The sequence below is a fragment of the Marinococcus halophilus genome, assembly GCF_900166605.1.
Lineage (GTDB): Bacteria > Bacillota > Bacilli > Bacillales > Marinococcaceae > Marinococcus > Marinococcus halophilus.
The window spans coordinates 286204-727162 of record NZ_FVZD01000005.1; the positions used below are offsets into that span (position 1 = coordinate 286204).

General features: G+C 48.6%; 426 protein-coding genes, 12 tRNA genes, 1 rRNA gene, 3 pseudogenes and 6 riboswitches (1 of these 448 cut by a window edge). Of the genes and pseudogenes, 341 read left to right on the forward strand and 101 right to left on the reverse strand.

Features of this window, described 5'->3' with window-relative positions:
- Together hxlA and hxlB are read left to right on the forward strand one after the other, a co-directional pair.
- On the forward strand, positions 1-119 hold the final stretch of the coding sequence (gene hxlA / locus B5066_RS03835) for a 3-hexulose-6-phosphate synthase (protein ID WP_079474636.1). Its footprint begins 508 nt before the window's first position; 119 of the gene's 627 nt are visible here — the last part of the coding sequence; its start codon lies off the left edge, out of view; it ends in the stop codon at positions 117-119.
- The gene (gene hxlB / locus B5066_RS03840) at positions 116-676 is read left to right on the forward strand and encodes a 6-phospho-3-hexuloisomerase (RefSeq protein WP_079474637.1); all 561 of its coding nucleotides are present in this window, start codon (positions 116-118) and stop codon (positions 674-676) included. The genes hxlA and hxlB overlap by 4 nt, the downstream gene beginning before the upstream one ends.
- A 58-nt stretch (positions 677-734) precedes the next feature.
- Here hxlB and B5066_RS03845 read toward each other — a convergent pair whose 3' ends face one another.
- The 3 genes from B5066_RS03845 to B5066_RS03855 are packed head-to-tail and all read right to left on the reverse strand — an operon-like array spanning position 735 to position 1715.
- On the reverse strand, positions 735-974 hold the full coding sequence (locus tag B5066_RS03845) for a helix-turn-helix domain-containing protein (RefSeq protein WP_233133495.1): 240 nt from the start codon (positions 972-974) through the stop codon (positions 735-737).
- Positions 967-1143 carry a YvrJ family protein gene (locus B5066_RS03850; protein WP_079474638.1) on the reverse strand — a complete coding sequence of 59 codons (177 nt, stop codon included), beginning with the start codon at positions 1141-1143 and terminating at the stop codon, positions 967-969. The genes B5066_RS03845 and B5066_RS03850 overlap by 8 nt, the downstream gene beginning before the upstream one ends.
- 11 nt (positions 1144-1154) lie before the next feature.
- Positions 1155-1715 carry an RNA polymerase sigma factor gene (locus B5066_RS03855; protein ID WP_079474639.1) on the reverse strand — a complete coding sequence of 187 codons (561 nt, stop codon included), beginning with the start codon at positions 1713-1715 and terminating at the stop codon, positions 1155-1157.
- Positions 1716-1974: 259 nt separating this feature from the next.
- On the opposite strand from B5066_RS03855, the gene B5066_RS03860 reads away from it, so the two are divergent.
- The 7 genes from B5066_RS03860 to B5066_RS03890 all read left to right on the forward strand — a co-directional run bounded on the left by B5066_RS03860 (position 1975) and on the right by B5066_RS03890 (position 7100).
- A complete protein-coding gene (locus B5066_RS03860; RefSeq protein WP_079474640.1) occupies positions 1975-2835 on the forward strand; it encodes a GAF domain-containing protein in 861 nt (286 codons plus the stop codon).
- A 49-nt stretch (positions 2836-2884) separates the two neighbouring features.
- Positions 2885-3511, forward strand: coding sequence for a hypothetical protein (locus B5066_RS03865; protein ID WP_079474641.1), 627 nt, complete (start codon positions 2885-2887; stop codon positions 3509-3511).
- A gap of 131 nt (positions 3512-3642) precedes the next feature.
- Positions 3643-3999 carry a lmo0954 family membrane protein gene (locus tag B5066_RS03870; protein WP_079474642.1) on the forward strand — a complete coding sequence of 119 codons (357 nt, stop codon included), beginning with the start codon at positions 3643-3645 and terminating at the stop codon, positions 3997-3999.
- A gap of 16 nt (positions 4000-4015) precedes the next feature.
- Positions 4016-4654 (forward strand): PspA/IM30 family protein, encoded by a 639-nt coding sequence (locus tag B5066_RS03875; RefSeq protein ID WP_079474643.1) that lies wholly within the window; start codon positions 4016-4018, stop codon positions 4652-4654.
- A gap of 66 nt (positions 4655-4720) precedes the next feature.
- On the forward strand, positions 4721-5443 hold the full coding sequence (liaF, locus tag B5066_RS03880; protein ID WP_079474644.1) for a cell wall-active antibiotics response protein LiaF: 723 nt from the start codon (positions 4721-4723) through the stop codon (positions 5441-5443).
- Positions 5440-6474 (forward strand): sensor histidine kinase, encoded by a 1035-nt coding sequence (locus tag B5066_RS03885; protein ID WP_079474645.1) that lies wholly within the window; start codon positions 5440-5442, stop codon positions 6472-6474. The genes liaF and B5066_RS03885 overlap by 4 nt, the downstream gene beginning before the upstream one ends.
- Positions 6471-7100 (forward strand): response regulator, encoded by a 630-nt coding sequence (locus B5066_RS03890; protein ID WP_079474646.1) that lies wholly within the window; start codon positions 6471-6473, stop codon positions 7098-7100. Before B5066_RS03885 ends, B5066_RS03890 begins: the two co-directional genes overlap by 4 nt.
- Positions 7101-7146: 46 nt before the next feature.
- On the opposite strand, the gene B5066_RS03895 is transcribed toward B5066_RS03890, so the two are convergent.
- The 6 genes from B5066_RS03895 to B5066_RS03920 all read right to left on the reverse strand — a co-directional run bounded on the left by B5066_RS03895 (position 7147) and on the right by B5066_RS03920 (position 13727).
- Positions 7147-8115: a sugar phosphate isomerase/epimerase family protein gene (locus B5066_RS03895; protein ID WP_079474647.1), complete on the reverse strand. Its 969-nt coding sequence runs from the start codon at positions 8113-8115 to the stop codon at positions 7147-7149.
- Complete coding sequence (locus tag B5066_RS03900; RefSeq protein ID WP_079474648.1) at positions 8115-9158, reverse strand: Gfo/Idh/MocA family protein; 1044 nt, start codon at positions 9156-9158, stop codon at positions 8115-8117. Before B5066_RS03900 ends, B5066_RS03895 begins: the two co-directional genes overlap by 1 nt.
- Positions 9159-9189: 31 nt before the next feature.
- The gene (locus B5066_RS03905) at positions 9190-10011 is read right to left on the reverse strand and encodes a carbohydrate ABC transporter permease (RefSeq protein ID WP_079474649.1); all 822 of its coding nucleotides are present in this window, start codon (positions 10009-10011) and stop codon (positions 9190-9192) included.
- A gap of 19 nt (positions 10012-10030) precedes the next feature.
- Positions 10031-11356, reverse strand: coding sequence for a carbohydrate ABC transporter permease (locus tag B5066_RS03910; RefSeq protein ID WP_079474650.1), 1326 nt, complete (start codon positions 11354-11356; stop codon positions 10031-10033).
- Between the two features lie 24 nt (positions 11357-11380).
- A complete protein-coding gene (locus B5066_RS03915; RefSeq protein ID WP_079474651.1) occupies positions 11381-12640 on the reverse strand; it encodes an ABC transporter substrate-binding protein in 1260 nt (419 codons plus the stop codon).
- 76 nt (positions 12641-12716) lie between these two features.
- Complete coding sequence (locus B5066_RS03920) at positions 12717-13727, reverse strand: LacI family DNA-binding transcriptional regulator (RefSeq protein WP_079474652.1); 1011 nt, start codon at positions 13725-13727, stop codon at positions 12717-12719.
- 182 nt (positions 13728-13909) lie between these two features.
- Between B5066_RS03920 and B5066_RS03925 the strand changes: the two genes are divergently transcribed.
- The 3 genes from B5066_RS03925 to B5066_RS03935 all read left to right on the forward strand — a co-directional run bounded on the left by B5066_RS03925 (position 13910) and on the right by B5066_RS03935 (position 17017).
- Positions 13910-14212 carry a metal-sensitive transcriptional regulator gene (locus B5066_RS03925; RefSeq protein WP_371862273.1) on the forward strand — a complete coding sequence of 101 codons (303 nt, stop codon included), beginning with the start codon at positions 13910-13912 and terminating at the stop codon, positions 14210-14212.
- A 58-nt stretch (positions 14213-14270) separates the two neighbouring features.
- The gene (gene copZ, locus B5066_RS03930) at positions 14271-14483 is read left to right on the forward strand and encodes a copper chaperone CopZ (RefSeq protein WP_022793956.1); all 213 of its coding nucleotides are present in this window, start codon (positions 14271-14273) and stop codon (positions 14481-14483) included.
- Between the two features lie 116 nt (positions 14484-14599).
- Positions 14600-17017 carry a heavy metal translocating P-type ATPase gene (locus tag B5066_RS03935; RefSeq protein WP_425320076.1) on the forward strand — a complete coding sequence of 806 codons (2418 nt, stop codon included), beginning with the start codon at positions 14600-14602 and terminating at the stop codon, positions 17015-17017.
- A gap of 477 nt (positions 17018-17494) precedes the next feature.
- On the opposite strand, the gene B5066_RS03945 is transcribed toward B5066_RS03935, so the two are convergent.
- On the reverse strand, positions 17495-17761 hold the full coding sequence (locus B5066_RS03945; protein WP_079474655.1) for a hypothetical protein: 267 nt from the start codon (positions 17759-17761) through the stop codon (positions 17495-17497).
- A gap of 169 nt (positions 17762-17930) precedes the next feature.
- Between B5066_RS03945 and B5066_RS03950 the strand changes: the two genes are divergently transcribed.
- On the forward strand, positions 17931-18353 hold the full coding sequence (locus B5066_RS03950; RefSeq protein WP_079474656.1) for a hypothetical protein: 423 nt from the start codon (positions 17931-17933) through the stop codon (positions 18351-18353).
- 120 nt (positions 18354-18473) lie between these two features.
- A complete protein-coding gene (locus B5066_RS03955) occupies positions 18474-18860 on the forward strand; it encodes a DoxX family protein (RefSeq protein ID WP_079474657.1) in 387 nt (128 codons plus the stop codon).
- A gap of 48 nt (positions 18861-18908) precedes the next feature.
- On the opposite strand, the gene B5066_RS03960 is transcribed toward B5066_RS03955, so the two are convergent.
- Positions 18909-19955, reverse strand: coding sequence for an SEC-C metal-binding domain-containing protein (locus tag B5066_RS03960; RefSeq protein ID WP_079474658.1), 1047 nt, complete (start codon positions 19953-19955; stop codon positions 18909-18911).
- A gap of 164 nt (positions 19956-20119) precedes the next feature.
- Positions 20120-21082, reverse strand: a complete 963-nt coding sequence (locus B5066_RS03965) for an L-lactate dehydrogenase (protein WP_079474659.1) — start codon at positions 21080-21082, stop codon at positions 20120-20122.
- Between the two features lie 183 nt (positions 21083-21265).
- Between B5066_RS03965 and B5066_RS03970 the strand changes: the two genes are divergently transcribed.
- From B5066_RS03970 to B5066_RS03980, 3 genes are all read left to right on the forward strand, one after another.
- On the forward strand, positions 21266-21448 hold the full coding sequence (locus tag B5066_RS03970; RefSeq protein WP_079474660.1) for a hypothetical protein: 183 nt from the start codon (positions 21266-21268) through the stop codon (positions 21446-21448).
- Between the two features lie 64 nt (positions 21449-21512).
- Complete coding sequence (locus B5066_RS03975) at positions 21513-22949, forward strand: NAD-dependent epimerase/dehydratase family protein (RefSeq protein WP_079474661.1); 1437 nt, start codon at positions 21513-21515, stop codon at positions 22947-22949.
- 82 nt (positions 22950-23031) lie between these two features.
- Positions 23032-23886 carry an STAS domain-containing protein gene (locus B5066_RS03980; RefSeq protein ID WP_158219031.1) on the forward strand — a complete coding sequence of 285 codons (855 nt, stop codon included), beginning with the start codon at positions 23032-23034 and terminating at the stop codon, positions 23884-23886.
- A 45-nt stretch (positions 23887-23931) separates the two neighbouring features.
- On the opposite strand, the gene B5066_RS03985 is transcribed toward B5066_RS03980, so the two are convergent.
- Positions 23932-24171, reverse strand: coding sequence for a hypothetical protein (locus tag B5066_RS03985; protein ID WP_022794616.1), 240 nt, complete (start codon positions 24169-24171; stop codon positions 23932-23934).
- Between the two features lie 75 nt (positions 24172-24246).
- Complete coding sequence (locus tag B5066_RS03990) at positions 24247-25230, reverse strand: aldo/keto reductase (protein WP_079474663.1); 984 nt, start codon at positions 25228-25230, stop codon at positions 24247-24249.
- Positions 25231-25370: 140 nt separating this feature from the next.
- On the opposite strand from B5066_RS03990, the gene B5066_RS03995 reads away from it, so the two are divergent.
- From B5066_RS03995 to argS, 9 genes are all read left to right on the forward strand, one after another.
- On the forward strand, positions 25371-26357 hold the full coding sequence (locus B5066_RS03995) for a cyclodeaminase (RefSeq protein ID WP_079474664.1): 987 nt from the start codon (positions 25371-25373) through the stop codon (positions 26355-26357).
- Positions 26358-26483: 126 nt separating this feature from the next.
- Positions 26484-27473 carry a substrate-binding domain-containing protein gene (locus B5066_RS04000; protein WP_079474665.1) on the forward strand — a complete coding sequence of 330 codons (990 nt, stop codon included), beginning with the start codon at positions 26484-26486 and terminating at the stop codon, positions 27471-27473.
- Positions 27470-28915, forward strand: a complete 1446-nt coding sequence (locus B5066_RS04005; protein WP_079474666.1) for a sensor histidine kinase — start codon at positions 27470-27472, stop codon at positions 28913-28915. The genes B5066_RS04000 and B5066_RS04005 overlap by 4 nt, the downstream gene beginning before the upstream one ends.
- On the forward strand, positions 28912-30288 hold the full coding sequence (locus B5066_RS04010; RefSeq protein WP_179124023.1) for a response regulator: 1377 nt from the start codon (positions 28912-28914) through the stop codon (positions 30286-30288). Before B5066_RS04005 ends, B5066_RS04010 begins: the two co-directional genes overlap by 4 nt.
- 142 nt (positions 30289-30430) lie before the next feature.
- Positions 30431-31747 (forward strand): ABC transporter substrate-binding protein, encoded by a 1317-nt coding sequence (locus B5066_RS04015; RefSeq protein WP_079474668.1) that lies wholly within the window; start codon positions 30431-30433, stop codon positions 31745-31747.
- 74 nt (positions 31748-31821) lie between these two features.
- Positions 31822-32781, forward strand: a complete 960-nt coding sequence (locus B5066_RS04020; protein WP_079474669.1) for a carbohydrate ABC transporter permease — start codon at positions 31822-31824, stop codon at positions 32779-32781.
- On the forward strand, positions 32781-33599 hold the full coding sequence (locus tag B5066_RS04025; protein WP_079474670.1) for a carbohydrate ABC transporter permease: 819 nt from the start codon (positions 32781-32783) through the stop codon (positions 33597-33599). The genes B5066_RS04020 and B5066_RS04025 overlap by 1 nt, the downstream gene beginning before the upstream one ends.
- 159 nt (positions 33600-33758) lie before the next feature.
- Positions 33759-34196 (forward strand): YwiB family protein, encoded by a 438-nt coding sequence (locus B5066_RS04030; RefSeq protein WP_079474671.1) that lies wholly within the window; start codon positions 33759-33761, stop codon positions 34194-34196.
- A gap of 4 nt (positions 34197-34200) precedes the next feature.
- Complete coding sequence (argS, locus tag B5066_RS04035) at positions 34201-35871, forward strand: arginine--tRNA ligase (RefSeq protein WP_079474672.1); 1671 nt, start codon at positions 34201-34203, stop codon at positions 35869-35871.
- Positions 35872-35908: 37 nt separating this feature from the next.
- On the opposite strand, the gene B5066_RS04040 is transcribed toward argS, so the two are convergent.
- Positions 35909-37369, reverse strand: a complete 1461-nt coding sequence (locus B5066_RS04040) for a carbon starvation CstA family protein (protein WP_079474673.1) — start codon at positions 37367-37369, stop codon at positions 35909-35911.
- Between the two features lie 181 nt (positions 37370-37550).
- Between B5066_RS04040 and B5066_RS04045 the strand changes: the two genes are divergently transcribed.
- Together B5066_RS04045 and B5066_RS04050 are read left to right on the forward strand one after the other, a co-directional pair.
- On the forward strand, positions 37551-38036 hold the full coding sequence (locus B5066_RS04045; RefSeq protein ID WP_079474674.1) for a GNAT family N-acetyltransferase: 486 nt from the start codon (positions 37551-37553) through the stop codon (positions 38034-38036).
- Positions 38037-38360: 324 nt separating this feature from the next.
- Positions 38361-39548 (forward strand): cation:proton antiporter, encoded by a 1188-nt coding sequence (locus B5066_RS04050; protein WP_244897338.1) that lies wholly within the window; start codon positions 38361-38363, stop codon positions 39546-39548.
- Positions 39549-39751: 203 nt separating this feature from the next.
- Here B5066_RS04050 and B5066_RS04055 read toward each other — a convergent pair whose 3' ends face one another.
- A complete protein-coding gene (locus B5066_RS04055) occupies positions 39752-39943 on the reverse strand; it encodes a hypothetical protein (RefSeq protein ID WP_022794603.1) in 192 nt (63 codons plus the stop codon).
- 191 nt (positions 39944-40134) lie between these two features.
- Between B5066_RS04055 and B5066_RS04060 the strand changes: the two genes are divergently transcribed.
- The 4 genes from B5066_RS04060 to B5066_RS04075 all read left to right on the forward strand — a co-directional run bounded on the left by B5066_RS04060 (position 40135) and on the right by B5066_RS04075 (position 44524).
- On the forward strand, positions 40135-40410 hold the full coding sequence (locus B5066_RS04060) for a YhdT family protein (protein ID WP_233133189.1): 276 nt from the start codon (positions 40135-40137) through the stop codon (positions 40408-40410).
- On the forward strand, positions 40407-41858 hold the full coding sequence (panF, locus tag B5066_RS04065) for a sodium/pantothenate symporter (protein ID WP_079474675.1): 1452 nt from the start codon (positions 40407-40409) through the stop codon (positions 41856-41858). Before B5066_RS04060 ends, panF begins: the two co-directional genes overlap by 4 nt.
- Positions 41859-42019: 161 nt before the next feature.
- A complete protein-coding gene (gene rpoE, locus B5066_RS04070; protein WP_158219028.1) occupies positions 42020-42553 on the forward strand; it encodes a DNA-directed RNA polymerase subunit delta in 534 nt (177 codons plus the stop codon).
- 369 nt (positions 42554-42922) lie between these two features.
- Positions 42923-44524, forward strand: a complete 1602-nt coding sequence (locus B5066_RS04075; RefSeq protein ID WP_079474677.1) for a CTP synthase — start codon at positions 42923-42925, stop codon at positions 44522-44524.
- A 63-nt stretch (positions 44525-44587) separates the two neighbouring features.
- On the opposite strand, the gene B5066_RS04080 is transcribed toward B5066_RS04075, so the two are convergent.
- Complete coding sequence (locus B5066_RS04080; protein WP_079474678.1) at positions 44588-45109, reverse strand: DUF2529 family protein; 522 nt, start codon at positions 45107-45109, stop codon at positions 44588-44590.
- A gap of 114 nt (positions 45110-45223) precedes the next feature.
- On the opposite strand from B5066_RS04080, the gene B5066_RS04085 reads away from it, so the two are divergent.
- The 8 genes from B5066_RS04085 to B5066_RS04120 all read left to right on the forward strand — a co-directional run bounded on the left by B5066_RS04085 (position 45224) and on the right by B5066_RS04120 (position 52673).
- Positions 45224-45592, forward strand: a complete 369-nt coding sequence (locus tag B5066_RS04085; protein ID WP_079474679.1) for a response regulator — start codon at positions 45224-45226, stop codon at positions 45590-45592.
- Between the two features lie 247 nt (positions 45593-45839).
- On the forward strand, positions 45840-46703 hold the full coding sequence (gene fba / locus B5066_RS04090; protein ID WP_079474680.1) for a class II fructose-1,6-bisphosphate aldolase: 864 nt from the start codon (positions 45840-45842) through the stop codon (positions 46701-46703).
- Positions 46704-46846: 143 nt separating this feature from the next.
- Positions 46847-47491: a fructose-6-phosphate aldolase gene (gene fsa / locus B5066_RS04095; RefSeq protein WP_079474681.1), complete on the forward strand. Its 645-nt coding sequence runs from the start codon at positions 46847-46849 to the stop codon at positions 47489-47491.
- Positions 47492-47740: 249 nt separating this feature from the next.
- Positions 47741-49027, forward strand: coding sequence for a UDP-N-acetylglucosamine 1-carboxyvinyltransferase (locus tag B5066_RS04100; RefSeq protein ID WP_079474682.1), 1287 nt, complete (start codon positions 47741-47743; stop codon positions 49025-49027).
- A gap of 18 nt (positions 49028-49045) precedes the next feature.
- The gene (gene glpX / locus B5066_RS04105; RefSeq protein ID WP_079474683.1) at positions 49046-50017 is read left to right on the forward strand and encodes a class II fructose-bisphosphatase; all 972 of its coding nucleotides are present in this window, start codon (positions 49046-49048) and stop codon (positions 50015-50017) included.
- A gap of 384 nt (positions 50018-50401) precedes the next feature.
- The gene (rho, locus tag B5066_RS04110; RefSeq protein WP_079474684.1) at positions 50402-51679 is read left to right on the forward strand and encodes a transcription termination factor Rho; all 1278 of its coding nucleotides are present in this window, start codon (positions 50402-50404) and stop codon (positions 51677-51679) included.
- Between the two features lie 88 nt (positions 51680-51767).
- Positions 51768-52010 carry a type B 50S ribosomal protein L31 gene (locus B5066_RS04115; RefSeq protein WP_022794589.1) on the forward strand — a complete coding sequence of 81 codons (243 nt, stop codon included), beginning with the start codon at positions 51768-51770 and terminating at the stop codon, positions 52008-52010.
- An 84-nt stretch (positions 52011-52094) separates the two neighbouring features.
- Complete coding sequence (locus B5066_RS04120) at positions 52095-52673, forward strand: thymidine kinase (RefSeq protein WP_079474685.1); 579 nt, start codon at positions 52095-52097, stop codon at positions 52671-52673.
- 59 nt (positions 52674-52732) lie between these two features.
- Here the strand turns inward: B5066_RS04120 and B5066_RS04125 are convergent, their stop codons facing one another.
- Entirely contained in the window at positions 52733-54061 is a 1329-nt protein-coding gene (locus tag B5066_RS04125; protein WP_079474686.1) for an FAD-dependent oxidoreductase, read from the reverse strand.
- A 209-nt stretch (positions 54062-54270) separates the two neighbouring features.
- Here B5066_RS04125 and prfA point away from each other — a divergent pair, with 209 nt between their 5' ends.
- From prfA to fabZ, 24 genes are all read left to right on the forward strand, one after another.
- Positions 54271-55344, forward strand: coding sequence for a peptide chain release factor 1 (gene prfA, locus B5066_RS04130; RefSeq protein WP_079474687.1), 1074 nt, complete (start codon positions 54271-54273; stop codon positions 55342-55344).
- Positions 55344-56210, forward strand: a complete 867-nt coding sequence (gene prmC / locus B5066_RS04135; protein WP_079474688.1) for a peptide chain release factor N(5)-glutamine methyltransferase — start codon at positions 55344-55346, stop codon at positions 56208-56210. Before prfA ends, prmC begins: the two co-directional genes overlap by 1 nt.
- A 222-nt stretch (positions 56211-56432) precedes the next feature.
- On the forward strand, positions 56433-57485 hold the full coding sequence (locus B5066_RS04140; protein WP_079474689.1) for an L-threonylcarbamoyladenylate synthase: 1053 nt from the start codon (positions 56433-56435) through the stop codon (positions 57483-57485).
- Between the two features lie 25 nt (positions 57486-57510).
- Complete coding sequence (locus tag B5066_RS04145) at positions 57511-57966, forward strand: low molecular weight protein arginine phosphatase (RefSeq protein WP_079474690.1); 456 nt, start codon at positions 57511-57513, stop codon at positions 57964-57966.
- A gap of 72 nt (positions 57967-58038) precedes the next feature.
- A complete protein-coding gene (rpiB, locus tag B5066_RS04150) occupies positions 58039-58476 on the forward strand; it encodes a ribose 5-phosphate isomerase B (RefSeq protein ID WP_079474691.1) in 438 nt (145 codons plus the stop codon).
- A gap of 24 nt (positions 58477-58500) precedes the next feature.
- Entirely contained in the window at positions 58501-59046 is a 546-nt protein-coding gene (locus B5066_RS04155) for a TIGR01440 family protein (protein WP_079474692.1), read from the forward strand.
- 237 nt (positions 59047-59283) lie between these two features.
- Positions 59284-60543 carry a serine hydroxymethyltransferase gene (glyA, locus tag B5066_RS04160; RefSeq protein ID WP_079474693.1) on the forward strand — a complete coding sequence of 420 codons (1260 nt, stop codon included), beginning with the start codon at positions 59284-59286 and terminating at the stop codon, positions 60541-60543.
- A gap of 157 nt (positions 60544-60700) precedes the next feature.
- A complete protein-coding gene (locus B5066_RS04165; RefSeq protein ID WP_079474694.1) occupies positions 60701-61195 on the forward strand; it encodes a peroxiredoxin family protein in 495 nt (164 codons plus the stop codon).
- A gap of 192 nt (positions 61196-61387) precedes the next feature.
- Positions 61388-62017, forward strand: a complete 630-nt coding sequence (gene upp, locus B5066_RS04170; protein ID WP_079474695.1) for a uracil phosphoribosyltransferase — start codon at positions 61388-61390, stop codon at positions 62015-62017.
- A gap of 472 nt (positions 62018-62489) precedes the next feature.
- Positions 62490-62858 carry an ATP synthase subunit I gene (locus B5066_RS04175; protein ID WP_079474696.1) on the forward strand — a complete coding sequence of 123 codons (369 nt, stop codon included), beginning with the start codon at positions 62490-62492 and terminating at the stop codon, positions 62856-62858.
- A 57-nt stretch (positions 62859-62915) separates the two neighbouring features.
- On the forward strand, positions 62916-63644 hold the full coding sequence (gene atpB, locus B5066_RS04180) for a F0F1 ATP synthase subunit A (protein WP_079475056.1): 729 nt from the start codon (positions 62916-62918) through the stop codon (positions 63642-63644).
- Between the two features lie 69 nt (positions 63645-63713).
- Positions 63714-63926 (forward strand): F0F1 ATP synthase subunit C, encoded by a 213-nt coding sequence (gene atpE / locus B5066_RS04185; protein WP_022794575.1) that lies wholly within the window; start codon positions 63714-63716, stop codon positions 63924-63926.
- Positions 63927-64017: 91 nt separating this feature from the next.
- The gene (gene atpF, locus B5066_RS04190; protein ID WP_079474697.1) at positions 64018-64509 is read left to right on the forward strand and encodes a F0F1 ATP synthase subunit B; all 492 of its coding nucleotides are present in this window, start codon (positions 64018-64020) and stop codon (positions 64507-64509) included.
- A complete protein-coding gene (locus B5066_RS04195) occupies positions 64506-65054 on the forward strand; it encodes a F0F1 ATP synthase subunit delta (RefSeq protein ID WP_079474698.1) in 549 nt (182 codons plus the stop codon). Before atpF ends, B5066_RS04195 begins: the two co-directional genes overlap by 4 nt.
- A gap of 15 nt (positions 65055-65069) precedes the next feature.
- Positions 65070-66578: a F0F1 ATP synthase subunit alpha gene (atpA, locus tag B5066_RS04200; RefSeq protein ID WP_079474699.1), complete on the forward strand. Its 1509-nt coding sequence runs from the start codon at positions 65070-65072 to the stop codon at positions 66576-66578.
- A gap of 40 nt (positions 66579-66618) precedes the next feature.
- Positions 66619-67485, forward strand: a complete 867-nt coding sequence (atpG, locus tag B5066_RS04205) for an ATP synthase F1 subunit gamma (protein WP_079474700.1) — start codon at positions 66619-66621, stop codon at positions 67483-67485.
- 50 nt (positions 67486-67535) lie between these two features.
- Entirely contained in the window at positions 67536-68951 is a 1416-nt protein-coding gene (gene atpD, locus B5066_RS04210; RefSeq protein ID WP_079474701.1) for a F0F1 ATP synthase subunit beta, read from the forward strand.
- Positions 68952-68978: 27 nt separating this feature from the next.
- A complete protein-coding gene (locus B5066_RS04215) occupies positions 68979-69383 on the forward strand; it encodes a F0F1 ATP synthase subunit epsilon (RefSeq protein ID WP_079474702.1) in 405 nt (134 codons plus the stop codon).
- Positions 69384-69708: 325 nt separating this feature from the next.
- Complete coding sequence (locus tag B5066_RS04220; RefSeq protein WP_233133188.1) at positions 69709-69975, forward strand: DUF1146 family protein; 267 nt, start codon at positions 69709-69711, stop codon at positions 69973-69975.
- Between the two features lie 220 nt (positions 69976-70195).
- Entirely contained in the window at positions 70196-71497 is a 1302-nt protein-coding gene (gene murA, locus B5066_RS04225) for a UDP-N-acetylglucosamine 1-carboxyvinyltransferase (protein WP_079474703.1), read from the forward strand.
- A gap of 230 nt (positions 71498-71727) precedes the next feature.
- Positions 71728-72516 (forward strand): flagellar hook-basal body protein, encoded by a 789-nt coding sequence (locus B5066_RS04230; RefSeq protein WP_079474704.1) that lies wholly within the window; start codon positions 71728-71730, stop codon positions 72514-72516.
- A gap of 40 nt (positions 72517-72556) precedes the next feature.
- Complete coding sequence (locus tag B5066_RS04235) at positions 72557-73381, forward strand: flagellar hook-basal body protein (protein WP_079474705.1); 825 nt, start codon at positions 72557-72559, stop codon at positions 73379-73381.
- 33 nt (positions 73382-73414) lie between these two features.
- Positions 73415-73669 (forward strand): DNA-directed RNA polymerase subunit beta, encoded by a 255-nt coding sequence (locus B5066_RS04240; protein WP_079474706.1) that lies wholly within the window; start codon positions 73415-73417, stop codon positions 73667-73669.
- 20 nt (positions 73670-73689) lie between these two features.
- On the forward strand, positions 73690-74112 hold the full coding sequence (gene fabZ / locus B5066_RS04245) for a 3-hydroxyacyl-ACP dehydratase FabZ (protein ID WP_027847263.1): 423 nt from the start codon (positions 73690-73692) through the stop codon (positions 74110-74112).
- 73 nt (positions 74113-74185) lie between these two features.
- Here the strand turns inward: fabZ and B5066_RS04250 are convergent, their stop codons facing one another.
- On the reverse strand, positions 74186-76192 hold the full coding sequence (locus tag B5066_RS04250) for an acyltransferase family protein (protein WP_079474707.1): 2007 nt from the start codon (positions 76190-76192) through the stop codon (positions 74186-74188).
- 522 nt (positions 76193-76714) lie between these two features.
- Here B5066_RS04250 and B5066_RS04255 point away from each other — a divergent pair.
- The 7 genes from B5066_RS04255 to B5066_RS04285 all read left to right on the forward strand — a co-directional run bounded on the left by B5066_RS04255 (position 76715) and on the right by B5066_RS04285 (position 83004).
- The gene (locus B5066_RS04255; protein WP_079474708.1) at positions 76715-77770 is read left to right on the forward strand and encodes a glycosyltransferase family 4 protein; all 1056 of its coding nucleotides are present in this window, start codon (positions 76715-76717) and stop codon (positions 77768-77770) included.
- Between the two features lie 108 nt (positions 77771-77878).
- Positions 77879-78967 (forward strand): glycosyltransferase family 4 protein, encoded by a 1089-nt coding sequence (locus B5066_RS04260; RefSeq protein WP_079474709.1) that lies wholly within the window; start codon positions 77879-77881, stop codon positions 78965-78967.
- Positions 78968-79003: 36 nt separating this feature from the next.
- Positions 79004-79999 (forward strand): glycosyltransferase family 2 protein, encoded by a 996-nt coding sequence (locus tag B5066_RS04265; RefSeq protein ID WP_179124024.1) that lies wholly within the window; start codon positions 79004-79006, stop codon positions 79997-79999.
- 247 nt (positions 80000-80246) lie between these two features.
- Entirely contained in the window at positions 80247-81698 is a 1452-nt protein-coding gene (locus B5066_RS04270) for an O-antigen ligase family protein (RefSeq protein WP_079474711.1), read from the forward strand.
- Positions 81699-81716: 18 nt separating this feature from the next.
- On the forward strand, positions 81717-82181 hold the full coding sequence (gene pssD, locus B5066_RS04275) for a PssD/Cps14F family polysaccharide biosynthesis glycosyltransferase (RefSeq protein ID WP_079474712.1): 465 nt from the start codon (positions 81717-81719) through the stop codon (positions 82179-82181).
- A complete protein-coding gene (gene pssE, locus B5066_RS04280; RefSeq protein WP_079474713.1) occupies positions 82178-82657 on the forward strand; it encodes a PssE/Cps14G family polysaccharide biosynthesis glycosyltransferase in 480 nt (159 codons plus the stop codon). Before pssD ends, pssE begins: the two co-directional genes overlap by 4 nt.
- A gap of 101 nt (positions 82658-82758) precedes the next feature.
- The gene (locus tag B5066_RS04285) at positions 82759-83004 is read left to right on the forward strand and encodes a GlsB/YeaQ/YmgE family stress response membrane protein (RefSeq protein ID WP_079474714.1); all 246 of its coding nucleotides are present in this window, start codon (positions 82759-82761) and stop codon (positions 83002-83004) included.
- A 42-nt stretch (positions 83005-83046) separates the two neighbouring features.
- On the opposite strand, the gene B5066_RS04290 is transcribed toward B5066_RS04285, so the two are convergent.
- The 3 genes from B5066_RS04290 to B5066_RS04300 all read right to left on the reverse strand — a co-directional run bounded on the left by B5066_RS04290 (position 83047) and on the right by B5066_RS04300 (position 85848).
- Positions 83047-83904, reverse strand: a complete 858-nt coding sequence (locus B5066_RS04290; protein ID WP_079474715.1) for an alpha/beta fold hydrolase — start codon at positions 83902-83904, stop codon at positions 83047-83049.
- Positions 83905-84041: 137 nt separating this feature from the next.
- Positions 84042-85115 (reverse strand): branched-chain amino acid aminotransferase, encoded by a 1074-nt coding sequence (locus tag B5066_RS04295; RefSeq protein WP_079474716.1) that lies wholly within the window; start codon positions 85113-85115, stop codon positions 84042-84044.
- A gap of 235 nt (positions 85116-85350) precedes the next feature.
- Positions 85351-85848: a sigma-70 family RNA polymerase sigma factor gene (locus B5066_RS04300; protein WP_079474717.1), complete on the reverse strand. Its 498-nt coding sequence runs from the start codon at positions 85846-85848 to the stop codon at positions 85351-85353.
- Between the two features lie 257 nt (positions 85849-86105).
- Here B5066_RS04300 and B5066_RS04305 point away from each other — a divergent pair, with 257 nt between their 5' ends.
- The 12 genes from B5066_RS04305 to B5066_RS04360 all read left to right on the forward strand — a co-directional run bounded on the left by B5066_RS04305 (position 86106) and on the right by B5066_RS04360 (position 96893).
- Complete coding sequence (locus B5066_RS04305) at positions 86106-86471, forward strand: ArsR/SmtB family transcription factor (protein WP_179124025.1); 366 nt, start codon at positions 86106-86108, stop codon at positions 86469-86471.
- Positions 86472-86731: 260 nt separating this feature from the next.
- Complete coding sequence (locus B5066_RS04310; protein WP_079475057.1) at positions 86732-87649, forward strand: thiamine pyrophosphate-dependent dehydrogenase E1 component subunit alpha; 918 nt, start codon at positions 86732-86734, stop codon at positions 87647-87649.
- A gap of 21 nt (positions 87650-87670) precedes the next feature.
- Positions 87671-88696 (forward strand): alpha-ketoacid dehydrogenase subunit beta, encoded by a 1026-nt coding sequence (locus B5066_RS04315; RefSeq protein ID WP_079474719.1) that lies wholly within the window; start codon positions 87671-87673, stop codon positions 88694-88696.
- Between the two features lie 15 nt (positions 88697-88711).
- Complete coding sequence (locus tag B5066_RS04320) at positions 88712-90016, forward strand: dihydrolipoamide acetyltransferase family protein (protein WP_079474720.1); 1305 nt, start codon at positions 88712-88714, stop codon at positions 90014-90016.
- A 14-nt stretch (positions 90017-90030) separates the two neighbouring features.
- Positions 90031-91416 (forward strand): dihydrolipoyl dehydrogenase, encoded by a 1386-nt coding sequence (gene lpdA / locus B5066_RS04325; protein ID WP_079474721.1) that lies wholly within the window; start codon positions 90031-90033, stop codon positions 91414-91416.
- Positions 91417-91496: 80 nt separating this feature from the next.
- Positions 91497-92438: a sugar-binding transcriptional regulator gene (locus B5066_RS04330; protein WP_079474722.1), complete on the forward strand. Its 942-nt coding sequence runs from the start codon at positions 91497-91499 to the stop codon at positions 92436-92438.
- 225 nt (positions 92439-92663) lie between these two features.
- Complete coding sequence (locus B5066_RS04335; RefSeq protein ID WP_079474723.1) at positions 92664-93086, forward strand: transcriptional regulator GutM; 423 nt, start codon at positions 92664-92666, stop codon at positions 93084-93086.
- A complete protein-coding gene (gene srlA, locus B5066_RS04340) occupies positions 93074-93634 on the forward strand; it encodes a PTS glucitol/sorbitol transporter subunit IIC (protein WP_079474724.1) in 561 nt (186 codons plus the stop codon). Before B5066_RS04335 ends, srlA begins: the two co-directional genes overlap by 13 nt.
- Positions 93635-93668: 34 nt before the next feature.
- Positions 93669-94703: a PTS glucitol/sorbitol transporter subunit IIB gene (srlE, locus tag B5066_RS04345; RefSeq protein WP_079474725.1), complete on the forward strand. Its 1035-nt coding sequence runs from the start codon at positions 93669-93671 to the stop codon at positions 94701-94703.
- A 54-nt stretch (positions 94704-94757) separates the two neighbouring features.
- Entirely contained in the window at positions 94758-95132 is a 375-nt protein-coding gene (locus B5066_RS04350) for a PTS glucitol/sorbitol transporter subunit IIA (RefSeq protein WP_079474726.1), read from the forward strand.
- Between the two features lie 22 nt (positions 95133-95154).
- Positions 95155-96447, forward strand: coding sequence for an NAD(P)H-dependent oxidoreductase (locus tag B5066_RS04355; protein ID WP_079474727.1), 1293 nt, complete (start codon positions 95155-95157; stop codon positions 96445-96447).
- A gap of 98 nt (positions 96448-96545) precedes the next feature.
- On the forward strand, positions 96546-96893 hold the full coding sequence (locus B5066_RS04360) for a hypothetical protein (protein WP_079474728.1): 348 nt from the start codon (positions 96546-96548) through the stop codon (positions 96891-96893).
- A 43-nt stretch (positions 96894-96936) separates the two neighbouring features.
- On the opposite strand, the gene B5066_RS04365 is transcribed toward B5066_RS04360, so the two are convergent.
- Entirely contained in the window at positions 96937-97149 is a 213-nt protein-coding gene (locus B5066_RS04365; protein WP_079474729.1) for a hypothetical protein, read from the reverse strand.
- Positions 97150-97422: 273 nt separating this feature from the next.
- Between B5066_RS04365 and B5066_RS04370 the strand changes: the two genes are divergently transcribed.
- A complete protein-coding gene (locus tag B5066_RS04370; RefSeq protein ID WP_079474730.1) occupies positions 97423-97605 on the forward strand; it encodes a hypothetical protein in 183 nt (60 codons plus the stop codon).
- 44 nt (positions 97606-97649) lie between these two features.
- Here B5066_RS04370 and B5066_RS04375 read toward each other — a convergent pair whose 3' ends face one another.
- Both B5066_RS04375 and lhgO read right to left on the reverse strand, forming a co-directional pair.
- Positions 97650-98012 (reverse strand): VOC family protein, encoded by a 363-nt coding sequence (locus B5066_RS04375; protein ID WP_079474731.1) that lies wholly within the window; start codon positions 98010-98012, stop codon positions 97650-97652.
- Positions 98013-98019: 7 nt separating this feature from the next.
- Entirely contained in the window at positions 98020-99204 is a 1185-nt protein-coding gene (gene lhgO, locus B5066_RS04380) for an L-2-hydroxyglutarate oxidase (protein WP_079474732.1), read from the reverse strand.
- 228 nt (positions 99205-99432) lie between these two features.
- On the opposite strand from lhgO, the gene ytvA reads away from it, so the two are divergent.
- Complete coding sequence (gene ytvA / locus B5066_RS04385; protein WP_079474733.1) at positions 99433-100212, forward strand: YtvA family blue-light photoreceptor; 780 nt, start codon at positions 99433-99435, stop codon at positions 100210-100212.
- Between the two features lie 57 nt (positions 100213-100269).
- On the opposite strand, the gene B5066_RS04390 is transcribed toward ytvA, so the two are convergent.
- Complete coding sequence (locus tag B5066_RS04390) at positions 100270-100458, reverse strand: CsbD family protein (protein ID WP_079474734.1); 189 nt, start codon at positions 100456-100458, stop codon at positions 100270-100272.
- A 105-nt stretch (positions 100459-100563) separates the two neighbouring features.
- Between B5066_RS04390 and B5066_RS04395 the strand changes: the two genes are divergently transcribed.
- From B5066_RS04395 to B5066_RS04430, 8 genes are all read left to right on the forward strand, one after another.
- Positions 100564-101556 carry a 2-hydroxyacid dehydrogenase gene (locus B5066_RS04395; RefSeq protein ID WP_079474735.1) on the forward strand — a complete coding sequence of 331 codons (993 nt, stop codon included), beginning with the start codon at positions 100564-100566 and terminating at the stop codon, positions 101554-101556.
- Between the two features lie 537 nt (positions 101557-102093).
- Positions 102094-103053, forward strand: coding sequence for a 2-hydroxyacid dehydrogenase (locus B5066_RS04400; protein WP_079474736.1), 960 nt, complete (start codon positions 102094-102096; stop codon positions 103051-103053).
- Positions 103054-103142: 89 nt separating this feature from the next.
- Positions 103143-104354, forward strand: a complete 1212-nt coding sequence (gene nagA, locus B5066_RS04405) for an N-acetylglucosamine-6-phosphate deacetylase (RefSeq protein ID WP_143745392.1) — start codon at positions 103143-103145, stop codon at positions 104352-104354.
- Positions 104351-105106 carry a glucosamine-6-phosphate deaminase gene (nagB, locus tag B5066_RS04410; RefSeq protein ID WP_079474737.1) on the forward strand — a complete coding sequence of 252 codons (756 nt, stop codon included), beginning with the start codon at positions 104351-104353 and terminating at the stop codon, positions 105104-105106. The genes nagA and nagB overlap by 4 nt, the downstream gene beginning before the upstream one ends.
- A gap of 26 nt (positions 105107-105132) precedes the next feature.
- Complete coding sequence (locus B5066_RS04415; protein ID WP_079474738.1) at positions 105133-105861, forward strand: GntR family transcriptional regulator; 729 nt, start codon at positions 105133-105135, stop codon at positions 105859-105861.
- Positions 105862-105954: 93 nt separating this feature from the next.
- On the forward strand, positions 105955-106413 hold the full coding sequence (locus B5066_RS04420; RefSeq protein ID WP_079474739.1) for a flavin reductase family protein: 459 nt from the start codon (positions 105955-105957) through the stop codon (positions 106411-106413).
- A 229-nt stretch (positions 106414-106642) separates the two neighbouring features.
- Positions 106643-107131 carry a VOC family protein gene (locus tag B5066_RS04425; protein ID WP_079474740.1) on the forward strand — a complete coding sequence of 163 codons (489 nt, stop codon included), beginning with the start codon at positions 106643-106645 and terminating at the stop codon, positions 107129-107131.
- Positions 107132-107225: 94 nt separating this feature from the next.
- Entirely contained in the window at positions 107226-108590 is a 1365-nt protein-coding gene (locus tag B5066_RS04430) for an MATE family efflux transporter (RefSeq protein ID WP_079474741.1), read from the forward strand.
- 12 nt (positions 108591-108602) lie between these two features.
- Here the strand turns inward: B5066_RS04430 and B5066_RS04435 are convergent, their stop codons facing one another.
- Entirely contained in the window at positions 108603-109331 is a 729-nt protein-coding gene (locus B5066_RS04435; protein ID WP_079474742.1) for an SIS domain-containing protein, read from the reverse strand.
- Positions 109332-109417: 86 nt separating this feature from the next.
- Entirely contained in the window at positions 109418-110800 is a 1383-nt protein-coding gene (nagE, locus tag B5066_RS04440; protein ID WP_079475059.1) for an N-acetylglucosamine-specific PTS transporter subunit IIBC, read from the reverse strand.
- 250 nt (positions 110801-111050) lie between these two features.
- Here nagE and B5066_RS04445 point away from each other — a divergent pair, with 250 nt between their 5' ends.
- From B5066_RS04445 to B5066_RS04480, 8 genes are all read left to right on the forward strand, one after another.
- On the forward strand, positions 111051-111857 hold the full coding sequence (locus B5066_RS04445) for a histidinol-phosphatase (RefSeq protein ID WP_079474743.1): 807 nt from the start codon (positions 111051-111053) through the stop codon (positions 111855-111857).
- Positions 111858-112161: 304 nt separating this feature from the next.
- Positions 112162-113490: an ABC transporter substrate-binding protein gene (locus tag B5066_RS04450; protein ID WP_079474744.1), complete on the forward strand. Its 1329-nt coding sequence runs from the start codon at positions 112162-112164 to the stop codon at positions 113488-113490.
- A gap of 154 nt (positions 113491-113644) precedes the next feature.
- Complete coding sequence (locus B5066_RS04455; RefSeq protein WP_425320078.1) at positions 113645-114484, forward strand: carbohydrate ABC transporter permease; 840 nt, start codon at positions 113645-113647, stop codon at positions 114482-114484.
- Positions 114484-115311 (forward strand): carbohydrate ABC transporter permease, encoded by an 828-nt coding sequence (locus B5066_RS04460; protein ID WP_079474745.1) that lies wholly within the window; start codon positions 114484-114486, stop codon positions 115309-115311. Before B5066_RS04455 ends, B5066_RS04460 begins: the two co-directional genes overlap by 1 nt.
- A 24-nt stretch (positions 115312-115335) precedes the next feature.
- Entirely contained in the window at positions 115336-117540 is a 2205-nt protein-coding gene (locus B5066_RS04465; RefSeq protein WP_079474746.1) for an alpha-galactosidase, read from the forward strand.
- A 329-nt stretch (positions 117541-117869) separates the two neighbouring features.
- Positions 117870-118508 (forward strand): hypothetical protein, encoded by a 639-nt coding sequence (locus B5066_RS04470; protein ID WP_079474747.1) that lies wholly within the window; start codon positions 117870-117872, stop codon positions 118506-118508.
- A gap of 389 nt (positions 118509-118897) precedes the next feature.
- Positions 118898-119869: a C40 family peptidase gene (locus B5066_RS04475; RefSeq protein WP_079474748.1), complete on the forward strand. Its 972-nt coding sequence runs from the start codon at positions 118898-118900 to the stop codon at positions 119867-119869.
- A 204-nt stretch (positions 119870-120073) separates the two neighbouring features.
- Positions 120074-120856: a CpsB/CapC family capsule biosynthesis tyrosine phosphatase gene (locus B5066_RS04480; protein WP_079474749.1), complete on the forward strand. Its 783-nt coding sequence runs from the start codon at positions 120074-120076 to the stop codon at positions 120854-120856.
- A gap of 35 nt (positions 120857-120891) precedes the next feature.
- Here the strand turns inward: B5066_RS04480 and B5066_RS04485 are convergent, their stop codons facing one another.
- From B5066_RS04485 to B5066_RS04500, 4 genes are all read right to left on the reverse strand, one after another.
- On the reverse strand, positions 120892-121830 hold the full coding sequence (locus B5066_RS04485; protein WP_079474750.1) for an LCP family glycopolymer transferase: 939 nt from the start codon (positions 121828-121830) through the stop codon (positions 120892-120894).
- Positions 121831-122003: 173 nt separating this feature from the next.
- Positions 122004-122369, reverse strand: a complete 366-nt coding sequence (locus B5066_RS04490) for a hypothetical protein (protein ID WP_079474751.1) — start codon at positions 122367-122369, stop codon at positions 122004-122006.
- Positions 122353-122904 (reverse strand): acyl-CoA thioesterase, encoded by a 552-nt coding sequence (locus B5066_RS04495; RefSeq protein WP_079474752.1) that lies wholly within the window; start codon positions 122902-122904, stop codon positions 122353-122355. The genes B5066_RS04490 and B5066_RS04495 overlap by 17 nt, the downstream gene beginning before the upstream one ends.
- 99 nt (positions 122905-123003) lie before the next feature.
- Positions 123004-123900: a LysR family transcriptional regulator gene (locus B5066_RS04500; RefSeq protein WP_079474753.1), complete on the reverse strand. Its 897-nt coding sequence runs from the start codon at positions 123898-123900 to the stop codon at positions 123004-123006.
- Between the two features lie 133 nt (positions 123901-124033).
- On the opposite strand from B5066_RS04500, the gene B5066_RS04505 reads away from it, so the two are divergent.
- From B5066_RS04505 to B5066_RS04545, 9 genes are all read left to right on the forward strand, one after another.
- Entirely contained in the window at positions 124034-125203 is a 1170-nt protein-coding gene (locus B5066_RS04505) for an ROK family transcriptional regulator (RefSeq protein WP_079474754.1), read from the forward strand.
- Positions 125204-125296: 93 nt separating this feature from the next.
- The gene (locus B5066_RS04510; RefSeq protein ID WP_079474755.1) at positions 125297-126601 is read left to right on the forward strand and encodes an extracellular solute-binding protein; all 1305 of its coding nucleotides are present in this window, start codon (positions 125297-125299) and stop codon (positions 126599-126601) included.
- The gene (locus B5066_RS04515) at positions 126598-127533 is read left to right on the forward strand and encodes a carbohydrate ABC transporter permease (RefSeq protein ID WP_244897339.1); all 936 of its coding nucleotides are present in this window, start codon (positions 126598-126600) and stop codon (positions 127531-127533) included. The genes B5066_RS04510 and B5066_RS04515 overlap by 4 nt, the downstream gene beginning before the upstream one ends.
- Positions 127534-128379, forward strand: a complete 846-nt coding sequence (locus B5066_RS04520; protein WP_244897340.1) for a carbohydrate ABC transporter permease — start codon at positions 127534-127536, stop codon at positions 128377-128379.
- Between the two features lie 30 nt (positions 128380-128409).
- Positions 128410-131517, forward strand: a complete 3108-nt coding sequence (locus tag B5066_RS04525; RefSeq protein WP_079474756.1) for an alpha-mannosidase — start codon at positions 128410-128412, stop codon at positions 131515-131517.
- A 148-nt stretch (positions 131518-131665) separates the two neighbouring features.
- Positions 131666-132433: a tyrosine-protein phosphatase gene (locus B5066_RS04530; RefSeq protein ID WP_079474757.1), complete on the forward strand. Its 768-nt coding sequence runs from the start codon at positions 131666-131668 to the stop codon at positions 132431-132433.
- A gap of 31 nt (positions 132434-132464) precedes the next feature.
- Complete coding sequence (locus B5066_RS04535) at positions 132465-133523, forward strand: glycosyltransferase family 4 protein (RefSeq protein WP_079474758.1); 1059 nt, start codon at positions 132465-132467, stop codon at positions 133521-133523.
- Positions 133524-133701: 178 nt separating this feature from the next.
- Positions 133702-135477: an asparagine synthetase B family protein gene (locus B5066_RS04540; RefSeq protein WP_079474759.1), complete on the forward strand. Its 1776-nt coding sequence runs from the start codon at positions 133702-133704 to the stop codon at positions 135475-135477.
- 124 nt (positions 135478-135601) lie between these two features.
- A complete protein-coding gene (locus B5066_RS04545; RefSeq protein ID WP_280522700.1) occupies positions 135602-136846 on the forward strand; it encodes a lipopolysaccharide biosynthesis protein in 1245 nt (414 codons plus the stop codon).
- 53 nt (positions 136847-136899) lie between these two features.
- Here B5066_RS04545 and B5066_RS04550 read toward each other — a convergent pair whose 3' ends face one another.
- Positions 136900-140571 carry a peptidoglycan-binding protein gene (locus B5066_RS04550; RefSeq protein ID WP_179124027.1) on the reverse strand — a complete coding sequence of 1224 codons (3672 nt, stop codon included), beginning with the start codon at positions 140569-140571 and terminating at the stop codon, positions 136900-136902.
- 346 nt (positions 140572-140917) lie between these two features.
- Here B5066_RS04550 and B5066_RS04555 point away from each other — a divergent pair, with 346 nt between their 5' ends.
- The 5 genes from B5066_RS04555 (at position 140918) to B5066_RS04575 (ending at position 148778) form a co-directional block, all read left to right on the forward strand.
- Positions 140918-143356, forward strand: a complete 2439-nt coding sequence (locus B5066_RS04555; protein WP_079474762.1) for an N-acetylmuramoyl-L-alanine amidase — start codon at positions 140918-140920, stop codon at positions 143354-143356.
- Between the two features lie 172 nt (positions 143357-143528).
- Positions 143529-144692, forward strand: a complete 1164-nt coding sequence (locus tag B5066_RS04560; protein WP_079474763.1) for a glycosyltransferase — start codon at positions 143529-143531, stop codon at positions 144690-144692.
- A gap of 66 nt (positions 144693-144758) precedes the next feature.
- On the forward strand, positions 144759-145565 hold the full coding sequence (gene cysQ, locus B5066_RS04565; protein WP_079474764.1) for a 3'(2'),5'-bisphosphate nucleotidase CysQ: 807 nt from the start codon (positions 144759-144761) through the stop codon (positions 145563-145565).
- Between the two features lie 39 nt (positions 145566-145604).
- On the forward strand, positions 145605-146918 hold the full coding sequence (locus B5066_RS04570) for a flippase (protein WP_079474765.1): 1314 nt from the start codon (positions 145605-145607) through the stop codon (positions 146916-146918).
- 81 nt (positions 146919-146999) lie between these two features.
- Entirely contained in the window at positions 147000-148778 is a 1779-nt protein-coding gene (locus B5066_RS04575; protein ID WP_079474766.1) for an SLC13 family permease, read from the forward strand.
- A gap of 46 nt (positions 148779-148824) precedes the next feature.
- Here B5066_RS04575 and B5066_RS04580 read toward each other — a convergent pair whose 3' ends face one another.
- Positions 148825-149973 (reverse strand): polysaccharide pyruvyl transferase family protein, encoded by a 1149-nt coding sequence (locus B5066_RS04580; protein ID WP_079474767.1) that lies wholly within the window; start codon positions 149971-149973, stop codon positions 148825-148827.
- A gap of 256 nt (positions 149974-150229) precedes the next feature.
- Here B5066_RS04580 and B5066_RS04585 point away from each other — a divergent pair, with 256 nt between their 5' ends.
- From B5066_RS04585 to B5066_RS04595, 3 genes are all read left to right on the forward strand, one after another.
- A complete protein-coding gene (locus B5066_RS04585) occupies positions 150230-151063 on the forward strand; it encodes a sulfotransferase family protein (RefSeq protein WP_079474768.1) in 834 nt (277 codons plus the stop codon).
- Between the two features lie 133 nt (positions 151064-151196).
- Complete coding sequence (locus B5066_RS04590) at positions 151197-151988, forward strand: hypothetical protein (RefSeq protein WP_079474769.1); 792 nt, start codon at positions 151197-151199, stop codon at positions 151986-151988.
- 126 nt (positions 151989-152114) lie between these two features.
- Positions 152115-152807 (forward strand): CpsD/CapB family tyrosine-protein kinase, encoded by a 693-nt coding sequence (locus B5066_RS04595; RefSeq protein WP_079474770.1) that lies wholly within the window; start codon positions 152115-152117, stop codon positions 152805-152807.
- A 76-nt stretch (positions 152808-152883) separates the two neighbouring features.
- Here the strand turns inward: B5066_RS04595 and B5066_RS04600 are convergent, their stop codons facing one another.
- Positions 152884-153672, reverse strand: a complete 789-nt coding sequence (locus tag B5066_RS04600) for a DeoR/GlpR family DNA-binding transcription regulator (RefSeq protein ID WP_079474771.1) — start codon at positions 153670-153672, stop codon at positions 152884-152886.
- 236 nt (positions 153673-153908) lie between these two features.
- Here B5066_RS04600 and rpiB (B5066_RS04605) point away from each other — a divergent pair, with 236 nt between their 5' ends.
- The 10 genes from rpiB (B5066_RS04605) (at position 153909) to B5066_RS04650 (ending at position 164317) form a co-directional block, all read left to right on the forward strand.
- Entirely contained in the window at positions 153909-154361 is a 453-nt protein-coding gene (rpiB, locus tag B5066_RS04605; RefSeq protein WP_079474772.1) for a ribose 5-phosphate isomerase B, read from the forward strand.
- Between the two features lie 18 nt (positions 154362-154379).
- The gene (locus B5066_RS04610; protein WP_079474773.1) at positions 154380-155384 is read left to right on the forward strand and encodes a dihydroxyacetone kinase subunit DhaK; all 1005 of its coding nucleotides are present in this window, start codon (positions 154380-154382) and stop codon (positions 155382-155384) included.
- Positions 155385-155402: 18 nt separating this feature from the next.
- Positions 155403-156050, forward strand: coding sequence for a dihydroxyacetone kinase subunit DhaL (gene dhaL / locus B5066_RS04615; RefSeq protein ID WP_079474774.1), 648 nt, complete (start codon positions 155403-155405; stop codon positions 156048-156050).
- Between the two features lie 2 nt (positions 156051-156052).
- Positions 156053-156877, forward strand: a complete 825-nt coding sequence (locus tag B5066_RS04620; RefSeq protein ID WP_079474775.1) for a sugar phosphate isomerase/epimerase family protein — start codon at positions 156053-156055, stop codon at positions 156875-156877.
- Between the two features lie 55 nt (positions 156878-156932).
- Complete coding sequence (locus B5066_RS04625) at positions 156933-157823, forward strand: NAD(P)-binding domain-containing protein (RefSeq protein WP_079474776.1); 891 nt, start codon at positions 156933-156935, stop codon at positions 157821-157823.
- 185 nt (positions 157824-158008) lie between these two features.
- Positions 158009-159307: an extracellular solute-binding protein gene (locus tag B5066_RS04630; protein ID WP_244897341.1), complete on the forward strand. Its 1299-nt coding sequence runs from the start codon at positions 158009-158011 to the stop codon at positions 159305-159307.
- Between the two features lie 56 nt (positions 159308-159363).
- The gene (locus B5066_RS04635) at positions 159364-160305 is read left to right on the forward strand and encodes a carbohydrate ABC transporter permease (RefSeq protein ID WP_143745393.1); all 942 of its coding nucleotides are present in this window, start codon (positions 159364-159366) and stop codon (positions 160303-160305) included.
- Positions 160306-161127, forward strand: a complete 822-nt coding sequence (locus B5066_RS04640) for a carbohydrate ABC transporter permease (protein ID WP_079474778.1) — start codon at positions 160306-160308, stop codon at positions 161125-161127.
- Positions 161128-161186: 59 nt separating this feature from the next.
- The gene (locus tag B5066_RS04645; RefSeq protein ID WP_079474779.1) at positions 161187-162359 is read left to right on the forward strand and encodes an ROK family protein; all 1173 of its coding nucleotides are present in this window, start codon (positions 161187-161189) and stop codon (positions 162357-162359) included.
- A 35-nt stretch (positions 162360-162394) separates the two neighbouring features.
- Positions 162395-164317, forward strand: coding sequence for a right-handed parallel beta-helix repeat-containing protein (locus B5066_RS04650; RefSeq protein WP_079474780.1), 1923 nt, complete (start codon positions 162395-162397; stop codon positions 164315-164317).
- Positions 164318-164361: 44 nt separating this feature from the next.
- On the opposite strand, the gene B5066_RS04655 is transcribed toward B5066_RS04650, so the two are convergent.
- Together B5066_RS04655 and B5066_RS04660 are read right to left on the reverse strand one after the other, a co-directional pair.
- Positions 164362-165033, reverse strand: a complete 672-nt coding sequence (locus B5066_RS04655) for a response regulator (protein WP_079474781.1) — start codon at positions 165031-165033, stop codon at positions 164362-164364.
- 67 nt (positions 165034-165100) lie between these two features.
- On the reverse strand, positions 165101-166270 hold the full coding sequence (locus B5066_RS04660; protein WP_079474782.1) for a sensor histidine kinase: 1170 nt from the start codon (positions 166268-166270) through the stop codon (positions 165101-165103).
- 217 nt (positions 166271-166487) lie between these two features.
- Between B5066_RS04660 and B5066_RS04665 the strand changes: the two genes are divergently transcribed.
- The 15 genes from B5066_RS04665 to B5066_RS04735 all read left to right on the forward strand — a co-directional run bounded on the left by B5066_RS04665 (position 166488) and on the right by B5066_RS04735 (position 182182).
- On the forward strand, positions 166488-167222 hold the full coding sequence (locus tag B5066_RS04665) for a tyrosine-protein phosphatase (RefSeq protein ID WP_079474783.1): 735 nt from the start codon (positions 166488-166490) through the stop codon (positions 167220-167222).
- 57 nt (positions 167223-167279) lie between these two features.
- Entirely contained in the window at positions 167280-167774 is a 495-nt protein-coding gene (locus B5066_RS04670; protein WP_079474784.1) for a winged helix-turn-helix domain-containing protein, read from the forward strand.
- A gap of 15 nt (positions 167775-167789) precedes the next feature.
- Positions 167790-168713, forward strand: coding sequence for an NAD-dependent epimerase/dehydratase family protein (locus B5066_RS04675; RefSeq protein WP_079474785.1), 924 nt, complete (start codon positions 167790-167792; stop codon positions 168711-168713).
- Positions 168714-168756: 43 nt separating this feature from the next.
- On the forward strand, positions 168757-169515 hold the full coding sequence (locus tag B5066_RS04680; protein WP_079474786.1) for a tyrosine-protein phosphatase: 759 nt from the start codon (positions 168757-168759) through the stop codon (positions 169513-169515).
- 42 nt (positions 169516-169557) lie between these two features.
- Positions 169558-170946 carry a sugar phosphate nucleotidyltransferase gene (locus B5066_RS04685; protein ID WP_079474787.1) on the forward strand — a complete coding sequence of 463 codons (1389 nt, stop codon included), beginning with the start codon at positions 169558-169560 and terminating at the stop codon, positions 170944-170946.
- Positions 170947-171214: 268 nt separating this feature from the next.
- On the forward strand, positions 171215-172171 hold the full coding sequence (locus B5066_RS04690; protein ID WP_079474788.1) for a GDP-L-fucose synthase family protein: 957 nt from the start codon (positions 171215-171217) through the stop codon (positions 172169-172171).
- Positions 172168-173166, forward strand: a complete 999-nt coding sequence (gene gmd / locus B5066_RS04695) for a GDP-mannose 4,6-dehydratase (RefSeq protein WP_079474789.1) — start codon at positions 172168-172170, stop codon at positions 173164-173166. Before B5066_RS04690 ends, gmd begins: the two co-directional genes overlap by 4 nt.
- Positions 173167-173232: 66 nt before the next feature.
- Positions 173233-173889 (forward strand): sugar transferase, encoded by a 657-nt coding sequence (locus B5066_RS04700; RefSeq protein WP_079474790.1) that lies wholly within the window; start codon positions 173233-173235, stop codon positions 173887-173889.
- 35 nt (positions 173890-173924) lie between these two features.
- Positions 173925-175127, forward strand: a complete 1203-nt coding sequence (locus tag B5066_RS04705) for a glycosyltransferase family protein (protein WP_079474791.1) — start codon at positions 173925-173927, stop codon at positions 175125-175127.
- Positions 175111-175698, forward strand: a complete 588-nt coding sequence (locus B5066_RS04710) for a putative colanic acid biosynthesis acetyltransferase (protein WP_079474792.1) — start codon at positions 175111-175113, stop codon at positions 175696-175698. The genes B5066_RS04705 and B5066_RS04710 overlap by 17 nt, the downstream gene beginning before the upstream one ends.
- Positions 175695-176921 (forward strand): glycosyltransferase family 4 protein, encoded by a 1227-nt coding sequence (locus B5066_RS04715; RefSeq protein ID WP_079474793.1) that lies wholly within the window; start codon positions 175695-175697, stop codon positions 176919-176921. The genes B5066_RS04710 and B5066_RS04715 overlap by 4 nt, the downstream gene beginning before the upstream one ends.
- Positions 176922-176987: 66 nt before the next feature.
- Positions 176988-179075 (forward strand): Wzz/FepE/Etk N-terminal domain-containing protein, encoded by a 2088-nt coding sequence (locus B5066_RS04720; RefSeq protein ID WP_143745394.1) that lies wholly within the window; start codon positions 176988-176990, stop codon positions 179073-179075.
- Positions 179076-179089: 14 nt separating this feature from the next.
- Positions 179090-180202, forward strand: coding sequence for a glycosyltransferase (locus B5066_RS04725; RefSeq protein ID WP_079474795.1), 1113 nt, complete (start codon positions 179090-179092; stop codon positions 180200-180202).
- Between the two features lie 14 nt (positions 180203-180216).
- Positions 180217-181512, forward strand: coding sequence for a lipopolysaccharide biosynthesis protein (locus B5066_RS04730; protein WP_079474796.1), 1296 nt, complete (start codon positions 180217-180219; stop codon positions 181510-181512).
- A 151-nt stretch (positions 181513-181663) separates the two neighbouring features.
- Positions 181664-182182, forward strand: a complete 519-nt coding sequence (locus B5066_RS04735) for a winged helix-turn-helix domain-containing protein (RefSeq protein ID WP_079474797.1) — start codon at positions 181664-181666, stop codon at positions 182180-182182.
- Between the two features lie 60 nt (positions 182183-182242).
- On the opposite strand, the gene B5066_RS04740 is transcribed toward B5066_RS04735, so the two are convergent.
- The gene (locus B5066_RS04740) at positions 182243-183289 is read right to left on the reverse strand and encodes an NAD-dependent epimerase (protein ID WP_079474798.1); all 1047 of its coding nucleotides are present in this window, start codon (positions 183287-183289) and stop codon (positions 182243-182245) included.
- A 475-nt stretch (positions 183290-183764) separates the two neighbouring features.
- On the opposite strand from B5066_RS04740, the gene B5066_RS04745 reads away from it, so the two are divergent.
- The 15 genes from B5066_RS04745 (at position 183765) to B5066_RS04815 (ending at position 199613) form a co-directional block, all read left to right on the forward strand.
- Positions 183765-185606: a polysaccharide biosynthesis protein gene (locus B5066_RS04745; protein ID WP_079474799.1), complete on the forward strand. Its 1842-nt coding sequence runs from the start codon at positions 183765-183767 to the stop codon at positions 185604-185606.
- 44 nt (positions 185607-185650) lie between these two features.
- Positions 185651-186256 (forward strand): sugar transferase, encoded by a 606-nt coding sequence (locus B5066_RS04750; RefSeq protein ID WP_079474800.1) that lies wholly within the window; start codon positions 185651-185653, stop codon positions 186254-186256.
- A gap of 4 nt (positions 186257-186260) precedes the next feature.
- Positions 186261-187130, forward strand: coding sequence for an NAD-dependent epimerase/dehydratase family protein (locus B5066_RS04755; protein ID WP_079474801.1), 870 nt, complete (start codon positions 186261-186263; stop codon positions 187128-187130).
- A complete protein-coding gene (locus tag B5066_RS04760) occupies positions 187117-187890 on the forward strand; it encodes a glycosyltransferase family 2 protein (protein WP_079474802.1) in 774 nt (257 codons plus the stop codon). The genes B5066_RS04755 and B5066_RS04760 overlap by 14 nt, the downstream gene beginning before the upstream one ends.
- A gap of 87 nt (positions 187891-187977) precedes the next feature.
- Positions 187978-189072, forward strand: coding sequence for a glycosyltransferase (locus B5066_RS04765; protein ID WP_079474803.1), 1095 nt, complete (start codon positions 187978-187980; stop codon positions 189070-189072).
- A 56-nt stretch (positions 189073-189128) separates the two neighbouring features.
- Positions 189129-190025: a glycosyltransferase family 2 protein gene (locus B5066_RS04770; RefSeq protein WP_079474804.1), complete on the forward strand. Its 897-nt coding sequence runs from the start codon at positions 189129-189131 to the stop codon at positions 190023-190025.
- 94 nt (positions 190026-190119) lie between these two features.
- Positions 190120-191523 (forward strand): hypothetical protein, encoded by a 1404-nt coding sequence (locus B5066_RS04775; protein WP_079474805.1) that lies wholly within the window; start codon positions 190120-190122, stop codon positions 191521-191523.
- Between the two features lie 98 nt (positions 191524-191621).
- On the forward strand, positions 191622-192602 hold the full coding sequence (locus B5066_RS04780; protein WP_079474806.1) for an NAD-dependent 4,6-dehydratase LegB: 981 nt from the start codon (positions 191622-191624) through the stop codon (positions 192600-192602).
- 10 nt (positions 192603-192612) lie between these two features.
- On the forward strand, positions 192613-193809 hold the full coding sequence (locus tag B5066_RS04785; protein WP_079474807.1) for a LegC family aminotransferase: 1197 nt from the start codon (positions 192613-192615) through the stop codon (positions 193807-193809).
- The gene (locus tag B5066_RS04790) at positions 193796-194851 is read left to right on the forward strand and encodes a sugar phosphate nucleotidyltransferase (protein WP_244897343.1); all 1056 of its coding nucleotides are present in this window, start codon (positions 193796-193798) and stop codon (positions 194849-194851) included. The genes B5066_RS04785 and B5066_RS04790 overlap by 14 nt, the downstream gene beginning before the upstream one ends.
- The gene (locus tag B5066_RS04795) at positions 194841-195476 is read left to right on the forward strand and encodes an acetyltransferase (protein ID WP_079474808.1); all 636 of its coding nucleotides are present in this window, start codon (positions 194841-194843) and stop codon (positions 195474-195476) included. Before B5066_RS04790 ends, B5066_RS04795 begins: the two co-directional genes overlap by 11 nt.
- A 4-nt stretch (positions 195477-195480) precedes the next feature.
- A complete protein-coding gene (gene neuB, locus B5066_RS04800; RefSeq protein WP_143745395.1) occupies positions 195481-196473 on the forward strand; it encodes an N-acetylneuraminate synthase in 993 nt (330 codons plus the stop codon).
- Complete coding sequence (gene neuC / locus B5066_RS04805) at positions 196470-197648, forward strand: UDP-N-acetylglucosamine 2-epimerase (protein WP_079474810.1); 1179 nt, start codon at positions 196470-196472, stop codon at positions 197646-197648. The genes neuB and neuC overlap by 4 nt, the downstream gene beginning before the upstream one ends.
- Entirely contained in the window at positions 197641-198357 is a 717-nt protein-coding gene (locus B5066_RS04810; protein ID WP_079474811.1) for an acylneuraminate cytidylyltransferase family protein, read from the forward strand. The genes neuC and B5066_RS04810 overlap by 8 nt, the downstream gene beginning before the upstream one ends.
- Before the next feature lie 2 nt (positions 198358-198359).
- Positions 198360-199613, forward strand: coding sequence for a lipopolysaccharide biosynthesis protein (locus B5066_RS04815; protein WP_079474812.1), 1254 nt, complete (start codon positions 198360-198362; stop codon positions 199611-199613).
- 98 nt (positions 199614-199711) lie between these two features.
- Here the strand turns inward: B5066_RS04815 and B5066_RS04820 are convergent.
- A pseudogene (locus B5066_RS04820) lies at positions 199712-200886 on the reverse strand (IS701 family transposase).
- A gap of 470 nt (positions 200887-201356) precedes the next feature.
- On the opposite strand from B5066_RS04820, the gene B5066_RS04825 reads away from it, so the two are divergent.
- The 15 genes from B5066_RS04825 (at position 201357) to B5066_RS04895 (ending at position 221626) form a co-directional block, all read left to right on the forward strand.
- Entirely contained in the window at positions 201357-202388 is a 1032-nt protein-coding gene (locus tag B5066_RS04825; protein WP_179124028.1) for an O-antigen ligase family protein, read from the forward strand.
- A gap of 62 nt (positions 202389-202450) precedes the next feature.
- Positions 202451-203305 carry an ATP-grasp fold amidoligase family protein gene (locus tag B5066_RS04830; protein ID WP_218669540.1) on the forward strand — a complete coding sequence of 285 codons (855 nt, stop codon included), beginning with the start codon at positions 202451-202453 and terminating at the stop codon, positions 203303-203305.
- A gap of 32 nt (positions 203306-203337) precedes the next feature.
- On the forward strand, positions 203338-204468 hold the full coding sequence (locus B5066_RS04835; protein ID WP_079474815.1) for a CapA family protein: 1131 nt from the start codon (positions 203338-203340) through the stop codon (positions 204466-204468).
- Positions 204469-204860: 392 nt separating this feature from the next.
- Positions 204861-205598, forward strand: coding sequence for a YveK family protein (locus B5066_RS04840; RefSeq protein ID WP_179124029.1), 738 nt, complete (start codon positions 204861-204863; stop codon positions 205596-205598).
- Between the two features lie 266 nt (positions 205599-205864).
- Positions 205865-207196, forward strand: a complete 1332-nt coding sequence (locus tag B5066_RS04845; RefSeq protein WP_079474817.1) for an ABC transporter substrate-binding protein — start codon at positions 205865-205867, stop codon at positions 207194-207196.
- Positions 207197-207255: 59 nt separating this feature from the next.
- Positions 207256-208167, forward strand: coding sequence for a carbohydrate ABC transporter permease (locus tag B5066_RS04850; RefSeq protein ID WP_079475067.1), 912 nt, complete (start codon positions 207256-207258; stop codon positions 208165-208167).
- Positions 208164-209012 (forward strand): carbohydrate ABC transporter permease, encoded by an 849-nt coding sequence (locus B5066_RS04855; protein ID WP_244897344.1) that lies wholly within the window; start codon positions 208164-208166, stop codon positions 209010-209012. Before B5066_RS04850 ends, B5066_RS04855 begins: the two co-directional genes overlap by 4 nt.
- A 49-nt stretch (positions 209013-209061) precedes the next feature.
- The gene (locus B5066_RS04860; RefSeq protein WP_244897345.1) at positions 209062-211122 is read left to right on the forward strand and encodes a beta-galactosidase; all 2061 of its coding nucleotides are present in this window, start codon (positions 209062-209064) and stop codon (positions 211120-211122) included.
- An 11-nt stretch (positions 211123-211133) separates the two neighbouring features.
- Positions 211134-214178: a glycoside hydrolase family 2 TIM barrel-domain containing protein gene (locus B5066_RS04865; RefSeq protein ID WP_079474819.1), complete on the forward strand. Its 3045-nt coding sequence runs from the start codon at positions 211134-211136 to the stop codon at positions 214176-214178.
- An 85-nt stretch (positions 214179-214263) separates the two neighbouring features.
- On the forward strand, positions 214264-215463 hold the full coding sequence (locus B5066_RS04870) for an ROK family transcriptional regulator (RefSeq protein ID WP_079474820.1): 1200 nt from the start codon (positions 214264-214266) through the stop codon (positions 215461-215463).
- An 86-nt stretch (positions 215464-215549) separates the two neighbouring features.
- On the forward strand, positions 215550-215903 hold the full coding sequence (locus B5066_RS04875; RefSeq protein ID WP_079474821.1) for a hypothetical protein: 354 nt from the start codon (positions 215550-215552) through the stop codon (positions 215901-215903).
- A gap of 149 nt (positions 215904-216052) precedes the next feature.
- Positions 216053-217216: an MFS transporter gene (locus B5066_RS04880; RefSeq protein WP_079474822.1), complete on the forward strand. Its 1164-nt coding sequence runs from the start codon at positions 216053-216055 to the stop codon at positions 217214-217216.
- A gap of 255 nt (positions 217217-217471) precedes the next feature.
- Entirely contained in the window at positions 217472-218725 is a 1254-nt protein-coding gene (locus B5066_RS04885) for an L-lactate MFS transporter (protein ID WP_079475068.1), read from the forward strand.
- 57 nt (positions 218726-218782) lie between these two features.
- Entirely contained in the window at positions 218783-219139 is a 357-nt protein-coding gene (locus B5066_RS04890; RefSeq protein ID WP_079474823.1) for a Na-translocating system protein MpsC family protein, read from the forward strand.
- A 126-nt stretch (positions 219140-219265) separates the two neighbouring features.
- Complete coding sequence (locus B5066_RS04895; RefSeq protein ID WP_079474824.1) at positions 219266-221626, forward strand: FdhF/YdeP family oxidoreductase; 2361 nt, start codon at positions 219266-219268, stop codon at positions 221624-221626.
- 60 nt (positions 221627-221686) lie between these two features.
- Here the strand turns inward: B5066_RS04895 and B5066_RS04900 are convergent, their stop codons facing one another.
- Positions 221687-222772 carry a GGDEF domain-containing protein gene (locus B5066_RS04900; protein WP_179124030.1) on the reverse strand — a complete coding sequence of 362 codons (1086 nt, stop codon included), beginning with the start codon at positions 222770-222772 and terminating at the stop codon, positions 221687-221689.
- A 327-nt stretch (positions 222773-223099) separates the two neighbouring features.
- On the opposite strand from B5066_RS04900, the gene B5066_RS04905 reads away from it, so the two are divergent.
- The 4 genes from B5066_RS04905 to B5066_RS04925 all read left to right on the forward strand — a co-directional run bounded on the left by B5066_RS04905 (position 223100) and on the right by B5066_RS04925 (position 227992).
- Positions 223100-225529, forward strand: coding sequence for a bifunctional diguanylate cyclase/phosphodiesterase (locus tag B5066_RS04905; RefSeq protein WP_079474826.1), 2430 nt, complete (start codon positions 223100-223102; stop codon positions 225527-225529).
- A gap of 251 nt (positions 225530-225780) precedes the next feature.
- Complete coding sequence (locus B5066_RS04915; RefSeq protein WP_079474828.1) at positions 225781-226251, forward strand: hypothetical protein; 471 nt, start codon at positions 225781-225783, stop codon at positions 226249-226251.
- A 24-nt stretch (positions 226252-226275) separates the two neighbouring features.
- On the forward strand, positions 226276-227067 hold the full coding sequence (locus B5066_RS04920) for a hypothetical protein (protein WP_079474829.1): 792 nt from the start codon (positions 226276-226278) through the stop codon (positions 227065-227067).
- Between the two features lie 40 nt (positions 227068-227107).
- Positions 227108-227992, forward strand: a complete 885-nt coding sequence (locus B5066_RS04925; RefSeq protein WP_079474830.1) for a hypothetical protein — start codon at positions 227108-227110, stop codon at positions 227990-227992.
- A gap of 49 nt (positions 227993-228041) precedes the next feature.
- Here B5066_RS04925 and B5066_RS04930 read toward each other — a convergent pair whose 3' ends face one another.
- On the reverse strand, positions 228042-228527 hold the full coding sequence (locus B5066_RS04930; protein ID WP_079474831.1) for a cupin domain-containing protein: 486 nt from the start codon (positions 228525-228527) through the stop codon (positions 228042-228044).
- A gap of 118 nt (positions 228528-228645) precedes the next feature.
- On the opposite strand from B5066_RS04930, the gene cypC reads away from it, so the two are divergent.
- From cypC to B5066_RS04960, 6 genes are all read left to right on the forward strand, one after another.
- Positions 228646-229902: a CYP152 family fatty-acid peroxygenase CypC gene (gene cypC / locus B5066_RS04935; protein WP_079474832.1), complete on the forward strand. Its 1257-nt coding sequence runs from the start codon at positions 228646-228648 to the stop codon at positions 229900-229902.
- Between the two features lie 18 nt (positions 229903-229920).
- Entirely contained in the window at positions 229921-231081 is a 1161-nt protein-coding gene (locus B5066_RS04940) for a lactate 2-monooxygenase (RefSeq protein ID WP_079474833.1), read from the forward strand.
- Positions 231082-231287: 206 nt separating this feature from the next.
- The gene (locus B5066_RS04945; RefSeq protein ID WP_079474834.1) at positions 231288-232076 is read left to right on the forward strand and encodes a carbon-nitrogen family hydrolase; all 789 of its coding nucleotides are present in this window, start codon (positions 231288-231290) and stop codon (positions 232074-232076) included.
- A 30-nt stretch (positions 232077-232106) separates the two neighbouring features.
- Positions 232107-232796: a DUF2848 family protein gene (locus B5066_RS04950; RefSeq protein WP_079474835.1), complete on the forward strand. Its 690-nt coding sequence runs from the start codon at positions 232107-232109 to the stop codon at positions 232794-232796.
- A gap of 22 nt (positions 232797-232818) precedes the next feature.
- Positions 232819-234036 (forward strand): NRAMP family divalent metal transporter, encoded by a 1218-nt coding sequence (locus B5066_RS04955; protein ID WP_079474836.1) that lies wholly within the window; start codon positions 232819-232821, stop codon positions 234034-234036.
- Positions 234037-234356: 320 nt separating this feature from the next.
- Entirely contained in the window at positions 234357-234737 is a 381-nt protein-coding gene (locus B5066_RS04960; protein WP_179124031.1) for a DUF488 domain-containing protein, read from the forward strand.
- A gap of 13 nt (positions 234738-234750) precedes the next feature.
- Here the strand turns inward: B5066_RS04960 and B5066_RS04965 are convergent, their stop codons facing one another.
- From B5066_RS04965 to B5066_RS04985, 5 genes are all read right to left on the reverse strand, one after another.
- A complete protein-coding gene (locus tag B5066_RS04965) occupies positions 234751-235641 on the reverse strand; it encodes an alpha/beta hydrolase (protein ID WP_079474838.1) in 891 nt (296 codons plus the stop codon).
- 121 nt (positions 235642-235762) lie between these two features.
- Positions 235763-236233 (reverse strand): thioesterase family protein, encoded by a 471-nt coding sequence (locus B5066_RS04970; RefSeq protein WP_079474839.1) that lies wholly within the window; start codon positions 236231-236233, stop codon positions 235763-235765.
- Entirely contained in the window at positions 236223-237194 is a 972-nt protein-coding gene (locus B5066_RS04975; RefSeq protein WP_079474840.1) for a 3-hydroxyacyl-CoA dehydrogenase NAD-binding domain-containing protein, read from the reverse strand. The genes B5066_RS04970 and B5066_RS04975 overlap by 11 nt, the downstream gene beginning before the upstream one ends.
- Before the next feature lie 17 nt (positions 237195-237211).
- Positions 237212-238093 (reverse strand): beta-keto acid cleavage family enzyme, encoded by an 882-nt coding sequence (locus B5066_RS04980; RefSeq protein ID WP_079474841.1) that lies wholly within the window; start codon positions 238091-238093, stop codon positions 237212-237214.
- Positions 238093-238668 carry a GbsR/MarR family transcriptional regulator gene (locus tag B5066_RS04985; protein WP_079474842.1) on the reverse strand — a complete coding sequence of 192 codons (576 nt, stop codon included), beginning with the start codon at positions 238666-238668 and terminating at the stop codon, positions 238093-238095. Before B5066_RS04985 ends, B5066_RS04980 begins: the two co-directional genes overlap by 1 nt.
- Before the next feature lie 273 nt (positions 238669-238941).
- Between B5066_RS04985 and B5066_RS04990 the strand changes: the two genes are divergently transcribed.
- From B5066_RS04990 to B5066_RS05010, 5 genes are all read left to right on the forward strand, one after another.
- Positions 238942-240423, forward strand: a complete 1482-nt coding sequence (locus B5066_RS04990) for a BCCT family transporter (RefSeq protein WP_079474843.1) — start codon at positions 238942-238944, stop codon at positions 240421-240423.
- 91 nt (positions 240424-240514) lie between these two features.
- The gene (locus B5066_RS04995; RefSeq protein WP_079474844.1) at positions 240515-241354 is read left to right on the forward strand and encodes a YitT family protein; all 840 of its coding nucleotides are present in this window, start codon (positions 240515-240517) and stop codon (positions 241352-241354) included.
- 12 nt (positions 241355-241366) lie between these two features.
- Entirely contained in the window at positions 241367-242923 is a 1557-nt protein-coding gene (locus B5066_RS05000; protein WP_079474845.1) for a CocE/NonD family hydrolase, read from the forward strand.
- A gap of 73 nt (positions 242924-242996) precedes the next feature.
- Positions 242997-243449 (forward strand): universal stress protein, encoded by a 453-nt coding sequence (locus tag B5066_RS05005; RefSeq protein WP_079474846.1) that lies wholly within the window; start codon positions 242997-242999, stop codon positions 243447-243449.
- A gap of 367 nt (positions 243450-243816) precedes the next feature.
- Complete coding sequence (locus B5066_RS05010; RefSeq protein ID WP_079474847.1) at positions 243817-244518, forward strand: peptidoglycan-binding protein; 702 nt, start codon at positions 243817-243819, stop codon at positions 244516-244518.
- Between the two features lie 97 nt (positions 244519-244615).
- On the opposite strand, the gene B5066_RS05015 is transcribed toward B5066_RS05010, so the two are convergent.
- Positions 244616-244828 carry a KTSC domain-containing protein gene (locus tag B5066_RS05015; protein WP_079474848.1) on the reverse strand — a complete coding sequence of 71 codons (213 nt, stop codon included), beginning with the start codon at positions 244826-244828 and terminating at the stop codon, positions 244616-244618.
- Between the two features lie 53 nt (positions 244829-244881).
- Positions 244882-245442, reverse strand: coding sequence for a hypothetical protein (locus tag B5066_RS05020; RefSeq protein ID WP_079474849.1), 561 nt, complete (start codon positions 245440-245442; stop codon positions 244882-244884).
- 211 nt (positions 245443-245653) lie between these two features.
- Between B5066_RS05020 and B5066_RS05025 the strand changes: the two genes are divergently transcribed.
- On the forward strand, positions 245654-246745 hold the full coding sequence (locus B5066_RS05025) for a M24 family metallopeptidase (protein WP_079474850.1): 1092 nt from the start codon (positions 245654-245656) through the stop codon (positions 246743-246745).
- 58 nt (positions 246746-246803) lie between these two features.
- Here the strand turns inward: B5066_RS05025 and B5066_RS05030 are convergent, their stop codons facing one another.
- Entirely contained in the window at positions 246804-247796 is a 993-nt protein-coding gene (locus B5066_RS05030; protein ID WP_179124032.1) for an alpha/beta hydrolase, read from the reverse strand.
- Between the two features lie 184 nt (positions 247797-247980).
- On the opposite strand from B5066_RS05030, the gene B5066_RS05035 reads away from it, so the two are divergent.
- A complete protein-coding gene (locus B5066_RS05035) occupies positions 247981-248883 on the forward strand; it encodes a cation diffusion facilitator family transporter (protein ID WP_079474852.1) in 903 nt (300 codons plus the stop codon).
- A gap of 30 nt (positions 248884-248913) precedes the next feature.
- Here the strand turns inward: B5066_RS05035 and B5066_RS05040 are convergent, their stop codons facing one another.
- Both B5066_RS05040 and B5066_RS05045 read right to left on the reverse strand, forming a co-directional pair.
- The gene (locus tag B5066_RS05040) at positions 248914-249804 is read right to left on the reverse strand and encodes an alpha/beta hydrolase (protein ID WP_079474853.1); all 891 of its coding nucleotides are present in this window, start codon (positions 249802-249804) and stop codon (positions 248914-248916) included.
- A gap of 94 nt (positions 249805-249898) precedes the next feature.
- Positions 249899-250201, reverse strand: a complete 303-nt coding sequence (locus tag B5066_RS05045; RefSeq protein WP_079474854.1) for a hypothetical protein — start codon at positions 250199-250201, stop codon at positions 249899-249901.
- Between the two features lie 322 nt (positions 250202-250523).
- Here B5066_RS05045 and B5066_RS05050 point away from each other — a divergent pair, with 322 nt between their 5' ends.
- The 4 genes from B5066_RS05050 to melA all read left to right on the forward strand — a co-directional run bounded on the left by B5066_RS05050 (position 250524) and on the right by melA (position 255745).
- The gene (locus tag B5066_RS05050; protein WP_094907578.1) at positions 250524-252020 is read left to right on the forward strand and encodes a potassium/proton antiporter; all 1497 of its coding nucleotides are present in this window, start codon (positions 250524-250526) and stop codon (positions 252018-252020) included.
- Between the two features lie 169 nt (positions 252021-252189).
- Positions 252190-253143 carry an AEC family transporter gene (locus B5066_RS05055; RefSeq protein ID WP_079474856.1) on the forward strand — a complete coding sequence of 318 codons (954 nt, stop codon included), beginning with the start codon at positions 252190-252192 and terminating at the stop codon, positions 253141-253143.
- A 201-nt stretch (positions 253144-253344) separates the two neighbouring features.
- Complete coding sequence (locus tag B5066_RS05060) at positions 253345-254388, forward strand: LacI family DNA-binding transcriptional regulator (RefSeq protein ID WP_079474857.1); 1044 nt, start codon at positions 253345-253347, stop codon at positions 254386-254388.
- Between the two features lie 55 nt (positions 254389-254443).
- Entirely contained in the window at positions 254444-255745 is a 1302-nt protein-coding gene (melA, locus tag B5066_RS05065) for an alpha-glucosidase/alpha-galactosidase (protein WP_079474858.1), read from the forward strand.
- Between the two features lie 50 nt (positions 255746-255795).
- On the opposite strand, the gene B5066_RS05070 is transcribed toward melA, so the two are convergent.
- The gene (locus B5066_RS05070; RefSeq protein WP_079474859.1) at positions 255796-257358 is read right to left on the reverse strand and encodes a solute symporter family protein; all 1563 of its coding nucleotides are present in this window, start codon (positions 257356-257358) and stop codon (positions 255796-255798) included.
- Positions 257355-257723, reverse strand: coding sequence for a DUF485 domain-containing protein (locus tag B5066_RS05075; protein WP_079474860.1), 369 nt, complete (start codon positions 257721-257723; stop codon positions 257355-257357). Before B5066_RS05075 ends, B5066_RS05070 begins: the two co-directional genes overlap by 4 nt.
- 293 nt (positions 257724-258016) lie before the next feature.
- On the opposite strand from B5066_RS05075, the gene B5066_RS05080 reads away from it, so the two are divergent.
- The 6 genes from B5066_RS05080 to B5066_RS05105 all read left to right on the forward strand — a co-directional run bounded on the left by B5066_RS05080 (position 258017) and on the right by B5066_RS05105 (position 263781).
- On the forward strand, positions 258017-258376 hold the full coding sequence (locus B5066_RS05080; protein WP_079474861.1) for a Na-translocating system protein MpsC family protein: 360 nt from the start codon (positions 258017-258019) through the stop codon (positions 258374-258376).
- A gap of 210 nt (positions 258377-258586) precedes the next feature.
- On the forward strand, positions 258587-259588 hold the full coding sequence (locus B5066_RS05085; protein WP_179124033.1) for an XdhC family protein: 1002 nt from the start codon (positions 258587-258589) through the stop codon (positions 259586-259588).
- Positions 259585-260187 (forward strand): nucleotidyltransferase family protein, encoded by a 603-nt coding sequence (locus tag B5066_RS05090; RefSeq protein WP_079474863.1) that lies wholly within the window; start codon positions 259585-259587, stop codon positions 260185-260187. The genes B5066_RS05085 and B5066_RS05090 overlap by 4 nt, the downstream gene beginning before the upstream one ends.
- Positions 260163-261029: an FAD binding domain-containing protein gene (locus B5066_RS05095; RefSeq protein ID WP_079474864.1), complete on the forward strand. Its 867-nt coding sequence runs from the start codon at positions 260163-260165 to the stop codon at positions 261027-261029. Before B5066_RS05090 ends, B5066_RS05095 begins: the two co-directional genes overlap by 25 nt.
- The gene (gene pucD / locus B5066_RS05100) at positions 261026-263302 is read left to right on the forward strand and encodes a xanthine dehydrogenase subunit D (protein ID WP_079474865.1); all 2277 of its coding nucleotides are present in this window, start codon (positions 261026-261028) and stop codon (positions 263300-263302) included. Before B5066_RS05095 ends, pucD begins: the two co-directional genes overlap by 4 nt.
- Before the next feature lie 44 nt (positions 263303-263346).
- The gene (locus B5066_RS05105) at positions 263347-263781 is read left to right on the forward strand and encodes a (2Fe-2S)-binding protein (RefSeq protein WP_079475069.1); all 435 of its coding nucleotides are present in this window, start codon (positions 263347-263349) and stop codon (positions 263779-263781) included.
- A gap of 105 nt (positions 263782-263886) precedes the next feature.
- On the opposite strand, the gene B5066_RS05110 is transcribed toward B5066_RS05105, so the two are convergent.
- Positions 263887-264093, reverse strand: coding sequence for a hypothetical protein (locus tag B5066_RS05110; RefSeq protein ID WP_143745397.1), 207 nt, complete (start codon positions 264091-264093; stop codon positions 263887-263889).
- Between the two features lie 746 nt (positions 264094-264839).
- Here B5066_RS05110 and B5066_RS05115 point away from each other — a divergent pair.
- Positions 264840-265268: a small multi-drug export protein gene (locus B5066_RS05115; RefSeq protein WP_079474867.1), complete on the forward strand. Its 429-nt coding sequence runs from the start codon at positions 264840-264842 to the stop codon at positions 265266-265268.
- 58 nt (positions 265269-265326) lie between these two features.
- On the opposite strand, the gene B5066_RS05120 is transcribed toward B5066_RS05115, so the two are convergent.
- The 3 genes from B5066_RS05120 to B5066_RS05130 all read right to left on the reverse strand — a co-directional run bounded on the left by B5066_RS05120 (position 265327) and on the right by B5066_RS05130 (position 268918).
- Positions 265327-266433 (reverse strand): AI-2E family transporter, encoded by a 1107-nt coding sequence (locus B5066_RS05120; RefSeq protein WP_079474868.1) that lies wholly within the window; start codon positions 266431-266433, stop codon positions 265327-265329.
- Positions 266434-266603: 170 nt separating this feature from the next.
- Complete coding sequence (locus tag B5066_RS05125) at positions 266604-267728, reverse strand: ABC transporter ATP-binding protein (protein ID WP_079474869.1); 1125 nt, start codon at positions 267726-267728, stop codon at positions 266604-266606.
- A 455-nt stretch (positions 267729-268183) separates the two neighbouring features.
- Positions 268184-268918: an SDR family oxidoreductase gene (locus B5066_RS05130; RefSeq protein WP_079474870.1), complete on the reverse strand. Its 735-nt coding sequence runs from the start codon at positions 268916-268918 to the stop codon at positions 268184-268186.
- A gap of 143 nt (positions 268919-269061) precedes the next feature.
- On the opposite strand from B5066_RS05130, the gene B5066_RS05135 reads away from it, so the two are divergent.
- The 5 genes from B5066_RS05135 to B5066_RS05155 are packed head-to-tail and all read left to right on the forward strand — an operon-like array spanning position 269062 to position 273651.
- Positions 269062-269736: a GntR family transcriptional regulator gene (locus B5066_RS05135; RefSeq protein ID WP_179124034.1), complete on the forward strand. Its 675-nt coding sequence runs from the start codon at positions 269062-269064 to the stop codon at positions 269734-269736.
- A complete protein-coding gene (locus B5066_RS05140) occupies positions 269729-270913 on the forward strand; it encodes an amidase (protein WP_244897346.1) in 1185 nt (394 codons plus the stop codon). Before B5066_RS05135 ends, B5066_RS05140 begins: the two co-directional genes overlap by 8 nt.
- A gap of 15 nt (positions 270914-270928) precedes the next feature.
- Complete coding sequence (gene ggt, locus B5066_RS05145; RefSeq protein ID WP_244897347.1) at positions 270929-272542, forward strand: gamma-glutamyltransferase; 1614 nt, start codon at positions 270929-270931, stop codon at positions 272540-272542.
- 24 nt (positions 272543-272566) lie between these two features.
- The gene (locus B5066_RS05150) at positions 272567-273124 is read left to right on the forward strand and encodes a chromate transporter (RefSeq protein ID WP_079474873.1); all 558 of its coding nucleotides are present in this window, start codon (positions 272567-272569) and stop codon (positions 273122-273124) included.
- Positions 273121-273651 (forward strand): chromate transporter, encoded by a 531-nt coding sequence (locus tag B5066_RS05155; RefSeq protein WP_079474874.1) that lies wholly within the window; start codon positions 273121-273123, stop codon positions 273649-273651. Before B5066_RS05150 ends, B5066_RS05155 begins: the two co-directional genes overlap by 4 nt.
- Here the strand turns inward: B5066_RS05155 and B5066_RS05160 are convergent.
- The gene (locus tag B5066_RS05160; RefSeq protein ID WP_079474875.1) at positions 273643-274275 is read right to left on the reverse strand and encodes a class I SAM-dependent methyltransferase; all 633 of its coding nucleotides are present in this window, start codon (positions 274273-274275) and stop codon (positions 273643-273645) included. The genes B5066_RS05155 and B5066_RS05160 overlap by 9 nt on opposite strands.
- Positions 274276-274323: 48 nt before the next feature.
- On the reverse strand, positions 274324-275289 hold the full coding sequence (gene manA / locus B5066_RS05165; RefSeq protein ID WP_079474876.1) for a mannose-6-phosphate isomerase, class I: 966 nt from the start codon (positions 275287-275289) through the stop codon (positions 274324-274326).
- A gap of 373 nt (positions 275290-275662) precedes the next feature.
- On the opposite strand from manA, the gene B5066_RS05170 reads away from it, so the two are divergent.
- The 5 genes from B5066_RS05170 to B5066_RS05190 all read left to right on the forward strand — a co-directional run bounded on the left by B5066_RS05170 (position 275663) and on the right by B5066_RS05190 (position 281063).
- Complete coding sequence (locus tag B5066_RS05170) at positions 275663-276646, forward strand: ATP-binding cassette domain-containing protein (RefSeq protein ID WP_079474877.1); 984 nt, start codon at positions 275663-275665, stop codon at positions 276644-276646.
- Positions 276643-277473, forward strand: a complete 831-nt coding sequence (locus B5066_RS05175) for an ABC transporter permease (RefSeq protein WP_079474878.1) — start codon at positions 276643-276645, stop codon at positions 277471-277473. The genes B5066_RS05170 and B5066_RS05175 overlap by 4 nt, the downstream gene beginning before the upstream one ends.
- 918 nt (positions 277474-278391) lie before the next feature.
- Positions 278392-279090, forward strand: a complete 699-nt coding sequence (locus B5066_RS05180) for a response regulator transcription factor (protein WP_079474879.1) — start codon at positions 278392-278394, stop codon at positions 279088-279090.
- Positions 279074-280549, forward strand: coding sequence for a HAMP domain-containing sensor histidine kinase (locus B5066_RS05185; RefSeq protein WP_079474880.1), 1476 nt, complete (start codon positions 279074-279076; stop codon positions 280547-280549). The genes B5066_RS05180 and B5066_RS05185 overlap by 17 nt, the downstream gene beginning before the upstream one ends.
- A gap of 85 nt (positions 280550-280634) precedes the next feature.
- Positions 280635-281063, forward strand: a complete 429-nt coding sequence (locus tag B5066_RS05190; protein WP_143745398.1) for a hypothetical protein — start codon at positions 280635-280637, stop codon at positions 281061-281063.
- Positions 281064-281106: 43 nt separating this feature from the next.
- On the opposite strand, the gene B5066_RS05195 is transcribed toward B5066_RS05190, so the two are convergent.
- Together B5066_RS05195 and B5066_RS05200 are read right to left on the reverse strand one after the other, a co-directional pair.
- Positions 281107-281397, reverse strand: coding sequence for a DUF3892 domain-containing protein (locus B5066_RS05195; protein ID WP_079474882.1), 291 nt, complete (start codon positions 281395-281397; stop codon positions 281107-281109).
- 191 nt (positions 281398-281588) lie between these two features.
- Complete coding sequence (locus B5066_RS05200) at positions 281589-283082, reverse strand: UDP-N-acetylmuramoyl-L-alanyl-D-glutamate--2,6-diaminopimelate ligase (protein WP_079474883.1); 1494 nt, start codon at positions 283080-283082, stop codon at positions 281589-281591.
- 175 nt (positions 283083-283257) lie between these two features.
- Between B5066_RS05200 and B5066_RS05205 the strand changes: the two genes are divergently transcribed.
- From B5066_RS05205 to B5066_RS05230, 6 genes are all read left to right on the forward strand, one after another.
- On the forward strand, positions 283258-284859 hold the full coding sequence (locus tag B5066_RS05205; RefSeq protein ID WP_079474884.1) for a sensor histidine kinase: 1602 nt from the start codon (positions 283258-283260) through the stop codon (positions 284857-284859).
- Positions 284852-285532 carry a response regulator gene (locus B5066_RS05210; RefSeq protein WP_079474885.1) on the forward strand — a complete coding sequence of 227 codons (681 nt, stop codon included), beginning with the start codon at positions 284852-284854 and terminating at the stop codon, positions 285530-285532. Before B5066_RS05205 ends, B5066_RS05210 begins: the two co-directional genes overlap by 8 nt.
- Positions 285533-285684: 152 nt before the next feature.
- Positions 285685-286662 (forward strand): tripartite tricarboxylate transporter substrate binding protein, encoded by a 978-nt coding sequence (locus B5066_RS05215; RefSeq protein WP_079474886.1) that lies wholly within the window; start codon positions 285685-285687, stop codon positions 286660-286662.
- Positions 286663-286677: 15 nt separating this feature from the next.
- Complete coding sequence (locus B5066_RS05220) at positions 286678-287136, forward strand: tripartite tricarboxylate transporter TctB family protein (protein WP_079474887.1); 459 nt, start codon at positions 286678-286680, stop codon at positions 287134-287136.
- Positions 287137-287154: 18 nt separating this feature from the next.
- Complete coding sequence (locus B5066_RS05225) at positions 287155-288648, forward strand: tripartite tricarboxylate transporter permease (protein WP_079474888.1); 1494 nt, start codon at positions 287155-287157, stop codon at positions 288646-288648.
- A 95-nt stretch (positions 288649-288743) separates the two neighbouring features.
- Positions 288744-289538 carry a PhzF family phenazine biosynthesis protein gene (locus tag B5066_RS05230; protein WP_079474889.1) on the forward strand — a complete coding sequence of 265 codons (795 nt, stop codon included), beginning with the start codon at positions 288744-288746 and terminating at the stop codon, positions 289536-289538.
- A gap of 63 nt (positions 289539-289601) precedes the next feature.
- Here the strand turns inward: B5066_RS05230 and B5066_RS05235 are convergent, their stop codons facing one another.
- On the reverse strand, positions 289602-290177 hold the full coding sequence (locus B5066_RS05235) for a non-oxidative hydroxyarylic acid decarboxylases subunit B (protein ID WP_079474890.1): 576 nt from the start codon (positions 290175-290177) through the stop codon (positions 289602-289604).
- Between the two features lie 331 nt (positions 290178-290508).
- Here B5066_RS05235 and B5066_RS05245 point away from each other — a divergent pair.
- The 8 genes and pseudogenes from B5066_RS05245 (at position 290509) to B5066_RS05280 (ending at position 300280) form a co-directional block, all read left to right on the forward strand.
- Positions 290509-291903 (forward strand): annotated as a pseudogene (locus B5066_RS05245) (NCS1 family transporter).
- Positions 291904-291989: 86 nt separating this feature from the next.
- Positions 291990-292586 carry a transglutaminase-like domain-containing protein gene (locus B5066_RS05250; protein ID WP_079474893.1) on the forward strand — a complete coding sequence of 199 codons (597 nt, stop codon included), beginning with the start codon at positions 291990-291992 and terminating at the stop codon, positions 292584-292586.
- A 147-nt stretch (positions 292587-292733) separates the two neighbouring features.
- A complete protein-coding gene (locus B5066_RS05255) occupies positions 292734-294011 on the forward strand; it encodes a PrsW family glutamic-type intramembrane protease (protein ID WP_079474894.1) in 1278 nt (425 codons plus the stop codon).
- Positions 294012-294025: 14 nt separating this feature from the next.
- Positions 294026-294847 carry an endonuclease VIII gene (nei, locus tag B5066_RS05260; protein ID WP_079474895.1) on the forward strand — a complete coding sequence of 274 codons (822 nt, stop codon included), beginning with the start codon at positions 294026-294028 and terminating at the stop codon, positions 294845-294847.
- A 102-nt stretch (positions 294848-294949) separates the two neighbouring features.
- Positions 294950-296548, forward strand: coding sequence for a DcuS/MalK family sensor histidine kinase (gene dcuS / locus B5066_RS05265; RefSeq protein WP_244897348.1), 1599 nt, complete (start codon positions 294950-294952; stop codon positions 296546-296548).
- 1 nt (position 296549) lies between these two features.
- On the forward strand, positions 296550-297260 hold the full coding sequence (locus tag B5066_RS05270) for a response regulator (protein ID WP_079474897.1): 711 nt from the start codon (positions 296550-296552) through the stop codon (positions 297258-297260).
- A gap of 134 nt (positions 297261-297394) precedes the next feature.
- Positions 297395-299101: an SLC13 family permease gene (locus B5066_RS05275; protein ID WP_079474898.1), complete on the forward strand. Its 1707-nt coding sequence runs from the start codon at positions 297395-297397 to the stop codon at positions 299099-299101.
- A gap of 12 nt (positions 299102-299113) precedes the next feature.
- Positions 299114-300280: a mandelate racemase/muconate lactonizing enzyme family protein gene (locus B5066_RS05280; protein ID WP_079474899.1), complete on the forward strand. Its 1167-nt coding sequence runs from the start codon at positions 299114-299116 to the stop codon at positions 300278-300280.
- A 44-nt stretch (positions 300281-300324) separates the two neighbouring features.
- On the opposite strand, the gene B5066_RS05285 is transcribed toward B5066_RS05280, so the two are convergent.
- The 4 genes from B5066_RS05285 to B5066_RS05300 are packed head-to-tail and all read right to left on the reverse strand — an operon-like array spanning position 300325 to position 303998.
- Complete coding sequence (locus B5066_RS05285) at positions 300325-301470, reverse strand: thiolase family protein (RefSeq protein ID WP_079474900.1); 1146 nt, start codon at positions 301468-301470, stop codon at positions 300325-300327.
- Between the two features lie 2 nt (positions 301471-301472).
- Positions 301473-302882 carry an AMP-binding protein gene (locus B5066_RS05290; protein WP_079474901.1) on the reverse strand — a complete coding sequence of 470 codons (1410 nt, stop codon included), beginning with the start codon at positions 302880-302882 and terminating at the stop codon, positions 301473-301475.
- Between the two features lie 19 nt (positions 302883-302901).
- Entirely contained in the window at positions 302902-303438 is a 537-nt protein-coding gene (locus tag B5066_RS05295) for a biotin transporter BioY (RefSeq protein ID WP_079474902.1), read from the reverse strand.
- A 38-nt stretch (positions 303439-303476) separates the two neighbouring features.
- Entirely contained in the window at positions 303477-303998 is a 522-nt protein-coding gene (locus tag B5066_RS05300) for a hypothetical protein (RefSeq protein ID WP_143745400.1), read from the reverse strand.
- A 96-nt stretch (positions 303999-304094) separates the two neighbouring features.
- Here B5066_RS05300 and B5066_RS05305 point away from each other — a divergent pair, with 96 nt between their 5' ends.
- The 4 genes from B5066_RS05305 (at position 304095) to B5066_RS05320 (ending at position 309573) form a co-directional block, all read left to right on the forward strand.
- Entirely contained in the window at positions 304095-305090 is a 996-nt protein-coding gene (locus tag B5066_RS05305; RefSeq protein WP_079474904.1) for a zinc-dependent alcohol dehydrogenase family protein, read from the forward strand.
- A 76-nt stretch (positions 305091-305166) separates the two neighbouring features.
- Complete coding sequence (locus B5066_RS05310) at positions 305167-307392, forward strand: ATP-dependent helicase (protein ID WP_079474905.1); 2226 nt, start codon at positions 305167-305169, stop codon at positions 307390-307392.
- Positions 307393-307486: 94 nt separating this feature from the next.
- On the forward strand, positions 307487-308965 hold the full coding sequence (locus B5066_RS05315; RefSeq protein ID WP_079474906.1) for an aldehyde dehydrogenase family protein: 1479 nt from the start codon (positions 307487-307489) through the stop codon (positions 308963-308965).
- 200 nt (positions 308966-309165) lie between these two features.
- A complete protein-coding gene (locus tag B5066_RS05320) occupies positions 309166-309573 on the forward strand; it encodes a GrpB family protein (RefSeq protein ID WP_280522701.1) in 408 nt (135 codons plus the stop codon).
- A 299-nt stretch (positions 309574-309872) separates the two neighbouring features.
- Here the strand turns inward: B5066_RS05320 and B5066_RS05325 are convergent, their stop codons facing one another.
- Positions 309873-311483, reverse strand: coding sequence for an FAD-dependent monooxygenase (locus B5066_RS05325; protein ID WP_179124037.1), 1611 nt, complete (start codon positions 311481-311483; stop codon positions 309873-309875).
- Positions 311484-311592: 109 nt separating this feature from the next.
- Positions 311593-311695: riboswitch (TPP riboswitch) on the forward strand.
- Positions 311696-311764: 69 nt separating this feature from the next.
- On the opposite strand from B5066_RS05325, the gene B5066_RS05330 reads away from it, so the two are divergent.
- Together B5066_RS05330 and tenA are read left to right on the forward strand one after the other, a co-directional pair.
- Entirely contained in the window at positions 311765-313033 is a 1269-nt protein-coding gene (locus B5066_RS05330; protein ID WP_079474909.1) for an acetylornithine deacetylase, read from the forward strand.
- Positions 313034-313047: 14 nt separating this feature from the next.
- Positions 313048-313719: a thiaminase II gene (gene tenA / locus B5066_RS05335; RefSeq protein WP_079474910.1), complete on the forward strand. Its 672-nt coding sequence runs from the start codon at positions 313048-313050 to the stop codon at positions 313717-313719.
- A gap of 30 nt (positions 313720-313749) precedes the next feature.
- Here the strand turns inward: tenA and egtD are convergent, their stop codons facing one another.
- The 4 genes from egtD to B5066_RS05355 all read right to left on the reverse strand — a co-directional run bounded on the left by egtD (position 313750) and on the right by B5066_RS05355 (position 319029).
- Complete coding sequence (egtD, locus tag B5066_RS05340; protein ID WP_079474911.1) at positions 313750-314706, reverse strand: L-histidine N(alpha)-methyltransferase; 957 nt, start codon at positions 314704-314706, stop codon at positions 313750-313752.
- Between the two features lie 2 nt (positions 314707-314708).
- On the reverse strand, positions 314709-315974 hold the full coding sequence (gene egtB, locus B5066_RS05345; protein WP_280522702.1) for an ergothioneine biosynthesis protein EgtB: 1266 nt from the start codon (positions 315972-315974) through the stop codon (positions 314709-314711).
- Between the two features lie 150 nt (positions 315975-316124).
- Positions 316125-317009: an SDR family NAD(P)-dependent oxidoreductase gene (locus tag B5066_RS05350; RefSeq protein WP_079474913.1), complete on the reverse strand. Its 885-nt coding sequence runs from the start codon at positions 317007-317009 to the stop codon at positions 316125-316127.
- Positions 317010-317085: 76 nt separating this feature from the next.
- Entirely contained in the window at positions 317086-319029 is a 1944-nt protein-coding gene (locus B5066_RS05355) for an aconitate hydratase (RefSeq protein WP_079474914.1), read from the reverse strand.
- A gap of 225 nt (positions 319030-319254) precedes the next feature.
- Here B5066_RS05355 and htpX point away from each other — a divergent pair, with 225 nt between their 5' ends.
- The 6 genes from htpX (at position 319255) to modB (ending at position 324459) form a co-directional block, all read left to right on the forward strand.
- Positions 319255-320154 (forward strand): protease HtpX, encoded by a 900-nt coding sequence (htpX, locus tag B5066_RS05360; protein WP_079474915.1) that lies wholly within the window; start codon positions 319255-319257, stop codon positions 320152-320154.
- Between the two features lie 185 nt (positions 320155-320339).
- Positions 320340-320909, forward strand: coding sequence for a copper resistance CopC family protein (locus tag B5066_RS05365; RefSeq protein ID WP_079474916.1), 570 nt, complete (start codon positions 320340-320342; stop codon positions 320907-320909).
- Between the two features lie 122 nt (positions 320910-321031).
- Positions 321032-321940, forward strand: a complete 909-nt coding sequence (gene rarD / locus B5066_RS05370) for an EamA family transporter RarD (RefSeq protein WP_079474917.1) — start codon at positions 321032-321034, stop codon at positions 321938-321940.
- Positions 321941-321957: 17 nt separating this feature from the next.
- Entirely contained in the window at positions 321958-322977 is a 1020-nt protein-coding gene (locus B5066_RS05375) for a ThiF family adenylyltransferase (protein WP_079474918.1), read from the forward strand.
- A 36-nt stretch (positions 322978-323013) separates the two neighbouring features.
- On the forward strand, positions 323014-323787 hold the full coding sequence (gene modA / locus B5066_RS05380) for a molybdate ABC transporter substrate-binding protein (RefSeq protein WP_179124038.1): 774 nt from the start codon (positions 323014-323016) through the stop codon (positions 323785-323787).
- Between the two features lie 18 nt (positions 323788-323805).
- On the forward strand, positions 323806-324459 hold the full coding sequence (gene modB, locus B5066_RS05385) for a molybdate ABC transporter permease subunit (protein ID WP_079474920.1): 654 nt from the start codon (positions 323806-323808) through the stop codon (positions 324457-324459).
- Positions 324460-324462: 3 nt separating this feature from the next.
- On the opposite strand, the gene moaC is transcribed toward modB, so the two are convergent.
- Positions 324463-324951 carry a cyclic pyranopterin monophosphate synthase MoaC gene (gene moaC, locus B5066_RS05390; RefSeq protein ID WP_079474921.1) on the reverse strand — a complete coding sequence of 163 codons (489 nt, stop codon included), beginning with the start codon at positions 324949-324951 and terminating at the stop codon, positions 324463-324465.
- Between the two features lie 79 nt (positions 324952-325030).
- Between moaC and B5066_RS05395 the strand changes: the two genes are divergently transcribed.
- From B5066_RS05395 to qoxD, 14 genes are all read left to right on the forward strand, one after another.
- Positions 325031-326299 carry a molybdopterin molybdotransferase MoeA gene (locus B5066_RS05395; protein WP_079474922.1) on the forward strand — a complete coding sequence of 423 codons (1269 nt, stop codon included), beginning with the start codon at positions 325031-325033 and terminating at the stop codon, positions 326297-326299.
- Positions 326296-326799 carry a molybdopterin-guanine dinucleotide biosynthesis protein B gene (gene mobB / locus B5066_RS05400; RefSeq protein ID WP_079474923.1) on the forward strand — a complete coding sequence of 168 codons (504 nt, stop codon included), beginning with the start codon at positions 326296-326298 and terminating at the stop codon, positions 326797-326799. Before B5066_RS05395 ends, mobB begins: the two co-directional genes overlap by 4 nt.
- Positions 326778-327242, forward strand: a complete 465-nt coding sequence (locus B5066_RS05405; RefSeq protein WP_079474924.1) for a molybdenum cofactor biosynthesis protein MoaE — start codon at positions 326778-326780, stop codon at positions 327240-327242. Before mobB ends, B5066_RS05405 begins: the two co-directional genes overlap by 22 nt.
- On the forward strand, positions 327239-327472 hold the full coding sequence (locus B5066_RS05410) for a MoaD/ThiS family protein (RefSeq protein WP_079474925.1): 234 nt from the start codon (positions 327239-327241) through the stop codon (positions 327470-327472). Before B5066_RS05405 ends, B5066_RS05410 begins: the two co-directional genes overlap by 4 nt.
- Before the next feature lie 4 nt (positions 327473-327476).
- Positions 327477-328064 (forward strand): molybdenum cofactor guanylyltransferase, encoded by a 588-nt coding sequence (locus B5066_RS05415; RefSeq protein ID WP_079474926.1) that lies wholly within the window; start codon positions 327477-327479, stop codon positions 328062-328064.
- A gap of 14 nt (positions 328065-328078) precedes the next feature.
- On the forward strand, positions 328079-329089 hold the full coding sequence (gene moaA / locus B5066_RS05420) for a GTP 3',8-cyclase MoaA (RefSeq protein WP_079474927.1): 1011 nt from the start codon (positions 328079-328081) through the stop codon (positions 329087-329089).
- Positions 329090-329155: 66 nt separating this feature from the next.
- Complete coding sequence (locus B5066_RS05425; RefSeq protein ID WP_079474928.1) at positions 329156-329674, forward strand: MogA/MoaB family molybdenum cofactor biosynthesis protein; 519 nt, start codon at positions 329156-329158, stop codon at positions 329672-329674.
- 29 nt (positions 329675-329703) lie between these two features.
- A complete protein-coding gene (locus B5066_RS05430) occupies positions 329704-330420 on the forward strand; it encodes a class I SAM-dependent methyltransferase (protein ID WP_079474929.1) in 717 nt (238 codons plus the stop codon).
- 114 nt (positions 330421-330534) lie between these two features.
- On the forward strand, positions 330535-331221 hold the full coding sequence (locus tag B5066_RS17030) for a sodium:solute symporter family transporter (protein WP_342351578.1): 687 nt from the start codon (positions 330535-330537) through the stop codon (positions 331219-331221).
- Complete coding sequence (locus B5066_RS17035; RefSeq protein WP_342351579.1) at positions 331187-332326, forward strand: sodium:solute symporter family transporter; 1140 nt, start codon at positions 331187-331189, stop codon at positions 332324-332326. The genes B5066_RS17030 and B5066_RS17035 overlap by 35 nt, the downstream gene beginning before the upstream one ends.
- Before the next feature lie 303 nt (positions 332327-332629).
- Complete coding sequence (gene qoxA / locus B5066_RS05440) at positions 332630-333568, forward strand: cytochrome aa3 quinol oxidase subunit II (protein WP_371862234.1); 939 nt, start codon at positions 332630-332632, stop codon at positions 333566-333568.
- Between the two features lie 99 nt (positions 333569-333667).
- A complete protein-coding gene (gene qoxB, locus B5066_RS05445) occupies positions 333668-335557 on the forward strand; it encodes a cytochrome aa3 quinol oxidase subunit I (RefSeq protein WP_233133191.1) in 1890 nt (629 codons plus the stop codon).
- On the forward strand, positions 335554-336162 hold the full coding sequence (gene qoxC, locus B5066_RS05450; RefSeq protein WP_079474931.1) for a cytochrome aa3 quinol oxidase subunit III: 609 nt from the start codon (positions 335554-335556) through the stop codon (positions 336160-336162). Before qoxB ends, qoxC begins: the two co-directional genes overlap by 4 nt.
- On the forward strand, positions 336163-336534 hold the full coding sequence (qoxD, locus tag B5066_RS05455) for a cytochrome aa3 quinol oxidase subunit IV (protein ID WP_079474932.1): 372 nt from the start codon (positions 336163-336165) through the stop codon (positions 336532-336534). It begins immediately after the preceding gene.
- Between the two features lie 67 nt (positions 336535-336601).
- On the opposite strand, the gene B5066_RS05460 is transcribed toward qoxD, so the two are convergent.
- Positions 336602-337402, reverse strand: a complete 801-nt coding sequence (locus tag B5066_RS05460; RefSeq protein ID WP_079474933.1) for an SDR family NAD(P)-dependent oxidoreductase — start codon at positions 337400-337402, stop codon at positions 336602-336604.
- 143 nt (positions 337403-337545) lie between these two features.
- On the opposite strand from B5066_RS05460, the gene B5066_RS05465 reads away from it, so the two are divergent.
- Positions 337546-338157, forward strand: coding sequence for a flavodoxin family protein (locus tag B5066_RS05465; protein WP_079474934.1), 612 nt, complete (start codon positions 337546-337548; stop codon positions 338155-338157).
- 57 nt (positions 338158-338214) lie between these two features.
- Here B5066_RS05465 and rpsN read toward each other — a convergent pair whose 3' ends face one another.
- The gene (gene rpsN, locus B5066_RS05470; RefSeq protein ID WP_022792513.1) at positions 338215-338484 is read right to left on the reverse strand and encodes a 30S ribosomal protein S14; all 270 of its coding nucleotides are present in this window, start codon (positions 338482-338484) and stop codon (positions 338215-338217) included.
- A 176-nt stretch (positions 338485-338660) separates the two neighbouring features.
- Here rpsN and B5066_RS05475 point away from each other — a divergent pair, with 176 nt between their 5' ends.
- Positions 338661-338936 (forward strand): GNAT family N-acetyltransferase, encoded by a 276-nt coding sequence (locus B5066_RS05475; protein ID WP_079474935.1) that lies wholly within the window; start codon positions 338661-338663, stop codon positions 338934-338936.
- 210 nt (positions 338937-339146) lie between these two features.
- Here the strand turns inward: B5066_RS05475 and B5066_RS05480 are convergent, their stop codons facing one another.
- Together B5066_RS05480 and B5066_RS05485 are read right to left on the reverse strand one after the other, a co-directional pair.
- Positions 339147-340112 carry a ring-cleaving dioxygenase gene (locus tag B5066_RS05480; RefSeq protein ID WP_079474936.1) on the reverse strand — a complete coding sequence of 322 codons (966 nt, stop codon included), beginning with the start codon at positions 340110-340112 and terminating at the stop codon, positions 339147-339149.
- Positions 340112-340543, reverse strand: coding sequence for a MarR family winged helix-turn-helix transcriptional regulator (locus B5066_RS05485; protein ID WP_244897349.1), 432 nt, complete (start codon positions 340541-340543; stop codon positions 340112-340114). The genes B5066_RS05480 and B5066_RS05485 overlap by 1 nt, the downstream gene beginning before the upstream one ends.
- A 135-nt stretch (positions 340544-340678) precedes the next feature.
- Here B5066_RS05485 and B5066_RS05490 point away from each other — a divergent pair, with 135 nt between their 5' ends.
- Positions 340679-341548: an SMP-30/gluconolactonase/LRE family protein gene (locus B5066_RS05490; protein WP_079474938.1), complete on the forward strand. Its 870-nt coding sequence runs from the start codon at positions 340679-340681 to the stop codon at positions 341546-341548.
- A gap of 17 nt (positions 341549-341565) precedes the next feature.
- Positions 341566-342630 (forward strand): sulfite oxidase, encoded by a 1065-nt coding sequence (locus tag B5066_RS05495; RefSeq protein WP_079474939.1) that lies wholly within the window; start codon positions 341566-341568, stop codon positions 342628-342630.
- A 47-nt stretch (positions 342631-342677) separates the two neighbouring features.
- Here B5066_RS05495 and B5066_RS05500 read toward each other — a convergent pair whose 3' ends face one another.
- Together B5066_RS05500 and B5066_RS05505 are read right to left on the reverse strand one after the other, a co-directional pair.
- Positions 342678-343544, reverse strand: coding sequence for an SDR family oxidoreductase (locus B5066_RS05500; RefSeq protein ID WP_079474940.1), 867 nt, complete (start codon positions 343542-343544; stop codon positions 342678-342680).
- 135 nt (positions 343545-343679) lie between these two features.
- Entirely contained in the window at positions 343680-344843 is a 1164-nt protein-coding gene (locus B5066_RS05505) for an acyl-CoA dehydrogenase family protein (RefSeq protein ID WP_079474941.1), read from the reverse strand.
- 395 nt (positions 344844-345238) lie between these two features.
- On the opposite strand from B5066_RS05505, the gene B5066_RS05510 reads away from it, so the two are divergent.
- The 3 genes from B5066_RS05510 to B5066_RS05520 all read left to right on the forward strand — a co-directional run bounded on the left by B5066_RS05510 (position 345239) and on the right by B5066_RS05520 (position 348148).
- The gene (locus tag B5066_RS05510) at positions 345239-346771 is read left to right on the forward strand and encodes a BCCT family transporter (RefSeq protein ID WP_261763910.1); all 1533 of its coding nucleotides are present in this window, start codon (positions 345239-345241) and stop codon (positions 346769-346771) included.
- A gap of 168 nt (positions 346772-346939) precedes the next feature.
- Positions 346940-347563, forward strand: coding sequence for a cell wall hydrolase (locus B5066_RS05515; RefSeq protein ID WP_233133175.1), 624 nt, complete (start codon positions 346940-346942; stop codon positions 347561-347563).
- A gap of 114 nt (positions 347564-347677) precedes the next feature.
- The gene (locus B5066_RS05520) at positions 347678-348148 is read left to right on the forward strand and encodes a GNAT family N-acetyltransferase (RefSeq protein WP_158219014.1); all 471 of its coding nucleotides are present in this window, start codon (positions 347678-347680) and stop codon (positions 348146-348148) included.
- A gap of 156 nt (positions 348149-348304) precedes the next feature.
- Here B5066_RS05520 and B5066_RS05525 read toward each other — a convergent pair whose 3' ends face one another.
- The 8 genes from B5066_RS05525 to B5066_RS05560 form a co-directional block, all read right to left on the reverse strand.
- Complete coding sequence (locus B5066_RS05525) at positions 348305-349714, reverse strand: MBL fold metallo-hydrolase (RefSeq protein ID WP_079474944.1); 1410 nt, start codon at positions 349712-349714, stop codon at positions 348305-348307.
- A gap of 31 nt (positions 349715-349745) precedes the next feature.
- Positions 349746-350060 (reverse strand): rhodanese-like domain-containing protein, encoded by a 315-nt coding sequence (locus B5066_RS05530; protein ID WP_079474945.1) that lies wholly within the window; start codon positions 350058-350060, stop codon positions 349746-349748.
- A 108-nt stretch (positions 350061-350168) separates the two neighbouring features.
- Positions 350169-350552 (reverse strand): DUF302 domain-containing protein, encoded by a 384-nt coding sequence (locus B5066_RS05535; RefSeq protein WP_079474946.1) that lies wholly within the window; start codon positions 350550-350552, stop codon positions 350169-350171.
- Positions 350553-350615: 63 nt separating this feature from the next.
- Positions 350616-351434, reverse strand: coding sequence for a sulfite exporter TauE/SafE family protein (locus B5066_RS05540; RefSeq protein WP_079474947.1), 819 nt, complete (start codon positions 351432-351434; stop codon positions 350616-350618).
- A 27-nt stretch (positions 351435-351461) separates the two neighbouring features.
- Positions 351462-351689, reverse strand: coding sequence for a sulfurtransferase TusA family protein (locus B5066_RS05545; RefSeq protein ID WP_079474948.1), 228 nt, complete (start codon positions 351687-351689; stop codon positions 351462-351464).
- A gap of 90 nt (positions 351690-351779) precedes the next feature.
- On the reverse strand, positions 351780-352259 hold the full coding sequence (locus B5066_RS05550) for a DsrE/DsrF/DrsH-like family protein (RefSeq protein ID WP_079474949.1): 480 nt from the start codon (positions 352257-352259) through the stop codon (positions 351780-351782).
- A gap of 263 nt (positions 352260-352522) precedes the next feature.
- Positions 352523-352723 (reverse strand): hypothetical protein, encoded by a 201-nt coding sequence (locus B5066_RS05555; RefSeq protein WP_079474950.1) that lies wholly within the window; start codon positions 352721-352723, stop codon positions 352523-352525.
- Between the two features lie 105 nt (positions 352724-352828).
- A complete protein-coding gene (locus B5066_RS05560) occupies positions 352829-354280 on the reverse strand; it encodes an aldehyde dehydrogenase family protein (protein WP_079474951.1) in 1452 nt (483 codons plus the stop codon).
- Between the two features lie 199 nt (positions 354281-354479).
- Between B5066_RS05560 and B5066_RS05565 the strand changes: the two genes are divergently transcribed.
- Positions 354480-355433, forward strand: a complete 954-nt coding sequence (locus tag B5066_RS05565; protein WP_079474952.1) for a DMT family transporter — start codon at positions 354480-354482, stop codon at positions 355431-355433.
- A 43-nt stretch (positions 355434-355476) separates the two neighbouring features.
- Positions 355477-356115 carry an SDR family oxidoreductase gene (locus B5066_RS05570; protein WP_079474953.1) on the forward strand — a complete coding sequence of 213 codons (639 nt, stop codon included), beginning with the start codon at positions 355477-355479 and terminating at the stop codon, positions 356113-356115.
- A gap of 45 nt (positions 356116-356160) precedes the next feature.
- Here the strand turns inward: B5066_RS05570 and B5066_RS05575 are convergent, their stop codons facing one another.
- The gene (locus tag B5066_RS05575; protein WP_079474954.1) at positions 356161-356586 is read right to left on the reverse strand and encodes a pyridoxamine 5'-phosphate oxidase family protein; all 426 of its coding nucleotides are present in this window, start codon (positions 356584-356586) and stop codon (positions 356161-356163) included.
- A 235-nt stretch (positions 356587-356821) separates the two neighbouring features.
- Here B5066_RS05575 and B5066_RS05580 point away from each other — a divergent pair, with 235 nt between their 5' ends.
- From B5066_RS05580 to B5066_RS17075, 4 genes and pseudogenes are all read left to right on the forward strand, one after another.
- Positions 356822-357742, forward strand: a complete 921-nt coding sequence (locus B5066_RS05580; RefSeq protein ID WP_342351580.1) for a manganese catalase family protein — start codon at positions 356822-356824, stop codon at positions 357740-357742.
- A 90-nt stretch (positions 357743-357832) separates the two neighbouring features.
- Positions 357833-358750 (forward strand): nucleoside hydrolase, encoded by a 918-nt coding sequence (locus tag B5066_RS05585; protein WP_079474956.1) that lies wholly within the window; start codon positions 357833-357835, stop codon positions 358748-358750.
- A gap of 57 nt (positions 358751-358807) precedes the next feature.
- Positions 358808-359050 carry a DUF2584 family protein gene (locus tag B5066_RS05590; RefSeq protein WP_079474957.1) on the forward strand — a complete coding sequence of 81 codons (243 nt, stop codon included), beginning with the start codon at positions 358808-358810 and terminating at the stop codon, positions 359048-359050.
- A 551-nt stretch (positions 359051-359601) separates the two neighbouring features.
- A pseudogene (locus B5066_RS17075) lies at positions 359602-360363 on the forward strand (sodium/glutamate symporter); the annotation flags it as partial.
- 458 nt (positions 360364-360821) lie between these two features.
- Here the strand turns inward: B5066_RS17075 and B5066_RS05600 are convergent.
- The gene (locus tag B5066_RS05600) at positions 360822-361628 is read right to left on the reverse strand and encodes a 2OG-Fe dioxygenase family protein (RefSeq protein WP_079474959.1); all 807 of its coding nucleotides are present in this window, start codon (positions 361626-361628) and stop codon (positions 360822-360824) included.
- Positions 361629-361830: 202 nt separating this feature from the next.
- On the opposite strand from B5066_RS05600, the gene B5066_RS05605 reads away from it, so the two are divergent.
- From B5066_RS05605 to B5066_RS05685, 17 genes are all read left to right on the forward strand, one after another.
- Positions 361831-363987: a type IA DNA topoisomerase gene (locus B5066_RS05605; protein WP_079474960.1), complete on the forward strand. Its 2157-nt coding sequence runs from the start codon at positions 361831-361833 to the stop codon at positions 363985-363987.
- A 31-nt stretch (positions 363988-364018) separates the two neighbouring features.
- Positions 364019-364117: riboswitch (guanidine-I (ykkC/yxkD leader) on the forward strand.
- A gap of 101 nt (positions 364118-364218) precedes the next feature.
- Positions 364219-364560 (forward strand): DMT family transporter, encoded by a 342-nt coding sequence (locus tag B5066_RS05610; protein WP_079474961.1) that lies wholly within the window; start codon positions 364219-364221, stop codon positions 364558-364560.
- On the forward strand, positions 364560-364877 hold the full coding sequence (locus B5066_RS05615) for a DMT family transporter (RefSeq protein WP_079474962.1): 318 nt from the start codon (positions 364560-364562) through the stop codon (positions 364875-364877). The genes B5066_RS05610 and B5066_RS05615 overlap by 1 nt, the downstream gene beginning before the upstream one ends.
- Before the next feature lie 118 nt (positions 364878-364995).
- A complete protein-coding gene (locus tag B5066_RS05620) occupies positions 364996-365334 on the forward strand; it encodes a DUF1516 family protein (protein WP_079474963.1) in 339 nt (112 codons plus the stop codon).
- A gap of 176 nt (positions 365335-365510) precedes the next feature.
- Positions 365511-366983, forward strand: a complete 1473-nt coding sequence (locus B5066_RS05625; RefSeq protein WP_079474964.1) for a potassium/proton antiporter — start codon at positions 365511-365513, stop codon at positions 366981-366983.
- A gap of 57 nt (positions 366984-367040) precedes the next feature.
- The gene (locus B5066_RS05630; RefSeq protein ID WP_079474965.1) at positions 367041-367940 is read left to right on the forward strand and encodes an AEC family transporter; all 900 of its coding nucleotides are present in this window, start codon (positions 367041-367043) and stop codon (positions 367938-367940) included.
- A gap of 53 nt (positions 367941-367993) precedes the next feature.
- Positions 367994-368093, forward strand: a riboswitch (TPP riboswitch).
- Between the two features lie 56 nt (positions 368094-368149).
- Positions 368150-368252, forward strand: a riboswitch (TPP riboswitch).
- Positions 368253-368294: 42 nt separating this feature from the next.
- Positions 368295-368906, forward strand: a complete 612-nt coding sequence (locus B5066_RS05635) for a thiamine phosphate synthase (protein ID WP_079474966.1) — start codon at positions 368295-368297, stop codon at positions 368904-368906.
- On the forward strand, positions 368896-370020 hold the full coding sequence (gene thiO, locus B5066_RS05640; RefSeq protein ID WP_079474967.1) for a glycine oxidase ThiO: 1125 nt from the start codon (positions 368896-368898) through the stop codon (positions 370018-370020). Before B5066_RS05635 ends, thiO begins: the two co-directional genes overlap by 11 nt.
- Positions 370004-370204: a sulfur carrier protein ThiS gene (thiS, locus tag B5066_RS05645; RefSeq protein ID WP_079474968.1), complete on the forward strand. Its 201-nt coding sequence runs from the start codon at positions 370004-370006 to the stop codon at positions 370202-370204. Before thiO ends, thiS begins: the two co-directional genes overlap by 17 nt.
- Positions 370205-370208: 4 nt before the next feature.
- Positions 370209-370973 (forward strand): thiazole synthase, encoded by a 765-nt coding sequence (locus B5066_RS05650; RefSeq protein WP_079474969.1) that lies wholly within the window; start codon positions 370209-370211, stop codon positions 370971-370973.
- On the forward strand, positions 370970-371989 hold the full coding sequence (locus B5066_RS05655; RefSeq protein ID WP_079474970.1) for a ThiF family adenylyltransferase: 1020 nt from the start codon (positions 370970-370972) through the stop codon (positions 371987-371989). The genes B5066_RS05650 and B5066_RS05655 overlap by 4 nt, the downstream gene beginning before the upstream one ends.
- A gap of 60 nt (positions 371990-372049) precedes the next feature.
- Entirely contained in the window at positions 372050-372391 is a 342-nt protein-coding gene (locus tag B5066_RS05660) for a general stress protein (protein ID WP_158219013.1), read from the forward strand.
- An 824-nt stretch (positions 372392-373215) separates the two neighbouring features.
- The gene (locus B5066_RS05665; protein ID WP_079474972.1) at positions 373216-374364 is read left to right on the forward strand and encodes an NAD-dependent epimerase/dehydratase family protein; all 1149 of its coding nucleotides are present in this window, start codon (positions 373216-373218) and stop codon (positions 374362-374364) included.
- A gap of 19 nt (positions 374365-374383) precedes the next feature.
- Positions 374384-375544 carry a glycosyltransferase family 4 protein gene (locus B5066_RS05670; RefSeq protein ID WP_079474973.1) on the forward strand — a complete coding sequence of 387 codons (1161 nt, stop codon included), beginning with the start codon at positions 374384-374386 and terminating at the stop codon, positions 375542-375544.
- Positions 375545-375575: 31 nt separating this feature from the next.
- A complete protein-coding gene (locus B5066_RS05675; RefSeq protein WP_079474974.1) occupies positions 375576-376058 on the forward strand; it encodes a GtrA family protein in 483 nt (160 codons plus the stop codon).
- 93 nt (positions 376059-376151) lie between these two features.
- Positions 376152-376601: a hypothetical protein gene (locus tag B5066_RS05680; RefSeq protein ID WP_079474975.1), complete on the forward strand. Its 450-nt coding sequence runs from the start codon at positions 376152-376154 to the stop codon at positions 376599-376601.
- A gap of 21 nt (positions 376602-376622) precedes the next feature.
- Positions 376623-377762, forward strand: a complete 1140-nt coding sequence (locus B5066_RS05685) for a glycerate kinase (protein ID WP_079474976.1) — start codon at positions 376623-376625, stop codon at positions 377760-377762.
- A 47-nt stretch (positions 377763-377809) separates the two neighbouring features.
- On the opposite strand, the gene cls is transcribed toward B5066_RS05685, so the two are convergent.
- Complete coding sequence (gene cls / locus B5066_RS05690) at positions 377810-379267, reverse strand: cardiolipin synthase (protein ID WP_079474977.1); 1458 nt, start codon at positions 379265-379267, stop codon at positions 377810-377812.
- Between the two features lie 244 nt (positions 379268-379511).
- On the opposite strand from cls, the gene coaW reads away from it, so the two are divergent.
- From coaW to thiE, 6 genes are all read left to right on the forward strand, one after another.
- Positions 379512-380372 (forward strand): type II pantothenate kinase, encoded by an 861-nt coding sequence (gene coaW, locus B5066_RS05695; protein ID WP_079474978.1) that lies wholly within the window; start codon positions 379512-379514, stop codon positions 380370-380372.
- A 5-nt stretch (positions 380373-380377) separates the two neighbouring features.
- Positions 380378-380836, forward strand: coding sequence for a MarR family winged helix-turn-helix transcriptional regulator (locus B5066_RS05700; protein ID WP_179124039.1), 459 nt, complete (start codon positions 380378-380380; stop codon positions 380834-380836).
- Positions 380837-380967: 131 nt separating this feature from the next.
- The gene (locus tag B5066_RS05705; RefSeq protein ID WP_079474980.1) at positions 380968-384342 is read left to right on the forward strand and encodes an efflux RND transporter permease subunit; all 3375 of its coding nucleotides are present in this window, start codon (positions 380968-380970) and stop codon (positions 384340-384342) included.
- Between the two features lie 41 nt (positions 384343-384383).
- Positions 384384-384483, forward strand: a riboswitch (TPP riboswitch).
- A gap of 96 nt (positions 384484-384579) precedes the next feature.
- Positions 384580-385392 (forward strand): bifunctional hydroxymethylpyrimidine kinase/phosphomethylpyrimidine kinase, encoded by an 813-nt coding sequence (gene thiD / locus B5066_RS05710; RefSeq protein WP_079474981.1) that lies wholly within the window; start codon positions 384580-384582, stop codon positions 385390-385392.
- 16 nt (positions 385393-385408) lie between these two features.
- Positions 385409-386212 carry a hydroxyethylthiazole kinase gene (gene thiM / locus B5066_RS05715; protein ID WP_079474982.1) on the forward strand — a complete coding sequence of 268 codons (804 nt, stop codon included), beginning with the start codon at positions 385409-385411 and terminating at the stop codon, positions 386210-386212.
- Positions 386213-386221: 9 nt separating this feature from the next.
- Entirely contained in the window at positions 386222-386875 is a 654-nt protein-coding gene (gene thiE, locus B5066_RS05720; RefSeq protein ID WP_244897350.1) for a thiamine phosphate synthase, read from the forward strand.
- A 48-nt stretch (positions 386876-386923) separates the two neighbouring features.
- Here thiE and B5066_RS05725 read toward each other — a convergent pair whose 3' ends face one another.
- Both B5066_RS05725 and B5066_RS05730 read right to left on the reverse strand, forming a co-directional pair.
- Positions 386924-388351, reverse strand: coding sequence for a four-carbon acid sugar kinase family protein (locus B5066_RS05725; protein ID WP_244897351.1), 1428 nt, complete (start codon positions 388349-388351; stop codon positions 386924-386926).
- A complete protein-coding gene (locus B5066_RS05730) occupies positions 388348-389241 on the reverse strand; it encodes an NAD(P)-binding domain-containing protein (protein WP_079474984.1) in 894 nt (297 codons plus the stop codon). Before B5066_RS05730 ends, B5066_RS05725 begins: the two co-directional genes overlap by 4 nt.
- Positions 389242-389421: 180 nt before the next feature.
- Between B5066_RS05730 and B5066_RS05735 the strand changes: the two genes are divergently transcribed.
- On the forward strand, positions 389422-390024 hold the full coding sequence (locus B5066_RS05735; protein ID WP_079474985.1) for a GntR family transcriptional regulator: 603 nt from the start codon (positions 389422-389424) through the stop codon (positions 390022-390024).
- 42 nt (positions 390025-390066) lie between these two features.
- On the opposite strand, the gene B5066_RS05740 is transcribed toward B5066_RS05735, so the two are convergent.
- The 3 genes from B5066_RS05740 to thiT all read right to left on the reverse strand — a co-directional run bounded on the left by B5066_RS05740 (position 390067) and on the right by thiT (position 392452).
- Entirely contained in the window at positions 390067-390624 is a 558-nt protein-coding gene (locus B5066_RS05740) for an alpha/beta hydrolase (protein WP_079474986.1), read from the reverse strand.
- A gap of 103 nt (positions 390625-390727) precedes the next feature.
- On the reverse strand, positions 390728-391771 hold the full coding sequence (locus tag B5066_RS05745; RefSeq protein WP_079474987.1) for an oxidoreductase: 1044 nt from the start codon (positions 391769-391771) through the stop codon (positions 390728-390730).
- 120 nt (positions 391772-391891) lie between these two features.
- The gene (thiT, locus tag B5066_RS05750) at positions 391892-392452 is read right to left on the reverse strand and encodes an energy-coupled thiamine transporter ThiT (RefSeq protein WP_244897352.1); all 561 of its coding nucleotides are present in this window, start codon (positions 392450-392452) and stop codon (positions 391892-391894) included.
- A gap of 123 nt (positions 392453-392575) precedes the next feature.
- On the opposite strand from thiT, the gene B5066_RS05755 reads away from it, so the two are divergent.
- From B5066_RS05755 to B5066_RS05785, 7 genes are all read left to right on the forward strand, one after another.
- Positions 392576-393031, forward strand: coding sequence for a hypothetical protein (locus B5066_RS05755; protein ID WP_079474988.1), 456 nt, complete (start codon positions 392576-392578; stop codon positions 393029-393031).
- Between the two features lie 13 nt (positions 393032-393044).
- Positions 393045-393395, forward strand: coding sequence for an avidin-fold protein (locus B5066_RS05760; protein WP_079474989.1), 351 nt, complete (start codon positions 393045-393047; stop codon positions 393393-393395).
- A 60-nt stretch (positions 393396-393455) separates the two neighbouring features.
- Entirely contained in the window at positions 393456-394442 is a 987-nt protein-coding gene (locus B5066_RS05765; RefSeq protein WP_079474990.1) for an aldo/keto reductase, read from the forward strand.
- A gap of 303 nt (positions 394443-394745) precedes the next feature.
- Positions 394746-396533, forward strand: coding sequence for a PTS mannitol transporter subunit IIBC (locus B5066_RS05770; RefSeq protein ID WP_079474991.1), 1788 nt, complete (start codon positions 394746-394748; stop codon positions 396531-396533).
- 12 nt (positions 396534-396545) lie between these two features.
- Complete coding sequence (locus B5066_RS05775; RefSeq protein WP_079474992.1) at positions 396546-398636, forward strand: BglG family transcription antiterminator; 2091 nt, start codon at positions 396546-396548, stop codon at positions 398634-398636.
- 19 nt (positions 398637-398655) lie between these two features.
- Positions 398656-399096 carry a PTS mannitol transporter subunit IIA gene (locus B5066_RS05780; RefSeq protein ID WP_079474993.1) on the forward strand — a complete coding sequence of 147 codons (441 nt, stop codon included), beginning with the start codon at positions 398656-398658 and terminating at the stop codon, positions 399094-399096.
- On the forward strand, positions 399093-400238 hold the full coding sequence (locus tag B5066_RS05785; RefSeq protein WP_079474994.1) for a mannitol-1-phosphate 5-dehydrogenase: 1146 nt from the start codon (positions 399093-399095) through the stop codon (positions 400236-400238). Before B5066_RS05780 ends, B5066_RS05785 begins: the two co-directional genes overlap by 4 nt.
- Positions 400239-400444: 206 nt before the next feature.
- Here B5066_RS05785 and B5066_RS05790 read toward each other — a convergent pair whose 3' ends face one another.
- The gene (locus B5066_RS05790; RefSeq protein ID WP_079474995.1) at positions 400445-403678 is read right to left on the reverse strand and encodes a DEAD/DEAH box helicase; all 3234 of its coding nucleotides are present in this window, start codon (positions 403676-403678) and stop codon (positions 400445-400447) included.
- A gap of 160 nt (positions 403679-403838) precedes the next feature.
- Between B5066_RS05790 and B5066_RS05795 the strand changes: the two genes are divergently transcribed.
- The gene (locus tag B5066_RS05795; RefSeq protein ID WP_079474996.1) at positions 403839-404459 is read left to right on the forward strand and encodes an HD domain-containing protein; all 621 of its coding nucleotides are present in this window, start codon (positions 403839-403841) and stop codon (positions 404457-404459) included.
- 40 nt (positions 404460-404499) lie between these two features.
- Here B5066_RS05795 and B5066_RS05800 read toward each other — a convergent pair whose 3' ends face one another.
- Positions 404500-405141 (reverse strand): HAD family hydrolase, encoded by a 642-nt coding sequence (locus tag B5066_RS05800; protein ID WP_079474997.1) that lies wholly within the window; start codon positions 405139-405141, stop codon positions 404500-404502.
- 275 nt (positions 405142-405416) lie between these two features.
- Here B5066_RS05800 and B5066_RS05805 point away from each other — a divergent pair, with 275 nt between their 5' ends.
- The gene (locus B5066_RS05805) at positions 405417-406868 is read left to right on the forward strand and encodes a SulP family inorganic anion transporter (protein ID WP_244897353.1); all 1452 of its coding nucleotides are present in this window, start codon (positions 405417-405419) and stop codon (positions 406866-406868) included.
- Positions 406869-406904: 36 nt separating this feature from the next.
- On the forward strand, positions 406905-407330 hold the full coding sequence (locus tag B5066_RS05810; protein WP_342351581.1) for a universal stress protein: 426 nt from the start codon (positions 406905-406907) through the stop codon (positions 407328-407330).
- 53 nt (positions 407331-407383) lie between these two features.
- Here B5066_RS05810 and B5066_RS05815 read toward each other — a convergent pair whose 3' ends face one another.
- Positions 407384-408274 (reverse strand): Cof-type HAD-IIB family hydrolase, encoded by an 891-nt coding sequence (locus B5066_RS05815; protein ID WP_079474999.1) that lies wholly within the window; start codon positions 408272-408274, stop codon positions 407384-407386.
- A gap of 129 nt (positions 408275-408403) precedes the next feature.
- Positions 408404-408501: riboswitch (purine riboswitch) on the forward strand.
- Positions 408502-408561: 60 nt separating this feature from the next.
- Between B5066_RS05815 and B5066_RS05820 the strand changes: the two genes are divergently transcribed.
- From B5066_RS05820 to B5066_RS05870, 11 genes are all read left to right on the forward strand, one after another.
- Positions 408562-409839, forward strand: a complete 1278-nt coding sequence (locus tag B5066_RS05820) for an NCS2 family permease (protein ID WP_079475000.1) — start codon at positions 408562-408564, stop codon at positions 409837-409839.
- A 188-nt stretch (positions 409840-410027) separates the two neighbouring features.
- The gene (locus tag B5066_RS05825; protein ID WP_079475001.1) at positions 410028-410591 is read left to right on the forward strand and encodes an RNA polymerase sigma factor; all 564 of its coding nucleotides are present in this window, start codon (positions 410028-410030) and stop codon (positions 410589-410591) included.
- Positions 410581-411351, forward strand: a complete 771-nt coding sequence (locus B5066_RS05830) for an anti-sigma factor (RefSeq protein ID WP_079475002.1) — start codon at positions 410581-410583, stop codon at positions 411349-411351. Before B5066_RS05825 ends, B5066_RS05830 begins: the two co-directional genes overlap by 11 nt.
- Before the next feature lie 535 nt (positions 411352-411886).
- On the forward strand, positions 411887-413113 hold the full coding sequence (locus tag B5066_RS05835; RefSeq protein ID WP_079475076.1) for an ABC transporter substrate-binding protein: 1227 nt from the start codon (positions 411887-411889) through the stop codon (positions 413111-413113).
- The gene (locus tag B5066_RS05840) at positions 413100-413948 is read left to right on the forward strand and encodes an ABC transporter permease (protein WP_179124040.1); all 849 of its coding nucleotides are present in this window, start codon (positions 413100-413102) and stop codon (positions 413946-413948) included. Before B5066_RS05835 ends, B5066_RS05840 begins: the two co-directional genes overlap by 14 nt.
- 1 nt (position 413949) lies before the next feature.
- Positions 413950-414738, forward strand: a complete 789-nt coding sequence (locus B5066_RS05845) for an ABC transporter permease (protein WP_079475004.1) — start codon at positions 413950-413952, stop codon at positions 414736-414738.
- Between the two features lie 12 nt (positions 414739-414750).
- A complete protein-coding gene (locus B5066_RS05850) occupies positions 414751-415671 on the forward strand; it encodes an ABC transporter ATP-binding protein (protein ID WP_079475005.1) in 921 nt (306 codons plus the stop codon).
- A 98-nt stretch (positions 415672-415769) separates the two neighbouring features.
- Positions 415770-416375, forward strand: coding sequence for a CDP-alcohol phosphatidyltransferase family protein (locus tag B5066_RS05855; protein WP_079475006.1), 606 nt, complete (start codon positions 415770-415772; stop codon positions 416373-416375).
- Positions 416362-417795, forward strand: coding sequence for a dihydrolipoyl dehydrogenase family protein (locus B5066_RS05860; protein WP_179124041.1), 1434 nt, complete (start codon positions 416362-416364; stop codon positions 417793-417795). Before B5066_RS05855 ends, B5066_RS05860 begins: the two co-directional genes overlap by 14 nt.
- A 24-nt stretch (positions 417796-417819) precedes the next feature.
- Positions 417820-418917, forward strand: a complete 1098-nt coding sequence (locus B5066_RS05865; RefSeq protein ID WP_179124042.1) for an NAD(P)/FAD-dependent oxidoreductase — start codon at positions 417820-417822, stop codon at positions 418915-418917.
- Positions 418918-419099: 182 nt separating this feature from the next.
- Entirely contained in the window at positions 419100-419477 is a 378-nt protein-coding gene (locus B5066_RS05870; protein WP_079475009.1) for a hypothetical protein, read from the forward strand.
- On the opposite strand, the gene B5066_RS05875 is transcribed toward B5066_RS05870, so the two are convergent.
- Positions 419410-421008: a peptide chain release factor 3 gene (locus B5066_RS05875; RefSeq protein ID WP_079475010.1), complete on the reverse strand. Its 1599-nt coding sequence runs from the start codon at positions 421006-421008 to the stop codon at positions 419410-419412. The two genes, B5066_RS05870 and B5066_RS05875, sit on opposite strands and share 68 nt — an antisense overlap.
- Before the next feature lie 293 nt (positions 421009-421301).
- Between B5066_RS05875 and B5066_RS05880 the strand changes: the two genes are divergently transcribed.
- Complete coding sequence (locus B5066_RS05880) at positions 421302-421973, forward strand: CAP domain-containing protein (protein WP_079475011.1); 672 nt, start codon at positions 421302-421304, stop codon at positions 421971-421973.
- Between the two features lie 98 nt (positions 421974-422071).
- Here B5066_RS05880 and B5066_RS05885 read toward each other — a convergent pair whose 3' ends face one another.
- The gene (locus B5066_RS05885) at positions 422072-422380 is read right to left on the reverse strand and encodes a winged helix-turn-helix transcriptional regulator (protein ID WP_079475012.1); all 309 of its coding nucleotides are present in this window, start codon (positions 422378-422380) and stop codon (positions 422072-422074) included.
- Positions 422381-422537: 157 nt separating this feature from the next.
- Between B5066_RS05885 and wrbA the strand changes: the two genes are divergently transcribed.
- Positions 422538-423155, forward strand: coding sequence for an NAD(P)H:quinone oxidoreductase (wrbA, locus tag B5066_RS05890; RefSeq protein ID WP_079475013.1), 618 nt, complete (start codon positions 422538-422540; stop codon positions 423153-423155).
- A gap of 53 nt (positions 423156-423208) precedes the next feature.
- Here the strand turns inward: wrbA and B5066_RS05895 are convergent, their stop codons facing one another.
- Positions 423209-424105, reverse strand: a complete 897-nt coding sequence (locus tag B5066_RS05895) for a GerMN domain-containing protein (protein ID WP_079475014.1) — start codon at positions 424103-424105, stop codon at positions 423209-423211.
- 361 nt (positions 424106-424466) lie between these two features.
- On the opposite strand from B5066_RS05895, the gene B5066_RS05900 reads away from it, so the two are divergent.
- From B5066_RS05900 to B5066_RS05910, 3 genes are all read left to right on the forward strand, one after another.
- Positions 424467-425006 (forward strand): RNA polymerase sigma factor SigX, encoded by a 540-nt coding sequence (locus B5066_RS05900; RefSeq protein ID WP_079475015.1) that lies wholly within the window; start codon positions 424467-424469, stop codon positions 425004-425006.
- On the forward strand, positions 425003-426256 hold the full coding sequence (locus tag B5066_RS05905; RefSeq protein ID WP_079475016.1) for a hypothetical protein: 1254 nt from the start codon (positions 425003-425005) through the stop codon (positions 426254-426256). The genes B5066_RS05900 and B5066_RS05905 overlap by 4 nt, the downstream gene beginning before the upstream one ends.
- A gap of 91 nt (positions 426257-426347) precedes the next feature.
- On the forward strand, positions 426348-426608 hold the full coding sequence (locus B5066_RS05910; RefSeq protein WP_079475017.1) for a metal-sensitive transcriptional regulator: 261 nt from the start codon (positions 426348-426350) through the stop codon (positions 426606-426608).
- Positions 426609-426962: 354 nt separating this feature from the next.
- Here the strand turns inward: B5066_RS05910 and B5066_RS05920 are convergent, their stop codons facing one another.
- A complete protein-coding gene (locus B5066_RS05920) occupies positions 426963-427745 on the reverse strand; it encodes a rhomboid family intramembrane serine protease (RefSeq protein WP_079475019.1) in 783 nt (260 codons plus the stop codon).
- Positions 427746-427859: 114 nt separating this feature from the next.
- Here B5066_RS05920 and acpS point away from each other — a divergent pair, with 114 nt between their 5' ends.
- From acpS to B5066_RS16890, 27 genes are all read left to right on the forward strand, one after another.
- Entirely contained in the window at positions 427860-428243 is a 384-nt protein-coding gene (gene acpS / locus B5066_RS05925) for a holo-ACP synthase (protein WP_079475020.1), read from the forward strand.
- Entirely contained in the window at positions 428224-429762 is a 1539-nt protein-coding gene (locus B5066_RS05930; protein WP_179124043.1) for an NAD(P)H-hydrate dehydratase, read from the forward strand. The genes acpS and B5066_RS05930 overlap by 20 nt, the downstream gene beginning before the upstream one ends.
- 18 nt (positions 429763-429780) lie before the next feature.
- Positions 429781-430932: an alanine racemase gene (alr, locus tag B5066_RS05935; RefSeq protein ID WP_079475022.1), complete on the forward strand. Its 1152-nt coding sequence runs from the start codon at positions 429781-429783 to the stop codon at positions 430930-430932.
- Between the two features lie 105 nt (positions 430933-431037).
- A complete protein-coding gene (locus B5066_RS05940; protein ID WP_079475023.1) occupies positions 431038-431325 on the forward strand; it encodes a CopG family ribbon-helix-helix protein in 288 nt (95 codons plus the stop codon).
- Positions 431326-431628: 303 nt separating this feature from the next.
- Positions 431629-432474: an STAS domain-containing protein gene (locus B5066_RS05945; RefSeq protein WP_079475024.1), complete on the forward strand. Its 846-nt coding sequence runs from the start codon at positions 431629-431631 to the stop codon at positions 432472-432474.
- Between the two features lie 4 nt (positions 432475-432478).
- A complete protein-coding gene (locus B5066_RS05950) occupies positions 432479-432835 on the forward strand; it encodes an STAS domain-containing protein (RefSeq protein ID WP_022792604.1) in 357 nt (118 codons plus the stop codon).
- Positions 432836-432837: 2 nt separating this feature from the next.
- A complete protein-coding gene (locus tag B5066_RS05955; protein WP_022792605.1) occupies positions 432838-433251 on the forward strand; it encodes an anti-sigma regulatory factor in 414 nt (137 codons plus the stop codon).
- Between the two features lie 12 nt (positions 433252-433263).
- A complete protein-coding gene (locus B5066_RS05960; RefSeq protein ID WP_079475025.1) occupies positions 433264-434277 on the forward strand; it encodes a PP2C family protein-serine/threonine phosphatase in 1014 nt (337 codons plus the stop codon).
- Between the two features lie 90 nt (positions 434278-434367).
- Positions 434368-434703 (forward strand): STAS domain-containing protein, encoded by a 336-nt coding sequence (locus B5066_RS05965; RefSeq protein ID WP_079475026.1) that lies wholly within the window; start codon positions 434368-434370, stop codon positions 434701-434703.
- Positions 434703-435194 carry an anti-sigma B factor RsbW gene (gene rsbW / locus B5066_RS05970; RefSeq protein ID WP_079475027.1) on the forward strand — a complete coding sequence of 164 codons (492 nt, stop codon included), beginning with the start codon at positions 434703-434705 and terminating at the stop codon, positions 435192-435194. Before B5066_RS05965 ends, rsbW begins: the two co-directional genes overlap by 1 nt.
- Positions 435148-435954 (forward strand): RNA polymerase sigma factor SigB, encoded by an 807-nt coding sequence (sigB, locus tag B5066_RS05975; RefSeq protein ID WP_079475028.1) that lies wholly within the window; start codon positions 435148-435150, stop codon positions 435952-435954. The genes rsbW and sigB overlap by 47 nt, the downstream gene beginning before the upstream one ends.
- Entirely contained in the window at positions 435954-436556 is a 603-nt protein-coding gene (locus B5066_RS05980; RefSeq protein WP_079475029.1) for a PP2C family serine/threonine-protein phosphatase, read from the forward strand. The genes sigB and B5066_RS05980 overlap by 1 nt, the downstream gene beginning before the upstream one ends.
- 169 nt (positions 436557-436725) lie before the next feature.
- Positions 436726-438885, forward strand: coding sequence for a Tex family protein (locus B5066_RS05985; RefSeq protein ID WP_079475030.1), 2160 nt, complete (start codon positions 436726-436728; stop codon positions 438883-438885).
- A 57-nt stretch (positions 438886-438942) separates the two neighbouring features.
- Entirely contained in the window at positions 438943-439392 is a 450-nt protein-coding gene (locus B5066_RS05990) for a SprT family protein (RefSeq protein WP_079475031.1), read from the forward strand.
- A 169-nt stretch (positions 439393-439561) separates the two neighbouring features.
- A tRNA-Asn gene (locus B5066_RS05995) sits at positions 439562-439636 on the forward strand.
- A 2-nt stretch (positions 439637-439638) separates the two neighbouring features.
- Positions 439639-439729: transfer RNA gene (locus B5066_RS06000), tRNA-Ser, on the forward strand.
- An 8-nt stretch (positions 439730-439737) separates the two neighbouring features.
- Positions 439738-439812: transfer RNA gene (locus B5066_RS06005), tRNA-Glu, on the forward strand.
- Positions 439813-439817: 5 nt separating this feature from the next.
- Positions 439818-439893: transfer RNA gene (locus B5066_RS06010), tRNA-Val, on the forward strand.
- An 18-nt stretch (positions 439894-439911) separates the two neighbouring features.
- Positions 439912-439987, forward strand: a tRNA-Asp gene (locus B5066_RS06015).
- Positions 439988-440003: 16 nt separating this feature from the next.
- Positions 440004-440078: transfer RNA gene (locus tag B5066_RS06020), tRNA-Gln, on the forward strand.
- 7 nt (positions 440079-440085) lie between these two features.
- Positions 440086-440171 (forward strand) — tRNA-Leu (locus tag B5066_RS06025).
- Positions 440172-440192: 21 nt separating this feature from the next.
- A tRNA-Leu gene (locus B5066_RS06030) sits at positions 440193-440280 on the forward strand.
- A 6-nt stretch (positions 440281-440286) separates the two neighbouring features.
- Positions 440287-440363: transfer RNA gene (locus B5066_RS06035), tRNA-Arg, on the forward strand.
- A gap of 27 nt (positions 440364-440390) precedes the next feature.
- Positions 440391-440467 (forward strand) — tRNA-Pro (locus B5066_RS06040).
- 7 nt (positions 440468-440474) lie between these two features.
- A tRNA-Gly gene (locus B5066_RS06045) sits at positions 440475-440548 on the forward strand.
- Positions 440549-440594: 46 nt separating this feature from the next.
- A tRNA-Ile gene (locus B5066_RS06050) sits at positions 440595-440671 on the forward strand.
- A gap of 203 nt (positions 440672-440874) precedes the next feature.
- Positions 440875-440959: ribosomal RNA gene (locus B5066_RS16890) — 16S ribosomal RNA — on the forward strand; the annotation flags it as partial.

Sequence of the window (440959 nt, forward strand, 5' to 3'; positions counted from 1 at the left end):
CTCTTTATAAAATTAAAGACGCGCGTCCGGACGTCATTATTATCGGAGGCGCCATCACGAAAAGCGAAAACCCCCGGCAGACAGCCGAACAAATACGATTGGAGGCAGACCGGCTATGAATACAGAACAAGTATTAAATACAATTTCCCGGGAAATAACGGAGGTTATGGGAAACGTACATGCTGAAGAAGTCGAAGAGGCTGCTTTACGGCTGAACCGCGCCCCGGCAATTTTTGTAGCCGGCGAGGGGCGCTCGGGTCTCGTTGGGAAAATGTTTGCGATGCGTCTCATGCATAGCGGCTATAACGTGTTTGTCGTGGGGGAAACCATTACTCCTTCCGTGGGAGAGGGGGATTTACTTGTAGTATTATCCGGTTCGGGAAATACTTCGATTCTCGTCCACACGGCGGAGCAGGCAAAAAAAAGCGGGGCAGAGCTTCTCGTCTGCTCGACCAACCGCGAATCATCCCTGGGAAAGATTAGTAGTGCTTTTATTGAAGTACCGGCAGCAACAAAAAAACGGCTGGAGCACGAGCCGGGAACGATTCAGCCGCTGGGAAATCAATTTGACCAGAGCCTGCATTTAATACTGGACGGCCTGATTATTGCTGCTGTCCATGCAGGCGGGAACGCTGACTATGAAAAGATGGCGAGGCGCCATTCCAACATGGAGTAACACATATGTAACAACCGGTCCGGCCAGAAGCCGGGCCGGTTATTTTTATGAAGAAGGTCTATTCGTCACTCTGCTGCTCATAGCGGCGTTTGTATTCCCAGAACCCCGGGACTTCAGGTGGTTCATACGTGAGTATTTTTTCAATGCATTTTAGGCGGAGCTCCTGTTGAAGATCCTCGCGTTCCTGGTAGGAAGTCTGGCGCAGTGCCTGCTGAATGAAAGGCTCAAATTTTTGAAGCTCTTCGTAAAGTGCTTCTTCACTCATGCGCTGGGCTTTTGTTGTGCGGTTGTTAGTCATCATGCATTGGGTCCTCCTTTTTTGGTGAAGAGCATGCCAAACGTGTTACTTCCCGCCGCAGGTGCTCAATGCGTTGCTCAATTCGTAAAAGCAGGTAGAACGTGACCACGATAGGAAAGCCGACATTAGCAAGCAGTTCGACGACAGCACTGGAATCAATAATATGCATTACCGTCCCCCCTATTTCCCGGCATAAAGACGAAGTGTCTTCAGGCCTTTCCGGTGGGCGTTTGACACTGCCTGGCGGCTGACTTGAAGGTGATTGGCAATGTCTGTGTCCTTCCACCCGGAGCTGTATTTTTTAGAGAAAATCCACTGCTGGTACGGCGTCAGCGAACGAAAGCCGAGCCAGATGGAATAATGGTGCAGCTCTTCCTCCAGGCTCTGTTCTTCGATCCGGCTGGAAAAAGGCCCGGCTTCTTCAAACATCTCCTCCTGGTCGGATAAAGGCGTACGCTGCTGGCGGCGGCGATGATAGCGATCGTAGCGGACTGCCTGCCAGTGCAGGGTTTTTAACATATAGGCCCGCCAGATTACATCCTGGTAATACCGTTTAAAAGACAAATCGACGGCTTTGTAAGCCCAGGCAGCCTCCTCGTTCAAAGCCTGCTTTAATAATTGCTGATGCACAGAATCCTCCAGGAATTCCCGAATAAGCCTGGTGCGCAGAAATGAATGATTTTTCTTTCTGAAGGTTTCCCAAGTTTCTTTTTTTGAATCAGCGTATGATGAATGTGTCATAGATGCCTCCTCTCCTTGCCCCTGTTGTTTGTAAAAGACATCTCGAAGATAAAAAGTAAACCATTTATACGAACGTTTGTTCTTATATTTTATACGAAAGCTTTTCATTTAAACAAGAAAATACTGAAATTTAAATTATTTACAGGTTAAGTCCTGTTAAAAAAGACTCATTGGTGGCATAATGTGTTTACAAAAAGATTATTCAAAAACAGAAAAGGGAACAAGTAAATATTAGCTTTGTGTAACAGGAGGGGAAAAAGTGAATTTAACATCAGGGCCGTCAAGCAGATACACTTTCTCCATTGAAGAGATGGCTGAAGAAATCATGAGCGTGATCGCTGAGTCCCTTCACGTGGACTCCGTTTATATTGCAAAAAGAGAAGCTGCTTATATGGACGTGTTGAGTGCTTACAATAACCGCGGGGAGGAGCTTGTGTCCCCGGGGATGAAAGTAGAGCATGAAGCCTCGTTTTGCCAGTATGTGTTGAGAAATGACAAACAGGAATACTTTCATTTTTCCGACGCAGTGAATGATGAAGAAACGAAAGAGCTTTTGATGCCGAAAAATTTTAATGTTCATACCTTTTTGGGCGTATACATCAAGAACCAGGAAGGCGGCCCGTTTGGCACGCTCTGCGTATTAAACCGCGAGCCCCGTGAATTTAAGAAAGAAGAAATTTCGTTGATGCAGACGTTCGGTAATTTACTTAGCTATTTGATCCGTGTAGACCAAATGAATGAAAAGATAGATGTGCTCGGGTACCCGATTGTACCGATAGGCGAAGGCATTGCGGTGCTCCCGCTTGTCGGGGCGATGGATGAAAACAGATCGAACCGTTTAATGGAGACAGTACTGCAGGAAGTGTACGGTGGAAAATACGATTATTTTATGATCGATGTCTCGGGTGTCTCAGCCTTTAACGAAACATTTACAATGTATCTTTCCCAGGTTATTCAGGCATTGAAGCTAATGGGCATTGACCCTATTTTAACCGGCGTCCGACCGGATATGGCGGTACAGGACGTCCGCAAGGATATACTTGGAGAAAATATTATAATTGAAAAAAGCCTGGAGACAGCGCTCAAATCGATTGGCTTCCGACTGGTAAGGGACGAATAACAGAAAGCGGTGGATGAATTACATATCAAGTTGGAAAAGGGAGCCTGGTATGCTTACAAAAGCGGAACAAATGGATGAAAGAATAAAAAGTGAAAAAAGAGTCACCGTATCCTCGGTGGAACACATTGTTTTTGACATTTTTGGCATTTCGCTGCGAAGTATAGCAGCCGACCCAAAAGCTCCCGGCGCGCAGAGAACGCACCCTCTTTTCAAGGAATGGGCCGGAGATGAGGGGGGAAAGGCAGGTAAAGAAGAGCTGCTAGCATACGCTTTTGCCCGCTTGCCCGCCGGGTTCTCCGGAGAGATGGTGCGAGAGGTAATTAACGACGTGTACCGGGTGAATCTCAGCGGCATTTCGGCTCTCGAGGCCTCCCTGTTTTCCCTTTTTTCTAAAGGGAAGTGGGTCAAGCAGGACGAGTATGATTTGTTTGTGCTGAACACTGGATCCACAGATACAGAAGTCACCGTTTCGGTCACGGACCACTTTATCCGGCAAACAGGCTCCAGCGTTCTTCCCGCCGGACTTTACAAAGACTTGGAAGCTCTAGGGTATTTTTATGTGCCGGAAAAAAACCAGTTGAAATACTTGAGCCCGTCCGGCTGTCCGGTCGGCGATGCATTTAAAAAACAGACCATCGAAGCTCTTGAAAAAGCAGGGCAGCAAATCCAGATGTAAACACCCATTTCTTCGGAAAGGGTGTTTTTTCATGATAAATACGCCTGGAGGCGTAGGAAAGATAGACCCCGGGCTGCTCCCGGCCGCTGGGTAACCGGCGTAAGATAGAGGTACAGGAAGGGGGAAACACCATGTGGAAAAAAATCGGACTAGCAGCAGTGATTACCGTCGCAGCCATCGTAGTTTTATCTAACCTAGGGTCGCTGCTCTTACTCGCAGCCGGAGTGGCGCTGGCCTATATCGTCTACCGCCAGTTTCAGGAAAGCACGACCACTGCGGCACGGGTTTTCTGGGTAATTACAGGTATTGCCGCGATATCGCTTGCGCTCACTAACATCTATGCAGTGGTTGCACTTCTCGGCCTCTATGCAATGTACTGGAGCGTGAAAAAATGGAATGGGGACGAGGTAGACATCGACCGCCGCGCCAGAACAAAAGATCCGTTCACAGGCTTTGAAGAAGAATGGAAAAAACTAAAGCGCAGATAAAAAGGAGGAATGCATGATGGCAGGCATTTGGCAGCAGTTCAAGCAGGATGTCGAACACGAATGGGAGCGGTGGAATATGAAAAAGGAGCCAGACAATCCGATCACTTCACTGAACCGCTATATTAGGGAAGCAGAGCGTGAAACGGAAAAGGTGCACAGGCTCACAGAGCGCCAGCGCCGGCTGGCCGAAGAATTTCAGTACGAACTGGACGAAGCAGAAAGCATGCTCGATAAACGCAAGCAGCAGGCTGCGGTAGTGAAGCATTACGAGGAAAACGAACTGTATGAGGTTGCCTTAAGAGAGATTGAACAATACGGCGACCGGGCACAAAAGCTTGCTGCGATGAAAAAGGAAGCTGAAGAACAGCTGCAGACAATAGAAGAGCGGCACGAGGAAATGGTCTACAAGCTGAAGGATATGCGTTTGAAACGTATGGAGTGGATGGGGCGGGAAAATATAGCCCGGGCAAACTACAATATTTCCAAGCTGTATCAGAAGGACGGATGCGAGCCCGAAGCCCGTTTCAGGGAAGTGGAGCATCATATAGAAAGCATGGAGCAGTATCATGAGAAGCAGTACGAGCATTCCACCTTCGACGAACAGGTAGCGCGTCTGGAAAAGCGGAAGACAGAGGCGGGACAGGAAAAAGCGTGATAAAATAGAGACGCTGACAGCGGCGTCTCTATTTTAACCTACATAAAACAACAAAGGAGGGTTCCTATGTTTTCCCACATATCAACGAAAATGATCCAATTCGTGTTTTTTACGGGAATCCTCCTGTTCATACTGGAATTTTTTTCGGACGGAGCGGGCCTGCTGCCCGTACTCTTTTTCTTCACCCTATTTATTTTTATCGGAAAGCGGACGAAAAGGCGGACGCTCGCCACCATTTTCTGGTGGACCGGATGGATCGGCCTGGGCCTTACAGCGGTCACTCTCTGGGCCGTCCAGTTCTGGGTGATTGCCTTTTTTGTACTGCTGCTTCTGCAGATGCGCCGCTCGGGCCGGGAGCCCGTCGAAGAACAGGCAGAGGTGGAGGAGCTGAGCGGCAGAATTGAGAATTACGAACGGGACGAACTGCTTGGCAACCGCCTGTGGGGACGGGAGAAGGTCGGACGGAAGCCATTTCACTGGAAGGACATTAACGTAATCGGCGGCGTTGGCGATAAAATGGTTGATGTGACCAATACGGTGCTGCCGCAGCAAGCGGTGATTATTATCCGCCACGGTTTGGGCTCAGTGACTGTCTACGTACCGTACGAAGTGCACGTGGTCATTCGTCACAGCACGCTGTACGGGCGCGTGCGCCTGTTTGGGAAAGAAGAAGCAAAGCGCTGGAACCAGACGGTTACCTTACGTGTTCCAGCGGCAGATAAAGATGTTCCCACGCTTTACATTTTCACCTCGCTGCTCAGTGGGGATCTGGAGGTGGAGCGGCGATGAACAGCTTTATGAAAGCAGCGGGATGGGGGATTGGAGCAGCCTTTCTCATCAGCAGTGCCGCTGTCGTTCCGCTGCTGTTGCTGCTTCCTTTTGATATGTGGGATGTGCTCACAGGACAGACAGCGAGCGGTCTGCCATATGTGTTTTTGCTTGTTGTCCTGATTGTTCTTCTTGGCACCGCCCTTGGCTTATTGGTGCAGCGGGCCTGGAGTGCCCGCTGGCAGCAGATGCAGGCTGTGCTGGAGCGGTTGGGCAGGGGAAGCTCTAAAACAATCTGGCCGGCGGATATGTACCGGGAAGTAGAAGAGCTGCGCACGGAGATTGAAATGGTGGAGCGCCAGCTGCAGGGGCAGGCGGAGCGAGGGCAGAAGCTAGCTACGGAACGGGCCGAAGACCGGGAGAAAAGCCTGCAGGAAGTGATTTCGCAGGAACGAAACCGGATTGCCCGCGAACTCCACGACTCGGTCAGCCAGCAGCTGTTTGCAGCTTCTATGATGATATCTGCGGTGAATGAAAAATCCGGTGCCAGGGAAGCGTCACGGGAATGGCAGACCATTGAGCGGATGATCAATCAATCCCAGCTTGAAATGCGGGCCCTGCTGCTTCATCTTCGGCCGGCTGCGTTGAATAAACAAACCCTTCAGGAAGGGATCACCGAGCTGCTGAATGACCTGACGACAAAAGTGCCTCTGCAGATTAAACACGTGATCGAGCCTTTTCCTATTGAAAAGGGAGTAGAGGATCAGCTATTCCGGATCAGCCAGGAATCTATCTCCAACACGCTGCGCCACGCAAAGGCAACCGAGCTGAAGGTGTCACTGCTGCAGCGCGAAGAATTTATTATCCTGCGCGTCCAGGATAACGGGGTTGGATTTTATATAGAGGAAGAAAAACCGGACAGCTACGGGTTAAGCACGATGAAGGAACGGGCGGAGGAAATCGGCGGGCATTTTCATTTGGTGAGCCTGCCGGGAGAAGGCAGCCGCATCGATGTCAAAGTACCCTGGCTGTCCAAGGGGGGAGAAAATTGATTACCGTCCTGTTTGCAGATGATCATGAAATGGTACGGATTGGCGTAACGTCATATTTGTCGACACAGCCGGATATGGAGGTGGCTGCGGAAGCTTCAAGCGGCCGGGAAGCGGTTAAATTAGCTCTCGAGCTCAGGCCGGACATCATTCTGATGGATCTTGTGATGGACGATATGAATGGAATTGAAGCGACGGAAAACATTATGGAGGCGTGGCCGGAAGCTAAAATTATTATTGTCACGAGCTTTATCGATGATGAAAAGGTGTATCCGGCACTTGAGGCAGGAGCGGTAAGTTATATTTTAAAGACCTCCCGGGCCGGAGAAATCGCAGCGGCCATCCGGAAAACGCACGAGGGGCAGTCGATCCTGGAACCCGAAGTGGCCGGGAAGCTGATGGTGAATATGAAACGGCGGGACCGGAGGGAGCTGCATGAGGAACTGACCGCGCGCGAGTTTGAGGTGCTGCGGCTGCTTGCGGAAGGAAAAACCAACACCGAAATTGCGGAAGAGCTGTTTATCGCTTTGAAAACGGCGAAAGTACATGTAAGCAGCGTCCTCCATAAGCTGCAGGTCCAGGACCGGACCCAGGCAGTCGTTTATGCGTATAAGCATCATCTATTTTAAAAAGCTGCCCCCTGAATAAGGGAAGCAGCTTTTTTAATACGGAGAGCTATGCCCACCACATGTCGACCGGGCGCTCGGAAATGTTGACTGAGTTTAGGTTTTGCACGGCCCGCTCGAAGCCTTCATCAAGAGACATGATTGGGTCTTCGTGCTCGATGCTGACTACATGGTCATAGCCGAATGTCCGAAGGGCACTGATCATGTCGCTCCATTCCTTCATGCCGTGGCCGAAGCCGACCGAACGGAAGCTCCAGGCCCGGGTCTGAACGCTGCTGTATGGCTGCATGTCGGTGAGGCCGTACATGTTGACGTTATCCTGGTCAATGTACGTATCCTTGGCGTGAAAGTGGTGGATTGCTCCTTCTTTCCCAAGGATTTTAATCGCGGCCACCGGATCAATTCCCTGCCACCACATGTGGCTCGGATCAAGGTTGGCGCCTACGGCTTCATTAGTTGCCTCCCGCAGCTTTAAAACCGTGTACGGCGTATGGACCAAAAACCCGCCGTGCGGCTCGATGCCAACCTTGATGCCGTGCTCTTTAGCATAGCTGCCGACTTCCTTCCAATATGGAATGAGCTTTTGCTCCCACTGCCAGCTGTAAATATCTGAGTATGCACTCGGCCACGGGGCGACCGGCCAGTTTGGATGCCTGGCGCTTTCGTCGCTGCCGGCAACTCCCGAGAACGTATTGACAACCGGGATGTCCAGGAGACTGGCAAGCTGCACGGTTTTTTTGAACGTTTCGTCCGCATCCCTGGCTTCCGCTGGATCTGGGGAAATTGGGTTGGCATGGCAGCTGAGCGCGCTGACGGTTAACTCCCGGGCATCGAGCGCTTCCTGAAACTGCTTGCGAGCGTCTTCACTGTTTAAAAGCTTGTCCACATCTGCGTGGGCGCTGCCGGGGTTGCCGCCGGTACCAAGCTCTACCGCCTGCACTCCGGCACGCTTCACTTTGTCGAGCATGTCTGTAAAAGCCAAATCAGCATAAAGGACGGTAAAAACGCCAATTTTCATTATTCAACACCTTCTTTTCCGATAGTAATAAACTGGCCGCGTTCGCTGGAGGCAAGGGCTGCCAGAATGACAGCAAGAGCCCGCTTTCCATCATTTCCGGATACTGGAGCTTCTGTATTTAAAACAATGCTCTCGGTAAAAGCGTCAATCACCCCGGAGCTCTCCTGGCCGCCGGCATCGTTTGTTTGAATGCCGCCCAGCTCGTAGCGGACCGTGTGGCCGTTTGTATAGTGGGCAGTCAGCGAATGGACCGGGTCATCCTCAAGCCGGAGCGTGCCTTTCTCCCCGTAAATGATCGTGGAGTTATCTTCCTCGGGTACATACGCCCAGCTTGCCGTGAGAGTGCCAATTAAGCCTCCTGCTGTTTTGAGCAGGCAGATAGCGTTATCATCCACCGTAATATTTTCCTTCGCGTTGTTTTCCACGAAAGCCGCCACCTGGGTTACCGGCTCATCGAGCAAAAACTGGATCAGGTCGGATTTGTGTACGCCAAGGTCGCCCATGGCGCCGATAAAGGCTTCTTCCTTGCGGAAAAACCAGCTGTCCTTGCCGTCAATGCTCCACCCTTCCGGCCCTCCGTGGCCAAATGTCGTCCGGAAGCTGAAGATCCTGCCAAGATCGCCGTTTGCAATCAGCTCTCTTGCTTTCACATGGGAAGGAACGAAGCGCTGGTTGTGGGCAATCATTAATTTTTTGCCGCTGCGTTTTTCAGCCTCTATCATTTCTTCGGCTTCCTGTTCGCTTGTTGCCATTGGTTTTTCGCAGAGCACGTGCTTGCCGGCAGCGAGGGCGTCGATGCTGATCCGGGCGTGCATATGGTTGGACGTGCAGACGCTGACGGCATCGATTGAGTCATCCTTTAACAGTTCAAGGTAATCCGTGTAGGCCGCAGCCCCGAGAGGAGCGGCCGTTTCCTCGGCGCGTTCCTTTACGAGGTCGCAGACCGCCCGGATAATAGTATGTGGATTTGCTTCGTATTCGGGAATGTGGCGGTTTCTTGCGATGCTCCCGCATCCAATGACGCCAATGTTTACTGTTTTCATATGAGTCCCACTCCTTTTTGTATATGGTTGACTATTCTTTTACTGACCCGCTCGTTAGCCCGGAAACAATCCGGCGCTGGAAAATCAAAACGAGAATGACAATCGGGATGGTAACGATAACGGTAGCGGCGGAAATGTCTCCCCACGGTACTGTGTATTCACTCTGGTAAAAAGAGATTCCGACTGGAATCGTCCGCCAGGCATCGGCGGTGTTAATCGCCAGGGCGAAAAGGTATTCGTTCCAGGCTGCGATAAAAACGAGAATCGCTGTTGTAAAAATGCCCGGTGTAGCGAGCGGCAGGATGATCTGGCGGTATGTCTGGAACGGCGTAGCGCCGTCCAGCTTGGCCGATTCTTCGAGCTCCCACGGGATTTTTTGAAAGAAGGTAGCCAGAATCCAGATGGCTAGCGGCAGGCTGATGGTAATGTACGGGATCACGAGACCGATGTAGCTGTTGCGAAGTCCCGTGTCGGTCACAAAGTTAAAGATCGGGGACAAAATCGCAATCGGCGGAAACATTGATGAAGCCAGTACCAGGCCTAAAATTAAAGTCTTGCCGCGGATGGGGAGCCTCGTCACCGCATAGGCCGTGAAAGAAGCAATCAAGAGCGATAAAATCGTAGTCAGGCCGGAAACGACGAAGCTGTTGAGCATGTAGCGGAACAGCGGCCGTGTCGTAATCGCCGACGCATAGGAGTCGAGTGTGGCATTGGTCGTGAACCAGGCGAACGATGTCAGCTCATCCTGAGGCTTCAGGGAAGTTAAAAACACCCAGATGAACGGAAACATGACGAGAAACACGAAGATAACCAGGAAGATGTAAAATCGGATGCCGGCTTGTTTTTTAAACATGTGCAGTCACTCCTTCCACTTATTTTTTCACCTTTTCCGGAAACAGGTCCGAGCCGAGCAGCTTAACGAAAATAAAGCTGATGATGGCTACGCAGACAAACACAATGACGGAAAGCGCAGAGCCGGCACCGAAGTTTTGCTGTTCAAACAGGATTTTATAGGCAAAAACAGAAATCGATTCCGTAGCGTTTGCAGGCCCGCCGCCGGTCAGTACGTAAATCAGGTCAAACACGCGGAAGGCATCAAGGGTACGGAACAGCAGTGCAACGAGAATCGCTGATTTTAACAGCGGCAGAGTCACAAAGAAAAATTTCTGTATACTTCCTGCTCCGTCAACTTCAGCCGCTTCATACTGGGTATTTGGTATAGTCTGCAGCCCGGCCAGCAGAAGCAGGGCCATGTAAGGCGTCGTTTTCCAGACGTCTGCGAAAATAATGGAAAACATGGATCCTGACGCCGTCGTTAGAAGCGTACCCGGATCGGAAATCAATCCGATGGCAGCCATGTAGTGGGCGACAATCCCGGATTGGCCGTCGAACAAATAGCTCCACATCATGGCAGCCACTGCTGTTGGAATAGCCCACGGCACAAGGACCGATGCCCGCACAATTCCGCGTCCTTTAAAGGCCCGGTTAATTAACAGGGCAACGCCCAGGCCGATGATCAGTTCGGCACCAACGGAAACAATCGTAAAGAATGTCGTATTCGCTAAAGCGGTCCAGGTCCTGCCATTAAACAGGTAATCGGTATAATTCTGCAGGCCAACAAAATTCGAAGACAGCACCGATCCCTGCAGATTGTCGAGCTGGGCGGCCAGGTAGCCGATTTCTACTGCGATGTCACCTTCCGCCTGCTGCTGTACGGAATTCACGGCTTCAATCTGCTCTCCCATCGCGGCCTCAAACTCACTGCCCCACGACCCGTCGATTGATTGAATGCGCAGGTTATCGTCCTGAATCGGCTCGTAGTTATTGAGCATACTGTTGACTTCCTGATAGCTTGAAGCCATTCCCTCATCAGCTACGAGCTCCTCGTGATGCTCCTGGACGACAGCCCAGGTTTCGTTAAACGTTTCCTCTCCTTCTGGATAGGCTTCGCTTAATTCGTTTATGTTTTGTTCGATAAGGTACCGGTTATCGGCATACTCTTCGAGGTTCAAGCTTTCGGTCATAATACGTTCTGATTTACTGGGATCATTCAGCCGGTAATCAAACAGGCTGTTCCAGCCTGAAAGCAGCACCGGCCATATCACGACCAGAAGAATCAGAATGAGCGCCGGGGCGACCATTGCGTAGCCTAATTGTTTTTCATTTAATTGAAATTTACCTCCAGGTTTTTTAGCCATGCGGGTTCCTCCTTTGAATCCGTATTATTCTTCATTCAAAACGGCGCTCAATTTGCGGTCCATATTAGCGGCTGCTTCTTCAGCCGTAATTTCTCCCGCTGCTGCCCGTGAAAGTTCAATCTGCATAATATCTGATACTTCCGGATAATTTGCTGTTACTGGACGCGGCACAGCATTTTGCAGCGTTTCGACGAACGCTTCGTCCGCAAACAAAGCATTTGCCTCCTGGATTTCTTCATCCTCGTACAAAGATTCAATGGTAGGAGCCCGGCTGCCTTCGAGAGCGCCAATCTTCTGTCCCTGCTTACTGGACATAAACTTCACAAATTCCCATGAAGCTTCGACTTCTTCAGAGTTTTTGTTGATCATGGTAGTCCATCCGCCCAGCGCGGAGGCACTTCCCTCGCTTCCTTCCGGAAGGGTAGTAAAGCTGACGTTGTCAGGAATACTGGAGATTTCCGGGTCGGTTGATGTGGATAGCATATAAGGCCAGTTTCTGGCGAAAACGGTGTTGCCGGTATTGAAAGCATTCTCTGTCTCAATTTCCTGGAAATTTAAAATATTATTAGGCACAAAATCAGACTGGGTGATATCAATCATTTGTTGAATTCCTGCCACAGCTTCAGGGGAATCGACGACCACCTCCTGATTTTCGTTAATGATCTGGCCGCCGTAGGCTCCTATAAACTCAATGGCATTCGTAACGAGGCCTTCATACTGGGAGGCCTGCATGGTGTAGCCGAAGGAAGTGCCTTCTTCGCCCTGAAGACTGGAAGCCTGGGTTTCGAGCTCCTCCCATGTTTCCGGAGGCTCATCTACAATATCCTCCCGGTAAAATAGCAGGCCGGCATCTGTATAAACTGGCATGGCATACTGTCTGCCATTATAAGAAGTAGCTTCAATAGGCGCGGGGAAATGGGCATCTATATCGACATTGTCTCTTTCGATCAGGCGATCGAGCGGGAGGGCATAGCCGGCCTGCGCAAATTCTGCCGGCCAGACGACGTCGGCTGCAAACACGTCAATTTCATCACTGCCGCTGCTCAAAATCGTGACGTACTGATTATGCTGCTCACTGCTGCTTGGTGGCATCTCTCGAACCTCCACATTGATATTTGGATGTTCTTCTTCAAATGCCTTAATCGTTGCGTTCGTCGCGTTGGTCGTATCTACACCGCGGGCGTACGTAATCGTTACTTCGTCCTCAGCGGTGGGGGAGATATCCGCATTGGAACATCCGGCGAGCAGTATAAACGCGCCTGTAACGGCTGCAGCTTTTTTCATACAAATTCCTCCTTATATGAAATCGATTTCAAAAAGTCCGAAACGTTTCGGATAGCAAAGAGAAGAGAGAAGCTTACTAGCTTCCTGGAGGCCCGGTGGATTCCCGCACAGTCAGCGACGCAGGAATTACCAGGCTGGCAGGCGTTTCTTTTCCTTCAATCTTCTCAATAAGTAATTCACAGGCTTTGCGGCCCAGCGTGTACCTGTCCTGATGGACAGTCGTAAGCGGAGGGGAAAAGTACTCCGCCAGCACGAGGTCGTCGAAGCCGATAATCGACAGATCCCGGGGAAGGGTGTAGCCGAGCTGATGAGCTGCCCGCATGACACCATGAGCCATCAAATCACTTGCGCAAAAGACGGCCGTAATATGCGGCTGAGCCTGTAGCAGCTCAAGAGCTTCCTGCTCTGCAAGCTTTTCCTCGAAGGCTGCTTCCCGGACGTACTCCTCCCGGAAAGGCAGGCCGAACTCATGGAGCGTTTCTTCATAACCTTTTCGTCGTTCCTTGGAGACGTAGGCGTAGTGGTGGCCGTTGATAAAAGCGATATGTTCATGCCCAAGTTCAATCAAATGCACAATCGCCTGGCGGGCACCGTCTGCGTTATCGGTGGTGACGAAGCTTGCAGACCCGCTTCCCACCGGATTATCAATAAACACGCCCGGAAGCCCGGTAGCTGCAAGCTCTTCAGTGGCGGAGTGGTCGTGGGGAAGGTTCTGGGTGATTACTCCTTCGAGCTGCCGTTCCCGGCACATTTGATAGTACGTGCGACCGCCGGCAGGTCGGGATTGAAACAGAATAAGGTCATAACCGCGCTCACTGGCATATTCATTTACTCCGGCCAGAATATCAAGGGTGAACGTATCCTTTGGATTGGACGGAAAAGATTGGGAGGTTAATAGCCCAATCGTCTTCGAACGATTCATAACGAGGCCGCGGGCGATGTGATTTGGCGTATAGTCGAGCTGTTCAGCGATCTCCTGGATACGTTGGCGGGTCTGTTCATTGACGTCGCTGTATCCATTCAGAGCTCTTGAAACAGTAGTGACAGAAACGCCGGCTGCTTTAGCGATATCTTTTATGGTATTCATGATCAGCCTCCGAAACGTTTTGGAAGAATGATTTCATTATAGAAAACGCTTTCAATTAACGCAACCCTTAATTTGTGTTTTTTCAAAATTAGAACAAAAAAACAGGGCTTTTCTATGAATCATTAAAATTGATTAACGCCGCTCAACCTAGTAAACTAGCGGTAAATAAGCGATAAGAAGGAGTGGACAGTATGGAGCATGCTTCAGGCAACAAAAGGACCGTCCAACCTAACAAACAACAAATGCTGAATAGATTAAAGCGCATTGAAGGACAGGTGCGCGGCGTTCACGATATGGTGGAAAATGACCGTTACTGTGTGGATATTTTAAACCAGATTGCAGCCATTCAGTCTGCGACTAATAAAGTGTCGCTGGCGTTAATGGAAGACCACACCTCGCATTGCGTAGCAAATGCAATTAAAGACGGGGAAGGCGAAGAATCCATTGAAGAGCTGATGGCCGTTATGAGACGGATGATGAAGTGATTTTTGACAATACCCCATAGGTGTATTATACAATGAGGGTACAGAAAGGATGGTTGAGATGAAAAAAGAAACGATCCAGGTTGAAGGCATGAGCTGCGGCCACTGTGTCTCTGCAGTAGAAGGCGGCGTTGGTGAACTGCAGGGCGTTTCTAATGTGAAAGTAAATCTTGATACTGGAGCCGTAGATGTAGAATATGATCCAGAAGTAACCTCGCGAAAAGATATTGATGAAGCGATAGATGATCAGGGATACGATGTGGTATCCGCGTAAATAATAAAGAGGAGCGGATCGTGGCTGCACGGTCCGCTTTTCTATGCAATTTTTATTTGCAAAATACTATACGGGGGTATAATATTAGAAGAAAGCTTGTAAGAAAGTGAGGTGCCATGATGGAAAAGCAGACAGCCAATAACCTTGCTCATTGGAACGCATCCATAGAGGGCATGACCTGCGCAGCCTGCTCCCGAAGGATTGAAAAGCAGGTGGGGAAAATGGAGGGTGTGTCGGAAGCCTCTGTTAATTTAACGACCGAAAAGCTTTCAGTGCAATACGATCCAGACGAAGTATCGCCGCATGACATGGAAGAAAAAGTAGAACGGACCGGATACAGCGTCCGCCGCAGCGAAGCGGTGTTTGACGTTACCGGAATGACCTGTGCGGCCTGTGCCAACCGGGTGGAAAAGAAGCTGAATAAACTGCCCGGAGTGTCAGAAGCTTCTGTCAACCTGGCGATGGAGCGTGCAACGGTGCACTACCTGGACGGGGAAGTTTCTGTAGAAGATATGGAACAGGCAGTAGATAAATTAGGGTACGGGTTAACCGAACGAACCGGGGAAGAGACCGTAGATCCGAGAGAAAAGGAGCAGCGGAAAAAAGGATGGCAGCTGCTGATTTCTGCGCTTTTGACCCTGCCGCTTGTATGGACAATGGTATCCCATTTTGGATTTTTGTCCTTTCTCTGGTCTCCGGAAGTACTGATGAACCCATGGGTTCAGTTAGGCATTGCAACGCCGGTTCAGTTTATCATCGGTTCCACGTTTTACCGGAGCGCCTATAAATCTCTGCGAAGCGGCAGTGCCAATATGGATGTGCTGGTCGCATTGGGAACCTCGGCTGCTTATTTTTACAGTCTGTATTTTGTGCTCACTGGCAACACGTCTGAGGGCCTGTATTTTGAAACATCAGCTGTGATCATTACACTTATTCTTCTTGGCAAATGGTTCGAAGCGAAAGCGAAAGGACGTACTTCGCGCGCCATTAAATCGCTGCTTTCCTTAAAGGCGGAAACCGCACTGGTTGAACGCGGCGGGGAAGTAACAGAAATAAAAAGTGAAGAGGTTCAGGTGGGCGACGTTGTCCATGTGAAACCGGGCGCGAGAGTGCCGGTTGACGGGGAAGTTATGGACGGCCGGTCGTCTGTGGATGAATCAATGCTTACGGGTGAAAGCATTCCGGTGGAAAAAGACAAGGGAGATCCGGTGATTGGTGCAACGGTAAATGGAAATGGACGTATCCGCATGCGCGCCACCCGGGTCGGCAAGGATACGGCGCTGTCGCAAATAGTCCGGGTCGTCGAAGAAGCCCAGGGCGGAAAGGCAGAGATTCAGCGCCTTGCGGACCGCGTGTCCGGAGTGTTTGTACCGATTGTGATTGGCATCGCACTTTTGACCTTTCTCGCCTGGATCATTTTTGTGGAGCCGGGAGCGCTTGAAGCAGCACTTCTGCCTACCATTGCTATCCTCGTTATTGCCTGCCCGTGTGCGCTCGGCCTGGCCACGCCGACGTCCATCATGGCAGGGTCCGGCAGAGCTGCTGAAAACGGTGTGCTTTTTAAAGGCGGCCAGTATTTGGAAAGCACCGGGGCAGTGGAAACGATTCTTCTTGATAAAACCGGCACAATTACGAAAGGAGAGCCGGCAGTGACTGATATTGTACCGGCACTGGACTGGACAGAGCAGGAGCTGCTAAAGCACGCCGCCGGAGCGGAGCAGTCCTCCGAGCACGCGCTGGCTCAGGCGATTGTCCAGGAGGCAGTACAGAAAAATATTACGCTGCAGCGTGCATCTTCGTTTGAAGCAATTCCCGGCAAAGGAGTGCTCGCAGTCACAGGCGCCGGTACCGTAGCAGTTGGAACAAATGCCTGGCTGGCGGAGCGCCGCGTGGAGGGCATTCCCGAAGGATCTGAAAGCGAAAAGATGGAAGCCGAGGGCAAAACAGTTATGGGTGTAGCAGTAAACGACCGCTTTGCCGGCTGGATTGCCGTCGCTGATACTGTGAAGGAGACGTCCAGGCGGGCAGTAGAACGCATGCAGGCAGCGGGGCTTGAAGTCGTCATGATCACTGGTGATAATGAGAAGACTGCCCACGCCATTGCAGCAGAAGTAGGGATCGACCGCGTGATTGCGCGCGTGCTTCCTGAGCAGAAAAGCAGCGAAGTAACGCGTCTGCAGCGTGAAGGGCGGCGCGTCGCCATGGTCGGGGACGGCATCAATGACGCTCCAGCGCTTGCGACAGCGGATATCGGCATGGCTGTAGGCACAGGCACGGATATCGCCGTGGAGGCAGCCGATATTACGCTCATGCGCGGGGATCTGAACAGCGCAGCAGACGCCGTACTCATGAGCCGAGCAACGATGAAAAACATTAAAGAAAATTTATTCTTTGCGTTTGTGTATAATTCTGTCGGCATTCCTATTGCCGCTATCGGCCTGCTCGCTCCCTGGGTGGCCGGGGCAGCCATGGCGTTCAGTTCAGTTTCCGTCGTACTGAACGCCCTGCGCCTCCAGCGGATGAAAATTTCATAATACAAACAGGCAGGGCCAGGCGGCTCTGCCTTTTGTAATCGGGCTGGGTGGAAAGTATTATGAATCCTGTTCATTACTATATGACTATTAATTTTCTTTTTTTTAAGCTATAATAAGCAGGTAATCTTAGGTCTAATATAACGGTTTGGGTTTCGTGCACAACATTTTCTTAATGAAAAAGTAACTCAAGGAGGCTGTTTAAAATAGCTGCAAACTGTATGTCCCCGTCTATAGTAAACGCTAAAATTACCAATTCTGACTCTATCGATAAAATCACAAAATGCCTGTATCAAAGCGCTACCACTGAGCTTGGCCGGTTAACTGCTTCTATTAACAGTGCTCAGGCAGAGCTAAATTTATTAATGCAGGAGCTTCAAAAATTTAAAAATAAATCCGTTTGATGGCCGAGCTTTAGCACATCTGACAGAAGGCTTATCTATACAAAAAACAGACAGTGGCGCCTGGCCCTGTCTGTTTTTAGTCTGCCCCCATTTTTTTATCCAGGAGGGCGGCTATAACGAACATAAAAATCATACCGATGCTTACGACGAATAAGTCGGGACCGATCCAGCGGGTGAATACCATGCTTAAAATTAATACAGAGAAAAAGGCGATAAAGGTTACATTCGCCGCTGCGAACCGGTGCCTCCGGCCGTGCTGTTTAATGCGTGCAATGACGTAAATAACGGCATTTAACGCCAGGCCGATAAATAACAGGTAGTACAGGTTTAAGGTCAACTCCATAACTCATCGATCTCCTCAATTACATTCTGGTATGTATGCGCGCCCGGGCGTTTTTCATATCACTTTATATGGTAACATGAACTTGAAACAGGCGGTAGAAAAGATAAACTGTGCTTTCGTATGCTACACTGGCTGTAGAAGTTAGTGAGGGAAGGAAGGAACAACGACAATGCAGATAGAAAAATACGAAGGCATGCCTCCAAGCGAAGTGCTTCAGGGCATCTTATATTTACACGCTCAGCTTTTTGAAAAAATGGAACCGATGCACCAGACCCTTGAGCAGGCGGAAGCGTCTCTTGTGCAGGTAGCCAGAGAGGAAGGGAAAATCCTCGGCTACGATATCAGCTACGCAAAAGACGAGGGCGTATGGTACAGCTGGCTGAACGGCATGGAAGAAGCGTTTGAAGATGATGGATGGAGAAGCCGTCTCGTCGGCAATGTGCTTATTCATGCCCGCGAGCAGGGGTACCAGGTTGTACAGACGAAGCTCGCCCACCAGTACCCGGAATTCATTGACATGCTTCAGGCAGCAGGATTTCAGGTGAAAGAGGAGCTGCCGGATGAACGTATCTGGCTCGAAAAGAAACTGTAGTAAACTAAAAGAGGCCGGCCCGGCCTCTTTTTTCATAGGAAGAAATCACGTTTCTTCTCCCGTTGCTTTTCAAACTCGAAGGTATTCGGCATACTGGTGAGAAAGAAAGGGGGCCAAGGCATGAAAAATATGGAAGTGGGGCTGCTGATCCTTCGGGTGGTGACGGGCATAATATTTTTAGCGCACGGAGCAGATAAATTAATGAATGGGATGAGTGCTTCTGCTGCTTCGTTTGGCAGCATGGGTATGCCGGATGGTACAGCGCCTACTGTGGCAGTCATCGAAGCCGTGGGCGGCGTTTTACTTATTCTGGGAGTGCTGACACGGGTGGTCGCCGGCCTGTTTGCGATAATCATGCTCGGAGCAATCGTGACGGTTAAATGGCAGCAGGGGCTGGTTGGAGGCTTTGAGCTCGACCTGATACTTATGGCTGCTTCTATCCATCTGGTGCTTGCCGGAAGCAGGATGCTTGCCTTAAAGAAACGGAAAAAGAAAAAGGTTTTCTAAAACAGTAAACGACCAGCGGAACGTCACCCCCGCTGGTCGTTTATTTCTTTACGCTTTCTCGTTGGAGGTATAAGGCTCCATCTTTTTCCACTGCGTGCGGATTGTCGACGAAGCGACACCATACCGTTCCGCTATTTCTTTTTGCGTGCCGCCGCCTACGGCGTATTCAAGAGCAGCTGCCTGGGCTTCCGGTTTGCGGATCACTGGATTTTCCTGTTCGCAGAACTGAATCCACAAATCCGAAGCTGCAGCTGCTGCATCCGTGGACAGCCGGGAAGAGCTTTCAAGCGTCTCAATCACTTTCTGCTGATCCTCGTTTAAAGCACCAGTCGATGCCGAAGCGGCTTCTTTTGTTTCGGTTTCGGCACCGTCCTCTGTTTCAGCGGAAGGGGAGGCGCTATCTGCTTCCTGGTATTTATCCTGCAGGTCATCCTTGAGCGTGCGGAGCACGTCCGGCAGATGATGAGTAATCCAGCCTGCTTTATCCGCTTCATCGTCCGGCACAGAGCCGGTAACGCTTTTGATGACATCATCGGCGAAGTCGGGATGGAACGGCAGCAGACCAAGCATCGGGTACCACTTATCCTCTACAGGAACTAAAAAGGCAAGGAATACAATGTTTTCCTGCAGATCGCGGAAAAAGGACAAAGGTTCAATATGGTGAACTTCTTCGCTCAGCAGGTCAGTGACTTCGTACCAGTCGTCGGTCATTTTATTCAGGCGGAACAATGACAGGTTATGTCCGGTCCAGTTGGAATAAAGCCGCTGGAGCCGGGGATGCTGATTATTTTGCTCGATCTGCTGGTGAATATTCATCCATTTCCGGCGTTCGTTGCCGTGCAGTAAAAAGTCGGCAAGCGCCAGGTTTTGGACAAATTTATGCCAGGCGTAAGGAAAATAATTCGGCCGGTAGACGCGGCGGTAATAATGGCTGAAATCCCTCCGGCTGTCTTTGTTGGCAGCGGCGGCAAGATCCAGCTGTATGTTGGTTACTTCTTCGGTCGTATAAGCTGGCTGGTTGGCGGGATCGCCGCAGCATTTTTTGTATTTTTTTCCGCTGCCGCAAGGGCACGGGTCATTTCGTGAAATACTCATACATTCAAGCTCCTTCTCACTAGTATGTTGCTATTCCTTCAAATTCTAACATACATTGCCCCAAAATGGGGAATCACTGCGCTTTAAGGGCCTGCGGACAGAGAAAAACCCTCCACAGCGGAAGGGCTATTCAGGCTTTAAGTTTGTTTTAATAAAGGGATCGCTTAGTTTGTTGTCTGCCCGTTCGCGTTTTCCCATACACGGCGGAGCGTATCTGCGCTGTGACGGAAATTATCCGTTTCTTCTTCGTCCAGCGGTAGTTCGATTACTTCCCGTATACCCTCGCGGTTAATTACAGCCGGAACGCCAATGCACAGATTGTGTTCTCCGTACTGTCCCTCGAGATAGGCACTGACGGTCAGAACGCTGTTTTCGTTCTTTAAGATGGCGTTTGTGATGCGGGTAAGGCCCATAGCAATGCCGTGACTCGTAGCGCCTTTACGTTCAATGATTTCATAAGCAGCTCCGCGCACGTCTTTAATCATCTTTTTTACTTCATCTACGCTTTTCCTTTCCTGCTTCTCTGCTAAATCCAGAACGTTCCGGCCGCCCACGTTAGCCTGGCTCCAGACGGCAAGTGAGGTATCCCCGTGTTCACCAATGATATAGGCGTGAGCATTCTGGGCGGCAGTGTCGAAGTAATCACTCAGCATAAACCGCAGGCGGGCAGTATCAAGAATGGTGCCGCTCCCGATGACTCTTTCACTCGAAAGCCCGCTGAACTGCTGCGTGGCATACGTAAGGATATCCACAGGGTTAGTAGCGATAAGAAATATCCCGTCAAAGCCGCTGCCCATTACCTGTCCGACAATATTTTTAAAAATTGCTGTATTTTTGCCAACAAGGTCGAGACGGCTCTCGCCGGGTTTTTGGTTGGCACCGGCTGTAATACATACAATATCGGCATCCCGGCAGTCTTCATACGTGCCAACCCACGTTTTGGTAGGATGGGGCGCAAAGGCTTTGCCGTGGTTCAGGTCCATCACGTCACCTTCGGCTTTGCGTTCATCCAGATCGATGATCACGAGCTCCTCAACGACAGCCTGATTAATTAACGAAAATGCATATCCGCTGCCGACAGCTCCGGCTCCGACAACAACAACCCGGTGGACGTGATTTCTTTTCATGTATAAAATCCCCTTTCGAATTTAAATCATGTGAATACCTGAGCAATATTTATCTACTTGTATTGTGCACTATTTCACAAAAGGATGCAAGCAGGAAGATTATATAATTGTGAACAAATAATGAAATTAAGTATTGGTTAGGTTTTGCAAAGGGAAGAGTCAGAAAAGAGGAGGAATGTTTCAATGGAAAATACATTAAAATACGCCCTCCCGGCAGCATTGACATGGGCGGTTATTGGACTGCTTGCCGGCCTTAATCTGGAGCGGGGATGGCTGTGGGTGCTAGCTTTTGTAGTTTTTGGTTTCCTTGTCAGCTTTGTTACGATGATAATTGCGCAATGGATTATTTCAAAAATAAATATGTAATTAACTCCGGAATAATTAGGGAAAGGTATACGTAACGATTCTAGACAAAAAGGAGCGTGTGGAGATGGAGAGAACAAACAGCCGGCGGCCAGTCATAGCTATAACTGGAGCGAGCGGTTACATCGGAAGAAATCTGATGACGGAGCTGAAGAAGCATGCAGATATTATTGCCCTGTCGAGAAATATAAGCACAAAAGAAAACGAAGAGCACGTAACGTGGCGCTCGTGTGACTTGTTTTCACTAAAGGACGCAGAGAAAGCACTTGAAGGCGCAGATTACGCGCTGTACTTAGTTCATTCTATGATGCCGACGTCCAAATTAACCCAGGGCCGGTTTGAGGATATGGATGTCATTCTGGCGGATAATTTCGCGCGCGCTGCCGAGCAGCAGCAGGTAAAGCAGGTCGTTTATTTGAGTGGCATCATTCCTAAGGCCGACCGGTTGTCCCGTCATTTAAGCAGCCGCCTGGAAGTCGAAAATATCCTAAAGTCGTACCGTACCCCGGTAACTGCCATACGGGCTGGATTAATCGTAGGTCCGCAGGGATCGTCATTCCCTATTCTGGCAAAGCTGGTGAAACGGCTGCCGGTGATGATTCTTCCGAAATGGACACAAACAAAGACCCATCCGATCGCCCTCTCCGATGTATTGAACAGCCTGCAGAAGAGCATCGGGGAAGAGTCACTCTACAACCGCTCCATTGATGTTGGAGGCCCGGATGTCATGACGTACCGGAAAATGATGGGGGTCACATCACAGGTGATGGGGAAAAAGCGGTACGCAGTTACTGTTCCGTTTTTCACCGTGCGTCTTTCCAGACTGTGGGTAAGTGTGACGACTGGAACGCCGAAAAGCCTTGTCTACCCCTTAATTGAAAGCCTGATCCATCCGATGGTGGCCGATCCAGCCAAAAGTGTAAAAGGGATTAGTGATGGAAAAGTTTCATTCCGGGAGGCGGCAGAAAATTCCCTGCGTGAGAGCAGGAAAGATCAGTCCTCCATCCTGGCACGCCTGAAGCCGGCGCCGGTGGAACGGAATGTGCGCTCCGTCCAGCGCGTGACGATTCCAAATGGCAGAGACGCAGACTGGACGGCACGCTACTATATAAAATGGCTGCCGAAGCTTCTGCGCCCGTTTGTAAAAGTGGAAACGACCGACCGTTATCAGTATGGGCTCCGGCCTGCTTTTATGAAAAGAACATTTCTTGAGCTTTCTTATTCCAAGGAGCGCAGTGAAGAAGACCGCGCGCTGTATTATATTACCGGGGGGCTCCTGGCTCAGGTAAACGAAGGAGAGCGGGGCCGGTTGGAATTCCGTAAAATTCCTCATACCAATCAGTGCATTGTAGCGGTCCATGACTACGTCCCGGCTATGCCATGGTATTTTTATCAGTACACCCAGGCATTTATTCACCTTTGGATCATGAACCGCTTTAAAGCCCATCTTGAAAAAGACCAGTGGACGCTAAGAGAATCCTATCCGCTCCAACCGGAGTCATAAATTTTCTTGTTTAATTATAATTTTTTAAAGGAACATGAAACATGATATAAGTAGTTTCCACACAGAAGGGAGACGGTGCCGTATGAGCACCAACCAGTTGATCCGTGATTATTTTGTCAATCACGCAGCGGAGATGGCGAAATCATGGTACGAAACGTTAGAGGAATCAGATAGAGAATCTGTTTACGCAACCACGGATCCAAAAGAAGTCGAGGAGCTGAAGGCCCAGACCTACGAATTTCATTTACACTTTTCAAGCATTTTTGTTGAAGACTGGAATACGTGGGAGAATACCTTAGCAGTATGGATAGATGGCATTATAAGCGATCCTAAGTACTTCCGTACGAAGGACGCGCGGGTTGTCCGGGAAATGATGAGGCACCGGGAGCAGTATACAGCCTATTTGAAGCGTTTTTACGCTGAAGAGCATACCGAGCTTTCCGCCAATATGAAAGAACAGCTTCGGGAGGTCGTCACAAACGGCGTGGACCAGATTATTCTTTCGTATGTGGAAAAATCCAACCGGCTGCTCCTGCAGAAGCTGGAAGCTAAAGAAAGCATCATCAATGAACTGAGTGCACCAATCATTTCGCTGAATAAATCCTCTGCCCTTCTTCCGTTAATAGGAGAAATTGATGAAGAAAGGGCCGCAGTAATACTCGAACACTCGCTTGAGGCGTGTGCGAAAAAACAGGTGTCCGAACTTTTTATTGATCTATCCGGCGTAGCCGGTATTGATACCCATGTTGCCCATCAGATTTTCGGCCTGATCCGTTCGCTGAAGCTGATTGGCGTGAAGCCTGTCCTGGCAGGGATGCGTCCTGAAATTGCCCAGACCTCCGTCAATCTCGGCATTAGCTTTAAAGATGTGCCGATCGCTTCGTCGCTTGCCCAGGCTATGGATCAGGAACACTACAAAGGCCGGCACCCTTTTTAAGGGGCGCCGGCCTTTCTGTGTTTTCAAAACAAATGGACGCTGTTTTTAGACTTTTTCTACAACGTACGTTGGTTTTTCAACGAATTCTTTTCCGCCAAGTTCCTTCGAATGATCGAAATAGCCGCCGAATTTATAGACGACTTTGTACTCGCGGTCAGGTTCTGTAAACAGTTGATTTTCGTTGTTAGAAATAACCGTGACATGATTGTTTTCTACAAAGCTGTCGATTTCACTCGCTTTATAGTTCGTACCTGCGGTTAGTTCGGAAACGGATTGGCTTCCCATATATAATCGCTCCTTTGTTTAATAATTTGTCCACTAGTACAATTACCCGGGATGAAACTGTGTTAATCATACGATTTAATATCCGCCCCGGATGCTTGGCTCCACGTCCTCTAAATAAAACTTCGTCAGCTTCTCCTGCTCCTCCCTGGAGAAGGAAGGCACACTGACTGCTTCGAGGCTGTCAGACACTTGTTTTTCATTCCGGAATCCTGGTATGACGCAGGTAACATCGTCATTATCCAGAATCCAGCGAAGAGCAGCCTGCGCCATCGTACCCCGTTCCTCTTTAATCCACTGGAGGGAGGAACTGAGCTCCACGCCTTTTTGAAACGTAAGGCCGGCAAAAGTTTCCCCGACGTTGAAGGCTTCCCCGTCCCGATTGAAATTGCGGTGGTCATCTTCAGCGAAAGTCGTTTCCTGCGTGTATTTCCCCGTTAATAGTCCGCTGGCAAGCGGTACACGGGTCAGGATGCCGACACCCTGCTTTTTCGCCTGTGGAAACAGTCGTTCTGCCGGCTTTTGGCGGAAAATATTGTAGATCACCTGAAGGGCCTTCACATTCGGATAACGCAGGCATTCCAATCCCTCTTCCACTGTCTCCACGCTGACCCCGTAATGACGGATTTTTCCTTCTTTCTGCAGATCATCAAGCACCTGAAACACCGAGCCGTCTTTTAAAATATCAATCGGCGGGCAGTGAATCTGATAAAGATCCAGGCGTTCGCGTCCAAGATGCTTCAGCGTAGCGTCGAGATAAGCAGTGACGCTTTCCTTCGAATAAGTATTTGGGTCATTGATATCGCCGCCGCGGGCAAACTTGCTGGCAACATGTACTTCCTCTTCCTTCCCTTTCGTTGCTTTTCCGATCAATTCCTCGCTGTGTCCGTCCCCATACACGTCAGCGGTGTCGAAAAAATTCACGCCGGCGTCCATGGCGGCCTCGAGGCCCTTCAGTGCTTCGGTATCATTTGTTGCTCCCCAGGCTCCGCCAATGGCCCACGTGCCAAAACTCAGTTCACTTACGTTCAAATCAGTATCTCCCAATTGCCGATATTTCATATCGTCCACCTGCCTTTTAATCAAAGTATGATACGCTATTCCCGTTCTGCAAATATTTAAGCGTTCTCATGATTGATGGTTTTGATTTGATGCAATGTTTCCTATAATAAAAATAGCTCACTTTAAAGGAGGCGGAGTCCGTGTATTTATTTAAAGAAAAACCGATCAGAAATACGATTGACGTTAATCAACAGGCCCTTGCTCTCATTGAAGACGGCTTCCGGCGCCTGCAGGCAGGAGAGGTAACCATGCCCCCGGTTCTTAGTATGCCAATTGCTGACAAAAACGGTGAAATGGACGCAAAAACGGCGTATGTCAAAGGCATGGATCAGTTTGCCCTGAAAATTTCGACCGGTTTTTTCGACAATCCGGACAAAGGACTTCCAAGCCTTAGCGGCATGATGCTGTTATTTCATTCGGATACCGGCTTCCCGGCAGCGGTACTTCAGGACAACGGATATTTAACCGATGTGCGTACAGGCATCGCCGGTGCTGCAGCAGCAAAGTATCTGGCTAAGGATGAGGCGAAAATTGCAGGTATTGTCGGCACCGGTACGCAGGCGCGCTTTCAGCTTCGGGCGCTGAAAATGGTGCGGCCTTCAATTGAGAAAGTCTACGTGTACGGACGCAAAAAAGAACGGATCGAAGCGTATCAGCGCGAGATGGAGCACGAGCTTGGCGTTACGACAGAAGCAGCCGATCTGGAAACGGTAGTACGAAATTGCGACGTGCTCGTAACAACGACACCGGCGACGGAGCCGTTTATTAAAAAAGAATGGCTGCACCCGGGACTCCACATTACTGCTATGGGCTCGGATGCCGCAGAAAAAAATGAAATCGAGCCGGAGGTGCTGGGGGCGGTGGACATTCTTGCCTGTGATGCTGCTTCGCAGGTGTTTTCCATCGGAGAACACCGGACGGCCAAAGAAGCGGGAGCCATTGATGAAAGCAGCACGGTGGAAATTGGGGCGATCATCAGCGGAGACACGCCCGCCCGGGAAACGATGGAGCAGATAACCTTTTGCGATCTTACGGGCACCGGGGTGCAAGACACAGCTATTGCTGTCTACACGTATGAGCAGCTCAAAGCGGCTGGAGAAGGACTTGAAATAACAGAAGACGAATAAACAGAGAGCGCCGGGGGCCATAGACCCGGCGTCTTTTTTATGCCCTTTGCAGCGGAGGGGGGGTGGCGATTTTTGGGAAAAGTTATATAATTATTTGTAAGCGATTTCAAAAAGGGGGCTGCAGTTATGGGCAAACGGCGAAAGCATTGGATGTTTGCGGTTTTCTTTTTCGCGTGTCTGGCCAGCCTGGTGGCTACCGTTTATTTTGGAACAAAGGCTTTTTACGTGGAACCGGTAAATTCAGAGGAGAACGAAACATACCAGACGAGAGTAGCGCTCATTATGGAAGAGGCGGGAAACCCCTACTGGGAGCAGATTAAAGAGGGAGCCGTCGAAGCCGGCAAGGAATCGGGAATTTACGTTGAAACGCATGGCCCTGCCAAGGCGGATAAAAATGAACAGCTTGAAACGATGAACCGGATGATTGAAAGCAACGTGGATGCCATTATCACCCAGGGCATCGATGATCCGGTTTTTCAGGAGCTGGTGCAGAAGGCGCTCGAAAAAGGCGTGCCGGTTCTTACAGTAGACAGTGATGTACCCGGCAGCGGGCGGCGCGCCTATATCGGCACAGATAATTATGAAGCCGGCATTTTAGCAGGCGAGGAGCTTCTGCAGAAGACAGAAGGAACACAGCAGGTCGGCATTGTTTCGGGAAGTGCGCAGGCAGTTAATCAACAGGAGCGGGTGAAGGGTTTCCGGGACACGGTGGAAGCAAGCGGGCGTGTGGAAATTAAAGATATCGGTTATTCCGGGATATCTGAGATCGGGGCCGCCCAGGCCACGTACAGTTTATTAAAGGAGCATCCTTCCATCACGGCAATGTACGGCACAAGTGCCCTGGATGCTATCGGCATTTCCCAGGGGATTGAAGAGATTGAAGGTGCCGGTGATCTGTATGTGATCGGGTTCGATACGCTGCCTGAAACAGTACAGCTGCTTGAAGAAGGAAAAATTGACGCCGCGGTCCGTCAGCATCCCGGGCGGATGGGAGAGCAGGCAATCTATGACGTGGCCCGGCTGCATCAGCAGCAGCACGTACCGGCAGTGCAGCATACAGAGACAATTATCTGGCGGGCTTCTGAAGCTGCCCGGGAAGGAGAGCTGGAGCAGTGATACGGTCTATTCGCTCGAAAATGGTGTTCTTTTCCTTTGCATTTATTGTGCTCTTTAACGCAGTAGCAATCGGTATCTACTGGAGTTCGGAGCGTATTACCAATGAATACAGCTCAAGCTTTGACCGTTTTGTATTACTTAATTCCATTTCCCGCCAGGCTGAAGAATGGACGGCTGCGACTCAGCAGGTCGCCACCAATCCTTCTCAGGAAACGTGGGCTGCTTATTATCAAGCATCCGGGGAAATGAAAGCTCTGACGAAAAAAATCGCAGAAGAGGAAAATCAGCCGGGATCGGTAGAGATGCAGAGCTACATGCAGCTGCTTGAGTCGCTCGAACAAAACAGCGAAACGACTGCCGGATTCGTGCTCCAGGGAGATATTGAAAAATACGGGGACAAGCTTGCGGAAACCGAGCAGTCGAATACGTATATCCAGGAAAGTACGCTAACCCTCATCGACCAGTCCCTGACAGATTATCAGCAGCTCTATGCCCAGCTGCAGGAGCGAAATACCGCATTCGGCTATTTTATCATTTGCTTGTTTGCCACATCGCTGTTGATTGCGGCTTTTATCGCATTCAAGTTTTCTTCAAGCATTACAAAGCCCGTGCACGAATTGTCCCAGGCGGCAGGGGAGGTCTCACGCGGCCATTTTCAGGGGGAGCCGCTCCGTATTCGTTCTGGAGATGAACTGGAGCTTCTCGGCCACACGTTCAACCGCATGCGTACAGATCTTCATACGTACGTGGGCGAAATGGAAAAAAAGGCCGAGATGGACCAGCTCATGAAGCAGCTCGAGCTGAAGCATCTGCAGAATCAAATCAATCCGCATTTTTTATTCAATACGCTGAATACCATTTCGAAAATGGCTTATTTAGAAGATGCAGAGGAAACGTCGGAATTAATAGGGTCGGTTTCTTCTCTGCTCCGCTACAGTTTAGGGAATATCGAAAAAGAAGTAACGCTTCGGGAGGAAATTGAGGTGATCCAGAGCTATTTTCACATACAGGAAACAAGGTTTCGGAACCGCTTATCTACGCATATTGATATCGAAACATCGGAGCTCGATCTTCCAATCCCGAGGCTAACGCTGCAGCCGGTGATTGAGAATGCCTTTATCCACGGGGTGGAAGGCATGGAGGAAAATGCCGAAGTACGGGTACAGGTGCGCATGGAAGACAACCAGATCGTCGTCCGGATAACAGATAATGGAAAAGGGATGAACGAGCGGCAGCGTCAGCAGCTTCTCGGTGCCGGTAAAGAACCGGAAGCGCATATTGGCCATTCGACCGGCCTCGGCATGCAGAACGTCCGCAGGCGCCTGGAATTGTTTTTTCACGCTGAAGCGCTGGTGGATGTGGCCTCTGTGCCGTCACGCGGCACCACAGTAACACTTCGTATGCCTTTCAGAGAATGGCAGACAGGGGGGCAGGCAGGATGATACGACTACTGATGGCAGAAGACGAATGGCTTGAACGAAAAGCGATGAAAAAACTGATAGCGGCACACTTACCGGAAATAGAAGTGATAGGAGAAGCGGAGAACGGCCTCGAGGCGGTAGAGCAGGCCACCCGGAGCAGGCCGGATATTATGCTGATGGATATTAAAATGCCGGGATGTAACGGCCTTGAAGCCATCCAGCATATCCAGCAGAAAGCTCCTGGTATTCACTTTATTATGGTCACCGCCTATGATTCCTTTGATTACGCCAGGGAGGCACTTAAACTGGGCGTGAAAGAATATCTACTGAAGCCCGGCAAAAAAGATGAGACTATCCAGACACTCGAACGCGTACAGACGGCTGTGCTCCGCAGCAGGCAGGAGCAGAAGCAGTACAGCCACAGACTGCAAAAGCTCCTTTTTCAAAGTGTCTGCCACGGAGAACCGCATGAAAATTATGCAGAGCTCCTGGCGGAAGCAGTGCCCCGTGCTTCGTACGGTTTTGCGGCAGTGATGCGTGAAGAGGAAGCGCCGGAAGATATAGAAGAACGACTGGCGCAGTGGACGAGTGATGTCTTTCTCACAGACCGTCAGCCGAACGGCTGGTTTCGGGCATTTTTCTTCCACACGGGGAAAAGCAGAGGGTCCGAAGAGATTGAACGCCTTCGGCGCCGCATGTATTTTGAGCTCGGGGAAAAAGCAGCGGTCGGCGTCTCTCATAAAGAATACGAAATGAAGCTGCTGTTTCAGGCCTACGTGGAAGCTTTATCCGGACTTGAAAAAAACCAGGCGGCCATGCCAGAGCAGAGCAGCCAGTGGGTTTCCTCCATTGTAAATGCACTGCGGACAGGCGAAGAAAAATCCGCCGTCTACTATTGGAGTGAATGGTGGCACACCCATCCCCAAAAATCATCCCGGAGGCATTTGTGGCTTCAGCTTGAGGAGCTGGTCAAAGAAATGAACGGAACGCTTGAAGAAGATATGCCGTCTGACGCTGCCGAATGGAAACGGCTTCTTCATCTTGTAGGAGCTTACAGAGGTCTTCATTTCCAGGAGCATCACCAGATTGAAAAAGTGAAAGCTTACGTGAAAGAGCACTACGCGAAATCACTTCAGCTCGAGGACATGGCAGGATACGTGCAGTGGAGTCCGGCCTATTTTTCCCATCAGTTTAAGGAAGTCACCGGTGTCTCGTTTGTTGATTATGTCACGCGTATACGGATGCAGGAAGCCAAAAGGATGCTTCAGGACCGCGAACGGCCATTAAAGGAAATCAGTATCAGCATCGGGTACAAAGACCCGAACTATTTCAGCCGGGTGTTTAAAAAACAGGTGGGGTGCTCTCCAAAACAGTACCAGCAGGGCAGAAAGTAATAGGATAAAGTAATCTAAAGATAATGCAGAAAATCAAAAGATTGTATAGAAAATAATTCCATACAAACATTGCAAGCTAACTTATAATCAAATTTGTAAGCGTTATCATAAAATATAATTATTCCTGCAAGGGGGAGGGTTCATGTTGAAAAAAAGTGTTGGTCTGGTAGGAAGTTCACTGCTGTTGTTCGGTTTGGCAGCCTGTGGCGGAGGCGGCTCGGATTCCGGGTCCGGTTCGGAAAATGAAGGAAGCTCCGGAGGATCCGGGGAAGGCGGAAGCGACGCTGAAGTTGAAATCTTCAGCTGGTGGACAGGCGCAGGCGAGGAAGACGGCCTGATGGCTTTAATCGACATGTTTGAAGAGGAGCATCCGGATATTTCGGTGGAAAACGCAGCTGTAGCCGGCGGAGCCGGCACAAATGCTAAAGCAGTGCTCGCAACAAGAATGCAGGGCGACGACCCTCCATCCACGTTCCAGGTGCACGGCGGTGCTGAGCTGAATGACAGCTGGGTTGCAGCCGACAAGATGGAGCCGCTCAATGATTTCTACGAAGAAGAGGAGTTAAATGATAAGTTCCCGGAAGAACTGGTCGATATGGTCAGCTCCGACGGCGATATCTATTCCGTCCCGGTTAATATCCACCGCGGCAACGTCATGTTTTACAACATGGAAGTGTTTGAAGAGAACGACATTGAGCCCCCAAGTGATATCGACGAATTTTTTGAAGTCGCAGAAGAGCTTGAAGCAGCAGGGGTGACCCCGCTTGCGATGGGCGATAAAGAATCATGGCCGGCTACACAGATTTATGAAAACCTGCTCCTTGCTAATCTTGGTCCAGAGGACTATGAAGCTCTTTGGGAAGGAGAAGTCGGCTTTGATGATGAGCGCGTAGCAACAGCTACCGAGCAGTTCGGGCAGATGCTTGAATATGTCAACGAAGATCATGCTTCGAGAAACTGGCAGGATTCAGCGCAAATGGTTGCAGATGGCGAAGCTGCCATGATTAATATGGGCGACTGGGCAAAAGGCTACTTTGTAAATGACCTTGGACTCGAAGTAAATGAAGGCTTCGGCTACACGCCGTTCCCTGGCACTTCAGAAGAGTTCATGGTTATCACTGATACGTTCGGCCTGCCAAAAGGAGTTGAAAATCCGGAGCAGGTAAAAGAATTCCTGAGTGTCCTCGGTTCGAAGGAAGGCCAGGACACGTTCAATCCGTTAAAAGGGTCGATCCCGGCACGAGTGGACGCGGACGAATCTAAATATGACGAATACGGACAGGACACAATGGAAGATTTCCAGGAAACCTCGCTTACGCCAAGTCTTGCGCACGGTTCAGCTGCCTCTGAGGGCTTTGTGACTAAAGCGAACCAGGCAGTAAATATCTTCGTTACCCAGGGCGATGAAGAAAAACTGATGGAATCGATGCAGACAGCACTGGATGAAGAACAACAATAGGATGGTTAACAGAAAGAAGCCCCGTGCCGGTACAAGCGGTGCCGGGCTTCTTTTGTTCAAAGGAGGGATGGAAGATGGCCGACGAAGTAATAGACAAAGCAGCAGCAAAAGATCGGGTGAAACGTAAAAAGGCAGTCAAGGACCGCTGGTGGGCCGTGGCGTTTATCGCTCCCTCGTTTTTACTGGTCGCTGTATTTGTATACGGATTTATCGGCTGGACGGGGTACGTATCACTTAGTAACTGGAACAGCCTGACGCCCGATTTTTCGTTTGCCGGGCTTGCAAACTATATTTATTTATTCCAGGACTTCCGTTTTCAAGCGGATTTAAGAAACACATTGTTTTTCACTCTATTATTTATCGGATTTGTGATCGTGAGCGGTTTGGGACTGGCCGTGCTTATTGACCAGAAATTAAAAGCAGAAACGCTTTTCCGCAATATTTTTCTTTTTCCAATGGCGCTGTCCTTTGTTGTAACGGGCGTTGTATGGCAGTGGCTGTTAAACCCGTCTACGGGCTACAATACGTTTTTGGCGTTTTTTGGCATACAGCCGCTCTGGTACACCGATACAACGATTCTGGGGGGCTTTCAGTGGGGCAGTATTGAGTTTGGCCTCCCGGTCGCCATCATCGCGCTGGTTATTGCGGCTGTCTGGCAGATGACCGGTTTTTCCCTGGCGATGTATCTGGCCGGCCTGCGGGGCATTCCGGAGGAGCTCCGGGAAGCCGCCCGGGTCGACGGGGCGTCGGAGTGGAAAGTATACATGAAGGTAGTCATTCCGCTGCTTCTGCCGATTACCGTAAGTGTCGTTATCATTATGGCCCACATTTCGCTGAAAATCTTTGACCTTGTGTACGCCATGACTGGTTCGGGTGCGAACTTTGTGACCGATGTTCCGGGTGTGTATATGTTCGAAACAACATTCCGGGCTAACTACTATGCAAACGGGGCGGCCATTGCAATGGTTATGCTCATCCTGGTCGCCGTATTCATCGTACCGTACTTACTCGCCAATCGAAGGAGGGAGGGCTGATGGCCATTCGATTAACGCCGGTGTTCAAATACGCACTCGCCATTTTCATGTCGCTTCTGTTTTTATCGCCTATCTACGTTATCGTAGTAACCAGCCTGAAGCCGCTCGATGAAGTGAGTCTCGCTACGATGTGGGCGTTCCCGACAGCGATTGACTTTTCAAGCTACGCAGAAGCCTTTAGTGCTTTGGCTCCGAATCTGGCTAACAGCCTGTATCTGGTTATTCCAGCAACGATTTTATCCGCGCTGCTCGGGGCAATGAACGGGTACGTATTGTCCAAATGGAAGTTTAAAGGGTCGGAAATTCTCTTTACCGTCCTGCTGTTTGGGATGTTTATTCCGTATCAGAGTATCCTGATTCCACTGATTCAGTTTCTCAGAACCATCGAATTGTACAACTCGATTCCGGGGCTGATTCTCACCCATGTTGTATACGGTCTGCCGATCACCACCCTGATGTTTAGAAACTTCTACGCCAACATTCCCGATACAATGATCGAGGCAGCGAAAATTGATGGCGCTGGTTTTCTGCAGATATTTCGGCGCGTTATCATTCCGCTGTCCATTACAGGGTTTGTAGTGGTAGCCATCTGGCAGTTTACAAACATCTGGAACGAATTTTTGTTTGCAGTAACGATCACAAACGCAGACAGTCAACCGGTTATGGTGGCGCTGCAGAATTTATCCGGCAGCCAGATCGTGCAGTGGAACGTGCAGATGGCTGGTGCTATGCTTGCGGCCCTGCCAACGCTGATTGTCTATATTGTACTAGGAAGATACTTTGTCCGCGGGCTGCTTGCAGGCTCGGTAAAAGGGTAATCAAAGCTTCTCTGCTCCGGCAGGGGAGCTTTTTCGTGCCCGGGCTTTTCAATTGATCAATTTTCCCTTCTCAATGCGCGAAGACGTGTTAAAATAAGACAGTGATTAACCGGAACGTTAAAAGCGAGTACATGCAGGCATAGAGAAAGGTGGCTCATCGTGGCAGACACAGCGAAGACCCCGGTAAAAGTCGCTATGACGACCAACATGCAGCAGGAAGACGAACGTGAAACCATTCAGCTGAACGCAGATGGTGAAATGTATGAAAAACAGGAATGGACGTATGTCCGTTTTGAAGAAGAGCTCGAAGGCATAGGGAAAGTACAGACCACACTGAAAATCGGAAATGCGGAGGTTATGGTACTCCGAAGCGGGGCCGTGGCCATGCGACAGGTATACGCGTACGGTGAACGTACCGAAGGCACCTACGATATGGGCTACGGCCGTCTTCATACAGAAGCGGTAACAGATCATCTGGCTATAACGAAAGCCAATCTCGGCTGGATGATGCATATTGATTTTCATTACCGGCTAGTGTTGCAGGGAACGCCGGTAGGGCGTTACGAAATTTCGATCGTTATTGAGGAGGACGCATGAGCATATGAATATAATGGATCAGGTGAAAGAACAGCTAAAAACAGAAATTGCGGCGGCAATTGAAGCAGCAGGGCTTGCCCGGGAAGAGGAGGTCCCGGAAATTGTACTCGAAACCCCGAAGGAAAAAAGCCACGGGGACTTTGCGTCCAATGCAGCAATGAAGCTCGCAAGCGTGGCAAAAAAAGCGCCAAAGGCCATTGCCGAAGACATCGTAAACCACTTGAACACGGATAAAGCCTCTGTTAAAGAAATTGAAATTGCAGGGCCCGGCTTTATTAACTTTTTCATGGATAACCGTTATTTGATCGATGTAATTCCGGAAGTGCTTAATCAGGGAGCGGACTATGGCCGTTCTGACGTTGGAAATCAGAAGAAGGTTCAGGTGGAATTTGTATCGGCGAACCCGACCGGCAATCTCCATCTTGGCCACGCCCGCGGCGCGGCTGTGGGGGACTCACTCTGCAATATTCTGGACTTCGCCGGCTATGATGTGACGCGTGAATATTACATTAACGATGCCGGCAATCAGATCGTAAATCTGGCAAGATCAGTCGAAAGTCGGTATTTCGAAGCCCTTGGCATGGAAATGGAAATGCCTGAAGGCGGCTATCAGGGGGCAGATGTGCGCCAGTTTGGCGAAGAACTGGCCAGTGAGCAGGGTGACCGGTTCATCCGCGTCGAGGAAGAAGAACGGCTCGAATTTTTCCGTGAGTACGGCCTGAAGCGCGAAATTGAAAAGCTGAAGCAGGACCTTGAAAAATTCAGAGTCCGTTTTGACGTATGGTATTCGGAAACCTCCCTTTACACAAACGGCAATGTTGAAGAAACCCTGCAGTATCTGCACGACCAGGGCGAGACGTACGAAGAGGAGGGGGCGGTATGGTTCCGCTCGAGCCGGTACGGAGACGATAAAGACCGGGTGCTCGTGAAAAACGACGGTACCTACACGTACCTGCTGCCGGATATTTCGTATCACCGGGACAAATTTGATCGCGGGTTTGAAAAAGTTATTAATATCTGGGGAGCGGACCACCACGGCTATATTCCGCGGATGGAGGCAGCAGTGCAGGCGCTCGGTCATGATAAAGAACAGCTTGAAACGCAGATCATTCAGATGGTAAATCTGTTTGAGAACGGCGAGCGCGTGAAAATGAGCAAGCGGACTGGCAAGGCCGTAACGCTGAAGGACCTGATGGAGGAAGTCGGCATCGATGCTACCCGGTATTTCTTTGCAATGAGAAGCCCGGACACACATATGGACTTTGATTTGAGTTTGGCCAAATCGCAGTCGAACGAAAACCCAGTATACTATGTACAGTACGCCCATGCCCGTCTTTGCAGCATTTTCCGTCAGGCGGAGGAGCGCGGCATTATCTTTGACCCCCGGGCAGATTTGACGCCAATTCACAGTGAAAAGGAACTGGACGTGCTGAAGAAAATCGGGGAATTCCCGGAAGAAGTGGCAATTGCAGCGGATAAATACGCTCCGCACCGCATGACCACCTACCTCCATGAGCTGGCTTCTGCTTTTCACAGCTTCTACAACGCAGACCGCGTCATGGACGCGGAAGACGAGCCTAAAACCCAGGCAAGACTCGTGCTGGCGAAGGCAGTCCAGACGACGGTTCAGAACGGTCTGGATCTTATCGGCGTAAATGCGCCGGAAACGATGTAATAAAAAGGCACCACCCGGGGCGGGAGGTGCCTTTTTATTATGCTTTGGCAGGTGCTTTTTCATATGTCGATTCGATCTGCTCGTCGACTGGGAATTTGGTTCCCATGTAGGCGCGGGCCCGTTTAACAAATAGGGCGATCACAACGAGCGTTCCTATGGCTGCAATCATATAGCTTAATTCCATTGGCAGCCCGAAGCCGATGGGGGCGTTTAAAATGTAGGTGAACGTTGCCATAGTCATAAAGGTGGCTGGAATGGAAGCGACCCAGTGATTTTTGCCGGCAAGTACGAGATACATGGCCCCCACCCACAGGGCGATCATAGCGGTCGACTGGTTAGCCCAGGAAAAATACCGCCATAAAATGGTAAAGTCCATGTTTGTCAAAGCAAACGAAGCAACAAACAACGGAAGCGCGATCCACAGCCGGTTTGGCATTTTCTTTTGGTTGATCCGAAAGTAATCGGCAATAATCATCCGGGCACTTCTGAACGAGGTATCACCGGATGTGATTGGAAGCACTATAACCCCGATGACGGCGAGCGTACCGCCGACAGCGCCAAGCATCGTCATCGAAACCTCGCTTACGACCGCTCCCGGTCCACCGGCAGCGATAATTTCATTCAGGTTTACCCCATTGAAAATGCTCATGGCAGCAGCGGCCCAAATCATGGCGATGATGCCTTCGGCAATCATCATGCCATAGAAAATTTTTCTCCCACTGCCTTCATTTTCGGTGGTCCGGGAAATGATTGGCGTCTGGGTGGCATGGAAGCCTGAAATAGCCCCGCAGGAAATTGTTAGAAAGAGCAGCGGAAAAATAGGTGCCTGATCAGGGTGCATGTTCTGGAACGAAAGCTCCGGAATCGGCTGCCCCTGGACAATGAGCCCGCCACCGATACCGACAGCGCTGAGTAGAAGCAGCGCCCCAAGAATCGGGTAAATTTTCCCGATGATTTTATCTACTGGAAGGATTGTTGCGAGAGTATAATAGGCGAAAATAACTGTAATAATAACAGCAAGGCCGATGCCTGCAGGAAGTATTCCGCTCAGGAGCTCCGCAGGAGCAGTGACGAAAACGGTTCCAACTAACAATAAAAGAAGAACAGAAAATCCATTTACAATATGCTTCATCGACTTTCCAAGAAATTTTCCGGCAAGCTGCGGAAGGTGGGCTCCGCCGTTGCGGATGGAAATCATGCCGGTTAAATAATCATGCACTGCGCCAGCGAAAATAGCGCCAAACACAATCCATAAAAAAGCAACAGGGCCGTATAGAGCACCCATAATCGGGCCGAAGATTGGGCCGACGCCAGCGATGTTCAGCAGCTGAATCATGGAGTTCCGCTTCGTTCCCATGGGAAGGTAGTCGACGTTGTCCTGTTTAGTGAAGGCGGGGGTCGCCCGCTTATCGTTGGCGGTAAATAATTTTTCAATAAAAGCGCCGTATGTAAAATAGCCGATAATTAGTAACGCTACTGCGATGATAAAAGTAATCATGATGTCATCCCCTAAATAATGTTGAATACGCTTACATAATAGTTATACAACTGGAAATGACAAACGTCAAGCAAAAAATAGGAGATGTCTGTACGGTTTTTATTGTACACAGGGAGGGTAAATAGTGGTAAAACGAGAAAACTATAGGAAGACGTGCTACTATGCAAAAGGAGGAAGCGATATGGCTGTTATTATCCGTCCGATGGAATACAAAGATTTGGACCGAATCCGTGAAGTAGCAAGAGACTGTTGGCATGATGCTTATGAAGGTATTATTCCGCTGCCGGCCCAGGAGATGTATTTAAGCCAGGCTTATAACGATGAGATGTTAATGCGCCGGATCTCGGGGCATACGTCCAAAGTAGCTGAAGTGGATGGGGAAGTCGTAGGATTTTCTGATTTAGGACCGATCGATGATAAACGAAGTTGTAAAATGTCTGCGATGTATTTGCTTCCTGATTATCAAAGCCGGGGAATTGGAAAACAGCTGTTTGACGAGACGCTGATGGAAGAGCCGAATGCTAAAAAGATCCGCGTCTATATAGAAGAAAAAAACACGCGCGGGCAGAAGTTTTACGAAGCGCAGGGATTTGAGAAAAAAGAAAAGCTGCAGGGGGAATTCGGCGGCTATCAGATACCAATGCTGATTATGGAGAAGGAGATGTAATGATGTTCGACTAAAACCGCTACGTCCTGTAGCAACGTCGAACTGACCCGCATCGTGCGGGCCTGAAAAGCGGAGCCGACTTATATGGAGGAAGTTCGATTAAAACCGTTACTTTCGTAACAACATCGAACTGACCTGCATTCGCAGGCCCCGGACGGCTGGTGTAAGCCTTGTTGGAAGCGTCGTTAGACGGTGAAACAAGGATGAAGCCAATGGACCGGACGGCTGGGAGGCGGAGCTGGACAGGGAGAAACACGGCTGACTAAACGTCGAACTGACCCGCATCGTGCGGGCCTGAAAAGCGGGGGAGGTGTCTTCCATCGATTGATAACTTTAGGGATTTCGCTAGTATTGTTGATTGGTATGATTGCCCAATGGCTTTCATGGAGGTGGGGGATACCTGCTATCGTAGGGATGACCCTGATGGGGTTATTTATTGGCCCGGGGATAAACTTGATTCATCCGGATCAATTGTTTGGGGATTTGCTTGAGCCGATTATTTCTTTAGCCGTTGCGATTATTCTGTTCGAAGGAAGTCTAAGCTTGGATCGAAGGGAAATTTTTCATTTTAAAGGACCGGTCAGGCGGATGTACACGTTAGTGCCGTTAATATCCTGGCTTTTAACAGCGGTCATTGCCAACGTGGTAGTTGGCTTGTCCTGGGTGACCGCTTTTGTCATAGGCGGATTGTTTATTGTTACGGGCCCTACGGTTATTACCCCTTTATTAAAGAATGCCAATTTAAAAGAAAGACCTGATAGGATGCTCCGTTGGGAAGGGATTATTGTCGATCCCATGGGCGCCCTGGCGGCTTTATTTGCTCTTCAAATTGGCTTGGCGGCAAGCGGAGTCATAGATTCTGCTGCTCTCGGAGTCTACATTTTGGGAGCATTTACAGCTCTCGTTTTAGGAATAGGGGCTGGGCTTGGGACCAGCTATTCCTTCCGGCGATCTATAATCCCCGTCGATATGCAGGCGCCTATGATGTTTGCACTGGTTATTTTTATCTTTGCGGTCTCGGATTTGATCATGGAAGAGAGTGGATTACTGGCTGTGACAGCCATGGGTATTACCCTGGCCAACAGGGGGTTGAATGTTCCTATCTTAAATAACATACGCCATTTTAAAGAGAACATATCAACGTTGTTTATCAGTGCTGTATTTGTTTTGTTAACTTCTTCTCTTACGCGAACAGAATTAATGGAGCTATGGGATATCCGGATCATCGGGTTCGTACTTCTAATGATGTTGGTTGTGCGGCCGCTGTCAGTCTGGATAGGCTTAGCGAACACAAAAGTGAGCCTGGGGGAAAAAGCCTTTATTGGCTGGATCGCCCCGCGTGGTGTTGTTGCTTTGACTGTCAGCGGCTATTTTCAGACAATATTGGTGGAAGCAGGTTTTACGGATGCGGAGCGGATACTCCCAATGACGCTGGCACTTGTGTTTATTACGGTAGTCATCCATGGTTACACATTGACACCCCTGGCAAAAAGGTTGAAATTGACCAAATAACAATTAAAGAAATATAAGTAATGCCCAAAAGCAAGACCGGCTCTGATAGTGAAGGCTATCGTCCTTTAAAGCTTTGAGCCGCCTTTTTATTTTGAGGTCATAAACAAAGACCTCCAAAAATAGATTCCCGGAGACCTTTGGCCAAATTTTAAAGCTGCTCCTCTATTGTGAGAAAGCAGCTTTGCACTTAATAAATGATTATTTTAATGGGTTACTTCATTTTTTAAGAGGACGATGCGGTGGTAAGGAAACTCTTCTTCTTTTCCTACAATTGGGTAATCACTGAATTCCACAATAACTGTGCGTTCAAATTCAGAAATGACTTTCATTTCATACCCCTCGTAATGAACTACCTCTCCGGGTTCGAATTGGTCGAATTGTTTTTCGCCAGCCATTTACATCAACACCTTTAACTTTATTAAAATATAATACCCTTTTTTATAGTAATTAAACGTTGTTTGAAAATACAGGCATATTACGTATATTTTCGTGAAAGAGGAACGATTTGTCAATAAGGTTGCAGCATACTGGTAAATCAGCTAAACTAATTGAAGTTTTTGATAGAACGAAAAAATGGAGGATGGTCATGAGCCTGGAAGAAAAAGAGAGGAAGCTGCAGGAGCTCACAGCGAGGGAAGCGCTTCTTGGTGTTGCTATTGCTGTCGGCCATTTTATCTGGTGGTTTGGTTTTGCATACGGGCTTGGAGGCAGAGACCCGCAGAATTATCAATACATACTTGGCATGCCTGACTGGCTTTTTTACAGCTGTGTGCTCGGACCGGTTCTTTTACTCCTCACTCTATGGTTTGTCGTAAAATATGTACTGCGTGATATTCCTCTTGACCAGGAGGAAGACAAATGAATATAGAAGTGATTATCCCATTAGTCGTATTTTTACTATTTACATTTTTAATCGGTATTTGGTCGGCCAAAAAAAGGTCGGGAGCCGCTTCTTTTCTTCATGACTATTACTTAGGAAGCCGTGAACTCGGCGGCCTGGTGCTTGCGATGACGATGGTCGCGACATATGGCAGTGCTAGCAGCTTTGTCGGGGGCCCTGGAATTGCTTATGACCGCGGGCTTGGCTGGGTGCTTTTATCCATGGCCCAGGTGGTTACCGGCTATTTCACGCTGATGATCCTTGGCAAGCGTTTTGCCGTCATGGCCCGCCGGTACAAGGCTGTGACCCTTGTGGATTTCCTCCGCTCCCGCTACAACAACGGGCTGGTCGTTATTTTAGGGGCGTTCAGCATTGTGATCTTTTTATTTTCTGCCATGGCTGCCCAGTGGGTCGGCGGAGCCAGGCTCATCGAATCGGTGACAGGCATGAGCTATCAGGCGTCCCTGTTCCTTTTTGCTGCGGCCGTGCTGTTTTATGTCATTATTGGAGGCTTCCGGGCGGTGGTAGTCACTGACGCAGTCCAGGGTATTATTATGGTAGTTGGAACATTAATTATTTTCACCGCGACGCTGATAGCCGGCGGTGGCATGAACAATATTATGACTTCCCTGTATCAGGAAAATCCGAATCTCGTTACACCATTCGGGGCGGACGGGGACTTAACCGCGCTTTACGTTTCTTCCTTCTGGATTTTAGTCGGTGTGGGGGTCGTCGGGCTGCCTCAGGTGGCTGTCCGCGCGATGTCGTATAAAAGCTCGGCTGCTATGCACCGTGCGCTTCTGATCGGAACGGCGGTAGTTGCTTTTATGATGTTTGGCATGCATATGGCCGGAGTTATGGGACGTGTCGTCGTCCCGGGCATTGAAGTTGCTGATACCGTTATGCCGGAGCTTACGATGACCGTCCTTCCCGGATGGCTGGCGGGCATCGTACTAGCAGCGCCAATGGCTGCCATCATGAGCACCGTGGATTCTCTGCTTTTGATGATCAGCTCCTCGGTAGTAAAAGATGTGTACATCAACTACGTAAAACCTGATGCCCGGGAACACAGAATACGTCTGCTGAGCCTGATTGTTACGGCCGCAGTTGGCATTATTGTCGTAGCTATTTCATGGAGTCCGCCGGAATTTTTAATCTGGCTGAATCTGTTTGCTTTTGGAGGGCTTGAAGCAGCGTTTATATGGCCAATCGTTTTAGGGTTATACTGGAAAAAAGCAAACGGCTGGGGAGCGCTGTCTGCAATGGTTACCGGCATTGCCTCTTACATGGTTATTTCGATCTGGCTTCCGGGGTGGCTTGGGATGCATGAAGTAGTGATGCCCGTTCTTTTTTCCCTGGCAGCGTTTGTACTTGTTTCCCTTATCACAAATCAGCGGCAGAACGGCTGGGCTCCGTTGGAGAATGATTAAACAGGCAGGAAGGAAATTCTGTCAGGAAGAATTGAATAATAATTATGGAATTTTCCTTCAAAATATGTTTATAATTTTAGGTATGAATTTTCGTAGCGATGAAGCGATTAATATAAAGATAGTAGTATAAGGGCATGTTCGTGAAAAGGAGCGATGAAGCTGTGAAAATAAATGAGTTAAGCGAAGAAAAAGTACGGGAAATGTCTTCGATGGAACTGGCGTATATGATTCTTGAAGAAGAGGGCGGAGCATCAGGCTACACAAGAGTCATGGATCGTCTGACAGAGCTAAAAGGGTACACGGAGGAAGAAAGAAAAAGCCGGATGATCAAGTTGTTTACCTCCATGAATCTGGATGGACGGTTTGTGCATCTGGGTGAAAACCACTGGGGACTTCGCGGATGGTATCCTCTTGATCAGTCAGATGAAGAACTGAGCCATACTGTGCAGGGCTCAGATGAACTTGCCGATGAGATCGATCCGGAAGAAGAAACGTATGATGACGACCTGGTAGACATCTCCGATGATCTGGACGCCATCTCTAAAAAAGATGATGCCGATGAAGACACTTTTGATGACAATGATCTCGAAGGCTTCGAGCCAGGCAATGCCGGTGCAGGATACGACGAGGACGAAGAGGAAGACGAAGAAGAAAGTGAAAGCGACAATACAGAAGAAAGTGAAGAAGAGCGGTAATTTTATCGTGGGCATATCTTGACTTTCGAAACACGTATAGGTACAATCATTTTTGGGCTGTGACGTAAAGGTGAAAATGATACCTATATAAGCATGAACGACAAACAAAAGTGTGCCCCCTCCATATGGTGGCAGGGCACCACTTTTGTTTTTTTTATGAATAAAGAAAAGCGAAGGAGCCTTGCTTAACCGCGACAGGTACTTCCCAGACGTGCAGGGCAGCCCGCTGCCCGAAACCGGCTGGAAAGTAACCCCGAGCGGTTAGGCTCCGAAGCTGGACATCGAAAAGCGCAGGAAGCCTGTTCAACAGCGCGGACCCTGGAAACACTATTTTAAAGGACATTTATATAAAGAGAGGCAGATAGGTATATGGCGAGTAAATATATTTTCGTTACTGGCGGCGTTGTATCTTCGTTAGGTAAAGGCATTACAGCAGCTTCCCTTGGAAGACTGCTTAAAAACAGAGGACTTAGTGTTACTATCCAAAAGTTTGACCCGTATATCAACGTGGACCCGGGAACAATGAGCCCGTACCAGCACGGGGAGGTTTTTGTTACAGATGACGGAGCGGAAACTGATCTGGATCTCGGACACTATGAGCGCTTTATCGATATTAACCTCAGCAAAAACAGCAATGTCACCACCGGAAAAGTATACTCATCCGTTATTCGTAAAGAACGGCGCGGTGACTATCTCGGGGGCACCGTGCAGGTGATCCCGCACGTCACAAATGAAATCAAAGAGCGCGTGTACCGCGCCGGGAGAGAAACAGGAGCCGATGTAGTAATTACAGAAATCGGCGGCACGGTCGGGGATATTGAAAGCCTGCCGTTCCTCGAGGCCATTCGCCAGATTAAAAGCGATGTCGGACGCGATAATGTCATGTATGTACACTGTACATTAATTCCTTACTTATCCGCGGCGGGGGAAATGAAATCCAAACCGACGCAGCACAGTGTCAAAGAACTTCGCGGCATCGGTATCCAGCCGAACATCATTGTGCTTCGGACAGAAAAACCGGTACCGGAAAACATGAAAGAAAAAATTGCTTCGTTTTGTGATGTCCCATCAGAATCGGTCATTGAGGCAGGAGACGCAGAAGTGCTGTACCAGATCCCGCTGGAACTGCAGCGCCAGCATATGGATCAGATCGTTTGTGATCACTTGAAGCTCACAGCGCCACCGGCGGAAATGACTGAATGGACTGCGCTTGTCGACCGGGTAAAGAACTTAAGTAAAACCATACGTATCGCGCTTGTCGGGAAATACGTTGCTCTTCCGGATGCGTACCTGTCGGTAGCAGAGTCGCTGAAACATGCCGGCTACCACTTTGATGCAGATATTGAAATCGACTGGGTGCAGTCGGAGGATCTCGATAAAGACAACGTGGCAGAACGCCTGAAGGACGCTGATGGAATTCTCGTGCCTGGAGGCTTTGGAGACCGGGGCATTCAAGGTAAGATTGAAGCCATTACCTACGCCCGGGAGCAGAAAATTCCGTTTCTCGGAATTTGCCTCGGCATGCAGCTTGCAAGCGTGGAGTTTGCAAGAAACGTGGCCGGCATCAACGACGCCGGTTCGGCAGAATTCCATCCTGATGCCAAGAACGCAGTCATTGATCTGCTTCCGGAGCAGAAGGACGTAGAAGACCTTGGCGGCACGCTTCGGCTCGGTCTGTACCCTTGTAAATTAAAAGAAGGGTCCCGGGCAAAAGAAGCTTATGATGATGCAGAGATCGTTTACGAACGTCACCGCCACCGCTATGAATTCAGCAACGCTTACAGAGAGCAGCTTGAAAATAACGGATTTATCTTCAGTGGCACGAGCCCCGACGGCCGTCTGGCGGAAATTATTGAAGTAGCAGACCACCCTTACTTTGTTGCTTCGCAGTTCCACCCGGAATTTGTATCCCGCCCGACCCGCCCGCAGCCTTTGTTCCGCGAATTTATTCGTCACTCTGCAGGGGAATAACACGAAAGCAAGCCTGGATGGTGCATACCATCCAGGCTTTTTTGGGCCGGAAAAACAACTGCGTTATTCGAGTTCATCCGATAATTCTTTAATGTATAAATAGAAAAGCTGGCCGGCGAAAAAGGCTGATAAAGCAAATGGGTTCCCGTAGCGCTCTCCCTTTTCATCGGGAATCACCGGCTCGGCCGAAGGCGCAGAAATATGGCAGTTTAACGGCCCGAGCAGTTCATTTATCCGGGCGTCATCCTGTGAATAAATAATGAGAGGTGTTTCGCTGGCTTCGCACGTTTGGATAAACGAAAGCATTTCCTCCCCCTCATCGGGATGAACGATTAGAAACAGGCGGTCGACCTCGGACAGCGCTTCTGTATCAGGAGACGGCACAATAGCTGTCGTTCCTTCGGGGGCGTCAGGGTGGTCCGCAAGCGCCAGGGCAATCGAATGGGCAGACGGGGAGCCCGCGATCCAGAGCCTGCCCAGTCCCCGTACAGCCTGTACGGCTAAACGCGCTGCATCCTCAAATTCCTCCTCCTGGTCCATGATGCTTTGAAATTTCCCCTGTAGCTGAGTAGAAAAAATTTTCATAAAAATCCTCTTTTCTGCTTTGGAATTGATGCCTGGCTGAAACTTACGTGGTCATAAACCTCATAGTAATATATACTGCAGGGAGAAGAAAGTGGAGAAGGAGGGAATTGTGTCATGGAACGGGTGTTAATTGTAGATGATCAAATGGGGATCCGGCTTCTTTTGAAAGAGGTGCTCGAAGAAGAAGGCTATACCGTCAAAGAAGCCCATAACGGCGAACTTGCTTTACATATGGTGGAGGAGTGGAAGCCTGACATTTTTATCATTGATATGAAACTCCCGGGCATCAACGGACTCACTCTGCTTAAAGAGCTCCAAAGTTCTTCGCGTCTTGACGATGCCTATGTAATTATAATGACTGCCTTTGGCGAAAAGGAGCAGGTGGAAGCGGCCAGGCAAAACGGAGCGGACTACTATATCGCCAAGCCTTTTGATATCGAAAACTTAAAGAGCGTCATCGGCAAACTTTCGGAAGAAGGGTGACAACCAGGCTTGATATGCTATAATGAATAAAGAATTTGAGTAAGATCTACATAGCATAGTTGGTTTGTTTTTAAGCAGAAGTATTTGTCAGTAAGGAAGCCCTGATTATACTATTTTCGCGCTTTTATACCCACTATTCGATGCAGCCCGCATAAAAGCTGCAGATACTTTCGTGTGCTTATATATTTACTATGTATGGGAAGATGCTCAAACATTTTGCTTGAAACGAAGAGGGAGGATATTTTTTATGCCATTGGTATCAATGACGGAAATGCTGAAAACAGCACAAAAAAATCAGTATGCCGTAGGACAGTTCAACTTGAACAACATGGAATTCACCCAGGCTATTCTTCAGGCGGCTGAAGAGGAAAAATCTCCAGTAATCTGCGGAGTTTCTGAAGGCGCGGCCCGCTACATGGGCGGTTTTGAAACAGTCGTTACTCTGGTAAAGGCGTTAATGAAAGAATACAACGTAACAGTGCCTGTAGCCATTCACCTCGACCACGGTTCGAGCTTTGAGAACTGCATGAAAGCCATGAAAGCGGGATTCACTTCTGTGATGATCGACGGATCACACCACCCGCTCGAATATAACATCGAAATGACTAAGCGCGTCGTAGACGCAGCCCACGCGATCGGCGTATCTGTAGAGGCTGAGCTTGGCCGTGTTGGCGGCCAGGAAGACGACCTGATCGTTTCTGAAGCGGAAGAAGCTTATGCTATTCCGGCAGAGTGTAAAGAGCTTGTAGAACAGACAGGCGTCGACTGCTTTGCAGCAGCGCTTGGTTCCGTGCACGGCCCTTATAAAGGGGAGCCGAATCTCAGCTTCACACGCATGGAAGAAATCCAGCAGCTCGTGGAGGTGCCATTTGTCCTGCACGGCGGCACAGGCATTCCGACCGAAGACGTGAAAAAAGCGATCCGCTACGGTCACGCAAAAGTGAATGTAAACACGGAAAGCCAGATGTCTTCTGCGGCAAAGGTACGTGAAGTATTGGCAGAGCAGCCGGATCAGTATGATCCTCGTAAATACCTCGGCCCGGCACGTGATGCGATTAAAGAAACAGTGAAGTTCAAAATGCAGGAATTTGGTTCTTCCAACCAGGCATAACTAATAAGCATAAAAGCGAAGAAAAGGGGCCCGCTGCCGGGCCGCCTTGTTCTCCGCCTTACTTTCTTCTTTTCATAGTAAAATAGTTTGCAAGCGTTTGCTTAGTCCGGATAAAGAGTATCAAATAATAGGAGGGAACATGTATGCAGTTTTTTGTAGATACAGCGAATGTCGATGAAATTAAAGAGGCGAACGCCCTCGGGATTCTTGCGGGCGTTACGACAAACCCGAGCCTGGTCGCTAAAGAAGGCGTCGATTTTCACGAACGGTTAAAGGAAATTACTGCGATTGTCGACGGCTCTGTCAGCGCTGAAGTTATTTCAACTGAAGCGGAAGGCATGATTACGGAAGGCCGGGAGCTAGCAAAAATCGCTCCGAATATTACAGTCAAAGTTCCGATGACGCTTGAAGGCATGAAGGCCGTAAAGGTCTTTACAGAAGAAAATATCCAAACAAACGTTACGCTCGTCTTTTCTTCCGTGCAGGCTCTGATTGCAGCGAGAGCGGGCGCAACATATGTGTCACCTTTCCTTGGACGTCTCGATGATATCGGCCATAACGGACTGGATTTGATCAGTGAGATTTCCGAAATCTTTAACGTTCACGGCATCGAGACGAAAATTATTGCTGCTTCTGTGCGCCATTCCACTCACGTAGCAGAAGCAGCGGCCCGCGGTGCCCATATCGCGACGATTCCGTTTAAAGTGGTTCCTGGCCTTCTGAAGCACCCATTAACAGATCAGGGCATTGAAAAATTCCTGAACGACTGGGAAAACCGCAAGCAGTAAAAACAATAGCACAGGCTTCTGCAGCGTTTCTGCAGAAGCTTTTTTTGTATGAAAATTCAGCCAAATTCTCTTGCTAATAAGTGGAAAAACATCTATGCTAAAAAAAGAAAACACTTTTGTTAATTAGTAGGTCACAAATAGCCGAAAAGAAGCAGCATCTGGCAAGCACTGCTGCAGGATGCAGCTTTTACATACCGGTTCATATAAACTAGCTGTGGATTCCGGAAAATGACTGTAGAGGATGATTACATGCAGAAAATGATCATTGAAGGCGGCAGGCCTTTGGAAGGAAGGGTGTCGATCAGCGGGGCAAAAAACAGTGCGGTGGCCTTAGTGCCGGCTGCTTTAATGGCAAATGGCCACGTCACCCTGGAAAACCTTCCGGACATTGATGACATAGATACCCTGGCAGAGATTTTGCAGGGCGTTGGAGCGAATGTAAAAACAGAAAATCACCGAATGAAAATCAATGCGAAAAACGTTCGTCCGCTGCCGATGCCAAATGGCAAAGTAAAAAAGCTGCGTGCTTCCTACTATCTGATGGGAGCGATGCTCGGCCGGTTCAAAAAAGCGGTCATCGGCATGCCTGGTGGATGCTACCTGGGCCCGCGGCCGATTGATCAGCACATTAAAGGCTTTGAAGCTTTAGGTGCCACGGTCGAAAATGAACACGGTTCGCTCCATATTTACGCTAAAGAGCTGAAAGGGGCCCGTATTTATCTAGACGTAGTGAGTGTCGGCGCGACCATTAATATTATGATGGCAGCGGTGATGGCCAAGGGGCAGACAGTCATCGAAAATGCCGCGAAAGAGCCGGAAATCATCGATGTAGCCACGCTTCTGACGAATATGGGGGCAAATATTAAAGGCGCAGGAACAAACGTGATCCGCATTGACGGTGTAGAAGAATTAAACGGATGCACTCATTCGATTATTCCCGACCGGATCGAGGCAGGAACGTATATGATTGCCGGTGCGGCTATGGGAAGTGAAGTAGTGATAGACAACGTCATCCCGGATCATTTAGAAGCGTTAACGGCAAAACTCCGGGAAACAGGAACGGGCGTTGAATGGTTTGACAATTCAGTCCGGGTTACCGGGGTAGACCGCCTGCAGGCAGTCCAGTTAAAAACACTCGTCTACCCCGGCTTTCCGACCGATCTGCAGCAGCCGTTTACGGCACTTATGACGAGAGCTGAAGGAAAAACAATCGTTCACGACACCATCTATCCGTCCCGGTTCAAGCATGTGGATGAGCTTGCACGAATGGGAGCAGAGGTAACCACAAGTGAAGGAACGGCAATTGTGCGGGGTCCGGCGGACCTTCAGGGCGTTCAGGTAACGGCGAGCGATCTGAGAGCAGGCGCCGCATTAATCGTGGCCGGGTTGATGGCCGACGGCAGGACCGTTATCACCGGGTTTGAACATGTGGCCCGGGGATATGAAAAAATCGAACATAAATTGCGTTATTTAGGCGCTGAGGTCCGCTTGGAAACCATCAGCGAACAGGAAATGCAGGAAATTCAAAATTCATAAGCCTGGGGGAATGTAACAATGGAAAGAAGTTTATCGATGGAGCTGGTACGAGTTACGGAAGCAGCAGCGCAAGCCTCTGCCCGCTGGATGGGCCGGGGCAAGAAGGACGAGGCTGACGACGCTGCAACCAGCGCCATGCGTGACGTATTTGACACAATTCCAATGAAGGGCACCGTCGTAATCGGTGAAGGGGAGATGGATGAAGCCCCGATGCTCTACATTGGAGAAAAACTCGGCACAGGCTTCGGCCCGAGAGTTGATGTAGCGGTAGATCCGCTTGAAGGCACAGAAATTGTTGCCAGCGGCTCATGGAACGCCCTGGCAGTGCTTGCTATTGCTGACCATGGACGGCTTCTTCATGCGCCCGATATGTACATGGATAAAATTGCAGTAGGCCCTGAAGCGATCGGGCAAATAGATATCGATGCACCGGTCGCAGATAACCTGCATGCTGTAGCAAAGGCAAAAGGCAAGGATATCGAAGATGTAGTTGTCACTATTTTAGACAGAGAGCGTCATGCCAAGCTGATTCAGGAGGTCCGCGACACCGGCGCCCGCATTAAACTGATCCCGGCCGGGGACGTGGCCGGGGCGATTAATACGGCTTTTGATGAAACAGGTGTAGACATACTGCTGGGCTCCGGAGGAGCGCCGGAGGGAGTAATCGCTGCTGTCGGTCTCAAGTGCCTGGGAGGGGAAATGCAGGGCAAGCTTCTTCCCCAGAACGACGATGAGCTGGCCCGGTGCACAGAAATGGGCATTGATGATGTCAACCGGCCGCTTCTCATGCCGGACCTGGTGGGCGGAGAGGACTGCATTTTCGCCGCTACCGGGGTAACAGAGGGCGAACTGCTGAAGGGCGTGAATTTCAAAAGCTCCAAGGCTACAACTCAGTCCCTCGTTATGCGGGCAAAATCAGGGACGGTCCGCTTTGTTGACGGCAAGCACAACGTGCAGAAAAAGCCAGATTTTGTCATTAGAGACGAATAGCACGGGGAGAGGCCGGAGAGATCTGGCCTCTTCTTATTTGATGCAGGAAGCATGTTAAACTGATAATTTTGCTTGCAGACAGAGGCATTCAAAGTTAAAATAATGAAGTACAATCTGTATTTATAATATATGTACGGCCATTCAACAGTTCTCCTCTCCTTTATGCAGAGTGAAGGCATATCTGCTTCAACGCTTCATGAACGTAGGGAACCCATTCCTTTTCTTATCTTTCATTTATCCCAACACGCTGTGCAGGAAAACCATAACAGAAATAAAAAAGACAGCTTACATTCGCAAAGTGTAAGTGTTTCTTCACGTTAATAAAACTAATATACACGATTAATTTGTCCGCATTCAGAATAGAAAAAGAAAGTGGTGACGGCATTGGCAGTCAACATCGCAGAGCTCGAAACAATGACGCTGAAAGAATTGTACCGGCTCGCCAAAGAATACAAGGTATCGTATTACAGCAAATTAAACAAACGGGAGCTTGTGTTTGCGATCTTAAAGGGGCAGGCAGAAAAAGACGGCCTGATGTTTATGGAAGGCGTGCTCGAAATTATCCAGACAGAAGGCTATGGTTTTTTGCGCCCAATCAACTACCTGCCCAGTACGGAAGATATTTACATCTCTGCGTCCCAGATCCGCCGTTTTGATCTAAGAAACGGGGATAAGGTTTCCGGCAAAGTACGGCCGCCGAAGGATTCAGAGCGCTACCACGGCCTCCTGCAGGTGGAGGCGGTCAACGGGGAAGATCCGGACTCTTCGAAGGAGCGACCACATTTTCCTGCTTTGACCCCGCTGTACCCGGAGGAGCGTATGCAGATGGAAACCCATCCAAATCGTGCTTCTTCCCGGATTATCGACCTGATTACCCCGGTCGGCTTCGGCCAGCGCGGACTTATTGTAGCTCCACCCAAAGCCGGTAAGACGTCGCTGCTGAAAGAAATAGCCAACAGCATCACCGAAAACCATCCGGAAACCGAACTGATTGTGCTGCTTGTGGACGAGCGCCCGGAGGAAGTAACAGACATTGAGCGTTCTGTCGACGGGGACGTGGCTAGTTCGACGTTTGACGAAGTGCCGGAAAATCATATTAAGGTTTCGGAGCTTGTACTCGAACGGGCAATGCGCCTTGTGGAGCATAAAAAGGATGTCGTCATTCTGCTCGACAGCATTACCCGTCTTGCAAGAGCATATAACCTTGTACTGCCACCGAGCGGACGTACGCTCTCCGGTGGTATTGACCCGGCGGCGCTTCACCGTCCGAAGCGTTTTTTCGGAGCAGCGCGCAATATTGAAGAAGGCGGAAGCCTGACCATTCTAGCGACAGCTCTTGTAGAAACCGGATCGCGGATGGATGATGTGATTTATGAAGAATTTAAAGGCACCGGCAACATGGAACTCCACCTTGACCGCCGATTGGCCGAGCGTCGTATCTTCCCGTCAATCGACATCCGCCGCTCGAGTACCCGGAAGGAAGAACTGCTCGTTTCTAAGGAGCACCTGGATAATTTATGGGCGATCCGCAAAACCATGAACGATTCCCCGGACTTTGTGGATCACTTTATCCGGCGCATCAAACAGACCAAGACGAACGAAGAATTTTTTGAAGAACTTCAAAAAGATAAACAGGGAAAAGTAACGACCGGAAAGAAATAACCGAAATGAACGATTGATAAATTTCGGGGAAGTTGTTATAATCTCGTTATGTGTGAAAAAGAGAAGAATCGAAAGGAAGTGACCAGCTATGAAACAACAGGTGCATCCGGAATATCATAAAGTTGTGTTTATGGATACAAGTACGGGATTCAAGTTCTTGAGCGGTTCGACAGAAAGCTCGTCGGAAACCATCGAATGGGAAGACGGAAACACGTACCCAGTAATCAAAATTGAGGTAAGCTCCGACTCCCACCCGTTCTATACCGGTAAGCAGAAGCAGAATACTGCCGGCGGCCGTGTGGACAAGTTCAAAAGAAAATACAACCGCTAAGCACAATGGTTGGGTAAAGGCGGAAGCTGCGGCTTCCGCCTTTTTTATGTAACAAACAGATGTTGATAAGCAGGGGAGACTAATATGGCGCAATTATTTTTTAAATACGGCACAATGAACAGCGGCAAGTCCATCGAAATTTTAAAGGTGGCCCATAATTATGAAGAGCAGAATAAACCGGTGCTGATCTTCACTTCTGGTCTTGATGACCGGCGCGGTGTCGGGTTTGTAGCGAGCAGAATCGGAGTGGAGCGCGAAGCCGTTCCAATTTTTGAAGAAACAAACATTTACGATATCGTGCGAAAAGAAGCGGAGCGTCCGTTCTGTATTCTCGTGGATGAGGCACAGTTTCTTTCCCAGGAGCACATCATTCAACTGGCAGAAATTGTAGACAACCTCGATATTCCAGTGATGAGCTTTGGGCTGAAAAACGATTTTCAAAATGAGCTGTTTGAAGGCAGCAAGCATTTGCTGCTGTACGCGGACAAAATTGAGGAAATGAAAACCATCTGCTGGTTCTGCCATAAAAAAGCAGTCATGAATTTAAGGCTCGACGGCGAGGGGCGCCCGATTTATACAGGGGAGCAGATTCATATCGGCGGCAATGACTCCTATTATCCGGTATGCCGAAGATGCCATGCCAATCCGCCTATTGCTCTGTAAAAAGAGAACAAGCCAACCGGTGCAATGCTGGTTGGCTTGTTTTGTTCAGTACAGTGAAGTTATTTCGCACGCCGGATCACCTGTTGCAGTGGATCCCATACCTTGTTGTACGGAGGGGCATAGCTTAAATCCAGGTCTTCAAATTCAGCGATGGTCATACGGTGAAAGAGAGCGGTTGCTAGAACGTCGAGCCGTTTATCGGTGCCGTCCCCGCCGATAAGCTGGCCGCCGAGGATAATGCCGGTGTCCGGACAGTACGTCACTTTAATATGAAGCTTGCTATTTCCCGGGAAATAGCCGGCATGGCTCGATGTAGTAAGTGTTTGGCTGCGGTAAGGAAAACGCATGTCGGCAGCTTCCGCTTCAGAAATACCGGTTTTGCCGAGCGTTAAACTAAAAAAGCGGAGAATAGACGTCCCGGTCACGCCTTTAAAGGACTTTACGCTTCCGGCCATGTTGAGCCCGGCAACCCGTCCTTGTTTATTGGCATGCGTTCCGAGCGGAAGATAATCATCGATTTCCTTAATCCGGTGGAACTGGGTAGCACAGTCTCCAGCGGCATAAATGCCGGGGACATTGGTCTCCATATAGCGATTCACCTGGAGAGCACCGTTGCCGTGCCGGAACAGACCGCATTTGGACACCATCTCCGTATTCGGGCGAAGGCCAACGCCGACAATTACCGCGTCAGTTTTAACCACCCGCTGCTCCGTATGGACGGCTTCCACCCGGCTGCTGCCTGACAGACGCTGAATGTTTTCCCCGAAAAGCAGTTCAATGCCGTTTGCTTCCGCTTCTTCGGCAATATGCGCTGCCATGTCAGGGTCGAATATGCCCGCAAGCTGGTCGCCGCGCTGCACGAGCGTCACTTTTTTCCCGGCATGAATACAGTTTTCTGCCACTTCAAGGCCGATGTAGCCGCCTCCTACAACAGTAACATGGTCCACGTTAACGAGCTCCGCTTTGATCGTTTCGGCGTCCGGAATCGTTTTTAACGTATGGACGCCCTCGAGCTCCCGGCCCGGCCAGTTGGGCAGGAGCGGACGCCCGCCGGAAGCGATCAGCAGTTTATCATACGAAATTTGAAACGATTCCTCCGTGTCGGTGCGTGTGCCCATCACTTCTTTTTTATCCGCATTGACACCGGTAACCTCGTGATTCACCCGGGCATCGATGCCGTACTTTTCCCGAAACGTATCAACATCGCGGGCAATTAAATTCGAGCTGTCTTCGACTTCACCCCCGAGTATGTATGGAAGTCCGCACTGGGCGTAGGAATACACTTCCCCGGCTTCAAGCGTAACAATCTCTGCGTTCTCATCCTGCCGGTAGATCTGCATGGCTGCACTCATGCCGGCGGCATCTCCGCCAATAATGACGTATTTCATCTTTTTTCCCCCTTCTGCTGGAACAATAGGCACTTACAGAGCGGTTCCCCGCGCCCGGCCTGATCAAACGAAATTTATAGAAGCGGCGGTATTTTGACGCCCCTATGCCCCTGTATTATAATTAGTATACTGTAAAAGAGAGCGAGAAACGTGTAAACGTAACGATATGCCCTTGAAACGGATAAAATTTAAAAGTAGAGGTGAACGGTGTGTTAGAGCGACTGCAGACGGTAGAAGACCGTTATGAATATTTAAACGAACAGCTGAGCGACCCGGAAATCGCGAACGATCCGAATAAAATTAAGGAGCTGTCCAAAGAACAGGCCCAGATGGAGCGGACAGTAGAGGTTTACCGGGAATATAAAGAAGCCCGGCAGCAGCTTGATGAGGCAAAATCAATGCTTGAAGACGAGCTCGATGCAGAAATGAAAGACATGGTGAAGTCGGAAGTGGAAGAATTGAGTGAGCGTATTGAAAACCAGGAGGAAGAGCTTCGGCGGCTGCTTCTTCCGAAGGATCCAAACGACGACAAAAACGTCATTATTGAAATACGGGGAGCCGCAGGCGGCGAAGAAGCGGCGCTGTTTGCCGCTGATTTATATAAGATGTATTCCCGCTATGCGGAAAAACAAGGATGGAAAGCAGAAATCGTGGAATCGACTGCAAGCGACCTCGGCGGCTTCCGGGAAATCATTTTTATGATAAACGGTGATTCGGCCTATTCGAAAATGAAATACGAGAACGGAGCCCACCGGGTTCAGCGGGTGCCGAGCACAGAGTCGGGTGGACGGGTGCATACGTCCACAGCCACAGTGGCTGTGCTTCCGGAAGCTGAGGAAGTCGAGGTAGATATTCACGATAAGGACATTCGTGTGGATACATTCGCAGCAAGCGGTCCCGGCGGCCAGAGCGTTAACACTACCATGTCGGCGGTGCGGCTCACTCACGTGCCGACAGGCATTGTCGCTTCTTGCCAGGACGGCAAATCCCAGATTAAAAATAAAGAAAAAGCAATGACAATTCTCCGCGCTCGCGTATATGATAAATTCCAGCAGGAGGCCCAGGCAGAGTACGATGAAACCCGGAAATCAGCGGTAGGGACCGGGGACCGTTCCGAACGGATTCGGACATACAATTTTCCGCAGACGCGTGTCACGGACCACCGTATCGGACTGACGCTGCAGAAGCTCGACCAGATTCTCCAGGGAGAGCTGGATCAGGTTATTGAGCCGCTCGTGATGGAAGAGCAGGCCGAACTGATGGAAAAAGCAGGCGAAGCGTAATGAAAGAGGAACCATTTGTATTTGAAGCCCGAAAATGGGCTTCTTCTTTTTTAAGTGAACACGGAAGAGAAGAAACGGCGGCGGATTGGCTTTTGGAGCATCACCTGCAGCTCTCCCGCTCCCAGCTGCTGGCTGCTTCGGGGGAGCCGGTAGCTCGACAGACGTGGGAGCAGTTCCAGCAGGACGTACGTATCCACGCAGCGGGAACCCCGGTTCAGCATTTAACCGGGAGAAGCTCCTTTTATGATCGTGAGTTTCACGTCAACGCCAATGTGCTGATCCCGCGGATGGAAACCGAGGAGCTTGTCTGGTACGTGATTGACTGGGTACAAAAAAATAAAGATCTGAAGGCTCCGCGCATTGTCGATGTAGGTACAGGCAGTGGAATTATCGCCGTTACGCTTGCACTGGAAATTCCGCCGGCCCGGGTGCAGGCTGTGGATATTGATAGCCGGGCGCTTGAAATGGCTAAACAGAACGCGGCACGACTCCAGGCACCGGTCACCTTTCATCAGGAATCATTTCTTGAAGGCATGGTGCTCCGGAAAGAGAAGGCTGATGTGGTTGTATCCAATCCGCCGTATATTCCAAAGAAGGAATGGGAACAGCTTGACCCGCTTGTCCGGGACAAGGAGCCTGCGGTGGCATTGATTGGTGAGGGCGAAGAAGGCATTCACAGCTATGAAGAAATTGTTAAACATGCTGTTGATATTCTAGCTCCCGGTGGCCTGCTCGCTTTTGAAATTGGCTGGCAGCAGGGACACTCCGTGAAGAAAGCGATTGAAAAAGCGTTTCCGGGAAAAATGGTCCAAGTAATAAAAGACTTGAATGGAAACGACCGAATCGTTACAGTTGTGAATAAGTAGGGACGTTATCCCCGAGATGTGGATAAAAAAAGATAAATCATCCTTATATGTGGAAAACATTAATTTTTCGTAAAAAATGTAAATTCAAAGGCTGGATTAACAGGAAAATTCAAAGTTATCCACAGAAAATTAGAGCTTGTTGATAGTGTGAAAAAACAAAAATAAACCAAACTGGACCTTGGTATGAAAGCATTTTAACTTTTTGGAAGGAAAGAAAGCTGCATGAGTTATAAACAGACAGTTATAAGAAATGTGGATAATATTAGCGGGGAAATTCCAGAGAAGTCGGTATTAAAGGAAATGGGGCTGTGGATAAAGCAGGGTAAGACAGTGGCTCTCCCTACGGAGACCGTATACGGACTGGGGGCAAGCGCCGTATGCACGGAAGCCGTCCGGGCTATTTTTAAAGCCAAAAACCGGCCGCCGGACAATCCGTTGATTGCCCATATCGCTGACCGTGCGCAGCTTGACGCACTCGGGGTTACGTGGACAGAGAACATGGAAAAGCTTATGGACACGTTCTGGCCTGGCCCTTTAACGCTTATATTTCCATTGACGAAAGAAACCCCTCTCTCCTCTCTTGTGACGGCCGGGTTACCTACGGTGGCTGTCCGTATTCCGGAGCATGAGGTGGCGAGAGCACTGCTAACTTACGCTGGGGTTCCAGTAGCGGCACCAAGCGCCAATCGTTCCGGCTCTCCGAGTCCGACAACCGCAGAGCATGTTTACAATGACCTGAGCGGAAAAATTGATGCGGTAATTGACGGCGGCGCGTGCGGCTACGGAGTAGAATCCACCGTCGTAGATTGCACCACAGAGATTTGCTGGATTCTGCGTCCGGGTGGAGTAACGAAGGAACAGCTCGAGCGGGTGCTCGGCCCGGGGACAGTCCGCTATTCCCACAGCGCGTCCTCCGAAGAATCTCCTGCAGCGCCAGGAATGAAATACCGCCACTATTCCCCCGCAACGCCTCTCTATTTAATGGAAGGACCGGAAGAGATGTGGCAGAACAGGCTGAGGGCATACCAGCAGGAAGGGAAAAAAGTTGCGGTGCTTGCTGTGGAGGAAAACAAACCTGCATGGAAGCAGGCGGATGCTTTCTTTAGTTTAGGTTCACGCCGGGCCCCTGAAGAAACGGCAGCAAAATTATACGCAGTACTCCGCGAATTAGATACAATAGATGCAGACGCAGCCTTCTGCGAAGTTTTTGCAAAAGAAGGCATTGGGGCCGCGCTCATGAACCGCCTGGAAAAAGCAGCATCTTCAGAAGCATGAAAATTTCTGCAAGGAGTCGATGACAATGAGTTATCATGTATTATTTATTTGTACAGGAAACACATGCCGGAGTCCGATGGCAGCTGCGCTGATGAAGCACCACTATCCGGCGGTGGAAGTGGCTTCCGCCGGCGTGATGGCTGCAGGCGGAGAACCGGCAGCGGCCGAAGCCATCCATGCAATGGATGAAAGACAGGTGGAGATTGACCACGAATCCCAGCCGCTCACAAAGGAATTAATCGACTGGGCGGACGTTATCTTTGCAATGACCCAGGGGCATAAAGATATCATGCAGAGGATGTTTCCGGGTGCGGAACAGAAAACCGTGCTGCTGAAGGAATACGCGGGCGCCAGGGGAGACAGGGATATTGGAGACCCTATCGGTGGCGGATCGAAGGTGTACCAGGATACGGCTGAGGAAATGGAAGAGGCTCTGCAGGCGGCGTGGGAACGGTATACAAAAGAAAAATCGCCGGACTGAGCCTGAAGATTTACAGGCTGCCGAATACGTGAGAAACTAAACACAGTATAATCAAACGGAGGAGAGGTCGAAATGAAAGTAGCGTTGGGTGCCGATCACGGCGGATATGAATTAAAAGAGGAAATTAAATCTGTACTGGATGAAGCAGGAGTGGAATACGAAGATCTGGGCTGTGACTGCAGTGATTCCGTGGATTACCCGGACTACGCTGTTCCGGTGGCTGAAAAAGTCACGGCCGGAGAAGCTGACCGTGGTATTCTTGTCTGCGGCACAGGTATTGGCATGTCGATTGCTGCAAACAAAGTAAACGGTATCCGCTGCGCGCTCGTCCATGATGTATTCAGCGCGAAAATGACCCGGGCGCATAACGACAGCAATGTGCTGGCCATGGGCGCAAGGGTCATCGGCTCCGGCCTGGCCGGCGAAATCGTCAAGGCATGGCTCAGTACGGAACACGAAGGCGGCCGGCATGCAGACCGTATCCAAAAAGTCGCGGCTATTGAACAATAAGGAACGAAGAAAGGACGGGTTGTCATGGTAAACAAAACAGAATGGCAGCAGCCTTTACGGGAATTGTTGGCTTCATTAAAAGACCAGGCACCGCTTCGTCGCGGCCAGGTGCTCGTGATTGGGACGAGTACGAGTGAAGTGCTCGGTGAGCATATTGGCAAGGCCGGCTCCGAGGAAGTCGCTGAAGCACTGTTTGATGTCTTTCAGGAATTTCGCGAAGAAACCGGTGTGCGCCTTGCATTTCAGGGATGTGAGCATATTAACCGCGCCTTGACCGTAGAGAGGGAAACGGCAGATGCTTATGGCCTCGAAGCAGTGAGTGTAGTGCCTCACCCGCGGGCAGGCGGTTCAATGAGTTCATATGCATATAAACACATGAGTGAGCCGGTCGTTATCGAATCAGTAAAAGCAGATGCAGGCATCGATATCGGATCCACCCTGATCGGTATGCATTTGAAACCGGTCGCGGTTCCGGTGCGCGGCCCAAAGAAGCAGATCGGTTCTGCTTACGTGACGATGGCAAAAACACGGCCGAAGCTGATCGGCGGCGAGCGTGCACGCTACGAATAGCCCTTCGGTGTACGGAGATGAGCCAGAAAAAAGAATCGCATGCCGCGGTTCTTTTTTCTTCACGTCCAGACGAAGAAAAAAGAAAGAAATCCGAAAAAATTTCGAAAGGTACGGAAATTCGTAAAAAATACGTGTTACAATGAAAAACATGGTGACAAGAGGAGAAAAATAACGAACGAAATATTTTCATTAAAGTCAATCGTTCGTTGTTGTACCGAAGGGAAGGGAGATTTACAGATGGAAACAAAGGTAAATGCAGAAAGTGTACAAACGCAGGATCCGGCCATATTTGAGGCAATGCAGAAGGAACTGGGACGTCAACGCGATAAGATTGAGCTAATCGCTTCGGAAAACTTTACGAGTCGTGCAGTAATGGAAGCTCAAGGTTCCGTTCTTACTAATAAATATGCGGAAGGCTATCCAAACCGCCGCTATTACGGCGGTTGTGAGCACGTGGATACGGTTGAACAGCTCGCGATTGACCGGGCTAAGGAATTATTCGCCGCAGAATATGCAAACGTGCAGCCCCACTCCGGCGCCCAGGCAAACATGGCTGTTTACTATACGGTCTTAAATCACGGTGACACCGTGCTTGGCATGAATCTCTCCCACGGGGGCCACTTAACACACGGCAGTCCCGTTAACTTCAGCGGTGTGCAGTACAATTTCGTGGAATACGGTGTGACCAAAGAAGATCAGGTAATTGATTATGATGAAGTGCTTCGTGTAGCTAAAGAAACACAGCCAAAATTAATCGTTGCCGGCGCAAGTGCGTACCCACGTGAAATCGATTTTAAAAAATTCCGCGAAATCGCCGATGAAGTAGATGCATACTTAATGGTTGATATGGCGCATATTGCCGGACTTGTAGCAGCTGGCGTTCATCAGAATCCGGTCCCTCATTCGCATTTTGTTACGACCACAACCCATAAAACGCTGCGTGGACCGCGCGGAGGGCTGGTGCTGTGTAAGGAAGAATTCGGCAAAAAGATTGATAAAGCAGTATTTCCGGGCCTGCAGGGCGGACCGCTCATGCACGTAATCGCTGCGAAAGCCGTGGCCTTCGGAGAAGCGCTGCAGCAGGATTTCGTAGCGTATTCCGAAAATGTTGTGAAAAACGCCCGCAGCCTAAGCGACTCCTTGCAGAATGAAGGCATTACTGTTGTTTCAGGCGGTACGGACAACCATCTCGTGCTGATGGATACCCGCAGCCTGGAACTGACAGGGAAAATAGCGGAAAAGGCTTTGGATGAAGTTGGCCTTACGGCGAATAAAAACGCCATCCCGTATGACCCGGAAAAGCCATTTGTCACAAGCGGTATCCGTCTTGGCTCTGCAGCTGTTACATCCCGCGGCTTTGGCGAAGAAGAAATGAAAGAAATCGGCTCCATTATCGCCTATACGTTGAAAAACCATGAAGACGCGGAAGCGTTAAAAGAAGCGGCCGGACGTGTAAAAACCTTAACGGGCCGGTTTCCAATTTACGAATATCTGTAATATCCCCAGCTTGCGGTAACAAACGAGCATGCTGAAACAGCTGTTCTCCTATTTAAAGGAGGCAGCTGTTTTTTGGCTTTCAGGAGAGACCTGTATTTTTCAGGGGTGAACACAAGTGTGTTAGGGTATATATAGATTGGGAAAAGGAGGAGTTCAAATGGTTTTTGCAATAAATGAGAAGGCACCAATGTTCACGCTTGCTGACGTTCATGGCGAAGAATTTAAACTCGAAGAAAAAATAGGTAAAGGCTGGCAGCTGCTCGTTTTTTTCCGGGGGTCATGGTGCCCAGTATGTAAAGAAGAGCTTCAAGCCTGGGAAGAGCACCGCAGCTTTTTTGAAAAAAATAACGTAAACATCACCGCTATTTCTACCGATAACCCCGAAGACTTGCGGACCATGGCAGAAGAATACGGGCTCACCTTTCCAGTGCTCGTCGATGAAGCCCTGAAAGTACTCGATGATTACGGCGTCTTTTACCACAGCTCGGAAGCTCCTTATGAAGACCACGGAGCGCACGGGGAACCGGCATACTTTCTGCTCGATGAAGAAGGCAGATTTTTATACCAGCACCGCCAGACAAATCCATTCGGCCGTCCGGGCCCGAAAGAGCTTCGCAAAACCGTAAAGTATATTGAAGACAATTTAAAATAAACGTTCGCAGCAGTGCATGCCGGCGCTGCTGTTATTTATAACCGGGCCTTGGAATTGCGGCATATTTCTGTCATTTCATATTACCTTGAATCCACTACGCTTTTTAGGTAGAATTTTTAAAGAATATGTTCGATAGGGACATGGGTTAATAAGCACCGGCTGGCGCCGGGGAAAAAGGAGCCGACTATACTTATGGGAAATGTACATGTATTGGATCATCCGCTCATTCAACATAAACTTACATTCATCCGGGACGTCTCAACAGGAACGAAGGAATTCCGGGAGCTTGTCGACGAAGTGTCTACCCTGATGGCATTTGAAATCACAAGAAATCTACAGCTGCAGGAAGTAACCGTGGAAACACCGGTAGGGCCGGCAAAATCCTATACGCTTGCAGGCAAAAAACTGGGAGTAGTGCCGATACTGCGTGCAGGGCTTGGCATGACCGACGGTATTATCAAACTGATCCCGGCTGCGAAAGTAGGGCACGTCGGGTTGTACCGGGATCCGGAAACACTGCAGCCGGTCGAGTATTACGTAAAGCTGCCAAGTGATGTCGAGGAGCGGGAATTTATTGTGATTGATCCGATGCTTGCAACAGGCGGTTCTGCTATTGAAGCGTTGACCAGCCTGAAAAAACGCGGAGCCCAGAACCTTAAGCTCATGTGTTTAATTGCTGCGCCTGAAGGAGTGGAGCTCGTACAGGAAGCGCATCCGGATGTGGACATTTACCTGGCTTCAATGGATGAGAAACTAAACGAAAAGGGCTATATTGTCCCGGGCCTCGGAGATGCCGGCGACCGTTTATTCGGCACAAAATAAAAGATGACAAGGGTTTTGTCCGCATGAACGGAGAAGCCCTTTGGTTTGTAAAGGATGTATACATCCCAAACAGTCAGGCAGGGAGATGACGTATATGCATATGAGAAATAACGAATATGCATATGCTTCATTTAGTCTTTTCTTGACGTAAGGATATGAAAATGTCACTTAATAGACACAAAATAAAAAACGCCTGAAACGTGCGCCAATACAGGGTTTTGTTAATTTTCGTCCATTGACATCAAGGGGCGGCTATTGTACTATGATGAAGAACGTATGATAAGGTTTACATATGGGAGAAATTTGGAATTCCTTCATGAACGGCATGATTCACGCATTTGTTTCTTTTTTTTGCCTAAAACATGTAGGAGGCAGCTATTGTTACGAAAAGTTGTGTAAAAATTTTCTCAATGGATTTCGTAGTGTATTAACGGACTAATCAGTCTGTTTCGGAGGAAAAGGTGGACCGCGCATGAATGATACAAGCTTGTATCTCCGCTCGTTATTTATAGGATTGGCTGGAATGCTTGTATTGTACATAGCTCCGGCGCTGATTCCAGCGTTCCGGCAGGAAGCAGTGAGCTTATTTGCAGGAGCATGCGGAGGAGCCTTTAACATCTGGCACGCCCACCGGGAAACAAAACGAATCCAGAAGGCGGTACTCGCGGAAAAAAAGATTTTTCCGTTTGGCATGGCCACGAGGCTCGCAGTAGGAGTAGTCATTGCCATGCTCTATGTCCGGTTTCCGGAACAATTCCGTCTGCTTTACCTGGTGATTGGATTGTTCAGTCCTTATCTGCTGCTTTACGCTTTATCCGTTCACTTCAGCAAAGAAAAATAATTTTTAGCTGCAGCGCACAATTGACTAACATAGTAAAGGGGTGACTGAGACTTGAATATAGAGCACGAATCGCCGTATGTTTATGATTTGTTTGGTATACCCGGCTTCCACATTAATCTTTCCAATGTCATGATGCTGACTATTGCAGCAGTTATTGTGTTCATCATTGGACTGATAAGTGCGCGGACTCTTTCGATGAGACCAACCGGCATGCAGAACGTGTTTGAAATGGTGATTGAATTCGTCCGCAATATGATTGGAAGCACCATGGACTGGAAAACCGGAGAGCGCTTCTTCGGCCTGGGAATTACGATCTTCCTGTTCATTCTGGTAGCGAATCTGCTCGGGATTCCGTTCATGCTGATTAATGATGAAACCCACGTGCTTTGGTGGAAATCACCGACGGCTGATCCGGTGGTGACGATGACGCTGGCTGTAATGGTCATTGTGCTTTCGCACTTCTATGGTATTAAGCTTCGCGGGGCAAAGGAGTACGGAAAGAACTATTTCCGTCCAAAGAAATTTCTCTTTCCGATCAACATTCTTGAGGAGTTCACCAACACACTGACACTCGGGGCACGGCTTTTCGGCAACCTTTATGCCAAGGAGATACTTCTGACGCTTTTGGCGACAGTGGGTACGACTTTTCCAATCGGTACCGCTCTTGGCATTATTCCAATGGTTGCCTGGCAGGGATACAGCCTGTTCATCGGTTTTATCCAGGCGTTTATCTTCCTGGTACTGACCATGGTCTACATTTCGCACAAAGTGGAAACGGATCATTAATTACAGCAGCATCTGCAGAAACAACGAAATAACAATATAGTTTTAAACTAATTTAAGGAGGATTTGCACATGGGTCTTTTAGCAGCTGCAATCGCAGCAGGTTTAGCAGCAATTGGTGCAGGTATTGGCAACGCAATCGTAATCAAAGGGGCGATCGACGGTACTTCCCGTCAGCCGGAGCTTGGCGGCAGATTGCAGACACTTATGTTCATTGGTATCGGTCTTGTTGAGGCAGTTCCGATCATCGCAGTCGTTGTTGGTTTTATCACGCTTTTCCAATAAACATACAGTTTTGGAAAGGGAAGCAAAATGGCGGAGTGGGGGAACTGGCTTCGCCATTCCTTTTGTATATCTAAGAAAGGAGTGAAATCTTTTGCCATCTACATTTGCGTTCGGAGATGTGCTTTTCTCACTTTTTACGTTTTTCATTTTACTGCTGTTGCTCCGCCGGTTCGCCTGGGGTCCAATTGTTGAACAGATGAAAAAACGTGAAAATCACATTTCCAATGAAATAGAGACAGCGGAAAATCACCGTCAGGAAGCGGAAAAATATTTAGAAGAGCAGCGGGTGGAAATGGAGAAAGCGCGCGAAGAAGCGCAATCTATCATTGAAACGTCCCGCAAGACAGCTCAGGAACAGTCCAAGGAAATTATCCGGGAGTCCCACGAAGAAGCCAACCGTATGAAAGACAACGCCCTCGCTGATATTACGAGAGAGCGGGAGCAGGCAGTTGAAGCACTTCGTGCCCAGGTCGGCCAGCTTTCTGTGCTGATTGCTACGAAAATTATTGAAAAAGAATTAGATGAAGAAGAACAGGAAAAACTGATTCAGGAATACGTACAGGAAAGCGGCGGTCGCTTATGAGTAATCCAACCCTCGCGAAACGCTATGCCCGTGCGCTTTTAAAAAGTGCGGAAGAGCACGGGGCTCTTGAAGAAACGAAGCAGGAATGGGAAGCTATGCTCGAAGTGTTCCACGCGCATCCGGAGATGTACCAGATTTTTAGATATCCATCGATCAGCCGTGAAAGAAAGCAGTCTTTCATTGCGAGTACATTCGGCTCCTGGAGCGAACGCAGCCGTTCAATGATGAGTGTGCTGCTTGACCGCAAACGGCTTCATCTGATTGATGAAGTGGCAAAGGAAACAATTGCGCTTATCAATGAACGACTTGGCGTGGCCAATGCAGTTGTTTATACGGTGAAACCATTATCGGATGAAGAAAAACAGGCAGTTTCCCGCAAGTTTGCCCAGCGGGTCGGCAAGCACGAGCTTTATATTGAAAACAGAGTGGACTCTTCTCTCATTGGCGGTGTGAAGGTACACATTGGACATACGATTTTTGACGGAAGCATTCAAGGTCAGCTAGACCGCTTGCAGCGTAATATAACGCAAACGAATTTATCATGAATGGGGTGAATCCTGGTGAGTATCAAACCCGATGAAATTAGTTCTTTAATTAAACAGCAGATTGAACAGTTTGAAGCGGAGACAGAGTCCAAAGAAGTCGGCATCGTCATTCAGGTAGGGGACGGTATCGCCCGTGCCTACGGCCTGGACAACGCGATGGCTGGTGAGCTTCTGGAATTCGAAAACGGCGTCATGGGCATGGCTCAGAATCTTGAAGAAGGAAACGTCGGTATTATCATTCTCGGCGCTTACGAAGAAATCCGTGAAGGTGACCAGGTTAAACGGACCGGCCGCATCATGGAAGTGCCGGTCGGCGAAGAGCTGCTCGGACGTGTAGTTAACGCCCTCGGCCAGCCTGTGGATGGACTTGGCTCCACAAACACAACCAAATCCCGCCCAATTGAAAGCGGTGCGCCGGGCATTATGGACCGGCAGTCGGTATCTGAGCCGCTCCAGACCGGTATTAAAGCCGTGGATACGATGATTCCTATTGGGCGCGGCCAGCGTGAGCTTATTATCGGCGACCGCCAGACCGGTAAAACGGCAGTGGCGATCGATACAATTTTGAATCAGAAAGATGAGGACGTTATCTGCATTTATGTAGCCATTGGCCAGAAAGACTCGACCGTGGCAGAGGTTGTGGATACATTCCGCCAGAAAGGCGCGCTTGATTACACGATTGTCGTAAACGCAGGGGCTTCCGAGCCGGCACCAATGCTTTATCTGGCGCCGTATGCCGGAGCTTCCATGGGCGAAGAGTTTATGTACAACGGCAAGCATGTGCTTATTGTATATGATGACTTAACCAAACAGGCAAACGCCTATCGTGAACTTTCTCTCCTTCTTCGCCGCCCGCCGGGTCGTGAAGCCTTCCCAGGGGACGTCTTTTACCTTCACTCCCGCCTGCTCGAACGGGCAGCGAAATTGAGTGACGACAAAGGCGCTGGTTCACTGACAGCTCTTCCAATCATTGAAACCCAAGCAGGGGACGTAGGTGCCTATATTCCAACAAACGTGATTTCCATCACCGACGGCCAGATCTTCCTCCAGGCGAACCTTTTCAACTCCGGCGTCCGTCCGGCCATCAACCCGGGTATTTCCGTATCCCGTGTCGGCGGCTCGGCCCAGACAAAGGCAATGAAAAAAGTATCCGGTACGCTCCGTCTCGACCTGGCCTCGTTCCGTGAACTTGAAGCCTTCTCCCAGTTCGGGTCCGATCTGGACAAATCCACGCAGGATAAACTGGCCCGCGGGGGGAGAACCGTGGAAGTGCTCAAACAGGGGCTGCACCAGCCGCTTCGTATGGAGCTTCAGGTAGCGATTGTGTTTGCCCTGACAAGAGGATTTCTGGACGACATTCCGACAGAAGACATCCGCCGTTACGAAAAGGAACTGCTTGCGTACCTTGAATCAAGCCATTCGGAGTTGCTCGCAGGAATTCGTGACACTGGAAAACTCCCGGACGAAGAAGAGTTCAAACAGGCGATTCAATCGTTTGAGAAGTCATTTAACCCTTCAAAATAAAGCTTGCCGTACGTAAAAAGGTTCAAAAGGTGGTGAACAGATGGCTTCCTTAAAAGAAATTAAAGGCCGTATCCAGTCGACGAAAAAAACGAAGCAGATTACAAGTGCCATGGAAATGGTGTCTGCGTCAAAGTTGAATAAGGCCCAGCAAAATGCTCAGCGATACGAGCCGTACACGAAAAAAATCAAAGACGTTGTCTCCGGCATCGCTGCCGGAAGCAGCGGTATATCTCACCCGATGCTTGAAGAACGGCCTGTAAAGAAGACCGGCTATATTGCCATATTTACAGACCAGGGGCTTGCAGGGGCCTACAACTCGAACATTCTCCGGGACTTAATGCAAACGCTGCGGGAGCGCCACCAGTCAAAGGACGAATACAGCGTCATTGTAATCGGCCGGACCGGGCGGGACCTGTTAAAGCGTTATGGCATTCCGATGTTCGATGAAATCACGGGTCTGCCGGACCAGCCGTCCTTTAACGATATTAAAAACGTCACGCGTCTTGCGGTGGACTTGTACGCAAACGAAGATGTGGACGAATTATATATCTGGTACAACCACTTTATTAACCCGATTCAGCAAAAGGTAACAGAAAAGAAACTGCTGCCGCTGACGGAGGAAGTAAGTGAAGAGAACAGCAAAGGCACGGCGCAGTATGAATACGAGCCTTCGCCTGAGGCAATTTTAAAACAGCTTCTCCCGCAGTACGCAGAAAGCTTAATCTACGGGGCTCTGCTTGATGCCAAAGCAAGTGAGTTCGGGGCCCGGATGACAGCGATGAGTGCAGCAACCGATAACGCAAACAATATGGTCGATGATTTAACCCTTTCCTACAACCGCGCCCGCCAGGCAGCTGTTACGCAGGAAATCACAGAAATCGTCGGCGGTGCAGCTGCGCTTGAATAGAAGAATCATTTCGTCCGGCCCTGCCGGACAGTAAGGAGGGAACGATTACAATGAGTGAAGAAAACGGTCGAATTACCCAGATTACGGGACCGGTTATTGATGTTCAGTTTCCAAGCGGCCAGCTTCCGGAACTAAACAACGCGCTCCGCGTATCACAGCCGGCAACTGAAAATAAAGAAGCCATAGACGTCACCCTGGAAGTTGCCCAGCATTTGGGCGACAATTCTGTGCGTACGATCGCGATGTCTTCGACAGACGGCCTCATTCGCGGAACGGAAGTAACAAACACAGGAGGATCTATTTCGGTACCGGTCGGAAACGATACGCTCAGCCGCGTATTTAACGTTCTCGGGGAGCCGATTGACATGAAAGAGCAGGTGGCAGAAAGCGTTGAACGTAAGCCAATCCACCGCAAACCTCCGAAGTTTGACGAGCTCGCTGTGGAAACACAGGTGCTTGAAACAGGCATCAAAGTCGTAGATCTGCTCGCCCCTTACGTAAAAGGTGGAAAAATCGGCCTATTTGGCGGTGCAGGCGTAGGGAAAACAGTACTTATTCAGGAGCTCATTAACAACATTGCCCAGGAACACGGTGGGATTTCCGTGTTCGCAGGCGTAGGGGAGCGTACCCGTGAAGGGAACGACCTGTACTTTGAGATGAGCGATTCCGGAGTTATTAACAAAGCAGCCATGGTGTTCGGCCAGATGAACGAGCCGCCGGGTGCCCGGATGCGCGTAGCCCTGACCGGCCTGACCATGGCAGAGCATTTCCGTGATGAAGAAGGGGCCGACGTGCTTCTCTTTATCGATAACATTTACCGTTTCACGCAGGCAGGCTCTGAAGTGTCCGCCCTTCTCGGCCGGATGCCTTCCGCCGTTGGGTATCAGCCGACACTTGCAACAGAAATGGGTCAGCTGCAGGAACGTATTACTTCCACGAAAAAAGGATCGGTTACGTCGATTCAGGCAGTATACGTGCCGGCCGACGACTACACCGACCCGGCACCGGCAACTACGTTTGCCCACCTGGATGCAACAACGAACCTTGAGCGCCGGTTAACGGAAATGGGGATTTATCCAGCAGTGGATCCGCTCGCTTCCACGTCCCGCGCTCTTGCACCAGAGGTTGTTGGGGAAGAGCATTACGATGTCGCCCAGCAGGTAAAACAAACGATTCAGAAATACAATGAACTTCAGGATATTATCGCGATCCTCGGGATGGAAGAGCTTTCCGAAGAAGACAAGCTCACGGTAAACCGTGCCCGCCGTATTCAGTTCTTCCTTTCGCAGAATTTCCACGTGGCAGAACAATTTACCGGCCAGAAAGGCACGTACGTGCCCGTGAAGGAAACGGTCCGTGGGTTCAGGGAAATTCTTGACGGGCAGCATGATGACATTCCGGAAGATGCCTTCCGCCTTGTCGGCCCAATTGAAGATGTAGTGGAAAAAGCAAAAACTATGTCCTAAGGACGACACGGAGGAGGGAGAACACAGATGGCAACGATGCATCTCAGCGTAGTGACTCCGGACGGGTCCGTCTTTGATGGAGAAGTAGAGATGGTCAGTGTTCGTGCGGAAAGTGGCGAAATGGGAATTCTTCCAGGCCACGTTCCGACCGTGGCTCCTCTTAAAATTGATGCAGTCCGCATTAAGCATGAAAACAAAGAGAAATTATTGGCGGTGAGTGAAGGATTCATAGAGGTCCGCTCCGATGCTGTCAATATTTTGGCGGAAGCTGCAGAAACTCCAGGAGAGATCGATCCGGAACGGGCCCGCATTGCCAAAGAGCGTGCGGAAGAACGGCTGGCCCGGATAAATGAAGAGGAAATTGATGTCATGCGGGCACGTCTTGCCTTAAAACGGGCCGACACCCGTCTAAAGGTTTCAGAAGGCGCGTAAAGGCACACGTAAAGAACCGTTTTCCAAAAGGGAAAACGGTTCTTTTTTACATACTCAGCCGACTCCGGGGGAAGGCGGTAGGGAAGGACAGAAAGCTCTGCCTTTTCTAAAGAAGATAGAACTATAGATGTTTGGTTACGAATCCTTTATAATGAAATATGCTTATAGTTATATAAATCATTAAAAAAGAGTAAAAGAATCCTTAATCCCAATTATCTTCGCACATAGTAGCAGAACCTTTGACTCTTGTTTTCCCTGGTACATTTAATTATTCTGAAACGTAGCTTAAAATTTGCAAAGACATTGTACGGCAACAAAGAAAGGCATGAAAGAAAGGCATGATGGCATGAATCCGGACGGTCAGGAAGCACTAATACATATTCTGCTTCATCTCTCTTTTTTTATCTTGACCTGGTGGTGTCTGCAGGCGTTTCGGTTTGACGTTTTTATCCGAAGGCCGGAAAGCCTGAAGGGAAGACTTTTGATTATATTGTTCGCTATTGCAATCAGCTACTCTGTAAGCAGCTTCTTTATTGACTATTTTGATTTTTCTTTGTATCTTCGTTACCTGTTTTTCACACTTTTGGCATAAAAGATTATGAAAATGCGGGAGCGGGTAAAGAATTCTGTATGAAACTCATCGATGGTGCCGGATCTGACAAGGAAAAAAAGGTCTCTTTACCGCTGTAACATTTCAAGACGGGAAGCGACTAATGAAAAGGCTAGACAAAAGGACGAAAACAGTACAGCTTTGCAGGTAAAGCACGCAGCACAAAAAGATAATATGCATAAGTATAGCGGAGGGAATTAAATTGGATAAAATTATTGTACAGGGAGGCAGACGCCTAAAGGGGTCCGTCAAAGCAGAAGGAGCAAAAAATGCGGTTCTGCCTGTTATTGCAGCTACTCTTTTGGCAGAAGAAGGGCAAAGCACGCTTTATGATGTGCCGCCGCTTGCAGATGTAGACACGATTTCTAATGTTCTTCGCCACGTCGGAACAGAAGTCACTTATGAAGATCACCGCTGGATTGCTGACGCTACCGGGGATCTTTCCACAGAAGCCCCGTTTGAGTATGTCAGTAAAATGCGGGCATCGTTTCTTGTCATGGGGCCGCTTCTGGCAAGAAAAGGTATTGCCCACATTGCACTTCCGGGGGGATGTGCAATTGGTTCCCGGCCGATTGACCAGCATTTGAAAGGCTTTGAAGCCATGGGCGCGCACGTTGAAATCGGCAATGGCTATATCGAAGCAAAAGTAGAAGAGCGTCTGCAGGGGGCTCGTATCTATCTGGATTTTCCAAGCGTTGGTGCCACCGAAAATATTATGATGGCCGCGGCGCTTGCAGAAGGCACCACAACGCTTGAAAACGTAGCAGAGGAACCGGAAATTGTAGACCTTGCCAACTTTATTAACGCCATGGGAGGCAAAGTGCGCGGCGCCGGCACCGGCACGATTCGTATTGAAGGCGTGGACAAACTAACTGGAGCGGAACACACTATCATTCCGGACCGGATTGAAGCTGGTACCTTCATGATTGCTGCAGCAATCACTGGAGGCGAAGTATTTGTGGAAGGCGCGATGCATGAGCATTTACGTCCTCTTGTAGCGAAGATGCGGGAAATGGGCGTCAAGATTGAAGAAAGCGACGGAGGTATGCTTGTCACCGGCCCGGACATTTTAAAGCCGGTAGATATTAAAACAATGCCGCATCCCGGTTTTCCAACGGATATGCAGGCACAGTTCATGGCGCTCCTTACCCAGGCAAAGGGTACGGGCCTCATCACAGAAACAGTTTTTGAAAACCGCTTTATGCACGTAGAAGAATTCCAGCGCATGAATGCAAGCATCAAAATTGAAGGACGTACGGCGGTTATCAGCGGGCCGAAAAAGCTGCAGGGCGCCGAAGTATCGGCCACGGACCTCCGCGCAGGAGCAGCATTAATTGTTGCCGGTCTCGTAGCCGAAGGAGAAACGACAGTAACAGAGCTCCGTCACCTTGACCGTGGATATGTGGATTTTCATAAAAAGCTGCAGAGTCTCGGCGCGAACGTAAAGCGCGTGAATGCAGACGAAGCTGCAGATACTTCCTTAAAAACAGCCGAGCGCTCCTAAACGTTACTAACGCAAGCCATCACTACACAGTGGTGGCTTTTTTAATACTTTAAAACTAGGTATATAACGATTGTTAAAATAGGATATACATCACTAAATGCCGGATTCTGCTCCTTGAAGCATGCTCGTGTGGTAAAATAGAACTAATTATCAATAAACAATTCATACGGAAAAAGCATGCCCGCTGAGTTGACACTGGGACTACATGCACGGAAACGGGGAATAGGATTATGCTGAGAGGTTTTTATAATGCTGCTTCTGGTATGGCAGCCCAGCAGAGAAAGACAGATATGCTGAATAATAATATTGCCAATGCCAATACCCCGGGATATAAATCCGATCAAAGCGCGATCCGGACGTTCCCGGAACAGCTGCTTCATGCGGAGAATGCAGGGAGGGGGCCGCACACAATCGGTGCACTCGGTACAGGCGTTTACATGCAGGACCAGGCTCCGTCATTTACTCCGGGAGAGCTGCAGGAAACGAACGCGCCAGCCGACGCCGCTCTGCTTCAGGCAGAGGTGCCGGATGAAAACGGGGCGGTGCTGTTTACGGTCCAGGGAGAAGAAGGAACGGCCTACACCCGGAACGGCAACTGGACAGTGGATGCAGAAGGGTTTTTAACGACGGCAGATGGGCAGTACATACTGAATAACGAAGGCGCCCCTGTGGAAACTGGAAATGAAAGTTTTCAAATCACCGGAAACGGCACCGTGCTACTTGAAAATGGCGGGGAAGCCGGGCAGCTGGGTGTGGCGTACGCTCCCGATACTAATGATTTAGTTAAAACTGAAGCAGGCATGTTCGAAGCAGAGGAAGAGCTCGGTGCTGCGGCGGATAATGAAAACATCCGCTACCAGATCAAGCAGGGCTTTCTCGAACAATCCAATACCGATTCCACTCAGGCGATGACGGAGCTGATGGAAGCATACCGGATGTTTGAATCCAACCAGAAGGTCATGCAGACGTATGACCGCAGCATGGAAAAGGCGGTAAACGAAGTGGGGCGGCTCGGCTAATCTATTAAAAACGTAAAATAGAATTCAGGAGGAAAACAGCATGTATTCGGGATTACGCATACCATTTCAATCCATGGGGGCCGTTCAGCAGCAGATGGATACCATCAGTAACAATCTGTCCAATGCAGAAACGACAGGATTTAAATCAAGACAGGCGACCTTCAGCGAAATGATGTATCAGCAGGAAGACAACATGCCAATGCCGGAAAATGGAACGGGTCGGCTTACTCCGCCCGGGATCCGGACAGGCGGGGGGGCAGCAATCGGACAGACCGCGCTTCGCATGGAGCAGGGGGCGCTGAAAGAGAGCGAACGGGAGCTCGATTTTGCTCTTGAAGATAAGGATACTTTTTTTCAAATAGAGGCAGAAGATGGGACGACTGAATATACCAGAGACGGGCAGCTGTATCTTTCAGAAAATCCGGCAGCGTCCGGCAGCTATACGCTCGTTGATCAAAATGGCGGCTTTGTATTAAACGAAGCTGGAGGAAGATTCGATATTCCTGCAGGGACTTCGGAGTTTTCGATGCAGGAAAACGGGGAGCTGACAGGAGTAACGGCAGCCGGAGAGACTGTGAATATTGGTTCATTTGGCATCGTGCAGGTGGAGCGTCCGCAGGCGCTGACGTCTGTCGGGGGCAATCGGTACCGTTTTGAGGATTTAGATGGACTCGGGGCAGCGGAAAATGATATGGTTATAGAAGCTGACCCGTCCAGCGTAAAGCAGGGAATGGTCGAGCAGTCTAATGTGGATTTATCGAACGAATTAGTAAATATGATGAATGCCCAAAGACAATACTCGTTTAATTCCCGTGCGCTGACGCAGGGGGACCAGATGCTTGGATTGATTAACAGCATTCGATAAGTCTTTGTGGTTAAGGGAGCATAGATAGTACATATGAGCAATCAGAATAACCGTACAAGGACTTCGAAGCCGAATAGAAAAGAACAGCTGAAAAGAGGCACACAGAAGGTGCGTGCACGTCTTCAGCAGCTGCTCTGGTGGCATTGGCTGATTATTATTGTAATTCTGGCCTTTATTTGTGCGATTATAGGCCTGATGATCGGCTATGCGGTCGGAGGTGGCAATCCTTTTCAGGCCCTGAATCCATCGACCTGGTGGGAAATTTATCAGTTGATTCGAGGAAACTAGTTTAAAAGCGAGGGAAAATGATGCTTTCGATTGAACAAATTAAAGAAATTATTCCCCACCGCTACCCATTTCTGCTTGTCGATAAAATTATTGAGGTAGAACCCGGAGAGCGGGCCGTAGGCATTAAAAATGTCAGCGCCAATGAAGAATTTTTCAATGGGCATTTCCCTGACTATCCGGTAATGCCAGGGGTGCTTATTATTGAAGCGATCGCCCAGGCCGGCGGCGTCGCGCTGATGCAGCAGGAGGACATGAAGGGAAAGCTCGCCTTATTTGCAGGCATTGATGAATGCCGCTTTAAAGGCCAGGTGAAGCCGGGAGACCAGCTCCGCCTCGAAATGGAAGTTACCAAACAGAGACGCTCTATCGTCAAAGGAAAAGGGACGGCTTCCGTGGACGGCAAGGTCGTCGCAGAAGCAGACCTGATGTTTGCGATTCAATAGAAAGGACTGCAGCTCAATCTGGCTGCAGTCCTTTTTTGTTACTGGTGCACAGTAAAGAAATTGAGTGCTGAGGTTATTCGTCATTTTCTTCTAACGCGTCTTTAATGTGTTCTTTAAGAGCAGGACCCATGGTTCGGGAATAAAGCGTGGAAATATGGTGGTCATCCCGGAAAGTGATGACATTACCAATCACGGGATCGCACGTGTCATCATCACAGAAGTAGGTGGACATATCCGCAAAGGTAACATTGTCAGGAATTTTTTTCTCGTTGGTATTTTCCCATGGAGGAGTTTCAGCTAAAACTTCATCTCGTGGAACGGCACAATCCCCCGGGTCCTCGTTTTCTTCTAAGCAGGTGGGGATATCTTCCTGCATTCGTGGGTTATCACGTATTGCGAATATTTCTGCATGGCCTTCGAACTCTTTCCAGATTTCCAGACACCCTTCCGGTATAGTGGCGCCTACGTTTACATTAGCAGTAGTGAAAAGCAAATCAGGATCGTTTTTCTTCAGTGGTTCGATGGAGTCTTCATTCCACTGCATGCATGAGTCAGATAGGGTGCCATCGAAATCGTCTGTCGAAAAGCGGCAGCCGTCTTTATTAAACACATCGATCCGCAGGCTGAGTTCATCGGACATTTTTTCAAGAGCCGGAAACCAGTGCCCGGAATGAGACCCGCCTACCAAAGCGATGGTGTATTCAGGCTCGGTGGTGTCTCCGTAGGAACACATGCTGATTTCTGTTTCTTCAAGGTCCGAGTAGCACTCACTGTCGGCGTAAAAGGCCGGCATCTCATTTGCAGCCTGCGCCACGTTTTCGAGAGGATCAATATCAGGATTTGGTTCAATATCCTCTGATATTGCCCGGGCCCCGGGATAGTCAGTTACTGTATAATCTTCGCTGATGCTGGACTGGCTTTTTTCAACATAATTATCCCATACGCCGGCTGCTGTAAGGGCGGGCAACAGAAACAAAGCCAGTGCTGTGACTGCTTTTCTTTTAGATTGTTTAATGTTTATTTTGCGTAGAGGCGTTTCAATAACCTTAACAGATAGCGCCGATGCAGCGAAGGCAAGGACGATAATAGCAATGCCGCCCTCAATGGATACGGTCGTGTTATCGAAATAGGCAAAGTAAAAAATAAGTATCGGCCAATGCCATAAATAAAACCCATAGGAAATACTGCCGAAATAAAGAAACGGCTTGGAGCCCAGCAGTCTGTCTGGACCAAAACGGCTGCTGTTTTCGGCTGCTGTAATAATAAGAAGCGCCCCGGCAGTAGGAAGTAAAGCAGCAGCGCCAGGGAATACAGTAGAAACAGGCAGAAGCAGGCCGGTAAGAGAAATGATGGCCAATCCAAGCCACCCAAGAATAAAACTTACAGTCTTGTTCATTGTTAAGTAAGGGAGTAATAGCGCTACAAGTCCACCAAGACTGAATTCCCATACCCGGGCAAACGTGTCGAAATAAGCCCAGGGCTGATTAACAGAAGTAATATAGATAGAATAGCTGAGAGATAAAGCGAAGACGAGAGCCAGTACACCCAACAGCGTTTTACGCAAAGGCGTTTTAAATATTTTTTTTGCAAAAAAATAAGTCAGTAATATAAGTAAAGGCCAAAAAACATAAAACTGCCCCTGAATCGAAAGCGCCCAAAAGTGCTGGAACGGACTGGCCTCGTTATTTTGAGCCAGATAGTCGACCGCACTTGTTGCCAGCTCCCAGTTTTGGAAATACAGCACTGATGCAAACATCTCTATAACAATTTGTCCCCACTGCGACTGTGGCAGAAACGCAATGGAGCCGGCCATCGTAAATAAAATAACGATTACAGCAAGAGGCAGGAGCCGGCGGCCTAAGCTGAGCAGATATACAGGCAGATTAATTGTTCCTCCCTGTTCGAATCTTGTTAACAGCGAGGTGGTAATTAAGTAGCCGGAAACGACGAAGAATACATCCACCCCGCCTGAAACAGAGCCGAACCAAATATGATACAAAGCCACTAAAAAAGCAGCTACAGCTCGCACCCCTTCTACTTCAGGCCGGAATCTTTTCTCAGGTACCCGTAAGTCATTCATGACATCCACTCCTAACTCGTACACTACTTCAGCCAAAACGTAATCACTAATATTCCCGATGCTATGCACTACGTAATCGTTATAAATTTTAACATGAAATATACAAGAATATGTTTTTCAAAGAATTTTTATCTGAAGCATAAGCTGAATTAAATTAAACCTGCCCCGGAAGAAAGGGATGCTGTAAAAAGATTAGTAAATAATGGCTAAATTTGGCGCTATTAATGAATAAAGATTCAGGTAGAAAACTTGCAAAAAGGGTACTATTTATTGATTTTTTAGCGTTTTCGATTCTTTTTGTTACGAAAATGATAAGATAATTTTGTATTACTTGATTTTCGAGCTTTATGAGTCGATATATTGTAGGAAGAACGAAACTTTTTTGACATTGAAACGTCTAACATTATAGGGTTTTGAAGCGAAAGATGTAAGAAATGTACAATTGTAGACAAAAGGGAGTCATCTTCCGGACTCGAACGTGTCTGAAATGTTCATAAAACGTTCTTAAACAGGGGGACGACGATGGTTACTGCTATTGCGTTAATAACGAGTTTTGTAGTGGCCTTGATAGCAACGCCTTTAGTGAAAAAACTAGCGTTTAAAATTGGTGCTACTGATCAGCCGAATGCAAGAAAAGTCCATACAGGGCAGATGGCCAGAATGGGCGGTCTTGCCATATACATTGCTTTTTTAGCAGGAGTGCTGATTTTACGACCCGAAAACGAAACTTATTTCTACATTCTCATTGCTGGGACTATTGTGATAGTCACCGGTGTGCTGGATGATATTTACGAATTAACAGCGAAGGTAAAATTTCTAGCACAAATTGCAGCAGCGATCATTGTCATCGTCGGCGGTGTGCAGGTAACCTTTATCAACCTGCCTTTTGGCGGAGACCTCGAGCTGGGGATTTTCAGTATACCTATTACGCTGCTTTGGATTGTTGGTGTTACCAATGCAATAAATTTAATCGACGGCCTCGATGGATTGTCTGCTGGCGTATCCGCCATTGTATTAACTACCATTTCGGTGCTGGCAATTTTGCAGAGCGATATTTTTATTGTCGCTTTAAGCATTGCGCTGCTCGGTGGAACGCTTGGGTTTTTAATGTACAATTTTCATCCAGCTAAAATTTTCATGGGTGATGCCGGCGCTTTGTTTTTAGGATTTATGATTGCCGTTATAGCGCTAATGGGTTTTAAAAATGTTACCGTATTTTCTTTGATAGTCCCGGCGCTGATTTTAGCGGTGCCTATTTCAGATACATTTTTTGCGATTATTCGAAGGATCGTGCATAAGCAGTCGCTGTCTGCACCGGATAAATCCCATCTCCATCATTGCCTGCTGCGGCTTGGTTATTCTCACCGTGAAACGGTAATGATTATCTATTGCATAAGCGCAGTATGCAGTATCTCGGCTGTAGTGTTTACCCTCTCCACTTTATGGGTCTCCCTCATTCTATTACTGGTAATGCTGATTTTAATTGAGATCCTGGTTGAAAGCGTAGGGCTGGTCAGCCAGCAATACAGGCCGTTTTTAAATTTCATCAAGAGGTTAGCAGGATCCACAAAAGAGTGAGACACTTATTAAATTTTTGATGCAATAGATCCGCCGACAGCTTTTCACAGCTTTGGAGCCGGGTCTATTTTATTTAGATATGTAAATTTGGTTGAAGGTGGCGCAATCATGAAGATATTACTTGTATCTAATATGTACCCGAGCAGTAAACACCCTTCTTATGGAACGTTTGTAAAAAATTCCAAAGGCATTCTTGAAAGTAAAGGAATGGATGTCAAGGTATCAGTGATGACTAAAAAAAATTCGAAATGGGGAAAGGCGGCAGGCTATCTTTGGTTCTACCTCGCCTCTTTTGTGAAAACTCTTTTTCGCAGGTATGACATCGTTTATGTTCACTATCCTTCATTAAGCGCTCCCCCGGTAATTGCAGCTTCATGGTTTCGTTCAGTTCATTTATATGTAAATACTCATGGAAGCGACGTCCTGGCAAAGAATAAAAAGCAACGGCTCGTTAATTCTATAACCTCTATTGCGGTGAAAAAGGCAGAAAAGGTTCTTTGTCCCTCCAGTTATTTTAAAAAAATTGTGGAACAAAAATACAATCTAGCTCCAGAAAAGGTAGCAGTTTTCGCATCTGGAGGAGTGAACTCTAAGACATTTTCACCTAATTACAACCGTGAAGATGCGATAAATGAATTCAACCTTTCAGTGCCAGGTGAATATGTGGGCTTTATAGGAAGGCTGGAACCTGGAAAAGGGTGGAATACGTATTTGGAAACGATGCGCAAATTAACAGACAGGTATGGGCCGCGAGTAAAAGGAATAGTGATAGGGGATGGCAGTCAAAGAAACCTTTTCCATGAGCGGGTTTCAGAGTTAAATTTATGCTCCAGCATTATACATTTTGAAGCTTTATCTCCGGAAAAACTCGGCAGGTTGATGAGCTGCTTTGATGTATTTTGTTTTCCGACTGAAAGTGAAAGCCTGGGGCTTGTGGGAATTGAAGCATTGGCCAGCGGCGTGCCGGTGGTTGGGAGTGACATTTCTGTATTAAGAAGCTATATCGTTCACGGTAAAAATGGTTTCTTAGCTGAAAAAAATAACCCGGACAGCTTTTATAAGTCTATAATTGCTATACTGGACATGGAAGAATATGAATATGAGAGTATGAAAACGGAAGCGGTTAAGACAGCTGAACCATTTTATCAGGAACATATAGAGAAGGATTTTATAAATATATTCACGCGTAATAACTAGTAGATGCTTAAGCTGCGAGAGGAAGGGACTTTTGTAATGAGTAGTGAACTAATCAGCATAATCATACCAACAAGAAATAGAAGAGCATTATTGCAGCAGGCGGTGGATAGCGCTAGAGCCCAAACGTATAAAAACATTGAAATTATAGTGATAAACGAAGCATCTGAGGACGATACAGATGTTTACTTAAAAAATATTGAAGAACCACGGCTTAAAGTAATTACCCACAGTACTCCCCAGGGGGGGAATATTGCCAGAAACAAAGGGCTTGAAGCAAGCAGGGGGGCATATATTGCTTTTTTGGATGATGACGACGTATGGGCGGGGACGAAACTTGAAAAACAATACGAAGCATTCAAACGTGACAGCGCTATTGGGATTGTGACTTGCAGCAGCCTGGTCGTATACCAGGACCTGCAGATTGAACGCTACATGAACAGAGGGCAGAACTACTTATACAGTAATGAGGAAGCCTTCGCGAAAATTATGACAGAGAATTTTATAGGTGGCGCTTCTTTTCCACTTATTAAAAGAGAATGCCTGACGGAGGTAGAGGGCTTTCGTCCAGAAGTGGTGAGTGCACAGGAAACGGATTTGTATTTACGCATACTTGCGAATGGCCATAAAGTTTATGCCGTCGATGACGTTTTAATACTTTACAGAATACATTCCATGAACCGGATATCTGATAGCTTCCAGCCGAAAGTAAAAGGCCTCGAGCAGCTGTTTGAATACAAAAAAAACCACTTCATGCACCGCCTGCCGGCGCATGAAGCCAAAGAAGTGGAAGAAACGCATATAGTGGAAGTAAGCAAAATTTACACAAGAAACAGAAAATATAAAGCTTTTTTTCAGTACTTCAATGTAGAAAAGCAAAAATTGTCTTTAAAGAAAAAGATTCAGGTGTGGAGGAATGCTTTCGTGCATACCCTTCCCGTCCAGATATTTAAACAAAACTTGCAAAAAGTTAAAACGAAAAGGCTGGATAAAGAGTGGAAGGGGTATATGGACCAGAATTTTAAAAACAATTGATAGAATCATTCTCAAGACCAGGCCCAGGTTTGAACTGCTTTAATACAAATTTATATAAAATCCTTTTATGCATAACCGAATTGAAATATGAAAATTTTTCTAAATTGAAAATAAAGTGAGTAATGACCGGGGCTGTTTAGAGACTTTTCTCTCTAGTGGAATGGTATAATGTATGATAGTATTCATGACGTGAGTGTACGTGCAAATGAATTAATATTATCTGTCCTTTTTAGGAGGATGCGACTTGATGGAAAGAACTACAAGCCTGAGGTTTGGGAATATAGCGAAGATTTTTCTTTTAACCTATTTATTAGTACAACCGGTTTTAGATTTGCTCATATTTTTTGACACCCCGCTGGTTTCGCAGTTCCGTGCTCTATTTATTGGGGCAGGGTTACTTTATTTATACTTTTTTTCTGCAGGCTGGATAAGAAAACTCTTATTCATTTATATTCCTGTATTATTTGTGTATTTTGCAATTAATTTCGGAGTTAATTATTTTGTGAAGGACCCCTACGTGCTTTCACTTGAAGTTACAAATATCGTAAAATCCATTTATTTTCCAATAGTTGTTTTTACGTATTTAACGTTTATTTATCAACAGGCAGAAGAAGGCATACATAAAAAAATCATCCCTTACATTTTAGGAATAAATATGCTCTTTATGGGGATTATAGTCTTCCTTGCCGATATTACCAATACAGGGCGTAGAGCTTATGGTTTTTTAGCAAAAGAAGGGCACACTGGGTGGTTTTTCTCGGGTAATGAAATCAGCGCCATTACTGCAATGAGCTTTCCGTTTGTAGTACTGGTGTTATTAAAAGCGGAGAAGCTATGGCAGAAGCTGGCTTTCCTGGCAGGAACCCTGTTAATCATATGGGCGATGATGACGCTTGGTACAAAGGTGGCTTTTGTCGGTCTTATTGCAGGGCTTGTTCTTGGGATAATATATGCCATAATAATGCTTTTTCAGCGAAGATATCTTAATTTCGTTATTTTGGCTGCCGTTTTCGTTGTAACCGCCGTAGCTGTTCCGGCTATGCCTATAGGCAATAACCTTGGTCTTGCTGTCACCGAGAGCATGAATGAAGAGCCGGAGCCGGCAGAAGAGGAAGGAGAAAGCGCGGCGGCAGAGGACCAGCCGGAAGGCGGGGAAAGTGAAGAAAGTGAAGAAAACGAAGATAAAAATACCGAAAAACCAAAAGAAGAAAAGCCAAGTCAGGAAATTTTGAACGCTATTAACAGTATTCCTTACCATTCTACTATTCTTAGCGGACGGGAAGAGCATTTGGCAGAGGCAGTTCACCAATTAAATGAAGCACCGGTTAGTCAAAAAATCGTAGGCATGGGCGTATATCAGAATTATCCAAGTGAGGAAGAAGCTGCACCTATTGAAATGGACTTGTTTGACTGGTTCTTCGATTATGGATTCATCGGCTTGCTGATACTGACGTTCCCGATATTTTTGACAGCGTATTTAATTATCCGAAATTTAATTAACTACAAGACGGCTGCCCTGAATATGCACTTTTTCTTTGGGCTGATAAGCATGGGGCTTGGTATAAGTGCTTCCATTATTGCAGGCCATATTCTCTATTATCCTGCGGCAGCTATTTACCTGGCAGTAGCAATGGCATTGACCGTTAAGTATTCAGAGCAGCAGAATATATTATCGTTTCGCAGCAGAAGCAAATACTAATAAAAAGGATTCTATAAAATGAAAAAAGTAGTGTTTATTTCATCTGTCGGCGGTCATTTAACCCAATTACTGCAGCTAGAGCCGCTGTTTTCAGAATACAATTATCATATCATTACAGAAAAAACAGATATAACGGTGGATATGAAAGAAAAATACCCAATGTCCTTTTTAGTATACGGGGCCAGAAACTATCCATTCCGGTACTTGTTTAAGTTTTCTTACAACGTTATTAAATCACTATTCCTATTTTTGAAGCTGCGCCCAGACGTAGTGGTTACAACAGGCGTGCACACGGCGGTACCGATGTGTTACATTGCAAAGCTGTTCCGCAAAAAGGTCATCTATATTGAAAGCTTTGCCAAATCGCATTCCCCGAACCTGTCGGGGCGCCTGGTTTATCCTATTGCGGATCTGTTTATTGTTCAGTGGGAATCGATGAAAAAGTTCTATCCGAAAGCAGTCAACGGGGGGAGTATCTATTGATACTAGTAGTACTCGGTACACATGAACTTCCTTTTCCGCGGATCCTGCACGAAGTGGAGGCATTGATAAAGGAAGGATATATTCAGGACAATGTCATCGTCCAGAACGGCAACACGAATTTTGAAAGTGCACACATGACTCTTCGCCGTTTTATTCCTTCGGAAGAAATGGAAAAGCTGTTTCAGGAAGCGGAAATTGTTATCAGCCATGCAGGTACTGGCTCAGTGACGACGGCATTAAAGTATTATAAAAAAACCATCGTTGTGCCAAGGCTGAAAAAGCACGGAGAGCATAACGATGATCATCAGCTTCAATTAACCGAATCGTTTACAAGCAAGGGCCACGTTATTTCCATGACTGGAGAAAAAACGCTTAAACAGGCGATGGAGGAACTAACGTTATTCGAACCCACTCCTTTTCACACGGGAAACGAGCAAATGCTGAAAACGATTAAAAATTATATTGATTCCATTTAACCACAGGTTTTGATTTAAAACCTGTGTTTTTTTATGCTTAACAATTTAAAAATCAGGGAAAAAAGATGGTTGAACAAGATAATGAAAGGAGAGTCAATATAATGGGATTTATACTATTTCTTATCGTCGGCGGCCTGATTGGCTGGCTTGCCGGTTTAATTCTCGGCAAGGATATTCCAGGCGGCATTTTGGGTAACATTATTGCAGGCATTATCGGTGCCTGGATCGGTGGCTTGATTTTTGGTTCCTGGGGACCGGTGATCGGCAGTATTGCGATCTTCCCAGCGTTAATCGGCGCAATTATTTTCGTCGTCATTTTAAGCTTTATTTTAAAAGCAATCCGCTAAATACAAAAACGAAGCCGTCCTGTTTTTCGGGTCGGCTTCGTTTTATGAAAGGGAGCGGTTTTTGCTGATCTGCTGCAGGGCTGTGTTGATGCCGAGTACCTCGGTGGCGGTATGGCCCATGCCGGGAAACGTTTCGAGTACAGCCCCGGTAATGTGATTGGCAAGGTAAACGGCGTGGCGAAGGGGAATGATCTCGTCGTCTTCCCCCGCCCATACATACGTGGGGGTATCGATGTTCTCCAGGTGATAGGCCCATGGCGTCCTGAGCGTCTGAAGGTCACGAAGAAATCCTTCAGCAGAGTGGGCGGATTCCTGAACCGCAAACCTCCATTTATCCAGCACAAATGGGGTCACGTACTGCTGCTCTTCCTTGGAAAGCTGTTCGTAATCTGTCTGGAAAATGTTATCCTCCATATTCGTCTGTTCCCAGCGGCTGCGCAAAAGCTCCGGTGCTTCCTGAATCGTTTGCAGCGGAGCTTTCAAAGAAGTGTCGAGCAGGCGAAACAACTCAGGATCCTCCGTAGGACCGATAGAGCCAACCAAATGAAGCTCGCTGATGCGTCCCTTTAAAAGACTGGTGCTTGTCACTGCATAGGGGCCGCCGCAGCCGACACCAATTAAGGAGCAGCGCTGAATCTCAAAATGATTCATTACTTCGTCGATATCTTTGGAAAATTGGAGAAAAGTGCTGTGAGGATCGGGGATGGACAAGCCGTAGCCCGGGCGGTCAACAGAAATAATACGAAGGGAGTTGGAAGCGGCAGCTTCTTCTCCGATCGCAGCTTCAAGCCGGGAGCTTCCGACCCCATGCACATACAGGACCGGTGTTCCGTCCGGGTCCCCGAACATGGAAATACTCAGCATGCGGCCGTCGCGTAAAGAAAGCGCTAATTGCTTCAATTGTCCCCTCCTCCTCCCGTTTCGTTGTCACTTGTAAATGACGTGTAGGTATATTCTAGCATACAATGGGAAAAACGGAAGAATTTCATTCAGAAATAAAACGGCCCTCCGTGAAGGAGAGCCGTTGTTGATTCATTTTATACGGTGCGGGTCCAGTGAAGTACATCTTCCTTGTCCCCGGTCTGAATGCCGGTGATCGTGTCATACAGCTGCTTGGCGAGGGGGCCGGTTTCTTCGTCATTGATTTTATAGGTTTGGGCGTCCCACCGCAGCTTGCCTACAGGAGAAATGACTGCCGCTGTCCCGGTACCGAAAATTTCTTCGAGTGTACCTGCTTCATATGCAGTGCGTATTTCTTCCATATCAATTCGGCGTTCCTCCACAGGAATGTCCCAATAATGCAGGAGTTCAATGACAGAGTCGCGGGTAATTCCTTCAAGAATGCTCCCATTCAGAGCAGGCGTTACGACTTTTCCACTGATTTTGAAGAAAATATTCATGCTGCCGACCTCTTCGATATAGCGCTGCTCCACCCCGTCGAGCCAAAGGACCTGATCATAACCGGCACTCCCGGCCTGCTCCTGGGCTTTCAGGCTGGCCGCATAGTTTCCCGCTGTCTTCGTGAAGCCGACGCCGCCGCGGACGCTGCGGACGAATTCGTTCTCTACATAGATGCTGACCGGTTTCATGGCGTCGCCACCGCTTCCGTAATAAGAGCCCACAGGAGTTAAAATAATGAGCAGCTTGTAAGAGGAGGACGGCTTCACGCTAAGGCTTGCTTCCGTAGCGATCACAAACGGGCGGATGTACAGTGATTGCCCTTCCCCGCGGGGAATCCAGTCACGCTCAAGTGAAACGAGCTCCTTTAACGAATCAATCAATAGCTGCTCGTCGATCTCCGGAATGCTCATCCGGCGGTTGGACTGGTTCAGCCGTTCAAAGTTTTTTTCCGGGCGGAAAAGCATAATATCGCCGCCGGAATAATAAGCCTTCATTCCTTCAAACACAGCCTGGCCGTAGTGAAACACAAGGCTCGAAGGATCCATGGTAAGCGGCTGGTACGGCACGATTCTTGGATCGATCCAGCCTTCTCCTTCTACATAATCTACAACAAACATATGATCGGTAAAGTTTTTTCCGAAAGCGAGCTGAGAGAAATCCGGCTTCGGTTTCGGGGATTTTGTACGCTCAATGGTCAATGATTCAGCCACAGTAACATCACTCCTATGTATTTATCGTGCCATCCATCTCTATTTTAATAACAACATTCAAATTGTATCATATATAGAAAAGTTCCATCCACTTGAAAGCCGGTGACAAGCGCTGTCCGCCTTCCGAAAAATAGCTCTTTCATTTTGCAGGAAGGAGACAGCGACCTCGAGCCGGCAGTGGATGGAACTGGACAAATAGGAAAGATTTCTCCACCTGCACATCAGCGGCAAAAGGTTAATCCAGCTTTAGTTCGCTGGTGTGTGCGCGCAGCTTGCGCAATGCGGATTTCCGCCATGATTTAACCGTGGAAGCTGCTACCCCGTGTTTCGCTGCAATGTCGCGTATGGGCAGGGCATGCACGGCGAAATCGGTGAGCCAGGTTCGTTCCCGTTCTGACAGAAGAGGAAAATAGGCCTCGAGCTCAAAGCGGTCCTCTATCTCTGATGGCTGCTCAAAAGGCTGGTGGTCATCAAACAACTGATGCCGCTCGGAGAACCGCACTTCTTTTCGGAGCATCATTAGCATTTCACCTCGCACGAGGGTAAAAGCATAAGCGGAAAAAGTGCCTTTTTCGGGAGAAAAGGTACTGTAAGCCTTCCATAATCCTACATAGCCGGCCTGCATATATTCTTCCTGTTCCTGATAAATCCGGAGACGGGTAATCATTCGTTTAACGAGCGGAGTATATTGTTCGTATGTTTCTTCAAATGAAGCAGGAATTGTACTGGTCAATGGTCTCTCCTGGCGAAGCCGCGCGGTTCTGATTTATTCCATGGTAGGATCAGCATATACAAAGAGTAAGAATGCCGCCGGAGCACTATGTGCTGATAAATAGGGAACGCTCTGTTGTATCATAGAAAGGGAAGGGCCTGCCAAAGTATAGAGAAAGAAACTCATGCCCAGAGAAAAAATAAAGCAGATCGGTTGAAAGCAAATAAAGATAGCGTACAATTAAAATAGGAATGATTACGATCAGGCAGGTGAATAAAATGCCAAACGAAAACAAAAGCGCGCAGGCAAATGTAGAATGGATCCAGCAGCAAATACAGGAACGCTCGCTCGGCATTATGACAGATATGCTGAAGGGGCTCGCAGACGGCAAGCGGATGCAGATTGCCCAGGCGCTCGCCCTGACACCGGAATTGAGTGTACATAGTATTGCAGAAATCATCGAATCTTCCATTGCTACAGCATCCCATCATCTCAGGTATATGCATAAGCTGGGATTGACGAAGTTTCGAAAGGAAGGAAGAACCGTTTACTATTCTCTTGATGATGAGCATGTCCGGCAGGTGGTGGAACTTGTCGTCAGCCACCAGGCAGAAATTAAAGAGCGGCAGGAAAATGAGGCGTAGCGGCGTCTCTTTTTTTATGCCCAGTAAACAAATGTTTCTGAAAGTTACAATTGATAAATTCAGCTGAAATTGTGAAAACGGAAACAATATTTTGAAATCAAAGATAATTTACAAACGTTTAGTTGACGAACGTATGAAATAAGGCTATTATATTTACAAAGGTCATAATATTGAACAAATGTAAAGGAGGCGTTATTGTGACGCAGGCTGATTGGATTTGGGAAGAACCGAAGGAAAAGCTGGTCGACTGGCTCGAGCAGATGTGGACGGTGCGCTGGTTCGATGAAAAAGTAGACGAATTTTTTGCCAAAGGCATGATTCACGGCACCACCCACCTGTGTGTAGGGCAGGAAGCTTCAGCTGTGGGTGTCTGTGCAATGCTTGAGGGTAAAGATAAAATTACGAGCACCCACCGCGGCCATGGCCACTGCATCGCTAAAGGAGCGGATCCTGACCGGATGATGGCGGAGCTGTTTGGGCGGGAAACCGGTTATTGCAAAGGCAAAGGCGGCTCCATGCATATCGCGGACGTCGAAAAAGGCAATCTCGGTGCCAACGGGATCGTTGGAGGCGGCATTCCTTTAGCTGTAGGCGCGGCACTCACGTCGAAGATGCGCCAGGAAGGTTATATTACGGTTTGTTTCTTCGGGGACGGAGCTGCAAATGAAGGGAGCTTCCATGAAGCCGTAAACCTTGCCGCTATTTGGGATCTCCCGGTTATCTTTGTCTGCGAGAACAACCAGTACGGCATGTCCGGCCCAGTAAAGGATATGGTGAAAATCGAAAATATTGCCGATCGTGCTTCAGGCTACGGCATCCCGGGGCATGTAGTGGACGGCAACAGCCTTCCGGAAGTGATGACCGTTATGAAAGAAGCCGTGGAGTATACAAGAAACGGGAGCGGCCCGGTACTTATAGAAGCGGAAACGTACCGGTGGAAGGGTCATTCCAAAAGCGACGCTAAAAAATACCGGACGAGAGAAGAAGAGAGAGAATGGAAAGATAAAGATCCAATTCGTTTCTTTCAGGAGGCCTTGATTGAACGGGGCATCATTACCGAAGAAGAAGCAGACACGGTGAAAAAAGACACCAAAGCCCGGATAGAACAGTCGGTGGATTTTGCAGAAAAGAGTCCGGAGCCTTCCGAGGATACGCTGCTTGAGGATGTATATGCTTAACATAGAAAGGAGTGCCTGACGATGCAGTCAAGCGCAGTAAATTCTTCAAACAATAAAGAAACAGCACGAAGCATTACCTTTGCCGAAGCCGTCCGTGAAGCGCTGTCGCAGGAAATGCGGGAGGACCAGGACGTTTTCATTCTTGGGGAGGATATTGGCGTCTACGGCGGCGCTTTCGGCGTCACCCGAGGAATGATTGAAGAGTTCGGCCCGGAACGGATAAGAAACACCCCGATTTCTGAAGCGGCTATTACAGGGGCTGCCATTGGCTCGGCGTTGACAGGCATGAAACCGGTCGTGGAGCTGCAGTTTTCGGATTTTATTACCATTGCGATGGACCAGCTGGCCAACCAGGCAGCAAAGCTGCGGTATATGTACGGCGGAAAAGGCAACGTACCGATGGTTCTGCGGACGCCTTCAGGCTCCGGAACAGGGGCTGCGGCCCAGCATTCGCAGAGCCTGGAAGCATGGGTGGCCCATATCCCTGGATTAAAGGTGGTGCAGCCATCGACCGCCTCAGATGCTAAAGGTTTGTTAAAAGCAGCTATCACTGATCCGAATCCGGTTATTTTTTACGAGCATAAACTACTGTATAAAACGGAAGAGCACGTACCGGAGGAAGCGTATACGATCCCTCTGGGGCAGGCGGATGTAAAGCGTGAGGGCACAGATGTAACGATTGTTGCGACCGCTGTAATGGTGCATAAAGCGCTTGAGGCAGCCGAAAAGCTCGCAGACGAAGGCATTGATGTGGAAGTAATCGACCCGCGGACACTTGTGCCTCTCGATGAGCAGACGATCGTAGATTCCGTTAAAAAGACCGGAAAGGTGATCGTTGTGCATGAAGCAGTCAAAAGAGGCGGGTACGGCGGAGAAATAGCCAGCATGATCGCAGAAAGTGAAGCGTTCGACTATCTGGATGCCCCAATCCGGAGGCTCGGGGCGCTGCCGGTCCCGGTGCCTTACAATCCGACACTCGAAAAAGCAACGGTCCCGCAGGTGGATGACATTATGCAGGCGGCACGCGACAGCGTTCACCGCCGGTAAGGGAGGGCAGCATTCATGGCGAAAGAAGTATTTATGCCCAAATTGAGCAGCACGATGGAAACCGGCACGCTCCTGCAGTGGTTTAAGCAGGAGGGGGAGCCGGTGGAGGTCGGAGAACCGCTGCTCGAAGTGATGACTGATAAAATAAATATTGAAGTAGAAGCATATGAAGAAGGCATCCTGCTGAAGCGCTACTATGATGAAGATGAAGAAGTACCGGTAAATGGTATTGTTGGCTACATTGGCGAGGAGGGCGAGCAGGTGCCGGAGGAAAAACCCGGAGCCGGAAATGAACCACCAGCACCAGAAAGTACACCGAAAGCCCCGGTTCCAGAGCCGGCAGGGCAGGAAATAGAAGCTGAGAAAGCAGGAGGCGTGCGTGCCACGCCGGCAGCACGGAAGCTGTCGCGGGAGCATAGTGTAAATCTGTCCCTAATACAGGGCAGCGGCGCGAAAGGGCGTATTCACGCTGCTGATGTTCATGCCGCTGTGGACGGCCAACAGGTGCGCAGTACGCCGCTGGCGAAAAAAGAAGCAGAAGCAAATAATGTGGATCTGTCCGCTGTGAAAGGAAGCGGCAGCTACGGGAAAATTACGCGTTCAGACGTTGCTGCGCCTCGGGCAGTAGAGGAGCTTCAGTCCGAGCCGCTTCAGGGCGTACGAAAAGTAGTGGCAGAGCGTATGCAAAAAAGCGCGAATGAAGTGCCGCACGTGACGCTTCATACTGAAGTTGATATGGAGGCGGCGATGGAGTTACGCACTCAGCTTCTGCCGGTGATCGAAAAACAGACCGGCCAGCGGCTGTCGGTGACGGAGCTTTTAATGTTTGTTGGCAGCCGGGCGCTTCGAAAGCATCCGGACGTGCACGCCTCCATGACAGATGGCCGGATTACGAAGCAGGAGGCTGTGCATATGGGACTCGCTGTAGCTACAGACCGGGGGCTGCTGGTTCCGGTCATCCGCCATACAGAAGCCAAAGGACTCGCAGAATTAGCTGCTGAAACCAAACAGACAGCGGCTGCGGCCCGAAACGGTACGCTTCCCGGCAAAGAGCTTTCAGGCAGCACATTTACGATCAGCAATTTAGGAATGTATGCTGTTGACCACTTCACCCCGATTATCAACCAGCCGGAAGCAGCTATTCTTGGCGTCGGGCGCATACAGGAGAAGCCGGTAGTAAAAAACGGGGAAATCACTGTAGGCCGGATGATGGCTATCAGCCTTTCCTTTGACCACCGTATTATTGACGGCGCACCGGCAGCTGCATTTTTAACAGATTTCAAACAAATGCTTGAACAGCCATATCAGCTGTTTGTCTAGAAGGAGGTGGGTCGATGGAAACGTTTGATCAGGTGATTGTCGGCGGGGGGCCGGCAGGCTATGTAGCTGCTCTCCGGGCGTCCGGACTCGGGCAGTCCACCGCCCTTGTAGAGGATCGTGAACTCGGGGGTACGTGCTTAAACCGCGGATGCATACCTTCCAAAACGCTTCTCCAGAACGCTGAAGCAGTGAACTATGTGCGAAACGCTTCAAAATACGGTATCCAAGTGGAAGGATTTTACCTGCGTTACAAAGATATGCTTGAACGAAAGGACCGGGTGATTCGGCAGCTCCGGCAGGGAGTAGAGTCACTAATGAAGAAGGGACACATTGAGGTGTTTGCAGGAAGGGGAAAGGTCCATCCCAACAAAGAGGTTACTGTTACCAGTAAAGACGGGGAGGAAACCGTGCTGGCCGGGAGAGCAGTTATCATTGCATCGGGATCCGTGCCGACAGTGCCTCCCATTCCAGGGCTTGAGGAGACCGGGTATTACACGAGTGACACCATTTATGAACGCCATTCACTCCCTGAAACGATGACGATCGTTGGCGGAGGTTTTATTGGCAGCGAATATGCCTGCTTGTATCAATCGCTCGGCGTCCAGGTGACGATTGTCGAATCAGCCGGACGGCTGGTTCCCCAGGAGGACGAGGATGCCGCGAAAATGCTGGCTGGAGCGCTTGAAGAGTCGGGAGTGGCCATACTTACCAGCACCACGGTTACTTCTGCAAAGCAGCAGGGAGAAAAGGCGGTCATTGACATGCAGAACGCTTCTGGCAGCCACCAGCAGCTCACTACAGACCTCCTGCTGATTTCCACCGGCCGGACGCCTGTCATCGCGGCGGCAGAAGATCTTCAATTGCGCATGAATGGCCGTTTTGTAGCGGTGGATGGTTCGATGCAGACATCGGTGCCGGGGATTTATGCCGCTGGGGACATTGTCGGCGGATGGCAGCTTGCCCATGCGGCAAGCGCCGAGGGCATTATTGCAGCAGAGCACGCTGCGGGTGCTGCGCTTTCCATGGATCTCTCGCTCGTGCCGCGGTGTGTTTATACCTTTCCGGAAATCGCGTCTGTCGGGCTGTCCGAGCAGGAAGCAAAACAAATGTACAGCGACGTTCAAATAAAGACAGTGCCTCTTAGAGGAAACGCTAAGGCGATGACGATGGGAGAATCCCGGGGCTTCATTAAAGTTATTTCCCGGGAAATGTTCGGCGAAATTCTCGGGGTTGTAATGGCCGGCCCGCATGTCACGGAGATGATCGGGGAGTCTGCTGCCTACATTCATCTCGAAGGCACGACCGAAGAATGGAGCAGCCAGATTCATGCCCATCCGTCGCTTTCGGAGATGCTTTTCGAAGGAGCATCTGCGCTATCCGGACGTCCAGTGCATCAATAAAAAGCCATGTAAGCGTATATAGTTTCAGCAGGGAGTGATATACTGAGAACAGATGAATTTATGGAATAGAGGGAAGAATTATGCTCAACTGGGAAGAAAAACGAGAAACGGTAAAAGTAGCGAAGCTGTATCATTTTGACGGATGGACCCAGGCCCAGATTGCTAAAAAACAGGGCGTCTCCCGGCCTGTCATTTCTAAAATGCTGCAGCGGGCCCGGGATGAAGGCATCGTTGAAATATATATTAAAGATGAAAGCGTGCATACGGTGGATCTGGAACAGAAGCTTGAAAAAAAATATGGATTAAAGGAAGCGGTCGTCGTTTCAACCACAGGCTTTACTCCCGATCTGGGCAAACGACTGATCGGGAAAGCAGCGGCTTCTTACGTGGCCAAGCGCTCGGAGCAGGTGAAGCGGATCGGCATCTCATGGGGGACAACGCTTCGTTCACTAATTGAAGAATATCCGTATGTGGAACATCGAGACATTCAAATTACACCGCTTATCGGAGGAATGGGCAACAAATACGTGCATCTGCATTCCAATCAGCTGGCCTTTCATTTTGCGCAGAAAATGAATGCTTCCTGTTCGTATTTGTACGCCCCGGCAATGGTCGAAACAGATGACCTGAAGGAGAGACTCGTAGAGTCCAAGGATATTGCCCAGGTACTCGAGGAAGGAAGGAACGTGGAACTCGCCCTCGTTGGCCTCGGCAATCCGCTCCAGCATTCCACCATGGAAACAATGGGCTACCTCCAGGAAGAAGACATCGTGACGCTCCGGAAAGCCGGAGCAGTCGGAGATATCAGCTCGAAATTTTTCGACGCGCTTGGCCAGGGGGTGGACCACCCGATCAACAACAGGGTCATTGGCCTGACCCTGGAGGAAATCAAAAACATTCCCGAAGTTGTCGGTGTAGCCCAGGGTTCCCATAAGGTGCTCGGGATTGAAGCTGCCCTCAAGGGTGGATACCTGGACGTGCTGATCGTCGACAACCAGATTGCAGAAGCGTTAACCGAATAAGCGGACGTACGGCTCCTTATGAAGGAGCCATTTTTTTATATTTATATGAACAAATGTTTTATTTAAAACAAATGTAAAATAAAAGAAATAATTTACAAATGGTCTGGTAACTCTGCGGGAAATTAATTTTTAAAATATCTGAAAAATATATTGACGGCTATGTGAAAACGCTTTAATATAGTTACAAAGGTTACAAGTTGTTACAAATGTAAAGGAGGAGTAATAATGTGGGGTTATTTTATTGCCGCATTCGTCGTAATATGGCTGGCACAATTTTACCTGACATTTCGCCAGATGAAATATTATAACGGCATGATTGCTTCGATGAGCAGCCGGCCGTCAGGATACCTTGGCACAGGCATTGATAAACGCCTGCTTGGTATTGGAACCGTGCTTTTGCTCGTAACCAATGAGGCAGGCACAGTGATTGATGCCAAGATCATGAGAGGAGTGACGGTGTTCGCCAAATTTGCTGAAGCGCCGGAACTGATGGATAAAAATATTTACGAATTGAAAAAACAGTGGGAAGCAGAAGGCGCTTCCGGGAAAAAAAAGCATCCAAAGCGGGCTCATCTAATGGCAGCCCAGCAGATTCTCGCAGAACAAAAGCGCAAAAACAAAAAGGGGGATAACAAATGGATTTCTTAGTAACGCTCGCAGAAGGCTTTATCGGAATGTTCCAGGCAGGCGGCGAAACATTTGTCGGACTCATTACAGGTATTATTCCGACACTTATATGTTTAATTCTCGCTGTAAACGCTATCATTAAATTTATTGGGGAAGAACGAATTTACTCGCTGGCCCAGAAAAGCACAAAATATTTCTTTCTGCGCTATACACTGTTTCCGCTGCTGGCCGTATTTTTCTTAACGAACCCAATGTGCTATACCTTCGGACGCTTCCTGCCGGAACGGCAGAAGCCGGCATTCTATGATTCCGCTGTATCGTTTGTACATCCGATCACCGGACTGTTTCCTCACGCGAATCCGGCAGAACTTTTCGTCTACACTGGTATATCGGCCGGCATTACTACGCTTGGCTTGTCTGCAGGCCCGCTCGCGATTCGCTTTTTCATCGTTGGCCTGATTGTTATTTTGATCCGCGGCATTGTAACCGAATGGATTACCGCTATTATGCTCAGGCGCCAGGCGTCTAATGCAGAGAGTGATTCAGGTGAAAAAAGCGCCAGTGCATAAATGAAAATTTAAAAGAAAAAGCGAGGGAAGAATAATGGCTGAATATAAACCGGTAGAGGTAACGAAAGGAAGAGGCGGATGGGGAGGCCCGCTCGTCATTCATCCAAATGACCAGAAAAGGTACATTATGTCGGTAACCGGAGGCGGTATTCATCCGGTTGCCGAACGCCTGGCAGAACTGACAGGCGGGGAGGCGGTTGATGGGTTTAAAGCCTCCTATGATAAAGAAAACATTGCCGCGGCAGTTATTGACTGCGGGGGCACCGCACGCTGCGGAGTCTACCCGAAAATGGGCGTGCTGACGGTCAATATTCACGGCACGTCACCGGCTGGCCCGCTTGCGCAGTATATTAACGAAGAGAATTTTGTCTCGGGTGTAGCTGAAAGAGACATAAAAGCGATCAGCGCGGATGAGGTGCCGGCGGCTGAAGCGGAAGCAGAGGACAAAGCTTCCCCGTATAATTCCCTGATGGACCGGGATGTGGCCAAGCAGGTTAAAGAAGATGCGAAGCTGAAGGCCAAAGGATCCGGGCCGAAAAAAGCAAATATTATCGAACGCATCGGCCGCGCCGTCGGCAACGTTGTAAGCGTATTCTTCCAGGCGGGGCGTGAAACGATTGATACAGTCATCCGGAACATTCTCCCGTTCATGGCTTTTGTCAGTACGATTATCGGGATTATCACCTTCACCGGTATCGGGGACCTGATCGCAAATTTTGTATCGCCGCTCGCGAGTAATATTTTCGGACTGCTGCTTTTATCCTTTATATGTGCGATTCCAATTTTATCTCCGCTGCTCGGGCCTGGCGCTGTTATTGCCCAGGTGGTCGGGGTGCTTATCGGAACCCAGATCGGCATGGGAAACATTCCGCCGGCAATGGCGCTTCCAGCCCTTTTTGCCATTAACCCGCAGGTAGGGGCAGACTTTGTGCCGGTTGGTTTGACGCTCGGGGAAGCAAAGCCGGAGACCATTTCCGTCGGGGTACCGGCCGTTCTGTTTTCGAGGGTCATTACTGGCCCGCTTGCCGTTGTGATTGCCTATCTCTTCAGCTTTGGCCTATATTCATAAAAATAAAACAGCGGGCGTATCCTGCCCGCAAAGTATTTCTCAGGAGGAGTGACCATGCAAATGAATACAGAAATATTCACAGCCACTGTAGTCGGTATTGGAGAGGACGCCCAAATGCTGATGGATGATGGCATGATGATTTTATTCAATGAAACAGCACCAAAGGATTTATATGACATCAGCTTTGTGCATAACGCTGAAGGATTGAACGAAGATCTGGCGGCCGGGGACGAATTGGTTATTGACGGTGAAGCATTCTCCCTGACATTCGTTGGCGCTAAAGCAAACGAAACGCTGCGGGATCTCGGGCATGCCACCTTTCAATTTAACGGGGAAACAAGTTCGGACCTTCCGGGCACGGTCTGTGTAGAAGCAAAGCCCCTGCCTGCCATACAGGTGGGAAGCACCATTACATTTCGTAAACAATAAAGCTGGATAGGAGTGGAGACAAATGATAGGGATTAATCGAAAGCTGCAGGCGCTGGAAAAAGAGGGCCGCTATATTAAAGTGGGTCTCATCGGCGCTGGCCAGATGGGGCGCGGCATGATTGCACAGATTGAAAACATGAAAGGCATGCGGGTGGTCGTCACGGCTGACATAAACGAAGATAACGTCATCAATGCTTACAGGCATGCCGGTATCGAGCGGGGAAATATTGTTTCTACTAACAATAAAGAAGAAGCCTCGCAGGCTATTGAGCTGAATAAAGTAGTAGCCTCCACAAAGGCGCTGCTCGTATGTGCGCTCGATGAAGTAGACGTGGTCGTGGATGCGACCGGGGTGCCGAATATCGGCGCAGAGATTGCCTGGAATGCTATTTTGAACCGGAAGCATATTGTTATGCTGAACGTGGAGGCGGACGTGACCGTCGGCCCGCTTTTGAAACGGATGGCAGACGCAAGCGGTGTCGTATACACCGGATCGGCAGGAGATGAGCCGGGAGCGATCATGGAGCTGTATGATTTCGCCGATGCGATTGGCTTTGAAGTAGTCGCTCTCGGTAAAGGGAAAAATAATCCGTTAAATGTGGAAGCAAATCCTGATACTGCGGCAAAAGAAGCGGAGGAAAAAGGATCAAGCCCGAAAATGCTTGCTTCCTTCCAGGATGGAACGAAAACGATGGTAGAGATGAATGCCGTAGCGAACGCCACCGGATTTGTACCGGAAAAACCGGGGATGAATGGCTTTGAAGCCGGAGTTGCTGATCTTCCTGAACTCTTCCAGCTGCGGGACCAGGGAGGCCGGATCGGGAAAAAGCACGTGGTGGAATACATTAACGGTATCGCCCCAGGTGTGTTTGCGATCGTTGCTTCGGACATGGAAGAAGTAAACGCGGAAATGAAATATTTAAAAATGGGAGATGGGCCGAATTACGTACTGTATCGCCCTTACCATTTAACAAGCCTGGAAACTCCCCTTTCAGTAGCCCGGGCGTATCTGGACGGCCAGGCAACTATCGCCCCGGATGCCGGGCATATCGCTGAAACTGCAGCGGTAGCGAAGCGTGATCTCGAAGTGGGCGAGTATCTGGATTCTATTGGCGGCTTTACCATTTACGGAACCGTGATGGAAGCTTCAGAAGCAAAAGATAAAGGAGCGCTCCCGATCGGCCTGGTAGATAAAAACGTAAAAATGTCCCGGACGGTAAAGAAAGGAGAAATCATTACGTATCAGGACGTGGAGCAGACAGTGGAATCCACGATCTGGCGTCTGCGGAAAATGCAGGATCACGACTGGAAATAAAATGAGGAGGAAGCGCTGCTGAATGAGCAGCCGCTTCTTTTTCCGTATCCAAATCGTGGTATAATGAAAGAAGAATCATTAAAGGAGGGGCTGAAGCGATGAAAAAACGTAAGGAGCTTATTTACTTACAGTGTTCTCATTGTAAGGAAGATACGCCCCATAACGTAGAGTATATTAATGGGGACGTGTACAGCATGGAATGCCGAAGGTGCGGCCGGGAGCTGACGTTAAACCGCGATATTATGAAAGAATGGTACAGCGAAGTGTATGACCGTGTAACCACTAAACCGACACGTTTAACAGAAGAATACAGGGAAAGCAGGACGCCGTTTGTCATAAGAATGCCGTTCCGGATGGCGAGCAAGCCGTACCGGCTGATGCGGGATTTCAATGATACCCAGAAAACCCTGCGTTATTATAAGAATAAACAAAAGAAATCTTCCTGACCACGCGTGAGCGGGGGAGGAAGATTTTTTATGAATGAGTATATTATCCACTGGCCAGCTGCCTGCGGGGGGAGGGGGCAGCCTCGGACACCCGGTTAAATTCCAGCAGGGGACAATTTGTGCAGGCTTCTGATACTCCGGTGCATGTAGCGACGGAGTCAAGCACGCCATCTGTATATACGTAGGATAATTCGTGAAGGACCGTCTGTCTCGTTATTGAGCAATAAATGACCTGACGCGACATGGAGTAATCCATCGTATTTCACTCCTTCGGCGTATAATAAATAACATGAATAAGAGCAGTATATATCTATTTACTTAATGACTATGTACCCGGAACTGCCTTAAAGAAAACCACAGGTTGTAAGCATACAGTCTCAAGCAGCTGATGTTTACGCCGGGAGGTATGCGGGGAAATAATATTTTTGATAGCCCATCAAATCTTAAAACAATTGACTCTGCACTAATGTTAATGAAGCTCGAAGGCATCACGGCTGAATAAGAAAGGAAAGTAAAAGGGGGAGCAGCCATGACACAGAAATACATGCTGATTGCAGTGGACCAGGACGGCCATGAAATTTCGCTGAAGAATTATAAGGGCCGTGAAGCGAAAGAAGAATTGATTTTAGAAGGAAAAGAGTGCGCAACTACAATGTATGAGCAGTTAAAAGAAGAACTTCATCCGAATTCGGTGAAAATGCTCAGCCTGTAAAATGAATATCAGAACCCCCCGGCAGCCGCTGCTGGGGGGTTCTTCTATCTCTCGATCAGCTCGATCCGGTTGCCGAACGGGTCCTCTGTATAAAAGCGCGCAGCTCCATTCAGCGGCTGTTCAGGCTTTACAGGCCAATTGAACTCCTGGAGGCGTTCTCTGGCCAGCTCAAGGCTATGTACGCGAAGCGCGGGATGCGCTTTTAGGGCCGGAGAAAACGGCTCTTCTACGCCGATATGAACCTCAAGTCCGCCGCAGTCAAACCACACGCCGCCGCGGCTGGCTAAATCGTCAGGCTTTTGTATTTCTGGCATACCGAGAATGGTGTGGAAAAAATGCCGGGCTTTTTCTTCACTACCCGGTGGCGCAGCAAGCTGCACATGGTCGATGCCATTAAATAAAGTCATCAGAAAGTCATCCTTTCACTTTTTGGGCTATCGTTTTACCGATTTCAAGAGAAGCTGTTGCTGCGGGAGATGGAGCGTTTAATACATGCAGGCTGCGGCTGCCTGTAATGAAAAAGAAATCATCCAGAAGCGTCCCGTCTTCCTGGATTGCCTGCGCCCGTATGCCTGGTTCTCCAGCCATTAGCTCCTCCGGGAGAAGAGAAGGAATCAACTGCTGCAGCTCTTTGGTGAACGCCTGCTTGGAAAACGAACGTACGTATTCCTGCGCTCCTTTCCTCCAGTACCGGGAAGCCAGTTTCATTAGTCCGGGAGAGCGGAAATGCTCCCAGGCATCGGCTGGATTCATATCCAATTTTCCGTAGCCTTCCCGTCCGAAGCTTAAGACCGCGTTCGGACCAGCCTCTACGCCTCCCCGGCTCATCCGTGTGAAATGAACGCCGAGAAATGGAAAAGCTGGGTCCGGGACCGGATAGATTAGCGAGGAGACCTTATGTTCAGCCTCCGGAGTAAGCGTATAGTATTCGCCGCGGAAAGGCACGATACGGACGTCTGTATGGTAGCCGGCCATCCGGGCGATTTTATCGCTGCGAAGCCCGCCGCAGTTAATAAACTTCCGGCCGGTGAACGTCTGATGCCTGGTGGTGACGCTGACAGTCTGGGCTTCTTCCTGAATATGCTGAGCCTGTTGGCCAATTAATATATCGCCGCCGCGCCTGCGGATCTCCCTGGCGAGAGCATCGGCTACCTCTGCGTAGTCGACGATCCCGGTTTCCGGCACTAACAGGGCATGCTGGGCGCTTACATAAGGTTCGCGTTCTGCAAGCTCGTCGAGCGAAAGGTAGCGCGGCTGCAGGCCATTTTGTCTGCCGCGTTCGTAGAGCCTGCGCAGCTGCAGCAGCTCATCTTCGTCCCTGGCTGCGATAATCTTCCCGCAAATAGTGTAATCCACCCCGTGCTGATCGCAAAAAGCTGTGAGTGACTTCCGCCCCTTCTCTGTAAGAACAGCCTTCAGGCTGCCGGGCTGATAATAGATGCCGGAATGAATCACTCCGCTGTTCCGGCCTGTCTGGTGCGAAGCCAGGTGCGATTCTTTTTCTAAAACGACTACCCCGGCGCCGGGTTCTTCCTCGAGCAGTGCGTAGGCCGTAGCGAGCCCAAGGATGCCGCCGCCGATGATGACATAATCGTACATATCGATGCTCCTTTAAACGACAATTTTTTGGCAGAAACTGCTTATGCAAAGCATACCCGTTTTTTTGAAACTTACAACGACAGTAATTTCTTTTAAAGGGTTTTTTTATTATAATAGATGAGTACACCCGTTAAAGAAAAATAGGAAGTTTACCGCAGAGTGGGAAAAAGGAATAAAAAGAACGAGGTACATAACAACTATTCATATTAGGAAAGGATTGCACGCGCCATGGATGAGTTTAACGATGAGATTTTGACGGATTCGTTAATTTTAAAAGCGCTCGACCATTCAAAGGTGGGGCTGGTTATCACAGACCCCAATAAGGATGACAACCCCATCGTCTATGTAAACCGGGGCTTTACTGATGTGACCGGCTATACGTACGAAGAAAGCGTAGGGTATAACTGCCGGTTTCTCCAGGGGGGAAACAGAGATGAGCAGGCAATAGAAAACATGAAGCGCGCGGTGGCGGCCCGGGAAGAATACGTCCTGGAGCTCGAAAATTTTAAAAAGGACGGCACGCCCTTCTGGAACGAAATTTATATCGAACCTATTTATCTGGAAAACCGCCTGTATTATCTTGGTGTCCAGCGTGATATCACCCGGCAGAAAAAATACGAAGACGATCTAAACAAAAGTGAAAATCAGGTGCACCGGCTATCTACGCCAATTGTGCCGATTACAAAAAAAATATCTGTGCTCCCGGTCGTCGGGGATTTATCATACGAACGGTTCGAAATGATATCTCATAAAATTTCCGAAGCATACGGAAGTGTCCACTACGAAAAACTGATTCTCGACCTTTCCGGAATGGATGAATACGATGAGCAGGTAGCCGACGGGATTATGAATCTGCATCACCTGCTCCGACTGCTCGGTTCAGAGCTGATTGTAACCGGCATCAGACCCGAGCTTTCCATGGCTTTTACGTCGCAAAATATTTCGCTTTCCTATCTGCGAACTGCTGCCACGGTAAAAGAAATGCTGTTGGAGCTCGGGCTGACGTAAAAGCAGCATAAAAATAAAAAGCCGGAATGCACAAGATTCCGGCTTTGAAAGTAGCGCTTATTTTTCCTCGTCCTGCCGTTTGGCGTCGCCGGTTTTGTTCTGCACTTCACCTTTTACTTTGTCTTTCTTGGCATCACGCTGCATTTTTGGGTCATCCTTTGCATTGCCTGCCTGGTCTTTTGCTTCGCCTTTTACTTTATTGACAGCGCCTTTTACTTTATCGCTGAGGCCTTTTTTATCTGCCATAAATGAATACCTCCTGTGTTGAATTCTTATCTGGGGTATTCCCGGTGTGGTACGTGATAAAACAAATGATTCATCTAAAAATACGAATAAAAGGAGCTTGCCTTTATGTCTGTCATTATTGCCTATACGAACCCCCCGGAGCACGTCCGGGAATATCTGGAGGCGGAAGCAGAGCTTCATGTAGTCCGTCCGAATAAAGAACGGGATAAATTCATGGAGCTGCTTCCGAAAGCGGACGCGCTGATTGGAGCCGGTCTTCCGGTGGATCGGGAACTGCTGGATGATGCACCCGGACTCCGGGTAGTGAGCAATGCTTCCGCGGGAGTGGACAACCTTGACCTTGATCTGCTGACAGAGCGGGGCATCACGGTCACAAACACCCCGGATGCGGTCGTTGATACGATGGCAGACACGATGTTTGGCCTGATGATCGGCGCCTCGAGGCGTCTGATGGAGATGCATGAGCTCGTCAAAAGCGGACAATGGGACCGGAATGCCCCGAAGGAATGGTTCGGGTTGAACGTACATCATAAAAAGCTTGGCATTATTGGAATGGGCGGTATAGGAAAAGAAATCGCACGCCGGGCTAAGGAAGGCTTCCGGATGGAGGTCAGCTACTACAACCGCTCGAGGCATGAAGAAGCGGAAAGGGAAACCGGTGCTGTGTATGAGCAGCTGGACGACCTTCTCGCTTCATCAGATGTGGTCATGGTGCTTTTGCCGCTGACAGAGCAGACGAAGCATATGCTCGGAACAGAGGCCTTCCGGAAAATGAAATCAACAGCGGTCTTTTTAAACGGCGGACGCGGCTCGGTCGTAGATGAGCAGGCACTGATTACGGCTCTTCAGGAAAAAGAGATTTTTGCGGCCGGACTTGATGTGTTTGAAGAAGAACCCCTGCCCGCAGATCATCCGTTTCTTGCTATGCCGGAGGTAACGGTGCTTCCCCATATCGGAACTGGCACCACGGAAACCCGGGAAGCAATGTATATGGAGGCGGCCGCACAGTGCGTAAAGGCTCTGCGGGGAGAAAAGCCCGAAGCGCTCGTCAATAAAAAGGTATGGAATGAAGGCAGCCGGCAGCAGTTTAAGAAATGAAGAAAAGGCGGTTTTAGGCATAAGAAAAACCGCCCTCTGCATACGAGAACGGCTGTCTTTTTCCAGCGTGTATATGAGCGCTCCGTGATTTCAGCGCTTTTGTTTACGGCTTCTCCACCATTTTCTCACATAGGGATAAACAAAAGGTCCAACTTTGACAGCCATTTTAATTAGTTTTCTCATAGTAGATAACGTCCTCCATCTTCAAGTTCTTATTTACCGGATACCCTGTTGAAGGACGTGGTAATCATGAAGTTTAGCTTCAGCTGCTTTTCTGTTTGCGGAATTTCCGCTTGGAGGCCTGCTGTGGTTTTTTAACCTGCTGTTCTCCGTTTTTAATTGCGTCTTCCTGCATACGTTTGCGGGCTTCAATAAATAGCATGAAAATGCCCCTTTCCTTTAATAATGATTGTACAAGGACTATTCCCAGGATAAAACGAAGATAAAACATCGTTTTTAAAGAAAATGAGCGTATAGAGAAGCTATAAGCAAACAAACAGTGAAAATCGCTGAAAATGAGAAGAAAGGAGACTAAGTATGGGTAAACCATTAGTTGTAGCCTACAACCGGGTCAGCAGGGAGGCCCGTGAAAAATTAGCAGAAACGTGCGAGGTCCGTTATTTCGAACAAAGTGAAACACTCGAGGACCCGGAGTTCCGTGAAGCGGTAGCTGGGGCCTCGGCCATTATCGGTGTGGAATATGAAGTCGATGAAGCATTTCTGGAACAGGCCCCCTGCCTCCGCATTGCTGCCAACGTTTCTGTCGGCTACGACAATCTGGATCTGGAAGCTTTAAGCACCCGGGGCGTGTATGCTTCCAATACGCCGGAAGTATTAAACGACACGACCGCAGACGCGATTTTTGGGCTGCTGCTGGCGGCGGCGAGACGCATTCCTGAAACCGACCGCTACGTGAAAGACGGAAAGTGGCAAAACACGCTTCCAGATGATTATTTCGGCGTCGATGTGCATCACCGGACGCTTGGTATTATCGGCATGGGGCGGATAGGGGAAGCAATCGCCAAGCGGGCCCGCTTTGGCTTTGACATGAACATTTTGTATTACAACCGCTCACGAAAACCTGAAGCAGAGGATAAATACGGAGCGTCGTGGACGGAACTTGAGCCGCTGCTTGAACAATCGGATTTTGTCTGTACGATGACGCCGCTTACGAAAGATACCTATCATCTAATGGACGAAGCAGCATTCCGCCGGATGAAAGCCTCTGCTGTATTTATAAACGGGTCCCGGGGAGGCGTAGTAGATGAAGAGGCGCTCGTGAAAGCGATCCAGGAGCGCTGGATATGGAATGCCGGGGTAGATGTATTTTCGGAGGAGCCGGTTCCTTCCGGACATCCGCTGTTGAAGTTTCCACACGTAGTGACGCTTCCGCATATCGGCTCTTTTACCGAGGAAAATGAGAACAATATGTCGTTGCGGGCAGCGGAAAACGTGCTTCAAGTATTAGATGGAAAGGAGCCTCAGGACCAGCTGTGAAGCAGGAGGGGTCTCCTGTTTTTTTAACAATATTGGTATAGACAACTATATTTTATACTGGTACGATGTAGAAAAGGAGGGGACTCGTAGTGGAAGATACTATTATACACTCAGCAACAATTGTAAACGCGGACCGTACGTCGCCTAATCAGTTTATCTGGATTCGCGGCAGGGCCATTCACCGGACAGGAAGCATGAACCTCCTGAAGCAGAACGTGCCGGAAGAAACACGCCTTCGGGCGGTCATGGTAGATGGCTCCCGGGGCTTCTTTATACCGGGGATGATTGATATGCATATTCACGGCGTCCAGGGAGCAGACGCGATGGACGGCACGGCAGAGGCGCTGGAGACAATGGCCCGGGCACTGCCGGCTGAAGGTACGACTGCGTTTCTTCCAACTACGATTACCCAGAAGAGCGAAAGCATCACACGGGCGCTGGAGAAGATGGCTGAATACCGGGCGTCGGCGCCGGGGGACGGAACGGCGGAAATTGCCGGTGTGCATATCGAAGGGCCGTTTTTTGAGCCTTCTAAGGCTGGTGCGCAGCCGGCCGAGTTTATGGTCAAGGCTTCTGTTGATTTGTTTGAACGGTGGCGCCAGGCTTCGGGAAATGCGGTCCGGATCGTTTCGCTGGCTCCGGAGCATGATCCGGGCTTCGCGCTGACGGCGCACCTGCAGCGTATCGGTGTAACCGCCTCCGCTGCGCATTCCAACGCCTCTAAAGCGCTCGTAGACGAAGCGGTGAAAAAAGGACTTTCCCACGTCACCCATTTGTACAATGGGATGAGCGGACTGCACCACCGGGAGCCGGGCATCGCTGCGGCAGCTCTGTTAAATCCCGCACTTACCATTGAAATTATCGCAGACGGCGTGCACAGCCACCCGGACATGGTGCAGCTTGCCTATCAGGCGGCAGGAGCCAATCGTCTCTGTGTCATTACCGATTCCCTGCGGGCCAAAAACCTGCCGGACGGAGTGTACGATCTTGGCGGCCAGCAGGTGACGGTGGCAGGAGACAAGCCGTATCTGCCGGACGGAACAATTGCCGGAAGCATGCTTGCCATGGACAAAGGCTTTCGTAACATCCAGGCGTTCACAGGCTGCAGCCGCGAAGAAGCAGTGCGTATGACCTCCTTGAACGCCGCGCATGAAATAGGGATTGCGGAGCGAAAAGGGAGCATCGAGGCCGGCAAGGATGCCGACATTGTTTGGATGGATGAAAGTGCGCATGTGCAGAAAGTTTGGTGCCGTGGGCGCCTCGCCGCTACAGCCGAACAGAAAGGAGGAGTGCAGCCATGAAGCTTATTCCTGTTACTGACAGAGAAGCACTGAGCATACGGGCAGCAGAGATGGTCGCGGAAAAAGTACAGGAACAGCCGGACAGCGTGCTCGGTCTTGCCACCGGCGGCACCCCGGAGGGTACGTATCAGCAGCTGAAAAAAATTTACGATCACGGGGAGGCAGATTTCTCCCGAATTACTACATTTAATCTCGATGAATATGCCGGTATGCCAAAAGACCATCCGCAGAGCTACCACACGTACATGCAGCACAAAGTTTTTCAGCCACTGCAGCTGAAGCCGGAGCAGGTGCATCTGCCTGATGGCAGCGCAGCTGACCTGGAGCAGGAATGCACGCGGTATGAAGAACGTATTGCGAACGCCGGCGGCATTGACATGCAGCTTCTCGGCCTTGGCGAAAATGGCCATATTGGGTTTAACGAACCCGGTACTTCCTTTTCGAGCCGGACACATGTGGTACAATTGAAGCCGTCAACGAGAGAAGCCAACGCCAGGTATTTTGCCAGTATCGAAGAGGTCCCACAGCAGGCAGTAACCATGGGGATCGAAACGATTACAGACAGCCGTGCCATTCTGCTGCTCGTATTTGGCAGGCGCAAAAAAGAAGCACTTCTCCGCCTGCTGGAGGGAGAAGTGGATGAGGGCTTTCCAGCCTCCGTGCTGAAAAAGCATTCGAACGTAACGGTGATTGCCGATGAAGAGGCGCTGACAGACGTATCCGCAGAGGTGATGCGGCACTTTACCGGGTGAAAATGTAAAACGGGAGGACGCCGTGAATGAAAATTAATAAAAAATCCCCGCTTCCAATTTATTATCAAATACAGGAAATGATTCGTGAAAAGCTTGAGAACGGCGAATGGCCTCCGGGCTATATGCTCCCGTCCGAGCGCATTTTCGCGGAGGAATTTGATGTGAGCCGCATGACCGTCCGCCAGGCAGTAACAGAGCTTGTAAGCGAACAGCTTCTGACAAGGGAAAAGGGGAAAGGCACATTTGTAGCTGAACCTAAGCTTGAACAGACGCTTCAGGGACTTACGAGCTTTACTGAGGATATGAAAGCCCGGGGCATGAAAGCAAGCAGCGAGCTGCAGCTGTTTCAAATGGAAGAAGCAGATACGGCAACGGCGAGACTGCTCCAGCTGGAGGGCAGGTCCGTTTACCGGATGGAGCGGTTGCGGCTTGCCGATCATAAGCCGATGGCGCTTGAAAATTCCTACCTGAACGCGGATATGTTTCCAGGACTCGGCGAGGAAGCGGCGTCAGGATCTATTTATAACCGGCTTGAACAGGAGTACGGCATTACCATCGGCTCTGCGGATCAGTCCCTGGAGGCATCCCTTGCCTCAGAGCGTGAAGCGGAGCTTCTCGGCATCGTGCCGGGAGCGCCGGTACTTTTAATATCCCGGACCACCTATACCGCGGACGGGGCTCCGTTTGAACACGTTATCTCTTCTTATCGCGGAGACCGGTATAAATTCCGTATTCATATGCCCCGGCAGGGCTGACCGGCCGGGAGCGGCTTTCCTGGTTTTCTTGGCTGATTTACGTTAAAATGCTCGCAGGATAACGATTAGCCGATAATGAGGGAGGCCGCAAAAATGGATGATCGATTGTTTAAAGCAGCAATGGGCAAATTTACGACCGGGGTGACGGTGCTTACAACAGAGCTTGAAGGGGAAATCCACGGCATGACGGCGAATGCGTTCATGTCTGTGTCGCTCGAGCCGAAGCTGATCCTGATCTCTGTCGCAAAAACAGCCTCGATGCACGAATACATGCAGCAGACAGACCAGTTCGCTATCAGCGTCCTCGGCAACAACCAGGAAGCAGTGTCACGCTACTTTGCCCGCCAGTCGGAGGACGACGCGGGGGTGAACTTTGAACGGTTTGAAGACCGTCCGGTTATTGAAGGAGCCATCACACAGCTTGCCTGCACGAAATACAATGAAGCCGATGCCGGAGACCATACGCTGTTTATCGGTTCGGTGGAGAATGTGACTGTCCAGGACGAAGCACCGCTCGTTTATTTTGAAGGCAAATACCGCTACATGGAATAATTCATCCGGCTTCTGGCCGGATGTTTTTTATGCCCTGGCTCTTTTTTCCCGGGAAGGACCGTGCTACATTATATTTAAGATAACGCTTTCAAAAGGAGAGGTGTGAATCTTGAATAAAGCGGAATGGAACCGGTGGGCGCAGACGGGTATACTAGATCGGTTTTAACCCATATAGGATTAAGCCGTTCCCATAATGGGAACGGCTTTTGTATGAAGAAGGAGGGGGACTATGACTGGTATTACACACATCGGTTTAACCGTTCCGGATATCGACGCTGCTGTCGAATGGTACACACGGGTGCTGGATTTTGAGCTTCTGGCTGGTCCTTTTACGGCGAAAGCTGAGGGGACGGACGACGCCTCCACGAATATGACGATGGATCTTCTCGGTGAAGAAGTAAAAGAGATGCGCAACGCGCATCTGACCACAGGCAATCAGGTAGGTCTCGAGCTGTTTGAGTTTGTTGATCCCAAGCCTGAACTGAAGGAAGGCCCGCCGTGGCAGCAACGTTTTTTTCATCTGTGTCTGCTCATCTCTGGCATTGAAGAAACCGCGGCACGCATAGAAGCGGAGGGAGGAAAAAAGCGAAGCCGGATATGGGCACCAAGAGAGGGGAAACCGTACCGGCTTGTATATATGGAGGATCCATTCGGCAATATAATCGAGCTGTATTCCCATAGCACTGAAGTAACCTACGGAAACATGGACAGCCCATAAGCTGTCTGCGTGAATGCAGTGCTTTTTCCTGCTGATCAATGTTATTCTATACAGATGAGTAAGCACGGACGGGAATGTCAGCAGGAGGCAGAGTATGTATCACGCAGAAACAATTAAAGAAAAGCTGCGGTTGTTTATGGTTATTTTAGTGCCCATTCTGATTACGCAGCTAAGCTATTTTGGCATGAATTTAATAGATACGATCATGTCCGGGCGGGCCGGCACCGACGACCTGGCTGGCGTTGCGATCGGGGCGAACCTGTGGATGCCGGTGTTTACAGCGGTGAACGGCATCCTGCTCGCCATCACCCCGATTGTTTCGCAGCAGCTTGGAGCCGGGGAAGGAAGGAAAATCGCCGGCACAATTACGCAGGGGCTGTACCTGGGCGTGCTTTTCGGGTTGCTTGTTATGGGGCTCGGAGCAGCGGCTTTAAGCCCGGCTCTTTCTTTTATGTCACTTGACCCGGGCGTCGAACGGATTACGGCTCATTATTTAATCGGCCTTGCTTTTGGAATTATTCCGTTCTTCCTGTCGATTGTGCTCCGGAATTTTTTTGATGCCCAGGGGCATACACGGATTACAATGGTTATTATGCTTGGTACGCTTCCGTTTAATGCATTTTTTAATTATGTATTAATTTTTGGCAAATTTGGTTTTCCGGAGCTTGGCGGCATCGGGGCGGGCTATGCCACGGCAATTTCCTACTGGATCATTTTTGCGTTCAGCATTATAATGACGTTTCGTATCCCGGCAATGAGACGGTTCCGCATCTTTTTAGATTGGTACAGGCCCTCCTGGCAGGCGTGGAAAGAGCAGCTGCGGATCGGCGTGCCGATGGGCATGTCACTGTTTTTTGAATCAAGTATTTTTTCGGCAGTGAGCCTTCTGATGGCGTCGCTGTTCAGCACTGTGACGGTCGCTGCCCACCAGGTGGCGCTCAGCTTCACGTCCCTGGTATTTATGGTGCCCCTGAGCATCTCTATCGCGCTGACGATAGTGGTTGCCTTTGAAGTTGGCGGCGGTTACCTGGAGGGGGCCAAAGCGTATACGCGCCTCGGGGTAACGGCAGCCATGGGCATATTAGGCGTGGCGTCCATAGGAATATTTCTATTGCGCGAGCCGATTGCCTATATTTACACGGCCAATGGAGAAGTAGTGCAGCTGGCGGCTCAGTTTTTCCTGTTTGCGATTGTCTATCAGATTTCAGACGCTGCGCAGGCCTCGCTTCAGGGTGTGCTCCGGGGCTATAAAGACGTAACGGTGCCTTTTTTCACCGCCCTTGTATCCTACTGGGCCCTCGGACTGCCGGCCGGCTATTTGCTTGCTGTTGCGACGCCGCTTGGCCCTTTTGGTCTCTGGCTCGGTATTACTGTCGGACTGACAAGCGCCGCGATCGGTTTTTTCGTACGGTTAAAGATTGTAGTGAAAAGGAAGGAAAAAGTTTACAGCCTCTCTTAATCTTTCTTACTGTTAAAGCCCCAGCCGGTCCCGGTACTTCTCCAGCCACTGTTCGTTTTGGTCGTCCCCGCCATCAGCATTGCCACTCGCAAAGATAGGGGGCATGTTTCCGCGGTCTGTCGTGATCTCAATGGCCCGGGCAATAATTGCCTGCAGCATAGCCGTTCCTATCGCCGTAGAGCTTGAAGCAAAGGGGGCAGTGAGTGCTGGATGCGTAAGCAGGGCATCGCCGGAAGGGGCATGGTTATCGAGAACGATATCAACCACATGCATCAGCTTTAATCCATCCTTATGGCGGGAGGGCTGGGCCGAAGAATAAGCAACCGATGTCAGGCCGGCAACCTTAGCGCCGGCTTTTTTGGCATGAAGGGCGACGTCAACCGGAACAGGATTTCTTCCCGACGTAGAGATAACAATCACAGTGTCCTCCGGCTGAATATGCTCGTCTGCTAAAAACGTTTGGGCGTAATCGTTTGTCCGCTCAAGCTCTGAGGACCGGACAGCTCCTTCATGGAGCATTAGCGGTTCATGAAGAATGGGATGGATCGGCACGAGCCCGCCGGCCCGGTAGTAGACTTCGAGCGAAAGAAGGTGGGAGTGCCCGCATCCAAACAAATGCACAAGGCCGTCCTGCTCAAGCGTTTTGGCAATGGCTTCTGCGCATGCTTCCATCGGCCCGCTTTCTTTTTCTTCCACAGCATTCAGCTGCTGGCGGATTTGGGAAAAATATTTTTCGATCATAGTACATATCATCCTTTCTGCACGGGTAAAAGTATACCTGTTTTTTGGCAGAGAAAAAGCCCCCGCCTTTAAAACGGGGGCAATTGTTATTCCACCGTGGAGTCAGGATCCTGGGTACGCATTGCGTCGGCGACAAATTCAACCTCTGTGCCAATAATGACCTGCAGATTGGTTTTATCTACCTTCACCACACCCCGTGCTCCGTTCTGTTTCAGTTGGTCTTCGTCAACTTCGTCCATATCGTTCATCTGGAGCCGCAGTCTCGTTACGCAGTTATCAATCGACTGGATATTGGAGTAGCCCCCGAGAGCAGCCACATAGTTTTTAGCGAGCGATTCGTATTTACCCTCACCGCTGAACGTATTAGTTGTGGTGACCGTTTCTTCATCCTCGCGGCCCGGTGTTTTAATATTCAGCAGCCGAATCAGCACTGAGAAAACCACGAAGTAAAGAACACCGAATACTAATCCTACCCCGAGAAGTAGCACAGGCTTGGTTGCAATGCCGAAGTTGAGCAAGTAGTCTATAAAGCCAGCGGAAAAACCAAAGGCGTCTAATATTCCCAGCTGGAATGTTACCACCATTGCAAGTCCGGTCATGAGTGCATGCACGACGTAAAGCAGCGGGGAAAGGAACATAAATGTAAATTCAATCGGCTCTGTAATACCGGTCAGGAAAGAAGTGAGTGCCAGGCTGCCGAGCATACCGGCAACTTCTTTGCGACGCTCCGGCTTTGCCGCCAGAATCATGGCGAGACACGCCCCCGGAAGGCCAAACATCATAATCGGGAAAAATCCGGCTGTATAGGCCCCAGCGTCCGGGTCGCCGTTTAAGAAACGGGTAATTTCCCCGTTGTAGCCCTGGAAAGAACCAAAATCAAACCATATAAACGTATTGATGATATGGTGCAGACCGGTCGGAATCAAAAGCCGGTTTAAAAATCCGTACAGCCCTGCACCAGCGGCGCCAGTATCCGTAATTACCCCAGTAACCTGATCAATGCCGGTTTGAATCGGCGGCCACACATAGCCGAAGATAAACGCAAATACGAGCATCGTGACGGCGGTAATAATAGGCACAAACCGCCTGCCTCCGAAGAAGCCGAGGAACTGCGGCAGCTGAATGTTATAAAAGCGGTTATATAATAGTCCGGCTGTAATACCTGCGATTACGCCGCCGAATACTCCCATATCAATATCTTCATTTATGCCTTCTAATCCTCCAGTTAAAATTAAATAACCGACAACGCCCGCAAGTGCGGCGGCACCGCTGCCATCCCTGGAAAAACCAATTGCGAGACCAACCGCAAACAGCAGTGCCAAATTGTCAAAAATAAACTGGCCGGCGTTGGCGACAAAGGCGATATCGAGCAGGTCCTCCTGCCCGAAGCGCAGAATAAGAGCGGCAGCCGGCAGGACTGCGATCGGAAGCATCAATGAACGTCCGAGCTTTTGGAACTTGCCCATGATTTGAATGTTTCCAAGCATAAGTAGATCCCCCTTTAATAGAATGTATGATGAAAATGTACCTTATTTTAGTTATAGATGTCTATACCAATTTTCTTAAAAATTTAAAAACTCTGTTAAAGAATTTAACAACATCCATAAGTTAACGCTTACAAACATAGTAACACATTATATATAGATGTCTATACCATTTTTAAAATAGATTTTTATGACGGACATGATACGATAAAAAGAAAAAGGAAAGGTGAGAAAAATGAAATTTGATCTTCACAACCATCATGATCGCTGCGGACATGCAGAAGGAACCATTGAGGATTATATCCAGGCAGCGATCCGGAAAAAGCTGGACGTGATCGGTATTTCCGACCATTCCCCGTTCTTTGCAAGTAGCGAAGAACATCCTTACCCCCGCATTACGATGGCTAAAGGAGAATTTCCGGTCTATATTGAAGAAATTCGTCAGCTGAAAGAAAAATACATAAATGATATTGAAGTGCTGATCGGAGTGGAATCCGATTATTTTCCGAACCAGGAGACGCCGTATCGTCTGCAGTATGACAACTATCCGATGGATTACGTGATCGGTTCGGTCCATTTTGTAAACGGCATAAATATTTTCGACACTTCAAGATGGGACGGTATGGATGATGCAGATATCCGTCAGGTAAAGGAAGAGTATTACCGCCAGATTATGCTCTCTGCCAAAAGCGGAATGTTTGATATTTTAGGCCATATTGATGCCCTGAAGGGTTATTTTCCCTACGCAGCAGAGATCGATACTCCGAAGGTGGACGAAGCTCTCCGGGTGATTGGGCAGGAAGGGACGGCCATTGAGATTAACACCTCGGGTAAAACTAAATACTGCGGGGGCTGGTATCCGTCGGACGATCTGCTTGAACGCGCCCTGTACTACAGCGTTCCCGTAACTTTTGGTTCTGATGCCCATGTACCCGAAAGGATTGGGGAAGACCTGGAAGAAGTACAAAAGCGTTTGAAGCAGATTGGCTATCGTTCCTGGAGATTTTTTCGGCAGAGACGCCCGGTGGATGTTTATTTATAAGTGTACAAAAGCTAGCTGTATTGCCTTTTTAAGAAGGAATACAGCTTTTTCATCAATAAATTTACTAAAATATAACTAAAATCTAATGGTGAATGATTACATTATTAACAGCAGAGAAAGATAAAATAGTTTGGTATATCTCCGTTAATTCAGTAAACAAAGGCATTTATCAATAGAATTAGACGAAGCGAAACATAATTAAATTAATTTTCAAACTTTTATTGAAAGCGTTTGCTCAATGTGTTAACTTAATAAAAACGAATAAAAATTTACTAAATAAAAATTCAGGGAAGGATGTTATTTTATGAAAAAAAGGTTGTTGCTTTCGATGCCTGTCGTTACAGCGGTAGTATTGAGCGGATGCGGGGGCGGAGGGGGAGACTCTTCAGGGGAAAACTCTGGCGAAACATTAACACTATATTCTTCTGTAACGAATGAATCGGAAAAAGAAACGTTTGAAGAACTCGTTGCCGACTTTGAAGAAGAGAGCGGCATCCAGGTGAACGTGAATCTGCCGGGAGCGGATTATGAAAGTCAGCTTCGTGTACAGATGGCGTCTAACGAAATGCCGGACGTTTTCGATACCCACGGCTGGGCACAGAATCGGTACGGTGATTATACTGAAGATCTTTCCGAGGAAGAGTGGGCCAGCGATTTAAACGATAACATGAGCTCGCTGTTATCCGATGAAGAGGGAAAATTATATGCATACCCGATTAACGAAGCGCTTGATGGTATCAGCTACAACAAAACGCTTCTTGACGAGCATGGCATTGAAGCGCCCGAAACATACGACGAGCTGCTTGCAGCAATGAGACAGCTCGAAAAAGAAGCTGGAGATGAAGTGACGCCGATGTTTATGGCTCAGGAAGGCGCCGGAGCAATCGCCCAGTATTTCGATCAGATGGCTACGCCGCTTTTGACCTCTGCTGAAGGTGAAAACAATTATGAAGAAGAATTGAAAGAAGGTACGTTTGACTGGAGTAATTATACATTCCTGCCGGAACAGCTGCAGACGATGCACGAGGAAGGTTTAGTTAACGAAGACGCGGTCAACGCTAACGGTGCCCAGGCTGTAAATCTCATGGCCCAAAACCAGATTGCTTTCATCTTTGCCGGTGGTTCATTTGGAGCTGATGTAACAGAATTGAACCCCGAGGTGGAAGTGGGAATGGTACCGGTGCCTTCCATTCATGAAGGGGACGACCCGAGCTGGATCGGCGGCGAACGCCATACGCTGGCTGTCTGGAATGATTCTGACATGAAGGAAGAAGCGAAAGAGTTCATCTCCTTTATGGCTGAAGAAGAAAATGCGAAGACAATGGCTGAAGCTACCGCCCTCCCGTCACCGCTCGAAAGCGTAGATTCGGAGAGCTACTATGAAGATTCCTACGCCAAATATGAAGATATTGAAATTGAACCGTACTTTGATCGGGAATACCTGCCGAGCGGTATGTGGGACGTAATTGGAAGCACTGGGGAAGAGCTTTTGGCCGGCTCAATGACCCCTGAACAGGTGTCCAATGAAATGGCTACAGAATTCGAGCGTCTCCGTGAAGAAGTTGGGGTTGAAGAAGGCGAAGACATTGAAGAAGCAGAAGAGCCGGAAGTAGACGAAGAAGAAGCAGAGTAACCAGGAGGATAGAATGGAAAGGGCTTACTTCCGGGCAGGCCCTTTTCCTTTTATAGGAGTGAAAAAGATGGAAAAAACCGAAAAATACGAATCGGCAGCCTCTAACGCCAAGAAAAACAAAATTAAAAAATCAAAAAAGTCCTCGCTCTGGATTATGTATGTTCCGGCGCTTGCCTTTGTTATTATCTTCATCGTTTATCCGTTTATTAACGGTCTGCGCATTTCGTTTACAGACTGGGACGGTTTCTCGCAGACACGGAACTTTGTCGGCTTCGAACAATATACCCGGATGCTCACCGACCCCACCACGTGGCTCGTAGTGCGCAATACGCTGCTTTACGGTATCGGAAGCACGTTTTTACAGATGACGGTAGGCCTGCTGTATGCGCTGCTGCTCATGCAGAGCCTGAGAATGCGGGCCATTACTAGAACAATCGTGTACATGCCGGTTATTATCAGCCCGCTTATCATGGGGTATATCTGGTACTTTATGTTTGCTTACAGTAACGGAGCGTTAAACGATGTTGTTATGCTTTTCGGACTTGATCGTATTAACTGGCTGAATAACCCCAGCCTGAACCCGTTTTTAATCGTACTGGTAAACACATACCAGTTTGTAGGCATTTCGATGATTGTATTTATTGCCGGACTGCAAAGCGTATCCAAAGAATATTATGAAGCAGCTCGCATCGATGGAGCCTCCCTGTTCCAGCAGTTTAAAAACATCACGATTCCGCTGTTAATGCCGGCGATTACAATCAATGTTGTGCTAAATATTATCGGAGGGTTAAAGCTGTTTGACGTGATTGTATCCTTAACCGGTGGCGGACCGGGAGATGCCTCGCAGTCCATGTCGACATTCATGTACTCGCTGTACTTTGACCGTCAGGATGCAGGCTACGCAGCCACGCAGGGCGTGCTGATGGTTATCATTATTCTCGTTATTACGCTGGCCTCGGTCATTTACCTGCGCCGCAAGGAGGTAGAAGCATAATGAATCGTTTTTCGGGGAAGCAGCGCTTAGGGTTGAATCTATTGTGTCTGCTCATATGTCTTTTGCACATCGTTCCCTTTTATATTTTGATTACTACTTCGCTCAAAGCACTAGGTGATTTTAGCTCTATGTGGGTCCTGCCGCAGGAATGGAGCTTTGAGAACTTTACGGTGGCTTGGGAACAGGCCCAACTCGGGACAGCGATGTTTAACTCAGGCTTCATTACGTTTTTCTCCGCGGCCTGCCTGATTCTTGCTGGTTCGCTGGCTGCTTATCCGCTCGCGAGAAGGCAGACGAAGTTGAACAAATTTGTATACTTGTTTTTTATCGGTATTATGATTGTGCCGCCGCTGACGGTTCTCGTGCCGCTTTACCAGATGGTCGTGGACTGGGGACTTTTAAATACGCGGGCCGTGGCTATATTTAATAACGTTGCAGCATTTCTTTCAATGACAATCTTTCTGTATGCCGGGTTTATTCGCTCTACGGTGCCGAAAGAGCTTGAAGAAGCGGCAAAAATTGACGGTGCAAATACGCTGACTATTTTCTTCCGGATCGTGTTTCCGTTGCTTAAGCCTATTACAGCTACGGTATTAATCATTGCCTGCGTCTACATCTGGAACGACTTCCAATTTGCGATTTTCTTCCTTCAGGAAGCGAGCGTGCAGACGCTGCCGGTAGCAGTAAACAGCTTCTTTGGGGAAAACTCCGCCAATCTGAATCTGGTGGCCGCGGCTTCTCTTGTGGCGCTGCTGCCGATGACCCTGTTGTTCTTATTTCTGCAGCGCTTCTTTATCGAAGGCCTTGCACAGGGATCGATCAAATAAAATAAAAAGTGGGGAGAAACCAAAATGCCTATTCATTACAGCAGTGCCACTAAAACATTTCATCTGCAGGCAGCGAATACGAGTTACGTGTTCGATGTGCTTCCAAATAATCAACTTGGGCATATTTACTACGGAAAACGTCTGCCGCACCGTGAGAATTTTTCCCATCTGCGACGTTTTGAAGAGCGGTCGAATACGACTTCTGTATTTGAAGAAGCCCCTTCATTTTCGCTCGAAAGCGTACAGCAGGAATATCCAGTCTATGGAACAACTGATTTCCGTGAACCGGCGCTGCACATTCAGCAGGAGGATGGCAGCCGTATTACTAATTTTCAATATGAAAGCCATGTCTTTCTTAAGAATAAGCCGGAACTGTCAGGGCTGCCGGCCACATACACAGAGCACGGAGATGAAGCTTCTACGCTCGTCGTTACTCTGAAAGATTACCATCTGAACGCGGAATTAACTCTGCTGTATACTCTTTTCGAAGCTTCGGGGGTCATTACTCGGAGTGCGGCTGTTTATAACGGCGGAAGTGAACCGTTTCGTCTGCTTGGTGTCAAAAGCATGAATGTCGATTTTCCGGACGCAGAGTTTGAGATGCTGCATTTATCCGGTGCCTGGGCGAGAGAGCGTCACGTGAAAACACGAAAGCTTGAAGAGGGAGTACAGCAGATTGCAAGCACCCGAGGCATCAGTAGTGCCCAGCACAACCCGTTTCTGGCGTTGAAGCGTCCGGGAACAGATGAAAGCCGGGGCGAAGTATTTGGTTTCAGCTTTGTTTACAGCGGTAATTTCGAGGGTCGGATAGAGGTGGATCATTTTGGAGTATCGAGGATGTCTATGGGGCTGCCGGATTTTGATTTTTCATGGAAGACAGAACCAGGCGAAACATTTCAGGCGCCTGAAGTCGTGATGGTACATTCGATGGAAGGTTTAAACGACATGAGCCACAAATTTCATGATCTGTACCGCAGCCGACTTGTGCGCGGCCCGTGGAGGGATAAAGCACGACCAGTGCTTTTAAACAACTGGGAAGGCACTTATTTTGATTTCAATGAAGAAAAGATTGTTTCCATGGCGGAAACAGCCAGTCAGTGTGGTATCGAATTGTTCGTCCTGGATGATGGGTGGTTCGGCCGCAGGAACGATGACACGACATCGCTCGGGGACTGGTTTGAAGATGAAAGTAAGCTTCCAAACGGCATCCGGGGGCTGGCGGAAAAAATCACAGGCATGGATATGCGTTTTGGCCTGTGGTTTGAACCGGAAATGATATCAAAACAAAGCGAACTGTTTCAAAAGCATCCGGACTGGATACTTGAAACACCGGGGAGACAGCCCTCACAGGGAAGGAATCAATTTGTGCTGGACTTTTCAAGGCCGGAGGTAGTTGATGAGCTCTACCGTCAGATGTCCCGGCTGCTAAAGGATGCTGCCATCACTTATGTAAAGTGGGACATGAACAGGCCGCTTACAGAAGTTTACTCTAAGGTGTATCCGCCGGACCGGCAGCAGGAAATCATGCACCGTTACGTGCTCGGTGTCTATGATTTGTATGAGCGGCTGACGACAGAATTTCCGCATGTATTGTTTGAGTCCTGTGCAAGCGGGGGGTGCCGGTTTGATCCCGGCATGCTGTACTACGCGCCGCAGACATGGACGAGCGACAATACCGATGCTGTGGAAAGACTCCGTATCCAGTACGGTACGTCGATGGTGTATCCGCTGAAGACAATGGGTGCCCATGTATCTGACGTACCCAACCATCAGGTGCACCGGACTACGAGTCTGCAGACACGGGCGGACGTTTCCTATTTTGGAAATTTTGGCTACGAGCTTGATATTACGAAGGAGCCGGATCTATCAGTGCTGCAAAAGCAGGTGGGATTTTACAAACACTACCGGGAGCTTCTCCAGGAAGGTGACTTTTACCGGATTACGAGCCCGTTTGAGGGTGATGGAAACGTGACTTCCTGGAGCGTGGTTTCGAAGGATAAGAAAACGGCAGTCATTGGCAGGTACCAGGTGCTCGAAGAACCAAATGATGGGTTCAGCCGGGTTTATGGGGTCGGACTCGCTGAAGAGCTGCTTTATGCAGTGGAAGGAACAGACTGGCAACTGTATGGTGCTGAACTAATGTATGCAGGGCTTCCGGTGAATACAGAGGGGGTGAAAAAGCCTGTAGGAGATTATGCCTCCACCGTTATAGTACTGCGGGCAGTATAGAGAACCAGTAAGCCGGAAAAAGCGATATTCGCTTTTTCCGGCTTTTTTCACGTCAGTATAAAAATACTAATAAAGACCGCTATAATTATCGAGAATGAAGACCGATGAAAGTAGTAAAAGAATAACGTACGATAAAAGAATATGTGTGTAATTTATAATTATACAACAAGAAAGTATAGACGCCGGCAGGACAATATGAAAAAATATATTAAGTATAATTCAAATGGCTGATTATTTTTGCATAAAAACAATTGTTAAATTAATTCTTACACAAGTGCAAAAAATTAATAATATGAAGACCGTCACTGAAGAAAGGAGATTCACCCTTAATGCCAGCAAAATATGAAGAACAGCTACAGGAAATACTGCATGAGGCGGTGCAGGACCATAACTATGACCGCGCCGAACAGGCCGTACATTATATGCGCAGCCTCGAACGAATGAAGGCTTTTATCGCGGGAGAGGATGCCAGTTACCCGGAACGGAATAACGTGGAGGCGGTGCCCTTTGGAGAAAAAGGGTTGGTCGACCTGTCCGCTCCCACAGTTCCCTTCAGAGATCCCCATCTGAACGTTACCAGCGCTTCTTCAGCCCAAAACCGGGACACGCTTCTTTTATACTACATTGAAGAAGAGGGGCTGCTGAAATTCAAAAAAGCACCACAGACATACGCTGTAAGCGTTGAATTTTTCAGGACGTTCTTACAGAACCTGGTTTCCTGGGAGAATAAATCTCCTTTCTCTTCAAAGGATTACTTTGAAGCCTTTGGGGATTCACTGAAGGAAAAATCCACCTATCAGGCCTCTACGCTTCGCCAGTTTATCACTCTGCTGTTCCGCTACTGCGTGAAGCTGAATATTCTTGAAAAACCGGAAGTGCATCAGCGCAGCAGGTATATTCTGGCAGAGGATATCAGCGTGGAAGAGGTCATCGACTACATTAAAGAACATAGAATATTACAGATGTGAAAATAACGCATAACTTCTTCCGCCTTTTCGCAGGTGGAGGAAGTTTTTTATGTTTACTGGGCATATTATACCGTGTACAAAGTTTTAAGTAGGTCTAAGATCACTAATAAAGTTACGAATTTGTGTGCTGAATTACATTTGTGTAACAAAAGTTCCACTTCTATTGAATTAGTTGTGCCTCCAACATATACTACGAGTAGTTAATAAATACGGAAAAAACATACTTAATCACTTAAAAATAAAATAACAGGAGGTGTAATCGTCTTAAACTCTTAATAATAAAAAATATCCCTTTTATTACATATATTTCTATCAGATGAGCTGTTCTGAAACCTTAGATTCACAACATACACACTCCGGATATTAAGAGACCTTACAGACGAAAACATATGAAAAAATTCTTATTCAGCGCTGCGCTTGCAGCAGGACTTCTAGCTACGCCGAGCGTTGCAGACGCTGCTCTTGGAGACCAAACATTAAAAATAGGACACCGGAACTCTGACGTAAAGGAGCTGCAGGAGTACCTGCAAAGCGAAGGGCATCACAGCGGCGCCATTGACGGTGTATTCGGCCCGGTAACAGCAAGCTCCCTGAAGTCGTTCCAGCGTGCGCAGAACATTGGTGTGGACGGAGTAGCAGGCCCTATCACATTCAGTAAAATGAATCTTGGCGGCAGCAGCTCTTCCTCCAACGTTTCTTCGAATTCCTCAGGTTCTTCCAGCTCGAGCGTGTCTTCAAGTCTCCGCCGGGGGGACCGCGGAAGCGAAGTGACCAGTCTGCAGAGCACGCTGAAAAGCAAAGGGTTTTATAACAGCTCTGTGGATGGCGTATTCGGTCCTGTAACAGATGCAGCAGTAAAAGACTTTCAGCGCGCTGCAGGCATCGGGGTGGACGGCGTCGTCGGGCCGGTTACCAGAAAAGCATTGAGCAGTAATGTGACGGCTTCTTCAGGAAATTCCAGCTCCTCTTCGAGTTCCAATTCCAGCGCAGTAGCAGGCATATCGACCGGCTCGTCCTCAGCGGTAGTGGAAACAGGCAAGCAGTATATGGGCACTCCATATGTATGGGGCGGCACTACACCGAGCGGCTTTGACTGCAGTGGCTTCGTCCAGTACGTTATGAATCAGCACGGTGTAAAGACGCAGCGAACTGTAGCGCAAATGTGGACCCAGGTATCGAAGGTGTCGAATCCAAGCGTAGGCGATGTCGTATTTTATGAAACAAGAACTGGCCCTTCCCATATGGGATTTTACGTTGGAAACGGTAAGTTTCTCCATGCCGGTGCTTCGAGTGGCGTCACGATTTCCGATATGAACAGCTCCTACTGGAAATCCCGTTACATTGGCGCAGGACGTTTCTAAACATAACAAATAACCGAGAGGCTGAAAAGCAGAGTCATTGCTTTCAGCCTCTTTTTTGTGATAAAAGTCTTGCGGGAAGGATGTTGGCAGACTGAGATATAGTTACTTTGACGGGGGAGGTTATGTGCTATACTTAAACTGCTTAATCATTTCCATGCCGAAGGAATAATAAAGGCTGAGGGCCGAACCAAAGGAGTGGAAGAGTTGATTGACATTAACAGATACATCTTAAGTGAGGAAGACGATACTGCGGAGAAAAAGAATAATGTCAGGCAATGGCTCACAGAATGCCAGAAAACAGGAGTTACAGATATTATTGTGGCTCCAGCGCAGTGGCATGAAAACGATAAACGTCCAGGAGATACAATTCCATTTTTAATAGAGCAGTTTCAAAAGCAGTGGTACAGTGAATTAGGCAACATTCGTATTTATCCCGGCCAGTGCGTTCGGCTGACAGATACACTGATCAATGAATTAAAGACGGAAGAAGCACTAACGCTAAACGGCAGCCGGTACGTTCTTGTAGAGTGGAGCGAAGAGCTTTCCTATCACAACATGCATGCGAATTTACATGAACTGCGTATGGAAGGGTACATGCCCATCCTTGCAGAACCGGAAAAGGAACCGGGTTTTCAGCAGCACCCTGAAGAGCTGTACCGGCTGATTAAAGACGGATCGCTCGCACAGGTGAGTGCAGAAAGCTTCAGCAAAGCCGCTCCGAAGCCGCAAAGGCATCTGGCAGAAAAAATGATTCAGCACCGGTGGGCTAACATGACAGCGAGTATGACCATCGATCCCTCTGAAGAGGGAGCTTCCCTGGAAGGGGCCTTCAACAGTATTGAAAAGCTGGCTGGAAAAGATTATGCAGAAATGCTGAAGGACAACGCAGCATGCGTGCTGAATAATCGTTATGTGAGTACCGAGGAGCCGCTTCCGTTAAAAGAAAAAAGAAAATGGTTTATGCCAAACCGTTCCAAAGCCAAATAAAAAACGGCGTCCTCGCTGAGGACACCGTTTTTTATTTATTCTGCGGGAGCTTCTTCGCCGTTTTCAAGCTCGAGATGCTCACGGAGCGTGTTCGAGATTTCCTGCACCTCGGCCGGATCCTGCTCCATGTAGTAAATTCCATCAATTGTCCGGTCCTGGCCGTTTTCAAAGCTAATGTTTTCAATATCATTCCGGGCGCTGAAGTAATTCGAGCGCAGATCCTTCATGTCATCGAAGGTCATGTTCGTGCGCACATTTTCCTCTACCACATCGAGATAGTCGCCAATGCGAGTGATGGATGTCACGCTCTGTCCTTTATTCGCAATAGCTTCAAGTACCTGGCGCTGGCGCTCGTTACGTCCGAGATCCCCGCGTGGATCTTCTTTTCTCATACGAACATAGGTAAGTGCTTTTTCCCCGTCCATTTCGATTTCACCTTCTGGAAAATCATAGCCGTTGTCGCTGAAAGCAAAAGTATTGTTGACGGTTATTCCACCTACCGCATCTACCATATCCTCGAATCCTTCAAAGTTAATAGTAGCGTAATAGTCAATCGGTACGTTCAGGAAGTTTTCCACGGTATTCATTGCCATGTCAGCCCCGCCAAACGCATTTGCATGTGTGATTTTGTCTTTTCCTTCATCTCCCCGTCCGATCATTTCCGTATACGTATCTCTTGGAATACTGACCATTTTGGTTGATTCAGTTTCAGGATTTACAGTAGCCACAATCATGGTGTCGGTCCGGCCTGAGGTGCTTCCATTCCGGGCATCAACGCCCATGAGCAGAATGGAAATCGGCTCGCTTGCATCCATGTCTACATCGGCTTCCCGAAGGTTGCTCTGGCGATCGTTGCCCTCGTTAATATTTTCCGCCGTATCCGCAACCGAGTCGTAAAGGTACCAGGCATAGATGCCGACTGCTATAAGGAGCGCCAAAAACAGCCCGCCAATAATTAATAATGCTTTTTTCATATGTCTCCATTTCTCCTGTCTGCCTGGTTATGTAGTATTGCTTCATTTTATAGTTAATTCAGCAATAGTTCAATAGGCTGTAATTATATGATATCTGCTACAAATAATAGTCGCCTAAACTGCCGGGAAGTTACAAAAAAATCCAGACAATAGAATTGCCTGGATACGTTTAGTTATTTACTTACCCCTTTAATGGATTCCGGGGTGGCGCCGGCGGTCATGGCGCAGAAAGCTTCCTGTTCTTCAGAGGAAAGTGTTTGAATGAGCTGCTGCAGCTGGGCGTCGTCTGTCTGCCTGCGCAGCTTCTGGACTTCTTCTATATAAAGGCTTCGTACAGAAGCCGGCAGCGCCTGAACGTCATCCGGAAGATTCTCTGTCTGTTCGAGCAGCTTGCAGAGGCTCTGATAGCGAAGCTGAAGCTTCCGGGTCAGCTGGACGGCATGCGCCCAGAGCGTATAGAGCTCTTCGTTGTTTTTCATCAGCGTGCTGCGTTCTTCCTCGACGCTTCGAAGTGTTTGAATACTAGTTAATGTGATCATACTGTGCGCCCTCCTCGTGTTCATCCCAAGGTTTTTCCAGTGTTATAAATTTCGCTAGCTCCTTGCTTTTCTGCCGGTGGTGCTTGCGGTCAATTTCGCGGTCTTTGCCGGTTTCAAATAGCGTTTTTTCTTCATCCGTTTCTGGAATAATGCCTGGAACCGGTACCGGTTTGCCGTGATCGCCGAGAGCGACGAACGTTAAAAAGGCGGTAGCTGCTATCCGGCGTTCTCCGCTCATCATGTCTTCAGCGATCACCTTGCAGAAAATTTCCATCGAGCTTGTGCCGGTATAGGATACAAAGGATTCAATGCAGACTGAATCTGTCTGGAAAATCGAACAGAGAAAATCGATGGAATCGGTCGAAGCGGTCACGCACTCCTTCGCCCGGGAGTGCCGGCGGGCCGACAGCGTGGCGCAGCTGTCGAGTTTTTTCATCAAAACGCCGCCAAATAGAGAATTATAATTATTTAAATCGTTCAGCAGTACCTGGTCAGTGTTGACGATACGGCTTTCACGCATTTTCCGTGCCTGCATAGTGAAGTCTCCTTTCATTTATAAGGATACTCTATACAAAATCATAATGAAAATGAATGATTAACATATTTAACATAACCTTTGTCTATGCTAAAGACGTTAATGCTCCTGCCCCATTTGGGAAAGCACCGGGATGGAAAAATCGAGCCATTCTTTAGCGATAAAGGAGAGGTAATGCTCGCGATGCCAGATAAGGCCAAGCCTCCAGCGGAGCGTTTCGTCGGAAAGCGGACGAATAATTACCTGCCCGCCCAGCTCCCGGCAAATACTTTCGGGAAGAAGGGTAATGCCGAGACCGCTCGCCACCATTTTCTCAATAAAATCCCACTGTGAGCTTTCTGAAAGAATGTTGGGCATAAACCCGATATCCCGGCAGGCGGCAATTATCTGCTGGCGCAGGGAAAAGTCCTGGTTGAACAGCAGGAATCGCTCCCGGTTCAGCTCGGCAAGCCCGACAGACGACTGCACAGCAAGGGCGTGTCGGGAGGGAAGCACGACCTGAAGCGGCTCATCAATAAAGGGATGGATATGAAAAAACGATTCCTCTGTTGGCAAAACGACGGCGCCGACATCAAGGTCGCCGTGCAGCAGAGCCTCTTCGATTTTTTTTGACCCGTTTTCTTCGAGGTGAAGGGTGATTTCGGGATACTTTTCGTGAAAAGGGGCGATCACGCGAGTGAAAAAGGAAGAACTTAAAATAGGCGGAAGCCCGATGCGGAGCTGTCCTCGCTTTAAGCCGCGGAGAGCGTCAAGCTCGTGCTCAAGGCCATGATAAGCGTGGCGTATCTTTTTGGCCTGCTCAAGCATGACTGCTCCGGCATCTGTAAGGGTCAGCTTCTTGCGAGAGCGGTCAAACAGCGTTACGCTCCATTCCTCCTCAAGCTGGCGCAGCATTTTACTAATCGTCGGCTGGGTAACGTACAGATGTTCAGCGGCGCGGGTAATGCTTTCAAGCCGGGCGGCTTCCATAAAATAAATGAGCTGGCGGTAGTCCATGCGATCACTCCAATAATTAGATGATACCATTGTAATAAATCCATAATAAAAAAGAAAATATTGACACTTCTTTATGAAAGCGTTATCATATAATTGCTTATTAAAACAATTTTAAGAAGTATAGGTGGCTATCATGACGGTAACGAACGCAAACATGTTAAAAACAGCAAACCGGCGGCGTGTATTTGAATTGCTGCACCGCAGTGAAGAGCCAATGACCCAGCAGGAAATGGCTAAAACGACAGGCTTAACAGTAGCCTCCGTAGGAAATATTCTGGTTGATCTGGAAAAAGCACGGCTGCTGCAGGAGGCGGGGCAGGCACTGTCCAATGGAGGCAGAAAACCTACGCTGTATACCCTGGATTCCGAGTGGCACTATTTAGTCGGCGTAAGCATTTCCGTAGAAGAAGTGGTGCTTGTGATTACTACGTTAAAGGGGGAGATAATTTACCGGGAAACAGAATCTTTTTCTCTAGCGGAAGAGCCTGAAGCGGTAATAGGGAGAGTGATAAATAGAGTTAAAAAAATTGTAAATGTGCCCAAGTTCCAGTTAAAAAAGATGGTAGGTATCGGTATTAGTTCACCCGGCCCGGTTAATGCGGATAAAGGCACCATTTTATCCCCGCCGCACCTGCCTCTATGGCGAAACATCCAAGTCGTTACATTATTTGAAAAAGCGTTTGATACAGCTGTCTGTCTTGAAAAAGACGCAAACTGCATGCTGCTCGGAGAATGGCATTACGGTCATGCACGGGAGGCAGAAAACGTGCTTTATTTTATGATCGATTTTGGTATAGGGAGCAGTTATATCATCAATGGCCAACTCTTCCGGGGCACGACTCACCTGGCGGGGGAGGTAGGATTCGAAAGCAGGCGGCTGCGTCCGAAAAACAATGTAACAGGAAAGGCTTTATACTCTATTCTTCCCATTTTAGAAGAAACAAAGGGCCGGATACATCGAGGTGATTCAACATCACTGCCAAAAAATTTACATTCCATAGAAGAATTCATCGAAGGCCTGGCAAAAGGGGACCCGCTGGCGCAGGAGATCATTCAGGAAAGCATGGAGGACGTCGGCAGTGCCATTGCCGATAAAGTGAATTTTCTTAATCCGGAATTGGTCGTCATTGGCGGCAGGTTGATTACAGCTGTCCCGGAGTTTCCTGAAGAAGCAGAAAAAATAGTTAGAGAATGTGTTTATCCTGAAACAGCAGGCGCAATGGAGTTTATTTCGTCGAAGTTCGGGCAGGAAGCGGAGGCTATGGGAGCGGCTTCCCTGATTCTAAAACGAGCGCTGCACTAAGAAATTTCTGCAGCCTTTAGCTTTTAAAGACTTATTAAAACTGTTTTAAGAAGTGAAAGGTTAGAAAATAATGCAGATCGGAGGCGGAGCCTCATGAAAAAATCAATATCGATTGGAATGTCTATGCTGGTAATAGCAGGACTGGCAGGCTGCAGCGGTGACAACCCGAGCGCAGAAGAAAAAGAGACGCTCACCTGGTACACGACAGCAGGCTATTCACCTGAAGCCCCATCAGCCGCAACATCAGATTATATTTCAGAAAATATAGAATCCTTTGAAAAAGAACATCCGGATATGAACATTCAACTTAGTCTGCAATCGAGCAACATTGATGAAGCGATGGCCAGACTGCTTGAACAGGCAAATACCGGCCGGGCGCCGGATATGGCTGCGATTGACGGCTATATGCTGGATCGTTACAAAGAATATTTGCAGCCCCTGGATGAACTGATGGAAGAGCGGGGTCTCGATCCAGATGATTACCTTCCTTTTGCGGAGAAGGTATTACGGGGCGATGACGGAAAGATCTATGGCCTGTACATGAGCACGGATACGAGAATGCTTTATTATAACAAGGAAGTCATTGAAGAACCGCCGTCGACCTGGGAGGAAGTGATTGAAGTATCCAATGAGGTACAAAAAGAAGGCTATGAAGGCCTGGTACTTCCGCTGGGCATTGGAGAGGGCACATCGGTGACATCCTTATGGCCGTTATTCTGGTCGCAGGGCGGCAAGCTGGTGGATAAGGAAGGCAACCCGGTTTTCGGCAAAGGAGAGAATAGAGAAGCCATGATTCGTACGTTTGAAACGCTCGACCGTGCCCAGGAGGAAGGAGCTGTTTCCAAGCGCATGGCGAGTTCGGGCCGGGAAAATGATGCAAATGGGGAAGTTGCAGCCGGTGATACGGCCATGTTTTTAGGCGGAAGCTGGCAGGCGGCCACGATAGAAGAAATACTTGGCGACGATTTTGAAAACTGGGAAGTAGCTTCACTTCCGACAATTGAGGAAGACGATCCAACCGTATCAAGCGCTGGCGGCTGGGCCTGGGGGATTTTTACAGATGACCCGGAGAAGAAGGAAGCCGCCTTTGATTTTCTTATGGATTCCTTTATCAGTGAAGAAGGGATGGGCGAATTCACTTCGATTCAGGGATCGCTGCCGGCCCGGACGTCTGTATATGAATCCGATTCTTACAATCCCGGCGCTTTCAATGACGAGTTTCTGACATCTTTGGAAACAGAGGCCGAAGCCCGTCCGGGGGCTTCAAAATATAACGAAATTTCGGTACAGCTGCAAACGGCTATTTCCCAGGTAATATCCGGGAGCAAGGAGCCGGAACAGGCGGTTGATGATGCATGGGAAATTGTCACCTTCGGAGAAAGCGGTGAGAGCGAATGAGCACATACGATAAAGCATTTCCCCCTCAGCAAACGGAACAAAAGCGGAGGCCGAGAAAAACAATGTGGGACACCCCGTATCCCTGGCTAATCCCTCTTTTGCTGGTATTGGCCGCAGTATTCCTCTACCCAATTCTCCAAATAGTGCGGCTTAGCTTCACAGATGCAAATATGATTCAGGTAGGGTACGACTATACGCTGGAATCATATCTTCGCATGTTTACACTTCCAGGCTTTTTGCCGATGATCGGAACAACAGCGTTCTTCGTATTTTTCAGTGTTGTTTTTCAGCTCTTTGCTGGATTTATCGTTGCACTTCTCATTGTACAGGGGGAGAAAATGAATCTGCGGGGCACAGTCGTCGTGCGTACCTCTGTCCTCGTGGCCTGGGCCATTCCAGGTGTTGTCATTGGGGTTATATGGGGCATGCTGTACAACGAAACAGACGCAGGCATTATCAATTATGCTCTGAGTACCATAGGCCTCGGGCCCGTTTCCTTTCTCTCAGACCCGACCATGGCGCTGTTGTCCGTGACGCTCGCCAATATATGGCGCGGCACAGCATTCAGCATGATTTTAATGTATGCAGGATTGAAAACGGTTTCGAAGGATGTGCTCGAAGCAGCGGTTATTGACGGAGCAAGTGCGCTCCAGCGCATGAAAAATGTTATTCTTCCTGCGATCGCTCCTATTATACTGGTGAACCTGATTATTATTTCTATTGATACCTTCAATACGTTCGATATGGTGATGGCCCTTACAGGAGGCGGGCCGGGTAACAGCACAGAAGTTATCGCTTTAAGTATTTATACAGCTATTTTCAGGGAGTTTAACCTCGGAGAAGGTGCTGCGACTGCCGTAGTGCTGTTGGTGGTGAACGTAGTAATGACGCTTGTGTACTTAAAGGTACTCGGCCGAAGGGGGGAAGAATAAATGATGGTAGGTGCGAAAAAACAGCGGTGGATAAAGATTGGGCTTTATACAAGCTACGTGCTTGTTGTACTCAGCTTTTTATTTCCGCTTCTTTGGGTGCTTTCCCTGTCCCTGCAGACAAGGTTTGAAGTGCTTCAGGTGCCCCCAAGTATCATTCCGACAAGCTTTGCGATCGGGAACTACCGGGAAGTGCTGGATTCAGCCCCGGTGCTCCAGTATTTATGGAACTCGTTTCGAATTGTGGCTTCCACAGTTGTATTAACATTGCTCATTGCAATCCCGGCAGCGTTTGCCTTATCAAGGTACCGGATGAAGTTTAAAAGCCAGCTGATGGTCGCTGTGTTAATGACCCAGATGATTTCAGCAGTAGTTATTACCATTCCGCTGTACCGGCTGTTTGCAAGCTGGGGGCTCTTGAACCAGCTGTGGCTGGTCGTTCTTGTATACGTCGCCGTAGTGCTTCCGTTTACCACGTGGTTTTTGAAAAACTACATTGATACCGTGCCGGTGGACATGGATGAAGCGGCAATTATTGACGGTTGCAACAAATGGCAGATGCTGAGCCGCGTTTTGTTTCCGGTCAGCATACCTGGTATCGTTTCCGTAGTAATTATTGTTGCTGTGCAGAGCTGGTCGCAGTTTGTTATTCCATTCATCCTGATCGATGATGCGTCGCTGTACCCGGTTTCGGTCGGCGTGGTAAACCTTCAGTCCACCCAGACCCAGATTACGACCCACCTGCTTGCTGCAGGAAGCATTATGTCCATTATTCCAGTAGTCGTTTTATTCGTCCTGCTGCAGCGCTATATTGTTGGAGCATTGACGAGCGGAGCTGTTAAAGGATAGCAGGGATTTACTTCAGAGAGGATGAAAAATATGTTTTGGACAGAGGAAAAATTAGGGCAGCGAATAAGTGAGCTACAGAAATATCGTTATACCAACAAACAGCCGATCGAGCATTTTCAAACGGTGGAAGAACAAACAGGAGAAGAAATCATACAGGCTATGCCGAAGCAGGAAACGACTAAAATGAACATTGGCGACCGCTGGGAAGGGAGGGACCGCTATCTCTGGCTGAAAACAGAAGTAGAGCTGCCGGCACAGTGGCAGGGAGAAAAGGTCGTCGGCGTGTTTGATTTCGGAAAAACAGGCGGCGGCCACAATTCCGGATTTGAATCACTGCTGTACGTCAACGGTGAACCGATGCAGGCCGTCGATGGGAATCACAAAGAGGTATTTTTTCCTGACCGGTTAATCGGGCAGAGAATCACGCTTGAATTCCGGCTCTGGTCGGGTCTCGAAGGAATTAAGGGGAACCGGGAAGTTCAGGAGCATCGGCTGCAGGAGGCGTTTATTTCCTGCCTGCATGAGGCGGCGGATGATCTGTATTACACGGCAGGGGCAGCTTTAGACACGGTCGCCGTACTTGGTGGGCGGGACGCAAAAAGAGCCCTGCTGCTGCAGGCACTGGACCGGGCGTTTAAGCATATCGACTGGCGCGTGCCAGGGAACGGAGCATTTTACAAGTCGGTGGAAGAAGCGAACGACAAGCTTCATAACGAACTGAAGCCGTTGCAGGAAGAGCATCCGCTGACTGTGCGCGCCGTAGGCCACACCCATATTGACGTTGCCTGGCTCTGGCGCCTCAAGCATACGAGGGAAAAAGCGGGACGTTCCTTTTCCACTGTCCTGAAATTAATGGACCAGTACCCGGAATACCAGTTTCTGCAAACGCAGCCACAGCTGTATGAATATATCAAAGATGACTACCCGGAGATTTACGAACAGATCAAGCAGCGCATAGCCGAAGGCCGCTGGGAGGCTGGGGGCGCGATGTGGCTTGAAGCCGACTGCAACATCCCTTCCGGCGAATCTCTCAGCCGGCAGCTTTTATACGGCCAGCGCTTCCTCGAACACGAGCTTGGCGTGAAGCGGTGCCGGTATCTGTGGCTTCCGGACGTTTTCGGCTACTCGTGGGCGCTGCCGCAAATTTTAAAGCAGGCGGGCATCGATACGTTTATCACCACCAAAATCAGCTGGAACCAGTACAACCGTATGCCGCATGATACATTCACCTGGCGCGGCATCGATGGCACAGAGATTGCTGCTCATTTTATCACGACGCCGGACGGCTCAAGCAAATACACATACAATGGTGAAATTGAAGCGGAAAGCATTCAGGGTATATGGGATCAGTACCGGGACCGCTCCTTTAACAATGAGCTGCTTTTATCCTATGGATACGGAGACGGCGGCGGCGGGGTCAACCGGGATATGCTGGAAAAAATACGCCGGTTCGACGAGATGCCGGGGCTCCCGAATGTGAAAACAGGGAGGGTAGACCAGTATCTCGACGGGCTTCATGAACGCATGGAACAAACCGACCAGTACGTGCACACGTGGGACGGGGAGCTGTATCTGGAGTACCACCGTGGCACGTACACAAGCCAGGCCTACAATAAAAAAATGAACCGCACCGCAGAGCTTCGCTACCGCCGGGCGGAATGGCTCGACACCCTGACGTATCTCCAGAACGGTTCGTGGCACAGGGGCCGGCAGGAAAAGCTGCAGCAGGGATGGAAAATCATTCTGCGCAACCAGTTTCATGATATTATTCCGGGTTCTTCAATTCGGGAAGTGTATGAAGACAGCACAAAGGAATATGCAAAAGCGCTGGAGCTCGTTGAAGCAAACGAACAGGAAACAAAGACGGAACTGCTGAAGCATGAACAGGCCGGACAGGAACAGACTGTTTTCAACCCGGCCTCCCATTCGCGCGGGGCACTGATCCAGGTGCCGGATGGAGAGACCGGATGGACCAGCCATACGGGTGAGCAGCTGCAGATGCAGACAGAAGAGTCTGGAGAGGTGTTCGTGCACGTGCCGGATCTCCCGGCGCTCGGGTACAAGGTGATTTACGCCGGCGGGGCAGCACAGAAAAAAGAGGAAAAGCCGTTTCAGTACGAGAGCAGGCGCCTGGAAACTCCTTTTTATACGATCGATTTTAATGATCGCGGCCAGCTCGTGAGTGTGTATGATAAAGAGTCCGGACGTGAAGCATTGGACGGGCCGGCGAACGTTCTCGAGGTGTTTGAGGACAAGCCGCTTTCGTACGACGCCTGGGACATCGATATTTTTTACAAAGAGAAACAGTATGCCGTTTCTGATTTGAAAAAAATTCACCTGGCCGAAACCGGGCCGCTTCGTGCGGTCATTGAATTGGAATGGAGCTACCAGTCTTCTTCGGTGTACCAGAAAGTTATTGTGTACAGCCATTCAAGAAGAATCGATTTTAAAACGACGGTCGACTGGCATGAGCACCAGCAGCTGCTGAAAGCAGCGTTTCCAGTAAAGATCCGTGCCACCGAAGCTACCTATGATATTCAATACGGCAATGTCACGCGCCCAACCCACTGGAATACAAGCTGGGATATGGCCATGTTTGAAACCGTCGGCCACCAGTGGGCGGATCTTTCGGAGCGCGACTACGGCATCAGCCTGCTTAATGACTGCAAGTACGGCTATGACATCAAAGACAATGTAATGAAGCTGACGCTGTTAAAATCCGCAATAGAACCGGATCCGACCCAGGACCAGGGCGAACATATTTTCACGTACAGCCTGTTTCCTCATAAGGGAGACTGGTTTGATGGCGGCACTGTACAGGAAGCAACGGAGCTCAACATTCCGGCGGAAAGCGTGGATGGAGCGATGGAAGCACACGAATACAGTTTTCTGCAGACTGAGGCGGCTAATATTACCGTGGACGCCGTCAAGCAGGCGGAGGATGATGACGGCATTATTGTGCGTTTGCATGAGCACGGAGGCGTGCGCGGGGAAGTAACGTTTGCAAGCGCCCATGCCTTTTCTACCTGCATGGAATGCAGCCTGCTGGAGGAGCCGGTGAAAAAGCTCGAAGCCGGCTCCAGCCTGACGCTACACTTTAAACCGTATGAACTCAAAACGATCAAGCTGACGATTTGAACAGCACGGAATTACAGTCCGGAAGACTTCGGCTAACGACGTCTTCCGGGCTTTTTTATTGTGGAGTATTCTCCGCAGGTCTTCTGCATAAAATTGCGAAAATATGGTAAGCTGTTGGTGTGGAAAAAATGTAAAGGAGCAAATAATTATGATCGATTTGCATTCACATATACTCCCCGGCATTGATGACGGGGCCGCAACAATTCAGGACAGCATCGAAATGGGAAGAGCCGCACAGGTGAACGGCATACACACCGTGGTTGCCACACCGCATCATAAAAATGGTGCCTGGGACAACAGCGGGCAGGATATTCCCCATCTGGTGGACTACGTGAACGAGTCGCTGAAAAGCGCCCGTATCGACGTGAAGGTGCTGCCGGGCCAGGAGAACCGGATTAACGGGGAACTACTTAACGATTTGAACAAAGGCATCTCTATCGGCCTCAATCACAGCCGCTACGTGTTTGTTGAATTTTCGAGTGCGCAGGTGCCAAGATACGCGAAGCAGCTGATGTTTGAGCTGCAGGTGGAAGGCTACGTGCCGGTCATTGTGCATCCGGAACGGACAAAAGCGTTCCGCGAGCAGCCGGACCTTTTGCATGAATTTGTGAAAAACGGGGCGCTCACCCAGGTCACCGCCCACTGCTTTACCGGTAAAATGAATAAGAGCATCAAGCAGTTTGCTGAAGACATGGTGACCCACAGCTTAACCCATGTCGTGTCGACCGATGCTCATAACATCGATATGCGCCCGTTCGACCTGCGGGAAGCCTATGATTACATTGACCATCATCTGGGAGCAGAATATGTAGACACCTTTTTGGAGAACGCCGAGCGCATTATTGAAAATAAAGACCCGCTGCTTGATGAGCCGCTCAAAATTAAAAATAAGAAAAAATTTCTAGGGTTGTTTTAAATGAATTCATAAAAAGAAAAGGGGATTTTGGTTGCCAAAAGTAGTTATTATCGGCTCACATTTACAAGATAAAGGCGGAATTGTATCCGTTCTTAAAAACTTGTTCACTTCTTCGCTGGTGGAAAAACATGACCTTAAAATGATTCCGTCATACATCAATGAGTCCAAGGCTGTGCGGGTGAAGATGTTTCTCCGCGCCTTTGCTCTGCTGATAAAAGAAGTGAAGCAAGACCGGCCAGACATTGTTCATCTGCACGCTTCGGTGGCAGGGAGTTTTTACCGCAAGGCTTTATTCATTTTTTATTTAAAGAGCAAAGGGATCCCGACAGTACTTCATATTCATGGGTCAAGATTTGAAAGCTTTTATAATACGATGCATCCTGTACAAAAAAAGTTTGTCCGGTATGTACTTGGCTTAAACGAACGAGTAATAGTTCTATCCGACTACTGGAGAAATTTTTTCCAGGCGATTATGCCTGCAGAAAAAATTGCCGTAGTGGAAAATGGAATAAGCCTGAAAGGCTACCAGTATGATAAAAGAGGGCCCGAGGTAAACATTTTGTTTATGGGACGTCTTGGAGATCGAAAAGGCGTATATGATTTACTGGAGGCAAGCGGCCGGCTAGCAGAAACGCATTGCCGCTTCCAGGTATACCTTGCGGGAGACGGCGAAGTGGAAAAGGTAGCAGCCCTGGTCAAACAGAAAGACCTGGAGGAGTACATTCATGTGCTTGGCTGGGTAGGGGAAGAAGAAAGAGCAATGTACTTAAAAAATGCTGACCTCATGGTACTCCCGTCATACAATGAAGGCTTTCCAATGGCGATTTTAGAAGCAATGAATTATGGCTCAGCCGTTATTTCCACCAGAGTCGGCGGTATTCCCGAAATGATTGATGAAGGGGTGAATGGCTTTGTGGTTGAACCGGGAGACATAGATGGACTGGCGTCCCGGATGCAGGAGCTGATAGAAAACCAGGCCCTGCGGGAACGAATGGGAAAAAGTAATATAAAGAAAGTGCACGACAAGTTCGCCGTCGATGCTCAGGCAGAAAAAATTGATAGTATTTACCGGGAAATACTTAAAAGGTAATACGATGCATCTTTAAAAACGCAGTCCGCCGGGCTGTGTTTTTTATGCAGAGCCGTTAGTCTCATTAGTATACGCTCATCTAAACAGGGAAGAATATGTGATAGGATAAGTTGTAGTCTGCTTAGAAGAATGTTAGTGAAAACAGTAGTTATTTCGATGTGGCACTGGAGGGATAGGGTTGTCTGACTTCATTTATAGTTCAAAAAAGAACAAAAGCCGGGAGCTTCAACAACTATTGAAAATATTTGACCCGGAAAAACGAAAGTCCGCAGTTGCCGCAGAAGGGCCGTGGGGATCCATCGCTTTTTTTGAGAATCACTATAAAAGCAGTGAATGGATCGAAACAGATGATTACATAGCAATACTCACAGGCGGCCCTTTAATTAAAACGGAAAATAAAAGCTTTAATACGAATCGTGTGCAGAAAATTATTAATGAATGGAATAAAAAGAACGAAAAATTTGATGAATACATCGACGGGCCTTTTTTCTTTTGTCTTATCGATAAAAATGAGAATAAAATTCATGCAGTAACTGATTTAATGGGCTTCATTCCTGTGTATTATTCAGCTGAAGGCGACACAGAAGAAGTAGTTCTGGGAACTCATGTGGACGCTGTTGCCAAAGCATCACACTGTTCCGGGGACATCGATTACGTTTCGTTCGCTGATCTGATAGTAAATAAGACGATCACTTATCCACACACGATGTATCAGGGAGTCTTTCAGGCACATCCAGCTTCCCACTATACGGTGGAGCCCGCTGAGCATGAAATAAAGAAAAACCGCTGCTACTGGCTTCCGAAAGAAGAAAACAGACAGAACCTGGATGAACTGGCTTCGAGATTGGAGAAAAGCTTTACGCAGTCGTTATCGCAAATAACAGAGGGGTGTGCAAGCGCCGCGGTGTTTGTAAGCGGGGGCGAGGATTCCCGGATAGTACTGGACGCTATGCCCCGAAGCGTAAAGAGGGTAGGGCATTTGTTTTTAGACGATATAAACAGAGAACTGACCATTGCTAAAAAAACTGCTTCTGTTTACAAAATAGATACGAAATTAGGCTTAAGGGCTAAATCATACTACCTGGATCAGTGGCTTCCGGTTTCCCTGGCCCAGGGCTCCAGCTCTCCGGCGTATCATGCCCATGCATATGGCATGAGCCGTTTTCTTGGACTGGACCAATACGGGGCTGTAATAGGCGGTCTCGGGGCAGATGCTTATTTAAAAGGCAGCCGGGTGAAAAATGTACATAAATATAAGTTCTGGGGCTTAAAGTACAGACTTGATACGCTGGATAAAAACAACAGCTCCTCTGACTTTTTTTTAGAAAACCAAAGTCCTTCGTTTATTGGTAAAAATGTTTATGAAGCCGTAGTGAAACGAAGAAAGAAGCATAAGGATTATATAGCCTCCTTTCGGCCTGCGAGCGCGGTAGAATGGAGTGAGCTCTGGCCTGCTTCGATGAACGAAAGCATGTCTAACTTTTTCGTGCACCGGCGCGTATTTAACAATTACGAGCCTTTTTTACAAAACGAAGTGATGAAAATAGCGGCAGCAGCCCCTCAGGAGTATAAAATTAACCGCCAGCTCTTTCACCGGGCGTTTAGGAAGCATTTAAAAAAGTCGTGGTATGTTTCCCACACCAAAGGCCAGCTTCCCTATTTTTCAGCAAAGGTCAATTTCCCAATCATGGCGGCGATCCGTACTAAAAGATCGCTGGTGGAGCTCGTGTCGAAAAGCAAAGTGAACCAGGATTCCTGGGCGGATTTTGACCAGCTGGTGAAGGACCATAAAGTTTACGTAACCGAAGAGCTTCAACAATTAAACGCGAGCCAGTTGCTGGCGCCCCTTTTTAATAAAAAAATGGACGAAGAGGAATTACTGGAAACATTGAGTGCCAAAGAAATACTTATCGTTCTGCAGGCAGCAATGCTTCAAAACAGCTTAAATTCTTAATAGAAGGCTTCTTTGACGGAAATATACTTCCTCAATTGGCGGACTGGAGAAAGGACGGGACATGGGGCACGAAAATAATTCATCAAAATGGAAACGTCTGATTTCTAATAAATTTATTCGCAATATGAGCGTCCTAATGTCGGGGACAGTGCTGGCTCAAATAATCACAGTGGCTGTGACTCCTGTGCTGACAAGACTGTATACTCCGACAGAATTTGGCATATTGGCTCTGTTCACTTCCATTGTCGTAGTATTGACGGCAATAATGACCTTGAGGTATGAAATGGCTATTGTACTTGCAGAAGACGAAGAAGAAAGTGCAAATGTTTTTGCGCTTTCTCTGCTGATCACAGCATGTATTACTATTTTTCTATTTATTATTGTATGGCTCTTGCGGGAGAATATTGCCGGTTGGCTGAATACGCCGGGACTGGCGCCGTGGCTGTGGCTGGTGCCTGTGAACGCCATGCTGATGGGGCTTTATAAGTCCTTTGAATTCTGGTCGACACGCAACAAACGCTATAAAAAAATCGCTGCTTCAAGAGTATCCAGGGCGATTGGGGTCGTAGGGGGACAGCTCTCCGGCGGTTTCCTTCGTTTCGGTGCAGGGGGGCTTGTCGGCGGCCAGGTGCTCGGACAGTTTCTTGCAACGTCCACGCTTATGTACGATACACTCAAAGGCCAGAACTACCGCGTGTTTAAAAAAGTCAATACACGCCTGTTCCGCCCGATTATCGTAAAATTTAAAGACTTTCCAATGTTCAGCTCGACGCAGGCCCTGGTAAATGCTTTTTCACAGAACATGGCTCCTTTTCTTCTTGGCGTTTTCTTCGGAACAAGCGTGGTGGGCTTCTATTCCCTTGCACTGAAACTAGTGAAAATGCCGACCAACTTAATTTCAGAGTCATTCAACCAGGTGTATTTTCAGAACGCTTCAGACATGTACAATAAAGGAAAAAACTTAGGGCCGCTCTTAATAAAATCCACCCTGTATTTAGCCGCCGGAGCATTAATCCCGGCGATTCTGCTAATTATATTCGCCCCGTGGGCGTTCAGCTTCATTCTGGGCGAAGAGTGGAGAGAGGCCGGTGTGTATTCGTCCTGGCTAATGGTATGGCTTTATTTTGGGTTCATCAATCGGCCCGCCATTGGAACCATACAGGTGCTGAAAATCCAAAAGATCCTGTTTAATTATGAGCTGCTGCTGCTCGTTTTTCGCATTGCTGCCATGCTCGTTGCTGCGAATTATTATACAGCTGTTACAGGTATTGCGATCTACAGCTTACTCGGGGCAGTATTTAACTTAGCTATTATTTTAATTACGATATTTATCGTGCGACGCAGAGAAGCGCAGAACGAACCCGAATGAAAAGACACCTCCTGCCCCTGAAACAGGGAAAAGGAGGTGTCTTTTTTCGTTGCTTAATTGATAGTATTGATGCTCATGATATTGGAAGTCATCACGTTACTTCCAACCTTGGAACGAAACTGATCGGCGGACATTTCCTCGTCGCCCTGTTCAAAGTGAACGATTACCGTCTGGAGCCGTTCATTCTTCGTTTCAAAGTCGACATCGAGAACCTTGCCTTTGTTATAAGCTTTAAAGCTGCTCAAGTCGGAAAGCTCCTGATTGGAAATGGAATATGTCCAGGTGTTCTGCGCGTATCTCGAAGCGTCGTAAGGATCCGGAACACCTATTAAATATGGAGCAGAATTGCCCCAAACGTCGCCGGCATCAACGGTGTGGCCGCTGGCAGAAGCTGAATAGATCGCTTCCGCCAATCGTCCGCCGTAGTTAATGGTCTGTCCGCTTGTTGTCTGGATAGCGTTCAGCACCATAGCGTCGTTCCGGCTCCCGGTTGGTACTCCGTGATACACCTGGGAGCGAGTGTCGTCATAAACGTCGAAGTTTCTGACAGAGGACAGCTTCGTTAAAGCGTAGCTTCTCGAAGCAACAGCCTGGGCTTTAAAAGCTTCCGGCTCCTGCCAGCCGACAATCATCTCATAAGGAACGACTCCTTCAAGATAAGTGTCGATATTGACGTGATTGACGACGTCCATTACCCATTCGCTTCGGTACGTATTTCCATTAACTTTAACGTTGGACTTAGGGAAGTGAAGCTCCCCTTTGTACAAATTACCCTGGTACGAAAAGGTGCCGTTACCGGAAGCAATAACTTCTGCGGAAGAGGTTACGGACTTGCCGTTGTTCGTAATGGTATACTGTCCGCCTTCTGCAGTATTCGCGTATTTTACAGTAGTTTCACCGGTAAGGCTGCTCATAAGCGTTGTTCCGTTCGTATCCTTGATGCTGTAAGTGCTGGAGCTGCTGAAAACAGCGTTATTGATCTGTTCTTCAAACAGAACGCGAATATTTTGGGATTTATACTGTTCGGACGTCCCTACATTAATCCCGGTATAATAATGATTTAATATCTCTTTATAGCTCTGGCCGTTTTGGGCCATACCGTAAGCTCCCCACTGGGTCATTCCAACTCCGTGCCCGAAGCGGTCTTTACCGGTGAAAACGTACGTTGTTTCTCTTTCCTCCAGCAGGGCCCGCAGAGTCGGAGCGTCTGCTACGCCAGTAACGGTAAGGCTTCTTGCCTGCTGAAAGGCTTTTAACTGCTCAACAGCGGAGTTGTCAAAAACAGAGCCCGATCCTGCATTGAAGCCTGCAGCTTTTAGGTATTGTTTTACGAGAAGAACTGCTTCGCCTTCATCGCCCTGCTTAATTTCCTCAGTGAAAGGGGCAGGCATTTCTACAGCCGATTCGTCCTCGGTATCTTTATCCGTCGGCGGGTTGTTCAACACCTCGCTGATTTTTGCGAGGGTCTTCGGTCCGGCGATGCCGTCCACGACCAGCCCGTGGTCGCGCTGGAAGTCCTTTACCGCGGCTTCGGTGATTGGGCCGAAGTGCGTGGTTGGTTCGGCGATGTCGAGGTAACCAAGCGTATACAAGTCGGCTTTCATGGCTTTAGCCGCTTCGCTGCGGACACCGTCTTTCAGAAGGGTGCTGTCACTGTCCAACTCTTCGTCCTCGGTATCTTCATCCTTCGGCGAGTTGTTCAACACCTCGCTGATTTTTGCCAGGGTCTTCGGTCCGGCGATGCCGTCCGCGACCAGCCCGTGGTCGCGCTGGAAGTCCTTTACCGCGGCTTCGGTGATTGGGCCGAAGTGCGTGGTTGGTTCGGCGATGTCGAGATAACCAAGCGTATACAGATCGGCTTTCATGGCTTTGGCTGCTTCGCTGCGAACGCCGTCTTTCAGAAGGGTGCTGTCACTGTCTAACTCCTCGTCCTCGGTATCTTTATCCGTCGGCGGGTTGTTCAACACCTCGCTGATTTTTGCCAGGGTCTTCGGCCCGGCGATGCCGTCCACGACCAGCCCGTGGTCGCGCTGGAAATCCTTCACGGCGGCTTCGGTGATTGGGCCAAAGTGCGTGGTTGGTTCGGAGATGTCCAGGTACCCGAGCGTATATAAGTCGGCTTTCATGGCTTTGGCCGCTTTGCTGCGGACGCCGTCTTTTAGAAGGGTGCTGTCACTGTCCAAAGCCTCGTCCTCGGTGTCTTCGTCCTTTGTTGAATTTTTCAGTACTTCGTTCAGCTTCGCCAGGGTGTTTGGTCCGGCAACACCGTCCACCACCAGCCCATGGTCCCGCTGGAAGGCCTTAACAGCCGCTTCCGTCTGCGGGCCGAAGCGTTCATTCGGGTCAGCAATGTCGAGATACCCGAGCGTATACAGGTCCGCTTTCATCGCTTTCGCCGCCGAGCTGGTGACGCCGTCCTTCAGAACCGTATCGGTACTGATTGGCTTTTCGTTCTTTTCGTTGGAGCTGTTGTTTTTCTTCAGCACTTCGTTCAGTTTTGCCAGGGTGTTCGGTCCGGCGACGCCGTCTACGACCAATCCGTGGTCGCGCTGGAAGGCCTTAACAGCCGCTTCCGTCTGTGGGCCGAAGCGTTCATTCGGGTCAGCAATGTCCAGGTAGCCCAGGGTGTACAGGTTCTGTTTCATCGCCTTGGCTGCGGGGCTGGCCACGCCGTCCTTCAGGATTGTATCGGTGCTGACAGGCTTTTCGTCCTTTTCGTTGGAGCTGTTGTTTTTCTTCAGCACTTCGTTCAGCTTCGCCAGGGTGTTGGGTCCGGCGACGCCGTCTACGACCAATCCGTGGTCGCGCTGGAAGGCCTTAACAGCCGCTTCCGTCTGTGGGCCGAAGCGCTCGTTCGGGTCAGCAATGTCGAGGTACCCGAGCGTATACAGGTTTTCTTTCATCGCCTTCGCTGCCGGGCTCGTTACGCCATCCTTTAAAATCGTGCTGCTGGTTTCTTTCATGATAGTTGCTGAAGAAAAGGTTCTAGCCGCTAACACAAAGGTTCTTTCTTTTTGTGGTTCCACTTCTTCCTGCTTCTCTGTATCTTCACTTCCGTTGTCAGAAGGCTCATCCTCAGAGGCGGAGGTGTTCTCTTGTACTGTAGCTTCAGAGGCCTGCTTTTTTTGGACGGTTTCTTCCTCTGCATTATCAGGGCCAGCCTGGTTTTTAATTTCCGTTTGTTGTGAATCTTCTTCGGAATGTTCCACTGCCGGTTCTTCCTCTAATTCTTGAGCTTTTTCTTCTCCTGATGAGTTCTCAGCAGAAGCTTCATCTATATCATCCTTTAATTCGCTGTTTTCCTCTTCAGAAGTATCTTCCGGGCTGGGTTGGTCAGTGGAGGAGTCGTCTGGCACGTCTTCTTCTGAGTCCGTGTTAGTGGAGGCTTCACTTTCTTCTTTGCTTTTCACATCATCCAGAATATTATCAAGCAATTCCTGATCAACTTCCCCAGTTACTTCAAAGCTGTTTCGCTCCTGGTAATCTGAGATATGTATAGACGTATCGCTATCAAATAAAGTGTCTGCTTCTTGAAGAGGATAGCCTAAAACAATCAAGGCTTCTTCGAGTTCTTTTACTTCAGAAGCTTCTGTACCCTGCGTCATGTACAATTCATTGTGGTTATTTTCTTCCTTGGCCTGAGCCGTGTCAGCGGTGGCGAAACTACCTAAAGAAACAGAAACGATAAACGAACTGAAAAATATAATTTTTTTAGATGAAAACATACTCAGCCTCCTAATTAAATAGTACATGTATATTATCGTCCTAACTAAAAAAAATTACATACAAAAGCATAGTTCAAAAGATTTACATAATTTAAAATGTAGATACGATAAGAAAAAGTAATTCTTTAGAACTAATTATAACAAGACGAAAATGAAATTTAGTGTATAAGAATAAAATTAAAAAATAACGATAAAAACAGACTATATTGGTTTTTTTATGAGGGGGTATATAATCACGATACATTTTTTGCATAATAATTACCTATTGATTGATTCTTAAGTCCTAACTAGAATAAATACATGCACGAAATCAAGTTATAAAAAGAGGAGTGAGGAAGTAATCAAGATGTCTAAAAACTTCATATTTGTCTTAGCTGGCGTTTTGCTCGCTATTTCGTTTGTATTGTCTACGTCAACTCCAGCCAATGCAGCTTCCAATATCGTTAAATACGGAGACAACAGTTCGCAAGCACAGGAACTGAAAGAGGATCTGTATGAACTTGGTTATTTGAATATAGCGAACCCGACTAAATACTTCGGTAGGCAAACAGAACGAGCGGTGGAAAATTTCCAAAAAGACCACTCGCTGACTGTAGACGGAGTCGCTGGACCAAATACGTTCTCCAAGATAAACGAAATCATACATAGCAAATCTTCTGGAGGAAGCAATACAAACAGTAGCGTCTTGAAAGATGGTGTGACGAGCCCGGCGGCGAAAGCGATGAAAGCGGACCTGTATACGCTCGGGTATCTCGACATCGCGAATCCGAATGAGCGCTTCGGCCCGCAGACAGAAGCCGCCGTCAAAGCCTTCCAGCGGGACCACGGGCTGGTGGTGGACGGTGTGGCTGGTCCAAAAACGCTTGCGAAAATCGCTGAAGTCCTCAAAGCTTCATCAGACGACAGCAAAAGTGAAGACGACAGCGCAGGCAGCAACAGCAGCACGCTCCTCAAGGACGGCGTGACGAGCCCGGCAGCGAAAGCGATGAAAGCGGACCTGTATACGCTCGGGTATCTCGACATCGCTGACCCGAATGAGCGCTTCGGCCCGCAGACGGAAGCCGCTGTTAAAGCCTTCCAGCGGGACCACGGGCTGGTGGTGGACGGTGTGGCTGGTCCAAAAACGCTTGCGAAAATCGCTGAAGTCCTCAAAGCTTCATCAGACGACAGCAAAAGTGAGGGCGACAGCGCAGGCAGCAGCAACAGCAGCACGCTCCTCAAGGACGGCGTGACGAGCCCGGCAGCGAAAGCGATGAAAGCGGACCTGTATACCCTTGGGTATCTTGATATCGCCGATCCGAACGAACGCTTCGGTCCGCAGACAGAAGCCGCCGTCAAAGCCTTCCAGCGCGACCACGGGCTGGTGGTGGACGGTGTGGCTGGTCCAAATACCCTCTCGAAAATAAGCGAGGTGCTGAAGGCAGCTTCAGAGGAAGACAACAAGGCTGACAACAGCAGTGACAGCAGCAGTACCCTTCTGAAAAACGGTGTGAGCAGCAAAGCTGCCCAATTACTGAAAACTGACCTTTATACCCTGGGGTATCTGGACATCTCCGAGCCAAATGAACGCTTTGGCCCGCAGACGGAAGCCGCGGTGAAGGATTTCCAGCGCGATCACGGCCTGGTGGTGGACGGCGTCGCGGGACCAAACACGCTGTCGAAGCTCAAAGAAGTGCTGAAGACCCCGCCAGCAGAAGACGACAGCAGTAACAGTGAACCTGAAAACGGATCTGATACGCTGTTGAAAGACGGTGTAACGAGTCCGGCAGCAAAAGCGATGAAAGAAGACCTTTATACACTCGGCTATCTGGATATCGCGAATCCGAACGAGCGCTTTGGTCCTCAAACGGAAGCCGCGGTTAAAGAATTCCAACGTGACCATGGTTTGTATGTAGACGGTGTAGCTGGTCCAAAGACCCTCGCGAAAATCAGCGAAGTTCTCAGCACTAAAGGGAGCGGCAATCAAGAAAGCGGCGTAGGCGATCCAGGAAACTACGGATCGATTTCGATCATGAAGGTAGGTACAACTCATGATGGCGTCATTCAGTTAAAGCTTGATCTTAAAGCTCTTGGTTTCATGAGTGTAAGCAATCCATCCAACCAGTTCGATTCCGCAACGGATCAGGCTGTAAAAGATTTTCAGCGCTCTAAAAATCTTGCCGTTGATGGTGTAGCCGGTCCAAATACAATGAAAGCTCTGCGTGCGGCACTAAACGTAGAGGAAACGTATCCATCTGAATCTGCTGTAGCCGGCAAAACGATTGTGGTAGACGCTGGACACGGCGACCATGATCCTGGCGCCCAGGGAAATGGATTGAAAGAAAAAGATATTAACCTCGAAACATCTAAATACCTGGCAAGTAAATTACGTGCAGCCGGAGCAAACGTGGTGATGACGCGTGAAAGTGACAAGTACCTGTCGCTCTCCCAGCGTTCTTCGATCGCAAATAACGCAGGTGCGGATGCTTTCATCAGTATCCACACAAACGCCGGTGGCGGGCACGGGATTGAAACGTACTGGTACAGTAAATACGAAGGGGCTGAAAGTAAAGAGCTCGCAGAAGAAATTCAATCAGGCATCATCCGGGAAACCTCCGGAAGAAGCCGTGGAGTAAAACAAGGCAACTTCCACGTTATCCGCGAAACAAAAGTACCATCTGTTTTAGTGGAGCTTGGTTTCATCGATAATTCCACAGAAGCTTCATACCTGAAGCAAAGCTCCTACAGAGAAAAACTAGCTGAAGGAATTTACCAAGGTACGAACTCTTACTTCAGCAAAAATTAATAGCAAAGAGCTGTCCATATGGGCGGCTCTTTTCTTATATACGCAAGGCGCTGCCTGAGAAGGCTGCTGCAGGGGAATTCATCTTTTCACTTAAATGGAAGAAGTGTACAATAGAGCGAGTAACACATACATAAAAACGGAACAACTAAAACTAATAAAGCAGGTGCTGAAGATGGTGAACGGCAAAAAGAATAATTATTTTGTTATCGGCCAGGAGCGCTGGGACTACGCGGCAATTAAGTACCGCAGGCACCGCATTGCTGAGCGTCTGGCAAGCCTTCCTGAAACAAACCAGGTTTACTGGATTGCCCCGTATCAGACAACCTGGAAAAAAGCATTAAATTTTCACCGCAATATCATCATCCGGAAGCTTGATAATGGCATTATTCAATTAGAGCTGCCGGAATATAAAGGAATGATAGGCCAGGCCGGCATCCTGCCGATTCGAAAGCTGATGCAGCGCTTTTTTGCTGCAGAAACCAACAACTGCGTTTGGTATACATATCCGGCGTTTTGGAAGATCGCAGACCCGGCCCGGGATAAAATAGTATATGACTGCAGTGATCTGTGGGGGAGCTCGAACTGGTCTGCCGACGAAGGGGCATCCCCGTGGAAAAAAAATGCTTATTTGAAACTGATTCGCTTAGCCGAGCAGAGGATTGCCCAGCGGAGTGAGCACTTATTTGCCACGTCCGAGACGCTCGGCGCCCATCTTTCAGCGCTTGCCGGAAAGCCGGTGGAAGTGATTGAAAACGGTGTAGGGCTTGAAGGATACAGCGGGCCGGGACGTTCTGTGGAAGAAGCAGCGGCTGTTCCAGAGCCAAGGCTGGTATTTTCGGGAGGCATTAAGAAAAAAATTGACTTAAAGCTGGTACGGGAAACCGCAGAATGTTTTTCATCTGCAAGTATAGTAATGATCGGACCCATCAGTGATGAACGGGCTAAAGACCTTGAAGAACTGCGTGCATTAAAAAATGTATACTTTTTAGGCGAGAAGCCGTCGGAGGCCATTCCGGATTATCTGCATTACATGGACGTAGGACTAATGCCGTATAAAGACATTGACTACAACAAAGCAGTGAGTCCATTAAAGCTGTTTGAATATTTGGCCGCCGGGCTGGGAACGGTAGGACACGGAGTACCTACAACTGAGCGGCATCAGGAGCGGGGCATTTATAGCCATGCTCAATCATATGAAGCATTTTTTGAGCAGGTCGGGGCTATGCTCGAACAGTCCAAGAATCCTGAGCTCATAGAGCAGCGGAAACAGCTGGCAGCCCAGAACGGCTGGACAGAGAAAATCGATCGGCTCGTTGCAACTGTACACAATCATTAGGTGACCCTCTCGGAAGATGAGTTTTTGTTAAAAACTGATTCTATTAATATGAAAAGGGGCTTACACATGCCAACTATAATTACAAGCGCAATTATTTCAATTGCAGTAGAAGCAGGGCAGGAAATTATGGATGTATACAAGCGGGATTTTACCGTCGAACATAAAGAAGACGATTCTCCGCTGACAGAAGCAGACAAGCGTGCACATAATGTAATCGCGAAAGGACTTCACGAAGCAGATCCGGAAACGCCGGTTATTAGTGAAGAAGGAAACACTGTAGAATACGAGAAACGTAAAGACTGGGAATCCTTTTGGCTTGTGGATCCATTGGACGGGACAAAGGAATTCGTGAAAAAGAACGATGAATTTACGGTTAATATTGCAAAAATTGAGGGCAAGTACCCGGTTATGGGGGTCATTTACGTACCGGCCCAGGACGTGCTCTATATCGGCAGTCAGTTCTTTGGCGCCTACAAAGTCACCGGGGTAACCGATAAGCTTCCGCTCAGCGAAGAGCTGCTGAAGCAGAAGGGCGAAAAGCTTTCGGCATCTGAGCCTGAAAACAAAGTACACGTTATTGCAAGCCGCTCCCACATGTCGGCGGAAACGGAAGCATTTATTAACGAATTGAAGGATACGTACAGCGATGTAGATGTAGTATCTGCCGGCAGCTCGCTGAAATTCTGTTTTATCGCAGAGGGGAAGGCCGATTTTTATCCACGCTACGCTCCAACGATGGAGTGGGACACCGGCGCCGGGCAGGCCATTGTAGAAGCGGCCGGGGGAACGGTTGTCAGGTACGAAGACAATGAAAGGTTTTTTTATAATAGAAAAGACCAAACCAACGGCTGGTTTGTAGTGAAATCCTTTTAAATTTTTTCTATAACATAAAGTAGAAATGAGTGTATAACATTGCCTGGTAGTTTAACGCGTTTTAAAAATATGTTTTTTAACGCCGGATGGATTATGTTTGAAAGGTTTTTCCGGATGGCGGCGAATTTTTTCGTCGTTATTATGGTGGCCCGTTTTTTAGGGCCTGACCAGTTTGGAGTAATTAATTATCTATTAGCAGTCGTTAACATTTTAGGTCCTATCACTGCTCTTGGAATGGTAGGGGTGTTAGTAAGGGATTTGGTACGAAATCCTGAACAGCAAAATGAGATGCTTGGTACCAGCTTTGTTTTAAAATTTATAGCTGCGCTTATCTGCAGTCTGGCGTTAGTTGTTTTTTCTGTTTTTTATGAAACAGATCCACTATTGATCTGGTTTACAGTAGTGTTTTCGCTTTCTCTTTTGTTTAAACCATTTGAAAACGTTAAGCTGTATTATGAATCAATTGTTAAATCCAAATACGTAGCGCTGTCAGAAAGCATGGTCGTTATGACAGCTGCTGTGTTAAAGATCGTATTAGTGCTGCTGCAGGCCGAATTGATTTATTTTGTGATTGTCTATGCTGGAGAAGTCGCTATGATGAGCTTTGGCAAAATAATTTTTCTGCGGAAAAACGATATGTCATTATTAAATTGGCGGTTCCGGAAGTCTTTGGTGAAGCCTCTTCTTGCACGTTCGCTTCCGCTTATTTTTTCAAGTATGGCTGCAGCAATATATATGAAAGTGGACCAGGTGATGCTTCGCTTTATCATCGACGAGGCAGCAGTAGGGGTTTATGCAGTAGCTGCCCGTATGTCTGAGATATGGTATTTCATTCCAATAGCAGTGGTAACCTCAGTTTTTCCGGCCCTCATTAAGCTCCGTGAAAAAGATTCAGTCAGGTACTATCGTCGTCTACAGGCAGTCTTTGATATTTTATTTTTGCTGGCTTTTTCACTCGCAGCAGTGGTGACCTTTATCAGTGAGCCATTTATTAATATTGCCTTTGGAGAGGAATACAGTGCTTCGGCAGCAATACTGTCTATTCATATATGGGCCGGTATTTTTGCGTTTATGAGGCAGGGACTGAGTAAATGGCTGATTAATGAAAACTATTTGAAGTTCTCATTATACAGTCAAGGTGGTGGAGCAATTATTAATATTGCACTGAACTTTGTGCTTATCCCTCTGTATGCTGGTATTGGGGCTGCGATAGCCACCATAAGTGCTTTCTTTATTTCTACATATCTTGTTTGTTTTTTTACGAAAAAAACTCGTCCAATTGCGTTTATGATGACCAAATCATTTACAGCTCCTTTTCGAGTGAAATCCATCGTAAAAAATTTAAAGAGCTAGAGCTAACAAGAGACTCCCGCAGCGGGTCTCTTTTGCTGTATAATCAACCCTATAAGAATAGTAGGAAATAGAGGGGTACATATGACCATTGAAATGGGTGTCGTTTTAATACTAATAGTGGGAATGCTTCTGGCGCTGTTTTTTGAGGTTGCCCGCCCGGACATTATTGTGTTCACTGTGCTGGTCATCCTCCTTCTCAGCGGCATTTTGACGACCGAGCAGGCTCTGGTCGGCTTTTCCAATGAAGGAATGCTTACCGTGGCGCTGTTATTCATCGTGGCTGGAGCGGTGCAGAAAAGCGGGCTTATAGAGCGGTTTATGACAGCCTGGCTGCAAAAGAGCCGGGGCCCGGTGTCTTCGATGGTGCGTACCTTTGTGCCGATATCCGGCATGTCGGCGTTTTTAAACAACACCCCTATCGTTGTAGCCTTCACTCCGATTATAAAAAAATGGTGTGAGGACCGCGGCTATGCGCCGTCGAAGTTTTTAATCCCGTTGTCGTACGCGACGATTATGGGAGGCACAATCACGCTCATCGGCACCTCGACCAACCTGGTGGTGCACGGGATGCTTCTGGATTATGATATGGCGGGATTTGGTATGTTTCAGCTGGCTATCGTCGGCCTGCCGCTGACAATTGTCGGCCTGATTTATCTGTTTACGATTGGCTACCGTATACTGCCTGCGTACGAAGGCGCGCAGAAGCGGATGGAGGACGAAGCCAAAGAGTACTTATGTGAAATGAAGGTGGAGCAGGCCTTTCCCTATGTGCGAAAAACGGTGCAGGAAGCAGGACTCCGGGATCTGCAGGGGATGTTTTTAATCGAAATCATCCGCCGGGAGGAGCGGGTGTCTCCGGTAGGATCCAATACGATCGTTCAAGCCGGCGACCGCCTGATTTTCACCGGGGTGCTTGAAAAAATGGCTGACCTGCAGCGCACCCCAGGGCTTACACTAAAAACCGGAACGGAGCTGACGCTCGACGACCTGCAGAACGGCACGAACCAGCTGGTAGAGGCGGTGGTCTCCCACCAGTCTTCGCTGCAGGCGAAAACGATCAAGCAGGCGCAGTTTCGTTCCTCCTACGATGCCGGTGTAGTCGCCGTACACCGTAACAACGAACGAATCCAGAGTAAAATCGGAGATATCCGCCTGCGCCCCGGGGACTCGCTGCTGCTGCTTGCCGGCTCGGATTTTTTACAGAAATATAAACGCTCGAATGATTTTTACGTCGTCTCAGCCCTGGATACGCCAGGATCTATTAAAGAACAGCCTGCGAAGGGCTGGTTCTCGCTTGGGGTGCTTCTTGCCATGATTGCGATCGTCACGATCGGGTGGCTCAGCATGTTTCAGGCGATGGCGCTCGCAGTGCTCATTTACTTAGCGGCGCGCATTATTACGCCCGAGGAGGCGAAGCGCTACGTGCAGTTTCAGGTGCTGCTGTTGATTGCAAGTGCCTTCGGGGTAGGGTCGGCCATGACCGAAACAGGTCTTGCCGCCTGGATAGCGAAGGGACTGCTGGCCTTTGGGGAGCCGCTTGGCATCATTGTGGTTCTGCTTTTTGTTTATGCCTTGACAAACCTGTTTACCGAGCTGATCACAAATAGTGCAGCAGCCGTGCTGATGATTCCCATCGGGCTCAGTATTGCCGAAAGCCTGAATGCCGATCCAATGGGTTTTGCCGTAACGATCGCGATCGCTGCTTCGGCAAGCTTCGTCACGCCGATTGGCTACCAGACAAATTTAATTGTGTACGGGCCTGGCGGCTATAAATTTTCCGATTATATCAAGGTCGGCCTGCCGCTTACGGCCATTGCGATGGTGATGACCGTCGGCATCGTACATGCGTTTTACTTTTAATACAGTACAGGCTCCGGGGCATTGAAGCCCCGGAGCCTGTGACGTGCTACAGCAAGTAATCCTGCCGGTCGAGGGTTGCTAACTTTTTTTCAATCGCAGCTGATTCTTCTTTCCATTGATTGTACAAAACGTCCAGCTGCTGCATGACCTTTTCGGCCTGCAGGCTGGAAATATCTACGTGGTAGCGTTCCTGGTTAAAGTATTCCAGCAGCTCCTTATATTTGGCTGCCCAGCCGATTACAAGCGCCGGAGTGGAGGAGCGGTAGGCATGAATAATGGAGTGGTACCGGGAAGCGACAATAAATTTCTTATTGTGCAGCTCTTCCTCAGCGTTTTCGGACGTGACCTCCACCACCGGAATCTGTTCGGCTCTGCTTTTCTCAGCAAGCGACTCGAGAATTTCCTCGCACAGCTCTTTGTCCTCCCGCGAATGGTATAAAAGAGAAATATTTTCCTGCTTGCTTTCCAGAAAGCCTATAATGTTGGAAAAGTAAGCAATGACTTCTTCTTTGGACTGATAATTGAGCAGCTTTTTATTCGGAACGAGGGCGACCGCTTCACGCTGCACCTTCGGTTTAGCTTCCGGCGCTTTGTTGGTCAAAACGAGATCCATGGCCGGTGTAACATTGGCCGGGCGGAAGGCAGAAATATGCTGGTAACTTTCGTTTTCTCTCGCAAATACTTTTTCCGGATAGGCGAGTGCTTTTCGCAAGATGTAATGCATAAACGGCTTCAGCGTTTTGGAATATGTGAATGGTCCGAATGACTGCGGCAGAAGAGCCGCCCGTACGTTGTATTTTTTAGCCAGTAGAAGGTTTAGTAAATAACTTCCCTGATGACGCACGGTAAACTGGTTGGAAAGACCGTATCCACTGATATCATACAGCTGGTCAGCTTCTAAAAAAGCGCTGCGCAGCTTAGCCATCCGTTTTCGGATTGAGCGTTTTTTCGTTACTCGGTACATGAACTCATACAGCGGTGTTAAATGAAAATACAGCACCAGCCGGTCATAAAATGACAGGGTGATTAATTCATACGGAAATTGGCGGACATCCTGTTCGTCGTGTTCAATATTAGTTAAAAGAAGAATATGGTGATTGGGGTATTTGTTTTTGAGTTCTCCCGTAACTGTATGGATCATTGCTTCTGAGCCTTTATTATACAGCTGGGCGCCGGTAATAATAATATTTGGCATAATGAGTTCATCTCCTGTGATGAATAATGTTTTAACCGCTTAAATTAAAAGTATAGACTAAAGGGGAAGGGGAAATCAATCCGCCTTCTCTTACTGTTTTCCGGTTCCAGTCCGAAAGTGAATTTTCTGTAATTGATTGTAGTCAGGTAAACCGGGCATGTATAATATAAAGGAGAGGCTCTAGAAAATACATGCCGTTATTTAGTTTGTAAGAAAATTGCACATTTTACGTATTCCATCCAGGGAGGCTTGCGTTATGGGATTCCCCCCGTCTGCATTTTTGATCGGTGCACAGAAGGCAGGAACGACGACACTTGCGAACCTGATCGGCCAGCATCCGGACGTCAGCCTCGCAGAGCCGAAGGAGCCGGATTATTTGTCTAACCAGTATCATCGGAGCTTGGCCTGGTATCAAGATAAGTTCATCCATCCGGAGGCAGAAGTGCTGCTTGATGCGTCAACGTCCTACACGATCGCAAGCCCCACGTATGAATACGGGGACAAAAGCATCCCGGAGCGGCTGTATGAGCTGAACCCGGAGGCGAAGCTGGTCTATATTATGCGGGACCCGGTGGAGCGGACGTATTCCGGGTATTTGCACAGCAAACGGTACGGACGGACGACCCAGAGCTTCAGCGCCCTGATTCGCAACAAAGAGTTTCATCATATTTATACGAGCGATTACTACAGACAGATCAACCGCTGGCTGGAGGTATTCCCGCGCGGGTCGCTGCTGCTTCTGCTGTTTGAGGATTTAAAAGAGCAGCCGGAAGCTACGGCCCGGCAGTGCCTGGAGTTTTTAGGGCTCGAAAGCAAAGTGGAAATAAAGACAGAGGTATACATGAACAAAAGCTACAATACGACCGGCTTCGGTGCGAAAGTGAATGGGCTTCTCCGCAAATACCGGTTCATAAATATCCGGTGGGTGCCGGCGGGCCTGCGCCGAATGCTGAAGAATAGATTGATTCTAAGCAAGAAGCCGGTGGAAAAAATGAGCACAGAGGACCGGGTCTATCTGCAGAAGCATTTTCAACCGATGAATGAACGGCTGAAGCAGGAGTATGGGGTAAACACGGATAAATGGAATTGAACAGGCGCCGGAACAAGGGCTGGAAAACGGAAACGCTCCAGTCCTTTTTTATGGAAATTTTCGGATTTCGTCTTTACAACCTGGAAGATTTTCGTAATACTTAAGAATGGAATAATGAACGAGGGGAGATCTCATGAAGCGATCAATTGGGTTATTTATCCTCGTCCTGATCACGGCTGTGGTGTTGATTGCAGGATGGCTGTATTACCAGGACCGCATCGATACCGCTGGCGGAGCTGATGAAAGCAGCGGCGGGCAGCAGAACGGCGGCAATGCCTCTTCAGAAGGCGGGTCCGGAAGCGGGATTAATGCCGAAGGACTGAACGGCGCCCTGCAGAGCCAGCTGGAAGAAGCTGAAGAGTCCGGCGACCCGTTGCGGCTTGTCGTAGCCGGGCCCGGTGCGATAACGTCGGAAGGTGACAACAGCTTTCCGCAGCAGCTGGCCGATCGGATCGAGGAGAACTGGAACGGAGTCAATACAGAAGTAGAAACGATTACATATGAAGACAGCACGTCGCTTGAGGTGCTAAATAACGGCGGCGTGGAGGAAATGGCCGGGGCTGAGGCAGATCTGTTTATCTTCGTGCCGTTTGCGGTCAGCGATAACGGAACGGTTAGCAGCGATGACACAATTTATGCTACCCGGGAAGTAACAGAAGCGGTGCAGGAAAACGACAGTGCTTATTATATCAGCGCCCCGCAGCCGTGGTACGAAGCGCAGTATTACTTAGAACAGCTTGATGCCGTCGAAGGCTACGCAGACGAGGCCGGCGTCACTTATTTGAATCACTGGAGCGCCTGGCCGGCAGTGGACGACGAAGCATTAATCGATTATGTCGGTGAAGATACACCGGTACCGACCGAGCAGGGACACACGGCCTGGACAGACGGCATCTGGCAGCAGTGGACAGAAAACGGGTCATAAAAAGGTCCTTTATTCTGAAAAAACGAACCGGGATCTGGGCGGATATGCTATACTACGCCTATAATCCACTAAGCACCCGGCCGATACAAGGAGTAGCAGGAAAGAAACCAAAAGGAGTGTGCGCGTTTGGCACGAAAAAAGAAGCAAGAGACGAACACGAATCAGAGGAAGCTCATCACCTGGCTGAACAGTAAATCCCCGGTTTCTGAGCAGTATCGTACGATTCGTACTAATATTCAATATTCATCAGTAGATAAAGAGATGCAGACGATGGTGGTTACATCAGCAGGTCCCGGGGAAGGGAAGTCCACCACAGTAGCGAACCTGGCAGTGACGATGGCCCAGCAGGAAAAAAAAGTGCTTCTCGTGGACGCTGACCTGCGTAAACCGACCGTGCACTACACGTTCCGCCGCATGAATACCCACGGGCTGATTAATGCTCTCACAAATCATGGGGAGTATTCGGCGTACGTACAGGAAACCGAAGTGCCGAACCTCGACATTCTACCGAGCGGCCCGATTCCTCCGAACCCTTCCGAGATTCTGGGAAGTCGTTCGATGGCGCACCTGGTGGAGCTTGCCCGCGAGCAGTACGATGTAATTTTGTTTGACGCGCCGCCGGTGCTTGCCGTGACGGACGTCCAGGTCATTTCCCGCCACTGCGATGGAAGCATTCTCGTTGTAAAGGCTGGAGAAACTGAAAACGATGCTGCCCGGAAGGCTAAAGACCTGCTGGAAGTGAGCGGTGTGCCAATCCTTGGCTGCATCCTGAATCAGAAAAAAGGCATGGATCAAAGCTATTACTATTATTACGGATAAATAAAACGAACCGGCTCCTGCAATCAAGGAGGCGGTTCGTTTGCGTTTCAAGGATTTAGTTTTAGGGTGGATGGGATCAACTGTAGTCTACAAGGGAAAAAAGAGTTTGAATATTATACTTCTCAAGCTCTGTAAGTATTTCCCCGGAGACAGGCTCGTCTGAAATAAAATAATCAATTTCATCTAAAGAGGCAAAGGAAGAAATAGAGCTTTTGTTAATTTTTGAATGATCGATAAGGGCGACGACTTTACTGGCTTTGGTTACCATATGTTTTTTCAAATCAACTTCGTATACGTTAAAGTCCGTAAGCCCTGTATTTACTGTAAAACCACTGGCGGAAGTAAGCATGAAGTCAACATGAATTTTATTTAACATATCAATTCCCAACACGCCCTCTAAAGAGCTGGAACCGTGCCTGACCACCCCTCCTAAAAGAATGACTGTTAGATTAGGGTTTTCCCTTAATTCCAGTGCGGTGTAAATACCACTGGTGACTACAGTAAGGCGCATCTGGCTTTCCTTCAGCAGCCGGGCAAATTCTAGTGCCGTTGAACTAGCATCCAAAAGAATACAGTGACCATCTTCAATTAACGACATCGCCATATGGGCCATCGTTATTTTTTCTGATTTATTTTTCTTTTCTCTTGAGGAAAAATTAATTTCGTTTTCTTCTGCTTCAGGTAACACTGCCCCGCCATGAGTTCTCCTAAGCAGTCCTTCGTTTTCCATATCCTTCAGATCTGAACGAAGCGTCACTTCTGATACCTTCATTTTCTCTGCCAGACCGCGGACAGTAACGCGGCGATCCACATTTAAGTATTCGAGGATTTTCTGCCGGCGTTCCGCTACAAATAATTTAGTCATCGTTTCACCCTTCGACTCATATTCTCTTCCTAATAGTAGAAGAAAAATTCATTTTTAGCAAAATATTTAGTTTAAATTCCTTTGTAATGTTTCGTTTTATTTTGATATTCTGTAAATTAATTATTTATTTTAGAATAAACGATTAATTTCGAAAGTAAATAAAAATAAAAATTGACAAACAAAAATAAAAGTGCGAAAATTTAATCAAATATTAGTAGAAACGGGGATTGAAAATAGTGAAAATAGCTATTGGAAGTGATCACGTTGCATATGATCTGAAAGAAACGATAAAAGAATACGTAGAAGAGCTAGGGCACGAAGTCATTGATTACGGCTGCTATAACTGTACAGAAGTGGATTATCCGGATGTGGCATTTGAAGTGGCGCAGGATATTAACGATAATAAAGCTGAACGGGGGGTTCTGATCTGCGGTACCGGTATTGGGGTAGCTATTTCAGCCTGTAAAGTTCCTGGTATTCGTGCGGCCCAGTGCCACGATGCGTATTCCGCCGAACGTGCCCAATTAAGCAACAACGCCCAGATTATTACGATGGGCGCCCAGGTCATCGGTGCGGCACATGCTAAAAAAATTGTGCAGACGTATTTAAGTGTAGAATTTCAAGGGGGCAATTCAGAACGCAAGGTCAATAAGATTTCGGAAAAAGAAAAAGAATTTATGAAAAAATAAATTTCAGGAGGTCTAACGGTGAAAAAATTAATTAACGACCCGGACGTGGTCGTCGAGGAAATGCTGAATGGTTATTTGAAAGCGCATTCTCAATTTGTGAGAGGGGTAGAGGCGCACTCGCGAACGATCGTCCGCACGGACGCTGGCTTAAAGCAGAAGGTTAGTTTAATTATTGGAGGAGGCTCCGGCCATGAACCAGCTTTTATGGGGTATGTAGGCAAAGGGATGGCTGACGGCGTCGCGGTGGGCAATATCTTTTCTTCTCCGCCTCCGGATCCAATCGTGGAGGCAATAAAAGCAACGCATACCAACAAGGGCGCCCTGCTTTTATACGGCAACTACCAGGGAGACATTATGAATTTCGGGATGGCAGCCGATATTGCAGACATGGAAGAAAACATAGAAGTAAAGCAGGTCATTGTAAAGGATGATATTGCGTCAGCACCTAGAGAGGAAGCGGAAAAACGAAGAGGGATCGCCGGAGAATTTTTTGTGACGAAGGTAGCCGGAGCAGCAGCAGAGGAGGGTCTTTCGCTCGAAGAGGTGTACCGTATAACTGAGAAGGCCAACCAAAATGTAGGTTCCATGGGCGTCGGGCTCTCGCCGTGCTCCCTTCCGCAAACCGGGCAGCCAAGCTTCACTCTGGAAGAGGATGAAATGGAAATCGGCCTTGGGCACCACGGGGAGCCGGGCGTGGAAAAAAGCAAGCTGGCTACATCAAACGTGGTCACTGAACGTATTTTGAACAACATTATTGATGAAATGGATATTGAATCCGAGGATGAGGTATCGGTGCTTATTAACGGCCTCGGGTCCACAACCAGAATGGAGCTTTATATCATGTATGATAAGGTGGAAAGCCTCCTGAATGAAAAGGGAATAAATGTTTATACGTCTTACGTGGGGGATTATTGTACGTCGCTCGAAATGGGCGGGTGCTCTATTACACTTTTAAAAATGGATAAGGAATTAAAGTCATTTATTGATGCTCCGGCTCAGTGCCCGATGTATACACAGAGTTAAGCAGGAGGGGAATATTGCATGCAGGCAGAGGAATGGAAAAATTATTTTAAGACAGCTCACAGTGTACTTGAAGAAAACAAAACTTATTTATGCGAACTGGACCGGGCGCTCGGAGACGGCGATCACGGCATCACAATGAGTATCGGTTGGAAGGCGGTGCAGGAAGCCCTTGATTCAAAGCTGGCGGACGAAACAGATTGCGGCAAAATTGCTATGACAGCAGGACGATCCTTTTTAAGCGCTGTAGGGTCATCGGTAGGCCCACTCTATGCTTCTGGCTTTATGGCCGGGGCGAAGACCGTCAAAAACAAAACGGAGCTTTCCATGGAAGATATGAGGCAGTTCTGGATTGAATTCACCAATGGCGTGCAGGAGAGAAGTCAGGCGGAGCCGGGGGATAAAACGATGATGGATGTTTTATACCCTGTTCAGGCAGCACTGTGTAGTGAAGAAGGAACGGTAGAACAAAAATTTCAGCAGGCCTCAGAGGCAGCAAAAGATGGCATGGAGGCCACCAAAGAGATGAGCTCCAAAAAAGGCAGATCTAGCCGGCTGGGTGAACGTTCCGTAGGCCACCAGGATCCGGGGGCCACATCGATGCAGCTTCTGTTCTCCACCTTCGTCACAGAAGCATTAAATTTAAAAACTGTTAAAGAGGAGTATTAAAAATGGTCATGAAATTCGGATGCCAGGGTTCCACCTGGGTGCTGGACTACGATGTGGAGGCAGACATGATGGACCAGATTATGGATGACGTGAAAAACGGCGGGCTGACCGGCCTGGATATGCAGATTTCCCTGCTTGGAAAATATAAGGATCAGCCGGAGCGCTTCAAGGAAGAGCTGGATCGAAGAGGCCTGCAACTGGCAGCCCTGACGATCCCGCATGGTTTTGAAGGCGGAAAGCCCTCTGAGCAGGAAAGAGAGCTGGAAAATTACTATTTTGACTACCTGAAGCACTTCCCGGAGGCGGTGATGAACGTGCCTTCAAGAGTCGGGGCCAGCAGGGACAATGTACGGCAACGCCAGCAGGAGATTATTAAGGGAGCCAATGAACTGGGCAAACGTGCCCGGGAGGAGCACGGCATTGTGACCTCGCTTCACCCGATTTCCTACAAAACCTCCTATTGGAAATCCCGGGAGGACTATGAAATCCTTTTCGATGGCCTTGACGAAAGATACATGGGCTATACTCCGGATGCCGGCCATATCATGTTCGGCGATATGGATCCGGTGGACATTTTCAGGGAAGCCCTGCCGTTAATTAAACACGTGCATTTTAAGGAAGCATCGAAAAATCATGAATGGAAAAAAATGGGCGAAGGCGACATTGACTTTGTAGGATGTATGCAGATTCTAAAAGACGGCGGCTACGACGGCTGGGTGATGCTCGAAGAAGAAACCGGAGCAGCAGAGCCGGATACTGGGAAAGTCATTAAAGAGCTTGGCGATTACGTCCATAAGCACCTCCAGCCAGTCATTCAAAAAAACTAAGAGCATTTAGCGTTACCAGAATCTATTTAAATACTGTTGCATGGAGGCGTGTCTTATGAAGGTTGGATTTATTGGCCTGGGAATTATGGGCAAACCGATGGCCGGGCATCTTATTAAGCAGGGATTTGAGACGTACCTGTTTGATTTAAACACAGAGGCGGTCAACGAGCTGGCAGCTTTGGGCGGACATGCGTGCAAAACTGGTCAGGAGGCAGCAGAAAACAGTGAGGTTATCATCACGATGCTGCCGGAAGGAAAGCATGTGTTCCAGGTATTATTTGAAGAGCCGGGACTGGCTGCAGTCAGTAAACCGGGAACTATTATTGTGGATATGAGCTCGGTATCCACGGAAGAATCAAGGCTGTTTGCTAGTAAGTTGGAAGCACTGAACCTTCACTTTATCGACGCTCCGGTCAGCGGAGGCGAGCCAATGGCTGTTGAAGGCAGGCTCTCCATTATGGCAGGCGGTGAGGAGAACCACTTTCATAAAGTGCTGCCCGTATTTGAGGCCATGGGCGAGAACATTGTCCATTGCGGGGCGAGTGGCACCGGTTCGGCAGCAAAGCTGGCAAACCAAATCATCGTGAGCGGAAACCTGGCCGCTTTATCGGAAGCCTGTGTGTATGCAAGCCAGGCAGGTATTGACTTAAATAAACTGTTTGAAGCCATTCATGGCGGACTGGCAGGCAGCGCTGTCATGGAAGCCAAAATGCCGCAGATCATCGAACGAAATTTTGAACCGGGCGGACGTATTGAAACAAATTATAAAGATTTAAAGAACATCCAGTCCTCAGCGAATGCGATCGGAGTGCCGCTTCCCGTCACCAACCTGGTGAAAGAAATTTTCCACTCCGAAATTACTAACGGAAATGGGAAAAGAGACCACTCCTACATTATTAATTTCTTTGAGAGGATGGGGAACTGCCAGACTCCGAAGGGAGGTTGAGCCGCCTCTATATCAAACTGTTATTAGTTTATCCAGCCGACAAACATAGACATCCGGCTGGATAAATATAAACATGAAAGGAGCTGATTCGTAGACTAAATATTCATTATTGTTTTTCTTAATATTCAGTCTTCATTATCCATTTAATGTAAGCGTTATCAATTAAAAAGAGGAGTTGATTGAACGTGAATTACAAATTTCCTATGGCAGCAGTTTTACCGGCGTTTTTAATCTTTGCAGCAGGATGCCAGCCGGCAAACCCGGAAACTCCGGAGGGGGAAGAGGCTTCGTCAGGCGAAAGCGGCGGCGGAGGCAATTCCGTTGAAGTATGGCACATTGAAACCGGAGCGGGAGAACAAGTGCTCCAGGACGCGGCGGAACGCTTCGAGGAGGAAGAGGGGGTTACAGTAAATTTAAAGCAATATCAAAACGACCCTTATAAACAGCAGATTAGTACGGCCATGGGCGGCAATGCGGCTCCCGATATTTTTCATTCCTGGGGCGGCGGCTGGCTGGAGAATTTCGTGGATGCTGATCAGGTTGTAAATATCACTGACGAGGTTGAGTCCGATAGATTTCTGGAAGCAGGCCTGGGTACAGTGACTTTTGATGAAGAGATTTACGGGGTGCCTATGGGCCTTGATTTAGTACCTGTGTGGTATAACAAAGAAATTTTCGATGAATACGGTCTTGAAGAACCGGAAACATATGATGATCTTTTAAACATTGTCGATACATTAAATGAAAACGACGTTATTCCATTCGCTCTTGCAAACCAGACACAATGGCCGGGGGCCTTCTATCTGATGTACCTTGCTGAAAGAGCTGGCGGGGAGGATTTATTCGCCGATGCCTTCAGCCGCGAAGGGAGCTTTGATGATGAAGCATATATCGAAGCAGGAGAGAAAATCCAGGAGCTGGTGGATAAAAACGCCTTCCCGGATGGTATTAACGGCAGCGACTATGACACCGGCCAGTCCCGTCAGTTAATGTACTCCGGGGACGCTGCGATGGAAATTATGACCAGCGGAGCGATGATCAAAAACGTAGATAGTGAAATGCCTGAATTCAAAGAAAAACTCGATTACTTCATGTTCCCTGAAATCGAAGGTGGGGAAGGGGCGCAAAATCACCTTGTAGGTGGTGTAAGCCCGGCATTTTCCGTTTCGGAGCAGAGTGATAACAAAGAAGCTGCCATTGATTTTCTGAACTTTATTTCCGAGCAGGAAACAGCAACTGAATTTGCTAATGAAAGCGGTGCTGTATCTCCAGTAGAAGGGGCGGAGTACGAGGACGAATTTATCAAGCGTTTGAGTGAAACCCTGAACGAAGCTGATTTTGTACAGACGTACTATGACCAGACCCTGCCTCCGGCTCTTGCGGAAGTTCACTTAGACACGACTCAGGCACTATTTGGCGGGTCCATTACACCGGAAGAAGCGGCTGAAGAGATGGAACAGGCTGCCGAGGAAGAGCTGGAATAATTAACTTCTATGTCAAGCCGGTTCTGCCGGCTTGATGTAGTTAAAAATTGAGGTGAATGTTGTTGGCTACCAACGTCGAAAATAAAGTGAACACAAAATCCCGGAATGCTTCCAGGAAAAAGAATGGCAAGAACTGGCTTGTCATATTAGGATTTATGGCTCCGGCGCTCCTTTTTTACGGAGTGTATGTGGTTTATGCGATTGGGATGACCTTTTACTACAGTCTGTTTGACTGGAACGGCATCGATTCCAATATGGTTTTTATTGGACTGCAGAATTACTTTGAAGTTATCCGGGATGGTGTGTTTTGGCAGGCTTCCGGGAACAATGCCCTGCTGATTGCAGCTTCACTGCTGACCCAGCTTCCTCTCGGTTTAATAATGGCTTTGCTTCTATTCAGTCCGATCAAAGGGATGCGGCTGTTCCGCACCGTTTATTTTATGCCCTTCTTAATGTCCACAGTGGCTATCGGGATTTTGTTCATCTATATCTTTGATGCCAATTACGGACTCGTAAACCAGTTCCTTGGTGCGGTTGGCCTTGAATCATTACAGCGCGGCTGGCTCGGCAGTGAAGATACCGCCATTTGGGCAGTTATTATCACCATTTGCTGGCAGTTTGCTCCGTTTTATATGATTTTATTCCGTGCCGCTATCGTCGGAATCCCGGAGGATTTATATGAAGCTGCTGAAATTGATGGGGCTTCAACCTGGAGAAAGTTTTCAGGAATTACGCTTCCGTTACTTCGTCCTATCATTATTACCTCTGCCATTCTATCCGTTATTGGTGCTTTAAAGTATTTCGATTTAATTTATGTAATGACCGGCGGGGGTCCGAACAATTCCACGGAATTAATGGCTACCTATATGTATGACCAGACGTTTACAAACTTCAGCATGGGCTACGGCAGTACCATATCCTCCATGATGTTCATCATTGCATTTATAGTGACACTCGGCATCATTACCGTGGATAACAAAAGAAAGGCGGATTTTTAAATGATAAGCAAATTAAGACAAACCCCGTTGTATATCGTAGCCATTGCTCTTCTTTTATTTACCGGCCTTCCTTTCTTTGTCATGATCAATACATCCTTTAAAGGGCAGGCGGAATTCGCCACGGCACCCTGGGCGCTGCCAGAGGCTTTGTCCTTTGAGAACTATACATTCCTGTTTGAAACAAACTTCTTTCAATACTTTGGAAACAGCTTAATTGTAACGGTGATTTCTGTTATTTTAACGATCATATTTTCTGCGATGGCAAGCTATCCGCTGTCACGCATGAAGTTCAAATTAAACAGACCAATCCTGCTGCTGTTTATGGTAGGGATGATGATTCCTATCCATACGACACTGATTCCTATTTTCCTGCTTACTCAGAACATGGGATTGTACAACACTCTTTGGGGCCTGATCGGTCCTTATGTGGCTTTTGCTCTTCCAATATCAGTAGTGATTTACACTCAATTTATGTCTGATTTGCCAAAGGAATTGATCGAATCGGCAAAAATCGACGGCTGCGGACATCTGCAGTTATTTTGGAGAATTTTATTTCCTTTATTAATTCCAGCAACCGCCACGGTAGCCATTTATAACTTTATCCATATATGGAACGAGTTTATTTTCGCCCTCGTGTTAACGAATTCCGATGAAGCAGCGACGCTCCCGATTGGTCTGCGGGAATTTTACGGAGAATTCTCCATAAACATCCCAGGACTGATGGCTGCCTTGACGCTGGCGAGTGTGCCACTGCTGCTCGTGTATTTTGTCGCCCAAGAAAAAATCATCAAAGGACTCGCAGCGGGCTCTGTGAAGGGATAAATTTATGAAGGAAGCGGTGCTCCCTTTATGTAAAAACAAATAAACATGGAGAGTCGCATATGAAAACTGGTGATCAAGGGCTTGTAAGAAAAATTAATAAATCCATCGTATTAAATAAAATTCAGACAGAATGCCCGGTGTCCCGGGCTCAAATTTCAAAAATCACCGGATTAAACAAGGCTACCGTTTCGAGTCTGGTCAGTGAGCTTATGGAGGAGCATTTTGTCGGGGAAATAGGGATGGGTCTTTCAAGCGGGGGACGCAGGCCGACAATGCTGTTCTTCAATAAGAATGCAGGCTATTCCATCGGGGTGGATCTTGGCGTTAATTACATCCTTGCCGTCATGACAGATCTGCAGGGCAATATTATTCATAAACACAAAATTGAAATTGAGGAGACCGACCCCGAAATTATTTTTCTGAAGGTAAAAAACTTGATCAGAGAGCTGCAACAGGAAGCTCCCGAAAGCCCGTACGGCATCGTCGGTATTGGCCTCGGGGTGCCCGGCATGATTAATAACAACGGCCTGATTTTATTTGCCCCGAACCTTAACTGGCACAGGGTGGATTTAAAGGGTTACCTGGAAAAGGAATTCCGGCTGCCGGTGACGATTGAAAATGAAGCAAAGGCTGGGGCTCACGGGGAGAAAATATACGGTGCAGGGCAGCATGTATCTGATTTGATTTATGTAAGCATCGGCATAGGTATCGGAGCAGGCATCATTATTAACGACAAGCTTCACAAAGGATCGACGGGTATTTCCGGGGAAATAGGACATGTGTCGATTGATTCCCATGGGAAAAAATGCCCCTGTGGCAATAGAGGATGCTGGGAAATGCACAGCTCTGAGGCGGCGTTAATGGATAAAGTAAGACCTCTTTTCCCACCCGGCACCAGAATCAGCCTGGAGATGCTTCTTAAAATGGCCATGGAAAACCACCCTGGGGTGCTGAATGCCTTCGCTCAGATTGGGGAATATATCGGCATTGTCCTGACCAATATAGTAAATACTTTTAACCCGGAGCAAATTATTATCGGGAACCGGTTTGCGGTATTAGAACCGTGGCTGCGCAATCCGATTCAGCGCGTTCTTCAGCAGCGCCTGCTTCCCTATTATCATGATTCGTTTGAACTGAAATTTTCCGAGCGCGGGATGCTGTCATGCGCACTCGGTTGTGCTGCGTTTGCAATCGAACAGTTTTTTTCGGCAAGCAGGGTCACCGTAGTATAAGTAATAATAGATACGATGCAAAAGGAGCAGATATAATGGCTAATGAATATCATGTGGCGAAAAATGGAGCAGATAACCAGGAGGGAACAAAGCAAAATCCATTCCTGACCATTAACCAGGCAGCCGCTTTAGCGGCAGCAGGGGATACCGTAATTGTGCATGAAGGTGAGTACAGGGAATGGGTGAAGCCTAAAAAGGCAGGATTAAGTAACACGAGAAGAATTACGTATCAGGCGGCTGAGGGAGAAAAGGTCGTGATCAAGGGATCGGAGCAGATAACAGATTGGGAGCAGGTGGAAGGAACCGTTTGGAAAACAACACTGCCAAACGATTTCTTTGGGGAATACAATCCTTACAAGGAAGAGATCTTTGGGGACTGGGTGAAATACAACCCCGGCAGGCACCTGGGCGATGTATATATAAATGGAAAGTCGTTCTACGAGGCGGAAAGCATGCAAGAAGTGTACAACCCCATGGGGCGGACGGAGATCGTGGATCATTGGACGGAAACCACTGTTTCTGTTGAAGATCCTGAGCAGACAAAGTATGTATGGTTTGCAGAAGTGGATCAAAATACAACGACGATTTATATTAATTGTCACAGTATAGATCCTACGCAGGAACTGGTGGAAATAAATGTTCGCAAATGCTGCTTTTATCCGGAACAGACGGGTATTGACTACATTACCGTCAGTGGCTTTGAAATGGCGCAGGCAGCGACTCCGTGGACGCCGCCGACGGCTGACCAGCCCGGACTTGTAGGGCCGCACTGGAGTAAAGGCTGGATCATTGAAAACAATATTATTCATAATTCCAAATGCAGTGCCATCAGCATAGGAAAAGAAGCTTCAACCGGACAGAATTACAGCACGACACGAAAGGACAAGTCGGGGTATCAGTACCAGGTGGAATCAATCTTCCAGGCCCAGCAGGCTGGCTGGACGAAAGAAAAGGTCGGCTCCCATATTATTCGTAATAATAAAATATATGATTGTGGCCAAAACGCTGTTGTTGGGCATCTTGGGTGTATATTCAGTGAAATATATAACAATCACATTTACAACATAGGCATTAAGCGCGAGTTTTTCGGCCATGAAATTGCAGGTATTAAGCTGCATGCTGCCATTGACGTGCAAATTTATCACAATCGCATTCACGACTGTTCCCTTGGCATATGGCTGGACTGGCAGACGCAGGGGACAAGAGTGAGCAGTAATTTATTTTACCGGAACAACCGCGACCTGTTTGTAGAAGTCAGTAGCGGCCCTTATGTGGTGGACCATAATATTTTAACCGCAGATTATGCTCTGGATAATCATGCCCAGGGCGGAGCTTACGTTAATAATTTGATACGCGGGGAAATGGTCCATAAGAAAATGCTGGACCGAGCTACACCGTATCATCTACCGCACAGTACAGAAATGGCTGGCTTTGCTGTCACCTATGGCGGGGACGACCGCTACTTTAATAATTTATTTATAGGAGATAAAGACATTACAGGTGTAGGAACGACCCATTATGACGGCTATACGGCTTCGCTCGAGGAGTACATTGAGACAGTAAACGATTTTTCTGCCGATCATAAAGCATTCAACAACGTCGAGCAGCCAGTGTATATTAATAACAATGCGTATTTAAATGGAGCAAAGCCCTTTGAAAGAGAGGAACAGAAATTAATGGCAGAGCAATTCGATCCCAAACTGGAAATTATCGAAAAAGAAAACGAAGTGTATCTATACTGTGAGCTGCCAGAGGATTTCGAACAACTGCGTGGAAATATGCAATCGACGGAAACATTGCATAGAACCCGTATTGTTGATGCCGATTTTGAGAACCCGGACGGAAGCGAGTTAATATTGGACAAGGACTACTACGGCAATGTGAAAGGTGAAAAAGCAGCCGTAGGGCCGATGAATGATCTGCAAAAGGGAGAAAACTACATTAAAGTGTGGGGCTGACCAGGCCCGCTTGATCAACTGCAAAACGAACCGGCTCCTGGCCTTCAGGAGCCGGTTTCTTTATGTCGCTGCTGAAAGTAGGCCATCGCTTCGCGGCGGTTGCGGACGCCGATTTTCCGGTAGATGGCAGTCAGGTAGTTTTTCACCGTGCCGAGCGTTAAAAACAGCGTGTCCGCGATTTCCTGGTTGGAATAGCCGGCAAGAAGCAGGTCCACGATCCGGCGGTCCTGCAGAGAGAGCGTAGTCGTGTCCTCCGTTTCCTGAAAATGCGGCGCTCCGTCCTTGCGGTTCCGGGCAGCGAGCTGGTCGCTCAGCGTTTCCGACACGGAGGTCGGAAGCACCATCTGCCCGCGGGCGACCTGGCGCACACATCGCACGAGCTCCTCGCTTTCCCAATCCTTCAAAAGAAATCCCTTCGCGCCGTTAGTCAGTGCCTGAATGACATTTTCCGCGTCCACATAAGAGCTCAGCATGATGAACTTTGTTTTGGGGGATGTCAGCTGAAAATCGGGCAGCCATTCGATGCCGTTATTGCCTTCAAGATATACATCAAGCATGACCACGTCCGGCTGCTCGTTGGTGAGCATTATTTCTGCCTCGGCGCCGTTTCTCGCAATCCCCGCCACTTCCAGGTCCTCTTCCAGTTCCATAATCATGGCCAGTCCGTCCCGGACAATGGCATGATCATCCACAATCCCTATCCGAACGGTTTCCATCTATGAATCCTCCTTTTCAAGCTTTTCCTGTTGCCGGTGCTGAGTGTTTAAAAAATCAACTGTCTCTTTAAGGGGCGTACGGGCTGGGGTCCCTGACCGGCAGGCGGAGCTCGAGCGCCATGCCGTTTTTTCCTCCCGGAAGAGCTTCAAAGCGAAGCAGGCCGCCGAGCTCTTCCGCCCGGGCGGAAAGCCCGCGGAGGCCAAAGCCGAAGCTGACGTTTTTCGTAACGGTACGCCCGTTGTCCTCGAGGCGGGCGACAAGCTGGCCGGGCACCTGGGTGGACAAGGTGTAGGAAAAATACGTGCATCCCCCGTGACGGAGACCGTTAGTGAGCCCCTCCTGAAGCATCCGGTACAAAAGCATTTCCTGCTCTGCCCGAAGTACGGGAAGCGGCTTGTCAAAGTGCCATTCGACCCGTACATCCGAGGTGTCACGGGTCGAGACGAGAAGTCCTTCAAGCGCTGCTGCCAGGTCAATAAACCCATCGGTGTGTGCCATGGAATGTGCCGTTTTCCGTATTTCCTTCATCGTCTCCTGCACCTGATGCTTGGACGTCTGCAGCTGGGTACGGGCTTTTTCGACTTCGCCCTTTTCAAGCAGCCGCTTGGCCGTTTCCAGCGCCATCATGGAGGTGGTTAAGTAATGCCCCGCGCTGTCATGAATATCCCTGGAGAGCTTGAGCCGCTCCTGCATGATGGATTTATCCTCTATTTCCCGGTGGTACAGGCGCAGGCGGTCATAGGCCCGCTGCAGCTCGTTTCGCTGCTGGGTGGAGCGCTGGGCCAGGTAGCTGAAGCCCCAGAACAGAATGTATTCAATAAAGCGGGGCAGGACAAAGCTGATACCGGCAAGCCCCGGAAAGTCCTCATGGTAAGCCGTGGCCCCCACAAAGGCAGTGTAGGACAAAAGCATAAATGGAAAGCTGAACCGGCGCGGAGCCCGGTAGCCAAGCTCGGCGATCAGGACGAAAAAAAGCGTCTGGGGTACAAAGCCCCCAGCGATCACCTGCACCACACAGGCGGTCAAAAACTGGAGGCCGATCACTGCCACAGAGGAAAAACGGGCGAGCGGCACGGCGAGAAGCACAAGCCGGATAACCTGGATCATACCAAACAACCAGCACAGGGCTGCGGCAAGCCACCGCTCGTCCGGCGACTCCATGTACACGAACAGTCCGGCTGCGATGATGGCGATGAATTGGATCGTATACATGAAGATTCGCTGGCGGCGGTTCATGCAATCCCGCTCCCTTCCGCTCCGTCATCCTTCGTAAAGTTCCTTCGTCCCAGAAAAAGTCATATGACTATTAACATTTGTGTGATTATTAATGACTAGGTAATTACTATTAATAATTATACTGGACTATTAATATAAAAGAAACGGCAACAGGCAAAATATTCTAAAAAATCTAACGTAGGCCATATTTCTTACTTCAAATGAAAGAGGTGAGTACATGATTGAAATGCATGCCCATATCCTTCCCGGATTTGACCATGGGCCAAATACGTTAAAAGAAAGCCTGGAGATGGCCAGGCAGGCAGCAGAGGCCGGGGTGAGCATTATTTATGCAACGCCGAGATACCGGTATCCGTCATATGATTTCGGCGCTGTTTTCGTCACGGAAGCAGTAAAATTTTTGAATTTTCAGCTGCTGAAAGCCCGCATTCCGGTCCGTGTCCGTTCCGGTCAGGAGGTCACTCTGTATGACGGGATGGAAAGAGATTTGGAGAAAAAACGAATTCTGCCGCTCGAGCATACCAATTATGTACTCGTTCATATGAATGAGACTCACAGTTTCCTATATGTCCGGCAGATGCTTAAAAAACTGTACAGTTCGGGGTTTATTCCCATTCTTTCATCGCCGGAGCGGCTGCAGATGTTCCACCAGAGGCGCGGGGGCGTCGAGACGCTCGTAAACGAAGGAGCAGCCGTGCAGGTCAGCGCCGGGGCGCTGCTTGGCCGGGACGGGAGAAGCGACAGGCGCTGGGCAAAATATTTTTTAAAAAAGAAGCTCGTGCATTTTATCGCCTCCAACGCCTGCAGTGCGTACGACCAGCCGTTCTGCCTCGACCAGGTGTACCGGCAGTTCGCAAAAATGCAGCGGCTGGATGAATGGCAGCGGATGCAGAAAAACGCGCATCTGCTGCTGAACGGGGTAAGGGTCACACCGCCGGCACTTATATTATAGACAGGCCGGCGCAGCACCAATTTTGTACAGCTGAAAGGAATGGAGGGGGAGATGATCTTGCATCAACTGGTCACATCCAAAACAAGACTGCGTCTCGTAATGAAATTTTATTTAACCGAGGAGGAAACGTATCTGCGCGAGCTCGTGCGCGAATGCAAGGAATCAACGAACGCGATCCGCCTCGAACTGCGGAGACTGTACGACATGAATTTAATTACCGACCGCTGGGTTAAAAACCGCCGCTACTACAAAGTAAATAAAGATTACTATCTGCACGGCCAGATGGAATCGCTGATCAAGCAATACTTATACTGGGATGAGCTGCATGAGCAGCTGAAAGGAATTCACTGGAAAACGATCTATATTACTCCTGACCCGAAGCGGAGCTCCCCGGTGGAATACGTGATTGAAGTGGAGGAGAATTCGCCGCACTGGGGCAAGCAGTTTTATCTCGGGGAAGGAACGACCGTCACGTTTGCGACGACGTCCATGTTAAACCATATTGAGCAGGTGCTGATCAGCGTGGGCAGAGAGAAAGAAAAAGTATCATAAAAGGAGGGCGCCGGCGTGGATAAACAGGCGAGGATTTACGTAACCAATCATAAGGAACGGGCAGGCAGCGCGATTTATCACTATCTTCTAAAGCATGGATATGAAAACGTGGCCGTACTCGAAAGCACGAGCTCCGGAACAGAAAGCATCCGGGCCGTTAACATGTTCTTCGCGGAGGAAAACATTGATTATGTGTTCATGACCGATGGCTATGAATATGCAGAATCCAACAGCAGTAAAGGGCTTCTCGAAAGGCGCCGCCAGCAGGCGAACGTGCTTGAAGCCGCTGCCCGCTACAACGTGAAAAAGCTGCTGTACCTCGGTGATATCCATGTGTACCCCAAGTACACTCCGCAGCCGCTGAAGGAAACGTTTCTCCAGCGGGGGATTGTTGACGAGGTGTATGCCGAAAAAACGCAGGTGACGCGGGAAGGCATCGCGCTCTGCCGGGCGTATAACCGGGCTTCCAATACGAATTTTCACGTTGCTGTGGCTCCGCAAATGTACGCGGAACAGGATATGGAAATGTCCACCGGCATCGTGGCTGAGGCAGTCCGGCGATGTATCGAGGCCCGTGACCAGTGGCTGCCGAAGGTGGAAATACCAGAAAAGGAGCCTGCCTTTCAGGAGTTTATTTACGGGGAAGACCTGGCGTCCGGCTGCGTGTTTGTCATGAACGACTACCATGAGAAAGGGCCAATCAACATCGGCACCGAGCGGGAAATCACTTCCAAGGAGCTCGTCATGCTGATTAAGCGGGTGACTGGCTATAAGGGCGCTGTATTTTTTACGAGTGCCAGGGCCGGAGGAATACGAAAAAAAACGCTCGACACGTCAAAAATCAACCGGTACGGCTGGTATCCCGAAGTATCGCTTGATAAGGGACTGCAGGCGCTGTGCCGGTGGGAGGAAGAAAAAAACCGTGCCGGCCGGGCGTGAGGGCCCTTCCTTCTTAAAACAATAGAAACCTGGGAGGCGCCGGATGATCGATATACACACGCATATACTACCTGCACTTGACCACGGGCCGGAGGAAATCAACGAAAGCATCATCATCGCCAGAGAGGCCGTGGAAAATAATATCCAGACGGTTTTTGCCACGCCGCATTTCCGGCCCGGCGTGTACGAAAACGAAGGCCTGACCGTTAAAGAAGCCGTGCTGGACTTTAACGTGCGGCTCCGGAATGAAAGCATTCCACTTCACGTGAAAAGCGGCCATGAAATGACGCTCTACCCCGGTATGGTGGAGGACCTGCTTTCCGGCCGGCTCCTGCCGCTTGAAGACACCAACTACGTACTCGTGGAAATCCAGTCCGACGATTCCTTCGCCTTAATCAAAACGCTGTTTTATTCAATGCAGATGGAAGGCTATATCCCGATCATTACGCATCCTGAGCGGCTGGGGGCATACCCTGAAACAGAAGAACCGTTGTATTATTTTGTCTCTCACGGCGCCCTGGGCCAGGTGAGTGCTGCAGCGGTGGCCGGGAGAAACGGCCGGAAACGACAGCGCTTCGCCCTGAAGCTGCTGCGGAAAAACCTGGCTCATTTTATCGCGTCGCAGGCAGACAGCATCCCTTTTCGCTTAAAGCCTGCCTACGAGCAGACCGCTGCAGTGCTCGGGCTGAAAAAGTCCCGGGAAATGCAGGAAAACACCAAACGCCTGCTGGTCGGATCCCCGGCACTCGTGGACCCGCCGGAACCCCTGCACAAGAAACGTGCTTTTTTTAAACGAACGTAAGGTAATTCTGTCCAACATTTCAATAAACAAGGAGGAAGGAACATGCGCTTAGTCCTGTTGTCCGGAGGTTCGGGAAAACGATTGTGGCCGCTGTCGAATGACACGAGATCCAAACAATTTCTCAAGGTGCTCGACGGACCGGACGGGGAAAAAGAATCCATGGTCCAGCGGGTATGGAGACAGCTTGAAGCCTGCGGGCTTGCTTCATCGGCGGTGATCGCCACCTCGGAGTCGCAGAAGGACCTGATCAAACGCCAGCTCGGCGAAAATGTTCCGCTTGTTATGGAGCCGGAGCGCCGGGACACGTTCGCCGCTGTCGCGCTTGCGGCCAGCTACCTGTTTTCCGTAGAAAAAGCGTCTCCGGAGGAAGTCATTGTGATGCTTCCGGTGGATGCCTTCGTAGACACAAGTTTTTTTGAAAATTTCAAACTTTTGGAGAGGCTGATTCAGGAAGGCACGAGTGATATGGCCCTTATTGGGGTGAAGCCCGTATATCCGTCTACCAAATACGGCTACATTGTACCCGGGAGCCGGAGAAAGGATACAAATGCTTTTGTCGTCGAGGCCTTTACGGAAAAGCCGGATGAAGACCGGGCCCGGGAGCTCATCGAACGACAGGCGCTCTGGAACTGCGGCGTGTTTGGTTTTACGATGGCTTACCTGCTCGGCATTCTCGAAGAGGAGGGGCTGCCGTTTGAATATGAGCTTTTGAAAAGCCGGTATCATACTGTGCCGAAGACAAGCTTTGACTACCGGGTGGTGGAAAAGGCCGAAAAGATTACTGTTTTACAATACGAGGGCGACTGGAAGGACCTTGGCACCTGGAACACGCTCACCGAGGAGATCGCCTTCAGCCAGACAGGCAAAGGCATCATTTCCGAAAGCTCGGTCAACACGCATCTTGTGAACGAGCTTGATATTCCGGTTGCCGTCATTGATGCCAGCAACATGGTGATTGTATCGAGTCCCGACGGCATCATTGTTGCCAGCAAAGAGTCGAGCTCGCAGATTAAAGAGCTGATCAAGGACTTCCGCTACCCGCAGATGTATGAGGAGCGGCTGTGGGGATGGTCACGGGTGCTCGATTACGCCAAGTACCCGGACGGGCAGATGATGATTACCAAACGCATCCAGCTCGAGGCCGGCAAAAACTCAACGCTTCACTATCACCATAACCGTGATGAAGTATGGACGGTCGTACGCGGGGAGGGGGAAATTGCGGTCGACGACCATATGTACCGCATCAAAGCGGGCGACGTTGTCCATCTGCCGGCCGGAACGAAGCACGCGCTCCGGGCCACCATCGATCTGGAGATTGTAGAGGTGCAGACTGGCATCGACATCAGCGACGACGACACCGTCCGGCTCCATGACACGTGGGATGACGTGCTGCGCGCCCACAACGGCTCCGCGGCCAAATTTATTAAATAGGCTTTTTCAAAACCGTTCGGTCATGTCTCCTGCACCGGTATCACGTGGAGGCACTCGGCAGTGCTAAGGGCTTTTAGAAAAGCCTTAGACGTTTATCGTCAACAGCGCTGCGTGAGGAGAGGTTCAATGCCTCCGGTTTACCTGTGGCAGCTGCGCATACAATGCTGCCGCAATTAGAAAACCATTGGCATTCAGACTTCAGCCATCTGTTTTGAATGGATGCAGGCACTGCACAACACCAAAATCTTAAAGGAAAAGAGGAGCCTGAATGGAAAAACATGCGTGTATATATGTAGCTGGGCACCGGGGGCTTGCAGGCTCCGCGATTCTGCGGAAGCTGCAGGACGAAGGCTATACGAACCTGGTGTACCGGACAAGCAGCGAGCTTGATTTGCGAAACCGAACGGACGTAGACGCTTTTTTTCAGTCCTCTTCGATCGATTACGTGTTTCTGGCAGCCGCAAAGGTTGGCGGCATTACTGCAAACAACGATTATCCGGCGGATTTTATCCGCGATAACTTATATATTCAGACAAACGTCATTGACGCAGCCTACACGCACAGCGTGAAAAAGCTGTTGTTTTTAGGCAGTACGTGCATCTATCCAAAACATGCTCCGCAGCCAATCCGGGAGGAGGCGCTTTTAACCGGGGCGCTTGAACCGACCAATGAACCGTACGCCATCGCAAAAATTGCCGGCCTAAAGATGTGCGAGTCCTACAACCGCCAGTACGGCACTCGCTTTATCGCCGCTATGCCGACAAACCTTTATGGAAAACACGATAATTTTGACCTGGAAACGTCGCACGTGCTCCCGGCGCTGATGCGAAAGTGCCACGAAGCAAAAGTGAATGGGGACCCTGCCGTGGAAATATGGGGCACGGGTGAGCCGCGCCGGGAGTTTATGTACGCGGACGACCTCGCCGATGCGTGCGTATTCTTGATGAACGAATACGACGGCACCGACATGGTGAACGTCGGCACCGGTCGGGACCTTTCTATCCGGGAGCTCGCCGAAGCGCTTAAAGATGTTACCGGCTTTGAGGGCGAATTTGTATTTAATACGAGTAAGCCCGACGGCACGTTCCGGAAGCGCACCGACGTCACCAGGCTGAACAGCCTTGGCTGGCAGGCGCAGACACCGCTTGCCGATGGACTGCAGAAAACGTACGACTGGTACACCGGCCACGCGGCACAACCAAACAAAGGAGCTGCTTCTCTATGACAAAATCAGCACTCATCACCGGCGTGACCGGCCAGGACGGCTCGTACCTGGCGGAATTTCTGCTCGAAAAAGGCTATACCGTTTACGGCCTCCGGCGCCGGACAAGCACCCCGAACTTTGAAAACATCGAACACGTGAGAGACCGGATTGAGTGGATCGACGGTGACCTGACCGACCTGTCTTCCTTAATTACCGCCGTGCAGCAGGCGCAGCCGGACGAGGTGTATAACCTGGCGGCCCAGTCATTTGTCGCGACCTCCTGGCCGCAGCCGATCGCGACCAGCCAGATCACCGCCGTTGGCGTCGTCAACATGCTTGAAGCAGTCCGCATCGTGAAGCCGGATGCCCGCTTTTACCAGGCCTCAAGCTCCGAAATGTTCGGCAAGGTGCTCGAGACGCCGCAGACGGAAGCGACGCCGTTCTGGCCGCGCAGCCCGTACGGGGTGGCAAAAACGTACGGCCACTGGATTACCGTCAATTACCGGGAAAGCTTTGATATGTTTGCCTGCGCCGGCATTTTATTCAACCACGAGTCGCCGCGGCGCGGCATGGAATTTGTCACCCGCAAGGTGACCGATGCCGCTGCCCGCATCAAGCTCGGGCTGCAGAGCGAGCTGCGGATGGGCAACCTCGATGCGAAACGCGACTGGGGCTTTGCCGGCGACTACGTAAAAGCCATGTGGCTTATGCTCCAAAGCGATGAGCCGGATGACTACGTGATTTCGACCGGCGAGACGCATACGGTCGAAGAGCTGGTGAATATTGCCTTTCAATACGTCGGCCTCAACTGGCGCGACTACGTCGTGACCGACCCGAAGTTTGTACGGCCGGCCGAAGTGGATCTTCTGCTCGGCGACTGCACGAAGGCGAAGGAAAAGCTCGGATGGGAGCTCGAAGTCGGCTTCCGGGAGCTGGTGGAGATGATGGTGGAAAGTGATTTGAACCATTACCGGAGCCCAACCCAAACGCCGGGCCTGTACCGTGAAACTTCTTAACGCGTGTCGCTTATTTTTCGGCGGGCGGCGGCAGCCGTCCGGGCCACTTAAAAGAGGGGGAGACCAATGCAGAGATCAAGCGCGCCGCTCAAATCGGAAAAACACTCCATGGACCAGGCTCAGGCCAAACGTGTTATCGACAGTGTTTTATCCTTTCTAATGCTCATGCTCCTGTCTCCATTGTTTTTGGTCATTGGCTTTATGTATATGCAGGAAAAGCCAAAGGGTCGAATGTTGTACAAGCAAAAGCGGATTGGTGCCCAAGGAAAACCGTTCTATATTTATAAGTTCCGGACGATGGTTGTTGATGCTGAAGAAGTGCTGCGCCGCGACCAGAAGCTATACGCCGAATTTGTCCAAAACGGCTACAAGCTGCCCGCGGACCGGGACCCGCGAATTACCAAAACCGGCCGGCTGCTTCGCGAAACGAGCCTGGACGAGCTTCCGCAGCTGATCAACGTATTAAAAGGGGAGATGAGCCTTGTTGGCCCGCGGCCAATTATCTCGGAGGAGCTGGAGGAATACGCGGAAAACAAACAATTATTTTTATCAGCCAAGCCGGGGATGACCGGCCTCTGGCAAGTGAGCGGCCGAAGTGACTTGACCTATCCCGAACGGATGGAGCTCGAGCTTGATTACATCCGCCATCAGCGTCTGGGTACGGATGTTCTGATTCTGTTCAAAACAGCCGGAGCCGTCCTGCGAAAAAAAGGGGCTTACTGAAAATAGGAAAATAAACAGGCAGAGGAGGCGCTTTTTTGGAAAATAAACTGCTGTACGTGGCATTTCTTCGCGAGGATTCAGACGCCGTCGGCTTTGTGAAAAAAGTCTACGCCCAGTGCAGAGCGATGAACCAGCTCGGGCGCCGTGCCTATCTACTGATCTCGCAAAAGGACCGGGCCGTATGCTACGACACGTGGACCGGCCGGGAAGTGGTGCGGGAGCACCATTATTCGCCAAAAGCGATTTTTGTCGAAACGCCGGCCTGGAAGCGGAGCACTGCGAGCTATTTCCGAATGACCGAATTTCTGCAGTTCGCCGCCACCCTCGCGGAGAGCCTGGACGTGCAGGAGATTTATATCCGGAGGGTAAAGCCCGTCCTGCCCCAGCTGTCCCTGTGGCTGCAACGCTGCAGACGCCAAGAAAGAAAAATGTATTATGAAATTCCGGATTATCCAGTCGAGGCGCCGTTTAAAACAGACTGGCCGGCTTATGGCTCTTATGTTCTGGATCAGGCTGCGTTCCGGTTTGGCGTCTATCCTTTGGTCAAAAAAATTGTTGCAGTCTCCATTACTCCGGTGGCAGATCCAAAAGTAATCGCCATTAAAAACGGAATCGACCTGGCCGCCACTCCCGTAGTAGAAAGGCCGGCTTTTCACCATCCCGACGAAGCCTTCGTGCTTGCAGGAGTGGCAAATCTAGCCTCGTGGCATGCCTATGACCGGATCATTAAAGGGTTGAACAAATGCCGCGCTCCGATCCGGCCGGAATTTCATATTATCGGTGACGGGCCGGTCAGCGACGAGCTCCGGCAACTGGCAGTTGCCGAAGGAGTCGAGGACCGCGTCATCTTTCACGGCACGCTCACCGGCAGTGAACTCGATCAAATGATGAACGGGGTGGATGTGGGCATCGGGATTCTTGGCAACCACCGGCGCAATTTTTTTGGGGATTCCTCGTTAAAAAACAGAGAATACTGTGCCCGCGGCATTCCGTTTCTCCTGGCCTCCGAAGACAGCGATTTTCCGGTTAATCTGCCGTTTGTATTCCGGACGCCGGCCGACGAGAGCCCGGTAGATATTGACCGTTTGTTTTTCAAATACATGCAGCACCGACACCGGAATACTCCGGCCAACATCCGGAGCTACGCCGCGGAGCACCTGAGCTGGGAACAAAAATTGAGAGGCGTATTCCGCGAGGTGCCAATAGAGGAGGGGAAAGCACATGAAGGTTCAGCTTGACCGCTATGAGCAGTCTGATTACGACCGCGGCCGGCCGGGGTGGTTTATTTTGCTCTGGTGGCTCGTGCAGGGAACAGTGTTCCGCCTATCGCTGCACCCGATGTATGCGTTCCGGCGCCGGCTTCTCCGGACTTTCGGAATGCAGGTGGGAGAAGGAGTCAAAATTCGTTCGAGTGCCCGGTTCACGTATCCGTGGAAAGTGTCCATCGGCGCCCATTCCTGGGTGGGGGATGAAGCCTTTTTCTACAGCCTCGACCGGATCACCATCGGCGAGCACTGCGTAGTATCGCAGAAAACTTATTTGTGTACCGGCTCGCATCATCTGCAAAAGCCGTCATTTGACTTAATCACTGCGCCAATCACATTCGAACGGGGCTCCTGGGCGGCTGCCTCGTCGTTTATCCACCCCGGGGTGACACTTGGAGAATACGCGGTGGCCGCTGCCTGCAGTAACGTAACGAAAAGCATCCCCGCAAATGAGATTCACGGGGGCAACCCGGCGGCATTTATCAAGCGCCGCTTCGCCGCCGAAGAAGAACCGCTGGAACAGGCAGAGGGAGCAGGCGTATGAAAAAAATAGTGTTTGTCGTTAACTACTTTCCACCGGATGTCGCGTCGCTTGGCCAGCTGATGGGCGATCTCTGCTTTGACCTGCAGGATGATTTTCGCGTGACGGTCATTACCTCGCATCCGCACTATGCCGGCGAGTTAAACGACGTGCTCGCGGACCGACTGGAATGGATCGAGTCGGTTAAAGTAATCCGGATGAAACTCCCTGCGGTGAACAAGCAATCCAAAGTAAGCCGGGCCCGGTATATGGCTGCCTATTTCGTTAAAGCGCTTCGTGCCCTGCTCAAAGAAACCGGGGTGGATGTTATTTACACCGTCTCCCAGCCGCCGATTCTCGGCGGGCTGATTGGTACGATCGGTAAAGCTTTGAAGCGGGCGAAACATATTTATAACATTCAGGACTTTAATCCGGAGCAGGCAGAGGCTGTTTCGTATTCACCGAGTCCAGCCATCACAAAACTAGCGGCGGCCGTGGATAAGCTGAACTGCCGATACGCGGACATGAATATTGTAGTCGGAAGCGACATGGCGGCAACGCTGCAGAAAAGGTTTACGTCCGGAACGCCGGACTATGAAGTGATTCACAACTGGGTGGATGAAAAAGACCTGGTGCCAAAGCCACGTACGGATAAAGGCGTGGAAGAATTTCTGCATGCAAAACAGCTCGAAGGCAAATTCATTGTAATGTACTCCGGCAATCTCGGGTTGTTTTACGATCTGGAAAACCTGATCCGTATCACAGAAGCATTTCGGAATAATCCTGATATTGTGTTTGTGTTTATCGGCGAAGGAGCCAAAAAGAGTGAAATGAAGGAATACGTGACAGCCAGCCAGCTGACAAACGTCCATTTTTTCCCGTACGAGCCGAAGGATCGCATCAAATATTCCCTGAATGCCGCTGACGTGCACCTTGTGGTGAATCAAAAGGGTATTAAAGGAGTATCTGTGCCGAGCAAAATATACGGGGTGCTCGCCGTCGGCAAACCGGTGCTCGGCGTGCTCGAAAAGGGCAGCGAAGCGGCCGTAATTATCGAACGTTCCGGCGCCGGAGTAGTCATAGAACCCGGCCAGTATGAGAACATCATCGAAGCGGTACGCACATATTACGAAAAAACAGAGGAAGAGCGGGAAGCCATCGGGCAAAAAGGGCGTATGTACCTGGAAGAGCATCTTACGCGCCGGAAATCGATTGATAAATACAAAGCTGTGTTCCAGCAGGTATAGCGTGCATTGACGCTGCACCAGCAGCAGCGCAATAAAAAACAGCCGGGAGATAGGGGGCAGGAGCCTTTGTTTTATTATAACCGCACGGGGAAAATGTGGCTGTATTATTTGTGGGGTGTCTACTTTATTACAAACATTGCCGGCGCCGTGCTGTTTAAGCAGGTGCTCGGCATGGGCGGATTCTCGCATACTCCCTATATTCGCGGCATGTTCATTCTGTTTCTTGTTCTTGGCATAACGTTCATCTGGGTGCCGCTGTATATGCTGAATAGGCAGGCAGAGCTCAAGCGGGGGGATCTGGCCACAGTCGCCCTGATAAGCATGCTTATCGGCTACAGCGTCATTATCGGCCTCGCTAATGCCAATACGTGGACGTATATCCTTTCGGATACGGCGTATTTAATCACCGGCCTGGCCATTTATCTGCTCACTCGTTTTGGCGGCATTCATCTCCGGATGCGCGACCAGTATCTGGCTCCTGCCTCCGCCGTGTTAGCTGTGCTGCTTCTCGGGCTGTATTTTTTAAGCAGCTGGGTGCCGGTAACGCTTCTCGTAGTGTTTGTGGGACTGTTTTTATACGCTCTGTATACTGCGCGCACAGGGGTGCTTCTTCTTCAGCTCGGCCCGCTTGCGTTTTTGCTAATCAGCTCCAATCGTTCCCTGCTTCTCACGGTCATGGTCATGGTGCTCGTGCTGATGATTGTCATGCTGGTGAAAAATTGCTGGAAGCCGATACTCACGCTTGTATTTGCATTCAGCTTCGCCGGGCTGGCAGCGGTCCTTGCCGGGGGGAGTGTGCTCGAGATGCTGAATATCGATTTTTACGAAACGGCCCTTGGCAGCCGGATCGAAGTCATGATGGGCATGGGAAGCTCCTCCGGAGTCAATCTGGACGAAGACGTTACGATCGCCCAGCGGCTGTACGAAGTAGAAATGATCGTGGAAACGCTTGGCAACAACCCGCTGTACTGGCTGTTCGGCTACGGGGCCGGCGGTACAATTGACATGTCCGGCTCCATGGATCCATCCGTTACAAGCGCTGCGCTGCTTGGGATGACCGAAGTGCACAACGTTCACTTTCTGCACGGTGCGCTGCTGTTTCGCTACGGGCTGTTTGGGGCAGCCGTTGTAGCCGGCCTTGTCTGGCGGCTGTTCACTACTTCAATTAAGTATGACGACCGGTCCCTGATGCTTGCGAACCTGACAGCGTTGTCGCTTGTCGTCTACAGCTACTCCTCGTCCTCTTATCTGCTTGTGGAGCCGCTGCTCTGGTTTCTGCTCGCGTGGCGAACGACGCGGATCGAATGGGGACAGACTCACGAAGAAGCTGTAGCCAGCCGGCCATTGTCCAAAAAGGAGGGCGCTATGAAAGAATCGTTCCGCATTCAGGATTTAATGTACATTGTCCAAAAAAGAATAAAACTGCTTGCGCTGGTGGTGATTACGGCCCTGAGTGCCGGGGCGGTGTATATATGGTTTATCGCCGAGCCCCAGTACGAGGCCTCCACGCAAATACTTGTCACTCCGGCCATCGGTGATGACCAGGCGCCTGTATCGGAGGACTGGCAGTCGAGCAGGGAGCTTGTAAATACCTACAATACGCTGCTCACAAGCCCTGCGATCATCGAGCCGGCGGTGCAGGAGTTGAATACATCCCGAACAGAGGAGGACATTCAGCGCCAGCTGACAGTCACGACTGAAAATGAATCACAAATTGCCACCGTGTCAGTCCGGGATGCCGACCCTGAAGCGGCCGTGGCGATCGTAAACACCGTGACCGAAACGTTCGAACAAAAGGTGCCTTCGATTATGAACGTGGACAATGTGAGTATACTTTCCAAGGCAGAGCTGAAAGACGTTTCCCAGCCGGTGTCGCCGCAGCCGCTGTTGCATCTGGCAGTTGCTCTGTTTGGCGGGGCGCTTGGCGGCCTGGGGCTTATTCTGCTTTTGGAGGTCATGAATAATAAAATCAAAACCGAAGAGGAACTCGAAGCTGTGCTGGGCCTTCCGATCCTGGGGTCGGTGAATATTCCACTGGAAAAGGATTTTATCCGGAAAACTGATGAAGAGATGAGCCCGCAGCCGATGCCGGTCATCCCTATCCGCAAAAACGGGGACACGGACCAGAACCCGGAGATGAAACAAAAAGTATAGGAGGTGTGGGATGAATGAAAATCCTTATAAATGCCACGGCATTAAGCGACCGCGGAGGCTTCAGCGTTGCTGCCGCCTGTCTGGAGGACTTTGCCGGCTCGGAAGCGTATTTCCGGGAAAATAATATCCAAGTGACGGCTTACGTGTCCCGGAAGGAGCTGCTGGAATACAGGCGTAGCTGGATGGACGTACATGTGGCCCAGGTGCCTAAAAAGAGCCCGCTGCACCAATGGTGGTTCGAGCGCCGGGTGCTCCGCAGGGAAATGAAGGAGCATGACGTGTTTTTGTCTCTGCAGAACACACCGCTCGGCGGTATTCACAAGCCCCAGTACTGCCTGATGCATCAGCCAATCCCGTTTTCCGATGTGCGCCCGGGAGAGCTGGAGTGGCAGAATCTATTGAAGTATAAGCTGCTGATGCCAAAGCTCGTGCAGCGGGCGATGCCACGAATGAGCGGGATCTTTGTACAGACCGATTGGATGAAAGAAGCGGCGCAGAACCGATATACGGACTGTCCACCTGTATATGTGATGCGTCCAAAGGCGGTGGATTTACAAAAGCATAATGCCCCACTATCCGTCCAGCAGCAACAAAAGGTCGCCCGGAGCCGGGGAACGAAGCTCATTTACGTGACCAATCAGGAACGGTACAAAAACAATGAGCGGCTCATACAGGCCGTGCGGCAGTATAATGAGAGCGCGAAGCGTCCGGTCGACCTATTTTTAACGGTAGAAGGCACGGACGAGCCGGGCATTCATTTCCTGGGAAAAGTCAGCTACGACGCCATCTATACGCTGTACACCTCCATGGACGCGCTCGTGTTTCCATCCCTGATGGAAACATACGGGCTGCCGATTATAGAAGCCAGACAGGCAGGGCTTCCGGTGCTGCTGGCAGATCTTCCGTATGGAGGCGAGCACCACGGAAAAGGAGAGACACTGCTGTTTGACCCCCGAAGCACGGAAAGCATTAAAGAGAGCATCCGGGAGCTTGAAGAGAAGAGCTTTTTCCGTCCGGCCCCGTCGGTTCAGGAAGCCGGAAACGACTATGTTGATTTTATACGGACGATGCTTGCGGATCAGGAAAAAACCAATACCCCGAGTGGCAGGTATCCGGACGCGGGGTAGAAAGGAGCCGGAGGATGCAGGCGGATAATTCGAAGGCCGGTAAAGCTGTGGCGGCTCCCAAGTCACTGAAGGTAAATTTCACGTGGGTCGTGTTTGCAGACGCGTTTTATGGTATCTCCCAGTGGGCATTAATTGCCCTGATCATTCATTTTAGCAGCGTGGAGCTTGCCGGCCTGTATACGCTTGCCCTCGGGCTGGCGGCTCCGTTTTTTTTGTTTTTCAATTTAAATTTACGTTCCATCCAGGTGACGGATCAGGACAATGACTATCGCTTTGAACATTACAACTTGTTCCGCATGGTGACGTCGCTCGCCGCGTTTATCTTTGTAATAGTGGCCGCGTTTGCGATGAACTATGAAGCGAGCCTCCTGTGGATTATTGCCGTCATGGGCATGATAAAAGCGCTCGAAGCCCAGAGCGATATCTGCCACGGGCTGTTTCAGAAAAAAGAAAACATGCAGTACATTGCTTTTTCAAAAATAGCGAGAGGCACGGTGAACGTGCTCAGCTTCTGGGTTGTTCTGATGGCGACGGGAAGCCTGCTGCCTGCATTGTGCACGATGGCAGCGGCAAATATTGCTTCGCTGATTTTCGTGGATATGAAAAACGTAACAAAGGTCCACCGCTTTCATCTGACCGATATGCATCTCAGCCGGCAGAAGCTCGCGATGTTCCGCCATTTTCTCGTGCTCGGTTTTCCCCTTGGTATTGCGGGGGCGCTCGATGTACTGAATATTAACATCCAGCGGGTGATCATCGAGCAGGCAAATGGATTGGAGCAGCTCGGATACTACGCCTCAATTGTCTACATCATTATGGCCGGCCAGATGTTTATCGGAGCGCTGTCGCAGGCCTGCCTGCCGCGTCTCCGTGCGTACTGGGGCAGAAATACCGGGCAGTACGTAAAGCTTCTGCGCACGCTTCTCGTATGCTCGGCCCTTCTCGGGGCAGCGTTTTTCGCCGTGGTCGCCGCGGGAGGAGACGTGCTGCTGTCGATCATTTACGATCAGAGCTTTGCGGCGTACCATCACATTTTTGTCCTGGCTTCCATCGCCGCTTTTTTCTGGTATTCAGGAGGATTTTTAAACATCGCGCTGCTGGCGACGAGAATGTTCAAGCACCAGGTGGTCATTTATGCGGTCTCGTTCGCTGTCACGGCCGGATTTTCTCTGTACCTGGTGCCTGAGTTTGGCATCGAAGGCGCGGGCTGGGCGCTGATTTTAGGAATGGCGGCCCGGGCGCTGACCATGGCTGTAATCTTAATCAAGCTGTACGGGCAAAGGCAGAAAAACTTCACCGCCGAGCCGTGACCCAGGTTTGGCGGAAAATAATTTCCAGGCTGCCTTTAGAATACCGGCAAAGCAGCCGATGAAATAAAAGAGAAATAAAAACATATGCAAGTGTTTTCCAGCTCACTTGAAGATGCCTGTTAAAACCATCGCCGCCGGAGGAGGAAAAGCATTGCTGCACCAATTAGTCACATCGAAAACAAGATTACGATTGATCGTGAAGTTTTTTTTATGCGAGGAAGAAACGTACCTGCGGAAAATTGTGCGCGAGTTCAATGATTCGGCTAACGCTGTGCGCGTGGAGCTGAAGCGCTTGAGTGACATGGAGCTGATCACGGGTCGTCCCGTGCAGAACCGCCGCTACTATCAGGTGAATAAAGAGCACTACATGTACGAGGATATGAACCGCCTGGTACGGAACTATGTGCAGTGGGAGCAGCTGCGCGAGCTCTTAGAAGAAACCGAATGGCAGTACGTCTACATGGCTTCGGAGGAACAGCCGCCGCACGGGCTGGAGTACATTGTCGAAGTAGGAGAGAACTCCCTGGAAGCGGGCAAGCAGCTACTGATCGGTGAATGCATGAAAGTCACTTTTGTTACGGCGGACACGATATGCCAGATGGAGCAGACGCTGATTATGGTTCACAGCCTGAATCTGGAAAAGTCTGGTGCCAGCCCGCAGCCGTCATAGAATTACATAGAATATAAAAACCAGCCTGCCGATGAATTTCGGCAGGCTGGTTTATGGTGTTTAATGATTGGACTGGTTTTTGGAAGCTGACTGCACGGAAAAGTATTCCGGATAATATTCTTTATACCATTCCACGAATTTTCCGATACCTTCATCAAGCGAGGTAACCGGCTTGAATCCGACAGCCTTCTGCAGGCTGTCAATATTCGCGTACGTCGCCTGTACGTCCCCCGGCTGCATTGGCAGGTATTCCTTCCGTGCTTCCATGCCGAGATGCTTTTCGAGTGTTTCGATAAACTCCATCAGAGCGACCGGCTGGTTGTTGCCGATGTTAAAGACCTGGTAAGGCGCATAGCTTGTCGAGGGATCCGGGTTTTCGGCATCCCAATCGCTATCGCCGGCAGGGACAGCCGGAATCAGACGAACAATACCTTCCACGATATCGTCAATATACGTAAAGTCCCGCATCATGTCTCCGTTGTTGTACACCTGGATCGGCTCACCGTTCACGATTTTGTTTGCAAACTTGAAATAGGCCATGTCCGGGCGCCCGAGCGTCCCGTACACGGTAAAGAACCGCAGGCCGGTCGTCGGCAGGTCGTACAGATGGCTGTACGTATGCGCCAGCAGTTCGTTGGACTTTTTCGTTGCTGCGTAGAGACTGACGGGATGATTCACCCCGTCTTCCGGCGAGAAGGGCATTTTTTTGTTGGCCCCGTACACCGAGCTTGAAGACGCGTAAATGAGATGCTCGACCTGATGGTGGCGGCACATTTCCAGAATGTTGGAGAAGCCGACAATATTGGACTGAATATATTTATCCGGGCGCTCCAGACTATAACGTACCCCCGCCTGCGCGGCCAGGTTGATCACGGCTGTGATCGTATATGTGTGAAAAATCTCCTGTAAAGCAGCAGCATCGGCCAGATCCAGTTCATGAAAGTGAAATTCGTCGTGTTTTTCCAGCCGCTCCTGTCTGCTATACTTTAAGTTCACGTCATAGTAATCGTTATTGTTATCAACCCCGACGACTTCATAGCCTACTTCCAGCAAACGTTCTGCTGTATGCATGCCCACAAAGCCATTACTTCCTGTCACTAAAATCATATTGCGTACCTCCGTTATTGTTTAATAATTTTAATTCAGTATTTTTATTATGTTAATTGTTGTCTAAGTTGAGAAACATACCTATCATATAACAAATGAATTCGTTTGTGAAATGGAAAAAGGAAAATTATGTTAGTTATCATGAAGTTAGCATGAGATAAAAAAAGCGCTACGAAGTTATAGTTTAGTAGTTTTTTCCTAAAAAATTCACTTTGGCTGTTGAAATTATTGCCAATTAAGAGGAAAATAACTTTGTATTAATATTAAGTATAGTTTAGGTTTTAAAAATATGCGTCTGAATTACATAATGAAGGAATTAATGTATAATACTCTATTGTACTAACCTGGTAAGATCAAGTCTGTAAATGAACATTATTCATTCAAATACATAATAGCTCGCATTGATTATTCTAAAGAGGAAATTAGTTAATATTAAGGTTTTATAATTACTTATTAAGAAGGGGTAGAGAAAATCATGGGGTTGAAGCAGAGACTGCTGGCTTTAGTTTTTTTAGACTCAGCCATTGTTATTTTTTCCATATTTATATGCAATTTTATACTGGCAGCAGATATACGCCCGGTTGATAACGTTCTGGTTACCAGTTCAGTAGTGCTTTTAATTGTGCATCACATTTGTGCCTATTATTTTAAGCTATATAAAAAAGCATGGGAATACGCGAGTGCAAAGGAAATTAAATCGATTGTGTATGCTGTTACAATTTCCATATTTATTACAGCTTTAATGCAAGTAGTAATATTTCAGGAATTTTACGTTCGTACACTGATCATGACCTGGATGGCTCACGTCATTCTTATCGGTGGCTCTAGAATGACGTGGCGGCTGTACCGGGATGCTTACATTTCAAACAATAAAGATGGGAAAAAGACATTGATTGTCGGAGCAGGTTCAGCAGGTACAATGGTGGCCAGGCAGTTAACGCAGGAAACAAGTTCAGGTCTGCTGCCTGTCGCTTTCCTGGACGATAATCCTTCCAAGCAGGGGCTTGAAATTATGGATCTCCCTGTTTATGGATCAATAAGAGATGTAAAGAAAGCAGTGGAAAAATTTTCGATTGAACATATTATTATTGCGGTACCTTCGCTAGAAAGTGAAGAGTTAAACCAAATCGTTAATGTGTGTGCTGAAACAAAAGTAAGAACCCAGACGCTGCCGCGTATGGAAGACATTATGCTTGGGAAAGTTGAGGTTACCCAGTTTAAAGACGTGGATGTAGAAGATTTACTCGGACGTGAGCCGGTGAAGCTGGACGTAGAAGGTATTGCTGATTCCATTACTAACAAAAGAGTATTGGTAACAGGAGCCGGCGGCTCCATTGGTTCAGAAATCTGCCGACAGATTGCCCGTTTTTCTCCGGAAGAAATCGTGCTGCTTGGACACGGGGAAAATAGTATTTATTCTATTGAGATGGAGCTTAGAAACAGCCTCCCTGGGCTGATTATCTCTACAGAGATAGCTGATATCCAGGATAAAAGCAAACTGATACAGATTTTTGAAAATAGAAAACCGCACGTAGTATTCCATGCTGCAGCACATAAGCATGTACCATTGATGGAACGTAATCCTGAAGAAGCAGTGAAAAACAATGCACTGGGAACAAAAAATACAGCGGAAGCTTCTGAGCATTCGGGCGTGAACACATTTGTAATGGTCTCTTCTGATAAAGCGGTAAATCCAACAAGTGTGATGGGAGCTACGAAACGTTTAGCTGAAATGATCGTGCAGCATATGGATACGATCAGCAAAACGAAGTTTGTAGCAGTACGATTCGGCAATGTGCTTGGCAGCCGCGGCAGCGTCATTCCTTTATTTAAAAAGCAAATACAGAATGGAGGCCCTGTTACCGTTACAGATCCTGAAATGGTCCGGTATTTCATGACCATTCCAGAGGCTTCACGGTTGGTTATTCAAGCCGGAGCCCTTGCGAAGGGGGGAGAAATCTTCGTGCTCGATATGGGTGAACCGGTAAAAATAGTCGATCTTGCGAAAAACTTGATCAAGCTTTCTGGTTATACAGTAGACGAAATTGGTATTAAATTCAGTGGTATCCGTCCAGGTGAAAAAATGTATGAAGAGCTTCTCAGCAATGAAGAAGTGCATGAAGAACAAATTTATCCAAAAATTTATGTAGGTAAATCAGGTGAGATAAATATCAATGAAGTTATTAATTTCACTAAAAAATGTGAAACGCTTGAGAAACACGAAATCACGAAACGCGTGCTTGAACTTGCCAGAGGAGAAAACTTAGAGCGAAATCACCTTTCAGCAGTCAATAAAAAGGTAAATGCAAATAACTAAAATGAATGGATATATGTCATAAAGAAAAAGTAAAGGATGCTATCATGAGAAAATATTCAAAGATAAAAAGGATAATAGACTTTGACCTAACTTTAATAGCTACAATCATATTAATGCCCTTAATCGTGTTACTGTCCTTAATGATTAAATTCGATTCTAAAGGACCGATTTTATTCAAGCAAAAGCGTATTGGAAAAAATAAAATTCCTTTTCATATTTTCAAATTTAGAACGATGAAAATCGAAACCCCCAAAGATACACCAACACATATGCTCGAAGATCCAGAAAGTTATATCACAAATATGGGTGCATTTTTAAGGAAAACCAGCCTGGATGAGCTCCCACAACTATTTAATATTCTAAAAGGTGACATGAGTTTGATTGGTCCAAGGCCAGCGCTCTGGAATCAGTATGATTTAATAGAAGAACGTGATAAATACGGAGCAAATAATATAGAACCCGGCCTTACAGGCTGGGCGCAAGTGAATGGAAGAGATGAACTGCCAATAGACGTTAAAGCTCAATTGGATGGTGAATACGTAAGTAAAAGAAGTTTAACTTTTGATTTTAAAGTACTAGTTAAAACATTCTTAAGGGTTCTCAAAAGTGAGGGCGTGAAAGAAGGTAAAATCAGTTCAAAAGAGAGGTGAAACCTTGAAAAAAATACTGATAGTCGGCCAAAACAGTTATATAGGTAATAATTTTGAAAAATGGATGTATTGGCAGGAGAAAAACTCCCTAATTAAGAAAATTTCAGTGCGTGATAATAGTTGGAGGCAGTATGATTTTTCACCTTATGATGTAGTAGTACATGTAGCTGGAATAGCACATATAAAAGAAAACAATAAAAATAAACACTTATATTATTCGGTGAATCGAGATTTAGTATATGAAGTAGCTTTGAAAGCAAAAGAAGAGGGTGTAAGTCAGTTCGTTTTTTTAAGTTCAATGAGTGTATATGGAAAAGACAAAGGGAGAATTAATAAAAATTCTATTCTTTGTCCAAATTCAGCGTATGGCACGTCAAAAAAGCAGGCTGAAGAGTTAATATATAATTTAAATAGTAATAAATTTCTAGTGAATATTATTCGCCCTCCTATGGTATATGGAAAAGGTTGTGGAGGTAATTATGTAAAGCTTAGAACATTCGCATTAAATTTTCCTTTATTTCCCTATTATCTTAATAAAAGAAGTGTCATTCATATAGATAATCTTTGTGAAATCATGAGATTAGTTATTAAAAATGAAGATCAAGGATTATATTGCCCTCAAAATAAAGAGTATGCATCTACTCAAGAAATAGTAAAAAGCATCTCTAAAATACATAACAGTCCTCTATATTTAACGAAAATATTTAATCCTTTTATTGTTCTATTGAGAAAATTAAATATTAATATTATTAATAAAGTATTCGGGGATTTAGTTTATGATAAAGAAATAAGTACTTATAAGGAAAATTATAGAATTAGAGAGTTTGAAAAATCAATTGAATTAACAGAAATGGAGAGGGATGATTTTGAATAGTAATCAACCAGAAAAAGATGAAGATTTAGTTTCTATAGTAATGCCAGCATATAATTGTGAGGCTTTCATAAAATATTCTTTAGACTCAGTTATTCAACAAACATATCAAAATTGGGAATTAATAATTGTAGATGATGGTTCTAAAGATTCCACAAAAAAAATAGTAACTCATTATTCAAATAAAGACCCTAGAATTAAATACTTTGAATTTGAAAAAAATCAGGGAGCAGCTGTGGCAAGAAACAAAGCGGTGGAGTTAGCCGAAGGCAAATATATGGCATTTTTAGATAGTGACGATATATGGTTCCCTAAAAAACTAGATGAACAACTCAAAATTATGAAAGAAAATGGCTATGAATTTACTTGTACTAGCTATACTAAAATTGATGAACTAGGGCAAGATCTTAAGAAAACTATACGAGTTACAGACAAGAGTACTTATGATGACATATTAAAGAGAAACCTTGGCAATTCTACAGTAATTTATAATGTAGACAATTTAGGGAAATTCACTATTCCAAATATAAGAAAAAGAAATGATTATGTTATGTGGCTGCAAGTTATAAAAAAAGCAGGTTATCTTTATGGAATAAATGAAGCACTCAGTAGTCATAGAGTTAGAAAAAACTCACTTTCCAAAAAGAAAGTTAATTTAGTCGGTTATCACTGGAAAGTATATAGGGAAATAGAAAAACTTTCTTTGCTTAAATCAGTTTATTTAATAATGTATTGGGTTCTAAGTAAAGTTTTAAAATTTTAATGAAAGTGAAAACTTAAATGTCTTAATAAACTCTAAAATTTATAAATGTTTCACTTTACGAAAGTCAAATATGGTTAAGGAGAAGTAATGAATATATTACATATAGCTCCGATAAATATGGCTAGAGCCAATGGATTAAGATTTTCAGTGCCAGGGTTAACTTCTGCTCAAAATAAAATCGCTAACATAAATGCAGCATTGATGAATATATCAGGATCTGAAAGCTTAATTAAAGAAGAAATAGAAAAGTATGATTTTAATTTTTTTCCAGACCCTAAAAATCTTTTAGAACTGCCTTTCCCATTTAGAAATCCTGATTTAGTAGTTTTTCACGGTGTTTATTATAAGAAATATATTAACTTTTACAAAGAAATGAAAAGTAGAGATATTCCTTATATAATAGTACCTCGAGTAAGCCTTACATCAGGGGCACAAAAACAAAAATATATTAAGAAAAAAATAGGCAATCTTTTATATTTCAAAAAATTTATAAAGAATGCAGAATGTATCCATTATTTGACAGAAAATGAGTTTAAAGAATCTAATTCATTTGGTAAAAAAAGCTTTATTGTAGGTAACGGCGTTAATTTACCGAATATACATTCTAATTCTAATACTGAAAAGTTAAATTTAACTTTTATAGGTAGATATGATATAAAGCATAAAGGATTAGATATTTTAACAGAGGCTGTATCTTCTATGAAATTTGATTTAAGAAGATATAATATAAAAATTAATTTATTTGGATCTGACTATAATAATGGTAAAAAGTACATCAACAATAAAATTGAAGAAAAAAAAATTGGCGATATACTTTGTGTGAATAATGCTGTTTTTAATGAAGATAAAATTAGTGTACTAGAAAATACTGATATATTTTTAAGTCCTTCAAGGTTCGAAGGACATCCTATGGCAGTAGTTGAAGCAATGGCATACGGTATTCCGTGTATTATTACTAAAGGAACAAATATGATTGAAATTTTGCATGAGTATAATGCAGGCTGGACTGCCGAGACCAATGCAAAAAGCTTAGCCGAAACCATTAGAATTGCCATCTCCAATAAGCCAAGTATTGAGCATAAAGGAGAAAATGCAAAGAGATTAGCAAAGGAAAACTATTCGTGGGAGGCATTAGCAGCTAAAACTATCACGCATTATAATGATTTGATATATAATAATTAGTATTTAATATCAAAGAATAATAGAAAAAACAAATAATTAAAAGAGGTTGCATAAAATTGGAAAATTTGATAAGCGTAGTACTTCCTACATATAAAAGGAATTCAATCACTCTAATGAGGGCTATTAACAGTGTACTGGATCAGACTCATAAACATCTAGAAGTAATCATTGTAGATGATAATTCTAGAAACGATCAATTTAGAAAAGAAGTTCAAAGAGAAGTTGAAAATATTAGAGATGAAAGAGTCCATTATGTTAAACATGCAGAAAATAAAGGAGCTTGTAGGGCCCGGAATACAGGAATTGAGCAATCCCAAGGTGATTTTATAGCTTTTTTGGATGATGACGATGAATGGATATCAACCAAGCTTGAGATGCAAATTAAAAAATTTTTGGATCCAGCTGTGGGATTAGTTTATTGTGATTCATATTCAATATTTATAAAAAAAGAATTAGAAATCGAAAAAAAGATTAGAAAAAGTAAACACTCTGGCTGGATTTATAGTGATTTAATTAAAAACAATATAATTGGATCCACATCTTTTGTTTTATTGAAAAAAGAAGTGTTTTCAGAGGTAGGTAAGTTTAACGAAAAATTAAAATCGGCGCAAGATTATGAGTTGTGGTTACGGGTAGCTAAAAAATATAAAGTAGATAAAGTAGACTTACCATTAGTGAATTATTATATTCACGACGGAGAGAGAATCTCAACAAAAGTTACCAATAAGATTCAAGGATTAGAATGGTTAAATGAGATTAACAAAACATATCTATTGCATCACCCTGAAGTTCACTCTCTAAGAAAATTGAAATTAGCTCCATTTTATGCAAAAGAATACGGACTAAAAACAGGTATTTATAAATGGATATTAGCTGTTAAAATATATCCTGCAAACATTGTGAAAACAAAGTATTTGATTAAAACAACAATAAATGGAATTAAATCAAAATAACCAAAGTATCAAAATTTGTTTAATAAAAACCTAGGTTTTTGTAGTTATTGATTATAATACTTTAGATCAAAAATAATTTTAAGGAGGGATAGAGTTGAATTTTGAAAATACATTTTCAGTAAGTGATATTTGTAGGAAGTTTTGGGAGTTTGAAAGAAGACATGAACTACTGGATTTTAAAATAAAAAATATTTATGTATGGCAATTAGTTAGGTTTAAAATGTTTAATAAATTATTAAGAAAAAAAGGAATTTATGGAGTGGCGCATTCAAATGCCGATAGTGTAAAGGATAAATTTTTAGAAACTCCAAGAATGTTAATTAATAGTCTTTTAAAAAATCCATTTTTAGGGAAATATAAAAGAGATATTATAATATTTGATCATCCCAGGAAAGTAAAAGTAGGGAAAGAATACATTGATATATATACATATAATTTTATAGAAAACCAAAAGAAGAATAAAATTGATGTATTAGAAGCTCCATATTTAAGAAAGCATATGAAAATAAAAAGTGAAGTTAATAGGAAATATACAGATCACCAATGGCTAAATGTGTTACTAAAAAAGACTGTTAAGCCAATAAAATTAACTGAGTATGAAAAAGAAAATTTGAAAGAACTAGAACGCGTATTTTTAGATTATTTTCAAATAGACGGAATTGACCTATATAATAATATAGTAGAAGCTTTGAATAGGCATTACCATAAATACAACTACTACTATAAATTACTTAAAAAAAGAGAACCGAAAGTATTGTATATAGTAGTATCTTACAATAATATGTCATTAATTGCAGCTGCTAAAGACTTAAATATAAAAGTAATAGAATTTCAGCATGGAGTAATCACAAATTATCATTTTGCATATAATTTTGGGGATCCAAGCAAAGATATTAAGTATTTCCCAGACAAAATGCTAACTTTTGGGGATTTTTGGGCTAGAACTAAAGGCTTTCCAGCACAGACAGAAATTGAGGTTTATGGCTATCCATATTTAAACGACCAATTAGAAATTTATAAAGGAGTAAAAAAGAAGCAAAATCAAGTAATTTTTATATCGCAAGGCACTATTGGAAGAAAATTAGCAAATTGCGCGTTTGAATCAGCAAAAGCTATGCCTGAATATAATTTTATTTATAAGCTTCATCCTGGAGAATTTGATCGCTGGAAAAAAGAGTATCCTGAATTAATTGAAGCTGCTAAACTGAATAACTTCCAAGTGATTGACAACAATAATTATAGTTTGTATAGCTATCTCGCAGAATCCGAATTTCAAGTAGGGGTTTATTCTACAGCCATTTTTGAAGGGCTGGCTTTAGATTGTAAAACTATTTTATATAACTTGGCGGGCATAGAGTACATGGAAGATTTAATTGAACAAAACTTTGTAATGGTAGCTAATGATAGTATAGAGTTTAAAAAGAAAATTAGAAGTTTTAAAGTAAAAGAAATAAATAAAAATACATTTTTTGAAAGTGAAAATAATGTTCAAGCTTAAATTAATTTCGGGCATGTTTTTTATAAAAGATTTTAAAATTATAATAAATAAGATTCCATGAAAAAATTACAAATTTTTAAAAATAAGGAGATTTTTTTATGACAAAAGCGCTAATTACTGGAGCTGATGGTTTTATTGGAAGTCACTTAACTGAACGCTTGGTAAAGGAAGGCAAAAAAGTAAAAGCCTTTGTTTATTACAATTCTTTTAATTCTTGGGGATGGCTCGATACGCTGCCTAAAGAAGTAATGGATGAAGTAGAAGTCTTTGCTGGAGACATTCGTGATCCTAATGGGGTAAAGGAAGCGATGAAAGATATAGATGAAGTCTATCATTTAGCCGCACTTATAGCTATCCCATTTAGTTATCATTCTCCTGATACATATGTAGATACGAATATAAAAGGAACTTTAAATGTTCTCCAGGCTGGTCGTGAGCTTAACACGTCCCGTTTGTTGATTACTTCTACTTCCGAAGTGTACGGCACGGCTCAATACGTTCCGATCGATGAAGATCATGCTTTCCAGGGCCAGTCCCCTTATTCTGCTACAAAAATTGGCGGGGATCGTTTAGCAGAATCATTTTACCGAAGCTTTGAAATGCCGATCTCAATTGTAAGGCCCTTTAACACTTATGGTCCCCGCCAATCAGCTAGAGCCGTTATCCCTACTATTATTACCCAGTTACTTGCTGGAAAAGAAGAAATAGAATTAGGTTCTTTGACTCCAACTCGTGATTTTAATTACGTGAAAGATACAGCAAATGGGTTTATTGAGATTGCCAAATCGCCAAACACAATCGGAGAAGAAATAAACATTGCTACTCAAGAAGAAATATCTATAGGCAGGTTAGCAGAGGAATTGATCTCGCAAATTAATCCCAATGCACAAATTATATGTGATGAGCAACGCCTCCGACCTGAAAACAGTGAAGTCAATCGCCTGCTCGGCTCTAACGAAAAAATTAAGAATTTAACCGCTTGGCAGCCGGGATATACCTTTGAACAGGGATTAGCTGAAACTATAGAATTTTTTAGATCCAATTTAGATAAATACAAAACGGATATATACAACATCTAGGGGTGAGCTGATGAGTGAAAATTTTATTCCATTATCGAAACCAAGCTTGCAGGGAAATGAATTAAAATATGTCACCGAAGCAATTGAAACAGAATGGGTGTCTACTGCAGGCCCATTCATTCAAAGTTTTGAAGAAAATACGGCTGATTATGTCAATTCTACTGGAGCAGTGGCGGTCCAGAACGGCACTTCAGGTTTACATATTGCGCTTGAAGTTATAGGAACCGGCAGAGAAGATGAAGTTATTGTTCCTACTCTTACCTTTATTGCAGCTGTAAATCCAGTAAAGTACTGTGGGGCAGAACCGGTTTTTATGGATTGTGATGATTCTTTATGTTTAGACCCGAATAAATTAGAAAAATTCTTTGAAAAAGAATGTGAGTTTTCCAAGGGGATATTAAGAAATAAAGCTACGAAAAAGCAAATAAAAGCTATTGTAGTAGTTCATGTGTTTGGAAATATGGCTGATATGGAAAGTATTCTGGAGGTGGCAGAGAAGTACAATCTTCCTGTAATAGAAGACGCCACTGAAGCCATAGGAACTTACTATAAAAAAGGAAAGCATCAAGGTCGATATGCTGGAACAATGGGAACATTCGGAGTGTTTTCATTTAATGGAAATAAAATAATGACAACTGGCGGAGGGGGCATGATTGTCTCTAATGATAATGAGTTGCTTGCTCAAGCTCGTCATTTAATCACTCAGGCAAAAAGTGATCCTTTATATTATACTCATGACCAAGTTGGTTATAATTATCGAATGACCAATTTGCAGGCTGCTTTAGGTCTTGCACAATTAGAGCAACTGGAAAGCTTCATTGAAACTAAATCTATCAATTATAGTCACTACCAAGAAGCGATAAAAAAAATACCGGGTCTCGAACTATTTTCTTTTCGTTCAAGTATTAGGCCTAATTATTGGTTCTACGCAATTAAAGTGCAATCCGAATACGGTTTGACCAGAAGAGAATTAATTGATTCACTGGAACAAGAGAAAATACAAGCGAGACCGATATGGGATTTAATCCACCACCAACAGCCTTATAAAAATGCTCAAGCTTACGAAATTGAAAAAGCGCCCATTTATCTAAATTTGATCGTTAACATTCCTTGTAGTTCAGATTTATCCAGCCGAGATGTGGAACGTGTAAATGTTTGTTTGGCCAAACTAAACGAGCCTACGGAAATGGGAAGTGATCAATATTAACGTAAAAGAATTCTTGATTAATGAAAAAGCTACAATGTTAGAGGCAATGGCCTTGCTGGATGAAGTTGCAAAGAAAATACTTTTTGTTGAACGTGAAGGACAGTTTGTAGCTGCAATTACAGATGGTGATATCCGGCGTTGGATTCTCCAAAAAGGTAATCTTGACGCTAAAGTGCAAGATATAGCAAATTATGAGCCGAAGTTTATTTACGAAAAAGATAAAGCAATCGCCAGGGAAAAAATGAAAGAATTATCCGTCGAGGCTCTTCCAGTTTTATCAGAGAATAACGATTTAATCTCTGTAGTTTTATGGAATGATGAAGTAAGGAAAAAATCAAAATTAAACATCCCGGTGGTTATGATGGCGGGAGGGTATGGTACGCGATTATACCCTTATACTCGGATTTTGCCTAAGCCACTTATCCCTATTGGAGATGTACCAATAGCAGAGCATATTATTAATCGCTTTTTTGATATGGGGAGCGAAGAATTTCATTTGATTGTTAATCATAAAAAGAATATGATCAAAGCTTATTTTAATGAATTCGAACGAGGATACAAAGTATTTTATGCAGACGAGGAAGAACCTCTTGGTACAGGGGGAGGTTTAAGCCTTTTAAAGGGTAAAATAGACTCAACTTTTGTATTAACTAATTGTGATATATTAATCGAGGAAGATTATGAAAAAATTTACAATTATCATAGGCAGGAGAAGAATCTTATAACTATGGTTTGTTCTTTAAAAAATATAAAAATTCCTTATGGTGTTATTGAAATTGGTGACCGAGGAGAAATTGAGGAAATGAAAGAGAAGCCTGAATTCTCTTTTTTCACTAATACGGGAATGTATATTGTTGAACCGGAAGTAATTGATGAGCTTAAAACTAATCAAAGTATAGGTTTTCCAGATATTATAGAAAAGTATCAACAAAACGGGGAAAAGATCGGTGTTTTTCCAATTAGTGAAAACGCGTGGATGGATATGGGACAAGTTGATGAAATGGAAAAAATGCGTGAAAGATTAGAAAAAAATGGGTCATAAACTACTATTAATTGGTGGAGGCGGTCATTGTAAGTCCGTTTTGGATAGTCTGTATCAGATGAATGAATATGAAGATATTGGCATAATCGATGCAAAAAGTAAAGTAGGAGAGACAGTTTTAGATACTCCTGTTGTAGGAACCGATCAAGATCTGGAGTTGTTATTTGAGTCCGGATACAAAAAAGCATTTATAACTATAGGTGGAATAGGGGACCCCGAAGTTAGAGTAAAATTAACAGCCCATGCAAAAAAAATCGGTTTTGATTTTCCTAACATAATTGACTCTTCGGCTGTCGTGAGTCCTTATAGCGAACTAACTAACGGTATTTTTGTAGGGAAAAAAGCAGTAATTAACGCCGGAGCTTATGTTGGAGAAGGGGCTATAGTAAATTCTTCGTCTACAATTGAGCATGATTGTTATGTAGAAGCTTTTTCTCACATTGCCCCAGGGAGTATTTTATGTGGCGGGGTGAAAATCGGGAGAGAAACCTACATAGGAGCTCATAGCGTAATCAAGCAGCAAGTTATGGTGGGTAGCAATACAACTATAGGAATGGGCAGTAATGTACTACGAGATGTACCATCTAATATATTAGCTTATGGAAGCCCTTGTAAGGAGGTTTGATTCATTGAGTGCATTTATTATCGCAGAAGCTGGCGTAAATCATAATGGAAGCTTGGAATTAGCAAAAAAGCTCGTAGATGAAGCTAAAGAAGCGGGTGCTGACTGCATTAAATTTCAGACATTCATTTCAAAGAATTTAGCTTCTAAAAGTGCAAAAAAAGCTTCATATCAATCGAAATCGGGAGAAAACGAGAGCCAATTAGAAATGCTTGAAAATTTAGAGCTTATGTTCGAAGAGTTCGAAGAAATTTATCATTATTGCAATGAAAAAGATATAATTTTTCTTTCTACAGGCTTTGATTTTGAAAGCATTGAATTTTTGAATAGTTTAGGCATGGAGAAATGGAAAGTACCTTCTGGAGAATTAACCAATTTACCTTATTTAGCGAAAATAGCTTCTTTAAATAAACCGGTAATTCTCTCTACTGGAATGGGAACAATCGAAGATATTGAAGCAGCAGTTAATGTACTATCTGAGCATGGTGGAAAAGATATTAGTATACTGCATTGCACTACTGAATATCCTGCCCCCTTTGAAGAAGTCAATTTAAGAGCAATGGAGACGTTATCCAACAAATTTCGGTGTCCGATAGGCTATTCAGACCACACTAAAGGGGTGGAAATTCCGGTTGCCGCTGTAGCATTAGGTGCTGAAATCATTGAAAAACATTTCACACTAGATAGCACAATGGAAGGGCCTGATCATAGTTCCAGTCTAGAGCCTGCACAGTTAAAAACAATGGTCGATTCTATTCGCCATGTGGAATTAGCAATGGGTACGGGCGAAAAAACTCCTTCAGAGTCCGAAAAGAAAAATATAGGCATAGCGAGAAAAAGTATTGTAGCTAACAGGCCAATTCAAAAAGGGGAAAAGTTTACTCAAGAAAATTTAACTGTAAAACGTCCTGGGACGGGCATCAGCCCAATGAAATGGTATGATATGATTGGCAAAGAAGCTAGCCGTGACTTTGAAGAAGATGAGTTGATAGAGCAATGAAGAAAAAAATCGGGGTAGTTACAGCTACCAGAGCGGAATATGGTTTATTAAAACCTTTATTAGAACGCTTAAGAGATGATGCTTTCTTTGATTTACGAATTATAGTAACAGGAGCGCATTTGTCTCCTGAATTTGGTTTAACGTATCAAGATATTAAAAGAGACGGGTTCGATATTGATGAAAAAATTGAGATCCTCCTTAGTGCGGACACCCCATCTTCTATATCAAAATCATCAGGTCTTGCTATAATCAGTTTTGCAGACTATTTTGCAAAAAACAATTTAGACATGCTTCTTGTATTGGGAGATCGTTATGAAACGCTATCAGTCTGCATTGCGGCAATGAACGAACGAATTCCTATTGCTCATCTATACGGAGGGGAAACGACTGAGGGGGCTATTGATGAAGCAGTTCGCCACGCTGTGACGAAATTAAGTTATTTGCACTTTACGAGCACAGAACTTTATCGAAAACGAGTGATACAGTTAGGAGAACATCCTGATAGGGTGCACCAGGTCGGCGGCTTAGGTGTCGAAAACATAATTAATCAAAACTTCCTGTCTACAGAAGAGCTTTCTGAATCTATTAATTTTAACCTTGATGGGGAATATGCAATGGTAACTTTTCACCCGGTTACACTTGAAGATAATTATGTAGAAGACCAATTTCGGGCTTTACTGGATGTTTGCAGCATGTACCCAGATGTGAAATTTGTTTTTACAAAAGCAAATGCTGATGCGAATGGCCGGATTATAAATAAAATGATTGATCATTATGTACATGAAAACGATCATGCTATAGCTTTCGCTTCTTTAGGAATGCAACGTTATTTAAGCGCTCTTCACAAAGCCACATGCGTAATTGGGAATTCATCAAGTGGGCTTTTAGAAGCTCCAAGCTTTGGCATTCCTACGATTAACATTGGAGATAGACAAAAAGGAAGGATTCAGGCAGAAAGCGTTATTGATTGCGAACCTAAAAAAGGAAATATTCAGGAAGCATTTGAATTAGCCTTAAGCAGAAGCTTTAGAGAGAAAGCAAAGCGCGTGGTTAACCCATATGGAAACGGGGAAAGCTCTTTAAAAATTATTAGCATAATAAAAGACATGTTTGAGCAAGAACAAGTTGAACTGAAAAAAACTTTTTACGATTTTGGAGAGAAAAAAGTTGAATAATTTAGCTATTATACCAGCAAGAAGCGGTTCTAAAGGGTTAAAAGATAAAAATATTAAGCATTTGGATGGAAAGCCGCTTATTGCATACACCATTGAAGCCGCTATTAATTCTAAAAAATTTGATGAAATTATGGTCTCAACGGATTCAAAAATATATGCTGATATTTCTAGGAATTGGGGAGCCAGTGTGCCTTTTTTAAGGGAAAAAGAGCTTTCTACAGATTTATCTTCGTCGTGGGATGTTGTAAGAAATATTATTAAGAATTATCTATTACAAGGCAAAAAATTTCAAACAATAACGTTGCTCCAACCGACCTCTCCTTTAAGAGGTTCAGAAGACATTGCTAAAGCTCATGAGATAATGTTAGAAAAGAAGGCTGAGAGTGTTGTTTCAGTATGTGAAGTAGATCATTCTCCCATGCTAACAAATACGCTACCAAAAGATCATTCTCTTCAAAATTTTATTACTGAAAAACAGAGCTCCAAGAGAAGACAAGATTCACCTGCTTACTTTAGGATCAATGGGTCTATTTATATTGTAAGAACTGACACCATAGATAAAGCTAATTTTCTTTATAACTCAAAAAGCTTTGCTCATATTATGAGTCCTGAGAAATCTATTGATATTGATAATGAATTAGATTTTAATTTTGCAGAGTTTTTATTCCAAAATAAAAGGAAAACAGATGACAATCAAAGGTGTAATTAAAAATGTTTTCGAGGCTGAAAAAAAGTAAATTTTTAAAGAATTCTATTTTATATACTTTGGGAACTATGATGACTCCTTTAATTGGTTTTATCATGTTGCCTATTTATACGAATTATCTTGCACCTGCAGAATATGGAACAATGACTACAGTTCAAACGCTAGTAGGAATGTTTCAAGTATTTCTAGTGTTGTCGCTTCATGGCGCTATTACAAGGTTTTTCTATGATTATCTTGATGATGTAAAAAAGCAAAAAGAATATTTAGGTTCAATATTTCTATTCGTTATTTTGTTTTCATCGTTAGCTTCTATTATATTAATGATTTTTCATCAATATATAGGATTCATACTTTTTAGCTCAATCCCTACTGTGCCTTTTTATTTTTATATGATTGGTATAGCTTGGGTGAATGCTATATTAGCACTCCCGATGGCATTAATTAGAGCACAAGAAAACGCTGGTTTATTTGTCGCAATTAATATATCTAAAGCTGTCTTAATTATGTTATTCAGTATATATTTTATTGTGGTTCTTGGGCTCGGTGCCAAGAGTGCATTACTTTCTCAATTAATTATTACTTCTTTAGTAGTCGTTGGTTTATTAATTAAACAAAAACATTTCTTAATTTTTTCACTAAATAAAAATTATATAAAATATAGTCTTATGTTCAGCTTACCTTTATTGCCTCATGTTGCTAGTGGTTGGATTATAAAGTCATCAGATAGAATTATCTTAGAAAAGTTTGTAAGTCTTGAAGAAATAGGGGTTTACGCTTTAGCTGCTCAAGTATCAATGGTTTTATCTTTGTTTTATCAAGGGGTCAACAACGCTTTCGTACCTAGGTATACTAAATTAAGAAAGGAAAATAAAAGAAAACAGGCTTCTAAATTGTTAAAGGTATTCTTTTATGTTGTTATTGCTAGTGGTTTTTTGTCGATACCAATAGCTATGATAGGAACAAAGGTGCTATCAAATAATTCATACAATGAAGCAATATGGCTTATACCGTTATTAATATTAGCTCAAATAGCTAAAGGACTTTATTATATTCCGGTAGCCGAACTTTTTTATAGTAAAAAAACAAATTCTATTGCTTCTAGTAGCCTTATTGCTGCCTTAGCAAACATAATTATTAATTTTTCCTTAATACCTTTTATAGGGATTTATGGAGCAATTATTTCTACTATATTTGCTGAATTGGTGAGGTTAGCACTTATTTATCGTTTAAGTACTAACAAACAATCATTTAGAGCTTAATTATAATCTCTAATGTTGCAGTTTTGGAAACAAATGTTGGTCATGGATTTAAATATTGGAAATCATCGACAATATCATCCAACCGACGGCTTTGCGGGTCAAGCCACGCGGTAGGTTTTATACACGCTCTCCAGGGTCGCGCCCGCCCGGGCGCGCTGGTAAATATCCGCAATCTCCCGTCGCCGGTGGTCCTGGTGGCTGGCATGAAAGGCTTCGCTGATGGTACCCGCAAACGTCCAGGCCAGCAGCAGCCAGGCGGTTTGGAGGAGAAGCAGGTAGCGTCGGATCGCGGAAGCGCTCCGCAGCCGGTACCCGCCCATCGACAGCTTGCCCTTGGCTTCCTGGAAAAGGTTTCAATTGCCCACCGGTGCTGATACCAGGATAAGACATCCTCCGCAGTCATCGAGGCATCGGTGGAAAAGAAAAACCGGTACGCTTCGTGCGAAGCATATGCCCGGGAACCAACGACGACGCCCGAGAGACCGCCTTTCAACCGCCCCTGAAACCGAACCATTTTATACGTCGTGGCCCGGACGGTCACAAGGTCCGGATCTTCCACCTGCCGGGCCCGTTGGGCCCAGTCTCTGGCTGGTAACGGCATGGGGGCCGTGTCGAGCACCCGGTTGCTTTTGATGGCACCGATAAAATGCCAGCCCCGGTCCCGGACGGTACGGATCAGTTTTTCCGATGCGTACCAGCTGTCGGCCAGGACATAGACGGGACGGTCGCCCACCTCGATGGTGCGAAGCTGCTGAAGGGCCAGATCGATTTTGCTGGTCCCGTGTTCTTTCTCATATCGCTCGATATGATAGGGATACAGACGCTCGCTCGTCCCTGCCATGATGGTGAGCCATTGATGCCCGTAAACGGTGGTGCCGGTCTGATGATCAAAATGGTATCCGCCGTCGTCAATCGGGTGGTGCGCCTGGGACGAAGGTTTCGATTTGGGAACGACGGTATCATCGATGGCGATCAGCACCGGGTTGGCGGAGGACGCCTGCCGCCGGATGTGCTGCAGCACCGAGCGCTGGAGCTTGCGCTCCAGGGCATGGTCATCCACCCGGGACGTGCGAAAAAACCGGGTTACCGACGAATGGTGAGCATCATGATTGGCAGCTTCCTGGAGGGCCTTCACGCTCCCGTTGCGGTGCTCCCGGGTCCAGCCTTCCAGCAACTTCTGCATATGATGAGCGGCTGGGGCAGACATAAAGAACCGGAGGTTCCATTGATCAAAGGCATTGGCGATGCAGGAGGAATATGATACGGTAGACATGAGGCAGAATCCTTTCTCGATGGTGTTTTCGTCGATGTCATCGTACCGTATCAACGGGGATTCTGTCTCTTTTTTATTGGTGATGGAAATAATTGTTAGCAAACCTGCAACATAAGAGTTATAATATTAAGTACAACATATGGAAATAAAGGTGAAACTATTGTAGAACAATGAAATAAATAATTTCTCGTTTTAATCGTTAGAGACGAAAAATAGAATATCTGTCAAAAGTTAATAATTAACGTAGTGCAAATTAATAACTGATTAAAAGTAATTAATGTTTTTTATTAATATATTTTTGAAAGGAGGGAGAAAAAATTTCAGTAAAGTATTTAGACTACATTATTAGTAGCTTGTTAGTTTTTTTATTAATTGTTTCTATTTATGCATTTAATGATCAAAAGATTTTATTATACACTATTAGAATAATTTTTATTATTTACATGTCTTTAAGATTTATTTATTTCAATTTGTCATTTTCAAAATACGCTGCATGGGCTAGTCTGTTTATTGCTGTTGTGTTTATATCTACATTGTGGGCTGAAGATATAAATTTAGCTCTTTATTATTTTGTTTGGAGTTTCCAAGTTTTCATTATCTGCATCTTATTAGATTCGTTTATCGATAGCGAAAAGAGATTAAATTTTATATTAAAATGTATAATCATAGGTGGAGGGTTATTAGCTGCTAGACTATTAATTGAAATACCGTTTAATCAGTGGGGTACAGGAAGGCTTGGTAGAGGCATTGACTATAACCCTAATACTTTAGGATTAAGATTAGCTTTTGCCTCATTGGTATCTACTTATTTTATGGTAAAGGTTGCTACAAAGAAATATATATACTTTTTATCATCAATTTTACTAGTGACTGTGTCTATGTTTACAGGGTCACGTAAGGTATTTGTGGTTTTAGTAGTTGGTTATTTGTTATTTCTATTATTCTTCGGAAGTTTTAAAAAAAGTTACATAAAAAAGTTGCCATTCATCGTTTTGATTGGAACACTTATGCTTATTTTGATTTTTAATTTTGGGCCGTTATATGACGTGTTAGGAAGTCGTGTTGAATCAACATTCAACGCATTTACAGGTAATGAAATAAATAACTCTGAGTCTGAAACCCAGCTAAGAACAGCAATGATAATTGAAGGATTAAACTTATTTCAAAATAGTCCTTTAATTGGTTATGGTATAGGCAATTTCGAAGAAGTAAGCAGTTATGGCACGTATTCACATAACAATTATATTGAAATGTTAACAGGAATGGGGATAATAGGTTTTATAGTATATTATTCTTTTTATTGTTATTTGTTATTTAAGTTGGGGTCGGGTATTTTAAGTGGTAATAAAAAGTTCGTATTGCCATTTACAATCATTTGTTTAATGTTCATTAATGAAACAGCCATAGTTTCTTACCAATCATTATATACACAAATTCTTATCATGCTTTCTTTTGTTTTTGTGCGAATATATAATAGTGAAAATAGAAATCAAAGAGAATGAAATTTTGCCTGATTTCTAACAATCATTCAAGAAATATATAAAAGAAAAAGGTAGGAATTATTATGAAATCTCAGATCCTAAAAAGTTTTCTAATGAAAATTAGTAAGTTATTTTCTGATAAAATTTATTTGAAGATAAAATATAGACAAGTTACGGGGAACAATTTAAACTTAAAAAATCCCAAAACTTTCAATGAAAAAATTCAATGGTTAAAATTGTATGCTAGAAAAAATGAACAAATATCTCGTGTAGATAAATATAAAGTGCGGGCTTACATTAGCGAAACAATAGGCAGTCAATATTTGGTGCCTTTAATAGGTGTATTTGATAATGTAGAAGACATTGATTGGGATAGTTTCCCCAATAAATTTGTACTTAAGTGTACTCATGGTTCTGGAAGTAATATAGTTTGTACCAATAAGTCAGAACTTAATATAAAAGAAACAAAAAAGAAATTAAAAAAATGGATGAAATCGAATTGGTATTGGTACGGTAGGGAATGGCCATATAAAAGTTTGAAGCCTAAAATCATATGTGAAGAATATTTAGGAGAAAATATCGTTGATTACAAATTTATGTGTTTTCATGGCGAACCAAAATTAATTCAAATACATCAAAATAGAGGGATGAATAATCAAACTTTAGATTTTTACAATGAGCGATGGGAAAAAACTAATATTAGCAGGGAAACTCCAACTGATAAAAAGGAAATAGCTAAGCCTGATAATTTCGAAGAGATGCTAAGTATAGCAAAAAAACTTTCGCAAAACGAAATTCATGTTCGAATAGACTTATATGAGGTAAAAGGAAAAATTTATTTTGGAGAAATAACGTATTTTACTACTTCGGGATTCGCGGTTTTTGGAAAGCGCGAGTATGATGAATTACTAGGTGAATGGATTAAATTACCTACATGATTAAAAATCGTGTTAAAGATTGGAGTTAAAAAATGGAATTAATTATAGGTAGCGATGTAGTACCAACTAGTTCTAATAAGGCGTTATTTCATGAAGCAAATGTTATGAATTTATTAGGCAAGGACATATTTGATTTGTGGAATAGAGCGGATATGAGAATATTTAACTTAGAAACCCCCTTAGTTGATGAAGAAGCTCCTATTGATAAGTGTGGTCCTAATTTCATTACACCTACAGGCACAATTAACGGTATCAAAGGCTTGAACCCTACTCTTTTAACATTAGCTAATAATCATATAATGGATCAAGGCACTCAAGGGTTAGCGTCTACACGTAAACTGTTATTCCAATATGATATACCTAATGTTGGTACAGGGAAAGATTTGTACGAAGCGCAAAAGCCTTATATATTAAAAAAAGGTGATTTGAAGATCGGTGTGTATGCTTGCGCAGAACATGAATTTTCAATTTCTACTAAAGAAAAGGCTGGAGCTAACCCATTTGATCCTCTAGAAAGTCTTGACCATATTATTGAATTAAAAGAAAAATGTGATTACTTAATTGTGTTGTATCATGGAGGAAAGGAACACTATCGTTATCCTTCTCCTTATTTACAAAAAGCTTGTAGAAAAATGGCCCAAAAGGGTGCTGATATAATTATATGCCAACATAGTCATTGTATTGGCAGTTACGAAGATTATGAAGATTCAAAAATAATTTATGGTCAGGGTAATTTTTTATTTGATAAATATGACAATGAATTTTGGAATACTGGTCTTTTAATCAAATTAAATATAGAAGATGGCATTAATGTAGAATATATTCCATTTACAAAAGAAAGTTCTGGTATTCGTCTTGCTACTGGAAACGCCAGAGAGAACATACTTTCTGGTTTTGAAAAACGTTCTGCTAATATATTAAAGGAAGGTTTTATTGAAGAAGAATACCAAAGATATGCAAAAAAAAATATTTACTCATATTTAAGAAAAACTGCCGGGATGAACAAATGGATTGCTAGGTTAGACAAATATATTTTAAAAGGAAAATTAGTTAAGTTTAAATACAAGAGAGAAAATTTGCTGAAATTACAAAATACTGTTGAATGTGAAGCACATAGAGAACTATTAATCTCTGCCTTGAATTTAGAGAGAAAGAATTACTGAAATGTAAAGTTAATCACCATCTAAATATAAGGTGAAAACGTAATATTACATAGAAGCAGCAGAAATAAAAGGTCAGTGATAATAAAGTTGCGTATATTCGACATAGCAAAACATCTAATTGAAGCCAAGCACATGATTGCTTTAATGCAGTTGCTAACGGGCCACTTTCAAGGTCGGAAAAATTGAAGTAGTGTATCTGAGGCTTATTAGTTACCTATATTATATAAACAATTGGTTCAAGGATGAGCGAGAAGAGATAAGCAAAGAAATTTCTGGAATTCTTTAAAGCTCTCATTGAAATTTTCACAAATCCAACTTTCTGTTATCTTTCGTATATAGGGTGAGGCAAGAGAAGACATAAAAAAACCTAAAGCTTTATAATGGAGGACATTATGGAAGAAACTATTGATTTCAAAAATCTGATTAATATATTAAAGAAGAGGATGAAATTACTTATCGCTACAGCGCTTATATTTACTATTTTAAGTGCTATTTATACTTTTTTTATTGTGGATCCACAATACGAAGCATCTACACAAATATTAGTTAATCAATCTCAAAGTGAAAATGAACAATCCTCTACTACTGATATCGAATCGAGTAGAGAATTGATTAATACGTATAATGTGATTATAACTAGTCCAGCTATATTAGAACCGGTAACTCAAAGAACTAATTTTAATGGATCTGTAGGAAGCTTACGTTCTAAAACTAACGTCTCAGCTGAGGCAGAATCTCAAGTAGCTATAGTGACAGTAACGGATTCTGATCCCCAAACAGCAGTGGAATTGGCAAATACTATAGGTCAAACCTTTGAACAACAAATTCCAGAAATTATGAATGTAGATAATGTTAGTATACTTTCTGAAGCTCAACTTTCTGAAAGTAGCTCTCCCGTTTCGCCGCAACCTTTTTTAAATTTATTAATTGCTTTTGTGGTGGGTTTAATTATTAGTAGCGGATGGGTAATAGTAAAAGAATTTCTGGATAAGTCTCTTAAATCCGAAGAAGATATTGAAAAAGAACTTAATTTACCAATTTTAGGTGTAGTTCCAACTATACAAGAAGTTCCAGACGATAAATATGGTAGTAGCGCAGAAAATAAAAAATTACGTTCTAATGCTCATTAGAACTAGAAAATATCTATAGATAATCTTTTCATATTTAAAAAGTAATAAAGACTGATAAACTGTAGCTTTTTAATAGCTGCAGTTTTCTTAAGTTGCATAAAAAATAAATTATCACAATAATCCAAAATAAATTGACAACGCTTTCAAAATCCTGTTTAATAAACACTAAGTTAATTAATTTATTTTACTAACTTTTGAAAACGCTTTAATATATTCTACATACATGACTTTCAAAAGCTAGTATCACACTTGAGGGGGATGGGTTCATGAAAACATCATATTGGAAATTGGCAGTAGCGGGGGCAGCGTCGGTAGGCCTGTTAACAGCATGCAGCGGCAACAGCGGGGGCGGAAGTGGTGACAGTGGCGGCGATGGCGGAGGCGGCGACGGTGAACTGAGCGGCGAAGTGGAAGTATGGTCGTGGAACGTGGCAGCCTCGTCCCTGGAGCAGGCTGCCGAGCAGTTTATGGAAGAGCATCCGGACGTGGAGATTACGGTCCAGGACAGCTCGACGGATGACGTGTACGAGCGGCTAACGGTCGGCCTTGGCTCCGGCGGTTCCGGACTTCCCGACGTGGTTTCGCTTGAATCGTCCCAGCTGGAAAACTACAAATCCCAATTTCCGGATGGATTCATGAACCTGTCGGAAAACGGCTTTGATGAGCATGGGGATAAATTCACCGAATTTAAAGTGGATGCCGCGCAGGACGAAAACGGCGACTTTGTTTCAATGCCGTGGGACATCGGCCCGGCCGGCATCTTCTACCGGGTGGACCTGTTTGAAGAGGCGGGCGTGAATCCGGATGATATTGAAACGTGGGATGACTACGTGGCTGCCGGTGAAAAGGTCGTGGAAGAAACGGATGCGTTCATGCTGCCGGTGCAGGTAACCTCCGATGACTCTCCGTACCGGATATTTTTAGACCAGCAGGGGGTTAACTACTTTAATGAGGACGGTGAAATCCAGCTCGATACGGACGAAGCCCAGGCGGCGATGGATCTGATGGCGGAAATGAGCGAGAAGGAATTGATTTATAACGCTAACACCTGGGATGCGATGGTCGGGGCAACTGTAAACGGCGATGTGGCTTCGGTGCCGACAGGCGCCTGGTACAGCGGCACGATCATGGACCAGGCTCCGGACATGAGCGGGCAGTGGGGCGTCATGGAGCTGCCGACGTTTGAAGAGGGCACGCCGCAGGCAGCGAACTCCGGCGGATCCAACCTGGCGGTGCTGGAGTCTTCGGAAAATCAGGACGCGGCCTATGCGTTCGCCGAATACTTTACAACCAATGAAGACGTACAAATTCAGGCCTTTGAAGATTACGGCCTGTTCCCGTCGCTCACAAGCACCTATGAGGATCCAATCTTTGAAGAGCCGGTGGAATACTTTAACAATGAGCCGGTTTACGGCCTGCTTGCTGATACAACCGACAACATTGAGCCTCCGGTCTACAACTCCGATATCCCGCGGGCGGAAGATGTGATCATGGACGCGCAGTCCTCGGTCATTCTCGAGGGCAATGACCCAAGCAATGTTATGAGCAATGCGGTTGAACGGCTGGCCAGTGAAACCGGCCGGGAAACATCACAATAACGAATGAACGGGAGAGCGCCTGCTCTCCCATTTTTATAAGGAGGTACAACATGTCGAACATGGAAAACGTTAACTCGGAGCACGCTGAAGAAAAGACGAAAACCAAAAAGAAATGGATCACCCCGAAAACCTTTCCTTACATTCTCGTTTTTCCGGCCGTGTTTCTGTTTGCCGTCTTTACGGTTTACCCGGTTATTTCTTCCTTTATATTAAGCTTCCAGGCTAGTGAAGGGGGAGAAATGAGCTTTATCGGCTTACAGAACTACATACGGCTCTTTAACGACGGGCTGTTTTACCAGTCGCTCATTAACACGTTTACGATTCTGATTATTCAGGTGCCGATCATGATTACGCTCGCGATTTTGCTTGCGGTGATGCTCAATTCAGCACTCATACGCTTTAACGGCTTTTTCCGGGTATCCTTTTTCCTTCCGTCTGTAACGGCGCTTGTTACGGCATCGATCGTGTTTATCATTCTCTTGGACAGCAACTACGGGATCGTCAACTACGTGCTTTCCACGATCGGCCTGGAAAAAGTCTCCTGGCTGAACGACCCATTCTGGGCGAAGGTGTCAATTATGCTCGTCGTTACGTGGCGCTGGACGGGCTACAACATGGTGATCCTGCTTGCCGGCCTTCAGAACGTTTCCAAGGATCTGTATGAATCCGCAAGCATCGACGGGGCGGGCAAGGTGCGCCAGTTTTTCTATATTACCCTTCCGCAGCTGAAGCCGGTCATTCTGTTTACGGTGGTGCTTTCCACGATCGGTACGCTCCAGCTGTTTGACGAGCCGTACATTTTAACGAACGGCGGTCCGAACAACAGCACCCTGACGGTCATTATGTACCTGTATGACCAGGGCTTCCGCTACTTTGACTTCGGCTATGCCTCGGCGATTGCTTATGTGCTGGTAATTATTATCGCTGTATTGTCCTGGATACAGCTGAGAGTTGGGAGTGATCGGGATTGAGTACTTCAACGGCTAATACGCCAAAAAAACACCTGCCGAAAAAAATCGTGCTGTATGCTCTGCTTGCAGTAGGCGTCATCGTTTCCATTTTTCCATTCTACTGGATGGTTATCGGGGCAACCAACCCGTCGGGAGAAATCTTCGGCATTCCGCCGTCGCTGCTTCCCGGCACGTACCTGATCGAAAACTTTATCAACCTGAATGAGTCCATCGGCATTTTGCGCGTCGTGTTCAACTCGCTGTTTATCGCCATTACGTTTACCGCGCTTAGCCTGCTCATATGCAGCGCGGCGGGCTACGCGTTTGCGAAGTTTAAATTTAAAGGCCGCGACGCTATCTTTTTTATCCTGCTGCTGTCGATGATGATTCCGTATCACGTCACGCTGATTCCGTTGTTCCGGATTTTCGTGGAGCTCAACTGGCTGAACACGTACCAGGCAGTTATTCTGCCGCAGCTCGCGTATCCGTTCGCCATTTTTCTCATGCGCCAGAACATGCAGGCCATTCCGACGACGCTTTTGGAGGCAGCGCGGGTGGACGGTGCCGGGGAGTTCCGGATCTTTTTCAAAATTGTGCTGCCGACCATGCGTCCGGCGCTCGCGGCTGTCGCCATCTTCCTGTTTATGTTCCAGTGGAACAACTTCATCTGGCCGCTTGTGGTGCTGAACTCCGGGGAAATGTACACGCTGCCGGTGGCGCTTTCGAGCCTTGTCGGCCTGTCGGACATTGATTACGGGCAGATTATGCTCGGTGCGGCCATTTCCGTGGTGCCGATCATGGTATTCTTCCTGATCCTGCAGAAGCAGTTTATTGCCGGGATCCTGGGCGGATCGGTCAAGGAATAGGTTTTTGGAAGACACACGAAATACCACAGCTTTGAAAGGATGATATATATTGAAACGTGACTACCAGTCCATTTTCCCGGCGCCGGGGACGCTTCTGCACGGGGCTGACTATAACCCCGAGCAGTGGCTCGATTATCCCGATAAGCTTGAAGACGACATCCGGCTCATGAAGGAGGCCAACTGCAACGTCATGTCGGTCGGCATCTTTTCCTGGTCGAGCCTGGAGCCGGAGGAAGGGACGTTTACGTTCGGGTGGCTTGACCGTATTCTCGAGCAGTTCGAGGCGAACGGGATCTACGCCTTTCTCGCGTCGCCGAGCGGCGCCCGTCCGGCATGGATGTCGGAAAGGTATCCGGAGGTGCTGCGGGTAAATGAGCACCGGCAGCGCAACCTGCACGGGCTGCGCCACAACCACTGCTATACCTCGCCGGTCTACCGGGAAAAGACGGAACAGATGAACGCCCGCCTCGCGGAACGCTACGCCCATCACCCGGCGGTGATCGGGCTACATATTTCGAACGAATACGGCGGCGAATGCCACTGCCCGCTCTGCCAGGCGGCATTCCGGCAGTGGCTGAAAAACAAATACGGCACGCTCCAGCAGCTGAACCATGACTGGTGGACGACGTTCTGGAGCCACACGTATTCCTCCTGGGAGCAGATTGAATCCCCGGCGCCGCACGGCGAAACGATGGTGCACGGGCTGAACCTGGACTGGAAGCGGTTTGTGACCGACCAGACGATTGATTTTTACGAGCACGAGCTCCGGCCGTTCCGCAAGGCCAATCCGAAGCTGCCGGCAACCGCCAACTTTATGGAAGCTTTTGATGAACTGGATTATGCGAAATTTGCCAAGGTCGTCGACTTTATTTCCTGGGATTCGTACCCGACATGGCACTACACGGAGGATGACACGGACCTGGGTGCCTGGGTCGGCATGAACCATGACTGGTTCCGGGCGATGAAGGACGGCCAGCCGTTCTTCCTGATGGAAAGCACGCCGAGCACGACCAACTGGCAGCCGCTCAGCAAGCTGAAAAAGCCGGGGGTGCATATGCTGTCGTCGCTGCAGGCGGTCGCCCACGGCTCCGACTCGGTGCAGTACTTTCAGTGGCGGAAAAGCCGCGGCTCGAGCGAAAAATTTCACGGCGCGGTGGTGGATCACGCCGGCCATAGCGAGACGAGGGTGTTCCGGGAAGTAGCTGAGCTTGGCCGGGCGCTTGAAGCAGCCGGTGAGCTCGCAGGCACGACGGTGCAGCCGGAGGTGGCGGTGATTTTTGATACCGAAAACCGCTGGGCAGTCAAGGACGCCCAGGGGCCGCGAAACAGCGGCATTCATTACGAAGCCACTGTGAAAGACCACTATAAGGCGTTCTGGAAGCAGGGCGTGCCGGTGGACGTGATTGATATGGACAAGGATCTTTCGCCGTACAAGGTGCTTGTTGCCCCGATGCTGTACATGGTGCGAGAAGGCGTCGGTGAGAAAATTACCGAATTTGTAAAAAACGGCGGCACGCTGATCACCACGTACTGGTCCGGCATTGTGGATGAACACGACCTGTGCTTTCTAGGTGGATTTCCGGGCCCGCTCCGCGACGTGCTCGGCATCTGGTCCGAGGAAATCGACAGCCTCGTCGACGGGGAAGAAAACACCATGGTCAAGCGGGCGGACGTGCCGGAGCTCGGGGGTGAATACACGCTCACCGAGCTGTGCGACCTGATTCACACGGAAGGAGCCGAGGTGCTGGCTGCGTACCGGGACGATTTTTATGCCGGCCGGCCGGCACTTGCCCGAAACCGTTACGGGGGCGGGCAGGCGTATTATATAGCCGCCCGCCCGGAGGAATCATTTTACGATGATTTCTATGCCTCCGTCCTGCGGGAGAGCGGGGTCGAACGTCTGGTGGACGTGCCGCTCCCGCGTGGTATGACTGTCCAAAAACGCGAAAACAACAGCCATCAATACCTGTTTGTCTCCAATTTCAGCGAGCGAAAGCAGAGCCTGACGTCCAAGAAACTGGCCGGAACGAACCTGGTGAGCGGGGAAGCAGTTCATGAAACGCTCACGCTCCCGCCACGCGGCATCACGATTATTAAACAGTCCAAGTAGGAGGCATTGCTATGCAAAGAGATTGGGAAGACTTAACCACGCTGCAGCGGAACCGCCGGGCGGCCCGGGCCTCATTCGTATCACAAAGCGAAGCGGGAGGCGCGCGGAACGTCACGCTGCTGAACGGTGACTGGAAATTTCACTATGCACCGTCGCCGGAGGAGGCACCGGAAGGCTTTCATGCCCCGGACTTTTCCGATGCAAACTGGGATACGCTCGCCGTGCCGTCGCACTGGCAGCTGCACGGCTACGGGCGTCCGCATTATACAAACGTGATTTATCCGTTTCCCGTGGACCCACCAAACATTCCGTCCGAAAATCCTACCGGAAGCTACCGACGGACCTTTGAACTGGCGGAAGTGCCGGAGGGCCACACGGTGCTTTTGGCCTTTGAAGGCGTCGACAGCGCCTTTCACGTCTGGGTGAACGGCCGGTTAGCCGGCTACAGCCAGGGCAGCCGGGTGCCAGGTGAATTTGATGTGACGGAGCTTGTGAATGCCGGCACCAATCATATCGCCGTGCGGGTGTACCAGTGGTCGGACGGCAGCTACATCGAAGACCAGGATATGTGGTGGATGAGCGGCATTTTCCGCGACGTGTCCGTGCAGGTGAAGCCGCCCGTCTATGTGAATGACTTTTTCGTTCGTACTCTGCTCGACGAGGAGTACCGGGACGCGGTCTGCCGGATAGACGTGCACACAAACCGGGCGGAGGAAGCCTATACGGTCGACGCCTATCTGTATGACGGGGCAGAAGAAATCGGTACGGCGCAGCTGCCGGCGGACAGCTCGGGAACAAGCGCGGATATGCACGTAGCGAATCCCCACAAATGGTCGGCGGAGTCGCCGTATCTGTATCAGCTCGTGCTCGTGGTACGAGACGACAGCGGAGAAGAGGTGGACCGGGTTGTCCACGACATTGGCTTCCGGTCTGTCGAACTGAAGGGCGGCGTCTTTCTCGTGAACGGTGTGCCGATTACGCTGAAGGGCGTAAACCGCCACGACCACGATCCGGAAACCGGACGGGCGGTGAGTGCAGCACGCATGGAGGAAGACGTGCTATTAATGAAGCAGAACAATATTAACGCCGTGCGCACCGCGCATTATCCGAACGCGCCGGCCTTTTACGACCTGTGCAACCGTTACGGACTGTATGTGATCGATGAAGCAGACCTGGAGTGCCACGGCTTTGATGTGATAAACGACTGGAGCCGGCTCAGCCGGGACCCGGAATGGAAAGAGGCCTATCTGGACCGGATGGTGCGGATGGTCGAACGCGACAAAAACCACCCGTCGATCATCATGTGGTCGCTTGGCAATGAGTCCGGCTTCGGCCCGAATCACCAGGCAATGGCCGACTGGGCGAAGGATCGTGACCCGGGGCGTCTCGTGCACTATGAAGGCGAAACACGCCAGCTGATGAATGAAGCAGCGGTACGGAACCAGCCGGACCAGGACCCGACCGCCTCCGACGTGTTTACGACCATGTACACAAGTGTCGAAGTGATGGACCGGCTCGGGGCACACACGGATTATGAAAAACCGCACATTCTGTGTGAATACGCGCACGCTATGGGCAACGGGCCGGGCGGGCTGAAGGAATACTGGGAAACGATCCGCCGCCATGACCGGCTTCAGGGCGGGTTCGTCTGGGAATGGATCGACCAGGGCATTTTAAGTACCACGGATGATGGTAAGAAGTACTTCGCTTACGGCGGCGACTTCGGGGAATACCCGCATGATGGCAACTTCGTCATTGACGGCCTGCTGATGCCGGACCGGACACCGTCCCCGGCACTTCGGGAATACAAAAAAATCATTCAGCCGATCTGGGTGGAGGCGGATAGTGACGGGGAGTACCGGATCGTGAACGAGTATGATTTTCTCGGCACGGAGCATCTGGCGGTCCACTGGCAGGTAAAAATTGACGGTACGACCGTTCAGGCAGGCGAACTCCGTGGTATCGAAGTGCCGGCACGCTCGTCGCAGCCGCTCAGCATTCCGTATGAAACCGTGGAGGCAGAAAAGGACGAAGAAGTGGTACTCTCCGTGGAATGCTCGCTGAGAGAAGACACGCCGTGGGCATCGGCCGGGCACGAAGTGGCCTGGAGCGAGCACGTGCTGCAGGAGGCAGTGCTTCCGGGAGACGCGGCGGATAAAAGCGGCGGCGGAACTTCGCTTGCCGTGACAGAAACCCCGGCCGAGTGGGTTATTTCCGGGGAAATAACGCATCTGGCATTCTGCCGGCAGACCGGCAGAATGAATGCGTGGACGCATAACGGGGAGCCGCTGATCGAGCACGGGCCGAAGCTGAATCTGTGGCGGGCGCCGATTGATAATGACCGCTGGGGGCAGAAGGAATGGAAGCCAGTACCATCGGAGACCACATGGAAATTGTCCGGGCTCCATTATCTGCTTACGCGGACGAAAAAAGTCGAAGTGGCCGAGCAGGGCGAAGCGGTGCACGTAACCGTTCAAGAAAGCGTCGCACCCCCGGGGCTTGCGTGGGGGATGCATGTCGATTGGACATATATTATTGCGCCTTCTGGGACGGTGGATATAGATGTTTCTGTGGTGCCGTACGGCGATTATCCGGAAACACTGCCGCGGGTCGGCATCGAATGGACCGTGCCCAAAACCATGCAGCAGGTGGACTGGATCGGCCTTGGACCGGGAGAAGCCTACCGCGACAGCCGGCAGTCCGTGCGGCGCGGCCAGTGGTCGCTGCCGGTGCCGGAACTGATGATCCCTTACATTTTTCCGCAGGAAAACGGGAACCGCCACAACGTGCGCGAAATGACGATCAAAGGCGGAGCGGTTTCATTAACAGCTGAAGCCCGCGGCGAGCGCTTTGACTTTACAATTCAGGAGTATACCCGCGAAAATGTGGAACAGGCCCGTCACCATCATGAGCTGGTGAAAGCGGACTACGTGACGGTGCAGGTGGACCACCAGCAGCACGGCCTCGGTTCAGCCAGCTGTGGTCCGGATGTGCTGGAGCCGTACCGGCTGTACACTGAGCCTTTTCATTTTCAGCTGCGTCTGCGCGGGGAATAGGACATAGAAAATCCGCGCAGGTTCTATGCACTGCATCAGGGCACGTGGAAGAAGAACCAGGGGCCGCGAAACGGGGGAAACAGTTATGCAAACCGGCAGTTTTCAATGGATGAAATCCATTAACAAATCAATTGTATTAAACAAAATTCGTAGCGAGGGCCCGATCTCACGTGCCCAGATTGCGAAAGAAACCAACCTGACTCCGCCGACGGTGAGCGCGAATGTGCGTGAGCTGATTGAGCAGGGGATTGTGAAGGAAAGCCGCCTCGGCGATTCGCAGGGCGGCCGGAAGCCGACGATGCTTGTGATCAACAGCGGTGATTTTTATATTATCGGTCTCGACGCCGGGCCGACGGAGGTGGAGTTTGGGCTTGCCGATCTGTCCGGCACGGTGATTCATCACCTGAGAGAAAGCATTAGCCTGACGGAGGAATCGGAATTTTTGGATGTCGTAAAAAAAGGCATTCATGATTTATTAAATGAAATTCCGCTCATGCGGGATAAAGTCGTCGGTATTGGCGTGGCGATGCACGGGGTGGTCGATGTGGCCACAGGAACCTCGCTGTTTGCGCCGAACTTGCACCTTCGAAATATTCCTATTAAAGAAGAGCTGGAAAAAGAATTTGGTTTTCTTGTGAAAGTAGAAAACGATGCGCGGGCGATGGCGCTCGGTGAAGCCTGGTTTGGAAGCGGGGAAAACGTTACAAGCATGGTCGCAGTTAACGTCGGCCGCGGGATTGGCTCCGGCATTATCATCAACGGCGAGCTGTATCATGGGGAATACGATATCGCCGGGGAGATTGGCCATATGGCTATTGACGTACACGGCCGCCGCTGTGCGTGCGGAAGCAACGGCTGTCTGCAGACGGTTGCTTCCGGGCCGGCGGTCGCCGATCGAACCGTGGAAAGCCTGAAAAAGCATCCCGATAGTCACATATGGAAGCTGATTGAAGGAGACCTCGAGCAGGTGAGCGGGGAGGTCGTGTTTACCGCTGCTGAAGCAGGCGACCAGCTAGCTATCGATATTCTCCGGCAGACGGGGGAATATCTCGGCATCGGCCTTACGAATCTGATTCATATCATCAACCCGACCAAGGTTGTTATTGGCGGCGGGGTCTCGGAGTCCGGAACGTACGTGCTCGAGCCGATCAGGCGTACGATTCAGGAGCGCGGACTCACCCAGCAGGCCAAGCAGACCCAAATCGTCATTACCGAATTTGGCAGCAGGGCCACAATGCTGGGAGCCGTGGCACTTCTGCTCGTGGAGCTGTTTCAGCCGCAGTGAATGGTAGTGTTTCTTACAAAACATTCATCATTCATGACTAACTTTCCTTTCTTTTGGGAATAGATGGAGGAAAGGAGTTGTCACTGATGAGAAACACATTCATTGCTGCTCAGATACGTTCGGATCGTTGGGAAGACATCGGCTCTCTTTTTCGTGATAGTGCAATTGTTAACTTCGAACAGGCGAAGGAGCGAAAGGAAGGATTACTTATTCCTTTTTTCTACGATGAATATATGATGTGGAAGCCGGAAACGTACGAGCTGCTGGAGGAATTGCAGGGGCGCCCGGTGCACATAGAGGAGCTGGCCTCCTGCCGTCTGACCGGTTTTCGCCATGAACTGGTGCTTTCAATCACCGATTGGGAGATTACCCCGGAAGGCATTATGGCCAGGCAGTACCAGAATCACGAAAAAACGACACCAAATGCGCAGCTGATATAAATGAGAGAAGGCAGGACCCGGTTTGGGTGCTGCTTTTTTCGTGCAGGCCGCGTATCGTTTTCGATGTGAGGTTCATGTTAGAATGAAATAGAAGATTTTAGGATAGAAAGGAACGAAAGACGAAGGAGTCTTTCGAAGGTCATTGCTTTATGAATTCACGTGTTTACTTACTGGCGGTGTCGGCGTTTATCGTCGGCATGGTCGAACTGATTATCAGCGGGATTCTTCCGCTCATTTCGGACGATTTAGGGGTCTCTATTGCGATTGCCGGGCAGCTGATTACAATTTTTGCCCTCGTGTTTGCGGTGGCGGGGCCGCTGTTACTGTCGTTTACGTCCAACGTGGAGCGCAAAACCGTCTACATGTGGGCACTTGCGGTGTTTGCTGTTGCAAATATCGGCGCAAGCTTTGCTCCGACATTCGCGGTGCTGATGGCAGCCCGGTTTGTGACAGCGGCCAGCGCCGCGCTTATTATCGTGCTCGCCCTCACGATGGCACCGAAGCTCGTGGAGGCCAAGTACCGCTCCAGAAGCATCGGCCTCGTCACGATGGGCGTGAGCTCCGCGCTTGTGCTCGGGGTGCCGCTTGGCGTGCTTATCGGCGAGGCGTTCGGCTGGCGGATCATTTTTGTAATGATCGCGGTGCTGACGGTACTGATTGGTGTGCTCATAGTCCGCTTTCTGCCGCGTATGCAGCCGGAGCAGGTGGTCACGGTCGGCCAGCAGATCCGCTCGCTCAAGGATATCAAGATCGTCGGCATTCACAGCGTGACGCTGCTCGTGCTTGCGGGCCACTACACGCTGTACGGCTACTTTAATCCGTTCATGCAGGAAACGATGGGGCTGAACTCGTTTTGGATCAGCGCCATGTTCTTCATCTTCGGTGCCGCTGCGGTCTCCGGCGGAGGGGTCGGCGGCTGGCTGACCGACCAGTTCGGATCCAAAAAAATGTCGCTTACGTTCATCGCATCGTTTGCGGTGATCCTATTCATCCTGCCGTTTGCGACAAACTCGATGGCTCTCTTTATCGCAGCTGTCATCATCTGGGGTATTCTCAGCTGGTCGATCGCCCCGGCGCAGCAGAGCTATCTGATCGCGGTCGCCCCGGAAACGTCGGATATCCAGCAGAGCGTCAACACGTCGGCGCTCCAGGTCGGTATTGCGATTGGTTCCATTCTCGGCGGCATCGTCGTGGAACAATCCGTCGTCGCAGCCACCTCCTGGGCCGGAAGTGCACTCGTCGTAGTCGCCATGGGAATTGCGCTGATGGCGTACCGGGCGCCGCGCGTGCGGGGGAGTGAAGCGAAAACGTAAACGATCAGAAAAAACAATTGAAATTCAGCCCAAAAACAGCTATGATAAAGATGTTCATAAAGCTGTAACATTTAAACACCGCGGCAGCGGTCCTGTTGGCGGTTTTAAATGAGTATAATTTTGGAAACGATTACATTGGTATTTCGGCAGAGGTCCTGCCTAAAGCTAAGCGTCGTTCTGTTTTCGTCTGGGAATTTTTCTCCCGGCGGCACAGGCGGCGCTTTTTTTATTATTACATATTGGGGAGTGGGAGAAATGAGTAAAACAAAAAACCGCTGGCTGATTGCGCTCGCGGCTGTCGGGATTCATATTTCCATCGGCTCGGTCTACGCCTGGAGTGTCTTCACCAATCCGCTCATTAACACGTATGGCTGGAATTTAAGCGCGGTGTCGCTGGCGTTTAGTATTGCGATTCTGTTTCTGGGGCTTTCGGCCGCCTTTATGGGTCATTTCGTTGAAAAGCACGGGCCGCGGGTGTCGGGAATGGTGGCCGCGAGCTTTTTCGGCTTCGGCATGATCGGATCCGGGGCGGCGACGATGCTGGAGTCCCTGTGGCTGTTGTACATAACGTACGGAATACTTGGCGGGATCGGCCTTGGCATCGGCTACATTACCCCGGTGTCGACGCTTGTGAAATGGTTCCCGGACCGCCGGGGGCTCGCGACCGGCCTTGCCATTATGGGATTTGGCTTTGCGGCCATGATTGCAAGCCCGGTGATGGCGTCTCTCATCGAAGGCGCCGGTATTCCATGGACGTTTTTCATTTTGGGGGCCGTGTATTTCACGGTGATGATGAGCTCGGCGCTGTATCTCGAGCGTCCGCCGGAGGGCTACATGAAGGAATACGCAGCTGCCGGAAAACAGAAGCCGGACCTGGCACAGCTGACGGCGAATGAAGCAGTCAAGACGCGCCGCTTCTGGTACCTGTGGGTGATGCTGTTCATTAACGTGACGTGCGGAATTGCGATTTTATCGGTCGCTTCCCCGATGGCCCAGGAAATTGCCGGGCTGTCGGCGGCCGCCGCGGCAACGACAGTTGGTCTGATGGGCTTTTTCAACGGCGCGGGCCGGATTGCCTGGGCGAGCATTTCCGACTATCTCGGTCGCCCGAATGTTTACACGGCATTTTTCCTGATCCAGATTGTCACTTTCTTTGCGCTGCCGAACCTGACTGTAGCACTCCTGTTCCAGCTGGCACTGTTTTTAATCATGACGTGCTACGGCGGAGGCTTTGCTTCCATCCCGGCCTACATCGGCGATATCTTTGGCACCAAGCAGCTGGGCGCCATTCACGGCTACGTGCTGACTGCCTGGGCGGCTGCCGGGCTTGCCGGACCGCTGCTGGCCTCCTGGATCCGCAGCGTCACCGAGAGCTACGCGCTCACGCTTTCGATTTTTGGCAGCATGTTTATCGTCGCACTTCTCGTATCCCTGCTGATCCGGGTCGACATCCGCCAGCTGAAGCAGGCAAACGCTGAGCCGGCCAAAAAAGAGAGACTTTCGAGTTGATTTTTCCGGTCGCCGGGCATAAAATTTAGAGAGCTTAATATAGTAAAGGTGAAAAAAATGAACAAATACGAAGCTGAGTTCAGCAACCTGGTCAAAGCATTTCGCAAACGGCATATGGGTAAGGGCCCGGGCAAAATCAGCACGACCTTCTGCAAGCACTGGGCCATCTGTGAGATGGAGGGCAATCTGTCGCCGGTGGAAAAGTTTATTGCCGCCGCGGACAACGGGGAACAGATGCTGCGGGCGGCCCGGACCGAGATGGTCAAGGACATGTACAAAAAGAACCATCCGGTGGAGATGGAGGAATTCCTCGGCAGCACGTTCGTCGATTTGTATGTGGATATTGATATCGAAAAGGACTTTGGCATGTCGATCTTTGTATTCAGTGACAACATTCAGGAGAAATTTTCTTAAACATACAGCCGGTTAGGCACTTCGCAGCGATCCTGCAAAAGACTCAACCGCTTTGCGCTCCGGGCGATTCAGGCTCCGGGGCGTGAAGTGGTTTTTTTATTATTACATATAGAGGAGTGGTCAGTTATGGGAGAGACAAAGCATCAGGGACCAATGAAAAAAGCAAAAATGCCGGCGCCGGAGCACTGGGTAAGCCCGATTCCGTTCGGGCTCGGCAAAGTAAAGCCAAAGCATATCCGGGATACGATGAAGATTGCCTGGAATAATAAGGACAACCTCGGCTACGCCAAAAATATTATTACAAAGGGCGTCTGTGACGGCTGCGCGCTCGGGGTCTCCGGGCTGTATGACCAGACGCTCAGCGGGCCGCACATCTGTACGACACGGCTGAACGTCCTGCGGCTGAATACGATGCCCGCAGTGGAGGACGAGATTTTAAATAAGGATATTGATGAGCTGCGTGAATACTCGAGCACTGAGCTGCGTGAGCTTGGCCGCGTGCCGTATCCAATGATCCGCCGCAAGGGGGAACGCAAATTTTCCCGGCTCAGCTGGGATGAGGCCATGGATACGATTGCGGATAAAATGAAAGCACTGGATCCGAAGCAGTATGCGTTTTACCTGACATCTCGCGGTATTACGAACGAATCCTATTACGTGGCTGCCAAGGTTTCCCGATTTCTCGGAGCGAATCATATCGACAACGCGTCGAGAATCTGCCACTCGCCGAGCAAGACGGCGCTCAAGCGCTCCGTCGGCGTCGGAGCATCGACAGCCAACTATCAGGACTGGATCGGCACCGACGTGCTGATGTTCTGGGGGAGCGTGGCGTCCAACAGCTCACCGGTCTCCACTAAGTACATGCTGGAAGCGAAGAAAAAGGGGACAAAAATAATCGTCATCAATCCGTACCGCGAGCCGTCGATGGATGAGTATTGGATTCCGTCGAATCCGGAGTCGGCACTTTTCGGAACCAAGGTGGCGGATGATTTTTACCAGATTAATATCGGCGGCGACATTGCGTTTATGCACGGCATCATGAAGCACTGGTTCGATATGGAGGAAGAGGCACCGGGGTCCGCGATCAATCACTCCTTTGTCAATGAGCACGTGAATGGCTATGAGGAGCTGAAGCAGCAGGTCGCAGCCCAGTCCTGGGAGGAAATTACGGCGTCCTCCGGAGTAACGCAGGAGCGGATCATTGAGCTGTCCGACCTGCTCGCCCGCAGCAAAAATGCGGTGTTCGCCTGGGCCCTCGGGCTGACGATGCATTCCTTTGCGACCGACAACATTTCGCAGGTGGCTAATCTCGCGCTTTTGCGAGGTTTTCTCGGACGCCAGTACAGCGGCCTGATGCCGTTTCGCGGCCACTCGAGCGTACAGGGAAGCGGGGAAATGGGTGCCGACCCGTTTGTGCTTCCGGGCGGTGATTTTAAGGGCGGTAACATCGAACGGATTGAGAAGCTATGGGGCTTTGAGGTGCCGAAATGGCAGGGCGATGTGGTCGGCGTGACGCTTGAAAACATTATGCTCCCACAAGATCACGAACGTAAAATCAAAATGTACTACCTGTCCGGCGGGAATTTCCTTGAGACGATGCCGGATCCGGCCTTTGTAGAACAGGCGCTCTCGGAGCTTGACGTCCGCGTTCATCAGGACATTATCCTGAATACGTCGACGCTTGTGGACGCGAAAGAAGCGGTGATTGTATTGCCGGCTAAAACCCGCTACGAGCAGGAGGACGGCGGAACATCAACATCGACCGAGCGGATGGTTTACTTTTCCCCGGAAATTGAAGGCAACAAAAATAAAATCGAAGAAGCACGCGCGGAATGGAAGATCTACATTGACCTCGCCAAACGCGTGAAGCCGGAAACCGCCCACCTGGTTGATTTTAAGGACGGCTACGAGGTGCGCGAGGAAATGGCGAAGGCAAACCCGAACTACGACGGTGTCCAGCATTTGAAAAAGCAGGGTGACGTGTTCCAGTGGGGTGGTGCGTGGCTGTGCGAAGGCGGCGTCTGCCCGACACCGGACGGCCGCGGCAATCTGATCCCGGTCGAAATCCCGGATTTAAACCGGCAGCCGGGAGACTTTTACCTCACGACCCGGCGGGGCAAGCAGTTTAATTCAATGGTGTACAAAACGACCGATCCGATCAACGGCGCAGAGCGGTACGATGTGCTGATGAATGAAGCGGATGCCAGAGACAACCGTCTCACGGACGGCGAAGCGGTGGTGCTGTACAACCGGTATGGTGTGTTCCAGGGCCGGGTACGCATGGCTGATATGGCTCCGGGCAACCTGGGCGTTCATTTTCCAGAAGGTAACTTCCTGCTGCCAAAAGGACGCTACGAGCAGTTTGCAAAGATCCCGGATTACAATATCAGCGTAAAGGTGGAAAAAGCCGAAAAATTCAACGCCCGCAAGGATACCGAGTATCTGGAGAAACGGGTAGATGACCTCGAGGATACGCCGGGTGCGTAATGAAAGACTAATAGTATAAATGAAGAGCTGTCTATTGAACGGGCAGCTCTTTTGGCTTAACTAACTTACTGATTCTGGTGCACAGACGCAGTTGCGTCCCTGCCGTTTGGCCTGATACAGTGCTTGGTCTGCCAGCTCATACAAAGCATGAACGTTTTTTTCGGGCACCGGGTAGGATCCAACCCCAATGGACACGGTGATAAATTGGGGAGCGGGTTGCCCGGAAAGGATAAACGGGGTGCGGGCGACATCAGTGCGAATACGCTCGGCAATGGTTAACGCGTGGGTTTCGTCGCAGTCATACAAAATCACGCCGAATTCCTCTCCACCGATGCGAAAAGCCACATCATCCGGCCGGATAGAAGCAACAATTACATGACTGAGCTGCTTTAAAACCATATCGCCCTCAAGATGCCCGTATGTATCATTGATTTGTTTAAAGTAATCGATATCAAGCACCAACAGCGACAGGGGGCGGCTGCTTGCCGGATATTCCTCGGCGGCCTGCCCGAGCAGCTCCTGAAAGGCGCGCTGGTTGTAGAGCGTGGTTAAATTATCCCGGTAGGCCTGGTACTGGTAGCGGTTAAACATCTGGTTCACCTGCGTGAGATGGACAAACATATAAACCGCAATGGCCGTGCCCAAAAGAGAGGCGAAAGAATAAAAAAGAGCCGCAGCTGCCCATTTGTCGAAAGGCAGCAGCTGGGAAAGCAGCAGGGTCATGTACACATTGGTCACAAGCACCATCCAGCCCGCCCGCTGCCAGACGTTTTGAACAAGGGCGTGAATGAGAGCCCCTGAACCAACGCTCAGGCCGAGCAGCAGGATCGCGGGCACGGAAGACATGCTGAAATCCATCAGCAGCCGGCCGAACGCAAGAATACCTCCGGTAATCAGAGTCGGCATCCATCCGCCAAAAACCGCCATCAATGTGACCGGTACAAGGCGTAGATCAATGATGGTCGTTTCGTTCAGTGGAATTGTATATACGAGCAGGACAAGGCCAAGAAAGCCGCTGGCAATGCCGGCGGCCAATTTTTGTTTTACCGGGGAAGACGTGCTTAAAGGCGTCTTATACAATAAACGGTGAAACAAATAGATAAAGGATATAAGAATAGTAATATTTATAAAAAATCCCGATAGCATAAAATCCTCCACGACTTCATGTTTTCCTGCCCGCAGAAAGGAATGCATCTTTCCGCCTGCGTGCCTGTACAGGCTTTCTTCTCAATCATATCATCTTTATTGCACAAAACCGCTTTTATCAAAAGAAATAGCATAAATGAGTAAAAAGGACATTTTATCAAAAGCCTGCCAGCTGATTATTTAGTACTAACGTTTCCTGATAAATCCAGAACCGAAAATAAAAAAGCAGGTGTTATTTAAATGCGTTGACTTTCCAACCGATAAATAGTATAGGTTAATCAAGTCTAAATACCTAAAATATGTGGTGGATCACCAGAGGTGAACGTGATGGATATTACTTATGAATCGTACAGCCCCGGACTGGTTGTATTGTCTTTAATAATTGCCGCACTGGCCTCTTATACTGCTTTTCATGCGGCAGGGAGGCTGAAAACGTCGGGGACGAAGCATAAAGCCCTCTGGGCCATGAGCGGGGGCGTCTGTCTGGGCGGGGGCATCTGGTCGATGCATTTTATCGCCATGCTTGCCATCGACATGGGCATGCCTGTAACATACGACCCGCTTTTGCTCGCGCTGAGTATTGTATTTGCGGTAGCAGCAAGCTGGCTCGCTTTTCTGATTCTTCGATTTTTTCAGCCCCGTCTGCTCGTTCATCTTCTGGGAGCCATTTTAATTGGAAGCGGGATCGTATCGATGCACTATGTCGGCATGGCAGCCATGCAGATGGAAGCCGGGGTGACGTACAATTCATTTTTAGTGGCGCTGTCTGTGGTGATTGCATTTCTTGCGTCGTTTACAGCTCTGCGTCTGCTTTCCCTCATCCCCCGGATCCGGAACCGCCTGCGCCAGGAGGCCGGTTTTATTGGCAGCTCACTGCTGATGGGGGCGGCTATTGCGGGCATGCATTACACCGGCATGGCTGCTGCTTCCTTTGAACACAGCAGCGCCGGCATGGCTGTGGCCGGCCCGGAGGCGGTAAATGCCGATCTGCTGTCCATTTTCATCGGCATCGGAATTATGGGCATTTTGATCATTACGACAATTGTTGCGGTTTTTGACCGGCAGATGGAATTTAAAAAAGAGCAGCTGCATTACATTGACAGCCTGTATCAGACTATTATTCATTCGGCGAACGACGCGATTATCACGTCGAATATGGATATGTTTATTATTTCCTGGAACCAGGCCGCCGAGCGGATTTTCGGGCACCGGGCAGCAGATATCGTCGGTCAATCGCTTTCGATTATTGTACCGGACGCTTACCGTAAACGAGTGGAATACTTTCATAAAAACGGCGAAGAAGTACAAAGCGGCTCACTCGTGGAGCTGGAGGGGGTTCACCGGGACGGCTACACGTTTCCGCTTGAGCTCTCTTTTTCCCGGCAGGAGAGCGGCGGCGAAAATATATATATTGGCATTATCCGGGACATTTCGGAGCGTGCCCGGCAGAATGAGCGTATCCAGGAGCTGATCTACCGGGATGATTTAACCCGGCTGCCGAACCGGCGCATGCTGAACGAGCAGCTGGCTGCCACCATTGACCGGCAGTCGGACAAGAAGCTTGCGGTGCTGTTTATTGACCTGGACCGATTTAAAAATGTCAACGACGTTTACGGACACCGCATCGGCGACGAACTGCTGGTTACCGCCTCTGCACGGATGGCTCAACTGCTGCGGGAGACTGATGTTCTTGCCCGCCAGAGCGGTGATGAGTTTGTTGTAGTGATGCCGGATGTAACAGGCTATCAGGCCGGGAACACGGCCCAGGCCATCCTGCAGACGCTGAACCAGGTGCTTTTGATCGAAGAAAACGAGCTGTTTATTTCCGGCTCCATCGGCATCAGTATGTATCCAGATGACGGGGAAACAGCCGAGGAACTGCTGAAGCACGCCGATACAGCCATGTATAAATCGAAAAACAACGGAGCAGGCCAGTACCGCTTTTTCACCTCGGATATGAACGACGAGGTATCCAAAAAGCTGATGCTCGAATCCGGTCTGCGCAAAGGCATGATCAGCGAAGAATTTCTGCTGTATTACCAGCCGCAGGTGGACGTGGTGACGGGGGAAGTGAAGGGATACGAAGCGCTGGTGCGGTGGGAGCACCCGGAGCTCGGCATGGTGCCGCCGGCCGAATTCATCCCGCTTGCCGAGGAAACCGGACTGATCGTGCCGCTTGGGCGCTGGATTCTCCAGGAAGCGTGCCGGCAGATGGCGGCATGGAAAGGGGAGGGAAGCACCGTAACCCGGATGTCGGTGAATATTTCCACGCTGCAGTTCCAGCAGCCCGACTTTCTAAAAATGGTAACAGAGATTCTGGAAACCACCGGCCTGCCGCCAGAGTACCTGGAGCTTGAGCTGACCGAAAGCATCGTGCAGGATCTGGAGCATTCTGTTCCTTTAATGAAAAGCATCCGTGCCAAAGGCATTCGTATTTCTCTCGATGATTTTGGCACTGGCTACTCATCGCTCAGCTACCTGAAGGATTTTCCGATTAATACCCTGAAGATTGATAAAACCTTTATGGACAGCATCGAGGACGGCCAGCGCGAAGAAGCCATCGTGGAAAGCATTATCCATATGGCGCAGCGTCTCGGATTCAACGTGATCGCAGAAGGCATCGAAAAATGCTCGCAGCTGCGCCTGCTCTCAGAGAAAGCCTGCCAGGAGTACCAGGGGTACTATTTTAGCCCGCCGCTCCCGGCCGAAGCCATCCGTGTATATAAAGGACAAAAAGACGAAGAACGGACGTCTTAATGGATAAAATGACCTGTGCAGGTGTGATCTGCGCGGGTTTTTTTGGTTGGGAGAAGGAAAAAAGAAGAGATTTAAATGAATGCGGGAAACAGAAAATATATCTCACAGCATATAAATTAATTTTTTCTAATTTTTTTCAATTTATAGTAGGAAAATGTAAATTATTTTTCTATAATAGGTATATAAGACTAAGCTTAAAGGACCAATAAAATGTGGTTGTGAGCATTAAATACTTTTAAGGGGGAATCGTGTTGAGCGATGAAAACAACAAGAATCAGGAGAATGAAGGAACCCGGCGCACATCCGGAACAGAAAACAAGCAAGACGCTAATGTGAAAGCTCCGCCTCTTGAACCAAAGCATAAAGGGATTGGCGGCCTGCACTGGGTTTTTGCAACTACGGGTCTTGTGCTGGGGGCAGTAATTATGTTTTTTATTTCCGCTTCTACAGGTCTGGAAGCAAGCGGTGTTTCGGAAAAGGAAGCAGTGGCAGAGGCTCATGCTCTTTACGAAGATAATTTAATCAGTCCGTCTACGGCGGAGTGGGCCCCGTTGGAAGAAACGGAAACGGAGTATCTGGGAGACGATCGTTACTATACAAAATCATATGTGGACGCCCAGAATGAAAATGCTGTACAGGCACGGGAAGAATTTGAAATTTGGTATGAATACGATAAAGATGAAGAAGAATGGTTTATGGAAGATTGGATTGTAACGAACTAGCAGCATAACAGAGGAGGAACCAGCATGGGTGTTTCTGAAATTATGTTACTGGTCGTGATCGTCGTTGGAGCTATTCTTCTTGGCTTCAGTATGTTTTTATTTGTGAAACGAAAAGGAACAATCGGCGGACCGATGCTTTTAGCCGGGGTACTTGCTTTTGGTCTCGGTTCATTTTTCCTTTTTGCCTCGCAAAGTGACAATCCAGTGACGCCAAGCAGTGCGTCGAGTAAAGAAAAAAATAACGACACTGATTCAAACCAAAGCGCTTCGCAGGAAATGGGAGACATAGAAGCAAATGAAAATGCTGCGGAAAGCGGGAGCGACTCCAACTTAAAATCTTCAAGTGGTAGTGGTGCTTCTGCGAAAGCCTATGAAGAGCAGGCAATCACAGACATTACTGAGCTTCTAGTTCAAACAGAACAGCTATATGAAACGCTCGACACCTATTATTACGATGAAGGTTATAACTATAGTACGTACGAACAGGCACATAAAGAATTATTGGCTTTTGAGGAACTTATTGATGCTATTTACCCTGAGGAAGCAGGCTATGAGAATTATGAAGGATTCGAAGGAGCTTATAAAGCTTTTTTGGACGAATTATTGTTCTTAGCGAGTGATCTGTATCCAGCGATAGAGGATTATTACAATGGAGAAGACTACGAGGGGACTTTAGCTATTTTGGTGTATGAAGAACCTCAATATTTAGAAGAAGCAGCAGACGCTTTGGAAACGAGCGCCGAGGAAGCGTTCAAACACTATGATTTTGTGGAAGAAGTGGGTGGTGAAGGCTGGGAAGATTCTAATTACTATTAAAATCTGAGTTTAAAAATGCTCAAACAAAGGAGGAAATCTCTTGGAATGGATGTCTATATTGCCGCTTGCTGGCATTGTACTTGGAGCAATTTTTTTAGCCTTTAGTATTTTTCTGTTTATCATCAAAAAAGGAGGAGTGGCCGGTCCTATGTTAATGGGCGGTGTACTCGCTGCCGGCCTCGGTTCTTATTATTTTGTTACCGGGGAAGAAGCTGCTTCTGAAATCACTGCTTCACCGGAAGAGGAAACAAAGGGTGAGGGAGAACAGAATGAGGAAGCGAAAGAGGGGGAGACTTCAGAAGAATCTGTGGCGAGTGAAGACAAGCAAGAAGAATCTTCAGAAGAAGAGGCCGGAGAAAATGAAGAATCAGAGACGGAAGCAAGCGATGAAGAAAAGGAAGACTCGGAAGCAAACAGTGAGCAAAGTAAGGAAGAAGAGCCAGTAATAGGCGATGCCGGCGGGGGAGCAGAAGAATATGAATACACAGCTTTATATCATCTTAATGATGTATACGAAGAGCTTGCTTATGTAGCTGTTTCCTCGGAATCCTACTACAACAGCGCGGATATAGATAGTGAATATTATAATAGTGCCACCACCGATATTTATTCCATGGAGGAAGCGATTGAAGAGGCACGGGACCTTCAAAATCCCCCGGAAGGATACGGCAAGTTTCAAATGACCTATCAGGAATTTCTCGATGAAATGCAGGATTACTCTGACAAGCTGTACAACGCAATTGAAGAATATGAGTACAGCTATTATGAGGATGATACCCTGGAAGAGATAATTACAACTACCAACACACCGGTAGTGGATGCAGTCGAAGTCATGAATACTGAATCGGATGAGGTGTTTGAATACCTGGATCTTCGTTATGAAACGCAGAATGCTGATTGGGAAGAGGATTTTTATTACGATTGAAGATGAGAAGCCCGCGCATATAAATTGCACGGGCTCTTTTTGCATGGAATCACGTCAGCCGCTCAATTATTTCCTTATGTTCAGGGTAGGCCGCGGTGAGCTTGTCGCGAGCGGGCAGTTCGAAATCAGCAAACTCGAATCCAGGGACGACGACACAGCTGACCAAAGCGAACTGTTCGGGCTTGCGGACTTCGGCACCGAAAATGATGCCCTTTGGCACGAGGCCCTGAAGCACCTCGTCGTTGGCTGGATTCGGTCCAAGCGTCATTATTTCATGGCGGCCGCTCTCCGGGTGAATCATATGAACGTCGAGCGGAGTACCGGTATGAAAATACCACATTTCATCCGACTCCAGCCGGTGCAGCCGGGACGGTTCGCCGGAGCGGACGAGAAAATGAATGCTCGTGTACTGCGCGCGGTTCCTTCCCTTAGCGGTAGTAATATTTTTCTCCGATTTCATCGTTTGCCGGAAAAAGCCGCCCTCCGGGTGCGGCTCCAGACGCAGCTGCGTGATCCAATCATCAGCGATGGACATAGATAAGCCTCCTTTAAGATATAATTCTTAGTATAATAAAAGGCTTCCGGTTTGAACATGCTGGATACTGGAAACATATAACTATAAATCTGAATTCCAATGGAGGGCGGCAATTATTATGCCAGAATCAAAGCAGATACCGCGTGAAGAAGGCATTGAGCATACGCTGGATTTTTTGAAGGAAGGGTATTTGTTTGTTTCAAACCGCAGCCACGGATTTCAATCCAACATTTTTGAAACAAGGTTGCTTGGCGAGCCCGTGATCTGCATGCGCGGCGAAGAAGAAGGACAGCTGTTTTACGATGAAAGCAAGTTCCGCCGCGACGGTGCAGCTCCGAAACGGATATTGAAAACGCTGTTCGGGGAAGGCGGCGTACAGACGCTTGACGGCGAGGCCCATAAACACCGGAAAGCAGCGTTTATGTCCTTGATGAGCGGGGACCGCCTGGAAGAGATGCGCCGGTTGACCCGGGAGCGCTGGGAAGAAGCGCTCACACGCTGGGAACGGCGTGAGGAGATCGTATTGTATGACGAAGCGTTGACGCTGCTGTTTAAGGCCGCCTGCGACTGGGCCGGGGTACCGTTTCGCCAGAATGAGGCCAAGGAAAAGGCACAGATGATCCGGCTGATGATTGAGTCGACGTCCTCGATCGGCCCGAACCATTGGAAAGGACGAAGAGCCCGCACGCAGGCAGAGGAATGGATCAAGGAGATTATTACGGATGTACGGGAAGGCAAGCTCCATCCGCGAGAGCAGACGGCGCTTTACGTATTTGCCTGGCACCGGGACCTGGACGGGGAGCTGCTGGATACGCATACGGCAGCGGTAGAAGTACTGAACATCGTCCGGCCGATTGTGGCAGTAGCGATCTATGTGGATTTCACCGCCCTTGCCGTGCATCAGCACTCCTCCGCGCGGGAAAGGCTGGCCTCCAAGGACGAACAAGAGCTGAAAATGTTTGTGCAGGAGGTGCGGCGGTTTTACCCGTTTTTCCCATTTGTGCCGGCGCGGGTCCGGGACGGTTTTACCTGGAACGATTACGCTTTTCCGAAAAACCGGCTCGTGCTGCTGGATTTGTATGGAACCAATCACCATCCGGACCTCTGGAACAATCCGGAGAAATTTGATCCAACCCGTTTTCAGGGCTGGAAGGAGAGCCCGTTCAGCTTTATTCCCCAGGGCGGCGGTGACTATGACTACGGCCACCGCTGTGCCGGGGAGTGGATTACGGTAGAAATTATGAAGGAGGGCCTCGATTACCTGGCCAACCGGATGACGTACGGAATCCCGGAGCAGGACGTAAGCTACAGCTTTAACGACATGCCGGCGCTTCCGCACAGTAAAATGATAATGAAGCACGTGACCCGGAAGTAAAAAGAAAGGGAGGATGCTATGGCCGGCTATGGCAACGATGTTCAGTTTAAAATGTACCATCCGGACACGAAAAAACAGGAGCTGCCCGTATCGTTTGAGGACTGGGAGCAGCAGGCGCGGGAACGACTTGCGGATGGCCCGTATCACTACATTGCCGACGGGGCCGGGAGCGGGAACACCGCCGGCGAAAACCGGCGGGCGCTCGACAACTGGCGGCTGCTGCCGCGGATGATGGTGGATACGGAGAACCGGGATTTGAGTATCCAGTTACTTGGGGAACACCTCCCGTTCCCGGTGCTGATGGCGCCGATTGGCGTACAGACGATAGCGCATGAAGAAGGAGAGCTCGCGGCCGCGCGGGCAGCAAAGCAGACCGGCGTGCCCTATGTGGCGAGTACCGCCTCGTCGTTTACGATGGAGCGCATTGCAGAAGAGCTTGACGATGCGCCGAAATGGTTCCAGCTTTACTGGGGCAAGGACAAAGACGTAACGGCAAGCTTTCTGCAGCGGGCCGAGGAGGCCGGCTATACGGCGATTGTCGCAACGCTTGATACCCAGATGCTTAGCTGGCGGGAGAAGGACCTGGAAAACGGCTATCTGCCGTTTTTGCAGGCGGAGGGCATTGCCAATTACCTGTCGGATCCGGCCTTCCGTGCGAAACTGGAGCGGCCGCCCGAAGAGGATATAGCGGCTGCGGTGCAGCAGTTTGTGGAAATCTTTACGAACGCCGCCCTTTCCTGGGAGGATCTGGCCTTTCTGCGCCGGCAGACGAATCTGCCGATTATTCTAAAAGGTGTGCTGGACCCGGAGGACGTAAAAAAAGCCCTGGAATACGATATTAACGGATTCATCGTGTCCAACCACGGCGGCCGGCAGGTGGACGGGGCGGTGGCTGCGATTGATATGATGCCCGAAATGGTGGAAGCAGCCGGCGGCCGGGTCCCGGTGCTGATGGATAGCGGCATCCGCCGCGGAGCGGATGTGATCAAAGCGCTGGCGCTCGGTGCCGAAGCGGTGCTGGTCGGCCGTCCATATATTTATGGCCTGGCCATGGACGGGGAAAATGGTGCCTATGAAGTACTGCGGAACCTGCTGGCTGATACCGATTTAACGATGGGACTGACCGGGCGTGCCCGTATGAAGGATATCGACCGGTCACTGGTCCGTCAGCAAAAATAAAAAGACAAACCAAACTCCCGGCAAGAGTTGTTGTCCGGGAGTTTTTTCTGTTTATGAGCCTCTTTTCTCACCGTACGAGGCGGGGAGCGTTCCTTAACGTTTGCGGCGGGAAATGAAATGAGTGCCGGGCAATCGATGCTGTTTCTCCTGCGCCGCCGGGTGGTATATTGGAACAAACAGGATGCGTAAGCATGAGGAGGAAAACGATGAATATTGCCGTTTATCAAATGGATATTATCGCCGGAGATCCGGAAGCAAACCGGAAAAAAGTACGCCAGTGGCTCGGGGAGCAGGAGCTCGGCGAGGTGGATGTAGTGATGCTTCCGGAAATGTGGACAACAGCGTATACGCTGCCGGAGCTCGGGGAGATCGCAGAAGACCCTGGGGACAGTGAAACGATCCGCTTTTTACAGGAGGCAGCGAAGCGCCATCACGTGCACATCATGGGAGGGTCCATCGCGGTCAAAAGAAACGGCGAGGTATATAACCGGGCGCTTGTCATAGATAACACGGGAGCGCTTGTGTATGAATACGACAAAATGCACCTCGTGCCGATGCTGAACGAGCCGGCGTATTTAAGCGGCGGACGTGAGCCGGTGAAGGTCTTTGAACTCGGCGGGATCAAAATGGGAGTCGTGATCTGCTATGACCTCCGTTTTCCGGAGATCATCCGGAGCCTCGCCCTGCAGGGATGCGAACTGCTGTTTATCCCGGCAGAATGGCCGGACAGCCGCCGGAATCACTGGGACGTGCTGAGTATAGCGCGGGCGGTGGAAAATCAAATGTATGTCGTCACATGCAACCGCCCGGGCGAATACGACAACATCACGTTCGCCGGATCCTCGGCATTTATTGATCCGTGGGGCAACGTGCTGCAGAAGGGAAGCGTGGAGCACGAGGAAACGCTCCGGGAAATCCTGGACTTGTCCAATGTCGCTGACGTCCGTAAAAATGTACCTGTTTTCGACAGCCGGGTACCGGATTTGTACGAATAACGATAGTTATAGAAAGGAGCGGAACGGTCTATGAAAAATCATCTGACGTTACGCGAGCAGCCCTCGGGAAAAGAGATCGGCGTGGATGTGAACCGGGTGTTTAATGCCGGGTACGCCGGGAGCGATCAGGAAAAGGTACAGGAGCATATCGATGAACTCGCCAAGCTTGGGGTGCCGACGCCCCAAACGACGCCGACGCTATATCCAATCGCCAACAACAACCCAACCACAGACGGCACGATCCAGGTTCAGCACAAAGAAACAAGTGGGGAAATCGAGTACGTACTAATCTGGGCAGAAGGCGAGCTGTACGTCACCGTAGGGAGTGACCACACGGACCGCAGGCTGGAAACGTTCAGTGTGCCGATGTCCAAGCAGGCGTATCCCAACATTATTGCCAGCGACATCTGGAAGTACTCCGATGTGAAAGATCACTGGGACCGGATTACTTTTGCCTGCTGGGCGTCCTCGGGAGACGAAAAAGAGCTTTATCAGCAGGGGAAGGTGACCGATTTAATGACGCCGGAGGAGTGGGCCCCGCATTTTGAATCAATGCAGGTACACACAGAGGGAAATTTCTTTTTTTCAGCGACGATCAACACAGTAGCTAAATCGCTGGCGTTTGCCGATTATTATGAATTTGAACTGCACGACCCGGTCCGGAATCAGACGATTCGCCATGCGTATAGAGTAGAACAGCTGCAGCAGCCGGTCGAATGATAGAAGAAAGGCGGCGGTGAACATGGAGCAGAACCGGAGCGGTCTTGTGAACAAAGGTATACAGCGGCGGGTGCTGTGGGGAGCCATTTTCTTAATGGCCACCTCTTCCATCGGCCCGGCATTCCTGACGCAGACGACCCAATTCACTTCCCAGTTTCTGGCGAGCTTTGCTTTTGCCATTTTAGCATCGATTATTATTGATATAGGAGCTCAGTTAAATATCTGGCGGGTGCTGGTGGTCTCGGGCAAGCGGGGGCAGGACGTGGCCAACATGGTGTTTCCGGGACTGGGCTTTCTGGTTGCGGCACTCATCGTACTCGGCGGCATTGCCTTTAACATTGGCAATGTGGCGGGGGCAGGCCTTGGCATTAACGTGCTGTTTGGCATTTCTCCGAAGATGGGGGCGGTAATCACCGGGATCCTGGCGATTATTATTTTTACTGTAAAAAGTGCGGAAAAAGTCATTGATATTCTAATACCGATTTTAGGCGTCGTAATGATTGTCATGGTAGGCTACGTTATGATCACGACGAACCCGCCGGTGGGAGAAGCTGTGGTCCGGAGCGTGTTCCCTGAGGATTATGCGGCACTGGTGCTTCCGGTCGTGACGCTGGTCGGTGGAACCGTGGGCGGCTATATTACCTTTGCCGGTGCACACCGGCTGATCGACCGGGGGTTCGAGGGGAAGGAGGCCCTGCCGCTTGTGACAAAGGCCGCGAACTTCGGGATACTGACGACCGGCGTAATGAGAGTCCTATTATTTCTTGCCGTGCTGGGCGTGGTGTCTGCAGGGTATACGCTTGATGAAGGAAATCCGGCGGCCTCCGTATTCCAGATCGCTCTCGGTAATGTAGGGTATAAAATTTTTGGTGTCGTGCTCTGGTCGGCTGCAATCAGCTCGGTGATCGGTTCGGCGTATACGAGCGTTTCATTTATCCGTTCCTTTCACCCGCAGCTTGAAAAATACTATAAATGGCTGATCGTCGGCTTTATTGCTTTTTCCACGATTGTCTTCGCTATTGTCGGCGAACCAGTCACGCTATTGATTGTTGCGGGTGCTTTAAACGGGTTAATCCTTCCACTGACTCTTGGATCAGTGCTTATTGCCTCCAGGAAAAAATCCATCGTCGGAGACTACAGGCACCCGGCCTGGATGCTCATCTTCGGGATAGTGGCAGTGCTGGTAACACTGGTGGCAGGATTTTTGTCGCTGCAGGGGATTGCGGATCTGTGGCAGTAGAATGCTAAGAGGCAGCACGCTGCAGGCTGGGGCCGGAGGAGCTTGAATAGCTTCGCCCGCCTGTAGTATAATTTATCCAACAATAATGGTTTGTGCGCGAACAAGGACCGAAAGCAGCAGTGCTTGACTCTTCAAAGGGGGCGGCCTAGAGGAAAATAAACCACATGAGCCGGGTAAACTCAAAGGTGGTTTATTTTTTATGTTTAAAATCGTCGGCTAATTTGAATAAGGTTTCTTTCTTTTACACGTTTGCCCTTCTTCTGGGAAAGGAAAGAGCCGGGAAGAGAGAATCCATATTATATAGAAGAAGGATGATACCAATGCCAATATACTGCAAGCGGCTCCATAAGAAAGCAGATACGGACGACGGTTACCGGATTTTCGTTGAGAAGGAATGGCCGAACGAAGTGGAAGAAGTGCGCGCTGATATTCATGAATGGGTAGACGGCGTTGCGCCGTCAAAGGAGCTGCAGAAGGCGCTTGATGAGGAGCCGAAAAAGTTCGACAACTTCAAGGAAGCGTACAAGGCAGAGCTTGAGCAGGATGAGCTCAAACGCGAAGAATTGCAGCGCCTGAAAGAAATTGTGCGGATGCAGGACAAGGACGTGACGCTCGTATTTTCGTCAGAAGACGTGAAACGAAATCACGCCTGGGTGCTGAAGGAGATTCTCGACCAGCAGCCGGCTCACCCGAAAGAATAATATAAAAACCCGCCTATAAGAGGCGGGCCTGAAGCGTGGAAACGACAAGTTCCCACGCTTTTTTTGCTGTGCTTTTTCGGCCAACATGGGTGAATGCATGAATCGTATTCGGAAACATGCGGTACTCCGCCGGCACGCCCTCCCGTTTCAGGCGTCCCGCGTACCGGAATGCTTCCTGGGCGAGGGAATCGTGTTCGGGAGTGAACACAAGTGTCGGCGGCAGCCCGGCGAGCGATTCAGCACGAAGCGGAGAAATATACGGATGAGCGGCGCTCTGGCTCGTTTCCAGGTAGCTGGCTGTAAATAAATCCGCCACAAAGATCGGAATGGCTCCGGGAAATACCGGTTTTTCCCGCGGGTCGGTCGCAAGGTCAAGAATCGGGGAGTCCAGAATTTGAGCTGCCGGCATCGGCGCCCCGGTGTCGCGCAAAAGCAGCAGCGTCGCGGCTGCGATGTTGCCGCCGGCACTGTGCCCGCCAAGCGCAAAGCGTTCCATATTCAGTCCGAGCCAATCTTCGTGAGCGTGCAGCCAGGTGAGCACATCCCGTACTTCAAAAATCGAAAACGGGAACCGGCTGCGCGGAGCCAGATGGTAATCAATATTTACCACCACGCAGGGCGTAAGCTCGGCGACGTGCCGGCCCCAGCCTTCGTCATCAGCGTAGCTGCCCATGAAAAAGCCGCCGCCGTGCAGGTTCACAAATACTGGAAGGGCTGTCCCGCCGGCCTTTTCGGGGTAATAAATGTGTAAGGGCGTCGCGCCGGCAGCCGTTTCTACGATATAAGAATCCGTGCGCACCGTATTCGCGGACGGCGGTGTAATGTGGGTCGGTGAATAGCGGCGCAGCCGTATTTGAAACGCGCGCAACAGGGACGTATACAGATAGGTTTTCCATACAGGCATCGGCGCCACTCCTTTCTTCCTTCTACGTCCCTATTCCTGCCAATGCCTGTTGTTAAGCTGAAAATTGCTCAGTTGAAAAAATCAGCCGGTGTTCTTCTGAAGAGTGCCGGCTGATGCCTTGTTATTTTCGTTTGATTTCAATCGAGCGGCCGGCTTTGTCCGGCCAGTTTTCCGGAGAAAGAACCGGAACACGGGCAAAGCCCCGCTGAAGCGCTTCGGAAAACGGGGCGGGGCGTCCGGCGGCCTGATCCATTCCCATAACCATCTGTTCGCTTGTAGCTATGGTCTCGTTCTGGTCGTTCAGCATTTCGAACCACAGGTGCAGCCGCTTGGCGTCCTGGTCGAGGATCACTACTGACACGGCGAGCAGCTGTTCCTGGCGGGCTTCTGCCAGATACATTAGGTGCGTTTCGAGGGTGAATACAGTGTACTGCTCCTGCTCGATAAAGCGGGCGGTCAGGCCGGCCTCTTCCAACATGGTATCCAGTGCGCGGCTGAAAATAAGAGCGTAAGCCGCATCATTCATGTGCCCGTTGTAGTCCACCCATTCCTGTTCCACGTGCCCGTTCCATACGGTGCGGTTATCTGTCATGGCTCTCTACCTTTTCTGCCGGCCAGTAGCTGCCTTCGTGCAGCAGATTCATCAGCTTTAAAAGAAACTCATCGCGGCGCTCTTCAAGCTCAGCAACGCTTTTGTCCCCGGACTGCTCCTTTGTTCCTTCGATAACTTTTTTGCTCAGCCCGGGGGTGAGCTCCGGTGCTTCAAGCTTGGTCCACGGCGCTTTCAGAGCCGGGCCGAACTGCTCGAGCATGTGGGCCATTCCCTTGTCGCCGCCGGCCAGGTGGAAGGTCAAAAACGGTCCCATGAGCGCCCAGCGGAGACCGGCGCCGTAGACGATCGCTTTGTCGACTTCTTCGGTGGTAGCGTGGCCGTCGTTCACAATATGAAGGGCTTCCCGCCAGAGGGCTTCCATTAGGCGGTCGGCAATATGGCCGTCCACTTCGCCCTTCATAACGAGCGGCTTCATGCCGGCAAGTTCATATATCGCCTGCGCGCGCTCCATTTCGGCACTCGTTGTCTGCTCGCCGCCGGAGAGCTCTACAAGCGGAAGCAGGTAAACGGGGTGAAACGGGTGGGCAACGATAACGCGCTCCGGATGGTGGATGCAATCAGACTGAAGCGTCGTCGGCTTGTAGCCCGACGTGCTCGAAGCGATAATGCTTTCGGCCGGCGCGTGTTCATCAATCTGGGCGAGCACGTTTCGTTTGACATCTTCACGCTCCGGCACGTTTTCCTGCACAAGGGCAGCATCCGGGACAGCATCTTTGATGTCTGTCGTAAAGGCAAGCTTATCGATGGAAGCATCGCTATGCATGCCGTTTTCCTTCAGCTTCGGCCATAGCGACGCGACGGCGCTTCGGGTTTTTTCTTCGGCGCCGTCCGCCGGGTCACAGGCGGTAACGTGAAAGCCATGCGCGAGGAAACGGGCGATCCAGCCATTTCCGATCACGCCGGTTCCGATGACGGCAATAGTAGTTGTTGTGGGATTCATGAGGTCCTCCTAAAAATTTAAGATTGTTTCGTCAGGCCGAGCGTCTCGCGTGCTTCCTGCGGCGTCATTGGTTCAACGTTCAGCGTCTGCAGCAGCTGCACGGCTTTGTCGACGAGCTGGGCGTTCGTGCCGAGAACGCCTTTTTCAAGATATAAATTGTCCTCGAGGCCAACGCGGACGTTGCCGCCAAGAAGGGCTGCCTGGGCGACCATCGGAATCTGCATGCGGCCGATGCCAAACGCCGACCAGTTGGCGCCCTCCGGGAGGTGATGCCTCATGTGAAGCATCGTTTCCGCATCTGCTTCTGCGCCCCATGGAATGCCGAGGCAGAACTGATAGAGCGGATCGCCGTCCACGAGGCCTTCGCGCACGAGCTGGTTGGCAAAGCGCACGTGGCCGGTATCAAAGCACTCCATTTCCGCCTTCACACCGCTCTGCTGAATCAGAGATGCCTGCTCACGCAGCCACCCGGCCGGGCCGAGATACACCTGGTCGCCAAAGTTCAGGCTGCCGCAGTCGAGCGTGCATATTTCCGGAAGGAGTTTTCCCACCGGGAGATGGCGCTCCTCCGGCGTCTGCACGAACGTGCCTTCGCCGCCGGCAGCCGGGTGCTTCTGGTCAGGAACAAAGTCGCCGCCGCCTCCGGCTGTGAGATTAAGCACCACGTCGGTTTCGCTTTCACGGACGCGTTCCACGACCTCCTGGAAGAGGGCGGGGTCAAAGCTGTACGCGCCTGTTTTTGGATCGCGCACGTGAATATGGGCTACTGCGGCTCCCGCTTTGGCCGCTTCGATGGCGTCACGGGCGATAGCTTCCGGCGTGACCGGCACGTGCTGGCTTTTGTCTGTCGTTTCTCCGGCGCCGGTGACGGCGCTTGTAACAATTGTTTTCTGACCCATTAGGTATCTTCTCCTTTATCGTTTCTCTCTATTGGAACAGCGCTAAAAATATCTCCGCTTTCGAAAAATTCCACGAGGCGGCTGATCCAGTTATAGTAAGCAACCCATTCGTCGAGCTCTTTGCGGAGCTCGGCAATTTTCTGGTCCACCTCAACTGAACCATCGCTCGCAGCAGCGACTTCGTCGATTTCGCGCTGCAGCTTATTGGCAAACTGGCGGTTTTTGCTGATCACTTCCCGCCAGTTTGTCGTAAACAGGGACACAAACGTCTGCACATAATCGTTTTCCACATTGTAATGCTCTTTGCGGCTGCCTTTAACATGTTCTTTTTCCGCAATGTTCAATGAAATCATCTGGCGCATCACCTGGCTCATCCGGGTCTTGCTCATTCCGGTGGCCTCGGCCAGATCATCCAGCGTCATCGGCTCACGGTTCATGTAAATAATGCCGAGCAGCCGGCCGACTGTCGATGACACTCCGAATGTATTCATATTGTCGGAAATGCGGTCGGCAATCTGCCGTTCGGTTTCATTCAATTGTTCAAGCAGCTGTTTTTTATCCCGTGAGGCACTCATGGCGCTCCCCCTTTATCAAGCGTTCTCTGTTTTCCATGCGTCTAACTGTATCATGTTTCAAAATAAAGACAAAAAAGCAGATTGGGGTCACTGAGAGCGAAAAAGAAAGGAAACATAAGATAATGAATCATAAACTCTGTGCAATAAAAATTGCATAGATTTTACGCTGATTTTTGCGGGCTTACGCGTTTTTTCTTTTCAGGAGGCTTTCTCTATAATGAAGAACGTTGTGAACGAGTGCAGCGGAAAGACTATGGAGGAGGTTCATACATAATGAAAAAAATGACAACTGTTTTAAAAGTGTCGATTGTTCTTATCTTATTATTCTTAGCATTTGGCGTATTTTTTACATCGCAGCTTGAAGCAGCAATGACTGCTGCCCAGGCATTTGTATTTGCGCATTTTGGCTGGTATTTTCAGATTTTAGTGACGCTTCTGTTAATTTTTGCGGTCTATCTCGGATTCAGTAAATATGGAAACGTGAGGCTGGGGAAGCCGGACGAAAAGCCGGAATTTAACCGGCTCACCTGGTTTACGATGCTGTTTTCCGCAGGTATTGGGATTGGGCTTTTGTTTTACGGCGTGTCCGAGCCGATCGGGCACTTTTCGAGTCCGCCAAACGGCGAGGGCGGTGCGGAAAGTGATGCCATTCGCGGCGTTTCCTCGACCTGGCTTCACTGGGGACTGCACGCCTGGGCTATCTATGCGCTGGTGGCACTGGCGCTTGCCCTTCAGCAGTTCCGCTATCAGGCGCCGGGGCTGATGAGCACCACGCTCCGGCCGGTGCTCGGGAAATATGCGTACGGACCGGTTGCCAATGTCGTTGACACTATTGCCGTATTCGCTACATTGTTCGGGGTCGCCGCTTCGCTTGGGCTCGGGTCCCAGCAGATTAACGCCGGCCTGCAGTTTATTTTCGGCGTGCCGTACACTCTCGGCGTGCAGTTCATTATTATGACGATTGTGACGATTATTTTCGTGACGTCAGCAAGCACAGGAATTCAGCGGGGCATCAAGTATTTAAGTAACATCAACCTGAGCCTGACCGGCATCCTGCTGTTGTTTATGCTGATCGCCGGGCCGACACTCTTTTTAATTAATATGTTTGCTTCCGGCCTGTCGGATTACGTGCAGAACTTCCTCGGATGGGGACTGCGCATGGATCCAATTGATGAGCAGGAAGCATCCTGGACCCAGAACTGGACCGTCTTCTACTGGGCCTGGTGGATTTCATGGACACCGTTTGTCGGAATGTTTGTGGCCCGGATCTCGAGAGGCCGGACAATTCGTGAATTTATGGCGGGCGTGCTGCTCGTCCCGTCGATCGTTTCGTTTTTCTGGTTCAGCACACTCGGCGGAAGCGCAATTTTTCTCGAGCTGTTCGAAGGACGCGAGGTATCATCGCAGTCGCTTGAGACGGCACTGTTTTACGTGCTTGAAACGTATCCGCTCGGGGGCGTTATGTCCGTGTTTGCCATTATAGTGGTGACGATTTTCTTTGTGACGACTGCGGACTCTGCGACATTTGTGCTCGGAATGCAGACAACCGGGGGCAGCCTGAACCCGCCGGTGTCGATCAAAATTATGTGGGGCATTTTCTTCGTTTCGGTAACTGCAATTCTGTTGGTAGTTGGAGGCTTGAGCGCTTTCCAGACTGCGATTGTGGTCAGCGCACTGCCGCTGTCAGTCATTGTTATTTTAATGTGTATTGGCATTGTCAAGACGTTAAACCTCGACCAGAAACGCGGGAAATAAGCGCGGGCAGGAACGCAGGCTGCGTTCCTGCTCTTTTTTGCGTTATAATATAGTTTTGTCTGAAAATATATATGTGGGGGGGAAAGAACGTATGAAAAATATAATGTATATTATTATCGGCACGCTGCTGTTTGCGCTCGCAGTGACACAGCTTGCGATGCCAAACTCTATTGCCGAAGGCGGCATTGTCGGGATGTCTCTGTTGATCTATTACGGGATCGGCATTTCACCCAGTATTTCTACACCGATCATTTTTATTCTGCTGCTCGGCGTCGGAATTCGTTATCTGCCGCGCCATATGGTGTATAAAACCATTTTTAACGTAGCGTTATTTTCGGTGTTCATCTGGATTTTTGAAGGCCTGTACGCGCGTCCAATGGAGGATCCGCTGCTTGCTGCTATTTTTGCCGGGGCGATTACCGGTGTCGGCTTTGGTTTTATCTATCAGGCCGGGAGCTCCGTCGGAGGGACGTCCATTATCGCCCGCGCCTTTAACCAGCAGCTCGGCTGGGACCTCACCGGCATGACGCTCGTGCTTGATGCGCTCGTTGTTATCGCGGGCATTTTTATTATCGGGCCGGTGTCCACCATGTATACCCTGATCACTCTTTATATTGGAAAGGTCGTGACCGACTTTGTGCTCGGCGGCTTTGATTCCAAAAAAGCGCTCAACGTAGTATCACCGTACTCCGAGCAGATATCAGAGCGTATTACAAAGGAGCTGGCTTCAAGTGCGACCGTTTTTGACGGCCGGGGGGAATATATGAAGGAGCAGCGCCGAGTGCTGTATATTGTTATTCACTCGCACCGCCTGCTGCGTTTGAAACGGGTTATTAAAGAAGTGGATCCGAATGCGTTTATTGTTGTCCACAACGTCAAAGACGTCTCAGGCGGCACGTTCTCGATTGGCCATGAGGAAGTGCGCTCGTAAAGGAGGAAGGCTATGCGGATCGAAGAACAGGTGGAAAGCCGGATGCGTGACGGTACCGTGCTGCGAACGGATGTGTACCGCCCTGATAAAACCGGGAGCTGGCCGGCACTGCTGCTCCGGCTGCCGTACGATAAGTCGAGCCGGCATTACCGGGAAACGTTTGTTGATGTCTGGCGCCTGACCGCCGCTGGTTATGTCGTTGTGATCCCGGACGTGCGCGGCCGGTTTGCCTCTGGCGGGGTATTTTATCCATTTATATATGAAGCTGCAGACGGCTATGACGCTGTAGAATGGGCGGCTCGTCTTCCGGAAGTGAACGGGAAAGTCGGCATGATTGGCATGTCGTATCACGGCTTCACCCAGGTGGCTGCAGCCGCTGAACAGCCGCCATCGCTGCAGGCAATTGCGCCGATGATGGCGTTTGCGGACGGCTGGATCACCATGCGGGGCGGCCGGGGCGTGTTTGAGCTCGGCAAATGGCAGACGTGGGTCGCTGAATCAATGCTGCCGGATCACCTGGAGCGGACGCAAGGAGCTGAGGGTCTGGCACGCATCAGCCACTATCTTGAGCATTTGCCGTACTGGCTTGGAAAAGGGGATCCGCTTGTGTGGCCTCCAATTACCACTGCTGGCATGCCGGCGTACTACTCGGATTTTCTGTTGGGCAGTGTTTCTGAAGCCACCAGACAGCGGATGCAGATAAAACCGGAGCGGATCAAAGTGCCGGCGCTGTTTCTGGCTGGATGGTACGACTGCTTCCTGGAGGAAACGATCGATTTATATCAAAGCACGGCCGGCCCGGCAGAACTCTGGATCGGTCCTTGGACGCATGAGGATCAGAGCGGCCGGGCGGGGGATGTGTTTTTCCCGGATGCCCGGATCGACCGGACCGCGTTATTTCTTCAGTGGTTTGACCGCTGGCTGAAGGGGAAAAAGGCCGCACCCGACAATCCCGTGCACTACTATGTGATGCACACCGGCGAATGGCGGGGCAGCTGGGAAATACCCCGTGGGCAGACAGAGGCAGTGTTTTACCTGTGCCAGGACGGCCGGTTGGCTGTGAAAGCGCCGGGGCAGGCTTTTGGGCACCGAGTGGAACATGATCCGAAGGATCCCGTGCCGACAAACGGCGGAAGTATTTTAATGAGCGGGTTTCCAGCGGGAAGCTTTGACCAGCAGCATCTACAAAAGCGAAGCGACATGCTGGTTTATACGAGCGGTCCGCTGGCTGAAAACTGGGAAGTGTCCGGTAACGTGCAGGCGTGCCTGCAGGTGAATGCGAGCCGCCCACGGCTCCCGGTTGGCCTTCGGGTGAGTGAGGTAAAACCTGACGGGGCCTCCTGGAATGTAGTGGACACCGTGCAGGCCCAGCCGCATGCAGACGGGGAGCTGTCCATTAATATTGGCAGAACAGCGTATCGTTTTTCAGCGGGAAACCGCCTGCGCCTGGAAATATATTTAAGCAGTTTTCCGCGTATTCAAAGCGGTGCCACCCCTGCGTGGACAGAGGTGCGCAGTGTTTCGCAGTTAAGAATAACTGCTGAGAATTCTCCCCGTTTTTACAATTAATGCATAGATTTACAGGTGGAGGGGAATAAGCATAACACGCATTCCATATACTTAATAAGGAGGCGTGTAAATAATGGAACTATACAAAAACATTTTAATCGGCGTACATCCAACGGCAGGCGTGCCGGAGCATGTAGTGCACAGAGGCTGTGCTTTAGCTGAGCTCCACGGGGCAGATCTACACCTGGCTGCGATGGTGGAGGAAAAAGGCTACGGCCCGTTTGCCCGCTATGAACCAGACGTGTTGAAAAAAGCAGAGGATGAAGCAACCGAAACGCTGCAGGAAGTTAAACGGAAAGCAGAATCCCAAACGCACGGGAAACTCAATGCAAAGCTGATTGTCGAGCACGGGGCACCGACGCAGACCCTCATGCAGAAGGTGGTGCCGGACTACCAGATTGATCTGGTGCTGCTTCCGCAGACGAGCAAAAACAAGATGGACCGCACGCTGATGGGAAGCTTCTCGGAGGCCGTCATCCGTTCGGCTAACTGCGATATATTGATCGTAGACAGCAAAGGAGAATAGCCTGGGCCGGAAGCAAAGTGCTTCCGGTTTTTTTACAGGTTAATTTATACCTACTTGCATACTGCTTTCTTGAAAAAAGCAGAATTGCCGTAACAGAAACAAAAAGCTTTTGTAATAGAAGAAAAGCATGTCGCTGTTCATGATGACAAAGAAGATTTACGGGATTCATTTGTAAGGCGCGAGTCACAGGGTATAAATATATTAAGTAAAAAACAGAGGAATTGTTATGGGAATTTATCAGCCATTAGTAATAATTACATAGAAATTACAATGTAATTACAATTAACTAATAAGCTTGAAGTCCCCCTCCCCCGTCCGTTATAGTTCTTGCTGTGAGAGAAATTCAAACAGTTGGGGGTATTCACATATGTTTTCTGTACGTCAATCGATGAAATGGGCCGGCGGACTTGCACTTGGAACAGGCTTGCTTACAGCAGCGCCGGCCGTGTCGGACGCAGCAGACTTATTAAATAAAGGGGACCGCGGGGACGATGTATCCGAAGCCCAGGACGTGCTTGAGGATGAAGGCTATTACGATTACGCGGTAGACGGCATTTACGGTCCGATTACGGACAGCGCCGTACGCAGCTTCCAGAGCGACCACGGTCTTGTTGTGGACGGCATTATCGGGCCAAACACCCGCGCAGCACTTGACGACGTGGACAGCGGGGAAGCGGTGGAAGGAGCTTCCACATCCGAATCGTCTGACAGCAGCTCTTCTGAAAGCGAAAGCAGCAGCTCTTCGGAAGAATCCACAAGCAGCAGTGCAGACAGCGGCGGCGAAACCATGACTATGGAAGCTACTGCTTACACAGCTGAATGTGCTGGATGCAGCGGTATTACTGCCACAGGCGTTAACCTGAATAAAGACCGCGGGGCTGACGTTATTGCTGTAGACCCGGACGTAATCCCGCTTGGATCTACCGTAAAGGTTGAAGGCATGGGCACATATGAAGCGGCGGACACCGGCGGCGCCATCAACAACGACCGCATCGACATTCACGTACCGACAAAATCTGATGCTTATGCATTTGGACGCCAGGATGTAGAAGTAACAGTGCTGGACTAATCAATAAACGACCGAACCCGTCTTTCCAAACAGGAAGGCGGGTTTTTTTATCTGTTGAAAGCCGTAAAAAGAGCAGCGGCCACCGGCCCTGCTCCTGTCACCCGACTTTCGTATACGGATAAACGTCACGTATGCGCCGGTAGTGGTATTCGCCGGCAGAATCCGAAGCCATTAAGCCGCGGAAAATATGCTCGGGCACGCCACGGTAGTCATAGACGTTGCCATCGGTAAACTCAACACGAAGAAGCTCGCTGAATGGATCATAGCCGGCCTGTGCTAAATGACTCGATTGAATGCGGTACATATCCATCAATCTATGCTCCCTTCAGGTAAGAATCAAGGAACTTCTGCTGGAGATTGTACTTACAGAGTTTTTATATCGGAGGATTCAAAGTCGTTTAGGCGGAACATACAGTAGGCAAGCGTGAGAAATTCGGGAGTAGTCACGCACGAATCCTGGTTTTTTTTGACGGCGGCGGAAACTTTCCAGCCGGAATTCTTAAACGTTATCGTGGCCACAGTCGTTTTTTCACACCTTACGATCAGCTGCTCGTGGCGGTTCTGAAAAATTTCGAGCTGTTCATCGTCAATACGCCCTTTAGCGTGAAAGCGAAAATATGGAAAAAATATTTGATCCCGCAGCTCAATTTCTGCTGCTCCGCTGCAAGGCTGAAACATGTAATGATATCGGAGGCGGCGGTGCATCTTGCCTTTTTTTACGCCCATGGCCATCCTCGTGCGGCCATGGGTATCCTTAAACCGGTACGCGTCCCCGGTACGCATATGATCGGTATTAACATCAATGGATTTGGCGTCGGCCCGCTCGAGCAGACCGACTGCTTCCCCGCCATGGTTATAGACTGGAACTGAATTGTGGGAAGAAAAGAAAAGTATATCGTTAAAGACCCATTCCTGATTCTGCATAGATGCTGCCCCCCTTTATGGTTTGCGCGGTATGCGCCCAAACCACCCCGCTGGTTATCTATGTATATATACGCATCCAAAAAGGGCATAGTTTCACTTGTCGTTGTCATTATTTCCCGTTTTTGCTGTTGGACAAACCTTCAAGGGAAGAAGGGACGGCTGGAAAGCACATAAAAAATTATGCGATACTAAAGGTAAAGGAGGCAAAATAATGACCACGGTAATCGAATTATGGAGACAGGCGCTGCTGGAACGGGAGGAGGATGCAGCCGTTCTCACGGATCCGGCTAACATATACTATGCGAGCGGTTTTTACTCGGACCCGCACGAGCGGCTTTTAATGCTTATGATTTTTCAGAAAGGAGAGCCGGTGCTTGTGTGCCCGGAAATGGAAAAGAGCCTGGTAATAAACAGCGGATGGCAGGGAGGCATAGTCACCTACAGGGACAGCGAAGATCCGTGGGACAGCGTTAAAAAGATGTTTCATAAACAACTGCCCAATCCTTTCCGGATCGCGGTGGAAAAAGCTCATTTATCCGTGACCCGGTTTGAAAAGCTGCAGCTTATCTATCCTGGCGTGCGTTATACCGATTTTGAACGTGTGGTGGTGGAGAGCCGCCAGGTTAAATCACGAGAGGAGCTGACACACATTCAGCAGGCAGTGGATATTGCCGAACAGGCTCTCAAAGCTGTCGCAGCCGGACTTCAGGAAGGAGTAACAGAACGGCAGGTAGTCCATCAGCTCGAAGATGCGATGAAGCGGGCAGGCGCAGACGGAGCGGCATTCGATACGATTGTTTTGTTTGGAGAAAAAAGTGCCTATCCGCACGGTGTGCCATCAGAAAATCCGCTTCAAAAGGGCGATTTGATTTTAGTCGATCTTGGCGCCCGGTACGGACGCTTCTGCTCCGATATCACGCGCACCTGGGTGTTTGGAGGAGCGGATGAAACATCGCAGCAGCGCCTTAACCTTGTATCTCAAGCAAAAGCGGCGGCAATTAAGGCGTGCCGTCACGGCGGACGAATAGGGGACGTGGATAAAGCGGCTCGGGACGTGCTCACCAAAGCAGGGCATGGGGATCATTTTATTACCCGCGTTGGTCACGGCATGGGCATGGACGTGCATGAGGCGCCCTCAATTCATGGGAATAACGATGATCTGCTTGAAGCCGGAATGGTGCTTACGATCGAGCCGGGTGTCTATATCGAAGGGTGGGGAGGCATCCGGCTGGAAGATGACGTGGTTGTTGGTGAACACGGTGGGAAGATTATGAACCGGCTGGAGACACTTTTGGATATGTAATAAGCACATGGGAAAAGGGCCTGCGCATGTTTAAACATGCGCAGGCCCTTTTTGTTTTTTACGCACGGCTGTACGTATCAATAAAAGCGGTCAGGGAACGGAACGTCTGCCGGGCGGCAGGCTTATCCATCATAAATTGGTATTCGTGCTCCACCGGTAATTCATCTTTGTCGTAGAAAATGTCCCGGACGGGCACACGGCGGCTTAGCAGGGCAGCAAGCTTTCTCCCCTGGGCGTCAAATGAGTTTTTGTTGCCGTCAGTAATAAACGTTGGCGCAAACTTTTCCGGCGGGCGCTGCAGCATGGATATTTCCGTAAGGGCCGGGGCCTCCTCCCAGTTATAGGTGCCGATATAGGCCCAGCCAATACGCTTAAATAGGAAGCGGTTGAACCAGCCGAGCGGAGCTCCCGCAATCTGGCGAAGATCATACGGCCCGCAGAACAGCAGCACTCCTTTAATATAAAGCGGGTCAATATGCCGCCTTACCGGCACCCACGGAGAATATCCCTCGTTCAGCTGGATGGCTGCATACTGAGAAGCAATCTGGGCTCCCGCAGAGTCGCCGGCGAAAAAAATATTGGTTAAGTCGATGCCGTAGTCTTCGGCGTGCTTTTTGATGTAACGATACGCCTCATCAAGCTGAATTAATGGAGCAGGATAAGCGGCAGTCGGGGCGAGAGCGTAGTTAATATTAATCACATTGTAGCCGGAGGCCGCCAGGTAAGTAGCATACTTGGAAGCGTCCTGCTTGTCGCCCCCCACGTAAGCCCCGCCGTGCATCCAAAAAATGACTGGTGTCTTTTCTTCTTTTTTTGTGGTCAGGATAATATCGAGCCGGCCGTTGCGGTATTGGGATTCATAATCAATATCCTGATACTGTACCGTTTGCTCTGCTGCTTCAGCAAAATCGGGGGCTTCGGTTTCAAGCCCTCCTTTAAAAGCCCGCTTGACGTACCAGGCAGCAGGCCGCGGCGAAAAGAATGCATAGGCAGCTGCTGCAGCGATCAGCCCGCAGGCGCTGAGTCCTGCTTGTTTGGCGAGTTTATGCATAAACATCTTCTCCTTGTATAGGTTTTGTAAACGTTAACTTCTACGTCCATTAACGTATTCCCTTCAAAGGAAAAATTTAGACATTATTTTATTCAAAAGAAAGTTTGAATGAAAAGGAAGAAGTGGTATAATATACTCAAAGGAATATTTGAATATAAAAGATAAAGAAACAGGAGGAGACAATATGGCACATGGAGGGCACAGCCACGACCATGGAACAACAAACCAGACCGCCCTGAAATGGTCGTTTATTTTAATTACTGTATTTATGGTTGTTGAAGTGATCGGCGGCCTGTGGACAAACAGCCTGGCGCTCTTATCCGATGCGGGGCATATGCTGAGTGACTCGGCGGCTCTTGGGCTCAGCTTTGCGGCAATATGGTACGGCAGCCGCAGCGCGACTTCGTCGAAGACTTACGGCTACCGCCGGTTTGAAGTGCTGGCCGCTTTTATCAACGGCCTCGCGCTTCTTGTCATTGCGGTATATATTACGTACGAAGGCATTCAGCGCCTCATGGATCCGCCGTCAGTTATCAGTACAGGGATGCTTATCGTGGCCGCCATCGGCCTGATCGTCAATATCATCGTTGCCCGCATTCTTCACAGCGGGGATAACCATGAAAATTTAAACGTGCGGAGTGCGTTTTTGCACGTGCTGGGAGACCTGCTCGGCTCGGTCGGTGCCATTACAGCGGCGATTTTAATCATGCTGTTTGGATGGAGTCTTGCTGACCCGATTGCAAGCATGCTCGTGGCAGTGCTTGTTTTTATTAGCGGCCTTCGGGTGCTGCGGGACTCGGTGCACGTATTAATGGAAGGCACGCCGGAAGACATCAATACGAAGCAGGTGAAAGAGGACCTGCTGACTATCGAGCATGTCAAGGATATTCACGATCTGCACGTTTGGTCGATTACGTCGGATTTCCCTGCGCTCAGCTGCCACCTGGTCGTGGAGGAAGGGACGAGCCAGCAGGAGGCACTAAAAAATGCCAACGAGCTGCTGCACCAGGAATACGGCATTCATCATACGACAATTCAAATCGACATGGAAAACCGCGATATTTGCGAAGATACGATCTGTAATTAAAAAAACCGCCTTTTGTAGGGGCGGTTCATTTTATTTAAAGGCGCGTTTTAACGCGTGAATGATCGTGGTCCATGCTTCGAGCGCGGTTTCTTCATTTCCCATGTGCGTAAATCCATGACTGGTCGCAGAAAATGGGTAATGCTGCACAGCAACGCCGGCTTTTTCCAGGCGGCTCACATATTGCGTCGCCTCTCTGGCGAGCGAATCGTATTCAGCAGTAATAACGAGTGCCGGAGGCAGGCCTTCGAGCTCTTCAGCATACAAAGGGGATGCGTAGGGATGACGGGCATCCTGCGGCGTCTGCAGGTAGCTGTCGTTAAAGATTTGGGCGATATACGGCGGGATGGCGGTCGAATAGGCCGGCTTCTCATAGGGATCGGTCTGCAGGTCGAGTACGGGGTAGTCGAGAACCTGGAGCTTTGGAAGCTTATGACCGGTATCGCGCAGCATTAAGCTTGCCGTAGCTGCAAGGTTGCCACCCGCACTGTGTCCGCCGAGCACATAGTTATTCATCTGCAGCGAAAGGCGGCCGGCATGGGCCATAAGCCATTCAATTATCTCAAACACTTCAAGTACGGTTGCCGGGAAGCGGGTCTTCGGAGCCAGATGGTAATCTACGTTCACTACCACACACGGAGTCTCAGCGGCAATGTGTTTGCACCAGCCCTCGTCTTCATAAGCGCTGCCCATCACAAACCCGCCGCCGTGCAGATTAATGTATACCGGATGTTTTTTGGAAACATCTGCCATCGGGTAATAAATATGTACCGGGGTTACGCCGGGAGTTGTTTCGACCAGGTAGGAGGTAGTGCTGACCGTGTCCGCTGCGGGCGGGGTGATATATGACTGGGACTGCTGGCTGACCCGTTTTTGAAAAGAACGCAGCATCGCTGCCTGTGTAGCCGTTTTCCATTTGGTCATAGGTACCTGCTTCCTTTCCTGAAGGGGTTAAAAATCGTATTCCTGTTTTTATGTAAAAATAAACAGGACACGCCTGCGTAAGGCGCGTCCTGCTTTAAATTTCTTTTTCATTCTGCTGGCTGAAGGCTTCTACAATCAGCCAGATGCCGGTGAGGATGTGCATAAACATACCCACAACCGGGATATAGCCGACGACGGAGGTGATGATGCCAAGAATGTTGCCGCTTTTCTTTTGTTTGTCATAAATCGATGCGATAAGAGCGATGATATGGACTACCAGCATAATCTGCAGTGGCAGATAGCCTGTGCCGAAAATAATAAGCCCGCCGATGATCGGAATGCCAAGAAATAGTTCGATCCCGCCGGTGACCCATTTGAGTATCCGGGACGTCTCCATGGACGGATGCCTCCTTATTAATATGCGTATACCACTATACGTCTTTTCCCAGGGAAAGGTTTCATTACGCATGCAGACGACGGAGGGCCGATTACTATGGAGAATAAAAAATCAATGTTAAAATAAAAAGAGTATATTATTATGTACCAATTTTCCCCGTTTCACGCAGGAAGTAAACTGCGTTCTTCTGTACCAATTCCAGACAAGCATTTTGGCGCGGCCGCCGTTTTCCTGCTTTGGCCGTGTAATTTTTCCTTACCAGGATACCGGATAACTATAAAACATAACGTATGAAGTGTATGCGTCATGAAAGGAACGAAACATATTGGATTTTTTAGAAGCAAATAATGGGGTGGTGCTGCTTGTCGGTTTGCTGCTGGTAGCCGGCATTATTGTTGCTAAATTCTCGAACCGGCTTGGGCTGCCCGCTCTGGTACTGTTTATTCTGATCGGTATGCTTATCGGCAGCGATGGTTTGGAAATCATTTATTTTGATAACGCGGAAGTAGCCCAGCTGGTTGGTATATTTGCCCTTGTCATCATCCTCTTTGAAGGGGGGCTGCAGACAAAATGGGCGACGGTGCGACGGGTGGCGGCGCCTTCAATTTCACTTGCCACTGCGGGTGTATTGATTACATCCGTATGTATTGGAGGAGTGGCGTATCTGCTGCTCGACTTTACCTGGTACGAAGCACTGCTTCTCGGGTCGATTGTCGGCTCCACTGATGCGGCTGCCGTTTTTGCTGCTTTAAAAGAAAGAAACATTAAAGCCAAGCTTGGGGCCACGCTGGAAGCAGAATCGGGCACAAACGATCCAATGGCTGTTTTTTTAACTATTTCTTTTATTGAACTGCTGACCAATGCGGATGCCAACATATGGATGCTCATTCCTTCATTTTTCTGGCAGATCGGTGCGGGGATCATTTTCGGGCTGTTGGTCGGACGCTTCGCGTCGTTTGCGATTAACCATATCGGCCTTGAATCGAGTGGCCTGTACCCGATTTTTTCAGTGGCATTTGCGCTTCTGGCCTACAGTGTGACAGCAGCCATTGGTGCAAGCGGCTTTTTGGCGGTATACGTAGCCGCGCTTGTGATCGGCAATTCCGAGCTTACATTCCGCTACTCGATCTTTCAATTTAATGAAGGGTTCGCCTGGATGAGCCAGATACTTATGTTTATTATTCTTGGCCTGCTCGCCTTTCCGGGACAGGTGTTTACGGCAGACATCATGCTTGCCGGTATTGCGCTGTCCTTTATCCTGATGTTTATTGCAAGGCCGCTCGCTGTCTTTATATCTACGGCATTTCTCGGCTATACGCTGAAAGAAAGAACATTCTTATCATGGGCAGGGCTGCGCGGAGCAGTGCCGATCGTTCTCGCGACGTTTCCCGTGGTTGCCGGACTCGACAATGCCCAGCTGATTTTTAACCTCGTATTCTTTATCGTATTGACCTCAGCGCTGATTCAGGGGTCAAGCATCTCCTATGTGGCAAAGCTTCTGCATCTGGTAGGGCCGAAAAAAGAAATTCCCTACCATTCTATCGAGCTTGTAAGCATGGGCTCAGCGAATGCGGAAATGGTACAGTTTGAAGCGAGCGAAGAATCAGCGATTGTCGGTAAACAGCTGTATGAAATTAATTTTCCCAATGATGCCACTGTGAGCGCGATGGTGCGAAACGATGAACTTGTGACGCCCGGAGGCAATACAGAGATCCAGGAGGGAGACTTTCTGTACATTCTCGTTTCCAGACAGCAAAAAGATGACCTGCGGCGGCTGCTGAACCGAAAGAAGCATCCTGAGCCAAAAACGACGCCATAACGGCCCGCTGTTCTCCTGCAGGAGAACAGCTTTTTTCACGCAGGGGAAGCGTTTGCATGAAATTTATTGATGCCTCAAGCTTTCATTTGTTTTCAATCAGCTGTGATTTATATTAAGATGAAGGACGTATACTACCAGGGAAAATAATGTAAGAACCGAGGCGAGAAAAATGTCCATTATTGATATAATTACACCGGTGTTTATGATGACTGTGTTGATCGCAATCGGTGTGATCACCTCTAAAACGATTGATGTATCGGTGGAAACGCGCCGTTTTATTTCCTTTACAGCTATTAATTTTGCGCTGCCAGCCGTGATTATGTACAGCATCTTTCAGCTCGACTTCAACAGCTCCACCTGGTCGTCGTTTGCCATGATCTACTTATGTGCACTCGGGCTCACGTGGACAGGCATGGCTGTTGGCTACGGGGTTGGCCGTTCCTTTCATTATACAGACATAGAAGCACGTCAGCTGGCAATTGTTGCAGGCTGCAGCAATTCGGGGTTTATCGGCATTCCGCTCATTACCATTTTGTTTGGTCCCGAAGCGGGGTCTTATGCGGCCGTCTATGATGCCGGCACGACGACAAGCGTATTTACGATTGGTATTCTGCTTTTGAAGCCGGGGCGGTTTTCGTTCAAGCAGCTTACATCAATTCTGAACACGCCGTTCTTAACACTTGTATGTTCTGTACTGCTTGCATCTGCAGGGCTCGTTATTCCAATGTTTTTCCTCGAAACAGTAAATACAATATCCGGGCTCGCGGCTCCGCTTGCGATGATTTTGATCGGTCTGCTTATACCTACCATTACCTCCGCTAATTGGAAGATGGTGAAAACAGGGTACAAGCGTTTCATTGGCTCTGCCGTAGTCGTAAAGGTGCTTGCCGTGCCAGCTATTGCCTGTCTGTTAGTATGGCTGCTTCCGATTCCGGAGCTTCTCGGTAAAATTATTATTGTCCAATCCTCCATGCCGACCATCACGCTGGCGGCGGTATTATTTGAACGCTACGTGCATGGAAGGTCCAACCAGCTCGGAATTGTGGCGTTGATCGCAACGACCGTATTCAGCCTGCTCATGCTGCCTCTAACCGTATTTGTAGCGCAGCATATTGCCGGTTAAGCCGAAGTACCCGGGGTACTTCGGTTTTTTTAAAAGAAATTAGTTAAATTTTTAGTTAACATATTTTTATATTTTTAAATTCACTAGCGATTTGTTTGTGAGTGAAGAGAAAAAATGATTGTAAGCAGTTAATAATTTTGATAAAGTAAAGTAAATTAATAAAAATATGAAGTAAATTTTTACTGAAAGGAAAGGGTTGTGATGGCTACTATTAAAGATATTGCTGCCAGGGCTCAAGTGTCTGCGGCGACGGTGTCCCGGGTGCTGAACCACGACGAAACGCTCTCGGTTTCCAGGGACACGAAGGAAAGAATTCGCCAGATTGCCCAGGAGCTTGCCTACGTACCAGTGAAGGCCCGAAAAAAAAACGGCAGAAAAAGAAAAATGAGAATCGGAATCGTGCTGAACCAGCCAAGCGACCTGGAAAAAGATGATCCGTACTTTTATCCAATCCGTCAGGAAATTGAAGATGAATGCATGCGCCAGGGGGTGGAGCAGGCACGGCTATTTTATTTGCCGACCATCCAAAGCGATCCAGCCGTGCAGGAAGTGGACGCATTCATTTTGATCGGGCGTATCCATAAGGAAGTAGCTGAGTTTCTGAAGCGTAACCAAAAACAGGTCGTATTTATCAGTCATTCGCCAAACGATGAGCAGTTTTCGTCGGTGAGTATCGACTTTGAACAGGCAGCCGGCAAAGTAATGCGTCATCTGCTTGACCAGGGCTACAAGAAAATCGGCTATATTGGAGGTCTTGAGGCAGAGCACGGTTTCCGCCAAAGTGTGGAAATTGAAGACAAACGCGAGACCGTATTTAAACAACTGATGGACGCTTCTGGCTATTCCTATAAAAACAATATACACATTGGTGAATTTACAATGGACGATGGGTACCGGATGGGGTGGAAAGCCATTGAGCAGGGCACTCTGCCGGAAGCGTTTTTTATTGCCAGTGACCGAATGGCGATAGGAGCGCTCCGTGCTTTTCAGGAGCATGGCATCCGTGTGCCGGAGGACGTGGCGGTTGCAAGCTTTGATGGTACGGAGCTTGCCCAGTATGCGAGCACGCCGCTTACGACGGTAAATATCCCGACAAAGGAAATGGGGCGGATGGGGCTGCGTAAGCTGCTAATGACTGATGATTCGGTTCTGCCAATGAAGTGGGTCCTGCCGTCAAAGCTGATTGTACGGGAAAGCTGCGGGAGTCGGACAAACAAGCTTCTAGATTCATTAGAAAAGGGGTAATTCCTTTTTCTACTTATATTTGAATGCGCTTACAAATACTCAAGGAGGAAAACAAATGACAAAATTAACGTTTATTGGAGCCGGGAGTACTGTTTTTGCTAAAAATATCCTCGGAGACTGTATCGTTTCCCCAAAACTGCAGCATCTCGAGGTTGCCCTCTATGATATTGATGCAGAGCGGCTGAGTGACTCCGAGCAGATGCTGAACCATTTGATTAATACTTATGAAAGCAGCATCCGGGTTACAGCACATAATGACAGAAGAGAAGCCCTGCGCGGAGCTTCCTACGTCGTTAATGCCATTCAGGTGGGAGGCTATGAGCCCTCTACTGTTATTGATTTTGAGGTGCCAAAAAAATATGGACTTGAACAGACGATCGGGGACACAAACGGTATTGGTGGTCTGTTCAGAAACCTTCGGACCATCCCGGTTATGCTCGAAATTGCCGAAGATATGCGGGATGTATGTCCGGATGCGCTGTTTATGAACTATACGAATCCGATGTCAGCACTGACAAAGGCTATGACAGAACATGGAGGCATACGCACTGTCGGTCTTTGTCACAGTGTGCAGGTATGCGTGCCGGAGCTGTTTGAACTGCTCGGAATGGACGATGAAGGCGTCAGTGCCAAAATTGCTGGCATTAACCATATGGCCTGGCTGCTTGAAGTAAAAAAGGACGGCATCGACCTGTATCCTGAAATTAAGCGGCGTGCCAAAGAAAAACAAAAGGAAACGCACGGGGATATGGTGCGCCTCGACATGATGGAAAAGTTTGGTTATTACATTACTGAGTCTTCGGAGCATAATGCAGAGTATTATCCATATTATATCAAGAGGAACTATCCCGAACTGATTAACAAATTTAATATTCCGCTCGATGAATACCCGCGGCGCTGTGTTCACCAAATTGAGGAATGGAAAGAACGGCGTGACCAGTTTGTCGAAAACGAGCAGCTGACGCACGAACGCTCGAAGGAGTATGCCTCGTATATGATCGAAGCGATGGAATACAACGAACCGATTGTGATTGGCGGTAACGTCATGAACACGGGTGGCCTGATTTCCAACCTGCCTGAGGAAGCGTGTGTGGAGGTGCCGTGTGTTGTGGATGCAAACGGAGTTACTCCAACTTACGTAGGCAAGCTGCCGGAACAGCTCGCAGCGCTGAACCGCAATGTCATCAACACGCAGATCATGAGCGTGGAAGCAGCTGTTTCCGGTAAAAAAGAGCACGTCTACCAGGCTGCGCTGCTTGATCCTCATACAGCTGCAGAGCTTTCGCCGGATGACATTATCGCTATGTGCGATGAACTGCTTGAGCGTCACGGAAACTGGGTGCCGGTCCTGCAGTAACAAATATATGTAAAAAAGCACCGGAGCGCTCCGGTGCTTTTTGTATGGGACTATTCGTCTTTTTTGATGGCCCGGCCCTGCAGATCGTATTCGCGGTAACCGGTATTGGCTTTGAATAGTACTTTGTCATAGCGTCCGGACTGCGCTTCTTTGGAAACAAGCGTCCCAATCCAGCCGCCGAGAAAGCCAAGCGGCACGGATACGATGGCCGGGTTCGTGAGCGGAAAAATTGCCTGGGCGGCGATAAATGCGCTGCCGTCCGGGTTCATAACGTTCGGGCTGATAATTACCAGGCCGACCGAGCTGACCAGGCCGACCGCAATCGCGGTGATGGCGCCGTTTGTATTAAAGCGTCTCCAGTAAATCGTATACACAATTACCGGCAGGTTCGCACTGGCAGCTACACAGAAGGCGAGTGCCACGAGAAAGGCTACGTTTAAATTCTGGGCAAAAATTGCCAGCGCAATGGAAAGAACAGCAACTGTCAGGGAAGCGGTACGGGCTGCGACTACCTGCTCGCGCTCGGTTACTTTCCCTTTTTTAATAATTTGTCCGTACAGGTCGTGGGCGAAGGCGCTGGCTCCGGAAAGCACGAGCCCTGCCACAACGGCGAGGATCGTTGCGAAGGCTACGGCACAGACAAAGGAGAACAACAGATCACCGCCAAGGGCCTGGGCGAGAAGCGGTGCGGCCATGTTACCGGCCGGGTTGGCAGCGATAATGTCCGAACGGCCAACAAAAATTGCAGCGCCAAAGCCTAAGCAGACTGTAAGGATATAAAAGATACCAACAATCCATGTAGCAGTAACAACTGAGCTGCGGGCTGTTTTCGCGTCTTTAACAGTAAAGAAGCGCATCAGAATATGTGGAAGGCCGGCTGTACCGAGCACAAGCGCCACCATCAGGGATAGCGAATCCAGCGGCAGTTTATCCTGCTGGCCTGGATTCAGGAAGTTCGTTCCGGCCGGTGTCGCCTGGCCTGCTTCCCGGAACATGGCAATGACGTTAAAGTTAAACTGCCACAGCACCATGATGGAAATAATCAATGTACCAATCATGAGTAGTACAGCTTTCGTAATCTGTACCCAGCTGGTAGCAGTCATGCCGCCAAACAGTACATAGGTAGTCATCATCACACCTACCAGAATAACGGCCCAAAGGTATGGGATGCCAAACAGCAGCTGAATTAATGCACCAGCCCCTACAAGCTGGGCAATCATGTAAAAAATGACGATGGTGATCGTACTGAAAGCCGCCGCGCCGCGTATTTTTTTCGCATCAAAGCGCGCATTCAGCATGTCCGCAAGCGTGTACTGGCCGAGGTTACGGAGCGGTTCAGCGACCACAAACATAACGACGAGGTAGGCTACCAGATAGCCGATACTGAAAAGAAAGCCGTCAAAGCCGTATAGCGCAATGGCACCGGCAATCCCAAGAAAGGAAGCGGCTGATAAGTAGTCCCCGGAAATCGCGAGGCCGTTCTGCCAGCCGGTCAGTCCGCCGCCGGCTGTATAAAAATCACTGGCCGAGCTCGTTTTTTTCGCTGAATAGTATGTTATTACGAGGGTAAGGCTGACTATTGCAAGAAATAGAATAATGACCGTGGCATTCATGAATGATCCCCCTTAGCTTTGCGTTCTTCTTCCTCGATGATAGCTTCGGCATCTTTATCAAATTTTGCAGATTTGCGTACGTAGAGAATACAGAGCGTCCAGGTCATGGCAAACTGGGCAAACGCAAGTATCCAGGCCCAGGTAATCGGTCCGATCGCCGAATTATTGAGTACGTCTGAGGTGATTATTAAAACAGGAAGAGATAAGTAAAATAGCAGAAAGAACACCGTTAAGGGAGCAATGAATTTTCTCTTTTTCGACATGAGTTTTTTGAACGCAGGGTTTTCGACGGCTTCGGAGTATTTCACTCCGCCTCCGGAAGTAAAGGTTTCGTCGGTTGCTCCAGACTCTTTTTTAACAGCCATATTTTTTCCTCCTTTTTCAAATAAAATGCAGTTAGCGTAAATGGGATCAAAGAATCGACAGCAACGAAATACAACAGAAAGGAAGGAGACAAATTAAACTTATAATATGAAAGCGCTTCCGTCAATCAAAAATGTCAGAAAAAATCCAAAATTGTTGCATAACAGTAGGTGCAGGACATAAAATAGTTCAAAACTACTAGACATTAACTCGTTTGTTAAAAAATTTTTCATGAAAATAGGCTGGAAACACATGATCCGTTATAATTAAGCGTGAGTGAAAGGAAGGGTTAAACGTGTGGGAAAAGCAGTTTGAAAGTGAAAAATGGATAAAACAGCAAATTGCTCAGTTGTACAACAGGGTGAACCAGGAGATGTACGAGGTGGGAGTAAAAACGTTAAAGGTGGAACTGTTACAAAACAAGTGTATTATTTTCGCGGAACACAAGCGTGTGCCCGCCCTTCGTGCGCTCGAACAGGGCAACAGGGCACTGGCAGAACAGGTGGACGCAGCGCTCGTGGACGAATTCAAAAAACGGCTGCACCATCTGCTGGTAAAGGAGATGGAGCTGCCGGTACGCACTGTATTAAAGGATTTTGACCCAGCTTCAGGCGCCGCATCGACAGTGATCTATCTAAATGAAAAAGAGCGTTAGATTACATGACATCTTTCCTTACAGACGGTCGGGATAGAAGTAGAATAAATACAAACAGTTAAGAAGAAGGCCTGCTGTAGACCGGCGGTTCTTCTCTTTCTATCCAGACGGAAGCTTGATTCCTGTTAGACGGGGATGAAGAGGCCGGAGAAACACAGGAACAGCCGCCTGTGCCTTTCTCCGGCTTTTTTTATAAAAGGAGTGAAAGATATGGACCACTTGCATGATATTATTCCGGAGCTCTCTGCAGAAGAAAAGCAAGTGCTGGCCACGATCAGGAATGTGGAGGGGTCGGCATACCGGAAAGAAGGCACGACTATGTTGTTAAAGGCAGATGGCAGCTCTGTCGGCATGCTGAGTTCGGGATGCCTTGAAGGGGATTTGCAATGCCGCATCGAAGACGTGCATGCCAAGGGCCCCCAGGCGGTTTCATATGATATGCGGGGATACAGGGAGCTGTCCTGGGGAGAGGGCACTGGATGCAACGGAGTGATTGAAGTGCTGCTTGAACCGGTAACGAAAGCACTTGCTACTTCGATGCGCCGTATGCACGCTGCCGTGAATCAGGGAAAAATGGTGCTTAGGTGGACTGCGGCCGCCGGCGGCGGCTGGTTCGTTTGCGGGGAAGAGCCGGACGAGCAGGCAAAAAAGCTGGCTGCACAGGCCGCCGGTATGAAACGCGGGAGTGGCCGAAGCTCTATTTCAGATGGTCAAGGCGAAAAAATATATGTCCAGACGATCCGCCCGAAGCCAAGGCTGTTTATTTTCGGAAGCGGCCCGGATGCACGTCCGCTTGTACAAATGGCTATGCGGTGCGGGTACGAGGTTACGGTGCTTGACTGGCGTCCGGCCTATCTGGACGCTGTGAAAAACGAAGTGCCGGAGGCCCGGCAGATACCTGGTTTCCCCGATGAATGGTGGAGGAGCACAGCGTTCCGCAATGGGGACATGGCAGTAGTCATGACCCATCACTTTGAAAGGGACAGAGAAGCACTGGTTCATCTTTTGCAGGAGCCGATGGCCTATATTGGGGTGCTCGGTTCAAAGACGAGAACGAAACGCTTGCTGCAGACAGAGGTGCTGCCGGAGATTATTACAACTCCCATCGGTTTATCTATCGGGGCGGAAGGACCTGAAGAAATTGCGGTGAGCGTGGTCGGACAGCTGATTGCCCTTCAGAATAGCGCAACAGCTAACGAGGTGATGGCATGAAAACAGCAGTCATTTATTTAGCTGCGGGGAAGAGCTCCCGCATGGGACATAATAAACTGGAAAAGCCGTGGAAGGGCACAACGCTTGGAAGCAGTGCGCTGCAGCAGGTGTTAACAAGCAGCGTGGACGAAGTGATTGTCGTAACAAATCAGTCTTTATGGATAGATGACAGAATATTCGGACGATGCAAAAGTCCTGTGCGTATAGCAGCCAGCCCGCAGGCAAGGAAAGGACAGGCGTATTCTCTTCGTGCTGGCATGAATGAAGCGGTGCGCCTCGGAGCAGAGGCGGTTCTGGTGGTGCTTGCTGATCAGCCCGGTTTGAAAGCTGAAACGATCGACCGGTTGATCGCGCAGGCCCAGACGCACAGTTGCGATTTTACAGGCATGTGGACCGGCCGGCATTACCAGCCGCCTATGCTGTTCAAACAACAGATGTTTGCTGCACTGCAGAGTGTGGAGGGCGACCGCGGGGCCGCTTCCATTCTACGGGAAGCGTATGTATGGAAGGGGCATCCGTATGGGGGCTTTCGTTACCTGGAACAGTTCGACGTCGACACTGAGGAGGAATACAGATGGCTGCTGCAAATCAATCAGTAATGCCGGTTGTATGGATGCCGGCAACAGTGCAGGAAGCTTTTGCATTGTACGAGGAATATTTTCCTGACGTGGAATGGATCGCCGGAGGCACGTGGCGGCAGATCGAGCGGGAAAAAGGGACGGCATTTGCCGGAAATATAATTGCACTTGAACAGGTTTCGGAGCTAACGTCTGTGCACGAGGAAGAAAACTACATGCGGATCGGCGCCTGTATGACGCTCGAAGAGTTAATACAGGAACCTTACATTTCCCGGGAAATACTCGGAGAAGCGCTGCGGCAGATCGCTGCTCCGGCTGTACGCACGCGTGGCACCATGGGCGGCAATATTATGTATGGTCATGGAGATGCGCTGCCGGCACTAATGGCGCTGCAGGCAGAGCTCGAAGTTTGGAATGGCAGGTCGTATGCCCGCCTTCCAGTGGAAGAAGCGGCTTCCTATGAAGGGACATTCCTATTAACGGCTGTTCTGCTGCCAAAAACGCCAGAAGCCAGTGGGGGCGATGTTCATTTTTTTGAAAAAATCGGCCGCCGGGAAGCATTTACCGCTTCGCTTCTTGCTGTAAGCGGCTGCGCCCGCAGGCAGGCAGGCGGAAGCTGGAAAGCAAGGCTGGCGCTAGTGGGTGGAAAAGACGCTCCGGTGAGGCTTCGCCGTGCAGAAGCATGTGTGGCCGAGTCCGGGTGGACGCCGGAAGCGTTTTTTAAGGCGCTTGAAGCTGATTATCAACCGGGGGATGAACCATTTTCTTCAGGGAGCTACCGCCTGCAGGCAGCTGCCCATTTATTTTTATCCCGCCTGTGGCTCGAAGATAATGCAGAAAAAGGAGGGGTGCATAACGTATGAAGCAGCCAGAATACCAGCGCCGGCCGGACGCTGAGCCCAAAGTAACCGGCTCGTTGAAATATTTAACCGACCGCTTTGAAGACCATATGCTGATTGGCAAGGTGATGAGAAGCAAGCACCCGCACGCCCGTATTAAAAATATTGATACGTCAGCGGCCGAAGCAATCCCGGGGGTTTATGCAGTGCTGACTCATAAAGACGTGCCGGGGTTAAACCGCTTTGGTATCGTTATGCCGGACCAGCCCGTTTTTTGTGAAGACAGAGTGCGCTATACGGGCGATGCGGTAGCCGCTGCAGCAGCAGAGTCAGCCGAAGCAGCAGAGAAAGCTCTGGCGGCTGTCGTAGTGGAATACGAGCCGCTGCCTGTACTTGATTCTGTCGAAAAAGCCCTGAGTCCCGGAGCGGAACAGCTGCACGAAATGGGCAACATTCTGCATGAAGCTTTCTATACACGCGGCGATCTGCAGCAGGGCTTTGCCGACTGTACCTGTATTGTTGAAGAAACGTATCAGCTGCCCCGCCAGATGCACGGCTATATGGAAACGGAAGGTGGAGTGGTAGTCCCAGGACAGGACGGCGGCATTTCCGTGTACATGGCTACTCAGCACGGATTCAAAGATCGTTTTCAGCTGTCAAGAATTCTGGACACTCCGGAAGAGAAAATACGCATCATTTCGAGTCCGATCGGAGGCTCGTTCGGCGGCAAGGATGAGCTGAACCTGCAGCCGTACGGAGCACTGCTGGCCCTGAAAACCGGCCGGCCGGTCCAAGTGCATAACACCCGGAAAGAATCGGTACGGGCGGGACTAAAGCGCCACCCAATGGCGATTACGATGCGGACTGGGGCAGATGAAAGCGGACGCGTACTCGCGCACGAAACGACAATTTATGCTGATACCGGGGCGTATGCCACGCTCGGTCCGGCCATTCTGGAATTTGCTGTCGAACATGCCAGCGGGCTGTATCCAATCCCAAATATTAAGACGACCGGCGTTTCCGTGTTTACGAATAACGGCGTAGCTGGAGAGTTCCGGGGATTTGGCGGCAACCAGGTGACGTTTGCGCTTGAGGGACAGATGGACCGGCTGGCCGAAAAACTTGGAATGGAAGGCGGACAGCTGCGTTTTATAAATATGAGGAAACCTTCAGATGCCGGGCCGCTTGGGCAGGAAATCGCTCCGACGGATGGCGGAAAGATGGTGCTTGATGACGTTGCCGCCTGGCAGCAGCTGCCGCTAAGTAATACGGGAGAACCCCCGTGGTTAAAAAACGGCCGGGGAGGCGCTGTTTCCATGCATGGAGGCGGTCTTGGCTACGGACGGCTGGACCCTTCTGGTGGACGGCTCGCGCTTACGAAGGAGGGCAAGCTCGAGGCTGCTTTTGGTTTTGAGGAATGCGGACAGGGCATTGTAGCCGTGATTGAAACGGTGATGAAAGAGGCTTTTTCCTGTAATGACGAAGATATTGAAATCACGATCGGTGATACAAGCAAAGTACCGGTTTCCGGTTCAACGACTGCTTCACGAGGCACGGGGATGATCTGGACAGCGGTGGAAAACATGAAGGCCTTATTTAGCAGGCAGCTGCTGACTGAAGCATCCAGGGTAACCGGGACCGCAGCGGCGGATTTGTACCTGGGTGCAGGGGGCATCCATAAAAGCGGCACAGAGTCTTCGCTCTTTTTAAGCTACAAAGCGCTGGCGGAGTATGTACAGGCCGGAGATATTGAGACGCATACCTCGTTTGATTTTCCAGTGACGCCGGATGAAATTGACTCCGGTCATTATTTGTATTCCTTCGGCGGCGTGAGTGCAGAGGTAGAAGTGAACCTTTTGACCGGCGCCGTACGGGTACTTGACCTGAAACAGTCGGTGTCCGCCGGGCCGGTTGTGTATCCGCAGGGGTACAGGGGACAGATTGAAGGCGGCGGCATCATGGCGCTGGGGCACACGCTGATGGAGGACGCCGTGATGGAAGAAGGACGCTATCAGACAGAAAATTTCGATACGTATTTAATGCCGGGAGTAAAGGATCTGCCGGATAACGTGACAGTAAAGCCGCGTGAAGAAGTAATGGAAGGGGACACATACGGACCTAGAGGCGTAGGAGAAATAGGAACAATTGCCGTGGCGCCGGCCATCGCTGAAGCTATTTACCAGGCAATTGGCGCCCGGCCAAAAAAGCTTCCCGTCTCAAGAGAGTGGATACTACATCAGATTCAGCAAAGGGGGCTTCTGCCTTGGAACAAACCAGAAAAGATGCCCGGGGGATAGAACACCGGCAGGGAGTAAATGTGTGTACTTTTTACCTTAACGGGATGCAGGTGAGTGTTAATGCTTCTCCTCTGGCCCGGGTCGTTGATATGTTAAGGGATCAGCTGCACGAAACAGGTACGAAAATTTCCTGTGGTATCGGAAGGTGCGGTGCGTGTTCAATCTGGGTGAACGGCCAGCTCACCAGCTCATGTCTGCTGCTTGCCTATCAGGTGGAAGGAAAGGAAGTAACAACTATTGAAAGTATAGGCACAGAGGAGCGCTGTAGTATCGTGCAGGAGGCATTTATTAACGAAGGAGGCTTTCAGTGCGGCTACTGTACACCGGGAATGATCATGGCCACAGAGGCCCTGCTGAAACAAACCCCGGACCCGAGCGATGAAGAGATACGGGACGGCCTGTCGGGAAACATCTGCAGGTGTACGGGCTACAGCGGCATCATCCGGGCAGTAAAAGCAGCCGCAGCCAGACTTGCATAATAACAAGGGCCAAACGTTTCAACCCTGCAAGTACGGATTTGCTAAAACAGATAAACAAAAGCCGGCATCCCCAAGTATGCCGGCTTCCCCCTGTTATATCTCTATTTATGTTACTTTACGGAGCGGTATGACGGTTTTGTACCTGCGCGATACTTTGTCATAAGCTTGCAGAAGTCTTCGCATCACTTCCACTTTTTTCTCCGAATCGACGCCCTGATCGAGGATCGTACGGGACAGATCCATGAAGCTCTGATGCGGATCATCAGAAGATTCAAGCAATTCCACATAAAGCGTCTCATTTTTTTCCGGCACTGCCATTCGCCTCCCTTAACACTTTTTACACCATTGTCGAAAGGAAAAGTTTGTTACGTATACCGTACCACGATCCAAAAACGGAAGAAATGCTAAATAAGTAACAATTCTAATTACAGATGACTGGACGCAAGAAATCTCTAGTCCAGTAAAAAAACAACAAATGTGAAGAAAGTTTGTAATATTGTTCTAAAATAAGGGCTGCAAATGCTTTAATATCAACACTTCACTGTTTTGGAACAAAAAGGAAGACGCTGGCCATAAAATGTGTGACCGTGAGGGATGTCCTTTTTTCAAGAATAAAGGCCTATCTTTTTAGCTGAATATACAGAGGCTTTCTAGTGCAGGAACAAAAAGAAAAATACTGCCATATAAGTGATTTTAAGTCATAGGAATAGTGAGAACATTAGAAAAGTATTGAATATGCATATGAAAGGACTATTTACCTGTTTTCACTTCTTTTTCCTTGAAAAATCGTTAAAAAATAGACAATCAGGACGTTTTTTTACAAGCGATTAATCGAAAAAAGCTCTGCTGGCTAAAGTGTGTAATAAAATTACAAGTAGTTGTATATAGTGAAAGGCTTTGCAATTTTTCCGGTATCTCAAGTTATGTTTAGTTAAAAGCACATATAATGACATACAAAGAGTTAACTTGATCTTGATAGTTTTTTTCGCTTCCCAACCGAAATAACGCGTGCTAAAATAATTTTTGTATGAAATTTCGGTAAGGAAGGGGGAGAAATAATGGAATATATTTTGATGGCTTCATTGGCTTGGTTTATGGGGTTTTTTCCACTTTTTGAAATTTATATTGCCGTACCTGTAGCAATGGGGGCAGGCTTTGACCCGGTATCAGCTGTCCTGTGGGCGGCCGTAGGAAACTTCATGGCGGTGCCGACTGTGACGTTTTTTTACAGCCAGTTGAAACGAATCAGATTCTTTTCCAATTGGATGGAGAAGTTAGCTGCCAATCGATTCCGGGGAAATATTGAGCAGTACGGAGGATGGGTTATCCTGCTGCTGGCGCCTATTGCAGGCGTCTGGGCCATTTCCGTTATTGCCAAAGCCATCGGCATGTCAAAGCGGACATTGTTTCTCTCCACCGGTACGAGTATTGTAATCTACGGGGTTGCTATTGCGGGTTCAATGCAGCTTGGACTCGGCTGGTTTTAAAAATTACGGCGCAAAAAGCCGGCAGTTCGCAAAATAATGCGGCTGCCGGCTTTTTCAGTTAAATCATTTCTTCGCCGCGATGCTTTTTTCCGCGCCGATTTATTTTCCAAATCCAGTACAGGTTTGTTACGACCACTTTTAGGAGAGCATAAGCGGGGATGGCCAAAATTAATCCGAGAAGTCCGAACATGCTGCTTGCGAACAGCAGGACAAAAATGACGGTAACCGGATGGACTTTTAAGGCTCGGCCCATCACCTGCGGCGATATCAGGTTAGACTCAAGTTGCTGGACCACTATGACACCAAGAATAACGATAAGAGCTGTAAGAGGCGACTGGAAAAAACCAACGACCACGGCTGGTATAGTGCCGATGAAAGGACCGACGAACGGAACCAGGTTGGTCAGCATGCAGATGATACCCAGGATAAGCACGTAATCGAGGCCGATAATCCAGAAAAGAATCATGGAGAGGATCCCGACAATGAAACTGACAGTAATCTGTCCCTGAATATAGTTGGCAAGCGCCCGGTCCATGTCCTGCATAATTTTGTGAATTTCCGGACGGTGGTCGCGATCCACAAATTTCAGCATAAAGCCCGGGAGCTTGTGCCCTTCGCGCAAAATATAGAAAAGCACAAACGGAATAACAAATAGTACGACAAAAAAGCTGACAATAGCGCTTCCTACCGTCACAATGGTAGAAACTAGGGAATCGGTAATAGTGCTGGCTGAATTCTGAAGCTGAGAGCTGATTGAATCCATAGAAATATTATTTCCTTGCATAATAGGCTGGACAGCCGGATGGTTCTGGTTGTTCATAATAAAGGATTGCACTTGCTGGAAATAAACAGGGATCTGATTAATCAGCTGGTTAAACTGGCTGGCAATAATCGGTCCGATTAAATTAACTACCAGCACAATCAGGCCGATAAGCACAGCATACAAGAGCAGTATAGAGAGAGAACGGGGTATGTACTTGGAAAGAAGCACGACAAATGGACGGAACAAGTAGCTCAAAATACCAGAAATAATGACAGGAGCTGCCAGCGTTCCAATCAAAACAAACAGCGGATGAAAAATATACTCTACCTGCCGGGCCATAAAAGCAATAGCTAAAACGACTAATATTCCTAAACAGACACGAAACCATTTGTATTGGTACATGTTTTACGATCACCACTCTTTTCTTAATAAGGAATAAACGAAAATCAAGACGTTTGTACAGGTTCCCTTCATTATACAGCCAGAAACATAAAACTGGCGCCTGAATTTAAAAAAAGTACAAAAATATAAAAAAACACCTGCCCCAAATAGGACAGGTGCTGAAGTTTGCTTTACTGAGTAGCGGATAGTTCTTTTAGTTCTGGCGTCAGCACTTCTTCAGTATCCGGATTAAAGAAGTGACAGCGGTCCATGTTGAAGAAAAGGTCGAGTTTATCGCCGGCCTGAATACTGCTGTTGGCGTCCACGCGGGCAATAACCTGCTTGCCGTTAACGCTTGTGTAAAGAATCGATTCAGCCCCGTTCATTTCAGACACTTCGATATCAAGGTTCAGTTTGTTTTTCGACGATGTCGTTCCGCCCATCACGTGGTGGATGTCTTCCGGGCGAATGCCGAAGGTTACTTTTTCATTTTCAAAGCCCTGGTCCCGCAGAATCTGCATTTTGCTTTCTGGAATTTCGAGCTTGTGTTCTCCGAGCTCAAGAATGGTACCATTAATTTTTCCTTCCAGGAAATTCATTGCCGGTGAGCCGATGAAACCGCCTACAAAAACGTTCGCAGGATGGTCGTATACTTCTTTAGGAGAGCCGACCTGCTGCACAACACCGTCTTTCATAATAACGATACGGGTTGCCATCGTCATGGCTTCTGTCTGGTCGTGTGTTACATAAACTGTCGTACTGTTTAAGCGGCGGTGAAGTTTAATAATTTCTGTACGCATCTGCACACGCAGCTTTGCATCGAGGTTGGAAAGCGGCTCATCCATCAAGAATACTTTAGGGTCACGGACAATGGCACGGCCAAGAGCTACACGCTGACGCTGACCGCCGGAGAGTGCTTTTGGCTTACGGTCAAGGTATTCAGTCAGCCCAAGGATATCGGCTGCATTTTTCACACGCTGATCAATGTCATCTTTTTTGAATTTACGGAGCTTCAAGCCAAAGGCCATATTGTTGTATACGTTCATGTGCGGATACAGGGCGTAGTTCTGGAATACCATTGCAATGTCGCGGTCTTTAGGAGAAACGTCGTTCACGCGTTCATCCCCGATGTATAAATCGCCGTCCGTAATATCTTCAAGCCCGGCAATCATGCGTAGGGTCGTGGATTTCCCGCACCCGGAAGGACCGACAAAAACGATAAATTCCTTGTCCTCGACATCAAGATTAAAATCGTCTACTGCTGTAACGTCACCATCGTATTTTTTTGTAATGTGATTCATGCGGATACCAGCCATAATATGTTCGCTCCTTTTGAAGAAGTTTATGTTATCTGGTGTTTATATTAACGAAAACGCTTTCAAATTAATATAGACAACCTGAACAAAGTTAACAAATGAAACATTGTGCAAGGTGAATAGAAAAGCGTAGGGTGTTTGGTCACCATCTCCGACGGCTCGTCGGTTTCAGGCTGATTGAGACGAAGTCGCAAACGCTCTGAAATCACGAACGGACGGAGATGGTAACACCCGGAGCTGGACAGAAAGAAAAGCGTAGGAGCCTTGCTCAACCGCGACAGGTACTTCCCGGACGTGCAGGGCAGCCTGCTGCCCGAAACCGGCTGGAAAGTAACCCCGAGCGGTTAGGCTCCGAAGCTGGACAAAGAGAAAAGCGTAGAATGTTTATTTAAATGACGTTCGATTAAAATCGCTGCATCCTGTAGCAACACCGAGCCTCCTCCCTCGTGCGGCTCCTAGCTGCGCAGGAAGCCGCCTTCAGAATGAATGACCTGGCCGACGATCCAGTCCGCTTCGTCTGACAGCAGAAAGGCAATTGCTTTGGCTGCGTCCTCCGGCTGTCCGATTCGTCCTTTGCTGAATTTTTTCGACAGCTCTTTTTCCATGGCGGGGTCCATCCATCCGGTATTGGTCGGGCCCGGGTTAACGGCATTCACATTAATCTCATGCGGGGCAAGTTCGGCAGCCAGCGATTCGGTAAAGGCCCGCACTGCGGCTTTTGTAGAGACGTAGGCAATTTCGTTTACCATCGGGCCAAGATCCTGGCCGGAGGTCAGGTTTACAACTTTTCCGCTGATGCCAAAATCAATCCACCGCTGGGCGATTTTTGTAGTAAGCAGAAATGGCGTACGCATATTGACGTAATAATGCTGATCAAGCGACTCCCCGTCCAGGCGTTCGTAGTTGTCATTAGCAGAATAGGCGGCATTATTCACAAGCGCCGTCGGAAATAGCGGCAGTTCGTTCAGCTGGTCGATGAGCTCGTCCGGCGCTTCCGGGTTGGAGAAATCGGCTTCAATATAATAAATTTCGATGCCGAGCGTTTCGAGAGAAAGCTTGAATTCCGCCGCCCAGTCGATGTCTGAGCCCCAGGTCGTGAAAATAATATTTTCCCCGCGTTCAGCAAGCAGGCGGCAAACGGCAGCGCCGATCCCCCGGTCATGGCTTACTCCGGTTACTAGTGTTGTCATGGTATCGTCCTCCTTGAGCTTCTGTTTTTAATATGAAGGACAAGCGCGGTGAAAGTAAACCAAAAACTAGTTTGCAGAAAATGATTTTTCTGCTAGAATTATAAAAAATGTTTGTGATCACAGATCACAAAGGAGCGATTGCCGTGAATTTATCGTCCTTGCACGTGTCTACATTACGTACAGAAGTATATAAGCTGTTAAAGCAGCAGATTATTCAGGGTGAGCGAAAACCCGGACAAAAGGTAACCATCCGCCAGATCGCCCAGGATTTCGGAGTGAGTACAATGCCAGTGCGCGAGGCAATTACGACGCTGAAAACAGAGGGCTTTCTGTTTGAAGAAAAACGAAGCTTTTATGTAAGTCGTCTGTCTGCCAATGAAGTCCGGGAGCTGTTTGCTATCCGTAACAAACTCGAGGAACTGGCCGTCGGCTGGGCCTTTGAGCAGGCAGATGAAGCCGTCCTGCACAGCCTGCAGGAACGAATTGATGAAATGGACCGGTATGCCCTGGAGCCGGTGAAGTGGCGGAAGCAGAATCGTTTGTTTCATCAGGTATGGTACGAAGCGTCCCGCTCCGAGCCGCTGATGAAATCCCTCGAATACGTATGGAGCCGGATTGAGGCATATATGAACATCTATACAAACATCGAGTCGGACGTGCGTTCCATTCATACATCTCAAAAGGAACACAAGCAGATGCTGACCCTGCTGCAGGAAAATAAACGTGATGAGCTCCTGGAGCTAAACGGGAAGCACGCTAAAAAAACAGCTGAAGCCATCATTCAGGCTATCTCCGAGGAGGATGCGGCAAATGAATAACAAGGAAGCATTTATGAATAAGGAGCTTCGGCTCGAGCCCGCCATGGGCGGAACTCTTTCCGGATATACATTTGCAGTTAAAGACGTATTCGCGATTTACGGACAGAAAACATCTGCGGGCCATCCAGAATGGCTTCAGAGCCACCCGGAGAATCCTTTTACTGCACCGGCAATTGAACGCCTGCTACGGAACGGAGCGGCTCTTGCCGGCACAACGGTCAGCGACGAATTAATGTACAGCCTGCACGGTGACAATGTCCATTACGGCATGCCGGTCAATCCGGCAGACCCGGAGGCAATTCCGGGCGGTTCCTCGAGCGGATCGGCTTCAGCGGCAGCGGCCGGCAGCGTTGATTTTGCGGTTGGAACTGATACTGGAGGATCAGTGCGCGTCCCCTCGGCCTACTGCGGCCTTTACGGCATCCGTCCGACACATGGAGCCGTATCGATGGAGGGCGTCGTGCCGCTCGCTCCAAGCTTTGATACGATCGGCTGGATGAGTAGGGACGCTGATGCTTTACAGCAGGTTGGAAACGCGCTGCTGCCATCAGGGGACACAGAAACGCCGTACCGGACTGTCTGGTGGGAGGAAGAAGCGTGGGCAGAATACGCTGATGAATACAAGCAGGCGCTTGGAAAAGTATTTTCCGCAGTGCAGGCCCAGGCAGAAACGTTGAATGAAAACAAGCTGGCTGAAGATTCGCTCGCCGAATGGGCTGAAGTATTCCGGCTGCAGCAGGCAGTAGAGGTTGGGGAAACGCACCGGGAGTGGATCCATAAGCACCAGCCGGCCTTTGGGCCCGGTGTGCGGGAGCGTTTCGCGTTTGCCGCCGGCACCCGGCGGGAGGACTATCTCCATATATTTGCAAAACGGCAGGAACTGCAGAACGAAGTACAGCAGCGGCTCGGGCAGGACACTGTGATGGTCATCCCGACTGTCCCCGGGCCGGCACCGAAAATTCAGGCCGGGGAGAACGAGATCCAGGAAGTGCGGAAGCGCACAATGCAGCTGACTTGTATTGCCGGTATTGGCGGGCTTCCGCAGGTTACGATTCCAGTGGAACGGCCGGGAAAAGCCCCTATCTCCATTTCGATTGTAGCCAATCAGCACGATGACCGCCGGCTGCTGTCATTTGTCCAGCGAGTTGCCCGTCATCTTCAAAACATTGATTCATAAAAGGGAGCGATTACTATGATTTCATTTGATCCGCACCATCATCCTTACGCATCCTATCGCACACCAACGTACGGCAAAAAAGGCATGATTGCCACCTCGCAGCCGCTCGCTTCCCAGGTGGGGCTCGACATTCTAAAAAAAGGAGGCAATGCTGTGGATGCGGCCGTTGCTGTGGCAGCTAGCCTGACCGTGCTCGAGCCGACATCCAACGGCATCGGCGGCGACGCTTTCGCGCTTGTCTGGTTGGATGGTGAGCTTCACGGCCTGAATGCCAGCGGCTATGCGCCGGAGGCACTTTCCATCGACGGAATGTATAAAGACGGCTACGATGAAATGCCAAAACGAGGCCCGGTGCCTATTACCGTGCCAGGGGCGCCGGCCGCATGGGCGGAGCTGTCACGGGCATTTGGCAGACTTCCCTTTTCTGAGTTAATCGCCCCGGCTGTTGCTTACGCTGAGGAAGGCTACCCAGTGGCTTCTACACTCGCCACGCTGTGGAATTCTGCCTTTCAAACGCTGGAAGAGGAGCTTGATCCAACTGTATTTGCCGACTGGAGCCGGATATTCGCCCCGGAAGGACGCACTCCAAAGGCAGGGGAGCTGTGGAGCTCCAGTGAGCATGCATCCACGTTAAAGGAAATTGCTGACACAAAGGCAGAATCTTTTTACCGCGGGGACCTGGCGAAAAAAATGGACGCTTACCTGAAAGAGCAGGGCGGCTATCTGCGCTCCAAGGACCTGGCGTTGTACAAGCCGGAATGGGTGGAGCCGATTTCGGTTCATTACAAAGGCTATGACGTTTGGGAAATGCCGCCGAACGGCCAGGGCATTGTTGCTTTAATGGCCTTGAACATCTTAAAGGGATATAACTTTCAGGAGCGCGACAGCATCAATACTTTTCACCATCAGATGGAGGCGATGAAGCTTGCGTTTGTGGATGGGAAGAAATACGTTGCCCAGCCGGAGGCCATGTCCCGGACTACTGAAGAGCTGCTTGCAAATACTTATGGAGAGGCCCGGCGAAGTGAAATTGGAGACGAAGCGAAGGTTCCTGAAGCAGGGGACCCATACAACGGCGGCACGGTATATCTCGCGACCGCAGATGGGGAAGGCAATATGGTGTCGTTTATCCAGAGCAATTACATGGGATTCGGCTCGGGGATGGTCGTGCCGGGGACCGGTATCGCTCTGCACAACCGGGCGCATAATTTTTCCATGGATGAAAAGCATGCCAATGGGCTGATGCCCGGCAAGCGCCCGTACCATACCATAATTCCGGGCTTTTTGACGAAAGGAAACGAAGCTGTTGGCCCGTTTGGAGTCATGGGGGAATTCATGCAGCCCCAGGGCCACATGCAGATGATCATGAATACCATTGATTTCGGCCTTCATCCACAGGCCGCCCTGGACGCTCCGCGGTGGCAGTGGAAGCGGGACACCCTGATCACCGTGGAGCCTGGTTTTTCTGCAGCGACGGCCCAGGCGCTGAGCCGGCAAGGCCATACGGTAAAAATAGAAACAGAGTCTTCAAGCTTTGGCCGCGGCCAGATTATTTGGAGAGATCCGGAAACCGGGGTGCTCTGTGGGGGCAGTGAATCACGCACAGACGGCAGCATAGCTGCCTGGTAATAAAGAGAGAAGAGGTGGAAAGGGATGCAGTGGAAAATTTTTCTGGCCTTTTTCCGGGTCGGTATTTTTGGCTACGGAGGAGGACCGGCGTCGATTCCGCTTGTGCAAAAAGAAGTGGTGGAGCACTACGGATGGATGACTGCCGAAGAATTCGGCGATACGCTTGCGATTGCCAATACGCTCCCGGGGCCGATCGTCACCAAGCTTGCCGGTTATATCGGTTACAGCCGGGGCGGCGTTCTCGGGGCGCTGAACGGAGCGACAGCAATCGTTGCTCCCACCGCACTGTTAATGATTTTGTTTTTCAGCATTTTGTCGCAGTACCGCGATTCCTCGTGGGTAAACGGACTCGCCAACGGAGTGCTCCCGGTGGTGACGGTGCTGATGGGAGTACTGACGTGGGGATTTATTAAAAAATCCGGAAGTGACCTGGGCTGGGGAAAAACGATTCTTTTTATTATCGGAGCCGCTGTAGTACTGGGAGTCTTCGGTGTGCATCCGGCGATCATCATCGCCGTGCTTCTGATTGCCGCGCTCATGCAGAAGGATGCTGCTAAACGAGAGGAGGACGCCTCCGCATGATTTACTTAGAGGTTTTTATGGCATTTTTTATTCCAGGCATTCTTGGCTACGGGGGCGGACCGGCGTCTATTCCACTTATTCAGCACGAGGTGGTGAATCGGTACGAATGGATGAGTGTGAGTGAATTCAGTGAAGTACTGGCTATCAGTAACGCCCTGCCCGGGCCGATTGCCACAAAAATGGCCGGCTACATCGGGTATGAAGTCGCGGGGTGGCCGGGGCTCGCTGCCGGCCTGTTCGCCACTGTCGCCCCCTCGCTAATTTTAATGGTGGTGCTTATGGGCTTTTTATACAAATACCGGAACTCGCCAAAGGTAAAACGGCTCACTGCCTATGTCCGCCCGGTCATCGGTGTGCTGCTGGGTATTTTAACGTTGCAGTTTTTCACCAGCGCCTGGGATGGTGCTGGCGGCTGGCAGACAGCCGGGATGCTTGTGGCAAGCTACCTGCTGCTTGAAAAAACGAAGCTGCACCCCGCATTGGTTATTGTTTTTGCTATCATATACGGCATGTTGTTTTTAGGATGACGGTCCTAAAGGGAGGCCGGCCTGCATGGAAAGCAGGAACCCTTGCAAATAAGCATCCGTGTGGGTAATGCTCCATCCAGCCTGTTCAATATACGAATGCGTGGGACGATCAAGATGGCAGCCGTCGCAAAAATGCTTCCATACCGGTGTTATACTGCGCTGCAGCCGGGCTGCGGCAGGGCGGGCCATCTGGACGTGTTCAAGAAAGTAGGCTGTGGCGCCGGGTTTACATACTCGCTTCAATTCCTGCAGCACCCGGACCGGGTCTTCCACAGAGCAGAGCACGAGCGTACAGACGACGCTGTCAAAGGCGTTGTCCTCGAAAGGCAGTCGTTCAGCCGAAGCGCCGAGCGTGCGAATCGAGACGTGTGCGTGTAGCTGCGCAGGCAGAGACAGCAGGCGCATCCGGTCATTTGGCTCGATGGCCGTTACTTTGGTGGCAGCCCGGTAGTAAGGAAAACTTGCGCCGGGACCGGATCCGATTTCGAGTACGTGGCCGTTCAGGGACGGAAGATGCTTCTGCCGGAGCGCATGGAGGAAATGCTTTTCCACCGGCTGCATGATCGGAGTATACAGTAGAGGGAATACGTTCATAGTATCGCCGCCAATCTTTGTTTTTTCCATTATAACAAAACCACCTTCCGGCACGCAGAAGGTGGTTTTTTGTACTTATCAGGATTGAAGCGAAGCATTCGGATGGGAGACGATGCAGGTTACATTGCCGTCAATCGTAAAGTCGGTCACGTGATTCGGGACGAGAAAATGATCACCTTTTTGGATGGGCGCGTTGTCGACCAGGTTATCGACTGTACCACTGCCCTCAATGACGCTGCAGAGCAGAAACGGTGCTTCGCACGTGAAGGAAGCTGTACCGTGTACATCCCATTTGTAAACGGAAAAGTAGTCTTCTTCCACAAATGTGGTGACTTCTGCCTCGCCGTCAGATTCCATGGAAGGCTCCACCTTGGCATCTTCGTGAGGAAACTGCGTAACGTCGAGCGCCTGCTGCAGATGAAGATCCCGCTTGTTTCCTTCACTGTCGGTCCGGTCATAGTCATAGACGCGGTAAGTGACATCTGAGTTCTGCTGGGTTTCCAGAATTAGCACGCTTTCGCCAATGGCATGCATCGTGCCACTTGGTACATAAACAAAATCACCGGGTTTTACCGGGACCTTCCGTAAAAAAGCGTCCCATTCGCCGGCGGCGATGAGTTCGGTAGCCTCCGAGCGGCTGTCGGCATTGTGGCCGAGTATAAGCTCGGCATCTTCATTGCAGTCAATCACGTACCAGCACTCGGTCTTTCCGTATTCGCCGTTTTCGTTAGCGGCGGCGTACTGGTTATCAGGATGCACCTGCACCGAGAGATCCGTAGCCGCATCAAGGATTTTTGTTAGCAACGGGAAACGGTCGCCTTTAAGTGAACCGAACCACTCCCTTTTGTCCTGCCAGAGATCCATGAGTGTTTTACCCGCATAGGAGCCGTTTGCTACGACACTTGAACCATTTTGATGGGCGGCAAATACCCAGGCTTCGCCGGTCGAAGATGAGGGGATATCGTAGTGAAACTGGGTATGTAATTTATCTCCGCCCCAGATACGTTCCTGAAAAATTGGTTGAAAAAAGATAAATTGATCCATAGTCAGCCTCCGTTTGTAGTTATGTCTCTCTTGTTTAATATGACAAAGAGACGGGTGCTTTGCAATTCCTGCGTAATTGTTTCATGAAAATTCCTGTGTAAACTTTTGCCGGCTTCAGCGGAAATGCCTGCGGCAGCCTATTTTATTATAGGATATAGTGAAGATACAGAAAACGGGAGGGTGCCTGGTTTGGGTTGGCACTAAGGCAGAAAGCAGGAACAAAGCCGTAGGAACGTTTTTGGGAAAACATCCATGACAAAAAAATGCGAACATATGTTTTTATAGCAATCGAAAAGAAGTCCGGGCAGGGGGGCAGTGCTATGATAATAAGAAAGGAGAGAACCTGCAGATAACAAATGAGGAGGAGACAGTAATGGATAATAAAGCCGGTGAGCCCCGAATGGCTGTAGTAGTCAAAGGCTTGGAGAAAACGTTTGGAACCACGCGGGCATTAGACGGTGTCGATTTGAAGGTGCCGGCTGGAACAGTGTACGGCGTACTCGGTCCGAACGGAGCAGGGAAAACGACAGTCATCCGGGTGCTTGCAACGCTTCTTCAGCCAAGCGGGGGCCGGGCAGAGGTATTCGGTTACGACGTAGTGGGAGGGGCAGCGCACATTCGCAAGCGAATCAGTATGACCGGACAGTTTGCTTCCGTGGATAAGGATTTATCCGGTATGGAAAACCTTCATTTAATCGGGCGGCTGATGGGTTTTACACGAGCGCAGGCAAAAGCAAGGGCGTACGAGCTGCTCCGGGCTTTCGGGCTTGAAGAAGCAGCGAAAAAGCAGGTAAAGCAATATTCCGGCGGGATGCAGCGCCGCATAGACATTGCTGCAAGTATTGTCGTAACGCCGGATCTGCTATTTTTAGACGAGCCAACGACAGGCCTTGATCCAAGAAGCCGCAATCAGGTGTGGGATATTATACGGATGCTTGTGGATACAGGCACCACGGTACTTTTAACGACCCAGTATTTAGATGAAGCAGACCAGCTGGCAGACCGGATCGCAGTAGTTGATCAGGGGAAGGTAATTGCAGAGGGCACAAGCGGTGAACTAAAGGCGTCAGTAGAAGTGGGTAAGCTGCATGTCCGTCTTCAGGATCCCGGGCAGCGGCCAGTAGCTGCTCAACTGCTGCAGCAAAAGCTGGGGACAGCTGTGGATTATTCCTCTAACGGATCGGGATTGACGGCCCAAGTTGCAGAGAACAGCCTGGCAGTACAAATACTCGATGAATTAAATAAAGCCGGTGTCGCTGTTTCGGATTTTTCCGTAGGCAAACCGAGCCTGGATGAAGTATTTCTTACGCTGACTGGACGCTCAGCCGAGGAGGAAGAAGTGGAGGCGGAAGGATGAATAAAAAACAGGTTCCTTTTAACCAGCAGGACGCTCTCCGTGCCGCAGTGTCGACCAGTGAACGTCCAAAAAACGCAGGCCCGGTCTCGGCGTCACTGACCTTTGGCGGCAGAATGCTTCTGAAAATCAAATATGTGCCCGAGCAGCTGTTTGATATTACTGCTTTTCCAATTATCTTCCTGCTTATGTTCACCTATTTATTTGGCGGGGCCCTTGCCGGATCGACGGAAGCCTATCTGCAGTTTGTGCTGCCGGGAGTGCTGGTATTGACCGTCGTTAGCATTACGATGTACACAGGCATCGAATTAAACAACGATATTACCAAAGGAATATTCGACCGTTTCCGGACCCTGCCGGTCTGGAGGCCATCCGTTCTTGTCGGGGCGCTGCTCGTGGATCTTGTGAGGTATTCGATTGCGTCTGCGATTATGCTTACGCTCGGCTTTATCCTTGGCTTCCGGCCGGAGGGCGGGCTGGTCGGTGTCCTGCTGGGCGTAGGCATACTGCTCGTATTTGCTTTCAGCATTTCCTGGATTTGGACAACGCTTGGCCTCGTGATGAGGTCGGAAAAATCACTGATGGGAGCAAGCATGATGGTTTTGTTTCCGTTAACTTTTATCAGTAATGTGTTTGTAGATCCCGATACAATGCCGAGCTGGCTTCAGCCGATTGTGGAGAACAACCCGGTATCGTTTCTTGTCGTGGCTGTCCGCGGATTTATGGGCGGAGACCCCGCCTTTGCCGAGGTCGGTTGGGTGCTCGTAGGTTCATTTCTATTAGTGCTTGTGTTTGCCCCTCTGACTATGTATTTGTACTATAAAAAGTAGAAGGACTGGGCTCTCCGAAGGAGAGTGAGTTCGGCGAAGATGCCTGAGCCGGACTTCCATAAAGCATGCCTCCACTTTTTTAACTGTCCAGCTTCGAATGTTACCGACTGTGGTCCGTTCAGCGTTATGACTGGTGGTCATAAGAATAATCGTTTTTCGAATCCAGTTTCGGCATGCAGCCGTTCAAGCCGTTGGCTTCATCCTGATGTCATCGTCTGGCGACGACTTCCCTCAGGCTTACGCCAGCCGGTTGGGGCTCTCCGGAGGAGAGTCAGTTCGGCGAAGATGCCTGAGCCGGACTTCCATAAAGCATGCCTCCACTTTTTTTATAAAAATTTTCTTTTGACATTTTGCTGACACACAAACCACTTATAGTAATAAATGTAGAGGCCGCCACGGCTTAAAACACTTCCGCGCCGCACCATGACCAACTTCCTTAGAAAGCGGAGTGAAAGCCGGCTTCTGATACAGTTGCCACGTAAAACAGCATCGAATCACCGTTTTCTTCCGCCCTGTATTTGCTGCATTGTCGAAAGGAAAAGTGCAACAGATAACTGGCACGCATGAAGAAAAGATGAGGATATGCAGTTTGCTGGTTGCCAGGACTTTAAATATGTTGACCCCCCTAGAACAACGATTGAGCGTCCTGTAACTGGGGAAGAAGCCGAAAGCTATGTGGATACGAAGGCTCTACGCAAACCATCCAATTGTGTTTTAGCTGGGTTTTATTACTCGGCATAAGAGCTGCACTCACTCGGGTAGTGCACTCTTCATGGAATTACCCCCTAGATTCATATAGCTGTACGCCCTCGTTCCCCCGCGAGGGCTTTTTTTTATACTGGCCTGCAGGGGATACTCGTTTTTTCCTGTGGCTCGTTGATTTATAATGAAAGTACATAGAGAAAGGAGAGAGCGTGTATGAGCTCGATTCTTGTCATTGAAGATGAAACATCGATTAGCCAGGTGCTTCGGGCCTACCTTCAGAAGGCGGGCTTTGAAGTGACTCAAATATATGAAGGAAATGAAGCTGTAGAAGCGTTCGACCAGGGGGCGTTTGACTTGGCCTTAATTGACGTCATGCTGCCGGGCCGGGACGGATGGGCGGTGCTTGAACATATCCGGAACACGAGTGACTGTCCGTGTATTATGCTGACCGCGCTCGGGGACGTGGACTACCGCTTAAAGGGTTTTGACGGCGGGGCAGATGACTACATTCCAAAGCCGTTTGAAGGCGACGAGGTTGTCGCCCGTGTGCAGGCGGTGCTCCGGCGCAGCGGCAGAACTGCTTCCCCTTCCGAGGAAGAACAGTATCTTAAACGGTTCGGGAGCCTGGTCATTGATGAAAAAGCGTATTCCGTGACGCTGAATGGCCTGCAGCTGGATCTGACCCCGCGGGACCTGTCACTGCTTATTTTTCTGAGCAATCACCCGAATCAGTTTTTTGACCGGGAGCAGTTGATCTCTCACGTATGGGGCATTGATTACGAAGGGAGTGACCGCGCGGTGGATTTGGCCATTAAACGGATCCGCCGGTCATTGAAAAACTGGCCGACCGAAGAAGGAGAGATCAGGACGCTCCGGGGAGTGGGGTATCAGCTCAGTGTTAAAGAGGAATAAAGACAAAAAAGTATCGCTGCTCCGCTACTGGACAACGCGTTATTTTATCACCCTTTGTATTGGCTTAATTATCATTGGTTTAATTTCATTTTTCTGGCTCCGCTCCTACAACCTTGAACGGGGATTGAATGTTACCTCCTTTCTGGCAGATGAAATTTCGGAGGATCTGGCCGGTGCGGAAGATAATTCAATTGGCTTGAACGCCGATCTTGCCGCCTACGTGCGCGAGCGCCAGCAGGCTTTTGATATTGAAACAGAGCCGCTTGTTTATGTCGTGGATAACAACGGAAACATCGTCTCCAACTCGTTGTTTGGGAATTCTCTTTATCAGGATCCCGTCGTATTTCCGGATTCATTTCTCGAGTCCGGCCCCCAGACGGTGAAAGTGCAGCAGGGGAGTCTGGAACAGTACCTGGTGAAATCACGTATCCAGAACGATAACGGCTCGTTTGAAGGGTGGGTAGTCATTGTCCAGCCGGCTGATTCATTAATTAAAGTTGGCGGACAGTATCAGCTAGTCGGCATCCTGCTTGTGAGCCTGGCGATATTGGGATGGCTTACGATTTACATTCTTTCCAAGCGGATGCTGCGTCCGATCAAGCAGATTGCCGAAGCCTTTCAGCGCGTGAAGGAAGAAAAATACGCCATACGCATCGATACTGAAGCAAAGGAACGGGAAGTCGATGAACTGGTTACTGGCTTTAATGATATGACTACGAGACTGGGACAGCTCGAGAGCATGCGGACTGAGCTGCTTGCTGGTGTCACACACGAGTTAAAAACACCGGTTACGTCCATCAGCGGTATGGTCCAGGCAGTTAAAGATGACGTAGTGACGGGCGATGAGGCAAAGGAATTCTTAAGCGTGACGCTGGCTGAAGCGGGCAGAATGCGCAACATGATCGCTGACCTGCTGGAATTTAACACCTTTTCCTCCCAGGGCGTGCCGACAGACATGCAGCCGCTGACGCTGGAATCGCTGTTAAATGAAGTTATTCACCAATGGTCGATTTCAAATGACACGGACCGGCTGGTTATTCAAAAGCTTTACGGAGAGCAGACGCATGCGGTTTATACCGATCCGATGCGCTTTCAGCAGATTATGGTTAATCTTTTAAATAACGCAAATCAGGCAATGAATAAAGAAGGGACTTTAACGATTCAATGCAGAGAAAAAGATGAGCATATGGTAGCCATTGAAGTCATAGACAGCGGGATTGGCATTGATGAGGAGGAGCAGCTGCTGGTGTTCGAGCGCTTCTACCGGGGCGAAAACAAAAAATACAGCGTGCACGGTCTGGGGCTCGGGCTTCCTTTCAGCAAATTAATCGCCCAGGGGCTCGGCGGTGATCTGTATCTGCAGTCGAGCCGCCCGGAAGAAACAGTGTTTGTATTTGAGCTGCCGCAGGACGCATCAGACAAAGACGGCGGTCACGAAAAACAAACGGATGCGATGTAAAACTTTTGTTTGACTTTTTCCTGACATCTTCTCTTTATACGATATAGGAAGATTACACTCTATGTATAAAAAAGAGGTTGAATTGATGAAAAAATGGATGTACGCCATAATCACCGCTTGCATATTGTCGAGTGTGGTACTGCCGGCCAATGTATCGGCACAAAAAAGTGAAATGGGAATCGAACGGCTGGGCACAGATATTCGGGAAAACAATTTAATGAAAAAAGCAGAGCATTACGGCATCGCTACCAAAAATAAAGATGAGCAGACGATTATTGATGAAGTGCTTCTGTCGGAATGGAAAGAAAAAGCCGCTGCTTACCGTGTAGAGGTGACGGAGAATGTAGCGCAGATGATGGCTGATGTGCGGGTAAAAGAGATTATGCATGCTGCTGAAGTGCTCGGTATTGATGCGGCAGGAAAAGATAGTGAAGATGTGCTTGAAGAAATTTTAGACAACTATGCTTCTGAAGCTGAAGCAGAGGGGCTTTATCCATTTAAGCAGGAATTATAAAAAGCAGCGTACCTTCCGCAGAAGGTACGCTGCTTTACTGCTTTTACGGGGTATAAGTTGGTTCAAATGTCGGAAGCTTTAATAGATTGTCAGTCGTTGATTGATCTGGATGAGTCCGCAGATAAGCCGGCGAGTTTGGGTCTTCCGGATGGACCGTATCCACGCGCACCTTGTCTCCGCCATCTACGCGGTAATAATAATCTTTGCCTTCATCAATGCTTGCAATCGCTTTTTCGATTGTTTCTTCGGTGCCATCGATCAGCTGTATATGCGTAATATGCTCTTCTTTTTCCCGGCTGCCGCCTATATGGACAGCAGTAATTTGATAATCCATGAAAAGCCTCCTTTACATATTCATATTACGCGTGTTCCCCGAAAGATAAAATTTTAATCCGGGGAAGTCTTTCGAGAACATTATTAACGAAATGTTTGGGAAGATACGAATGCTTTTCTCTTAATTTTATAATATAGCGAAAAGCCCAGGAGAACGATAAGCTCTCCTGGCCCGGGCCTTTTTAAAAATATTTATGATAGCTGCCGGTTTTCCTGAAAAAAAGAATCGATTACTTCGAGTTCATCATAGGGCACATGCTGGTCTTTGATCACCTGGTAGCCGCCAAACCCGAGGCCGGTAATGACCACCAGGTCACCGGATTCAGCCAGGGAGAGTGCTGTATAAATGCCGTCCTCCCGGTGCTTTCTTTTGTATACATTTTCTGCTCTGGGGTTCTGGAAGCCTGAAGCAACGTCATCAACGATCCGCTGTCGGTTATACGGACCGGGGTGATCGACGGAAACGATGATATGGTCCGCTTTTCCTTCTACCACCGCCGCCATTTTCGGCCGCTTAGCCGGATCGCGGAGACCAATGCCGGTGATCATCAGGATCAGCCGATTATGCGGAAGATTTTTAACCGTGTCTACGACCAGTTCTAATGCGTCAGGCGTGTGGGCGTAATCGAGAATGATCTGCTTTCCTGGATACTCAGACACTATCTGAAAGCGTCCTTCGGCACCCTGAATATCCGGGAGAGAGTATAGAATTTCAGAAATTGGGTAGCCGGCAGCAAGACATGAGCCTACTGCAGCAAGAATGTTGGAGATATTATATTCGCCAAATACCGGCGCTCTTGCTAAGTAAGAGCGTCCCTGCACGGTCAGCAGGAAGCTCGAGCCTTTTGCATCCGTGCGGATGTTGCTTGCCATAATGTCTGCGGAGCACCGGATGCCGTATGTCCAGACTGGCCCGTCGAACATGTCCAGAATGTCCCGTGCCATGCCGTCATCATCAAGATTTACTACAGCCTGGCGGGACTGCTCAAACAATTTTAATTTTGCCCGTTTATAATTTTCCATTGTGCCGTGAAATTCCATATGCTCAGACACGAGATTGGTATGCACGCCTACCTCAAATTCAAGTCCATGCAGGCGCTTTAAATCGATGGCAATAGAAGTAGCCTCCATTGCTACCGTTCTTGTTCCTTCATCGTAAAAGGAAGCAAAAATATCATGAAGGTCTGCCGCTTCCGGCGTAGTCGGGGTGGTAGGCTTAAACGGGTATTTATCGCTTTTGGACCATACTCCAGCTGTACCTATAATGCCCGAAGGCTCTCCTAAATTATTCAGCATTGACCGTATATAAGCGGTAACAGTAGTTTTTCCGTTGGTCCCTGTTACCCCGAAAAGGTTCATTTTTTTGTGAACGTAATGATGCAGATGCGCTGCATAGTCAGCCATCGCTGTTTTGCTGTCTTCAACCAGCACAAATGTGACAGCCGGAAACAAAGCAGCGTATCGGGTTAATGTTTCGCGGTCGCTTCCTACGATGGTGGATGCGCCATTACGAACAGCATGTGGAATGAAAGTATGCCCATCCATGTTTTTGCCCGGTATCGAGACAAAGCAGCCGTTTTCCTGAACTTTTCGGGAATCATAAGTCACATGCGTGATAGTCGATTCAACCGGGCCGAAAACGTCCTGAAAGGGCAGAGAATTATTTTTTTTCCACGTCCATTTCATCTACTTGTTCTCTCCTTTCTGCTTCTAGTCACAACTACCGGGGCAGGAAGTATGTGTGATACCCCATTCCCTATGAAAAGGGAAAGTAATCCTTGTTTCCTAAATACATGTTTTTCTATGATAGGATAAAAGATATTCTAAGCTTGGAGAAACCAATTATGAAAGAAGGGGCACGTTGAACCGGAAAAAATATAAGCTGCAGACAAAAATTGGAGTTCTGGTCTTTTTGCTTTTGCTGCTGGTAATTGTTCTGGCGAACAGCGTCTATGCATGGAATGAGCTTCGCCAGGAAACAAATGACGCAAGACAGCTGGCTCTGCAAACAAGCCGTTCCGTGGCGGGCTTTCCTGCAGTAGAAGAGGCCTTTGAAAACGGGGAAGGGCAGGAAGCGGATGTTATCAGTGAGCAGATACGCACGCAGGTAAATGCTGACCGTGTGTACATAATTAACAGGAACAGCGAAATTATTGCAGGTGGTGGAGAAAATCTGAATCCTGATGCCCGGGATGCTTATACGGCCCTGGTATTCGGAGGGAGCTATGTAAGGGAAGCGGATAAGGGTCAGGAAGGAATAATACGGAGCCATGCGCCTGTTTCGGTTGATTACGGAGACTATACCTCCGTGGAAGGGGCGGCAGTTGTTGAATATTCCAAAGCTGCTATCCGGGCAGATGTATGGCGGCAAACAGGCCGGACAGCTGTGATCTCCCTGATTGTTCTGATGATTGGAGCGGCAGGCACCGTCTGGCTTTCACGGAGTATCCGTTCAGATACACTTGGGCTCGAGCCTTACCAGATTGCTGAACTGTACCGTGACCGGGCGGCTATTATCAGCTCCGTGCAGGAAGGAATTATTGCTGTAGACAATAGCGGCCGGATAACGATGGTTAATCGGGCTGCCGAAGAGCTTCTTCAGCTTCCCAAAAATCAGGAAGGACTTTTGATTGACGAAGTGTTTTTATCTCCCCGGAAAAAAAAGCTGCTGGAGGGGGATGAAGTGATTCGAAATGAGGAAATAATAACTGCCTCGAAAACCTTAATTGTAAACGAAAGCCCAATAGCCCAATATGGAAACAGAATCGGAAGGGTGTTTACCTTTAGGGACAAAACGGACATGAAGCAGATGATAGAGGCGTTCTCTGATGTGAAAAAGTATTCTGATGACCTGCGTGCCCAGTCCCATGAATTTACGAATAAGCTCTATGCGTTAATGGGTCTTTTGCAACTGGGTTATTACACTGAAGCGGAGCAAATGCTTAGAGAAGAGTCTAAAATACAGCAAAAACACACGAAAATGGTAGTAGACCAAATAAAGGATGAAAAGCTTCAAGCTGTCCTCCTTGGAAAAGCCGCCGCGGCCTCGGAAAAGAAAACCGGTTTCACCGTTGATTCCGAATCTTCTTTGGAAGCAATGCCTGAGCACGTGACGCTGACTTCATTAATTATTATTGCCGGGAATTTAATTGATAATGCGATGGAGGCTGTAAATGGCCAGACCACACGGGAAGTAAGTTTTTTTGTCACCGATATTGGAAAGGATATTGTGATGGAGGTAAAGGATAACGGGCCGGGAATGCCCGGGCACCTGCAGACAGAGCTTTTTCAACAGGGCACATCTTCGAAAGGAGAGGGCCGCGGTTATGGTATGACAAACGTCAAAAATGAAGTCGATGAACTGGGCGGGATGATTGAAGTGTATTCAAATCTGGAGGAAGGCACTGTGATAAGTGTGTTTATTCCAAAAGAAATAGAAAAGGAGGAGTCACGCGATGCGTAAGGCATTAATTGTAGAGGATGATTACCGTATTGGTATGCTGCATGAAAAATACTTGGAAAGTATCGACGGCCTCGAATCCGCCGGTCATGCCCTCAATGCGAAGGAGATGTGGGCACTGCTCCGGGATAGAGCGGCTGACGTGCTGTTGCTGGACATATATCTGCCGGATAGTATGGGAATACATTTGCTTGAAGATATCCGCCATTATTATCCAGAAATGGACATTATCATTATTACTGCAGCCACAGACCGGGAATACTTGGAGAAGTCTCTGCGCGGGGGCATCGTGAATTATTTAATCAAGCCGGTAACCATCGAAAAATTTGAACAGACCATGAAGGAATACTTATCGAAAAGAGCGGTGCTGGATTCCGTAGAAAATGTGGATCAGCAGTTCATCGATGATTACATGGCGCAATCTTCTGCAATGAAACCCGCGGCAGATAAACGAAAACTTCCCACCGGTATTGATTATTTAACACTGGAAAGAATTGAAAAGGTTTTACACGAGGCTGGAGGAGGACTTACTGCAGAACAGGCGGCCAACAGAATAGGTGCTTCGAGAACCACGGCGAGAAGATACCTGGAATTTATGATTTCTGAAGGAGACGCAGAAGCACGATTGGAATATGGCATAGTGGGGCGTCCGGAACGGCATTATTATGAAGTTTAAAAAGAGTTCATAGACGAACTCTTTTTTTGTGCACAAAATAAACAAAATACACGAAAAAAATTAAAAACGAATAATTTTGAAAACGATTACAATTTACAGAAAAATCTTTAAGATGATGAATAATATAAACAAAAGTGTGAGGAGGGGACTCATTGAAACGAATAATACTGTTGTTATTATCCATTGCTTTTATTGGCGGCTGTTCCGCAGAGCAGTCTCAGGGAGAAGAGAGCGACTATCCGCCGGATTTGATTGAATTTGTGGCTCCAGCCACTCCCGGAGGGGGATGGGACCTAACTGCGAGATCGATGCAGAGAGCGCTGAACAATAATGAACTGGTGGAATCTGATATTAATGTTGTGAACAAACCCGGTGGCGGTGGCGAAGTAGGATTTCAATATTTAAAAAACAGGGATAGCAACACTCTTGCGGTCAATTCAAGCCTCCTATTTACAAACAATGAACTCGGATTAAGTGAATTGTCCCACGAAGATTTTACCCCGCTTGCGATTTTAGCCACCGAATGGCAGTCCATCGCGGTTGGGCCGGACTCAGACTATGACAACTTAGAAGCTGTCATGGAACAGCTGAAAAAAGATCCGGAATCGCTAAAAATAGGCGTGGCGCCGGGACTCGGCAATGATGACCATCTTTCATTTATTCAGGCAGCACAGGAATACGGAATCGATCCATCCAAGCTTGATTTTCTCGTTTATGAAAGCGGTGGCGAAGTGGTCACAGCCCTGCTTGGCGGGCATATTGACGTTGCCACGATGTCTGTATCGGAAGCAAGTGAGCAGTACAAGGCCGACCGGCTGGACATTGTAGGAGTCTCTTCGGAGGAGCGCCTGGAGGAGCTGCCGGAGGTGCCGACTTTCAAAGAGCAGGGCGTGGACCTGGTCTTCCCTCACTGGCGCGGCGTGATGGGGCCGCCTGATATGACTGAGGAGGAGATTGCCTATTGGGACGAGCGTCTCCAGCAAATGGTCGAGACGGAGGAATGGCAGACTATTCTTGAAAACAACCAGTGGGACGATTACTACATGAACGCGGAAGAAACAGAACAATTTATGGACGAACAGGAACAAACTTATCAAGAACTGCTGACGAATGCTGGTCTGACAGAGTAGAAAGGGGTGCTTCCTATGACAGTGGTTAAATTATCGCTGCCGGCAGTATTTATACTAACGGCGGTAGGATTTATCATCGCAACATTTAATTTACCCCAGGCCAGCCTGGGAAATGCTTTCGGACCACATTATTTTCCGATGGGTGCATCTGCATTGCTTCTTCTATTGAGTGTTTTTTATTTCATCCGCTCCTACCGGGAACGCCATGAGGAGCATAAAGAGGATGAAGACATCAGGGCAGTCGCTAAAGGACGGACTCCGTATATTATTGGCGGGACACTTATATTTGGAGTAGTGTATGCGCTTATATTCGATTTTGTTGGTTACATCATCGCTACGTTACTGTATTTGGGTGTACTGATGTTCATTATTAACGGCAAATCCAAGTGGCTGATCAACGTATTAACGACAATTATTTTCACGTTTATGTCCTGGTACATTTTTGCTGAATTGCTGAATATCAGCCTGCCATAACAACTAGGGGGAATAAATATGGATTATGGATATTTTATAGATGGCTTAATGAATGCAATAACCCCCCTTAACTTACTTTTTGTTTTTTTAGGAGGGCTTCTTGGCACGATTGTAGGGATGCTCCCCGGATTGGGGCCTGCCACAGGGGTAGCTGTCCTGATACCGGTGACGTTTGGCATGGAGCCAATCAGCGCCATGATTTTATTAATAGCCATTTATTACGGAGCAATGTACGGGGGATCGAGAAGCTCCATTCTGTTGAACACGCCCGGCGACGCATCGGCAATTGCTGCTTCATTTGACGGCTATCCGATGGCAAAAAAAGGCCAGGCTGGACAGGCGTTAGCCATAGCTACGATAGCCTCCCTGGTTGGAGGCACTGTAGCGGTCATAGGCTTTACGTTCCTGGCAGGGCCTCTGGCTGATTTTGCCATACGCTTTGGCCCGGCAGAATACTTTTTACTAATGCTTTTCACACTTTCAGCGATTGTGTCTTTGTCCCGTGGAGATATGCTGAAAGGGTTTATTTCCATGCTGTTCGGACTGGTGCTGAGTACGATCGGTGTGGATGCCCAAAGCAGTGTTTACCGGTTTACGATGGGGCTGCCGCAATTGGCAGAAGGCATTGATTTTTTGATCGTTATCATCGGAATCTATGCGGTGGGAGAAGTATTGTATAATTTTATCGCGATAAACCGTCCGCCGGAAAAGAAAAACAAAGTCGAAAGCTTATGGTTTACAAGAGAGCAATGGAACGCATCGAAGCTGCCTATTTTCCGCAGCGCGCCGCTAGGCTTTATAGTTGGGGTGCTGCCTGGCGCCGGAGGCTCTATTGCCTCGATGCTCGGCTATACTACGGAGCGTCAGCTGTCCCGGACCCCGGAACGGTTTGGCCAGGGAACAGCGGAAGGAGTAGCTGCGCCGGAATCAGCGAACAACAGTGCTTCTGTCGGGGCCTTGATTCCACTGCTGAGTATGGGTATCCCCGGCTCCGGCACAACAGCGGTATTGCTGGGGGCTCTAGTGATGCTTGGCATTCAACCGGGGCCGCTGCTGTTTGAAAGTGAGCCGACCACTATTTGGACGCTGATCAACAGTATGTTTATCGGAAACTTGTTTTTAGTCGTCATTAACATTTTATTAGTAGGACTTTTAATTAAAGTGCTTGATACACCGTCTAACATTTTATATCCATTAATATTAATGCTTGGCTTTATTGGTGCCTATACACTCAGCTACAGCACGATCGATTTTTACATCCTGCTGGCCTTCGGCGTGCTCGGACTGGCGTTTAAACTACTTCGCTTTCCAATCGCTCCTTTAATTCTGGCATTGATTGTCGGACACGATATGGAACAGAATTTCCGCAAAAGTTTAATTGTCTCCGACGGCAGTGCTTCTGTATTTTTTTCTTCGCCGATTAGTGTTGTGCTGATTATTATGATTATTTTATCGATCAGCGTACCTTTCATCCTTAGCGCAGTAAAAAACAAAAAAGCAAAGCAGGCATAATTTATTGGACAGGCACGGACTCTGGCGAGTTCAGTGCCCCTTTTTTTAGGCTGTGCTACAATGCAGGCAGAATAACAGAGACAAGGAGAAAAAATATGAAGATATACACAGTGGATGCTTTTACGAGTGAGGCTTTTTATGGAAATCCGGCAGGCGTTTGCCTGTTGGAAGAACCAGATCAGAAATCCGCGGCATGGATGCAGCAGACAGCCGCAGAAATGAATTTGTCTGAGACAGCCTTTTTGATGAAAAAGAGAGAGCAGGAATATGAAATACGCTGGTTTACCCCATCCGCGGAAGTAGATTTATGCGGCCATGCGACACTGGCTTCGGCACATGTGCTGTGGGAAGAGATGAAAGTGCCGGACGCTGAAACCGTTACTTTCCATAGTGCAAGCGGGCTGCTGACGGCGTTTAAAAAGGAAAAAACGATCTGGCTCGACTTTCCATCAGAGCCTCCCGAACCTGCGCCTTTAAAGGAAGGACTGCTCGAGGCCCTTGGGGTGGAAGCGCCTTCGGTGGAGCAAAACCGCATGGATGTTATCGTAGAGGTGGATTCCGAGCAGACGCTTCGAAGCCTCGTGCCGGACATGAAAGCATTGGCGCAGCATACCACGCGCGGATGCATAGTTACTTCTTTATCGGAAGAGGAAGGCATCGATTTTGTGTCACGTTGTTTCTTTCCGGCAATTGGCGTGGATGAAGATCCTGTCACGGGTTCGGCGCACTGCGCCCTGGGACCTTACTGGGCGAAGCGGATGGCGAAGCAGCACTTTACTGCTAGACAGACGAGTACACGGGAGGGCGTGGTAAAGGTGGAAATGCACCGCAGTCGCTGCTACATAGGGGGCCGGGCTGTGACTGTGATGAAAGGGGAGTGGCTGATCTGATAATGTCCAAAGAGAACCGAATGCAGAAGAGGAAGCGGGCGCCTGTTGACCGGGCATCCGCTTCTATTTGTGTTTCGAAGAAGATATGCCTTCCCATCGTTCAGCTTCGTCCATATGAATGCCAAATTGATCGAGCGTACGGTAGGCAATATGGTCGACAAGCTCGTCAATGTCTGCTGGATGATTGTAAAAAGCAGGCATCGGCGGGGCAATGGTCACCCCAAGCCTGGAAAGGGCCAGCATATTCTCAAGGTGAATAGTATTAAGCGGTGTTTCTCTCGTCATTAAAAGCAGCTGCTTTCGCTCTTTTAAAACGACATCGGCAGCGCGGGCAATAAGGTTATCCGCGAGTCCGTGACGGATGGAGGCGGTCGTTTTCATGCTGCACGGTGCGATGATCATGCCTTCCGTACGGAAAGAGCCACTGGATATACGGGCTGCCTGGTCCTTCGAGGAATACGAAACGTCCGCCAGCTCTTCCACCTGGGCTGACGTGTACGCTGTTTCAAGTGGAATAGTGGCCTTGGCCCAGGAAGATAAAATTAGATGGGTTTCAATGTCGGTGGATTTTAGTATTTCGAGCAGTCGGATGCCGAAAATGGCGCCCGTAGCACCGGTCATGCCGATAATTAATTTCAAAAAAGAACCTCCTTTATGCAGGCCGGTGGAAGGCCTAGTTTGCTCGTTTGATTGTATCATGAGTTGGAGTAAACACGCATGAAAGAGGGTGGCGGGAGAGATATTTAGGATTTCTGCAATTGCATTTTTATTTTGGTAATGTAAGAAAATATACATATTAAATGATATAAATAATCTATTTTTAGCGATGATGTACAGAGAAAAAAATAAATTTGTGTGATAATGAACAATGATTCAAGCTGTTTCCCTCCGATACAATATAATTAATCATTTAACGAATGAACTAATGAAACAAATAATAAATGTTCGTTTTTAATTAGGAGGGAAAACAATGCAGGCACGACAGGATTTGCGGCCAATTACCAATGAAAAGGAAAGAATTCTCGGTCCAAAAGCATATGTTGCAATGTGGTGGGGCGATACAATTATGATCGGAACGTTTATGCTCGGGTCGAGCCTGATCCCGCCCTTTGGTGATCTCAACCTTTACCAGGCGGGAGCGGCGCTGCTTCTCGCAAATATTATGGCAGCTCTGCTATTTTCATTAAATGGATATGTCGGCTGGAAGCACGGTATTCCGATGGTCGTTCAGCTTCGTTCGTCCTTCGGGCCGGTCGGCTCAAGAATTCCTGCGCTTTTACGGAGCGTTCCGGCTTTGTTCTGGTTCGGTATACAGACTTGGCTTGGGGCGCAGGCGTTAAATCAAATTGCCTCGAGCTTTATAGGATTTGAAAATGTATAGGTATGGTTTTTCGGCTTTCAGGCCCTGCAGATTTTTCTTTCGGCTAAAGGGATTGAATCCATTAAATGGGTGGAGATCGTTGGCTCTGTGATTATTATGGGAGGTATCATCTACTTAATTTTTCTGTTTTTAACGACGTTTGGGTTCGAGGTGCAGGCAGCCGCAAACGTGGACGGCTCCTGGGGCATTCCGCTCTGGCTTGCGATGACTGTGCTGGTTGGCCAATTTGCGGCGCTTTTAATCAATGTGTCGGATTATACGAGGTATGTGCCAAAAAGAACGAAGACATCTACCTATATTAATGCCCATATTATTGGTATGGTGCCGCCGAGTATTCTGCTTCCGTTTATCGGTATGCTCGGAGCGGCAGCGGTTGGCATCTGGAACCCGATTGATGTCATTTCTGAGTACATCCCTTCTACTGCTGCAAGCATTATCGTATTGGTCTTCATTGCGATTGCCCAGGTGACGACGAATTTGATGGCCAACATTATGCCACCCGCGCTTGTGGCCATGGACCTATTCAAAATTTCATGGGCAAAGTCATGCATCATTATCGGTATATTAGCTACCTTTACATGCCCGTGGTGGCTGATGAATGCTGCTTATTTCACCACGTTTATTGCGATCGTTTCCGCATTTTTGGGCCCGGTGTTCGGTGTGATGATCGCAGACTTCTTTTTCGTGCACAAAAGGAATTACAATGTGGCGGCGCTTTACGAGAAGAATAAACTTTTCCAGGCGTTTAAAGGATGGAATCCGGCTGCAATTATTTCCATCGGTGTTGGTACCGCTGTTTCCTTTATTAATATTGACGGATCCTGGTTTATCGGCGGGCTGCCGGCGCTGCTGCTTTATACTCTCCTGATGAAATACTGGATAGCTAGGCATGAGCCATATGTGCAGGAAGGCATGAAGCAGAGCTTCACCGAAGAAGAAGCGATAAACGAAAAGCCGGTGCCACAGTGGACAAAAGATTTATAAAGTATAGAGAAGAGCAGGCAAATGCCTGTTCTTTTTGTATTTTAATAACTTATAAAGTATAATTATACAAAAAAGGAGAGACGAGATTGGAAAATTTTTTGCGGAAAACGTATGATATCGATTATGAATCAGAAATAGTTCAACAGACCAGAGAAAAACTGTTCTTGCCAAAGATGAATGAAGAAGAGAAGGTGAAAGCGGCTTTTACATTCGTTCGGGATAGCATTGGACACTCCTGGGATATTCGGGGGAAAACAGTGACCCGGAGAGCTTCTGAAGTTTTGGAGCATCAGGAAGGGATCTGTTGGGCAAAATCTCATCTTCTGGCAGCACTTCTACGGCCGGAAGGAATCCCATGTGGTTTTTGCTATCAGCGGTTGATGCTTTTTGAAAAACCCGAAGACGGATATTGCATTCATGCATTAAATGCGGTCTGGCTTGTGGGCTGGGACAAATGGGTAAGGCTGGATGCAAGAGGCAACAAGGCGGGCATCAATGCCCAATTTTTCACCGCTAAAGAACAGCTGGCTTTTGAAGTGAACGACGAGAAAGGAGAAATTGACTATCCGGTAATTTACGCGGACCCGCCGCCAGGGCTGCCGGACATACTGGATCGTCACGAGGACCCGGTATATATGTACAGGCATGCGCTTCCGGAGTCGCTGCCTAATAAAATGGTGTAGAGATAAGCTGGCGCTGTAAAAAAACAGGCTGGCTTTTTTGATCTAGTGGTGGGCTGCGATACCGGGTTTGTGATAGACAGGGCTTATGATTGCTGTCATTCGGGTAAAATGAAAATAGTTGAAGAAGGAAAAGCAGGAGGGGAGTCTATGGATTACTGGTACTACAGACAGGAAGAAAAAGAGCATGGCCCGCTGTCGAGTGCGCAGATGCGGGCGTTAATTGATGAAAGACAGATTGGGGCTAAAACGCTTGTGTGGTCAGAAGCTACCGGCGGCCGTTGGCTTCCGCTCAGCCGTACTATACTCGTCGAAGCGCTTATAGAAGATGAAGATCACCCGGGCGACCAGGCGAGAAGTGCTTTCATCCGGGCTTCAACCCGGATTAATCAATACGTGGGGGAAGAAGGGGCGGCTGATTTTCATTTAAAAAACCTGTTTTCCAGCGTTTTTAAACGGCACACGAGGGACGAAGCAGAGCTGGTATTTATTTCCGGCACATCTCTGACGACACCGAATGAGCAGGAAATTCCGCTTTCGTGGCCAAAACCATGGCTGTTTTCGCGTGTATTCCTGGTGCTAGTGATAACATACCTGATTCTTTATGCATGTACGCTGTTTTTCGGCAATGTTTTGACGATTCCGGGCATGGTCGCGATTGGTTCATTCGCTGCCCCGTTTGCGCTCGTTGTATTTTTTTATGAACTGAATGCCCCGAGAAACATAAGCATGCTTCGCGTGCTGCAGATGTTTTTCGTCGGCGGGGTAGCGTCAATCTTCGTCACGCTGATTTTATATTCGTTTATTCCCATCGGTGAAATTGGGTTCTTCAGCGCCATCGTTATTGGCGTTGTGGAAGAGATAGGGAAACTGATTATTATCGCGTATCTAATAAAAAAAACACAGGTAAAATATATTCTGAATGGCTTGCTGATCGGTGCAGCTGTCGGAGCTGGCTTCGCTGCCTTTGAATCCGCCGGCTACGCGCTTAATTTCGGCCTGCAGTACGGAACCGGCGTAATGATTGACGTCATTTTTGAACGCGGATGGCTGTCGATTGGCGGGCATGTGGTGTGGGGAGCTATTATCGGCGCAGCTTTGCTGCTCGTGAAGCGGGATGCCCCGCTCCGGAGAGAGCATGTGACGGACAGACAGTTTTTAAAAATCTTTATTATACCGGTGCTTCTTCATGCAGTATGGGACATGCCGCTCGCTTTCTTTCCGGACAGCCGACTGGTACAGCTGGTTTTGATCGCAGTGGCCTGGTATTTGATTTTAACGATGATCCAGGCGGGCCTCCGCCAGATTGCAGGGCTGCATACGAGTGGCTTGAAGCCGGAACTGGCGGGCGGCGGGGAACCGGAAGCCGAATCACAGTCCCGGGGCCAGACGATGTCGCGCATGGGACGAAAAGATAAAAAAGAATAGGAGAGAAGAACGACATGCCCGAAGGACCAGAGATACGGCGGGAAGCCGATAAAGTGGAAAAAGCCCTGCAGAAGGGGCCGATTATCGAAATGTATACAGCGTTTGACCGGTTGAAAGCCTATGAAAACCTGCTGTCTGGGTCAAAAGTAAATAAAGTGGCCACAAAAGGAAAAGCGATGCTCATTCATTTGAGCAGCGGCTATACCATTTATTCCCACAATCAGCTGTACGGACGATGGTATGTTAAAAACAGCTACACCTACCCGAAAACAAACCGCAAGCTCCGGCTGGCCCTGCATAATGAGAAGCAGTCCGCTCTGTTATACAGTGCTTCGGATGTGGAAATCATGCCGACAGAAGAAATTGAAGATCATCCGTTCGTCTCCCGGGTGGGACCGGACCCGCTCAGCGAGCAGGTAACGGTGGATATGATTGCAGCACGCAGCCTGGATAAAAAGTTTCGAAACCGGCGCTTCACGTCGCTTTTACTCGATCAGCACTTTATCGGCGGCATCGGTAATTATCTGCGCAGTGAAATACTGTTTGCTGCCGGCATTTATCCAGAGCAGCGGCCGGCAGACTTAAGTGAGGGACAGGTCCGCCAGGTAGCAGAAGCACTCCTTTTATTAATGAATCGTTCCTATAAATACAAAGGAGTAACGACCGATGAGACAGTTGTTGAAGGGGCAAAGGCCGAAGGGAAAACATACAGCGAGTACCGGCACTGGGTCTTTAACCGCGGCGGCCAGCCATGCCGGGTGGACGGCTCAGAAATCATCCGCTTTACTGCTGGCTCGAGGCGCTGTTACTATTGCCCGACCTGCCAGCGAAAATAAAGGCCAAACCGGCTTCTAGCTTCGTTTGAAAAAACCGTCAGCTCCCTGCATAATAAAACATGTTACCAGACATAAGTATTTGCAGCAGTGATGGGGGATATGGTGGGGGACAATAGAAAAAAACCGTTGAAGCTCGTAACTTGGATTACCTTGTTGATTTCTGCAGTTATGCTGATTGCGCTTTGTATAACCGGTATCATTGTTGCTGTGGACACGGCTGACGATGTCCGGGACCAGCAGGCAGAGAAGGCATTAAATATTGCCCAGGCGGTCAGCCGCTCGCCGGAAGCAGCCGAAGCCCTACGTGCCGGTGAGCAGGGAGCAAGCCTGCAGGAATATACCAGGGAAGTTCAGCAGGCGACGAATATGGAATACATTGTTGTGATGGACATGAACAGCGTACGGTATACGCATCCACGCGAGGACCGGATCGGAAAGAAATTCGCCGGGGGAGACGAGACAGAGGCGTTGAATGGCCGGACGTATGTATCCACGGCTGAAGGAACGCTCGGTGTTTCCATGCGGGCTTTTGTGCCGGTAACGGCCGGGGGAGAGCAGATAGGTGTTACCTCAGTGGGCATTCTGAATGACAGCATCCAGGAGGACATCTGGGCAGACCAGAAAACGCTGGTGCTCGGGAGTGGTATTGGACTGGCAGCTGGTGTCCTTGGCGCCTTCTGGCTAGCCCGCCGTATTAAAAAAACCATGCATGGGCTCGAGCCGCTGGAAATATCGCAGGTGCTTGAGCAGCGGGAGGCGATTATGTCTTCCGTGCGGGAAGGTGTGCTTGCTGTGGACAGCAGCGGCAAGGTAATTCTGGCCAACGAGGCGGCCAGGGAACTGTTTGCAGAAGCCGGTGCTGATGAGGATCCGATGGGAAAAGACATATCGTATTTCTTTTCTAATTCTCTTCTGAAAAAAGTGCTGCAGACGAAAGAGCGGGAGCTTGACCAGATCCAGCAGCTGGATGAAGTGGAAATTATTGTTAGTTGCATGCCGGTGGTTTCCGATACGACGCTGCTTGGGGCGGTGGCTACCTTCCGAAACAAAGACGAACTGACGCGCCTCGTCGAACAGCTGTCCGGTGCCCGCACCTATGCAGAAACGCTGCGGGCCCAGTCCCATGAATTTATGAATAAGCTCCACGTGATATCAGCAATGATCCAGACAGAATCGTATGAAGAGCTCGACGACTATGTCATGAGTATTTCGAGCAACTATCGCCAGGAGGTCGGGTGGGTAACTGCATACGTAAAAGATCCGGTGCTTGCAGGATATTTAATGAATAAAATTTCCAACCTGCAGGAAAACGGCATTGAAGTGGAACTCTCGGGAAGCGGAATGTGGCCGGCGATGGCTGATCCTGAATGGACCGACCATATGATCACCATTATCGGCAACCTGATCGATAACGCCCGCGATGCCATGAACCACACTCCGTCCCCTCATTTATTTATGCATATTTACGAGGAGAACAGCTATCTTGGCTTTCAGATCGAGGATAATGGACGGGGGATGGATGAGAAGACGCAGGCAGAACTATTTGAACGGGGATATTCGACGAAAGGGGAAGGCCGCGGCTTTGGGATGTACAATACAAAGCGTTCGCTCGATACTTTGAAAGCAGAAGTGTTTATTAATTCCCAGCCAGGCGAGGGCACAGCCTTTGACGTACAGATACCCATGAAGAAGGAGAACTGAAATGAAAGTATTAATGGTTGAAGACGATCCAATGGTAGCTAAATTTAACCGCATGTATGTCGAGCGTGTTCCCGGGTTTGACGTAGCCGGCCATGCGGAAAACCTGACGAAAGCAAAAGAGATGCTTCAGGCAGAAGCGATTGATATTGTGCTTTTGGACGTATATTTAAGTAAAGAAAACGGCCTTGATCTTTTGGAGGAACTGCGAAAAGAACGGATCCCGGTGGATGTCATTGCAATTACATCCGCCAACGACACGTCGTCGCTCCAGCGAGCCAAAAGACTTGGCTGTACGGATTACTTAATCAAGCCGTTTCATTTTGAACGTTTTCGGGAAGCATTGTTAAATGTAAAGGAATGGCAGAAGGCCTCCGGGGCAAAAAAGGAATGGGGCCAGGACGACGTCGATCAGTTGTTTTTAGCCAACAAGGGGACCCGGGAGGAGCACGAACTGCCTAAAGGATTGACGACGGAAACCTTCCGGAATGTCGGCGAAGAGATTCTAAAGTATGCCGACAGCACCTTCACTACACAGGGACTTGCAGAAAGCACAGGTATTTCAAGAGTTTCTGTGCGAAAGTATCTCGCCTTTTTAGAAGGCGAAGGGGTGCTTAAAATAACAATGAATTATGCGGGAAGCGGCAGACCGCTCCAGCAATATACGATGCCACCGGAGCAGGTGGAAATACTTAAGGACTGGATGGAAAAGTAAGAGAAAAGGCTGTCAGTTTTGATTATTTTGTTTACGAAAGTATGTGCTTACTTACAAAATGTATACAAAGAATCAAAACTTTATTATATTAGTCAGCAAGCGCTTTCAATAATCTGAAAATAGAGGTGAGAAGGATGAAGAATACGGTTGCGTCCGGGTGGAAATCATTATGGAACTCCCATCGGCAGACAAAAAAACTGCTGAATGTGTTTCAGACGGACCGGTCACCAACACGTCATAAGGAAGAAGAAATACAGGATCCTTCTACTGCAGGCCGCAATACCAGCCGCGGCGGTGATGATGGAGGAGGAAATGACGGGGGAGACAGCGGAGGGCACGGCCCTTCTTACAAACGTCCACAGCTCGTAGGACTTATTTTAGGGCCATTATTATTTCTAATTACCATGTTATTTTTAGATCCTTCCGGGCTGAGTTATGAAGGAAAAGCAGTTCTTGCCACCACGCTCTGGATTGCCACCTGGTGGATTACAGAAGCAATTCCGATCCCGGCAACTTCATTACTGCCGATTGTTCTGCTGCCGATTACCGGGGCACTTGATGGGGATACGGTTGTTTCTTCCTACGGTAATGATATTATCTTTTTATTCTTAGGTGGTTTCTTCATTGCTTACGCAATGGAAAAATGGAATCTACATAAGAGAATCGCGCTGTTTATCATCGCGGTTATCGGTACAAGCACCAACCGGATTATTCTGGGCTTTATGGTGGCCACAGGCTTCTTGTCCATGTGGGTGTCCAACACAGCCTCCACGATGATGATGCTTCCAATTGCGCTTGCAATCACGTATCAGGTGTCGGAAGCCCTTAAAGAAGAACAGGATTCCGAAAAAGAAGTGAAAAAATTCGAAAAAGCGCTTATTTTCGGTGTTGGTTACGCTGGAACGGTCGGCGGGCTCGGTACACTGATTGGAACGCCTCCGCTCAGTATTTTGGCTGCACAGTCAGAAGAACTGTTTGGCCAGCAGATTTCCTTTGCACAGTGGATTATGTTCGGCGCGCCGATCGTAGCCGTCTTCTTACTGATGGTGTGGTTCTATCTGACGCGTTTTGTTTACAATATCGGCTTTTCGAATATTCCGGGCGGCCGCGATATGATTCAGGCTGAAAGAACAAAGCTTGGAGCAATGAAGTACGAAGAAAAAATTGTTATGGCCGTGTTCGTATTTGCCGCGGTAATGTGGATTACACGTTCATTCTTCTGGCAGGAAGTAGTCGGAGTCGCCGGCCTCAGTGATGGCGGTATTGCCATGATCGCCACGGTGCTTTTGTTTTTGGTACCTGCCACAAAAGAACAAGAAGACCCGCGGGTGCTTGTCTGGAAAGATTCCAGAGAGATTCCATGGGGCATTCTTCTCCTGTTCGGCGGTGGGCTGGCAATTGCTGCCGGCTTTAGTAACACGGATCTTGCCGAATGGATTGGTAACAGCTTAACTATTCTTGAAGGCGTAAATATTATTCTCGTTATCCTTGTATCTGCCACGCTCGTATTGTTCTTAACAGAAATTACGTCCAACACAGCAACAGGCACGATGATTATTCCACTGGTGGCTTCCCTTGCGATTGCCATTCAAGTGCATCCGTTTGCGCTGATGGTGCCATGTGCGATGGCTGCGAACTGTGCGTTTATGCTGCCGGTTGGTACGCCGCCAAACGCCATCATCTTCGGGAGCGGAAAAATACGAATCATCGACATGGTGAAAAACGGTTTCTTCCTGAATATATTTGCGATAATACTGATTACGACATTAGTTTATCTGGTTCTGCCGACGCTTTGGGGCATAGACTTAACCACTGTCCCGGAAGCTTTTCTCAATAACTAAGGAGGCTTCTTCATGAAAATTGTTCAAGTAGAAGAGCAGGCGGTGCCGATCAAATCGGATATCCGTAACGCGTTTATTGATTTTAGTAAAATGAATGTTTCCGTCGTGGCGGTCAAAACCGATGTCATCAGGAACGGCAAACCGGTTGTGGGCTACGGGTTTAACTCCAACGGCAGGTACGCGCCGAGCGGGCTTTTGCGCGAGCGGTTTATCCCGCGCCTGCTTGAAGCCTCTGAACAGGAGATTACAGACGACGACGGGACCAACCTGGATCCCTTTAAAATTTGGAACGTATTAATGACCGGTGAAAAGCCCGGCGGCCACGGTGAACGTTCTGTGGCTGTCGGGGTCATCGATATGGCCATTTGGGATGCGGTAGCTAAAATTGAAGAAAAGCCGCTGTATCAGCTGCTTGCCGAACGGTATAGAAGAGGAAAAGCAGACAGTAGTGTATTCGTGTATGCGGCCGGCGGCTACTATCAGCCTGGCAAAGGAAACGAGGCACTGCAGCAGGAGATGCGTACGTATTTGGAAGCCGGCTATTCGGTGGTGAAAATGAAAATAGGCGGCGTGCCACTTGAAGAGGATATCCGGCGCATCGAAGCTGTGATTGATGTCACCGGCGATGCAGGAAAGCTTGCAGTAGACGCAAACGGACGCTTCGATTTGGATGAAGCCATTGCCTATGCTAAAGCGCTCGAGCCATACGGTCTGTTCTGGTACGAAGAAGCGGGAGACCCGCTCGATTACGCTCTGCAAAACACGTTGGGCCGCTACTATTCTCATCCGATGGCCACGGGAGAAAACCTGTTTTCCATGCAGGACGCCCGGAATCTGATCAGCTACGGCGGTATGCGGCCAGACCGCGACTATCTGCAGTTTGACTGTGCTCTCAGCTACGGCCTGGTGGAATACATGCGCACGCTCGATATGCTGGAAGCGAATGGCTGGTCAACGAGAAGATGCATCCCTCACGGCGGCCATCAAATGTCACTTAATATTGCAGCCGGCCTGGGACTTGGCGGTAATGAATCCTATCCTGGTGTTTTTGAACCATTTGGCGGCTTTGCCGATGACTATCCGGTGGAAAATGGCTATGTGAAGCTGCCTGAGGTGCCCGGCGTCGGCTTTGAAGCGAAAAATAATCTTTATACGCTGCTGCGTTCTGTGCTGCAGTAAAAGAAAGCCTGCAATCATTCAAAGATGATTGCAGGCTTTTTCCCTTATATGAGCCGGTACAGGCTGGCGAGCCCGAGCCCGCCGCCTATGCCAATCATAGCTACGCCGAACGGGAGGCCGCTGTTCTGCATCAGCCGGAGCAGGCGTGTAACGAGAATTGCTCCCGAAGCACCGTATGGATGCCCCTGGGCGATGGCGCCGCCGGCTATATTCAGCCGCTCCGGCGGAAGGCCAAGCTGCAAAGCGGAAGCGAGAACCTGGGAGGCAAATGCTTCGTTGCATTCCCATACAGAAATGTCTTCTACAGACATCCGGTTTTGCTTAAGCAGCCGCTCTACAGCAGGCACCGGGCCGATGCCCGGCATGTTTGGGTCAACACCGGCCGCCACGGCATCGATGAGTTCGAGCACGGGCTTCAGTCCGTACTGCCGGCAGGACGACCGGGTTGCCATCAGCGTGAGCGCTGCTCCGTCACTGATACGGGAGGAATTGGCGGCGGTAACCGTACCGCTTTCCCGGAAAACAGCGGGAGCACGGCGGATGAGTTTATTCATTTTATCTGGAACACGAAGCGAAGCATCTGCCTGAATGGTGCTTACCGGAATGATTTCCCGGGAAATGTCCGGCTTTGCTGCCTCCTCCCATGCCAGCCTATAGCTGCGTTCGGCAAAGGCATCCTGATCTGCTCGGGATATGCCGTAAGCTTCCGCTGTCGTTTCCGCAGCTTCTCCCATATCAGGATCTCCGATAAACTTTGGGGAAAAGCGGGCTCGTTCCTGCGTGGAGGAAACCGGGTAGGCATCTGAAGCGAAAAAGGAGCGTTTCGGGGCCCGGCTTGCGCTTTCCACCCCGCCGGCAAGGACCGTATCTGCCGCACCGGCCTGCAGGTGCCGGAAGCCCTGGTGTACTGCTTCAAGCCCGGAGCCGCACTGGCGATCAACGGTTACCCCGGGAACAGAAGTGTCATAGCCGGCTTCAAGAAGGCTGAGACGGGCGAGATTACCCCCGGGCCCGACGGCGTTTCCCATGAAAACTTCATCTGCCGGTACGTGTTTATTTATCCCGAACTGGTTTTGAAAATGTGCATATAGCGGCGCCGTCAGCTGTTCAGGCTCCAGCTTTGAAAACGCACCCTGTATGTGATGTACAGGTGTCCGTTTGGCATCGATAATATAGACAGGCTCGGCCATGATTACCGTTCTCCTTTAGATAAAGCTTTATAATATTTCTTTGCTTCCAGCCGGTTTGTTTTTCCACTCGCAAGCATAGGCAGGCCTTCCGCCTGCAGGCATGCGGGTATCTTATAAGCGGGCAGCCGCTGCCGGCAGTATGCGAGCAATTCACTTACAGCAGGACTGCCTGTATAAAGAGCAGCGATTTTTTCTCCCTGGAAAGGGTCGTGTACACCAAAAACGACTGCCTGCTTCACCTTTGGATGACTTGTGAGCACCTGCTCGATTTCCTCGGCATAAACATTGCGTCCCCGGCTGACAATTTTTTCGCTCTGGCGGCCAGTAATATAAAGAAAGCCTTCTTCATCGACGGAGCCAATGTCTCCGGTGGCTACTGCGCGGGGGGAGTGAAAGGAGGCTTCTCCGGCATAGCCGCTGAATAAAAATGGGCTTTTCACTACCAGCTCCCCAGAAGACGGGCAGGATGAGGCTTCGACCATAGGAAACAGACGGCCGGTACAGGAAGAGGAGGCTTGTTCCTCGCGGTGGTTTAAGGCGCTGATAAAACTAGTTTCTGCACTGCCGTAAAATTCATACAGGGCGGCCGAAGGAAAACGGAGAAACGCTTTCGGATTGTCAGCGGGAAACCATTTCTCTCCGCCTGTAATAATCAGCCTGACTGAGGGAGAAGGAGAAAATGAGTGACTGAGCAGCCAGCGGAGCATCGTAGGCACAGCGTATAGTACTGTGACCTGTTTCTCCTCAACCATCCGGGAAATCCCCCGGGGCGAGTGCCGGACAGGAAGAACAACGGTGTGACCGTACTCGAGCATGCGGACGGTTCCGTATAAAAAAAGAGAGTGGGACAATTTTCCGGTAATCAGGACACGTTCGTGATCCCGAAACGGGAAAAGCTGCTTTTCTGCTTCAAAGCTTTTCAGCCAGGAACGATGGCTTCGCAGGCATATTTTCGGCCTGCCGGAAGAGCCTGAAGTGCACGCGCCATAAAACAAATCCGTTTCTCCGAAAAGCGCAGCGGGAGCAGACGGCTGCCCTTCAGCGCGAGTAACTTCTTCAAGCGTCAGGGAAGGGACCGGCGACCCGGGCGCTTCACTATCTGCAACGAAAAGGCTGGGTCTGGAAGAGGAAAGAAGGACAGCTGTGGTGTCGCTGTTCAGCATTTCATCCACTGGGACAGCGATACCGCCTCCAGACACGATCGCAAAAAACATATACAACTGCTCGAGAGGATCCTGAAGCGCAAAAGCAACCTGTTTTTGAAAAAGCGTACCGGCAGCTGCGCAGAGCTGCTCCTGTCGGTGAATAATTGTTTCATGTAGCTCCCGCCAGCTGATCGAATAATCCGAATATTCGACTGCCGTTTGGGCAGGCACATAAGCAGCATAGCGGGCAATGGACTGGCCGATCATAGAAGCTCTCCTTTAGGCGTTACAGCCTGATTTTGTGTTGCTTGTTCAGCCTGACCGCAACAAAACTGGCAACCACTGCTTTAAAAATATCTCCCGGCAGAAAAGCCAGGGCCTGGATAGCGGCAGTGGTCCACGGAATGTTTATTAAAAACGATAAATAGGTAACGCCTCCGGCGTAAATGACGAAAATTCCGCCAATAATATTAGCAGACAGATACTTTGGAAATGATGGCTTTTTAAAGGAATGGGCGATCCATCCAATGATAAATGCCCCGATCGGCCAGCTCAAAATGTAGCCGCCGCTCGCGCCAAATAATACACCGGCCCCTCCGCGCCCGCCGGAAAGCAACGGCATCCCTATCATCACGAGCACCACAAACAAAAGCATGCTGAGGCCGCCGTACCTCGCGCCGAGCAGAGAGCCCGCAAGCATAACACCGAGAGTCTGAAGGGTGATCGGCACCGGGCTGAACGGAAGTGGAATCGGTGGAACGATTCCTAAAGCTGCGATGATTGCTGCAAATAAAGCCGTATAAATAATTTTTTGTATACGCATTTATGTTCACCTCACTGATTTCTAAGGATAGAAAGAAATCAGCCATTTGTCAACTTAATTTTCAAAATGGTTAACGAAATGAACCCCTGCGGTAAACATGAAAAACTGCCACAAGGAGTAAATAATGGATAAAATGCAAAAATGACGCAAAAAAACCCGGGGGCTCCGGGTTTTTTCATGCTGAAGTTGTTTTTTTCTGGCGAATGATTGGCACAAGAAAGGAAAGAAGAGCGACAATCATCATGCCGAGGGAAATCGGCCGGGTGAAAAAGACCGTTAAGTCGTCGTTGGCGATAGTCATGGCCTGGCTGAAGCACCGAGCTTGGGTCCTCGGAGGCGTATGCCCCCTGGACGACCGGTGAGCTTGCTATGTAGGTGGCTGTACTTAAGGCTTTATCTTCAAGCTCTTCTTCGATATCATTATATTCTAAATAAGCAAATACGCCGAAGGAGCTTATCGTAATAAAAGCGACCAGCCCGACAACGAGAAACATGATTTTAGTCTGCATCTTCACATTTTTTCTTATAAGTGGCCCCTCCTTTAAAAAGAACGCTTTCAAAAAATTAGTGACCGTATTTTTATAATTGAAAATACAGGTTGTGCAAAGAGTAGCACCTCGCAGGTGCAACGGCAATTACGTGAAAGGAGGGAAAAAATGACTCCAATCAGCATGAAAGCATACGTGGAAGCTTTCGGGAATCCTTCTGAACAGATGGGTATAAGGCTTGAAGAGAAAAAGAAATTAAAGGTGGATGAAGTGGAGGTACGGGTGCAGCTGTCTCCAGTGAACCCCTCGGATCTTATCCCCATTTACGGGCGGTATGCCCACCGGGTGACGCTTCCGCTGGTGCCGGGCTATGAAGGAGTCGGTGTCGTCGAACGGGTGGGAAAAGGAGTGAGCCGGCGGGTGCTGGGGCAACGGGTACTGCCGCTGCGGGGAGAAGGTACATGGCAGACGGTGGTCCATGCGCCGGCAGCCTTGGCCGTGCCGGTGCCGGACAGCCTTTCTGAGGAAACGGCTGCCCAGATGTATATTAATCCGGTAACGGCGTACGTGCTTTTAACCGAAAAGCTGAAGATTCCTTCCGGGGGAATGCTTGTTATCAATGCGGCTAATTCTGTAATGGGACGGCTATTGATTCAGCTGGCTGCAGGTATGAATATTCGAGTGGTGGGACTTGTGCGCCGCAGAGCGGTAATAAACGAGCTGATGCAGCTTGGGGCCCATAAAATTATAGCGGCTAAGGAAGGAGAAGAAGCGCTCCAGTTGGAGAGCGTCTTGCAGGGAGAAAAAGCGGATGCGGCCGTTGATATGGTGGGAGGGGCCTCTGGTACAGCCCTTGCCCGGAGCGTTAAACCTGGGAAAACATTACTGGCGCTGGGGCTGCTCTCGGGCCGGCCGCTTGACTGGGAGTATACAACGGAGACGCTGGGCGTGAAAGGGAAGATGTTTCATCTGAGGCACTGGAATGCGGCAGTTTCCGGTGAACGTTTTCAGCAGGTATTTCAGACGCTGTTTCATATGATGGAAAGCGGGAGGCTTCTGCTTCCACCGGTGCAGCACACCTATCCGCTCGGACAAGCCAGAGAGGCACTGCAATTTTATGAAAGTGGAAAGAACAGCGGAAAGATAATATTCAGCAGGCCGTGACTGCCTGCTCTATACAAGAGCGGCTGTCCCGATTTATAATAAACATACTCAATCCAACAGAAACGGTGAGGAACTTATGCGGGAATTTTCTTTTTATTCAACTCCCTTCGGCGTAAGCGGAGAAGAAGTACCATATGCAGCAATCGCAAAAGCCAGGACAAGCAAAGAACTCGTATCAGACCAGGAAACTGACGCCTTTTATTTTCGTTCGCTTGAAGCGGACGGTATTTTTTTGAATGAAGCCCAGATCGAAGCTGTGCGTTTCGGAAACGGGCCGCTGCTCGCGCTTGCAGGTGCGGGCTCGGGAAAGACGTCGGTGCTTGTCTGCCGGGCCGGCTATTTAATGGCCGTCAAGCAGGTGCCGGCAGAATCCGTTCTGCTGATTACATTCACCAAAAAAGCAGCGGAAGAAATGAAAACGAGAGTGATGAACCTGCCGGGTGTCGGTGAAACAGCCAGCAATCTGCAGGTGCGTACGTTCCATGCCTTTTTCCTGCTTCTGCTCAGGCGTCACGGCATTCGACAGGAAATTGTTTCAAGCGAGCGGAAAAAGCAGCTGGCCGTCAAGCTTTTGATGAAGGACATGGGCCTTGAGGATGTCTATCAGCCTGAAGCGGTCTTATCCTTTCTGTCCTATCACAAAATGAACGATACCGCCGTCGCGGATCTTCCTGAAAAAGAAACAAGCCAAAAGCAGTTAAAGCGCATCTGCCAGGCGTATGAAGACTGGAAGCTCGAGCGCAATTATATTGATTTTGATGATATTTTAATGAAGGCCAAAACGATGATGGACGAGGACCCGGCTTTTTTGCAGCAGCTGCAGGACCGGTTTGAATACGTGATGGTCGACGAATTCCAGGACACCAACTATCTTCAGTACCAACTCGTGCAGATGATCGTGGAAAAGCACCGCAATTTGTTCGTAGTGGGGGACGATGACCAGACGATTTATTCGTTTAACGGGGCCCGGCACGAATTTATTCTGGAGTTTGACCAGAAATACCCGGAAGCACAGACCATTGTGCTCGACGTCAACTACCGCTCCCATAAGGCAATTGCCGGTCTTGGGAACGAAGTAGTGCGCCACAATAAACAGCGGAAAACCAAAACCCTCCAGGTCATGAATGCGGAAGCGTCGTCTCCGTTTTATTTCCGGGCGGCTTCCACTGATGAGGAGGCGGAGCAGGTGGTGGCGGACATGAAGCGGGCGGTGGCAGAGGGAGAATGCGAATGGCGCGATATGGCCGTGCTGCACCGGACAATCAGTGTCAGCCGTGCGATTTTTGAGCAGCTGACAGCCCAGGATGTTCCGTTTGTGCACCATTCCCTCGGCAACCAGATGTTTTATGAGCAGTGGCCGGTGAAAGCTATGATGGACTATCTGCGGCTGAGCCTGAATCCGACGCTGATAGAGGCGATGCCCGAGGTCGTGCCGACGTTATTTATTTCCCGGGAACGCGGCATGCGCCACATTAAAGAGCAGGAGATATTTTCTCCCCGCAGCGAACCGCTTCTTCATTTAACAGAGATGCCAGGCATCCGCCCGTTTCAGCGTAAAAAGGTGGAGGAGCGGCAGAGCATGATCCAGAAACTGAAGGAAAAACGCCCGGAAACGGCGATCCGGCAAATGCGCCGCCAGTTTTACGACGGCTATCTGGAGGCGGATGAGCAGCAGGTGAGCATGAAAAAGGAAACGTTAAAAGAAACGCTCGACGAGCTGGAGTCCTCAGCCAAGCGGTTTGAGAGCGTGTCGTCGTTTGTATATTTTGTCGACGACATGCTACGGACGTTCCGCGAAATGAAAGAGAGGGAGAAGGACCCCGACGCGAACCATGTGTCGCTGATGACAATCCACCGGGCCAAAGGCATGGAGTTTCCGGTCGTATATGTCATCGGCGCTTCGGAAACGATTATGCCGCATGATTCTGCGCTAAAGGCTGACCGGATGAAGGACCTTTTATACGGTGAAAAAGCGGAAAACAAGCAGACCCAGGCACTGGAGGAGGAACGGCGGCTCGCCTATGTAGCGATCACGCGGGCGAAAAAGAAGCTGTGCATCAGCTCCCCGGCGTTTTACCGCGGCAAGGAGGTTGAAGTATCACGCTTTCTGCTCGAAGCCTTTCCGGGGGAAACACATACCGGGGAAAAGCAGGAAACGGAAACCATCGATGCGCTCGTCTGTGAAGAAGCGATGTGCCCGGCCTGGATACGTCTGTCTGAAGCGCCTGATGTTACTGAAAAAGAGTGCCCGATGTGTAAAGGCAAAATGGTTCCCGGCACCAAACAGGTCATTAAAAAGTAACGCCTGCAGCTGCCTCAGCGAAATAGTTGAATAATCACGTGGTGCAGGCTACGATGAATGATAGATAAAAATGTTTCTAAGGGGGAGCTAGGCAATGGCAGACGAATCAGTAACATTATATGCATGGATTAACGGAAAAAGGGTCGATGCTGACGAATACATGGAAAGAGAAAATCCGGCCGATCCACAAAAAATCGTGGCCTACGTGCCGAAAACGACCACAGAGCAGGCGGCTGAAGCCATCGAAGCAGCACGGGCTGCTTTTCCTGCATGGAAGGAAGTACCGGTGGACGAGCGAATTGAGCGGATGGAGCGCGTAATTCAAATGCTAAAAGACCGTACGCCGGAGCTCGCTGAGGTATTAGCGGAGGAACACGGCAAGCCAGTTTATGACGCCCACGGGGAAATGGCGGTTTCAATCATGTGGATGGAGTATGCCTGCCAGACGGTCAAAGAAACGATAGCTGACCAGGTGGATGAAGGCGAAGGCGGCAAGACAATTGTCCGCCAGGAACCGCTTGGCGTTGTGTCGGCGATCAGCCCGTGGAACTACCCGATCGCCCTGTCTACGATCAAAATAGCTCCAGCGATTCTAACTGGAAATACGGTTATTTCAAAGCCGAGTCCATTTGCGCCGCATGCGGTCAGCCTGGTGGTTGAATTGATTGCCAAAGAATTTCCGGACGGGGTGCTAAACCTCGTGCACGGCGAAGCGGAAGTCGGCGTAGAGCTTACTTCCAATAAACATGTGGATAAAATAGCTTTTACCGGTGGCACGGAAACAGCGAAGAAAATTATGAAATCAGCGGCGGATACGATCAAGGATATGACACTCGAGCTTGGCGGCAATGACGCCGCTGTAGTGCTGCCGGACTTTGACGTAAACGATGAACGCGCAATGCGCCGCATGGTCATCTCCAATTTCCTGACCGCCGGCCAAATCTGCATGATTGCCAAACGTATTTATGTGCCACGCTCCCTGTACAAGGAGTTTGTGGAAAAGTATCAGGAGGCAGCCAATAAATGGGTGAAAATTGGCAGTCCGTTTGATGAGCAGGTCACGACCGGGCCGCTCAACAACAAACAACAGCTGGATTTTGTGAAAAACCTTGTGGATAAAGCGGCTGAAAAGGGCGCTGATGTCATTCCGTTAGGCCATGTTGTAGATAACGAACTGTTTGAACAGGGCTACTTTCTGCAGCCAACCCTGGTGCTCGGCGCTGACCAGCAGGACGACATTGTGAAAGAAGAACAGTTCGGGCCGACAGTGCCTATTGTGCCATATGACACGGTGGAGGAAGCGGTGGAAATGGCGAACGACAGCATTTACGGCCTCACAAGCTCGGTATGGGGAGAAGAAGACCATGCCATCGAAGTGGCAGCCCGCATTGAAGCAGGCACAACGATGATCAATACCGCCGCTGTGCAGGGGCTCGATGTCCGCTATCCATTTGGCGGGTTCAAGCAATCCGGTATCGGCCGCGAATACGGAAAGGAAGGTCTTCTCGGCTACGTGACGCCGCATGTCATCAACGTACCGAAAACAAAGGACCTGCCATACATTCCCGAATAGTAAGAACAAGCAGCTGTCCTGGAGGAATCCAGGGCAGTTTTTTTATGCTATTGTTTATACAGAGCAAAGATTTTTTAAGGAGTGATCCAATGCGAACGATACAAATCGTCCCGTGGAAAAGCGAGTGGCGGGACTATTTTCTCCATGAGCAAAAGCTGTTGGAGCTCGAAACCGGTGAAGCATAAAATAATATTTTTCATATAGGGAGCACAAGTGTGCCGGGACTTGCGGCAAAACCGATTATCGATATTTTAATTGAAACCTCTGATCTTTCGTGGTGGATTATGGATCGTCTTGAAGGACTCGGATATACGGGAAAAGGAGAGCACGGTATCGCGGGGAGGGCTTTTTATTATAAAGGGAAACAAGTTCGCCGATTTCACGTGCACGTGTTTGAAAAGAAAAGCGATGGGAGTGGGCGTCACCTAGCCCTCCGGGATTATTTACGTTCTTTCCCGACAAAGGAGAAGGAATATGAATGCATTAAAAAACAGGCGGCTGCCCAGTATCCGCACAGTCCGTCAGAATATATGAATGAAAAGCACATCGTTGTGCAGAAGCTCGAACAAGAGGCTCTCTGCTGGAAACGGGCAGAAGAAGAAAACTGACGAAACCGTCCACAGACATATACACAATGGGGATGGTTTTCAGCTTAAATCAGAAAGTAAAGAGGCCAGGAGCAGATTCATCCACAGGGTTCGGTACCGCCTAAAAATTATCGTCTTATTTCAGCAGCATAAACGGGGACTTACGAAAGAAAAACATAAAAAATCGAAGCACCTGCTTCGATTGAAGGTACTGCTCATAAATAATTTACTAAATGGAAGAACCGGCTTGTGGACATCTATTGGTATGCGTTCGAAAATTATCCACAGCCGGCCGAAAAACAGAATTAGAGTGGAGGAAGCTATTGGTATAAGGCGGTGTGAATTTTTCTCATCAACCGTCCCGTGCGTACCGGTTGCTCGGCAAAAGCAACATAGCCGTCCGGGCGTATGAGCACAGCTGAAAACGTTGGAAGTTTCCATTTGACAGCAAGGTCGCGGCGGTAATCAAACAGGTGGTGGATATTCGGCTTTGAGGCCCGGAGTATGCCCTTGCGCTGAACAACGAGAATGAGAATGGAAGGCCCGTACTGCCGGCGCACCTCCTGAATGCTTTCGTCGAGCTGATGGAGCTCCTGCTCGTCTTCGATATAAAACAGGCAGGTAAACTGTTGGATGTGCAGAAAATCCATTACGTCTGCGTGTTCTCCCTCCGTGGTAAGAACACGTGCCGGAGCAGCCCGGGAGCCGGCCGGAATCATTTCTCCCTGGTGCTGGAATTTCGCAAGTGAGGCCCTGTTCTGATAGCTGATGTCAATATTGGCTAGGCGCTGGGTCAGTTGGCGCTGCAGCGAACTGCTTTTGCTGAGAATGCTTACAGGGTTCGCCAGGAGGCGTGGAATAAGGGTATGGGAGCGGGTCATCACCTGCATTGCCGTATTTGTCATTCGGATAGTCCTGCGTCCGACTACGTATCGTTCTTCTTCATACGTATCGAGCAGGGCAGGGTGGGAATGGCCACGCAGCACCCACGCCAATTTCCAGCAGAGGTTGACCGCGTCCTGCATGCCGAGATTCATTCCCTGGCCGCCAAATGGGCTGTGCAGGTGGGCAGCGTCCCCGGCGAGAAACAGCCGGTGGTCACGATAGGCGTCTGCCTGATGATGCGACGTTCCGAATTGGGACAGCCAGGAAGCATGGGGGAAATGCACTGGCTGCTGGGTAATACGCCGCACGCTTTTTTCAAGATCCTCAAGAGGGAGATCATCCTGGTGTTCACGGTTCTGTTCGGCGTGGTCGATAGTGATTACCCGGTACGTTTCATCGCGGAAGGGAAAGAAAGCAGCTACGCCGCGCTCGGTAATGAATGTAGAGATATCGTTGGAAAGTGAAAGTCCTTCCACCGTGACGTCTCCCAGAAAATAGATTGTTTCATGCTTGCCGCCCGGAAAGGAGACGTTCATGTTCTCACGGACTGTACTGTGAGGCCCGTCACATCCGATCACATAGGAAGCGCGGATTAGTTCGTGTCCATTTTCGGTGGCGCATTCCACCTCTGCGTGGTCACTGTACTGGGTAATCCGTTTGCAGTGGGTGTTCCAATCAATAAATTGGCCGACCTCCCGGAGCTGTTTCTTTAAAATATGCTCCGTATCTGACTGCGGAAGCATCAGCATAAAGGGAAACGGGGTATCGAGCGAAGCAAAGGAGGCTTTGGAAGGTCTTTTGCCTTCCGGCTGAACAGCCGCATCAGTAATGGGGAAGCCTTCCTTCAAAAAGGGACGGAGCGCTCCGATCAGATTGAGCATTTCAAGAGTTCGCGCCTGGATGCCGAACGCTTTGGAAAAGGGAGAAATAGAGCTTTTTCTGTCTAAAATCCGGACGCGGATGCCGAGTGCTCTTAAGGTATTGGCAGCAGTCAAGCCTACGGGACCTGCCCCAACAATGCATACGTCGGTATTTGTGGTTTTCATGGATTCATCACGCTCCCTTCGTATACTTGTATTATACCCTCTGGAGGGCTTCTTCACGCTCCTGCTTATTTGCAGCATTTTGCAAAATATGTTTGAATAATAAGAAATTAATGCTTTCTAGGGGAGCCTGATGGCTGAGAAAGGTTTAAGTACCTTGACCCTTGGCACCTGATCCAGATCGTACTGGCGGAGGGAAGAAAGAAGGAACACCCCGGTTATTTATGCCGCTTCTTCTCTAAAAGAAGCGGCTTTTTATATAGGTTAAAAACTAGGAGGGGCTTATGGAAGAACCAAATTGGGAAAGATTGGTGGAAGAACGCAGGCAGAAATTAACCGACTTAGCCAAAAACTTAATACGATTTAATACGATGGCGCCCCCGGCCCGTAATACAGCGAATGCTCAACAATTTATAGCGGATTATCTGCAGCAGCGTCAGTGGGACGTTGATAAATGGGAGGTTTTTAGCGGAGATCCCAACGTAGTAGGCACAAAAACCGGAAAAGAGGGGAACCGGTATAACAGCTTAATTCTGAATGGACACATAGATGTAGCGGAGGTATCACATAAGGAGTGGAGTTTTGATCCTTTCGATCCGGCAGTGAAAAACGGATGGCTCTACGGAAGAGGAGCAGCTGATATGAAAGGCGGGCTTGCAGGCATACTTTTAGCTGTTGATATTTTACATGAACTAAAAATTGATTTGCCTGGCGACGTTATTGTGCAATCGGTAGTGGGTGAAGAAGTAGGTGAGGCCGGTACACTTCAATGCTGCCGAAGGGGATATACTGCTGATTATGCACTCGTAGGAGATACGAGCAATCTTAATATTCAGGGCCAGGGAGGCGTTATTACAGGCTGGGTCACTGTGAAAAGCCAGCAGATACATCATGACGCCATGCGCCGGAATCTGATTCATGCCGGAGGTGGAAAATTCGGGGCAAGTGCTATTGAAAAAATGATGATACTTATCGAGGGTTTGCAGAGTTTAGAAAGAGATTGGGCCGTACGAAAAACTTATCCGGGGTTTCAGCCTGGGACGAATACCATTAACCCGGCAGTCATTGAGGGAGGAAGAAATGCTGCATTTATAGCTGATGAATGCAGTCTTTGGGTTACGGTCCATTTTTATCCGGATGAGATCCATGAAACAGCGGCTGAAGAAGTCGAAAATCATCTCCGTAAAGTGGCTGAGGCTGACCCGTGGCTTCGGGAGAATCCTCCGACATTTATTTGGGGAGGAGAATCGATGATAGAAGACAGAGGCGAAATATTCCCTTCCCTGGAAGTTCAGAGCAACCACCCGGGCAGTCTGCAGCTGCTGGAATCCTTTAAAGAAATCACCCATGAATCAGGAGAAATTAATACTTCTCCTACTGTCACAGACGGAGGGTGGCTGGCGGATGCAGGCATTCCCTCTGCCATTTTTGGTCCGGGGACGCTTGAAGAAGCACACGCAGTCGATGAAAAAGTAAAGGTGGAACAGCTGGTTACATTCACAAAAATAGTATTGTCCTTTGTTTATAAATGGTCACATACTCTAAAAGAATAGAAAGGACGAGGTTAATGTCATTCACTCACGATTTAAAGGAAAAGCTGCTTCCGGTATGGCAGCAGAATCACACACATCCATTTGTGGAAGAGCTTGGCCAGGGGACCCTTGATAAGGAAAAATTTCGCTATTTCATGGTTCAGGATTATCTTTATCTCGTGCAATATGCGAAATTGTTTGCGGTTGGCGCTGTTAAAGCCGAAGACGTTGAAACAATGGGGGCTTTTGCGAAGGTGATGGATGTGACCATGAATGAGGAAATGAGCCTGCACCGCCAGTACGCAAAAAAGTTCGGGATCACTGAACAGGAGCTTGAACAGGCAGAGCCGGCCCCGACAACCCTTGCATACACAAGGTATATGCTGCACGAAGGACAAAATGGCGGCCTGGCTGAGCTGCTTGCGGCTGTGCTTCCGTGCATGTGGAGCTACGCAGAAATTGGAAGAAAGCTCAGTACGTGGCCGGGAGCATTGGAGCATGAACTGTACGGTGAATGGGTACAGATGTACAGCGATGACGAATTTCAGCAGCTCGCGGACTGGGGCATCAGTATGCTCGACCGCACGGCAGAAAACAAACCCGAGGCAGAAAAAAGAAAGATTGAAAATATATTCTTAACGACCACCCGGTTTGAGTATTTATTCTGGGACATGGCGTACCGGCTGGAAGGCTGGCCGCAGACATGAAAAAGCCCCCGGCAGACCGGGGGCTTTTACTTATGGTCGAGGGGAAAGCGTAAATACGCCAAACCATTCGTTTTCATCGGTCCACCAGTCATTGGCTTCCCAGGAGGACTGGCGGGCCAGGTGCGTGAATTCCTCCGGAGTGAATTTCCGGCTGTTTTCTGTATGGATAGTCTCGCCGGCACGCATCGTAAATGTTTCCCCGCCAATCGAGAACAGGGAAGGCTTTTCAGCGCGCAAATGCATTTCGATCCGTCCGAGCCGTTCATTGTAAAAAGCTTCATGTTCAAAATGACCGGTGGTAATACCAGCGTCAAGCTCTCGGTTCAGGCGGTGGAGCAAGTTCTTGTTAAAGGAAGCAGTAATTCCTGCACTATCGTTGTACGCCCGGTGCAGCACCACCGGGTCCTTTTTCAAATCGACCCCGACCACCAGGCTGTCCTCCGGCTTCATATGAGAAGCGAGCTTCTTTAAAAATTCCGAAGCTTCCTTCGGATCCAGGTTTCCAATCGTAGAGCCGAGAAAAAAGACAACTGCAGGCTGCTCTCTGCTGCTGTTTAAAAAAGAAATTGTTTTTGTATAGTCTGCACATACGCCGGAGACCTGCATGGCAGGCACGGCCTCCTTCACACGGGCTGCGGTATCATGCAGGGCACTAATAGAAATGTCGACGGGGGTATAGCTCACGGACTCCGAAAGGAAAGGAAGCAGGCAACGGATTTTATCAAAGCTTCCGCTTCCAAGCTCAATCAGGGAGGAAGCTCCAATACTTTCAGCAATTTCTTTCCCATAGTCGGACAAAACAGATGCTTCGGTCCGGCTGACGTAATATTCCGGAAGCCGGGTAATTTCATTAAACAGCATGCTCCCTCGTTCATCGTAGAAATGTTTGGGGGGGATGCTTTTCGGTTCAGCAGCCAGTCCGGTGCGGACGTCTTCAGCCAGGGAGGACAGCGAAGGTTTTAAATCCAATACAGTATAATCAGCCATGGCTATTTCTGCACCCCGTCCTTGGCAAGCCGGAGTCCGCTGAACTGCCACCGTTTTTCCGGAGGGAAAAAATTACGGTAGGTGGAGCGGATGTGCGACTTCGGTGTCGCGCATGAACCGCCGCGCAGCACCATCTGGTTACTCATAAATTTGGCATTGTATTCTCCCATGGCACCCTCCGGCGGACGGTTGCCCGGATACGGGGAATAAGGACTGCGTGTCCACTCCCATACGTCCCCGTACGCATTGGGAGACGACTGAAGGGGTCTTGGGTGATAGCTTTCAGACTCTAGAAACGTACCGTCTGCTTCGGCGCCGCGAAAAGCATATTCCCATTCCTGTTCCGTAGGAAGGCGGGCTCCGGCCCAGCGGGCATAGGCATCTGCTTCGTAATAGCTTATATGGGCAATAGGTTCATGAAGGCGCACTTCTTTCAGGCCATTCATCGTAAAGTAAAACCAGATACCGCCCTGCTTCTGCCAGTAAAGTGGTGCTTTCCAGTCCTGCTCCTGGACAATGCCCCAGCCTTCGGAAAGCCACAGCTCAGGGTCTTCGTAGCCGCCGTCTTCAATAAAACGAATATATTCTTCGTTGGTCACCGGCCTTGAGGCGATAGAGAAGGCGTGCAGGTAAAATTTATGCTCCGGGCGTTCATTATCAAAAGAAAAATGCAGGTTATCTGTCCCGATAGTCGTCAGCTCGTCTTCATAGGCGTGCCATTCAAGCTTGGATGTTTCTCCCTGTTCTTCAAAAGATTCATTTTCCAGGTAGGCAGGGTTAAGTGGATTCATTGAAAAGTTGAATTTTGTGTCGGTTACTAACAGTTCCTGGTGCTGCTGCTCGTGCTGCAGGCCGGTTTCCATTAATTCAGCGATCTCTTCGTTCCATGGGCCTTTCTGGAGAAAATGTTCCATGGCTTCTTCTACATGACGCCGGTATTCCATGGTGTCTTCGGTGGTCGGCCGGGAAATCAGTCCGCGGTACTGCTTCGGAAATGGCTTTCCCTGCGTTTCATAATAAGAATTATATAAGCCGTTAGAGAATTTCGAAAACTCTTCATAATTGTCATCATATGGCTTAAGAATGAACTGCTCAAAAAACCAGGTCGTATGAGCTAGATGCCATTTTGCAGGGCTTACGTCGGGGTGGGCCTGAATCATAAAATCTTCCGTATACAACGGTGCGGTCAGCTTCATCGTCTGCTTCCGCAAAGCGGTAAAACGTGCCGTGAAATCAGCTCTAGTGGCAGATTCCTTTGTTTGTACGATACTTCATTCCTCCTCAGGTAAATAGAATGGTGCACACATATATGCACATGAGAGTTAAATACCCGCTTCAAAACGGGGCAAAACAACACAGGATCGCAGAAAAACAAAAAAAGAATGCCCGTTAAGGCATTCGATCAGGCAGATTTATATTTAAGCTTCTTTTTGAATCTCTCGTCCCGTGTAATGATACACAAGCTCTTCGCTAATTTCCCGTAGTTTTTTTTGATTGGTTGTAGAGTAGGAGTCACTCGATGAACTGGTGATCCCTTTTTTCGTAAAATATTTGCCGGTTACCTGGGAGCCGCGTGCGCCTGAAGCAAGCGATACCTCCAGATCGGCTCCTTCTTCTGGGGAGTCACCGAACTTACTAGTAAATTTGTTTAGTCCCCGGTAAAAGGCGTTTTTATTGTTCAGGCCAAACCCGGTGGAAATGTTGCCGGGATGGAGCGCGTTCACTTTAATATTTTCTTGGCGGAGTCTTTGGGCCAAGTCATACGTGTACAGCAGCAAGGAAAGCTTTGCAAGCCCGTATTGCTTTAGGCCATTATACTTTTGCTCGCCCTGCAGGTTTTGAAAGTTCATTTTGGATAAGGCATGCGCAGCAGAGGACACATTCACTACCCGTCCATCAGAGCTCTTACGCAGAAGTGGAAGAAGAAGCTCCGTAAGGTAAAATACCCCGAGGTAATTCAGGGCAAAGGTGCGCTCCAAATGCTCCTCGGTCCAAACGCGGGAAGAGTATACGGCGCCGGCGTTGTTAATCAGAGCATCAATCCGTCCGTAATCCCGTGCGATATCTTTGGCGAGTATTTCTATTTCCTGGAGAAGGGAGAGGTCCGTTTGATAAAAATGGAGGTCTGTGTTTCCGGTTTTTTGCTCCAATTCGGCAATCAGTTCCTCACATTTCCATTCTTTGCGCCCCACCAGCAATAAGGTATGCCCTTCAGCCGCGAGTTTTTCCGCTGTGATTCTGCCAATACCGTTTGTGGCCCCGGTAAGTACGATAGTGCGTGGGTTCTCTACTGTATTTTCCATCGATGAAGGCCTCCCTTAATCGTCAAACTAAAGGAGCAGCGCTCCTCAAAAAGAAGCGTCTGCTCCGCCGGAATTTTTATTGTCTTGCGCGTACCCAGTTAATCAAGCCGCCGCGAAGCATCATATCAATTTGACGCCTCGACATTTCATGGCGCACTGTGATGGTTTCATTTTTATTCTTGATAGCAGCTTCGAACGTATTGTGGTTTTGGATATTTTCACGCAGGTTCTCAAGTACAATAGTATCACCGACGTCGATTTTCATATAGTCTTCGGTATCCTCAAACGTAATCGGAAGCACGCCGAAGTTCACCAGGTTCTGCCAGTGAATACGGGCGAAGTCCTGGACGAGCGCAACACGCAGGCCGAGGTAGCGAGGTGCGAGCGCTGCGTGCTCACGGCTTGACCCCTGGCCGTAGTTGGAGCCGCCGATAATGGCGTGTCCAGTATCGTCTTTAATTTCCATGGCCCGGTTGTAATAATCTTCATCCGTAATTTCAAACGAGAACTTGCTGATTTCCGGAAGGTTACTGCGGTATGGAAGCACGCGGGCACCGCCGGCAAGAATCTCGTCTGTGGAGAAGTTATCGCCAAGCTTCAGGAGTACCGGCACTTCAATGCGGTCCGGCAGTTCTTCCATTTCCGGAAGGGTAGCAATGTTCGGCCCTTTTTCAATTTTTATATTTTTAGCCTCTTCATAAGGAATCGGCTCCTGAAGCAAACGGAAATCGACCGTTGGTTCGTCTGGTTCGCCAACTTTTGGATAATCCATATCGAGCGTCCGCGGATCGGTGATTTCACCATACAGCGCAGAAGCCGCAGCAATTTCAGGACTGCAAAGGAAAACACGGTCTTCTTTTGTGCCGGAGCGTCCCGGGAAGTTCCGCGGGGTCGTCCGCAGGCTGTTTTTATGGGTGGCAGGCGCCTGTCCCATCCCGATACAGCCGTTACAGCCTGCCTGGTGAAGCCGGCCACCGGCGCTCAGGAGATTGGCAATGTGGCCGTTGGACACGAGGTCTGTGAGCATCTGCCGTGAAGATGGGTTAATATCAAAGCTGACATTTTCATGCACATTTTTTCCTTTCACGATTTCAGAAGCAATCGCAAAGTCCCGGTAGCCCGGATTGGCGGACGAACCGATATATGCCTGAAAAATTGGCTCACCGGCAATTTCACGGACAGGTACAACGTTGCCCGGGCTCGATGGCTTGGCAATCAGAGGCTCGAGAGAGGACAAATCGATTTCTTCATCGATGTCGTATTGGGCGCCGCGGTCAGCTTTCAGCTCCTGCCATTCGTCCTCGCGGTCCTGGCTGGCCATAAAACGCTTCACTTCTTCGTCCGAAGGAAATACGCTGGCAGTGGCTCCGAGTTCCGCTCCCATGTTTGCAATAACGTGGCGATCCATGGCGCTCAAGTCTTCCAGGCCGGGGCCGTAGTATTCAATAACTTTGTTGGCACCGGCTTTTACGTCATGGCGGCGGAGAAGCTCAAGAATAACATCCTTGGCGCTGACCCAGTCCGGGAGTTTGCCGGTAAGCTTTACTCCCCATACCTGGGGCATTTTTACAAAGAATGGTTCTCCGGCTATAGCCATGGTTACTTCGATACCGCCTGCCCCCATGGCAAGCATCCCCATACAGCCGTTGGCACAGGTATGTGAGTCCGATCCGAGAAGCGTGCGGCCGGGGCGTGCCAGGCGCTGCATATGCACCGGGTGGCTTACGCCGTTACCCGGGCGGCTGAAATACATGCCAAAGCGTTTTGCTGCTGTCTGAAGAAACAGGTGATCATCCGGGTTTTTATTGTCCTCCTGAATAATATTGTGGTCCACGTATTGGGCGGAAGCTTCTGTTTGAGCTCTCTCAACCCCCATGGCTTCAAGCTCAAGCATCACCATTGTGCCTGTAGCGTCCTGGGTGAGTGTCTGGTCGATCTTCATTCCAATCTCTTCGCCCGGAGTCATATCCCCGGACACGAGGTGTTCTTCAATTAATTTCTGGGTTACGTTTCGTGCCATAAATGGTGTCCTCCTTCGTCAAAATTCCAATTGTGTTAATTTTTCTGAATGAAAACATGCTCTCTATATTTATACCTGTTAAGAAAAACTCGTAAACAAGAAATCTTTCTTTTCGTGTAAATTTTGATGTGTGATATTATTTAAGAAGGATGAAACCATTCTTGCGACTTTTTCGTATAAACAATTGTATAGAAGAAAACGAACCGTTAAAAAGGAGAGAAAGCCATGGGTAAAAGAATCATGCTGTTTTTATTAACAAACATGATGGTATTGTTAACGATTGTCATTGTGTTCTCAATACTGAGTTTGTTTGGTGTTAACCTGGGTGCTTATAACTACGGTGCCGGTACGTTGAATCTGGTGCCGCTGTTAATTATCAGTGCCGTTATCGGCTTTGCTGGTTCATTTATTTCACTAGCAATGTCAAGGTTCATTGCGAAAAAAGCAATGAATGTCAAAGTGATTGACCCAGACAATCCGGGAAGCCAGGCTGAAAAAATGGTGGTGGAGAAGGTTCACCGTCTCTGCCGGCGGGCAGGGCTCACTCATATGCCGGAGGTAGGAATTTATCAATCCGCTGAAGTAAACGCATTTGCCACAGGGCCGACTAAAAAACGGTCGCTTGTTTCTGTTTCCACCGGCCTGCTTCAATCGATGGATGATGACGCCGTCGAAGGCGTTATTGCCCACGAGGTAGCCCACGTTGCAAACGGGGATATGATTACCATGACCCTTCTGCAGGGAATTGTGAATACATTCGTTGTGTTCCTGGCGCGTGTCGTAGCTTTTGCGGTATCAAGGTTTGTAAATGAAAATATGCGGCCGATTATTCACTTTCTGGCGATTATCGTATTTCAAATTCTTTTTTCGATTCTCGGAAGCATAGTCGTCGCCGCCTACTCCCGGTACCGGGAATATCACGCTGACCGTGGCGGGGCGGATCTTGCTGGAAAAGACAAAATGGCTCATGCTCTGCGCTCTCTGCAGAATTATGTGGACCGGGTGGACACAGAGCAGTCCTCGATGCAGACGCTGAAAATTAACAACAAGCCGTCGGCTGCTGCGATGCTCTTTTCGTCGCACCCGCCGCTTGAAGACCGTATCCGTCGTTTAGAACAAGGCTGAATAGTAAGTGCTTCCCCGGATGCAAGCCCTGCGTCCGGGTTTTTTGTATAGAGTAAAAGACAGGAAAGCGAAAATTTCCCAGGAAATATGAAAATGACACAAAAACGTAAATGATATCGTTCGAATTTGGCTTTATATCATGATATAAAGAATAGAGTGATTTATTTATTGAAAGGAGAAGTCCTATGAAATATAGATTTTTCGGCCTTCTCGCGGTTTTATTTTTCATTACTTCACCTTACCAAGCGTTTGCAGCACCTATGCTGGAATCCTCAAGCCCTGAAGATGGAGATTCTGTTTTAGAAGTGCCCGAACGCCTCGAGCTTACTTTCGATACAGAAATTGACCGTGTGGAAGATGTATATCTGCTTGTAGAAACTGGGGACGAGATTGAAATGTCGGATCCTGAAATTAGTGATGACGGCCTTACTGTAATTTCAAATGTAGAAACTGTATTGGAAAATGGTAACTATGTATTAAATTACAGTGTTACTGGCGAAGATGGGGAAACTGTACAGGGAGCTACGAATTTCAGTTTGAACAGCAATAAACCTTTCGAAGAAAGGCAGCAGGAATTAGAAGCACGAACGGGGGAAAGCTCCCTTTCTGAAGCTGAAACACAGGCTGCGGCTGAAGCAGAAGAAGCAGGGCCGAATATTCCGGGAATGGTGTTTATGGGGACTCTCGGTTTAGCCATCGTTACCGCGTTTACAATCATATTATGGAAAAATAGAGAGCGTAAAAATAACAGCTGACAGCTTCGACATCCTCGAAGCTGTTTTTTATAGAAAAAAATTTTTAACGGGTTCAACCGTTCCTGTTTGCCAGAGGGGCACCGTTGTCCGCTATAATAGGTGAAGAGAGGACGGAGATTTAGATGAGAGAGCAGCAGACAGGCATTTTAGCAGGAGTGGCGGCTTATGTACTTTGGGGTTTTCTTCCGCTGTACTGGAAGCTTTTTAACGATGTTCCGGCGATCGATGTACTCGCCCACCGGATTATTTGGTCTTTTTTATTTATGGCTGTACTTATCGTGTTGGTCGGGCGTGCTAAAGGAGTATGGAAGGAAATCAGCCGTTCGTTTTACTCGGTGAAAACGACAGTGGCTATTACAGGAGCCGCTTTGTTGATTACCATTAACTGGTTTACCTTTATCTTTGCGGTGAATGGAGATCATGTGATCCAGGCAAGCCTGGGCTATTACATCAACCCCCTTGTGAACGTTGCCCTGGCCACGGTGTTTTTAAAAGAAAGACTCGCCCGCATAGAAGTAGCCGCTGTACTTCTGGCGTTTATTGGGGTGTTTGTACTTACCGTTTCTTACGGACAGTTTCCATGGGCCTCAATTATTCTGGCGTTATCATTTGGGTGTTATGGTATTATAAAAAAAACTGTGGCACTTGGCGCATGGGCAGGCTTAACTCTGGAATCATTTCTGGCAGCCCCGTTGGCACTGATTTTTTTAATGTTTTTTTCAGGCGAAACAGCTTCGGCCTACGATTCAGGCACATGGACGCTGCTCTTCGGGGCCGGCGCCGCCACAGCTGTTCCATTACTGCTGTTTGCCTCAGGGGCACGAAAAATCAGCTACTCCCTGCTTGGATTTCTACAGTATATTGCGCCGACGATTATGCTGATACTGGGTGTTTTTTTATTTAGGGAGCCTTTTTCCTTCCAGCAGTTTACGGCGTTTTTAATCGTTTGGGCAGGACTTACCCTGTTTACCTATTCCCGTACACGTATCCATATGCAGCGCAGAAAAACTGAAGCAGCTATAAATAATTAAAGTAAAGGAGAAAAAGCATGGACGAGCGCTATTCAAGGCAGCAGCTGTTTTCCCCAATAGGTGAATTGGGCCAGAAAAAAATAAGCGAAAGCTCTGTGACGATTGTGGGCGCCGGGGCGCTCGGCGCTTCGGCAGCGGAGATGCTTGTTCGCGCCGGAGTAGGGACGGTGACGGTTGCAGACCGTGATTATGTAGAGCGCAGCAACCTGCAGCGCCAGCAGCTATACACGGAAAAGGATGCCGCAGCGCAGATGCCTAAAGCGGCAGCGGCAGAAAAACGGCTACGTGAGATTAACTCCGGGATTCATGTGCACGGGGAAGTGGTGGATGTGGATTTCACCTGGATGGAAGCAAAAGCGGCAGAGACAGACCTTATCATTGACGGTACGGATAATTTTGATACACGGCTGCTCATTAACGATGCGGCGAGAAAATACGGTAAGCCCTGGATTTACGGAGCGTGCGTTGGAAGCATTGGCATGGTCCACCCGTTTCTGCCGGGAGAGCGCCCCTGCTTTCGCTGTGTATGGAAGAAAATCCCTTCACAGGGGCAGACGTGCGATACAGTAGGAGTGATCGCGCCGGCGGTACAGTCAGTAGCGGCAAAGCAGACGGCCGCAGCTTTGAAAATACTGGTCGGGGACGGAGAAAGCCTCCCGGTAACCCTGGATTATTTTGATCTTTGGAACCAGCATCAGTTTTCCATTGGACTGCAGAGCAGTAAAGACCCGGGATGCGACTCATGCGGTGAAAAAGCGACGTATCCGGCATTAACATATGAGCATTCAAATAAAACGAGTGTACTGTGCGGCAGAGACACGGTACAGATCCGGCCGGGGGAAAGCAAACAGCTGAACTTTGAGCGGTTGGAGCGAGATTGGGAAAGCCGGAACTGGAGCGTGCGCAAAAATCCTTATCTTTTGTCAGTACAGACCGAAACGCGGCGCATTGTTTTATTCCAGGACGGCCGGGCACTCATTCACGGCACGAGCGACGTGCAGGAAGCCAAGCGGTGGTACGCCCAGCTGCTCGGATAGACTGAGAAAATCCATCGACGGGAGATGAGGCACAATATGAACTGGAAACCTTTCGTGGCAGCAGGGGCCGGGGTTTTTCTTCTTCAAGGCTGCAGCGGCGGTCCGCAGGCAGAACAAAATGAAGAGCAGGCCGAGCTGACTGTTTCAGCAGCAGCTAGTCTTCAGGACGCCCTTACAGAGGTTCAGAAGAGCTTTGCGAACGAGCATCCCGATATCTCGCTTGCCTTTAACTACGGAGGATCCGGCACGCTGAAGCAGCAGATTGAGCGCGGCAGCCCGGCAGACATTTTTTTGTCAGCCTCCGCCGCGCACTATAACGATCTTGAAGAAGAAAACAAAATGGTGGAAACAGAGGATCCTGTCTTCGCGGAAAATACGCTGGTGGCAGTGGTGCCTAGAGATAGTAAGGCAGAAGAACTGCAGGAGGTGCTGGAGGGAAGCGGGCGCATAGCAGTGGCCACGCCAGAAGCGGCGCCCGCTGGAAGGTACGCACAGGAAGCACTTACCTCCATGCAGGAATGGAAGCGGGTGCAGGAACGGGTGGTTTTTGCCAAAGACGTACGTCACGCGTTGACGCTCGTAGAAAGAAACAATGCAGCGCTGGGCTTTGTGTATGCCTCGGATGCCCGCGGGGCTGACGTGCAGGTTCTTGAAGAGCTTGACCCCTCCCTGTATTCTGCTATTCATTATTACGGCGGGGCCGTAGCGGGAAACGGTAATGAAAAAGAAAGCCGGGAGTTTATGGAATACCTGCAAAGCAGCGAAGCTCAGGACATTTTGCGCTCGTACGGTTTTTCAGATCCGGAATAAAAGGAGCGTGCGTGCCTGATGTTTTGGTTTCCAATACAGTTATCCCTTTTGACAGCAAGTGTTGCAGCTGTCCTTGTTTTTATTGCCGGCGCGGTCCTTGGAAGAATTTTTGCGGTCAGGAATTTTCGGGGAAAGCTGGCAGCGGAAACGTGCCTGATGCTTCCGCTTGTACTGCCGCCGTCGGTTACCGGTTTTTTGCTTATTATTGCTTTTGGTACAAACAGCTGGATCGGCAGCGTATATGAGAAAGTGTTTCAGAATTCGATTATCTTCACCCCGGTGGCGGCCGTTGTGGCCGCAGCGGTCGTTGCGTTTCCTTTGATGTTTCAGTCGGCAAAAACCGGCTATGGTTCAATTGACCCCAATATTGAAGCCGCTGCAAGAGTTGACGGGGCAGGAGAGTGGCGGGTGTTTACAAATATTGCTCTCCCTCTCGCCGGCCGGGCCCTTATGACAGGGTTTGTGCTCAGTTTTACAAGAGCTCTGGGAGAATTTGGGGCCACCCTGATGTTTGCGGGGAATATCCCCGGCGTTACGCAAACGATGCCGACAGCCATATACGTGGCCATTGAGTCGAACCAAATGAACCTTGCGTACACATACGTCGGCATCAGTATATTTATTTCCTTCCTGCTGCTCGGTTTAACATACCTTCTGAATAGGGAAGATTAAGTACTAATCATGTGTTTCGCGGTAGTAATCACCGCTTTTTCCACCGGTTTTTTCCAACAGATATGTCGGTCCGATAACCATCCCTTTATCAAGGGCTTTACACATATCGTAGACGGTCAATGCAGCGGCAGAGGCTGCGGTTAATGCTTCCATTTCCACGCCCGTGCTTCCCTTCGTCTTAACAAAGGCTTCGATAAAAAGCTCGTACGCTTCTTCTGTTTTCCAGTAAAAGCTGATGTCTACGTTACTCAAAGGAAGCGGATGGCACATGGGGATTAGGGTAGATGTCTGTTTGGCACCGGTAATTCCTGCAATTTGGGCGACGGCGAGCACATCGCCTTTTTTAATATCGCCCTGCGTAACCGCCAGGTAAACGTCTTCGGGAACTCGTATGCTTGAGCCTGCCAGGGCGCTTCTGCTCGTCACCGGTTTATCGGAGACGTCTACCATCCTGGCGCGGCCCTGCTCGTTAAAGTGCGTGAATTCTGACATGGGCATGTCCCTCCTGGATATAGTATTGACCGATTATAGCATGGATACATACATTCACATACAGTAAAGGAGCATCGATATGGTTGAAAAACGTACGCCTGTCCCCGTGAAAGAAGCAATCGAACGAGTGATGGAGAATATCGGAAAAGGGGAGGTGGAGGAAGTATCGATCCATAATTCCTACGGCCGCCGCCTGGCAGAGACAATCACGGCCGCTCATCCGGTTCCACCCTTTGACCGTTCTCCGTATGACGGGTTTGCGATCCGTTCGGTTGACTCCACGGGGGCTTCCCGGGAGCAGCCGGTAACTTTTCAGGTAGTGGAGGAAATCGGCGCTGGTTTTGTGTCAGAAAAAGACCTGGAACCTTTTCAGGCAGTACGTATAATGACCGGGGCAAAAATCCCGGAGCAGTGCGACGCTGTCGTGATGCTCGAGCTTGCCCAGGAGGATCATGATGGTACGTATCCGCTCATGACGATTAAGCGCGAGTTTGAAAAGAATCAAAACATTTCCTTTGAAGGTGAAGATACGAAGGCAGGGAGCGAGCTCGTGCCGGCAGGAACTTGGATCGACCCGGGCGTAACAGCTCTGCTTGCTACCTTTGGCTACGCTACGGTGAAAGTGGCTAAAAGACCTGTCGTTGGCGTATTTGCGACAGGCACCGAGCTGCTCGATGTCTCTGATGAACTGGAGCCGGGAAAAATACGGAACAGCAATGCCTATATGATGATTGCCCAGCTGCAGCGGGCGGGGGCAGAGCCTGTATACTACGGTAAGCTGAAAGACGAACTTGAACCCTGCTACGAAGCGGTACGCCAGGCGGCAAAGGAGACAGACATGGTTATTACGACCGGAGGAGTATCGGTCGGGGACTACGATCTGCTGCCGGATGTTTACGAACGTCTCGGAGCGGAGGTGTTCTTTAATAAAGTAGCGATGCGTCCCGGCAGCGTAACGACCGTCGCCAGTTGGGGAGGTACGCTGCTGTTCGGTCTCTCGGGGAACCCTTCCGCCTGCTACATGGGCTTTGAGTTGTTTGTGCGGCCAGTTATTCAGGCAATGATGCATTCTGAGCGTCCACATCATACGATGGTGAAGGCAGAGCTTGCAGCAGATTTCTCCAAGCCGAATCCGTTCACCCGGTTTGTGCGCGGAAGCTGCCGTGCGGAAGGTGACCGTTTATATGCAGAGCCGGGCGGGTTCAATAAATCGAGTGCAGTAACCTCCCTGGCTGGTGCGAACGCGTGCATTGTTCTCCCTGGAGGAAGCCGCGGGTATCAGCAGGGGGACGTGGTCGACGTTATGCTGCTTGAAGATAACGAAGGCCAGAAAGAGCCGCTGTCATGACAATTCCTGTGCTGCAGGTAACAGGGTTCAAAGAAAGCGGAAAAACGACCCTGCTTAAACGCTGGACGGCGCTTGCCAGGGCCAACGGCTGGAGAGTGGGCGTGTTAAAGCATCACGGCCACCAGCACGAACCGCTCCAGCCGGAGGGAGTCGACAGCATGGAGCTGAAGGAGGCAGGAGCTATGGTTTCGGGCGTTGAAGGCGCCGGGGTCTTTCAGTTCCTGGCAGATTTAGAGGCTCCGGAGCTTTCCACGCTGCTGAATATTTATCAACAGCTCCCCCTTGATGTTATTCTTATAGAAGGATACAAAAAAGCACCGCACCCAAAAGTATTTCTGCTTCGAAGCACAAATGATAAAGCCACCCTTGAGGATCTTGATAACATTCAAACAGCGTTTGGCCCTGGAGAAGAAGTGAATCATTTTCAGGACACTGAGAAAGCAGATGCATGGTTTGAACAATATATGAGGAGTATACTATGGAAAAACGATTTTTCGTGACATCAGAACCGTTGTCTGTGGAAGAGCTTGCTGCTGAGGTCACGCGTCCGGAAGCAGGAGCTGTTGTGCAGTTTATCGGCACGGTCCGGGAATTTACTAAAGGCCGGCGCACCGTTTACCTGGAATACGAAGCTTATCATTCGATGGCGGAAAAGCAGCTTGAGGCCATCGGCCGGGAAGTGAAGGAGCGCTGGCCGGATGCTGAATCAGCCGTGGGCCATCGCACCGGTGAACTGCAGATATCGGATGCGGCAGTCATTATTGCTGTTTCAACGCCGCACCGGAAAGACGCCTATGAAGCGAATGAATATATTATTGAGCGCATCAAACAGATTGTGCCAATCTGGAAAAAGGAACACTGGGAAGACGGTGAACAGTGGGTCGGAGACCAGCTTGAACAAACGCGGTACCCGGACGGGGCCCCAGGAGGTGGAAACAAATGATTAATGTGTTATGCTTTGCCCACATGAAAGATATTTTTGGCGGCGAGAGGCTTGCCATTAACAGCGGAGGCATAGCGACCGTAAAGGATGTGCTTGAGCATTTGAAATCAGCATATGATGCAGATGTAAGCGGCATTATGACTGCGGTAAACGAAGAGTTTGCCGAAGAAAGCACGCCGGTGAGCCAGGGGGATACTGTAGCTCTGATCCCGCCGGTCAGCGGAGGGTAATGCCGTGGCAGATGGAATCATTCTTACTGGAGGCATGTCGGAGCGGTTTGGTTCTCCGAAGGCCTTTGCTGTCTGGAAAGAAAGCTACTTTTATGAACGAGCCGTCCAGGCTCTTCAATCCGAAGTGAAGACCATCTGGATTATTTCACATCCGTCGTTTGCGGGGAGAATAGAAGCGGGAGAGCAGGTGAAGGTGAGAGAAGATCTTCCTCCTCATCAGGAAAAAGGACCGCTCGCCGGACTTTTTACCGGGCTTTCTTATACAGAGGAAGAATGGGTCTTTATGCTTCCGGTGGATATGCCGCTTATTACCAAAGCGGAAATCCGTTTTCTGGCTTCTTATATTTCTCCGGAGACGGAGGCGGTTATCCCGGAGGCTGCGGGAAGAATCGCGCCCGCATGCGGATGGTTCCACGCGGATCTGCTTTCGAAGGCAGAAGCCCAGCTCGAATCCGGAGATTATCGCATGAAGAAGGTATTCAGCGGTAAGGAAAAAGTAATAGATGTTAATCAGATGTACTGGCGCCCTGAAGCATTTGAAAATATTAATACCGCCTGGCAGCTCGAAGAGTTAAATAGAAAGGTAAAATAGAGAGGGGGAATACCATGAGCAATGTAACTGACCAGTTAAACCGTCCCCTTCGTGACCTGCGTATTTCCGTTATAGATCAATGCAATTTCCGGTGCACCTACTGCATGCCGGCTGAAATTTTCGGCCCGGATTTTGAATTTATGGGCCAGGACGAGAGGCTCTCCTTTGATGAAATCGTACGGGTTTCTCGTCTGTTCGCCGGGCTTGGCGTCGAGAAGCTCCGATTAACCGGCGGAGAACCGCTGCTTCGCAAAAACATGCCGGAGCTGATCCGCCGCCTGACAGAAATTGAAGGCATTAAAGATATCGCCCTTACCACAAACGGCGTGATGCTGCCAGCCCAGGCTGAAAAATTAAAAGCAGCCGGGCTGCAGCGGGTGAACATCAGCCTCGATGCACTCGATGATGAAGTATTCGCAAGCATTAATGGCAGAAAAACCGGGTCGAAGCCAGTACTAAAAGGCATTGAAGCAGCAAAAAAAGCAGGTCTAACTGTAAAGGTGAATACCGTAGTTAAAAAAGGGATGAATGAAGAGCAGATTCTTCCCATGGCGATGTATTTTAAACAGCGCGGGGTCAATCTGCGCTTTATCGAGTTTATGGACGTGGGGAGCACTAACGGCTGGAACTTCAGCTCAGTGGTGACGAAAAAGGATATTATCGACACGATTCACCAGACGTTTCCGATTGAGCCCGTGGATCCGGGCTATTACGGTGAAGTGGCTGACCGTTACCGTTACAGGGACGGCAGCGGCGAAGTCGGCGTGATTTCGTCTGTCACGGAGTCATTCTGCTCTACGTGCACACGGGCCAGAATCTCTGCGGACGGCAAGCTGTTTACGTGCCTGTTTGCCACCGAAGGGTATGATTTACGAAATCAACTCCGTTCCGGGGACTCAGATGAAAAGATATTTAATAGTATTGCCGGTATATGGGGGAGACGGACCGACCGTTACTCGGAAGAGCGGACCGAAGAAACAGCGCGCAACCGTAAGCGGATTGAAATGTCCTATATTGGGGGATAATAGTACAAAAGAGGAAGCCTGAAAAAGGGCTTCTTTTTTTAAGAAAAAATAAAGGAGGGAATTTTTATGGCGACAGAAGAACATAAAGAGCAGGCAGAGAAAAAGATCCAATGCGCTGTCATTACCGTAAGTGATACGAGAACGGAAGAAACGGATAAAAGCGGCAGACGTATTCATGAGCTGCTCGAATCCCACGGCCACGAAGCGTGCTTTTATTCTATTGTCACGGATGAACAGGCGTCGATCACCAATCGTTTGAACGAAGCGCTCGCCCACCCGGAGGCAGAAGCAGTGCTGATTAACGGCGGTACTGGAATTGCCGACCGGGATATTACGATTGAAACTGTGACACCCAGATTTGATAAAGCAATCGTCGGGTTTGGCGAGCTGTTCCGCTATTTGAGTTATGTAGAAGACATTGGCTCTTCCGCAATTTTATCAAGAGCTGAGGCTGGTATTATTGACCATAAACCGGTGTTTACTATGCCAGGCTCCTCTGGTGCCGTAAAGCTTGCGATGGAGAAACTGATCATCCCTGAGCTCCCGCATGTGGTCTGGGAAGCTACAAAGCAGCGCGATCTGTAGGGGAAATTAATAATAAAAGAGGTGCTTGTATGAAAGAACCAAGTTTAGAGGAAATCAGGGCCTCGGAAAAAGATTATCACCGCCGGTACTACCAGCAGCATGATTTGTTTGAAAAAGGCACCTGGATGAAAAAACCCGCTTCTCGCATTATCGGCGCCCTGGAACGCATCCGAAAAGGAGAGGACGTGCGGCTGCTTGATCTCGGCTGCGGCATCGGCCGTAACAGCATACCGGCCGCCAAGCAGTTTCAGGAGCAAGGCTGTGAAGTGGTATGTGTCGATTTCTTAGATGAAGCCATCAGCCAATTAACGGAATATGCCAGTGAATACGGCGTGGAAAAAGAAATTAAACCGGTAAAAAAAGCAATAGAAGACTACACGCCAAAGGAAGCGTATTTTGATGGCGTCATCGCAGTATCAAGCATTGAGCATGTGCCTGATGAAAAAACCTTTTGGAGGCTGATTGATAAACTTCAGAAAGGCACAGCTGAGGGCGGTGTGCACGCGTTCTTAATAAACACTGGTATCCATGAAACAGATACCGAAACAAAGGAAGAACTTCCGGCAAAAATGGAAGTGAATTTTGATACAGGCGATATTATTCAACAGCTTTCCCGGCAGTACGCAGACTGGACGGTTCATAAGCTTGAGAGCGAAGCGCAGTCGTTTACGACCTACCGGGGGGAACGAAAGGTGCTTATTAATTCAAATATGCTGCTGCTTGAAGCAGTTAAAGAACGGGCCTGACGGCTCGTTCTTTTATATCTGCTGCATCGCAGGCTTAACGAATGGAAAAAGCGGGAAAGCAAAAATAAGCTTTTTGTATGTCGGTTTTACCATGAGGAAGGGGGGGCAATCCTGATGACAGAAAATATATTTATGCTTATTTCCTGTATCTTTTTTATGCTGCTGGTAGCTTTTATTTCTTATATGAAAACAAGGAATCGTATTAACAATTCCGACGGCTATTTTCTCGCAGGCAGGAGCCTGACCGGCGGGTTTATTGCGGGAGCGCTTCTTCTTACTAATTTGTCGGCCGAGCAGCTGATCGGTTTAAACGGCCAGGCGTATGGGGCGAATATGTCGAATATGGCCTGGGAAGTAACGGCAGCTTTCTCGGTAATTATTTTAGCGCTGCTGCTTCTTCCAAGGTATTTGAGCGGGGCGTTCAGCACTCTTCCTGAATTCCTGGGAGAGCGTTTTGACCAGGGTGTCCGCAGGTATGTAGTCGTATTATTCATGCTGGGCTACGTTTTCGTAACCATACCTTCTGTATTATATTCAGGGGCACTCGCTGTTCTGCAATTGTTTAATATTCCCGATTTATTCGGTATTACGTATGAGCAGTCTGTGTGGGCGATGGTCTGGACCGTGGGATTGATTGGCGCAGCTTACGCCATTTTTGGCGGCCTGCGTGCAGTAGCAGTGTCTGATACGTTAAATGGCATCGGCCTGCTCATTGTCGGGCTCATCGTTCCAATTCTTGGCTTTATCGAACTCGGGGGGAGGGAATTTGCTGCAAGGAATGGAAACGATGGCGGTAACTGAGCCCGAAAAGCTGAATGCTATAGGGTCAAGTGAGGATGCGGTGCCTATTGGTACAGTATTCTCTGGCATGATAATGATGAATTCATTCTACTGGGCAACGAATCAATACGTTATTCAGCGGACGCTCGGGGCGAAAAACCTGGCGGAAGGGCAGAAGGGGGTATTGTTTTCAGGATTTTACAAAATGCTTGTACCACTTTTTATGATGGTACCCGGGGTAATTGCCTATCATTTATACGGAGATGGGCTGAGAAGTATCGACCTTGCTTATCCGGAATTGATTAATAATCTGCTGCCGGGCTTTTTGAGCGGATTTTTTCTCGCGGTCTTAATGGGAGCGGTGTTATCAAGCTTTAATTCGCTTTTAAACAGTGCTTCTACCATGTTTGCACTGGATGTTTATAAAGCTAACGCCCGAAAAAAAATTTCCGACCAGCATCTGATTACGGTCAGTAAATGGTTTGGAAGTGTTCTCGCGCTTGTTTCTTTTTTTATTGCTCCTTTGCTGATGTTTGCTCCAGAAGGCCTGTGGACCATTATCCGGGAATTCACTGGTTTTTTTAACATTCCAATTATAACGATCGTTTTATTCGGAGTATTTACCAGGCGGGTGCCTCCGCTTGCCGCCAAAATTGTCATTATTTTTCACGTGGTTTCCTATTACATTGCGCTATGGGGACTGCCTCAGTTTACAGGCGTAGAAATACCGATTAATTTTATTTATGTGTCGTTTGTTCTCTTTCTGATAGAAGCAGGCATTATGATGTTATTAGGTTGGTACAGGCCAATGAAAGGGGCAGCAAGACGGAACGCCCCAAAGGTATCGATGGTGCCATGGAAGCATGCTTTAAGTGTCTCATGCGTCCTTATTGGAGGGGTGGCTTTCTTGTTCCTGCTGTTCTCACGTGCGGGACTCGCATACGCCGATGGAATAGTTTCACCGTGGTTTTGGCCGCTCACAGCACTGATTGCAGGAGTGACCGCTGTGCTTGCAGCGTTTTCCTATCGACATTGGAACGAAAAGTATACAAATTACCTGCTTCAGTATAAATCAGGAAAAAATGAAAGTTCCCGGGTTCATATGGAACCGAAGAATAAGGCGTAAAAAAGCTCTGGGAACTTGAGTGATTTGTCCCAAAACCCTCTTTCACAGGTTGAAAATTGGCAGGCGTTAGGATACGATGATAAAGGTTCTAAGCAACAGGCGCATAGAAGTGAACGTTTTATGACATATTTGTGTTTAAAAATCGTCAATTTTGAAATTTTGCCAGAGAAAAAATGACGAGAGGCATAAAAATTTGCTACGATAATGGTGCGCTCTGCATATGAACGGAATGAACCGTGGCTGATGGAGAGAGGGGTTATTCATCACAGAAGTCGGTAATAAAAAGGAAGGAGCGTGAAGCGCTTGAAAAACTTAGTTTCCTGGTTCAAAAGGCTATTTATGGTACCGGGGTTGTTTGCTTTGCTGCTTGTCGCCAGCGGCTGCAGCGGTATTACAGTTTTGGATCCTAAAGGGCCGGTGGCCAGAACCCAGCAGGAACTCATTATTTTTTCTATTACACTGATGTCCGTCATTGTCATTGTTGTTTTTGTGCTATTTTTCTACATGATTATCCGGTTTAGGGAACGCCCGAACTGGACAGACAAAGACTATGACCCTCACCAGCACGGAAACACTACGCTCGAGATAATTTGGACAGTTATTCCGTTTATCATTGTAGCAGCTCTTTCAGTTCCTACGGTAACTTCCCTTTATGCATTGGAAAAACCGCCGGAAGAGACGAATGACCAGGAGCCGCTGGTAATACATGCCGATACCTCCAACTGGAAATGGTATTTCAGTTATCCGGAGCAAAACATTGAAACGGTTAACTACTTACACATACCGGAAAATCGCCCGGTCGAATTTAAGCTGGCGTCTGCCGATTCGATGACAGCCCTCTGGATACCGGCGCTTGGCGGCCAGAAATATAACATGGCCGGAATGCAGAATACACTGTATCTTCAGGCGGACGAAGAAGGCGAATTTGCAGGACGCAATGCGAACTACAACGGTTCTGGCTTTGCTGAGCATACATTTACGGTTACTTCTGAGAGCGAAGAAGAGTTCAATCAGTGGGTAAGCGATGTTCAAAACAATGCCCCGGAAATGACTAAGGACCGCTTTGATGAGTACCTTGAGCCAGGCCTTGCCCAGGAAGCAGAATACTCCAGCACACATTTAGAGTATGTAGACTTTGGCATGAACTCAGGCAGAAGCTACATCACTGATCTTTACAGTGGCAATCTTGGTGAACAGCTTCACCTTGAAGGCGGCGAAGGCGGCCCTTGGGAAGAGGAATAAATTACGATATTTATAATTAAAGAAAGCAGGTGACATCCTTTGTGGGATTTTATATGGAATGACTTTCTTGTCACCGGAGAACCTATTATTTACGGGGCAATGGCCTCCATCGTCCTCGCTACAGTAGGTATTGTGTTTGTCCTGACGTATTTCAAGCTATGGAAATGGCTGTGGGATGAATATCTGACAACGGTAGACCACAAGAAAATTGGTATCATGTATATTATCGCAGCGCTTGCTATGCTGTTCCGCGGCGGGGTCGATGCCCTAATGATGAGAACGCAGCTTGCACTTCCCAATATGAATTTCCTGAATTCCGTGCACTATAATGAAATTTTCACTACGCATGGAACAGTCATGATCCTGTTTATGGCGATGCCGTTTATTATCGGGCTGATGAACGTTGCGGTTCCGCTTCAAATAGGCGCCCGGGACGTAGCTTTTCCGTTTTTGAACGCCTTCAGCTTTTGGACATTTTTCTTTGGGGCAATGCTGTTTAACATTTCCTTTGTTATCGGTGGTTCTCCGAGCGCCGGATGGACAAGCTATGTGCCGATGGCCGGGCCGGAATTGAGTCCGGAAATTAACCAGAATTACTATTTACTGGGACTTCAGCTGTCAGGGATTGGTACACTGGCCACGGGCATCAACTTCCTGGTGACCATTCTTCGCATGCGTGCACCAGGCATGACGCTGATGAAGATGCCTATCTTCACATGGTCTGCATTGATTACATCCATTATCATCATCTTTGCTTTTCCAATTTTGACGATTGCACTGGCTCTGATGACGTTGGACCGCATTTTTGGCACCCACTTCTTTACATTAGCCGGTGAAGGTATGCCGATGATGTGGGCTAACCTTTTCTGGCTGTGGGGACACCCAGAAGTATATATCGTTATCCTTCCGGCGTTCGGGGTCTTTTCTGAAGTTATCTCGACATTCGCCAGAAAGCAGCTGTTTGGTTACAAAGCGATGGTTTACGCCATGTGTGTTATCGCAGGGCTGAGCTTTATCGTCTGGGTCCACCACTTCTTTACGATGGGCGCCGGAGCAGGAGTTAACTCTCTATTCTCCATCACAACGATGCTTATTGCCGTTCCGACCGGGATCAAGATATTTAACTGGCTTGGGACAATGTATAAGGGACGTATCAGGTTTAACGTGCCGATGCTGTGGGCGCTTGCCTTTATACCGAACTTTACCATTGGCGGCGTCACCGGGGTTATGCTCGGTATGGCTTCCGCTGACTACCAGTATCACAACACGTATTTCCTGATTGCCCACTTCCACTACGTGCTGATTGCCGGCACATTGTTCGGAATGTTTGCAGGGCTTACGTACTGGTACCCGAAAATGTTTGGCCATAAGATGAATGAAAAATTAGGTAAAATCAGCTTCTGGTTTACGGTTATCGGGTTCAATATTACGTTCCTTCCGCAGTTTTTCCTTGGCCTTATGGGAATGCCGCGCCGGACATATACGATTGAACCGGAATGGATGCCGCTTAACCTGCTGTCTACTGCCGGAGCTTTTGTTCTGGCAGCAGGATTTGTCATCTTTACGTTCAATATTTATTACAGCGCCCGTTATGAGCCGCGGGAAAAAACAGGGGACGCCTGGGACGGCCGTTCGCTCGAGTGGGCTACAACAACCCCGGTTCCGCACTACAATTTCGCGACTGTGCCTTACGTCAACAGTCATGAAGCGTATTGGGACATGAAAGAAACAGGAGCTACAACGTACGATGAATCCAAGCTCGAGCCGATCCACATGCCTAGCTACAAAGGGCTGCCGATCATTATGTCAGCTATTATGTTCATCGCAAGTTTTGGTCTGGTATGGCACTGGTTCTGGCTTGCAATTCCAGGGCTCCTCGGGGTGATTATCTGCATGGTTATTCGCTCCTTCGACTTTGATGAAGGGTACCACGTCCCTATTGAGGAAATTAAACGTACTGAGGAGCAGGCAAGGGGGCGTAAAGAATGAGTGAACACGCAGAATTGAAAACAGGACCATTAGAGTACCGTAGAGAAGACGGCCCCTTAACTATTCTCGGTTTCTGGATCTTCCTGGCAGCCGAGGTGGTGCTTTTCTCTACATTGTTTGCCACCTACGCTGTTCTATTCGGCCGCTACGGCGAAGCCACTCCGGCTCACGAACTGTTTGAAATGCCAATGGCGCTTACAATGACCTTTCTGCTGTTAGTCAGTAGTTTTACGTGCGGCATTGCCGTGCACATGATGAGAAAAGAATCGTTGAAAGGCCTGGTAATATGGTTGATCATTACTTTGGCACTGGGCCTTGGCTTTTTGGGTTTTGAAATTTACGAGTTTGTGCATTACGTGCATGAAGGCGCCACAATTCAGTCGAGTGCCTTCTGGTCGGCCTTCTTTACCCTTACTGGTACACACGGCCTCCACGTAACGCTCGGTGTCTTCTGGTGTACGGCGATTATTATTCAATTAATACGCTTCGGTTTGACGCCCGTCATAGCCAGAAAAACGTTTGTTATCGGTCTGTACTGGCACTTTTTGGACGTTGTATGGATTTTCATCTTTACAGCTGTCTATCTGATAGGGATGGTGGTTTAAATGAGTGAACACACAGAACACAGTGAGTCAGGCATCCCCGTCAAACACGTAATTGGCTTTATTGCTTCAATTGTTTTGACCCTGGTTGCTGCTTATACGACCGTAATGTCCGGACTTCCAGTTCCATGGATTATTGCAATCATTATGATACTTGCAGTAATCCAGGCTGTGCTTCAGCTTGTCATGTTCATGCACATTGCTGAGAAAAACCCTATACCGCAGTATGGAAACATCCTGTTTGGGTTTTTCATCGCGGCGGTAGTGATTGCAGGTTCCATCTGGGTCATGTCCTTTGGCATGAGCGACATGGATATGGACAGCGGCGGTGGATCCGGCGGCGGTTCAGAGGAAATGGATCATTCAGAGCATTAAATAGCAAAAGCCTGTCCCAATTTATGAGGACAGGCTTTTTTGTATTCAAAGAATGACATGAAAGCATTTAGTGGACGACACTTCCGCCAGAAATTTTTACAGCTTCTCCAACAATATTGGAGGCAGCATCTGTTAATAGATAAGCAATGGTATTGGCCACTTCCTCCGGCCGGGTCATCCGCCCGGACGGAAGGCTTTCGGCGGATACCTGCATTTGTTCCTCGAGACTTCTGCCGTTTTCTTCTGCCTTCATCTGCATGAGCTGCTCTACCATTTCTGTCTGCACATAGCCAGGACAGACGGCATTCACCCGGATGCCGTGTTCAATGGCTTCGAGTGCAAGAGACTGGGTAAAACCGGTGAGCGCAAACTTGGAAGCGGAATAAGCGCTATTTCCCGGGGTACCACGCAGGCCAGAAAGGGAAGAAACATTTACGATCGCACCCTTTTTCTGCGCCTGCATGCGCTTATACACAAGCTGAGTTAAAAGCACGGTAGACGTATAGTTTACCTCCATCATTTCCTGGAGGTCCGCCTCTTCGAGCTCTTCCACAAATTTTCGTTTCAGCACGCCTGCCGAATTCACGAGAAGGCTCAACGGTCCATGCGCCCCTTCCGCTGCTGTTACAAGCTCACTGCGCGCTGAAGCATCTGTGATGTCTGCCGGGCATATAAATACACGAGCCTGCGGTTTCGCTTCGAGTATCAATTGTTTAGTTTCTTCAAGCTTGTCTTTGTTCCGGCCGGTAACTGTTACATCAGCACCCATGCAGGCAAGCTTAACAGCTGTTTCTCTTCCGATCCCCCGGGTGCTTCCGGTCACGAGGGCATGTTCATTTTGCAGTGCGTTTTCAGCAAATGGCATCATTATGTATTCCTCCATATTTAAAGTAATTGATTTCTATTTACCCGGGAGAAAAAGAATACAAACGAATTGGAGCATAAGGGAAGATTATATCGGAAAAATTCGGGGTACATAGAGAAGCAGCTACTATAAAAAGAGGTGAAACTATGAAAGCAGTATTTTTAAACGGATCGTTAAAGGATTCTTCTCATACGTCGAATACAGATGCATTGGCAGATGAAATTATGCAAATCTGGGAAGAGGAAGGAGTACAGGTGGAGAAAATCCGTCTGGCAGATTACAATATCCCGTACGGAGTCGCAGACGACCTCGGGGAAGGAGATGACTGGCCGGCCATCCAGGCGAAGATTGAAGAAGCAGAGATGGTGCTGCTCGGCACACCGGTATGGCTGGGTGAAAAAAGCAGCATGATTACCAAGGCAATAGAACGGTTGAACGGCTCAGCCAGCCATACAAACGAAAAAGGACAGGGCGTTTATTATGATAAAGTAGCCGGCGTAGTAGCCACAGGCAACGAAGACGGAGCAAAACACGCCATTCAGTCGATCGTATTTGGCCTTTCTCATTTAGGCTTTACGCTTCCGCCGCGTCCCAACTGCTACTGGGTCGGTGAAGCCGGACCGGGACCTTCGTTTATTGAGGCAGAAGGCATTAAAAGCGAGTTTGTCCAAAAGCACATTCCCAAATTGGCGTACAACATGCTTCATGTGGGCACTATTTTAAAAGAAAATCCGATTCCGACAAAAGGCAATACGTAACAAATAAAAGCATACAAAAAAAGCAGCCGAGTGGCTGCTTTTTTTAGTAAGAACGGCTTACCAGCTTGCTTTTTTCACGCCTGGCACCTGGCCTTTATGGGCCAAGTCACGGAAAGCGATACGGGACATGCCGAATTTACGCATATAGCCGTGTGGACGACCGGAAATCGAACATCTATTGTGAAGGCGTGTTGGAGAAGCGTCACGAGGAAGCTTCTGCAGTGCCTCATAATCGCCTTTTTCTTTTAACTCACGGCGGAGTTCAGCGTATTTTGCTACCGTTTCTTCGCGCTTACGCTCTTTTGCGAGTTTAGATTGTTTAGCCAAAGTTCTCACTCCTTTTCATAATATTCGTGGCATTCATATTTTTAAGCACATACTTCATCATAACAGCTGCTTCGGTATGTGTAAAGGTTTGTTCTGGTTGTTTCTGATGTTTATGATTTGCCGGAAACGGTAATGAATTATCTAGTAACAACGTTTAAACGAAGGGAGTTTCTTTCATGGAAATAAAACATTACGATAACAGATTTACCGCTGAACGGGATGGCAAGGTTATTGGCGACATCTCATTTTTTGAAGAAGGCGAACAAAGCATTGTCATCGATAGTACCAAAGTAATTGAGGAAGAGCAAGGAAAAGGCGTTGGCAAAGAATTAGTCCGCAATGTGGTGGAAAAAGCAAAAGCGGAAAACAAAACGATCGTTCCCCGCTGTCCTTATGCGGAAGAAAAAATCAAAGAAAATGACGATTTCAAGCAGATGCTTGAAACGCAGTAACAGTAGTACTGCCTCCTTAAATAAAAAGGGAGGCAGTCTTTTTTATGGTGCTCTGTTTATTCCTGTATAGTGCAGTATACTATGCCGCCCCGGCTTCTGCTTCCTCTGAGGTAAGCTGATGGCCTTCATGCGCCCGGTACAGTTCTGCGGAAGCCCCTGCTTCTTCAAAAAGATGATATAGAATTTCTGGCTTCTCCGTCCCATCGTTACTTAATCAATTGGTTTTAAGCGTGCTTCAATTTCCGGACGCTGAGATTCGAGAAAAGGGGGCAGGGCAAGGGACTCCCCTAAGTGTTCAAACGGTTCATCTCCTTCAAATCCTGGACCATCAGTGGCCAGTTCGAAAAGAATCCCATTTGGTTCGCGGAAGTACAGCGATTGAAAATAGTAGCGTTCCACAAAGCCGGAATTTGGAAGCCGTGCGTTTTTAATGCGTTCAATCCACAGCTGCAGCTCTTCAGCATCTTCCACCCGGAAAGCTACATGGTGCACGGCTCCCCGCCCCTGGCGTTCAGCCGGCAAATCACTGCGCGTCTCTATATGAATTTCGGCGCCGGTTCCGCCTTTTCCTGTTTCAAATACACGAATATCCGGGAGAGTGGCATCGTCTGGATGAGGGTAGGAATCAATTTCGGAAAAACCCATTATATTCTGCAGTACAGCAGCTGTCGGTTCAGCTGATTTAACAGTTAAACGGACTGGCCCGAGCCCAGTGGCGCCATTTGCTGGCGATGCTTTTGAATTTTCCCACGGGACGCCGGGACTCACGCCTTTATTGTGTTCATCAGACACAAATTGCATCCGGTGGCCCTCGGGATCTTCAAATGGAAGGACGAGCCGCCCCGCTTGTTGCTGGATATCGGTATGCTGTACAGCGTGCTCTTCAAACCGTTGTTTCCAGTATTCGAGTGCGCTGTCGCCGTGCACCCGAAGAGAAACGTTTGTAATGCTGTTGGTGCCGCGCTTGTTGGAAGCGGCCATGGGGATTTCGAAAAACGTGACTTCGGTGCCGGGATTGCCCCGTTCGTCCCCGTAAAATAAATGGTAGACAGAAGTATCATCCTGATTAACTGTCTTTTTGACAAGACGCATCCCAAGTACATTAGTATAAAAATCAACATTGCGCGGTGCATTTGCTGTTAATGAAGAAACGTGATGAATTCCTTTCAATTGCATTATGTTTCCTCCTGTTCGGTTGTTTTCTGCAGTTTGCGGAGCAGCCGGAGCAGCTCTCTCTTTTCTGCAGCTGTCAGACTGTCAAACTGTGCGGCCTGAAAATGTTCCTGGCCGGGAGCGACTTCTTCAAGAGTTCTGCTCCCTTTTGGGGTAAGAGAAATATGCTTTTCTTTCCATGTCTGCCTGCGCGTGACAAGATTTTCGTCTTCGAGCTTTTTCAAGAGGTAGGTGACGCTGCCTTTTGTGACAAACAATTTACCCGCCAGCTCCTTTTGGGTAATTGGCTGGTGAGCGTGCACCTGGGCAAGAATGTCGAACTGCGGCGGGCTGAGTCCCGCCTGTTTTAAATGAGCGGCCGAGCGGCTGAGATTCTGTTCATATACACGGGAAAGCCGGAACCACAGCAGCAGGCCTAATCTGATTTTATTCATACGCATTGACTCCTTTATGACTGTCGTCAGTTTAACGTTAAACTGATGAAAAGTAAAGAAAATTGCTTTACCCGGCATTAAACATGAAGAGGAGGGGGAAGAGGAACATTAGAATAACGAAGAGGAGGCAACAGGATGAGAGAGGCATCACTTGTGATAGATCAGAAAGCAGAGCTTGGGGAAGGCCCAAGCTGGGACGCCCAGCGCGGTGTTTTATACTGGGTGGACATTGATGGATTTAAATTAATGGAATATCACCCTTCATCTGGACGGCACTATGAGCGCAAGCTCGATCAGCACGTATGTGCTGCGGTTCCGAGAGAAAAGGGGGGGATGATGCTTGCACTGAGGGATGGCTTCTATTCCTATGATCTTGTATCCGGTGAGAAAGAGGCAATTATAGATCCGGAGCCGGATAAGCCTGGAAACCGGTTTAATGACGGGAAATGTGATCCGTCCGGTCGCTTTTGGGCTGGAACGATGGCGGTCGGGCGCGGCACAGGAGAAGCTGCTTTATACCGCCTGAATAAAGATATGAGTCTCGATACGGTTTTTGACAGCGTCACCATTTCAAACGGCCTGGCATGGACGGAAGATGGAAGTATGATGTATTACATCGACACACCAACGAAGAAAGTCATGGCGTACGATTTAGATGCCGGCTCCGGAGAGATTACCGGCAAGCGAACAGCCATTACGTTCCAGGAAGGGTCCCCCGATGGTATGTGCATGGATCAGGAAGGCATGCTCTGGATCGCGTTGCACCGGCTTGGAAAGGTGGAGCGCTGGAACCCGCAGACGAGTGAACGCCTGGAAACAGTGACCGTTCCAGCCCAAAGGACTACCTCCTGCGTGTTTGGCGGGGAAGATTTGAAAGATCTGTACATTACGACAGCAAGAGGAGAATTATCCGAGGAAGATCTTCGCAAAGAACCACATGCAGGCGGACTTTTTCACATCCGTACTGACGTGCCGGGCACGCCAACTTATACGTTCGGCGGATAACCCAGAAGGGAGAAATTATGTGCTCAAAAGCAACCCCGGAAGAACTGTATTTGAAAACATTAAGCCAGGAGCCGGAAAACCAGGAAACGCCAATTCCGTTTATAGGAATGGAGCACGTGCATCCTTCCTTGTTTTACCGGCGAAATCATTTCACATATCCGGAGGCACCAGCGGAGGGGATTACAGTCGACGGCCTGGTGGAGAGTCCGGGATTTTTTTCTCTCGCAGATATACATGCTCTGCCTTCGCGGACAGTAGAGACAGTACTTGAGTGTGCGGGTAATAAAAGAAGTTTATTTGAGCCTAAAGCCTTCGGCGAGCCGTGGGGCAAAGGTGCTGTTAGCCAGGGAAAATGGAAGGGAGTCCCGCTGAAAGTTTTTCTCGAAGCAGCCGGTTGGAATAAAGAAGCAGCCGTGGAAGTCATTACTGTAGCGGGAGATAAAGGGGAACGACCTGATAAGAAGGATATTTACGCCTATGCCCGGAGCCTTCCCGTAGAAAAAGCAGCCGACCCGGACACCATTATCGCCTATGAATACAACGGGCGCCCGCTTTCTTTTAAGCACGGAGCGCCGCTGCGGTTAATCGTGCCGGGGTGGTATGCAATGGCTTCCATGAAATGGATGGAGCGGATTACAGTGAGCAAAGATGCGTTCGACGGACCTTTTCAGTCAATTGATTATGTTTATTATCCGCACAAAAACAGCCGGAAGGACGCCTTTCCGGTAACTACGATGAATGTAAACAGCATTATCCAGTCACCGGCCGACATGGAAATTAAAAAAGAAGGAACGCAGGTAATAGAAGGCATTGCCTGGTCCGGAGAAGCTGTGATTGAGCAGGTAGAGGTAAGTACGGACGGCGGCCAGACGTGGGGGGAGGCACGGCTTGAGCATCAAAGTGGCACGGCTTACACGTGGACGAAGTGGGCATTCGAATGGCAGGAAGCTGAGGCGGGGGAATACACAGTAATGGCGAGAGCCTGTGACGCCCAGGGCCGCCAGCAGCCGATGCAGGCCTTCTGGAATCAAAAGGGATACGGCTACAATGCAGTAGAAGAGATTCAGGTGAAGCTAAAATAAAAGACTTCGAATCCCAGGCCTGGGATTCGAAGTCTTTTTCGTGTCTGTTAAGAAGAGGTATAGGCGCCGCCGTTAATATGAATTGTCTGCCCGGTCATATAGGAGGCTTCATCCGAAGCGAGCATCACGTAAGGCCATGCATGCTCCGACGGCTGGCCGGGACGGTTCATCAATGTGTCCTGCCCGAAATCCTCCACGCCGTCTTCTTGAAATGAAGAAGGGATGAGAGGTGTCCACACAGGCCCTGGGGCTACGCTGTTTACCCGGATTCCTTTCGAAGCGAGACTCTGGGCAATGCTTCGCATAAATGCGGTGATTGCTCCTTTTGTAGCGGAATAATCCATAAGGATTGGATTGCCGCGGAAAGCGTTAATTGAAGAAGTGGAAATGATTGAGTCGCCTTCAGTCAAATAATCCATCGCTGCTTTGGTTAAATAAAACTGAGAGAAGAAATTGGTGCGGAATACGTCCTCAAATTCGTCAGACGGAATATCCTCAACATTTTCATGAACATGCTGGATAGCTGCGTTGTTAACTAAAATGTTTAATCCGCCAAACTCTTCTGCCGTCTGTTTCACGAGGTTGATACAGTGGGATTCCTCTTTGATATCTCCTGGAAGCAGCAGGCATTTGCCTCCCTCTGCTTCAACCATGCGCTTTGTTTCTTCGGCGTCTTCATGTTCGTCCAAATAGGAAATAGCGACATTAGCTCCTTCTTTGGCATACAAAAGAGCTACGGAGCGGCCGATGCCGCTGTCGCCTCCGGTGATCAGGGCAGCTTTTCCTTTCAGCTTTCCGGTGCCCTGATAATCGGTGGGATGGGCCGGGAGCGGGTCCATTTTCGATTCAATACCGGGCTGTTTGTCCTGGCGCTGTCTTGGAGTGCTTCCGTTCTGCATATCTCTAGGATCCATGTGTAACATCCTTTCTCATATTGAAATCATGCGTACAGTGTTATTTATACCATTAGTATGCATATTGCAAACGTACAATGAATCAGGAAGCTGTATAGAATGTTATAAAAAAGAAACCACACTGGAGACTGTTTCTTAAACGGAAGGCGGTTGATACCCCAGAAGCCGGCCGGCGAGCTGGTCAATCACCATGTCATCCATCGGCGGGTTATGAAGCCCGGCCCGTATGTCACGGTAATGCCGCTGCAGCGGATTGGAGGCGGAAAGGCTTCTGGCTCCTGCAACACGCATCGCGAGGTCCACCACCTCGACAGCTTCGTTTACAATGCTCGTCTTAACGGCTCCCAGTTCACCTTTCATCTGCTGTCTGGCCTCTGCATCGGACTCATCCCATTTTGATGCCACAGAATGGAGAAAGTGCCTGCTTTGCAGCAGCTTAAGTTCTATCCGGCCGAGTTTTTCCCGGACGTTTGGAAGCTCCGATATAGTTCCGTTAATGCTATTCGGGGAGTACGACGCAGCAAAGCGGGCAGCTTCGTCGGCTGCTGTTTGTGCAATTCCCAGATAACAGGCTGGAATGTGCAGGAGCCATCCGGCTGCTGGTTTATTGCCTGGAACGATATACTGGGCCAGGTGGTTTTTTGACACCCGGACGTTTTCGAGCACAACGTCGTGGCTTCCGGTCGCGCGCATGGCGATCGAATCCCACGTGTCAACAATGGATATTCCCGCAGCTTCTTTAGGCACAACAAAGTAAGCCGTAGCTTCTTCTTTTGGAATATGGGCCGTTACGATATAATAATCGAGCACGGGGGACATGGTGGCGAATGTTTTTCGTCCGTTCAGCACCCATTCGCTGTTGCTGTATTCAGCGACAGTGCCGGGAGTGCCGCCGCGAGTCGGACTTCCGGTCGCAGCTTCTGTTGCGATGTTGTTCAATACGGCCCCGTTTTCAACAATATCACTCATGACGCGGCTGTACAGGCTTTCCTCCCAAGGCCGCGTTTCGTTTAAATTTTTAGTGATACCGACATGCCAACCAATAGCAAGCGATGTGGAGCCATCGTAGCGGGCAATGAGCTCCTGGGACTCCACGAGTTCCAGCAGGCCGGCATCTATGCCGCCATAAACAGAAGGAACCGTCAATGCCGGATAGCCAATGCTTTTCAGAGCATCAATGTTTTCGGTTGGAAAGGTGCCGTTCTGGTCATGTTCTTCCGTTCGTTCTGCGAACTCCCGGGCCGTGTCTTCGAGCTGCCGCAGCCGCTCAGCTTTTGTGGAAAATGTAGTTAACGTCATATTGTTTCCTCCAAAGTGATGGAATTTTATTTGAATAATGGACCGGACTTTTATACGCATATACATGAAATCATATTCCCTATGTGGAAGCAAAAAAACGGCTTGTGTAAGGAAAATAAAGGTTAATACAGCCTGGACTCAATTTTATACGTTCTGAAAAATGAAAAATAGTGTGAGAAAAGCTGTCAATAATTAGTTATTTCGTTGTAAATAGCAGTTAAAATGCGCTATAAACGGTGATAAGATTATATAGCGAGTTTATCCCGTATAAATCTAAAATATCGCGATTTACGGGAAAATCTATGCAATTAGTGTGTTTGTTATTTTTCGCTTAATTCTGCATAATGCAAAAGTTCCATAATTTTCAGCATACATAAATAGGAAGGGGTCCCATCGTGGATAATCAAAAACCAAGAGTAGGCTTTGTGTTTTACGGAGCTTTAGTAATACTACTTATTATGGCGGTTGTCGGAATGGCAGTCCCGGAATCGTTTTTTAACGCTACCTCCGCTGTACAGACCTTCGTGTCGAATCGGTTTGGATGGTATTATCTTTTAATTGTGTCAGCATTTGTGCTTTTATGTATTTATTTCATTTTCAGCCGGTATGGCAACATTCGGCTCGGCAAGCCGGATGATCGGCCGGAATACAGTTATCCGACCTGGTTTGCCATGCTGTTTAGCGCTGGCATGGGGGTTGGCCTTGTATTTTGGAGCGGGGCGGAAACGGTCTCGCACTACGCAACGAACGCTCCCGAAGCAGAAGTGGGAACAGATCAGGCGCTCGTGGATTCGATGCGCTACATGTTTTTGCACTGGGGTATACACCCATGGGCGATTTACGGTATTACAGCCATTTGTTTTGCTTATTTTACATTTCGGCGTGGAGCCCCGGGCATGGTAAGCTCGATGCTCAGCCCGATTATGAATGAAAAAGGCATAGGCGGGAAAGTGGTCGACATTATTGCCCTGGTGGCGACGGTCTCAGGTATCGCGACTACCCTTGGCATCGGAGCAGCCCAGGTTTCGGGCGGCATGTCCTATTTGTTTGATACACCCAACACCTACACGGTACAGCTGATTGTTATTATCGTTATTACCATTTTGTTTTTGGTATCAGCCTATACCGGCCTGAATAAGGGCATCAAATTTTTGAGTAACGCGAACATATACTTAACGATTCTCCTCTTTATCTTAATGCTTTTCGTCGGCCCGACATTATTCTCCATGAATTTGTTCACGAATACGATCGGAACGTATCTGCAGTCGCTTCCGAGCATGAGCTTCCGGATCGCTCCGACATCCGATAGTGCCAGGGAGTGGATTAATGCATGGACCATTTTCTACTGGGCCTGGTGGATTTCCTGGTCTCCATTTGTAGGGATATTTATCGCCCGTGTTTCAAAAGGGCGTACCCTGAAGGAGTTTACAATCGGTGTTATTTTGGTGCCGTCGATTGTCAGCTTCATCTGGTTCTCACTGTTTGGAGGCGCTACATTAAATGTTCAGAGCACCGGCATGGCGGACATTGCCTCACTGGCTGCGGAAGAAGCTATTTTCGGCGTGTTTGATAATTATGCGCTTAGTACCATATTGTCTGTTATTACGCTTCTGTTGATCGTCTCTTTCTTTATCACGTCGGCAGACTCCGCTACATTCGTGCTTGGTATGCAGACGTCCAACGGGGCATTAAATCCTTCAGCTGTCGTAAAACTCATCTGGGGGATTATGCTTTCTGCTACAGCGGCCGTATTGCTGTACTCGGGAGGAATAGATGCGCTGCAGAATGTCATGATCATCTCAGCCCTTCCATTTTCCATTGTCATGATCCTGATGGTGTATTCACTGTTTAAAGCACTGCGGGAAGAAAACGATATTGAAACAAAGGATAAGAGCAGAAATACCGGTAAACCGGATAAAGCTTCCTAAAAAGACTGCAAGGACTTCCAATTATTTATCGGGAGTCCTTTCTATATGGTAAAATTTGGAACTGGTTAGTACCAGCGCTTAGTACCTTGTTATATACTTTTCATGAAAAGCAGGAATGTTGTTTAGAAAATTGAATTTTTTGGATACAATATGTGTGGAGGTGAAAAAGTGAAAAATAAATTATTATTCAGTACTATTTTTGCAATTATGGCTACAATCTTTATTTTCGCTTCACCAGGCACCACCAAGGCTTCCATGCTGGAAATGGAGGCACAGGGGCCGGAAGTAACGGCGCTTCAGCAGGAATTAATACAGATGGGCTACTTACATACGAATGCGACCGGCTACTACGGACCAGCGACCACCCAGGCAGTGCGGCAGTTTCAAAGTGATTTCGGCTTAATCGTGGACGGTGCGGCAGGAATGCAGACCGACCATCGCATGAACGAAGTAACGTCGGTGGCTAAGGCGGTGTACGGCGAAGCCCGGGGAGAGTCATTTGAAGGGCAGATCGGCGTGGCAGCAGTTATTTTAAACCGTCTTGAATCTGCGGAGTTTCCCAATGAAGTAAATGGCGTCATCCAGCAGCAGAACGCTTTTACTGCAGTAGCTGACGGCCAGTACAACATGACGCCGGACCAGACAGCATACGAAGCGGTTAAGCAGGCTTGGAAGGGATACGATCCATCTTATGGGTCAATGTATTATTATAATCCAGAAGAAGTTACTTCTGACTGGATTTGGACCCGTACGCCGAATTTATCCATCGGCCAGCACGTGTTTGCAAGCTAAAAAGACAGGAAAGAATCTGCCAGAGTGCAGGTTCTTTTTTTGTCTGAAAAAAAGCCGGATGTGATAAGATAAATGCTCATAAGCATCGAAAAAGAAGCCGCCAGGAGGAAGAGGATGAAAGAAATAACAGAAGCAGGACCGGCAGAAGCGGCTCTGATTAATTCCATTATGTATGAAGCATTTTGGGAATATCGGAACGAACAGCCGCCATCCGGAGCCATTCAGGAAACGACAGAAGCAATTCAAGCTGGGCTGGAGCAGGGAGAGCGTGCTGCTGTCTGGTGGAAGGACGGGAAAGCAGCAGCAATGATCCGCTTCCGGGCAGAAGAGGAGTATATCTATTTTCACCGATTATCAGTTCGTCCTGCTTACCGGGGCAATGGAGCGGCCGCCGACCTTGTCAGCTGGGTAGAGGAAGCCGCAGCTGCAGAACAGTTCGAAGGCGTTTACTGTAAAGTGCGGGCGTCGACGCCGCAAAATGTGCTGATGTATCAGCGCATGGGGTACGAAACGGTGAGAGAATATACTGCAGAAAAAGAAGGGCTGCCGCCATTTGGCGTCGTTGTTATGGCTAAAAGACTATGATTATCCCGGGGATAACGGGGGAGCATCTAAAAGAAAAATCGCCCGAAGATAGGCGATTTTTTTATGACGCTGCGTCTTTCACTATAATTTTTTTCTCACAAATATAGGAATGAGCATCTGAGTTTTTAGCCCCCGGTGCTTTTTATATACAAACATTTAATCGGTTGCTTCAAGCTGTTCCTTTTTCCATTTCATGAAGCCGCCCTCCACGTTGATCACGTCAAAGCCGTGATTTTGGAGAATGCTGGCCGCGATCGCGGAGCGTTTCCCCGAGGCGCAGTGGACGGCCACCGTCTGCTCCGTGGAAAGTTCATCGGTACGGTTTGGCAGCTGTTGGAGGGAGACATGCACCGCGTCCGGCACGTGCGACTGGTCCCATTCGTCCTGGTAGCGGACATCGAGAATCTGCACGTCGTTGTGGCGACGGCGTTCCTCCACCTGTTTCGGGGTTTCCCGGGCATACGTGCGCAGGTTCGACGTGCTGGCCACCACCGACGTGGCATAGAAGCCTTTCAGGCGGTCCATGCCCATGCCGGTGAGAATCCGGCGCAGTTTATTGTATTGGAACGGCTCGGCGATCAGGTAAATATCCGCTTCATAGTCAGCGAGCCGGCCCATCCATTCGGCAAAAGCGCCGGGATACGGCAGGTTAATGGTGCCTGGAATGCTGCCGAGCGCGAACGCGGCCGCACTGCGGGTGTCCACGACCATCGTGTGGGACTGTTCCGCCAGTTGGGAAACCTCGTCGCCGGTGCCCTGCATTTCCACGGCAGCCGGAACGTCGGCGACCGGGGTCACGGCCTGCTTGTTTACTTCTTTCATTTTGGCAAAGTACGCTGGCGGCTCGCTCTGCCCGTCGAGAAGAAAGTCCACGAAGGCCTGCTCCCCGGTCGGCTGAAAGGCGGGGTTGTACATCCGCTCGTAGCCGACAGTACTTGTCGGCACGGCGCCGAGCGCTTTGCCGCAGGCGCTTCCGGCGCCGTGGCCCGGCCAGATCTGCATATAATCGCCGTATTCCTTGAACCGCTGGAGAGATTCGAACATCTGCCGGGCGCCTTGATCCGCGGCATCCTTCACGCCCACGGATTTTTCAAGCAGGTCGGGACGGCCGACATCGCCGACGAAGACGAAGTCACCGGTGAAAACACCCATCGGATGGTCGGCCGCGGCACCGTCGGTGAGTTCATAGGAGACATGCTCCGGGGTATGACCCGGCGTGTGCAGCGCTCTCAGCTTGACGTTACCAATATAAATGGCTTCACCATGCGTCACGCCGTGCAGCGGCAGGTTCTGGTCCCATTCATAGCCGCCGTTGTCAGCGCCTTCGGTGGAATAATAGATGGTGGCGCCGGTCCGGCGGGCAAGCTCGGTCACCCCGGAGACAAAGTCCGCGTGAATGTGCGTTTCGAACGCCCCGGTAATACGGAAGCCCTGTTCGCGGGCGATCTGCAGATAGTCTTCGATATTACGGGAGGGATCAATCACGGCTGCTTCGCCAGTAGCCTGGCAGCCGATCATATAGGAAGCTTGGGCTAACGACGTGTCATAAAAATATTTCAAGTACATGAATGATCGCTCCTTAAGATTAGAATAGATGTTACTCAGTCTTGCCGGTCCATGCGTTCATGCCGCCGGCCATGCTGCGGACGGTAAAGCCCTGGTCCTGGAGGGCTTCGGCTGCGCGGGAACTGCGTTTGCCGGAGCGGCATACGGTCACATAGGACTGCTTAGGATCGAGTTCGTTCATTCGCACAGAGATATCTCCCACAGGGATATGAACCGACTCGGGAATGCGTCCTTCGTCGAGTTCTTCGTCCTCGCGGACATCAATGACCTGGACGCCACTGTTATTTTCGAGTTCCTGCTGAACGTCTGCCGGCTGGACTTCTTCGATGCGCTTGTCTTCTGCCATGATAGTCACCTCATTATTGTTAGATCTTATTCTCTATAATTTTTGCAGCTATTTTCTCTCATTGTCTACCTACTACCTACGGGGTAGGGTATCAAAAGGAGAAAAGTGTTAAACGGTCTGATCGATGCCTTGGATTAAGCGGCGTTCAATATCTTCCGCAGTCGCGGTTAGTTCGGGTTCTTCGGCCAAGCCCATTAACACGGACGGGCGGGGCATGCTGATATACGTAGTTTCTGCTTCTTCGTACACGGTGATCTTACAAGGTAAAAAGTCACCCGCCAGTTTATTTTTATTTAAAATCTGTTCGGCTTCTTTCGGGTTGCATACTTCAAGCACTCGGTGCTGGTCCGGAAAGTCGATGCCCTTTTCCTGCAATTTACCGTGCAGGTCCAAATGCCAGAGCACGCCAAAATCAATGGCTTTCAGGTTGGCTTCGAGATCCTCGACAGTATGGCTGACCGATTTTGATGTAGCTACGGTGTAATGAAACATGAAAAGACCTCCTTTTTGCTTTCTACTTGTTGCTATGCCCGGGGGTGTATAGACTGAAACACGTTATCCGGTAACGATCTGGAGCCATATCTGAATGGCGGTTCCTAGAATGATGACCGCCAGGATGCTCTGCAGCAGCTTGGTGTTGACCTTCTGGCCGGCTTTAGCTCCGAGTGGTGCTGCGATCAGGCTGGCTATAATCATGATCAGGGCCGGGCCGTACAGCACCTGGCCGGTCGCCACCTTGCCCACCGTAGCTCCGATGGATGATATCAGGGTCACGGCGAGCGAAGTCGCGATCGTCATCCGGGTCGGAATTTTTAACACGACGAGCATGAGAGGCACCAGAATAAACGCGCCGGCGGCTCCGACAATGCCTGCCCCAATCCCGACCACGAAGGACAAGCCAGCGGCGAGCGGCTTATGAAACGTCATCCGGGTAAGATCCTGGTCGTCGAGGCCTTTTTTCGGCACAAACATCATCACGACGGCGATGGTTGCAAGCAGGGCATACACCATGTTGACGCCCGCTTCGCTGAAAAAATTCGAGGCATAGGCGCCGATAAAGCTGCCGATCAGAATGCTTGTGCCCATGTACAGAATCAGCTGGCCGTTCAGATAGCCGCCTCTGCGGTAGGCCCAGACCCCGCCGATAGTGGCGAAAAAGACCTGAACGGCACTGATCCCGGATACCTCATGCGCGGAAAAGGCGGCGACACCGAGCAGCGGAGGAATGTATAACAGCATGGGGTACTTGATGATCGAGCCGCCAATCCCGACCATGCCGGACACAAAGGAACCGGCAAACCCCAGCAGAAAAATCACGACGATCAACAGTAGTGTCAACGGAAAAACCTCCCTGGCAGTGGCAGGGAAGCACATCCATGACTTCCCCGGGTGCCGATATGGTTAGCCTTTTTGGATCCAGAATGTGTAGACGCCATTGTCTTCGGTGTGATCGAGCAGTTCATGGCCGCCAGCTTTGGCCCAGGCCGTGACGTCACTCTGCGCGCCTTTGTCGGTGGCGTGCAGTTCAAGCACCTCGCCGCTTTCCATGTCTTTAATGGCTTTTTTGGTTTTCAGGATCGGCTGCGGGCAGGCAAGCCCTTTGGCATCAATCGTTGTGTTTGGTTCCATCAAATATCTCTCCTTTAAATTAATGTTGATCATTCGTTTTAATCCACATTCGTCTACGTTCTGCTCTTTAGGTCTTTCAGTAAAAGCCCCTTAAATAAACAGATTCACGTTCCCCTCGGAAGCTTCGCCTAGATATGCGGCTACGCCGGCGTATTCAATATCGTCGCGCAGTTCTTTTTCATCCAGACCAAGCAAATCCATAGTCATGGTACAGCCAATTAACCGTACGTCCTGTTCCCGGGCCATGTCAATCAGCTCCGGCAGCGGCACAGCGTTGTGTTTTTTCATCACTTTTTTGATCAGCTTCGGGCCGAGACCGAGAAAATTCATGTTGGAAAGCCCCATCCGCTCGGCGCCTCGGGGCATTATTTTAGCGAACATCGCTTCAAGTTTTCCTTTGGCCACGCTTTGCTTTTCCGGTTTGCGGAGAGCATTCAACCCCCAGAAGGTATGGAAAATGGTTACTTCGTGATCATACGCGGCTGCGCCGTTGGCGATAATGTACGCTGCCATGGCTTTGTCGTAATCGCCGCTGAATAATACAATGGTCGTTTTTTTGGCTTCTGTCATTCAATCACTCCTTTAATAAATACTTTTACGGGTACGGGTATTATAAACGTTTAAAAATTTTTCCGACTGTTTACCAGTGTTCATTTTTTAATCTTAATTACCCTAAGGGGTATATAAGAAATATAAAATAAACAGGGGGAAGTGTCAATATATTTTGCTTAAAACATTTACTGAAAGTCGAAATTCGTAAAAAATAGCAAAAGAGGGACTGTCCTTCTCCAGGACAGTCCCTGCTTTGCTGATATTTAAAGCAAACTTTTCGTTTAGATAGCCGCGCGTTCGACTTCTCCCTTGCGGAGAATAACGCGGGGATAAGGAAATTCCTCTTCCTGGCCGGCGAACGGGTAATGGACATATTCCACACAAATTGTGCGTTCATATTCTGCGATCACCCGGCACTCTTTTCCATCAAAATACAAAAGTTCATCTTTATCGAATATTTTTACGTCTTTTTCTTGTTCCACTTCCAAACCTCCTTGCCCCTCTCTTTATAGAGTACCTAATTTTGAGACACCCCGCAAGGTAATAAAAGGAAACAGAACAATTTCAGCTGCATATTTACAGATGTGTTATAGCGGATAAGGACGGTCCTGAGCTTGTACACTGATCCACTGCTCGGTCGTAAATTCGTCTAATACCCATTCGCCGTTAAAGCGTCCAATACCGGACTGCTTCTCGCCGCCAAATGGCAGGTGAGCCTCATCGTTTACAGACTGGTCGTTTACATGGACCATGCCGGAATTAATACGGCGCGCTGCCTGCATGCCCCGGTAACGATCCTGAGTGAAGACTGATCCGCTCAAGCCGTAAGGAGAATCGTTGGCAATCCGGATAGCTTCATCCTCGCTCGAGGCCCGAATTAATGTTGCAACAGGGCCGAAAACTTCATCTTTTGCTGCCGGCATGTCGTTAGTTACCTCAGAAAGAACGACTGGCGGTATAACCTGGCCGTTGATTTCAAACTCTGTCTGAAGCTTACCTCCGGCGTCGATCGTGCCCTGTACCAGCTTTTCTATATTTTTGACCTGTTCTTCATTAATGATCGGGCCGACGATTACATTTTCATCCGAAGGGTCGCCAGCTTTTAACGCTTTCGCCACGCGGGTAAATTCTTCGACAAATTCATCGTAAATGTCATTATGAACAATTACGCGGTTCAATGCGAGGCAAATTTGTCCCTGGTGAAGGAATGAACCGAACACCGCTGCTTTGGCAGCTTTCTTCACCTCAGCGTCCGGAAGAACGACCATGGCATTGTTACCCCCAAGCTCAAGGGCAGTTTCTTTTAAGTTCTGCGCTGCGAGTTCAGCAATGTGTGTGCCGACTTCGGTGGAACCAGTGAATGATAACAGCGCCGGTACTTCATGAGTAACGAACGCATCGCCAATTTCAGAGCCGCGTCCGGCGGTAACGTGGAGCACGCCTGCCGGGAATCCGGCTTCTTCAAATAATGCTGCAATCAGCAGGCCGGATGTAACTGGTGTGTCGGAAGCCGGTTTAACTACCACGGTATTGCCTGTTGCCACTGCCGGCGCAATTGTTCTCATTGCAAGGTGGAACGGAAAGTTCCAAGGGCCGATGACGCCGATAACTCCTTTGCCCGAACGGAAGGTATAGTTTTCTTTCCCGGGCGTATTCGAAGGAGCAGTCGAGCCGTGGACACGGTTAGGAAATGAAGTGGATTCGAAAACAATGTTGGAAGCTGTATTGAATTCAGTTTCCGCTTTCAGCCTGCTGCTTCCAGATTCTTTAATCAGCCACTCTACAATGGTTTCCTTCTGGTTCTGCATTACATCATAAAGCCGGTGGAGATACTGCTGCTTTTCGGAAGGGCTGTGGGCGTCCCACGTTTTCTGATAATCATTGGCCGAGTGATAAGCTCGGTCAAGATCATTAGCGTCTGCAGAAGCTATTGTTCCGAGTGAATCGCCATTATAAGGGTTTGTATTTTCGATTGTTTTACTGGATGAGCCGCTCACCCAGGAGCCGTTAATATACTGCTTTGTAAAATCGGTATGCATAGCAACCATCCTTTCATAATTGCCGGATAGGATCCGACAGCAATGTATAATATACCTCATGATGTATTTTTTCAAACATTTAAGATCAGGAAAGATCAATACTATTTGAGAATAATTTAAAATATATAGAAAGCCGGTGTGGAAATTTGAGATGATAGCGTAGCTAGAGGAAAAAGATTTACACAAAGGGGGAGGAGCAATGAAACCATCCACTGCTTATCTATTTGCCGTCGCCGGCGCCTCGTTTTGGGGGTTTACAGGATTGTTCGTACAGAATATGTACCGGTACAATATCGAACCCGGCCAGGTAGTGGCGCTTCGCATGGCCGGGTCGGCCCTGATTCTATTTTTGGCTGTGGCCCTGGTCCGGCCGTATCTTTTGAAGGTCCGGTGGTATGATCTGCCGCATTTTATCGGGCTCGGCGTCGGAAGCATAGCTCTCTTCAACTGGTGTTATTTCACTGTCATGGATGAAGCCTCACTTTCCATTGCGGTCGTCCTTCTTTACACAAGCCCCGTGTTTGTAGCACTCATATCGCGGTTTGTATTTAAAGAAAAAATCACAATAAATAAGCTGGCAGCCATTGGGCTTACGATTGCCGGCTGTGTACTGGTGGCCGGGCTTTTTCCCGGCGGAGCCGGTGGGCTTTCGCTGGCGGCCCTTATGATTGGCCTGCTCTCCGGCTTGTGCTGCGGCCTGTACAGTATTCTCGGCAAATTTGTGACGCCGAAATACCACTCCATTACGATTACTGCCTACACGATGCTTACAGGCGGCCTCGTGATGGTTCCTTTCAGCGGCCTGCTGGCAAATGAAGAAGCCATTCAGGAGCCGATGATGTGGGCGTATGGGTTAGGAGGTATACTGCTTTCTACTATTGCTGCATATATATTATTTACCATCGGGTTGAAATATATTGAATCGGGCAAGGCAGCGATTTTGTCCACCGTGGAGCCGATGGTGGCTATTGTGATTGGCGTCGTCGCCTTCGGGGACAAGCTAAGCGGCTGGCAGGGAATCGGAATTGTTCTCATTTTCTCGGCGGTTGTTCTTTCCATTTATTCAAGACCGGGAAAATTCCGGAAAAAGCGTGGAAGCAGGCAGAAAAAACTACAAAACGAGTGGGAGAAGAAGCCTGGCGAAGACGTTTAAACTGCATATAGCAGGGAACAATTGTAAAAAAGGAGGCAATAACATGGATGTACTGGTTATAGGGGCGAATGGGCATACGGGGAGACTCTTGGTAGAACAGCTTGCAGCTCATCCGGAGCACACTCCGCACGCCATGATCCGCGAAGTTTCCCAGGCCGATGAGCTGAAAAAGATGGGAGCGGCATCCACGATTCTTGCAGACCTTGAAGAAAATACGGCGACCGCTTTAAAAGGAATGGACGCTGTAATGTTTGCCGCTGGTTCTGGTTCCTCCACCGGACCGGAAAAAACAGTCAGCGTGGACCAGCAGGGAGCGAAGAAAACAATTGATGCAGCAAGGGTACAGGATGTGAAGCATTACGTTATGCTGAGCGGCATCGGCGTCGACGACCCTCAGGGACCTATTAAACATTACGCGGAAGCAAAATTGAATGCAGATAAGCATTTGCAGAGCAGCGGGATTCCCTACACAATTGTGCGTCCGGGAAGGCTTACGTTTGAAAAAAGTACAGGGAAAGTAGAACTTGCAGAAAAACTTTCTAATCCTGAAGAAAGAGACATTTCCAGAGAAGACGTGGCCCGCACGATGATTGCAGCCCTCGACATTGAAAACGCCCGGGGGAAAACAGTCGAGCTGCTTGCAGGAGAACTGGATATCCAGGAGGCCTGGAAAAATTCATAAAATTAGCCCCCGCCGGAAAATGTTTCGGCGGGGGCTGTCTTTTGCTTAAGAAAAGTCGATTTCTTCCGGAGTGTCTCCTTTAGAGTTCATCAGGCGGATGGAATCCGGCTGAATTTCGAGGACAATGTATTCCGGGTTATCCGGAGAGCCGAGCCAGGATTGCACGCTGTCAGTCCAGACTTTTTCCTTCGTCTCCTGGTCATGGCGGATCACGGCTTTTCCGGAGATTTCGACAAAGGCATCTCCGTAACCTTCGCCGTCGTACCCGAGCAGAATATGCACGTTGGAATTTTTTTCGATTTCTTCTGCCTTATGGGTTTGACTGCTCGTCGGTGTCAGAAGGGTAAAATTTTCATTGTAGAATGTCATGTAACGGGAATGGGGTTTATTGCCCTCAATTGTCGCAAGTACGCCCACTTTGTTGTTGTCGATAATGTCAAATGCGTGTCTCTGTGCTTCGTTTTTATCCATGGGTAATCCTTCCTTTCGTAATGAAACTAGTTATCATTATTCCTGTCCCCCTGTACTTTTAAACATGAGTGCAAAGCCGTAAAAACAGGGGTTTTCATAATTGATACAAATTTTATAAAAAGAATGAATATTGTTAATATATCAAAATTTAGTGTTTGCTTAAAAGGAAGAACGGAAATAGGTAAGTGTATTTTGCTGGCGAAATACGAATTTAAACCTAATAGGAGGAATCATTGTGTTTAAGAGAATTGACAAACTGCAAATCGACCTCCCGACGCCCAGTAACCCAGACGCAAACTCAGCCAACGTCGTACAGGAGCTTTTAGGTGGAAAATTCGGTGAAATGTCAACGCTCAACAACTATTTATTCCAGTCGTTTAATTTCCGCAGCAAAAAACAGCTACGCCCATTTTATGATCTAGTCGCAAGCATCACAGCCGAAGAACTTGGACACGTAGAGCTGGTTGCCAATACAATAAATTTATGTCTGCAGGGGTCGACAAACCAGAGCGGCCAGGATCCGGCCAATCCGGACAGTACTCCGCTTAGTGAAGCTATGGATTCAAGGAATCCGCAAAGCTTTATTTTTGCCGGCCAGAACTCAGTGCCGAAAGATTCGATGGGGGCGCCGTGGACAGGAGATAACGTCTTTACAAGCGGTAACCTCGTCAACGATCTGCTTCACAATTTCTATCTCGAGTGCGGGGCCAGAACGCACAAGATGCGGGTATATCAAATGACTGACAACGAAACTGCCCGTGAACTATGCGGCTATCTGCTTGTGCGCGGCGGCGTGCACGTGGTGGCTTACGCCAAAGCACTGGAGAAATTAACAGGTGTGGACGTAACGAAAATGCTTCCAGTGCCGGACCTTGATAACAGTAAATATGACCACGCCCACAAATACGAAGCAAAGGGAGCGCACCGTAAGCTCTATCGTTTCAGTGACAATGATTACACAATGCTTGACCGGATCTGGAACGGGCCGTCCCCGGTTGGGCCGCCAGGCGAACTCGAGGTAGTTAGCGACATGCCAACGCCGGAAGGCGGGGAAATTCCGAACCTCGACCACATTCCGGAAGAATTTGCGCCGGGATTTGACGAGCAGCAGTTCCGGGAAATGTCGAAAAAATTGAACTACGAAGCAGGACTTTAAATATTAGTACCCGAAGCAGGAAAGCACCGCCGGCTGGCGGTGCTTTTGGTTTGAACAAACATATAGTTATAGAAAGAAAGGAAGCAGCAGATGAAAACGCCAGTAATTATGGATATGGACCCGGGACACGACGATGTCATTGCTTTATTTCTTGCAGCGGGGCATCCGGATATGGATATCCGGGCTGTGACGACCGTTTCAGGTAATGCAGATATTGGAAAGACAACAAGAAATGCTTTAGTGGCTGCTGATACCGCCGGCCTGGACAAAGTGCCGGTGGCCGAAGGAGCAGGAAGGCCTCTGGTCCGTATGCCGGAGCATGCACCTTCGATTCACGGCGAGTCGGGTCTTGACGGGCCTGCACTTCCAGTACCTGCACATATGGTGGAAGAGAGACATGCCGTAGACGTGATGGAGGAGGTTTTGCTTCATTCGGAGGAGGATATTACTGTTATTGCGACAGGCCCTCTCACAAACGTTGCTCTTTTATGCCGGAAAAACCCGAAGGCGGCCCGGAGGATCCGCCGTTTATCGATCATGGGCGGCGGAACGTTCGGTAATTGGACCCCGGCAGCAGAATTTAATATTTATGCGGATGCAGAAGCAGCAGAGATCGTATTTGCAAGCGGCATCCCGATAACGATGTGCGGCCTCGATGTCACCCATCAGGCGTTAGCATCCGAATCTGTGGTGGAGCGGATCAAAGAAATACCGACTATGGCTGCCCAGTTTACGTACGAATTGCTTGACCATTTCCAGCGTGCTTACGAAGAGCGTTTCCACCTGGCACTCCCGCCAGTTCATGATCCATGTGCGGTGGCAGTGTGCCTGGCCCCGTCCCTTTTTACATTTGAATCCGCCGATGTGAAAGTGGAAACAGCGGGAAAGCATACGTATGGGGAAACGGTCATCGATACTACTGCTGGAGGACCGGTGCAGATCGCAGTAGATATTGACAATGATAAATTTTGGGGTCTGATCGTACAATCGCTTAAAAATCTGCCATAATGGAGATAGAAAAGAAAGCGTTAAAATTATACAGTCAAGGGAGCAGGAGGGACGCATATGGGTTTTTCTGTAGAAATGAACTGGGAAATTATTACGAATAAGCAGGCTGAGCGCCTCGATGAAAGAAATTTTCGGTTGATCAAAGATAACTATCAAATGTTTCCGCTTGATCATCCGCTTCCAATTCATACGTTTGCTGAAAAAGTACCCTTTGGCAAGGCGGTGATTCACCGGGTGGAATGGGAGTCTCACCGCACAACGATTGAATACGAGCTGGTGTCATTAACGTCTGTAAATTAAGCAAAAAAGTAAGCGAACCGGAAACAAAATCTGCGAAAAACCGAATGGTCAGCTTTCTGCATTCGGTTTTTTTATGTTTTTATTTATGTTCATTTTCATCAAAATTGTACTTGTAACCCTTTAAGACGAACTGCGGGGAATGGCCGCGTATGATAAAATGAGGTTTTGTCGCCTGGTAATGGTACATATGGATGTTGATCCGACATATTTATTTTAAATGAAAAGGGGCTGCGATTGTGTCGTTTGATGTCATTGGAATGGCTTTAGTTGTTATTAGTATGGTTCTTGCTCTTGGAAAGTGGGTCCGTCTTCGGATTCCTTTATTACAGCGTTTATTTTTGCCAAGTGCCCTCATTGGCGGATTTTTAGCTCTCCTGCTTGGGCCGGGGGTTTTAGGAAGGATTAACCAATCGCTGTTTGGATCCCGCTTTTTGGAAAACGGGCTATTCACAGCGGATATTCTTGAAGTTTGGGGTGCACTGCCAGGCCTCCTTATTAACGTTGTTTTCGCCTGTTTATTCATCGGGTTCCGTCTTCCGAACATGAAAGAAATGCTCAGGGTCGGCGGGCCGCAGATTGCTTTTGGGTACACCCTTTCCTGGGGGCAGTACGTAGTAGGCATCAGTCTTTGCCTGTTATTCTTGACGCCGGTCTTTGGCCTGCCGCCGGCTGCCGGGGCGCTGATTGAAATTGGTTTTGTGGGCGGCCACGGTACAGCCGCCGGGCTGGAAAGTACATTCACCCAGCTGGGCTTTGAGCAGGGTTATGATCTGGCGATCGGCCTTGCCACTGTGGGTGTACTTTCCGGAGTTATCGCTGGGGTCATTTTATTGAATTGGGGTGTGCGCCGTAATAAGTCAAACATACTCAAAAAACCAGAAGATGTTTCGGTGGACGCCCAGTTAGGCATTAATGAGCATGAGGCACGGGATGCTGCGGGCAAAATGACCACGTCTCCCACTTCAATCGATCCTCTTGCTTTTCACGTTGCTCTAGTAGCTATTGCTGTTTTTACCGGATATTTGCTTCTCGAAGCACTCGTGTGGCTGGAATCCGTAACGTGGGGAGCATGGAGCGGAGTCTATATCTTTGAATACATTCCTTTATTTCCGCTAGCTATGATCGGCGGTATTCTGCTTCAACTGGTGTTTACGAAATGGGATCGCTTTGACATCATCGACCGTGGCCTGATCAACCGTATCCAGGGGTTGTCGCTTGACCTGCTGATCGTTAGTGCACTGGCAAGTTTGCAGTTATCAGTACTAGGCACTTATTTCCTGCCTTTTCTCATTTTAGCTGTTTCGGGTATTTTGCTGAATGTGCTCGGTTTTATCTATTTGGCGCCCCGTATGATTCCATCGTATTGGTTTGAGAGAGCTCTTGGCGATTTTGGGCAGTCTACTGGCGTGGCAGCGACTGGGCTTCTCTTAATGAGGGTGGCTGATCCTGAAAATAAGTCCCCTGCCTTTACTGCCTTCGGCTATAAGCAAATTTTATTTGAACCAATGGTGGGCGGCGGTCTCGTAACGGCTGCTTCTATCCCATTTATTTATCAATTCGGTGCATTACCTGTTCTCATTGTTGTAACTGCACTGATGATAGCCTTTATGCTGTTGGGCCTTTTATATTTTGGGCGTAAACGTGAAGCTTCTTCAGAAAAATGAAATCATTGAAAGAAGCATAAGTTTGTTCACCGGGGGCTTTTACAGCAGCCTCCGAAAAAGTTGCTCTCCATTTAAAACCCCCGGCGTCTGGGGCGCCGGGGGTCCTTTTATACATAATCCATGTTGTTGGTATCGCCGTGCATGCTGCGAATTTCATCCGGGTTGGCAACGACGGTTGGCTGGTAATCAATTAAAATGGCTGAGCGCTCCCCGGGCCCGTCCTCTGGCCCCTTGCGTACAGAGCCAACATAATGAGTGACCAGCGGATCATACACTCCGTAGGATTCGAGGGGGCGGGTCATGTAAAAGGAGTCAGTGATTTTATCCTTTTCTACATCTTCCGGCATCCGCCCACGGACTTCCGGTACAGAAATAACGTTTCGGGCGCCTTCGATATTTCGCCGGCGGATCAGGTGGGCGAACGTAAACGGCTCTCCGTCCTGGTGCAAGGTATTCGGCGATGAAAATGCTTCGTCCTCTTTCGAGTCAACGTGAAGCTTCACAAAGTGGACTCCCGCATGAAAAGGCATGAGCGCATCTTCGCGTGTCCAGAATGTCTGGCGGAAGTTAAAAGCGATCAGCGCTTCAAGCAGCCGATTGTGCCTGATGTGCTCAGGGATGGCAGGAAAGCGGCGGCTCGCATCGGGATATTCCGGATTGAACGACCCCTGGAAATAATCGTAGTAGCTTTTACCGTCCCTAACCGTTTCCGGCAGCCATTCGATTCGGTGGGTGCCCGGGAAAATAACGGCACGTCCGTACTGGCGGTATCGATTCAGGTGCGGTGCATAATCGTCGGCCGGAAGATTGTCAAAGGCCGCAGTTAAGGCTGCCAGGTCTTCTTCGCTATAGCTTTCGTGCAGTATATCAGCTAAGTCGTAATATTCATAACCGTGCTGTTTTAAAGGTTTCATTTGTTTATTTCTCCTCCCGAATGGTGGTTTCTTCGAGTGGAAGCATCCTCCCATTGTTTTCACAAATGCTAGTGTATCACGCCGGGACGGAGTTGAGTATATGAAAGGCAGGCTCCTTCTTTCGTTTTTGTGACAGATTCCTTATAATAAAGAACAAATGTTCTTGAAATTCAAAGAAATCAGCGAAGAGAGGAATTTCTTTATGCCAGTCATATTAGCGGAAAAACCGTCGCAGGCAAAAGCCTATGCGGCCGCGTTTCAGATACAGGAGAAAAAGGACGGGTACATGCGGCTGAAGCCGTGCAGTCTGTTTCCGGACGGGGCAGTGCTTACCTGGGGCTTCGGCCATTTGCTCGAGCTCCGGGCCCCGGCCGATTACGAGTCCTCCTGGAAAAAATGGTCGCTCGACACACTTCCGATGCTTCCTGCCCATTTCCGCTTCAAACCGAACCCGCGGGCGTTCAAGCAGTTGAAGGTCGTTAAGCAGATGCTGCAGGAAGCCGACAGCATTATTATTGCGACCGACTGTGACCGTGAAGGCGAAAACATCGCACGAAGCGTCATTGATTATACGAAAACGTCCCATAAACCGATCCGGCGTCTTTGGATTAACAGCCTGGAAAAGGACGAGGTATACAAAGGCTTTGAACAGCTCCGGGAGGGGGCAGACTATTTTTCGCTATATGAGGAGGCACGGGCCCGCCAGTTTTCCGACTGGATCGTCGGCATGAACGCGAGCCGCCTGTATACGCTTTTGCTAAAACAAAAGGGCATCAATGAAGTGTTCAGTGTCGGCAGGGTCCAGACGCCAACGCTCAAGCTTATTTACGACAGACAGAAAGAAATTGAGGCGTTTGAGCCCGAACCCTACTGGGAGCTTGAAGGAACCTTCCGTGCGGAAGCAGGCGAGTATAAAGGAAAGTATAAAAAGCGCTTCGGCTCAAAGGAAGAAGTACTCCGGATTTGGAAGGAGCACGGCTTGAAAAAGGATACCGAAGGAACAATCAGCAGCATAAAAAAAGAAGAAAAACAGGAAAAGCCGCCGCTTCTTCATTCGCTGTCGAGCCTGCAGACAACGATGAACAGAAAATATAAAATGAGCCCGTCTGCTGTGCTGAAAACGGTCCAGAGCCTGTATGACGAGCCGCTAAAAGCTGTTTCCTACCCGAGAACAGACACCCGCCACATTACTTCGGGTGAATTTAACTACTTAAAAGGGAATCTGAACCGGATGCAGGACTGTATGAACGCTTCCTTCGAACCGGCATCCTTGACGCCTTCGAAACGGTTTGTAGACGGGGGTAAAGTCCAGGAGCACCATGCGATCATCCCAACGAAAAAAGTGTTGAGCGAGGGCCAGTTCGAAAAGCTGAACCGGGCCCAGCAGCAGGTATACAAAGAAATAATGAATAGCGTGCTCGCGATGTTTCACCGGAACTATGTGTATGAAGAAACAACGCTCGAAACGGACGTCCAGGGCCTCATCTTTGAAAGCAAGGGACGGGTGGACAGCCAACTGGGCTGGAAGGAGCTGTTTCCGGCACCTAAAAAGAAGAAGGAGCAGGAGGATAAAACACTGCCTCCAGTTACTGAAGGAGAGCAGGTTAAAGCGTATGTCCAGGCAGCTGAAAAGGAAACCCAGCCACCTAAGCCCTACACAGAAGGCCAGCTGATCAATATGATGAAGTCCTGCGGCAAATGGATTGAAGACGACGAAGCTTCCAAAAAAGTACTGCAGGAAACAGAAGGCCTTGGGACAGAAGCGACGCGAAGCACTATTATTCAGACGCTGCAGAAACAGGAATATATCCGGATTCAGAAAAACGTCGTGGAAGTCACCGCCAAAGGCCGCGCCCTCTGCGAGGTAGTAGAGGGAACGCTTTTATCCAAGCCACTTTTGACCGCAAAATGGGAAGCCTTTTTAAAGCAAATCGGAAGCGGTGAAGCAGATAAAGAAGCTTTTTTAAAGCAGACCGAGGCTTTTACGAAAAAGTTGGTCGAAGAGGCGCCGGCAGGCATGACGAATATGCAGACCCATCCGGATCAGGTGGCCGCCTCCAAAAAACAGCCGCAGCGCGCAGAGCCGATCGCTCTTTGTCCCGTATGCCAAAAAGGGCAGCTGATGGAACGAAAATCCTTTTATGGCTGCAGCGAATATGCAAACGGCTGTAAATTCACCATACCAAAAACATTATTAAAGAAAAAAATCACCCAGGCTCAGGTTAAGAAGCTGTGTGAAAAAGGGGAGACGCAGGTGATTAAAGGATTTAAAGGCAAAAAGCCGTTTGACGCCAAATTAAAACGCAAAGAAAATGGCGTCGAGTTTGTGTTCCCCTCCAAAGACAATGCCTCGTCGTAGACAAAAGCCGTGAATTTGATATACTGAAAGGCACAATGTTTTCTAGGGTTCCGCGGCAGAGCCGGACTGGTCCGAGAGAAAACCCGTAAACGAAACGTTTGCGACACGGAGGGACAAAAACCCGGGAGATCTTCGCTGCGAAGAATTCCCGGGTTTTTTCGTGTGCAAAAGCTGGGGTGAAATAAATATTTCCGGGAAATAATAAGAAGAAATCGGTAAGGAGGACTCGTAGTGGGGTGGATAAACGTCGCGGCAGCAGCAACATTTGAAATTCTCTGGGTAATCGGTTTGAAGCACGCCTCGGCTGGATGGGAATGGGCGGGAACGCTCGTGGCTATTGTATTGAGCTTTCTCTTTTTGATACGGGCGGGCGAATATCTTCCGGTAGGCACTTCGTATGCAGCCTTTGTCGGCATCGGTACGATCGGGACAACAGTCCTTGATATGATATTTTTTGGCCAGCCGTTCCAATGGAGCAAGATGGCCTTTATTATCATGCTGATTGCCGGAATCTCCGGGCTTCACATGGCCTCCGGAAGGCCAAGGGCAAATGAAGGAGGGGAACAACAGTGATGACGTGGCTGTATTTGATCGGCGCCGGCATTTTTGAGATGATTGGTGTTTCTATGATCAATGAATGGATTCAAAAGCGGGTCATCTGGCCGCTGTTTATGATTGCAGGAGGTTTTGGAGCGAGTTTTTTTCTTCTTTCCCTTGCGATGCAGACCCTTCCGATGGGAACCGCCTACGCTGTCTGGACAGGAATAGGAGCGGCAGGGAGCGCGCTGTTCGGCATGCTTTGGTACAAAGAGCCGGCCAATGTTGGCAGGATAGTAAGCATTGCGGTCATTCTGTCCTCCGTCGTAGGCCTGAAGCTGATAGCGCCATAAAACGTTCAAGAACTAACGCTGTTTCTGGCTTGAGTCCAGGCTTTATTTTGATTATAGTTACAAGCAGGTGAAATATCTGGAAAAGAAACAAATTGAAGAGTGAAAAGGAGGAAAGCATATGGATCTTCAGAGCATTTTGTATGAAGCACATTCCGGTTCGTGGGCATTTTTGATCATCTTCTTTTTGATCAGCTACCTGTTTCCGAAACAAAAAGTAACGATGATGATTGAACGGCTGTTTGTAGTCATTATGGTTCTTTCTGGCGCGGGCATGGTGGCGTTGTATGGCTTCCCGCTCCTGTCCATTATAAAAGGTGTTTTGGCCCTTGTTTTTATCGGAGTAATGGAAATGATGTTCGTTCGTCGCCGGGCAGGCAGAAAACACGCCATGTTCTGGATTTTATGGATCATTTTGTTCGCAATTATCTTATCCATCGGCTATGATGTGATTGGGTGAGGCAGAAAGCATGCTGTTTTTGCAGCATGCTTTTTGTATGCTCCCATTTTCGGGTATAGCATTCTTATAAAATGTCTGTGTGCGGGTTTTTTACACAAAAATTATATGTATCATGCAAGTAATACATAGAAAAGCCGAAGTAGAAAGCTGCGGCAGGTGGAGGGAGGAAACCGTGAGTGTTTGAAGGGAATGCAAATGTGGATTCGTTTATATTATTAGGAGCGCTTCTGCTTATTTTAGGCGTCGTCGTAACAAAATTTTCGACACGTCTCGGGGTGCCTTCGCTTATTTTATTTATTATTCTAGGTCTGCTCATGGGAAACGACGGCTTTGGCATCATTGACTTCGAAAATGTCCAGCTTGCCCAGACTGTTGGAATTATAGCCCTAATTATTATTTTATTTGAAGGCGGGACCCAGACAAAGTGGCGTGATATCAAGCCGGTCGTCGGGCCTTCTGTAACGCTTGCCACGTTCGGCGTGCTGTTTACGGCTGCCCTGATGGGAGTCGTAGCGAAGCAGCTGCTCGACCTCACCTGGCTTGAAGCGATGCTCCTCGGAGCTACGGTTGGTTCGACAGATGCCGCAGCTGTTTTTGCTGCTTTGAAGGGGCGCAGCATTGATAAAAAAATGGGCTCCACCCTTGAAGCGGAATCAGGCAGCAACGACCCAATGGCTGTGTTTTTAACGCTGTTTTTTATCGAATTAATTCTGGCCGATTCGCCCAACGTATGGCTTTTGTCCGGTGCTTTTTTCTGGCAGATGGGCGTCGGTCTTGCGATGGGAGGGCTGTTCGGGTGGGCAGCCTCCTGGACGATTAACCGCATTAATCTGGATTCGAGTGGCTTGTACCCCTTATTTGCGATCGCGTTTGCGCTGTTAACCTACAGCGTGACCTCTAGCATGAGTGCGAGCGGATTTTTGGCAGTGTATGTAGCGGCACTTTTGATAGGAAACTCCGATTTGATCTACCGCCAGCCGATTTACCGGTTTAATGAGGGAATGGCGTGGATGTCGCAAATAAGCATGTTTATCATTCTGGGCCTGCTTGCCTTTCCAAGAGATATCCTGACGTGGTCGAACATCACTATGGGGCTCATTTTATCAGCGGTGTTAATGTTTTTGGCGCGTCCGCTTGCCACGTTTTTGTCGACCTCTTTTTTCGGCTACAAGCCGAAGCAGAATATATTTCTGTCCTGGGCGGGACTGCGCGGGGCGGTGCCGATCATTTTGGCTACCTATCCGATTGTTGCCGGCGTGGAATCGGGCACCCAAATTTTCAACGTCGTCTTTTTTATTGTGCTCACATCCGCGCTGATCCAGGGCGCGACCATCGCTCCGTTAGCAAAATGGCTTCATTTATCCGGCCCCCTCCGGGAAGCCCCTACTCATTCTCTGGAGCTTGTCTCCCTCGGAAAAGCGAACGCAGAAATTATGGAATTTCAAACGAATGAAGCGACGCCGATCGTCGGCCAGACGCTTCAAAGCATTGAATTTCCCACCTCTGCGCTTATCAGCGCAATTGTCCGGGATGATGAGCTGGTCACGCCGATTGGTGAGACAGTAATCCAGGCTGGTGATTATTTGTATATTCTTGTATCACGTAAAGAGAAGCGTGTTTTAAAGCAGATGCTCCGGCACGATTACTGACAGAAAAGGGCCGGCGTTAAAGTGTATTAAATTTAAAGAAAGAAGGAAGGGCTCTGCATGGGTGTGCTGATCAATGTATTGGTCCCAATCATTTTAATATTTACGATTGGCTATTTGCTGCAGAAAAGGCAGGCAGTGGACATTCGGCCGGTGTCAGCTGTCGCTCTCTATGTATTAACGCCCGCGCTTGTTTTCCGGACGTTTTATGAAAGGGAATTGAACAGCGACATGCTGTCGATGGCTCTGTTTTCCGTGGTGTTTTTAGCGGTAATGACCGGCGTGATCAAACTGGCGGCTTACTTGCGCAAATGGCCAAAAGCAAATGAAACCGGCATGATGCTTTCCACCGTATTTATGAATGCGGGCAATTACGGTGCTCCCTTGATTTCTTTTGCTTTCGGTGATACAGCCTTTGCCTATTCGATTGTTTTTATGGTCATCCAGACGATGCTGATGAACACTGTCGGCGTCTATATTGCAAACAGCGCCAATATGGATGCGGCCGATGCGTTTCGCACAGTACTGCGGATGCCGGTATTTTACGCCCTGCTCGCAGGCGTCCTTTTTCAGCTGACCGGGATACCGATCGGGGCGACCTACTATGAAGCCCTTGATATGCTTGCCAGTGCAGCGATTCCGGTGGTTATGATTATTCTGGGTATGCAGCTTGCACGTATATCTGTAAAAAGCATGGATTGGAAGCTCGTGAGCGCTGGAACGTTTTTACGACTCGTATTCGCTCCGGCGCTTGCTTATTTGATTGCGTTATTGCTTCAGACTAATGACACGCTTACTACTGTGCTTGTTGTTTCTACAGCGATGCCGAGTGCAGCAACTATGGCGATGATTTCGGTACAGTTTGATTCCAACCCCCAGCTCGTTTCAGGTATTACGCTGGTAACGACTATTTTAAGCGTCCCTTCTTTATGGGTAGTACTGTCGATTTTTCAGGTTTAAAGATTGGGGATAAATTGACGGCAGCGAAGCAGCGCGTTATGATATAAGTAATATCGAACCACTAGGGGTGCCTGTTGGCTGAGACGGCGTAAAGCTGATCCCTTTGAACCTGATCTGGATTATACCAGCGGAGGGAAGTGGGGAAGAGATGCTGATACGACTATCTCCCCCCGCTTTCTAACGAAAGCGGGGTTTTTTGTGGGGAAATATATATTTGCTGGGGGTGCCTGCTGAGGCTGAGACCGGAGAAAGATCCGGAACCCTTTGAACCTGATCTGGAGAGCCAGCGGAGGGAAGCAGCCATGTTGAACCTTTTAACAGGCAGCCTCCTTCCTTCTGGAAGGAGGCTTTTTTATGGATAAAAAGACGAAGCCATGCATTCACGCAGTGTCGCCGCCGGATATCCCGGTGGCTGAGTGGTGGGGGAAGACGAGGGAGCTGGCAGACGTCGTTGATTATGTGCATATACGGGCACCGGAGTGGACGAAGCAGGAAAAAGAAACAGCTGTGAAGCTGGCGTTGGAAGAAGGAGTAAGTCCCGGGAAGCTTATAATAAATGACGAGCCGGAGCTTGCTGCTGCTTATCAGCTGGCCGGCGCTCATCTGCCCGAGCGCCGTACAGACTTCCCGGCTGACGGGCGCTGGGGCCAGTCTGTGCACTCCGCAGAGGCAGCGAAAAGAAGTGAGCGACAGGAAGCATCCTGGCTTTATTTTGGCCATGTTTTTGCTTCAGGCAGCAAGCCCGGAAAGGCTCCGCGCGGGCTCGGGGCGCTGAAAGCAGCCGTAACAAGCGTTCGTATTCCCGTAATTGCTATTGGGGGCATCACTTCTGAAAACGCGGAGGAGTGCATAGAAAACGGAGCCTCCGGGATAGCGGCCATCGCAGCTTTGTACGAAAGAGATCGTCCCGGGGAGGCAGCAGAGCAGCTTCGGGCCAGGGTAAGGAGTGATAGTAATGAAAGTTGATACTGAAGTTCTTATTATTGGGGCGGGGGTCCAGGGATGTTCCCTTGCATACCAGTTAAGCAGACGCGGCCGCCGCGTTATGATAATCGAAAAAGCTTCCATAGCTGCCGGTGCTTCGAAAGCGGCTGCCGGAATGCTTGGGGCGCAGTCCGAGTGGGAGGGTTCAGATCTTTTTCAGGAATTTGCGCTCGAAAGCAGGGCTATGTTTGCTGAACTGGTCCCGGAGGTGGAAGCGCTCAGTGGAATGGACGTTTCTTACGTAAATAATGGCATGCTGAAGCCGGTATGGAACAAAACGGAAGCAGAAAAGTATCAACGGTTATCAGGCCACAGCTATGGCGCGAAATGGCTTTCAGCACGGGAGACGCGAAGCAAAGAGCCAGCGCTTTCTGAACACATCCACGGGGCCTGGTCTATACCGAAAGACGGGCAGCTCCGGGCCTATGAATGGACATTGGCCCTTGCCAGGGCAGCGGAGGCCAACGGAACGGTGATTCGGGAAAATACCGCAGTCGATCAGCTCTTAGAAGCTGACGGCCGGGTCTGTGGAGTGAAAACAAGCGAAGGCAGCATCAAAGCAGATGAAGTTGTTTTTACGGGAGGAAGTGCCGGAGCCCGTCTGTTGGATGAGAGGGAATTCAGCCTCTATCCGGTGAAAGGCGAATGCTTGTCTGTACGCTTACCGGACGCTGCTTTGGAGCATACCCTGCACACTCCGGAAGTGTATATTGTTCCTAAAAAGGACGGAGAAATTTTTATCGGAGCTACAGAGAAGCCTGAAGACGCGAGTACGGAAGTCACTGTAGCCTCAATGCAGAAGCTCATGAAAGCAGCCGTGCATTTAGTGCCGGGATTAAAGCATGCAGGGATTGAAAGATTCTGGAGCGGTGTCCGGCCGCAGACAGGCGACGGGCTGCCGTATATGGGAAGAACAAGCAAAGGCCTGTGGGTGATGACCGGGCATTATAGAAACGGTATCCTTCTTTCAGCACGGAGTGGGAGCTGGATGGCTGCCCGGATTGAAAGGGAAAGCGTTCGCGAAGACTGGAAGCAGCTGTTCGCCGTGGATCCGAAAATACGAAAAGGAGGAGTCATTCATGCAAATCACGCTTAACGGTCAAATACAGAATATTGAGAACAGTCAAACCGTAGCCGAGTTACTGGAAGAGCTTCAAGTAGCCCATAAGAAGACGGTGGTGGAGCGAAACGGGATTATTGTGATGGAAGAACTGCACAAGGAAGAAGGTTTGAAGGACGGGGACAGAATCGAAATCATTCATTTTGTAGGAGGCGGATGAACGAATGCTTAACATTGGCAGTATGACATTTAACTCACATCTATTTCTCGGTACGGGAAAGTATAAAGACGCAAAAACCCAGCTGCAGGCGGTAGAAGCATCAGAAACTGAAGTATTGACCTTTGCTGTCCGTAGAATGAACTTATTTGACAGCAGTCAGCCGGACCCATTTGAGCAGATGGATGTTTCAAAGTACAGGCTTCTCCCAAATACTGCCGGAGCCAAAACAGCGGAAGAGGCGGTCCGGACAGCTAAGCTGGCGGAAGCGGCCAATATGTGTGACATGATCAAAGTAGAAGTAATTGGCTGTGACAAAACACTTCTACCGGACCCGGTGGAAACGCTCCGGGCTTCGGAACAGCTTCTTAACGAAGGGTTTACGGTTCTCGCCTATACGTCCGACGACGTAGTGCTTGCAAGAAAGCTTCAGGAAACCGGGGTTCATGCAGTTATGCCAGGAGCCTCTCCTATAGGAACGGGGCTCGGGATCATCAACCCATACAATCTTTCGCATATTATCGAACAGGCAAAGGTGCCGGTTATTGTGGACGCAGGCATAGGGAGCCCGAAGGACGCATCTTACGCCATGGAGCTTGGGGCTGACGGTATCCTTTTAAACACAGCGGTTTCAGGAGCAGGCGACCCTGTAAAAATGGCTGAAGCGATGAAACTGGCCATAAGAGCCGGTACTCTTGGTGCAGAGGCAGGAAGAATTGATAAGAAATTTTATGCACAGGCAAGCAGCCCTCTAGGAGGCCTCAGCATTTGAATACAGAAGAACGTTTCTCCCGGCAGCGGTTATTTCATGGAATCGGGCGGAGTGGACAGAAAAAGCTGGAGGAGTCCCATGTAATAGTGATAGGGGCCGGAGCTCTAGGGAGTTTAACAGCTGAAAGCCTCGTGCGTGCGGGGATCGGGAAATTAACGCTAATCGACCGGGATTATGTAGAGGTAAGCAACCTGCAGCGCCAGCAGTTGTATACAGAAGCGGACGCAGCAGCGTATACACCGAAAGCGGAGGCAGCGAAAAGACGGCTGCTCGATATCCGGAGTAACGCAGTCATTGATATAATTGTCGGCGAAGCAGATCCGGCCGTGCTTGAAAACTGTCTGCCTGCAGACCTTATTATTGACGGACTCGATAATATGGAGACGAGGCTGATGATTAATGATACAGCGTTGAAGCACCGGATTCCCTGGATTTACGGAGCCTGTGTGGGGGCATACGGACTAAGCTATACAGTGACACCGGAAGAAGGGCCGTGCCTGCGCTGCCTGATGAAGGGCATTCCGATGGAAGGTGAAACGTGTGACACGATGGGAATTATTGCCCCGGCTGTCCAATTTGTGAGCGCCACGCAGGTGACCGAAGCGATGAAGCTGCTTACTCATTCCTTTAAACAGCTACGCGGAACGCTGTGGTCGTTTGATGTATGGTCGAACGAGAGTTCTTCCATTCGTGTAGACTCGCTTCAGGATGTTCATTGTCCCTCCTGCGGAGAATCGCCAACGTATCCAGCGCTCGCATGGAGTGGGAGAAGCAAGGCAGAGACGTTGTGCGGCAGGGATGCCGTACAAGTGAAGCCTCTTCCGGACATGCAGGTGTCACTCGAGCGTACAGCGGACGCTCATAAAAAGCACCTTTCCAAAGCGAATCAGCATCTGCTGGTGTTAAATATTGAAAACAAGCGGCTGGTGCTCTTTAAAGATGGAAGGGCCATCATTCACGGGGTCTCCGGGGAAGTGGAAGCTAGATCGTTGTATCAGAGATACATTGGAGGATAAATATTCCTTGTTTCATTTTACGGGCGGAGTGGTAATATTCCTTGCAAGGAGGGGGAACTATTGCCTACCGCTCGTATTTTTTCGACTGTAGAAGAAGCACAGAAGGCTGTAGATAAATTGAAAATGCAGGGTGTTCAAAGAGAACAGATTTATGCTTTAGCTCTTGAAGCGGAAAAGGCGACTGCGAAAGAACTAAAAGTAAGTGATACAGAAGCAGACGCTACAAGTCCGGTGGAATTCGTAAAACAGTTTTTCCGCCACGGGGCCTCCGATATTTATGAACGCTTAACAAAGCTGGGCTATAGCGATAAAGAAGCGCGTGACCTGAGCGAACAGCTGGAGGAACATAATATACTAATTGCAGTGGCTGAAGATCCGGAAAAATTCTCTTTTGAAAAGTGAATCTTTTCCGGATTTTGTTCAGTCTCAGGCGTTCGGAGGAGGGGCGGTTCGATTAACATCTATTCTCCGCTTTTCTCTGTCCAGCTCCGAAGCCTAACCGCTCGGGGTTACTTTCCAGCCGGTTTCGGGCAGCAGGCTGCCCTGCACGTCTGGGAAGTACCTGTCGCGGTTGAGCAAGGCTCCTCTGCTTTTCTATCTGTCCAGCTCCGGAAGCCAGCGGCGGGGCGTCCCTTCAGATCTTTGGTAAAGAGAAAAGGCCTCTTTATCCAAAGCTCTTCCAGGGCCCGTGCCGCTGAACAGGCTTCCTACGCTTTTCTATCTGTCCAGCTCCGGAAGCCAACGGCGGGGTGTCCCTTCAGATCTTTGGTAAAGAGAAAAGGCCTCTTTATCCAAAGCTCTTCCAGGGCCCGTGCCGCTGAACAGGCTTCCTACGCTTTTCTATCTGTCCAGCTCCGGGTGTTACCAGCTTAATCCATTCGTGATTTCAGATCGTTTGCGACTTCGTCTCAAGCCGACTGAAACCGACGAGCTGTTTAAGCTGGTGCCCAAACACCCTTCGCTTTTCTATAAATTTTATGTAATTTTTATGAATTATGGCTGTGACAGCTGCAATGATTAGTTAGTATGATAGAATAACGGTGGTATATAGACTAATAGTTGCGTTAATATAAGGAGAGTGGTATTGTTTCGATGGGAATTCTACTCGGATGTACATATACAACGGCAACTTGCACTCTACGAGGTAGAAATTACCTTTTAGATACCCATAGAATTACGCTTGTTTGAACTATTAGATTGTATTAAATGATGTGGAGGTAACTGACGTGAAAATTATTGTTGCAGGTGGAGATGGATTTTGTGGTTGGCCGACCGCGCTTTACTTATCAAAGCAGGGTCATGACGTATCAATTATCGACAGCATGGTGCGTAGAAAAATTGATGAGGAGCTTCATTCCAACTCGATCACTCCGATCGCGAGCCTTGAAGACCGGGTGGCAAAGTGGAAAGAGCTGACAGGAAAAGAAATACGTACATACGAAGGAGACCTTCAGCATTACGATTTCCTTCAGCAGGTTATGGAGCAGGAAAAGCCGGAGGCCTTCGTGCACTTTGCTGAACAGCGCTCCGCTCCTTATTCGATGATTGACCGGGAGCATGCGGTTTATACGCAGGTGAATAACGTAGTAGGAAATTTAAACGTGCTTTATGCTATTAAAGAAATGGCACCGGACTGTCACCTGATAAAGCTTGGTACAATGGGAGAGTATGGCACTCCTAATATTCCAATTGAGGAAGGCTATCTGGAAGTGGAGCATAAAGGCCGCAAAGACCGCCTTCCGTTTCCGAAACAGCCGGGGTCCTTTTACCACCTATCAAAAGTGCATGACAGCCATAACATTATGTTTGCCTGCCGTGTGTGGGGCATCCGTGCTACGGATTTAAACCAGGGCATTGTTTACGGCCTGGATACGAATGAAACCAACATGGATCCGGTGCTCACCAACCGCCTGGACTATGACGGCGTTTTTGGCACAGCGCTGAATCGCTTTATCATTCAGTCTGCGATTGGCCGGAATTTAACAGTCTACGGAAAGGGTGGGCAGACTCGTGGCTTCCTGAACCTCGAAGATACCGTCCGCTGTGTGGAAATTGCAGCAGAAAAGCCGGCTGAGCCGGGAGAATTCCGTGTGTTCAACCAGTTTACCGAAGACTTCTCCGTGCTTGAACTTGCAGAAAGAGTGAAAAAGGTGGCTGAAGAAGAAGGCTACCAGGTAGATGTTGACCACCTGGAGAACCCTCGCGTAGAACTTGAAGAGCATTTTCTTGAAGCAGTAAACACCAATCTTTTAGACTTAGGGTTGGAACCTCACTTTTTAACAGACGACGTTATCCGTCACATCTTAAAAGCGGTGATCGAACATAAAGAGCGGGTGATCGAAGGAAACGTGCTGCCAAGTGTGAGCTGGAAATAAAAACGGGGAGTTGTCTTCTATGAAGATAATGATCATCACCGAGACTTTTCTGCCTTCTACAGACGGAATCGTTACACGATTGACAGCCTGCATACGCTGGCTGCATCGTGATGGTCATGAAGTACAGATTGTAGCCCCGGATCTGGGTGTGTATGAATTTGATGGAGCAGAAGTGAAAGGGGTGCCGGCGCGCGCCCTCCCTTTTTATCGTTCAAAGAAGTTCGCTCTCCCAAACCGGGTAGTAAAAAAATATATACAGGATTTCGGACCTGACGTTATACACGTCGTGAACCCGGCGGTGGTGGGGTATTCGGGCATTAACTACGCGAAAAAGCTTGAGGTGCCGCTGGTGGCCTCTTATCATACAAATCTAACCCAGTACATGTCCTACTATAATCTGGGCATGCTGAAATGGCTGATGTGGTGGTATGTCCGGCGTCTCCACAACAAAGCGGACATAAATTTGTGTACGTCACAAACTGTGCAGACAGAGCTTCAGGAAAAAAGGTTTGAACGTATGCATTTATGGAAACGTGGAGTAGATACCGAACAATTTCATCCCAGACATCACAGCAGAAAAATGCGGGAGCGGCTTTCCGGCGGAAAAACGGACAGAACACTGCTTCTGTATGTGGGCCGGCTGGCGGCTGAAAAAGAAATTGAAAAAATCCGGGATGTCCTTGAGGAATCAGATCATTTCTGTCTGGCTATTGTGGGGGACGGCCCTCATCGTGAAGAGCTGGAAAAGCATTTCGAAGGCACAGACACCGTATTTACAGGATTTATGCATGGGGACGAGCTGGCTTCTACGTTCGCTTCCTCTGACGTATTTGTGTTTCCTTCTACAACGGAGACGCTGGGTCTGGTGATTATGGAAGCGATGGCCTCCGGCCTGCCTCTGGTTGCTGCAGAAAGCGGGCCGACAAAGGAACAGCTTACATCAGAACGTAACGGCCTTTTATACGATCCGCATATGAAAGACGACTTCAAAAACACTGTTTGCCGTTTTGAGGATGAAACCCTCCGTAAACGTCTGGCCGACCAGGCCTTTACAGATGTCGCATCATTCGGGTGGGAAGCGGCAGCAGAGCAAATCAGGGATTTGTATAAAGAAGCAGCCGGCGTAAAGGATTCTAAAACGCTGGAAAATCGTGAAACAGTTTCAGAAGAACGCCGGTAAGCGGAGATTTCATCAGGAACAGAGGGGTTCTATGGGTAAGAATCAAAAGCGGCGTGGTCCTCTTCAAGCGCTTCAGTTTAGTGCGATTGGTGTAACGAATGCTGTAGTTGATATAGGAGCATTGAACCTGCTTCTATTTCTTTTTCCAAGTGAAGAGCGGGTAACTTTGACGCTTTTTAATACGATCGCTTATGCGCTGGCAGTAACAAACAGCTACATTTGGAACGTGTTTATTACGTTTCGGGATTCAGCGAAAGGAAGCACCCGCCAGCGGCTAGTGTTTATTATTCAGGGGCTGATCAGCCTCGGTATTAATAATGCTGTATTTTTAGGGTTTAATGCTTTATTTCAGGCACTCGGAGTGCCCACGTGGATCCGCCAGAACCTGGCTAAAGGGCTGGCAATGCTGGCTTCATTCACGGCTAGTTTCTTTATGATGAAATACTTTGTGTTTAAAGATTTTAACCGACGGTACCCAGGCCGCGAACAATCTTCGCGGAAGGAAAACCAGTAGATGAACATCTCAGTGCCGCTGTGGCGGAGTGGGGTGTTCTTTTATTATTTCACAGGCATACTCATGCTATACTGAAACAAAGGGGGGAGCTAATTGGAACCTATTCACTTATATTTATCGAGGTACCAGGAGCATATAAACTACCTGCGTGAGACAGGCCAGGAGACCCCGTCCTTCCGTGAGCTTCGGGAAAATGAAATTCCCCGGCTGCTCGAAGTGGCGGATTCCTATGTGCAGATGGCGGCTGCAGACGGAGAAAAAGGACAGAAGGCGTACAAGCTATTGGCTTCAGTACAGTTAACCGATGGAACTGGCTGGAACATGAGCGGCGAATTTGTGCCCTCCGAAAACGATTGGTTTCCGGATGAGCAGCCGTTGACTCATCAAACTTCCTATTGCGGCTTTTGCCAGGGGACGCTTGGCTTTTTTAAAAACGAAGACATGAAGCATTTTGACTGTATGCTGCCGCTGCCGGAAAAGAAGTGGCTGTTTGAAAAAATGCTGAAGCAGCATGCTTCTTCTATTTACCCCAGCCAGTCATAAAGCGTTAAGGAGGAGACAGAAATGAAAGTAGTGATTGCGCCAGATTCATTCAAGGAAAGCATGACAGCCATGGAAGCTGCACAGGCAATTGAAAGAGGGTTTCGCCAGGGGATGGGAAACCCCGGAGCCCTTGTTACAGAGTTAATCCCCATGGCAGACGGCGGAGAAGGGACCACGCAGTCGCTTCGGGACGGCCTTGGCGGGGAAGTTCATGCAGTGGATGTGAGCGGGCCAGATGGAAGTGCTGTAAAGGCGGAATTTGTGTACATCCAGAAATCCCGCACCGCGGTTATTGAGATGGCAGAAGCCTCGGGTATCGGTCTGGTAACCAAAAAAAACAGGGAGCCTTTAACGGCCAGTTCTTATGGTACAGGGCAGATGATTTTGAAAGCACTGTATGAAGGAGCGGAACGTATTATTTTAGGTCTTGGGGGAAGCGCCACCAACGATGGAGGGGCCGGGATGGCTGCTGCGTTAGGCGTTCGTTTTCTGGATCAAAATGGAGAAGACATCGCCCCTGGTGGAGCAGCATTAAAACATCTGCACCGCATTGATGTGAGCGGCATCGACAAAAGAATTCATGAAGTAACCGTGCGTGCTGCCTGTGATGTTACAAATCCGCTGACAGGGCCGGAGGGAGCAAGTGCCGTCTATGGTCCGCAGAAGGGAGCGGAGCCGGAAGATGTTCAGGAGCTTGACGAAGCGCTTCGTATGTTTGGGGAAGTGATTGAACGGGATCTACATAAACCAGTGCTGCAGGAAAAAGGAGCCGGAGCTGCGGGAGGGCTTGGAGCCGGTGCGATAGCTTTTTTAAATGCTGCGCTTGAGCCCGGTATCGATATCGTGCTTGAAGAAAGCCGCTTTTCTGAGCGGAGTGCCGGAGCCTCTCTTGTAATTACCGGCGAAGGAAAAATCGATGCCCAGACGGTATTTGGCAAAACGCCTGTAGGCGTTGCGAAAGCGTCTCCGCCTGGAAGCACGGTGGTCGCTGTCGCAGGCCAGCTTGGCGATGGTTATGAAAAAGTCTATGAAGCTGGTATTGATGCTGCTTTCAGCATGGTGCCCGGCATTGTTTCACTGGACCAGGCAATGGAGGAAAGCATCCTTTATATGGAAAATTGGGCCCGGAGTCTCGGAGGCCTGTGGAAAACAAAAGCATAAGAAAGTCCGCTGCTTCTTTTTAGCGAGGCAGCGGACTTTTGCATTGTTTATAAAATTGGGGATAAGAGGTGGGACACTGCTTCTTTGATACGGATCCAGAGGGAGCGCTGCCGGTACGCCTCGAGAGTGAGCTCGGAGGAGTGTGTATCCATATCGTACAAAAAGGTATCGGTCAACTGCTTCGTCGTTTGCGCATGATAGATGAAAGCATTCACTTCAAAATTCAGCCGGAAGCTGCGCACATCGATATTGGCCGTACCAACCGAGCTGATTTCGTCGTCCACCATGATGGTCTTGGCGTGGATAAAACCATTGTTGTAAATATACACTCGTGCGCCGGCGCGGAGAACGATCCCGATGTGGGAATAGGTAGCCCAATACACAAAGGGATGGTCAGGCATGCTCGGAATCATAATACGCACATCGACTCCGGATAAAGAAGCAATCCGTATAGCATCCATCAGGCTCTCGTCCGGAATAAAATAAGGAGTCTGGATGTATACCGAGTGCTTGGCAGAGTTAATCATTTTGATATAGCCGTTTTTAATCTGCTCCCATTCCGAATCGGGTCCGCTGGATACAATCTGCATGCTGCACTCCCCAGGCTCTGCGAGGGTTGGAAAATAACGCTCTTCGTAATGAACTGGATTTCTGGAATTGGCCTGGTTCCAGTCCAGAATGAACCTGGTCTGTGCCGTTTTGACAGATTGCCCTTCCAGGCGCAAGTGAGTATCCCGCCAGTAGCCGAATTTTTTACTGAGCCCCAGGTATTCATCGCCGATATTGAAGCCGCCGACGTAGGAGGTTTTCCCGTCAATCACTACAATTTTCCGGTGGTTGCGGTAGTTGAGGCGTAAATTAATGATTGGCAGGCGCTTCGGAAAGAAAACAGCTACTTCCCCGCCGGCTGCTTCAAGCCCCGAGAGCTCTTTTTTCCGCATCTTTCTCGAGCCCATGTCGTCATAAAGAAGCCTGACGACAACCCCCTCTTCTGCCTTTTTTCTCAAAGCTTCAATAACACGGCGTCCCAGATTGTCACTTCGAAGAATGTAGTACTGCAAGTGGATATGATCCCGGGCCTTCTCAATATCCTTAATGAGGTTATCGAACTTCTCGTGGCCGTCAGTATACACCCGGACATCGTTTTCCTTCGTAAGTACAGAGCCGTCGTTTGCGAGCTGCATATAAATAAGGTCCCGGTGCTTTGAGGAAACGGAATCCGAAAATTGGAACGTTCCGTTGCGCAGGGTATGCATCTGCTCCTGAATCAGTTCTTCAATTCCGATCTTTTCAATGTCCGCCCAGTCAAACAGCCTTTTTCTGGTCAGGTTCTGCCCAAAGATTAAATAGAGCACAAACCCTAAAAAAGGGATGAAAAACAAAACCATAATCCAGGCCCAAATGGCGGTGGCATTCCGTTTTTCGATAAAGATAATAACGAAGGCGAAAAATAAATTAAAAATCGATAGTATTGCTAAAAAAATGGATATGATTTCGAACCCCATCTGCTTTCTCCATTCTTCCTCTATATAAAAAAGGAGGACCTTGTTAAATTTATGGATTGCTGCGTATTAGGCAGTACTACAATTTTAACAAAATTAGCGGCGCTGCGAAGCAGGAAACTGAGAATTTTGAGAAAAACAGGAAAGAGCGGTATGCTGCATCGTTTTCAATTCGCATAGAAGTAGGATAAAATACGAAGAGACGACAGAAGATATAACTATTTGAGTGCGGGACAGGGGGAGAAGAATGAAAAATGAAGTGGTTGGTATTGATGCAGGAGGTACGCTGATTAAAATTGCGTACCGTGTGAACGATGAGTGGGAACTGCAGAAAATCCCCTTGGCCGATATGGGGAAAGTGCGGACGTGGATTGAAGAGCGGGTCGACAATCCGGTCATTCATATAACGGGAGGAAAAGCGGAAACGCTGCGAAAGTCTCTGCCCTGGCCTACGGAGCCTATCAGTGAGTTTGAAGCTACCTGTAAAGGAGTGTCTTATCTGCGGAAGCGGTTCAATGAAAATGACCGTCACGAGAACACATATATTATCACAAACGTCGGGACGGGCACATCGATACATTTTGCCGGGCCGGAAGAATACGAACGTGTTGGTGGAAGTGGAATGGGAGGAGGCACACTTATCGGCCTCTCCTACCTTCTCACTGGTATTGATGCGTATGAAGACATACTGCGGCTTGGAAAAGAAGGAGACGGCCGCTCACTGAATGTGAAGGTGAAGGATATTTACACTGATGAAGAGCCGCCGATTTCCGGCGACCTTACGGCAAGCAATTTCGGAAATATTATGAACATGAGAAATAATAAATACGAAGATAAAGATTATATCGCCGCTGTCGTTCGTATGATTGGCGAGACGATTACGACGATGAGTGTGCAGATGGCTGACCGGCTGAACACTGATTCTATAGTGTATATTGGCTCCACCTTTGATAAACATGACCATTTAAAAGAAATTATCGGCGGCTATACGGAACTTCGCGGAAAAGCACCATGCTTTCTTCCGTACGGAGAATTCAGTGGAGCGGTAGGTGCCTACATGCATGAACAGCCGCAGGCTGCCTCAGAGAAAGCTGAAAGAAAAGGATGAATAAAATGAGCGAAATGGAAGCATGCACACACAGGGAGCTGTTTGAACAGGCGGTAAATACGCTTGAGAACATCAGCACACTGCTGCAGCCCGAGGTTCCGATGCTCGGAGAGCTGCATTTAACTACCCGCCAGGAGGCACTATTTTTTATGAATCTGCGGCACGAAGGCCTGACGCTGACAGAGATGGCCCATCGTCTGCGTATTTCAAAAAGCGCAGTAAGCCAGGCAATGAAACGTCTTGAAGAAGAAGACCTTCTGTACCGCGCTGCCAATAAAGAAAACAAAAGAGAAACCCAGCTCGTTTACGGGGCAAAAGGGCGGAAATTGAAGGAAGAATTGACAAATTTCCAACATTATATTGTGGACCAGTATATTTCGAAAATACCGCTTGAGGAATTAAAGCAGGCAAATCAGGTGATACACCGACTCGAGAAAGAAATTAACAACTCTTATAAGAAATAAAGGTAGCAGGCCGTTCATGCATCTTCATTGACGGAAGTCATCCAGTCGTTTAAGGTTATTCGTGTAGTTAAGTTACTTAACAGTTTAGGCACTGAACCATCGAAATATACATACCAATGGAGGAACGATGCATGAAAATTACCCGCACATCTATCCGGCGGCCGAAACTGACCATTGTCGGCATGATTTTATTTATCATGATGGGTTTCGTATCGCTGACGAATCTGCCCCTGCAGCTATTTCCGGAGATTGAACCGCCGGTCGCAGCTGTAGCGACAAACTATGAGGGAGCCGGACCGGAAGAAATTGAAAGCAGCGTTACGGAACCAATGGAAGAACAGCTCTCTACTATTGAAGGACTGGACCGGATGACCTCGCAGTCAGAGGAAGGCACAAGTCTTGTGCTGCTTGAATTATCTTGGAGCACGTCGGTGGAGGAAGTAGAGCAGGATATCAATAACGCCATGAATAATGCCAACCTGCCGGACGATGCCGGGGACCCTTCCTTTATCGAATTTGATCCCGACGCCCAGGGCATGATCCAAATGGCCGCTTATTCGGAAGGCAGTGGGCTGGCTGAAACGCAGAGCCAGGTAGAGGACATGGTAACCGAGCTTGAGCGGACGGAAGGGGTTGCAAGTGTTGACACAAGCGGCGGATTAAGCGAAGAATTTGAAATTTCGCTCGATCAGGGCTCACTGGAAGACAACAATGTAACCCAGTCTGACGTTGCCAGCGCTTTACAGGCAAATAATATCACGCAGCCAGGGGGCACTATAACCTCTGGAGACCGCACACTAACGACCCGCACCGTCAATGAATTGGGCGGGGTCGAAGATTTAGAGGAAGTGGCCGTCGGGCAGAATGAATCCGGTGATACGGTCACTGTGAGTGATGTAGGGGAAGTTGAACGGACCACTGAAGAGCAGACAGCCTACACCGAGGTGAATCAGGAAGACGGAATTCAGATGACGGTGCTGAAAGAGTCGGATGCCAATACGGCGCAGGTGTCTTCCGATTTTAACGAAACCCTCGACGATTTGCTTGAGGAAGACCAGTACAGCGACCTTGAAACGACGATTATTTACGACGAAGGTGAATACGTCCAGCAGTCCATAAACAGCGTAGCCCTGGCGTTAATTGCCGGTGGCGTGTTTGCCATGGTTGTGCTTTTCTTCTTCTTGAGAAACTTAACTACCCCGCTCATTATCGGTATTGCAATACCGTTTTCGGTAATTGTGACATTTGCATTTCTTTACTTTACCGATGTGAGCCTGAACTTAATGACAATGGGCGGCCTCGCCCTTGGAATTGGGATGCTTGTCGACAATGCGATTGTCGTTATTGAAAATATCTACAGGCATCTGTCAATGAAAAAACTCCCTAAACGGGCTGCTCTCGACGGTACAAAAGAAGTGGCCGGGGCGATTACGGCTTCGACACTGACGACAGTTGCCGTGTTTTTACCGATTGTCTTTATTTCCGGTATTGTTGGTGAGATATTTCAGGCCTTTGCCCTGTCAGTAGCCTTCAGTTTACTTGCGTCCCTTCTTGTAGCTGTAACGGTCGTTCCGATGATTGCAAGCCGGGTGCTGAAGCCCCTGCCGGAAGACCGGGAGCAAAAACGTGAAAAGTCCCGGCCAATGAGATTTCTGGACCGCTCGATCCGCTGGGTGCTTGGCCACCGGGCTGTCGCTCTGATCCTGACAATTCTCCTGCTTATTGGCGGCGCCGGAGGCATTGCCCAGACCGGGGTCAACTTTATTCCGACTACGGACCAGGGCTTTTTCACAATTGATGTTGAAAAAGAGAACGGCACCAATCTGGAGACCACGGGAGAGACAGTAGACGAAATTGAAAGTGTACTTGAAAATCAGGACGAGATCGCAAGCTATATGGCGGTTGTCGGTTCGGGCGGCAGCGGAGTTGCAGCCGGAGGCGGCGGCAGCTCCGGATCCAATGAAGCTTCTATTACAGTTACAATGGAAGACTTGGAAGACCGTGATATATCAACAGAAGAAATGATTGAAGAAATTGAATCCGATGTGGAAAATACGGACGAACAGGCTGACATTTCGCTTTCCTCTTCTGCGGCTATCGGCGGTGGGGAAGCAAATTCTGTAGAGTTTACGCTCTCCAATGAAAATGAAGAGAGGCTGGCTGAGGACGTAGAGGCTGTGCAGTCGGAGCTGGAGAGCGAGAACACCATTCGGAACGTAGAAACGTCGGATGAAGAAACTGCTCCGGAGATTCAGGTGCAGATCAATGAGGACGAAGCCCAGGACAATGGACTGACACCTGCTGAAATAGCTCAGACAGTGAACAGCACAACAAGCGGTGAAGTGGCGACGACGATTCAGACGGATAATGAAGGGCCACTAAACGTCAACGTGCAGTATGCGGAGGATTCCCTGGAAAATCAGGAAGATCTTGAAAACCTGCAGCTTTCTACTCCGCAGGGGGACTATATTAGTTTAAGCGATGTGGCCACGATTGAAGAAGGTCAGGGGCCGGCAGTCATTAACCGGCTCGATCAGGAGCGGAGTACGGAATTTACCGTTACGTATGGCACTGGAACGAGCTTGAATGAAACCTCGACGCTCATTGAAGATACGATTGACGACGTTGATACCGGTGCAGCGACGAGCTTAAATTTCTCCGGCGAACAGGAACTGCTCAATGATAGTATTCAGAGTCTTGTGTTTGCCTTCCTGCTGGCCGTTGTGTTCATTTATCTCGTGATGGCCGGTCAGTTTGAGTCATTTAAATATCCATTTGTGGTAATGTTCAGCGTACCACTGGTTGTCATCGGGGTAATGCTTGGCCTGTTTGCCACTCAGACACCGCTAAGTATTACCGTGTTCATCGGTTTGATTGTGCTTGCAGGTATCGTTGTAAACAACGCTATCGTGCTCGTGGATTATACGAATCAACTCGTGGAACGGGGCATGCCGGTAAGAGAGGCAGTAATTGAATCCGTGAAAAAACGGTCACGCCCAATCTTAATGACGGCCTTTACGACGATTCTTGGTGTGCTTCCGCTTGCCCTTGGATTTGGAGAAGGTTCGGAAATCCAACAGCCGATGGGTATTGCGGTCATCGGTGGTTTGATCAGCAGTACATTCCTTACTCTCTTTATCATTCCGACGATTTATACGCTGTTTACAAAAGAAACTCGAAGTATGAATAAGAAATTCGCCATGCCGGACGGAGGTTATATGTACGGCTGGGAAGTAGAAGAACGGCGTAAGGAACGGGAGAAGAAAGAGCAGGAAGAGCGAGAAGCTGAAAAACAACATGCCGAAGAAGAACCACCAAAGGATGAAAATACAGAAGATAGCCGGGAACCGGAGAAAGTAGAAGATAAAAAGCGTGAGGATTTGTCGCGGGATGAAATTCTTCATCTTCTCGAACGTATTGTCGGTAACTCGGATAAACAGGAACGAAGCCGTTCCTCCAATGATCAGGACCACAACAAAAATACCAGCGATGATGAAAAAAATTGACATTAGGACTAGGTGTCACGTACGATTAAGAAAAATAGTAAGGAATCCGCTAGGGGCGCTTGCGCTGAGACAAGAACGATTCTTGGTCCCTTTGAACCTGATCTGGGTAGTACCAGCGTAGGGAAGTGGAGCTTCGTTTTATACTACACGTACGTATATGCCAAAGCTCACTCCCTCTTCAAGGGAGTGAGCTTTTTTTGAACCTGGGCAGGATTCCTGTAAAGGAGGATGTAACGTATGCCACAAGTACCGAAAGTATTAACAATTGCCGGCACAGACCCTACCGGCGGGGCTGGCATTCAGGCTGATCTGAAAACATTCCAGGAGTGCGAGGCTTATGGGATGTCTGCTATAACGAGCGTACTTGCACAGAATACGACCGGCGTTCAGCAGGTGGAACACATGAGCCTTGAGCTGCTTCAGGCCCAGCTGGATTCCGTATTTGATGACATCATGCCGGACGCGATCAAAACCGGTATGATTGCAACACCGGCAATGATTCGGACCACGGTGAATATGCTGAAAAAACACGAACTGCCGGTGGTCATCGACCCCGTGATGGTTGCCACAAGCGGAGACTCCCTGGCTGAGGAAGAAACACTCGAAGTGATGAAGCGTGAATTCCTCCCTACGGCGGCGGTCGTTACGCCGAATATGGCGGAAGCAGCAAATCTGACAGATCTTCCGGTGCACACCCTTGAAGACATGGAAGCAGCAGCAAAGAAAATCGTCGATGAGTTAGGGGCCCGGGCAGCACTTGTTAAAGGCGGCCATATGAAAGAAGACGCGGTCGATATTTTGTATGTTGATGGAGATATTCATTATTTTCGCTCCCCCCGGACGGATACGAAGCACACGCACGGGACCGGCTGTACTTTATCAGCCGCGATTGCAGCGAAGCTTGCAAGAGGCAAGTCTATTTATTTAGCCGTGCAGGAAAGCAAAGAATATATTACAAATGCAATTTCGAATTCCCTTGAAATCGGTAAAGGCAACGGCCCCGTTAATCACTGGGGCGCGCGTGTGCCACTCGATCAACTATTAAAATAAAAAGTGAGGGATTGGCATGAAAGCAAAAGAAGTTATACAACTGCTCGAGGAAGTAAGGAAAACGCGCCCGCTGATTCATAATATTACGAACACGGTAGTAACCAATTTCACTGCAAACGGGCTGCTCTCCATGGGAGTCTCCCCGGTAATGGCAAATGCACCGGAGGAAGCAGCAGAAATGGCCAAGGCGGCGAATGCCCTCGTGATCAATATTGGCACACTGAACCGTGAACAGGTGAAGGCAATGCGGATGGCCGGCATAGCGGCAAATGAAAAAGGCATTCCCGTTGTTCTGGACCCAGTAGGAGCAGGAGCTACTGCTTACCGAACAGAAACGGCACTTGCTCTTCTCGAAGAACTGGATGTGGCACTGATCCGGGCTAATGCGGGAGAAATGGCTGCATTGCTTGGTGAAAGTGGAACTGTCCAGGGTGTGGATGCCTCGGGGGAAGCAGATAATTCGAAGATTGCCAAAGAAGCTTCAAGAAGATTTGAAGCAATAGCAGCCGTTACCGGCGTAGAGGACGCGGTGGCCCATCAGGGAGAGGTATTTATCGTACAGAATGGGCATACGCTGCTCACGAAAGTTACCGGTACCGGCTGCCTTCTCAGCTCCGTCGCAGCTTCATTTTTAACCGTGCAGCATTCTGCTGGAGCGGTGGCAGCAGCGCTTGCCTATTACGGTGCGGCAGCGGAAATCGCAGGCAGTTTAACGACAAGAGAAGGCCCGGGCTCGTTTCAAATTGAATTATTAAACGCTCTTCACGCAACGCAGGAAATGGATCTGCGCCACTATATTCGCGTCAAACAGGAATCGTAGGAGGACGGAATGATGGAGAAGCAGATGCTGAAGCTGTACTTTATTATGGGAAGCAACAATACGGGCGGCCGGGAGCCGGAACAGGTACTGCAGGAAGCTCTTCAGGGCGGCATTACCTGCTTTCAGTTTCGTGAAAAGGGAAAGGGCGCCCTGCCTGAAGAAGAAAAATGGAAGCTCGGTCGAAAATTGAAGGCGAAGTGTGCCGAATTTCATGTGCCATTTATTGTTAACGATGATGTGGACATGGCGATCCGGCTCGAAGCAAACGGGATCCATATCGGACAGGAGGATGATCCGGCTTCCAAAGTCAAGGAACGCTGTCCCTCGCGGATGGTGATCGGAGTATCCGTGCGCACTATTGAAGAAGCGCACCAGGCCGCAGCGGACGGTGCGGATTATCTTGGGGTAGGACCGATGTTTGCGACGGACACTAAAGAAGACGCCAAAGCCCCGGTGGGCCTTGAAGGCATCCGCCGGCTCCGGGCGGAAGGAATTACGCTCCCGATTGTAGGAATCGGCGGCATCGATGTCTCAAATGCTGCTGAGATTGTGGAAGCGGGGGCTGACGGAGTATCACTGATTTCTGCCATCAGCCTGGCAGACGCACCGGAGGAGGCGGCGAGAAATCTGCGGAGCCGATTGGACGGAGTTTCTGGAAGATAAACCAAATAAAGCACCGGCGGGCCTGTCTAAACTTCCGCCGGTGCTTTTTTATATTTGCCCCTGTAAGGTTTGTACCACATGCTTTAGCGTAGCCTGCTCCCCTACGTTTCCCGGGAAGATTACATACGGAATGTCCGGAAACCGGCTTTTGTCGTCTGTCTGCCAGACGGGCACGCCAGGGGCGATCTGCCCGAGAACTTCTGCTTTTTTTACGAGCAGGCCCTTCGTTCCCACGTCGCTTGACGTAATGCCGCCTTTAGCGACCACAAACGCCGGCTGATGAGCAGCATTTTTTACAAAATTTGTTACAGCATCGGATATTTTTACGGACAGTGCCAGTTCTTCCTCTTTTCTGTGCTCCCCTAAATCAAGGCGTTCCCGGGAAGTGTAGACGCAAACCGTAGTTCCCTGTGTGATAGAGTCATCCACTATTTGTTGAACACGGCGGGTTTCCGCCTGAAACGATTCCTCGGCCAGCACTGAAGAGCATTGAAATTCCACAAATTGTATATTAGTTAATTGCTGCAGGACTTCGAGCTGTTCTGTGGATTTTTTAACATGGGAACCAATAATAATCAGGCCGCCATTGTCACTCTCCTCACGAAAGAGACCATTCGCGTCTAAATAAGGTTTGCGGGTGATTCCGCCAATTTCTTTTGTAAACGTGGCGGCTGTCCGGAATAAAAAGCTTTTCCTGTTTTGAACGGCACGAAACAGGGAAGTGCAGAAGACTTTAACATCCGTTTCACTGACAGCGTTCACGACAATCTTCTGGAATGCAGATGCCTCTTCGAGTTTAGCCTCGATCGCTTCGAAGTCCAGAGCCCGGAGCTCATCGATAGAAATAGAAATAACGTCTTCCTTTTTGTACCTTCCATTCGTTTTTTCTTCGATATACTCGCCTAAGTGGCTCGAAACAAATCCAAACATCCGGTCTTTGGCAAATTCTGTGTCTGCCACGGGTACAAATGCTTCTCCCTGCTGAATATAGTGCACGTCGCCCACAGTACGGCGATTGCCCTGTTCAAAAAAGGGAAGAAGGACTTCTCCGTCGACCGTATTTCCTGTCTGTGCTTCAAGGGTGTCTTTTAATACCTCTGTTTCGAGTGGATAGTGCCCCCGAAGAGTGGAATCGCCCCGGCTGATCAGCAGAAACGGGTGGTTTTTTTCTTCAGAGACACGCGCTATACGCTCTGCGATGTCCGTGTGCACTTTAATAGTTTCGGCTTCAGAGAAAGAGCGTGAATTTGTAAGAATGAACACCAGCTGTCGTTCGTCATCAAACGCTTCACGGATAGTTGACTCCTCCCAGTCTGTATACACTGGCACGCCGTGAACTGTCTGCACACCTGTCGGATCATCGTCGAGGGAAATAATTTTGTGAGGCATATTTCTGGCCGCTTCCGTAAAGAAAGCATCGACATTATTTTCATCATACGCAGGCAAAGAGTTAATATAATTACTTATCTGTGTCACCTGTGTTTACCTCCTTGTGGTACAGTGTAGTTCGCAAGCATTTCGTAGTGCTGGAGTACGCCGCTGTGATCGTCGGACTTTTTGCCATGAGCAACCATGGATTCATACATTTCAGCCACGTCGGAGGCAAGCGGCAGCGGAACCCCCAGCGATTTGCCTGTTTGAAGTACATTGGACAGGTCCTTTAAATTAATATCAATTCGTCCGCCTGCGGTAAAGTCCCGTTCAAGAATCTTCGGTATTTTTGCGTCAAGGACACTGCTTCCGGCTAAACCATTGCGGATAGCTTCGTATACTTTATCAATATCCGCCCCTGCTTTAGAGGCGAGGAGCACTGCCTCCGACATGGCAGCCATCGTCACATTTACTAATATTTGATTAGCAAGCTTCGTTGTCGATCCGGAGCCGACTTCGCCAACATGGGTGACATCTGTTCCCACAGCACGCAGAACCGGGTAAGCAGCAGCAAAGGAGTGATCATCCCCGCCGGCCATGATGGAGAGCGTCCCATCTATCGCTTTTGGTTCGCCGCCGCTTACCGGGGCATCCAGAAAGGCTGCTTCTTTTTCCGCAAGCTTCTCCGCCCAACGTTTGGAATCCACTGGAGATACGGAGCTCATATCAATAACTATTGCCCCTTTTTTTATGACCGGGAGGATATCCTTTATTATTACTTCATCGAGTATGGCTGTTGTCGGAAGCATCGTAATAATAATGTCGCTGTCTTTGGCTGCTTCCCCGGCAGCATCGACGGATTCCCCTCCTGCTTCTGTCACCCGTTTTTTGGCTGAAGGCTGAATATCAAAAGCTTTCAGCGCGAACCCAGCCTTCAAAAGGTTTTCGGCCATTGGTGCTCCCATAATACCTAAACCAATTTGTCCAATATTCATATAATGTCGCTCCTTCGATTAGATAATTGGGTAAAAACTTATTTTTAAATGATAGGCTTTCAATAAATATTATTGTACACATTATTTATATTTATGTATACATCAACTAATTAGCTGTTTTATTTATCAGGAAATAGGTATAATAATGACAGAGATTTTCGAAGAAAGAGGGACGACACAATGAAGCAGTACACCGCCTCGGATGCAGCATATGAAAAAATCAGGGATGCCATATTTGAGGAAAAATATGAACGTGGGGAAAAATTAACAGAGGTAAAGCTTGCGGACGAACTGGGGGTCAGCCGGACGCCGGTGAGAGACGCCATGCGCAAGCTTGAAGAGGAAGGATTAATTAAAGATAAACGCGTCATCAATCCAACCATTAAAGATTTGATGAACACGTTTGATGTGCGGATGTTACTTGAAGGTTATGCTGTCCGCCAGGCTGCCCGTTATATGGGCCCTGATCAGATTGAAGATCTGCAGCAATGCGTGGAGGCTGCTAAAAGGGGAAAAACTGAGGAAATTATGGAAGCAAACAAAGAATTCCATGACATTATTGTCAAAGCAAGTAACAATGATGTCTTAATCGACACGATCGACCGGATGCAGTCGGTTATTTTTCTTTTTCGCCGAACAGTGGTGTATCATCAGAGGCCGCGCCTGATTGAAGAACACGAGGCAATACTGGAAGCGATCCGAAATCACGAAGAAGAACAGGCAGAGTGGTTAATGAAGAGTCACTTGAAGAAGGACCTGGATTTTTCCATTCACTCATGGTGATGCTAAGATTTTAGAATCTGGAAGACAAAGGGATTAAAAAAGCTAAAGCTGCAGGCTTCTAACGTCTTTCATAAGTATCGGAAGCCCCTTCGAAAATAAATGATCCTCGCCCGGAAGAATACGCTGTATGCTCTGGGGAAGCTTTCGTGCATAAGCCTGGTGATGGGAGAAGGGGACCACGTTGTCCCTAAAGCTGTGATAAAGAAAAATATAGGGAAGGGCAGGAAGAGCCTTTTCAAAATCTGCATGAAGTGTGAAATTCTCCAGCTGCCACTCCGGACTCCGGCCCCAAAAAGGAGAGGCAATAATAAACAATCCTGAAACTGTACAAGATAACGATTCTTCTGAAAGATATTTCAATAACGCAGATCCTCCGAGAGAGTGTCCAATTAACAGTACCTCACCGCTGAGTCTCGGCAGCGCTAAGCTGATCTGTTTTTTCCACAGGACATATTGTGGGTTTTCCGGGGCAGGCATAGACGGGTGGAAGAAATGAACATCTTTGCTAAGCTCTTTCTGCAAATAAAAAGAAAGGCCGCTGCTTCCCTGATCTGGCCCCTGTGGCCCTGCACTGTGAATGAACAAAGCATGTTTTTTCACCGTAATTACTCCCTTATTTGTTATTTTTTCGCCAAGAATAAAAATCTCTCCTTCGATCAGGCGGGGGCTGCAGGGCGATCGAAAGAGAGATTACGAATGTATTTTAATTGTTAAATGAAACCGAAAGCACGCGTTTTTCCCAATTGCTTTTTTCGGCAAGTTCAAGCAGGCGGATGACTCTGCCCGCTTCAATAGCTGGAACGGGATTTTTGCGGTCTTTTGTAATGGCTTGAGCCAGTTTTTCATAATAGGTTTCATAAGAACCCGCATGCGTAGGTATTTTTTCCGTTCCGCCATAGGCATCGGTAAACGTACCGTAATAAGCTTCTTCGTCAAGAGCCCACCCCGGGTCTCCAGGCTTTTTGCCATTCATCAGCATTTCCTCCTGAGGATCGGCCCCGTATTTCACGAAGCTGCCTTTTGTGCCGTGTACAATATACCGTGGCACTTCTCCGGCTGCCAGAAAACTGGACTGTAGAATAACCCGTTGGTTGGGGTAACCGAGAATGGCATGAAAATAATCGGTATTATTCATGTTCGGCCGCTGCGTTTCCAAATCCGCAAATATAGTTTCCGGCATACCAAACAGTTCAAGCGCCTGATCAATAAAATGGGCGCCTAAATCAAACCAGGTCCCTGATCCAGGGAGATCCTGTTCGCGCCAGAGGCCTTCCACTTCCGGGGCATAATCGTTCCAGGTGCCCTGAAAAGTATGGATGTCGCCGAGTGCTCCTGCCTCCATTAAAGAGCGGATCGTTAGGAAATCGCCGTCCCAGCGGCGGTTATGGTAAACACTCAAAACAACATCATTTGCTTCGGCAAGTTTAGTAAGCTCTACGGCTTCCTCATATGTAGGTACGAAGGGCTTTTCGAGTACAACGTGCTTGCCGTTTTCAATCGCCGCTTTAGCCAAGGGGAAATGTGTCGTGTTTGGGCTTGTAATGATAACAAGATCAATATCCTCCCGGCGGCAGGCTTCCTCAGCTTCTGAGGTAACTTCAACATCGGGAAGCCGTTCATGTACTTTTTCTGCGCTGGAGGATGATACAAGACGAATATCAAAATGATCGCTTTTTTCGATAATAGGTGTGTGAAATACTGAGCCTGAAAAACCAAAAGCGATAATTGCCGTATTGATTGCCTGCATGAATGACGACCTCCTCAAAAGTTATTAATAAACTTTTCCCTTCCGTCCTGAAAAGGAAACGTCGCCGTATAGAAAAAGCGGCAGTTCGCCTGCCGCTTTAAAATAGTTCGTATAAGCATGTTATTTCCATTTTGGCTGATCGAAAAATTTCGGACGGTATTTTGCGATAACAAACAGAATAATAACTGTAATGATAGTCTGTGGAATCAAATATGAAGCGTTGTAAAGTGCCGAGTACGCCACGACAGGCGTTCCCTCCGGTGCATAGCTTCCAAACCAAATAACGCCCGATACAAAATGGTCAATGTACCGCAGCAGGGCTCCAAAAACAATGCCGATAAGCATCAGAAGATACGGGATGCGCTCCCGGAATACAGCGTGGGTCGTAAAAATTGCAGCAAAGCCGAGCACCGTATAGGCGATCGGATATTCAAGTACAAGCTGAACAGGATGGACGATTGTCGCTCCCTGCAAAAGCTGAAGCATTCCAGCCAGAAAACCGGTGGCAAGCCCCGCTTTCCAGCCACGGCGGAAAGCCATCAAAAAAATAGGAACCATAATAAAAGAAATCGAACCGCCAGCGAGCCACGGTCCGCCGAATTCAAGAAATCCTAAAATAAAAGAGAGCGCGGCCATGAATGCTGTTTCTATCATAATTGCTAAACGTTTACCCCTCTCCAACAATGAACACCTCCCTAGAAATTACCGATACTATCTTAGCATAATAGGAAAAAGAAAGAAACGCCAAGCGAGGGGGGTTGTCTGATATAATATGAAACAAGGAAAAAACAGGGAGAGGGTTGCATGGACACATCGACAGATATGCTGAAGGAGTATTTGAAGGGAAGCGGCGCGGCATGTACAGTGACCCTTCTGTTGTTCATTTTTTATACTATTATATTGGGAGAGGTACAGCTGTTTCCCAATCTGGCCTTTTTACTGGCGGTATGTACGTACCTTGGTTCCACGGTTGGGGTTTTGCTGCTGAAGCTCGTGGAGTCGTACCAGTATCATATTCTGTATCCAATTCTGGGTACGTTTTTTTTCGGTTTTCTTGGCATTTTTTACGGAGTGTCGATTATTTACGCATACCAGCTGGACGGCTTTTTTGTGGTTGTGACAATGGCGTCGTCCATGTCATTTTTCGTATCCCAGTTTGTCCAGGCACAGACGCTTGCCTGGATCATGGCAGGCTCAGGTCCGTTCTTTTTGGCGGTCATTATGTTTTCAAATCAGTTGGCCCGTTCGCTCGGGCAGTAGAGGAGGAAAAACAGTGAACTATCATGGCAGAAAGTTTGCAGGTGTAGAGAACAGCAGTGGCGGGGAAGTGTCGGGGCAGACCGTGTTTCATTACGAGCAGGAAGGATCAGTGCTGCGGGCACATTATTCTGGAGGCGAAGTCGTATCCGGTGTTTTAATTGGAAAAGTGTACGACAATGGTGATCTGGAATTTCGCTATAACCATGTTAACGATGACTGGAGCATCCGGGGCGGAAAATGTTACTCAAGGCCGGAAATGCTGGAAGACGGACGAATCCGCCTGCACGAACAGTGGCAGTGGCAGGATGAAAGCAGCGAAAAGGGCACGTCTATCGTAGAGGAAGTAACAAACGAAACGGTTTAAAGTGTTTGCCCAGGAGGAAAAGGAAGTCTGACTACACAGCATATAAAGGAGACTTTCAATATGGAACATACTTCCATTGGCGGTACGAGCCTGCAACCGTCCCGGATAGGGCTCGGCACTTGGGCGATTGGCGGCACTCAGTGGGGTGGAACGGATGAACAGCAGTCAATTGAAACAATACATGCAGCGCTTGATAAAGGCATCACCCTTGTAGATACGGCTCCTGCTTACGGGTTCGGGGAATCAGAGAAAATTGTCGGAAAAGCGTTAAAGCAGGATAATAAACGTCAAAACGTCGTACTGTCAAGCAAGTGCGCGATGAACTGGAATGATGAGGGCATGTTCCGGGACGGCACAGCCGCCCGGATCCAACGCGAAATTGATGATTCCCTGCAGCGGCTGCAGACAGATCATATTGATATTTACCATGTGCACTGGCCGGACCCCAAAGCAGATATGTCTGAAACGGCAGGGGCGATGAAAGAAATACTCAACGCCGGGAAAATTCGGGCAATAGCGGTCAGTAATTTCACTGTTGCCCAGCTCGAAGAATTTCAAAAAACAGCGCCGGTTCATGTTATCCAGCCGCCGTATAATATTTTTGAACGGGGCATTGAAGAAGATCTTCTTCCATATGCTGAAAAACAGGATATTTCCACGCTTTTGTATGGATCACTGTGTCGCGGGTTATTAAGCGGAAAAATGTCGGAAAACACTACTTTTGAAGGCGATGACCTCCGCAACGGGGACCCGAAATTCCAGGAGGACCGTTTTCCGCAGTACATTGCGGCGGTAAATGAACTCGACCAATACGTTCAGAACAAATACGACAAGCGTGTGATTCATTTAGCTGTCCGCTGGGTGCTCGATCAGCCTGGAACAAGTACAGCCCTGTGGGGAGGCCGTCGTCCGGACCAGATGAACGGCATTGAGGAAATTATGAACTGGCAGCTCGACCAGACGGATATGAAAGCCGTGAACGAAATCGTGGATAAGCATGTAAAAGACCCGGTAGGGCCGGAATTTATGGCCCCGCCGACTAGATAAAAAATGAAAATGCTGCGCTTAGGCGCGGTATTTTTTATGAAATTAAAGAACTATGAGAAGAAGACAGCGCCAAGTGCCCAAATAAAACAGAAAATTTTGAGTGACGGAGGCTGGCAGGCTTGCTTGTTTAATCATGTCAACATTGATTCTGTCGTATTTGTGTTTTCCTTTAATTGTGTTTCCGCAGCAATTCCCATAAAATAAGGATGTAAGCGAATACTAAAATCAAATGGTCCATATTTCATCCAGAATTTATTTCATTATTGTCATTAATATATTTGGGCCTGAAAAGGGGGAAACACAATGAGTGCATCAACAGAAAGTGCACCGCAGAAAAAAAGCATCCGCTCAAGGATTCAAAAGTTCGGCAGCTTTTTAAGCAGCATGATCATGCCGAACATCGGTGCTTTTATTGCATGGGGACTGATCACGGCATTGTTTATCGAATCGGGGTGGACGCCCAACGAAAATTTAGCTGTACTCGTCGATCCAATGATTGTTTATATGCTACCATTGCTAATTGGTTATACCGGCGGGAAAATTGTTCATGATGTACGTGGAGGAGTTGTAGGAGCTGTTGCCACCATTGGTGTCATAGCTGGTGCTGATATTCCTATGTTCCTAGGGGCGATGGCGATGGGCCCTCTTGGCGGTATTACTATTAAAGGATTCGATAAGCTGGTCGAAGGAAAAATCCGCCAGGGATTTGAAATGTTAGTGAATAATTTTTCAGCAGGTATTATAGGCTTTGGACTTTCTATTTTAGGATTACTTGCTGTTAGCCCTATCGTTCAAGGATTGACCACAATTTTAAATGGTGCAGTAGATTTTTTAATTAACACAGGCCTTCTGCCATTAACCAGTATTATTATTGAGCCGGCGAAGGTGTTGTTTTTGAACAATGCTATCAACCACGGAGTGCTAAGTCCTATCGCGGCAGAACAGGTTGCTTCTACTGGAAAATCAATCTTATATCTGCTTGAACCGAATCCGGGCCCTGGTTTAGGTATTTTGCTTGCGTTTGCAATATTTGGGGCTGGAGTATCGAAGGCTTCTGCGCCAGGTGCCATAATTATCCAATTCTTTGGCGGTATTCATGAAATTTATTTCCCGTACGTCCTGTCGAAACCTTTAACTATCCTTGCAGTTATAGCTGGAGGAATGACTGGAGTATTTACATTTTCACTATTTAATGTAGGGCTTACAAGTGTTCCGTCACCAGGAAGTATTTTTCTAGTGGCTGGCTTTGCGGCTCCCGGCGATCTTGTTGGGGTTTTAAGCGGGGTTTTTCTTTCAGCATTGGTTTCATTTGTAGTAGCTTCAATTATTCTTAAGTTCAGCTCCAATACAGGAGAAACACTTGAAGAATCCACAGCGAAAATGGAAAGCATGAAAGGCAAGAAAAGCTCGGCAGCGTCCGCACTTCATTCCAATGCGGAAACAGCTGAAGCTTCTGAAGCTGGAACTGGCGCTTATTTAAACAAAGATGTTAACAAAATTGTCTTTGCCTGCGATGCCGGCATGGGCTCGAGCGCCATGGGAGCCTCGGTCATGAAGGATAAGGTGAAAAAGGCCGGGCTTGATATCGGCGTAACGAACACGTCGATCTCAAACATTCCGGACGACGCTGACCTGATCATTACGCACAAGGATTTGACCGAACGGGCGCGGCAGAAACGGCCGGACGCTGAACACGTATCGGTGGAAAACTTCCTTGGAAGCGACAAGTATGATGAAGTAGTCGAAGACCTGAAGCAGAAAAAAGGCGTGGAGGAAAGCTCCTCGGCTGGAGCGGCGACAGCGAAAGCTCCAGTTAACAAAATTATCTTTGCCTGCGACGCGGGTATGGGTTCGAGCGCCATGGGGGCTTCGGTCATGAAGGACAAGGTGAAAAAAGCCGGACTCGACATTAGTGTATCGAACACCTCGATTTCCAACATTCCAGACGATGCGGATCTGATTATCACGCACAAGGATTTGACCGAACGGGCGCGGCAGAAACGGCCGGACGCTGAACACGTATCGGTGGAAAATTTCCTTGGAAGCGACAAGTACGATGAAGTAGTCGAAGATCTGAAAACAAGAGAATAAGGAGGGAAACCGATGGAATATCTCACCGGCCGGGAACGTGGATTGCTGCTGCATCTTCTGCAGCATCAGGAACTGAAGCCAGTGGCTGAAATAGCTGAAGAGATGAATGTAAGCTCCCGGACGATCCATCGGGACCTTGATAAGCTGGGGGGCTGGCTTGCCGGCGAACAGGTTGAACTCGAAAGACGGACGGGAAGCGGTGTGCGGCTTAAGGGGGCGGAGGAGGATCTTGAAGAAATCAGGCTCCGCCTCCAGCGTCCTGCCGTTATTGAATATACGCCGGATGAACGCCGTACCCTGCTGATCTGTCTCGTTTTGGAGTCAGATGGGCCTGTGAAATTGACAGCGCTTGGTGCAGAATTAAAAGTAACTATAGCAACAATCAGCCAGGATTTGGATAAACTCAAAGACTGGCTTGAGCTATTTTCACTCACGCTTGTAAGGCGCCGGGGCTACGGAGTAGAGGTGCAGGGATCAGAAGCAGCCAAACGCCGGGCAATGAGCAGTTTGATTGCTGAAAACGTGGAAGAAAAAGAACTGCTCAGCTCAATCAGGCACCACATCTACGAACGAAATGTCCAGACGGAACAGGGCCGCGTGGCGGAACGCCTGCTCGGGATGGTGGGAGAAAATCACTGGTCGACGGTCGAGCAGGTGCTGTCCAACATGCAGGACCAGCTTCCGCAGAATTTTGCCGACAGTGCGTATATCGGTCTGATTGTTCATTTGACCCTGGCGATTGAGCGCATCTCTGTAGGAGAAAGCATTGATATCAATGCCGACTATATGGAGAATCTGCGCGAAACAAAAGAATTTGCTATTGCAGAAGCTATTATTCAGAAGCTTGAGCGTGTACTCAAGCTGTCTATTCCCGAGGCGGAAATCGGCTACATTACGATGCATCTGCGGGGAGCCAAGCTTCGGACGCCGGTGGAAAACCAGCTGGAAGTAGATCATCTGCCCGTGGCGATAAAAGCAAAAGCGTTGATTCAGGAGATGGAAAAACGAACTGGAGAGTCGCTGAGGAAGAATCGTTCCCTGTACGAAGGATTGGTCGCTCATCTTGAGCCGGCGCTGTACCGGCTAAGCGAAAATATGAGAATTCATAATCCATTGATGGAATCTATTAAAGAGAATTATGCCGATTTGTTTGCGATGCTTCGTCAGGCAGCGGATATCGTATTTACGGAGAGCTACCTTCCGGATGCCGAGGTCGGTTTTCTGGTGCTTCATTTCGGAACAGCAATGGAGCGTGAAGAAGCTGTCGCTCCTCTGCATGCGCTTGTCGTATGCTCAAGCGGTATTGGCTCTTCAAAGCTGCTTGAAAGCCGGCTGCGAAAAGAGGTACCTGTACTTGGAGACCTTGAGAATGTGAGCCTGCTGGACCTTGAGGAAATGAACATGGCCGGCTATGACTTAATTATCTCTACGATTCCATTGGAGCCACAGTCGCTTCCTCATTTAGTCGTTCATCCTTTTTTAAATGAAGATGATACAAGAGCAGTCCTTCAGGCAGCGGACTCCGTCTACCGTCAGCAGAGCAGAGCTGTAGTAGCAGTAAAACAAAAGGAAGCACATGAGACATCGCTTAATTTATACGAAATACAATTTTGTGTAGATTTGTCTGTCCAGATGTACCATGGTTTTTATATGCGAGAAGTGGCCGGCGGCAAAAATGCGGAGCAGGCAGTTCATTGGATCATGAATGAAATAAAAAAAGAAAATATCGTTCAGCATGCCGGGAGCATCGCAGAAGAAATCTGGGAGAAGCAGGCGAAGGGATTTGCGATCCCGGAAACTAACGTGGCGCTGTTCCATACACGAAGCAGCCAGGCAAATGAGCCATCACTGACGCTGTGGCAGCTCGAAACGCCTCGGGAGCTGACAGCTATGGATGGCAGGTCAACACTGGTCGACCGCATTCTCGTTATGCTCGCCCCGGAACAGGGCCGAAAAGAAGTGTTTGAACTTATGAGTACTATCAGTGAAGAGATGCTGATGAATCCGGATCGGCTGCATGTCCTCAGGAGTGGGACAGAACATGATATTCAAAAGCATATCGATGACGTTTTTCGGGAATGGTTGAAACGGAAAATAAATTAAGGTGAAGGAGAGAAATCATATGACTAAACCAGTACTGCAGCAGGAAAACGTGAAAATGAATGTATCACTTTCAGGAAAAGAGGAAGCCATTCGTGAAGCAGGAGGCGTTCTTGTCGACAATGGCTACGTGCAGCAGAAATATATTGATAGTATGCTTGAGCGTGAGAAAGTAACGTCCACCTTTATGGGAAACGGTGTTGCTATTCCGCACGGCACAGAAGGTTCGCGTGAATGGGTGGATCATTCCGGACTGTCCGTAGTTCAAGTCCCGGACGGAGTGGATTTTGACGGCAATGAAGTGCGAATTCTGATTGGAATTGCCGGCAAAGGGGATGAACACCTAAACATCTTATCGAAAATTGCCATTGTATGCTCTGATGAGGAAAACATCGAAAAAATGGTCCAGGCTTCATCAAAAGAAGAGCTGCTTGAGGTGATCGGAGAGGTAGAACTCTCATGATAGCGGTACAGATAGGTGCTGGCAATATCGGTCGTGGGTTTATCGGACAGGTGCTTTCTGACGCAGGATATGAGCTGTATTTTGCTGATGTAAATGACTCTCTGATCGAACAGCTGAAGGACAAAGGTGAATATGTGGTGGAGCTCGCGGAAGACGGGGCATCCGCCCAGACTATCTCAGGGGTCCAGGCTTTTCACAGCGCAAGAGAGGAAGAGGCTCTTGTACAAAAGCTGGCAGAAGCTGACTTGATCACAACGGCAGTAGGTCCGTCTGTATTGAAGCACGTAGCCCCTGTGATAGCGAAAGCATTAAAACAAAAAATTGCTGATGGAAGCCCCGCCCCAGTGAATGTCATTGCCTGCGAGAACATGGTGGCTGGCACAGCAGAATTGAAAAAATTTGTGTGGGAACAGCTTTCGGAGGAAGAGAAAACGGAAGTCGATCGTTTTGCCGGCTTTGCCAACGCCGCTGTGGACCGTATTGTGCCGAATCAGCCTGAGGGACAGGGACTGAAGGTAGTCGTTGAGCCATTTTTGGAATGGGCAGTGGAAGCACCGTCGCTTAAAGGGAAAACTCCGGATATCCCGGCCGTAACGTATGTGGAAGACCTGACTCCGTATATTGAGCGCAAATTGTTTACGGTCAATACCGGACACGCAGCGCTTGCATACGTAGGCTTCCTGTACGGGTGTGAAACGACGAAAGAAGCGATGGACCACCCTGAGGTTTCGGGAGCTTTTGAATCGGCTATCCGTGAGACGGGGCGCCTGCTTCAAATTAAACACGGGTTCAAAGAGAAAGAGCAGAACGAATACCAGGCAAAAATCAAAGGACGGTTTTCCAATGAATACCTCTCCGACCCGGTAACCCGCGTCGGTCGTGGCCCTATCCGGAAACTCGGGCCAAAGGACCGTTTGGTTCGCCCTGCGGTAGAGCTGCAGGAGGCTGGGGAACGACCGGAGGCACTGGCGTTTGTGATCGCCGCGGCTCTTCAGTTTAACGTACCTGAAGACGGAGAGGCTGTTGAACTGCAGAACACAATTGACCGGAAAGGATACAAGGAAGCTTTAAGCCATTACGCGGAGCTTCCCGTCCACCACCCACTGGTGGAATTGGTAGCCGGGCACCTTCCGGCCGAGTAGAAACAAATAAAGAAGCGGATCGTCCATTTGGGCGGTCCGCTTCTTTTATATGTCCAGACAAACCTTTTACAGAATCCGTGCCGTTGGTCAGGTTTCCTGCGCTTTTCGCTGTCCAGCTCCGGAAACCAACGGCGGCAGTCTCTTCAGAGTCCCCCAAGGGGGAAAAGCCCCTTTGGGGAAGCTTCTTCCAGATCCCGCGCCGTTGGTCAGGTTTCCTGCGCTTTTCCGGTTAAAAGCAGGCGGAGGTCTTCTGCACTTAGGGTGTGCAGACCAGCTTGTTCGTCGGTGATGACCTGATCATACAGGTGACGTTTTTGCTCCTGCATGTGCTGAATTTTTTCTTCGATGGTTTCATGGGTAATGAGGCGGATCACCTGTACTGTTTTTGTCTGGCCGAGCCGGTGGGCGCGGTCTGCGGCCTGCATTTCGACCGCTGGGTTCCACCATAAATCATACAATACTACAGTATCTGCTCCCGTAAGGTTAAGACCAGTGCCGCCGGCTCTTAATGAAATTAAGAAGACGTCCGGGCCCTCTTCTTTGTTGAAGGATTCAGCTAGGCGTACCCGTTCCTCTCCAGGCGTGCTGCCGTCAAGATAATAATAATCAATGTCTTCTTCTGCCAGCCGGTCTCTTATAAGAGCGAGCATAGAAGTGAACTGCGAAAAAACAAGCACCCGCTGGCCATTGGCCGTCCCTTCATGAAGAATTCGCACGAGTTCTTCAAGCTTGCCTGAGGAGCTTTGGTAATCGGGCTGCACGAGCGCAGGATGGCAGCAGATCTGCCGGAGACGTGTCAAAAGCGATAAAAGGTGCATCCGGTTGGCTTCCGCACCTTCTTCAAGCAGAGTCCCGGCTTCCTGCTGCACGTTCTGCAGTGTTTTTTTGTACATATCCGCCTGGTTGGTTAACAGATCGCAGTACGTTGTGGTCTCTACTTTTTCTGGAAGCTCCTGAAGCACTTCTTTTTTCGTGCGCCGCATAATAAAAGGCGCTGCTCTGTCCCTTACTTCTTCCGGACTCCATGAAGAGAACAGCTTTTTGCTCGGAAACAGTCCGGGCATAACCACGCTAAAAATGGCCCGCAGTTCATCGAGTCTGTTTTCTACCGGTGTGCCGCTCAGGGCAAAGCAGTATTTTCCGCGGAGCTGCGTGATGGCTTTCGCCGTTTTTGAGCTGGTATTCTTGACTGCCTGGGCTTCATCAAGCAGGATGCCGCGGAAAAACGTTTTTCCGTACCATTCCACGTCCCGGCGAATCAAAGGATAAGATGTAATGAAAATATCGCTCTGCTGATAAATCTGCTGCTCGCGTTCTTTTTTGGTGCCGGAAACGACAGTGGCTTTTAAGGATGGAAAGAAGCGCTCCGTTTCTCTTTTCCAATTATATAAAAGCGAGGAGGGAGCAATAATAACGAACGGTGCTTCACCGGGAGCCTCCATGCACTCCGTGGCGATAAAGCAAAGCGCCTGAAGCGTTTTGCCAAGACCCATATCATCTGCCAGAATACCGCCAAATCGGTAAGAAGCGAGTTGCTTCATCCACTGGACGCCTTCGTGCTGATATGCCCGAAGTTCCACGTCCACTGGTTCCGCAAGTGCTGTATTGTTTTCCGCAGCGCGCCGGATGTTTTGAATCATATCCTCAACATCAAGAGAAGTCTGCCAGCGATCAGCACCGGATAGATGTTTGTCCAAATTGAACGCCTGGTGGGCCGGGTAGCGAACCGATCCATTCACTGCGGTCTGGTCCGGCTTTGGCATCTGCTGCAGGGCGCGGGCAAGGCGCTGCAGCAAGTCATCATCGAGAGGAAGGAACCGGTCGTCCTCTGTTTTATAAAATTCCCGGCCCTCCTGGAGAGCCTTCCAGATTCCTGGCGTTTCTAAAGCATCTGTTACGGAGGAAGTGAGGGACAGCTCCATCCATCCTTCCTCGGCATGAATATCGGAAAATAGCGACAGGCTTTGTCCGGGAATAAGCATACGTTCGACTTCTTCACTCATGAAAATATCCATATACGGACGCAAGGCAGCCAGATCCTTCGATAGAAAATCGATGATGTTTTCAGGGGACGAAAGCACAAGCCGGTCATTCTCCTGGATAAAGCCTTTTTTTTGCAGGCGGCGGAGCTGTATATGTTCCTGCTGCCGGTCTCTTGGTACAACGTCCGGGTCTTCGAAAGATGGAACAGTACCTGGGCGAAAAGCGCTGTATTCTTTCATCCCGTAACGGTAGATTAAATCACCGGCGATTTTGCCCCCTCGGCCCTTCGAAAGATATAACATTGTCTGCAGCGACTCCAGATGCAGGCGGTCCTGCAGCTCACCGTCTATTTTTAGGCAGCAATGGTTCATTAACGGAGCGCCCCAGTGTAAAAAGGTGTCAAGAAATTCCTGCTGCGAAAAAACGAGGCGCTTCTCTGGTGCCTGTATAAGCATCCGCTGGGAGGCAGCCGCCGTTCGCGCCAGTTCTTTTTCGGGGGAATACAAATTCCCGGCCCATAAGCAAAAACTACTGTCGCTGACAAAAAAAGGCATTTCGTTTTGGGATGTGGAGAAAATCAATACATCTGAATTCTTTTCACAGTTCAAATAAAATGAATACGGCCAGTTTTCGGTTACAGTCCATGGCCTTTCTCCGTATGCATCGGTAATATAAGCGTTCGGGCAGTCGTTAAGCAGGCTGAAAAGCGTTTCGACCGCATAAGGGGGGACCGCCATCTCTTTTTTCGATCCGCTTCTGGCTGTCCATTGCTCCTGATAAGAAGACCCCCATTCTTCCTGACGAAGTATAGAAGCTAGCAGATGAAGAATATGAAGATTTTCTTCTGAAAAGTAGTGGTACATGGGATCGAAGGTCAAAGAAGGAGCAAGACGGTAAGGAGCGTCATTTTTCATCGCTTCGATAAATTGGTGGATGTTTTTTACTACGTAGCGCTGATTCTCCCCGATTTTTACTTGGACAACAGGAAACAAAACCTCGGGCCTCCGGTTATCAATAGGAAAAGAAACCAGAAAGTCAGCGTGAATCTGAGTCCCAACGTCTTCGACGCGTGACTGAAAAGGCGAAAAGTATTCTAAAAACTGGTCTTTCACGGTATCGTTTCCGTCTGGCACAGCGGGAATGGGTGAAGCCGGAGCCCCTGTGGAAGCAGGGGTCTCAAGCAGCAGGGCAATAAGATGGCGGCAAGGGGCAGAAGAGGAATGATAAAACCGGTCGCAGGAACAGTACATTTCCTGAATGGTATAGCTGGCGTCCACAGCAACAAAAACGTCCTCTGGAAAAGGAGTATCCTTTACGACTGCTTCTATATGGCGAGTATGCATCAAGGTTTCTTCTGCCATGTGGGCAATTTTATATAAATCATACAGGCGTTTGCCTTCTAAATATGTAGTTTCATCGGTCATCTGGCGTATAGCGTCCGGGGCAAATAAAGCCAATCTTCATCCTCCTTGCAACGCTGGAAATACTATCTTCCGTACGTTTTTCCTTGTCCGTATTTTAGCATATTACTACTTGAAAAAGGGAATAAAAGTACATACAACAACGGTCGCAGCAGGTATAATGTAAAGAAAGAGATCGTCGGAAGGAGAGGTTCTTATGGATATCAGGCAGCTGATTTATGAAGCGAAACAGGAAGCGTGGGCGTTTTTTGCCCATACAGACCCTGCACATGATTATTGGCATACTGAGCGGGTGGCGGCGCTTGCGGGGGACATCGCTGAAAAAGAAGGGGCAGACCCTGATATATGCATCCTGGCAGCCTGGCTTCATGACATAGGGGATGAAAAACTTCTCAAGGAAGGGGAAGACGGAGAAGAAAAAATCATGCGCTGGCTTGAGGAGAATGAAGCCGGGGAAGAATTAAAGCAGCACATTATGCAGATTGTTTCTTCTATTTCCTTCCGGCATCACCATGAACGGGCGCCGGAAACTCTTGAAGGAAGAGTGGTGCAGGATGCAGACCGCCTCGATGCACTCGGGGCTATCGGAATCGCCCGGGCCTTTGCCTACACCGGGCACACCCATCAGCCGCTGCATGACCCTCGGCCGGAGTACCGAAACGAGAGAAACAGCGCCATTCAGCATTTTTTCGATAAGCTGCTGCGGCTTAAAGGGATGATGAATACAGACACAGGCCTTTCCATCGCTACGAAGCGCCAGCGGTTTATGGTCAGTTATTTAGAGGAGTTTTACAGTGAATGGGAAAGAAAGGCATAAAAAGCGGGCTGTCCGAATGTTCGGACAGCCCTTTCTACATTTAGGATGACGGGGCGTTTGTAACATATTCCAAAATTTCCTCAGGGCGTTCGAACCGCAGCGTCGGCGAGGTGTTTTCCGGATGTACGGCGCCCCAGCCGGCTAAACCAAAAGCAGTGCCCGCTTTTTCGGCACTATCGCTGTCGTGCTGGGTGTCGCCGATATAAATAGTATTGGAAGCCTCTGTCCCGCTTTTTTCCATAAATGCCCGGAGCGGTTCCGGGGAAGGCTTGTGATGGGTAGTGTCTTCGGCGCTAATAATGTAGGAAGCAAACTGCTGCAGCCCGAAGGGTTTCATTTCATGGTCAAAGGCTTCCCGTGTTTTGGAAGTAACGATGCCAACCTGGTATCCTTGAATATTCAGTCCCTCAAGCAGCTCCTGGATGCCGGGGAAAATATCAATCAAAAAACGATTTTCTTCAAGGTAAGCGGCCCACTTATCCTGGACCGTGCGTCGCTCGTCACCCTGCAGGCCCAGCCGGTTTAAAACTTCCACCTCGGGAATACCGAGAAGCGGCCGCAGGTTTTCGTTTTCAATAATTTCCCCCGTGGTTTCCTCTACAGCGCGCCTAAGTGATTTGATAAGGGCGTCCTCTGTATTAATCAGCGTTCCATCAACATCAAAAACAAATGTACCGTACATAATTACTCCTCCTAACAAATATCTCGCTATTTGGTTTTCCCGAGTTTTCCTATTTTCAATCAGCGGAAAAAGCCTGTTGCGAGAGAGCGTTTACATAAAAAACTTTTATGCGATCTATTGAAAATTCGAGGTGATATGCTACACTTTGATGGTTCGTGACGTTGGCTTTCATACAGATGAGAGCCTGAAAAAGAAAGCACGTGAGGCGCGAAACAGGCCGGAATGCCCGCGTGTACTATTGATAAAGAGTACAAAAAAAGAAAGGAGAAAAAAGTTTGAATTTTTCACAACTTAAAATGGAGTGGCTCGGAAACATTAAAGGAGATGTACTGGCAGGAATTGTCGTTGCGCTCGCTTTAATACCGGAGGCAATCGCCTTTTCAATTATTGCCGGCGTAGACCCGCAGGTTGGGCTTTATGCTTCTTTCAGTATGGCGGTAATGATTTCAATTGTAGGCGGGAGACCCGGGATGATCTCAGCAGCAACGGGGGCTATGGCTCTTGTGATGGTCACGCTTGTTGCTGATCATGGCCTGCAGTATCTGCTTGCGACCACCGTATTAACTGGGATCATTCAGCTCCTGATTGGTTTCAGTGGACTGGCCCGCTGGATGAAATTCATTCCAAGGTCAGTGATGGTAGGTTTTGTGAATGCTCTCGCTATTTTGATTTTCCTTGCCCAAATAGAGCATTTCCGGGGAAATAGTTTTTGGCCGTTTGTTCTGGCAGGTATGGCCCTTGCAATTATTTATCTCTTTCCTAAACTTACCGGGGCCGTGCCTTCCACGCTCGTAGCCATCATTGTCGTCAGTATGGTAACCGTGTTTGGAGGTATTAATGCCAGTACAGTAGGGGATATGGGGACGCTTCCGAGTTCTTTCCCTGTCTTTCTTCTTCCGGATATACCTTTGACGCTTGAAACATTGATGATCATTTTGCCATACGCACTGTCATTGTCTGTCGTTGGCTTGCTGGAATCGCTGCTGACTGCCACTATCGTAGACGATATGACAGATTCAGAAAGCAACAAGAACCAGGAAGCGCGCGGCCAGGGAATTTCCAATGTTGTTACTGGTTTTTTCGGTGGCATGGCCTCCTGCGCTATGATCGGCCAGTCGGTGATTAACGTAAAATCAGGAGGGAGAGGCCGGCTTTCTGCATTTGTTGCCGGTGTATTCCTGCTGTTTCTGATTCTCGTGCTTCAGGGATTTGTAGTTCAGATTCCAATGGCAGCACTTGCGGGCGTCATGATTATGGTATCGATCAGCACATTCGACTGGGGCTCGCTTCCTATGCTCGCGAAGGCACCTAAAACAGACTCGATTGTCATGGTCGTTGTGGTTGCTACAGTCGTTTACACGCACAACCTTGCAATAGGCGTGGTTGCTGGAGTTATTTTGAGTGCTGTTTTCTTTGCGGCTAAAATTTCAAAGGTTCATGTGAGTACAACCATTAAAGATGAAATGACGCGTGTCTATTACGTGGACGGGCCGCTGTTTTTCGCTTCAGTAACGGACTTTGTGAAGAGCTTTGATTACAAAGAGAATTTCGATAGAGTGGAAATTGATTTATCACGAACCCATCTCTGGGATGACTCTGCGGTCGAAGCGATTGAAAAAGTCAGACTGAAGTTTAAACAGGAAGGCACTAAAGTTCGTTTTACAGGTATTAACGAAGAAAGCTCGGAATTAATGCGCAAGCTGGAAGGAATGTCTTCTGGTCACTAAGAAATAAGTGAAGGATACAGAACTGTTAATGGGGGGATGTCTGTGTACCAAAAAGTATTGCTCGCAGCAGATGGGTCCGACCACGCCCGCCGTGCTTCAGGGCATGCGGTAAAGCTATTAAAGAATGTACCGGACGGCCATTTGGACGTTATTTATATTATTGATAAAGATCAATCCAAATCGGACGTGCTGCATTACGGAAACAAAGAAATTATTCGGATGAAGCGCCGGGAGCAGCTTGAAGATCTCGAGAATGACCTGAAAGAAGCAGGGATTCCTTATGAGGTTCATATCGAGCACGGGGAGCCGGGACCGACGATTGTTTCTTTTGCGAACGACGGAGCCTATGACTGTCTCGTGATCGGGAGCCGTGGACTTAACCAGCTGCAGACCATGGTACTTGGCAGTGTCAGCCATAAAGTTGTGAAACGCGTACACTGTCCGGTGCTTGTCGTAAAATAAAACCGTCTGCTGCGGCAAAAAAGCCGCAGCAGACGGTTTTTTATTGAATGTTTTTAGCGGGGTTCTGCTTTTCGCCTCGTAGAAGAAAGCACGTAGTCATATACAGCCTGAGCGACTCCGTGATCATCATTATGGCTCGTTTGTTCATCGGCAAGCAGTTTTACTTCCTGTTCGGAATTTTCCATGGCGATGGCTGTATCAGCATAGCGAAACATGGATACGTCGTTAAAGTTGTCACCGATCGCAAACGTGAAGGCTTCTTCCCATCCCGCCTGAATGCGCAGGTGATGGAGGCCCGCGCCTTTCTCGGTATTGGGGTGCATAAACTCAAGGTTGTCCCTGCCTGAAGACGTAATGGAAACGTCCTGGCGGATTTTCCACGCGCTTCGGACGGCAGCAAGCTTATCCTCAAGCGGAGAGAGCATCAGAAATTTATAAACGTGTACATCCTCGCCCTCGATGTCTTCGAGTGAGCGGAGCTGATGCATATGGAACCGTCCGGTATTGTATTCTTCTTTGCGTTTAAATTCTGCCATGCGGTCCTCATAGTCGTCTTCTTCTTTTACGAGCTCATGAGCGTCTTCCATAAAATACTGCCAGCCCTTTGGCATGTAAAACATGCCTTTATTCGTGTAAACATGAAAATAAACGCCAAAGTCTTCAAGTGACTGTACGACGCGGAGCGCTGTTTCCTTTTCCATCACGTTTTCATATACGACAGCGTGGCCGCGGTTGACGATAGCCCCGTTTAACGAGACAATGCCATCTGCTTCAATCCCAGCATCTTCAAGCAGGTGCTCGACGTCTTCAATGCCTCTGCCGGTCGCAATGACGAGCTTGTGCCCTTCGGAGCGCAGGCGGTTTAACGCCCGGGCGTTTTGCTTGGAGATATATTTTTTTGAATGCAAAAGAGTGCCATCCATATCAATTGCTACTACATTCATTTTAGTCACCTCTTATGTAACGCCTGGGGCGTCCAAATTATAATTTCAGAATAACACGAAATCACGGGGGGAAGTTAATAATAGTTGACGAAATGAACAGAACAAGCTATACTTCCTAATTGGAAGAAAATTTGACAAACAAAAACGACTCGTATAATCGAACGAACTGGGTTCGATGTTTCTACCGGGAGCCGATTTTCCCGACTACGTGTCTCTGTGTGATTGTTCACGCAGGGGCACTTTTTTATGGTTAAAATCATATGCGGGAAGCTAAAGGAGAATGAAAGATGCTAAAAAAACTATTTCAGCTGGAGGACCATCAGACGACCGTAAAAAAAGAATGGACGGCCGGAGTTACCTCCTTCTTTACTATTGCCTATATATTAATCGTCAACCCGGCTATTTTATCGGATACTGGAATGCCTTATGAATTTGCCCTTCTGGCTACGGCACTCGTGACGGCCGTCGGGTGCCTGCTTATTGGGCTGTGGGGCAATGCCCCGATTATTTTAACCCCCGGCATGGGCGTGAATGCTTTTTTTGCGTACACGCTCGTGATCGGCATGGGCTGGACGTGGCAGCAGGGGCTTGCAATTGTGCTCCTTTCGGGCGTGCTGTTTTTAATTACGGCTCTGACGCCGATTGCCGGCAGGCTGGCGCAGGCGGTGCCGCTGTCACTTAAACAGGGCATCACAGTCGGTATTGGCGTGTTTTTAACCTTCATCGGTCTGCAAAAGGGCGGGCTCGTCCAGGGAGACGAAGAAACATTCGTGGCTCTTGGCAATCTGGCAGACCCGGCTGCCATGCTGACAATTGCCGGACTGGTAATTATGCTGATGCTTGTCGTCCGTAAAGTAAAAGGTGCTTTTTTGATCGGAATTGCTGTTATTTCTCTGGTCGCGGGGCTGTTTGGCATCAGCAGCGGTGGCGCTGGGGAGACAGTAACAGCAACTGGTGCCTATACCACGGTATTTACGGCGGCTGATTTTTCTGCCTGGTCGTCTATTGCGTTTTGGACGGCAGTTTTTTCATTGACGATGATCGTTGTATTTGAAAGCATGGGGCTTTTGCACGGACTGCTCGAACGAAAAGAAAAATTTGGGCGTTCCTATCAGGCAGCAGCGGTTACGGCATTTGGCAGCGGGTTTCTCGGGACCTCACCGACCATACCGGCAGCGGAAAGTGCTGCAGGTGTGGCAGAAGGAGGAAAAACAGGATTAACGGCGGTTGTGACTGGCCTGCTGTTTTTAGTGGCACTTCTGTTCACACCGCTTTTAGGCTTTATTCCTGAAAGCGCGATCGCCCCGGTCCTGATTATTGTAGGGGGGATGATGGTACAGGAGATCCGCCATATTTCCTTTGACGATGCCTCGGAATGGTTCCCGGCCTATTTGGTCATAGGAATTATTCCGCTCACGTATTCGATTGCCGACGGCATTGCCTTTGGCTTTATAGCCTATCCGCTGCTGAAGATGGCGCTTGGAAGTCCAAAAGCTGTTTCTCCGGTAATGTACGCTATTTCGTTTCTCTTTTTCCTGCATTATGTATTTACCTACATGGTTTAACCCCGCCTTCCTGGCGGGATTTTTTTATTGGCAGAATTGGTTAAAACGCTTACGATAGATAAAGGAGATGAACACACCATAGAATTACACATATTTTTTCTGGGGAAAAGAGATCCAATACGGGGGTATGCTGCGTAAGCTTATTACATACTGCTTTTCCCGAGCATTTTGAAAAAAGGAGAAGGCCTATGTCGAAGTTATCGGATAACGATCTGTATGAGCGCATACGCGAGCGCGACAGAGAAGCGCTTGAACTTCTGTATGACCGTTATGAGCGGCTGCTTTATTCATTTGCCTACAGGATGACTAAAGACCAGCAAATAGCCGAAGAGATCATGCAGGATGTTTTTATGAAAATATGGCAGGGCAAGGGAAGTGCCGTCTATCAGAAAGATAAAGGCTCTCTTTCGTCCTGGCTGCTTACAATTACACGCAACGCCTCGATTGATGCCCTCCGCAGAAGAAAGCCCGAAGTGGAATGGGATCCGAGGGATTCGAAAGAAGAAACGACAGGGGTGGAGGAGCAGGTGGAACTGAAAGAAAATAATGAAGAGCTTGAACGGGCAATAGCACTTCTTTCAGAGGAACAACAAAAGATTGTCCGCCTGTTTTATTTTCAAGGGCTGTCCCAGCGTAAAATTGCAGAATCCTGTGATATACCGCTTGGAACTGTAAAGGGCCGGATCAGGCTTGCCTTAAAGAAATTAAAAGAACACCTCTCCAGGGAACGGAGGGTTGATTATGGTGAATAACAAACAGGACTGGTTGTTTGATTATATAAATGGTCTTTTAACCAAGGAAGAAGAACAGGAATTTGAAGCCTGGCTCGAAACGGATGATGAAGCGAAGCAGGAGCTTGAAGAAATGCAGGCTATCATGGGGGAATTTCCGCAGCATATCGAGCCTCAGGACCCGCCGGCCGGCATGAAAAACCGGGTAATGGAGCATGTTATTGGCAAGGAGCCGGAAGAGAAGGTGACGGTGGCAAAACCAAAAAGAAAATGGAGTGCCGTAGCCGGAGCACTTGCTGCTGTTCTGCTGGCTTCCATAGGAACCAACGTCTATCTTGGCACGCAGTGGCAGCAGGCTTCAGAAGAACGGGAAGAACTGGCCTCGGACCTCGGAGAAATGCAGACCGCGCTGTCAGAGCTTGAAAATTCTTCTCAGGAAACGGGAGAAGTGATTGCTTCCCGGGAATTTGCAGCAACAGAAAATTCCCAGGGAAGTGGAACGGTCACGCTTCTTAATACAGAGCAGCAGGGCGAAATGGCTGTCCACGTAGAAGGGCTTGAAAATTTGGAGAATAGTGAAGTATATCAGGTGTGGATGGTTGGAGGCGATCAGACGGTCCCTGCTGGATCCTTTACTACAAATGAAAGTGGTATCGGCTCCGTAGTTGTGCCTTCAGATGCTGTCAATGAAGACTGGGACGCTGTAGCGATCACAAAAGAACCCCAGCCAAACAATGAAGCTCCGCAGGGAGAAGTGGTGCTCGAAGCTCCACTATCCTAAAGGATTGCGAAAAGACCGGAAAATTTTTCCGGTCTTTTTTGTATGGTCAGAAGCGCTCATGGCAGGGGGTTAAGCTTAAAAAATAATGATTCACAAAACATTCATAAATTATGATCCAATCGTATATTTGTTTCGTTAGCTGAATGAAATTAAATATGAGGGAGAATCATTTATGTCATCAACTGGAAGCTCGCCGCCATAGCTTTGCCATCATCTGCCGCAATCATTACTCCGGCAGCATCGGGAATTGCTTTTGCACACTCGCGAAGGCCACGACGATATGGGAATGTTAGAGGAAATGATGGCGTCTGTGGCCACTCCGACCGGCGGCCTCAGATGGAGCACTATCTTCCGGGACACGTTTATCTTTTGAGGAGTCCGCCGCCGCGAAGAAGCGTAATATTGATTATTGGGCAGGCTGCTCCGCAGAGGGCAGTCTTTTTGTGTGCGGGCGCTAAAAATGGTATGTATGAGATATTGGTAAACGGGAAAAGGGACAGGGTATAGATGTACAGGAGGGGAGAACGTGAAGCGGATGAATTGGAAAGTGATTGCAGCTGTAGGAGCAGTGCTGATAATTTCAGGGTGCGCAGGGGACACGGAGAAGAGCAGGACGTCCTGGGAGGAAGAGAACTGGGGGGATATTGAAGAAGAAGCCGCTGGAACCACTGTGGAATTACATATGTGGGGCGGGGATCAGGGGACTAACGAATACATAGACGAATGGGTGGCTCCGCGTTTAAAGGAGCAGTATGACATTACACTGAACCGGAACCCAATTGAAACCGAAGACGCGCTGCAAAATCTTTATTCTGAAAAAGAAGCCGGAACAGAGGAGGGAACGATGGATATTATCTGGCTGAATGGAGAGAATTTCCGTAACGCAAAAGAAAATGATCTTTTATACGGTTCTTTTGCAGATGCTCTACCGAATGTAAACGATCATATTGATATGGATGCCGATACAAACGCATATGATTTTGGGACCCCGGTTGAAGGAATGGAAGTACCATGGGGATCGGTGCAGTTTACGTTTATGTATGACACTGAAAAAGTCGATGCTCCGCCAAACAGTATTGAAGAGCTGGCCGCCTGGGTGGAGGATAATCCGGGTGAATTCACGTATCCGGAAGCGACAGACTTTACGGGAAACGCATTTCTGCGTCATTTTATATATAATAATGTCGACGCTGAAGAAGTCGTTGAACGGGGATATGACGAAGAATGGATTAATGAACAAAGCAGCAGTATGTGGGAAACGCTTAAAGAAATGGAGCCGAATTTGTGGAGAAACGGAGAAACGTATCCCTCCTCGCTCAGTCAGCTGGACCGTCTTTACCGGGACGGCGAAGTGTCTATGACTATGGGTTACAACGAAGCGAGAGCAGAGAGCCTGGTCCAGAATGGCACTTTCCCGGAAACAACGGACACTTTCGTATTTGAAAACAATTCGATCGGCAACACCCATTATCTATCTATTCCATTTAACAGTACCAATGTGCCCGGGGCAATGGCAGCAATCAATTATTTAGTTTCCCCGGAAGCGCAGCTGCAGAAGCAGGCACCATCGATGTGGGGGGACAGCACCGTGCTTGATCTTGATACGCTCTCCGAGGACATGCGCCAAAAATTCGTTGAACAGGACCGCGGCAGTTCTGTGCTTGATGCTGAAGTGTTAAATGAAGCCTATCAGCCAGAAATGGATGCAGGCTACGTGGAGTGGGCCGAAGACCGTTGGGAAGATGAAATTGTTCAAAGATAAAAGCACACTCATTATGCTTTTGCCAGCGCTTCTTATTACAGCGGGACTTTCTATCTACGCGGTTACAGTACTCTGGATGCGTTTAGGTAAAGAGAATAGTCCCGCAGGCATTCTCCGTGAAATAGTTTCTCTGCCTTCATTCTGGGAAAGCCTTGGCTTCAGCCTTGGAGTGACCGCTGTTTCCGCTGTGCTTTCACTGGGAATTGGCGTTGCGGCGTCCAAATTACTGTTCGGAAAAAAGCGCAGTACGGGCGCAGGTGCACTGTTCTGGGTGCCGATGGCTGTACCTCACTTTGTCGGTGCTTATCTGGTTATCTGGTTTTTTTCGCAAAGCGGGTGGGCAGCGTCGCTTACGCAGCAGCTGGGCCTGATCGATCAACGAACAGAATTTCCAATACTGACGAATGACAGAGGTGGAATTGGGATCATTTTATCCTACGTATGGAAAGAGATTCCCTTTGTCATACTGATGACAGCCCCGGTATATCTTGAAATGAACAATACGGCGAGACAGGCTGTAGCGACGCTTGGCGGCGGCGCGTTCCGTAAATTTAAAGACGCAGAGTGGCCCTATTTAAAAGCGGTCACCCTGGAGACAGGAGTAATCCTGTTTGCATTTGTATTCGGTGCCTTTGAAGTACCTGGATTAGTTGGAGCCACCCGCCCGGAAATGATCGGAGTCACTATTTTCGAATGGTACAGCGGAGGAAACTGGGAGGAAAGACCTTACGCCTACGCGGTATCTGCCTGCATTGGAATCATATTCATCGCTCTTAGTGCCCTTCTAATGTGGTATACCCGCCGTCTGCGGATACGGATATGGAGGAGGGAGTAGCATGAAAGGAAAAAGAAAAATAACCGCGGGGATTTTTGCGTTTTGCTTTGCAGCTCCTTTGCTTGCGCTTGTCCTCCAAAGCTTCGCTGCCGATTGGCCATTTGGCGAGCTCTGGCCGGTGTCCTGGACGCTCGACGGATGGGGTGTGCCCTTTGGGGATCCTCTGCTTGCAGGGGCCTGGCGGCAAACCATTCTCATCGCCCTATGTGTGGCAGCTTTAAACCTGGTCATTGGAGTGCCGGCAGCTAAAGCTCTTGTTGTCCGGGAATTCAGGGGGAAGGAACTGGTCGATGCCATGCTTTTAATTCCCGTCCTTTTACCAATTACTGCACTTGCTGTCGGCCTGCATATCTTTGCTCTGCAAAGCGGTACTGCAAACACGTGGTACGGGGTCGCTTTTTTTCATCTGCTTCCGACGCTCCCTTACACCATTCGCATTATCCGTGCCGGCTATGAACGGATGGGGAGAAGCCAGTATGAACAATCGCGGAGCCTTGGAGGCACGGCTTGGTCCAGGTTTTTGCTGATTGAGCTCCCTCAGATGACTGCCTCTATGCGTGCAGCTGTCTTTTTTGCAGTGGTTATTTCAGTCAGCCAGTTTGCCCTGACTGTTATTATTGGGGGGGGGACCGTTACGACAATGGCAGTATTGTATTATCCGTATACAGACAGTGCGGCCCCGTCAGCCGTCAGCGCCTTTTCCTTAATGACAGCCGCTCTTCCGGCAGCCGCAGCTCTGATTGCTGACGGAGCGCTCAGGCTTAGTACAAAAATTTTAAAATCGTGGTAGGGGTATGGAAATATGGCATATGTATCCGTTCAGAACGGGAGCAAGGTTTATCAGGAAAAGCAGGTGCTCCGAAATATCAATATCGAGCTCGAAGAAGGAGAAAACAGAAGCCTGGTCGGTAAATCCGGCACGGGGAAATCGACGCTTTTACGCTGCATTGCCGGCATTGATACGTTTTCGGGTGGAGTGGTGACCATTGAAGGCACAAAAGTCAATGAGATGCCGGCGGAAAAGCGTCCCATCGTCTTAATGTTTCAGCAGCCGCTGCTGTTTCCTCATTTAACGATTCTGCAAAACGTTACATACGGGCTGAAAATGAAACGAATACCTAAAAAAGAGCGTGTGAAAGCCGGGAGGGAACTGCTCAAAAAAATGGAAATAGCAGAGCTCGAAGGGCTGTATCCGTACCAATGCTCCGGTGGCCAGCAGCAACGGGTGGCTCTTGCACGGGCATTGGCGGTGAAGCCGAAGGTGCTGCTGCTTGATGAACCGTTCTCAAGCTTGGACAGTTATTTGCGCAAAACAATGCGCCGCTGGGTGAAAAAAATACTTGAAGAAGAAAACATCACCTCCATGTTTGTAACCCATGACCGGGAAGAAGCCTTCGATATGGGGGAGAACGTTAGTGTAATGGATGGGGGCGAAGTGATAGAAACAGGGAACAGAGAACAACTGATGCGTGAGCCTGCACGCCGGGAGACCGCTTCGCTGCTGGCAGATGGCTGGTGGTTTTCGGGTAGAGGCTTTGTGCCGGCTGAATCCTTACGGATTACAAAGGAAGCCGGAAACAATTCCTTTGAAGTTGAACCGGGACCTGTAAAGAAACAGTATGGCCTTTGGATCCAGACGTTTTACGAAGCCGGGGGGAGGCAGGCCGTTACGCTTGCTGTGAATGAACCGTTCCACGGAAGGGCATTTGTAACTCCGGCTTGAAAAAAGAGCATTAAAACCATTTATAAAACTGGTTTTGGTTGTCGATTTACGAAAAAAGGGTATGGACACGATATGAATAATATAAATGGGGACCTGCAATGATTGATACACACGCCCGAAAATGGGCAGACCCGGTTATAGACAAAACAGCTGAGTGGTTTCTGCGCCGGCACTGGACAGCCAACCAGGTAACTGTGCTCGCCTTCGGGATCGGCGTTCTTACGGGGCCACTCATTTATTTTAACGTCGGATGGGCAGCTTTTATTTGTTTGTGGATTTCTGGGTTTTTGGATACTGTAGATGGGGCGATGGCAAGAAAAACCAGGCCCTCTGCATTTGGGACAGTGCTTGATATTACGTTCGACCGTCTCGTGGAAGCGAGCGTGCTGCTCGGCCTTGCCTTTCGGTATCCGGATTTAATGTGGCTGCTGCTTCTATTAAGCGTCTCAATTTTATTTTCAATTACTGTGTTTCTCACGGTCGGAAATATGTCGGAACGCAGCGGGGTCAAATCATTTTACTACCAGGCAGGGCTAGCCGAACGAACAGAGGGATTTATTTTATTTTCCATAATGATGCTTTTTCCATCTTTTTTACTATATTCCACTGCTTTATTTCTACTTGTCGAAACATTTACCGCTCTGCAGAGACTGTTGGAAGCAAAACGATTATTAAAGGAGCAGGATGAGAATGCCACAGAGTGACTACGATTTAATTGTACTGGGAGGCGGATCCGGCGGACTGACCGTGGCGTCCGGAGCAGCACAGTTTGGTATGAAGACTGCTCTGGTTGATGATCGAAAAAACCTGGGCGGGGAGTGCCTGCACGCCGGATGTATACCTTCGAAAGCCTTTGTAACCGTCGGAAGAGAAATACAGAACGCCCGAAGAGCGGCAGAAGAGTTTGGCCTGAAAATGAGCGGGGACGCTGATTTCGATCATGTAAAAGAAAGAGTGAGAAACGCGGTAGCCGATGTGCAGGAGCTTGATGACATAAGCGAGTTCGAAGCGCTTGGGATTGACGTATACATGCGGCGCGGGGAATTCATGGACCCGCATCACCTGTACCTTGAAGACGGGAGCGTTATCGGCGGAAAAAGAATCGTTATTGCCACCGGTTCAAGTCCGAACGTTCCTCCTATTGAAAATCTGGAGCTTCTGCCTTACTACACAAACGAAACGATTTTCGAAGCAGAGAAGCTTCCGAAAAAATTAGTATGTGTCGGTGGAGGACCGGTAGGCATGGAGCTTGCCCAGACGCTTGCGCGCATCGGTTCTTCTGTGACGACGGTAGACTCGGGCGATCGTATTTTTTCAAAAGAAGAAAAGGAAATTGCCGAGCGGGCGCAGAAAGAATTAGAGAAGGAAATCCATTTTATTCCTAACAGCCGGGTGGTAAGGCTCGAAGAGGACAACGGGCGCATTTACGCAGTCACAGAAGGAGAAACCGAACGGAGAATAGAAGCGGATGCTCTTTTGCTTGCAGCGGGACGTGTCCCAAACACGAACAACATAGGATTAGAAAAAGCAGGTGTGAGGGTAAGGAAAGATAGGAGTATCGATGTCTCAAGCACATTGCAGACGTCTGTCCCTCACATCTATGCGGTTGGCGACGCAAGCGGCGGCTATATGTTTACGCATGCTGCTGGCATGGAAGGCCAAACCGTCGTTTCAAATGCTGTTTTCGGACTGCGCCGGAAAATTAATTATAATGCGCTTCCCTGGGCGTATTATACGGAGCCGGAAATTTTTCATCTTGGCGTTACCGAAGAAGAAGCAAAGCGTCTTGAAGGCGTGGACGCCCGTATTTACCGCATTGAAGGAAAACAGGTGGACCGCTTTCTGGCTGAAGGAGACCCGGCGCCTTTAGTGAAAATCATAACGGACCAAAAAGGGAACATTATCGGGGCGCATGCGGTCGGGCGCCATGCCGCTGACTGGATGCAGCAGGTTACTGCTGCAAAAACATGGAAGAAGAAGCTGCGGTCCTTTTCAAGTATCGTGTATCCGTATCCAGCTCACGGAGATATTGTGAAAAAAGCAGCCGATGAATACTGGCGGGAAGCTTTGTTTAACAGCCCGGTTAACAAGGTACTTAAAAAGTATGTAGCATGGTTTCGGTAATTGAAGAAACAAGGAGGAAATATAGTGACTAAACGAGTAATATTCGTAGGAGCAGGCCATACCCACCTTTCTGTAATAAAAGAATGGAAAAAAAAGAAAAAAAATGTAGAGTGGATTCTTATTTCCCCTGGACAGTACCAGTACTACTCCGGCATGTATTCAGGCTACATGGAGGGACGTTACGCCATTGAGGACATTCGTGTTCCGCTCCGCTCATTCTGTAATGAAAATGGCGGCACGTTTGTTTCGGCCAAGGTTACTTCCATAGATCCCGAGCAGAATATCGTTTTGACCAATGCAGGTAAGGTAATGCATTTTGATTATCTTTCTGTAGACATTGGAGCACAGCCGAAGGGGCTTGAGATTCCACATGTGAAAAAGCATGCGGAGGTTTTAAAGGCAAATGAAAACTTCTCGGAAGCAGTGGAAAGCGTTCGTACAAGCCATCATCCGGTTATTGTCGGAGGCGGCTATGCAGGGGTCGAAATGGCGTTTACCACGCAGGCATGGAGAAACAAAAACAAGTTCCAGTCCCCGGTAAAAATCATTTCGGGCAGTAAGCTGCTCCCTGAAGATACAGATGAAACGCGCCAGCAGGTGTACGATCTTCTTGATAAAAGAGGGATTGAGTACTTCGAGAACGAAGAAGTGCACCAGGTGACAGACCGCACGGTGGAAACCGATTCCCTGTCCTTTCCATATGAAGATTTATTATGGATGACCGGTCCAAAAGCACCTGCCTGGTTTGAAGCATCCCGTCTTCCGGTGGACAGCGAAGGCTATCTGCTCGTCAACGAACATCTGCAGTCGGTAGCATACCCGCAAATATTCGGGGTTGGAGACTGTGTCACAATTGCCGGCCATGAAGATATCCCGAAAAACGGAATATCAGCTGTCAAAGAAGCCCCTGTGCTTCTCGAAAACATTAAGCGTTCCCTAAAAGGAAAAAAGCTGACGAAGTATTCACCACAGAAAAATTATATGGCTATTCTGAACCTTGGACGCAAGCAGGGACTGATGATTTACGGTGATAAAACCCGCCTGGGCAAAGCACCTTTTAAAATCAAGCACCGGATCGATAAAAAATTCATCAAAGAACTACAGCCATCAAGAAAAGCGTAGTCCCGCGTTTCAGGAGACTTATCCGGCTGGCCTGTTCCCTGGCTGGACTTGGCCAGAGCCAAGGAAGCCAGGGCAGCCAACGGAATAAGCGACTGCGGGACGAAGCTGGCCAGGAAGAAAAGCGTAAAAAGCCGGGGAGTGGCGCGGGATCTGGAAGCTCTTTTGCCAAGTGGTACTTTCACTTGGAAAGAAGAGCTGAAGAGACCTGCCGCCACTGGCTTCTGAAGCTGGACAGAGAAAAGCGTAGATGCCCGTTCAGCCGCGACAGGCACTTCCCGGCCGTGCAGAGCAGCCTGCTGCTCGGAATCGGACGGAAAGTGATCCCGAGCGGTTGGGCATCGAAGCTGGCCAAAAAGAAAAGCGTAGATGCCCGGTCAGCCGCGCCAGAGGAAAGCGTACGTTCCTATTGCAGGCACGTGCATGATGAAATTAAAAATGAATTGGATAACAAAAGCGGACTGCCAGTTAAAAAGGCAATCCGCTTTTTCATTCTTACGTTGTTTGGCTGGAAACAAAATAGGAATTTTCATGGAATGAAATATCAGGATATTTGTCTTTAGCCATGTTTAACTGAAATTCATTTTCAAACAAGGCAACCAGGCGATCGTTTCGGTCGAGAGCGAGATTTTTTTGTTTCCTGGTAAAGGTATTAAGTGCCTCGGCAGGTCCGTCCACCCACCTGGCGACCGACAAAGGAAGATTTTCCATTTTAATATGGGCGTTATACTCATTATTCAGCCGGTGCTCGAGTACTTCGAACTGAAGCACGCCGACAACGCCGACAATCTGCTGCTCCGGCACCCGCTGATACGTTTTGAACAGCTGAATGGCACCTTCCTCGGTTAACTGCTGGAGGCCTTTTTCAAATGATTTATGCTTCATCGCGTCTTTCACAGAAATGGAAGCAAAATGTTCTGGTGAAAAGTGAGGCATCTCTTCAAAAGAAAATGTGCCTGCTTCTGCAAGTGTGTCGCCAATCCGGAAGGTACCCGGATCATACAGGCCGATAATATCACCGGCATAGGCCTCCTGGACAATGCTGCGGTCCTTGGCGAGAAACTGGGTCGGCTGGTGCAGCTTCATGTTTTTGCCTATGCGGACGTGATTCACCTGCATGCCCGGGGAATACTTACCGGATGTGATTCTCATAAATGCGATCCGGTCGCGGTGTTTCGGATTCATATTTGCCTGGATTTTAAAAATAAAGCCGGAAAAATTGTCACTAATAGGGGAAACGAACCCCTGATCGCTTTCCCTTCCTACGGGAGCTGGCGTCCATTCCATGAAATACTCGAGGAAATTCTGCACACCGAAGTTCGAAACGGCACTTCCGAAGAAAACAGGAGTCAGTTCGCCGCTTTTGATCCGCTCTTCGTCATACTCATCCCCGGCCACATCGAGAAGCTCGATTTCCTCCTGAAAAGCAGACAACAGCTGCGGATCAATGCGCTCTTTTAATATAGGATCGTCAGTACCGTTCACGTAAACAACTTCCGTCTGGGAAGGCGAGTCTGGATTGAACCATTCCACTTTTTTGGCGTGGCGATCGTAGATGCCGTGAAAGTCCTGGCCCATGCCGATCGGCCAGTTCACAGGGTAGGAGCGGATGCCGAGAATGTCTTCCATCTCTTCCATCAGCTCGAATGGGTCCCGTCCCTGACGGTCGAGCTTATTGATAAATGTGAAAATCGGAATACCTCTCATGCTGCAGACTTTAAACAGTTTTTTCGTCTGCGCCTCGACGCCTTTCGCTGCATCAATAAGCATGGTCGCCGAATCGGCAGCAGTCAGCGTACGGTACGTATCCTCGCTAAAATCTTCGTGGCCGGGGGTGTCGAGGATGTTGATACGGTGGCCTTCGTAGTTAAATTCCATCACAGAGCTTGTAACGGAGATGCCGCGCTGCTTTTCGATTTCCATCCAGTCACTAGTCGCATGACGCTGGTTTTTCTTTCCTTTAACGCTTCCTGCTTCGCGGATGGCGCCCCCAAAGTACAGGAGTTTTTCCGTTAAGGTTGTTTTCCCGGCGTCCGGGTGCGAAATAATGGCAAACGTCTTTCGGGATTCGATTTCGTTTTTCCATGTAGCCATTCGTTATATCCATCCTTCGTTTAAATTTGCTGATCGTCTAGCCGCGTTCGTAAGCACTCTTCCTATCTTAATAGATAAGCTTAGTTTTCGGCAACAATGAGCAGGGTAAAAGAAAAGTGGTGAGTACGTTATGTCAGGGAAGTTTTTCATTTAATTAATGTAAAATGTAGGACAATAGCCGCAATAATTTGTAAAATTCGTTGGAAATGTTTATTTTCAAGAAATTAATGGTAAAATTTTAATATAACGCTATCATTTATTTAGTTATCTATCATTTATAAGAGGTGAATGACATGAGATTTAAAAGAACAGCCGTCGTCGGTGCTCTGTCAGCAACACTTATTTTCCCATTGACCGCTCTCGGGCAGGATACATACATTGTAGAGTCCGGAGATACGTTAAATACGATTGCACAGGAGCACGGGGTGAGCGTAGAGGCGCTTATGGAAGAAAACAGCAACATTCAGAACCCTAATGTGATTAATGTAGGCCAGAGCATTGCTATTCCTGGAAGCGAAAGCAGTTCTTCATCAGAAAGCAGTTCAGCTGAAACCTCAGAGGCTGTTTCCTCCCAAAGCGAATCTGAGTTTGAACAGGAAGTGGTCCGTCTGACAAACGAAGTACGTGCAGAAAATGGACTTGAACCGGTAGAAGCGGACAGCTCCCTGCAAAGTGTAGCGGACGCGAAGTCCCAGGACATGATTGAGAATGATTATTTTGCTCATGAAAGTCCGACATACGGCAGCCCTTTCGAAATGATGCAGGAGTTCGGCGTAAGCTATGATGGCGCTGGTGAAAACATTGCAGCCGGACAGGATACGCCACAGGACGTTGTAGATGCATGGATGGATTCTCCGGGACACCGCGACAACATTCTAAACCCTGATTTCACTCATATCGCCATAGGCTATGAGGAAGGCGGCGAATACGGACAGTATTGGACGCAGATGTTTTTGGAAAAATAAAGAATAAAGGTGAAGCGGCTGCCGGCGGGCGGCCGCTTTTTGTGGTGCGCGTCATGACAAAAAGCAGGATTTTCTGTTTGAAAAGAGCCTGCTTTTTATTAAACCCATACCTCAGCCCAGTTTTGGATCGCATTAATGACCGGCTCGAGATTTTTTCCTTTATTCGTTAGCTGGTATTGGACACGCACGGGTTTTTCCGGGAAAACGCTGCGCTCTACAATTCCCTTTTCTTCGAGCTCCTTCAACCGCTCTGTAATCAATCGGTCGCTCATATCGGGAATTTCTTTTTTAATATCCTTAAAGCGGAGCGGTCCCTGAAGAAGCACCAGGATCAACAGGCCCATCCATTTTTTACCGAGCAGTTCCGCTGCAAATTCGTATTTAGGGCAGATGGAAGTCTTCTGCATAATAGTTCACCTCTTTATGAACATAGTACCACAAAATCGTTGTTTCGTAGAGGAGGGGGAGGGGTATAGCCTGTAGGGTGAGTTGACAGTACGAATATTTTCATGTACTTTCGAAAAGTAAGTAACTTTACAAATACAAGTAATAGAGGTGTTGTCAGTGAGCAAAGTATTGGTACCATTTTACAGTGCGTACGGGCATATACATGAAATGGCAAAGGCAGTAGCAAAAGGCGCGGAAGAAACCGGAGCCGAAGTACGGGTCGTAAGAATTCCCGAATCGCAGATGGCTAAAGAGGGCATGTCCACACAGGAGGCCTACGTAGAGGCACAAAATAAACAGGCGGACATTCCTGAAGCTACAACGGATGATCTCGTATGGGCCGACGGCGTTGTTTGGGGTATTCCGACACGCTTTGGCAACATGCCGGCCCAGGTGAAGCAGTTTATGGACGCAGCTGGAGGCCTTTGGGCGAATGGGTCCCTTGAAGGCAAGGTAGCCGGAATCTTTACGAGCACAAATACGGCTCATGGCGGCCAGGAAACGACAATTATTACATCGATCGTTCCGCTTCTTCATTTCGGCTTCATTTTCGTCGGTCTTCCTTATGGAGAGAATCCGGAAATGACTGAGCGCGAATTTGTCGGTGGAACGCCGTACGGTGCTTCTACGCTTGCCGGCCCCGATGGAACCCGGATGCCAAGCGAAGGCGAATTGACAATGGGCGGCCGTTTAGGCGCCCGGGTGGCAAAAGTGGCAGAGAAGCTGAGCACTTAACAGAGATCAAAAAAAGCGTCCGCATATGCGGGCGCTTTTTTATATACATGGCGTTAGTTACTGCCGTAAAGGTCAGACGGGTCTTTTGCTTCAATAGGCTGGTCAATTTCCCGGTGACCGTAAAAGTCTGTAACGACTTCGCCATCAATGAGAATCTGCGTTTGGCCGTATCCGAACTGGTCCATCAAAGCTGACAGTTGTTCTACAAAAGCAAGCTCAAGCGTACTTCCAACTGTAGTAGCCTCAAGCACAGAGGGTTCAAAGGAAACATAGGCGGTATTGCCTTTAAATTCAACAAACTGCACTTCTGTTTCCACTGGAAGCGGGCTCACCGCGTTTTCTGTTTCAGGGCCGTCGAGCCATGCCTGCACAGCTTCAAACGGCAGGTCGTTTTCCGTTGCTGCTTCGAGGCTGCGGGTTTCAGAAATCGTCTCCATTAAATCGCTGTCGAGGTAATAAACAGTCACTTCCTCTGTTACTCCCTCTTCTTCGTCAGAAGCTGGAGCGCTGTTTGTTTCCGCATTAGCATCTTCGGAAGCCTCAGCAGACTCTTCAATGGCTTCCTCTTCGCTCTTGGCTGTGTCGTCAGAAGCACTTTCTTCTGTCGCGTTATCTTCAGGCGAGGCATTTTCTAATGAAGCCTCTTCGTTGGAGGTATCTGAAGAATCTACGCTTTCCTTTTCATTTTCTGTGGCGTTTTCTTCTGTAGAGGAGCTATCTTCAGTGGAATTGTCGGATTCTGTCTCTTCATCAGCTTCGGAAGCTGTTTCTTTGTCTGCCTGTTCTTTATTTTCTTGGCTTTCTTTTTCCTCTTCTTTTCCATTGGCTTCAACAGAAGCCGTCTCGGATGTGTTTTCATTGTTTTCCGTGTTTTCATTGTTTGCGGTTCCGCAGGCGCTGAGAGTAATAATGGCTGTGGCAGCAATTGCTAAAAATGAGAATCGTTTCATGGAATCCCCCCGGTCAAATATTAAATTTAGTTTACAAATAATACAATGTTGTTACATAATTATACCATGTTTTGAAATAAAGAAAGGTTCAAATCCCTTAAAGGAAGATAAACAGGACTTTACTAATGTTAAATCCGAATGCGTCAGCATCAGTGGGTTTTTCAGAAAAAACTGTGAAAATGCTATAATAGTGCGAAGTATTTTGCTAATATCTTATGAGGCATCAGCAGAAGAATTAAATTTTGAATATACATAAAAAGAAAACGAGTGGAAACGTAATCCCTTTTTCCACTATCTATTAATAAAATTACCGGTGTAACTAATACAGACAGGGAACGTCTACATTAAGGAAGTGTTCATCATGCATGATGAGTTTGAAAGGCTATATGAACAATATCATCACTCCCTTTTCCAATACTTATTTTATATGGTCCGGGATCGTGAAACGGCAGAAGAACTGGTCCAGGAAGTTTATATTAAAGTTCTGCATTCCTTTGATACGTTTGAAGGTAAAAGCAGTGAAAAAACATGGCTTTATTCTATCGCCAGGCATGTTGGCATAGACTGGATCCGCAAGCAGAATAGAAAAAAGCGGAAATGGCTGGGCGTGCTTGGCCCTCTGTCAAAAGAAGAAATGCGGGACCCGGCGCCGCTTCCAGACGAAATTCTAACTGCCAAAGACGATGTGCGTGAAATTTACGAATGCATGAAAGCATGCTCGGCGGATCAGCGGCAGGTGCTTATGCTTCGTTACGTGGAATCGCTCTCGATCAAAGAAGCAGCCGAAGTGCTCGGATGGTCGGAAAGTAAGGTGAAAACGACACAGCACCGGGCCGTGAAAAAGATACAGGACTTAATGGAAAACAGGGAAAACTTAGAAGAAAGGAGGGCAGGAGATTGAAGAAGCATAATCGTTCCAGGGAACGGATTGAACATTCATTAAAGCAAATGCCCCGGGTGCAGGATAAACGGTCCAAAAATGAAATCTATCATAATATTCAGGATCGGCTGGATTCGAAAAAAAGACACCGCACGCACCGGCGATGGCCGGCTCCAGTTTTCACCTCGGCGGCAATCCTCTTACTCGCGATACTTATCGTTCCGGGAATATGGTGGACTTCGAATCAGACAGCTTCCCCTTCTCAGGAAGAAAACGCTGAAGACGAGAATGAAACTGGAGATTCAGAGTCAACCGAACGTCAGGAATCGGAAAATACAGATGAAGATGCTTCAGACAGCACCGGCGATGAAGAATCTGTGCCTGCAGAAAGCAACACCGAAGAAGAAGGATCCCCAGAGATCCAGGAAAACACGGAGGAGAGCGGAGAAGTGCCGGCCGGATATGTATCGGCGCTTACAAAGGAAGAAAGCAGCAGCGGTGTAAATGCTGTAACTATTCCTTTCGAAAGTATGGAGGGGTCAGTCATTGTCCCTTTGACGTTTGTGGCGGAAACAGATCTGAAGAATCTTTTGAGTTACATTACTGAAGAAATCGATGGTAATGACTTTGGGCTCGGGCCTGCGGTGACAGAAAAAGTTTCGTGGAAAGATACTGATAATGGCAGGCTCGAAGCAGCAGTGTCCTCTGAAACTACAAATGTGGAAGCCGGCCAGATTGAGCGGGGTATTGAAGAGCTTGCCCGTTATTTAGGAGAAGAAGGTATAGCGGTATCAAATATATCCACTGAAGACAATGAAGATGAAGAAATAGAGGCGGGGGACATCGAGCAGAATCGCGGCTACTATTTATATGATGTAAACGAATCCTCTTACTTGGTAACCGGTGAAGGGGCCGGCGTTTCTACGACGAATGGGAACGGTTCTCTTCTTTCCCTGGAGGAAACACTGGTAAAGATGAATGAAGGGCCTGAAATCTCCGAAGTGAGGGCCCCCATTCCCGCTTCTCTTACTGTGGGGAATGTAGAAGAGGAGGGTGAATCAGTCACTATCAGCCTGGCAGGGTCTCTTGAAGATACGTCTGCGGAAGTGCAGCAGGCGATGATGGATGCGGTTGGGCTTGCGGCTGCTGATTTTGGATATGATTCTATAGAGTTTATTTCTGAGAGCAGTGAACCAATCGGGGAGGTGCCGCTCAATCAGAGATGGGAAGTTCCTTCGGCTCCTAATACGATGAATTGGAAAGCCGGCTGACTCTAAATTTGTTATAAGGTATAGGAAACTTCTAATTATTTCATGTATAATGACGAGGGATATTTTGAATACATTGGAGGCTGCTTAAATCATGGAATATGATTCAAATATTAAAAATAGACTTCGCCGCGTTGAAGGGCAGGTGCGGGGTGTCCTTCGGATGATGGAAGAGGGCGAAGACTGCCGGAGCACTGTAGGGCAGATGTCAGCGGCACGTTCAGCGATGGATCGTGCGATCGGTGTAATCGTCAGTGAAAACCTGGAACAGTGCATGCGGGAGCAAATGGAACGTGGAGAAGACACGAACGAATCTGTACAGGAAGCCATCAATCTGCTCGTAAAGAGCAGGTGACGAAAAAGAGGCCACTTCACTGCGGGAAGGGCCTCTTTTCTATCTGGCGCAGGCGCTGATACATAGGTGGAAATATGGTTTCCCGCGTTACTGTTCGGCTTCTTCTGCTTTTCTATGTCCAGCTTCAGAAGCCAGTGACGGCAGGTCTCTTCAGCTCTTCTTTTCAAGTGAAAGAGCCACTTGTCAAAAGAGCTTCCAGATCCCGTGTCACTGTTCAGCCTCTTCCGCTTTTCTTCTTGTCCAGCTCCAATGCCCCCCTCTCGGGATTACTTTCCGTCCGACTTCGAGCAGCAGGCTGCTCTGCGCGGCCGGGAAGTACCCTTCGCGGCTACCAGGGCATTTCCGCTTTTCTTTCTACATCAAAGCTGTGATGACGAGCTGAAGCACACGAAGAAATACGGCTCCTACTATAATGTAGGCGATAATCAGGGCAATCCGTTTCCCTGCTTTCTGGGCAGTTACTGCCCGGATCTTCCGTCGCGGCCTGAGTATATCGGAAGAAGGCCCGTAGCCGTGAGAAAAATAAAAAGGAACAACTTTTTTTAAAAAGAGAGGGATCAGCCCGAACCCGGCAACAAATCCAAACAAGTGCGCCCATATGTTGACCCCGGAATTTAACAGAGTGAACACCATGCCTATCACAAGCAGGACAACAACTATCTGGGCACTTGAAGGGTCAATTAGGTGCCGGCGGTTCATCATAATAAATACATACGCACCAAACAGTCCGTAAATGGCGCCCGAGGCACCAAGGTGTGACAAATAGAGCCCGCCAAAAAACAGCGTGGCAATATTTCCAATGACCCCGGCTGTTAAGTAAAATGCCAGAAATTTGAGGCGGCCGAGCATGAATTCGAGAGGCGGTCCGAAAAGCAGCAGGGCAAAAGAGTTGAAAATCACATGACCGAATGACGTATGTAAAAACACCGGAGTAAGAAGACGCCAGTACTCTCCGCTCTGAATAGCGAAGTTGTTGCCTACCATCAAATAATAAATCACTTCCCCGAAAGGAATAAGGCCGTTTGTCAGGGCAGAAAGATTCACCCAGCAAAATAACAGCAGATGGATCACCAGTATAATAGAGATTACAGGGTAGCGCCTTAAAAAAGTAGAAAAAGTCTCATGGCGGATAAACAAGTGGGTTAATCCCCTTTCTGGTAACGGGTATACCAAGGTGTATAAGTATATACGGCCAGTGTAGCACGAATAAATAAAGGAATACACGAAAAGCGTTGCGGGAAGGGGAAGTGTATGATTAAGGGAATCGGCATAGACATTATTGAATTAGAGCGGATCGAACGCTCTCTAAAACAGAAAAAATTTTTGCCGCGAATTTTAAATGAGCAGGAATTAATAGCCTCCGAGCGGCTTTCCGGCAAACGACTGGTAGCATTCACAGCGGGGAGGTTTGCCGCTAAGGAAGCATTTGTCAAAGCAGCGGGAACTGGTATTTCTGCAGAGACAGGATTTCACGATATTACGGTGAGTAACGGAAGGAAAGGAGAGCCGCTGCTCCGCTGCAGGGGCTATGAAGCGTATACGATACACGTATCCATCAGCCATTCGCGGGACAGTGCAGTTGCCCAGGTTATTATTGAAGAAAGGAGTGAAGGATATGCAGATCGTAACGAGTAAAGAGATGCAGCAGCTCGACCAATACACGATTGAAACAATTGGAATGAAAGAAGAGCTATTAATGGAAAACGCTGGACGTGCAGCAGCAGATGAGATTCATAAGATGCACTCTGAAGCGCATACGGCCGTTATTTTTGCCGGGAAGGGAAACAACGGTGGTGATGGCTTCGTTATCGGGAGAAATCTTTCGTCCCTTGGCTGGAACGTCAGCGTGTATTTGCTGGCCGCAGAGGACGCCCTTTCTGGAGGCGCACTGTACCATAAAAATTTATACTGTGCCTGTGGTCTTCCGATGACGGCAGGTACCGGCATCCCTGAACCAGATTCGCCGGAAGAAGGGGTCATTTATATTGATGCCATGCTCGGTACGGGAATTCATGGAGAGCTGAAGGAGCCTTTTTATTCTACAGCCAGATGGCTGAACAGCATAAAAGCACCAGTTACAGCGGTGGATATTCCTACCGGCGTGCCGGCAAATGAGGAAGAATTGCCCGAAACAGCTGTAATGGCAGATACCACGGTAGTTCTTGAAGCTCCTACGTTGAGCACGTACCTGTATCCGGCGAGGCATTATTACGGAGAGATCCGGACTGTGTCGATAGGCGTGCCGAGAATCTCATGGGAAACATTGAACCAGAAAAGACAGACGTGGGAGGCAGACGACGCAGCTAAAAGTTTGCCGGAACGGACGCAGGAGTCCCATAAGGGCGATAACGGCAAAGGGCTGCTTATAGCAGGGGCTTATAATATGCCCGGCGCGCCGGCCATCGCTTCGAATGCCTGCCTGCGTTCGGGTATCGGGCTTCTGACCACCAGTGTACCGGAGTCTGCGTTGACAGCGGTCGCTTCTCACGTGCTCGAGGCAACATATTTTCCGCTGGCTGAAACGAAAAACGGGCAGGTGGCTGACCTGCAGCATACCCCATTCCCGTGGGCCAGCATGGACGGCGTTGCAGCCGGTTCAGGGCTGGGAAGGACGGACAGCACAAAAGTATTAACGAGAAGGCTGTTGACTGAGACACAAATCCCGCTTGTACTAGATGCAGACGGTCTTTATTTTCTCCCGGAGCTTGAAGAGGAAATGACCAACAGAGAGTCTCCGTTGATTTTGACGCCCCACCCCGGTGAAATGGGCCGGCTGACTGGCCTTTCCCCAAAAGAAATCAATGCGGAGCGGTTTACAGTTTCGCGCAATTACGCACGTGAATTTGGCTGCTACGTCGTGCTTAAAGGGCCAAATACGATTATTACTACACCTGAAGGCAGACAATACGTGAGTACGAGTGGCAGTAGTGCTCTTGCCAAGGGAGGCTCTGGCGATGCACTGACCGGAATTGTGCTTGCTATGATGCTTCAGGCCCCCACGGTGGAACAGGGCGTCTGTAATGCAGTTTATATTCACGGTTTAGCTGCAGAAATGGCGACAGCAGAAGGGGTATCGGATTATTCTTTTACTGCATCCAATTTGATCGATTATCTGCCGAAAGCAATTGCTTTCATCCAGTCACAAAAGAAATGATAGAAAAGAGGAATCATCATGGCTTTTTCCAGCGAATCCTACCGGGATACTTGGGCAGAGATTAATACAGAAAATATTAAATACAACGTCCGTGAAATACGGAAGCTCCATGCAGTGGACGTAGCCGTAATGGCCGTAGTTAAAGCAGATGGATACGGGCACGGCGCAGCAGCGACCGCTTTGGCCGCAGCAGAGGCAGGGGCTTCTTATTTTGGCGTAGCCCTTCTCGAAGAAGCACTCGAACTGCGGGAGGCTGGTATAGAGCTGCCGATTCTCGTACTCGGAAGAACGCGTCCGCAGGATGCCCCAGTGGCTGCCCGCAATGGTATCCGGCTCACGGTCTTTCAGGAAGAGTGGCTTAAAGAAGCTTCCAAGTATGCTTCCGGGGAATCGCTTTTAATTCATATGAAGGTGGATACTGGCATGGGACGTTTAGGATTGAGGGAAGATAGCGAAATTGCTTCTTTTCTGGACGCTGCAGCCCAGAATCCTTCTGTAGAGCTGGAGGGGATGTATACGCATTTTGCTACTGCTGATGAGCTCGAAACCACTTATTTTGAACAGCAGTACGCCCGATTTTCCCGGGTCGTCGACCTGGTACAGCATCTTGGACGTTCTCCCAGGCTGATTCATTGTGGCAACAGTGCGGCAGCTATGCGTTTTCCCGAGCATTGCTTTAACATGATACGCTTCGGTATTTCCATGTATGGATTGACCCCAGCGGAGAACATTACTGAACATCTTCCTTTTACGCTTAAAGAAGCATTCACACTTCACAGCCGCCTGACTCAGGTGAAAGAAGTGCCGCCGGGCACAAGTATCAGCTATGGGGCAACCTATACCTCCGTGGAAAATGAATGGATTGGCACGGTGCCTATCGGTTATGCCGATGGCTGGCTGCGGGCGCATGCTGAAAATCAAGGCGAGGTACTGGTAGATGGATACCGCGTGCCTATTGTCGGCCGTATCTGCATGGATCAGATGATGGTACGGCTGCCTCATGAAGTTCCAGTGGATACGGAAGTAACGCTGATTGGCAGTCAGAGAGAGGAAACGATCAGCGTCACGGAAGTAGCCAGTCGTCTCGGTACCATTACATACGAAGTTCCCTGCATCATCAGTAAACGTGTCCCCCGGGTATATCCTCCTGATAACAGGCCCGGAGCTTGATTTTATAAAAAACGCGCTTTGCAAACAGCATATAGAAATGCTATGATGAGTTAAGTAATGATTAAGGGATGGTAATCTAAAAGGGTCAACCTGGAGGTGTGTGGAGTGCATCAGAAAAGCACTAAGCAGATTAAGGTCAGCCTGCCTGACTATCTTCTTGACGAACTTGATGGAATGATTGAAGAGGGGCAGCAGAGCTCAAACCGCAACGAGTTTATTCATCAAGCTACGGAGATGTATCTAAAAGAACGCCAACGTCTGGAGTTTCAAGAAGCGATGAAGCAAGGGTACGAAGAAATGAGCAGTATCAATTTAAATATTGCTGCTGAATCATTTCAGGCAGAAACAGAAGTGGATCACTCTTTGAATCGCCGGTTGCTTAGCGGAATCTAAAACACTCGAAATTATATTTCTTTTTTAAGAAACAAAAATTAATAAAAAGCTGCTTGCCTGTCTGTGAAAGGCGGGCAGCTTTTTTATTGTAATAAAGTTTCTTCAGGAGTATATATGAATGTAGCTATAATTGTTTGCGCTAAAGTACTATACATGGAATAATACTAAATAGAGTATGATGGTGTACAGGTGTATCCTTAACAAGCGTCACAATACAAAGTATGCACCAGTCCGGGCAGTAATATATATAACATACCCCGCCTATAAAACGGAAAATGGACAGACTAGATGGAGGAATTTACGATGCATTCATCTGTAGTGCAGGCCATCAATGACCATCAGGAACAGCTGGTCTCCAATTGGAAAAAAGAGATGGCCCGGGTCCAGGAAGAGTATTTTAAAAACTCCCTTCCTGATGATTTAGTATTCACAAACAACGAAGAATTTATTGATGTGCTGTACAGCTCAGTCCGTTTAGAGCGGTCGGAAGCCGAGGGCAAGATTAAGCATTTTGCGGAGCGGCTTATCCAGACCGATTGGCCATTGAGTTATTTTACGCAGGGGATGCAGGCGTTCCGGCGCATCGTTACAGCTTACATTGTTCCATATATTAATAACGCAGAAGAAGACAGCATGAACTTGATTGTAGAAGTGGAAGAATGGGTGGATGCGATCGTGAACCAGCTGGTTGATGATTATTCCGATTCATGGGTGAAAACACTTGAACTGCAGCAGATGGCTTTAAATGAACTTTCTGCTCCTCTTATTCCTGTCTTCGAAAAAGTTAGTGTCATGCCTTTGATAGGAGCGATTGACACCGAGCGGGCAAAGCTCATTATGGAGAATTTGCTCGACGGGATTATTCAGCATCGTTCCCAGGTGGTTTTGATTGATATAACCGGCGTGCCGGTAGTGGATACGATGGTAGCAAACCATATTATTCAAGCCTCTAAAGCGGTAAGGCTGGTAGGAGCGGAGTGTATTTTGGTCGGTATTCGTCCGGAGATTGCCCAGACAATTGTAAACCTGGGCATTGACCTGAGTACCTTTCCGACAAAGAGCAGCCTGCGCAAGGGTATTGAATCAGCGCTTGAATTAACGCAGCGCAAAATGGTCCGAATAGAGCATGGAGCAGAATGGAGGGCATAAGACGATGCGGATTCCAATCTTAAAACTAAGTCACTATTTATTAATTTCAGTGCAGGTAGATTTAGATGATCAAACGGCTCTTCAATTTCAGGAAGATCTGTTAAGCAAAATCCATGAAGAAGGCTCTACAGGGGTAGTAATTGATTTGACCTCTGTGGATATGATCGACTCATTTATCGCTAAAGTGCTGGGCGATGTCGTGGAAATGTCCAACTTAATGGGAGCGAAAGTCGTTTTGACGGGGATTCAGCCGGCAGTAGCGATTACTCTGATAGATATGGGCATTATGCTCGAAGAAGTACCAACAGCGCTAGATCTTGAGCAGGGACTTGAGAAACTTCAACAGGAATTGGAGGGGTAAATATGAGTATCCAATCCAGTGTTGAAGTGCAGACCGAATGGGGAATTGTGTCGGCCAGGCAGGCCGGACGGAATTTAGCCAAGGAAATAGGATTTGGCGGGGTGGACCAGGCGCGAATAACGACAGCCATTTCAGAACTGGCGAGAAACATCTACCTGTATGCTGAAAAAGGGGAAATCGTTATTGAGGCAGTGGAAGAAACCCGGGGAACCCAGAAAAAGAAGGGTATAAAGATTACGGCTAAAGACCGTGGTCCCGGCATTAAGAACATAAGAGAAGTAATGGAAGACGGGTATACTACTTCGGGTGGTTTAGGAGCCGGGCTTCCAGGAGTTAGAAGATTAATGGATGATTTTGACGTTGACTCGGTGATGGAAGAGGGTACAACGATAACGGCAATCAAATGGCTCCGTTAAGGAGGAAAAACATTGGCTGAGTCGAAGGAATTGTTGCATGACCAATATGCAAATATTTTAAGAGCGTATTTAGAGGAACAGAGTGAACAGGGGCTCTATTATGCCCAACAGTTCAGTAAGAGAGTACTTGAGGAACAGATTTCCCCGGAGGAAGTCGTCAGCCTTCACCTGGAGGTACTGGAAGAATTTTTCCCGGAGCTTCCTAAGGGAGCCCATGAATCATTTGAGCTTCTTCTCGAAGTGATGATGGGATACGGCCTTGCCTATCGCGAACATCAGAGCCTTCGTGATAAAACAAAGGAGCTCGAAGCGGAGATCAACGTAGCTGCGAACATGCAGCAGACGTTTCTTCCGGATGAAATCCCGCACGTGAACGGGTTGGATGTAGGGGTTCTAAGTGTACCGGCTTCAAAGATGAGCGGCGACTACTATCATTTTGTTAAAGACGACCATGACTGTGTCGGTCTTGCGATCGCTGACATTATTGGAAAGGGCATACCGGCTGCTTTATGTATGTCTATGATCAAGTACACGATGGACAGCTATCCGGAACAGCGCCTGCAGCCTGGAGCTTTGCTTGAAAACGTAAACCGGGTAGTGGAACAGAACATTGCTTCGAATATGTTTATTACGATGATGTATGGCTCATATGATTCGCGTTCCCATCAGTTTAACTACGCGGGAGCAGGGCACGAGCCCGGTTTCTATTACAAGGCAGCAGAGGATACATTTGAAGAGCTGCATGCCAAAGGCATCGTTCTCGGGATTAAAAGAAATACTAACTATAAGGAATACCAGCTCACGGTGGACCCGGGAGATTTTGTTGTGCTCTTGTCAGACGGCGTAACCGAATGCCGGACCGATGATGGCTTTATTGAACGCGAAGCTATCACACGCCTCATTCGTACGTATCAGCATCTCCCGGCCCAGGAAATTGTAAATCACGTATTTTATGAACTGGAGAGAGCTCAGGGGTTCCAGCTCCGCGACGACTTTACATTGATTATTCTGCGAAGAAATGTTTAAACCGGTTATGATTTGGGAAGAATGAGAAAGATGCACAAGTAAAAAATCGTAATTTATATATAGCAGCATGGTTATGAGGAGGTTTACTAAATGAATTTATCGACAGAAGTGATAGAGAAAGCAGATAAAAAGAAAATTTTAAGAGTGGCTGGAGAAGTTGATGCTTATACGGCTCCGGAGCTGAAAGCAAACCTGAACCCGCTGACGGAAGAAGAGGGCGTAGAAGTGATCGTGGACCTGACAGACGTAAGTTATATCGACAGTACGGGGCTTGGTATATTTATCGGCGCTTTAAAGTCAGCTGAAAACCACGGTGCCACACTGCGCCTGACAGGTTTGAATGAACGGGTGAAGCGCCTGTTTACCATTACCGGACTTGATGAAGTGATTACTATTGATGATGAAAATACAGAGGAGGCCAAATAATGGAACGTCAGTCAGATTATTTGGAAATGACCCTTCCGGCCAAGCCTCAATACGTGGGAATCGCCCGGCTGACAGTTTCTGGACTCGCAAACCGCCTCGGTTTTTCTTACGATGACATTGAGGACATTAAAATTGCAGTAGCGGAAGCATGCACGAATGTGGTGAACCATGCATACGAAGAAACCGGCAATATGAATCTGTCCTGTAATGTATTTGAAGACCGGGTGGAGATGGTGGTAGCAGACACCGGCCAAAGCTTTGTTCTTGAAGAACTGGATCAAAATCTGGGTCCCGTAGACAGCAAGAAGCCGATCGATGAATTAAAAGAGGGGGGACTTGGACTGTTCCTCATAGACACATTGATGGATAAAGTAGAAATCAGCGGCGAAAATGGAGTGGCTATTTCTATGACAAAGTTTCTGCAAAGAGACGAGGTGGAAAACAATGTCGACGGAGTCTCAACCGAAACAAACGCGCAAGAACAAAAATAATGGCACGAGTGAAGAAGTTTATGAATGGATCCGCCAGTTCCAGGAAGACCCCACAGAAGAAATTCAAACAAAACTTGTAGAGCATTATGAACCGCTTGTGCAGTCTTTATCGAGAAAATTTTCCCGGGGACAGGATCACGATGACGACCTATATCAAGTAGGAATGATTGGGCTTCTAGCAGCGCTGCGCCGTTTTGACGATTCTTTTAAGAGAAGCTTTGAATCGTTCGCGGTTCCAACCATTGTAGGGGAAATCAAACGGTTTATCCGTGATAAAACGTGGAGTGTGCACGTCCCGCGCCGTATTAAAGAACTCGGGCCAAGAATTAAAAAAGCAGTGGAAGAGCTTACTACTCGCCTGCAGCGTTCTCCGTATGTGGACGAAATTGCCGAGTACCTTGAAGTAAGCGAAGAAGAAGTTCTTGAAACGATGGAAATGGGCAAAAGCTATCAGGCCTTATCTGTGGACCGTTCCATTGAAGCAGATCAGGAAGGCAGTGCCGTCACCCTGCTAGACCTCGTCGGTGCCAACGAAGAAGGGTATGAAAAAACAGATCAGCAGCTGCTGCTTCAAAAAGCTTTTGCTGTTTTAACAGACAGAGAAAAAGAAATTCTAAGATGCACGTATTTTGAAAACTTAAGCCAAAAAGAAACAGGAGAGCAGCTGGGAATTTCCCAAATGCATGTTTCAAGGCTGCAGCGAAGGGCTCTGCAAAAACTGCGTGAATCTATAAGAGTGGAGCCTTCGGAGTGCCTGTAATGACGGACTCTACCTCGAATACACAAGTGAATACCGCGGTCTTTCAAAAAACGAAGCCGGGCAACCGTGTTTGCGGGGACAGCTATCTCATAGTAGAAACAGAAGACTTCTTTCTCTGTTCTGTGACGGATGGCCTGGGAAGCGGTGAAGGTGCCAGGCAGTCCGCGGAGATTGCAATGAATATTATCAGAGCGCATAAACATGAGGCCATTCCTATGCTGTTAGAGCGCTGTAACCGTGCGCTCGTTTCTGAACGGGGAGTGGTTCTTGCAATAATTAAAGTCTGCTATAAAGAGCAGGAACTGATTTATGGAAGCATTGGCAACATTACTTGCTATATCAGCGCTGACAATGAAGACATTTTTCGTCCCATTCCGACAAAGGGATATCTTTCGGGGAGGAAATTTCAGTACCGGCTCGAATACGTTCCTTTTGAAAAGGGCATCTCTTTTGTGCTTCACTCGGACGGAATGACTGTTTCTTCTGAAGACCAGCGTAGTTTGCCTTATATGCAATCGGCAGAAGAATACAAAAATAAACTCGCTGAAAAAGCTGAAAATGAAAACGATGATGTTACTTTAATGGTCGGTTCATTAGGTTAAACCTCTTTCATCACTGCCGGTGGTGAGGGGGTTTTTTGTACATAAAGGAAAAAGCAGGGTATGCGTTTTGATGTTATGATGAAGTTGTGTTTTATACATGCAGGCGTGCGTCATAATACAAGTAGGCATAAATTTTAATGGATGGTGCGCTAGACAGGAGGAAGTGCAAATGGAAAAAGAAATAAATAGTGTTACGACCCGGATAGCTTCTAATCTTCAAATACGGGAAAAACATGTCACAAACATTATACATATGATTGAAGAGGGCAACACGGTACCTTTCATTGCCCGTTATCGTAAAGAACAGACAGGCGCCTCGGACGAAACAGTCATTCGGGACGTTCAACAGGCCTGGAATTATGCGAATCAGTTAGCAGAGCGTAAAGAAGAAGTACTGCGGCTGATTGATAAACAGGAAAAGTTAACGCCGGAGTTAAAAAAATCTATCAACGAAGCCGTGCAGCTTCAAGAAGTGGAAGACTTATACCGCCCCTACAAACAGAAAAGAAGAACGAAAGCAACAACAGCAAAAGAGAAAGGGCTTGCCCCGTTAGCGGAATGGCTTATGGACCAGCCGAAAGAAGGCATGCCGGAGGAAAAAGCGCAGGCTTATGTTAATGAAGAGGCGGGAGTAGTGGACGAAGCAGCAGCACTTGAAGGTGCAAGACATATTATTTCTGAACAGATTGCCGACGATGCTGATATTCGCCGCAGCGTCCGTGAGCTCAGCTATAAACAAGGCAGGCTTCATTCAGCAGCCAAAGATGAAAAGAAAGATGAACGCGGCATTTACAGCATGTACTACGATCATGAAGAAGCGCTAGCCAAGGCCCCGTCTCACCGGGTATTGGCCATGAACCGCGGGGAAAGTGAAGGTATCCTGAAGATCTCCCTTCAAGCGCCGGAAGAAAGAATTTTATCCGCTATAGAGAAAAAGGTAGTAAAGCGCTTTGGCTCACCTGTTGTTCCTCAGCTGAACGAAGCGATCGAAGACAGCTATAAACGTTTGATCGGACCGGCAGTGGAACGGGAGCTGAGAAAAGCTAAAACAGAGGAAGCAGAAACTCAGGCCATCTCCGTATTTTCCGAAAATCTTCGTAATCTCCTGCTGCAGCCTCCGATGAAGGGGAAAATCGTACTGGGCGTAGATCCAGCTTACCGTACCGGCTGCAAGCTGTCAGTCGTAGACGGAAATGGAAGACTGCTTGAGGTGGGAGTGATCTATCCGGTTCCGCCAAGAAATAAAGTAACTGAAGCAAAGGAAACGGTGTTCGCCTTAATTGAAAAGCACGAAATACAGGTGATAGCTATTGGCAACGGGACAGCTTCGAGGGAAACGGAAGAGTTTATCGCCAGAGTCGTTGAGGAGACGAAGGCGGATGTTTCATATATTATTGTAAACGAGGCTGGAGCGAGTGTTTATTCTGCTTCAGAGGTCGCGCGTGAAGAATTTCCGGAACTGCAGGTAGAAGAGCGCAGTGCTGCTTCTATTGCCCGCAGGCTTCAGGATCCTCTGGCAGAACTCGTGAAAATAGATCCGAAGTCCATCGGGGTCGGCCAGTACCAGCATGACGTTTCGCAGGCTAAATTAAATGAGTCGCTGACATTTGTGGTGGAAACGGCAGTGAACCAGGTAGGAGTAGATGTTAACAGTGCTTCGGGCAGCCTGCTTCAATACGTGGCGGGTCTTTCCAAGGCAGTCGCAAACAATGTGATCAAGCAGCGAGAGGAGCTTAAAGGATTTACGAGCCGGAAGGAGCTGCAGAAGGTTCCGAGACTTGGGGCGAAAACATACGAACAGGCAGCAGGCTTTTTGCGGGTACCGGAGTCGGCAAACCCATTCGATCGTACGGCCATTCATCCGGAGAGCTATCAGACAGCAGAGCGTCTGCTCAGCTACCTGAAGCTTGAAGCAGTGCAGGCGGGCACAAAAGAAATGAAAGAGGCTCTGGAAAACCAACAGGTATCTCAGTTGGCTGAAGCACTTGAAGTAGGCGTTCCTACACTGCAGGATATTATTGAGGATTTAAAGAGACCGAACCGGGACCCTCGTGATACATTTTCGAAACCGCTTCTGAAAAAAGGCATTATGACCCTTGATGATCTGGAAAAGGGCATGGAGCTTCAGGGGACGGTCCGTAACGTAGTAGATTTTGGGGCATTCATTGATGTAGGTGTCAAAGAAGATGGGCTTGTGCATATTTCCAAGCTTGCCAATCGTTTCATCAAACATCCGATGGAGGTGGTGTCGGTAGGAGAAATAGTTACGGTTTGGGTGGAAGATATTGATCAGAAGCGGGGACGGGTAGCATTAACGATGGTAAACTAAGTCTAGACTGGAGAAGCAGAGGGCCGCGTGCCTTCTGTTTTTTAAAGGAGGCAGACAATGTCTGATGAAGAACTGACAGCTTTAACGAAGCGAATATCACTAGAAGAATTTAAAAAGCCTTTTAAGCATAGTGCATCGTTTAACCGAAGGCTGCGGACTACGGGAGGGAGGTATGTGCTTGCTACAGGAAATATTGAAGTGAACCCAAAGTCGATGGAAAGTTATGGCCTGCAGGAAGTAATTAATATTGTAAAACATGAATTATGCCATTATCATTTACACTTGGAAGGGAGAGGGTATAAGCATAAAGACAACGACTTCCGGACACTGCTGAAGTATGTGGGGGGAGTTAGGCACTGCCGCTCTTTGGAACAATACCGGGTAAAGCAGAAAAAACGTTATCGGTACGCCTGCAGAAATTGCCAAATTTCATTTGAAAGAGCGAGGCAGTTGGACACGCGAAGATACGTTTGCGCAGCCTGCAAAGGAACATTAAAAAAAATATAGAAAAACCTTGACCAGCGTTTTTTCGATGTGATACATTATAAAAGTCGCTTGAGAGAGGGCGCTTCAAAAAGTGGCAAAAAAAGCTTTAAATTCCCTTTCAAAAGCGTATTGACATTACATAATAGATCTTGTAGAATTTTCTTTGTCTCAAAAAAAGAAATGCTCACATTCCGCAGTAGCTCAGTGGTAGAGCAATCGGCTGTTAACCGATTGGTCGCAGGTTCGAATCCTGCCTGCGGAGCCATTGGAGAAGTACCCAAGTGGCTGAAGGGACTCCCCTGCTAAGGGAGTAGGTCGTGTAAACGGCGCGAGGGTTCAAATCCCTCCTTCTCCGCCATTTACTCTGGCCCGTTGGTCAAGTGGTTAAGACACCGCCCTTTCACGGCGGTAACACGGGTTCGAATCCCGTACGGGTCACCATTTACGGAGGATTAGCTCAGCTGGGAGAGCACCTGCCTTACAAGCAGGGGGTCGGCAGTTCGATCCTGTCATCCTCCACCATTTTCATTATATACTTTAGGGCCTGTGGTGTAGTGGTTAACATGCCTGCCTGTCACGCAGGAGATCGCGGGTTCAAATCCCGTCAGGCCCGCCATTTTTACCCAATACATTGGGCCATAGCCAAGCGGTAAGGCATCGGGTTTTGGTCCCGTGATGCGCTGGTTCGAATCCAGCTGGCCCAGCCAACAACACGCGGGTGTGGCGGAATCGGCAGACGCGCTAGATTTAGGATCTAGTGTCCTTGTGACGTGGGGGTTCAAGTCCCTTCACCCGCACCATTATATAAATTATCGGTGTACGCGGTCGTGGCGGAATCGGCAGACGCGCTAGGTTGAGGGCCTAGTGGGAGTTTATCCCGTGGAGGTTCAAGTCCTCTCGACCGCACCATAATATGCGCCTGTAGCTCAGTTGGATAGAGCGTCTGACTACGGATCAGAAGGCCAGGGGTTCAAGTCCTCTCAGGCGCACCATTTACTTATATTTTTCAGCAGCATCTGCGGGAAGTAGCTCAGCTTGGTAGAGCACTTGGTTTGGGACCAAGGGGTCGCAGGTTCGAATCCTGTCTTCCCGACCATGTATTTGCGGGTGTAGTTTAGTGGTAAAACCTCAGCCTTCCAAGCTGATGTCGTGGGTTCGATTCCCATCACCCGCTCCATTACTACAAAAAAATAAATAATTCTAAGTTATTTTTTTGTGCCTGTGGGCCTGTAGCTCAGTTGGTCAGAGCGCACGCCTGATAAGCGTGAGGTCGGTGGTTCAAGTCCACTCAGGCCCACCATTATTTCCATTGACATTTAGTTGTTTAAAGGTTATAATATATTTGTCACTTTAAAAAGTGTTGACAGTTAAAACACACCGTGTTAAATTGTTTAAGTTGCTTTTTTGAGCGACAGATCGTTCTTTGAAAAGGAAAGACAAGCCAGAGCCCCAATCAAAAGCAACACTTTTTTAGGGCATCACTGATGCCACAGCATCAAACTTTTTACGGAGAGTTTGATCCTGGCTCAGGACGAACGCTGGCGGCGTGCCTAATACATGCAAGTCGAGCGCGGGAAGCCGGCGGACT

Excerpts from the sequence above, each read along its gene's own strand:
- hxlB (WP_079474637.1), top strand. The coding sequence starts at position 116 with ATGAATACAGAACAAGTATTAAATACAATTTCCCGGGAAATAACGGAG.
- B5066_RS03845 (WP_233133495.1), bottom strand. The coding sequence starts at position 974 with ATGACTAACAACCGCACAACAAAAGCCCAGCGCATGAGTGAAGAAGCA.
- B5066_RS03850 (WP_079474638.1), bottom strand. The coding sequence starts at position 1,143 with ATGCATATTATTGATTCCAGTGCTGTCGTCGAACTGCTTGCTAATGTC.
- B5066_RS03855 (WP_079474639.1), bottom strand. The coding sequence starts at position 1,715 with ATGACACATTCATCATACGCTGATTCAAAAAAAGAAACTTGGGAAACC.
- B5066_RS03865 (WP_079474641.1), top strand. The coding sequence starts at position 2,885 with ATGCTTACAAAAGCGGAACAAATGGATGAAAGAATAAAAAGTGAAAAA.
- B5066_RS03870 (WP_079474642.1), top strand. The coding sequence starts at position 3,643 with ATGTGGAAAAAAATCGGACTAGCAGCAGTGATTACCGTCGCAGCCATC.
- B5066_RS03875 (WP_079474643.1), top strand. The coding sequence starts at position 4,016 with ATGGCAGGCATTTGGCAGCAGTTCAAGCAGGATGTCGAACACGAATGG.
- liaF (WP_079474644.1), top strand. The coding sequence starts at position 4,721 with ATGTTTTCCCACATATCAACGAAAATGATCCAATTCGTGTTTTTTACG.
- B5066_RS03885 (WP_079474645.1), top strand. The coding sequence starts at position 5,440 with ATGAACAGCTTTATGAAAGCAGCGGGATGGGGGATTGGAGCAGCCTTT.
- B5066_RS03895 (WP_079474647.1), bottom strand. The coding sequence starts at position 8,115 with ATGAAAATTGGCGTTTTTACCGTCCTTTATGCTGATTTGGCTTTTACA.
- B5066_RS03900 (WP_079474648.1), bottom strand. The coding sequence starts at position 9,158 with ATGAAAACAGTAAACATTGGCGTCATTGGATGCGGGAGCATCGCAAGA.
- B5066_RS03905 (WP_079474649.1), bottom strand. The coding sequence starts at position 10,011 with ATGTTTAAAAAACAAGCCGGCATCCGATTTTACATCTTCCTGGTTATC.
- B5066_RS03910 (WP_079474650.1), bottom strand. The coding sequence starts at position 11,356 with ATGGCTAAAAAACCTGGAGGTAAATTTCAATTAAATGAAAAACAATTA.
- B5066_RS03915 (WP_079474651.1), bottom strand. The coding sequence starts at position 12,640 with ATGAAAAAAGCTGCAGCCGTTACAGGCGCGTTTATACTGCTCGCCGGA.
- B5066_RS03920 (WP_079474652.1), bottom strand. The coding sequence starts at position 13,727 with ATGAATACCATAAAAGATATCGCTAAAGCAGCCGGCGTTTCTGTCACT.
- copZ (WP_022793956.1), top strand. The coding sequence starts at position 14,271 with ATGAAAAAAGAAACGATCCAGGTTGAAGGCATGAGCTGCGGCCACTGT.
- B5066_RS03935 (WP_425320076.1), top strand. The coding sequence starts at position 14,600 with ATGATGGAAAAGCAGACAGCCAATAACCTTGCTCATTGGAACGCATCC.
- B5066_RS03945 (WP_079474655.1), bottom strand. The coding sequence starts at position 17,761 with ATGGAGTTGACCTTAAACCTGTACTACCTGTTATTTATCGGCCTGGCG.
- B5066_RS03950 (WP_079474656.1), top strand. The coding sequence starts at position 17,931 with ATGCAGATAGAAAAATACGAAGGCATGCCTCCAAGCGAAGTGCTTCAG.
- B5066_RS03955 (WP_079474657.1), top strand. The coding sequence starts at position 18,474 with ATGAAAAATATGGAAGTGGGGCTGCTGATCCTTCGGGTGGTGACGGGC.
- B5066_RS03960 (WP_079474658.1), bottom strand. The coding sequence starts at position 19,955 with ATGAGTATTTCACGAAATGACCCGTGCCCTTGCGGCAGCGGAAAAAAA.
- B5066_RS03965 (WP_079474659.1), bottom strand. The coding sequence starts at position 21,082 with ATGAAAAGAAATCACGTCCACCGGGTTGTTGTTGTCGGAGCCGGAGCT.
- B5066_RS03970 (WP_079474660.1), top strand. The coding sequence starts at position 21,266 with ATGGAAAATACATTAAAATACGCCCTCCCGGCAGCATTGACATGGGCG.
- B5066_RS03975 (WP_079474661.1), top strand. The coding sequence starts at position 21,513 with ATGGAGAGAACAAACAGCCGGCGGCCAGTCATAGCTATAACTGGAGCG.
- B5066_RS03980 (WP_158219031.1), top strand. The coding sequence starts at position 23,032 with ATGAGCACCAACCAGTTGATCCGTGATTATTTTGTCAATCACGCAGCG.
- B5066_RS03985 (WP_022794616.1), bottom strand. The coding sequence starts at position 24,171 with ATGGGAAGCCAATCCGTTTCCGAACTAACCGCAGGTACGAACTATAAA.
- B5066_RS03990 (WP_079474663.1), bottom strand. The coding sequence starts at position 25,230 with ATGAAATATCGGCAATTGGGAGATACTGATTTGAACGTAAGTGAACTG.
- B5066_RS04000 (WP_079474665.1), top strand. The coding sequence starts at position 26,484 with ATGGGCAAACGGCGAAAGCATTGGATGTTTGCGGTTTTCTTTTTCGCG.
- B5066_RS04010 (WP_179124023.1), top strand. The coding sequence starts at position 28,912 with ATGATACGACTACTGATGGCAGAAGACGAATGGCTTGAACGAAAAGCG.
- B5066_RS04015 (WP_079474668.1), top strand. The coding sequence starts at position 30,431 with ATGTTGAAAAAAAGTGTTGGTCTGGTAGGAAGTTCACTGCTGTTGTTC.
- B5066_RS04020 (WP_079474669.1), top strand. The coding sequence starts at position 31,822 with ATGGCCGACGAAGTAATAGACAAAGCAGCAGCAAAAGATCGGGTGAAA.
- B5066_RS04025 (WP_079474670.1), top strand. The coding sequence starts at position 32,781 with ATGGCCATTCGATTAACGCCGGTGTTCAAATACGCACTCGCCATTTTC.
- argS (WP_079474672.1), top strand. The coding sequence starts at position 34,201 with ATGAATATAATGGATCAGGTGAAAGAACAGCTAAAAACAGAAATTGCG.
- B5066_RS04040 (WP_079474673.1), bottom strand. The coding sequence starts at position 37,369 with ATGATTACTTTTATCATCGCAGTAGCGTTACTAATTATCGGCTATTTT.
- B5066_RS04045 (WP_079474674.1), top strand. The coding sequence starts at position 37,551 with ATGGCTGTTATTATCCGTCCGATGGAATACAAAGATTTGGACCGAATC.
- B5066_RS04055 (WP_022794603.1), bottom strand. The coding sequence starts at position 39,943 with ATGGCTGGCGAAAAACAATTCGACCAATTCGAACCCGGAGAGGTAGTT.
- B5066_RS04060 (WP_233133189.1), top strand. The coding sequence starts at position 40,135 with ATGAGCCTGGAAGAAAAAGAGAGGAAGCTGCAGGAGCTCACAGCGAGG.
- panF (WP_079474675.1), top strand. The coding sequence starts at position 40,407 with ATGAATATAGAAGTGATTATCCCATTAGTCGTATTTTTACTATTTACA.
- B5066_RS04075 (WP_079474677.1), top strand. The coding sequence starts at position 42,923 with ATGGCGAGTAAATATATTTTCGTTACTGGCGGCGTTGTATCTTCGTTA.
- B5066_RS04080 (WP_079474678.1), bottom strand. The coding sequence starts at position 45,109 with ATGAAAATTTTTTCTACTCAGCTACAGGGGAAATTTCAAAGCATCATG.
- B5066_RS04085 (WP_079474679.1), top strand. The coding sequence starts at position 45,224 with ATGGAACGGGTGTTAATTGTAGATGATCAAATGGGGATCCGGCTTCTT.
- fba (WP_079474680.1), top strand. The coding sequence starts at position 45,840 with ATGCCATTGGTATCAATGACGGAAATGCTGAAAACAGCACAAAAAAAT.
- fsa (WP_079474681.1), top strand. The coding sequence starts at position 46,847 with ATGCAGTTTTTTGTAGATACAGCGAATGTCGATGAAATTAAAGAGGCG.
- B5066_RS04100 (WP_079474682.1), top strand. The coding sequence starts at position 47,741 with ATGCAGAAAATGATCATTGAAGGCGGCAGGCCTTTGGAAGGAAGGGTG.
- glpX (WP_079474683.1), top strand. The coding sequence starts at position 49,046 with ATGGAAAGAAGTTTATCGATGGAGCTGGTACGAGTTACGGAAGCAGCA.
- B5066_RS04115 (WP_022794589.1), top strand. The coding sequence starts at position 51,768 with ATGAAACAACAGGTGCATCCGGAATATCATAAAGTTGTGTTTATGGAT.
- B5066_RS04120 (WP_079474685.1), top strand. The coding sequence starts at position 52,095 with ATGGCGCAATTATTTTTTAAATACGGCACAATGAACAGCGGCAAGTCC.
- B5066_RS04125 (WP_079474686.1), bottom strand. The coding sequence starts at position 54,061 with ATGAAATACGTCATTATTGGCGGAGATGCCGCCGGCATGAGTGCAGCC.
- prmC (WP_079474688.1), top strand. The coding sequence starts at position 55,344 with ATGAAAGAGGAACCATTTGTATTTGAAGCCCGAAAATGGGCTTCTTCT.
- B5066_RS04140 (WP_079474689.1), top strand. The coding sequence starts at position 56,433 with ATGAGTTATAAACAGACAGTTATAAGAAATGTGGATAATATTAGCGGG.
- B5066_RS04145 (WP_079474690.1), top strand. The coding sequence starts at position 57,511 with ATGAGTTATCATGTATTATTTATTTGTACAGGAAACACATGCCGGAGT.
- rpiB (WP_079474691.1), top strand. The coding sequence starts at position 58,039 with ATGAAAGTAGCGTTGGGTGCCGATCACGGCGGATATGAATTAAAAGAG.
- B5066_RS04155 (WP_079474692.1), top strand. The coding sequence starts at position 58,501 with ATGGTAAACAAAACAGAATGGCAGCAGCCTTTACGGGAATTGTTGGCT.
- glyA (WP_079474693.1), top strand. The coding sequence starts at position 59,284 with ATGGAAACAAAGGTAAATGCAGAAAGTGTACAAACGCAGGATCCGGCC.
- B5066_RS04165 (WP_079474694.1), top strand. The coding sequence starts at position 60,701 with ATGGTTTTTGCAATAAATGAGAAGGCACCAATGTTCACGCTTGCTGAC.
- upp (WP_079474695.1), top strand. The coding sequence starts at position 61,388 with ATGGGAAATGTACATGTATTGGATCATCCGCTCATTCAACATAAACTT.
- B5066_RS04175 (WP_079474696.1), top strand. The coding sequence starts at position 62,490 with ATGAATGATACAAGCTTGTATCTCCGCTCGTTATTTATAGGATTGGCT.
- atpE (WP_022794575.1), top strand. The coding sequence starts at position 63,714 with ATGGGTCTTTTAGCAGCTGCAATCGCAGCAGGTTTAGCAGCAATTGGT.
- B5066_RS04195 (WP_079474698.1), top strand. The coding sequence starts at position 64,506 with ATGAGTAATCCAACCCTCGCGAAACGCTATGCCCGTGCGCTTTTAAAA.
- atpG (WP_079474700.1), top strand. The coding sequence starts at position 66,619 with ATGGCTTCCTTAAAAGAAATTAAAGGCCGTATCCAGTCGACGAAAAAA.
- atpD (WP_079474701.1), top strand. The coding sequence starts at position 67,536 with ATGAGTGAAGAAAACGGTCGAATTACCCAGATTACGGGACCGGTTATT.
- B5066_RS04215 (WP_079474702.1), top strand. The coding sequence starts at position 68,979 with ATGGCAACGATGCATCTCAGCGTAGTGACTCCGGACGGGTCCGTCTTT.
- B5066_RS04220 (WP_233133188.1), top strand. The coding sequence starts at position 69,709 with ATGAAAGAAAGGCATGATGGCATGAATCCGGACGGTCAGGAAGCACTA.
- B5066_RS04230 (WP_079474704.1), top strand. The coding sequence starts at position 71,728 with ATGCTGAGAGGTTTTTATAATGCTGCTTCTGGTATGGCAGCCCAGCAG.
- B5066_RS04235 (WP_079474705.1), top strand. The coding sequence starts at position 72,557 with ATGTATTCGGGATTACGCATACCATTTCAATCCATGGGGGCCGTTCAG.
- B5066_RS04240 (WP_079474706.1), top strand. The coding sequence starts at position 73,415 with ATGAGCAATCAGAATAACCGTACAAGGACTTCGAAGCCGAATAGAAAA.
- fabZ (WP_027847263.1), top strand. The coding sequence starts at position 73,690 with ATGCTTTCGATTGAACAAATTAAAGAAATTATTCCCCACCGCTACCCA.
- B5066_RS04250 (WP_079474707.1), bottom strand. The coding sequence starts at position 76,192 with ATGAATGACTTACGGGTACCTGAGAAAAGATTCCGGCCTGAAGTAGAA.
- B5066_RS04255 (WP_079474708.1), top strand. The coding sequence starts at position 76,715 with ATGGTTACTGCTATTGCGTTAATAACGAGTTTTGTAGTGGCCTTGATA.
- B5066_RS04260 (WP_079474709.1), top strand. The coding sequence starts at position 77,879 with ATGAAGATATTACTTGTATCTAATATGTACCCGAGCAGTAAACACCCT.
- B5066_RS04265 (WP_179124024.1), top strand. The coding sequence starts at position 79,004 with ATGAGTAGTGAACTAATCAGCATAATCATACCAACAAGAAATAGAAGA.
- B5066_RS04270 (WP_079474711.1), top strand. The coding sequence starts at position 80,247 with ATGGAAAGAACTACAAGCCTGAGGTTTGGGAATATAGCGAAGATTTTT.
- pssD (WP_079474712.1), top strand. The coding sequence starts at position 81,717 with ATGAAAAAAGTAGTGTTTATTTCATCTGTCGGCGGTCATTTAACCCAA.
- B5066_RS04285 (WP_079474714.1), top strand. The coding sequence starts at position 82,759 with ATGGGATTTATACTATTTCTTATCGTCGGCGGCCTGATTGGCTGGCTT.
- B5066_RS04305 (WP_179124025.1), top strand. The coding sequence starts at position 86,106 with ATGCCAAACGAAAACAAAAGCGCGCAGGCAAATGTAGAATGGATCCAG.
- B5066_RS04310 (WP_079475057.1), top strand. The coding sequence starts at position 86,732 with ATGTGGACGGTGCGCTGGTTCGATGAAAAAGTAGACGAATTTTTTGCC.
- B5066_RS04315 (WP_079474719.1), top strand. The coding sequence starts at position 87,671 with ATGCAGTCAAGCGCAGTAAATTCTTCAAACAATAAAGAAACAGCACGA.
- B5066_RS04320 (WP_079474720.1), top strand. The coding sequence starts at position 88,712 with ATGGCGAAAGAAGTATTTATGCCCAAATTGAGCAGCACGATGGAAACC.
- lpdA (WP_079474721.1), top strand. The coding sequence starts at position 90,031 with ATGGAAACGTTTGATCAGGTGATTGTCGGCGGGGGGCCGGCAGGCTAT.
- B5066_RS04330 (WP_079474722.1), top strand. The coding sequence starts at position 91,497 with ATGCTCAACTGGGAAGAAAAACGAGAAACGGTAAAAGTAGCGAAGCTG.
- B5066_RS04335 (WP_079474723.1), top strand. The coding sequence starts at position 92,664 with ATGTGGGGTTATTTTATTGCCGCATTCGTCGTAATATGGCTGGCACAA.
- srlA (WP_079474724.1), top strand. The coding sequence starts at position 93,074 with ATGGATTTCTTAGTAACGCTCGCAGAAGGCTTTATCGGAATGTTCCAG.
- srlE (WP_079474725.1), top strand. The coding sequence starts at position 93,669 with ATGGCTGAATATAAACCGGTAGAGGTAACGAAAGGAAGAGGCGGATGG.
- B5066_RS04350 (WP_079474726.1), top strand. The coding sequence starts at position 94,758 with ATGCAAATGAATACAGAAATATTCACAGCCACTGTAGTCGGTATTGGA.
- B5066_RS04355 (WP_079474727.1), top strand. The coding sequence starts at position 95,155 with ATGATAGGGATTAATCGAAAGCTGCAGGCGCTGGAAAAAGAGGGCCGC.
- B5066_RS04360 (WP_079474728.1), top strand. The coding sequence starts at position 96,546 with ATGAAAAAACGTAAGGAGCTTATTTACTTACAGTGTTCTCATTGTAAG.
- B5066_RS04365 (WP_079474729.1), bottom strand. The coding sequence starts at position 97,149 with ATGGATTACTCCATGTCGCGTCAGGTCATTTATTGCTCAATAACGAGA.
- B5066_RS04370 (WP_079474730.1), top strand. The coding sequence starts at position 97,423 with ATGACACAGAAATACATGCTGATTGCAGTGGACCAGGACGGCCATGAA.
- B5066_RS04375 (WP_079474731.1), bottom strand. The coding sequence starts at position 98,012 with ATGACTTTATTTAATGGCATCGACCATGTGCAGCTTGCTGCGCCACCG.
- lhgO (WP_079474732.1), bottom strand. The coding sequence starts at position 99,204 with ATGTACGATTATGTCATCATCGGCGGCGGCATCCTTGGGCTCGCTACG.
- ytvA (WP_079474733.1), top strand. The coding sequence starts at position 99,433 with ATGGATGAGTTTAACGATGAGATTTTGACGGATTCGTTAATTTTAAAA.
- B5066_RS04390 (WP_079474734.1), bottom strand. The coding sequence starts at position 100,458 with ATGGCAGATAAAAAAGGCCTCAGCGATAAAGTAAAAGGCGCTGTCAAT.
- B5066_RS04395 (WP_079474735.1), top strand. The coding sequence starts at position 100,564 with ATGTCTGTCATTATTGCCTATACGAACCCCCCGGAGCACGTCCGGGAA.
- B5066_RS04400 (WP_079474736.1), top strand. The coding sequence starts at position 102,094 with ATGGGTAAACCATTAGTTGTAGCCTACAACCGGGTCAGCAGGGAGGCC.
- nagB (WP_079474737.1), top strand. The coding sequence starts at position 104,351 with ATGAAGCTTATTCCTGTTACTGACAGAGAAGCACTGAGCATACGGGCA.
- B5066_RS04415 (WP_079474738.1), top strand. The coding sequence starts at position 105,133 with ATGAAAATTAATAAAAAATCCCCGCTTCCAATTTATTATCAAATACAG.
- B5066_RS04420 (WP_079474739.1), top strand. The coding sequence starts at position 105,955 with ATGGATGATCGATTGTTTAAAGCAGCAATGGGCAAATTTACGACCGGG.
- B5066_RS04425 (WP_079474740.1), top strand. The coding sequence starts at position 106,643 with ATGACTGGTATTACACACATCGGTTTAACCGTTCCGGATATCGACGCT.
- B5066_RS04430 (WP_079474741.1), top strand. The coding sequence starts at position 107,226 with ATGTATCACGCAGAAACAATTAAAGAAAAGCTGCGGTTGTTTATGGTT.
- B5066_RS04435 (WP_079474742.1), bottom strand. The coding sequence starts at position 109,331 with ATGATCGAAAAATATTTTTCCCAAATCCGCCAGCAGCTGAATGCTGTG.
- B5066_RS04445 (WP_079474743.1), top strand. The coding sequence starts at position 111,051 with ATGAAATTTGATCTTCACAACCATCATGATCGCTGCGGACATGCAGAA.
- B5066_RS04450 (WP_079474744.1), top strand. The coding sequence starts at position 112,162 with ATGAAAAAAAGGTTGTTGCTTTCGATGCCTGTCGTTACAGCGGTAGTA.
- B5066_RS04455 (WP_425320078.1), top strand. The coding sequence starts at position 113,645 with ATGTATGTTCCGGCGCTTGCCTTTGTTATTATCTTCATCGTTTATCCG.
- B5066_RS04460 (WP_079474745.1), top strand. The coding sequence starts at position 114,484 with ATGAATCGTTTTTCGGGGAAGCAGCGCTTAGGGTTGAATCTATTGTGT.
- B5066_RS04465 (WP_079474746.1), top strand. The coding sequence starts at position 115,336 with ATGCCTATTCATTACAGCAGTGCCACTAAAACATTTCATCTGCAGGCA.
- B5066_RS04470 (WP_079474747.1), top strand. The coding sequence starts at position 117,870 with ATGCCAGCAAAATATGAAGAACAGCTACAGGAAATACTGCATGAGGCG.
- B5066_RS04475 (WP_079474748.1), top strand. The coding sequence starts at position 118,898 with ATGAAAAAATTCTTATTCAGCGCTGCGCTTGCAGCAGGACTTCTAGCT.
- B5066_RS04485 (WP_079474750.1), bottom strand. The coding sequence starts at position 121,830 with ATGAAAAAAGCATTATTAATTATTGGCGGGCTGTTTTTGGCGCTCCTT.
- B5066_RS04490 (WP_079474751.1), bottom strand. The coding sequence starts at position 122,369 with ATGATCACATTAACTAGTATTCAAACACTTCGAAGCGTCGAGGAAGAA.
- B5066_RS04495 (WP_079474752.1), bottom strand. The coding sequence starts at position 122,904 with ATGCAGGCACGGAAAATGCGTGAAAGCCGTATCGTCAACACTGACCAG.
- B5066_RS04500 (WP_079474753.1), bottom strand. The coding sequence starts at position 123,900 with ATGGACTACCGCCAGCTCATTTATTTTATGGAAGCCGCCCGGCTTGAA.
- B5066_RS04505 (WP_079474754.1), top strand. The coding sequence starts at position 124,034 with ATGACGGTAACGAACGCAAACATGTTAAAAACAGCAAACCGGCGGCGT.
- B5066_RS04510 (WP_079474755.1), top strand. The coding sequence starts at position 125,297 with ATGAAAAAATCAATATCGATTGGAATGTCTATGCTGGTAATAGCAGGA.
- B5066_RS04515 (WP_244897339.1), top strand. The coding sequence starts at position 126,598 with ATGAGCACATACGATAAAGCATTTCCCCCTCAGCAAACGGAACAAAAG.
- B5066_RS04520 (WP_244897340.1), top strand. The coding sequence starts at position 127,534 with ATGATGGTAGGTGCGAAAAAACAGCGGTGGATAAAGATTGGGCTTTAT.
- B5066_RS04525 (WP_079474756.1), top strand. The coding sequence starts at position 128,410 with ATGTTTTGGACAGAGGAAAAATTAGGGCAGCGAATAAGTGAGCTACAG.
- B5066_RS04530 (WP_079474757.1), top strand. The coding sequence starts at position 131,666 with ATGATCGATTTGCATTCACATATACTCCCCGGCATTGATGACGGGGCC.
- B5066_RS04545 (WP_280522700.1), top strand. The coding sequence starts at position 135,602 with ATGAGCGTCCTAATGTCGGGGACAGTGCTGGCTCAAATAATCACAGTG.
- B5066_RS04550 (WP_179124027.1), bottom strand. The coding sequence starts at position 140,571 with ATGTTTTCATCTAAAAAAATTATATTTTTCAGTTCGTTTATCGTTTCT.
- B5066_RS04555 (WP_079474762.1), top strand. The coding sequence starts at position 140,918 with ATGTCTAAAAACTTCATATTTGTCTTAGCTGGCGTTTTGCTCGCTATT.
- B5066_RS04560 (WP_079474763.1), top strand. The coding sequence starts at position 143,529 with ATGGTGAACGGCAAAAAGAATAATTATTTTGTTATCGGCCAGGAGCGC.
- cysQ (WP_079474764.1), top strand. The coding sequence starts at position 144,759 with ATGCCAACTATAATTACAAGCGCAATTATTTCAATTGCAGTAGAAGCA.
- B5066_RS04575 (WP_079474766.1), top strand. The coding sequence starts at position 147,000 with ATGACCATTGAAATGGGTGTCGTTTTAATACTAATAGTGGGAATGCTT.
- B5066_RS04580 (WP_079474767.1), bottom strand. The coding sequence starts at position 149,973 with ATGCCAAATATTATTATTACCGGCGCCCAGCTGTATAATAAAGGCTCA.
- B5066_RS04585 (WP_079474768.1), top strand. The coding sequence starts at position 150,230 with ATGGGATTCCCCCCGTCTGCATTTTTGATCGGTGCACAGAAGGCAGGA.
- B5066_RS04590 (WP_079474769.1), top strand. The coding sequence starts at position 151,197 with ATGAAGCGATCAATTGGGTTATTTATCCTCGTCCTGATCACGGCTGTG.
- B5066_RS04600 (WP_079474771.1), bottom strand. The coding sequence starts at position 153,672 with ATGACTAAATTATTTGTAGCGGAACGCCGGCAGAAAATCCTCGAATAC.
- dhaL (WP_079474774.1), top strand. The coding sequence starts at position 155,403 with ATGCAGGCAGAGGAATGGAAAAATTATTTTAAGACAGCTCACAGTGTA.
- B5066_RS04620 (WP_079474775.1), top strand. The coding sequence starts at position 156,053 with ATGGTCATGAAATTCGGATGCCAGGGTTCCACCTGGGTGCTGGACTAC.
- B5066_RS04625 (WP_079474776.1), top strand. The coding sequence starts at position 156,933 with ATGAAGGTTGGATTTATTGGCCTGGGAATTATGGGCAAACCGATGGCC.
- B5066_RS04635 (WP_143745393.1), top strand. The coding sequence starts at position 159,364 with ATGTTGTTGGCTACCAACGTCGAAAATAAAGTGAACACAAAATCCCGG.
- B5066_RS04640 (WP_079474778.1), top strand. The coding sequence starts at position 160,306 with ATGATAAGCAAATTAAGACAAACCCCGTTGTATATCGTAGCCATTGCT.
- B5066_RS04645 (WP_079474779.1), top strand. The coding sequence starts at position 161,187 with ATGAAAACTGGTGATCAAGGGCTTGTAAGAAAAATTAATAAATCCATC.
- B5066_RS04650 (WP_079474780.1), top strand. The coding sequence starts at position 162,395 with ATGGCTAATGAATATCATGTGGCGAAAAATGGAGCAGATAACCAGGAG.
- B5066_RS04655 (WP_079474781.1), bottom strand. The coding sequence starts at position 165,033 with ATGGAAACCGTTCGGATAGGGATTGTGGATGATCATGCCATTGTCCGG.
- B5066_RS04660 (WP_079474782.1), bottom strand. The coding sequence starts at position 166,270 with ATGAACCGCCGCCAGCGAATCTTCATGTATACGATCCAATTCATCGCC.
- B5066_RS04665 (WP_079474783.1), top strand. The coding sequence starts at position 166,488 with ATGATTGAAATGCATGCCCATATCCTTCCCGGATTTGACCATGGGCCA.
- B5066_RS04680 (WP_079474786.1), top strand. The coding sequence starts at position 168,757 with ATGATCGATATACACACGCATATACTACCTGCACTTGACCACGGGCCG.
- B5066_RS04685 (WP_079474787.1), top strand. The coding sequence starts at position 169,558 with ATGCGCTTAGTCCTGTTGTCCGGAGGTTCGGGAAAACGATTGTGGCCG.
- B5066_RS04690 (WP_079474788.1), top strand. The coding sequence starts at position 171,215 with ATGGAAAAACATGCGTGTATATATGTAGCTGGGCACCGGGGGCTTGCA.
- gmd (WP_079474789.1), top strand. The coding sequence starts at position 172,168 with ATGACAAAATCAGCACTCATCACCGGCGTGACCGGCCAGGACGGCTCG.
- B5066_RS04700 (WP_079474790.1), top strand. The coding sequence starts at position 173,233 with ATGCAGAGATCAAGCGCGCCGCTCAAATCGGAAAAACACTCCATGGAC.
- B5066_RS04710 (WP_079474792.1), top strand. The coding sequence starts at position 175,111 with ATGAAGGTTCAGCTTGACCGCTATGAGCAGTCTGATTACGACCGCGGC.
- B5066_RS04715 (WP_079474793.1), top strand. The coding sequence starts at position 175,695 with ATGAAAAAAATAGTGTTTGTCGTTAACTACTTTCCACCGGATGTCGCG.
- B5066_RS04725 (WP_079474795.1), top strand. The coding sequence starts at position 179,090 with ATGAAAATCCTTATAAATGCCACGGCATTAAGCGACCGCGGAGGCTTC.
- B5066_RS04730 (WP_079474796.1), top strand. The coding sequence starts at position 180,217 with ATGCAGGCGGATAATTCGAAGGCCGGTAAAGCTGTGGCGGCTCCCAAG.
- B5066_RS04740 (WP_079474798.1), bottom strand. The coding sequence starts at position 183,289 with ATGATTTTAGTGACAGGAAGTAATGGCTTTGTGGGCATGCATACAGCA.
- B5066_RS04745 (WP_079474799.1), top strand. The coding sequence starts at position 183,765 with ATGGGGTTGAAGCAGAGACTGCTGGCTTTAGTTTTTTTAGACTCAGCC.
- B5066_RS04750 (WP_079474800.1), top strand. The coding sequence starts at position 185,651 with ATGAGAAAATATTCAAAGATAAAAAGGATAATAGACTTTGACCTAACT.
- B5066_RS04760 (WP_079474802.1), top strand. The coding sequence starts at position 187,117 with ATGATTTTGAATAGTAATCAACCAGAAAAAGATGAAGATTTAGTTTCT.
- B5066_RS04765 (WP_079474803.1), top strand. The coding sequence starts at position 187,978 with ATGAATATATTACATATAGCTCCGATAAATATGGCTAGAGCCAATGGA.
- B5066_RS04780 (WP_079474806.1), top strand. The coding sequence starts at position 191,622 with ATGACAAAAGCGCTAATTACTGGAGCTGATGGTTTTATTGGAAGTCAC.
- B5066_RS04785 (WP_079474807.1), top strand. The coding sequence starts at position 192,613 with ATGAGTGAAAATTTTATTCCATTATCGAAACCAAGCTTGCAGGGAAAT.
- B5066_RS04795 (WP_079474808.1), top strand. The coding sequence starts at position 194,841 with ATGGGTCATAAACTACTATTAATTGGTGGAGGCGGTCATTGTAAGTCC.
- neuC (WP_079474810.1), top strand. The coding sequence starts at position 196,470 with ATGAAGAAAAAAATCGGGGTAGTTACAGCTACCAGAGCGGAATATGGT.
- B5066_RS04815 (WP_079474812.1), top strand. The coding sequence starts at position 198,360 with ATGTTTTCGAGGCTGAAAAAAAGTAAATTTTTAAAGAATTCTATTTTA.
- B5066_RS04830 (WP_218669540.1), top strand. The coding sequence starts at position 202,451 with ATGAAATCTCAGATCCTAAAAAGTTTTCTAATGAAAATTAGTAAGTTA.
- B5066_RS04835 (WP_079474815.1), top strand. The coding sequence starts at position 203,338 with ATGGAATTAATTATAGGTAGCGATGTAGTACCAACTAGTTCTAATAAG.
- B5066_RS04840 (WP_179124029.1), top strand. The coding sequence starts at position 204,861 with ATGGAAGAAACTATTGATTTCAAAAATCTGATTAATATATTAAAGAAG.
- B5066_RS04845 (WP_079474817.1), top strand. The coding sequence starts at position 205,865 with ATGAAAACATCATATTGGAAATTGGCAGTAGCGGGGGCAGCGTCGGTA.
- B5066_RS04850 (WP_079475067.1), top strand. The coding sequence starts at position 207,256 with ATGGAAAACGTTAACTCGGAGCACGCTGAAGAAAAGACGAAAACCAAA.
- B5066_RS04865 (WP_079474819.1), top strand. The coding sequence starts at position 211,134 with ATGCAAAGAGATTGGGAAGACTTAACCACGCTGCAGCGGAACCGCCGG.
- B5066_RS04870 (WP_079474820.1), top strand. The coding sequence starts at position 214,264 with ATGCAAACCGGCAGTTTTCAATGGATGAAATCCATTAACAAATCAATT.
- B5066_RS04875 (WP_079474821.1), top strand. The coding sequence starts at position 215,550 with ATGAGAAACACATTCATTGCTGCTCAGATACGTTCGGATCGTTGGGAA.
- B5066_RS04880 (WP_079474822.1), top strand. The coding sequence starts at position 216,053 with ATGAATTCACGTGTTTACTTACTGGCGGTGTCGGCGTTTATCGTCGGC.
- B5066_RS04885 (WP_079475068.1), top strand. The coding sequence starts at position 217,472 with ATGAGTAAAACAAAAAACCGCTGGCTGATTGCGCTCGCGGCTGTCGGG.
- B5066_RS04890 (WP_079474823.1), top strand. The coding sequence starts at position 218,783 with ATGAACAAATACGAAGCTGAGTTCAGCAACCTGGTCAAAGCATTTCGC.
- B5066_RS04895 (WP_079474824.1), top strand. The coding sequence starts at position 219,266 with ATGGGAGAGACAAAGCATCAGGGACCAATGAAAAAAGCAAAAATGCCG.
- B5066_RS04900 (WP_179124030.1), bottom strand. The coding sequence starts at position 222,772 with ATGCTATCGGGATTTTTTATAAATATTACTATTCTTATATCCTTTATC.
- B5066_RS04905 (WP_079474826.1), top strand. The coding sequence starts at position 223,100 with ATGGATATTACTTATGAATCGTACAGCCCCGGACTGGTTGTATTGTCT.
- B5066_RS04920 (WP_079474829.1), top strand. The coding sequence starts at position 226,276 with ATGGGTGTTTCTGAAATTATGTTACTGGTCGTGATCGTCGTTGGAGCT.
- B5066_RS04930 (WP_079474831.1), bottom strand. The coding sequence starts at position 228,527 with ATGTCCATCGCTGATGATTGGATCACGCAGCTGCGTCTGGAGCCGCAC.
- cypC (WP_079474832.1), top strand. The coding sequence starts at position 228,646 with ATGCCAGAATCAAAGCAGATACCGCGTGAAGAAGGCATTGAGCATACG.
- B5066_RS04940 (WP_079474833.1), top strand. The coding sequence starts at position 229,921 with ATGGCCGGCTATGGCAACGATGTTCAGTTTAAAATGTACCATCCGGAC.
- B5066_RS04945 (WP_079474834.1), top strand. The coding sequence starts at position 231,288 with ATGAATATTGCCGTTTATCAAATGGATATTATCGCCGGAGATCCGGAA.
- B5066_RS04950 (WP_079474835.1), top strand. The coding sequence starts at position 232,107 with ATGAAAAATCATCTGACGTTACGCGAGCAGCCCTCGGGAAAAGAGATC.
- B5066_RS04955 (WP_079474836.1), top strand. The coding sequence starts at position 232,819 with ATGGAGCAGAACCGGAGCGGTCTTGTGAACAAAGGTATACAGCGGCGG.
- B5066_RS04960 (WP_179124031.1), top strand. The coding sequence starts at position 234,357 with ATGCCAATATACTGCAAGCGGCTCCATAAGAAAGCAGATACGGACGAC.
- B5066_RS04965 (WP_079474838.1), bottom strand. The coding sequence starts at position 235,641 with ATGCCTGTATGGAAAACCTATCTGTATACGTCCCTGTTGCGCGCGTTT.
- B5066_RS04970 (WP_079474839.1), bottom strand. The coding sequence starts at position 236,233 with ATGACAGATAACCGCACCGTATGGAACGGGCACGTGGAACAGGAATGG.
- B5066_RS04975 (WP_079474840.1), bottom strand. The coding sequence starts at position 237,194 with ATGAATCCCACAACAACTACTATTGCCGTCATCGGAACCGGCGTGATC.
- B5066_RS04980 (WP_079474841.1), bottom strand. The coding sequence starts at position 238,093 with ATGGGTCAGAAAACAATTGTTACAAGCGCCGTCACCGGCGCCGGAGAA.
- B5066_RS04985 (WP_079474842.1), bottom strand. The coding sequence starts at position 238,668 with ATGAGTGCCTCACGGGATAAAAAACAGCTGCTTGAACAATTGAATGAA.
- B5066_RS04990 (WP_079474843.1), top strand. The coding sequence starts at position 238,942 with ATGAAAAAAATGACAACTGTTTTAAAAGTGTCGATTGTTCTTATCTTA.
- B5066_RS04995 (WP_079474844.1), top strand. The coding sequence starts at position 240,515 with ATGAAAAATATAATGTATATTATTATCGGCACGCTGCTGTTTGCGCTC.
- B5066_RS05000 (WP_079474845.1), top strand. The coding sequence starts at position 241,367 with ATGCGGATCGAAGAACAGGTGGAAAGCCGGATGCGTGACGGTACCGTG.
- B5066_RS05005 (WP_079474846.1), top strand. The coding sequence starts at position 242,997 with ATGGAACTATACAAAAACATTTTAATCGGCGTACATCCAACGGCAGGC.
- B5066_RS05010 (WP_079474847.1), top strand. The coding sequence starts at position 243,817 with ATGTTTTCTGTACGTCAATCGATGAAATGGGCCGGCGGACTTGCACTT.
- B5066_RS05015 (WP_079474848.1), bottom strand. The coding sequence starts at position 244,828 with ATGGATATGTACCGCATTCAATCGAGTCATTTAGCACAGGCCGGCTAT.
- B5066_RS05020 (WP_079474849.1), bottom strand. The coding sequence starts at position 245,442 with ATGCAGAATCAGGAATGGGTCTTTAACGATATACTTTTCTTTTCTTCC.
- B5066_RS05025 (WP_079474850.1), top strand. The coding sequence starts at position 245,654 with ATGACCACGGTAATCGAATTATGGAGACAGGCGCTGCTGGAACGGGAG.
- B5066_RS05030 (WP_179124032.1), bottom strand. The coding sequence starts at position 247,796 with ATGCATAAACTCGCCAAACAAGCAGGACTCAGCGCCTGCGGGCTGATC.
- B5066_RS05035 (WP_079474852.1), top strand. The coding sequence starts at position 247,981 with ATGGCACATGGAGGGCACAGCCACGACCATGGAACAACAAACCAGACC.
- B5066_RS05040 (WP_079474853.1), bottom strand. The coding sequence starts at position 249,804 with ATGACCAAATGGAAAACGGCTACACAGGCAGCGATGCTGCGTTCTTTT.
- B5066_RS05045 (WP_079474854.1), bottom strand. The coding sequence starts at position 250,201 with ATGGAGACGTCCCGGATACTCAAATGGGTCACCGGCGGGATCGAACTA.
- B5066_RS05055 (WP_079474856.1), top strand. The coding sequence starts at position 252,190 with ATGTCCATTATTGATATAATTACACCGGTGTTTATGATGACTGTGTTG.
- B5066_RS05060 (WP_079474857.1), top strand. The coding sequence starts at position 253,345 with ATGGCTACTATTAAAGATATTGCTGCCAGGGCTCAAGTGTCTGCGGCG.
- melA (WP_079474858.1), top strand. The coding sequence starts at position 254,444 with ATGACAAAATTAACGTTTATTGGAGCCGGGAGTACTGTTTTTGCTAAA.
- B5066_RS05070 (WP_079474859.1), bottom strand. The coding sequence starts at position 257,358 with ATGAATGCCACGGTCATTATTCTATTTCTTGCAATAGTCAGCCTTACC.
- B5066_RS05075 (WP_079474860.1), bottom strand. The coding sequence starts at position 257,723 with ATGGCTGTTAAAAAAGAGTCTGGAGCAACCGACGAAACCTTTACTTCC.
- B5066_RS05085 (WP_179124033.1), top strand. The coding sequence starts at position 258,587 with ATGGACCACTTGCATGATATTATTCCGGAGCTCTCTGCAGAAGAAAAG.
- B5066_RS05090 (WP_079474863.1), top strand. The coding sequence starts at position 259,585 with ATGAAAACAGCAGTCATTTATTTAGCTGCGGGGAAGAGCTCCCGCATG.
- B5066_RS05095 (WP_079474864.1), top strand. The coding sequence starts at position 260,163 with ATGGCTGCTGCAAATCAATCAGTAATGCCGGTTGTATGGATGCCGGCA.
- pucD (WP_079474865.1), top strand. The coding sequence starts at position 261,026 with ATGAAGCAGCCAGAATACCAGCGCCGGCCGGACGCTGAGCCCAAAGTA.
- B5066_RS05105 (WP_079475069.1), top strand. The coding sequence starts at position 263,347 with ATGCAGGTGAGTGTTAATGCTTCTCCTCTGGCCCGGGTCGTTGATATG.
- B5066_RS05115 (WP_079474867.1), top strand. The coding sequence starts at position 264,840 with ATGGAATATATTTTGATGGCTTCATTGGCTTGGTTTATGGGGTTTTTT.
- B5066_RS05120 (WP_079474868.1), bottom strand. The coding sequence starts at position 266,433 with ATGTACCAATACAAATGGTTTCGTGTCTGTTTAGGAATATTAGTCGTT.
- B5066_RS05125 (WP_079474869.1), bottom strand. The coding sequence starts at position 267,728 with ATGGCTGGTATCCGCATGAATCACATTACAAAAAAATACGATGGTGAC.
- B5066_RS05130 (WP_079474870.1), bottom strand. The coding sequence starts at position 268,918 with ATGACAACACTAGTAACCGGAGTAAGCCATGACCGGGGGATCGGCGCT.
- B5066_RS05140 (WP_244897346.1), top strand. The coding sequence starts at position 269,729 with ATGAATAACAAGGAAGCATTTATGAATAAGGAGCTTCGGCTCGAGCCC.
- ggt (WP_244897347.1), top strand. The coding sequence starts at position 270,929 with ATGATTTCATTTGATCCGCACCATCATCCTTACGCATCCTATCGCACA.
- B5066_RS05150 (WP_079474873.1), top strand. The coding sequence starts at position 272,567 with ATGCAGTGGAAAATTTTTCTGGCCTTTTTCCGGGTCGGTATTTTTGGC.
- B5066_RS05155 (WP_079474874.1), top strand. The coding sequence starts at position 273,121 with ATGATTTACTTAGAGGTTTTTATGGCATTTTTTATTCCAGGCATTCTT.
- B5066_RS05160 (WP_079474875.1), bottom strand. The coding sequence starts at position 274,275 with ATGGAAAAAACAAAGATTGGCGGCGATACTATGAACGTATTCCCTCTA.
- manA (WP_079474876.1), bottom strand. The coding sequence starts at position 275,289 with ATGGATCAATTTATCTTTTTTCAACCAATTTTTCAGGAACGTATCTGG.
- B5066_RS05170 (WP_079474877.1), top strand. The coding sequence starts at position 275,663 with ATGGATAATAAAGCCGGTGAGCCCCGAATGGCTGTAGTAGTCAAAGGC.
- B5066_RS05175 (WP_079474878.1), top strand. The coding sequence starts at position 276,643 with ATGAATAAAAAACAGGTTCCTTTTAACCAGCAGGACGCTCTCCGTGCC.
- B5066_RS05180 (WP_079474879.1), top strand. The coding sequence starts at position 278,392 with ATGAGCTCGATTCTTGTCATTGAAGATGAAACATCGATTAGCCAGGTG.
- B5066_RS05190 (WP_143745398.1), top strand. The coding sequence starts at position 280,635 with ATGAAAAAATGGATGTACGCCATAATCACCGCTTGCATATTGTCGAGT.
- B5066_RS05195 (WP_079474882.1), bottom strand. The coding sequence starts at position 281,397 with ATGGATTATCAAATTACTGCTGTCCATATAGGCGGCAGCCGGGAAAAA.
- B5066_RS05200 (WP_079474883.1), bottom strand. The coding sequence starts at position 283,082 with ATGAAATGGACGTGGAAAAAAAATAATTCTCTGCCCTTTCAGGACGTT.
- B5066_RS05210 (WP_079474885.1), top strand. The coding sequence starts at position 284,852 with ATGCGTAAGGCATTAATTGTAGAGGATGATTACCGTATTGGTATGCTG.
- B5066_RS05220 (WP_079474887.1), top strand. The coding sequence starts at position 286,678 with ATGACAGTGGTTAAATTATCGCTGCCGGCAGTATTTATACTAACGGCG.
- B5066_RS05225 (WP_079474888.1), top strand. The coding sequence starts at position 287,155 with ATGGATTATGGATATTTTATAGATGGCTTAATGAATGCAATAACCCCC.
- B5066_RS05230 (WP_079474889.1), top strand. The coding sequence starts at position 288,744 with ATGAAGATATACACAGTGGATGCTTTTACGAGTGAGGCTTTTTATGGA.
- B5066_RS05255 (WP_079474894.1), top strand. The coding sequence starts at position 292,734 with ATGGATTACTGGTACTACAGACAGGAAGAAAAAGAGCATGGCCCGCTG.
- nei (WP_079474895.1), top strand. The coding sequence starts at position 294,026 with ATGCCCGAAGGACCAGAGATACGGCGGGAAGCCGATAAAGTGGAAAAA.
- B5066_RS05270 (WP_079474897.1), top strand. The coding sequence starts at position 296,550 with ATGAAAGTATTAATGGTTGAAGACGATCCAATGGTAGCTAAATTTAAC.
- B5066_RS05275 (WP_079474898.1), top strand. The coding sequence starts at position 297,395 with ATGAAGAATACGGTTGCGTCCGGGTGGAAATCATTATGGAACTCCCAT.
- B5066_RS05280 (WP_079474899.1), top strand. The coding sequence starts at position 299,114 with ATGAAAATTGTTCAAGTAGAAGAGCAGGCGGTGCCGATCAAATCGGAT.
- B5066_RS05285 (WP_079474900.1), bottom strand. The coding sequence starts at position 301,470 with ATGGCCGAGCCTGTCTATATTATCGATGCCAAACGGACACCTGTACAT.
- B5066_RS05290 (WP_079474901.1), bottom strand. The coding sequence starts at position 302,882 with ATGATCGGCCAGTCCATTGCCCGCTATGCTGCTTATGTGCCTGCCCAA.
- B5066_RS05295 (WP_079474902.1), bottom strand. The coding sequence starts at position 303,438 with ATGCGTATACAAAAAATTATTTATACGGCTTTATTTGCAGCAATCATC.
- B5066_RS05305 (WP_079474904.1), top strand. The coding sequence starts at position 304,095 with ATGACTCCAATCAGCATGAAAGCATACGTGGAAGCTTTCGGGAATCCT.
- B5066_RS05310 (WP_079474905.1), top strand. The coding sequence starts at position 305,167 with ATGCGGGAATTTTCTTTTTATTCAACTCCCTTCGGCGTAAGCGGAGAA.
- B5066_RS05315 (WP_079474906.1), top strand. The coding sequence starts at position 307,487 with ATGGCAGACGAATCAGTAACATTATATGCATGGATTAACGGAAAAAGG.
- B5066_RS05325 (WP_179124037.1), bottom strand. The coding sequence starts at position 311,483 with ATGAAAACCACAAATACCGACGTATGCATTGTTGGGGCAGGTCCCGTA.
- B5066_RS05330 (WP_079474909.1), top strand. The coding sequence starts at position 311,765 with ATGGAAGAACCAAATTGGGAAAGATTGGTGGAAGAACGCAGGCAGAAA.
- tenA (WP_079474910.1), top strand. The coding sequence starts at position 313,048 with ATGTCATTCACTCACGATTTAAAGGAAAAGCTGCTTCCGGTATGGCAG.
- egtD (WP_079474911.1), bottom strand. The coding sequence starts at position 314,706 with ATGGCTGATTATACTGTATTGGATTTAAAACCTTCGCTGTCCTCCCTG.
- B5066_RS05350 (WP_079474913.1), bottom strand. The coding sequence starts at position 317,009 with ATGGAAAATACAGTAGAGAACCCACGCACTATCGTACTTACCGGGGCC.
- B5066_RS05355 (WP_079474914.1), bottom strand. The coding sequence starts at position 319,029 with ATGGCACGAAACGTAACCCAGAAATTAATTGAAGAACACCTCGTGTCC.
- htpX (WP_079474915.1), top strand. The coding sequence starts at position 319,255 with ATGGGTAAAAGAATCATGCTGTTTTTATTAACAAACATGATGGTATTG.
- B5066_RS05365 (WP_079474916.1), top strand. The coding sequence starts at position 320,340 with ATGAAATATAGATTTTTCGGCCTTCTCGCGGTTTTATTTTTCATTACT.
- rarD (WP_079474917.1), top strand. The coding sequence starts at position 321,032 with ATGAGAGAGCAGCAGACAGGCATTTTAGCAGGAGTGGCGGCTTATGTA.
- B5066_RS05375 (WP_079474918.1), top strand. The coding sequence starts at position 321,958 with ATGGACGAGCGCTATTCAAGGCAGCAGCTGTTTTCCCCAATAGGTGAA.
- modA (WP_179124038.1), top strand. The coding sequence starts at position 323,014 with ATGAACTGGAAACCTTTCGTGGCAGCAGGGGCCGGGGTTTTTCTTCTT.
- modB (WP_079474920.1), top strand. The coding sequence starts at position 323,806 with ATGTTTTGGTTTCCAATACAGTTATCCCTTTTGACAGCAAGTGTTGCA.
- moaC (WP_079474921.1), bottom strand. The coding sequence starts at position 324,951 with ATGTCAGAATTCACGCACTTTAACGAGCAGGGCCGCGCCAGGATGGTA.
- B5066_RS05395 (WP_079474922.1), top strand. The coding sequence starts at position 325,031 with ATGGTTGAAAAACGTACGCCTGTCCCCGTGAAAGAAGCAATCGAACGA.
- mobB (WP_079474923.1), top strand. The coding sequence starts at position 326,296 with ATGACAATTCCTGTGCTGCAGGTAACAGGGTTCAAAGAAAGCGGAAAA.
- B5066_RS05405 (WP_079474924.1), top strand. The coding sequence starts at position 326,778 with ATGGAAAAACGATTTTTCGTGACATCAGAACCGTTGTCTGTGGAAGAG.
- B5066_RS05410 (WP_079474925.1), top strand. The coding sequence starts at position 327,239 with ATGATTAATGTGTTATGCTTTGCCCACATGAAAGATATTTTTGGCGGC.
- moaA (WP_079474927.1), top strand. The coding sequence starts at position 328,079 with ATGAGCAATGTAACTGACCAGTTAAACCGTCCCCTTCGTGACCTGCGT.
- B5066_RS05425 (WP_079474928.1), top strand. The coding sequence starts at position 329,156 with ATGGCGACAGAAGAACATAAAGAGCAGGCAGAGAAAAAGATCCAATGC.
- B5066_RS05430 (WP_079474929.1), top strand. The coding sequence starts at position 329,704 with ATGAAAGAACCAAGTTTAGAGGAAATCAGGGCCTCGGAAAAAGATTAT.
- B5066_RS17030 (WP_342351578.1), top strand. The coding sequence starts at position 330,535 with ATGACAGAAAATATATTTATGCTTATTTCCTGTATCTTTTTTATGCTG.
- qoxB (WP_233133191.1), top strand. The coding sequence starts at position 333,668 with ATGGCCTCCATCGTCCTCGCTACAGTAGGTATTGTGTTTGTCCTGACG.
- qoxC (WP_079474931.1), top strand. The coding sequence starts at position 335,554 with ATGAGTGAACACGCAGAATTGAAAACAGGACCATTAGAGTACCGTAGA.
- qoxD (WP_079474932.1), top strand. The coding sequence starts at position 336,163 with ATGAGTGAACACACAGAACACAGTGAGTCAGGCATCCCCGTCAAACAC.
- B5066_RS05460 (WP_079474933.1), bottom strand. The coding sequence starts at position 337,402 with ATGATGCCATTTGCTGAAAACGCACTGCAAAATGAACATGCCCTCGTG.
- B5066_RS05465 (WP_079474934.1), top strand. The coding sequence starts at position 337,546 with ATGAAAGCAGTATTTTTAAACGGATCGTTAAAGGATTCTTCTCATACG.
- B5066_RS05475 (WP_079474935.1), top strand. The coding sequence starts at position 338,661 with ATGGAAATAAAACATTACGATAACAGATTTACCGCTGAACGGGATGGC.
- B5066_RS05480 (WP_079474936.1), bottom strand. The coding sequence starts at position 340,112 with ATGCAATTGAAAGGAATTCATCACGTTTCTTCATTAACAGCAAATGCA.
- B5066_RS05485 (WP_244897349.1), bottom strand. The coding sequence starts at position 340,543 with ATGAATAAAATCAGATTAGGCCTGCTGCTGTGGTTCCGGCTTTCCCGT.
- B5066_RS05490 (WP_079474938.1), top strand. The coding sequence starts at position 340,679 with ATGAGAGAGGCATCACTTGTGATAGATCAGAAAGCAGAGCTTGGGGAA.
- B5066_RS05495 (WP_079474939.1), top strand. The coding sequence starts at position 341,566 with ATGTGCTCAAAAGCAACCCCGGAAGAACTGTATTTGAAAACATTAAGC.
- B5066_RS05500 (WP_079474940.1), bottom strand. The coding sequence starts at position 343,544 with ATGGATCCTAGAGATATGCAGAACGGAAGCACTCCAAGACAGCGCCAG.
- B5066_RS05505 (WP_079474941.1), bottom strand. The coding sequence starts at position 344,843 with ATGACGTTAACTACATTTTCCACAAAAGCTGAGCGGCTGCGGCAGCTC.
- B5066_RS05520 (WP_158219014.1), top strand. The coding sequence starts at position 347,678 with ATGAAAGAAATAACAGAAGCAGGACCGGCAGAAGCGGCTCTGATTAAT.
- B5066_RS05525 (WP_079474944.1), bottom strand. The coding sequence starts at position 349,714 with ATGTACTTGAAATATTTTTATGACACGTCGTTAGCCCAAGCTTCCTAT.
- B5066_RS05530 (WP_079474945.1), bottom strand. The coding sequence starts at position 350,060 with ATGGCAGAAGACAAGCGCATCGAAGAAGTCCAGCCGGCAGACGTTCAG.
- B5066_RS05535 (WP_079474946.1), bottom strand. The coding sequence starts at position 350,552 with ATGTTTCATTACACCGTAGCTACATCAAAATCGGTCAGCCATACTGTC.
- B5066_RS05540 (WP_079474947.1), bottom strand. The coding sequence starts at position 351,434 with ATGTGCTTCCCTGCCACTGCCAGGGAGGTTTTTCCGTTGACACTACTG.
- B5066_RS05545 (WP_079474948.1), bottom strand. The coding sequence starts at position 351,689 with ATGGAACCAAACACAACGATTGATGCCAAAGGGCTTGCCTGCCCGCAG.
- B5066_RS05550 (WP_079474949.1), bottom strand. The coding sequence starts at position 352,259 with ATGACAGAAGCCAAAAAAACGACCATTGTATTATTCAGCGGCGATTAC.
- B5066_RS05560 (WP_079474951.1), bottom strand. The coding sequence starts at position 354,280 with ATGCATACCGATTTTACAAAGCAGTATATTAACGGCTCCTGGGTGAGC.
- B5066_RS05565 (WP_079474952.1), top strand. The coding sequence starts at position 354,480 with ATGAAACCATCCACTGCTTATCTATTTGCCGTCGCCGGCGCCTCGTTT.
- B5066_RS05570 (WP_079474953.1), top strand. The coding sequence starts at position 355,477 with ATGGATGTACTGGTTATAGGGGCGAATGGGCATACGGGGAGACTCTTG.
- B5066_RS05575 (WP_079474954.1), bottom strand. The coding sequence starts at position 356,586 with ATGGATAAAAACGAAGCACAGAGACACGCATTTGACATTATCGACAAC.
- B5066_RS05585 (WP_079474956.1), top strand. The coding sequence starts at position 357,833 with ATGAAAACGCCAGTAATTATGGATATGGACCCGGGACACGACGATGTC.
- B5066_RS05590 (WP_079474957.1), top strand. The coding sequence starts at position 358,808 with ATGGGTTTTTCTGTAGAAATGAACTGGGAAATTATTACGAATAAGCAG.
- B5066_RS05600 (WP_079474959.1), bottom strand. The coding sequence starts at position 361,628 with ATGAAACCTTTAAAACAGCACGGTTATGAATATTACGACTTAGCTGAT.
- B5066_RS05605 (WP_079474960.1), top strand. The coding sequence starts at position 361,831 with ATGCCAGTCATATTAGCGGAAAAACCGTCGCAGGCAAAAGCCTATGCG.
- B5066_RS05615 (WP_079474962.1), top strand. The coding sequence starts at position 364,560 with ATGACGTGGCTGTATTTGATCGGCGCCGGCATTTTTGAGATGATTGGT.
- B5066_RS05620 (WP_079474963.1), top strand. The coding sequence starts at position 364,996 with ATGGATCTTCAGAGCATTTTGTATGAAGCACATTCCGGTTCGTGGGCA.
- B5066_RS05630 (WP_079474965.1), top strand. The coding sequence starts at position 367,041 with ATGGGTGTGCTGATCAATGTATTGGTCCCAATCATTTTAATATTTACG.
- B5066_RS05635 (WP_079474966.1), top strand. The coding sequence starts at position 368,295 with ATGGATAAAAAGACGAAGCCATGCATTCACGCAGTGTCGCCGCCGGAT.
- thiO (WP_079474967.1), top strand. The coding sequence starts at position 368,896 with ATGAAAGTTGATACTGAAGTTCTTATTATTGGGGCGGGGGTCCAGGGA.
- thiS (WP_079474968.1), top strand. The coding sequence starts at position 370,004 with ATGCAAATCACGCTTAACGGTCAAATACAGAATATTGAGAACAGTCAA.
- B5066_RS05650 (WP_079474969.1), top strand. The coding sequence starts at position 370,209 with ATGCTTAACATTGGCAGTATGACATTTAACTCACATCTATTTCTCGGT.
- B5066_RS05670 (WP_079474973.1), top strand. The coding sequence starts at position 374,384 with ATGAAGATAATGATCATCACCGAGACTTTTCTGCCTTCTACAGACGGA.
- B5066_RS05675 (WP_079474974.1), top strand. The coding sequence starts at position 375,576 with ATGGGTAAGAATCAAAAGCGGCGTGGTCCTCTTCAAGCGCTTCAGTTT.
- B5066_RS05685 (WP_079474976.1), top strand. The coding sequence starts at position 376,623 with ATGAAAGTAGTGATTGCGCCAGATTCATTCAAGGAAAGCATGACAGCC.
- cls (WP_079474977.1), bottom strand. The coding sequence starts at position 379,267 with ATGGGGTTCGAAATCATATCCATTTTTTTAGCAATACTATCGATTTTT.
- coaW (WP_079474978.1), top strand. The coding sequence starts at position 379,512 with ATGAAAAATGAAGTGGTTGGTATTGATGCAGGAGGTACGCTGATTAAA.
- B5066_RS05700 (WP_179124039.1), top strand. The coding sequence starts at position 380,378 with ATGAGCGAAATGGAAGCATGCACACACAGGGAGCTGTTTGAACAGGCG.
- B5066_RS05705 (WP_079474980.1), top strand. The coding sequence starts at position 380,968 with ATGAAAATTACCCGCACATCTATCCGGCGGCCGAAACTGACCATTGTC.
- thiD (WP_079474981.1), top strand. The coding sequence starts at position 384,580 with ATGCCACAAGTACCGAAAGTATTAACAATTGCCGGCACAGACCCTACC.
- thiM (WP_079474982.1), top strand. The coding sequence starts at position 385,409 with ATGAAAGCAAAAGAAGTTATACAACTGCTCGAGGAAGTAAGGAAAACG.
- thiE (WP_244897350.1), top strand. The coding sequence starts at position 386,222 with ATGATGGAGAAGCAGATGCTGAAGCTGTACTTTATTATGGGAAGCAAC.
- B5066_RS05730 (WP_079474984.1), bottom strand. The coding sequence starts at position 389,241 with ATGAATATTGGACAAATTGGTTTAGGTATTATGGGAGCACCAATGGCC.
- B5066_RS05735 (WP_079474985.1), top strand. The coding sequence starts at position 389,422 with ATGAAGCAGTACACCGCCTCGGATGCAGCATATGAAAAAATCAGGGAT.
- B5066_RS05745 (WP_079474987.1), bottom strand. The coding sequence starts at position 391,771 with ATGCAGGCAATCAATACGGCAATTATCGCTTTTGGTTTTTCAGGCTCA.
- B5066_RS05755 (WP_079474988.1), top strand. The coding sequence starts at position 392,576 with ATGGACACATCGACAGATATGCTGAAGGAGTATTTGAAGGGAAGCGGC.
- B5066_RS05765 (WP_079474990.1), top strand. The coding sequence starts at position 393,456 with ATGGAACATACTTCCATTGGCGGTACGAGCCTGCAACCGTCCCGGATA.
- B5066_RS05770 (WP_079474991.1), top strand. The coding sequence starts at position 394,746 with ATGAGTGCATCAACAGAAAGTGCACCGCAGAAAAAAAGCATCCGCTCA.
- B5066_RS05775 (WP_079474992.1), top strand. The coding sequence starts at position 396,546 with ATGGAATATCTCACCGGCCGGGAACGTGGATTGCTGCTGCATCTTCTG.
- B5066_RS05780 (WP_079474993.1), top strand. The coding sequence starts at position 398,656 with ATGACTAAACCAGTACTGCAGCAGGAAAACGTGAAAATGAATGTATCA.
- B5066_RS05785 (WP_079474994.1), top strand. The coding sequence starts at position 399,093 with ATGATAGCGGTACAGATAGGTGCTGGCAATATCGGTCGTGGGTTTATC.
- B5066_RS05795 (WP_079474996.1), top strand. The coding sequence starts at position 403,839 with ATGGATATCAGGCAGCTGATTTATGAAGCGAAACAGGAAGCGTGGGCG.
- B5066_RS05800 (WP_079474997.1), bottom strand. The coding sequence starts at position 405,141 with ATGTACGGTACATTTGTTTTTGATGTTGATGGAACGCTGATTAATACA.
- B5066_RS05810 (WP_342351581.1), top strand. The coding sequence starts at position 406,905 with ATGTCTGTGTACCAAAAAGTATTGCTCGCAGCAGATGGGTCCGACCAC.
- B5066_RS05815 (WP_079474999.1), bottom strand. The coding sequence starts at position 408,274 with ATGAATGTAGTAGCAATTGATATGGATGGCACTCTTTTGCATTCAAAA.
- B5066_RS05820 (WP_079475000.1), top strand. The coding sequence starts at position 408,562 with ATGCTAAAAAAACTATTTCAGCTGGAGGACCATCAGACGACCGTAAAA.
- B5066_RS05825 (WP_079475001.1), top strand. The coding sequence starts at position 410,028 with ATGTCGAAGTTATCGGATAACGATCTGTATGAGCGCATACGCGAGCGC.
- B5066_RS05830 (WP_079475002.1), top strand. The coding sequence starts at position 410,581 with ATGGTGAATAACAAACAGGACTGGTTGTTTGATTATATAAATGGTCTT.
- B5066_RS05835 (WP_079475076.1), top strand. The coding sequence starts at position 411,887 with ATGAATTGGAAAGTGATTGCAGCTGTAGGAGCAGTGCTGATAATTTCA.
- B5066_RS05845 (WP_079475004.1), top strand. The coding sequence starts at position 413,950 with ATGAAAGGAAAAAGAAAAATAACCGCGGGGATTTTTGCGTTTTGCTTT.
- B5066_RS05850 (WP_079475005.1), top strand. The coding sequence starts at position 414,751 with ATGGCATATGTATCCGTTCAGAACGGGAGCAAGGTTTATCAGGAAAAG.
- B5066_RS05855 (WP_079475006.1), top strand. The coding sequence starts at position 415,770 with ATGATTGATACACACGCCCGAAAATGGGCAGACCCGGTTATAGACAAA.
- B5066_RS05860 (WP_179124041.1), top strand. The coding sequence starts at position 416,362 with ATGCCACAGAGTGACTACGATTTAATTGTACTGGGAGGCGGATCCGGC.
- B5066_RS05875 (WP_079475010.1), bottom strand. The coding sequence starts at position 421,008 with ATGGCTACATGGAAAAACGAAATCGAATCCCGAAAGACGTTTGCCATT.
- B5066_RS05880 (WP_079475011.1), top strand. The coding sequence starts at position 421,302 with ATGAGATTTAAAAGAACAGCCGTCGTCGGTGCTCTGTCAGCAACACTT.
- B5066_RS05885 (WP_079475012.1), bottom strand. The coding sequence starts at position 422,380 with ATGCAGAAGACTTCCATCTGCCCTAAATACGAATTTGCAGCGGAACTG.
- B5066_RS05895 (WP_079475014.1), bottom strand. The coding sequence starts at position 424,105 with ATGAAACGATTCTCATTTTTAGCAATTGCTGCCACAGCCATTATTACT.
- B5066_RS05900 (WP_079475015.1), top strand. The coding sequence starts at position 424,467 with ATGCATGATGAGTTTGAAAGGCTATATGAACAATATCATCACTCCCTT.
- B5066_RS05910 (WP_079475017.1), top strand. The coding sequence starts at position 426,348 with ATGGAATATGATTCAAATATTAAAAATAGACTTCGCCGCGTTGAAGGG.
- acpS (WP_079475020.1), top strand. The coding sequence starts at position 427,860 with ATGATTAAGGGAATCGGCATAGACATTATTGAATTAGAGCGGATCGAA.
- B5066_RS05930 (WP_179124043.1), top strand. The coding sequence starts at position 428,224 with ATGCAGATCGTAACGAGTAAAGAGATGCAGCAGCTCGACCAATACACG.
- alr (WP_079475022.1), top strand. The coding sequence starts at position 429,781 with ATGGCTTTTTCCAGCGAATCCTACCGGGATACTTGGGCAGAGATTAAT.
- B5066_RS05945 (WP_079475024.1), top strand. The coding sequence starts at position 431,629 with ATGCATTCATCTGTAGTGCAGGCCATCAATGACCATCAGGAACAGCTG.
- B5066_RS05950 (WP_022792604.1), top strand. The coding sequence starts at position 432,479 with ATGCGGATTCCAATCTTAAAACTAAGTCACTATTTATTAATTTCAGTG.
- B5066_RS05955 (WP_022792605.1), top strand. The coding sequence starts at position 432,838 with ATGAGTATCCAATCCAGTGTTGAAGTGCAGACCGAATGGGGAATTGTG.
- B5066_RS05965 (WP_079475026.1), top strand. The coding sequence starts at position 434,368 with ATGAATTTATCGACAGAAGTGATAGAGAAAGCAGATAAAAAGAAAATT.
- rsbW (WP_079475027.1), top strand. The coding sequence starts at position 434,703 with ATGGAACGTCAGTCAGATTATTTGGAAATGACCCTTCCGGCCAAGCCT.
- sigB (WP_079475028.1), top strand. The coding sequence starts at position 435,148 with ATGTCGACGGAGTCTCAACCGAAACAAACGCGCAAGAACAAAAATAAT.
- B5066_RS05980 (WP_079475029.1), top strand. The coding sequence starts at position 435,954 with ATGACGGACTCTACCTCGAATACACAAGTGAATACCGCGGTCTTTCAA.
- B5066_RS05985 (WP_079475030.1), top strand. The coding sequence starts at position 436,726 with ATGGAAAAAGAAATAAATAGTGTTACGACCCGGATAGCTTCTAATCTT.
- B5066_RS05990 (WP_079475031.1), top strand. The coding sequence starts at position 438,943 with ATGTCTGATGAAGAACTGACAGCTTTAACGAAGCGAATATCACTAGAA.